This is a genomic window from bacterium 336/3, assembly GCA_001281695.1.
Lineage (GTDB): Bacteria > Bacteroidota > Bacteroidia > Cytophagales > Thermonemataceae > Raineya.
In genome coordinates this window covers 1,563,236-2,024,608 of record LJIE01000001.1, presented here as the reverse complement: position 1 = coordinate 2,024,608, position 461,373 = coordinate 1,563,236, and the positions used below count along the sequence as shown (strand labels likewise).

355 protein-coding genes, 2 tRNA genes and 32 pseudogenes (2 of these 389 only partly in view) are annotated in these 461,373 nt (G+C 32.9%); 146 read left to right on the top strand and 243 right to left on the bottom strand.

Annotation, left to right across the window (positions count from 1 at the left end; all coding sequences use genetic code 11):
• Window positions 1-66: the 5' end (the start) of an NADPH:quinone reductase gene (locus AD998_09350; protein KOY88129.1), read on the bottom strand. Its footprint begins 921 nt before the window's first position; the window shows 66 of its 987 coding nt (coding positions 1-66); it begins with the start codon at window positions 64-66; its stop codon lies off the left edge, out of view.
• 349 nt (window positions 67-415) lie between these two features.
• Between AD998_09350 and secA the strand changes: the two genes are divergently transcribed.
• A complete protein-coding gene (gene secA, locus AD998_09345; GenBank protein ID KOY86322.1) occupies window positions 416-3,781 on the top strand; it encodes a preprotein translocase subunit SecA in 3,366 nt (1,121 codons plus the stop codon).
• Between the two features lie 34 nt (window positions 3,782-3,815).
• On the opposite strand, the gene AD998_09340 is transcribed toward secA, so the two are convergent.
• The 5 genes from AD998_09340 to AD998_09320 form a co-directional block, all read right to left on the bottom strand.
• Window positions 3,816-4,712 (bottom strand): integrase, encoded by an 897-nt coding sequence (locus AD998_09340; protein KOY86321.1) that lies wholly within the window; start codon window positions 4,710-4,712, stop codon window positions 3,816-3,818.
• A gap of 52 nt (window positions 4,713-4,764) precedes the next feature.
• Window positions 4,765-5,229 (bottom strand): thiol peroxidase, encoded by a 465-nt coding sequence (locus AD998_09335; GenBank protein ID KOY86320.1) that lies wholly within the window; start codon window positions 5,227-5,229, stop codon window positions 4,765-4,767.
• Between the two features lie 116 nt (window positions 5,230-5,345).
• Window positions 5,346-5,723, bottom strand: coding sequence for a hypothetical protein (locus AD998_09330; protein KOY86319.1), 378 nt, complete (start codon window positions 5,721-5,723; stop codon window positions 5,346-5,348).
• 12 nt (window positions 5,724-5,735) lie between these two features.
• Window positions 5,736-6,071 carry a hypothetical protein gene (locus tag AD998_09325; protein KOY86318.1) on the bottom strand — a complete coding sequence of 112 codons (336 nt, stop codon included), beginning with the start codon at window positions 6,069-6,071 and terminating at the stop codon, window positions 5,736-5,738.
• Between the two features lie 4 nt (window positions 6,072-6,075).
• Complete coding sequence (locus tag AD998_09320) at window positions 6,076-7,059, bottom strand: acyl transferase (GenBank protein ID KOY86317.1); 984 nt, start codon at window positions 7,057-7,059, stop codon at window positions 6,076-6,078.
• An 8-nt stretch (window positions 7,060-7,067) separates the two neighbouring features.
• On the opposite strand from AD998_09320, the gene AD998_09315 reads away from it, so the two are divergent.
• The gene (locus tag AD998_09315; GenBank protein ID KOY86316.1) at window positions 7,068-7,673 is read left to right on the top strand and encodes a hypothetical protein; all 606 of its coding nucleotides are present in this window, start codon (window positions 7,068-7,070) and stop codon (window positions 7,671-7,673) included.
• A gap of 1 nt (window position 7,674) precedes the next feature.
• Window positions 7,675-8,805: a hypothetical protein gene (locus AD998_09310; protein KOY86315.1), complete on the top strand. Its 1,131-nt coding sequence runs from the start codon at window positions 7,675-7,677 to the stop codon at window positions 8,803-8,805.
• 26 nt (window positions 8,806-8,831) lie between these two features.
• Here AD998_09310 and AD998_09305 read toward each other — a convergent pair whose 3' ends face one another.
• The 3 genes from AD998_09305 to AD998_09295 form a co-directional block, all read right to left on the bottom strand.
• Complete coding sequence (locus tag AD998_09305; GenBank protein ID KOY86314.1) at window positions 8,832-10,622, bottom strand: hypothetical protein; 1,791 nt, start codon at window positions 10,620-10,622, stop codon at window positions 8,832-8,834.
• Window positions 10,623-10,689: 67 nt separating this feature from the next.
• Window positions 10,690-12,807: a hypothetical protein gene (locus AD998_09300; protein ID KOY86313.1), complete on the bottom strand. Its 2,118-nt coding sequence runs from the start codon at window positions 12,805-12,807 to the stop codon at window positions 10,690-10,692.
• Between the two features lie 41 nt (window positions 12,808-12,848).
• The gene (locus AD998_09295) at window positions 12,849-18,554 is read right to left on the bottom strand and encodes a hypothetical protein (protein KOY86312.1); all 5,706 of its coding nucleotides are present in this window, start codon (window positions 18,552-18,554) and stop codon (window positions 12,849-12,851) included.
• Between the two features lie 309 nt (window positions 18,555-18,863).
• Here AD998_09295 and AD998_09290 point away from each other — a divergent pair, with 309 nt between their 5' ends.
• Window positions 18,864-21,464 (top strand): hypothetical protein, encoded by a 2,601-nt coding sequence (locus AD998_09290; protein ID KOY86311.1) that lies wholly within the window; start codon window positions 18,864-18,866, stop codon window positions 21,462-21,464.
• Window positions 21,465-21,515: 51 nt separating this feature from the next.
• Here AD998_09290 and AD998_09285 read toward each other — a convergent pair whose 3' ends face one another.
• A complete protein-coding gene (locus tag AD998_09285; GenBank protein ID KOY86310.1) occupies window positions 21,516-22,976 on the bottom strand; it encodes a phytoene dehydrogenase in 1,461 nt (486 codons plus the stop codon).
• Between the two features lie 123 nt (window positions 22,977-23,099).
• Between AD998_09285 and AD998_09280 the strand changes: the two genes are divergently transcribed.
• The 3 genes from AD998_09280 to AD998_09270 all read left to right on the top strand — a co-directional run bounded on the left by AD998_09280 (window position 23,100) and on the right by AD998_09270 (window position 25,086).
• Window positions 23,100-23,840 carry a hypothetical protein gene (locus AD998_09280; GenBank protein ID KOY86309.1) on the top strand — a complete coding sequence of 247 codons (741 nt, stop codon included), beginning with the start codon at window positions 23,100-23,102 and terminating at the stop codon, window positions 23,838-23,840.
• An 89-nt stretch (window positions 23,841-23,929) separates the two neighbouring features.
• On the top strand, window positions 23,930-24,685 hold the full coding sequence (locus AD998_09275) for a hypothetical protein (GenBank protein KOY86308.1): 756 nt from the start codon (window positions 23,930-23,932) through the stop codon (window positions 24,683-24,685).
• Between the two features lie 41 nt (window positions 24,686-24,726).
• Window positions 24,727-25,086, top strand: a complete 360-nt coding sequence (locus AD998_09270) for an MmcQ-like protein (GenBank protein ID KOY86307.1) — start codon at window positions 24,727-24,729, stop codon at window positions 25,084-25,086.
• Between the two features lie 83 nt (window positions 25,087-25,169).
• On the opposite strand, the gene AD998_09265 is transcribed toward AD998_09270, so the two are convergent.
• The 3 genes from AD998_09265 to AD998_09255 all read right to left on the bottom strand — a co-directional run bounded on the left by AD998_09265 (window position 25,170) and on the right by AD998_09255 (window position 28,135).
• Window positions 25,170-26,054 (bottom strand): hypothetical protein, encoded by an 885-nt coding sequence (locus AD998_09265; GenBank protein ID KOY86306.1) that lies wholly within the window; start codon window positions 26,052-26,054, stop codon window positions 25,170-25,172.
• 87 nt (window positions 26,055-26,141) lie between these two features.
• Complete coding sequence (locus AD998_09260) at window positions 26,142-27,245, bottom strand: threonine synthase (GenBank protein KOY88128.1); 1,104 nt, start codon at window positions 27,243-27,245, stop codon at window positions 26,142-26,144.
• 89 nt (window positions 27,246-27,334) lie between these two features.
• Window positions 27,335-28,135 (bottom strand): hypothetical protein, encoded by an 801-nt coding sequence (locus tag AD998_09255; protein KOY86305.1) that lies wholly within the window; start codon window positions 28,133-28,135, stop codon window positions 27,335-27,337.
• Window positions 28,136-28,230: 95 nt separating this feature from the next.
• On the opposite strand from AD998_09255, the gene guaA reads away from it, so the two are divergent.
• Window positions 28,231-29,757, top strand: coding sequence for a GMP synthase (gene guaA / locus AD998_09250; protein ID KOY86304.1), 1,527 nt, complete (start codon window positions 28,231-28,233; stop codon window positions 29,755-29,757).
• A gap of 90 nt (window positions 29,758-29,847) precedes the next feature.
• Here the strand turns inward: guaA and AD998_09245 are convergent, their stop codons facing one another.
• Window positions 29,848-30,192: a hypothetical protein gene (locus AD998_09245; protein ID KOY86303.1), complete on the bottom strand. Its 345-nt coding sequence runs from the start codon at window positions 30,190-30,192 to the stop codon at window positions 29,848-29,850.
• Window positions 30,193-30,276: 84 nt separating this feature from the next.
• On the opposite strand from AD998_09245, the gene AD998_09240 reads away from it, so the two are divergent.
• Both AD998_09240 and AD998_09235 read left to right on the top strand, forming a co-directional pair.
• Window positions 30,277-31,155, top strand: a complete 879-nt coding sequence (locus tag AD998_09240; protein ID KOY86302.1) for a hypothetical protein — start codon at window positions 30,277-30,279, stop codon at window positions 31,153-31,155.
• A gap of 282 nt (window positions 31,156-31,437) precedes the next feature.
• The gene (locus tag AD998_09235; GenBank protein KOY86301.1) at window positions 31,438-31,986 is read left to right on the top strand and encodes a hypothetical protein; all 549 of its coding nucleotides are present in this window, start codon (window positions 31,438-31,440) and stop codon (window positions 31,984-31,986) included.
• 26 nt (window positions 31,987-32,012) lie between these two features.
• Here AD998_09235 and AD998_09230 read toward each other — a convergent pair whose 3' ends face one another.
• From AD998_09230 to AD998_09185, 10 genes and pseudogenes are all read right to left on the bottom strand, one after another.
• Window positions 32,013-34,040: a hypothetical protein gene (locus AD998_09230; protein KOY86300.1), complete on the bottom strand. Its 2,028-nt coding sequence runs from the start codon at window positions 34,038-34,040 to the stop codon at window positions 32,013-32,015.
• A 199-nt stretch (window positions 34,041-34,239) separates the two neighbouring features.
• Window positions 34,240-35,346, bottom strand: a pseudogene (locus AD998_09225) (hypothetical protein).
• A gap of 553 nt (window positions 35,347-35,899) precedes the next feature.
• Complete coding sequence (locus AD998_09220) at window positions 35,900-36,082, bottom strand: hypothetical protein (protein ID KOY86299.1); 183 nt, start codon at window positions 36,080-36,082, stop codon at window positions 35,900-35,902.
• A gap of 453 nt (window positions 36,083-36,535) precedes the next feature.
• Window positions 36,536-36,730, bottom strand: a complete 195-nt coding sequence (locus AD998_09215) for a hypothetical protein (protein ID KOY86298.1) — start codon at window positions 36,728-36,730, stop codon at window positions 36,536-36,538.
• 47 nt (window positions 36,731-36,777) lie between these two features.
• Window positions 36,778-38,871, bottom strand: a pseudogene (locus AD998_09210) (hypothetical protein).
• Window positions 38,872-39,501: 630 nt separating this feature from the next.
• Window positions 39,502-41,067: pseudogene (locus tag AD998_09205) on the bottom strand (type II restriction endonuclease).
• 163 nt (window positions 41,068-41,230) lie between these two features.
• The gene (locus tag AD998_09200) at window positions 41,231-41,584 is read right to left on the bottom strand and encodes a hypothetical protein (GenBank protein ID KOY86297.1); all 354 of its coding nucleotides are present in this window, start codon (window positions 41,582-41,584) and stop codon (window positions 41,231-41,233) included.
• Window positions 41,585-41,605: 21 nt separating this feature from the next.
• Window positions 41,606-42,238 (bottom strand): phage tail protein, encoded by a 633-nt coding sequence (locus tag AD998_09195; protein ID KOY86296.1) that lies wholly within the window; start codon window positions 42,236-42,238, stop codon window positions 41,606-41,608.
• Between the two features lie 27 nt (window positions 42,239-42,265).
• Entirely contained in the window at window positions 42,266-42,652 is a 387-nt protein-coding gene (locus AD998_09190; GenBank protein KOY86295.1) for a hypothetical protein, read from the bottom strand.
• A 125-nt stretch (window positions 42,653-42,777) separates the two neighbouring features.
• A complete protein-coding gene (locus AD998_09185; GenBank protein KOY86294.1) occupies window positions 42,778-45,231 on the bottom strand; it encodes a hypothetical protein in 2,454 nt (817 codons plus the stop codon).
• Window positions 45,232-45,298: 67 nt separating this feature from the next.
• Between AD998_09185 and AD998_09180 the strand changes: the two are divergent.
• Window positions 45,299-45,559 (top strand): annotated as a pseudogene (locus tag AD998_09180) (hypothetical protein).
• Between the two features lie 143 nt (window positions 45,560-45,702).
• Here AD998_09180 and AD998_09175 read toward each other — a convergent pair.
• The 4 genes and pseudogenes from AD998_09175 to AD998_09160 all read right to left on the bottom strand — a co-directional run bounded on the left by AD998_09175 (window position 45,703) and on the right by AD998_09160 (window position 49,800).
• Window positions 45,703-46,134, bottom strand: coding sequence for a hypothetical protein (locus AD998_09175; GenBank protein KOY86293.1), 432 nt, complete (start codon window positions 46,132-46,134; stop codon window positions 45,703-45,705).
• Between the two features lie 5 nt (window positions 46,135-46,139).
• Window positions 46,140-47,363, bottom strand: coding sequence for a hypothetical protein (locus tag AD998_09170; GenBank protein ID KOY86292.1), 1,224 nt, complete (start codon window positions 47,361-47,363; stop codon window positions 46,140-46,142).
• Window positions 47,364-47,431: 68 nt separating this feature from the next.
• Window positions 47,432-48,907 (bottom strand): proline--tRNA ligase, encoded by a 1,476-nt coding sequence (locus AD998_09165; protein ID KOY86291.1) that lies wholly within the window; start codon window positions 48,905-48,907, stop codon window positions 47,432-47,434.
• Window positions 48,908-49,065: 158 nt separating this feature from the next.
• Window positions 49,066-49,800 (bottom strand): annotated as a pseudogene (locus AD998_09160) (hypothetical protein).
• 1,741 nt (window positions 49,801-51,541) lie between these two features.
• Here AD998_09160 and AD998_09155 point away from each other — a divergent pair.
• Entirely contained in the window at window positions 51,542-53,497 is a 1,956-nt protein-coding gene (locus AD998_09155) for a potassium transporter Kup (GenBank protein ID KOY86290.1), read from the top strand.
• 61 nt (window positions 53,498-53,558) lie between these two features.
• On the opposite strand, the gene AD998_09150 is transcribed toward AD998_09155, so the two are convergent.
• Window positions 53,559-54,464, bottom strand: coding sequence for a hypothetical protein (locus AD998_09150; GenBank protein KOY86289.1), 906 nt, complete (start codon window positions 54,462-54,464; stop codon window positions 53,559-53,561).
• 118 nt (window positions 54,465-54,582) lie between these two features.
• On the opposite strand from AD998_09150, the gene AD998_09145 reads away from it, so the two are divergent.
• From AD998_09145 to AD998_09085, 13 genes and pseudogenes are all read left to right on the top strand, one after another.
• Window positions 54,583-55,029: an acetyltransferase gene (locus AD998_09145; GenBank protein ID KOY88127.1), complete on the top strand. Its 447-nt coding sequence runs from the start codon at window positions 54,583-54,585 to the stop codon at window positions 55,027-55,029.
• A gap of 47 nt (window positions 55,030-55,076) precedes the next feature.
• Window positions 55,077-56,996 (top strand): DNA primase, encoded by a 1,920-nt coding sequence (locus AD998_09140; protein ID KOY86288.1) that lies wholly within the window; start codon window positions 55,077-55,079, stop codon window positions 56,994-56,996.
• A 33-nt stretch (window positions 56,997-57,029) separates the two neighbouring features.
• Complete coding sequence (locus tag AD998_09135; protein KOY86287.1) at window positions 57,030-60,212, top strand: hypothetical protein; 3,183 nt, start codon at window positions 57,030-57,032, stop codon at window positions 60,210-60,212.
• A gap of 82 nt (window positions 60,213-60,294) precedes the next feature.
• Window positions 60,295-60,840, top strand: a pseudogene (locus AD998_09130) (hypothetical protein).
• 454 nt (window positions 60,841-61,294) lie between these two features.
• Window positions 61,295-61,555 (top strand): annotated as a pseudogene (locus AD998_09125) (hypothetical protein).
• Window positions 61,556-62,088: 533 nt separating this feature from the next.
• Complete coding sequence (locus tag AD998_09120) at window positions 62,089-62,721, top strand: hypothetical protein (GenBank protein KOY86286.1); 633 nt, start codon at window positions 62,089-62,091, stop codon at window positions 62,719-62,721.
• A 12-nt stretch (window positions 62,722-62,733) separates the two neighbouring features.
• Window positions 62,734-63,051 carry a hypothetical protein gene (locus tag AD998_09115; protein KOY86285.1) on the top strand — a complete coding sequence of 106 codons (318 nt, stop codon included), beginning with the start codon at window positions 62,734-62,736 and terminating at the stop codon, window positions 63,049-63,051.
• A gap of 180 nt (window positions 63,052-63,231) precedes the next feature.
• Entirely contained in the window at window positions 63,232-63,450 is a 219-nt protein-coding gene (locus tag AD998_09110; protein KOY86284.1) for a hypothetical protein, read from the top strand.
• A 25-nt stretch (window positions 63,451-63,475) separates the two neighbouring features.
• The gene (locus AD998_09105) at window positions 63,476-64,786 is read left to right on the top strand and encodes a hypothetical protein (GenBank protein KOY86283.1); all 1,311 of its coding nucleotides are present in this window, start codon (window positions 63,476-63,478) and stop codon (window positions 64,784-64,786) included.
• Window positions 64,783-65,202: a hypothetical protein gene (locus AD998_09100; protein KOY86282.1), complete on the top strand. Its 420-nt coding sequence runs from the start codon at window positions 64,783-64,785 to the stop codon at window positions 65,200-65,202. Before AD998_09105 ends, AD998_09100 begins: the two co-directional genes overlap by 4 nt.
• A gap of 3 nt (window positions 65,203-65,205) precedes the next feature.
• On the top strand, window positions 65,206-65,772 hold the full coding sequence (locus tag AD998_09095; GenBank protein KOY86281.1) for a hypothetical protein: 567 nt from the start codon (window positions 65,206-65,208) through the stop codon (window positions 65,770-65,772).
• A gap of 90 nt (window positions 65,773-65,862) precedes the next feature.
• Entirely contained in the window at window positions 65,863-66,540 is a 678-nt protein-coding gene (locus tag AD998_09090; protein KOY86280.1) for a hypothetical protein, read from the top strand.
• A 2-nt stretch (window positions 66,541-66,542) separates the two neighbouring features.
• Window positions 66,543-67,004 (top strand): hypothetical protein, encoded by a 462-nt coding sequence (locus AD998_09085; protein ID KOY86279.1) that lies wholly within the window; start codon window positions 66,543-66,545, stop codon window positions 67,002-67,004.
• An 8-nt stretch (window positions 67,005-67,012) separates the two neighbouring features.
• Here AD998_09085 and AD998_09080 read toward each other — a convergent pair whose 3' ends face one another.
• Together AD998_09080 and AD998_09075 are read right to left on the bottom strand one after the other, a co-directional pair.
• Window positions 67,013-67,492, bottom strand: coding sequence for a hypothetical protein (locus tag AD998_09080; GenBank protein ID KOY86278.1), 480 nt, complete (start codon window positions 67,490-67,492; stop codon window positions 67,013-67,015).
• Window positions 67,493-67,520: 28 nt separating this feature from the next.
• The gene (locus tag AD998_09075) at window positions 67,521-68,594 is read right to left on the bottom strand and encodes a hypothetical protein (GenBank protein KOY86277.1); all 1,074 of its coding nucleotides are present in this window, start codon (window positions 68,592-68,594) and stop codon (window positions 67,521-67,523) included.
• A gap of 337 nt (window positions 68,595-68,931) precedes the next feature.
• On the opposite strand from AD998_09075, the gene AD998_09070 reads away from it, so the two are divergent.
• The 4 genes from AD998_09070 to AD998_09055 are packed head-to-tail and all read left to right on the top strand — an operon-like array spanning window position 68,932 to window position 78,448.
• A complete protein-coding gene (locus AD998_09070) occupies window positions 68,932-76,011 on the top strand; it encodes a hypothetical protein (GenBank protein ID KOY88126.1) in 7,080 nt (2,359 codons plus the stop codon).
• 2 nt (window positions 76,012-76,013) lie between these two features.
• Window positions 76,014-76,613: a peroxidase gene (locus AD998_09065; GenBank protein KOY86276.1), complete on the top strand. Its 600-nt coding sequence runs from the start codon at window positions 76,014-76,016 to the stop codon at window positions 76,611-76,613.
• Between the two features lie 3 nt (window positions 76,614-76,616).
• A complete protein-coding gene (locus AD998_09060; protein ID KOY86275.1) occupies window positions 76,617-77,567 on the top strand; it encodes a hypothetical protein in 951 nt (316 codons plus the stop codon).
• A gap of 20 nt (window positions 77,568-77,587) precedes the next feature.
• Window positions 77,588-78,448 (top strand): hypothetical protein, encoded by an 861-nt coding sequence (locus AD998_09055; GenBank protein ID KOY86274.1) that lies wholly within the window; start codon window positions 77,588-77,590, stop codon window positions 78,446-78,448.
• Window positions 78,449-78,503: 55 nt separating this feature from the next.
• Here AD998_09055 and AD998_09050 read toward each other — a convergent pair whose 3' ends face one another.
• From AD998_09050 to AD998_09035, 4 genes are all read right to left on the bottom strand, one after another.
• The gene (locus AD998_09050; protein ID KOY86273.1) at window positions 78,504-79,493 is read right to left on the bottom strand and encodes a hypothetical protein; all 990 of its coding nucleotides are present in this window, start codon (window positions 79,491-79,493) and stop codon (window positions 78,504-78,506) included.
• Window positions 79,494-79,626: 133 nt separating this feature from the next.
• Window positions 79,627-80,574 (bottom strand): hypothetical protein, encoded by a 948-nt coding sequence (locus AD998_09045; GenBank protein KOY86272.1) that lies wholly within the window; start codon window positions 80,572-80,574, stop codon window positions 79,627-79,629.
• 12 nt (window positions 80,575-80,586) lie between these two features.
• Window positions 80,587-81,057 (bottom strand): hypothetical protein, encoded by a 471-nt coding sequence (locus AD998_09040; protein KOY86271.1) that lies wholly within the window; start codon window positions 81,055-81,057, stop codon window positions 80,587-80,589.
• Between the two features lie 67 nt (window positions 81,058-81,124).
• Window positions 81,125-82,582 (bottom strand): molybdenum metabolism regulator, encoded by a 1,458-nt coding sequence (locus tag AD998_09035; protein KOY88125.1) that lies wholly within the window; start codon window positions 82,580-82,582, stop codon window positions 81,125-81,127.
• 243 nt (window positions 82,583-82,825) lie between these two features.
• On the opposite strand from AD998_09035, the gene AD998_09030 reads away from it, so the two are divergent.
• Window positions 82,826-83,899: a hypothetical protein gene (locus tag AD998_09030; protein KOY86270.1), complete on the top strand. Its 1,074-nt coding sequence runs from the start codon at window positions 82,826-82,828 to the stop codon at window positions 83,897-83,899.
• Window positions 83,900-83,926: 27 nt separating this feature from the next.
• Here AD998_09030 and AD998_09025 read toward each other — a convergent pair whose 3' ends face one another.
• From AD998_09025 to AD998_09010, 4 genes are all read right to left on the bottom strand, one after another.
• The gene (locus tag AD998_09025) at window positions 83,927-84,595 is read right to left on the bottom strand and encodes a hypothetical protein (protein ID KOY86269.1); all 669 of its coding nucleotides are present in this window, start codon (window positions 84,593-84,595) and stop codon (window positions 83,927-83,929) included.
• On the bottom strand, window positions 84,592-85,530 hold the full coding sequence (locus AD998_09020; protein KOY86268.1) for a hypothetical protein: 939 nt from the start codon (window positions 85,528-85,530) through the stop codon (window positions 84,592-84,594). Before AD998_09020 ends, AD998_09025 begins: the two co-directional genes overlap by 4 nt.
• Window positions 85,531-85,600: 70 nt before the next feature.
• On the bottom strand, window positions 85,601-85,915 hold the full coding sequence (locus tag AD998_09015) for a thioredoxin (protein ID KOY86267.1): 315 nt from the start codon (window positions 85,913-85,915) through the stop codon (window positions 85,601-85,603).
• Between the two features lie 38 nt (window positions 85,916-85,953).
• A complete protein-coding gene (locus AD998_09010; GenBank protein ID KOY86266.1) occupies window positions 85,954-86,415 on the bottom strand; it encodes a hypothetical protein in 462 nt (153 codons plus the stop codon).
• A gap of 134 nt (window positions 86,416-86,549) precedes the next feature.
• Here AD998_09010 and ychF point away from each other — a divergent pair, with 134 nt between their 5' ends.
• Entirely contained in the window at window positions 86,550-87,650 is a 1,101-nt protein-coding gene (gene ychF, locus AD998_09005; GenBank protein KOY86265.1) for a GTP-binding protein, read from the top strand.
• Window positions 87,651-87,680: 30 nt separating this feature from the next.
• Here the strand turns inward: ychF and AD998_09000 are convergent, their stop codons facing one another.
• From AD998_09000 to AD998_08990, 3 genes are all read right to left on the bottom strand, one after another.
• Window positions 87,681-88,154, bottom strand: a complete 474-nt coding sequence (locus AD998_09000) for a hypothetical protein (GenBank protein KOY86264.1) — start codon at window positions 88,152-88,154, stop codon at window positions 87,681-87,683.
• Between the two features lie 38 nt (window positions 88,155-88,192).
• Complete coding sequence (locus tag AD998_08995) at window positions 88,193-88,738, bottom strand: alkylhydroperoxidase (protein ID KOY86263.1); 546 nt, start codon at window positions 88,736-88,738, stop codon at window positions 88,193-88,195.
• 128 nt (window positions 88,739-88,866) lie between these two features.
• Entirely contained in the window at window positions 88,867-89,457 is a 591-nt protein-coding gene (locus tag AD998_08990; GenBank protein KOY86262.1) for a Crp/Fnr family transcriptional regulator, read from the bottom strand.
• A 604-nt stretch (window positions 89,458-90,061) separates the two neighbouring features.
• On the opposite strand from AD998_08990, the gene AD998_08985 reads away from it, so the two are divergent.
• The gene (locus AD998_08985) at window positions 90,062-90,544 is read left to right on the top strand and encodes a hypothetical protein (protein ID KOY86261.1); all 483 of its coding nucleotides are present in this window, start codon (window positions 90,062-90,064) and stop codon (window positions 90,542-90,544) included.
• Window positions 90,545-90,585: 41 nt separating this feature from the next.
• On the opposite strand, the pseudogene AD998_08980 reads toward AD998_08985, so the two are convergent.
• Window positions 90,586-91,401 (bottom strand): annotated as a pseudogene (locus AD998_08980) (hypothetical protein).
• Window positions 91,402-91,413: 12 nt separating this feature from the next.
• A complete protein-coding gene (locus AD998_08975; protein KOY86260.1) occupies window positions 91,414-92,823 on the bottom strand; it encodes an alginate O-acetyltransferase in 1,410 nt (469 codons plus the stop codon).
• A 131-nt stretch (window positions 92,824-92,954) separates the two neighbouring features.
• Here AD998_08975 and AD998_08970 point away from each other — a divergent pair, with 131 nt between their 5' ends.
• Both AD998_08970 and AD998_08965 read left to right on the top strand, forming a co-directional pair.
• Window positions 92,955-94,007, top strand: coding sequence for a cytochrome C peroxidase (locus AD998_08970; GenBank protein ID KOY86259.1), 1,053 nt, complete (start codon window positions 92,955-92,957; stop codon window positions 94,005-94,007).
• Window positions 94,008-94,021: 14 nt separating this feature from the next.
• Window positions 94,022-95,110: a hypothetical protein gene (locus AD998_08965; GenBank protein KOY86258.1), complete on the top strand. Its 1,089-nt coding sequence runs from the start codon at window positions 94,022-94,024 to the stop codon at window positions 95,108-95,110.
• Window positions 95,111-95,159: 49 nt separating this feature from the next.
• Here the strand turns inward: AD998_08965 and AD998_08960 are convergent, their stop codons facing one another.
• From AD998_08960 to AD998_08930, 7 genes and pseudogenes are all read right to left on the bottom strand, one after another.
• A complete protein-coding gene (locus tag AD998_08960; protein KOY86257.1) occupies window positions 95,160-95,537 on the bottom strand; it encodes a hypothetical protein in 378 nt (125 codons plus the stop codon).
• A gap of 63 nt (window positions 95,538-95,600) precedes the next feature.
• Window positions 95,601-96,173, bottom strand: coding sequence for a hypothetical protein (locus AD998_08955; protein KOY86256.1), 573 nt, complete (start codon window positions 96,171-96,173; stop codon window positions 95,601-95,603).
• 346 nt (window positions 96,174-96,519) lie between these two features.
• Window positions 96,520-96,882: pseudogene (locus AD998_08950) on the bottom strand (hypothetical protein).
• The gene (locus AD998_08945) at window positions 96,879-97,661 is read right to left on the bottom strand and encodes a hypothetical protein (protein ID KOY86255.1); all 783 of its coding nucleotides are present in this window, start codon (window positions 97,659-97,661) and stop codon (window positions 96,879-96,881) included. The pseudogene AD998_08950 and the gene AD998_08945 overlap by 4 nt, the downstream one beginning before the upstream one ends.
• 13 nt (window positions 97,662-97,674) lie before the next feature.
• A complete protein-coding gene (locus AD998_08940; protein ID KOY86254.1) occupies window positions 97,675-98,298 on the bottom strand; it encodes an SAM-dependent methyltransferase in 624 nt (207 codons plus the stop codon).
• A 49-nt stretch (window positions 98,299-98,347) separates the two neighbouring features.
• Entirely contained in the window at window positions 98,348-99,883 is a 1,536-nt protein-coding gene (locus AD998_08935) for a hypothetical protein (GenBank protein KOY86253.1), read from the bottom strand.
• Between the two features lie 21 nt (window positions 99,884-99,904).
• A complete protein-coding gene (locus AD998_08930) occupies window positions 99,905-100,297 on the bottom strand; it encodes a glyoxalase (protein KOY86252.1) in 393 nt (130 codons plus the stop codon).
• Between the two features lie 216 nt (window positions 100,298-100,513).
• On the opposite strand from AD998_08930, the gene AD998_08925 reads away from it, so the two are divergent.
• Complete coding sequence (locus tag AD998_08925; GenBank protein KOY86251.1) at window positions 100,514-101,848, top strand: hypothetical protein; 1,335 nt, start codon at window positions 100,514-100,516, stop codon at window positions 101,846-101,848.
• 199 nt (window positions 101,849-102,047) lie between these two features.
• On the opposite strand, the gene AD998_08920 is transcribed toward AD998_08925, so the two are convergent.
• The 4 genes from AD998_08920 to AD998_08905 form a co-directional block, all read right to left on the bottom strand.
• The gene (locus tag AD998_08920; protein ID KOY86250.1) at window positions 102,048-103,727 is read right to left on the bottom strand and encodes a hypothetical protein; all 1,680 of its coding nucleotides are present in this window, start codon (window positions 103,725-103,727) and stop codon (window positions 102,048-102,050) included.
• 165 nt (window positions 103,728-103,892) lie between these two features.
• On the bottom strand, window positions 103,893-104,825 hold the full coding sequence (locus AD998_08915) for a hypothetical protein (GenBank protein ID KOY86249.1): 933 nt from the start codon (window positions 104,823-104,825) through the stop codon (window positions 103,893-103,895).
• 32 nt (window positions 104,826-104,857) lie between these two features.
• Entirely contained in the window at window positions 104,858-105,196 is a 339-nt protein-coding gene (locus AD998_08910) for a hypothetical protein (GenBank protein ID KOY88124.1), read from the bottom strand.
• 215 nt (window positions 105,197-105,411) lie between these two features.
• Entirely contained in the window at window positions 105,412-107,208 is a 1,797-nt protein-coding gene (locus tag AD998_08905) for a GTP-binding protein TypA (GenBank protein ID KOY86248.1), read from the bottom strand.
• Between the two features lie 124 nt (window positions 107,209-107,332).
• Between AD998_08905 and AD998_08900 the strand changes: the two genes are divergently transcribed.
• Window positions 107,333-107,911, top strand: a complete 579-nt coding sequence (locus AD998_08900; GenBank protein KOY86247.1) for a nitroreductase — start codon at window positions 107,333-107,335, stop codon at window positions 107,909-107,911.
• A gap of 29 nt (window positions 107,912-107,940) precedes the next feature.
• On the opposite strand, the gene AD998_08895 is transcribed toward AD998_08900, so the two are convergent.
• The 5 genes and pseudogenes from AD998_08895 to AD998_08875 all read right to left on the bottom strand — a co-directional run bounded on the left by AD998_08895 (window position 107,941) and on the right by AD998_08875 (window position 115,694).
• A complete protein-coding gene (locus AD998_08895; protein ID KOY86246.1) occupies window positions 107,941-108,948 on the bottom strand; it encodes a hypothetical protein in 1,008 nt (335 codons plus the stop codon).
• Between the two features lie 89 nt (window positions 108,949-109,037).
• A complete protein-coding gene (locus tag AD998_08890; protein KOY86245.1) occupies window positions 109,038-111,176 on the bottom strand; it encodes a hypothetical protein in 2,139 nt (712 codons plus the stop codon).
• 81 nt (window positions 111,177-111,257) lie between these two features.
• Window positions 111,258-112,124 carry an AraC family transcriptional regulator gene (locus AD998_08885; protein KOY86244.1) on the bottom strand — a complete coding sequence of 289 codons (867 nt, stop codon included), beginning with the start codon at window positions 112,122-112,124 and terminating at the stop codon, window positions 111,258-111,260.
• Window positions 112,125-112,183: 59 nt separating this feature from the next.
• A complete protein-coding gene (locus AD998_08880) occupies window positions 112,184-112,738 on the bottom strand; it encodes an alkylhydroperoxidase (protein KOY86243.1) in 555 nt (184 codons plus the stop codon).
• A gap of 733 nt (window positions 112,739-113,471) precedes the next feature.
• A pseudogene (locus AD998_08875) lies at window positions 113,472-115,694 on the bottom strand (hypothetical protein).
• Window positions 115,695-119,798: 4,104 nt separating this feature from the next.
• Here AD998_08875 and AD998_08870 point away from each other — a divergent pair.
• Both AD998_08870 and AD998_08865 read left to right on the top strand, forming a co-directional pair.
• Entirely contained in the window at window positions 119,799-121,376 is a 1,578-nt protein-coding gene (locus tag AD998_08870) for a malate synthase (GenBank protein KOY86242.1), read from the top strand.
• A 63-nt stretch (window positions 121,377-121,439) separates the two neighbouring features.
• Window positions 121,440-122,303, top strand: coding sequence for a hypothetical protein (locus AD998_08865; protein ID KOY86241.1), 864 nt, complete (start codon window positions 121,440-121,442; stop codon window positions 122,301-122,303).
• A gap of 47 nt (window positions 122,304-122,350) precedes the next feature.
• Here AD998_08865 and AD998_08860 read toward each other — a convergent pair whose 3' ends face one another.
• Both AD998_08860 and AD998_08855 read right to left on the bottom strand, forming a co-directional pair.
• Window positions 122,351-123,271, bottom strand: a complete 921-nt coding sequence (locus tag AD998_08860; GenBank protein KOY86240.1) for a hypothetical protein — start codon at window positions 123,269-123,271, stop codon at window positions 122,351-122,353.
• Window positions 123,272-123,387: 116 nt separating this feature from the next.
• A complete protein-coding gene (locus AD998_08855; protein ID KOY86239.1) occupies window positions 123,388-125,487 on the bottom strand; it encodes a prolyl endopeptidase in 2,100 nt (699 codons plus the stop codon).
• Window positions 125,488-125,606: 119 nt separating this feature from the next.
• Between AD998_08855 and AD998_08850 the strand changes: the two genes are divergently transcribed.
• The 3 genes from AD998_08850 to AD998_08840 all read left to right on the top strand — a co-directional run bounded on the left by AD998_08850 (window position 125,607) and on the right by AD998_08840 (window position 127,733).
• The gene (locus tag AD998_08850) at window positions 125,607-125,969 is read left to right on the top strand and encodes a CoA-binding protein (GenBank protein KOY88123.1); all 363 of its coding nucleotides are present in this window, start codon (window positions 125,607-125,609) and stop codon (window positions 125,967-125,969) included.
• A 61-nt stretch (window positions 125,970-126,030) separates the two neighbouring features.
• A complete protein-coding gene (locus tag AD998_08845) occupies window positions 126,031-126,777 on the top strand; it encodes a hypothetical protein (GenBank protein KOY86238.1) in 747 nt (248 codons plus the stop codon).
• A 2-nt stretch (window positions 126,778-126,779) separates the two neighbouring features.
• Window positions 126,780-127,733, top strand: a complete 954-nt coding sequence (locus AD998_08840) for a glycosyl transferase family 2 (protein KOY86237.1) — start codon at window positions 126,780-126,782, stop codon at window positions 127,731-127,733.
• 32 nt (window positions 127,734-127,765) lie between these two features.
• Here the strand turns inward: AD998_08840 and AD998_08835 are convergent, their stop codons facing one another.
• From AD998_08835 to AD998_08815, 5 genes are all read right to left on the bottom strand, one after another.
• Complete coding sequence (locus AD998_08835) at window positions 127,766-129,163, bottom strand: hypothetical protein (protein ID KOY86236.1); 1,398 nt, start codon at window positions 129,161-129,163, stop codon at window positions 127,766-127,768.
• 72 nt (window positions 129,164-129,235) lie between these two features.
• Window positions 129,236-130,099, bottom strand: a complete 864-nt coding sequence (locus tag AD998_08830) for an RNA polymerase subunit sigma (GenBank protein ID KOY86235.1) — start codon at window positions 130,097-130,099, stop codon at window positions 129,236-129,238.
• Between the two features lie 139 nt (window positions 130,100-130,238).
• The gene (locus AD998_08825) at window positions 130,239-130,964 is read right to left on the bottom strand and encodes a 1-(5-phosphoribosyl)-5-[(5-phosphoribosylamino)methylideneamino] imidazole-4-carboxamide isomerase (GenBank protein KOY86234.1); all 726 of its coding nucleotides are present in this window, start codon (window positions 130,962-130,964) and stop codon (window positions 130,239-130,241) included.
• 80 nt (window positions 130,965-131,044) lie between these two features.
• The gene (locus AD998_08820; GenBank protein KOY86233.1) at window positions 131,045-131,992 is read right to left on the bottom strand and encodes a hypothetical protein; all 948 of its coding nucleotides are present in this window, start codon (window positions 131,990-131,992) and stop codon (window positions 131,045-131,047) included.
• 91 nt (window positions 131,993-132,083) lie between these two features.
• The gene (locus AD998_08815; GenBank protein KOY88122.1) at window positions 132,084-133,547 is read right to left on the bottom strand and encodes a hypothetical protein; all 1,464 of its coding nucleotides are present in this window, start codon (window positions 133,545-133,547) and stop codon (window positions 132,084-132,086) included.
• 432 nt (window positions 133,548-133,979) lie between these two features.
• On the opposite strand from AD998_08815, the gene AD998_08810 reads away from it, so the two are divergent.
• The 6 genes from AD998_08810 (at window position 133,980) to AD998_08785 (ending at window position 137,685) form a co-directional block, all read left to right on the top strand.
• Window positions 133,980-134,567, top strand: coding sequence for a hypothetical protein (locus tag AD998_08810; protein KOY86232.1), 588 nt, complete (start codon window positions 133,980-133,982; stop codon window positions 134,565-134,567).
• 66 nt (window positions 134,568-134,633) lie between these two features.
• On the top strand, window positions 134,634-135,347 hold the full coding sequence (locus tag AD998_08805) for an NAD-dependent deacetylase (protein ID KOY88121.1): 714 nt from the start codon (window positions 134,634-134,636) through the stop codon (window positions 135,345-135,347).
• Window positions 135,348-135,387: 40 nt separating this feature from the next.
• Window positions 135,388-136,422: a hypothetical protein gene (locus AD998_08800; protein ID KOY88120.1), complete on the top strand. Its 1,035-nt coding sequence runs from the start codon at window positions 135,388-135,390 to the stop codon at window positions 136,420-136,422.
• Complete coding sequence (locus tag AD998_08795; GenBank protein ID KOY86231.1) at window positions 136,419-136,640, top strand: hypothetical protein; 222 nt, start codon at window positions 136,419-136,421, stop codon at window positions 136,638-136,640. Before AD998_08800 ends, AD998_08795 begins: the two co-directional genes overlap by 4 nt.
• Before the next feature lie 5 nt (window positions 136,641-136,645).
• Window positions 136,646-137,257, top strand: a complete 612-nt coding sequence (locus tag AD998_08790; protein ID KOY86230.1) for a hypothetical protein — start codon at window positions 136,646-136,648, stop codon at window positions 137,255-137,257.
• Between the two features lie 32 nt (window positions 137,258-137,289).
• On the top strand, window positions 137,290-137,685 hold the full coding sequence (locus tag AD998_08785; protein ID KOY86229.1) for a hypothetical protein: 396 nt from the start codon (window positions 137,290-137,292) through the stop codon (window positions 137,683-137,685).
• A gap of 22 nt (window positions 137,686-137,707) precedes the next feature.
• Here AD998_08785 and AD998_08780 read toward each other — a convergent pair whose 3' ends face one another.
• The 3 genes from AD998_08780 to sufC form a co-directional block, all read right to left on the bottom strand.
• Window positions 137,708-138,385 (bottom strand): hypothetical protein, encoded by a 678-nt coding sequence (locus tag AD998_08780; GenBank protein ID KOY86228.1) that lies wholly within the window; start codon window positions 138,383-138,385, stop codon window positions 137,708-137,710.
• Window positions 138,386-138,440: 55 nt separating this feature from the next.
• Window positions 138,441-139,676 carry a hypothetical protein gene (locus AD998_08775; protein ID KOY88119.1) on the bottom strand — a complete coding sequence of 412 codons (1,236 nt, stop codon included), beginning with the start codon at window positions 139,674-139,676 and terminating at the stop codon, window positions 138,441-138,443.
• A 150-nt stretch (window positions 139,677-139,826) separates the two neighbouring features.
• Window positions 139,827-140,579 (bottom strand): cysteine desulfurase, encoded by a 753-nt coding sequence (sufC, locus tag AD998_08770; protein KOY86227.1) that lies wholly within the window; start codon window positions 140,577-140,579, stop codon window positions 139,827-139,829.
• Between the two features lie 341 nt (window positions 140,580-140,920).
• Here sufC and AD998_08765 point away from each other — a divergent pair.
• The 4 genes and pseudogenes from AD998_08765 (at window position 140,921) to AD998_08750 (ending at window position 146,862) form a co-directional block, all read left to right on the top strand.
• Window positions 140,921-141,202, top strand: a pseudogene (locus tag AD998_08765) (hypothetical protein).
• A gap of 170 nt (window positions 141,203-141,372) precedes the next feature.
• A complete protein-coding gene (locus tag AD998_08760; protein KOY86226.1) occupies window positions 141,373-143,613 on the top strand; it encodes a phosphoribosylformylglycinamidine synthase in 2,241 nt (746 codons plus the stop codon).
• Between the two features lie 158 nt (window positions 143,614-143,771).
• Window positions 143,772-146,459, top strand: a complete 2,688-nt coding sequence (locus tag AD998_08755) for a hypothetical protein (protein KOY86225.1) — start codon at window positions 143,772-143,774, stop codon at window positions 146,457-146,459.
• A 40-nt stretch (window positions 146,460-146,499) separates the two neighbouring features.
• Window positions 146,500-146,862 carry a hypothetical protein gene (locus AD998_08750; GenBank protein ID KOY86224.1) on the top strand — a complete coding sequence of 121 codons (363 nt, stop codon included), beginning with the start codon at window positions 146,500-146,502 and terminating at the stop codon, window positions 146,860-146,862.
• 42 nt (window positions 146,863-146,904) lie between these two features.
• On the opposite strand, the gene AD998_08745 is transcribed toward AD998_08750, so the two are convergent.
• Complete coding sequence (locus AD998_08745; GenBank protein KOY86223.1) at window positions 146,905-150,114, bottom strand: hypothetical protein; 3,210 nt, start codon at window positions 150,112-150,114, stop codon at window positions 146,905-146,907.
• Between the two features lie 342 nt (window positions 150,115-150,456).
• Between AD998_08745 and AD998_08740 the strand changes: the two genes are divergently transcribed.
• Window positions 150,457-151,179, top strand: a complete 723-nt coding sequence (locus tag AD998_08740; GenBank protein KOY86222.1) for a hypothetical protein — start codon at window positions 150,457-150,459, stop codon at window positions 151,177-151,179.
• A gap of 33 nt (window positions 151,180-151,212) precedes the next feature.
• On the opposite strand, the gene AD998_08735 is transcribed toward AD998_08740, so the two are convergent.
• The 3 genes from AD998_08735 to AD998_08725 form a co-directional block, all read right to left on the bottom strand.
• Window positions 151,213-151,884 carry an ABC transporter permease gene (locus AD998_08735; protein KOY86221.1) on the bottom strand — a complete coding sequence of 224 codons (672 nt, stop codon included), beginning with the start codon at window positions 151,882-151,884 and terminating at the stop codon, window positions 151,213-151,215.
• A gap of 225 nt (window positions 151,885-152,109) precedes the next feature.
• Window positions 152,110-154,239, bottom strand: a complete 2,130-nt coding sequence (locus tag AD998_08730; GenBank protein KOY86220.1) for a hypothetical protein — start codon at window positions 154,237-154,239, stop codon at window positions 152,110-152,112.
• Between the two features lie 88 nt (window positions 154,240-154,327).
• Window positions 154,328-155,686 (bottom strand): hypothetical protein, encoded by a 1,359-nt coding sequence (locus AD998_08725; GenBank protein ID KOY86219.1) that lies wholly within the window; start codon window positions 155,684-155,686, stop codon window positions 154,328-154,330.
• A gap of 195 nt (window positions 155,687-155,881) precedes the next feature.
• Between AD998_08725 and AD998_08720 the strand changes: the two genes are divergently transcribed.
• Window positions 155,882-156,970: a glycine cleavage system protein T gene (locus AD998_08720; protein ID KOY86218.1), complete on the top strand. Its 1,089-nt coding sequence runs from the start codon at window positions 155,882-155,884 to the stop codon at window positions 156,968-156,970.
• 29 nt (window positions 156,971-156,999) lie between these two features.
• Here AD998_08720 and AD998_08715 read toward each other — a convergent pair.
• The 3 genes and pseudogenes from AD998_08715 to AD998_08705 all read right to left on the bottom strand — a co-directional run bounded on the left by AD998_08715 (window position 157,000) and on the right by AD998_08705 (window position 159,328).
• Window positions 157,000-157,338, bottom strand: a pseudogene (locus AD998_08715) (hypothetical protein).
• A gap of 683 nt (window positions 157,339-158,021) precedes the next feature.
• Window positions 158,022-158,756: a hypothetical protein gene (locus tag AD998_08710; GenBank protein KOY86217.1), complete on the bottom strand. Its 735-nt coding sequence runs from the start codon at window positions 158,754-158,756 to the stop codon at window positions 158,022-158,024.
• Between the two features lie 11 nt (window positions 158,757-158,767).
• Window positions 158,768-159,328 carry an RNA polymerase subunit sigma-70 gene (locus AD998_08705; protein ID KOY86216.1) on the bottom strand — a complete coding sequence of 187 codons (561 nt, stop codon included), beginning with the start codon at window positions 159,326-159,328 and terminating at the stop codon, window positions 158,768-158,770.
• Between the two features lie 107 nt (window positions 159,329-159,435).
• On the opposite strand from AD998_08705, the gene AD998_08700 reads away from it, so the two are divergent.
• Entirely contained in the window at window positions 159,436-160,989 is a 1,554-nt protein-coding gene (locus AD998_08700) for a hypothetical protein (protein KOY86215.1), read from the top strand.
• A gap of 51 nt (window positions 160,990-161,040) precedes the next feature.
• Complete coding sequence (locus AD998_08695; protein ID KOY86214.1) at window positions 161,041-161,568, top strand: NADPH-dependent FMN reductase; 528 nt, start codon at window positions 161,041-161,043, stop codon at window positions 161,566-161,568.
• A 1-nt stretch (window position 161,569) separates the two neighbouring features.
• On the opposite strand, the gene AD998_08690 is transcribed toward AD998_08695, so the two are convergent.
• The 4 genes from AD998_08690 to AD998_08675 form a co-directional block, all read right to left on the bottom strand.
• A complete protein-coding gene (locus AD998_08690; protein KOY86213.1) occupies window positions 161,570-161,938 on the bottom strand; it encodes a hypothetical protein in 369 nt (122 codons plus the stop codon).
• A gap of 24 nt (window positions 161,939-161,962) precedes the next feature.
• The gene (locus AD998_08685; GenBank protein KOY86212.1) at window positions 161,963-162,673 is read right to left on the bottom strand and encodes a phosphonate ABC transporter ATP-binding protein; all 711 of its coding nucleotides are present in this window, start codon (window positions 162,671-162,673) and stop codon (window positions 161,963-161,965) included.
• Entirely contained in the window at window positions 162,670-162,873 is a 204-nt protein-coding gene (locus tag AD998_08680; GenBank protein ID KOY86211.1) for a fructose-6-phosphate aldolase, read from the bottom strand. The genes AD998_08685 and AD998_08680 overlap by 4 nt, the downstream gene beginning before the upstream one ends.
• Before the next feature lie 71 nt (window positions 162,874-162,944).
• Window positions 162,945-163,274: a hypothetical protein gene (locus tag AD998_08675; protein KOY86210.1), complete on the bottom strand. Its 330-nt coding sequence runs from the start codon at window positions 163,272-163,274 to the stop codon at window positions 162,945-162,947.
• Window positions 163,275-163,394: 120 nt separating this feature from the next.
• Between AD998_08675 and AD998_08670 the strand changes: the two genes are divergently transcribed.
• Window positions 163,395-164,126 (top strand): hypothetical protein, encoded by a 732-nt coding sequence (locus AD998_08670; GenBank protein KOY86209.1) that lies wholly within the window; start codon window positions 163,395-163,397, stop codon window positions 164,124-164,126.
• A gap of 17 nt (window positions 164,127-164,143) precedes the next feature.
• Complete coding sequence (locus tag AD998_08665) at window positions 164,144-166,006, top strand: hypothetical protein (GenBank protein ID KOY86208.1); 1,863 nt, start codon at window positions 164,144-164,146, stop codon at window positions 166,004-166,006.
• 31 nt (window positions 166,007-166,037) lie between these two features.
• Here the strand turns inward: AD998_08665 and AD998_08660 are convergent, their stop codons facing one another.
• The 6 genes and pseudogenes from AD998_08660 to AD998_08635 form a co-directional block, all read right to left on the bottom strand.
• Window positions 166,038-168,803 carry a hypothetical protein gene (locus tag AD998_08660; GenBank protein KOY86207.1) on the bottom strand — a complete coding sequence of 922 codons (2,766 nt, stop codon included), beginning with the start codon at window positions 168,801-168,803 and terminating at the stop codon, window positions 166,038-166,040.
• A gap of 132 nt (window positions 168,804-168,935) precedes the next feature.
• Entirely contained in the window at window positions 168,936-173,270 is a 4,335-nt protein-coding gene (locus tag AD998_08655; GenBank protein ID KOY86206.1) for a hypothetical protein, read from the bottom strand.
• A 321-nt stretch (window positions 173,271-173,591) separates the two neighbouring features.
• Window positions 173,592-173,792 (bottom strand): annotated as a pseudogene (locus AD998_08650) (hypothetical protein).
• 533 nt (window positions 173,793-174,325) lie between these two features.
• Entirely contained in the window at window positions 174,326-174,730 is a 405-nt protein-coding gene (locus AD998_08645) for a hypothetical protein (GenBank protein ID KOY86205.1), read from the bottom strand.
• 448 nt (window positions 174,731-175,178) lie between these two features.
• Window positions 175,179-175,733 carry a hypothetical protein gene (locus AD998_08640; protein KOY86204.1) on the bottom strand — a complete coding sequence of 185 codons (555 nt, stop codon included), beginning with the start codon at window positions 175,731-175,733 and terminating at the stop codon, window positions 175,179-175,181.
• 16 nt (window positions 175,734-175,749) lie between these two features.
• Complete coding sequence (locus AD998_08635; GenBank protein KOY86203.1) at window positions 175,750-177,084, bottom strand: hypothetical protein; 1,335 nt, start codon at window positions 177,082-177,084, stop codon at window positions 175,750-175,752.
• Window positions 177,085-177,150: 66 nt separating this feature from the next.
• On the opposite strand from AD998_08635, the gene AD998_08630 reads away from it, so the two are divergent.
• The gene (locus AD998_08630; protein ID KOY86202.1) at window positions 177,151-178,554 is read left to right on the top strand and encodes a hypothetical protein; all 1,404 of its coding nucleotides are present in this window, start codon (window positions 177,151-177,153) and stop codon (window positions 178,552-178,554) included.
• Window positions 178,555-178,723: 169 nt separating this feature from the next.
• On the opposite strand, the pseudogene AD998_08625 reads toward AD998_08630, so the two are convergent.
• From AD998_08625 to AD998_08555, 15 genes and pseudogenes are all read right to left on the bottom strand, one after another.
• Window positions 178,724-179,218, bottom strand: a pseudogene (locus tag AD998_08625) (hypothetical protein).
• A gap of 429 nt (window positions 179,219-179,647) precedes the next feature.
• On the bottom strand, window positions 179,648-181,159 hold the full coding sequence (locus AD998_08620; protein KOY86201.1) for a hypothetical protein: 1,512 nt from the start codon (window positions 181,157-181,159) through the stop codon (window positions 179,648-179,650).
• Window positions 181,156-181,578 carry a hypothetical protein gene (locus tag AD998_08615; GenBank protein ID KOY86200.1) on the bottom strand — a complete coding sequence of 141 codons (423 nt, stop codon included), beginning with the start codon at window positions 181,576-181,578 and terminating at the stop codon, window positions 181,156-181,158. The genes AD998_08620 and AD998_08615 overlap by 4 nt, the downstream gene beginning before the upstream one ends.
• Before the next feature lie 535 nt (window positions 181,579-182,113).
• A pseudogene (locus AD998_08610) lies at window positions 182,114-184,321 on the bottom strand (hypothetical protein).
• Between the two features lie 186 nt (window positions 184,322-184,507).
• Window positions 184,508-185,371 carry a hypothetical protein gene (locus tag AD998_08605; protein KOY86199.1) on the bottom strand — a complete coding sequence of 288 codons (864 nt, stop codon included), beginning with the start codon at window positions 185,369-185,371 and terminating at the stop codon, window positions 184,508-184,510.
• A gap of 28 nt (window positions 185,372-185,399) precedes the next feature.
• On the bottom strand, window positions 185,400-186,080 hold the full coding sequence (locus tag AD998_08600; protein ID KOY86198.1) for a hypothetical protein: 681 nt from the start codon (window positions 186,078-186,080) through the stop codon (window positions 185,400-185,402).
• A gap of 13 nt (window positions 186,081-186,093) precedes the next feature.
• Complete coding sequence (locus AD998_08595) at window positions 186,094-187,233, bottom strand: hypothetical protein (GenBank protein ID KOY86197.1); 1,140 nt, start codon at window positions 187,231-187,233, stop codon at window positions 186,094-186,096.
• Window positions 187,234-187,245: 12 nt separating this feature from the next.
• Window positions 187,246-187,674 (bottom strand): hypothetical protein, encoded by a 429-nt coding sequence (locus tag AD998_08590; GenBank protein ID KOY86196.1) that lies wholly within the window; start codon window positions 187,672-187,674, stop codon window positions 187,246-187,248.
• Window positions 187,675-188,223: 549 nt separating this feature from the next.
• Window positions 188,224-190,410 (bottom strand): annotated as a pseudogene (locus AD998_08585) (hypothetical protein).
• Window positions 190,411-190,623: 213 nt separating this feature from the next.
• Window positions 190,624-191,733, bottom strand: a complete 1,110-nt coding sequence (locus tag AD998_08580; GenBank protein ID KOY88118.1) for a hypothetical protein — start codon at window positions 191,731-191,733, stop codon at window positions 190,624-190,626.
• 119 nt (window positions 191,734-191,852) lie between these two features.
• Window positions 191,853-192,911, bottom strand: a pseudogene (locus AD998_08575) (hypothetical protein).
• 43 nt (window positions 192,912-192,954) lie between these two features.
• Window positions 192,955-194,730 carry a hypothetical protein gene (locus AD998_08570; protein ID KOY86195.1) on the bottom strand — a complete coding sequence of 592 codons (1,776 nt, stop codon included), beginning with the start codon at window positions 194,728-194,730 and terminating at the stop codon, window positions 192,955-192,957.
• A 54-nt stretch (window positions 194,731-194,784) separates the two neighbouring features.
• On the bottom strand, window positions 194,785-195,237 hold the full coding sequence (locus AD998_08565; GenBank protein ID KOY86194.1) for a hypothetical protein: 453 nt from the start codon (window positions 195,235-195,237) through the stop codon (window positions 194,785-194,787).
• Between the two features lie 36 nt (window positions 195,238-195,273).
• Window positions 195,274-195,570: a hypothetical protein gene (locus AD998_08560; protein KOY86193.1), complete on the bottom strand. Its 297-nt coding sequence runs from the start codon at window positions 195,568-195,570 to the stop codon at window positions 195,274-195,276.
• Between the two features lie 638 nt (window positions 195,571-196,208).
• Window positions 196,209-199,829, bottom strand: a pseudogene (locus AD998_08555) (hypothetical protein).
• A gap of 340 nt (window positions 199,830-200,169) precedes the next feature.
• On the opposite strand from AD998_08555, the gene AD998_08550 reads away from it, so the two are divergent.
• Together AD998_08550 and AD998_08545 are read left to right on the top strand one after the other, a co-directional pair.
• A complete protein-coding gene (locus AD998_08550; GenBank protein KOY86192.1) occupies window positions 200,170-200,388 on the top strand; it encodes a hypothetical protein in 219 nt (72 codons plus the stop codon).
• Between the two features lie 153 nt (window positions 200,389-200,541).
• Window positions 200,542-201,999 (top strand): annotated as a pseudogene (locus tag AD998_08545) (hypothetical protein).
• Between the two features lie 138 nt (window positions 202,000-202,137).
• On the opposite strand, the gene AD998_08540 reads toward AD998_08545, so the two are convergent.
• From AD998_08540 to AD998_08515, 6 genes and pseudogenes are all read right to left on the bottom strand, one after another.
• Window positions 202,138-202,602, bottom strand: a complete 465-nt coding sequence (locus tag AD998_08540; protein ID KOY86191.1) for a hypothetical protein — start codon at window positions 202,600-202,602, stop codon at window positions 202,138-202,140.
• A 147-nt stretch (window positions 202,603-202,749) separates the two neighbouring features.
• Complete coding sequence (locus AD998_08535) at window positions 202,750-203,022, bottom strand: hypothetical protein (protein KOY86190.1); 273 nt, start codon at window positions 203,020-203,022, stop codon at window positions 202,750-202,752.
• 79 nt (window positions 203,023-203,101) lie between these two features.
• Entirely contained in the window at window positions 203,102-203,386 is a 285-nt protein-coding gene (locus AD998_08530) for a hypothetical protein (GenBank protein ID KOY86189.1), read from the bottom strand.
• Between the two features lie 37 nt (window positions 203,387-203,423).
• A complete protein-coding gene (locus AD998_08525; GenBank protein ID KOY86188.1) occupies window positions 203,424-203,822 on the bottom strand; it encodes a hypothetical protein in 399 nt (132 codons plus the stop codon).
• Window positions 203,819-204,310 (bottom strand): hypothetical protein, encoded by a 492-nt coding sequence (locus tag AD998_08520; protein KOY86187.1) that lies wholly within the window; start codon window positions 204,308-204,310, stop codon window positions 203,819-203,821. The genes AD998_08525 and AD998_08520 overlap by 4 nt, the downstream gene beginning before the upstream one ends.
• A 12-nt stretch (window positions 204,311-204,322) precedes the next feature.
• Window positions 204,323-204,733, bottom strand: a pseudogene (locus AD998_08515) (hypothetical protein).
• A gap of 1,114 nt (window positions 204,734-205,847) precedes the next feature.
• On the opposite strand from AD998_08515, the gene AD998_08510 reads away from it, so the two are divergent.
• The gene (locus AD998_08510) at window positions 205,848-208,664 is read left to right on the top strand and encodes a hypothetical protein (GenBank protein ID KOY86186.1); all 2,817 of its coding nucleotides are present in this window, start codon (window positions 205,848-205,850) and stop codon (window positions 208,662-208,664) included.
• A complete protein-coding gene (locus AD998_08505) occupies window positions 208,665-209,429 on the top strand; it encodes a hypothetical protein (GenBank protein KOY86185.1) in 765 nt (254 codons plus the stop codon).
• A 42-nt stretch (window positions 209,430-209,471) separates the two neighbouring features.
• Here AD998_08505 and AD998_08500 read toward each other — a convergent pair whose 3' ends face one another.
• Entirely contained in the window at window positions 209,472-212,318 is a 2,847-nt protein-coding gene (locus AD998_08500; protein KOY86184.1) for a hypothetical protein, read from the bottom strand.
• Window positions 212,319-212,369: 51 nt separating this feature from the next.
• On the opposite strand from AD998_08500, the gene AD998_08495 reads away from it, so the two are divergent.
• Complete coding sequence (locus AD998_08495; protein KOY86183.1) at window positions 212,370-213,704, top strand: hypothetical protein; 1,335 nt, start codon at window positions 212,370-212,372, stop codon at window positions 213,702-213,704.
• A 40-nt stretch (window positions 213,705-213,744) separates the two neighbouring features.
• On the opposite strand, the gene AD998_08490 is transcribed toward AD998_08495, so the two are convergent.
• The 21 genes and pseudogenes from AD998_08490 to AD998_08390 form a co-directional block, all read right to left on the bottom strand.
• Window positions 213,745-214,836 (bottom strand): hypothetical protein, encoded by a 1,092-nt coding sequence (locus tag AD998_08490; protein ID KOY86182.1) that lies wholly within the window; start codon window positions 214,834-214,836, stop codon window positions 213,745-213,747.
• Window positions 214,837-214,856: 20 nt separating this feature from the next.
• Window positions 214,857-215,402, bottom strand: coding sequence for a hypothetical protein (locus tag AD998_08485; GenBank protein KOY86181.1), 546 nt, complete (start codon window positions 215,400-215,402; stop codon window positions 214,857-214,859).
• Between the two features lie 4 nt (window positions 215,403-215,406).
• Window positions 215,407-219,177 carry a hypothetical protein gene (locus tag AD998_08480; GenBank protein ID KOY86180.1) on the bottom strand — a complete coding sequence of 1,257 codons (3,771 nt, stop codon included), beginning with the start codon at window positions 219,175-219,177 and terminating at the stop codon, window positions 215,407-215,409.
• 29 nt (window positions 219,178-219,206) lie between these two features.
• Window positions 219,207-219,629 carry a hypothetical protein gene (locus tag AD998_08475; protein KOY86179.1) on the bottom strand — a complete coding sequence of 141 codons (423 nt, stop codon included), beginning with the start codon at window positions 219,627-219,629 and terminating at the stop codon, window positions 219,207-219,209.
• Window positions 219,630-219,633: 4 nt separating this feature from the next.
• Window positions 219,634-219,900 (bottom strand): hypothetical protein, encoded by a 267-nt coding sequence (locus AD998_08470; protein ID KOY86178.1) that lies wholly within the window; start codon window positions 219,898-219,900, stop codon window positions 219,634-219,636.
• A gap of 4 nt (window positions 219,901-219,904) precedes the next feature.
• Complete coding sequence (locus AD998_08465) at window positions 219,905-221,719, bottom strand: hypothetical protein (protein ID KOY86177.1); 1,815 nt, start codon at window positions 221,717-221,719, stop codon at window positions 219,905-219,907.
• A 2-nt stretch (window positions 221,720-221,721) separates the two neighbouring features.
• Window positions 221,722-222,138: pseudogene (locus AD998_08460) on the bottom strand (hypothetical protein).
• 623 nt (window positions 222,139-222,761) lie between these two features.
• Window positions 222,762-223,172 (bottom strand): annotated as a pseudogene (locus tag AD998_08455) (hypothetical protein).
• 181 nt (window positions 223,173-223,353) lie between these two features.
• Window positions 223,354-223,812 carry a hypothetical protein gene (locus AD998_08450; GenBank protein KOY86176.1) on the bottom strand — a complete coding sequence of 153 codons (459 nt, stop codon included), beginning with the start codon at window positions 223,810-223,812 and terminating at the stop codon, window positions 223,354-223,356.
• Between the two features lie 51 nt (window positions 223,813-223,863).
• Complete coding sequence (locus AD998_08445) at window positions 223,864-225,447, bottom strand: phage tail protein (GenBank protein KOY86175.1); 1,584 nt, start codon at window positions 225,445-225,447, stop codon at window positions 223,864-223,866.
• 106 nt (window positions 225,448-225,553) lie between these two features.
• A complete protein-coding gene (locus tag AD998_08440) occupies window positions 225,554-228,397 on the bottom strand; it encodes a hypothetical protein (protein ID KOY86174.1) in 2,844 nt (947 codons plus the stop codon).
• A 5-nt stretch (window positions 228,398-228,402) separates the two neighbouring features.
• Window positions 228,403-229,131: pseudogene (locus AD998_08435) on the bottom strand (hypothetical protein).
• Window positions 229,132-229,224: 93 nt separating this feature from the next.
• Window positions 229,225-230,454 carry a hypothetical protein gene (locus AD998_08430; GenBank protein KOY86173.1) on the bottom strand — a complete coding sequence of 410 codons (1,230 nt, stop codon included), beginning with the start codon at window positions 230,452-230,454 and terminating at the stop codon, window positions 229,225-229,227.
• Entirely contained in the window at window positions 230,451-231,500 is a 1,050-nt protein-coding gene (locus AD998_08425) for a hypothetical protein (protein KOY86172.1), read from the bottom strand. Before AD998_08425 ends, AD998_08430 begins: the two co-directional genes overlap by 4 nt.
• 12 nt (window positions 231,501-231,512) lie before the next feature.
• Entirely contained in the window at window positions 231,513-234,587 is a 3,075-nt protein-coding gene (locus AD998_08420; GenBank protein ID KOY86171.1) for a hypothetical protein, read from the bottom strand.
• 5 nt (window positions 234,588-234,592) lie between these two features.
• Window positions 234,593-235,924, bottom strand: coding sequence for a hypothetical protein (locus AD998_08415; GenBank protein ID KOY86170.1), 1,332 nt, complete (start codon window positions 235,922-235,924; stop codon window positions 234,593-234,595).
• A gap of 162 nt (window positions 235,925-236,086) precedes the next feature.
• On the bottom strand, window positions 236,087-239,296 hold the full coding sequence (locus AD998_08410; protein ID KOY86169.1) for a hypothetical protein: 3,210 nt from the start codon (window positions 239,294-239,296) through the stop codon (window positions 236,087-236,089).
• A gap of 9 nt (window positions 239,297-239,305) precedes the next feature.
• Complete coding sequence (locus AD998_08405) at window positions 239,306-239,902, bottom strand: hypothetical protein (protein KOY86168.1); 597 nt, start codon at window positions 239,900-239,902, stop codon at window positions 239,306-239,308.
• A gap of 76 nt (window positions 239,903-239,978) precedes the next feature.
• Window positions 239,979-240,323, bottom strand: coding sequence for a protein-tyrosine-phosphatase (locus AD998_08400; GenBank protein KOY86167.1), 345 nt, complete (start codon window positions 240,321-240,323; stop codon window positions 239,979-239,981).
• 2 nt (window positions 240,324-240,325) lie between these two features.
• Entirely contained in the window at window positions 240,326-241,177 is an 852-nt protein-coding gene (locus tag AD998_08395) for a hypothetical protein (GenBank protein ID KOY86166.1), read from the bottom strand.
• A gap of 57 nt (window positions 241,178-241,234) precedes the next feature.
• Window positions 241,235-244,672, bottom strand: coding sequence for a pyruvate carboxylase (locus tag AD998_08390; GenBank protein KOY86165.1), 3,438 nt, complete (start codon window positions 244,670-244,672; stop codon window positions 241,235-241,237).
• Between the two features lie 162 nt (window positions 244,673-244,834).
• Between AD998_08390 and AD998_08385 the strand changes: the two genes are divergently transcribed.
• Window positions 244,835-245,956, top strand: coding sequence for a hypothetical protein (locus AD998_08385; protein KOY86164.1), 1,122 nt, complete (start codon window positions 244,835-244,837; stop codon window positions 245,954-245,956).
• A gap of 52 nt (window positions 245,957-246,008) precedes the next feature.
• On the opposite strand, the gene AD998_08380 is transcribed toward AD998_08385, so the two are convergent.
• On the bottom strand, window positions 246,009-249,776 hold the full coding sequence (locus tag AD998_08380; protein KOY86163.1) for a hypothetical protein: 3,768 nt from the start codon (window positions 249,774-249,776) through the stop codon (window positions 246,009-246,011).
• A gap of 230 nt (window positions 249,777-250,006) precedes the next feature.
• Here AD998_08380 and AD998_08375 point away from each other — a divergent pair, with 230 nt between their 5' ends.
• From AD998_08375 to AD998_08355, 5 genes are all read left to right on the top strand, one after another.
• Window positions 250,007-251,359, top strand: a complete 1,353-nt coding sequence (locus AD998_08375) for a hypothetical protein (GenBank protein KOY86162.1) — start codon at window positions 250,007-250,009, stop codon at window positions 251,357-251,359.
• Window positions 251,360-252,229: a hypothetical protein gene (locus tag AD998_08370; GenBank protein KOY86161.1), complete on the top strand. Its 870-nt coding sequence runs from the start codon at window positions 251,360-251,362 to the stop codon at window positions 252,227-252,229.
• A gap of 98 nt (window positions 252,230-252,327) precedes the next feature.
• A complete protein-coding gene (locus AD998_08365) occupies window positions 252,328-252,540 on the top strand; it encodes a hypothetical protein (protein ID KOY86160.1) in 213 nt (70 codons plus the stop codon).
• A 34-nt stretch (window positions 252,541-252,574) separates the two neighbouring features.
• Window positions 252,575-253,399, top strand: a complete 825-nt coding sequence (locus AD998_08360; protein KOY86159.1) for a hypothetical protein — start codon at window positions 252,575-252,577, stop codon at window positions 253,397-253,399.
• Between the two features lie 56 nt (window positions 253,400-253,455).
• The gene (locus AD998_08355) at window positions 253,456-253,752 is read left to right on the top strand and encodes a phosphoribosylpyrophosphate synthetase (protein ID KOY86158.1); all 297 of its coding nucleotides are present in this window, start codon (window positions 253,456-253,458) and stop codon (window positions 253,750-253,752) included.
• Between the two features lie 46 nt (window positions 253,753-253,798).
• On the opposite strand, the gene AD998_08350 is transcribed toward AD998_08355, so the two are convergent.
• From AD998_08350 to AD998_08335, 4 genes are all read right to left on the bottom strand, one after another.
• Window positions 253,799-256,801 carry an amidohydrolase gene (locus tag AD998_08350; protein KOY86157.1) on the bottom strand — a complete coding sequence of 1,001 codons (3,003 nt, stop codon included), beginning with the start codon at window positions 256,799-256,801 and terminating at the stop codon, window positions 253,799-253,801.
• A 139-nt stretch (window positions 256,802-256,940) separates the two neighbouring features.
• The gene (gene gltA / locus AD998_08345) at window positions 256,941-258,239 is read right to left on the bottom strand and encodes a type II citrate synthase (protein KOY86156.1); all 1,299 of its coding nucleotides are present in this window, start codon (window positions 258,237-258,239) and stop codon (window positions 256,941-256,943) included.
• Between the two features lie 130 nt (window positions 258,240-258,369).
• A complete protein-coding gene (locus AD998_08340) occupies window positions 258,370-259,281 on the bottom strand; it encodes an alpha-L-glutamate ligase (GenBank protein KOY86155.1) in 912 nt (303 codons plus the stop codon).
• A 6-nt stretch (window positions 259,282-259,287) separates the two neighbouring features.
• Entirely contained in the window at window positions 259,288-259,746 is a 459-nt protein-coding gene (locus tag AD998_08335; GenBank protein KOY86154.1) for a hypothetical protein, read from the bottom strand.
• A gap of 111 nt (window positions 259,747-259,857) precedes the next feature.
• On the opposite strand from AD998_08335, the gene AD998_08330 reads away from it, so the two are divergent.
• Window positions 259,858-260,661, top strand: a complete 804-nt coding sequence (locus tag AD998_08330) for a CRISPR-associated protein Cas6 (GenBank protein KOY86153.1) — start codon at window positions 259,858-259,860, stop codon at window positions 260,659-260,661.
• Between the two features lie 86 nt (window positions 260,662-260,747).
• Window positions 260,748-261,404, top strand: coding sequence for a fructose-6-phosphate aldolase (locus tag AD998_08325; protein KOY86152.1), 657 nt, complete (start codon window positions 260,748-260,750; stop codon window positions 261,402-261,404).
• 27 nt (window positions 261,405-261,431) lie between these two features.
• On the opposite strand, the gene AD998_08320 is transcribed toward AD998_08325, so the two are convergent.
• Window positions 261,432-262,829, bottom strand: coding sequence for a hypothetical protein (locus tag AD998_08320; GenBank protein ID KOY86151.1), 1,398 nt, complete (start codon window positions 262,827-262,829; stop codon window positions 261,432-261,434).
• Between the two features lie 63 nt (window positions 262,830-262,892).
• Here AD998_08320 and AD998_08315 point away from each other — a divergent pair, with 63 nt between their 5' ends.
• Window positions 262,893-264,632, top strand: coding sequence for a hypothetical protein (locus tag AD998_08315; GenBank protein ID KOY86150.1), 1,740 nt, complete (start codon window positions 262,893-262,895; stop codon window positions 264,630-264,632).
• On the opposite strand, the gene AD998_08310 is transcribed toward AD998_08315, so the two are convergent.
• Window positions 264,629-265,354: a hypothetical protein gene (locus tag AD998_08310; protein KOY88117.1), complete on the bottom strand. Its 726-nt coding sequence runs from the start codon at window positions 265,352-265,354 to the stop codon at window positions 264,629-264,631. The genes AD998_08315 and AD998_08310 overlap by 4 nt on opposite strands.
• 191 nt (window positions 265,355-265,545) lie before the next feature.
• Between AD998_08310 and AD998_08305 the strand changes: the two genes are divergently transcribed.
• Window positions 265,546-265,956 (top strand): hypothetical protein, encoded by a 411-nt coding sequence (locus AD998_08305; protein ID KOY86149.1) that lies wholly within the window; start codon window positions 265,546-265,548, stop codon window positions 265,954-265,956.
• Window positions 265,957-265,959: 3 nt separating this feature from the next.
• Here AD998_08305 and AD998_08300 read toward each other — a convergent pair whose 3' ends face one another.
• The 4 genes from AD998_08300 to AD998_08285 all read right to left on the bottom strand — a co-directional run bounded on the left by AD998_08300 (window position 265,960) and on the right by AD998_08285 (window position 271,722).
• The gene (locus AD998_08300; GenBank protein ID KOY86148.1) at window positions 265,960-267,873 is read right to left on the bottom strand and encodes a hypothetical protein; all 1,914 of its coding nucleotides are present in this window, start codon (window positions 267,871-267,873) and stop codon (window positions 265,960-265,962) included.
• 30 nt (window positions 267,874-267,903) lie between these two features.
• Window positions 267,904-268,875, bottom strand: coding sequence for a phosphate starvation-inducible protein PhoH (locus AD998_08295; protein ID KOY86147.1), 972 nt, complete (start codon window positions 268,873-268,875; stop codon window positions 267,904-267,906).
• Between the two features lie 84 nt (window positions 268,876-268,959).
• On the bottom strand, window positions 268,960-269,811 hold the full coding sequence (locus tag AD998_08290) for a hydroxymethylglutaryl-CoA lyase (protein ID KOY86146.1): 852 nt from the start codon (window positions 269,809-269,811) through the stop codon (window positions 268,960-268,962).
• A 129-nt stretch (window positions 269,812-269,940) separates the two neighbouring features.
• A complete protein-coding gene (locus AD998_08285; GenBank protein KOY86145.1) occupies window positions 269,941-271,722 on the bottom strand; it encodes a hypothetical protein in 1,782 nt (593 codons plus the stop codon).
• A 290-nt stretch (window positions 271,723-272,012) separates the two neighbouring features.
• On the opposite strand from AD998_08285, the gene AD998_08280 reads away from it, so the two are divergent.
• The gene (locus tag AD998_08280; GenBank protein KOY86144.1) at window positions 272,013-273,320 is read left to right on the top strand and encodes a hypothetical protein; all 1,308 of its coding nucleotides are present in this window, start codon (window positions 272,013-272,015) and stop codon (window positions 273,318-273,320) included.
• 140 nt (window positions 273,321-273,460) lie between these two features.
• Window positions 273,461-274,063 carry an ATP-dependent dethiobiotin synthetase BioD gene (locus AD998_08275; GenBank protein ID KOY86143.1) on the top strand — a complete coding sequence of 201 codons (603 nt, stop codon included), beginning with the start codon at window positions 273,461-273,463 and terminating at the stop codon, window positions 274,061-274,063.
• Between the two features lies 1 nt (window position 274,064).
• On the opposite strand, the gene AD998_08270 is transcribed toward AD998_08275, so the two are convergent.
• The 6 genes from AD998_08270 to AD998_08245 all read right to left on the bottom strand — a co-directional run bounded on the left by AD998_08270 (window position 274,065) and on the right by AD998_08245 (window position 281,172).
• Entirely contained in the window at window positions 274,065-274,784 is a 720-nt protein-coding gene (locus tag AD998_08270; protein KOY86142.1) for a hypothetical protein, read from the bottom strand.
• Window positions 274,781-277,585 carry a hypothetical protein gene (locus AD998_08265; protein ID KOY86141.1) on the bottom strand — a complete coding sequence of 935 codons (2,805 nt, stop codon included), beginning with the start codon at window positions 277,583-277,585 and terminating at the stop codon, window positions 274,781-274,783. The genes AD998_08270 and AD998_08265 overlap by 4 nt, the downstream gene beginning before the upstream one ends.
• 125 nt (window positions 277,586-277,710) lie before the next feature.
• The gene (locus AD998_08260) at window positions 277,711-278,157 is read right to left on the bottom strand and encodes a hypothetical protein (GenBank protein KOY86140.1); all 447 of its coding nucleotides are present in this window, start codon (window positions 278,155-278,157) and stop codon (window positions 277,711-277,713) included.
• A 205-nt stretch (window positions 278,158-278,362) separates the two neighbouring features.
• Window positions 278,363-279,628, bottom strand: a complete 1,266-nt coding sequence (locus AD998_08255; protein ID KOY86139.1) for an isocitrate dehydrogenase — start codon at window positions 279,626-279,628, stop codon at window positions 278,363-278,365.
• A gap of 114 nt (window positions 279,629-279,742) precedes the next feature.
• Window positions 279,743-280,738 (bottom strand): hypothetical protein, encoded by a 996-nt coding sequence (locus AD998_08250; protein KOY86138.1) that lies wholly within the window; start codon window positions 280,736-280,738, stop codon window positions 279,743-279,745.
• Window positions 280,738-281,172 (bottom strand): hypothetical protein, encoded by a 435-nt coding sequence (locus AD998_08245; GenBank protein KOY86137.1) that lies wholly within the window; start codon window positions 281,170-281,172, stop codon window positions 280,738-280,740. Before AD998_08245 ends, AD998_08250 begins: the two co-directional genes overlap by 1 nt.
• 151 nt (window positions 281,173-281,323) lie before the next feature.
• Between AD998_08245 and AD998_08240 the strand changes: the two are divergent.
• The 3 genes and pseudogenes from AD998_08240 to AD998_08230 all read left to right on the top strand — a co-directional run bounded on the left by AD998_08240 (window position 281,324) and on the right by AD998_08230 (window position 284,509).
• Window positions 281,324-282,406 (top strand): annotated as a pseudogene (locus tag AD998_08240) (hypothetical protein).
• A 633-nt stretch (window positions 282,407-283,039) separates the two neighbouring features.
• Window positions 283,040-283,588 carry a hypothetical protein gene (locus AD998_08235; GenBank protein KOY86136.1) on the top strand — a complete coding sequence of 183 codons (549 nt, stop codon included), beginning with the start codon at window positions 283,040-283,042 and terminating at the stop codon, window positions 283,586-283,588.
• Window positions 283,589-283,657: 69 nt separating this feature from the next.
• Window positions 283,658-284,509, top strand: coding sequence for a hypothetical protein (locus tag AD998_08230; protein KOY86135.1), 852 nt, complete (start codon window positions 283,658-283,660; stop codon window positions 284,507-284,509).
• A gap of 20 nt (window positions 284,510-284,529) precedes the next feature.
• Here the strand turns inward: AD998_08230 and AD998_08225 are convergent, their stop codons facing one another.
• From AD998_08225 to AD998_08185, 9 genes are all read right to left on the bottom strand, one after another.
• Complete coding sequence (locus AD998_08225; GenBank protein ID KOY86134.1) at window positions 284,530-285,783, bottom strand: hypothetical protein; 1,254 nt, start codon at window positions 285,781-285,783, stop codon at window positions 284,530-284,532.
• 179 nt (window positions 285,784-285,962) lie between these two features.
• Window positions 285,963-287,675 (bottom strand): hypothetical protein, encoded by a 1,713-nt coding sequence (locus AD998_08220; protein ID KOY86133.1) that lies wholly within the window; start codon window positions 287,673-287,675, stop codon window positions 285,963-285,965.
• A gap of 67 nt (window positions 287,676-287,742) precedes the next feature.
• On the bottom strand, window positions 287,743-288,996 hold the full coding sequence (locus AD998_08215) for a hypothetical protein (protein ID KOY86132.1): 1,254 nt from the start codon (window positions 288,994-288,996) through the stop codon (window positions 287,743-287,745).
• Between the two features lie 25 nt (window positions 288,997-289,021).
• A complete protein-coding gene (locus AD998_08210; GenBank protein KOY86131.1) occupies window positions 289,022-290,461 on the bottom strand; it encodes a hypothetical protein in 1,440 nt (479 codons plus the stop codon).
• 69 nt (window positions 290,462-290,530) lie between these two features.
• The gene (locus tag AD998_08205) at window positions 290,531-291,619 is read right to left on the bottom strand and encodes a peptidase M42 (GenBank protein ID KOY86130.1); all 1,089 of its coding nucleotides are present in this window, start codon (window positions 291,617-291,619) and stop codon (window positions 290,531-290,533) included.
• 29 nt (window positions 291,620-291,648) lie between these two features.
• Window positions 291,649-292,509: a hypothetical protein gene (locus tag AD998_08200; protein KOY86129.1), complete on the bottom strand. Its 861-nt coding sequence runs from the start codon at window positions 292,507-292,509 to the stop codon at window positions 291,649-291,651.
• A gap of 75 nt (window positions 292,510-292,584) precedes the next feature.
• Window positions 292,585-293,610: a rod shape-determining protein MreB gene (locus AD998_08195; protein KOY86128.1), complete on the bottom strand. Its 1,026-nt coding sequence runs from the start codon at window positions 293,608-293,610 to the stop codon at window positions 292,585-292,587.
• A 280-nt stretch (window positions 293,611-293,890) separates the two neighbouring features.
• Entirely contained in the window at window positions 293,891-294,736 is an 846-nt protein-coding gene (locus AD998_08190; GenBank protein KOY88116.1) for a hypothetical protein, read from the bottom strand.
• A gap of 67 nt (window positions 294,737-294,803) precedes the next feature.
• Window positions 294,804-295,571 carry a hypothetical protein gene (locus AD998_08185; protein KOY86127.1) on the bottom strand — a complete coding sequence of 256 codons (768 nt, stop codon included), beginning with the start codon at window positions 295,569-295,571 and terminating at the stop codon, window positions 294,804-294,806.
• Window positions 295,572-295,755: 184 nt separating this feature from the next.
• Here AD998_08185 and AD998_08180 point away from each other — a divergent pair, with 184 nt between their 5' ends.
• From AD998_08180 to AD998_08140, 9 genes are all read left to right on the top strand, one after another.
• A complete protein-coding gene (locus tag AD998_08180; GenBank protein ID KOY86126.1) occupies window positions 295,756-296,976 on the top strand; it encodes a GTPase HflX in 1,221 nt (406 codons plus the stop codon).
• 18 nt (window positions 296,977-296,994) lie between these two features.
• Window positions 296,995-297,069: transfer RNA gene (locus AD998_08175), tRNA-Arg, on the top strand.
• A gap of 175 nt (window positions 297,070-297,244) precedes the next feature.
• Window positions 297,245-298,480 (top strand): hypothetical protein, encoded by a 1,236-nt coding sequence (locus AD998_08170; GenBank protein ID KOY86125.1) that lies wholly within the window; start codon window positions 297,245-297,247, stop codon window positions 298,478-298,480.
• Between the two features lie 19 nt (window positions 298,481-298,499).
• Window positions 298,500-300,278 carry a hypothetical protein gene (locus AD998_08165; GenBank protein KOY86124.1) on the top strand — a complete coding sequence of 593 codons (1,779 nt, stop codon included), beginning with the start codon at window positions 298,500-298,502 and terminating at the stop codon, window positions 300,276-300,278.
• An 85-nt stretch (window positions 300,279-300,363) separates the two neighbouring features.
• Complete coding sequence (locus AD998_08160; GenBank protein ID KOY86123.1) at window positions 300,364-300,663, top strand: hypothetical protein; 300 nt, start codon at window positions 300,364-300,366, stop codon at window positions 300,661-300,663.
• On the top strand, window positions 300,656-300,937 hold the full coding sequence (locus AD998_08155) for a hypothetical protein (GenBank protein KOY86122.1): 282 nt from the start codon (window positions 300,656-300,658) through the stop codon (window positions 300,935-300,937). The genes AD998_08160 and AD998_08155 overlap by 8 nt, the downstream gene beginning before the upstream one ends.
• Window positions 300,938-301,091: 154 nt before the next feature.
• Window positions 301,092-302,009 carry a hypothetical protein gene (locus tag AD998_08150; GenBank protein KOY86121.1) on the top strand — a complete coding sequence of 306 codons (918 nt, stop codon included), beginning with the start codon at window positions 301,092-301,094 and terminating at the stop codon, window positions 302,007-302,009.
• Window positions 302,010-303,041: 1,032 nt separating this feature from the next.
• Entirely contained in the window at window positions 303,042-304,934 is a 1,893-nt protein-coding gene (locus AD998_08145; GenBank protein KOY86120.1) for a hypothetical protein, read from the top strand.
• Between the two features lie 60 nt (window positions 304,935-304,994).
• Window positions 304,995-305,540 carry a cysteine methyltransferase gene (locus AD998_08140; protein KOY86119.1) on the top strand — a complete coding sequence of 182 codons (546 nt, stop codon included), beginning with the start codon at window positions 304,995-304,997 and terminating at the stop codon, window positions 305,538-305,540.
• A 37-nt stretch (window positions 305,541-305,577) separates the two neighbouring features.
• On the opposite strand, the gene AD998_08135 is transcribed toward AD998_08140, so the two are convergent.
• A complete protein-coding gene (locus AD998_08135; GenBank protein KOY86118.1) occupies window positions 305,578-307,758 on the bottom strand; it encodes a hypothetical protein in 2,181 nt (726 codons plus the stop codon).
• Between the two features lie 198 nt (window positions 307,759-307,956).
• Between AD998_08135 and AD998_08130 the strand changes: the two genes are divergently transcribed.
• Window positions 307,957-309,270, top strand: a complete 1,314-nt coding sequence (locus tag AD998_08130; protein ID KOY86117.1) for an adenosylhomocysteinase — start codon at window positions 307,957-307,959, stop codon at window positions 309,268-309,270.
• Window positions 309,271-309,303: 33 nt separating this feature from the next.
• Here AD998_08130 and AD998_08125 read toward each other — a convergent pair whose 3' ends face one another.
• The gene (locus AD998_08125) at window positions 309,304-310,356 is read right to left on the bottom strand and encodes a hypothetical protein (GenBank protein KOY86116.1); all 1,053 of its coding nucleotides are present in this window, start codon (window positions 310,354-310,356) and stop codon (window positions 309,304-309,306) included.
• A gap of 101 nt (window positions 310,357-310,457) precedes the next feature.
• On the opposite strand from AD998_08125, the gene AD998_08120 reads away from it, so the two are divergent.
• Together AD998_08120 and AD998_08115 are read left to right on the top strand one after the other, a co-directional pair.
• Window positions 310,458-311,513: a hypothetical protein gene (locus AD998_08120; protein KOY86115.1), complete on the top strand. Its 1,056-nt coding sequence runs from the start codon at window positions 310,458-310,460 to the stop codon at window positions 311,511-311,513.
• A 205-nt stretch (window positions 311,514-311,718) separates the two neighbouring features.
• Window positions 311,719-314,493 (top strand): peptidase M16, encoded by a 2,775-nt coding sequence (locus AD998_08115; protein ID KOY88115.1) that lies wholly within the window; start codon window positions 311,719-311,721, stop codon window positions 314,491-314,493.
• Between the two features lie 45 nt (window positions 314,494-314,538).
• Here AD998_08115 and AD998_08110 read toward each other — a convergent pair whose 3' ends face one another.
• Together AD998_08110 and AD998_08105 are read right to left on the bottom strand one after the other, a co-directional pair.
• Entirely contained in the window at window positions 314,539-315,708 is a 1,170-nt protein-coding gene (locus tag AD998_08110) for a hypothetical protein (protein KOY86114.1), read from the bottom strand.
• Between the two features lie 34 nt (window positions 315,709-315,742).
• Window positions 315,743-316,840 (bottom strand): UDP-diphospho-muramoylpentapeptide beta-N-acetylglucosaminyltransferase, encoded by a 1,098-nt coding sequence (locus AD998_08105; GenBank protein ID KOY86113.1) that lies wholly within the window; start codon window positions 316,838-316,840, stop codon window positions 315,743-315,745.
• Between the two features lie 215 nt (window positions 316,841-317,055).
• Between AD998_08105 and AD998_08100 the strand changes: the two genes are divergently transcribed.
• From AD998_08100 to AD998_08080, 5 genes and pseudogenes are all read left to right on the top strand, one after another.
• Window positions 317,056-317,631 carry a cyclic nucleotide-binding protein gene (locus AD998_08100; GenBank protein ID KOY86112.1) on the top strand — a complete coding sequence of 192 codons (576 nt, stop codon included), beginning with the start codon at window positions 317,056-317,058 and terminating at the stop codon, window positions 317,629-317,631.
• A gap of 80 nt (window positions 317,632-317,711) precedes the next feature.
• A complete protein-coding gene (locus AD998_08095; GenBank protein ID KOY86111.1) occupies window positions 317,712-318,140 on the top strand; it encodes a hypothetical protein in 429 nt (142 codons plus the stop codon).
• Window positions 318,141-318,522: 382 nt separating this feature from the next.
• Window positions 318,523-318,759: pseudogene (locus AD998_08090) on the top strand (hypothetical protein).
• Window positions 318,760-318,866: 107 nt separating this feature from the next.
• Window positions 318,867-319,364 (top strand): hypothetical protein, encoded by a 498-nt coding sequence (locus AD998_08085; GenBank protein ID KOY86110.1) that lies wholly within the window; start codon window positions 318,867-318,869, stop codon window positions 319,362-319,364.
• Window positions 319,354-320,769 (top strand): RNA methyltransferase, encoded by a 1,416-nt coding sequence (locus AD998_08080; GenBank protein KOY88114.1) that lies wholly within the window; start codon window positions 319,354-319,356, stop codon window positions 320,767-320,769. The genes AD998_08085 and AD998_08080 overlap by 11 nt, the downstream gene beginning before the upstream one ends.
• Before the next feature lie 45 nt (window positions 320,770-320,814).
• Here the strand turns inward: AD998_08080 and AD998_08075 are convergent, their stop codons facing one another.
• The 4 genes from AD998_08075 to AD998_08060 form a co-directional block, all read right to left on the bottom strand.
• A complete protein-coding gene (locus AD998_08075) occupies window positions 320,815-321,195 on the bottom strand; it encodes a glyoxalase (protein KOY86109.1) in 381 nt (126 codons plus the stop codon).
• 77 nt (window positions 321,196-321,272) lie between these two features.
• Window positions 321,273-322,088, bottom strand: coding sequence for a transcriptional regulator (locus AD998_08070; GenBank protein KOY86108.1), 816 nt, complete (start codon window positions 322,086-322,088; stop codon window positions 321,273-321,275).
• Between the two features lie 143 nt (window positions 322,089-322,231).
• The gene (locus tag AD998_08065; protein KOY86107.1) at window positions 322,232-322,708 is read right to left on the bottom strand and encodes a hypothetical protein; all 477 of its coding nucleotides are present in this window, start codon (window positions 322,706-322,708) and stop codon (window positions 322,232-322,234) included.
• Window positions 322,709-322,736: 28 nt separating this feature from the next.
• Window positions 322,737-323,441, bottom strand: a complete 705-nt coding sequence (locus AD998_08060) for an SAM-dependent methyltransferase (protein KOY86106.1) — start codon at window positions 323,439-323,441, stop codon at window positions 322,737-322,739.
• A 46-nt stretch (window positions 323,442-323,487) separates the two neighbouring features.
• Here AD998_08060 and AD998_08055 point away from each other — a divergent pair, with 46 nt between their 5' ends.
• The 3 genes from AD998_08055 to AD998_08045 all read left to right on the top strand — a co-directional run bounded on the left by AD998_08055 (window position 323,488) and on the right by AD998_08045 (window position 331,167).
• On the top strand, window positions 323,488-329,631 hold the full coding sequence (locus AD998_08055; GenBank protein KOY86105.1) for a hypothetical protein: 6,144 nt from the start codon (window positions 323,488-323,490) through the stop codon (window positions 329,629-329,631).
• A gap of 76 nt (window positions 329,632-329,707) precedes the next feature.
• A complete protein-coding gene (locus tag AD998_08050) occupies window positions 329,708-330,553 on the top strand; it encodes a hypothetical protein (GenBank protein ID KOY86104.1) in 846 nt (281 codons plus the stop codon).
• A gap of 47 nt (window positions 330,554-330,600) precedes the next feature.
• Window positions 330,601-331,167, top strand: a complete 567-nt coding sequence (locus tag AD998_08045; GenBank protein ID KOY86103.1) for a cyclic nucleotide-binding protein — start codon at window positions 330,601-330,603, stop codon at window positions 331,165-331,167.
• A 13-nt stretch (window positions 331,168-331,180) separates the two neighbouring features.
• Here AD998_08045 and AD998_08040 read toward each other — a convergent pair whose 3' ends face one another.
• Window positions 331,181-332,041: a hypothetical protein gene (locus AD998_08040; GenBank protein ID KOY86102.1), complete on the bottom strand. Its 861-nt coding sequence runs from the start codon at window positions 332,039-332,041 to the stop codon at window positions 331,181-331,183.
• A gap of 184 nt (window positions 332,042-332,225) precedes the next feature.
• On the opposite strand from AD998_08040, the gene AD998_08035 reads away from it, so the two are divergent.
• The 11 genes from AD998_08035 to AD998_07985 all read left to right on the top strand — a co-directional run bounded on the left by AD998_08035 (window position 332,226) and on the right by AD998_07985 (window position 344,972).
• Entirely contained in the window at window positions 332,226-333,095 is an 870-nt protein-coding gene (locus tag AD998_08035) for a hypothetical protein (protein KOY88113.1), read from the top strand.
• A gap of 91 nt (window positions 333,096-333,186) precedes the next feature.
• Window positions 333,187-335,496, top strand: a complete 2,310-nt coding sequence (locus AD998_08030; protein KOY86101.1) for a collagen-binding protein — start codon at window positions 333,187-333,189, stop codon at window positions 335,494-335,496.
• An 11-nt stretch (window positions 335,497-335,507) separates the two neighbouring features.
• Window positions 335,508-336,302 carry a hypothetical protein gene (locus AD998_08025; protein KOY86100.1) on the top strand — a complete coding sequence of 265 codons (795 nt, stop codon included), beginning with the start codon at window positions 335,508-335,510 and terminating at the stop codon, window positions 336,300-336,302.
• 40 nt (window positions 336,303-336,342) lie between these two features.
• Window positions 336,343-337,314, top strand: coding sequence for a hypothetical protein (locus AD998_08020; GenBank protein KOY86099.1), 972 nt, complete (start codon window positions 336,343-336,345; stop codon window positions 337,312-337,314).
• Window positions 337,311-338,072: a LytTR family transcriptional regulator gene (locus tag AD998_08015; GenBank protein ID KOY86098.1), complete on the top strand. Its 762-nt coding sequence runs from the start codon at window positions 337,311-337,313 to the stop codon at window positions 338,070-338,072. The genes AD998_08020 and AD998_08015 overlap by 4 nt, the downstream gene beginning before the upstream one ends.
• 106 nt (window positions 338,073-338,178) lie before the next feature.
• Window positions 338,179-339,480 (top strand): hypothetical protein, encoded by a 1,302-nt coding sequence (locus AD998_08010; protein ID KOY86097.1) that lies wholly within the window; start codon window positions 338,179-338,181, stop codon window positions 339,478-339,480.
• A gap of 4 nt (window positions 339,481-339,484) precedes the next feature.
• Window positions 339,485-340,621 carry a hypothetical protein gene (locus AD998_08005; protein ID KOY86096.1) on the top strand — a complete coding sequence of 379 codons (1,137 nt, stop codon included), beginning with the start codon at window positions 339,485-339,487 and terminating at the stop codon, window positions 340,619-340,621.
• A gap of 10 nt (window positions 340,622-340,631) precedes the next feature.
• Window positions 340,632-341,861 carry a hypothetical protein gene (locus tag AD998_08000; GenBank protein KOY86095.1) on the top strand — a complete coding sequence of 410 codons (1,230 nt, stop codon included), beginning with the start codon at window positions 340,632-340,634 and terminating at the stop codon, window positions 341,859-341,861.
• 12 nt (window positions 341,862-341,873) lie between these two features.
• The gene (locus AD998_07995; protein KOY86094.1) at window positions 341,874-342,590 is read left to right on the top strand and encodes an ATP-binding protein; all 717 of its coding nucleotides are present in this window, start codon (window positions 341,874-341,876) and stop codon (window positions 342,588-342,590) included.
• Between the two features lie 76 nt (window positions 342,591-342,666).
• Window positions 342,667-344,361, top strand: coding sequence for a hypothetical protein (locus AD998_07990; GenBank protein ID KOY86093.1), 1,695 nt, complete (start codon window positions 342,667-342,669; stop codon window positions 344,359-344,361).
• Complete coding sequence (locus tag AD998_07985) at window positions 344,328-344,972, top strand: hypothetical protein (protein KOY86092.1); 645 nt, start codon at window positions 344,328-344,330, stop codon at window positions 344,970-344,972. The genes AD998_07990 and AD998_07985 overlap by 34 nt, the downstream gene beginning before the upstream one ends.
• Window positions 344,973-345,003: 31 nt before the next feature.
• Here the strand turns inward: AD998_07985 and AD998_07980 are convergent, their stop codons facing one another.
• The 6 genes from AD998_07980 to AD998_07955 form a co-directional block, all read right to left on the bottom strand.
• The gene (locus tag AD998_07980) at window positions 345,004-345,663 is read right to left on the bottom strand and encodes a succinyl-CoA--3-ketoacid-CoA transferase (protein ID KOY86091.1); all 660 of its coding nucleotides are present in this window, start codon (window positions 345,661-345,663) and stop codon (window positions 345,004-345,006) included.
• 17 nt (window positions 345,664-345,680) lie between these two features.
• On the bottom strand, window positions 345,681-346,496 hold the full coding sequence (locus AD998_07975) for a hypothetical protein (GenBank protein ID KOY86090.1): 816 nt from the start codon (window positions 346,494-346,496) through the stop codon (window positions 345,681-345,683).
• 104 nt (window positions 346,497-346,600) lie between these two features.
• On the bottom strand, window positions 346,601-347,548 hold the full coding sequence (locus AD998_07970) for a thioredoxin reductase (protein KOY86089.1): 948 nt from the start codon (window positions 347,546-347,548) through the stop codon (window positions 346,601-346,603).
• Between the two features lie 170 nt (window positions 347,549-347,718).
• Complete coding sequence (locus tag AD998_07965) at window positions 347,719-348,357, bottom strand: flavin oxidoreductase (GenBank protein KOY86088.1); 639 nt, start codon at window positions 348,355-348,357, stop codon at window positions 347,719-347,721.
• 27 nt (window positions 348,358-348,384) lie between these two features.
• Entirely contained in the window at window positions 348,385-348,780 is a 396-nt protein-coding gene (locus tag AD998_07960) for a hypothetical protein (protein ID KOY86087.1), read from the bottom strand.
• A gap of 4 nt (window positions 348,781-348,784) precedes the next feature.
• Window positions 348,785-350,659 (bottom strand): ABC transporter, encoded by a 1,875-nt coding sequence (locus AD998_07955; protein ID KOY86086.1) that lies wholly within the window; start codon window positions 350,657-350,659, stop codon window positions 348,785-348,787.
• A 437-nt stretch (window positions 350,660-351,096) separates the two neighbouring features.
• On the opposite strand from AD998_07955, the gene AD998_07950 reads away from it, so the two are divergent.
• Both AD998_07950 and AD998_07945 read left to right on the top strand, forming a co-directional pair.
• Window positions 351,097-352,179 (top strand): hypothetical protein, encoded by a 1,083-nt coding sequence (locus AD998_07950; GenBank protein ID KOY88112.1) that lies wholly within the window; start codon window positions 351,097-351,099, stop codon window positions 352,177-352,179.
• Window positions 352,180-356,175: 3,996 nt separating this feature from the next.
• A pseudogene (locus AD998_07945) lies at window positions 356,176-356,478 on the top strand (hypothetical protein).
• A 260-nt stretch (window positions 356,479-356,738) separates the two neighbouring features.
• On the opposite strand, the gene AD998_07940 reads toward AD998_07945, so the two are convergent.
• Entirely contained in the window at window positions 356,739-357,443 is a 705-nt protein-coding gene (locus AD998_07940; protein KOY86085.1) for a hypothetical protein, read from the bottom strand.
• Window positions 357,444-357,545: 102 nt separating this feature from the next.
• On the opposite strand from AD998_07940, the gene AD998_07935 reads away from it, so the two are divergent.
• Window positions 357,546-357,944: a steroid delta-isomerase gene (locus tag AD998_07935; GenBank protein ID KOY86084.1), complete on the top strand. Its 399-nt coding sequence runs from the start codon at window positions 357,546-357,548 to the stop codon at window positions 357,942-357,944.
• Between the two features lie 33 nt (window positions 357,945-357,977).
• Here the strand turns inward: AD998_07935 and AD998_07930 are convergent, their stop codons facing one another.
• The 4 genes and pseudogenes from AD998_07930 to AD998_07915 form a co-directional block, all read right to left on the bottom strand.
• Window positions 357,978-359,735, bottom strand: a complete 1,758-nt coding sequence (locus AD998_07930) for a peptidase M14 (GenBank protein KOY86083.1) — start codon at window positions 359,733-359,735, stop codon at window positions 357,978-357,980.
• Between the two features lie 143 nt (window positions 359,736-359,878).
• Window positions 359,879-361,504: a hypothetical protein gene (locus AD998_07925; protein ID KOY86082.1), complete on the bottom strand. Its 1,626-nt coding sequence runs from the start codon at window positions 361,502-361,504 to the stop codon at window positions 359,879-359,881.
• Window positions 361,505-361,782: 278 nt separating this feature from the next.
• Window positions 361,783-361,992: pseudogene (locus AD998_07920) on the bottom strand (hypothetical protein).
• Window positions 361,993-362,067: 75 nt separating this feature from the next.
• Window positions 362,068-363,063, bottom strand: a complete 996-nt coding sequence (locus tag AD998_07915) for a glycosyl transferase (GenBank protein ID KOY86081.1) — start codon at window positions 363,061-363,063, stop codon at window positions 362,068-362,070.
• Between the two features lie 154 nt (window positions 363,064-363,217).
• Here AD998_07915 and AD998_07910 point away from each other — a divergent pair, with 154 nt between their 5' ends.
• The 7 genes and pseudogenes from AD998_07910 (at window position 363,218) to AD998_07880 (ending at window position 374,671) form a co-directional block, all read left to right on the top strand.
• Window positions 363,218-363,883 carry a peptidase M23 gene (locus AD998_07910; GenBank protein ID KOY86080.1) on the top strand — a complete coding sequence of 222 codons (666 nt, stop codon included), beginning with the start codon at window positions 363,218-363,220 and terminating at the stop codon, window positions 363,881-363,883.
• Window positions 363,884-363,949: 66 nt separating this feature from the next.
• Complete coding sequence (locus AD998_07905) at window positions 363,950-365,821, top strand: amino acid permease (GenBank protein ID KOY88111.1); 1,872 nt, start codon at window positions 363,950-363,952, stop codon at window positions 365,819-365,821.
• Window positions 365,822-365,827: 6 nt separating this feature from the next.
• Entirely contained in the window at window positions 365,828-366,631 is an 804-nt protein-coding gene (locus AD998_07900; GenBank protein ID KOY86079.1) for an N-acetylmuramic acid 6-phosphate etherase, read from the top strand.
• A gap of 77 nt (window positions 366,632-366,708) precedes the next feature.
• Window positions 366,709-367,719 (top strand): hypothetical protein, encoded by a 1,011-nt coding sequence (locus AD998_07895; protein ID KOY86078.1) that lies wholly within the window; start codon window positions 366,709-366,711, stop codon window positions 367,717-367,719.
• Between the two features lie 67 nt (window positions 367,720-367,786).
• Window positions 367,787-368,362, top strand: a complete 576-nt coding sequence (locus AD998_07890; protein KOY86077.1) for a phosphoprotein phosphatase — start codon at window positions 367,787-367,789, stop codon at window positions 368,360-368,362.
• 127 nt (window positions 368,363-368,489) lie between these two features.
• Window positions 368,490-373,220: a hypothetical protein gene (locus tag AD998_07885; protein ID KOY86076.1), complete on the top strand. Its 4,731-nt coding sequence runs from the start codon at window positions 368,490-368,492 to the stop codon at window positions 373,218-373,220.
• A 1,130-nt stretch (window positions 373,221-374,350) separates the two neighbouring features.
• A pseudogene (locus AD998_07880) lies at window positions 374,351-374,671 on the top strand (hypothetical protein).
• A gap of 8 nt (window positions 374,672-374,679) precedes the next feature.
• Here the strand turns inward: AD998_07880 and AD998_07875 are convergent.
• Complete coding sequence (locus AD998_07875; protein KOY86075.1) at window positions 374,680-375,180, bottom strand: hypothetical protein; 501 nt, start codon at window positions 375,178-375,180, stop codon at window positions 374,680-374,682.
• Window positions 375,177-376,082, bottom strand: a complete 906-nt coding sequence (locus AD998_07870; protein ID KOY86074.1) for a methionyl-tRNA formyltransferase — start codon at window positions 376,080-376,082, stop codon at window positions 375,177-375,179. Before AD998_07870 ends, AD998_07875 begins: the two co-directional genes overlap by 4 nt.
• Window positions 376,083-376,224: 142 nt before the next feature.
• Between AD998_07870 and AD998_07865 the strand changes: the two genes are divergently transcribed.
• Both AD998_07865 and AD998_07860 read left to right on the top strand, forming a co-directional pair.
• The gene (locus AD998_07865) at window positions 376,225-377,322 is read left to right on the top strand and encodes a cytochrome C4 (protein ID KOY86073.1); all 1,098 of its coding nucleotides are present in this window, start codon (window positions 376,225-376,227) and stop codon (window positions 377,320-377,322) included.
• A 2-nt stretch (window positions 377,323-377,324) separates the two neighbouring features.
• Window positions 377,325-378,320 (top strand): anthranilate phosphoribosyltransferase, encoded by a 996-nt coding sequence (locus AD998_07860; GenBank protein ID KOY86072.1) that lies wholly within the window; start codon window positions 377,325-377,327, stop codon window positions 378,318-378,320.
• Window positions 378,321-378,339: 19 nt separating this feature from the next.
• Here the strand turns inward: AD998_07860 and AD998_07855 are convergent, their stop codons facing one another.
• The 4 genes from AD998_07855 to AD998_07840 all read right to left on the bottom strand — a co-directional run bounded on the left by AD998_07855 (window position 378,340) and on the right by AD998_07840 (window position 385,539).
• The gene (locus AD998_07855) at window positions 378,340-378,786 is read right to left on the bottom strand and encodes a hypothetical protein (protein KOY86071.1); all 447 of its coding nucleotides are present in this window, start codon (window positions 378,784-378,786) and stop codon (window positions 378,340-378,342) included.
• Between the two features lie 21 nt (window positions 378,787-378,807).
• Window positions 378,808-383,031, bottom strand: a complete 4,224-nt coding sequence (locus tag AD998_07850) for a hypothetical protein (GenBank protein ID KOY86070.1) — start codon at window positions 383,029-383,031, stop codon at window positions 378,808-378,810.
• Between the two features lie 98 nt (window positions 383,032-383,129).
• Window positions 383,130-383,849 (bottom strand): hypothetical protein, encoded by a 720-nt coding sequence (locus AD998_07845; protein ID KOY86069.1) that lies wholly within the window; start codon window positions 383,847-383,849, stop codon window positions 383,130-383,132.
• On the bottom strand, window positions 383,842-385,539 hold the full coding sequence (locus tag AD998_07840) for an oligoendopeptidase F (GenBank protein KOY86068.1): 1,698 nt from the start codon (window positions 385,537-385,539) through the stop codon (window positions 383,842-383,844). Before AD998_07840 ends, AD998_07845 begins: the two co-directional genes overlap by 8 nt.
• A gap of 157 nt (window positions 385,540-385,696) precedes the next feature.
• Between AD998_07840 and AD998_07835 the strand changes: the two genes are divergently transcribed.
• Window positions 385,697-386,008 (top strand): hypothetical protein, encoded by a 312-nt coding sequence (locus tag AD998_07835; protein KOY86067.1) that lies wholly within the window; start codon window positions 385,697-385,699, stop codon window positions 386,006-386,008.
• A 31-nt stretch (window positions 386,009-386,039) separates the two neighbouring features.
• Here the strand turns inward: AD998_07835 and AD998_07830 are convergent, their stop codons facing one another.
• A complete protein-coding gene (locus AD998_07830; GenBank protein ID KOY86066.1) occupies window positions 386,040-387,266 on the bottom strand; it encodes a hypothetical protein in 1,227 nt (408 codons plus the stop codon).
• Window positions 387,267-387,290: 24 nt separating this feature from the next.
• On the bottom strand, window positions 387,291-388,523 hold the full coding sequence (locus tag AD998_07825; protein ID KOY86065.1) for a cysteine sulfinate desulfinase: 1,233 nt from the start codon (window positions 388,521-388,523) through the stop codon (window positions 387,291-387,293).
• A 160-nt stretch (window positions 388,524-388,683) separates the two neighbouring features.
• Between AD998_07825 and AD998_07820 the strand changes: the two genes are divergently transcribed.
• Window positions 388,684-389,571, top strand: coding sequence for a hypothetical protein (locus tag AD998_07820; protein ID KOY86064.1), 888 nt, complete (start codon window positions 388,684-388,686; stop codon window positions 389,569-389,571).
• Window positions 389,572-389,617: 46 nt separating this feature from the next.
• Window positions 389,618-390,988 (top strand): secretion protein HlyD, encoded by a 1,371-nt coding sequence (locus tag AD998_07815; protein ID KOY86063.1) that lies wholly within the window; start codon window positions 389,618-389,620, stop codon window positions 390,986-390,988.
• Between the two features lie 58 nt (window positions 390,989-391,046).
• Here AD998_07815 and AD998_07810 read toward each other — a convergent pair whose 3' ends face one another.
• Both AD998_07810 and AD998_07805 read right to left on the bottom strand, forming a co-directional pair.
• Window positions 391,047-392,957 (bottom strand): hypothetical protein, encoded by a 1,911-nt coding sequence (locus AD998_07810; GenBank protein KOY86062.1) that lies wholly within the window; start codon window positions 392,955-392,957, stop codon window positions 391,047-391,049.
• 7 nt (window positions 392,958-392,964) lie between these two features.
• Window positions 392,965-394,905 carry a hypothetical protein gene (locus AD998_07805; protein ID KOY86061.1) on the bottom strand — a complete coding sequence of 647 codons (1,941 nt, stop codon included), beginning with the start codon at window positions 394,903-394,905 and terminating at the stop codon, window positions 392,965-392,967.
• Between the two features lie 233 nt (window positions 394,906-395,138).
• Here AD998_07805 and AD998_07800 point away from each other — a divergent pair, with 233 nt between their 5' ends.
• Window positions 395,139-395,729 carry a hypothetical protein gene (locus AD998_07800; GenBank protein ID KOY88110.1) on the top strand — a complete coding sequence of 197 codons (591 nt, stop codon included), beginning with the start codon at window positions 395,139-395,141 and terminating at the stop codon, window positions 395,727-395,729.
• Window positions 395,730-395,771: 42 nt separating this feature from the next.
• Window positions 395,772-396,716, top strand: coding sequence for an epoxyqueuosine reductase (locus AD998_07795; GenBank protein KOY88109.1), 945 nt, complete (start codon window positions 395,772-395,774; stop codon window positions 396,714-396,716).
• A gap of 15 nt (window positions 396,717-396,731) precedes the next feature.
• On the opposite strand, the gene AD998_07790 is transcribed toward AD998_07795, so the two are convergent.
• The gene (locus AD998_07790) at window positions 396,732-396,923 is read right to left on the bottom strand and encodes a hypothetical protein (GenBank protein KOY86060.1); all 192 of its coding nucleotides are present in this window, start codon (window positions 396,921-396,923) and stop codon (window positions 396,732-396,734) included.
• Between the two features lie 109 nt (window positions 396,924-397,032).
• Here AD998_07790 and AD998_07785 point away from each other — a divergent pair, with 109 nt between their 5' ends.
• Together AD998_07785 and AD998_07780 are read left to right on the top strand one after the other, a co-directional pair.
• On the top strand, window positions 397,033-398,436 hold the full coding sequence (locus tag AD998_07785) for a hypothetical protein (protein ID KOY86059.1): 1,404 nt from the start codon (window positions 397,033-397,035) through the stop codon (window positions 398,434-398,436).
• Window positions 398,437-398,439: 3 nt separating this feature from the next.
• On the top strand, window positions 398,440-399,306 hold the full coding sequence (locus tag AD998_07780) for a ubiquinone biosynthesis protein UbiA (protein KOY86058.1): 867 nt from the start codon (window positions 398,440-398,442) through the stop codon (window positions 399,304-399,306).
• Here AD998_07780 and AD998_07775 read toward each other — a convergent pair.
• The gene (locus tag AD998_07775; protein KOY86057.1) at window positions 399,303-399,749 is read right to left on the bottom strand and encodes a hypothetical protein; all 447 of its coding nucleotides are present in this window, start codon (window positions 399,747-399,749) and stop codon (window positions 399,303-399,305) included. The two genes, AD998_07780 and AD998_07775, sit on opposite strands and share 4 nt — an antisense overlap.
• A gap of 379 nt (window positions 399,750-400,128) precedes the next feature.
• Between AD998_07775 and AD998_07770 the strand changes: the two genes are divergently transcribed.
• The 8 genes from AD998_07770 (at window position 400,129) to AD998_07735 (ending at window position 407,577) form a co-directional block, all read left to right on the top strand.
• Window positions 400,129-401,970 carry a hypothetical protein gene (locus AD998_07770; protein ID KOY86056.1) on the top strand — a complete coding sequence of 614 codons (1,842 nt, stop codon included), beginning with the start codon at window positions 400,129-400,131 and terminating at the stop codon, window positions 401,968-401,970.
• 188 nt (window positions 401,971-402,158) lie between these two features.
• A complete protein-coding gene (locus AD998_07765; protein KOY88108.1) occupies window positions 402,159-402,545 on the top strand; it encodes a cytochrome C oxidase subunit II in 387 nt (128 codons plus the stop codon).
• Window positions 402,546-402,599: 54 nt separating this feature from the next.
• Window positions 402,600-403,670, top strand: coding sequence for a hypothetical protein (locus AD998_07760; GenBank protein ID KOY86055.1), 1,071 nt, complete (start codon window positions 402,600-402,602; stop codon window positions 403,668-403,670).
• 112 nt (window positions 403,671-403,782) lie between these two features.
• On the top strand, window positions 403,783-405,075 hold the full coding sequence (locus AD998_07755; GenBank protein KOY86054.1) for a glutamate-1-semialdehyde aminotransferase: 1,293 nt from the start codon (window positions 403,783-403,785) through the stop codon (window positions 405,073-405,075).
• Window positions 405,076-405,086: 11 nt separating this feature from the next.
• Window positions 405,087-405,461, top strand: a complete 375-nt coding sequence (locus AD998_07750) for a glyoxalase (GenBank protein KOY86053.1) — start codon at window positions 405,087-405,089, stop codon at window positions 405,459-405,461.
• A 55-nt stretch (window positions 405,462-405,516) separates the two neighbouring features.
• On the top strand, window positions 405,517-406,239 hold the full coding sequence (locus AD998_07745; protein ID KOY86052.1) for an octanoyltransferase: 723 nt from the start codon (window positions 405,517-405,519) through the stop codon (window positions 406,237-406,239).
• A gap of 55 nt (window positions 406,240-406,294) precedes the next feature.
• Window positions 406,295-406,371 (top strand) — tRNA-Ala (locus AD998_07740).
• 33 nt (window positions 406,372-406,404) lie between these two features.
• Complete coding sequence (locus tag AD998_07735) at window positions 406,405-407,577, top strand: hypothetical protein (GenBank protein KOY86051.1); 1,173 nt, start codon at window positions 406,405-406,407, stop codon at window positions 407,575-407,577.
• Window positions 407,578-407,661: 84 nt separating this feature from the next.
• Here AD998_07735 and AD998_07730 read toward each other — a convergent pair whose 3' ends face one another.
• The 9 genes and pseudogenes from AD998_07730 to AD998_07690 all read right to left on the bottom strand — a co-directional run bounded on the left by AD998_07730 (window position 407,662) and on the right by AD998_07690 (window position 416,649).
• Window positions 407,662-411,354 (bottom strand): hypothetical protein, encoded by a 3,693-nt coding sequence (locus AD998_07730; protein ID KOY86050.1) that lies wholly within the window; start codon window positions 411,352-411,354, stop codon window positions 407,662-407,664.
• A gap of 68 nt (window positions 411,355-411,422) precedes the next feature.
• Entirely contained in the window at window positions 411,423-411,641 is a 219-nt protein-coding gene (locus tag AD998_07725; GenBank protein ID KOY86049.1) for a hypothetical protein, read from the bottom strand.
• On the bottom strand, window positions 411,634-411,975 hold the full coding sequence (locus AD998_07720; GenBank protein KOY86048.1) for a hypothetical protein: 342 nt from the start codon (window positions 411,973-411,975) through the stop codon (window positions 411,634-411,636). The genes AD998_07725 and AD998_07720 overlap by 8 nt, the downstream gene beginning before the upstream one ends.
• Before the next feature lie 457 nt (window positions 411,976-412,432).
• Window positions 412,433-413,464, bottom strand: a complete 1,032-nt coding sequence (locus AD998_07715; protein ID KOY86047.1) for a hypothetical protein — start codon at window positions 413,462-413,464, stop codon at window positions 412,433-412,435.
• 9 nt (window positions 413,465-413,473) lie between these two features.
• Window positions 413,474-413,794, bottom strand: a complete 321-nt coding sequence (locus tag AD998_07710) for a hypothetical protein (protein ID KOY86046.1) — start codon at window positions 413,792-413,794, stop codon at window positions 413,474-413,476.
• Complete coding sequence (locus tag AD998_07705) at window positions 413,791-414,771, bottom strand: hypothetical protein (protein ID KOY86045.1); 981 nt, start codon at window positions 414,769-414,771, stop codon at window positions 413,791-413,793. The genes AD998_07710 and AD998_07705 overlap by 4 nt, the downstream gene beginning before the upstream one ends.
• The gene (locus AD998_07700) at window positions 414,752-415,222 is read right to left on the bottom strand and encodes a hypothetical protein (GenBank protein ID KOY86044.1); all 471 of its coding nucleotides are present in this window, start codon (window positions 415,220-415,222) and stop codon (window positions 414,752-414,754) included. Before AD998_07700 ends, AD998_07705 begins: the two co-directional genes overlap by 20 nt.
• An 11-nt stretch (window positions 415,223-415,233) precedes the next feature.
• Window positions 415,234-415,944, bottom strand: a complete 711-nt coding sequence (locus tag AD998_07695) for a hypothetical protein (protein KOY86043.1) — start codon at window positions 415,942-415,944, stop codon at window positions 415,234-415,236.
• Between the two features lie 36 nt (window positions 415,945-415,980).
• Window positions 415,981-416,649, bottom strand: a pseudogene (locus AD998_07690) (hypothetical protein).
• Between the two features lie 1,011 nt (window positions 416,650-417,660).
• On the opposite strand from AD998_07690, the gene AD998_07685 reads away from it, so the two are divergent.
• On the top strand, window positions 417,661-418,287 hold the full coding sequence (locus AD998_07685; protein KOY86042.1) for a hypothetical protein: 627 nt from the start codon (window positions 417,661-417,663) through the stop codon (window positions 418,285-418,287).
• A 197-nt stretch (window positions 418,288-418,484) separates the two neighbouring features.
• On the opposite strand, the gene AD998_07680 is transcribed toward AD998_07685, so the two are convergent.
• From AD998_07680 to AD998_07605, 16 genes are all read right to left on the bottom strand, one after another.
• Window positions 418,485-418,826: a hypothetical protein gene (locus AD998_07680; GenBank protein ID KOY86041.1), complete on the bottom strand. Its 342-nt coding sequence runs from the start codon at window positions 418,824-418,826 to the stop codon at window positions 418,485-418,487.
• Window positions 418,827-418,874: 48 nt separating this feature from the next.
• Window positions 418,875-419,246: a hypothetical protein gene (locus tag AD998_07675; GenBank protein KOY86040.1), complete on the bottom strand. Its 372-nt coding sequence runs from the start codon at window positions 419,244-419,246 to the stop codon at window positions 418,875-418,877.
• Window positions 419,247-419,397: 151 nt separating this feature from the next.
• Window positions 419,398-419,913 carry a hypothetical protein gene (locus AD998_07670; protein KOY86039.1) on the bottom strand — a complete coding sequence of 172 codons (516 nt, stop codon included), beginning with the start codon at window positions 419,911-419,913 and terminating at the stop codon, window positions 419,398-419,400.
• Window positions 419,910-421,262, bottom strand: a complete 1,353-nt coding sequence (locus AD998_07665) for a hypothetical protein (GenBank protein ID KOY86038.1) — start codon at window positions 421,260-421,262, stop codon at window positions 419,910-419,912. Before AD998_07665 ends, AD998_07670 begins: the two co-directional genes overlap by 4 nt.
• Complete coding sequence (locus AD998_07660) at window positions 421,259-422,368, bottom strand: hypothetical protein (protein ID KOY86037.1); 1,110 nt, start codon at window positions 422,366-422,368, stop codon at window positions 421,259-421,261. Before AD998_07660 ends, AD998_07665 begins: the two co-directional genes overlap by 4 nt.
• Window positions 422,356-422,841: a hypothetical protein gene (locus tag AD998_07655; protein KOY86036.1), complete on the bottom strand. Its 486-nt coding sequence runs from the start codon at window positions 422,839-422,841 to the stop codon at window positions 422,356-422,358. The genes AD998_07660 and AD998_07655 overlap by 13 nt, the downstream gene beginning before the upstream one ends.
• Window positions 422,825-423,604 carry a hypothetical protein gene (locus tag AD998_07650; GenBank protein ID KOY86035.1) on the bottom strand — a complete coding sequence of 260 codons (780 nt, stop codon included), beginning with the start codon at window positions 423,602-423,604 and terminating at the stop codon, window positions 422,825-422,827. The genes AD998_07655 and AD998_07650 overlap by 17 nt, the downstream gene beginning before the upstream one ends.
• On the bottom strand, window positions 423,601-423,840 hold the full coding sequence (locus AD998_07645; GenBank protein ID KOY86034.1) for a hypothetical protein: 240 nt from the start codon (window positions 423,838-423,840) through the stop codon (window positions 423,601-423,603). The genes AD998_07650 and AD998_07645 overlap by 4 nt, the downstream gene beginning before the upstream one ends.
• A 28-nt stretch (window positions 423,841-423,868) precedes the next feature.
• On the bottom strand, window positions 423,869-424,156 hold the full coding sequence (locus AD998_07640) for a hypothetical protein (protein KOY86033.1): 288 nt from the start codon (window positions 424,154-424,156) through the stop codon (window positions 423,869-423,871).
• A complete protein-coding gene (locus tag AD998_07635; GenBank protein ID KOY86032.1) occupies window positions 424,153-424,365 on the bottom strand; it encodes a hypothetical protein in 213 nt (70 codons plus the stop codon). The genes AD998_07640 and AD998_07635 overlap by 4 nt, the downstream gene beginning before the upstream one ends.
• Window positions 424,362-424,631 (bottom strand): hypothetical protein, encoded by a 270-nt coding sequence (locus AD998_07630; protein KOY86031.1) that lies wholly within the window; start codon window positions 424,629-424,631, stop codon window positions 424,362-424,364. The genes AD998_07635 and AD998_07630 overlap by 4 nt, the downstream gene beginning before the upstream one ends.
• Window position 424,632: 1 nt before the next feature.
• Window positions 424,633-425,601 (bottom strand): hypothetical protein, encoded by a 969-nt coding sequence (locus AD998_07625; GenBank protein ID KOY86030.1) that lies wholly within the window; start codon window positions 425,599-425,601, stop codon window positions 424,633-424,635.
• Window positions 425,602-425,663: 62 nt separating this feature from the next.
• Complete coding sequence (locus tag AD998_07620) at window positions 425,664-426,971, bottom strand: hypothetical protein (protein ID KOY86029.1); 1,308 nt, start codon at window positions 426,969-426,971, stop codon at window positions 425,664-425,666.
• The gene (locus AD998_07615) at window positions 426,949-427,257 is read right to left on the bottom strand and encodes a hypothetical protein (protein ID KOY86028.1); all 309 of its coding nucleotides are present in this window, start codon (window positions 427,255-427,257) and stop codon (window positions 426,949-426,951) included. The genes AD998_07620 and AD998_07615 overlap by 23 nt, the downstream gene beginning before the upstream one ends.
• Before the next feature lie 215 nt (window positions 427,258-427,472).
• Window positions 427,473-428,924, bottom strand: a complete 1,452-nt coding sequence (locus AD998_07610) for a hypothetical protein (GenBank protein KOY86027.1) — start codon at window positions 428,922-428,924, stop codon at window positions 427,473-427,475.
• On the bottom strand, window positions 428,905-429,432 hold the full coding sequence (locus tag AD998_07605; protein KOY86026.1) for a hypothetical protein: 528 nt from the start codon (window positions 429,430-429,432) through the stop codon (window positions 428,905-428,907). The genes AD998_07610 and AD998_07605 overlap by 20 nt, the downstream gene beginning before the upstream one ends.
• Window positions 429,433-429,539: 107 nt before the next feature.
• Here AD998_07605 and AD998_07600 point away from each other — a divergent pair, with 107 nt between their 5' ends.
• Window positions 429,540-431,249 (top strand): hypothetical protein, encoded by a 1,710-nt coding sequence (locus AD998_07600; protein ID KOY86025.1) that lies wholly within the window; start codon window positions 429,540-429,542, stop codon window positions 431,247-431,249.
• A 36-nt stretch (window positions 431,250-431,285) separates the two neighbouring features.
• On the opposite strand, the gene AD998_07595 is transcribed toward AD998_07600, so the two are convergent.
• The 5 genes and pseudogenes from AD998_07595 to AD998_07575 all read right to left on the bottom strand — a co-directional run bounded on the left by AD998_07595 (window position 431,286) and on the right by AD998_07575 (window position 434,182).
• Window positions 431,286-431,936 carry a hypothetical protein gene (locus AD998_07595; protein ID KOY86024.1) on the bottom strand — a complete coding sequence of 217 codons (651 nt, stop codon included), beginning with the start codon at window positions 431,934-431,936 and terminating at the stop codon, window positions 431,286-431,288.
• A 246-nt stretch (window positions 431,937-432,182) separates the two neighbouring features.
• Window positions 432,183-432,710: pseudogene (locus AD998_07590) on the bottom strand (hypothetical protein).
• A complete protein-coding gene (locus AD998_07585) occupies window positions 432,707-432,892 on the bottom strand; it encodes a hypothetical protein (protein KOY86023.1) in 186 nt (61 codons plus the stop codon). The pseudogene AD998_07590 and the gene AD998_07585 overlap by 4 nt, the downstream one beginning before the upstream one ends.
• Window positions 432,889-433,203 carry a hypothetical protein gene (locus AD998_07580; GenBank protein KOY86022.1) on the bottom strand — a complete coding sequence of 105 codons (315 nt, stop codon included), beginning with the start codon at window positions 433,201-433,203 and terminating at the stop codon, window positions 432,889-432,891. Before AD998_07580 ends, AD998_07585 begins: the two co-directional genes overlap by 4 nt.
• A 136-nt stretch (window positions 433,204-433,339) precedes the next feature.
• A complete protein-coding gene (locus AD998_07575) occupies window positions 433,340-434,182 on the bottom strand; it encodes a hypothetical protein (protein ID KOY86021.1) in 843 nt (280 codons plus the stop codon).
• Window positions 434,183-434,232: 50 nt separating this feature from the next.
• Here AD998_07575 and AD998_07570 point away from each other — a divergent pair, with 50 nt between their 5' ends.
• Both AD998_07570 and AD998_07565 read left to right on the top strand, forming a co-directional pair.
• On the top strand, window positions 434,233-435,477 hold the full coding sequence (locus tag AD998_07570; protein ID KOY86020.1) for a hypothetical protein: 1,245 nt from the start codon (window positions 434,233-434,235) through the stop codon (window positions 435,475-435,477).
• The gene (locus AD998_07565; protein ID KOY86019.1) at window positions 435,461-436,120 is read left to right on the top strand and encodes a hypothetical protein; all 660 of its coding nucleotides are present in this window, start codon (window positions 435,461-435,463) and stop codon (window positions 436,118-436,120) included. The genes AD998_07570 and AD998_07565 overlap by 17 nt, the downstream gene beginning before the upstream one ends.
• On the opposite strand, the gene AD998_07560 is transcribed toward AD998_07565, so the two are convergent.
• The 20 genes and pseudogenes from AD998_07560 to AD998_07465 form a co-directional block, all read right to left on the bottom strand.
• A complete protein-coding gene (locus AD998_07560) occupies window positions 436,117-436,860 on the bottom strand; it encodes a hypothetical protein (protein KOY86018.1) in 744 nt (247 codons plus the stop codon). The genes AD998_07565 and AD998_07560 overlap by 4 nt on opposite strands.
• The gene (locus tag AD998_07555; protein KOY86017.1) at window positions 436,839-437,462 is read right to left on the bottom strand and encodes a hypothetical protein; all 624 of its coding nucleotides are present in this window, start codon (window positions 437,460-437,462) and stop codon (window positions 436,839-436,841) included. The genes AD998_07560 and AD998_07555 overlap by 22 nt, the downstream gene beginning before the upstream one ends.
• Window positions 437,453-438,133, bottom strand: a complete 681-nt coding sequence (locus AD998_07550) for a hypothetical protein (protein ID KOY86016.1) — start codon at window positions 438,131-438,133, stop codon at window positions 437,453-437,455. Before AD998_07550 ends, AD998_07555 begins: the two co-directional genes overlap by 10 nt.
• 61 nt (window positions 438,134-438,194) lie before the next feature.
• Window positions 438,195-438,398: a hypothetical protein gene (locus AD998_07545; protein ID KOY86015.1), complete on the bottom strand. Its 204-nt coding sequence runs from the start codon at window positions 438,396-438,398 to the stop codon at window positions 438,195-438,197.
• A gap of 31 nt (window positions 438,399-438,429) precedes the next feature.
• Window positions 438,430-438,957, bottom strand: coding sequence for a hypothetical protein (locus tag AD998_07540; GenBank protein KOY86014.1), 528 nt, complete (start codon window positions 438,955-438,957; stop codon window positions 438,430-438,432).
• Between the two features lie 42 nt (window positions 438,958-438,999).
• Window positions 439,000-439,326 (bottom strand): hypothetical protein, encoded by a 327-nt coding sequence (locus AD998_07535; protein ID KOY86013.1) that lies wholly within the window; start codon window positions 439,324-439,326, stop codon window positions 439,000-439,002.
• Window positions 439,327-439,382: 56 nt separating this feature from the next.
• The gene (locus AD998_07530; GenBank protein KOY86012.1) at window positions 439,383-440,321 is read right to left on the bottom strand and encodes a hypothetical protein; all 939 of its coding nucleotides are present in this window, start codon (window positions 440,319-440,321) and stop codon (window positions 439,383-439,385) included.
• 716 nt (window positions 440,322-441,037) lie between these two features.
• Window positions 441,038-441,481: pseudogene (locus AD998_07525) on the bottom strand (hypothetical protein).
• Window positions 441,482-441,830: 349 nt separating this feature from the next.
• Complete coding sequence (locus AD998_07520; GenBank protein KOY88107.1) at window positions 441,831-442,445, bottom strand: hypothetical protein; 615 nt, start codon at window positions 442,443-442,445, stop codon at window positions 441,831-441,833.
• Window positions 442,446-442,519: 74 nt separating this feature from the next.
• On the bottom strand, window positions 442,520-442,762 hold the full coding sequence (locus tag AD998_07515; protein ID KOY86011.1) for a hypothetical protein: 243 nt from the start codon (window positions 442,760-442,762) through the stop codon (window positions 442,520-442,522).
• A 1-nt stretch (window position 442,763) separates the two neighbouring features.
• A complete protein-coding gene (locus AD998_07510; protein KOY86010.1) occupies window positions 442,764-443,441 on the bottom strand; it encodes a hypothetical protein in 678 nt (225 codons plus the stop codon).
• Window positions 443,438-444,007 carry a hypothetical protein gene (locus AD998_07505; GenBank protein KOY86009.1) on the bottom strand — a complete coding sequence of 190 codons (570 nt, stop codon included), beginning with the start codon at window positions 444,005-444,007 and terminating at the stop codon, window positions 443,438-443,440. The genes AD998_07510 and AD998_07505 overlap by 4 nt, the downstream gene beginning before the upstream one ends.
• A gap of 5 nt (window positions 444,008-444,012) precedes the next feature.
• On the bottom strand, window positions 444,013-444,543 hold the full coding sequence (locus tag AD998_07500; protein KOY86008.1) for a hypothetical protein: 531 nt from the start codon (window positions 444,541-444,543) through the stop codon (window positions 444,013-444,015).
• Window positions 444,530-444,976, bottom strand: a complete 447-nt coding sequence (locus AD998_07495; GenBank protein KOY86007.1) for a hypothetical protein — start codon at window positions 444,974-444,976, stop codon at window positions 444,530-444,532. The genes AD998_07500 and AD998_07495 overlap by 14 nt, the downstream gene beginning before the upstream one ends.
• A gap of 54 nt (window positions 444,977-445,030) precedes the next feature.
• Complete coding sequence (locus tag AD998_07490; GenBank protein ID KOY86006.1) at window positions 445,031-445,477, bottom strand: hypothetical protein; 447 nt, start codon at window positions 445,475-445,477, stop codon at window positions 445,031-445,033.
• Complete coding sequence (locus tag AD998_07485) at window positions 445,458-445,910, bottom strand: hypothetical protein (protein KOY86005.1); 453 nt, start codon at window positions 445,908-445,910, stop codon at window positions 445,458-445,460. The genes AD998_07490 and AD998_07485 overlap by 20 nt, the downstream gene beginning before the upstream one ends.
• Window positions 445,897-446,172 (bottom strand): hypothetical protein, encoded by a 276-nt coding sequence (locus AD998_07480; protein ID KOY86004.1) that lies wholly within the window; start codon window positions 446,170-446,172, stop codon window positions 445,897-445,899. The genes AD998_07485 and AD998_07480 overlap by 14 nt, the downstream gene beginning before the upstream one ends.
• Window positions 446,173-446,787: 615 nt before the next feature.
• Window positions 446,788-448,908 carry a hypothetical protein gene (locus AD998_07475; GenBank protein ID KOY86003.1) on the bottom strand — a complete coding sequence of 707 codons (2,121 nt, stop codon included), beginning with the start codon at window positions 448,906-448,908 and terminating at the stop codon, window positions 446,788-446,790.
• Window positions 448,901-449,257, bottom strand: a complete 357-nt coding sequence (locus tag AD998_07470; protein ID KOY86002.1) for a hypothetical protein — start codon at window positions 449,255-449,257, stop codon at window positions 448,901-448,903. Before AD998_07470 ends, AD998_07475 begins: the two co-directional genes overlap by 8 nt.
• Before the next feature lie 5 nt (window positions 449,258-449,262).
• Window positions 449,263-449,547, bottom strand: a complete 285-nt coding sequence (locus AD998_07465) for a hypothetical protein (GenBank protein ID KOY86001.1) — start codon at window positions 449,545-449,547, stop codon at window positions 449,263-449,265.
• A 135-nt stretch (window positions 449,548-449,682) separates the two neighbouring features.
• Between AD998_07465 and AD998_07460 the strand changes: the two genes are divergently transcribed.
• Both AD998_07460 and AD998_07455 read left to right on the top strand, forming a co-directional pair.
• Complete coding sequence (locus AD998_07460) at window positions 449,683-450,312, top strand: hypothetical protein (GenBank protein KOY86000.1); 630 nt, start codon at window positions 449,683-449,685, stop codon at window positions 450,310-450,312.
• Between the two features lie 194 nt (window positions 450,313-450,506).
• A complete protein-coding gene (locus tag AD998_07455; GenBank protein ID KOY85999.1) occupies window positions 450,507-451,151 on the top strand; it encodes a hypothetical protein in 645 nt (214 codons plus the stop codon).
• Here the strand turns inward: AD998_07455 and AD998_07450 are convergent.
• Window positions 451,141-451,647 (bottom strand): hypothetical protein, encoded by a 507-nt coding sequence (locus AD998_07450; protein KOY85998.1) that lies wholly within the window; start codon window positions 451,645-451,647, stop codon window positions 451,141-451,143. The two genes, AD998_07455 and AD998_07450, sit on opposite strands and share 11 nt — an antisense overlap.
• Before the next feature lie 34 nt (window positions 451,648-451,681).
• Window positions 451,682-452,224, bottom strand: coding sequence for a hypothetical protein (locus AD998_07445; protein ID KOY85997.1), 543 nt, complete (start codon window positions 452,222-452,224; stop codon window positions 451,682-451,684).
• A gap of 103 nt (window positions 452,225-452,327) precedes the next feature.
• Here AD998_07445 and AD998_07440 point away from each other — a divergent pair, with 103 nt between their 5' ends.
• Both AD998_07440 and AD998_07435 read left to right on the top strand, forming a co-directional pair.
• A complete protein-coding gene (locus AD998_07440) occupies window positions 452,328-453,626 on the top strand; it encodes a hypothetical protein (GenBank protein ID KOY88106.1) in 1,299 nt (432 codons plus the stop codon).
• A gap of 187 nt (window positions 453,627-453,813) precedes the next feature.
• Entirely contained in the window at window positions 453,814-454,866 is a 1,053-nt protein-coding gene (locus AD998_07435; protein ID KOY88105.1) for a hypothetical protein, read from the top strand.
• 49 nt (window positions 454,867-454,915) lie between these two features.
• Here AD998_07435 and AD998_07430 read toward each other — a convergent pair whose 3' ends face one another.
• A complete protein-coding gene (locus AD998_07430) occupies window positions 454,916-456,649 on the bottom strand; it encodes a hypothetical protein (GenBank protein ID KOY85996.1) in 1,734 nt (577 codons plus the stop codon).
• A 125-nt stretch (window positions 456,650-456,774) separates the two neighbouring features.
• Here AD998_07430 and AD998_07425 point away from each other — a divergent pair.
• Together AD998_07425 and AD998_07420 are read left to right on the top strand one after the other, a co-directional pair.
• Window positions 456,775-457,095 (top strand): annotated as a pseudogene (locus AD998_07425) (hypothetical protein).
• 396 nt (window positions 457,096-457,491) lie between these two features.
• On the top strand, window positions 457,492-459,753 hold the full coding sequence (locus tag AD998_07420; GenBank protein KOY85995.1) for a hypothetical protein: 2,262 nt from the start codon (window positions 457,492-457,494) through the stop codon (window positions 459,751-459,753).
• Here the strand turns inward: AD998_07420 and AD998_07415 are convergent.
• Both AD998_07415 and AD998_07410 read right to left on the bottom strand, forming a co-directional pair.
• On the bottom strand, window positions 459,750-460,694 hold the full coding sequence (locus AD998_07415) for a hypothetical protein (protein ID KOY85994.1): 945 nt from the start codon (window positions 460,692-460,694) through the stop codon (window positions 459,750-459,752). The genes AD998_07420 and AD998_07415 overlap by 4 nt on opposite strands.
• 115 nt (window positions 460,695-460,809) lie before the next feature.
• Window positions 460,810-461,373 carry the 3' portion of a hypothetical protein gene (locus AD998_07410; GenBank protein KOY85993.1) on the bottom strand. The gene runs 189 nt beyond the window's last position, so the window shows 564 of its 753 coding nt (coding positions 190-753); its start codon lies beyond the right edge, outside the window — the gene reads right to left on this strand; the stop codon is at window positions 460,810-460,812.

Genomic DNA, 461,373 nt, shown 5'->3' with positions numbered 1-461,373 from the left:
AATATTTGTTTCTATGAGTTTTAATTCGTCAGGTGAGCCATACTGTTTAAGTTGCACCTGTTTCATGGTTGTTGTCATATACATATATTATTTTTAGTGAATAATATAGCTTTGACAAATGAGTAGATAAAAACGGATGAAATTTTTGATTTTTTTTTAGCCCAAGATTATCAGCATTGATTGAGTTTTAAGTATAACTCTACAAAAATGTAGCTAAGGATCTCTTTGAATTTTTCATATTTTATTAAAATTTAACAATTACAAATATATTCCAGCCATTTTGTCAGTTTTTGAAAAAATTATCCACAAAAACGAAAAAAAGTATTAAATTTGCAGTCCGAAAAGGATTGCACCAAAATTTTGTGGAAAGCAAACTTTATTCTTAATTGCGTAATATATTAACTAATTCATACAAATGGCTAATTTTATTGTAAATGCCCTCGCCAAATTGGTGGGTTCTAAAGTAGAAAAAGACCGTAAAGAGTTACAACCTTATATTGGTACAGTCAATATCGAATTTGCAAAACTCAGAGAAGTCTCCAATGATGGTTTGCGTCAGAAAACTCAAGAACTGAAAAATTATATACAAGAAAAGCTAAAAGACATTGATAGTCAAATTGCTGATTTAAAAAAGCAAATTGCTGACAATCCACAAATGGGTGTTTTAGATCAAGAAAAGATTTTCAATAGAATTGATGAATTAGGAAAAGAACACGATAAACAACTTGAAGTAGTTTTAGAAGAAATTCTTCCTCAAGCATTTGCTATTGTAAAAGAAACAGCTCGTCGTTTCAAAGAAAATATAGAATTAGAAGTAACAGCTTCAGATTTTGACAAAGAAATTTCTACAAGAAAAGATAATGTAGAAATCAGAGACAGCAAAGCTGTTTGGAAAAACTCTTGGATAGCAGCAGGTAACCGTATCACTTGGGATATGATGCACTATGATGTGCAGATTATTGGTGGTGTGGTACTTCATAAAGGTAGAGTAGCCGAAATGGCGACAGGTGAAGGTAAAACTTTGGTAGCTTCTTTCCCTGCATTTTTAAATGCTTTAGCTGGAAAAGGCGTACATATTGTAACTGTAAACGACTACCTTGCTCGCAGGGATAGTGAGTGGATGGCTCCCCTATTTGAGTTTCATGGTTTGAGAGTTGATTGTATTGATAAACATCAACCCAACTCACAAGCTCGCAGAAATGCTTACTTAGCAGATATTACTTACGGAACAAACAACGAATTTGGTTTTGACTATCTGCGTGATAACATGGTTAATAGCCCTGACCAACTGGTGCAACGCAAATTGCATTATGCAATGGTCGATGAGGTGGACTCCGTATTGATTGATGATGCCCGTACTCCTCTAATTATTGCTGGACCTGTGAGTAAAACAGGACAAGAAGAGATGTTTTATGCTCTTAAACCACGTATTGAAAGACTCGTAAATGCTCAAAAACAAGCTATCAATGAGTTTTTGACAGATGCCAAAAAGAAAATACAAGCAGGTGAGTCCAAAGAAGGTGGATTGGCTTTGTTTAGAGCTTTCAGAGGTTTGCCAAAAAGTAAACCCCTCATCAAGTTTCTTGGAGAAACAGGTATGAAAACTCTTTTACAGAAAACAGAAGCTATTTATTTGGCAGATAACCAAAAACTGATGCCTGAGGCTGATAGTCCTTTGTTTTTTACAATTGAAGAAAAAAACAATCAGATTGAGCTTACTCAAAAAGGTTTGGATTTAATTACTACTACCAGCGAAGACTCCAATTTCTTCGTATTACCTGATATTGGTTCTGAAATAGCTAAAATTGAAAATAGTACAAGCCTATCTCTTGAAGATAAAGCACACCAAAAAGAATCTTTGATTTCAGATTATAGCATCAAAGCTGAGCGTATTCATATTATAAACCAACTTTTGAAGGCATATTGTATGTTCGAGAAAGATGTGGAATACATCATTGTAGAAGGTGAAGTGAAGATTGTAGATGAGCAGACTGGTCGTGTGATGGAAGGCAGACGTTATTCTGATGGTTTACATCAAGCCTTAGAAGCTAAAGAAAACGTAAAAATAGAACAAGCTACTCAAACGTATGCTACTGTTACGCTTCAAAATTATTTCCGTATGTACCACAAACTGGCAGGTATGACAGGTACAGCAGAAACAGAAGCAGGTGAATTATGGGAAATTTACAAATTGGATGTGGTAGTAATTCCTACCAACAGAGCGATTTCAAGAAAAGATAGCAATGACTTGGTATTCAAGACAATGCGTGAAAAATTCAATGCTGTAATTGAGGAAATTGTACAACTGACTGAAAAAGGCAGACCTGTACTTGTGGGTACTACCTCTGTCGAGATTTCTGAATTACTCAGCAGAATGCTTGCTATGCGTAAAATCAAACACCAAGTTTTGAACGCAAAACAAAATCAAAAAGAAGCTGAAGTAGTTGCTTTAGCAGGTTTACCTGGTACAGTTACCATTGCTACCAACATGGCTGGTCGTGGTACGGATATTAAACTGACAGCAGAATCGAAGGCTGCTGGTGGTTTGGCTATTATTGGTACAGAACGCCATGAGTCTCGTAGAGTAGATAGACAGCTTAGAGGTCGTGCTGGTCGTCAAGGAGATCCAGGAACATCACAGTTTTTTGTGAGTTTGGAAGATCAACTGATGCGTTTATTTGGTTCTGACCGTATTGCTAAAGTAATGGACAGAATGGGCTTGAAAGAAGGTGAAGTAATTCAGCACTCTTGGGTGACTAAATCTATTGAAAGAGCTCAGAAAAAAGTAGAAGAAAATAACTTTGGCATGCGTAAGCGTTTGCTCGAATACGATGATGTGATGAACGTACAACGTGAGCAAATTTATAAACGCCGTAGAAACGCTTTATTTGGTGATAGATTACAAATTGACCTTTATACTATGATGTATGAGGTTTGTAAGCAGACTGTAGAGTCTATGCAAACACCTGATAATTTTGAAAATTTTGAATTAGAATTTATCTCTACGTTTGGTTTCACTCCTGATATTCAAGCATCTGAGTTTACTTCAAAAAATACAGCAAACTTTATCAGTAAATTATATCGTCAGATTGTCGAATATTATAAATCTAAAAATCAACAACTTCTTGAAGGGCTTTATTCTGGTTTAGAAGCTCAATACGAAGCAACTCAAGGCAGATTCCAAAATATTGGTATTCCTTTTGGTGATGGTAGAAAGCAAATTTTCTTAGAAGTTGATTTCAAAAAAGCATTAGAAAGTAAAGGAACTGAGGTTATCAAGGAACTCGAAAAGGTAGCTACACTTGCTATCATCGATCAAGAGTGGAAAGAACATTTGCGTGATATGGACGATTTGAAACAGTCCGTACAAATGGCTAGTTATGAACAAAAAGATCCTCTTTTAATTTACAAATTTGAATCCTTCCAGTTATTCAAAACCTTCATTACGAGAGTAAACAAAGATATTATTTCATTCTTGATGCGTTCACATGTGGTTGTCCCTGAACAAGAACCTCAAATGGTTCAAGAAATAAAAGTTCAGGAAAACCAAAACAAGAAAATCAAAATGCAAAAAGAAGAATACATCTCTTCAGCAAGCAATGAGTATTACGACCCTACTCCTGAGCATGATGTAAAATTACAACCCATGAAATCACAAAAAATTGCGGATAGAAACCAAAAAGTAAATGTGATGTATCATGACGGTAAGGTACTTAGAGATGTGAAATACAAGAAAGTGGAAGAAGATTTGGCAAATAACAAATGTGTGCTAATAGACTAAAAAATAAGGCGTATTTTCAATACGCCTTATTTTTTTAACTTCTTGGATGAAACTGCTGAATAGTCTGACGCAAGTAGTCTTTATCCAAATGAGTATAAATTTCTGTGGTCGTAATAGACTCGTGTCCAAGCATTTCCTGAATAGCTCTCAAATCTGCCCCACCCTCCAACAAATGTGTAGCAAAACTATGTCTAAAAGTATGTGGACTGATAGTTTTGTTCAAAGAGATTTTCTGGGCTAATTCCTTGATAATCATAAATATAAAAACTCTTGAAAGGTTTTTACCTCTTCTATTTAAGAATACATAATTTTCGTAGCCTTTGGGTATATCTAGATGGTTTCTGATATGTTCCAAATACATTTTGGTGTATTTAATGGCATCTTTACCAATGGGTACAAAACGTTCTTTATTACCTTTTCCTATTACTTTCAAAAAACCTATATCAAAATAAAGTTGTGAAAGTGTCAATTCTGTCAGTTCTGACACACGAAGCCCACAACTATACAAAACCTCTAAAATGGCTCTATTTCTTGTACCTTCAGGCGTTGATAAATCTATAGCAGCAAGTAGTTTTTCTATTTCTTCATACGAAAGTGTATCAGGTAGTTTACGAGCCAATTTTGGGGCTTCAATTAAATAGGAAGGATCTTGTTGCATGACATTTTCTAAAAACAAGAATTTATAAAAAGCCTTGATTCCTGAAAGTACACGAGCCTGTGAAGCCTCTGCAATACCCAATTCATTGAGATACACCAAAAAATCTTGAATTTGATGATGTGTTATTTTCTCTGGACTTGTCCATTCCTGACTTTGAGCATACTCTCTGAATTTTACTACATCACGCAAATACGCATCTAAAGAGTTTTCTGCAAAACCTCTTTCAAGTTTCAAATAGTTTTTAAACTGCTCTGTATAAATCTGCCAATTCATGCCTTTTTGGTGAACAATGGATAATTATTAGTATCTAAAACCTTCTGTCTAACTACTTCGTACTCCCTTCTAAAATCTGAGTGGTATGGTCTGCTGTTTTTACTTTGTCTATCACTTCTTCTACAACTCCCTTACTATCAATCACAAATGTAACTCTTACAGTTCCCATATATTTTCTACCATACATGCTTTTTTCTTTCCAAACGCCATAAGCTTCCACAATAGTATGGTCAGTATCAGCGACAAGTGGGAAAGGCAATTCATATTTTTTAATAAATTTCTGATGCGATTTCTCATCATCTACACTCACCCCTATAATCTGATAACCTTTTTCCAAAAGAGCTTCATAATTATCTCTCAAATTACAAGCCTGAGCCGTACAGCCAGAAGTATCATCTTTTGGATAAAAATAAAGGACTGTTTTTTTCTTTTTACCTAAAAAATCTTTGAGTTTGATGGTATTGCCATTTTCATCTTTACCTTCAAATAAAGGAGCTTTTTCACCTTTTTGTATCATAAGTCTTTATGTTAAAATTGTTTTGTAGTGATAACAAAAAACAACTCCCACAGTTTTGAAATGTGGGAGCATATTTTAATCTAATATCTCACGTCTGAAATTTATTCTCTCAAAAACTACATTTGGAATAGTTCAAAAGGCAATGCGATAATATCTTTGAAGTCTTTTCCTGCATCTTGCATATCTTCATCTTTGGGGTCGTAATACCATTGTACAGATACCAATTTGCCTTTTTCTTTGAAGGTTTCTAATTTTTTGAATACATCTAAAATTAGCTTTGATGAAGCTGTATTAAAGTATTCTAATTTGAAAACAGCCTGAATAGAACTGATATTACTTTTTTGTTTACATTGTTCTAGCCAGTCTAAAATAGGATTATAAAAAGCTGGTGCATTTTCAGGAATTGATCTGCCAGCCATTTCAAAAACGCCTGTGAGGGTGTCAAAATTCACTTTAGGGGTTCTATTGGTTTTTTCGATTACTAAACTTTCCATAAGTTTTGTTTTTTAGTCTTGGTATTCAATATGGGGTAATTGATATATTTTGGGCACTTTCACGCTAATTGTAGCTTTTTCATTTTCTAAGGGCATTGCTTGGCAAGCAAGTCTTTCATGAGGCTTTAGGCGTTCTTGAGCCAGAAACTTATTTTCTGCTTCTGTAAGAGAGTTTAAATACTCCTCTCCTTCCAAAATTATCATTTTACAAGTAGTGCATCTCCCTTTTGCACCACAGGCTTGCATCCAATCAATATTATTTTCAGCAAGTGAATGCAAAATAGTTTTTTTTTCGGAAAGTAAAATAGTTTTTTGGTTTAAATTTTTAATATCAAGAATTATCGCCATGTTTTTATTGTATCATCAGATTGCAACCTCGTTGTTCTGTATTGTCAGAACGTCCTAAAACCATAAACTGATTATTTTCTAAAATTGTTCCTAAATCTTGAGTCGCAATAAAAGCACAGGTTTCAATATTAGCCAAATCTATCACATTGATAACACCTCGTTTTTGTGTGTAAGTCAGAGGATCATTAACTTCTCTAAGCAAGATTCGCATAGTTGCAGGCATTTCAAAAATACCTTGCCCCTTCGAATATGCCTGTGAAATTAATTCCGTCATACCATACTCCGAATGAACAGCCTTTACTTGTAGTTTATTTTGCAAAATCTCATGGATTTCTTCACGTATCATTTCTTTTCTACGCCCCTTCATGCCTCCCGTTTCCATCAAAATCACATCTGAAAGGTCAATATGGCTATTTTCTGCCAAATCTAAAAGGGCAAAAGTAACACCCACAAGCAATATTTTTCTGTTATTTTGCTTTCTAATTGTTTCAATGGTTTTAAAAAGCTTTTCATAATCGTACAAATAAAACCCTGCATATTCCGATTTACTGGCTTCTATAAAGCATTCTATCATAAAAACCAATGAAGAAGCCCCCTGCTCCAAATAAGAGGGTAACAAAGCTAAAATATGATAGTTTTCAAGACTTCCATAAGTCTGTTCAAAAAGCCTAATACTGTTTTGAGTATAAAAATTGGTATCTGTTAGATAATGTTTGCTTTTAGAGATTTGTGTGGTTCCACTACTCTCAAAAATGACTTGATGTGGCTCTTGGATAGAACGAACAGAATAAAATTTAAAGAATTCGATAGGCAAGCATGGAATTTGCTCTAACTTTTTTATATTTGAGATATTTACACCCAAATTTTTAACAAACTGGGCATAAATTGTGTTATAATGGAGTTGAAACTGAAAAATTTCAAGAGCCAAAACTTCAAAATCTTCGGGTTTGATATTCAAAATGTGTTCTTTAAAATCTTCTAATTGCATACAATAATATGAGAAAACTATTTTTATATTCTTTGATAACCATTTTTACAATATTAGGGTTTTCTTCGTGTATTATCAAACCCGAATTTCCTTCTCAACCTTCTATTAGTTTTAGTTCTATTGTCAAGAAAAGTTTTATTGACCCAAATTCTGGATTACCTGGTGATTCTGTAATAATAGGTATTAAATTTAGAGATGGAAATGGAGATATTGGGCTTACAACAAGCGATACAACTGGTAATTTTGCTCCTTTCTTGCCTGATAAAAGTAGAAATCCATTTTATTACAATTATTATTGTACCATTTATAGAAGAAATAAATTTTCAGGAGAATATGAACGTTTTACAATGTTCTTATCTCCTCCTAACAACAATATTGAAGCGAACATACATGGGCGTGTTCCTCCATTATTAGAAAATGCTCGTCCCAGTCCTATTGAAGGGGAGCTTTTCTATGAACCACCAACAATCAGTGATTTATACAATGATTCCAACATTCCTGACCCTACTAAATTAAATAAAAAAGACAGTATAAAATTTGAAGTTTTTATTTATGATAAAGCTTTAAATAAAAGCAATACTATAATGACTTCAGCAATATTTGTGAATCCTTAATATGCAACCTGTTGGTATTGTAGGTGGTGGGCTTGCAGGGCTTACTTTAGCCATCCAGCTTGCCCAAAAAGGTATAGAAACCATTTTATTTGAGAAAAAACAATATCCCTTTCATAGAGTTTGTGGAGAGTACATCGCTATTGAGTCTTGGGACTTTTTAGAACGTTTAGGGCTTTCTCTACAATCTTTAGAGTTACCTCTTATCAAAAAGCTACGAGTATCTGCCCCCAACGGTTCTTTTTTAGAGCAACCCATGAAAACAGGTGGTTTTGGGATAAGCAGATACACATTGGATAATCTCTTGGCAGAATTAGCCCTCAAATCTGGTGTAAAAATTATTTATGAAAATGTAGAAAATATTTCTTTTCAAGAAAAAGAGGATATTTTTATACTTAAAACTTCTACACAAGAACATATATTTAAACTTGTTTGTGGAGCTTTTGGCAAACGTTCCAACTTGGATATTTTCTTAAACCGAGATTTTGCAAAAGAAACCAAAAATGCTTCTAAACAGTTTATAGGCGTTAAATATCACATACGCCTCGATTTTCCTGATGACGTCATTGAACTTCATAATTTTTCAGGTGGTTATTGTGGTATTTCTAAAATTGAAGGAGATAAATATTGCTTGTGTTATCTTTCAGAAAGTCAGAATCTTACAAGAAATAACAGTTCTATTGCCGAAATGGAGAAAAACATCATTTTTCAAAATCCATTTCTTAAAAAATATTTCTCAGAAGCTCAGTTTGTGTACGAAAAGCCTCTTACTATCTCACAGATTAGTTTTGCCTCAAAACCCATCATTGAAAATCATATGCTCATGCTTGGCGATTCGGCAGGCATGATAACGCCTCTTTGTGGCAACGGCATGACCATGGCTATGCAAGCATCACATATTTTACACAAATACATTTTAAATTTTCTTAATGGCTCTTTCAATAGAAATACAATGGAACAAGCCTATCAAAAGGATTGGAACAACACTTTTGCTCTCCGAATGAAAATAGGCAGATTCTTACAAAATAATCTTTTTGGAGGTACAACCACCAGCAATATGGCTATCGGGACACTCAAACATCTGCCTTTTGTGATACAGTCATTAATTAAACTTACTCACGGAAAGTCTTATTAAAATAAAAAGAGAGCAAAGGCTCTCTTTTATTCGTGTTCTATAATGATTCTTTTGTTAATTTCATCTCCAAAATTATTTCTTACTTTTAAAACATAAAAACCGTTTGGAATTTTTTGTGTATCTAATATCAATTTTCTTTCTCCAAAGCTCATTTGATGCTTTTGTATAAACACCACTTTTCCCATCATATCTGATATTTCTATACTAATTTCTTTATTGGTGTCTTCATCTCTTACAAAAACCAAACTGATTTCTTTATTTGCAGGGTTTGGGTTGGCTTCTATCAGATCTCCTCTTAGTATCAATTTTTCAATATATATTCTTACAAAAGTAGAAACTTCTGTTCCATAAAAATTATCTTTTGCCAAATATCTGAATTTATACGTCCCTACTTTTATTTCATCATATTTAAAAGCTAGTTCATCTGTGTTTGTAGTTGCTCCTATGGGTAAGTTTTTAAAATTAAAGTTTGTAAAAATAGGGAATATAATATTATCAGAGTCAGTTTCATCTACTTGTTCTGGTTCTAAACGCCAATAAGTTGTAATTGCCCCAGACTGTGGATGAATACCAGAAACTGTACCTTTCACAACAAAAGGAGTATTGGCATCAGGACTTTGACTTCCAGCAAACAAAAACCCTTGATTAGGCACTTTAAAGAGTGTTGTTTCTTGAGTTGGATTAGTAGAAACCACCAAATTGCTTTCAGCAGGTTTTACAAAAAATGTTACATTTTGTTCTATAAAAGTTCCTGAATAATATTCGTCTTCAACTCTTAGTTTCAAAGTGTAAGTCCCCGATAATAAGTTATTTAGATTCAAAACAGGAACATTGAATGTACTGCTTGTTACAGGTATATCATTGATATTTGCTGTATAACTAGAATTAGGTAAGCTAATTTGTGAAGGTCCTGCTACTTGTGTCCATGTATATCGGATTTTATCGTTATACAAGTTTATTCCTGTAATTTGAGCATTTAAGGGTACATTATTCACAGGCGAAACAAGTAAATTAGGGTCAGGTGTATTAATCGTTATTCCTAAATTACTGGTGTTTGGTTTTACCAAAAAACATTTTGTTTGGGTGCTATCCCCTCCTCTTTCATCGATGGCTGTAACTGTATAACAATAATTCCCAGGTTTATTAATTCCTGAAAGATTTAATTGTGACAAGGTTGTATCAGAGCCTCTTGATACATTAATAGTATTTCCTCCATTAGGAAGGCTTAGAGCCACAGGATTTGAGGCAGATTGTGACCAAGAAAAGTTATGTTGGTCTGTACAATCCTCTACTTTTACATCAAATTGTTCCGTAGCATTTATAGGTAAAACTAATTCTGAGATAGTTTCAAATGTAATTTTAGGCAATGTATTAGTCAAAGGTCTTGCTATGATTTTTACCTCATTACAAGCTATTTCTGTTCCATTACAAGCTGATACACATAATCTAATTGTATAAAGCCCAGGTCCTAATATTCTGTATTGAGCTCTCTTAGCAGCATCCGTTGAGTTTGGTGCTGGATTAACAGTAAAGGCAGTAAATATAGGTGATCTAAATTGAGGAAATGTTGTTCCAATAAACGATGGAATATAATCAACTGTTTCCCAATCATAAGTTAGTTCACTACAACTAAACCCTGATACATTTGCTTTTATATTGGGAACTACTGGTATATCAGTAGTATTAATTTCATACATTAATAACCCCAATCCAACATTCTCTGTTACAAGTGTAGTAGGAGTAAAAGAAACCGATTGAGCAGATAAATGCGTATTTATCCCCAAAACACATAAAATAAGATAAAGTACTCGTTGCATAATGTTTTCAAGTTTATATTGTTAAAAAAGCCAAAGTTTCCTTTGGCTTTTCGTTGTATTTAAAATCTTACCGAACAATGACAAAACTACCTACATTGAGTTTTTTGTTTTGCTCTCGTGTATTGAAAAACTCGTAATAGTAAGCTCCTTCACTTGCAAATCTTCCATCTTTTCTTCTTCCATCCCAACCTTTATCAGGAAGCTGAGCAACCGAATCTGTTTCAAAAACTATTTCTCCTCTTTCATTTACAATTTTTACACCCACCTCAGGGAAGCCTTCTATATTACTTACTCTCCAAATATCATTTTGTCCATCTCCATTGGGCGAGAATGCTACTGAGGGTATTATTTCAACCAATCTTCCGATATTAACTTTAACAGAAACAGAATCGGCAGTACCATAAAAAGTATCACGAGCTACAAACCAGAATGTATGTACTCCTATTCCTGCATTGCTTGGTGTAAGAGTTACTGTACCATTATCTGAAGTTGTTCCTAATGGTATGTTTTTGGGATTACTGATAGTATTAGGTAATGTTGGCTGATTTGTATTGGTAGCTTCTGCTTCTGGTACATACTCAGAACGCCAATAAGTTACAACATAATCAGTTTTATCACTAATACCTGTTACAGTGCCTTTTATTTCAAAAGAGCCTATTTCTTCTTTATTCAGATTTATAAATATACTTCTAACCTCTACAGAGGTCAAGGATGTTTCCTGATTTGGATCAATACTAACAGAAAACGTACTTTTCCCTGGTTCTACCAATATTTCTACTTTAGCAGAATCGGCTGTATTATAGAAGCTATCTCTTGCCACGTACCAAAATATATATCTACCTTCTCTTATCTTTTTTACAAGTGTTCCATTCGAGTTTTCCTCAGTTGTACCCAAAGGGATAGACTTAGGGCTTGCAGCAGTTAAGTTAAAAGGTGCAGCACTTAATTGTTCAGGGTTGGTAGCATCTTGTCTCCAATAAGTACGTATCACATCACTCCCAACATTTATTCCTGTTACTTTACCACTAATTGCAAAATCGCTATAAGGGTCTATGGTTGTCACTGCAGAAGGTGTTACTGTTACATCCAAGTTACTTTCAGGAGGTTTGACAGTAAAAGTAATATCTTGTTCTACAAAAGTTCCTGGGTAATACTCATCTTCTGCCCTCAGTCTCAAAGTGTATGTCCCATAAGCCAAAGCATTCAAATTCAAGGCTGGAACTGTAAATGTAGTACTTGCTACTGGAATACTTGCTATATTGGCTGTGTATGCTGGAGTTGGTAAAGTAATAGTGGTAGGTCCTGCTATCTGTGACCATGTATAAAGTATCCTATCATTAAAGGTATTTATTCCTGTAATCTCAGCATTCAAAGGTACATTGTTTACAGGGGTAAACAACACACTGGGGTCAGGTGGACCTCCTGGCTGTGTGATATTAATAGCCAAAGTACTAGTATTTGGTTTGACCAAGAAACATTCTGTGGCTGTTCCTGTTCCACTCCTTTCATCTGCTGCATCAACAGTAAAACAGTAATTCCCAGGTTTATTGATAGCTGAAAGGTTTAATTGTGATAATGTTGGTGATGAACCTCTTGTAACATTAATAGCACTTCCTCCATTGGGCAAAGTCAAAGCCATAGGATTTGTTCCCGCCTGAGACCATGTAAAACTATGTTGGTCTGTAATATCTTCTACTGTTACATCCAATTGTTCACTTCCTCCAACTGGTAATGTCAGTTCATTAATATCTTCAAATGATACCAATGGATTTACATTGGCTAAGGGTTGAGCCACAATTTGAACTTCACCACAAGCTGTTTGGGTTCCACCACATGCTGATACACAAAGTCTGAGTGTATAAATACCTGGGCCAAATATTCTGTATTGAGCTCTGTTAGCTGCCGCAGTTGAATTTGGTGGAGGGTCTGCAACAGGGGCTGCAAATATAGGATGTCTAAATTGAGGATTTGTTGTTCCAGTAAAAACAGGAGTATAGGCCACTGTTTGCCAATCATAGGTAAGTGGGGTACAACTAAATCCTGATAAGTTAATCCTAATATTAGGCACTATGGGTACATTTGTAGTATTTATTTCATATTGCAATAGTCCCAGCCCAACGTTAGGGGTTGTAATACTGGAGGGAGTAAATGTTACAGACTGACCTGTAACATTTATTGCCAACATCATACCAAAAACTATCAGACAAAAAATCCTTTTCATAATTCTTAGCGTTTAATTACCATCTTATGAACTATTTTATCTATATCTCCAATCTTGATTTCTAATAAATAAAGTCCTTCAGGTAAATCTTGTGTATTAATTTCTAAATTTCTTTCTCCACCTGCCAAAGTATAGTTTTTATTTTTTACTTGGCTACCCATCATGTTCAAGACTCTTACCGTTACTGCTTGGTCTTGAGCAAAATCAGTTGAGAATGTAACATTTACTTTATCATTTGCAGGGTTAGGATATATACTCAAAGCATTTTTATTACCCCAATCAGCAGTAGCAACATTGGTATAATAGAAACTTCCTTTACTTTCTACAATCTTGATTCTGTAATAGTTTTTACCCACAAATGGTGCTCCATCTAAATGCTTATACTCATCTTTATTAAGAGCTGTGTAATCAGCAATGGCTACATAGTTTTTAGCATCATAAGAACGCTCTAAAACATATTTTACATCAGCATTTTCTTGAAAAGCATTCCAATTCAATTGAATTCCATCATTTGTGTTTTTAGCTCTTAATCTTCCTCCTGTTGCTGGTAAGATACTACAATTGGTTTGGAAACCAGGGATGATAAATCTACACTTACCAGAATCATCTAACAAGTTAGCCTCATTACCTGCAAACATAGACCTGAAGTTTGTACCATTAGAATAAAATACATTGTATTGTGTAATGGTTCTTGGTAAAGCCACAGGTGTAATAGGAATTAAATCTGTTTGATACTCTGTTGGTGTCGTGATTACATCCACTACTGTATAATTTTTACCATCATAAGGGTTAAAATCCATATCTATCCACTCTGTTTCATCTGCTATTGCATCACCATCTATATCATCACTAGGATGAGAGATTGCTATTCTTTCTGTTGTAGAGCCTGTATAAGCAGAAAAAGCAGAAGCATTGATTGAACCTATGGTAATTGTATTAGACGTTTTAGAAGTAACTCTTCCTGCTAACCCATTGATTTGGGTCATACCTGTAACTCCAGAGAAACTTACAAATGTATTCAAAGCTATATCATCACCTGTTGTACCACTTAATGTTACTACTACTGGGTTTGTTTGTGAAATACTTGTAATCAGTGCATCAGGTAAAGCTGTTACCTGTAATACACCTGTATTACCAGGATAAGCTACTGCATTAGTACTTCCAATAGTAATGGTATTAGCTGTTTTAGCTGTAACAATTGCTGTAGTGTTATTAATTGGAAGACCTGTCAAATCGAATAAGGCAACTTCAGCACCCACAGGTACACGATAAGTTCCAGCAAAATCGTTTGCTCCACCACCATTAGCAACTGTAATAATAGTAGGTGCCCCTGTATTTGTTACGTTTGTAATTAAAAGACCGATTGGATAAGGGAAAGGAGTCCATTTCTGGAATCTTACTTTCGAGTTGCTATAGCTATTTCCTGCTTTTCCAATAATTGTTTGGATTCTACCATCTGTTGGTCCACCAGCATTTGCACAAACTGTTGTTTCATCTATCAAGCGAGAGTAAGAACCACAAGGACGGAAACTTACATTGTCTATAGCTAAGTCATTACCCATACCACCAGGAGCTAAGTTTCTCATAGATAAGTTCAAAGCTTGAGAAAGATTTGCTTTGGTTACAAAAGTAAGACCTACTCTATGCCATGTTTTATCATTAGGGATAGAAACTGGTACTGTATAAATTGGGCTTTCATTCAAAGCAAAATCTATTTCAGGATTTAAAGAGTATGCTCTGTTATTACCTCCACCTCCAGAAGTTGTACCAGCAGCACCTGTACCACCACGAGTTACAGAACCCAAACCAATGGTACTACCTGTACTACCAGGGCGACTAAACTGTGCACAACCAGGCTCAACAGAAGGGTCACAAGTATCTGTTGCAACAAAAACTGAGCCTCCATAATTTCCAAACCCGAAAGCTAAAGGAACATAAGGACTTTCATTTGTAATTACTCTTGTATCTCTCAACACATTGATAATATCTACAGAAAATTCATATTGAGTATCTGCACAAAGTCCAGAAATTGTTTGGTCAAAGAATTTGCCACGAGCATAAGCAGCATTGATACTCATCAAATATCCATTTCTATTAGGGCTATTATCATAAAAACCTACCCAAGCAGGTCCAAAACTATGTCTTGATTGAGTACCAATGAGGTAGTTATTATCATTAGGTCCTGAACCAATATTTAATTGATAATTATAAACTCCACCACTGATATTTCTATAAGTAGGTCCTCCATTAAATAATAATGTTCCTCCACCAGCTCTTACTACATGGTTTGCAACAGCATCATTAGGATAAGAAGGATGAATACCATTGTAGGTATTAAAAAGAGTACTATTGGGAGTTGCACTGCCCCAAATATCATTAATAGCTGCATCATAAATTTCTTGTGTACCTGTAGTAGTAGAAGTAGCTTGTGTTACAGTTCCACCTGCACAAGCCACAGGATTACCGTTTGCATCTAAACACTGTGCTTCACCAAAATTACCACCTTGGTAAGATTGCAAGCCTATGGTACCTCCATTGGCACTACACAAACCACGTACTAAACTGATTACAGGAGAATTTAAAGCTGCTTGGCTAAAACTACCTCCTAAACGGAATTCATCCATAGCACTCGCATCTGCATTTGCTCCTGGAGAGTATGCCATAGAGTGAAATGAAATATCTGTTGCTGCAGGTACTGTTACATCTACTTCTACATGCTGTACAAAGTCATCTCCACCAGCTCCATCAGTATCAGTAATATCATCTCCTAAATCATCCAATATTTTACCTTGGTCTGCCGAATAACCCGCAGGGTTTGCAACCAATGGGTAAGAATCTACATTAGGGCTTGCATTATCTCTTGCTATATCTCTAATTATATACAAGCGTACTCTGTGGTTTGATGCATAAGAGTTATCAGGAGTTGTTAAGCCTGCCGCATCTACAACAGAAGCAGCTGTTCCTTCAGCAAAATCAATACGAGCTACCAATAAATCGAACACTCTCTCTTCAGGTGTAGTAGGTTGTGGTTGCCCTGTTAAACCAGCGTTAATCATTTGAGCAGTAGTAATACGGCTGTTTACACTTGTTCCTTTTGTCAATACACCTCCTACTCTTACACCCCAATGTCTAAAACCATCAGCATCTGTACCGTCAGCATTTGTTCCTCCAAAATATCCAATTTGGACTTCATTAGTACCTGTTCCTGGAGTAAATACATTACCATTTCTATGCAAAGAAATAAATATAGGATCATTATTATTGAAGTTCTTTCTAAGCATTACGCCTACCCAAACTGTAGAGCCTTCAGCACCCAATCTTGTATTATTAGTATGAGTCCATTTTAAGTTATCACCTGCCAATTGATTTGCTGCTGTCGCAATATGCGTAACAGCTCGTACATCTGTATTATGTCTAATAGGACTAATAGATGGGCAATCACCTGATAAACTTGTACAAGGTTGGAAGTTTGTAGTACTTGTAGCTGTATATTGGAAGGCATATCCACCTGTACTGGTTTGAATTCTTCTACCTGTTACTTGTCCATTCCCACCCTCTACATACATACCAGAGTTTACTAAACTTCGTTGCTCAGAAGCACTTGTAATGGGAATGGTTGGCTTTACATTCACAACACCAACTATTCCAGCATCTTGCCCTGGAGTAACTTGCACATTACTAACAAGTGTATTAGGGTTAGCTGTTGCCAACCAATCTCCTGCCCAACCTAATGTAGAAAATCCGTTTCTATTAGTATATCTATTATCAGTAGAGTTTGTTGTTACACCATGTAAGTCAATAGGTGCTACACCAAAATTACTGAATCTTGTTAATATTCCTTTAAAACCTGTTGGGTCATTTACACCATCATTATCAATATCACCAACTTGGCCTAATGTTTCATAATAGTCAAAACCATCATAAGCCCAAAGTATGCCTCGGTTTAGATTGATACTTGTAAGAGGTGCAACTGATGCAATGATGCTAATATCATCAATTGCCATTTCATCCCCTTCAGCGTTTGTACCATTATTGTCTAAATAAAATCTAAGAAACAAAGAACCTCCATTAGGTATGCTCAATGCTCCTATGGCACTGCGTGCTGTTAAGTTATATAAAGACCCTACCCATGCAGGTGCACCTGCTGCTGCTGCCACACTGTTATGAGTACTACCTGGTACCAATATATAACTACCTGCCGCACCATTGTTGGTAGTTGAAACAAGAACTCTGACTCTATTTGAAACAGCCGTATTATTGAGTTCCCATACATTATAACTAATTCTAAAATCTTGTATAGTAGTTCCTGTATTATTGGTTACTTTAAGTGTAACAGCTCCATTGGTAGCAAAACCTGTATTGGACTGCCAACCCAGTGCCCTTGAAGTTGCCCCTGAAAGAGAATTTACATCTGGAACATTAAAAGCATACCATCCATCTGTTGCAACAGTACCAGCCGAAATACCTTGTCCAGCTGTACCATCTACACCAAATGCAGAAGAAAATTGTGTTTCTGTACCTGCTCCATCATTGGTAAAACTCCATGTTGCTCTGTTAAGTTGCCCTGCGGCAGGTGTTACCACAGACAATGTTGCAGGAGCTGTAAATAATGAATTATTTACATTCGTTAATGTATTGTCAAAATCAATTACAGTTGAGACATTGGGGTTGGTGAGTACCAAGCCTTCAGCATCTGCTACAAAAGATATATCATCAATAGAAAGTTCATCTTGTCCTGTTCCATCTAAAAACCAACGAATAAACACACTACCACCATTAGGAATACCTCCACCAGGTGATACAGTTGTTCTACGAACAGTTTCTAATGTATTTACTTCTACAAATTGTCCTCCTGATGTAAAATTACCAAATGCTGCAGAGTTAATTGCAACAGTAGTTGTAGTAGCAGTTGTAGCAAGTACAACTCCTGACATTCTACGCAATTGTGTTGTTCCTCCAACTGAATTATTGAAGAATATTATATCATTCACTGCTATACCAGAATTTGCTCCAGATGCATGTGTAATGACAGTAGTTGCTCCTCTTGTAATACCTGTAATATTGATGGTAGCTGCAGGCTCTGCATTAATAGATGTATAATCTAATGATGTAACAGCTGTATAAGTTACATTATCCGTAGATGTAAATAACTTAATACCATTGGTACCATCTCTATTATTGATTTCTCTAATTCTATAAGATAAATCTAAATTGCTAACTGTAGAACCAGTATTATTTGTAACTTGTAATGTTACCATACCAGAAGTAGCAAAAGCTCCTTGAGGTTGCCAATAAAGGGCTATATTACCAGTCCCCCCCACATTTTGAGCATACCAACCTTGTCCTGCACCATCATTGGTAGCAGCACCAATTATCGTTCCTTTACCCAAAGCAGTAGGTGTTCCGCCAAAAACAACGGCAGAACCAGAAGCAGCTCCATCATCTACAAAATGCCAACCATTAGAATTAAGCTGTCCTGCACCAGGAGCAGCAACAGCTAGGTTAGCATTTCCATTGAATGTACCGTTATTTACCCCTCCTAGAGTTGTGGTAAAGTCAATAGTAAATGGAGTATCCTTGGCTGTAATACTCAGTTGCCCCCATGCTTTATCAAATGAAAAAGAAGCTAGTAATACTACCAACACTTTGAGTAAAGTCCCAAATGGAGATTTTTGGGGTGTTGTTTTACTTTGGTAATTCGTAATTCTCATAAGTTTCGCTTTTATGATTCTCTTTAAGTAATAATTATAACACATAACAAGTTTGAGGTTATTTTATTGTAGAATATAAAGATTCAAGAGATTTTTTCATGTATATTCTGAAAATTGTATTAAAGGTAACCATTTTTTTTTCGTTAAAAAAAAATGTGGTCATTTTTTAAGCTCTTTACGTCTATAATTCATGATTGGTTACATGATTTTATAGCAATACATATTTTTTTATAAAATTTATACAAAAAAAATACCATAATTGTATCTCTAAACGTTCATTAGTAAAATTAATAAAACCCATATTCTCTTATGAAAATTAAATACACATTTTCATGGCTTTTAGTGGCATGCTTTTTTATATCGCTTGGTGCCACAGCCCAAAAAAAAGACAAGAAAAAGAAGGGCAAAGATGCCCAAGTAACTACTCAGACTCAGCAATCTCCACCACCTAAAACAATAGCTTCTGTTATAGGGAAGTGTAAAGCATCTAATGGGCTTTTCAATTTATATCAAGATGAAAAAGATGGTTCTGTGTATATGCTTATCAAAAAAGAACAAATAGGTAAAGAATTTATCTATTTTAGTTTTACTACTGATGGAGTACTGGAAGGAGGAAATTATCGTGGAAATTTTAGAGATAACAAAGTATTTACCATTAAACGATATTATGATAGAATAGAATTTATCAATATAAACACAAGCTTTTATTTTGACCCCAACAATGCCCTATCAAAAGCTGCTGATGCCAATATTGGAAATGCTATCATGCTTTCAGAAAAAATAGAAGTAGAAGATAAAGAAAAAGGTGAAATTCTTATCAAGGCTGATAAGGTGTTTTTAGGTGAAGATGTTTCTCCCATTAAACCAAACTACCCTCCTACTTATCAAGGTTTTAGATTAGGAAATTTAAATAGAGATAAAACCAAATATGGAGGAATCAGAAATTATCCTAAAAATACAGATGTAGTAGTTGAATACACTTATGACAACCCTGCTCCACAAGGTGCAACCAGTGATGCAGTAGTGGATAATCGTTTCATTACTATCAAGTCTCAACATAGTTTGATAGAAATGCCTCAAAATGACTTTATTTCTACATTTGATGATCCAAGAGTTGGTTATTTTACAACACAAGTTACAGATCTTACAAGTAAATCTAGTACAAATTTCAGAGATTTTGTACACAAGTGGAATCTTAAAAAGAAAAACCCAAGTGCTGCTCTTTCAGAACCTGTAGAACCTATTGTATTTTGGATTGAAAAAACAACACCTGTCGAATTTAGAGAAACTATTAAAAAGGCAGGTTTAGCTTGGAATGAATCTTTTGAAAAAGCAGGTTTTAAGAATGCTGTAGAAATTAAAGTTCAACCTGATACAGCTACTTGGGATGCTGGAGATATTCGTTATAATGTATTGCGTTGGACATCTTCTCCCCAACCTCCTTTTGGTGGTTACGGACCTTCATTTGTAAATCCAAGAACAGGACAAATTTTGGGTGCTGATATTATGTTAGAATATACTTTCATTATCAACTCTATGAGAAGCAATAAGATTTTTGAGACAGCAGCTCTCAACAATAATCTTTTGGAACAAGAACAAGAGTTTGCTAAGTATCACAAAAATCATCAGTTCTGTTCTTTAGGGCATCACATGCAAGTACACAATGTATTCGGTCTTTCGGCTGTGCAGTTGTTAGGTGGTACAGATGACGATATTAAAAAATACACAGAAGAGCAAATTTATTATTTGGTATTGCATGAAATGGGACATACTTTGGGGCTTAACCATAACATGAAAGCAACACAATTACACAGCCCTGATAATATACATAATGAAGAAATTACTAAAAAAGTAGGCTTACAAGGTTCTGTAATGGATTATCCATTACCAAATGTAGCTTTAGATAGAGAAAAGCAAGGTCAATATTACACAACAAAACCTGGTCCTTACGATAATTGGGCTATTGAATTTGCCTATGGTACACTCTCTGATGCAAATGCTGAAAAACAACGTTTAGAAAGAGTTCTGGCTCGTTCTACTGAACCCGAACTTACATTTGGCAATGATGCTGATGATATGCGTAGCTCATTTAGTGGTATTGACCCAAGAGTTATGATTTATGACCAATCTTCTGATATGATTCGTTATGGTTCTGAAAGAATGAAAATGGTAGATAATCTATTACCTAAACTAAAAGAGAATCACCTTAAAAACTTCCAAAATCAATCTTATGATGAGCTTTTGATACGTTATTTTGCCTTAACAGCTCAGAAATTCAACTCTGCCAATGCCATTTCACGTTATATTGGTGGTGTATATGTAGATAGAGGTTTTGTAGGACAAAAAGGGGCTACACAACCTTATACGCCTGTTTCTACAGCAGATCAAAAAAGAGCTATGAAAATACTCACAGAGCAAGTATTTGCTCCTGATGCAATGAAAGCTCCAGTAGATTTGTATAACTACTTACAACAACAACGTCGTGGATTTAATTTCTTTGGTCGTGGTGAAGATCCTCGTATCAATGAAAGAGTTTTGGCAATGTATGGAAATATACTCACACATTTATTAAGCCCTGTTACTCAGCAACGTATCTTAAACTCAGAACATTATGGAAATGGCTATAAATTGGCTGATATGATGGGAGATTTGACAGATGCTCTTTTCAAAGCTGATTTAGGAGGTAATGTAAATACCTTCCGTCAAAACTTACAAATTGAGTATATAGGTAGATTACTTGCTATTGCTGGTTTGGATAGACTTTCTTTTTATGTGTATCCAGCTCAATCTGTAGCTTTGTATGAGTTAAATAAAATCAAAAGAATGTTGAAAGCTACCACTGGAGGTGATGCTGCAACAAAAGCTCATAGAGAGCATATTGTATATAAAATAGAGAAAGCCCAAAAATAGAGATTAATTAAGTTTACACATAAAGAGTTAGCAAGTATGCTAACTCTTTTTTTATTGAATCAGGTTTGCTGTAATAGCAGCTGAAGAAAGGCAAAGAGGTATTCCTCCTCCAGGGTGTACACTTCCTCCTACAAAATACAGATTATCAAACTCTTTGGAGAAATTGGCATGCCTTAAAAATGCTGCATAACGATTATTGGAACTATTTCCATACAAAGCTCCTTGCGAACTGGAAGTTCTCGATTCGATGGTTCGAGGATCAAGAATGCTTTCTACTTCTATCAAAGATTCTATATCTGTTTTTAACAGCCTAGAAAGTTTTTCAAGAATATTTTTTCGAGCTTCTGTGATGAGTGTGTCCCAATCCTGTTCTTCATTGTTGGGTGTATTTATCATAACAAACCATGTTTCTGAACCTTGTGGAGCATCTTGAGGCTCTCCTTTTGAACCAATATTTACGTAAATGGTAGGGTCTTGATAAATGGTTTTATGTTTAAAAATATGCTTAAATTCCTCCTCGTAATGATTGCTAAAAAAGATATTATGAACCTTTAATTCAGGAAATTCTCGTTTGATACCCCAATAAAAAATCAGTGCAGAGCTTGATTTGGGCTGAGAAAGTAGTTTTTGAGGATGGTGAGCATGAGGTAATAAATATTTATACGTTGCTACCATATCCATGTTGCTGATAATCAAATCAAAGTCCAAAATAGCATCGTTAATTTTCAAGCCTTTTACTTTATTTTTTTCTGTAATAATTTCCTGAACCTTAGAATTGAGATGAAACTTTACACCCAAATCTTCTGCCAAACGAGCCAAACTTTTAGTAATGGCATACATTCCTCCTTTTGGAAAGAAAGCTCCAATATTATGTTCTAAATGAGGTATAATGGTAAGCGTTGCAGGTGTTTGGTATGGGTCAGAGCCATTGTAAGTTGCAAACCGATTGAACAATTGTACCAATTTTGGATTTTTGAAAGCAGATTTATTTGCTTCATTCATCGTTTTGAAAACTTCTAAGGTATGGATATTCATATACCCTCTAAAAGCCTCCTTATTGAGCCATGTTTCTAACTTGTGTAATGACCTTTTGAGAAACAAACTCTCTGTAATTTCATATTTTTTAGCACTCTTTTGAAGGTATTTCAGGATTTTTTCTTTGGGTTCACCTAGTTTCTGCTCCACTTCTTGAGCAAATTTTCTTTTGTCTGCATGAGCTTCTAAAATTGTTCCATCTTCATAAAAATATTTACAGATGGTTTCAAGTTTTGAATACTGAAAATAATCTTGAATGTTCTTTTTAGAAATTTGAAATAAATCTTCTATAAGATGAGGCATGGTAAATAGAGAAGGTCCTGCATCAAAACGATACGCTCCCAATTGTATTTCGGAGAGTTTGCCTCCCACATAAGAGTTTGCCTCAAAAACATCTACTTTATACCCTTTATTTGCTAATCTAATGGCTGTTGCGATACCAGCAATGCCTGCTCCAATGATACCTGCTTTTTTCATGAATATATAAAAATTGGCTCCTGATTTGTATGAACCTTTTAAAAGTCATTTTGGTTACAAAATTAGAGGAGAAAATAGCTTATAAAAAGATTTTTTCGTAAATTGCCCAAAAATTATAAGATTATGAAGAAGATAAGCCTTGTTATTTTATTGTTGTTTGCTTTTACGTTCATTCATGCTCAAAGTATTATAGAATTTGAGAAAGAAACCCATGATTTTGGTACTTTTGATGAAGGAAAAGTAGCTACTTACGATTTTGTATTCAAAAACAGAGGAAAAACACCTCTTATTTTGCAATCTGTAGAGCCTTCTTGTGGTTGTACGAGTCCATCTTATACCAAAGAACCTATTGCTCCTGGTAAAAGTGGTAAAATAAGTGTTTCGTATAGTAGCCAAGGTCGTCCCAATGCTTTTCATAAAAGTATCACAGTTCGTACCAACAGCGAAGAACCAGTAAAAGTGTTGTATATCAAGGGTTTTGTAAACCCCAAAGCTGCTGTAGCTGCTTCGGCTGCTGCACTTACTCTTGACCGTACAGTTGCTAATATTGGTAGTTTGCAAATTGGACAAACCGCTTTACAAAAATTTGTTATTACCAATACAGGAACAAGCGATTTAGCTATTTCTGGCATCAGAAGTGATTGTAATTGTATTACTCATAGTGGTACAAGAACTTTAAAACCCAAGGAATCTTATATTTTAGAAATTAAATATACTCCTCGTCAGAAAGGAAATATTGTAGATGAAGTGTATATCACTTCTAATGATGGAAAAAGCCCTACACATCGTTTACAACTCAAAGCAAATGTGATGGAAGCCTCTCCCATGAAAGAAAATGCTCAAAAAAATCCTTTTGGATTCTAAAAAATATTCATAGCTTAAACAAAACTACAAATCTGTTTTTTCGTATAGGTTTGTAGTTTTTCTTTTTTAAACAAAAACATCTTTTCTTTATGAAAAAAATAGCCTTATTCCTGATTGGTTTTACATTTTTACATTCTTGTGCTACCCTCCAGCAAGTTGCTTCTAATCTGCCCACTACTGCCACGGGCCAACCTCTTACTGAGGCAGATATAGCCAGTGGACTAAAAGAAGCTCTCAATCAAGGGATTGGCAATGGCGTAAATGAGCTTATCAAAATGGATGGATACTTTGGTAATCAGGCTATTAAATTATTGCTTCCACCTGAAGCCCAAAAAGTACAAGATTTGATTGTCAAAAATATTCCTCAAGGACAGAAATTGGTAGATGAAGCAGTACTGAAGATGAATAGAGCAGCCGAAGATGCTGCCAATGAAGCCAAACCTATTTTTGTAGATGCTATTACTTCTATGAGTATTACAGATGCTAAAAATATTTTATTTGGTAATGAAAATGCAGCAACAAATTACCTTAAAGAAAAAACCTTACAAAAGCTTACCCAAGCTTATGCTCCTAAAATCAATGCTTCATTGAGTAAAGTAGGTGCAACACAAGCATGGCAAGCTATTACAACCCCTTACAATAAATTAGCTAATTCTCCTGCTGGAGCTCTTGTAAATGTAAGACAACCTATTAACAGCGATTTGGGAGCATATACTACTCAAAAAGCATTAGATGGTTTATTTTGGCGTATTGCTCAAGAAGAGCAAAAAATCAGAAATACACCCTTAGCTCGTACTACAGCTCTTTTACAGAAAGTATTTGGGGAGTTGGATAAGAAAAGATAAGAATACCAAATTATAAATGTTATTAAATACTCATTGTAAAGATGGATATTGAAGATTTCAGAAATTACTGTATTAAAAAGAAAGGTGTTACAGAAGAATTTCCTTTTGATAATGTAACACTTGTATTTAAAGTAATGGGGAAAATGTTTGCTCTAACAGGCTTAGATCGTGAAGTTTTTTCTATTAATTTAAAATGTGAGCCTGAAAAAGCTGTTGAGCTCAGAGAACAATATGATGGTGTACGCCCTGGATACCATATGAATAAAAAACATTGGAATACAATTCTTGTGGAAAGTATAAAACCTCAAAAGCTTGTTTTAGAGTGGATTGATGATTCCTATAATTTAGTAGTAGCAAGTCTAACTAAAAAACTACAAGATGAACTAAAAAGCCTTTCCTAGATACAGGAAAGGCTTTTTTTATTCTAAACATTTGAAGATAAAATATTTTAAAGGTTATTCTCTATAAAAATTTAAAATGAGTATTAAATCGTCCGCTTCGTTGGTGATTTTGCGTAAAGAGTTAAATGCTTCATCAGAACCTTTGATATAAGTAGTATTTTCGGGTTTTGCAACCAGTTTGCAAGCATAATTTTCCATAATTCAGGGGCTTCTGTGGGTATTGCCAAGTATGCTTCTTGAATTTTGTTTCTCAAAGTAGGATTTAGGTTTTTCAAAGCTGCCACAGGTCCATGAGGAATATTTGGAGATTTCCATAAAATACGAAAATCTTCTTTTTTAATTTTCCCTTCAGCGATTTGGTCTTGGAAGAAGTTATAGGCACAAGCTCCTACTGCATTGGGGTTTGTTTTTAGATAATCTGTTACACCAACATGAGTTTTCTTAAAATTAACTTCTTTAAATACAGTTTCGACATCTAAATTAATAGAGTTAAAGTATAATCTTGGTACCAAATGCCCAGAGGTAGAAGCAGCATTTACAAATGTCATTTCAAGTTTAGAGCCTAATTTTTTAATATCTTCAATCTTTTTGATAGGTGATTTGGAATTGACCAAAATACAACTATTGTAGGTTTCTACTTGTTTGTTTTTATCACCTCTAATAGCTATCACATCCACTTTTCCATTTAAAGATGCCATTACATATCCGAAAGGGTTAATATCTACTACATGAACTTTACTGCTATCTATCTTATCTAACATTTCAAAGATATTCTTTGGGTAATAGACTTTTACAGGCATTGCTAATTTTTTTGCAAGATACTCTTGTAATAATTTATCTACTTCTGCACCTTTTTTATCCATTTGTGTATGTCCAATGGCAACTACAAGTTCTTTAGGAATGTCTTGAGCTAATAAGTTTTGTGCATAGAATAATGTTAGCAATAGCAATAGTTGTATATTTCTCATAAAGGATATGGTGTTTTGTAACAAGTGTTAAATTTTATAAATTAAAATTACAAAAAATAGACACAAGATGCAATAGGCATGTAAGTTTTACAGTATTTTGAGTATTTTCTCTGTAGCTTTTAGTCCAGAACCAGTAAGTACAGAAACTATTTTTTCATGTGGTGGGGCTGTAAGAATGTATTTACGTACACCTGCTACTACAGCAGCCGAAGTAGGCTCAATAAAATAGCCCATTTTACCCATCATTATCAAAGTATCTTTGATTTCCTCTTCACTTACACACATAAAAACTCCTTCTGTAAGTTCTACATACTGAAGCATTTGTTTGCCTCGTACAGGTTGAGCAATGGCTATTCCTTCTGCTAAAGTAGGCAATGTGATAATTTCGGGGATGTAGGTCAAACCTTCATTAAAAGCTTCATATAACGGAGAGCAATGTGTCGCTTGTACGCCTATAATTTTAGGCATACTCTCAATAATGCCTGCTTTTAAAAGTTCCTTGAATCCAATATAAGCTCCAATGAGCAATGTCCCATTTCCTGCGGGTAGAATAAGGGTATCAGGGGCTTTCCAGCCCAATTGTTCGCATACTTCAAATGCAAAAGTTTTTGTACCCTGAAAAAAGAAAGGATTCCAACAATGGCTTGCATAATAGCTATTTTTAGCTGCTTGATAAGCTGTCTCAGCAGTATCTTCTCGTGTACCATCTACTACTATTACATTTGCTCCATAGCATTTCATTTGTACCAGTTTTCCATCTGAAACACCTTTAGGAACATAAATATCGCAAGTAATACCAGCTTTGGCACAATAAGCGGCTACAGAACTTCCTGCATTGCCTGATGAGTCTTGTACTGCATGTGTAATGCCCAACTCTTTCATTTTGCTAACCATTACAGCACTGCCCCTATCTTTGTAAGAGCCTGTTGGAAACATAAAATCCAACTTAAAATGCACACCAATATTGTCTATCATGATTTTTTGGAGTGGGGTTGCTCCTTCTCCAAAGCTAACGATATGAGTATCATCAAAAATAGGCAAAGCTTCCCTATAACGCCAAAGATTAGCTGCTCTTTGACGAATCAGATTTTTATCGAGTGTGGGTTTGAAACGAATATCTAACAAATGCCCACCATTACTCTGCCAGCGTACTTCATGAAGAGGATACTCTTCTTGTGTTTTGGTACAAATTAAACTATCAGACTTCAATGTTAATTAGCCATTATTAGTGAACAGTTATCAATAGATATTTAGCACTTAAAATTTATAATAATCTTGTTTTATCCACAATCCCAGTTATATAAAACATCTGAAAAGTCTAATTTTTTGAGTTTTTCTATATCAATAAAGAAATTGCCTACTCCCATATCACCCCAACAAATACTACCTTCGCTATCCATTTGAAAAAGCAAGGTATTGTATTGTTTAAATTTTTCTTCATCATATTTTCGGGGGTCTTCTTGTACAAAATCGGCATAGCCTCCTATTTTATGCCCTGCATTGCGTACCTGATTACTAAGCCAGTCGGCAATTTTATACTCATTGGCTTCAATTATTTCATTAAACTCGTCTAATTTATCCCCCAAAGCAGATTCTAAATTTGCATCGTTAAGTCCTACATATTCTTCTGCAACCTCAAATGTCAGTTGATGGGTCTCAAGATTCTTACCCAAAGGTGTAAGTTCAGCTTTGACCAAAGGTAAATCTCTCTGAAAGCTTTCTTTATCAATATCGGCAAAATACAACACTCTGAAACCATTTTGCTCTGAAGGTTTGTCAAAATCCATTCCGTACAAATCGTCATCAGCGATATAAAACTGTAAAATACCTTTTTGTGGAAAATTTTCGATAGCTGGAACTTCTTCAAAATTAATTTGAGCCAGCAAATACAAAGGCTCACCTTTGGCATTTTTGGGATACTCTACTCCAACAGGCAAAAATGGCATTCCACCAAATTTACTTTGCCAAATCTGAACATCTTTTTGGGGAGTGTTGGTGATGTTGATAAACTTCTTCTTGAGTTTTTCAAAAACAGGAAAGAAACTTTCTAGTTCTTTTGGAAATTGAATATTTTCTTGCATGGTTATAAGAGTATTTTGCCTTTATTGATAGCAAGATAAAGAATTTTAGATAAAATTCTCTAACTTGCGACAAAATTTTAGCAAACCCCAAACCCATGGAAAAAATTCTGATTCTTGATTTTGGTTCGCAATATACCCAGCTGATTGCCCGTAGAGTTAGAGAATTGAACGTTTATTGTGAAATTCATCCTTTCAACAAAATTCCAAACCTTACTGATGACATCAAAGGCATCATTCTTTCGGGTAGCCCTTGTTCTGTACGAGATGCAGGCTCTCCTGATGTAGATTTGATGGCTATTCGTAAGAAACTACCTATTTTAGGTGTTTGTTATGGAGCTCAGTTACTTGCTCAGAAGTTCGATGGAAGTGTAGAAGCCTCTCCTACACGTGAGTATGGCAGAGCTAATTTAGCTTCTTTTGAGCAAGGTAATGCCCTTTTAAATGGGCTTTCTGATCATTCGCAGGTTTGGATGAGCCATGGAGATACGATTACACAAATTCCTGAAAATTTCCAACTCATTGCAAGTACAGAAAGTGTACGAGTAGCAGCTTTCCAGATACAAGGCGAAGAAACCTTTGGTATTCAATTTCATCCTGAGGTAACACACTCTTTGGAAGGCAAAGTTCTTCTAAAGAATTTCGTAGTCAATATTTGCAAATGCTCTCAGGACTGGACATCTGCCTCATTTATAGAAAGCTCGGTAGCTGATTTAAAAGCAAAATTAGGTTCTGATAAAGTAGTTTTAGGACTTTCGGGTGGTGTGGATTCGAGTGTAGCAGCGATGCTTTTGCATAAAGCTGTTGGTAAAAATCTGTATTGTATTTTTGTAGATAATGGTCTTTTGCGTAAAAATGAATTTGAAGGCGTTTTACACTCTTATCAGGATTTGGGTTTGAATGTGGTGGGTGTAGATACGAAAGACTTATTTTACAAAGAATTGGCTGGACTTTCTGACCCAGAAGCCAAAAGAAAAGCCATTGGAAAAACTTTTATTGATGTTTTTGATATTGAAGCTCATAAAATTCAGGATGTAAAGTGGCTGGGACAGGGTACTATCTACCCTGATGTGATTGAAAGTGTAAGTGTGGCTGGTCCTTCTGTGACCATCAAATCGCATCATAATGTTGGTGGTTTGCCTGAAAGAATGAATCTTAAAATTGTTGAACCCTTGAATACCCTTTTCAAAGATGAAGTAAGATTAATTGGAAGAGAATTGGGTTTACCTGAAAATATTTTAAATCGTCACCCTTTCCCTGGTCCAGGGCTTGCCATTCGTATTTTAGGCGATATTACAGCCGAAAAAGTAGCTTTATTGCAAGAAGTAGATGCTATTTTTATTGAAGGCTTGAAAAAAGCAAACCTATACAACGAAGTTTGGCAGGCAGGAGCTATTTTATTGCCTATCCAGAGTGTGGGTGTGATGGGTGATGAACGTACCTATGAGCGTGTTGTAGCCTTGAGAGCTGTAAGCAGTTTGGATGGCATGACTGCCGACTGGTGCAGACTGCCTTACGATTTCTTGGCTGATATTTCAAACCAGATTATCAACAAGGTGAAAGGTGTAAACCGAGTAGTATACGACATTTCTTCTAAACCCCCTGCTACTATTGAGTGGGAATAGTTTTTAGATGTGAGAAATTAGATAAAAAAAGTCCTTTAGTTTAAACTGAAGGACTTTTTATTTTTTAATCTTGAAAAGAAAAGCTCTGAGCTATAAGTTTTTCATAAAGTATATCCAAATTAACCTTGAAAGTCTAAAATTAAAGAAACATAATGATAATATTACTGAACACATTATAAAGAGAATCCAATCAAATTTTGGAATATTCAAAATGTAATGACAAATTAAATAAGTAAGTATCCCTTCTAACATGCCTAATCCGTAGCTCACGTACATGGCTCCAAAAAAATAACCAGGTTCTTTATCAAATTTAAAGTTACAAAAACTACATTCTTCATTCATTTTAGAAAAACCCCATGAAAACAAAACATTTTTAACTTCAAAAACTTTGCCTTTATGGCAATTAGGACATTTATTCTGAACTAAATAATACATAATTGTTTTTTATTACAAAATAAAAACATCTTAGTTTCTTTTTATAGTATACTTTACGTATTAATTTATACAAAAAAGACATTTATGAAAAAATATCCTATTTATGAGATAAGGAACTTTAAGTGTTCGTCTTTTCAAGAAAATATCTACATAAACAAAATTAGTAATCATATTACAGAACATGGCTTTATTAATCAACCACATGGGCATGTTTTTTATTTAATAATGCTTTTTAATGCAGGAACAGGTAAACATTGGATAGATTTTCAAGAATATCCTGTTAAAAAGGGAAGTTTTTTTATTATCCAACCAGGACAAATTCATCATTGGGAATTATCAAAAGAAGTGGATGGCTATATTATCTTTATCACGAAAGAAATATATAATTTATATTTTCAATCAAAAAAAATACAAAATTATCCATTATTTGTGTCATCTAGTAATATATCTTTTTTGGATATAGAAAAGGATGATATGATAAGTTTAGAATATTTAATGGAACTTATCTTAAAAGAGTATATACTTGATTCAAATACAAAACGTGATAAAATCATCAATTTAATTGATTGTATTCTTATAGATATGTCCGTATTGGCTTCAGATGGAAATTATATTATCAATCCCTATAATCTCAAACTGAATATGTTTTATGAGCTAGTTGAAAAAAACTTCGTTATTGAAAAAAAAGCTTCTTTTTATGCCAAAGAGCTAAATATTACACCAAAACATCTCAATAGAATTTGTAAATCATTATTAAATAAAACAGCTAGTCATATTATTACAGAACGGATTATTTTAGAAGCTAAACGTTTGTTAATAGATAGGAAATTATCAATATCTAATATTACTGAACAATTAGGTTTCTTTGAAATGACTCATTTTGCAAAATTTTTCAAGAAGCATACAGTCCTGACAGCAACAGAGTTTAGACTGCAATATTATCAGAACTCCATAAATATATAAATTATATCAAACCTATAAGGTTTTTGTTTCTTCACATCTTTTATCCGCCTTCGCTGGTATTCTTCACCAGCGAAAGTAAAATATGGCTTGTTGGTCAAGAAGACCAACAAGGGCAAAAAAACACTATAAGGTTGAAGGTGCAATGTGAATAGAATTTTAGCTCTTGAATCCCTATTAAGAGGAACTTTTTTCCTATGTAGGGAGTTTTTTGAACATTATATCGAAAAAATGCCAATACACTCAAAATAGATTTATAAAAGACCAAACCAAAAATAAAGTACCATGAAACAATTATCACTATTCTTGACTATCATTCTTTCAACTATTTTGCTTTCTTGTGCTACAACAAAATCTACTTCAACTATTTATTCTGAAGACTACGATAAAATAAAAGACCAAACTACTATCACAATTTTCCCTCATGGAGTAGTTAGAGTTCCTGGGAAATGGGTAAAAAAGAAAAAGTATGAGGTAAGTGAACAATACTTTTATGTTGGAAAAGACTCTGTAAGTATAGCAATTGCCTTACAACAATGGAATAAATACGAATTCTCATATAATAATCCAGAGGTTACACCTGAAAATTTTGTGAGAAAGTTTTATGAGTGGGATGCTAACTATTTGAAGGAAAAAACCAACGGACAATTAAGACTTATTAAAGAGAATAAAGAAAAACAATATTTGGTATGGAATCTCAATAGCGAACTTGGAAACGATTATTTTTTATTTGGACTAAAAGGCAAAACAGCATACAATCTGAATATAAAAACTAAAAAATGGAATGAAGAAGAGAAAATAGCTTTTCTTGAAAAGGTATTTTTTGGCGAATAATCTATTAAAGAAAAACTACAACTATCCTATGAGTTTATCTTTAAAACTTCAATCTCACCATCTTTTGGGCTTCTGATATTTTTTAGAGTTGTGTATCTGTATACTGTAATTTTGCATTTAAAATATTTGTTCTTATCAATTACATACTTTTTACCCAAACTGATGACCAGCCGTTGGCTGGTATCATTTCTTTTTGCTAAAAAATGAGTATCTGCAAAAATCTCATTACGAGGTAAAATTTGAAAGTCTACGATTTCATAATACTCTTTTATTCCTTTACCTGAAAAATAGGGAGCAAAAAATTTAATATCAGATTTTACTTTAACATAACCAGAATCTTCAGTCTTAAATATTGAAGGTTGTATTTTACCTGTGTGATAAATCAAATTCTGCTCAGTTTCAAAATACTGAGTTTGACTTCCTTTATTAACAATTCCTATTAATACTTCAGGATTGTGTTTTTCATACTTGGTTAATTTATGTGGAGAGATGTTTATTAAGACAGATTCTGTATCCAATTCAATAATTGTTTTTAAATGTTCTTCCAAAAGGCTTCTATTTAAAGAATCGTTTGGTTTCAATGGAAAAGCTCCAATATTTACAAATTCGATGGCTTGGTAGTAATCTTGTTTTTTGATAGATTCGATTTCTCCAGAACCAGGGAAAAGAACATAAGCACCTACTATTTCCTTTTCGGGCTTGATTTCATTTTTATTGACATAATAAATAGCATCTCTATAACGATGCATCTGATTGATAGAATCTTCTGTCGGTAAGTCAGGGGAGCCTTCTTTTTCGTCGGAGGCTAACCGATATTTAGCATCATATAAGTATGTAAGAACATAGTTTTCTTTCAAATCGTTTTTTGTAATCTTCAAAACAATATCAGGTCTTTGGTTTACTGTAAAGGATTTAACACCCTGACTTTCAGATTTTCCGTAGGAATACTCATGATATAATTCTATCACTTCACCATTAGGTTTGTTGAATACAACTTTCGATTTTGCCCCTTTCTTTATTTTAAAGACAAAATCATTTACTTGTATTTCAGCCAAATCAACTTCATCAGGATTGTTTTTACCCAAAAGTTGTTGTAAAATATTTTTAAGCTCAAGAAAACACCAAATCTGATATAGTTCAGCAATATTTTTAAGTTCAATTTTCTGAATTCCTTCTAAAAATCTTAAGCCACTATTCAGCATAATCCATGATTTGTAGATAGTGCTATAACCTGTTGCTTTTTGCAAGACGAGAGACTCTTGTTTTATCCCCTTAAAATTACCGATTGTTCTAAAAAATGGATTCACAGCAATTGTCTTGAGTTGCTTTTCAATAGAAGACAATTCTTTTTTAAAATTTTCAGTAATTTTATCATTGAATTTACTTTCAATAAAAGTTTTTACTTTTTTATACCGTTTGAATGTCTGAAAGACAGCATGTTTAAAGAATCTATTTTCGGATGTGTTGTTTGTTAATGTTTTGTACTCCGAACGGTAATTTTTATGAGGGTAATCTTTATATTTTGAATATTCCTCTTCTAAAAAATTTGTCCATTTGTTAATTTTATCTGCTTTTACAAATTTTGTTTCTCTAATAATACGGCTATGGGGTTTATTTAGAATAAACTTTGCAGACTGGATAAAGTTATTGTAGAGTCCACCAAAAACCTGCCACCAAATTAAATCAGTATTTGCATGATCGCCTGTTTTAAATGAAGTATATGTTTTTTTCAGAAAGTCTAAAACAAGGTAAGGATAGTCTTTTTCAATATCTGATACAATTTTCTCATAATCGCTTTTATAATTCAGTTTTGTTGGGAATACCTCAAATTGAAATATAATTTCACAATCAACATCATTCTTTTTATATCTTAAAATAAGATCACTTTTTCCAAGATCATTCCCAAAATTGATGGTTCCTGCCAAAAAATTTATCTTTTCTCTATAATAAAATTTCTCTGCTATGTCTTTGGTTTTTGAATAAATATGTGGCTCAATACTTAATTCTTCTTTGAATGTGATACCAACAAAATAATCTTTGTTTTCGAAGATCAATGGATGTGTTTTCTCAGAAGCCAGAGGCTCTAAACTTTCACTCTTAAAATTGTATATGGATATACTGCCTTCATTAATTGAATAAGAAGTAGATGAAAAAATTTCAGGTTGTTTTTTTTGGCTTTTTCAAAAGTACCTATAAGATGATTACATTCAATAAGCATCTCAAAATCATTATGTTTTATTTTAATAATTTCCATTATGACCAGAATGATGTGTAACCATTATCCTTGAGTCGAGCTTCCATTTCTTCGAGTTTGTCATAGGATTTTTTGTACTTTTCGGTTAATCTGCCTTTTAATTCTCTTAATACCTTTTCCGTTTTTGTCTCATCTCCTTCTATTCGAGATAAAATTTTCATGTGTGTCATGGCATCAAGAGCATTGGTTAGCCAATCTTGGTTAGTTGAATTAAGACTTGCATAATAGCAATAAATGAGAAATTCGTCCCTGACCCGATAAGCAATTTGGAAAGGTGTCTTTTTTAAAACAGCATTTATTTTTTCTTCAAGAAATTTCAATACTTCCTCTCTATCTATAAAAGACTCTTTGTACACTTCTGCTCCTGAAGTATATCTTCCCAATACTTCAGTTGCTGTGATATATTCAGAAGGGTAACTCCAGTCATTTTTAGAAGCCTCCAAACCAGCTTTTAAGTCCACCTCATTCATTTCAAAAGTCATAGCTCTATCAAGAACCTTTCTGCTGAAAGAGTGGGTAGTTTCGTCCATATTGACTGTCCCCATTACAATCAGGTTGCTTGGAATGCTAATTCCTTCAGGAAATTGGCTTGCATCCAATCCTAAATCTTTCAATAATTGAAAGTACAAACCCTCACCATCATTCTCAAAACTTACTTTTGAAATTAAAAAGTCTGTAACAACCTCCTTATTTTGGACTTGTCGTGTTTCTATAATACTCAGATATTCGGCAAAGTATTGTTCTACAGGTGCAAGATTCATTTCGTCTAAGCAAAGAAAAAAAGGTATTTCCTTGTGTTTCCAAGCTTTTGCAATAAATTTTAAAAATGATGTAGTAATGTATTTTACCCCATTTATTCTGCTGACATAACCCATTAGTTCAGAAGAATCATGCCAATTGGGTCTGACAGGGATTAACTCAAAATTCCCAGGTTTTTTGGGTTCTTGTCTCAGTTCTTCTTTATTACAAGTTTGATAAGCAAGCGTTCTGACCAACCTCGATTTGCCAGTTCCCGATATACCCGCCAGAATAATAAAAGGCTTCGTTTTGATGGCTGTGAGTAACACTGAGTCGACCATTATATTCTTAGTTGGGTTTTCATTTTTAAAATAACTATTAAATTTTTCTTTTAACTCATCACCCTTGCCCTGAAAAGTATCAATATCTTTTTTACCTTGAATAGCAAGACCAAAGTTTGGTTTATAAATATTTTGTAAATCTGTTGTAACATCTATTTTTGGGGTAAGAGTTTGCCAATCAATATCAAATGCAGATTGGTATTTTTCTGCATCTGCCCAAGGCTTATTATTAGTAATGTTCTTTAAAATGCCTTTTGCACCCAATTTCCAGTTGCCTTTTTCTTTGACAATTAAATACACAAGACTTCCTATTTCATAGCCATTTGATGGAAAACCTGCTACATTATGCTCTATACACAGATTATAGTTATCAATATTTTCTCCACAATTACAGAAATATGTTGCCATTTTATAATGAAGTTAATTTTTAAAATACATATAGTTTTTAAAGACACCCCTCAATCCCCTCTCAAGAGGGGACTTTTATTCCCTCCTTGTCCTTGAGGAGGGTTGGGAGGTGTTTTTGATGCAGTTTCCAAGAAAAAACAATATCTACAAAAGACACACCCTCAATCCCCTCTCAAGAGAAAACTTTTTTATTCCCTCCTTGAGGAGGGTTAGGGAGGTGTTTTTGATGCAGTTTCCAAGAAAAAACAATATCTACAAAAGACACACCCCTCAATCCCCTCTCAGGAGATTTTTTTTTATTCCCTCCTTGAGGAGGGTTGGGAGGTGTTTTTGATACAGTTTCTATAAAAAACAATATCTACAAAAGACACCCTCAATCCCCTCTCAAGAGAAAACTTTTATTCCCTCCTTGAGGAGGGTTAGGGAGGTGTTTTTGATGCAGTCCCCAAGAAAAAACAATATCTACAAAAGACACACCCTCAATCCCCTCTCAAAAGAAAACTTTTTTATTCCCTCCTTGAGGAGGGTTAGGAGGTGTTTTTGATACAGTTTCTATAAAAAACAATATCTACAAAAGACACACCCCTCAATCCCCTCTCAAGAGGGGACTTTTATTCCCTCCTTGAGGAGGGTTGGGAGGTGTTTTTGAGGCAGTTTCCAAGAAAAAACAATATCTACAAAAGACACACCCCTCAATCCCCTCTCAAGAGGGGACTTTTATTCCCTCCTTGAGGAGGTTTAGGGAGGTGTTTTTGATACAGTTTCTATAAAAAACAATATCTACAAAAGACACACCCTCAATCCCCTCTCAAGAGAAACTTTTATTCCCTCCTTGAGGAGGTTTAGGGAGATGTTTTTGATGCAGTTTCCAAGAAAAAACAATATCTACAAAAGACACACCCTCAATCCCTTCTAAAGAGAAACTTTTATTCCCTCCTTGAGGAGGTTTAGGGAGATGTTTTTGATGCAGTTTCCAAGAAAAAACAATATCTACAAAAGACACACCCCTCAATCCCCTCTCAAGAGGGGACTTTATTGCCTCCTTGCAGTTTAACTACCCTCCACAATCTTGATTTCTTCTTCAGTAAGCCCATACAACGCATACACCATCTGGTCTATCTCGGCTTCTAAGGCTTGGGTGTCTGCTTTTGGGTCTTGAGCTTTGAGTTCTAAAATTTTACAAACAATAATTTTAATTCCATTTTGTCTATTTATACTTACTTTTGGAATAGGCAATTTTCTCAACTCACCTAAGGTAGTTTGTCTAAAATCATCTTTTGTTGCTATTGTTGAGGAATTTAAGTAAATAAATGAAATAAGTTTACTTGCTACGATTCCAGTCAAATAAAAACAATCAAAATTGTTGTCAATTGGTATAAAAGGATTTATATCTTTCTTAAAAACTAATTTTTCATCACAATATGCTACAGATAGTCTATTTTGACGATTAATTATTCGTCTTATTAAAATTTTAGGTTCAGCTTGATAGTATTCCAAAAGATTTTTTTTATCAGATAAATCTGTGTTATATATTTTTTCTTTAATTAAACTGTAATTATAAACATTACCTTTTTCAAGAAATGGATAAATATATTCTGATAACTTATTATTTGTTTCTATAAAGTTACTACTGGATAATCCCTGTGTTGATTTGGTAATAGAACCAAATGAAACAAAATCACTAGAATCAAATCTTGAAAACTGCTGTGAAGTTTTATCAATAAATATTTTAAAATCAGGTATTTTAAGGTCAGAAGTTTTAAAAGTTATATAATTTAAGTTTTCTAACGTTTTAATTTGTGCCTTTTTCTCAAAAGAATAAATAGAATATTCAGATTTTCTTTCCTTAGAGATAAAATATAATGCTGTATCAACATAGGCATCTTCAAAAATATTAAATGGCAGATTTATCAATTTGTCTATACCAAAATTTTCAAAAAAAGATTTCCTGAACTTCGAATAATTTTCCCCTGTTTGCCAAGTAATAGGTGCTATGTATGCTAAAAGACCAGATATGTTTAAAATATTTAAACCTTCTAAAATAAAGGGTACAGATGATTCATATTTTCTTTCTAGTTGTATATATTTTTTGCTAAAAAATGTCTTTTGATTAAGACTAAATGCTTCTAATGGAATATATGGCGGATTTCCAATCACTGCATCAAAACCGACAAAATTGCCTTCATTGTCTAAGACTTCAGGGAACTCAAAACGCCATTCAAAAGCATTTTCAAAGATTTTATTGTTTTTTATTTCTTCAATTTCGGCTTCAATTTTCTGTATTTCTTGGGTGAGTTTTTCAGCTTTTTTGTTTTTCTCTTTCTTTTCTTTTTCTGTTTCGCCAAAAACAGAAATCTGGTTCATTAGGGTAAATAAATCTCCTTCCAGTTTTCGTTTTTTATTGAGTTTAGGATCGTTTTTGGCTATTTCGCTTCTAAAATCCGATTTAATATCAGCAATGAGGCGTTCCATTTCCCTTTTCTGCTCTTTGTTTTGGGCGTTTCGGTAGGTATCTACGGCTATTTGGTAGCTATCAATGGTATATTTACTTTTTTTGAGGGCTTGGCTCAAATCGGCATCTAAGGCAAAACGACTCACCAGCGAGTTGCCTGTTTTAATATTGATGTCAATATTGGGCAGGGTTTGCAACTCCATGTGACTCCCCTCTGGAGAGTTGAGAGTTTTCCCTCCTTGAGGAGGGTCAGCGAGGTGTTTGTAATAGGCATTTTTGAGAAGCTCAATCCAGAGACGCAAACGGCATATTTTAACAGAATTGGGGTTTATATCCACTCCAAACAGGCAGTTCTCGATAATGGTCTGCTTTTCATAGAAAAGGGTTTCTTGTATTCGCTGGCTTTCAGGGCTTTTGGGTTTGTACTCAAAAAGCTCTCCATCTTCATCTGTTACAATGAGTTCATCATTTACCACTTCTATGGTGTAGTTTTTGAGGCGTTTGCCTTGAGCATCTTGCAGAATTTGGAGTTCACTCTTGATGGCAATGATTTCGTTGAGAGCCGAAACCAAAAAATGCCCTGAACCCACAGCAGGGTCACAGATTTTGAGGCTGTTTACAATTTCGTTGGCTTCTTTTCTGGTAAATAGCTTCCCATTACCAATTTGCTCATACACATCATCAAGCGTTTTGAATATAACACCTCCCTTACCCTCCTCAAGGAGGGATGACACACCCCCAACCCCTCTCAAGAGGGGAGTTTTTAAGCCCTTGTTTAATAGAGCTGTATCATTTTCAACTATTATGCCTGTAAAAGGATTTAAGGGAGTATCTTCATAACGAAACTCTGATAAATCGCCTTTTTCAAAACCTTCAATGTATTTACGAATGGTTTCTAGTGTAGCTTCCAGATGCTTAAAAATATCAGAATCAGGAAAACGTAGAACATTGAGTCCTAATTCATTTAACTTACTTTCTTTTTCAAAATCTTTCTGTTGTGTTTCTTCCCAATTATGTGTTTCGCCATCAATTTCAATTACTAATTTTAATTCATAACAGAAGAAGTCAGCAATGAAATTGTCTAAAGGTTTTTGTCTGTGGAAATCATATTTACCCTCAAATTTGCCTTTGAGTTCTTTCCAGAGTATAATTTCTGATTTTGTGCTATTATTTCTAAGTTCTCGGGCAAGTTCCTTTAATTTTGGGTTGTATGGGATAATTTCTCGTTTAACACCCTCAGACACACTCCCAATTTGTAAATCTCCTTTTGTAAGGGGTGTTACAGCTTCCTTATTTTTCAAGTTTTGGGGTGTGTTTTTCACAGCTTCATTAAACTTCTGTAAAACAGCCTTTCGGATGGTTTCACGACACATATACATTGTGATGAACCCAGGTGTAAAAAAAGAACCATCTTTGTAGCCGTTTATTTTCTCGAAAATCAAACCCAAAACAGAAGCATTGATGAGGGTTTTGTTGTCTTCTTGGATTTCTTCTGAGCCTTCGGAGCTAAAATCGTAGGCATCCAAGAAACGAAACAGATATTCTAAGGTATTGAGATTTCCTGTGAGGGTTTTGCCCTGTTCGTTTTTTAAAACTGTTTTAGAATGTAAAGGAATCGTTTTTTCATCTCGCAGATTGCTGATAAACAATGTTGTGTGTTCAAGTTCGGTAGGCTCAAACAAAGAACTATTGAGGTAAGGAACTTTTTCAAAAGCTTTCTTGACATCACTGTTTCGTTCATCATGTTTTCGGGCAAGCACCTGAAAAAACAAGCTGTTCAAATCGTCATAATCTTTGATTTTTTCTAGACTCAAAAAAACGTAATTTTTATCTCCTTTGTGGTAAGAGATAAGCTGAGCCTCTAAAAGTTTAAGAAACAAGATTCTGTTTATCCAAGTGATGGAAAGCTCCAAAGCTACATTGAAAAGGCGTTCCTGAAAATTTTCACCAAATTGTGATGGATTGGGTAAACGGCTGATTTTATCGAGACTATCCAACTGAATGATAGCATCTTCCAAAATTGTCCCTGAGTTTCTTTCTCCTTCTTTATTACGTTCAATGAGTTTTTTACCGCCTTCTTTGGTTTCGGTGAGACCAATTATATGCAACAATTCGCTGTAGAAGCGTTTATCAAGGCTGTTGCTGTCGTTGGCAAAAGGTAGTTTTAAAAGGTGTTCTGGCGAAAGTAGTTTGAAAAGGACAATTAGATGGTTGTCATCTGCTTTGTTTTGATGTTCAGACCCAACCCCTCTCAAAAGGGGGGTGTACTCTCGTAAATCGAAATGAGTAAATTCTATCCCTGTGTTGATTTGTGCAATAAAAGGTTTGGCAATCTGTTCATAGAAAAAGTCCGTTTTGCTTTCTACAAGCGTTCCAGCCTCAAAATCTGTGAATGACTTCACTAATTGTTTATTCTGAGCAAAAAGCCTGTCAAAAACATGAGCATCAAAAACAAACCACTCATACACATTGGTAATAATCAAGTTTTTGATTTCCAGATTTTTGTGTATAATTCGCTCTCTGAGATAATACAAAACAAGCTCCTGAAATGCCTTTACATTCAGATTCTCTTTGGTAGGCATTTCAGGTTTGTTGGTGGGCTTTTTGGTTTCAATAATCACCCCTACAGTACTTTGAGCATTGCTACCATTATGAATGACTAGGTCTTTTCTATCTTTGGTATTAATAAAATGGTTGGGGTCGTAGTAGGTTTTCTTTAGAAAGTCAATGACCAAATTTTTATGAAATTCTTCACTTTCTTTCTCATTAATCCCATTCAATAAGTTGGTGAGATTCTTTTTGAAGTTTTCTATTTCAATTCTGTTGGGTCGTACTTTTAAAAAGGCTTTGTTAAGCACTTTTCGGGGCTTCAACTCATTTAAAATCATTTACTTGTTATTTTTTCAGGTAAAAGCTAACACTACAATGATTCCAAGTTAATACAAATATCTCAAAGATACAATTCATCAGATACCATAATATATCCCATATAATTTAAGATAAAAGTGTTTCCAGTAATGTATAAAAAACATTATCTTTTATTCATTTCATTCAATCTGTATTATTTTTCAAAATTATTCCTCTTCCAAGAGCAATTGCTCCTCCTATGATCAATCCTGTAAACCATATATTATAGCTTCCTTCCTCCGAAAGTATTAAACTGAGCAATATACCCACACCCAACAAAACACCACCTACTATCATGTTTTGTTCTGCATCTTGCTTGCGTTGTTTATGCCTCTGCTTTTGAAGGAATTGATAATCTTTATAGAATGTATCCGCCAATGCTTCTAATTCTTCTTCTTTTGCATTTTCTTCTTTGAGCATTTCTATTACTTCGGTTTTTGTTTGTCCAGAGGCATACATTTGAATAGCTCTTTGCTGACAATATTTTTCTCGATACATAGTTCTTTTATTTAATATTTTTTATGGAATATCATAATGCAAGTCTTTTTCGTCATGAGTGAAGAAATATGCATAATTAGACCTCAATTCTTCCCAACCTTCTTCTGTTTTATATTTTTCATTCATTACATCTTCCCATGCAATTCTCATTTGTCTTGCACACAATAAAGGTGGCACTTGTCCTACTCCTGTTCCAAGCCCTGGGATAGCAACCGTTTCAATTTTATCTCCTATTTTAGTTCCATCCTCAAAAGTACCATGTTTTAGCAAAACTAAGATTGCTTTAGTAGCCAAATACACATTCGGGGAACGCAGGATGGTCATGGGCGTTCTCATGGTTGGTGCAGAAATCAGATGGGGATATTGAGTGTTTTCGGTTTCTACGAGTACAGCCTGCCCAACTAAAAGCTCTCCATAATATTTTTCTCTCAGGAGTTTTTGTAATTTCTTTTCAATATGCCAGCCCAGATTCTTAGAAATGGCAAAATCTATCCCACCATTCATATATCCAAAACTATTTGCTGGACTAACAATGGCATCACAAGACAAATCAAATATAGATTGGTTCTTAACTTCTACATTTTCAACGCCCTGAAATACTTTATTCCATGCATCTGTTAGTTGGGAATTAATATCTACAAAATAAAATTTCATGTGTAGGTTTAAGGTTTTTAGCATTATTCATTCTGATGAAGGCTTCTCATCCTTCTTCAAAGCATATTTTAAGAGTATTTCCATAGGAATTAGTTTTAGGGATTGTTCGTTGGTGGCTTCTAAGTCCACGAAAGGGGCTTTACCTGCCCTGTAAGCCTCCAGCCAACGAGAGGCACACAAACACCAACGGTCGCCAGCTTTGAGTCCCTCGAACTCATACAATGGCATGGGGGTAGTCAAATCGTTGCCCATTTGAGCCGAAAACTCCAGAAAATCGTCTGTTACGATGGCACAAACCGTATGAGAACCATAATCGGTGGCATCTGTATTGCAACAACCATCTCTAAAATAGCCTGTCAGGGGTGTATTGCTACAAGTTTTAAGGGCTTCACCAAAAACATTTACATTTTGCATAATATAGAGGTTTTACATTGTTTGTTTGATAAAAGAGAATAGAAAAAAGAAAATAATCTGTCGTAGTTGAGAAATATACCAATTCAATCTTTTTTCTTTTCTCTTGAGTCCTTTCTCTAAAAATTCTATACTCCTTTTTCCAGAATTTTTCCGTTTTCAAAAATAACAAATTTTTCTTCAAATTCTTTTGGGAAATTACTCACCACAGCCGAAGGTTTTTGAAGCTCCCGAAGCAGAGTTGCCCCATGCGAAAGCCTGCCTCCTGTGCGAGAAATAACAGCTTTGGCTCGTTTATAATCTTCAAAATGCCCTGGCTCTAAGGCATCTACTACCAATATATCTTTCCCTAAAATGCCTTCTGCACGCCCAGGGTAAATCATAAATGAAAATGCCTGAGAAAGTGTTTCGCCCCCATTTTGCCAAAAACAACCCGATTTTGTTCGGATGCCCTCATGAGCCTCTAACCACTCCGAATCCTCAAGGGCGTTGTGCAGACGATGAAACAGACGCATATTGTTATCTCTAAACCACTCCCGAACTTCAAAATAATAGCTTTGAAGTCCCATCATGTTCAAATAATGGGCTATTCGGATGCCTTTGCTCCATTTTGGAAATGGAAGCAGAGGTTTTTCGTCTTTATTATTTCTTGGGGTTGCAGGGTCACTTTCAAAATGAATTCTATGAGGGAAATCTTGTGGATTTAAAGCATCATAAACTGTTTTTCGCTTGCCCCAAAACGTTCCAAAAGAGGTAGAAATACAATTGTTGATAAAAATATTGTTCTGCACTATCCAAACATAATATCTTGTAAACCAATTTACCAAATCTGTTTCTTTCTGAGGGCTTTGTTGTTTTCTGATATTTTCTAATTCCTGTTCAAAAACTTTTAATTCTTGTTCTATTTTGAGGATTCTCTTTCTTGAAACTGCCTGCATTGTAAGAAAAACAGGAATATTTTGAAAGAATTTCCAAAAGTTAAAAGGCAAATGAGGCACTGCCCCACCTATTTCTTTGGCATACAGACTGCTCGGCAAGCCCCAATCTCTGAAACGAGCCAAAAATAAATCAGAATTGATGTAAGAAGCATTGTCTTCGGCTGTTACGCTAAAAGGCTCATTGTCATTGAGAACTCTTTTATCCCAAAGGCTATAAACACGCCCGATATTCAAAGAAGCTTTCTGTTGAGCATATTCCATCAGTTTACTGACTTGTTTGGGCAGAATTTCATCCATATTGGCAGAAGTCAGGCTTCTACGCCATAAATAATGTGTAACAGGGCGTATCTGAAACAGATGAAATTGATAACCATCCCAAGCCCACTCAATATCAGAAGATTGATAATGAAAAACTTTAATGGTCTTTTGTAGAAAACTCCACAATTCTTTTATTTTCAAACCTTTGGTGTTAAGCAAATTTTGAGCTTCTGAAGAAATGGGAATTTCCCAGTTTTCGCCCATTTTAGAAATTGTAAAACTGTGTGGTTCTTTTTTCCCTGAAATAAACTCTTCTAAATGTCCTTCTACCAAATCTATTTCCGCTGAAATATTTCTTACAAATGCAACCCCAGAAATAATTGGCTCTACAAACTCTTGAATCACCACTTCATCAATACCTTTTTGAAATAAATCTTGTGTTTTGGCAATAATCTCTGATGCTCCAACTCTCAAATACGAAGTATGGATTCCTGCATTGGATTTATCTATTTTATCTTCGTTGGAGGCAGAAGAACGCACAGCAAAAAGTTTAGTCGTATTGAGCAGGTTCAGAACAGCCATTAAATCTGTCTGAGGGTTCACAATTACCTTTTTGGGTACAGGCAAACCTGCTAAAGTAGCCAAAGCAAGCCTTCCTCCTTTGGTGTGTGCCTTGAATTGTGGTTTGTGCTTTTCAATAAAATTTGCAAACTCTTCAGGGTTATCGATATAGGGATAATGTTCCCAATGCTCATGAATGCTGATACTCAAATCGGCTCTCGGGAGAATAGAATCCCAAGCTGGAGCTTGATTGATACCCAAAACAGCATCTTTTGTTCCCCAAATAAGTTCTATGGGTGTTTCTATCCACTCAAAAAGTGTAAGGGCATTATGAGGCTGAACAAATTCAAAATATTTTTCAAAGGCTTTGCATTGCTTGTAACCCTCTCCCATGCGTTTGTATTGACTATTTGTCCATTTTTTAGATGAAAATTTATGAGCAAACACTTTAGGAAAGTTTTTGAGTAAAAAGTGAATTGTTTTACGAATAGGCTTCCAAGACATGATTTTCACAAAACTCCTTTCCCATAAAAAAGCCCCCACAGGAGCGAGTAATATCACTTTTGAGAAGTGTTTGGGCTTTCGAACAAGGGCATGCAATACCACCAAAGCATTGATCCCCACAGCAAAAATCTCTTGATTTTCTTCGGTTTGCTCCAATAGAGCTCGAGCTAATTGCTCTAAATTTTGATATTTTTGAGAGGTATTGCTTCCAAAACCAGGAAGTTCGAGGGGAATGGGTTGTTTTTCTTTGAACAAAGGCAGACAATCGTCCCACCAAGCTTTATAACTACCATTTCCAGAAAGAAGATAAATTTTTTGCATAGCTTTTTAATCAAAAACTTTTCGTACTCCCAAAAGTTTTACATATTGGTACAAAATACAAAACGTTATGGCTACAAACATATTTCAAAGCAAGTTTTTTTTATATTTCACAGCTATATTTTATGCTGTGATGGGTACAAACCACTTTATTAATCCAGATTTTTATGTAACCATGATGCCTTCTTGGTTTATCCAAAAGCCTTTTTTAAATTACGCCTCAGGAGCTTTAGAAATTATTTTTGGACTCATGCTGATTCCTTCTAAATACAGAAATATCGGTGTTTGGGGTATTTTCGGACTCTTGATGAGTTTTTGGAGTATTCATATCAGTCATCTTTTTGAGCCTCCTGTTATGGATGTTGGAGGCAGTCTGATTGATTTTTCTCAGAAACCCACTTATTATGGTTTGTATGGCAGACTTCTATTCCATTTTGTCTTTTTCTGGTGGATTTTGAAAGTCAAGAAAATTCGTTAAATCTTTTTATTTTTAAATTTTTTCAAGATAATATGTGAAAGAGGATTATTAGTGAAAATAATCAAACCCATTGTTACAAGTATACCCATTAAAAATGAAGCTATTACATAAAAAAACATCATTGCTCTGGATTCGGTAGTAGCATTTTCAGGAGATTCAGACAAGTATTGAATAGCTATTTTTTCACCTTCTTTGGCTCTCATTCTCCGTTCAATGGTATAAGTTTTGTTTTTTATGTCTTGAAACTGTAAAAAAGCATAATAACTGGGCTTATTGCTTCCAAACTTTTTTACTTCTATTACTTCTGCTTGTGTTTGTATGCCTCTTTTAGCATACTGATATAACGTATTTGACCAATTATAACAGCCATACATACACATCAGGGCAAAACAGATAAAAAAGGTTATTGCAAATATTTTGATGAACATAGCATTTATTTTTTTAAAATATTTTTAAGCCTTTTTCTTGTAAGGACTATCAATATAAGCATTATAAAGCCACTACACAACGTATTAAATAAAAATATTGAGCCAAATGGATTTTCTTGAACAATCTTTTGGGTACCTTGTACCCTCACCCAAGCAATAAATATATCTGCTATGGGCATTTTGCCCATTAAATACTTTTTCTCTGTTTTTGAGCTATAAGAGAATCCAAATGTTTCAATACAACTAAACATACTATTAGCTGTTTTATATTCTCCAAACTTCTCAAATACCCCAACTGACACAATAGTCGCCACAGGGCTCATCCCAAAAATTACAGGACCCGAATCTACATCGCCTACTCCAGAACTTTCATGTGGATATTCTCTGATAGATGGCAACTGCAAAATGGTTTGAGAAAATTGTTTTTTAAACAACTCAAATTGCTCTTGGGCAAATGTAGGCTCTATTTCTGAAAGAAATAAAAGCATCAAAGCCATCGAAGAGCCTCTTGCTCCTTCTATCTTATCGCCTGTACTTGAATCTACTGAGTGAGGTATAAGTCTAGTTTGCTTATCTAAAAGCATTTTTACTTTAACTATCAATTGTTTGATAAGTTCCTGATATTTTGGTTCAAAGAGTTTATCGTGCAAATGTAGAGACATCATCGCTACAAACGAATCGGCAGGCCAAGAAGCCTTCTGATAAGACTCTAAAAAAGGCGATTTTGAGTTTTGAAAAGCCTTTGCTATTTCCTCACAATTCTGTTTGAAAACTTCTAGTTCTTTAATGTTTTTATATGTTTGTATTTCAAGGAGTTTTCCCAATAAATAATTTCTCCATCCTGCATAAAATACTCCATATTGAGGTTTGGTAGATGTAGGAAAAATACTTTGAGCATATTTGGTATTTACCTGATTATAAGCATATAAAATTTCCTGAATAGCTTTTTGATGGATAAGAGAAGTTTTATCTGATTTTTGGGCTATTTCTGCCCATGTAAGTCCATACAATACATTAGAAAACACATAACCTTCTGGATACAGCATTTGCATTTCTACAGCCAAATCCTTCTTTTTTAGCTGGATTTCTATAAATTGGAGTTGTAGAAGAACATCCTTATGCGTTTTCTCTTCATTTTGAAGGCTTGTACTCATGTGAAGCCTCATATTGATATAAGCCAGTACAATTACTATGAAAAGTATGAAGGTATATCCTATTTTTTTCAACATAAAAAGGCTTTTTTTCAAAAAAGTACACATAAAAAAACAACCTACAAAATTTTGTAGGTTGCTCTTTATTAATATGCTATAGCAAAAACAACTCTTTCTTTAGAAGGTTTGCCTGAATAAATGCATTTCCCTTCTTCTTGTTTGTTTCCTAATGGAATACAACGAATTGTTGCTTTGGTTTCTTCTTTAATTTTCTGTTCTGTTTCTCCTGTTCCATCCCAATGAGCAAGGGCAAAACCACCTTTATCCAAAACAGTCTTCAGTTCATCATAAGAATTAACTTCGTAAGTCATTTGTGTTCTACGTTCTAAAGCTTTCTGATAAAGATTGTTTTGAATTTCAGTTAATAAATTGCTTACGTATTCTGCAATACCTTCAGAGGCTACGCTTTGTTTTTCTTTGGTATCACGTCTTGCCACTTCAATGGTTTTATTTTCCAAATCTCTAAGCCCTAAAGCCAAACGAACAGGCACACCTTTTACTTCCCATTCAGCAAATTTGAAACCTGGTGTTTGGGTATCTCTGTTATCAAATTTTACAATGATACCTTTGGCTTCCAATTGTTTTTTGAGTGTCAAACATGCTTCATCAAGTGTTGGAATAGAGTCTGCACCCTTGTAAATAGGAACTATTACTGCTTGAATGGGTGCTAAACGAGGTGGTATTACAAGACCTGAATCATCAGAGTGACTCATTACTAATGCTCCCATGAGGCGTGTACTCACTCCCCACGATGTTCCCCATACATAATCCAATTTATTTTCTTTGTTTGAGAACTTCACATCAAAAGCTTTGGCGAAATTTTGCCCTAAAAAATGTGATGTACCTGCTTGGAGAGCCTTTCCATCTTGCATCATGGCTTCAATACAATATGTTTCTTCTGCTCCTGCAAAGCGTTCATTGGCTGTTTTAATACCTTTAATTACAGGAATAGCAAGTATATTTTCTGCAAAATCAGCATATACCTCTAACATTTGTTCAGTTTCAGCAATGGCTTCTTCTTTGGTTGCATGAGCTGTATGCCCTTCTTGCCATAAGAATTCTGCTGTACGTAAAAATAAGCGTGTACGCATTTCCCAACGTACTACGTTTGCCCATTGGTTTATCAGCAAAGGCAAATCTCTATACGACTGAATCCAGCCTTTGTAGGTATTCCAGATAACAGCCTCACTGGTTGGGCGTACAATTAGTTCTTCCTCTAATTTAGAATCAGGATCAACAATAAGTTTTCCTTTGTTGTTAGGGTCATTTTTGAGGCGATAATGCGTTACAACAGCACATTCTTTGGCAAAGCCTTCTGCATTCTTTTCTTCTGCCTCAAACAAACTTTTGGGTATAAAAAGGGGGAAATAAGCATTTTGATGCCCTGTTTCTTTGAAACGTCTGTCTAAGTCATCTCTCATTTTTTCCCAAATGGCATAACCATAAGGTTTGATAACCATACAACCTTTTACGGCAGAATGTTCTGCTAAATCTGCTTCTTTTACAATGTCAAGATACCATTCCGAATAATTTTGGTCACGAGGTGTTATTTTCTTGCTCATAAATAGTATATTTTTAGTACTTAGTATTGAATTAATATCGTATTTGTTAATTTTTTGTAAAAAAGAGTAAAGAAAAAGGAGTGTAGATGTTTTTTTCCTTTATCTTTTTTCTTTTCTAAAGTAGTTTCCAGAAAAATCTATTCATAAAATTGTTGTAATCAAGATTCATTTACTTCATCTTTTTTATTAGGTAGTGTAAGCACTATCCTTGTACCCTGCCCCAATTCGGAGTCCAGTTTAATAAAGCCTTGTAATTTATTTACTGTTTCTTTGACAATATACAAGCCTAATCCTGAGCCTGCAAGCGAATCGTTGGCTCTGTAAAACATATTAAAAACCTTGTTGATATGTTCTTTGCCAATACCTATTCCATTATCTTGGATTTCTACTTTTACCTCTTTGTCATCAGTTTCTACAAACACCTGAATATAACATCTTAACTGTCTTTGGTTTGCGTATTTAATAGCATTAGAAAGCAAATTATTAAATATAATATTCAATCTGTTTTTATCTGAGTAGAACGTTTTCTCCTCATTGATTTTGATAATAGTTTCAATACGTTTGGCATTCTCCATGTGATTGTGTTGTTCAAAGCAATTTTCTAAGATTTCTTTGAACGAAATGGGCTCAGGAGTAAATTCTAATCGAGCATTTCGAGAATAGTCCAAAATATCTTTGATGAAATTATCAAGTCTTTGAATACTTTTTTCTTGCAAAGACATATATTGTTTTACTTCTTCCACATCATCTGTCATTCGAGAAAGCTGAATAAGCCCTAAAAGTGAGGATATAGGAGCTCTCAAATCGTGAGATACACTATATACAAACCTGTCTAGTTCAGAGTTTGCTTTGCTAAGTTCGTCATTGGTTTGTCTAAGCTTCTCTTCAGCCAATTTGCGTTCATGTATATCAAGTGTAATCCCTGATATACCTATAATTTTATTTTCTTCATTTTTAACAGATTGAGCTTTTGTAAGAAACCAACGGTATGCATCATCATTTTTTTGATATTGTCTCAATTCTATTTCATAGGTTTCTGTTTCACCACTAAGTACTCTTTTATACAACTCTAATAATTTAATTCTATCATCTTCATGGATTAACTGTCTCAATTCTTGACTATTACGAGGAGTTTTATCTATAAAAGGATTCATGCCAAAGGCTATAAAAGTCTGTTTAGACCAAGCTATAGACTCTTCTGGCTCTGTTTCTATATGCCAAGACCCCATTTTAGCAAATGTTTGAGCATCTTCTAGTATTTGATTGGCTTTTTTAAGTTCAATTTCTTTTTGTTTGATGATGTCAAGTGTGTTTTTTAGTTTTTCTTCTCTTTGAGCCAACTCTTCGTTAAGCTTTTTTTCTGTTTCAAGAGCCTGAATAATTTTTTCCTCAGCAAGTGTTTGTTGTGTTACGTTTTGCACAATCATCAAAACGGCATTGATAGAAGGCTCTCTGAGTAAGTTTTTGGCTTTTACTTCCATCCAATGGTCAGAACCATCTTTATACAAAATACGAAAGGTAGTTCTAAATAATTTTCTACGTGTATTGATAATTTCAAAAAATATTTTCTTCACTAAAGATGAATCGTAGGGATGTACCAAGTCAAACAAATATTGTTCTTGCAGTTCATTATTCTGATAACCCCAGTTTTTATGAGCAGCAGGTGAAGCATACATAATATTAGCTCCTTCATCTAAAAGCAAAATGGAATCATCTAAATTTTCAATGAGTAATTGAAACTTTTTCTGTTGAGCATCCAAGATTTCTTCAATACGGTCGTGGCTACTTACATCTTTGAATAGAATACTAATATAAGCATCTCCTTCATTTTCTTCATAAGAAATGCTACTCTCCACAGGAATAATTGAGCCATTTTTTTGGATATACCTTGAAAGTGTTTGTAAGGTCTCAGGGCTTTTTTGTTTGAGTTCAATCAAAAACTTTTTCCAACTTAATCCTGTTTGTCCATTTAATTCAACATCAATTTGTTTAAAGGATTTTTCTAAAATTTCCTCATGGGTATAACCCAAATATTTCAAGGCTGTTTCATTGGTTTCCAGCACATTGCCTGTTTCAGCATTAAGTAATAGGATACCATCTGAAGTATTTTGTAATAATTTAAAAAACTTAGGTGAGCGTCTTGTAAATTTTTCGGAAACATTTGGGTAAATGCTTACGACTATTTGAGTATCAGATTTATTTTCTTGAATGGGTAAAAAAGTACTATAATATTCTCTTGAAGTCTTTTTAATTTTAATGTCTCCTGTCCAAGTTTTCCCATTGACAATTTCTTTTAATTCATTTTCTAAAACACCTTCTATGTATGTTAGAAAATCCGCTTTTTGGAGGTTTTTTTTATCTGTTGCTAATATATTTTTAGCTAAAACATTATGTTCCTGTATTTTGGCACGACTGTCCAATACCAGCCAAGCACAGCTATCGCTGAGTGAAGATGTTATTTGCTGAATAATGCTTTGTTGCATAATTATTGGGCTTTTTTATCGGGCAATTAGCTGTTTATCAACAACTAAAGACTCTTATTTATCTTTTCTTAGAGAAAATACTACATTTATCTAAAAAAACACTTTAATTTGCCACGAAAATAACAACTTTTTTTCAAAAAACAATTTTGCTATGGGACAAGACCATAATAATCTCCATAAGCTAACAGGAGCAGGTGTTCTAGTTACTTTGGGGATAATTTTTGGGGATATTGGAACATCCCCTCTCTATGTAATGAAATCTATTATCAATGAAGGTGGCGGGATTATCACAAAAGACTTAGTATATGGGGGTATATCAGCCGTTTTTTGGACACTTACACTTCAAACAACTGTTAAATATGTAATTCTCACACTTCGAGCTGATAATAAGGGCGAAGGTGGGATTTTTTCTTTATATACACTTGTTCGTAGGCGTTCAAAGTGGCTTATTGCTGTTGCCATGATAGGAGGAGCAATGCTCCTTGCAGATGGTATTATTACCCCTCCTATTTCGGTAGTTTCGGCTGTAGAAGGATTAAGAGGTATTTATCCAACCATTACTACAAATAATATTGTTTGGATAGCAACGATTATCATTATCTTTATTTTCTTTTTCCAAAGATTTGGAACTTCCATTGTGGGTAAAGGTTTTGGACCTGTGATGTTTGTCTGGTTTAGTATGTTGGGCATTTTAGGTTTCAATAAAATCATTGAAAACCCAAGCATATTTGCTGCCATCAATCCTTATTATGCCTACAACATGATAGCCAATACGCATCATGGTTTTTGGATATTAGGAGCTGTTTTTTTATGTACGACAGGTGCAGAGGCTTTGTATTCAGATTTAGGGCATTGTGGAAGACCCAATATTCGTGTTAGTTGGATTTTTGTAAAAGCTATGCTTTTGCTTAATTATTTTGGACAAGGAGCTATGCTAATGCTCAAAGAAGGACAAAAAAATGAAGGTAATCCATTCTATGATATTATGCCTCAGTGGTTTACCCTTATAGGTATTATTATTGCAACATTAGCAGCCATTATTGCCAGCCAAGCCCTTATTTCAGGTTCTTTTACACTTGTCAGTGAGGCTATTAGACTCAATTTGTATCCTAAAGTAAAAATCAATTATCCCTCCAAATTCAAAGGGCAATTGTATATTCCTAGTGTTAATAGTTTATTAATGTTTGGTTGTATTGGGGTGGTTTGGTATTTCCAAGAATCCTCGAAAATGGAAGCAGCTTATGGGCTTGCCATTACTACTACCATGCTCATGACGACCATTTTATTGGCTTATTACCTTAAAATGTTCAAAGTTAATCCTATTATAGTAGGTTTGATACTTGTTGTATATTTGGTAATTGAAATTGCATTCTTTGTTGCCAATGCTGTAAAATTTGCAAATGGAGGTTTTATTTCAATACTCATTGCTTTTGTAATTGTATTTGTGATGTGGATACGCCACAAGGCTGTAGATATTAAACGAAGACTCACCGATTATGTAAAAATCAGTGATTATTTAGAGCAACTCATGGCTCTCAGTAAAGATACGACCATTCCCAAATATGCTACACATTTAGTATTTTTGAGTACCATGCGAAGTGAAGACAAGGTGGAACAAAAAATTATTTATTCTATTTTGCAAAAACAGCCTAAACGTGCTGATTTGTACTGGTTTGTACACATTGAAGTTACAGATGAACCCTACACGATGGAGTATAAAACCAAAGTCATTGCTGAAGATGATGTTGTAAAAGTAGAATTTAGACTTGGATTCAGAGTTGAACAACGTATCAGCCTGTTTTTGAGGCTCGTCATTCAGGAAATGGTACGCAATGGAGAGATTGACGTAAGAAGCCGTTATCATTCTCTTAAAGGTAGAAACGTGATTGGAGACTTCCGTTTCGTTATTTTGGAAGAAGTACTTTCATCTGATAATGATTTGCCATTTATGGAACAATTTATCTTAAATACAGATATTAGTGTTAAGAACTTTACAGCCTCTCCCGAAAAATGGTTTGGTTTGGATACGAGTTTGGTTACCATCGAAAAAGTACCTCTTGTTATCAACCCTGCGACAGGTGTACAACTTCAAAGAGTTTACGATTAATCATAAAGAAAAAGGCTTGATATATTCAAGCCTTTTTCTTTATCTAAAATCTAAATACTACTTAACCCAAGATACTCTGATATGAAATCAGTAAAATAGCTATAACAGCTACGCCAATCCCTATTTTATTAAGTGTATTGAGGCGTTCTTTAAAAAGTAAAATGGCAAAAGCCGTAGAACATAAAATGATAGCAATATTGAATACAGGAAAGAAAAATGCTCCATTATTAGCAAATTCTACCTGCAATGAGCGTATCATAAAAATAACTGAAAAGTAATTGACTACACCCAATACAATACCTCCCAAAATACTTTTCATCTCAACTTTTTCTTTATCTAAAATTATCTTTTTCAATAAAATGATAATACCCACTATTCCAGCCACTCCAAAAATAAGCATGGAAAACAAAGCCTGAGAAGTAGCATCCTTCGCAGATTCTTTACTCACCCAATTGATACTCGTGTCTATTGCCCCACTCATCAAAAATATGAGTGAAATAAGTACAATATTACCCCATGATTTTTGGGTTTTAGCTTGAGGCTCTTCAGATTCTACTTTGCTCGATGTCAGGAAAATAGCCACAAAAACACAACCCAAGCCCAAATAATTAAGCCAGTCAAATGACTTATCAGTATTGAAAAAGAACAAATTGAACAACACAGGGATAATCAGCGATATTTTAGCAGCTACCGAAGAAGCTGAAATACTGATGTTTTGAGCTACAAAACCCATCAGATAAAATGTACTGATAAAAATAAATCCTAAACCTAAAGGTACTTTTACCCATAAATTTTCCCAAGAAATATTTGCAACTGCTTCAAAATCCCATACATACAAAAGAGCTGTAATAACGCATGTCCAATAGTTGGTTACAATTGCCTGAAAAGTATTGATTCCTAATTTGTTAAACGCTCTAAATATCAAGAACAAACTGGCTGAGAGTGCCACTCCAATCAAAAAAAGCATAAAATGAGTGTAAAATGATGTGTGAATGATAAATTTTAGTTTTTACCTGATTTTTTGAGCAAAAATAATGATATTTGTAGAAAGTAATGCAAAACTTACGAATGTTAATTTTTATAGAATGTCTGTAGAAATAAAAAAATTGACTATTGATGAACTAGATAAATTCATAGAATTGGTACTTGTTTTTAAAGAAACTTTTGAAATACAAGATTCAAAACCAACATCTTACGATTTACTCAATAAAATGATTCAAAATGATGCTTTCCATGTATTTGTAGCAATTTTAGATAAGAAAGTAATTGGAGGACTTACAGCTTACACTCTCTATCATTATTTTGGTAATTCGCCTTTGATATATATTTATGATTTAGCAGTAAAACCAGAATACCAAAGACAAAGCATTGGTAAACAATTGATTACACACTTACAAACTTTTTGTAAAACTGAAAACATTCATGAAATTTTTGTACAGGTAGATATAGAAGATAGCCATGCTTTGGATTTTTATCGTTCTACAGGTGCAATATCTAATGAAGTAGTTCATTTTACATATCTTCTAAAATAAAATTAACATTTAGCATTTAATCGTTTACAATTTACCATTCATTTTTTATGCGTATTCCTCCAGATATTGTCGAGAAAATTTATCAAACCATTGATGTAGTTGAGGTAATTCGGGAATATGTTCATTTACAAAAATCTGGAAAAGATTTGAAGGCTTGTTGCCCTTTTCATAACGAACGAACTCCCTCCTTTTATGTATCACCAGCCAAAGGCATTTATAAATGTTTTGGTTGTGGCAAAGGTGGCGATTCTGTGAATTTCATCATGGAAATTGAGGGTGTCAGTTATGGCGAAGCCCTCAAGCAACTTGCTGAAAAATATAAAATTGCTCTCCCCGAAGAAGCTTATCAGAAGCCTACAGACACCGAAATGCAAGAGCAAAATGAAAAAGATAGTTTGCTCATTGCCTTAAATTATGCCAAAACGTTTTTTCACGAACAACTTTTATATACAGATGATGGCAAAGCCATTGGATTGAGCTATTTCAAAGAACGTGGTTTTAATGAAAAAACCATTCAAAAATTTGATTTGGGGTATAGTTCGGCAGAATGGGACGCTTTTCTTAGAAATGCCACTCGAAAAGGTTATCAGGCTGAAATTTTAGAAAAGGCTGGTTTGGTTATTCAAAAAGAAGGAAAACAAGAATACTATGACCGTTTCAGAGAGCGTGTCATTTTTCCGATTCATAATGTTTCGGGGCGTGTGATTGCCTTTGGAGGCAGGACACTCAAAAAAGATAAATCCATTGCCAAATACATCAATTCTCCTGAAACACCCATTTACAACAAAAGCAGAATTTTGTATGGGCTTTTTCAGTCTAAGAAAGCAATTCTACAAGCAGAAGAATGTTTATTGGTAGAAGGTTACGCTGATGTTGTTTCGTTACATCAAGCTGGTATTGAGAATGTTGTGGCATCATCAGGTACTTCGCTTACCCATGAGCAGGTACGCCTCATTCGCCGTTTTACAAACAAAATAACCATGCTTTATGATGGTGATAAAGCTGGTTTAAATGCAGCTTTACGTGGTTTGGATATTATTTTGGAAGAAGGGCTTTCTGTAAATATTGTTTGGTTACCTGAAAACGAAGACCCAGATAGCTATGTTCAGAAAAATGGTACAAATGCCATGCTGGAGTACATCAAAGAAAATGCACAAGATTTCATCAAATTTAAAACAAATTTTTTACTCAAAGATACTCAAAATGACCCTTTCAAACGTGGAGAAGCCATCAGAGAGGTTGTTACGAGTATTATCAAGATTCCTGATGTTATTCAGAGAAATATTTTTTATAAAGAGTGCAGTTTGCTTTTTGGCATTGAAGAAAGTCTGCTTATCAGCGAAGGTAACAAACTATTACTCAAAGACCAAAAGAAAACAAATGACAAAGCTGTTGTAGATGAGCTTTTTACAGAAAGCAAGGATGCACTACTTGACAAAAAAGCTGTAGAATACAATGCTCTTTATTACCAAGAACAAGAAAATATTCGTTTGCTTTTGAGTTATGCCAATTATCCCATTGCAGAAGACAAAGTTTTTGGACATTATTTGCTGAACGAAATTCAGGAAATTAGCTTTGAGACTCCTATTTTTCAAGAAATTTTAGGTATTTTCAAAGAAAATCTTTCACAAGGAAACTTGATAGACAGCAGTTATTTCTTAAGATTAGAAGATAATATCATTAAAAGTACGGTTATTGACTTAATTTCAGAAAAATACGAAATTAGTAGCCGTTGGGAAGAGGAAGATGTGGTTACTCGAAAAAAAGACGAACGCCTCAATCATGTGGCATATACTCACATTATGCGACTCAAGTGGCGAGTAGTACAAAAAATGATGGAGGACAACAAAAAAATTTTACAACGTTCTGATAACGAAGAGGATATTGAAAAAGCATTGCAAATTCATGTGATTCTTAAAAATACAGAAAAAGAAATTGCGGAGGTTTTAGGAAATGTAATTCGCTAATAAACAGAATATTTAGATTTTAAATCCACTAAGATGCCAACACTTGCTTGTCCTTATTGCCAGCATCACAATGATATAAATGCCTCAAAGTGTGAAAAATGCTATCAGAGTTTGGCTTTTGCAGAATCTCAGATTGGCTTAAAACAAATTAAAAATGAGTTAGATAGCCTGAAAAAACAAGTAAGTTTTCAATATGAGCAACTCTACACAAGACTGGATGAAGCAGAACGCAAATTGGCATTTCTCAAGCAAAAAAATGCTTTAGAAACCACTCCATTTGTAGAAGAGAAATTCGAAAAAAAGAAAGAGGAAAAAGTTATCCCTGTTGTAAAAAAAGAACCTATTGCTCAAGAAGTAAAAAAAGAGATACCCAAAAAGGAGGAAACGCCCAAAGAAGAACCCAAACGTAAGGTTATTTTCAATGAAGAAGAGTCTGTTAAAAAAACAGATGAGGATTTAGTTTGGAAGGAGATTGAAAAGTTTTTTATGAAAACCCTGATGCTCGGAACATTCTTCGCTCCTTTTACACCTTTGCTTACCTATTTCATTGATTTATACAAATTTTATCAGAAACAAGACCGTTTGCCTGTCTTTTTTATGACTATTGGAGGTATTATTGCCTTGCTTTTCGGTTTTGGTTATCTGATGCAATTTGTAAGTGATGATACTTTTGAACTAATTAAAATTTCAGGAACGGTTGCCTTCAATATATTGCTTATTGTTTTGGGGGCTTATTTTCATAGAAAAGAAAAGAAATATCATGATTTTGGTTCTGCTTTGCTGGGCTTAAGTATTTCTTTAAATTTTCTGCTCATTTATTTTCTTTCGTATTCGCTGTTTTTTACTGTTTTTGCCAATTACCCCCTGCTCGTTTTGGTGCTGATTTTGCTTAATAGTGTGTTGGCTTTCTATTTGGCTTTGCGTTATGATACCCGAATCGTACTGATTGTCAGCTTATTTGGTGGTGCATTTGCTCCGTTTTATTTAGGAACAAATATTATTTCAGGATATTATTTTGTGTATTTATGGCTTTTAAGTGCTATTACAGTACTGATTGCTCTCAAAATCAATTGGCAAAAAGCTGGTACAGTAACTTTTGGGGTATGTACTATTATTTTGGGAATAGTAATTTACAACAAAGCCTATTTTGAAAATATTCCTCGCCTCAGTCTCACCCTTGCTATCATGGCATTTGCTTATTTATTTTATTTCTTTACACTTTACAAACAAAAACTATCAGCAAGTGGCTTTCAGTTTCATATCAAAGAAAAACTCGAATCAAGTGATATTTTTACTTTGGTAGCCAACACTACCATGCTCATTGTCAATTTGTTTTATACTTATAATCTTGAAAATCTCCAAAGAACATTGGGTTATATTTATCTCTCCAATGCCCTGATTTTTGTAGTAAGTTATTTTGTTTTATCCCAAACATTCAACGAGAAAATTAAAGTATTGTGGTTTACCCTCATAGGCACATTTATAGCTTTTGCCATTCCTCAATTGTTTGAAGAAAATCTATCAGGTGTATTTTGGAGTTTGGAAGGACTTGCTTTGGTATTTTGTGGTTTTGTATTTACCCTCGAAAATGTCCGAAAAGAAGGTTATTTGGTATTAGTATTAGGTATTGTTAAAATATTATTCTTAGTCCCTGATATGCTACCCAACTGGCAATTAGTTCTTTGGACAGATGCTTATAAAAATCTGTTAGGTTTGGGTGTTATTCTCATTGTATGTAAAATATTATTGGATAAATTCAAAAGTATTTCATCTGATTATGAGAAGTTTATAGCTTATCTAGTGATGGAGGCTCTAACTGTTTGGGTTTTAGTGATAATCTGGACACCCTTAAACTTCTATTTGCCTATTCTTTCTTACAATCTGATGATTTTATTTGTGTATGTCTGCATGATGTGGGCATATAAATATCGTTTACCTGTAAGTGAAGGTATTACATTTTTATGTTTGGGTTTCTTGGCGTATGGTTACTATTTATCTACTCTCCAAACCAATTCATTTATATTTCGTTTTCAAACCCGATTGGCTCAAGTAGCAGCAGGCGAATTATTTTTGAGCTTGTGGTTTTTCCAGTTTATGTATCAAAAAGTTTTACCCAAAATACAACGAGTAGAAACTTATACTTTCTTTCAAAACACTGAGGAGCAAGAGTTCACAGATATGCCACTCAAAATATCTAAACTTTTTAGAGAGATATTCTTTTTGTGTTTGCCCATTCTGATTTTGCCTTCTGTATTTCGTTTCTATCCTGACTACATTCTGATAGCTTTGTCAGTATCTGTACTTATAGCCTTTGTAGTAGCCAAAATCACAAAGCGAATGGCTGTGAAAATAGAATTTCATTTGCTTACTCTCATCAATACCATTGCATTTTTTGAATATACCACACCTTTATTTTCGTGGTCTGTGGTAGTTAGTTTGCTGATATTTGGAGCTATTTTGGTATATAGCAAAGGGTTGTACGCTTACAAAGGAGATAAAAATGATCGTGTAAATCTTTTGTCAGAGTATCGTTATTTCCACGCCTATACCGTTTATCATTTTGCATTTTTATTAGGATTAGCAACATATTTCCACCTGAATTTTAATGAATTAATGGGTGTTTTTGTATTTACTATTTTCTTGAGTATTCTGGTGATTTTTAGAGAAAAAATAGCTCCCATACAATTTAGCTACAAATTTGCCTACCGAATTTCTACTCTTTTGGGTTTAGGAATTATTTTCTTCATGTATGTAGTAACAGCATTGCGTATCCGATATAATTTAGGCTATACAGAACTTGGAGTTTTAATGCTCATGACAGCTATTTTCTATATTCTTGTCTATACCAAACGCTATCCCATGAAAAAAGAAGGTATTGTTTGGAATTTTGATTTACTCTTGTTACATATTCTGACTTTAGGAATATACACTTCTGTTGTAGAGCTACTTTCAAACAATACTCATAGTGTCTGGATGACCATTTTGATTACAGTTCATGCATGTATTTTGTTGTTTCACAGCACTTCTAAAATCCATAAATTTTCTTTAAAAATATCTATTGGTTTGTTTTTGATAGCTCTAGCAAAGCTCTATTTTATAGATATGCAAAACTCTACGTTACAACAAAAGATCATTACATTTATGGCAATTGGTGTGATGATGCTTATTTTCCCTTATTTATTCATGAAATACAAAGAAAAAAGTCAAAAAGAATAATATGAAACAGAAATATTTATTATTTGGAGCTGGGTTAGTAGCACTGGCCTTAGTTATTTTCTTGGTTTTGGGTAATGAAAATGACACCCAAGCCTACAAAGAAAAAGTAGAAAACGACCGTTTGAACAGAGACCGATATTTTAAAAACAGTGCCGAATCGCCCATTACCAAAAAAGATAGCTTTGTGGGACTTCAGTATTTTGCCATCAATCCTGATTTTAAGATTAAAGCCAAATTAAGCCTTATCAAAGGGGCAGAGCCTTTCCCTATTCAAATGACCAAAGGTGATGCTGAAAAATATGCAAAATTTGGGTATGCTACTTTCAAGTATCAGGGCAAGGAATATAAAATACTCCTGCTTCATAAACCTGGTGATAAGTTTTTATTTCTACCATTTTTAGATGCCTCCAATAAGAAAACAACATATAGAGGTGGTCGCTACATCAATAATGTGGCTTTTCCAAAAACTGATGAGGTTATTTTAGATTTTAATTATGCCACCAATCCATACTGTGTGTATAATGACGACTACACCTGTCCCATTCCTCCCAAAGAGAATCGATTAGATTTCGAGATTAATGCAGGCGAAAGATTATACCAAAAATCTGATAATCAAAATAATAAATAAAAAACACAAAATATTAAAAAAAATATTTCATGGAGCTTTAAACCTTTGTATCATTTTTGCCTCTAAGTTTTAAAATGCAGAAAATGACATAATAAAAGATTTTGAAAAAAATTAAAAATACTTTTAAACCTTTTTTGCATAAAGTGTTCTAAGCTTAAAGAAGTAAAACTAAATTTTTAAAACCATGAAAAAACTTGTCTTAACTTTCGCTTCAGCCCTTTTAGTCGGTTCAATAGCTCTCACGAGTTGTGATAAACAAAAAGAAGCTATTTTCGACCAAAGTGCTGTAGATAATGCTACTGCTGACGCTCAGTTCAACGATTTAGATAACATCACTACTGAAGCTATGATTAGCCAAGAAGCAAACGCAGGCTTGCGTGATGCCTCTACAGAAAGAACTTCTACTTTCAGAGGTTGTGGAACCTATACTTTTAGCCCATCAACCAAGACTATTACTATCGATTTTGGAACTGGTACTACTTGTACAGATGGTAGAACTCGTAAAGGTAAAATCGTTATTGTAGCTACAGGTAGATATATGACAGCAGGTAGTGTAATTGTAACAACTCCACAAGATTACTATGTAAATAACGTAAAAGTAGAAGGTAGAAAAACTGTAACCAATGTTACTCAACAAGGTGGTAATCCTAAACACACAGTTGTAGTAGCTGATGGTAAATTAACTTATGCCGATGGTAGTACTTTTACTTGGACAACCAACAGAACTCGTGAGTGGTTGAGTGGTTCAGGAGATTTGAATTTTACCAATGATGTTTGGAGTATCACAGGTAATGCATCAGGTGTAAACCGTAAAGGTAAATCTTTCTCAGCAGAAATCACAAATGCTCTTATCATAAAAGCAGAGTGTTTTGCAACAAGCGGACGCATCCCAGTACAAGGGTCATACACTGTAGTAGGTGAAAATGCTTCTAAATCTGTAGATTTTGGTACAGGTGCTTGCGACAGAACAGTTACAGTAACTATCACCAATGTAGGTCAGTTTACAGTAGCCGTAGGTGACTAAACAATTGAAATTTATTTAGATACCTCAAAAGGAATACACAATAGTGTATTCCTTTTTTGTTTTTATTTTTTACATACAATAAAAATGTTTAGCTTGTTTTTCAATTATTTTACAACATTAGTATTGATAAAGATAAATTAAAGATAGCTTTTAAAAGAAATTTTAGGGGAACTAATGAAATTTTGACATCCATATTTATGAATTACAAACAAAAACTCCAAGAAATGATTGCACAACTCAAAAGCAATCCTAATGTGGAAATATTGGAAGTAAAAATCAATGAAGGTATTGATGAACAAATCTTGCAAAATCTACTAAAAGACTATCAAAAAAAGCATCAAACCAATTTTCCCCAGAGTTTTATTGATCTTTACAAACAAATGAATGGCTTTAAATTAGTATGGAAACCCAAAAAAGAGAAGCTTGTAGAAATTGATGGCGAACAAGAAAATTGGAATTTACCTGAGTGTTATACAGAGTTTTTAGCTTTGCAAAATGTGCTTATTGACACAAAAGACGAAGTTTGTTGGGAGGATGAGGAAACTGAATTAAAAATGGCTTTTCAGTTTTATATAGATTATGAAGAAGAAATGCAAGGTACTTGGTTTTTGGGTACAGACAAAAAATCAGGTTTATATTATATTGATAATCAAGGGGAAGATGTGAGAGAAATCAAGCTTGATTTTGAACATTTTTTTGAATTGTATTTGGCTTCAAAAGGCTTCTTTTGTTGGCAAGAAGCTATACTTCCTGAAATAGAAACCCTACAAGACACTGTATTTGAAGCCTTCCACGCTTGGATGCCTGCTTTATTTGAAGATTTTAAACCTGAATTATTTAAAAGACCTAAAAAATAAACTTTTACAAATATGGCAACACAATTAGGAGAAATCCAACTCACAAGCATCGAAAATAACACTATTAAAGGTGTTTTTAAGAGTATTTACGAAAAAAACGTTTATACCGCAGGCAAATGGTTTGGAGTAGAAATGATAAAAGAAGGCTGTTATCACAAAGATATTGAGCATTTGCCTATTGCCAAAATTACACAAGATGACATCATAGAAGTTATTTTTGAAACACCCAACACTGTTAAAACAAATTTTGTGGTAAAAGTTGCCCCAAACATTGATTTAAAAGATTTTGAAAGTGGTACTTCGGATTGGGATAGCTATATGCTGGGGTAATTTTTAATTATTTAGAAAAACATACTACATAAACAACAATGGCCATTTGGGCTTATTTCCAAAGTAGTTCTTGATAATAATCCTGAAACTTGGGATTTAAACACCTATTTATACAACTATGAGGAGGTAAAATCCTTTTTTGGACAACAATCTTTTGAAATAATTGGTGAAGTAAATGGAATGACCACTTTGGCTAAAAAATCAAATGCAACTGAAATTTATGCTGTAGACCACTGGGACAAGATTTATATTTTTCCTGTGGCTAAAAGTCTTGAAACTTTGATAGTATTTTTAGATGAAGTAACTATACTTTGGTGTGATATTCCAGCAGAAACCAGTATTAAAGACAAAAAATTAGCACTTGAAATTCTGGATAACTTCGATAAAAAATTTATGTAATTGCGAAATTTAATAAACAAAAAACATGTCGGCTCTCAATTCTTTTCGTGTTTTATCGAAAAAAGATAATGTAATAGTCATTGAAGTTTGTATGATTCATGCTGACGAACGTCAAATCAATGATTCTTATAATTTTGCTTTGCAAATTTTGGTAGAATTGTACGAATTTGTAAAATTAGACTATCTTCATAGCATTGCTTATAGTCCTTTAGACAAAGAAACGCATAAAAAGCTTGTTTTAGAAGCATATAAACCACTTTTAGAAAATCTTTTGACTTTGATGCGTTTTGATAATCCACATCATGAACCTGAGTACATAGCTTTTTGCAAGCAAGCAGACACACACATTAAGCTTGTAGAAGTGTTGAGTGTTGATGATTTTCCGCATTGGATAGATAGATTTGAAACATGGCTCAAGTATCAAAAACAGCCTTATCACCTCACAGAACAAGAATATGCAGAAAGTCCCGAAAGCGTAGAAACACCCAGTTATCAGTTACAAATAACTGTAAATCCTGAAAGTACTTTTTTGTTAAATCATATTGTAGAAGGTTGCAAATGGGAATCTGCTGCTTATAATTTTTTGAATTATGTAGAAAATTATCAACAACAAAAAGAAAGCATTGTTTATTGTTTGAATTATAGTACAGAAGTTTCCCCTCCTACTGATGAAGTCTTACAAAGGTGGTGGAATAGTTTAGATGATATTTGGAAACACATTTTTATTCAAAATTTAGTTGCACAAAAATACGATTTGCCTGCTGATATAGTTGAAAATTTTGCTTTGCCTATTATGCCAAAGTTGATACATGAGGTTCAAAAAGAAATTTCTTTACAAGATTTAAGGCTGATAAGTCAATTCAAATACCTCAATGCTTCTCATGAAAACATTAGAGATATTTCTTGCATTTCAATGCTGAAAGGGTTAAAAATTTTGAACTTAGAGAATACTTATTTTACAGACATTTCTTTTTTGAAAAATATAACTTCTTTAGAATATTTAAGTCTTTTCGGCAATGACAGTATCAAAGACTTTTCAGCATTGCAAAGCCTTAAAAAACTCCAATACCTTCATTTTTTACCTCAAAAACAAGACGATTTAGAAAATATACGTTCTCTTGAAAATCTGCGAGTGTTGAGTTTTGGTACTTTATTTTCTGATTTTAACTATAGCATTTTTGAGCAATTTCCTAAACTAAAAAGAATATCAGGGTTTGCACAACCACTCTCCGATTCAGAAATGAACATCTTAAAAAAATTGCATCAAAAAGGTGTAGAAATAGATTGGAATACTTATGACGAAGACAATGACGATTGGATAACATTAGAACTATGAGTAAATTTAATTGTAGTTATAAATCAGTTTTGAGGCGTACAAAATACAATGACGCCTCACATGCTTGGATTGACTTGCATCGTTGTGTAGAAGCATTTGCACATACCAAAGGCGAAACATTTAACAGCATTTTTGAGATTTTGGAGACAATGTTCTTTTTTGAAAGAAAAGACACAAATAAATTTCCTAACGCTAAAACCATAGAAAAGTGTGCAATATATCTAAAAACAGAAAGAGATATTTTTTTAGAAAAAATGAATTTTGAAATTCAAAATAGAAGACACGAAAAAAAGCAAGGAAAACGAAAATCCAACAATAAAGAGTTTTTAGCCTTATGCCATAAGAAAGGCAGTTATACACAACCAAAAGTTGGTTTTTGGGGTTGGAGAAAACTTAGAAATAAAAACCAGAAATAACGTATGTCAGATTTATCTCAAACAAAGATTTTAGAAGTAACCGACACCTACTGTGAAGTATTTATACAACACTACAATCATATAGAAGCAAATTTAAACCCAGATTTGCAAACCAATGAAACCCTTAGAAATGCTACCTTATATGCATTTTTGGTAGATTTTGCATTGTATTTTCGCCATGAAAATCAAGAAGAAAAACACTTTGAGATTGCTTATTTTGAGGGAGAAAATAGCGAAAAGCATAAATATTCAAGTAATTTTTATGATGAAGAAGAAGCGAAAAAAATCATTGAAAAAGTAGACATTTTAGAATGGCATTTTGATACTGTTTGGACAAAAGATATGTTCGAGAACACTCAAAACCCTATTATCAAAGCTATGTATGAAGAAGACCTAAAATCTAACGAAATATTTGGTCTTACATTTGATTGGGACGATTTTTTGGAGAATGTCCCTCGTAATTTTTTTACTGCCAAGGTATTTTTCAAAGATAAAAAATACCTCATAGGTTTTGAAAAAGGCATGCAGAATGCTTCTACTTTAGATACTTTTGCCAATGAATGGTTATAATATTGTAATTTTGAAATGGAGTAACTAAATTGGAATACCATCAAGGTAAAAAACAGCCTTTACTGATGATATAGATAAAATAATTAAACTATGAGTTCTCCCCTTACTTCCTTGTCTTTCTTTAAAAAAAGTGATAAAAGTTGTACTATTTTGATGCGTTTACAAAGTCAGCACCACGAAATTGGCATTGAATTGAAAGACAATCTAGATGATATTCCACCTACTGCTCTAGCTTTTTTGTTGGAATTATTGGAAGAAAACAAGCTAAATACAGATTTACAGAAAATGCTCCAAAAAGATTTAGGTCTTGATGAAAGTAAACGTACATACGCAGGAACACTTTTATCCAATTATTTTATCAATCTTGAAACGGTGATGAAATATGTAAAATCTGCTACAATTACACATATTCAAGAAGAGTGTTTGTATGCTGATACTGTTTCAAATATTGAACTTTCACCACAAGAGGAAGATATTTTTTGGGAGAATATCATTCAAAAAACCAAACACGATTTTTATCTGCCCGATGAAAATGATTTTCCTGAAGATGCAGAAATACCTCGTTATTGTGGTTGTATGAATATTTTACAAAATTTAGAAGTTTTAGAAACATTTTTATCACCTCCACAAATAGATAAAATTTTTCCTTGTATAGAATTTGAAATTGTTTTCCATGAAAATTACTTACAAGACATTAAAAATGAAAATATACATTCTATTGAATCTTGTTTGGATGCTTTTATTTATCATTGGCTTGAGAAGATTTAATTATGGAACATTATCAAATTGAACATACAACCAATATTGAGGTATTTCCTGCCTATCATTTCAAAATAGATGGAGAGGAAATAGAGATGTATGAAGAGCCTCATTATATGGGGTTTAACCTTTTGAGTTCTTGGAGTTTTTATTTGCAACATCTCAATCCTGTTTTTGAAAAGCCTGAAACTTGGGTGTATAGTGCAGGTATTTATTGCGATTATGCAGAATTTTATATTAGACAGCAAAGTTGGAATAGCATTTCTGTTTGTACACAATTTTATGATGAATCGGATAAAATAGAACGAATTTGTGATGCAAAAACTTTCTACAAAAAAATGATAGACGAAACGGAAAGATTTTTTTTAACTATAGAAATTACACACCTTGATAAAACCAGTTTAGAAAAACTATCTGAATGGAAAGCTCACTTAGAAAAAATAAAAGTTTTTTATCAAAAATATTATGTCTGACTTACACTCTATTCTCCTGTTATAATAATTGCATTTTCTTCTTTCAAAGCAACAAAGTAAAAATCTGTTAGTGGTTTTATATAATTTTCATATAATTCCGTTTTGTCTGGTGAGTCCCAGTATTCAAGTTCTTCTTTTACTTCTTGCAAAGTATTTTCATATACATTGAAAAAACCACTTTCTGTATCTATTTTGTTTTGTTGTATCCAGTCTACAATTTGTTTTACTTCCAATGTTGGCAAAAAACCATAAATTTCTCTTGTTCCAATAGTTTTCTCTATTTGGTGTCCAAAAATCATTTTGTAAGGAATGGTGTTTGTTTCCTTATAAAGGTCTGTATTGTTATTAAATATCATACATATATCTCCTGCCAATTTATGCAAATTCACCTTAGATGCATTAGCTTTATCAAGTTCATTTTGAAAGTCTGTTAATTCTTCAAAACTTTCAGCTTTTTTTACTCGATATAAATTAATTAAAATCCCCATAACTTGTTTTTTATAAACTAATATAATATTATTTCATTTTCTCAATCATATTTTTTTCTAATATTGCTTTATATTGTTTTTTGAGATATTTTAATGTTCGCCAACTTTGGATATTTTTATTATTTTTTAGTGTAACATTTATAACATTAATCATTGTTTTATTTTTATTCCATTCATAAAGAGAATATTTGACATTCAAAATAGTGTCTATTGGCTTTTTATTATCATCATAAATAGTGATATTATCAGTTTGATAATATGGATATCTTCGTGGATGAAATGGATTTGCCTTTATGGCTACACTATCATTTGGATTTTCGTAATAATCAACATTATAGCCTAAAGATTTTATCATTTGGATAGTTTCTTCTTTAGATTTTTTTACTTTATAACTTTCACCTATATAAATTGTCCCTTCTGGCATATCTGTTCTGTATACAGGCATTCTTGATGTTGCACAGATAGCAAATAAAGAAATCATGGCAATACTCAATTTACTTACTCTTAAAGCAAAATTTGGTTTTATATCTTTTTCTGTATCTAGTTGTATGATTATGTGTGAAATAGGTAATATCAATAAAGCCCAATAATCTGAGTAATCTATGATTCGTTGTATTTTAAATGGCAGAATCAAATTGAATGTATCTATCAAAGGCGTTACGATGGGCGTTTTCCAAATGATAAACAAAATACCAGTTACTATACAAATCCATTTTTTAGACGATGGAATTAAATATGCCATAAAAACTGGAAACACGATTAATCCAACAAAATCTGAAAGTTTCCCTGTCAGTTCGTTTGAATAAGTCTGTTTTAAATAAAAGTCATTTAAAAGCAATATCAATAGACCTATTAAAAAGATTGGATTGAAAATTAAAGTTCTTCTTGTCATTTGATTTTCATATTGTCCATACAATGTATTATACTTTATAAATATGTATGTAATAATAATAGATTCTTTGAAAAAAATCAAGAAAATGTTGTTTTCTGATATAAAATATTGCCTTATAAAATTGAGTGACGTTAATTTGTAACAATGTTTATCACTTTCAAAATTTTCATCAAAAAAAATTAGCATAAAATTTGCTATAAGGTTTTGCATCTTGTATAATTTTCCCTCATTTTTGTAATTCTTAATCAGAAGCTTATAGAATCAAAACTACTTTTTTAAAGTATTTAAACGGATTACAACTTTGTTCAAGCAAAACTTACATACATGGCTAGCAGGTAGTATAGCCTTTTCTTTATTTTTAGCATATACTACAACTCACCAAAGTAAACATATTACTAAAACCTTCGATTATCCAAGTGGTTACACTCCTTTGGATACACCTGTTTACAAAAAAAGTAAATTTTCTACTTTCAAATTTCCAGATAGAAGAGGTGATATGTTTAGTACACATCAAACCAGATCTGCTTTAGATTTAAAACCATCCAGTCTGAAAACTAATATTAAAGTAGATTTAAATGATACAGCTAGACGTTATGTGGTAGAAGAAAAAATGGGAGATTTTTATTTTAGACCTCCCACTCTTATTGAACCTCAAGACATGGATTTTTTCCAAAGTAAAGAGGCTGGTAAAATTTTTTGGAGAAATACTGGAGCTGGCTTGAAAGAAGAAAGTGCCACTCAAAACTCAAAATTTGTACTTAAACCACGTATTCCTGTAGGGAGTAAGTTATTTGGTAGAATTTTTGGAGGAAATGCCGTAGAATTCAAACCTAACGGTTTTGTAAATTTAGATTTAGGTTATAAACGTCAGAATGTAGGTAACCCTGCTATCCCTGCTGACAGACAAAGTAATGGTATTTTTGATTTTGACCCACACGCCAATATCAATTTAGCTGGTAAAATTGGTGATAAGCTAACCATCAACACCAATTATGATACCAAAGCCAGTTTCGATTTTGAGAATGCTTTTAAAGTACAATATAAATCCTATCCTGAAGAAGCTTTGCAAGATGTAAAGTTTGGAAATGTTCAGTTTAGCCCTGGGGTAGCCTTGATTCAAGGTAGTCAAAATTTATTTGGTATTCGTACCGATTGGCAATTTGGTAAGCTAAAAGTTCAGACAGTGATTGCCAACCAACGTTCTTCTACTGATGAAATTAAGTTGCAAGGTGGTTCACAAGTACGCCGTTTTGAACTACGAATGACTGATTATGAGGAAAATAGACACTTCTTTTTATCTCAATTTCATAGAAATACTTATGAGCCTGCTCTTGCCACGATGCCCATCATCAATTCGGGTGTAGTCGTTACACGTGTTGAGGTTTATATAACCAACCGAACTAATAATACTCAGAATTTACGAAATGTCGTTTCATTTTTGGACTTGGGTGAAGCCCAAAGTTTTAGAAACACAAATCCCTTTGTAGGAGCTAATGCAAACGCTCGATTCCCTGCTGCCAATCAGGCTAATAATTTATTTAACAATGTTAATCAAAATAACACTGTTCGGAATCCGCAGACAAGTAGTGATGTTTTAGAGGCTCAAGGCTTACGTAAAGGTACTGATTTTGAGGTTTTAAGAGCATCCAGAAGATTAGAGGCTAACGAATTTACATTTCATCAACAGCTTGGTTATATTTCATTGAATACCCCTTTGCGTAATGATGAGATTTTGGGAGTAGCTTACGAATATACTTACAACGGACAGCAATATAAAGTGGGTGAACTTTCAGAAGACTATGTGAATCGCCCACAAGAAGATGTAATTTATCTGAAAATGTTACGCCCTTCTACCATCCGTACAGATATTCCCTCTTGGAATTTGATGATGAAGAATGTGTACTCTTTGGGTTCAGGACAACTCAAGCAACAAGGTTTTCAACTTCGCATTATTTACAGAGATGATTTAACTGGTTTGGATAATCCAGCTCTTCAAGAAGGTGGTAATACAAAAGATGTTCAACTGATTAAAATTTTTGGCTTAGACCAACTCAATCCAAGAGGAGATAGAACAATTGATGCTCAGGGAAATATTGTACAAGACAGATTTGGGAGAGCTATTGGAGATGGTAATTTCGATTTTGTGGAAGGTATTACTGTTCAGACAGCACAAAGTAGAATTATTTTTCCTGTTCTTGAGCCTTTTGGAAGTAATCTTCGGAAAGAATTTAATGCCAATACTGAATTAGCTCTTATCAATAAATATGTTTTTCAAGAGCTTTATACAGGTACTCGAAATGATGCTCAAAATAATTTTGCTAGCAAAAACAAGTTTTTCATCAAAGGGCAATACGAAGGAACATCAACAGGAAATTCTATTTCACTCCCAGGTATCAATGTAGCTCAAGGCTCTGTAATTGTAAAAGCTGGTGGTGTGCCTCTTACAGAAGGAACTGACTATCAAGTAAATTACTCTACAGGACAAGTAACCATCACCAATGATGCCATTTTAAATTCGGGCAAAGAAATTACGATTAGTTTTGAGAAAGCAGATTTATTCAATCTCCAAACTCGTTCTTATTTAGGGACAAGACTTGAGTATCAAGTAGATAAAGATTTCAAATTAGGAGCTACATTAGTCAATCTTCGTGAACGTCCAGTTCTTACACGTGTTGCAATAGGACAAGAAGCTCTTAATAATGCTATGTTAGGTTTTGATGTTCAGGTAAAAAAAGATTCTCGATTCCTAACCAGAATGGTAGATGCTATACCTCTTATCCAAACCAAAGAAAAATCAAGTATTCAATTTGCAGCTGAAGTAGCTCAATTACGCCCTAATGCAGCTCGTTTGAGTGGTGCAGTTTCGTATATTGATGATTTTGAGGGTGCTAGAACACCTTTCGATTTGGGTAGAAGTGGCAATTTACGTTGGAAATTGGGTTCAACACCACAACGAATACTTACCCAGCAAGGTGTACTTTCAGAACCTAGAGCTTATGCCTTCCGAAGAGCAAGAATGGCTTGGTATAATATTGATAACTCCGTATTTTACAACCAAACACAACGACCTTCCAACATCACAGCAGCCGATTTGGAGAACCACTATGTAAGAGCTGTTATTCCTCAAGAACTTTTCCCCAATCGTCAATTTGAAAACGTAGCAGTAAACGAAAATACATTTGACATTGCTTATTTCCCTGATGAAAGAGGAACATTCAACTATACTCCTACCCTAACACCTGCGGGTAAATTACCAAATCCCCGTCAAAATTTTGCTTCTATTACAAGAGCTATCACCAATGAAGTAGATTTTGATAATGCTAATATTGAGTATGTAGAATTTTGGCTTTTAGACCCCTTTATACAAGGCGAACGAGGCAGAGTAGTAACCAATGGTGCTAATGGTACAAATAATACTACTGGAGGGGACTTATACCTCAATTTAGGCAATATTTCTGAAGATGTGATGAAAGATACTCGTCATTTCTTTGAAAATGGCTTACCAGAACAAGCAAGTGGAGACAAAGACCAAACAATATGGGGTTTTGTACCCAATAATCAGTTTGTGAATAATGCCTTTAGCAATATCAGTGGTTCAAGAGCTTTACAAGATGTGGGTTTAGATGGATTGCCAACCAATGAAGAAACAAATTTTTATCAAGATTATCTCAATACACTTCCAGCTAATGTAAGAGCAGAAATTGAACAAGACCCTTCAGGGGATAATTTTAAATTTTATTTGGGAGGAGATCTTGACAATAAAGATGCTAAAGTTATTGAACGCTACAAATTCTACAACAATACAGAAGGAAACTCTCCTGAAAATGCCAATGGAGCATTTGTACAATCGGGCACAAACTTCCCTGATAATGAGGACTTAAACACAGATAATAGTTTAAGTGATTTAGAAGAATATTATGAATATAAAATTTCTGTACGCCCTCAAGATTTGGTAGTAGGTAGAAATTACATTGTGAGTAAAGTAGAAGTAAATGACTCCCGTATCACAAAGAATGGACAAGACGTGGTTACATGGTATCAGTTTCGTATCCCCGTTCGTGAGTTTAATGATAAAATAGGTAATATCAACGGTTTTAAGTCTATCAGGTATATGCGTTTATATATGACTGACTTTGACCAGCCTATCGTAATGCGTATGGCTCAATTCCAAATGGTAGCTAATCAGTGGCGTAGATTCTTAGGCGATTTGAAAGATAAAGCATTGCAATTGCCCACTGAACCTTATGATCCTTCTTTTGTAGTTTCAGTAGTAAATTTAGAAGAAAACGGACAAATAGCTACAGGTGTTATCCCTTACACTATTCCTCCTGGTTTTCAAAGAGATACAGATATTACCACAATCAATAACAGACAATTTAATGAGCAATCTTTACAATTGTGTGTTAATAATCTTCAGGATAGAGACGCAAGAGCTGTATTCAAGAATACAAACTTAAATATGTTGTATTATAAGCGTCTTTCAATGCCCATACACGCTCAATCGTCTGATATAAATATTCAAGATGGACAACTTAGTGCTTTTATTCGTGTAGGTACAGATTTCACTGAAAACTATTATGAAATTGAAGTTCCTTTAACTTTCACACGTCTCTCAGAAGTACAATCTACTCCTGCAGGTTCTTTACCTGAAGTAATCTGGAAAGCACAAAATAACTTAGATATAGCCCTTGAAGATTTGGTACAAACAAAAACAGAACGTAACAACTTAGGTATCAGAACTATATTTTTACCTTATACCAGACAAGTTGGTCAATACAGAGTAACTGTGGTTGGTAATCCCGATTTGAGTGCAGTACTCACCATGATGCTTGGTATCAAGAATCCAAATTTACAAGGAGATGATAGACAGCCCAAAACAGCATGTGTCTGGTTTAATGAATTGAGAGCTGTAGGTTTTGACAAACAAAATGGTGTAGCTGCCAATGCTCGTTTGGGTATTACACTTGCCGATTTTGCCCAACTACAAGCCAGTGGCTCACTCAAAACTGCTGGTTTTGGTAGCTTAAACCAAAAAGTATCTGAACGTTCCTTGAGAAATGATTGGGAGTTTGATACACAAGGTACTTTTGCTTTGGATAAATTTACTCCAAACAAATGGGGATTGCGTTTACCTGTATTTTTAAGTTATCAACGTAAAAACTCCACCCCCGAATTCGACCCCTTCGATCCAGATGTCAGAGTTAAACGTTCTGTAGAAAAATTTGGAAATGAGTCTGAGAAAAATAATTTTTTAAGTCTCATTGAAGACCGAGAAACTCGAAGAAGCATCAATTTCTCGAATGTCAAGAAAAATAAAATCAGTAAAGAGAAAAAGGCACAACTTTGGGATATTTCTAATTTTGCTGCTACTTGGGCATACTCCGATCTTGAACGTTCCAGCCCTTATGTAGCCCAATATTTACAACAAAACTGGAAAACATCTTTGGGTTATAATTATACACGAGAAGTAACTTATATAGAGCCTTTTAAGAAAAGTAAAGGTAAAGTACTTCAATCTCCTTGGCTCAAGGCTATAAAGGATTTTAATTTCAATTTATTGCCCAATAATATTGCTGTCAAAGGTGATTTGGATAGAACCTTTACCAAAACGCAACTCCGTTCAGGCGATTTGAGTGCTCAAACTTTTGACCCTTTCTTTGAGAAGATTTATAATTTCAATAGAGATTATAGTGTACAATGGAATTTGACTAAAAACTTGAATCTAACAGGTAATGCCACAGCACAAGCAATTGTAGATGAACCTTTTGGAGATTTGAATGCTCCTGGTAGCAAACAAGTTGTACAAGATAATTTGCTCAAATTGGGACGTATGAAAGACTATAACCAACGTTTTAATGCTACTTATAAACTGCCTTTGGATAAATTCCCTGTTACAAACTTCATTTCAGCAGATTATAGTTACAACGCTACATATCGTTGGGGAGCAGCTTCTTTGGGCTTAGAGAAAATTTTAGGAAATAATATCCAAAATAGTAGAGAGCAAAGTCTGCGTACCAGAGCCGATTTTGTGAAATTTTATAACAAAAGTAAACTTCTCAAGAAAGTAAACGATTATCAGCCTAAGCCAAAACCTAAGAAAACAAAAACTGATGATAAAAAGGCTAAAACTGATAAGAAAACCGAAAAAGTAGAAAAACCTGTACAACTCAAAGATACCACTCAAAAAGGTAAAAAGAATAAAAAAGATAAAAAGAAAAAAGACCCTAACAAAGAGGTTAATCCTTTTGTAAGAAGTGTTTTACGTACACTCATGACTGTCAGGTCAGCTACTTTCAATTATGCTCGTCAAGAAGGAACTGTACTACCAGGTATTGTAGGAAGTCCTCGTTATTTGGGACTTGCTGATGGTTGGGGAGCTCCTGGTGTTGGTTTTGTCTTAGGTAATCAAAATCCAAACCAACGTTTTGATATTTTGAATAACAACTGGATGGTTATCCCTCCTGATACCAATTTAATTCAAAATAATCCTTATACACAAAACAAGACTGAAAATATTACGCTGGGTGTAAATCTTGAGCCTTTTAGAGATTTCAAGATTACCGTAGATGCCAAAATGGTTCGTACAGATAATTATCAAGAAATTTTCCGTTTTGATACACTTGCAAGAGCTTATCAATCTCTAAGCCCTTTCAGAAAAGGTACATATCAAACAACTGTAATTTCTATTGGTACGGCATTCAATAAAGATAATTCCATTAACTCTGAAACGTTCAATCAGTTTATCAACAATTTAGATAAATATCAGCGTCAGCTAACAGCCTTGAACCCTAATGCGATTTCTGATACAGCGTATCGTACTCGCTCACAAGATGTCCTAGTTGCTGCCTTCATGGAAACGTATGTAGGAGCTAAAAATCAGGTATCAGCATTTCCAAAACTACCACTACCCAACTGGTCATTGGATTATAGTGGTTTGGCTAAATTAGAAGGTTTCAAAGAGATTTTCCAATCATTCTCACTTACTCACCGATACTCTTCCGAATACCGAATTGGTAATTTCACTTCTGCCTTAGAGTATCAGAGTACAGCCTTATTACAATTGAACAATGGTTTAGGAAATTATATTCAACCTTTTACACTCAATGCCAATGGAGAACTTGTACCTGTATTGGTACTAGGACAAGTACAACTTTCTGAAAAATTTAGTCCTTTAATTGGTATCAATGCTAGAACAAAAAGCAATTTAAACTTTCGTTTGGATATAAACCGTAGCCGTGATATAGGCTTGAATCTTTCTAATGCTCAAATCACAGAGATTAGAAACAACGACATTGTTTTGGGATTAGGTTTTTCTAAGAAGAATATTCGTTTACCTTTCAGAAACTCTGATAGAGAGCGTGTTGTTCTGAAAAACAATGCTGATTTCCGTTTAGATTTTACGATTCGTGATAGCAAAACCTATCAAAGAAAAATTGAAGAAGAAACTGTTGTTACCTCAGGAAACTACAATTTTCAGCTTCGCCCTAACATCAATTACAAAATTAACAACTCACTTACATTTCAGTTTTATTTTGAGAGAACCATCAATCAGCCAGCCACTACGCTTGCATTCCCTCGTAAAAATACCAATGTAGGTTTTCAATTAAGATATAATTTAGCTCAATAGTCATGAAACAGCCTTTGGTAAGCCCACAATCTCCTGAAGATGATGCAGAGTTGTTGAAACTCATAGAGTTTTACAACGAAACATTGGGCTTTTGCCCAAATAGCGTAAAAACTATGCACAAAAGACCACGCATTGCTTATGCCTTTATTGAGATGAACAAAGCTGTAATGGAGTGTAAAGGCAAAGTAACCAGTGCCTTGAAACGCATGATTGGCTATATCAGTAGCCATGCAACAGGCTGTCAGTATTGCCAAGCCCACACCATCAGAGCTGCTGAGCGATACGGAGCTGAACAAGAAAAATTAGACCACATTTGGGAGTACAGAACACACACTGCTTTTTCTGATGCTGAAAGAGTTGCCTTAGATTTTGCTTTGGCTGCTTCTACCGTTCCCAATGCTGTAGATGATACCATTTCCGAAAATCTTCGTAAACATTGGGATGATGGTGAAATTGTAGAAATTTTAGGTGTTATTGCTCTTTTTGGCTTCTTAAATCGTTGGAACGATTCGATGGGAACAGAACTTGAAAAAGAAGCTGTAGAATCAGGAGAGAAACTTCTCCAACACAAAGGCTGGTCTGTGGGCAAACATCAGTATTAAAATATGACAAAAAGAAAGTGGATAAAAAGATTTTTAGGTATCTCAGGTGTTTTATTTTTATTATTAAACATCATTGCTTGCTTTCATGCCTATCATTTTACCCATTTTACAGATAAAGACGTTGTAAAAACAAAAGAATCCAAAGATTTATCCATTCTTGAAAAAACAAAAATTGTTCTGACTGGTGTAAACAATCCACGCCCAAAAAATACAAAAACCCCTTCCCTACCATTTAAAACCATTACCTTACAGCCTACTGGTGGCAAAAAAACAGAAATATGGAGTATCCAGACTCCCAAACAAGCCAAAGGAACTGTCATTTTATTTCATGGATATTGTAGCTCCAAATCTAAAATGATTGATAAAGCTGAAGTATTTTTAGAATTAGGTTATAACACCATTCTTGTAGATTTCATGGGTTCGGGTGGCTCAGAAGGCAACCGGACAACCATTGGCTTTTATGAGGCTGAGCAGGTAAAACATTGTTTTGAATATCTTAAAGAGCATGGCGAGAAAAATATTTATTTGTTTGGAACTTCTATGGGTGCTGTAGCTATCCTGAAAGCCTGCCACGATTATGGCATAAAAGCAAAAGGTTTGATGTTAGAGTGTCCGTTTGGAACAATGTATGAAACCGTTTCCATCCGTTTTAAAAATTTGGGTGTACCCAAATACCCTTTGGTGCATTTACTTGTATTTTGGGGAGGCGTACAGAATGGCTTTTGGGCTTTTTCGCATAAACCTACTGAGTATGCAAAAAAAGTGAATACCAAAACACTTCTCTTGTATGGTGAAAAAGACAATCGTGTTACAAGAGCCGAAATAGATGCGATTTATAACAATATACCTACCACACAAAAAAACATTGTCACCTATCCCCTTGCAGGACACGAAAACTACCTTCTCAAGTACAACACCAAATGGACTGAGGATATAAAGGCTTTTTTAGAGTAATAATTTAATATTTTTATTGTATGAAATCTTTTCTTATCCTAAGTACAATTTTTTTACTACACATCTCTACTTATGGGCAAAACCCCATCAAAGATGGAGAATACAAAGAATTTTATCCAAACGGAAACCTCAAAATGCAGGGTTTCTATAAAAATCGAAAAGCTGATAGCACATGGATATTTTACTTTTCTGATGGAAAAATTTTTAAAACGGGAAACTATAAAGATTGTTTATACAATCTCGGCTATATTAAAGCTCTTATTAGTGTGCCTTACGATTATAAATGGCATGAAAAAGGTAGAGAAAATGGTCTTTGGAAAATCTATTATCCAAATGGATTATTACAAACAGAGTATCAAATAATCTGTGGTACAAAAGTTGGATTAGAGAAACGATTTGATACCACTGGACGAATTATAGAAGAATCTTTTTACTCAAATGGAAACTTATTGTCCCAAAAGGAATTTCACCAGAATGGTGCATTATTCAGGCATTCGCTTTTTAGTTATTACTCTGTAAAAGAGCGAAAAAAAGGAAACTATTATTTAACTTTTTCCAAAACTGCTGTTTCAGAATTTTATGAAAATGGAAGCTTGGAGAAAATATATTATGAAGATGATAAAGGCTACTTTGGTGAATATAAAGAGTTTTGGGAGAATGGGTTTTTACAACGTGAAGCTAATTATAAACAAGGTGAGGAAAATGGTGTAGTAAAAGAATTTTATGAAAATGGTTTTTTAGAATCTGAAACAGAATATAAAATGGGTAAAAAACATGGAAAATCTTTTTTACTCAATCCAGATGGAGAAGTTCGAGAAAAACAAATATGGAAAAATGGTGTTTTAAACAAGAAAATTAAGTTACAAACCCATAAAAAATAAACCTTCTCAAAGTTCAGCACTTTTGGAAGGTTTATCAACTTAAAGCATTTTCATTCTACCAATCGATTTTAAAAACTGTCAAGTTTACTTCGTTGGTGATGGAGTTCTCAGTTGCTTTGAGGGCATACATGCCATCATTGGAAAATAGAAGTTTATCCAAAATCTCTTTTTTATACTCAATTTGCTTTACAATCTTTCCTGTTTCAACATCAATTTTTAAGAACTGATAGAATCCATTTGCATAAATATATTTACTATCAGCACTAAAAGTATGTTTTCTTGTTTCTACTCCTATTTCCGAAGAATATACTTGTTTGCCATCTACTCCATATTTATAAATCTTTTTATAGGCTTCATAAACAAAATATTTGGAGTTTGGTGTAAAATCAGCAGTTTGGATATTGGTTGTTTCACTAAAAATTATTTTACGAGTTGTCAAATCCCAAACTGTTATTTTACCTGCATCCAATATATTGGGCTTGTATGCCATCAAATACTTTCCATCAGGGCTAAACCTGACCTCCATAAATAAATCGTTGGTTTTAAGGCTAAAACTTTTTTTACCTAAATAATCATATACCTTTATTCCTGCACTGCTTCCGCTTGGATTAAATGCCAAGTATGCCAGTTTACTACCATTAATGGCTATTTCCCCAACCATGAGTTTTTCCTGAATAGTAGCTCTCAGCCCACTTGCATTGCCCCAAACTTTTATCACATTGCTCTCATCCACAGAAACAAAGCTTTTTTGGTCTGTATCCATTTCAAGATTATTGACTCTTTTACTATGTTTATCAGACTCCACATCAGCCGAAAGTGTTTTAGTTTGCTCACCATTCACCAAATAATCATGGATATTATTGCCTAAAGCTATTCGGGCATAAAAGTTCCCTTTTTGGTACTCATCTACTAGAAAATGTTTCTTTATGGAGTTTGTTATTTTCCCTTGAATTGTAACTGTTCGTTTGGCAACGATTTCTTGGGCTGTGGCAGAGCATATTACGCCTAAATATACCCATAGAAGAGAGATAAGATGTTTTTGCATAATTGTTTTGTTTAAATGCTATTTGCATCAAAACTATACAAAAACCTGTATGATTTTATGATTCACTTAACGGATGTTCTATTTATTTTTATAAAATACATGCTTGAGTTTATAAAGATTTATTGCCACAACTTTACTGATTAGATTCACTCATTTTCTCTGCTAAATCTTTCTTAAACTCTGTCTGTTCAAAAGAAACTATAAAATGTCTGTGAGTTTGGTAATTGTTTTTCACTATAGTTATACTGTCTAATGTATTCATTCCATCATAATTTACTTTTTTGAGATTTGATAATTCATACACAATTTTTTTCCAAGGAAATATATGATTACAAACTATCAGATAATCTGGCGTGAGTAAAATATAATTTTGAATTGAAAAATACCCATAGATACACACCAATGAAAGTATAGATGTTATGGAAAAGCCTATTATGCTTTGAGATTTCCAAGCAAGAACAGACAAAAATACAAGCCCTCCTAATATTCCTATCAAGAAAATAGTCAAAATTGTGAAAAATGTGAAAAAACTAAAATCACCTTTATATTTCTTTACATCTTTTAATTTTAAAGATTGAAAAGACTTTTTCTCAAATTCTATCATTTGAAAATCTTTTTTTAAAACAAATACTTGCTCTAGAAAAAGCTTCAACTTCCAAATATCAGAGTACATAGGTTCTATGATAGATATATCTTCCTTACTATTTTTGAACCTAATTTTTATGCCATCTGCATGGTTTTTTTCAGTATATCGTACATATTGATATTTTATTTTTGCAAAAAAATGCACTTTGTCTATATCTGTTAATTTGTATATTTTCTTGCCTATTTTTATTTCATCTTTATGAATAATGATTGTGGGCGATAATCTAAAATGACCTATTATTAATCCTAAAAAAAGAAATGTACACCCTCCAAAAAACAACAAAACAAATATAGTTGCAATAAGTGGTGCATCTCCTTTAAAAAATGCAGAAATGATTACAAACATTATAAACAGGAAAAAACAAGCTATTGAACTCAAAGTAATGACCAATGTAATCGTCTGCCATTTTTCTCTTTTTATAATTAATGTTTCCATTGCTTAAAATATCTATAAAGCCTTCTCCATTTTAAAATTACTAATTTCTATTCTTTGTTTTACAAAGGTTTGCTTTTGGAGAGCTATAAATCCCTTTTTCTCAAAAAAAGGTTTTGCTGTAAAACTCACATCAGAGGTAATAGATTTTGAACCTTGTCTGATGGCTTCTTGCTCCAAAGCTGTATAAATGGCATTTGCCACACCCTGTCCCTGATAATCTTTGTGTACATACATCAAATCTATATAGTTTCCTTTATCCAATGAACCAAAACCTACTATTTTGCCATCTATAAAAGCTATTTGTACATATTGCTTTACAATAATATCCGTCCAACGTTGAGTATTTTCAATGCTGGATGTCCATATTTTTATCTGGTCTGGAGTATAATCTTTAGAACAAACGTATGTTATCGTTTCTACAAACAGATTTTGCATAGCAGGTAAATCTGTAATATCTGCATGAGAGAGGGTTATTTTAAGCATTTGAGAAGTCTTATTTTTCAATCCTAAACCTATAAGGTTCTAACCTTATAGGTTTAGGATATTTGGTTTATTGAGGTTTTAACTCATAAATATCTCCTAATACTCTGTAAAATCCACCTTGCGAAGCCTCTTCTATTTTATCCACTACATAAAAAGCTCCTTCTTTACGTAAATTGTTAGGGAATTGCACAAACCAATTGGCTTTATATCCATTCGATTCTACTTTTACACGCAATTTACTACCATCTTTTACGCATTTTAAAATCACTTTTCCTGTTGTTTGCGATTGGTTAAGGCTTTCAAGAGCTGTTGTTTGAGCCACTGCTACTTGTTCTTTAGGGGCTTTGAGTTCTACTGTTTCAGGTAAATCTCCTTCTTTGGCTTTATTGATAGCCTCTTCAGAAGCATCAATACAAATTAAGTTTCCATAACCTGTTACAGCATACAATTTTCCTTTGAAATATTGCATTGAAAGAGCCGAACCACAAGCCGTAGGAAGTTTCCAAACTAGATTTCCATCTTCAGAAAAACAATAAATCATATCATTTCCACCAAAAACAAACTTTCCACCTTCAGAAGTAGCACAAGAAAGAGCCCCACTTTTCATATCGTAAGATTGCATCTTTTTACCTGTTTTCTTACTGATTTTCTCGACTCCCATGCCACTCACACCCGAAAAAACAGCGTCTTCTTCCTGCCAACCAAACAAAACCGAATTAGTTTTCTGAAACCAAACTTCTCTACCATCTTTAATGGAAAAAGCTGCTGTACCTGCTGAATCTCCATAATACACATTTTGGCTATCCAAACGAATCATCCACGCTCCTGAACCTTTTCCTTTAAATCTACCCGCTTCTTCACCTTCATAGTTTGCAACAACCACATTGCCGTCTGCATCCGAAACACCCAACAAGCCATCACATACATCCAACCAATAAATATCTACATCTTCATTGATTTCATAAGCAATACGAGGTACTTTACCCCCCAAATCATACACATTTCCATCATCACAACCTGCATAAATCCATTGTTTATCTGCCATGATACACTTTACACCTTCAGGTAGTTTGTATTGAGTCAAAACCTCTCCCTGATGGTTTAATTTAAAAATATTACCATTTTGATTTCCTACCCAACAAGCATCTTCATTGATAAAAATACCATAAGCAGCCGAACCAGTATTGAAATTCCATACAGTAGGCACTTTTATTTTTTTGCCCGAAGCTGATGTCATGACTGCACTACTTGAAGAAGAGCTTACAACAGGTCTGCGTGTTATTTTACGTTTTTTACGAACCCCCATTACAGCTTCTTCGTAGCCTTTTTTCTTTTTTTCAGCTACTTTTTTCTCAGCATATTTTTTAGCAGCAGCAAAATCGGCAAGTGTTTCCGTAGATTTTTGCCCATCTGTACCTATTCTGCCATAACGAATAGATACTTTCTCTTCTTCAATAACTACTTCGTAAAATTTGTGAGAACCCTCAGATTCAGAAAGTTCGAGATAAAATTTTTCAGTTTGCATATTTGTAAGTTTTAGTATATTATTTTTAACAAATAACGAATAATAAAGCAGAAATATATGAAAAAAATAAATTTTAAGCCACAATCCTATGCAAAACATCCATTTTTTTTCGTATTAAAGTTATATTATTGTATGATTTTGATGATTTTTTTTTAAACAAGCAGGATTTGACAAACTCAATAGTTATAAATAAGATATATTTGTGAATAAATAAAATGATATACAAAACCTAATTCAAAACTTATGAGATATATTTTTCTTTCTATTTTATTATTAACAAACCTTTATAGTTTTGCACAAAAAAACACATTGAGTCAACCTGAACAAGACTTTGAAACCTATTGGACTACCTTTAGAGATAATTATGCCTTTTTCAAGTTAAAAGGTGTTAATTGGGATAGTACCTATCAGAAATTCCGACCTCTTATCAATAAAAACACATCTACCAAAGAGCTTATTGCTGTGTTTATTCAAATGGTAGAACCTTTAAAAGATAGTCATGTTACGATATCCCAAAAGGATGAAATTTTATTCAAAGGAAAAAGAGAATCTTATTTTAAACAAGAATTTAAAGGATTAGAAAAAGATTTTTGGCAAGTTAGTTTTGCTACTCTCAAAAATAATGGTTTTAGTGAACCTAAAGGTGTAGGTCCAAAATTCAGAGATGAATATTTGTATTATTATGCTCAAAATAAAGATATTGGTTATATCAGAATTACACGCTGTTTTGCTGATATAAAAGGCATTATGGATGATAAGAACGCAGCCAAAGACATTACTACAATGCTCATTTTTTTTGATGAAATTCTCAAATCGTTATCCAACACGAAAAAAATCATCATAGATGTAAGAGCCAATGGTGGTGGACATGCTGGTGAGTTATTAGCAAGCCGTTTTGCAACAGAAAAAAGGCTTACACATTACAAAACTATCAGAAAAAAGGGGGATTATGAAAGTTTTACTGATTTACAGCCTTTTTATATTACTCCCAACGAAGGAGTGAAATATAATAAACCAATCATTATTCTTACAAATGATAAAACAGCTAGTTCAGCAGAAGATTTTACAATTGCTCTGTATGAACAAAATAATGTAACAATTGTTGGAACTAATACATCTGGTTCAATGTCAGATATGTTTGAGGCTAAACTATCCAATAAAATCAATTTTACATTATCTAACCAAAGGTATTACTCTAAAGATAATAAACTATTAGAAGATGTTGGTGTACCAGTAAAAATTGAGATTAAAAACTCTAAAAAAGATTTAGAAAGTAAAATAGATCCTGTCATTCAAAAAGCCATTCAAACACTTTGATAAAAAAGCCCTTGTATAAAGGGCTTTTTACATTCTAGCCTTACATTCTGTAGTGGTTGTACTTGACTGTTTAAGATTTTGATTGTTTTGTGTAGGTACATAACGGATGCTATAACGCTGAGTTCGCTTGTAGGTCGTTACTAGTCGTTCTTTGAGTTTTAGTATTCGTTCTGTTCTGTCATTTTCTGTACCCAAATCAGGATCATCAAAAGTTTTAAGGCGTACATCCAAGGCATGAAAGTGATTAGTTCTCCCTTTGGCTTCTTTCCCTTCTAAGAAATGTGCTTTTTTAATATGTTTGGGTAATCGTGGAAAATATACTTCACAAGTTACAGATTGTCCTACTTGTGGGCTATGATAAAATATATCTTTATCCCCTATTGTTTCCATTTTCAATTCATTCTCTACTCTAATATTTCGTATATCAGTCAAGTAGAAAGTTTCATCGGGATTTTCAACATTTTCCAGACACCAACGGTCAATATTTGTCAAACCTCTAAAATCCATTGCATCATAATCCCTTGAGCCAATGTAACGAAAATAGAAAATGGTATGTTCTTTCGTGTATTCTATTTTATCAACAATGTAGTTTCGCACCCACTCTGTGTATTGGGGCTTATAATCTACATAGACTTTTTGAGAGAATCCAGCCTGAATTCCCCAAAAAAATGTTAAAAGAAATATCAATGCTTTCATGAAATAAATACTTTTACAATCAAATATACATTAATACTAAAAAACGATATAAAAGTCACCCAAAAAGCCCACCAATCTATTTTTTTAGCCAAATTATTTTTTCCAATAGCAAATAATCTATACGCTAAAACAGTCATAATGAGACTAATAAGCACATAAACAAAAGCTAATACGTGAATTTTATCTACAAGTGTGTAATCGTTAGTTTCTGGAAGGATAGAATCTACTACATATTTATTGGCTACAGCAGCAAACAAAGCTCCAACAAGTACTCCAAATCTTTCAGCATTCTCAGGTCCCATAAAAAATGGTAACAAAGAAATAGCAAAAGCTACATACAAACCTGTAAATAGTTTAAAAAACAAACCCCAGCCATCTCGTTCAAGTGTAATAGTTGCAATAAACGAACTATATTGTGCTTTTCCTGTAATTTCAGGATCTCCATAGTTAGATGTATAGGATTTGACTTCTGCTTTAGTTTCAAATTTAGAAATTTTCCAACCTTCAATTTTAATATGCGAAGCATCATAACTACTATTTTTGGTATCTGCCAAATATACCAATTCGTTATGCTCTGCATCGCCACTTTCTATGGTAATAGCAAGCTTTTGTCTATCAAATGGGAAATTGGTAATATTCCAGTCTTTCTTAAAAGTTGCCTTTCCTTTTTGGGTAGCATAATTGTATTTACCTCGTCTTTCTGTTGTTGAAAGAGAATATTCATGATCTTTAGCCCCAGTAAGTTCCATGTTTTCAAGTATTTTGATGCTATCATTTTTATAAAGTCCCCAAAGCCAGAATTGAGCAGCAAACGATTTATCTGCCAAATTTAAGTCATAGATATCTGTAATAAATATACCTACTTTACAAGTATCTTGAGCAGAAGCCTGTAAACATAAAAACATAATAATTGCAATAGTGTACTTTCTGAGCATAAAAAAATCAGCTTATGATAACTCACAAGCTAATTTAGCAATTTTCACGAAGAATTAGTTCTTTTAATTTTTATTTTAATTTTTCTAACAATTCTACAACTCCTTCCTCCTTAGAAGTAGAAACCGTTTCAATATGCTTTCCATCTTGGAAAATCGCAAACGAAGGTAAATTATTCACACCTGCCAATTTACGAGATTCGGGGCTATCTTCTGCGTTTACATCCAAAAACACTATATCTGTGAAACGCTCATCGTTGGATAGTCTTTTGTATTTGGGTGCAAAAAGTTTGCAACTACCACACCAAGAGGCATAATATTTCACAATTACTTTACCATGCTGGCTCAATTCTTGGCTGAATGTACTGTCATTTGCTTCTATTAACATATTTTTTTTATTTTTAAATTTAGCATTTACAACTAGAATTACTCATATTCAATATATTCTTTATTATCCAAAACGTCCCAAGTGTGGTCTGCAAGTAGTTGAACCTTTGCTGAGAACTTCTCAAAAGGAAGCCTTGCCCCCCATTCTTCTGGAGAGATCATGGAAAGTATATAACTTAGATCTTTTTTCTGATATAAATAATAATCTTTTCCAATAATAGGCTCAAAACCCATTTGGGCTGTATAAATTTTTTCAGAAATGACCTTACGTTCTTGTAGCTTTTTAGCTTGTTCTACAAGTAAGTTCATTTGTTGGTAAAGTTGCCCCATCTGCCTGTCTGTTTGCTGATACATTGCAGAAATAGCTTTACCTTTAGTTTTACCCATATCTTCGGGCAAGATAACTACTCCACCTCTGGTATGAGCATAAGGCAGATTATGTGGATTTTCTGTTATTTTGTCTTTATCAATGGGGTTTATAAACTCCTTATTGTCTTCCATAACCTTTTTTTATTTCAATAACGCTTAATCCAATATATTTGTTTTGATTTAACAAACAAGATTGTATTTGAGTTTTTTTTAACTACCAAAATATATATCTTTGCGAAAAAATTTCTAAAAAACTTCAAAATCCTATGTCATTAAGATGTGGAATTGTAGGTTTGCCCAATGTAGGTAAATCTACTTTATTCTCTGCCCTTACCAGCATCCAAAATGTGGCTGCTAATTATGAATTTGCAACCATAGACCCTAATATAGGTATCGTAGATGTACCAGATCCTCGCTTGTATGCAATTTCTGATATTATAAATCCTCAACGCATTGTTCATACAACTGTTGAATTTGTAGATATTGCAGGACTTGTTAAAGGAGCAAGTAAAGGAGGAGGAAGAGGGAATGCTTTTCTTTCCAATATTCGTGATGTAGATGCTATTATCCATGTAGTACGTTGTTTTGATGACCCAAATGTGGTGCGTTCTATTGGTCCTGTTAATCCTGTTTCGGATAAAGAGGTCATTGAAATGGAATTACAGTTTAAAGATTTGGATTCAGTAGAGAAAAAAATCAGTAAAGTAGAAAGAACCGCCAAAGCTGGTGATGCCAAAGCTAAGGTAGAGTTAGACGCTTTACAACGTTATAAAGCTCATTTGGAGCAGGGTAAAAATGCTCGTACCCTTCCAGATGCAACAGAAGATGATAAAGAGGCTGTAGCTGACTTGTTTTTACTTACTATGAAGCCCATGCTTTATATTGCCAATGTAGATGAAACGAATCTCCATGAAGATAACCAACATGTAATTGCTTTAAGAGAAGCTGTAAAAGCAGAAAACGCTGGCATTATTCGTATTTGTGCAGCTTTGGAATCTCAAATTGCTGAAATTAGTGATAAAGATGAGAGAAAAATGTTTTTACAAGAGTATGGCTTACATGAATCAGGTTTAGATTTATTGATTAGAGGTGCTTATTCGTTATTAAATTTGATTACCTATTTTACAGCAGGTGAAAAAGAAGTAAGAGCTTGGACTATAGAAAGAGGTTGGAAGGCTCCACAAGCTGCTGGAGTCATTCACTCCGATTTTGAGAGAGGTTTCATCAAGGCTGAAGTAATAAAACTAACTGATTATCTCACTTACAAATCTGAAACAGCCTGTAAAGAGGTTGGTAAAATGGCTATGCAGGGCAAAGATTATGTAGTAGAAGATGGTGATATTATGCACTTTAGATTTAATGTATAAAGTAAAAAGCCCATTTTAAATGGGCTTTTTTTATGCTACTAGCTTGCTTATAAAAGGGTACTCCGATGATTTAGTTTGTATAGTTTCCCACGATTTAGCAGTTATCCATAAACCTATTCCCAAACCCATTATATCTTTTAAAATAAAAGCATCTACTACCCAAAACCCATCTATTTGTGTTATTAGGTTAGGCGTTGTAAAAATAAAAGAAAGGGTGACTAAAAATGTTATAGAAGTCAATATCCCCCCTACAAAACTAGCCTTTTTAAACCAAGTATATGATCCTAATAAAATCCCTGTTCCTATTTCTGTAATACCTATCAGTTTGCTTACGCCCATTTCCGAAAGAACATTATACATCCAACTCATCAGAGGGCTACTCATAACTAATGGTTTAATAGCTTTGGCTTCTGTAGGCGTGAATTTAAAAGCTCCAATCCATACCAAAACAATGACTACTCCATACAAGGCTGTATAAAAGCCTATTTTATCTAATTTTTTCATGATTTTACGTTTTTTATGGTGAAATATTATAATGATTGTTAAAGCTCTTCAGCTACAGGGAAATCTATTTCTAATTGAGTGATATTGTGAATATAGTTGCTAATGATTTTATCTCCTACCACAATGATTACATCTATCATATTGGCTTCTGTATAGCCTGCCTCGAAAAATGTATTTTTTGCTGTTTGGCTAACTTTACCTCTGTTTTCTACCATACTGGCTGTAAATTGAGCCAAAGCATCAAGTTTACTATCAAAGGAGGCTGTTCCTTTTCTGATTTCGAGAATTTGTTCTTCAGTAAAACCATGCATTTTACCTAAAACTGTATGAGCTGACTGGCAGTATCTGCAACCATTGATTTGACTAGTAACTAAATTGATTATCTCTCTTTCTTTAGGTCTCAAAGTACTTTTTCTATTTTGAAGTGTTAGATAATCTGCTAAAGCTGTTTCGTTTTTGGCATAATAAGCATACAGATTCGGAACGAATCCTAAACCTTTTTGAAGATTATCAAAAATTGCTTGGTTGTTTACTGAAACTTCTGCTCTGGTGGGAACTGAGAATGCTTGAGATAATGTTTCCATGACTTTTATTTTTAAGGGTTTAATTTATCTTGATTGACATTACAAAATTGCATCAAACTTGCCCCAATAAAAATGAAGTAGATTAGGAAATAAGGGTAAACTAATTCAATAAAAAAAGTTGAACTAGTTCAACTTTTTTTGGTAATTCTTTTATTTCTGAGTTTGGATAGATATTCTGTTGTCATGCCTAGAAATGAAGCCAACGCATACTGAGGCACTCTTTGAGCTACTAAAGGGTATTTTTCTTCAAATTCATTGAAACGTTCTTCAGCTGTTTTAGTCAGATTCATAATAATTCGTTTTTGCATAAATGCTGTAGAACGTTCTGCTATAATTCTAAAAAAGGTTTCAAATTTGTGATTAAGAGACTTTAACTTCTGTTCATCTTCATAAGAAATTTGTAAAATTAAGCTATCTTCCAATGCTATAACAAACATAGTTGCAGGTTGTTGATAAATGTAGCTATTATAATCTGAAATCCACCAATCTTCAATAGCAAATTGTATGGTATGGTCTTGCCCCTCATCTGCTACTACATATGCCCGAAAAGCTCCTTGAACAATATAATTTCGATATTTTGCTACAAATTCAGGTTGAATAATAAATTGTCTTTTCTTGATTTTCGACAATTTAAAGAAAGAGCAAAAGAGATTTAATTCCTCTTCTGAGAGTTCAACACGTTTGCAAATATGGCTTTTCAAGTTTGTAAAATCAATCATTTTATTACTGATTAAAAAGATAGACTTGCAAAATAAGTTTTCTTGATTCTAAAGCATAATATTTTTTTCTACCCAGTTCTATTGAATACTGAATAACAAGTTTTTACTTAAGTTTAAGAACTCTTATTTATCTCATTTTATTGTTAAAAATAAAAAAAATACATAATAATATTGGAATATTCATAATATTGTATTACTTTTGATTTAATCATAGCTGGTTGAAGGATAAAAGACCTGTCGCAATTTGTGGCAGGTCTTTTTTTTTGCCCAAAATTTCAACGTTTAATTCAAATATTTCACCGATTGTAAAATCTATTTCATCTAAAATAATATTCTAAATTTATATCAATTGCATATATTTAATTTCAAATCAAATCTATAAACCAGAATTATATTTTTTCATAATTTTCTCTAAAAAGCATGTAATATTTTCACCATTTTTTAACAAAATTTATTCTGCAAACATACTTTTTAGAAAAAAATTGAAACCTTGTTATTATTTTTATCGTATTATTGTTAGTAACTTTTTTTCAAAAAAAACATTAATTATTTTGATATTGTACTATTTTGTAGTACTTTTGTATTATAGTTTTGCTATCATAAGATGAGAACACATTTTAAAACAATTTTATTATTATCATTGCTATTTCTTGCTTTTACTGTAAAGCCACAAGGAGATATCAATTACCATCATGTTAAAGGTTATCATTTCATAGGAGAAGAATCTGAAAAAAGTGATATATTTCTTATAATACACAATGAAAAAGAATGGAGAAACTTCTTTAAACCTTATCCTGGGCATTATGTAAAAGAAGTGACTAATATAGATTGGAATAAGTATATTGCAGTAGGTATTATCAAGTATGGTAATCATGCTTGGGCAATGCAGGCGAAAAGAGTAGAGTTAGATGAGGGAGAGTTATCATTTGAGTATGTTTCTCAAAAAACAGATGAAGGGTTGGTTTGGAAAAATGCTACTCCATTAGTTGTTCTGATTCCTAAAGGCAAATATAAAGCCTTGAGATATATAGAAAACAGCATTCTAGTCAGAAAATTCGAGAATTTTACAGGAAAAAGAGATTTTTAAAGAGTAGCCTAAAAGCTACTCTTTTTTTATATATTTTTGAACCATTCTAATGTCATATTCCAAAGTGTTGGTTTAAATCTACTTCTGAAAAAATCAAAATGCCCAATTTTATCTGTTTGTACATCTTTTGGATTAATAATTTGAACTTTTGGATTCTCAAATAAATTTGCAAAACGTTCTATGCCTTGAGGCGTTCCAATTGGGTCATCTGATATCCCTATCATTTTAATAGGCACTTTGAGCAAATGATATCCCCACTTTTTACCTTTGGCTTTGTGCTGGTCAACTAGATTTGGGTATTTTCTTCTGTTGTGCCAATCTTGTATCACTCCAGCAGGTATATCTTCCAACATTCCCAATTTCTTCCCAGGGAAATATCCCCAAATTTTAGTAATCAGAGGCATCAAGATATGCCATTGAAAATATAGCTTTCTTCTGATAGATTTGTCCCAATCTTTATAATAGGCTCCTTGTGTGGCTACTGTCATGAGAGAAGCGATATTTTCGTGTTCTTCCATCATGCCTGCATAAGCTCCTCCTATACTATGCCCTATGACATGTATTTTTTGCTCGTATTTTTCTGATAACCAATTCAAAATACCTTTAAAATCTTTTTCTGCCCAATCTTCAAAATCAGCTTGAAAGCCTCTTAATTTTTTAGGACGAGAACCAGCAATACCTCTTACATCCCAAGTAAGAGCAGTAAATCCATTTTCAGCTAAATAAGTGGCATATTTATGGTAAAACTTTTGGTTTACACCTCCTGCCGAATTGATACACACAATACCTTGAACAGCTTCTTTCGTTTCAAAAAGTGTAGAAGCCAATAAATAGCCGTCTGTTGCAGGTATTGAGAGTATTTGCATAGCTTAAAATCTATAATAAATAAACGGATTGTAAGTATTACCCACAAGCATCGCAATAGAAAGTATTAAGAGTACAAACTGAAATGCCATAGAAAGTACCCAAGGATAAAGTTTTTGACTATATTTCATTTCTCTTGCTACCCATCTGCCTACCCACATATACACAGGCATACACAATATAAACGCTACAAGTATCCAAAACATATTTTCTTGCAAAACAAAAGATAATTCATAGTTCCAAAGTGGAGCGTTGCTAGCTCCAAATAATAGCTTGAAAAACTGAATTAGTTTATTTAAGTCTGTAAAATAAAACAAAGCCCAACCCAAGATGGCTGCAAAAAGCAGATAAATGTGTCCAAAAAATGCAGGTATTTTCTCTATAATTTTGAGTAAAAATATCTTTTCTATAAAAATAAGAACCCCAAAATACAAACCCCACAGAATAAAATTCCAGCTTGCCCCATGCCACATGCCTGTAAGTCCCCAAACAATAAACAAGTTTAAATAAGCATTTTTCTTATTTCCACCCAACGGAATATATACATAATCTCTAAAAAACGTACCCAACGAAATATGCCATCTACGCCAAAACTCCGTAGCTGACTTAGCAATATAAGGATAGTTGAAATTTTCGTGATAATGAAAGCCAAACATTCTACCCAAACCAATTGCCATATCCGAATAACCCGAAAAATCGAAATAGATTTGAATAGAAAACATAATAATCCCAAACCAGCCCTCACCTACCGAAATATCTGCTAAATTCCCATCCAAGTATTTTTTTACAAATTCGCCTGCAACGTTGGCAATGGCTACTTTTTTAAATAGTCCAATACAAAATCTATGAATACCAGCACTCATATCAATCCAATTGAAGCGTCTATTGTCTATCTCGTGAGCTATGTGTACATAACGAACAATGGGACCTGCTACAAGTTGATGATACAAACTCACAAACAACAAAAACTTCGTAAATGAACGTTGAGCCTTCACGCCATCTCTATACACATCAATAATGTACGAAAGTGTTTGAAATACATAAAACGAAATCCCAACAGGCAAGGCTATTTTAGGAATATCGAAGTTTGTCCCAAAAACAGCATTAATATTTTCGTAAATAAAACCACTGTATTTAAAACCTATCAGTGCTGATAAATTGACTATCACTGAGACAATGACACCTCCCTTAGCCCACCGAGTACCTCTTGCCTTTTCAATCCATAAACCATTGAGATAATCTACAAAACAAGTAAAAACAAGCAAACCCACCCAAATAGGTTCACCCCAAGCATAAAATACCAAAGAGAAGGCTGTTAAAACAATATTCCTGTATGTATTGTTATTAGAAGCGTAGTAAATTAATAAATTGAGGGGAAGAAAAAAGCACAAAAAAACCAGACTTGCAAAAACCATAAATCAACAAAAATCAGCTATTTTTAAAAATTGTGTTCTTAAATATTTTTTTGTAAAATTACAGATTAAAAAACAATTCTTTTGCTAATTGTGGCAACTTTTTTGCTGAAATACTTAAAATACTACAAACTATGAAATGCTTATCATCAATCCTTACTTTTGTCTTAATTTTCTCATCTTGTAAAAAGAAAGAAGAACAAAAACCAGATATTTATGCTTCTATCAAATTTGAGAAGCCTACAAACTTTCCTGATACCAAGTACAATATTGCTGATAACTCTCCCACTCCAGCAGGTTTTAAGCTTGGAAAAGCCTTGTTTTATGATGGAATTCTTTCAAGAGATGGCTCTATTAGCTGTGGAACATGCCACCAACAAAGTTTTGCTTTTACTCATCATGAGCATGATGTAAGCCATGGGATTGATGATAAACTTGGACAACGAAATGCTCCAGCTCTTCAGAATTTGGCTTGGTACAATACTTTTGGTTGGGATGGTGGTGTAAATCATTTAGATTTCTTTTCTGTACAACCTGTGCAAAATCCTGTGGAAATGGACGAAAAGCTTTCCAATGTTTTAGAAAAACTCCGAAATCATGCTACTTATCCCAAACTGTTCAAAGATGCTTTTGGTGATGAAGAAATAACTACAGATAGATTTCTCAAGGCTCTTTCGCAGTTTATGCTTATGATGGTTTCTAACAACAGCCGATACGATAAATATTTAGCAGGAAAAGCGACTCTTTCAGATTCTGAAATGAAAGGTTTACAACTTTTTGAAAACAAATGTTCTTCCTGTCATCAGGGTGTTTTGTTTACAGATTTGAGTTTTAGAGATAATGGACTTTCTCCTACGGCTCGTCAAGATGTAGGCAGAGAAAAAATAACCCTTTTAACAACAGACAAGTACAAATTTAAAGTTCCAAGTCTTAGAAATATTGAGTTTTCAAGACCTTATATGCATGATGGTAGATTTTCAACACTCGAACAAGTTTTGAATCATTATCAAACAGGTGTCAAGAACAATCCTAATCTTGACCCTCTACTCAAAAAACCTAATGGTACATTTGGTATAGACTTAACAGAAGAAGAAAAAATCAATATTATTGCATTCTTGAAAACTCTTACAGATGAAACGTTCTTAAAAGATGAACGTTTTTCGGAGTTTAACAATACAGTAAAGTAAAAAAATAACACACTATGCTCATAGAGAAAATTGTTTCTCGTTTTCTCATTTTTATTTGGTTGGCACTAATTACAACCATTTTATATCGTTTTATCTTTTTAGACACTCCCGAAGCATGGCAAGAGTCTGAAGATAAGCTCATCATTTCATTTTTTTACTTCAACATTTTATCTTTTGTCAAATATTTAGCAGGTTTTATTATTTTATCTATTATTGTTGGGATTGTAGGCATGAACAAATCTATATCTCTGTTCAAAAAATACATATTTTTAGCTTTAAGTGTATCAGGACTATTGTATTTTTCTGTCAATATTTTTGCCAGTCTGTACCTGAAACAAACTACCATTGTTGAAAACGATAAAATTACACTTCATTATTCACCTTCCTTTTTAGCTTCTTCCAAGAGTATTTTGCTCAATACTATTTATGACATCAATTACAAACTTGATTATCATATAAAGCAAAACAAACGCATCAAAAATTCTTATTATAGTATCCTAATAAAAAATGAAACAGGCAGTTATACTCTTTTGCCTGATATTCCAAAAGAGCAAGTTGATAAAAAATTGAATAGCATCAAGAGTAGGCTAAAGCCTAATACAAACCCTACCAACGAAATTTTCTCGGATAGAGTAGTTTTTGAAAAAAGAAATGATGGTATCTATATTACTCTCAAACCGAAAAATTTTTCTTGGGAATGGGCTGTTTTTATCATTTTATTTTTGGTTGTTTTTATTGGTATTGGAGCTTCTGGTTACAAACGTTTTAACTACAAATTTCTTTGGGGAGTATTTTTGATAGCCTTTATTTCCTTGATTTTATATTTTGTTTTGGTTCAAACAATTAATCGTCAAAAAGTCACGATTACAACTACAAAAATAGAGTCTATTAGTACACCTTTGCCTTTTTTGGGCAATACCTCAGCACCAATACCCTCTTCCGATAAAATTGTAAAAATTTTTTCTAAAGAGAGTAAATACAAAGGCAACTATGAAATAGTTGCTGAACTTTCAAGTGGCAAGAAAATTCGATTTCTGTTGGATACAGACGAAATGCTTGTAAGGAGTATTGCCAGAAAAATAGCTTATCAACTTCAACTTTAAATGACATTCTATAAGGTCAGTTCGTAAACTGACCTTATAGGTTTCTTTGTTAAATATGCTCAGTTTGTCTAAGAATATTCTGAATGGCTATTTTGTTATTCAGATACAAAAGAGAGCCTACCATAACCCATGAAATTACTGCTGGTACTGCCTTAGTAAGCTCCACTCCTGCACCAAAATGTACAGCAACTGCACCTGTTACTAAAAATAGAAGCCCCAACAAAGCTATTCCTCTTGTCCGCTTTACCCAAATACCTACAACTGCAACCACTTCCGAAAAACCTATGAATAAACCAAAGGATTTTGAAATGTTTAATTCTGCTAATTGTTGATAGAGTGGTTCAAAACCCACTAATTTCAAAATGCCTACTATTGACATTTGAATGCTCAATAATATGAGCAATGTGTAAAAAACTTTCTTTTCCATTTTCTTTTCGTTTAATGATTATGTAAATAACCGAAAAGGGTAAGAAAAAAAGTGTGATTCAAATCACATAATAACTTTACGCCTAAGTCTGCTCAATGTTTCTCTTGTCAATCCTAAGAATTGTGAAAGGTGTGTAACAGAAATATTTAAAATAAATTCTGGTTTGTTTTTGAGTATGTATTGATATTTTTCTTCTGGATTATAATTTAAAAGAAGCATCAAATGCTCTTTGTAGTTTGATAGTATTTGATGTGTTACTTGTCTACCAATTTTTTCAAATGTAGGATTCGTATTGCTTAATTCTTGTAAAGAAGCGTTTTTAAAAATTATGAGTTCACAAGGCTCGATTGCCTGAATATTGTAAGCAGAAGATTTTTGATGAATATAGCTTTCACAATCTGAAACAAATTCTCCTTTCATCGAAAATTGTGTGATTTTCTCATTTCCTTTTGTATCAATCAAAAAGTGTCGAAGAATACCTTTTTGCACATACGCTGAGTGCTGACAAACTTTATCGTTGGTTAGAAAATAATCACCTTTCTTGAGTTGCTTGATTTGTGTGATAGCCCAAAAATCATCCCATTCTTGGTCAGTTAGTTTAGCAATACTTTCTAATACATTTCTTAAATCATTCATCATTGGTGTTTTATTTCTACTTTATTTTGTTTGATCTAACTTCTTTGTAAAAATTCAAAAAAATCTAGTATTCTATTGTTAATTGAAGCCCTTCAAAATCTTTCTTTTGGTGTTGTTTATGATTATCAAAAATCAAGTTTAACCAATTTCTTGAAGATTGTTCAAATTCAATATTGTTGTCATTTCTGAAATAATCAAGAAATTTATCGTTACTACTATTTTGATATTCAAAAATGGCTTTTGTTAGACTTTTTATTCCATTCTTATGGCTTTTGGGTTCTTTTTCATGTTTATTTTGCCCTTTAAATGGGAGCCTGAAAGTCCAAGGCAAATCTGGCTGATGCTCATTTTTTAAAATATCTATGATTAATCCTTGTGGGAAGTAGTTGGGTTGATACTTGAAAGCCCTCTCGAAAAATTGTTCTGTTTCGTCTGTATTGATAATACAAAGTCCAAAAGGTGCAAAATGATTAGATTTAAAATTTGCCCTTTGCCACAGTCCTGTTGGTTTCGTTAGTTCACTTTTTATTTCTGCTTCATCATGTACCCAAAGTATTTCTAAAAAGAAATTCTCAAAATAAAATTTTCGATTGGTTGTTCCTTGTCCAACATGAATACGATTACTGCCTTCTGTTAGCCCAAACGTCACCAGTTCGTCTGCGATTTCTCCTTTATCATCCGTAAAGATAAATATGTGGTCTATATTCATTTTTTATTGTTTATTTCCTCAAAATACTCCATAACTCTTTTTTCTGTATCAGTCTGCAAGTGAATATTAGGCGTAAAAAGATGCGTTCTGAGTTGTTGATATAAAAGAACTGCATTTTTTAAACTTTCTAAAAGGGATGTTTTCGTGTACTTTGGAATCGTTGCTTTTATATCTTCAAAGTCTGTTTTTGGGATTTGAGTTTCTATTTTTCTTACACCTCTTGGCAAATTATTGTTTTTGATATGTAACAAAGGACCTAAAACTACCATTCTTAAAAATCCTAAAAAGTCAAATGCTTCTAAAAATTCACCACGTCCAATTTTCAAAAGTGCATAATGTATCCAAATCCAAAAACGGTCTTCAATCCATTGATAGTCTGGGTAAGGAAATTTATAGGCTGTCTGCTCAAGAATTTGCTGTAGCTGGTTGTCTGTGTCCAACAAAATAGTAGGTTGCTCTATTCTATGCTTAAATTCATCCAGTGTCAAAAACTTGATATCAACATGCAATAGCGGTTCGTCATATAAACAAATTAAAACTCTTGGCTCTCCTACATGCTCACCTGTGAAACCTGATAATAGTTTTCCTAAGTGATTGGCATATTGAAGCATTTTGCTTTTATCATCTGAAATCTTTTCTTTTGTTACAAGAATGAGGTCAAGGTCTGAAAACTCATCGAGTTCGCTTGTAAGCCAAGAACCCGCTACTGCCAGACCTATAACATTTTTGTTCGTTTTGAGAATTTCAACTACTTTATTTGCAAACTCTACTTGTATCATTTCTTATTAAATTTTATTGATTTTCTTGTCGTTTAAAACTACAAAATACAAAGTTTTGAATTGTATTGAAAGGTGTTGTATGATTTTCTGTTACACAATGAATTTTATCAAAACCATTTTTAAGTTCCTCTGTTAGTGTTTGTTCTGAATATTGCTTGATTTCCAATCCACTGCATTTGGTTGGTCCGTTCTCTGAAAAAGTTCCAATGATTAAATAACCTTTCACAAATTTTCTTGCTGTATCTATGTATTTTGCAATTTGTTCAGTCGTAGTCAGAAAGTGAAAAGCTGCTCTATCATGCCAAACATCAAAAGTTGTATTTGGTTCAAATGTTGTTACATCACTCACTATCCAGTTTACTTTATTTGCCTTTTCGCCTAAGCGATTTTTTACTTTTTCAAGTGCTTTTGCCGAAATGTCTAAAACAGTTATATTTTCAAATCCTTCATCAAGCAAATAATCTACAAGTTTGCTATCACCACCACCAATATCTATGATTTTAGCATCTTTTGTTAGACCAAAAGAATGGATAAACTCTAATGAAGTTTTGGGTATTTCTTGTGTCCAACTTACTTGGTTTGGGTTTTTTGTTTCATAAACTGTTTCCCAATGATTTTTTCTATTTGTGTTATCCATTTTTTATGGGTTTGTTGACTTTTTTGTTTCTATTCTTTAACCATAAAAGTCATTTTTTAACCTTTATCAGGTACAAATACAGATTGCTATTACTCTCAATAGCTCCCTCCCATTTGGCAAGATTCAATATCTCAAAAGTACTTATCAAATGAATATCTATGGATTGTAATTTATTCATGTCATTTGTTGAAATCAAATAAATTTGTTCTACTGATTTCTTTTCCATCAATTCTTTCACACCAGAAGAGTATAGATTAGTTTGGGTCAAAATATTTGCCATTTCTCTATCCCATAAAAGAAAGCTCATTTCTCTCTTAAATCCTAAGCAATAAAATGGCTTATCTACAAAAGCAGAAAGGTAATTGAGACACCAGTAATCCGTTACAATTGTTTCATTTTTAGGAATAATCTCATACAAATCTTTCACTTTTAAAGAATTAGAGAAAGGTTGTTTCCAATCCCTATATAAAGCTATCGAAGCACCAAATATTTGTAAAACTAAAAACCCTAAAATAATAGCTCTTTGACGTATGTCAAACTTATCTTTTCCTAAATAAAACCACATTGAAATGATAAATGCAATAAACACAAAGCCTACATAACGAGTACTTGTCAAAGGAAAAATAAATCCAACAAGACAGGTAAGCAAAAAATTACACCCAAAGAAAATCAAAATTCCTTTGTTTTTTTTGAGTAAATAGTAAATAGCTCCCATTATACCTATAAAAGAACATATACTTACTATTCTAATAACCCAGTTATTGGTATTCCACTCAAGCAAGAAATTAGAGTTCCAAAAATGATGATTCCACCAAGCAGGAATGGTAAAAAACGATTTTACAGGAATTTGCAAAATGATAAGTAATTGCTGTAAATTCCACCTATCAATCCAAAAAGAAAAATTCAATTCGCTATCTGATGGAGGCATGATCAAATACAAAGAAGGTAAAACAATGATTGCTCCAACAAAAAGTTTCCCAATTGCTTGATAATAACTTCTATTTTTTTCAAAACCATCGTAAGCTACATACACACAAAAAGATACGCTCAAAACTAAACCCAATAAATGAGTATTTGAAAGTAGAAAAATAAGAAGATAAAAGACCAACAACTTATATTTATATGTTTTATTTAAAATTAAACATATATAAAATGCAATCAGGATGCCTATGGCATAATTTCTAGACAAAACAGAATACTCAAAAGCAAAATAATATCCTAAAGGAATCAATACTTTGAAGAGAAATGGAAATGGGGAGGCATGTAAAATCAAGAATATAACTAAAATTGAAATTACAGCATGTACCCATTGAAACGATTCAGGGTTGTGAGATATTTTAGAAATAAAAAAAAGGAAAATATACCATAATGGAGGATGACCTTCATATCGAATATTTTGAAACAAATCTATTAGACTATTACTCGATTTTGCAATATTCCAACTATGAATTTCATCCCCCCACAACTCATGTTTAGAAACAGAAAATAAAAGTATGCCTACATACACAAAAAAAATTACTAATTGCCCCAAATAAAATATAGAGTGTTCCTCTTTATTGGATTTAATCTGAATATCATTTACCATTTCTGATTGTTTATTTTACAATTAACTCATTGGTGTACAGATCTCAATTAAAAAACCATCAAGATCTCTTAAATATGCAACTGTTTGCCCCCAAGGTTTAATTTTTGGATCTTCAACAATTATTGCACCTGCATTAGTTGCTGTTATGACCGTTTTCTCCACATTATCCGTTGTAAAACCTATTTCAATTCCAAAAGGTTTATTGATTACATTGCTCTCTATAAACCCATCTGCTAAATTTAGTTTTGCCAATTCAACTGAAGTAAATGAAAGTGTTGTTTCACCTACTAAAAGTTCTCCATAATCATTCTCTGGTGTTATAAATTTCCGTGTAAAACCAAACGCTTTTTCATAAAACTCAATAGCTTTTGTTACATCTTGAACATACAATATTGTATAAGCAAACTTTACCATCTTTTTTTATTTTAAAATATGATTATTCTTTTTCTTTATATTTGACCATAGTCATCGTCAGAAGTTTTTAAAAGTGAAAAGTACAAAAAACTTATAAGATTATTGATTATGAGTTTTTCTTCTTTTCTTCAACAACCATTTATCAAGATTTAAAAATTTAACATTATTTCCTATTTTTCTTAAAAACAATATCTTTGTATTCACTTTAATTGTATTATGGAAGAAAACATAAATCAAGAAGATTATAGAAATAAAAAATGGCTTGAAGAAGTCAGTGAACAAAGTTGGAATCCCGAACTTATTATTTCGGGTTTTGCTATTTATGCTACTTTTAGTTTGCCTAAAATTATTCAAGAGGCTTTCAATACATACACAGTTAATTATCAAATCAATGAAGGCATGGGCAATGCCATGATGCCAGCTCTTATTTCGGCTATTCTTATATCTGCAAGTCAGATTCTTTCCATTGCTTTTATTGTTCATTTTATTCTCAGAGGTTTTTGGGTAGGGTTTTTAGGGGTAATATCTGTGTATCCCAAAGGAATCGATTTCAATAGAATTACTGTTTATGGAGATTATGGAAAAGAGAAATTAAAAGCCAAAATGCAAAATTTAGATGTATTGGCAGAAAAACTTGATAAAGCAGCAAGTATTGTTTTTGCTTTGGCAATCATGATTATTTTGCAACTCATAGGTATATGCCTGATGTATTCTTTGTTTATTATACTATATAATATTTTTCAAAATCTTTTGGGCAAAGCACTTTACGAAAAGTACGAAAATCTGTTATTATTTGCGTTTCTTACTTTTGTTATGATTCCTACCACTAGTGTTATTATTTTAGGACAAAAACGATTTAAAAATCATCCTAAGTATGGTAAATGGCATTATCACTTTGCAACAAATTTTCAAAAAATATTCTTACCTTTTTTTGGTGATCACATTCAATCTTTATTGCTCACATTCAATTCTACTGTATCACAAAGAAGAATTAATATGATTAATCTTTTTGTGGGTATTTGTTTTATGTTTATGATGGCATTTAATTTGTTTTCTTTACGAGGTGTATCTCCTTTAAACTTACATCATTTTTACACTTCTTACACTCGTGAAACTTTTTTATTAAATAATTATTATGAGAATCAACGTTCTTTAGATGTACCCCGAACATTTACGATTCAATCTGACATCATTACAGAGCCTTATGTACGCCTTTTTATTGCTTATCACAAAAAAAATGACGAGTTTTTAGATAGTTTATGCACAAAAACTTCATCCAAAAAGATAAAAGATAAGTATCTCAATCGTATTGCTGAAGATGAGCAAAAGCTTCAATGTTTACAAAGTGCCTATAAAATACAACTCAATGATAGTACATTCGCCAAAAATGAGTTTATGTATTATGAATTTGATGATGCTGAAAAAGGCGTTGTAATGCATATTCCTTCTAAAATTTGTAAAAAAGGTAAAAATCAAATTAAAATTATAGCACGAAAACATTATAAACCAGACACACGCCCTTATGAAGCTCTGATTACGTTTTGGTATTAAGTTTAGAGATTGGCTGTTTTATCTGTGTTATTGGGTTTTTGCACATGGATTTACTTGCTTCATTTTCCTCATGCTATCATTCCTGATAGCTTAGGAGGTTTTTTGATGAGCATTTTTGGTATGCTGATTGGCTGTATTTGGGATAAAAAAATAGAGTTACTCTCCAGTAACCCTATTTTTTACGTGTTTTTATGTCTTTTTATTCTACCAAGAGTTTTTCAACTTTTATTCCATTTGCTGTATGTACATTTACAAAATACAAGCCTTTTCTCCAGCTACTTACATTTATGTTCATTTCATTAGATAAAATACCTTCGTACATTTGTTTTCCAAATTGGTTTGTAATTGTTACTTTATGCTCTCCAACAGAAGTGTTTTTAGCAATATTTACCACACTTGTTGCAGGATTTGGATACAATTTAATAGGGTTTTGAATATTGTTCTGTTCTTGCTGTATCATTTTTTCAAAAGCTACATATTCTTCTTCTGTCATTTTACCAGCATAAATATCTAATGCTTCTAATGTTGTATTATTTGCCATTCTCTGAGCATAACCATAAACTTTTTTATGAGTATAACCATAGGTAGAGCAATTATGCTTCGAAATATGACGAACCATGTAGTATACACCATACTGAAGATTAGAAAATGTATGTGTGTTAGTAGATGTAACAACACCTGCATAAGTCCAACCATTCAAAGATGTAATAGGTAAATCAGAGTAGCTATAAAACAACATCCAATTGCTGACGGGATTCGTAAAATCGGCTGATGTTACTTCTATAGAAGGTGCTCCTCCAGCAACTGGTGACTGAAATTCCATTGTAAAATCTGAATTTACATAATTATTAAATGTAGGTATTTGAAATACTCTTCTTTGTTCTACCCAAGAACACATATTTGTCCAAACACCATGTTTTATCATATAATATTTGCCTGCAACGTTGGGTACTCTAAACTGTACTTGGTGTCCTGACAAAACTTGAATAGGATTAGGTCCACTGATAATATCTTGGTCAGCGATACTATTTCCATTCATTTCATACAAATTCCACTGACTATTCTGATTTACAACATTGCCTATTACATCTATCACTGCTTGGTTTGCTTGTTTATCACAACCTATAGAATATGAATAAGCAGGGTTTAAAGTACATACTATGGGCGTAATAGAAACATCATCTATAAACACAGTTCTAACATTAGGTCTGCTTTCAAATTGAGAAAAAGTAAAATGTTTAATACGTATTTCTACTCTGTTATAAATATTTGCTTCTGAATCAATAATGGAAAAAGTGGTCGCATATTGTTGCCATTGATAATTGGTTAGACTTGGGCTTATATAAATAAGTTTTTGTAATGAACAATCTGTTCCTTTTCTTAGTACCACCTCAACTTGATATTTTGTAACAGGGTCTAAAGTTGAAGGTGTAAGATGGTTTTTACCCCTTGCCAAATAAAGAGACAAATCATAACTACCTGCTTGTAGGGTTGTTGTCAAAGTTCCTCTGATACGTTCATCATTAACAAAAGTTTGATCTACCTGATTCCAAATACCTGCATAACGTCTTTGTCCTGTTCTTTCATCAAGTCCTGCTGATGTTGTCCATACATTAGAAGGAACACCTACAGAAGAGCTTGTCGCATTTTTATCAAATAAATCAGAGCTTGGCCATGTACTTGGGATATTAGGATTATTAGCAATACAATCTCCTTTATAATGTGTCCAGTTTGTTGCTAGATGTAATTGACTTTGTCCTGTGGGTATTGTTCCTTGTTCGAAACTTGGATTTTGAACAAGATTTTGAGCATAACCTATGCTAGCAGAGCATAGAAGAGCTGTTAATACATTACGGATTTGTTTGAGTGTTCTTTTCATTTTGAGTTTTAGTTTGGTGATTTGATGCCTCAAAACTATATCAAGAAATCAAGGTTCAAGCCTCCCATTTTATCAAAACCATTGCTTTCTTTATCAAACAAGTCATTTGTTTTATGAACTCCTCAGTTTTATCCATAAAAAAACCACCTTAAAAGGTGGTTTTGATTATTTTTTACCATTAAGATAAGTAAAGAGTTTTGAAGTTACTTTTTTACCTGAATCGTGGATATATTCACCTTTTACAAAGCCTTTGAGGTAATGAATATTTAAGAAATGTCCCCAACCATCCTTTTTAATAAAATGCTCCCCATCTATCTGAATACCTCTTTCTTCTCTATAAGGATGTAAAACCCCCAATTTAGCCACTACATCATGCTCATTGGAGAAACTTTCTATCAAAGGTTTATTGTTTTTATCAGCAATAGGTTTATGACTCATTTCTTCAGCACAATTTGCAAAAGCGTATATTTCTAATTTTCCTATATAAGGGTTTCTTTCTTGTATGAGCATATCCAAAATTGTAGAAGTAATCAGCGTTCCTTGTGAGTGACTCATTAAAACTACTTTTTCCTTTTCGCTCAAAGCTTTTCTGATTTGTGGTAAGACAAATTTTGCGAACTCTACGTTGGTATGTCCAAATTTACCCATAGCAGATTGTATCATATCAAGTCCTATACCATTAGTAGGATTATGAAGAATCGTAATAGGTCTTTGAAATAATAAGGAAATATATTTTCCATTAGACATTGCCAAATCTTCATTGGTAACAATTCCATTGATAAAAAACCACTTTTCATCTTCTATTTGATCATTTTTACTTACCATGCTTACATCAAAAATAGAAGCACGCTCCATAAAAAGAATAGATTGTAGAAAACTTGGTATAAAAGGTTTTAAGAATTGGCTATCTCCAAAAAAAGGTGGCAAAGCCACTTCTGAGCTATATTTTACAAATTTAAGTAAATCAGCAGAAGCCAAATTAAATTCTGAAAATTTATCAGTATCAGCCCACGAATCAGGCTCACCAAAAATAGATTTTATGTAATTGGGTCGAGTATTGAATATAGCATCTAAAGTATTTCTAATAACTGCAAACATAAAAATTAAGTTGTTCTAATTGTACGAATATTTTATGGTTCTACTGTGCCTTTAAAGTATAAAAGTTCTTCTTTATTAACACCATTAGATATAACTAAAATGACTTTTTTTTGTTCTCCAGTTTGGTTGGGTTTGGGTAAATAGACTACTGTTATTTTCCCTTTTTGCTCTGGCTCTATTACTGTTTTCTCCCAAATAACTGTTGTACAATCACAACCTGTTTGTACTGCTTTTATTTTAAGTGGTTTTTTGCCTGTATTGGTAAATTCATATACTTGTGAAATAGCCTTTCCCATCTTGATGTTACCAAAATTATATTCTTTTGACTGAAAATAAATATAAGGTTCGTTGGGTGTGGGAATTACAGGAATCGTATCTTTTTTAACTTGGAGGGTATCTTGAGCAAAGCCAACTGTATAAACCCCTATAAATAAAATGATTAAAAATAATTGTTTCATAATTTTTATATTTTCATGGATTGTTTCCACATCTACTTCAAAAATCGTTCAAATATGGTTAATTTTTACTAAAAAATCAAAAGGCTTTCTTGTTTAAACAAGAAAGCCTTTAAAAAAATAGTTAATTTTTATTGTTTTTCCATTCTCTTACGCTCATTCTCATCGAGGTATATTTTACGCATACGAATAGCCGTAGGTGTAATTTCTACGTATTCATCCTTTTGTATATATTCCATAGCTTCTTCTAAAGAGAATTGAACTTTTGGAGCAATTTTTACACTATCGTCTGTACCTGAAGCTCTTACGTTGGTAAGTTTTTTACCTGTCTGTACATTCACAACTAAGTCAGAACCTCTTGTGTGTTCGCCTATAATCTGACCACCATAAATTTCCTCTCCTGGATCGATGAAGAAATATCCTCTATCTTGTAATTTATCAATAGAGTATGCTGTAGCAGGACCTGAATCTTTAGAAATAATTGAACCACTGATACGTTCAGGAATGTTTCCTTTGAAAGGCTCATAGGCTGTGAAACGGTGTGTCATAACAGCTTCACCTTGTGTAGAGGTAAGCACTAAATTTCTAAGTCCAATCAAGCCACGAGAAGGTATTTTAAACTCTAAATGTTGTAAATCGCCTTTTGGCTCCATGATTTGGAGTTCCCCTTTACGTTGTGTAGAAAGTTCTATTACTTTACCTGCAAATTCTTCAGGAACATCTACTACCAATGTTTCGATAGGCTCATGACGTTGTCCATCTATTTCTTTGAATAACACTCTGGGCTGTCCCACTTGCAACTCATAACCTTCTCTACGCATAGTTTCGATAAGGATAGACAAGTGCAAAATACCACGTCCATACACTATAAATGAATCCTCTCTATCTGTAAATTCTACTCTTAGAGCTAGATTTTTTTCAGTTTCCTTTAATAATCTTTCTCTCAAATGTCTTGAAGTAACAAATTTACCTTCTTTACCAAAAAATGGCGAGTTATTGATGGTAAAAAGCATACTCATCGTAGGCTCATCAATTGAGATACGAGGCATAGGTTCAGGATTCTCTATGTCTGCAATTGTATCACCAATTTCAAATTCTTCTAAACCTGTAATTGCACAAATATCACCTGCTTTCACTTCTTCAGCATTGGCTTTTCCCAAACCTTCAAAAGTTTGTACTTCTTTGATACGCATTTTCTTAATAGAACCATCTGCCTTACAAAGTGCAATTTGAGCATTGGGTTTCACAGTTCCTCTATATACACGACCAATGGCTATTCTACCTACAAAGCTTGAATAATCTAAAGATGTAACTTGCATTTGTAAAGCACCCTCAGCTATTTTAGGTGCAGGAATTACATTAATAATAGTATCTAAAAGAGCTGTAATATTATCTGTTGGCTGTTTCCAGTCATAACCCATCCAACCTTGTTTTGCTGAACCATAAATAGTTACAAAATCTAATTGGTCTTCTGTTGCTCCCAAGTTGAACATCAAATCAAAAACATGCTCATGTACTTCATCAGGGCGACAGTTGGGTTTATCTACTTTATTGATAATCACGACTGGTTTTAAGCCTAACTGAATAGCTTTTGTCAATACAAAACGAGTTTGAGGCATAGGACCCTCAAAAGCATCTACAAGCAAAAGAACTCCATCTGCCATTTTAAGTACACGCTCTACTTCTCCACCAAAATCGGCGTGACCAGGAGTATCAATAATATTAATTTTAGTACCTTTATAACGAATAGATACATTTTTAGAAACGATAGTAATACCTCTTTCTCTTTCTAACTCGTTGTTATCAAGGATAAGGTCATCAAATTGTTGGTTTTCTCTGAATAGTTTGGCAGAATGAATTATCTTATCTACCAAAGTGGTTTTTCCATGGTCAACGTGAGCAATAATAGCAATGTTGCGAATATTCATAAATCAAGGGCTTATTTTGAAGGTGCAAAAATAGAAAAAATATTTGAGAATAAGAAAGTTTCCTTCAAAATAAGATAGTTACCTTTGTATTAAATTTAGTTTAACAGTTTTAAAGCAATAAAATATGTCTTTACAAGAAACTATCAACGAGCTTATCAAAAGCCGTCGTTCTACTTATCCTGCTCAATTCGACAACTCTAAAATAATAGATGATACTATTATTTGGCAAATTTTAGAAAATGCTAATTATGCTCCTACTCACAAAAAAACAGAGCCTTGGCGTTTTGTAGTGTTTAAAGGAGAGGGTTTAAAAAAATTAGCTCAATTTCAAGCTGATTTATACAAAGAAAAAAATACTGGTGATAAGTTTAGTGAAAGTACATATCAAAAACTACTTACCAACCCACTCAAAGCCTCTCATATCATAGCTATTGGCATGAAACGCCACGAAGGAGTTCCTGAAGTAGAAGAAATTGAAGCTGTGGCTTGTGCTGTTCAGAATATTTATTTATCCATAACAGCCTATGAAATAGGTGGTTATTGGGGTAGTGGTGGTGTAACTTACTATCCTGAAGCCAAGTCGTTTTTCGGTTTGGGCGAAGAGGATAAACTACTTGGTTTTTTCTATCTGGGGCATATTGCCAAAGAATCACCTGAATCGCAAAGAAAACCTGTTCAAGAAAAAGTAACATGGATAGAATAAAAAAAGCCCTTTTCAGGGCTTTTTATTGTTTATGAGAGTTTGATAAAATCTTGAGGTTTATCCAATACCAAAGCTACCTGATTTATTTCTTTCTTAATACCATAAAGTCCTCTAATACTTATCTTTTTGTGTAACTTAATAAGTACATTAGGCTGTGTCATGAGTAAAGAGGCTACATTCAAGATATTTTTATCTTTTTCTACATCTTTGATTGGGATAATTTCTGAGATATTGGATTTATCTATTTCAAAATTCCAAACCTTACCTACTCTTATAAAAACTGTATTCTGTTCAATAGAAATTTTTCTACGTACAATAGATACTATATAAGCCATTAAAAATACCAAAGAATAAACACTAAGAGCTGTTAATATCCATGTAAGTATCGGTTTAGAGTCCATTAATAAAATATGAACCACAACTAATTCTATCAATGATACAAAAATTAAAACCGAAAAAGTAGGTACAAAAGCAGATTCTTTATGGATTGTGAATTCATTTTCTTGAGTATCTCTTTTTTTATAAATCCAGAAAAATAATCCATAACGAAGCATGATAAGTTCCGAAACAAAAAAGTGTATAAAAAAACTATTCCCCAAGTGCGTTTCAAAAGCCTGATGAACGTTTTTTATAAAGTCTGATGTTTCTTTTTCTAGTTTTTGATACTCTTTTATAATTTTATGGATTTTAGTAAGTACCCAAACCAGCACCCCAAGTTCTAAGATAATCAAGCCTATTTCTGCATAATAAAGATATTCTTGATACCCTTTTGGTATCACCCCATATCCCACACCCATACATGCCATGATTACCCCCAATAGAGAAAGTTTATTTACTTTTAAAGGCTTTACAATCACAAAAAAGTATAAAACAGGTAGAATAATTATCAAATCAATGCTTACAGCTAAAGGCAGAAGTCTATTCTGATAAAAATGAGATGTAGAAACTATCCATTGTTCTAAAAAAACAATTACAAGAAATAATGCTATAAAAGCTAAATAATGTTTTTGAGGTTTCTTAAGACTTAGGTTTTTCATAAGCAAATATAAATTTCATTAGAAATTAAAAACATATTTATAAAATAGAAAAGGTTGGCATGTTGCCAACCTTTCAATAATGTATATTTTTAAGCCCTCACTTTCTTAAATGCTTCCAAACCAGCTTTTAAGTATTTTTCGAAGATTTTCACATCTGGTTCGTAGCCTACAGGTGGACTTACTAATAAATTACCCTCAGAATCTAACAGAGCATAATAGGGTTGAGCAATATTACTAAATTTATCTGCTTCAAAATGCAAGTTTATTTTACCCATAGATTTCTTTACTTTACCATCTACTTTCGATGTAACCCAATCCTTTTCTGGTAATTCTGTTTTATCATCTGTATAGAGAGAAATTATCACATAGTCATTTTTTAGAATATTTAAAATTTCAGGCTTTACCCAAATGTATTCTTCCATCTTACGACAATTGGCACAACCATGTCCTGTAAAATCTAAAAATATAGGTTTTTTCACTTTCTTGGCATAGGCTACTCCTTCCTCATAATCAAAAAAGCCTTTTAAACCATGTGGCAATTTTAAGAAATCACCATACTTAACAGTACTTGGAAAATCTCCATTATCAGTATTTGTAGATTGATTATTTCCTTGTGCTACAATAAACTCCTGTGTAGTTTTTGGAGGAATTATTCCGCTTAACAGTTTTAAATCTGCTCCCCAAAGCCCTGGTATCATATAAACTGTAAAAGCTGTAATAAAAATAGCCGTTACAGCTCTTGGTACAGATATTTTATCCAATTTGGTATCGTGAGGTAATTGAATTTTTCCAAATAAATACATTGCCATTGCTCCAAAAACAGCTATCCAAAGGGATAAAAATACATCTCTGTTCAAAATTCCCCAGTGATAAGCCAAATCAGCTGTACTTAAGAACTTAAATGCCAATGCTAACTCTAAAAATCCTAAAAACACTTTGACTGTATTGAGCCACCCTCCTGATTTTGGAAGGCTTTTCATGGCTGTTGGAAACAAAGCAAAAAATGTAAAAGGAATCGCAAAAGCCGAAGCATAGGCTATCATACCTATGAGAGGTTTTATTACTTCTCCTTGTGTTGCAAGCATAATAATACTACCTGCGATGGGAGCTGTACAAGAAAATGAAACCAAAACCAATGTAAAAGCCATAAAAAATACAGCTCCATAGCCTCCACCGTCAGCTTTACGGTCTATTTTATTGACAAAACTGCTGGGTAATACAATGTCAAACATTCCCAGAAACGAAAGTCCAAACACAATAAATATACTGAAAAACAACAGATTGGAAGCCCAATGAGTGCTAAAATCATTGTTAAATTCTATTCCAAACGCTAATGAAGCCAATAAACCCAATAAACCATAAATTCCAATGATTGAGCCACCATAAATCAGAGCTTTTACAATTCCTCTGCGTCTGTTTGCTGCTTGCTGTTGTATTTGTTCCTCTGCACTAGCCTGAGGACTAATAGGTCTATCTCCTTTCATAAAAAGGGTTACAGTCATGGGTATCATAGGATATACACATGGTGTAAGCAATGCTAGCAAACCTGCTAAAAATGCTCCTAAAGCAAACAAGAAAAGATTTTCTTCTTCTTTTTCTGCACCTTCAAAATTTACAGGTTTATTTTTTACCGTTTCATTAGACTTTTTAGAGGTTGTATCTACAGGTGTAATTTGAGTGGTATTTTTTGCCTCAGAACTGTCTTTTTTATTGAGAGCTTTTGTATCTTCAGGTTCTTTCTGGTCTGTTTTACCATCTGCTTTTACAGCTATCTGGCTAAAACTAAAATCATATTCACAAGGAATACACTGATTATCTTTATCAGAACAAGTTTGATAATCTATTGTACCTTCTATTTTAAAATTATCTGATAAAATCTTTATTTTTTGTTTGAATTCTCCTCTTTTCTTGAATTTCCTGATAGTCATCTCAAAAATAGGGTCTTGAAAACTTTCTGCTCCAGGCGATTCTACTTTACCAATCAATTGATAAGACGCATTTTTCTTAAAATTAAATTCTGTAATTTTAGGTCCCCCTTCTTCAAAACCATTGGCATAAGTATACCAATTGGGTTTGGGGGTAACAAAAAAACTGATGATTACCTCATCTCCTACTTTGGCTTCAGACTTTGATGCTTTCACTTCCCAATCTGAGCATTTATCTTTTCCAGTTTGTGCTTTTAGAGTAAGTATGTTGAAAAATAAGAGTATTATAAATATTTTTTTCATGGGATTGATAAAATAGAACTTCACTTATTTATAAACGCAATTTTCTATAAAATAAGTTTAAAAAACTATTAAAATATTAATTTATGCTTCGGCTTTTGCAAAACCAACAGTTTCACGATAAATTTGAGGAGAAACATCTGCATTTGTTTTAAAAAAACGACTAAAATAGTATTCGTCCTGATAGCCTAACTCATAAGCAATTTCTTTTACAGTTTTAGAAGTCATATACAACTCTCTTTTTGCTTCAATAATTATTCGTTCTGAAATTAAGTCTGTTAGTGTTTTATTAAAATAATTTTTACAAATTTTAGCCAAAGATTTTGATGAGATATTTAGTAAATCAGCATATTCACTTGCAGAATGTTTGATTTTAAAGTTGGATTCAATAGCTTCTTTTAAGTTTTGTAAAATAAAAGGCTGTTCATTTTCTCCATAAGCATTTTGAGCTTCTGGATTTTGCTCTATCTTGATACGTGAAGCCTTGATTAAAAAGATTTTCAGATGAGAAACTAAAAGTTCATATTGAGCCAAACTAACATTTTGCATTTCCTCTTTCATTTGTTCAATCAAAGAAAGAAAATATGTTGTTTGTTGTGGGTCAATTTCTATAAAAGGTGGATTATAAATATTATTAAAAAGTACCCCATTACAAGCCACTTCTTGCTGGTGTTTATGAATACAAAAAAAGTCAGGATGAAAATGCAAACATATTCCTTGTAAAACACTGCTATCAATCATGAAAGGCTGATAAGGCGAAAAACACATCATAGTATTCTTATGAAATTGATAATCAGAAAAATCAGCCTTCAGCTTACCATTCCCCTCCAAAATTAAAATCAAGCTATAATATCCCAAACGTTGAACATGGTCAAAATGATTATTATTTTCAAAAGGCAAAATTTTGAAAGCCAAATGTCCATTTTGAGGGTTTATCAAGGTATAACTCATAAAGCATTATCATTGTAAACGGAACATGAAGATAACCATGTTCCGTTTATTTTAAAAATTTAATTTTTGTTTGCAACTGCTTCCAATTCTACTGCCACAGGAAAATCAATTGGAATTTGGGTAAGATTATGAAGATAATTCATTACTACCTTATCTGCCACAGCAATAATTACATCTACAATACTACCTTTGGTATAACCAGCATTCAAAAATGTTTGGAGTGTCAAATCATCTACTTTTCCCTTGTTTAAAGTAACAGCTTTCGTAAACTTTGCTAAAACATCTAATTTACTATCAAAAGAAGCTTTTCCTTGACGTATTTCGATGATTTGCTCTTCTGTAAAACCATTCATTTTACCCAAAAGCGTATGAGCAGATTGACAATACAAACATTCATTGACTTGGCTTACAACCAAGTTTACTACTTCCTTTTCTTTTTTGCTTAAAGATGTTTTTCCATTTTGGAAATTAAGATAATTTTCTAAACCTGTGTTGCTGTATGCCATGGTTGCATACAAATTAGGTACCATACCCAAAGCACTTTTGAGATTATCAAAAATAGCTTGATTGTTTTCAGAAACTTCTTCTCTTTGGGGAACTGTGAATTGTGCCATTGTTATAATTTTTTTAGTGTGAATTAACATTACAAATGTATAGCCTCCAGCACTTTTATAAAATGGACAATAAACGCTTTGAGATGGACAATTTTCCCTAATCAGAAAAAAGCCTCTCTAAGATATTTAGAGAGGCTTTTTTATTTAATAAAAGAATAAGATTCTACTTTTTCGCTATCTGAATAGTTTTTGTTCCATTCTTATGCGAAACCTGAACCAAATACAATCCTGAAGGCAAACTTGTTAAATCTACTTGGAATTCAGAAGTATTTAATTTTTGACTCATCACTTCTTTTCCTAATAAATCTTTAACACTTATGTTGTACTCACCTATCCAAGCATTCTCAACAGAAATGTTTACTTTATCTGCTGTTGGGTTAGGATAAGCTTTCAACACAACTTCTTTGTTGCTATTCAAGGCTGTTGGATTCACTCCATTTCCTCTTACTGTGAAGGTATTAATCCCTCCTGCTGCATTGCTGTTTACTGTTACTGTTCCACTGTAACTAGCTACCGCAATAGGAGTAAATGAAACCTCAAATTCTCTACTTTCATTAGGAGCAATAGCAACTGTTCCTATGAAACCATAATTGAATACCACATTAGGCATACTCATAGATGATAGTGAAAGTGGTGCTACTCCAATATTTCTTACAGTAATCGTTTTTCTTGAGGATTGAAGAATTAATACATCTCCAAAATCAATATCTGTTACAGAGATTTGGATGATGGGTCCACTTGCAGCAACTACTACTGTGTAAGCTCTTGTAGCACTACAAGTTCCATTGGTAGCTTGTACTGTAAAATTAAATGTTCCAAGAGTGGAAGGTGCTCCTGAAATTACTCCTGTAGAAGTATTCAACGTCAAACCTGTTGGTAATGTACCTACACTTACAGACCATGTAACTGCTCCTGTTAAACCTGTTTGGGTAAGCGTTTGACTGTAAGCTACCAACTGTGTTGCATTGGGCAATGTCGCTGGATTCACACTTACTCCTGTACAACTAATTACCACTGTATAAGCTTGTGAGGTTGAACAAGTTCCATCTGTTACCTGAACTGTAAAATTAAAAGTTCCAAGAGCAGAAGGTGTTCCTGTAATGGCTCCACTTGTACCATTCAAAGATAAACCTGTGGGTAATGTACCTACACTCACAGACCAAGCAGGTGTACCTGATAAACCTGTTTGAGTAAGTGTTTGGCTATAGGCTGTACTCAAGAAACCATTAGGTAAAGTTGTAGGGCTGATACTCACACCAGCACAATTCACAGCAAAAGTATAAGCTTGAGTTGCACTACACACTCCACTACTCTGAGAAGCTGTTACTGTGTAAGTTGTTGCTGCTACTTGTACAGAAGGTGTTCCTGTGATTTGACCTGTTGAGGTGTTTAGAGAAAGACCAGTAGGTAAAGCGGGAGCTACAGAATAAGTAATTGTGGCTGTATTACCTGTTACTGATGCATCTAAACTATAAGCTGTTCCTATTGTTGCATTATTTGCTGTGGTATTGACAAAAGTAATCGTTGGACAATTTACTGCAAAAGTATAGTTTTGAGTAACTGTACACACTCCACTACTCTGAGAAGCTGTTACTGTATAAGTAGCAGAAGCTGTTGTAGTTGTGGGAGTTCCCGTAATTTGTCCTGTTGAAGTATCTAAAGTCAATCCAGCAGGTAATGCAGGGCTTACTGAATAAGTAATCGTTGCCGTGTTACCTGTTACAGATGCATTTAAACTGTAAGCAGAACCTATTGTCGCATTGCTTGCAGATGCGTTCACAAATACTATGGTAGGACAACTCACTACAATACTATAAGCTTGGCTTGCTGTACAAGTTCCATCTGTTACCTGAACTGTAAAATTAAAAGTTCCAATTGCAGAAGGTGTTCCTGTAATGGCTCCACTTGTTCCATTGATAGAAAGCCCACCAGGTAATGTCCCTGCACTGATTGACCATGCTGGTGTACCAGATAAACCTGTTTGACTAATGGTAACACTATAAGCAGAACCGATTGTTCCTGCTGTAAGCGTTCCTGTTACTGGTGTAATGGTGATACCAGCACAATTGACAGAGAATGTATAAATTTGAGTTGCTGTACACACTCCACTACTCTGAGAAGCTGTTACTGTATAAGCAGTTGCTGCTACTTGAGCTGTAGGCGTTCCCGTAATTTGTCCTGTTGAGGTATTGAGAGTCAATCCAGCAGGTAAAGCAGGTGCTACTGAATAAGTAATCGTTGCTGTATTACCAGTTACTGAAGCGTCAAAGTTATAAGCTACTCCCACTGTTGCATTAGGGGCAACAGTATTCGTAAATGTAATAGTTGGACAATTTACTACAATACTATAAGCCTGTGTTTGAGGACAAGTTCCATCTGTTACTTGAACTGTAAAATTAAATGCTCCAGTTGCAGTTGGGGTGCCTGATATTTCTCCTGTTGTTCCATTGATAGAAAGCCCACCTGGTAATGCTCCCGCACTAATTGACCATGTTGGGGTGCCAGCTAAACCTGTTTGAGAGATAGTTACACTATAAGCTGAACCAATAGTTCCTGCTGTAAGGGCTCCTGCTACTGGGCTTAAAGTAATCGTAGGGCAAACAACTGCAAAAGTATAAGCTTGAGTTGCTGTACACACTCCACTACTTTGGCTTGCTGTTACTGTATAAGTAGCAGAAGCTGTGATAGCAGTTGGGGTTCCTGTAATAGCTCCAGTAGAAGTATTTAAAGAAAGACCAGCAGGTAAAGCAGGACTTACTGAATAAGTAATCGTTGCTGTATTACCCGTAACAGAAGCATTTAAACTGTAAGCAGAACCTATTGTTGCATTGCTCGCTGTGGTATTGACAAAAGTAATTGTAGGGCAACTCACTACAATACTATAGGCTTGAGTTGCTGGACAGGTTCCATCTGTCACCTGAACTGTGAAATTAAATGCTCCAGTTGCAGTTGGTGTTCCTGATATTTCTCCTGTTGTTCCATTGATAGAAAGCCCACCAGGTAATGCTCCAGCACTAATTGACCATGTTGGGGTACCTACTAAACTTGTTTGAGAGATAGTTACACTATAAGCTGAACCAATAGTTCCTGCTGTAAGGGCTCCTGCCACTGGAGTGATTGTAATAGTAGGGCAGCCGTTGAATTCATAAGCTCCCACATCTGGAGTAGTAACATCTCTGGTTGCACCCGTAATATCAGTTGTAATGCCTACAATAGGTGTACCCCTTGCATCCAAAAGGGGATTCGTAGGCAACAGATTTGTTGCAGATGTAAATGTAGGGTCTATGCTTACAGAGTTAGCGTTTTGCCCAAATCCTGTTTGAATTCCTGTTAAATCTACTCTGTCACTCCCTATAAATCCTAAAACTCCTTGAGTACCACTTACAAAGTAATCATTGTAATTAACGTTTGTGAAAGCTGTATTAGCTGCTGCAGAGTAGATAGCATATGTTTTAGCTGTACCTGCTGCACTATTAATAAGGTTTGTATGAAATATATTGTTACGCACATCCAAGTTAGTAACTGTTGATCCCACATAAAAAGCTCCTGATAGTGTACCACTAGTATTGCCCGTAAATGTACCACTACCTAAATTTACAGAATTATAGTATAGATTAACTCCACCAGTAGTACCCAATAGACGAATACCCACTACAACATCAGTGGTAAAATCATTCCAACCATCACCTCTTATATCACTAATGGAGTTATTAGAAATTGTGAGATTACTAGTAGCATTCGCAGTATTGATACTTATACCTTTTCCACCATAACCACCTGTTCCTGTATAATGAATATTACGTATGATATTGGCATTAAATGTTGAATTAATCACATTGGCAACAATGTTAATTCCCATAGGATTGTTTGCTGTAGTAATAATATCAAAAATTGTATTATTAGAAACTTGCAATCCATTATTATTGGAAAAGAACATTCCTATAAATCCTATTCTATCAGCTACAACAGATGAACCCACACTATTTTGAGTAACAACATTTCCTGTATTTCCTGTTGCAGCACCAGCAATAGCAATACCATATTGAGCTTTTGCTACACTGTTATTTTGAATGACAACATTGTTATTGGGCGATTCAGCAGTACCACCAGCCGTTACACCACTACCACTAAATATACCCCCAAAAGTGGTAGTTCCTGCATTTCCAAGAATATTTAGGTTTTTAAAAGTGTTGTTTGTAGCTCCATCTGAAGCACTTGCACTACCATTCCAAATCACAAAACTTGATGTTCCTACATTTGTATTAATAATTGTCAAATCTCTAGTTGTTCCACTCACTACATTGCTACCATCTATTGTAACATAGTCTGCTCCATTCAAACGAATGATAGCATTTGTACTACTACCTGTAATGGTAGGGCTGATGCCTACTGCAGGTTTGATGGTAAGTGTATTGGTCGAACTTGCTCCAGCATTAGCATTGATAACAATAGGAAATGTTTCTGAAGGGTATGTTGCATCTATCAAACTAAACACAATTGCCCCTCCAATACAAGAATTATTATAGGCATTGATAGCTGCTGTGAGAGTTGGATAAGTACCTGTTACCCCCACAGTATATGTACCTGCACTCAAAGTGGGCAAATTGGTATAAGAACTTGGAGTTGTAGGAGGTGTGCTTGCTGCTGGAGGATTTATTGTAAAACCAGATGCTCCCCCTGAAGGATTAGAACCAATATTTGGTGTTCCTGCATTATCCTGAGCAACTATATAATAAGAAATTACATCCCCAGATACAGAACCTGTTCCTAAAGTAAACTGATATTGATTACCTCCTAAAGATACACCTGTTGCTGCCTGATAAGCTCCAGCATTGATTCTCCAATATAAAACAGGTAATCCTGCACCACTGGTAGGCACTCCATTTATATCTGTAATGGTGGCTGTTAAAGTTTTTGCACCAACTGAACAATCACTCAAAATAGGTGTATATGAAATAGCGGGTGGGGTATTATCAAGAGGCACACCATCAAATTCGTCTGCTCCAATATCTGGAGCTGTTGCTCCTCCATTTACAGAACCTGCAGGTCCTGGTCTACTTTGTCCATCTATGTCAGTAGTAACATTAGTTATAGCTACACCTGCACCTGAAGATTCTAGGTTTGTAGGTGTTAATCCAGTATTGATATGTAAGTCTGTATTTGACACAAAGGGAACAACAGAAGAAAATCCAAAAGAACCATTATCATTCAATCCAGATGTACTTAGAGTGCTTGTATATGCTCTCAAGTTAGTAGCAGGAGATGTAGTTGATGCAGAGAAGTTACTTGCTAAATAAAATCCTGTACCAGCAGTTGTTCCTACTTGAGCTATGCCTTGTGTAGTTGCATCAGTTCCTGAGTAGTAAGCATTATTATTCAATGTTAAATTCATGGCAGATGTTCCACCAGAAGGCAAATAAATACTAACATTGGCTATGGAAGTTGTACCACCAGTGATTGTATTGGAAAATATGTTATTTCTTACATCACAACCTGTTAATCCTGTACCAACTATACAAAGCCCTGCTGATAAGAGCGATGAAGTTGCTGTTCCTGCTCTTAAGCCATATAAATTCACTGAGTTATGATAAATTTTGTGATTTAGACCAGATGTTACTCTAATTCCAAATATACCAAAAGTGGTAGAAAACGCTGCACCACCTGTCATATTACTTTGCAAATCTGTTACTGTATTGTTTTGAAGTGTTATTCCGTTACCTACAGCTATATTAATACCATATACACCAAAAGTACCAGTATTTTGCAAATTCATTTTATTAATAGTATTATTGGCAACAAGAGCATTTGTACCATTCGCTGAGATTGAGCCCAAGTCTAACCCTCTTATAGATGTTCCTAAAAAGGATTCCATATTTCTTATTGTATTTCCTGTAATGGTAGCTTGAGTAAAACCTTGTAGGGTCATACCCATAGAGTAAACACTCGTTGTGCCACCAGAAGTAGCTGGTCCAACAATATTATTAGTTACAGTAAGATTATCACAAATTGATATAGCAGAGCCTTGAATGGCAATACCTCTGGCACATGAATTTACTGTATTATTACTGATTATCAACCCATTAAAAGTTGCTCCAGTGCCAGCAGTTGTTGTTGCAGAAGTTATAGCTGAAGGGGCTGTTGTTTGACTTACTGTTGAAGCACCACCACCAACATAAATACCATACGTATTATTTTCTGTTGCTGTTGTGGAGGTAGCTGCAGCTATATTTCTACCTGATGCACTTCCATTGACAATTAAGTTTCTTATGATATTATTATTTGCAGTTGTTACAATTGTGGTAGCTACAGCAATTCTAATCCCCATAGTAAAAGTAACAGTATTTACTGCTGTATTAATTATAGATAGATTTCGATTTATTCCACTGGTATTTGGATTATCTCCATCAATTGTTACATTATCAGCCCCATTAAGTTCTATTAGACCTCTACCAGTAACAGAGGGTCCACTGATGCTGACACCATCAACAGTGGGTCTTATAAGTACTGATGTGTATGATGCTGAACCTGCACCTGAACTATTTAGTACACAAGATCCTGTTTCTGTCGTGTTTGCTGTAATATCAATCACAATAGTTCCTGTGTGTGTACCTGCATTGATGGCTGTAAAAGCAGCTCCAAGTGTAGTAAATGTTCCAGTGGGTGTACCACCTGTAGCTGTCAGTGATACCTGAGCTTCTGCTCGATTCCATGCCCCCAGCATGGTAATCCAAACAAGTAGCATAGCCGTTCGTAACTTAGCCCACTTGTAGTGTGTGTAGTTTTTGTTCATAAATGAATAAAATAAGTTAAAAAATTATTAAAATGATTGTAACAAGCTATTTAGCTTGAAGAAGATAGGTATAAGTCAAAAAGTGGCGGAAATAAATCTGATCAATATAGTAAACTTTTTCTTAAATAAAAAGTTTAAAAAATATTTTTATTTATTCCTTTTAATATTTTTTGCGAAATTTCGCTAAAAAATATTTTTTCGCTTTTGTTTTTTCAATAAAAATCTTAATTTAGCCTCCAAATCATCCTCAACCATAAAATATGTACGTATATGCAAGCCTATGAAATTAAAGCAAGTGGTGTGTATCAAGAAGTTTTAACCCCTGAAGCCATTGCATTTTTAGCTCATTTACATAAAAAATTTAATTCAACCCGAAAAAGCCTTTTAGAAAAAAGAACACAAAGAGCTTTGGCTATTACTCAAGGAGAATTACCAAACTTTTTAGCAGAAACACAAGACATTAGAAATGGAAATTGGCAAGTAGCTTCTATTCCACAAGATTTGCAAGACCGTAGAGTTGAAATTACTGGTCCTGTCGATAAAAAAATGGTTATCAATGCCCTAAATTCTGGAGCTAAAGTTTTTATGGCTGATTTTGAAGATGCGAACTCTCCTACTTGGGATAACTGCTTGCAAGGTCAGATTAATTTAAGAGATGCTATTTTAAGAAAAATTGACTTCGTAGCTGAAAATGGTAAAGAATATAAATTAAAAGACAAAGTAGCTGTTTTAAAAGTTCGTCCAAGAGGCTGGCATTTGGTAGAGAAGCATTTTTTAGTAGAAAATGAACCTATTTCAGCATCTTTATTCGATTTTGGACTTTTCTTTTTCCATAACGCCAAAACACTTCTTGCCAAAGGTACAGCTCCTTACTTTTATCTTCCAAAAATGGAAAGCCATTTAGAAGCTCGTCTGTGGAACGATGTATTTGTGGAAGCTCAAAACTATTTACACATTCCAGCAGGAACTATCAAGGCTACAGTTCTGATAGAAACTATTTTGGCAGCCTATGAAATGGAGGAAATTATTTATGAATTGAGAGAACATTTGGCAGGGCTTAATGCTGGTCGTTGGGATTATATCTTTAGTACAATTAAAAAGCTACATCATTTGCCTACAGCGTACTTTCCAGATAGAAGTCAGATAACTATGCAGGTAGGTTTTATGCGAGCTTATGCTCAAAAACTTGTAAAAACTTGTCATAAAAGAGGGGCTCATGCAATGGGTGGAATGTCTGCTTTTATTCCAAGCAGAAAGGATGAGGAAGTAAATAAAAATGCTTATGCCAAAGTTCGTTCTGACAAAGAATTAGAAGCTCAAAATGGCTATGATGGTACATGGGTTGCTCACCCCGATTTGGTAGCCATTGCCCAAGAAGCTTTTGATAAGGTTTTAGGACAAGCCCCTCATCAGAAGCATGTGATGAGAAAAGATGTAAATGTTTCTGCTGAAGATTTAAGAAATTTTGCCATTGAAGGTGGAAAAATCACAGAACAGGGACTCAGAGCTAATATTCATGTAGGTATTTTGTATATTGAGTCGTGGCTTTCGGGTGTTGGGGCTGCTGCTTTGTATAATTTGATGGAAGATGCTGCCACTGCCGAAATTTCGAGGGCTCAGGTGTGGCAATGGCTCAAAACTGCTGCAAAACTCGATGATGGTAGAGTTATTGATAAAACTCTTTATGAAACTCTTCTTGCAGAAGAAATAGAAAAATGCAAAGTCTATTTAGGTGCAGAAAGAGTACAAACTGGTAAACTTACTCAAGCCATTGAAATATTCAATAATTTAGCTACACAAGAGCATTTTGAGGAATTTTTGACGATTCCAGCATACGAATTGCTATAAAAAATCTATTTTTGTCATTCCAAGTAGTATTTTTTTATTTGGAATGGCAAAATTATAAAAACTATGAAAAACATTATTTTCGACATGGAAACTAACGACCCTGATGACTATATTACGTTGTTATTGTTGTTGGGGCATCCTGATGTAAATTTAAAAGCTGTTACCATTACTCCAGGTTCAGCCTATCAGGTGGGTTTGGTTGAAAGAACGCTCCAAATATTCCAAAAAGACATTCCTATTGGGGCTTTTAATATTGAACATCCTAAAACCTGTGTTTCGGACTGGCATGAAAATGCTTATGGTAAAATAATGCCTTCCAACAATGCTCAAGAAGGATTTGAAGTGTTGATGAAATACTGTGATGAAAATACCACTCTTATTACAGGGGCTCCACTAAAAAACTTAGGAAAAGCTCTTGATAACCCTGATTTTAAATTAGGCACACTTGTGGCTCAGGGAGGTTTTGCAGGTGAAGGTGTTGTTCCTGCTGAAAAACAATTAGAAAAATTTAAAGGCAGAAAAACCTGCCCTACCTTCAATTTGAATGGAGATATTCCTGCTGCATTTAAAACGCTTGAATCTGCTAAAATTGATATTCGATATTTCGTATCAAAAAATGTCTGTCATGGAGTAGTGTATGATGCTACATTCCATCAAGTCATCTCTCAATTCAAGGATTTATCCATGTCTTTGAGCCTCATTTATAAAGGAATGGAGTATTATCTCAGGAAAAATCCATTGGGTAAAATGCTTCACGACCCACTGGCAGCTTGTTGTGCCTTAGATTTGAGCATTGGAACATGGGCAGAAGTGGAGATTTTCAGAGAAAAAGGAGAATGGGGAGCCAAACTCCAAGAAAACACCAGAACATGGATCATCACAGATTATGACCATGAAAAGTTTGTAGATACTTTTACAAAAACATAAATGCCTCCAAATTGGAGGCATTTATGTTTGTTATTTATATTTTTACTTTACCATCCATAATATTTTTTTATTAATTCAACTAATACACCTCCTGCAACACCTGTACCCACACTCCAAGAACCGTCAAGTGCTTTAGCAAACATTTTTTGAACCCATGTTTTAGCTCCTGTCCCCAATGTTTGTGTCTCGTGATTTGGCTCATCATTATCTATTATTTCTACTAATTCTTGAACATCTGATTTTGGCACATTTGCTTCCTTTAGTTTTTGTATCAATTCATCTTTACTTCCTTTATTAATTTGAATAGAAGCATTGATATTTGCATCATTTCCAGTGTTTACTACCACACCATCGCCTGAATTATTAATAATTGTATGATTCATAATTGTATTTACTTTCTCTTTATTTTCTTTTAAATCTTTAATTTCTACTGTTTGACCAAACTCTTCTGTTATTTTCAACATAAAATCTAAAAGTTTGTTTCTAACTACTGAAAGTATATTATTCACAACAGTTATGGATGTAATAACCTCTAAATGAATCAAATTAAAAGCCCTATTTTCTGGTACTCTTTTTATACTTTGCTCTACTAACTTAACTAGTTGTGGGACTAATAGATTTCTAATAATAGTATCACTTTCTTTACTTAACATGGATTCTAATTCTTGAAGACTTTGGGTAAACCGTATTCTTTTTATTTCTTCCTCAATATCTTTACCCAAACCTGTGAGTATTGGTTGATTTTTAAGATGTGAATTTCCATTTATATAATCACCCTGCAAATATCCATATTTTACTCTATAATCAGGCAGATTTTCCTGTTCATAACCTTGTATCTCATCATTAACCCATTTTAATAATTCACTATTTTGTATTTGACTTGCTAAGACTTTAGCTTTTAAGAAAGGAGAAGTTATTGATTTATTTGTATCAACAAGCTCATTTATTATAGTATTGATTAACTCCATCGTATTAAAATTTACACTCTAGATAGAACACTAAATGTAAAAATAAAATTCCATATCATATTACTTTTACAAAAATATAAATGCCTCCAAATTGGAGGCATTTGCTGTATAAAATCTTATTTTTTAATTCCCATATTCCAGAGGGTAAAAGCCCAAATATCAGCCCATTCGTCTATTTGTTTGGCAATGGGTTTTCCAGCACCATGTCCTGCATCCACATCTATGCGTATGAGTGTAGGGGCTGTGCCTTTTTGGTTGGCTTGCAGATTAGAAATAAACTTATAAGAATGTGCTGGTACCACCCTGTCATCGTGGTCTGCTGTATAAACCAGCGTTGCAGGGTAATTGGCAGGTTTGATACTATGAAGTGGAGAGAATTTAAGTAAATTCTCAAAATCTTCTTTAGAACGCTCTGAAGAACCATATTCTGGCACCCAAGCCCATCCGATTGTAAATTTATGAAAACGGAGCATATCCATTACCCCTACCCCTGGTAGAGCCACTGCAAACAAGTCTGGGCGTTGTGTAAGGCAAGCCCCTACTAATAAACCACCATTGCTACGCCCTGAAATTGCTATTTTCTTAGAAGATGTGTATTTTTCTTTGATTAAATACTCAGCAGCCGAAATAAAATCGTCAAATACATTTTGTTTTTTGAGTCCCATACCATCTTTGTGCCAATCTTCGCCATATTCGCTACCTCCACGCAAATTGGCAACAGCATACACACCACCTGCTTCCAAAAATGGTACCATACGAATATCAAAACTGGGGTTTACACTGATATTAAAACCTCCATAACCATATAAATAAGTAGGATTATCGCCATTGCGTTTCAAACCTTTTTTGTGAGTAAGAAACATATGAACTTGTTTACCATCTTTGCTTTTATAAAACACTTCTTTGGTTTCGTAATCGCTGGCATTAAATTTTACAGCAGGCTGAAAGTATAGTTTAGATTGATTGGTATTCAAGTCATATTCATAAATATTTCCCCCAGAAACAAAAGAATTAAAAGCATAGTATGTCTCTGTATCCTCTTCTCTACCTCCAAAACCACCTACTGTACCCAAAGCAGGCAATTTTACTTCATTCAGTTGCTTTCCAGATTTATCCAAGACATACACTCTGTGGCTTGCATCTTTCATATAAGTAGCAATAAATTTGCCTCCTATGTAACGAATGCCATTTAATACATTTTCAGATTCGCTTATTACAGTTTTCCAGTTTTCTACCTTGGGATTATCTAATGGAATGGCAACTAATCTATACTTGGGTGCTTGGTGGTTTGTAAGCACATAAGCATGATTATCAAGAGTAGTGATTAAGCTATTTTCATTTTCTTGATTATCAATCAGAGGGCGTAAATCACCAAAACCTCCTAATTTTTTGTAATAAATTGCTGTTCCTGCTGTTCCTTTTGGTAGAAACACATACAATAAATTATTTTTTTCACTTACTGAAGCCGAAACGTTTTGAAGTGGATTTTTTCTGTCTGTGTAAATCAATTCGTCTTGGCTTTGAGGTGTGCCTATTTTATGATAATAAAGCTTATGATATTGATTTTTAGCTTCTAATTCTTTTCCTTTTTGAGGAGCGTCATATCTACTGTAGAAAAAGCCATCTTTATACCATGCTATTCCAGAAAACTTCACCCAATCAAGTTTATCTGAAATATTCTGACGAGTATTTAAGTCCATCACATAAATGGTACTCCAATCTGAGCCACCTTTGGAGAGTGAATAAGCAAAATAACGTTTGTCCTCAGAAATACTCCAATTACCTACAGAAACAATACCTTCTGTAGAAAGAGTATTGGGGTCTAAAAGTACTTCTTCTTTACCATCTTTTCCTTTTTTGATATAAAAAACATATTGATTTTGTAATCCATTGTTTTTCTGAATGATATAATAATCCCCTACTTTCGCAGGTGTACCCATTTTTGGGTAGTTCCAAACTTCCTGTAAACGTTTTCGGATTTTATCTCTGAAAGGGATTTTCTCTAAATAACCAAAAGAAACTTTATTCTGTTCTGTTACCCAGTTTTTTACTGCTGTAGAATCAGAAACCTCAAGCCAGCGATAAGGGTCTGCTACTTGCGTTCCATAATATGAATCTGTTTGATTTACTTTTGCAGTTTGAGGGTATTGTAAATTTTGAGCCATCGCACCACTTATCAAAAGTGAAAGAATTGAAGGGATTACTATTTTTTTCATATAAGCATTGTTTGACGTATTTTATGATGTTTTTGTAAAAAATGTTGACTTTTATAAAAATCAAAAATATAGATTTTTTGTTTACCTTTGAGAACTTTATTGCTTTTGGCTATCATTTTATGAAAAAAACCTTGATTTTAGGAGCAACCACTAATACCGATCGATATGCTTATTTAGCAGCTCGTCTGCTTACACAAAAAGGCTATTCTATTGTACCTGTGGGTATTAAAAACGGAGAAGTCTTTGGAGAAAGTATAGAAAAAGACAAAAATAAAATTTTTGAAGATATTGATACAATTACCATGTATGTAGGTGTAGCAAATCAAGCAGAATGGTACGATTATATTCTACAAACCAAACCTAAACGGATTATTTTTAATCCAGGCACAGAAAACCCTGAGCTATACAAGAAAGCCCAAACTGAAGGAATTGAATGCATAGAAGCTTGTACGCTTGTAATGCTTAATACAGGGCAGTATTAGAATAAATACAAGAAAAATATATTTAGTTTAGCATTAACAATTTAGCATTTATTTAATATTTATGAACAAGTTTTTTTTATCAGCGTTTTTATTATTTCCAAGTTTTTTATTTGCTCAGAAGAATGATGAATTAGTGGTGATTTCCACACAATATGGCGAAATGGTATTTGTACTCTACGACCAAACACCCAAACACAAAGCAAATTTCTTAAAACTCATCAAAGAGAAATTCTATGATGATTTGCTTTTTCACAGAGTCATCAAAGATTTTATGATACAAGGTGGCGACCCTAAATCGAAAAACGCTCCAGCAGGACAAATGCTTGGCTCTGGGGGTTTAGACTATAAAGTAGATGCTGAATTTTTGCCGAATTTATTTCATAAAAAAGGTACTTTGGCTGCTGCAAGAGATAACAATCCTCAAAAAGCCTCTAGTAGTTGTCAGTTTTATATTGTACAAGGCAGAGTCTTTTCAGATGATGAACTCAATGCTCTTTCTCAACGCACAAACTTTCCTGAGAAAAATATAACCATTATAGACTATCCTGAAGAACACAGAACCATTTATAAAACTAAAGGTGGTACTCCTCACCTTGACCAAAACTATACAGTATTTGGTGAAATGCTTTCTGGGATGGATGTTTTGGACAAAATAGCAGCAGAAGCTACTGATGGTAACAATAGACCTCTTCAGGACATGAAAATGAAGATTAAAACTGTTATTATGAAAAGAAAAGATATTATAAAAAAATATGGTTATCAATATACTGCCATAGAAAAATCAAAAAAAACTAAGAAAAAGAAATAATTATGCAAATATCTGTGGTCGTTCCAGCTTACAACGAAGCTGAATCGTTACCAGAGCTAACCAACTGGATAGCTCAAGTAATGCAACAAAATAATTTTTCGTATGAAGTAATTGTAATAGATGATGGCAGTACAGACGATACTTGGACAGTTTTAGGGCAAATTTCAGAGAAAAACCCTGCTGTAAAAGGTTTACAATTTAACAGAAATTATGGAAAATCTGCTGCTTTGCATACAGGTTTTCAACAGGCTCAAGGAGATGTAGTCATTACAATGGATGCAGATTTGCAAGATGACCCTGAGGAAATTCCGGCTCTGTATCAGATGATTACACAAGAAAATTTCGATTTGGTTTCGGGTTGGAAGCAAAAACGTCAAGACCCTATTTCTAAAACCATTCCTACAAAGCTTTATAATGCTGTTACTCGTTGGTTTTCAGGCATTCCGCTACACGATTTTAATTGTGGTTTGAAAGCTTACAAACTTCGTGTAGTTAAAAGTGTGGAGGTGTATGGTGAGATGCACCGTTATATTCCCGTTATTGCTAAATCGGTAGGTTTTAAGAAAATTGGTGAGAAAAAAGTTAAACACCACCCACGTAAATATGGTGTTACCAAATTTGGTTGGGAACGGTTCTTATTTGGTTTCTTAGATTTGCTTTCCATTACATTTGTAACCAAGTTCAGAAAACGCCCTATGCACTTTTTTGGAGGTTTAGGAGTACTTTCTTTCTTTTTGGGTATAATGATTACAATGTATGTGATTATTGAAAAGATGATTCATCTGTATCAAAATGAACGTTTTAGAAATATAACCGACCAACCTTTATTTTATTTGGCTCTTGTTGCCATTATAGTGGGCGTACAACTCTTCATGGCAGGTTTTTTGGGAGAAATGATTATCACAAACTCCTCCAAAACACACGAATATGTCGTTTCTAAGAAAATTGGAATATAAAATCAAAAGCCCCAATTAAATTGGGGCTTTTTTTATGAAATAGGTTTAATGTATGAATCCACTTCTATCATGTTGCCTACATTGTACTCAACGAGTCTGTATTGTTTTCTTTGTAGATATTGCAAATGTTTGCCTAAAAAGTCGGCAAAATCCTGACATTCATTGAATAAAAATGGTCCTTGTCCATCTTGGATTTCCATAGAAACTATTTGATACATATTTCCATTTTCGGCAGGATTAAAATCTATACATTTCATATTACCACAGCTATCTTCAGCAAAAGGAAGCCATTTTTTGCTCCACCATACCTGTTGTATATAATTTCCATTCCAATTTCCAAAATCGTGTTCAAGATGGTGTTCTACCCTCCCATCATCAAAAATGCCTTCATCCAAAAGTTTATTCATGCCTCGCCAACGTTTGATAACCTCTAAAATGCTTAACACTTTAAAATTCCCATCAAAATCAAAAGAAAGTGTATTTTGTTTTAGAAATGCTTTATAAGCTGGTTCCAATTCATATTCTAAGATTGTTTCGATTTCTATAATTTGTACATCTGTAGCTTTTTCAATTTGGTTGCCTTCAAAATATTCAGGCGTTTCGTTTTTATAGAATTTGTGTATTTCTGTTAGATTTTCAAGTGTTTGAGTTACATTTCTATCAAGATATAATTGCCAAAAACCTATTTTTTGAGCTTCAAGAATCATTTCATAAATATACGCCCAATCTTGAATAGGAATATTTTGTAAAATATTTTCTGTTACTTGTTTTTTAGAATCAGGCAAATTATCCCAAAATTCTTGAGGCAATTGAATTTCTTCGTTTGTAGTTTCTATGATTTGATTTTTATAAAAATATGCTTTTTTAAGAATTGGATAAAAATTTTGATATAAAAATGGAGGGTTATCCCAAGAATGTACTGTATCTGTACTTTTATTTGTGAAGGTAAAATCTACATATTCAGGTTTTTCAATTATTCCACTCAAGCAATAATCATTTGTTTTTGAGATTTTTATTTCCCAAGATGACCAAGCATCTTTATTTTTTACTTCAGTAATGAATTGTAATCCTTTTAAAAAACCTGCTTCTTCTGCATTGTTAAGAGCTGATAGTAGGTTGTTGATTTGATAGTGTTCTTCTGTTTCAAAATGAATAGTTTTTAGCAAATCTTGTATAATTGCTTGCTCTTGATGTAACAATCTATTAAGATGGTAATAAAATTGGGTTTTATCTTCAGTATATTTTTCTAACTTTTTCAGTCCTGAGTATAGTTTTTTTATCTTTTCTGTGTCTTGAATCTTCTCCAATACACCTGAAAAGTCATTTTTATATTCCAAAACAATCTCTGTAATATTTGGTGGATAAATTTTTATTTCAAAAAAACCATAATCATCACCAACTGAACGATGTGAAACAAATGAAGCATCCATATTTGATTTTACTTTATTTTGTTCAATATCGAAATAAAATAAAAAAGCCCCAAATAAATTGGGGCTTTTGATTTATCCTAAATAAGGTTTCAAAGCTTTGCTTCGAGAAGTATGTCTAAGTCTTCGAATGGCTTTTTCTTTAATTTGTCTTACTCTTTCACGAGTCAGGTTGAATTTCTCACCAATTTCCTCAAGTGTCAAGGCACTTTCACCATTCAAACCAAAATAAAGGGTTACCACATCTGCTTCTCTTTGTGTGAGTGTAGATAAAGCTCTTTGAATTTCTTTACGCAATGAGTCGCTGATAAGTCCTGTATCAGGGCTTTCTTCACCATCATTTTCAAGTACATCCAATAGACTATTTTCTTCACCTTGCACAAAAGGAGCATCCATAGATACATGACGACCAGAGATTTTGAGTGTATCCACTACCTCAGAAGTTGTAACTTCCAAAACTTCTGCTAATTCATCTGGAGAAGGCTCACGTTCAAATTTCTGCTCTAGTTCAGAGAAAGTTTTTGAGATTTTGTTCAAAGAACCTACTCTGTTGAGTGGTAAACGAACGATACGAGACTGTTCAGCTAATGCCTGTAAGATAGACTGACGAATCCACCAAACAGCATAGGAAATAAACTTAAATCCTCTTGTTTCATCAAAACGTTGAGCAGCTTTAATCAACCCCAAATTTCCTTCATTGATTAAGTCGCCAAGTGAAAGACCTTGATTTTGGTATTGTTTAGCAACAGAAACCACGAAACGAAGGTTTGCTTTCGTTAGTTTTTCTAAGGCATATTTGTCTCCCTCACGTATGCGTTTAGCAAGTTCCACTTCTTCATCAGGTGTGAGCAAATCTACTTTACCTATTTCTTGGAGGTATTTATCCAAAGATTGGCTCTCGCGATTAGTAATTTGCTTGCTAATTTTTAGCTGTCTCATGCTATAATTTGTTTTTTATTGTATATTAAAAAAATACAAAAGGGTATAATCACCTTCTGTACAACAAAAGCCTTATCTACAAAGTTTCAAAACTGCAAAGAAAGTAAGAAAAAAACTCATAACCAATTTTTTGTCTTTTTTATTTTGAGTACTCTTTAGTGAGTTCCTCTAAACTAATTTTTTCTTCATAAATTGCTTTCCCAATAATTGCACCTTCTAAGCCATTTTTTTGTAAATCATCAAGATCTTGCATACAAGATACTCCACCACTGGCAATTAAGTGTATATCAGGGAATTTTTTAAGTATTTTCTGATACAATTCTAAAGATGTTCCTTGTAAAAGTCCATCTTTACTAATATCTGTACAAATTACATACCTAATTCCTTTGGCTAGATATTTTTCTAAAAAATCGAAAATATGAAGCTCAGAAGTTTCTTCCCAGCCTCCAACAGCTATTTTTTCATTTTTAACATCTGCTCCTAGAATAATTTTTTCAGAACCATAACGCTCAATCCAAGATTCAAATAAATCAGGATTTTTTACTGCAATACTTCCACCAGTAATTTGCTTTGCTCCAGCATCAAATACTTTTTGGATGTCTTCATTGGACTGTACACCTCCACCAAAATCAATTTTGAGGGAAGTTTGGGAAGCAATTTGCTCTAAAACTTTATAATTTACTACTTTTTTTTGTTTTGCTCCATCTAAATCTACAAGATGAAGATATTGTAAACCTGCATTTTCAAATGATTTGGCTACTTCTACAGGATTTTCATTATAAATTTTCTTTTGGGAATAATCGCCTTGTGTAAGACGAACACATTTCCCATCAATGATGTCAATGGCTGGTATAAAACGCACTATGTTTATTATTTGGTATAAAAAAGGTTAAGAGTGATAAACTGATACTTCAATTTACCACTCTAATTATTTTGAAAGAAATACTATTTGGCTACAATTAAACCTCTGATTTCAGAAATTTTAACATGAATTTTTTCAAAGGTTTCTTTAGAGATTTCAACTTTTTTAAGAGTTTTCATCATCATTTTTTCATTAATTTCATCAGAGCTTTGTACTTCGGCAATATCCAATACATCAGCATCAGAAGTAGCTCCTGTTTCTATTTTTACCTCTTCAAAAGCTGTTTGTAAATCTTTGAGTTTCTTCATTAATTCTTGAGTTTCTTTGTTTTGGTCTAATTTACCTACTACACCTATCAAATTATTTAATGAAATTTTTTGACCACCAATTCTCCAAAGAACCAATTTATATTTTTCGTCTTTATCAAAATTTGGAATGTTTTTGAGTAGATTTGTTCCTAAATACAAGCCTTCTACCCAACTACCAATCAAAATTTGACTAGAAATATCTTTTCTTTCATTTTTACTCAAATAACTATCAATAGCAAAATAACCTTCACGAGCAATAGAAAGCAAAGAATCTCTGTTTTCAAGATTACCTTCAAATTTGCTTACCAAAGATTTGGTTTCGTTGTCAAGAATATTGAGTTGGTCTGAAAGTTTTTTAACAGTTTTTAAGTAATTTAAGCCTTCTTGAGATTTTAAATACAGTGAGTTATAACCTAAATCAACCATATAAATCCCTAAATTGAGAGCTGTTTTTTGGGAAGTACTCAAGTAGGCACTGGCGTTATCAGGACTATTTAAAAATTTCCCATTATAATCGAGCTTTGCTTGATTGATATGTGTGATAAAGTCTACAGGAGAAGGCAAATCTGCTGTAACTTTCTGAATATCAGAAACTATATCAGAGCTATCTTTTTTGGTGTTTTCTTTTTTAGCAGTAGTGTCTACTGTTTTTACTTCGCCTGAATTCGATTCGCAAGCAAATAAAGAGCCTATAAGTACAAGAGCTATGTATGTATGTTTCATTACTAATAGAGAGTAGTTTGTTAGTGTTCCAAAAATAAGAAAAAAACGAAAAAAACAAATAAGACATTAAAATATTTATCACTTTTTTATATTACCATCCTACCGGATAATAGGCTTTATCTCCGTTTTCATATACTCCTTCCAAATATAAGCCTTCATTATTTTTATCAGCTTCTTGAGTAATAGCAAGTACATGAGAAGCTGATTGAATAGTTATTCTTTTACCATTTTGAGAAATATGAGTAATAATAAAACCTTTTTGAACACCTATTTCTGCAAGCTTTCCTCTCCCAATCTTCAAAACTTTAGCCCCACCTTTCAAATTTAGATATTCTTTTTCTTCATCAGATACATTGTTGAGTTCGGCTCCCATTGCCTGTACACTTTGATTATCTGCTTTTTGGATAATCTCGAGTGTTCCTTTCGGATTTTTGAGTAAAATTTGGGTTTTCTTTTCTACATTTTCACGTTTATATAATACATCTACTTTATCCCCTGGGCGTTTAGAAGCTACAATAGCTTGTAATTCTGATTTAGAATTGACTCTTTTGCCATCAATCTCAATGATTATATCACCTTTTGTGATACCTGCTTCAGCTGCTCCACCATTAGAGGTCACTTTTGCAATATATACGCCCTCAATAACATCCAATTTTTTCTCTTTTGCTACTTCTGCATTGACATCTACAATCTCAATACCCATTAATGCTCTTTGAACCTCTCCGTATAACTTTAAATCATCTATTACTTTCTTTACTAAATTGGATGGTACAGCAAACGAATACCCTTGAAATGTACCCGTTTCGCTGGCAATAGCAGTATTAATACCTATCAATTCACCTTTTAGATTTACCAAAGCCCCTCCGCTATTCCCTGGATTTACAGACGCATCTGTTTGTAAAAATGCTTCTACCTGTAGATTATCTTTATCTTGAATGAGATTAATATTTCTTGATTTTGCACTAATAATACCTGCTGTAACTGTAGAATTGAGTTCAAATGGATTACCTACTGCCAAAACCCACTCACCTACACGGACATTGTCAGAATTGGCATATTTTAGAAATGGTAGATGATTTTCTTCTATTTTGAGTAAAGCTAAATCTGTTGAAGGGTCTGTACCTACCAATTTGGCTTCATAGCTTCTTTTATCATAAAGTGTTACTTCTATAAGTTCAGTATTTTCAATTACATGGTTATTGGTTACAATATAACCATTTTCAGAGATGATTACACCAGAGCCTGAAGAAGAGCGTGGTGTCCAACTTTTTCCATGAAACTGCCTAAACATATCTTCTACAGGGTCACCACTTCTAGAAGTAGTTCGTTTGGTATAAGAAGTTTTGATATGCACCACTGTTGGAATAGCCTGCTCTGAAGAATAAATAAAATTCATCCCTTCTGGAACAACTACGGCTGTATCTTTATAATGATATGAAACCTTTGGTGGAGCTATATTATTTTTCAGGAAAAATAAACGAAACCCCAACAAAGTGAGTATAGAACTTGATATTGCAGCCAATATAATGGCTATAAAGAATTGTTTTTTAGGAATCATGGAAGTACACTTTACTTCACCTCAATACTGTACTTTAATACAATAAAAAGTACAAGAAATAAAACTTTAGCCAAATATAATAAATTTATTGAATAAAACTTAGCTTGATAGCAATTATTTTGCATGATATGCCTTTAATAGAATTTGTTTTTAGATTTTTGATTTATCCAAATATGTTTTACCTTTACAAATGCTACTTTGTTAAACAGTTTTTTATTAAAATCAGCCTAAAATATGAGCACTAAAACCATTCGTAATATTGCAGAATTAAACCCTCAAATGCCCAAAGGTGTTGTGAGTAAATTAGAAGACTTTGCTACCAATATCAGTATCATTGCCAAAGATAATCTCATGGCTATTTATCTTTATGGTTCTGTTACTCATAAAATTTTTAATAGTCCACAAGCCTCTATTAGTATTTTATTGGTGTTGAAAAGTGCCAAAGTAGATGATATAGAAAATATTTCACCCATTTTATACAAAGCAAAAAAAGATTTTAATTTAGATAGTAATATTATTACAAAAGAAGAAACCAAAACTTCTGCTGATGTCTTTCCAATTGAGTTTACGGATATGAAAGTCAAGAAGTTTTTGATTATGGGTGAAGATGTTTTCAAGAATGTGTATATTTCAATGGAAGACTTACGCCGTTCTTGCGAATTAGAGCTCAAAAGAAGAGTTTTGAGTTTACGCCGTTTTTTTGTGCTCAATTTAAGACAACCCAAGCTTTTGATAGAGAATCTTACAGAAGATTTACCTGCATTTTTGATGCAAATAGATACCGTTTTATATTTGAAAGCAGGCCACTTTGCTACTTCTACAGAAGAGCTTTTCAAAGAGGTGTATAAAGAGTTTCGCATACAAAATGCAACACTTAAAAAAGTATATGAAATTAGTAAAAAAGGTTCCGAAGCTCCATCTGATCTATTAGAAATCATAGATTTGTACAATGATTATTTGTCTGTGGTAACCAAAGTTGCTCATCTGATTGACGGCTTAGAAGTCTATAAAAACTAATAAATTAGTAAACACATGCTTATTAACCTTTTGAAAACTTTAAAAAACCTTAATAACATTGAATTTATGAATAATTCTCGTAAAAAAGTCGTTGTTCTTTCAGGAGCTGGCATTAGTGCCGAAAGCGGGATTGCAACCTTTAGAGATTCTAATGGTTTGTGGGAAGGACATGATGTTATGGAAGTGGCAAGCCCTATGGGTTGGCAGAAAAATCCTTCTTTGGTTTTAGAATTTTACAATCAGCGTAGAAAACAAGCTCTTACAGCAGAACCTAATGAAGGTCACAAAGCCTTAGCTAATTTAGAAAAACATTTTGATGTTACCATTATTACACAAAATGTAGATAATCTGCACGAAAAAGCAGGCTCAACAAATATCATTCATTTACATGGTGAGCTTTTTAAGGCTCGGAGTACAACTGACCCGAACCTTGTTTATGATATGAAAAGTTGGGAGCTTAATCTTGGAGACAAATGTGAGAAAGGCTCACAACTTCGTCCACATATCGTTTGGTTTTACGAAGATGTACCTCTCATGGAAACGGCTGTTTATGAAGCTGTTGCTGCTGATATTTTCATTGTGGTAGGTACTTCGATGGTGGTATATCCTGCTGCTGGTTTGATAGATTACATCAATAAAGAAGTGCCTAAATATATTGTGGATGTAAAAATCCCTCAAATTCAAACACACAAATACCACAACTTAAATCTCATTGAAGACAAAGCCAGTACAGGACTTACACGTCTTTCTGAAGAACTTATTGAGAAATTTGCTCTATAAAAAACTTACTATCAATTATCTATTTTCTGATTTTTATAAAATGAAAAAACTTTTTTTTAGCAGTATTCTGATATTATTATGTACTTGTTTTGCTTGTGAAAAACCCAAAGACTCAGAAGAAAAAACTGATACTTTAAAAACAAATAGTAATAATCAAACCAACACTCCTGCCGTTAAAGCTCCAGATTTTAATGCTGACTCAGCTTTTGTGTTTGTTGAACGTCAAGTAGCTTTTGGGCCTCGTATTCCAAACTCCAAAGCTCATGAAGACTGTGCCAATTATTTGGTACAAACGCTTCAGAAATTAGGAGCTACCACAGAAGTACAAAACTTTGATGCCACTTCTTTTGATAAAAAAGTATGGAAAGGAAAAAACATTATTGGAAGTATTAATCCACAAGCAACCAAACGTATTTTGTTGGCTGCACATTGGGATAGCAGACGCTTTTCTGATAAGGATAAAGATACAACAGTTTACAAAAAACCTATAGATGGAGCTGATGATGGAGGAAGTGGAGTAGCCGTAATTTTAGAGATACTTAGAACTATCCAAGCATCTCCCACTAAACCTACAGTAGGCGTGGATGTTATTTTATTCGATCTGGAAGATGACGGGACACCAGAAGGCTATGAACCTCAAGATAATGAAAGCAGTACATGGTGTTATGGCTCTAAATATTGGTCTAAAAACAAACATAAAACAAATTACTCTGCTTATTTTGGGATACTTTTTGATATGGTAGGTGCAAAAGGAGCTACTTTTTACCACGAACCATTTTCTTTAGAATACGCTCAAAGCGTTACAGAAGAAGTTTGGAGAACAGCAGGACAATTAGGCTATGGAAATATTTTCATTAACCGAAAAGCTAATATTGGTTCTGGTGGCATCATGGATGACCATTTTTATGTAAACAGAGATGCAAAAATTCCGATGGTGGACATTATCAATTATGGTTCAGGTTTTGGAGCTCATCATCATACACAAGCCGATAATATCAAAGTTATAGATAAAACTGTTCTTAAAGCCGTAGGACAAACAGCCTTACAAGTTTTGTATCAACAAACTGCACAATGATTTTCAAGAAAAAAGATCAAGAAAATGTAAAAGGCTATGCTAAATATTCTGGCATAGCCTTTCAGATGATTGTAAGCATTGGGCTTGCTGTTTGGCTTGGTATGTATCTGGATGAACGTCAGAAGCTTTCTCAACCATGGTGGACGCTCGGACTCACCACCATGACTGTCATTGCTGTGATGATTTCAATTATTAAAGATTTTTTACCTAAAAAGTAAAAACTATGTTCAAATATCTTGTTGTCTTTTTAGTTCTCAGTGTAAAATTACAAGCACAAGATAGTCTTTTCGTAAAAGTACATTTTTTGTATGGCTCAAAACCCCAAAAAGCTTACAAAAAAACACAATCTAAATGGTTTGGAGGCAAACTTGGTGGACATGTAGGCATTGAGCTAGATAGCAATCAAATTTTGAATTTTATTCCAAAAGGTAAATTTCATATCATCGCCCACAAAAAAAATCGCCATAGTACTTATACCACCCACAATTTTGAAGATTTTTATAGTATTATGGGTGGAAATTGGCAAGAAAATAAAAAACTTATCATCAAAATTCCTATTTCTCAGAAGCAAAAAGAGCATTTTTTGTGTATTCAAAAGAATTATTTAACCCAAACTCCTTACGATTATGCTTTCTTGGGTATACGTTGTGGAGCTGCTGCCCACGATATTTTAGGACAATTGGGCATTTTGAAACATTTTTCGTACAGAGGCACTATTTTTAAGGTGTTTTATCCCAAAATTGTTCGTAGAAAACTTCTCAAAAAAGCTCAAAAACAAGGCTGGCAAATACAGAAACAAGAAGGCACAAAAGAGAGAAAATGGGAAATGGATTGAGGAAAATTGTATACAAGTAAAAGATTGGGTTTATGAAAATTTATATTTTTCTATTGATTATGAGTTATATTTCTTCTTGTGCATGGATAGAGAAAGCTCCAAATCTTAAAGTTTTATACAATCCTAAAGATACGTCTGTTTTTACTAATGATTTAAACTACTACATTGAGTATGTAAAAATTGATAGCAAAGTTTTATTATATGAATCTTTATTAGTAAAAAAAGACACATTTAAAGTTTTTTCAGATTTAAACGATTATCTAAAGCCAATCAATTTACGTCATGTAGCTAAATATAAAGATGATCATAAACAAATTTATGTTCAGGTAAGAAGCAGATATTATGATGATATTATTGTTTTTGAATCTGACCCTAGTATTAAAAGGTTAGATTCTACTATAATATTTGTACGAGAAAAAAGAGAATAATGAAAAATATAATTCAAATTTTTCATTTTAAAAAACAAGGAATCAAAATATAAGTACCTTCCTTGATAATTTCTAAATTTTCTATATTGTTAATGGTACTTATATTTACTCCTGTTTCACTTTGAAAATTCATATTATAAAGAGCCTCATAACTAATATCCAATTTTTTAGCTATTGATTTTAAATCCTCTCCTTTTTTCAATTGATAAATTTGATACCTTTCTTCATAACATCCATATTCTTTTCGATAATTAATAAAAAATTCAGAGAGCCTTTTAACAACTGGGTCTTTTAGAGATTCATTATCAACTTTTATTTGAAATATTTTACCCTCCGTTTTAATCAATAATCCTTTGCCACTATAATAAGGACAAGACGAACATTTTTCACTTTTTGTATTAGGTGGAAATGGATATTTTTGTCCTAATTTTTTAATAGTAGCATAATCTAATTTTTCTAAGAATTTAACAAAATCTTTATATTTTTCTATGGAAGCCTCATATTTAACTTTATTATCATATATTTGAACATAAGACAAATATTTCATACTTTTAAAATTATTCCAAATTATAACACATTTAATAGTTTCATAAGATAGAATACTACTATTTTCACTTATGGATATAGTGTATCCAGTAGTAATTTGCCCTTGAATCTTTAAACTAATACATAACAATACAATAACAACTATGAACTTCATGTTTATACATTTTTTAGCATTTCCTACAAACAAAAAAGCCCTTTTCAGGGCTTTTTTAACTAATTAGGGTTTCTACGTATTCTTTGAGTGGCTCAATTTGGATGCGTTCCAAAATTTCACCAGCGAAAGCTTTTAAAAGCAATTTTTTCGCTTCTTTTTCGCTAATACCTCTGGCTCTCATATAAAACAAAGCTGTTTCATCGAGTTTGCCCGTAGTAGCTCCATGAGAACATTTTACATCATCAGCCCAAATTTCTAATTGTGGCTTTGTGTAAATACTTGCATTTTCACTTAAAAGTACATTTCTGTTTTGCTGATAAGCATTTGTTTTTTGAGCGTCTTGCCTTACATAAATTTTTCCATTGAACACGCCTGTCGAATTTCCATCAAAAAGCCCTTTGTAAAGCTCATTGCTGTACGAATTGGGTTTTCTGTGGTCAGCAAGGGTATGGTGGTCAAAATGGCTTTTTTCGCCCAAGTACGAAAGTCCATTCATGTACGTTTCGCAATGTTCACCATCAATTTGTACATTTAGGTTATTACGAACCAAAGCACCTTTCAGTGAAATGGTCGTCATTGCAAAACGGCTGTAAGTGCTTTGGTGTACTTGTGTGGTATCTACTCTGTACACTTGGGCTTCTTCATTCTGAATTTTATAACAGTCTAAAAACGCATTTTGAGCTACAAAAATCTCTGATACTTCACTCACAAAAGAAGTTTTATCACCTTTTGTTTGATAAATCTGAGCAATTTTCGCCTCACTTCCACTCTCCGAAACAATGATATTTCTTACTAAAATGGCTTTATTATGTGTTTGACTATCTGTTAAATGAAACACTACAACTGGTTTGTCCAATTGTGTATTTTTAGGAATACGAATGTAAATTCCTTCTTGGGCGTATGTAGCATTCAGAGCATTGAAATAATCATTTTCGGTGCTTGCAACACTTGAAAACAAATTATCCAGTTTGCCTGCTTTTTCTGCCTCCAAAAAAGAAAGAATTTCTATATTCTGAGGTATATTCGAGTATTTAGCATAAAAAACACCATCTACACATACAATTTTATAAGCCTCCTCTAAACCATCAATAGACATACTTTTTAAAGCATTTTCATCTATTTCTAAAGAAAAACTTGTTGTAAATTCTTCTTTATGAAGGTTTTTAAGATTGGTATATTTCCACTCTTCGTGTTTAGTAGTGGGCAGGCTCAAACTTTCTAAGTGTTGAAGAGCTGTTTGCCTTGCATTTTTTGTATATTCGGTGGTATGAGGTGCTACGCTAGAAAATATATATTTGAAATCTTTGTCTGTATCCGTCATAATATCAAAATTGTAAATGGTTTAATTTTAAATGATTAGATTTCAGTAATGTTTTTTTATTACTATCTAAAACATTTAGCATTTATAAATTTAGCACTTTGCATTTTTAGATTTACAAATCTAAACTGCTGCTTCAGCTTTTACCCAATCGTAGCCTTTTTCTTCAAGTTCTAAAGCCAGTTCTTTACCTCCAGACTTGATAATTCTACCATCAAACAACACGTGTACAAAATCAGGTTGGATATAATCCAAAATACGTTGAAAGTGTGTGATTATCAAGAATGAATTTTGGCTGTTTTTCAGTTTATTTACGCCTTCTGCTACGATACGCAAAGCGTCAATATCCAAGCCTGAATCTGTTTCATCCAATACAGCCAAACGAGGCTCAAGCATTGCCATTTGGAAAATTTCATTGCGTTTTTTCTCACCACCCGAAAAGCCTTCATTCAATGAACGTTTCATAAGACTTTCATCCATTTGTAAGATTTTTGCTTTTTCTTTTAAAAGTTTCAAGAATTGAACAGCATCCAAAGGCTCTAATCCACGATATTTACGAATTTCATTCATGGCAGTTTTTAAGAAATTGGTAGTTGTTACCCCTGGTATTTCTACTGGGTGTTGAAAAGCCAAAAACATTCCTTCACCTGCCCTTTCTTCAGGAGCTAATTCGAGTAAATCTTTATCCAAAAATTGTACTTCACCACCTGTAACTTCATATTGGTCTTTTCCTGCAAGTACTGAAGCAAGTGTACTTTTCCCTGAACCATTGGGTCCCATAATGGCATGTACTTCGCCAGGGCGTATTTCAAGGCTAATGCCTTTTAGTATTTCCTTTTCCTCTATTCTTGCTTGTAGGTTCTTAATAGAAAGCATTATTGAAAATATTTATTAGTGAAAAAAATAGATAGTTTTACTTCCAAAACTAATGGAAATGTATATTTGTTCCAAAAAATTAAAATAAGTCTGCAAAGTTAAGACTTTTATTGTAATTTTGGACAAGAAAAGCTGTTATAACTCAAAATACTTGTTTGTAATATGGATTTACCAGAAAAAGAAACACTGAAAGAGTTAATCAAAGAAATTCTTTTAGAAGATAAAGAGTTTTTGAAAATTATCATCAAAGAAATGGCAGATGATGACAAGCGTTTTGAAGATTTATTAAAGCGAACTACAGAAACTTATAGCAATGTTTGGCAGGCATTGGCATAAAAAATATGCGATACTTAACTAAAAAAGAAATCGTTAGAATTAATAAAATCCAAGTTACAAGATTTGGAGGAAATTTTGTGTCTGAAGGAAATTTTTTAAATGAAGAAAACCTCGATTATTTGGTAGAAGCAATTCATGCTGAGATGTTTGGAGAGCCGTTATATCCAGCAATGCATCAAAAAGCAGGACTATACATGTACAATATTGTTTGTAATCACATTTTTCAGGATGGCAACAAACGTACTGGTTTACAGGCATCCATGATTTTTTTAATGTTAAATGACTATACCTTCAATACAAGTGTAAACGATGATTTATTGATAGATTTTACCATTGCTGTAGCATCTGGAGAAGTTTCTTTGGAAGGAGTACAAAATTGGTTTCAAGAACATATTATAAGAAAATCATAAATTTTAATAGCTAAAAGTTTTTCATTTTTAAATAAATTCATTGCAAAATGACAACTCGCCCCGATTTATTAGAAACAGCCCAAAAACTTGGACTTTTAGAAGAGGAGTATCATAAGATTGTAGAGGTTTTGGGTAGAAAACCAAATTTTACAGAGCTTTGTATCTATTCAGCTATGTGGTCTGAACACTGCTCATACAAAAACTCTATTGTTTGGCTCAAAACACTTCCAAAAGATTCTCCTAAAATGCTTGCCAAAGCAGGTGAAGAAAATGCAGGTTTGGTGGATATTGGCGATGGTTATGCAATTAGTTTTAAAATTGAGTCTCACAACCACCCTTCTGCTTTAGAGCCTTATCAGGGTGCTGCAACAGGTGTGGGTGGTATCAATAGAGATATTTTTACAATGGGTGCAAGACCTATTGCCCAGCTCAATTCGCTTCGTTTTGGAGATTTGTCTCTTGAAAAAACCCGTTATTTGCTTAAAGGCGTTGTAAAAGGTATTGGAGATTATGGAAATGCTTTTGGTATCCCGACTGTAGGTGGTGAAGTATTTTTCGATAAATCATTTACAATCAATCCTTTGGTCAATGCTTTTTCTGCTGGTGTTGTAAAGACTGATAAAGTGGCAAGAGCCATTGCTTTGGGCGTTGGAAATCCTGTATATATTGTGGGTTCGGCTACTGGCAAAGATGGTGTGGGTGGAGCAGCTTTTGCATCCAAAGACCTGACTGGTGAGTCTATCAAAGATTTACCTGCTGTACAAGTAGGTGACCCTTTCCAAGAAAAATTATTATTAGAAGCTACTTTAGAAGCGATTGATACAGGTTTTATTGTGGGTATTCAGGATATGGGAGCTGCAGGTATTATTTGTTCTACTTCCGAAATGAGTGCCAAAGGTGGTGTAGGAATGGATATTCATTTGGATAAAGTGCCTTTGCGTCAGGAGAATATGCAACCTTTTGAAATTCTGATTTCAGAATCGCAAGAAAGAATGCTTTTAGTAGTAGAAAAAGGAAAAGAAAAAGAAATTGAAGAAATTTTTAAGAAATGGGATTTGAATTGTAGCCAAATTGGAGAAGTAACCAATACGGGCATTTTAAAATTCATGATTTTAGGTGATGCCATTGCAAAAGTACCCGCAGAAAGTTTAGTGTTAGGTGGTGGTGCTCCTATCTATAAAAGAGAGTATAAAGAACCCGCTTATTTTGCAGAATACCAAAAATTTGATATCAATCAGGTAGTTGACATTAAGGATAAAGATATTTCTAAAATTGGTAAGTTCTTGCTTACACATCCTAATATCTGTTCAAAACGTTGGATATACGAACAATACGATTCGATGGTGGGTACAGCCAACCAAAGTACCAACGAACCTTCAGATGCAGCTGTTGTTTTTGTAAAAGGGACAGATAAATCTATTGTGATAACTGTAGATTGTAATTCCAGATACGTACATGCAAATCCTGAAGAAGGTTGTGCTATTGCAGTAGCTGAAGCATCTAGAAATATTGTATGTAGTGGTGGTGAACCCATTGCTATTACCAACTGTTTAAATTTTGGAAACCCTTATAATCCAGAAGTTTACTGGCAATTTGTAGGTGCTATCAAGGGGATGAGCAAAGCTTGTAAGAAATTTGAAACACCTGTTACAGGTGGAAATGTGAGTTTCTATAACCAGTCTAAAATTGATGGTGTAGAAACACCAGTTTTCCCTACTCCTACTATTGGGATGCTTGGAATTTTAGAAAACCAAGAAAACAGAATGACACTTGATTTTAAAGATGAAGGAGATTGGATTTATTTGCTTGGTGAGCCTAAAAACTGTATTTCAAGTTCTGAATATTTGTATTCTTACTTACAAATTCAAGCTTCTGGTTCTCCTCGTTTCAATTTGGAAGATGAATATGCTCTACAACAAGTAGTAAAAGGCTTGATTCAATCTAAACTTGTTCGTTCTGCACACGATTTATCAGATGGAGGCTTGTTTGTAGCCCTTTCTGAGTCAGCTATGTCTCGTAATTTTGGTTTTAGCATTGCCACAGACCCTCTTTACAGAAAAGATGCTTATTTATTTGGAGAAAGTCAAAGCCGAGTAATTGTTTCTGTGAGTAGTAAAGCTAAAGCAACCCTCAATTTTGAGAAGTTCATGAATGCCAAAGGTATTCCTTTCCGTTTCTTGGGCAAAGTAACCAAAGGCGATTACGAGATTGATGGTAAAAAAGTGTTGGACGTTCAAGAAGCTAAATACATCTATAATAACAGTTTAGGAGCTCAAATGAGTAAATAAATTTGGAATAAAAATATAAATTTTGTTCTTTGATAGAAGCTCCTTTTTGAGGCTTCTATCTTTTATTTTATCTCAAAATGTCTCAAAAAATATAGATACAAAAACCTTAGTTTCTTAGCTTTTTTTGTGTAGATTTGATATAACAAACTCGTAATCAAATGAAAGCATTTATTTCCACATTTGTATTTTTCTTTATATCTTGGGTAAGTCTTGCTCAAAATTGGGAAACCTTGAATGAAAAAGGTATTTATTATACTTTCACAAATGAATATATTAAAAGCACTGAAATATTTGAAAAAGCAAAAATACAAGCCGAAAAAGAGTTTGGAAAAAATCATGAAAATTATGCAACAGCTTGTTTGCTTTTAGGTGCTGTATATTCTGAGAGGGGTTTATATCCCCAAGCAGAATCTTTAATAATTGAAGGTGTAAGAATCATAGAAAAAGTTTTAGGTGCTAAACATTCTAAATATGCTAAATACTCAAATAATTTGATTTCTTTTTACATAGAAGATTGCTTCTCGTATGCAAAGGCAGAATTTGTATGTATAGAAGCGAAAAAAAAAATAGAAGAAGCTCTGGGCAAAGAACACCCTAGTTATGCCTCTTATTGTAATAAATTGGCTAAAATTTATCATAATCAAGGGTTGTATGCGAAAGCTGAGCCTCTATACATAGAATCCAGAAATATTTATGCTAAAGTTTTAGGCAAAGAACATCCAGACTATGCTCGATCTTGTGATAACTTAGCATTTTTATACATGAATCAGGGTTTGTATGCGAAAGCTGAGCCTCTTTACATGGAAATCAACAATATGTGTGAAAAGATTAATGGAAAAGATAATGAAACTTATTATGACCATTGTGCCACTTATCAGAATAAGTTATCTGACTTGTATAAAAGACAGGGTTTGTACACCAAAGCTGAGTCTTTATACATAGAAGCCAAAAATAGTTGTGAAAAGTTCAAGGGTAAAGAAAGCATAGATTATGCTTTTTCTTGCAATGATTTGGCAGATTTGTATAAAGAGCAAGGCTCTTATGCTCAAGCTGAAGTTTTATACATAGAATCTAAAAATATTTTTGACAAAAAAGCAGAAAAAAATCACTCTGAATATGCTCTTACTTATAATGATTTTGCTGATTTATACGAAAAGCAAGCTTTATATACAAAAGCTGAACCATTGTATAAGGAAGCTTCTTTAAAACTGATTTCAAATATGAAAAGAGATTTTATAGGGCTATCTGAAAAGGAGAAAGATGAATATTTGACTACTTTTAAAGATTATTTTGAACGTTATTATTCTTTTATTCTCAAAGCTCAAAAACCTGAGCTTTCTACTTGGCTCCTAGAAAACAACTTAATTACTAAAGGTTTGTTGTTCTTTTCTACTAATCAACTTCGTAGGAATTTAGAAAAAACTACTGACAAAAACCTACAAGATATCTACGAACAATGGCTTGCCAAACGCAAAGAAATAGCCAAAATCTACGAAATGAGTAAAGAAAACCGAAAAGCAGAAAATATCTATCCACAAGCCTTAGAAAAAGAAGCCAATGAACTTGAAAAAACTTTAAGTTCAAGCCTTGCCCAAAAAGGTATTTCAGTAGAGCTTACTCCTCGTGAGCGTTCTTGGACTGAAATTAAAGATAAATTAGTAAAAAAAGAAGCTCTTGTAGAAATTACTCGTGTTCGTTATTATGATAAACGCTGGACAGATACAGTTTTTTATGTGGCTTTTGTAGTCAAAAAAGATAGTAAACTTCCCGAAATGATTGTGTTACATAATGGTAAAGATATGGAAGCAGACCATATCAATTATTATCGTAACAGTATAAAAGCTCATAAACAAGATGTATCTTCTTACAAAATCTTTTTTGAACCTCTCCAAAAATCTATCAAGGGTATCAAAAAAGTATATTTCAGTGGAGATGGTGTGTATCACCAACTCAATTTAGCAACACTTTTCAATCCAAACTCAAAAAAATATTTAAGCGAAAAACTTAATATTCAGCTCATTAGTACAGCAAGAGATTTCTTAGATTTGAACAAAAAAGAGCTTAAAAAACAAGCAAATACTTATCGATTATACCTTTTTGGTTATCCTGATTTTGGAGATACATCTTCCAAGAAAAGAACAGAAGATAGAGGCATTGCAGATAATACTTTCATCAATCGAATAGATAAAAAACAACGTTTTTTTGATGCTCTATCAGGCAGTATAAGTTACTTGCCTGGCACCAAAAAAGAAATTGAAACCATAGAATTTTTGGCTAAAAAGGCTAAAATCTTAACACAAAGCTATTTAGCAGACCAAGCCAATGAAGAAAATTTGAAAAAAGTTTCTGAGCCTTCTATTTTACACATTGCCACACATGGTTTTTTCATAGAAGAGCAAGACAACGCTCAAGAAAACAAGCATTTTGATAATCCTCTTCTGAGGGCTGGGTTATTATTTGCTGGAGCAGAGCTAACCCTGAAAAAACAAGAAAATGGAAATAAAGAAAATGGCATACTAACTGCCCAAGAAGCCATGAATTTGGATTTGAAAAATACAGATTTGGTAGTGCTTTCTGCTTGCGAAACTGGCTTGGGAGAAATAAGAAATGGAGAAGGTGTTTATGGGTTACAACGAGCTTTCAAACAGGCTGGTTCAAAATCTATTCTGATGAGCCTTTGGAAAGTGGATGATACCACTACCCAAGAAATGATGGTTTTGTTTTACGAAAATATGCTCATCAAAAAACAAGATAAACGTTTGGCTTTCATTAATGCCCAAAATGAGCTCAAAAAGAAATACAAAGACCCTTATTATTGGGGAGCTTTTGTAATGGTAGGAGAATAATATTTGTGTAAATTTAGCATTTCTATTACTCCATTATTTTATGAAAAAATCAAACATTATTACTTTTGAAAAACTTGAAACAGAAGAAAATTTCAAGGCTTTACAAAATATCTCAAAAGCTCAAATCAGTCTTGTAGGTATTTATGGAAGGCTTATTTTTAAACCTGGTGATTGGAGTTTTATATTGGGAGATAATAATTTAGTTTATGATGCAACTACTGATGTGCTCAAAATGACTATCAATTTGTATGGAACTGATTTATCTTTGGAAATTGAAGCCCCAAGAGGTTTTACCATTTATGGAGAAACAAGCCTAGAAATCAAAAAAGCTTCAAAAATCACTTACAATGGTAATATAGAGCCTCCAGACCCTAAAGCTCAACATGTGCTTGTGATGGAATAAAAAAGGCTCTTTTCAGAGCCTTTTTTATTTTTTATATATTTTCTACTTTAAGACTTGTACCCATCCGTTACAATTTACTCCTGAAGGTGATTCCAAGAAATAATAGTATGTTCCTGATGCTACGTCTTTGCCCCAATCGTTTTTATAATCATCACTTTGGAACATAATTTTTCCCCATCTGTTCCAAATTTTTATTTTTGAACCAGCCTCTGCAATGGTAAACAAATCGTTTTTACCATCATTGTTGGGTGTAATTACGTTTGGAGGAAGTACTGGAGGAGCTGGAATAAATATTTTCTTTTCAACTTTCGAGTCGCAACCATTAGCGTTTTGAGCGAGTAATGTAATGGTAAACTCTTTATTATTCTCTAAATAAATAAATTCAGCAGGATTTGAACCTTGTAAAGTTCTTGAGTCACCCATATTCCATCTGAAATTAGAAAGCTTTGTAGTATCTACATTTACCAAAGAAAGTTTTACACGATAAGGTGTATTACAATCTTTCAAAAATTCATATTTAAAATCTATGGTAGCAGCAGGTAAAACAGTTACTTTCACAGTTTTCTTAATGGTACAACTCTCATCTTTCATTTCTACTGTGTAAGTAGTAGTTTGGTTTGGAGAAGCTACAGGGTTTCCAATATTAGGATTATTCAAACCTGTTGTAGGTGTCCATTTATATGATTTTGCTCCTGTTGCAAGGAGTTGTACTGTTCCAAATCTACAAATTTGTGTATCTCCAGAAACAATAAAGTTTGGAATAGAAATGAGTAAATCTTGAATTTTTTGAGCAGTTTTAGCACAATTTGTTACAACCAAACGAATTTTATAATTGCCTGAAGCCGTAAATGTAAATTGAAAGTCTTTATTGACTGTTTCTGTATAAAGCAAATTACCTCCCAAATCCAAAATTTGCCATTGAAAAGAGTCAAATTCTGTTACATTGGCAGGAAATTTAAAACTTACAGCTTGTGAACAAGATGTACCACCACTGCTGATAGGAGTCCCAACTGTGGGGTCTTGCATCTGAAAATCAGCATTGATACTTGTTTCAAACTTAAATACGGCACAGTCCCAGCTAGATGAAGATGTAGAAGCCCACGAACCTGATGTTGTTGAAAAACCACTGGGAGCACATACTGCATGATATACTATCCCTTCTTTAGAGAAACGACTTGTCCCTCCATCCACATGTTCACTTCCAGAACCTCCAATAAATGTTCCATACAACAAGCCTGTCATATCAGGCTTATAAACTGCTAAGTAAAAGTCTCCACCATCTGTTGTACCTTTAAAAGCATTAGGCGTAACTGGTGAGCCTGTTACAGCAGGAATAGAAGACCATCCACCATAACCAGAGATAAATATATTTCTACAATTATCAACTAGAAAAGCTGTTGGTGATAGATTATAAGAACCATTGCTATTTCCTACTCTTGTACTCCATTCGTTAGTAGCTAAATTTTGGTTTATTTTATGAATAAATTGCCCACTATTGCCATTGCTGTATGGTGGTGTAGTTGTTGGAAAGATAGGATAAGCACCGTTTCTGCTTTGTCCGTACGAATACACACCTCCTTGTGGGTCTAAATCAATGAAAAATACCATATCAGCATTGGTTGTACCCAAATAAGTACTTCTAATGAGTGTTCCTGTTGCATCAAATTTCGCAACAAAACCATCATCATTTCCAAAGGATGTTGCATTTAAACTTCCCGTAGTAGAAGGTAAATTAGTACTCCTTGTTCCGCCACCAATAAAAATCTCACCAGTAGCATTTGTTTTTACAGAAAGAGCCAAATCAAGATTGTTGCCACCAAAGTATCTACCAAATAATAAATTTAAGTTATTATCAAATTTTACAAGCAGAGCATCTTGTCCACCTTGTAGCGTTCCTGTGACACCTGAAATAGAAGCAGATGTAGTATTGGTAGCTAAAAATATATCTCCATTGTTATCTACATAAATATCTCCTCTACTACCATCTCCATAATTATCTGTTGTCCAAGCAAAACCAAGAGATGGCTTGATGGCTTCGTTACCTGCTCCACCTAATAACCTTGAACGATCAAGCGTACCATCAGCATTGAGTTTTACAACGTATAAATCTGTACCACTTGAGTACGAAACAGCTGTTACAGAAGCACTTGTACCACCTTGAAATGTTGGACCAAATGTTGTAGGAAAATTATTGGAACCCGTTGCACCGAAAGCAAGGAGTTTATCTCCATCTGTTACCAAACTGTGAGGTACTTCGCTAGCACTTCCACCTACAAAAGTGATATACATGAGTGTGGTTCCTGTAGGATTATATTTATACAAACGAATATCTGTACTACCTCCCAAAGTTCCTACATTGGTAGGTGTCGGAGAATTTGCTCTGATTCCTGTTCCAAAAGAAGTAGAACCTGAATATAAATTTCCTGTTGCGTCAAAAGTAGCTGTATTTCCATAATTAGGTGAACTCGCTCCTGAATAAGTTGAAAATATCAAATCTGGATCTATAATCAAAGGATATCTCTTATTGTAGCCTTTAGGAAATACAAAACCTAATTGTGTACCATTCAACGCAAATTCAGTAGGTACTTCTACCATTTTACCTCTAATAATCTGATAACTATAAGGGCGTTTTTCGTACATATTACCTACAGATGTTTTAATCTCTAATTTTCCATCAGGCAAAATTTGTAAACCACTGGTATAATCGTAATTCATTTTTATGAGGCTTGGGTCTGCTCCCACAGCCAAGTGAAACTCATACTTTAATGATTTACCTTTGCTGTATAAATAATAATTGGTTTTAGGATAAATTTCTTCAAAAGTAATTTTGCTATATGAATTTGCTCCTTCAGCCCAAGAACTTGCATCTCCTAAATAATAATTGTATTTGGTTGGATTTACATCAGAGGCTTTGGCTTGTATAGGGTTTGCTCCTTCAAAATTGATTTTAAAACTATGATAAGGTATGCCTTTATCTTCAAAAGGCATATGAGAGTGTTTTTCATCATGATCATGTCTGTTATGCATGGCAAGTGCATCATAGAAAAAATACTGTAATGAGCCATTTTGTACATCCAAAAAGCCTGCTGGTATTTCAGCTCTATATTGAATATCTTTATACCACTGTTTTTTGTTCTCAACAAAATGAATAGTAGGTTTAATAACATCCATGTTTTGAGCGATTTTGTTGGTCTTTTGTGCAAAAGCCCCAAACACCAATCCCAAAAAACAGAAAGATAAAAGTATTCGCATAATTTGGTATATTTTATGTTGTAAAATTCGCTAAATTTACTGTAAATATCTTTGAAAAAAAAGTTTAACATAAAATATAATTTGTATTAATACATCATATACCGTATTTTATATTAAAAAAATCTCAAACACAAATACAGAATGTGTTTCTTTACTTGTTACATGGCAAATCATAAATAGCATAATCACCAATATATTATACAGATACGAGCCTTAGGCTTTGGCATTATTGTTGTAATTAGTTAAATTTTAACCAACCTTATTTATCTTATGAAATTAATAATTCTACTTTTTACACTTTGTTTTTCCACTATTAGTTTTGCTCAGAAAAAAGTTGAGCATATGAAAAAAACTGATGAAATCCTTGTGGATGGAGTCAAATGGGCTACTGCTAAAAGTTTACGTGGTAATGGGACTTATCAAAGAATCATTGCTATCAAAGATATTACAGGCAAAGAAGTTGTTTATGGGAAAATCCTTAGTGGACAAGACAACAACTACTATGAAATACAGTTTGTTCAATCAGGGAAAATAGCATACAAAGCTCCTGGCAGATTCAACATTACAAGAGATTTGGCAATATTTTTGGTAGAGTATGAAGCACTTACAAAAGATGGCTTCAATTCAGCTGGAGAAGATAAAATTATGTCATTATTTAGTAATCCTCCTACTTTATCAACCACTTCTAATCCAAGTCAGTATGTTCCCTTAGACCCTAATAATACAACTCCCAATAATAATAATTCTAATACCAATTTTATAGAAAGAAATAGACAAGCTATGGTATTCGTATCTGGCAACAAAATTCAACAGGATTCAAAAAATATTGGTACAATTGAGGATAAAAATCAAGTGATTGGTGGCGAAATTGTGGTTACTTATATTGTTAAAAATCATTTAAATGTAACAGTTGGTGAAGCTACGACTAAGATGAACAGTCAAGAAGTACGTTTAATAACATTTAAAGATAACCAAGTTCACAATATTACAACTCAAAATGGATATATGAGAAACGATACAAAAAGAAGTATTGCTCAATATCTCAATGAAAGATATTATTGGTAAAATTATAGTTAGGCTAAATCGTGATGGTTTGGCCTAACTTCTCCAGAGAAATCCAAATAATAAATAAGAAACACTTACTACGATTAAATTGATAGCACCCAAAGTCGCTATTTCTTCTAAGCTGGAGCCTCTATCCAATCCATCCATTGCATTTTTAGAAACTTTGATGAGTAACAACAGCATTGGTAAAATAACAGGAAAGCCCAAAACAGCCATCAACACTGAATTATTATTTGCTTTGGCTGCAATTGCTGAAACCATTGTAAGTGTTGAAGCAAATCCAATAGCCCCCAATACAAGATTTAAAATAAAAAATGGCAAATCTTGAACAGGATTGCCTAAAAACAAACTATACCCTCCCAAACCTATGAGTGCAATGAGTAACATTAAAACTATATTATAGATAATTTTTGAGATAATAATCAAGTAAGGACTTACAAGGCTATAATAATAATACTGTCGTCCTGCTTTTTCTTGCATAAATCCTTTTGCAATGGCATTAAAAGCTGAGAAAAGCAATATAAGCCAAAACAAAGTATTCCAAGTAATGGGTTGTAATTTTTGCGTTTCCAGATTAAAACTCAAGTAGGCAACAAAAATAGCACTAGTTATATAGAGTATAAGCCCGTTGATAGCATACTTCTGTCTCCACTCCAATAAAAACTCTTTGGCTATCAGACTTTTGATTTGTAAAATCTCTTTCATCTACTTATTTATTGATTTAGAATGTACAAATATTAAAAAAAAACGTCACAAAAATTTGCTTCCTTATCTTTTTTTTCTACCTTTGTACCCGCCCACGACCAGCTCCTGCTGAACCCCCCCAGGGTTGAGATATACAGCAAGGGTAGGTGGTTGAGCGGTGCGTTGGGCTTTTTTATAAAAGCATTGAAAAAACCTGCTGTAAGCAGGTTTTTTATTTTATATAGGCTAAATATATTCTCTTCGTGTCATCACTTTTAGGTCTTCTCGATTTGCTATTTCTACTATTTCATGAATAATATGGTCGAGTTCTTGTGTTGATTCTTTCAAATAACTCAGATATTCTTGTCTTGTGTCAAAATCTAAATCCGCCTTCAAAAGTTCTATCAACCCTAAAATATTGGCAACTGGTTTTCGTACCCCATGTGATTGTTGCCATGCAATAGATTGTAGTCTTTCATTCTGTTGAGTAACTTTCAGCTCACTATTTCTCCTTTCTGTAATATCTATTACAAAAACTGTAACTCCTACTATTTCATTTTTTTCATTGATAATAGGTGAGTATTTATTTTCCCAATACATTCTATGCAATTCATAATCCCCAAATTCTTCTATTTCAGTAAAATAGCTTCCTTCTAATGCTTTTTGTAAGTATTCTTGTGTTTGCTTTTTACTTTTCTTATGATGAATATAACTCAACATATTAACCCCTAATTGAATATCGCTTCCCCAAATGCGTTTCATTGTTTCTTTGTGACTATTGGTAAAAAACAGGTATCGCATTTTTTTATCTAAGGCATAAATAATACTTCCTTTTGGGCTTTCAAGTATTGTTTTAAGTAATTGGTTAGAGTAATTGAGTTCTTTTTGAGTATCAGAGAGTCTTTTTTCCACTTTTTTTACTTCTGATATTTCTCTCATATTGTAAGATACCCCCACCAAATCCTGCTCATTATCATAGACTGGTACCAATGACATCAACCAATCTCGTTCATCATATCTTTTCTCTATCTCAATCACCTCTCCTTTCAAGCTTTTCATATAACTATTCAAAAATTCCTCTTGAAAATCTTGTTCTATAAAATCTAATATTGAGTTTTTTATTTGAATTTCTTTTTGAAAGCGTTTTTTTATAGTTTCTTTGGCTAGATAATTATAATAAATGATTTTCAGGTCTTTACTAATAAAGATAGAAGCTTCGTTTGAACTATGATAAATGGCTTTCAAGATATATTCAGACTGTTTTAGCTTTTCTTCTATTCTTTTGTGCTTATCAATATGTATAACGTTAAAAATCACTCCTGTTGAGTTATTTTTTGTATCTCGAAAAGGCATGTATTTTACAAGAAACCATATTTTTAGATTATCTTTAAAACTCATTTCTCTCTCTTTCTCTACAATTTCACCTCTTAAAGCTTTATCAAAATTATCATAAAAGTCTTGTTCTGTATTTGGTAACAAATATTCACTAATGTGTTGCCCTTTAGCAATTTTTTTATCATATAAAATTTCTACAAGTTTTTGAGCAGTTGTATTAAACTCAATAATTTTATAGTTTTTATCTATCAATATATTACTATCTGAAGTTGTATTCAGAACTATTTCTAATTTATCTTGTGGATTAGAAGTTTTTTCTTGAGCATTTTTTTGTTCTGTAATATCTTTAAAAAATACAATTAGTTCTTTTTGAGAAGGATGAGCTACAATTCGAAACCACACATTTAAAGGAGCATAATAGTCCTCAAATTGAACTATTACCTGTTTTTTCATGGCTTGAGGTAATTGTTTGGTATAATTGGATGATGGATTTTTTGGAAAAATATCCCAAAATTTTTTACCCAAAATTTTACCTTTAGGCATTTGAAAAGTTTGTTGAGCACTATCACTAATTTTGATAAATTCCCATTTTTTATTCAAAATACAGAATCCATCTGTAAGTGTTTCAAAAATATGCTCATCTGTTTGAATGATTTCTTGTGTTTTTTCTTGGGCATCAAGAAGAGAAGTTATATCATAACCTACACACATAATACCTAAGATTTGGTTTTCCTCATTTTTCAATAACGAGAACTCCCAGTTTGTCCATAGGTATTTACCTTTTTCTTTGTATGGTTTGCGAATTTGAACCTCAACTACTGTGTTGTGTTCTGTAACACATTTATAAGAGGCTGCCCTGCATTTTTCTACATCATCAGGGTGTACTGTTGAATCAAAATATTTACCAATAATTTCGTGGTCAAGGAAATTAAATTTCCTTTTAAAGTATTCATTAACAAAAACATACCTACCTTCTAAATCAATAACACTCAATGAATATACATTGGAATTTAGTAGCCACTTAGGAAATAAGGATAACATCAAGTCTTAAGCATTTTCAAGCCATGTACAAATAATATTTTATACGTAAATAATTTTAAGTGGATTATATATTTTATTTTTGCTTTCTTTATTCTTGGTCTGTTGCTCTAACAATAGAATGTATAATTTCATCTAATTCTTCTGTAGCATATCTTAAATACTGCAAATAGGTTTCATCATACATTTTTTCTTTATCTATCTCTATAAGTGTAATTAAACCCAAAATGTTAGCTACAGGTTTTCTAACTTCATGTGATTGTTGCCATGCAATTTTTCGGAGCTTTTCGTTTTGTGACATAATTTTCAGCTCATTATTCTTAATCTCAGTAATATCAGTTGCTACAAGCACAAAGCTATCTACTATATTTTTACTATTGTAAACAGGTTGTAAAATATTCTGATAAATTCGATTGCCATAATTCACTTCAAAAGAGAAACTATTCCCTTGACGTATATAAGCCAAAGAATCTTTTATTTTTATATATAAATTAGCTTCAAATATATCTTTAATTGATTTTCCTATAAATTCTTTCGGGTTTAAGCCATAATCTTTATACCCAGCTCCTCCTGTATATAAAAAATTCAGGTTAGTATCTATCAAACTAATAGAACCATAAGGGAAATTATTAGCCAGTAAATCGAGTTTGTGTTCACTTTCTTTTATGACTTGTTCAACTCTTTTTTGCTCTGTAATATCTGTCACAAATACTGTTAAACCTATTATTTCATTATTTTGATTAAAAATAGGTGAATAACGGTCTTCCCAATAGGTTCTTAAAAGATTTTCATCTCCATACTCTTCTTTTTCTACAAAATATTCCCCATTCAAAGCTCTATCAAAATTCTTTTTGGCTTTAATTTTATCTTTATAATCATGAATACACTCCAACATATTTGTCCCTACTTCTATATCTACACCCCAAATGCTTTTCATAGTTTCTTTATGCATCGTAGTAAAATACAAATAGTTATAATTATTATCTAAAGAGAATATTATAATTCCTTTCGGACTTTCAAGGATTGCATTCAGTAATTGATTGATATTATGGAGATTTTTATGATGTGTACTTGCATCTAATTCTTGACTAATTTCGTGGACAATGTATATGAGACCTAAAGAAGTAGCTTCATTTTTCAATGTCGCAATTTCACCTTTTATGTAATAATATGATCCATCCTGTTCATTGTATTTACATACATTCAGAGGAACTGCACCATCAAATTGATTACACTCTTTTATTGCCAGATAATATTTTTGAACATCTTGTTCATGTAAGTTTTTAATAAAAAAATCGTCCAACAAATAATCTTTAAAAAAATCATATTTTTTGGTAAATGTATCATTTATATATATACACTTTCCTTCAAAGTCTAAAACCATAAAGGCTAAAAACTTGGAATATTTCAAATATTCTGGCACCAATGCAATAACTGAGTTTCCTTGCATAATAATGTAGTGTATTAATAATTAACGGAATGTAAGATAACTAGTTCATTTTTGCAAATTTTTAGCTCATTTTTTGTATTATTTTTATAACTCATCAAAGTCATTTTTTGTTTATTTCCCAAAAAAATCATTGATATAGTGATTCTATTTTGTGAAAACTTTTTTTTATTTCTAAATTCGAGCAAAAAAAACGCAATGGAATTAAAAAGAATACCTTTAGAGCACTTACATGAAAAATTAGGTGCAAAAATGACAGGTTTTGCAGGCTTCAATATGCCTGTACGTTATAGTTCTGATAAAGCAGAGCATTTTGCAGTCCGAAATGGAGTGGGAGTTTTTGATGTATCGCATATGGGAGAATTTATGCTTTATGGAGAAAAAGCTCTTGACCTTATTCAGAAAGTAATCAGTAATGATGCTTCTAAACTAACTAACGGCAAAGCCCAATATGCCTGCTTACCCAACGATAAAGGTGGTATCGTAGATGATTTATTGGTTTATAAAATTGCAGATAACGAATATATGCTTGTAGTGAATGCCTCCAATATCGAAAAAGATTGGAATTGGATTCAAAGTCATAATTCTGAAGGTGTTGAAATGAAAAATATATCTGATGACATTTGCTTGTTTGCTGTACAAGGTCCTAAAGCTGTTGAAACACTACAAAAAATTACGACCACTGATTTAGCTTCTATTCCATATTACTCATTTACAAAAGGCTCTATTGGAGGCATTGATGATGTAATCATCTCTGCCACAGGTTATACTGGAGCAGGTGGATTTGAATTATATGTTCATAAAAGTACTGCTGAAAATCTTTGGAATAAAATATTTGAAGCAGGTAAAGAATTCGACATACAACCTATTGGCTTAGGGGCAAGAGATACATTGCGTTTGGAAATGGGTTATTGTTTGTATGGAAATGATATTGATGATACAACTTCTCCTTTGGAAGCAGGGTTGGGTTGGGTTACCAAATTCACAAAACCTTTTGTCAATTCTGAAAACTTGCAACGTCAAAAAGAACAGGGTGTTGCAAAAAAATTAGTAGCTTTTGAAATGATTGATAAAGGCATTCCTCGTAGTCATTATGAAATTTGCACTGAAACAGGTGAGAAAATTGGAGAAGTAACTTCAGGAACTATCTCTCCTATGCTCAATATTGGTATTGGGTTGGGCTATGTAAAAACTGAATACAGTAATGCAGATACCCCAGTTTTCATCAAAGTTCGTGAACAATTACAACCTGCCAAAGTGGTAAAACTACCTTTTTATAAAAAATAACAACGAAGGGGCTTTTAAGCCCCTTTTATTTATAGTCTGATACCGAAACTAATAGGATTTAATTTGGGACCTCTGCCTTCTGCAAACAATGGATTTAAGTCATATTTGGCAAATAAAATAAAGTCATTGATACCAATATTCCCTTCCAAACCATATCGCCAAGTATTTAAATAATAACTGTCTTTATCTTTAATTTTTTCCTCACCAACATTAAGTTTTGTACGTCCACCTGTACGAATTGCCACATAACCACCTATACCAGCTTTTAATTTTACTTTATCAGAAACAGGTACAGAAAACTTCAACATCAAAGGTATTTGAATATAAGGTACAACTAATTTAGATTTTGTAAGTCGTCTGCCAAAGTCTTGGTTGTAATTACTAAATGTAATATTGCTTCCAGTGCTATCCAGAGTTAAGTAATTTTGTGGCACAAACCTAAAGTTATACCAGTCTGCCATAATCCCTGTACGCACCCATACTGGACTTTTTTCATTTCCTATTCTAAAATACCACATTTTTCCAACACCTACATACGCCGAATTAGCTGTTTGTAAACGATATGGCTGATTATTAGCATCAGGGAAACTACCATTTTCTTGTAGATAATTATTTAAACCCAAATCTACAATCCAACCTGTTTGTATTGATCTTGGTTTCCTTTTTTTATTATTACTACCTTTGTTTTCTAAGCCAATATTTATAAGTCCGTCTGCGTCTGGAGAATCGAAATCTGTCCCAAAAAGAATTAGTGTACGGCGTTCTTTTTCTTCTTTGTAACTAAATGTTGTGTCTATTTTACTAATAGCTCCTTTAATTACTTTATTGAAGTTTACATCTTTCAGTTTTTTCAAGCTTTCACGGTCTTGAGCAGTTATAAGAACTTTTGCTTTGTCATTCAAATCTATTTGAATGGTGTCTTGGGCAAAGCTATCGCATACACCCACCATGGCGAGCATTAAGAAAATCTTTTTCATAAAATTTTATTTTTAAATGGTTGATTTTTGAAGGCTTTTGAACATCATTCTACCAAAAGCCCACATTGTATTTTTTAGTTGAGTGGTATTTGGACTGGAGGTATTCCTGTCTCCCCTTCTTTGATTTGTTTTAATTTTCTCAAAAATTTACCTGTTTTCGTAGAAGCAAAATCGCGAGCTTTGCCTTCTTTGGGTTCTTCAGGTTCAGAGAGTTTGATGATTACCTTTACTCCTTTTTTAGCTGGTTGAGGTTTCGCTGTATCTATTTTTTTAGTTTCTTCTTTGACTTTTTCTTCTGTTTTCTCATTACTATTTTGTTTTACTTCATTCTCTTCAGCTTTCTGATTAGTAGATGAAATTTCTTTTTCAGAGGTTGCTTCGGATTGTATATTTTTTTCATTTTTTTTCTGATTAATTGAAAATTCTTTATTTTCGGAATTCTGAAGGTCTTTTTGAATCAAATTATTTTTAGTTTCTTCTATCTTTTCCTCAGACTCCTTTTTTCCAGAATTTATGATGTTTTTTGTTTCATTATTCTCAATATCTACAAGTTTTTGTGTATTGATATAAGTTGCCATATTTTCACTTTTTTGAGTAGTATTTTTTTCATAACTCATATACCAAATTCCTATACTCATAGGTATAAAAAGCAACAGACATAACCACCAAAATCTTCTAAGAAAACTTTTTTCTTCTTTTTGCTCATAGGGAATTTGTTTTTCTATCCTATCCCACAAATTTACAGAAGGTGTAGAAGTGTAATCTGTTAATTTATCTTCAAATAATTTATCTATTGGGTTCTTTTCCATTTTTCTGCTAGTTAATTGGTCATTGATACTGAATCTGTTCCTAATAATTCATTCACATAAGCTTGTAATAAGTTTCTTGCTCTCGAAAGTTGCGATTTGGAAGTTCCTTCACTAATTCCCAACATATCTGCTATTTCTTGGTGCGAGTAGCCTTCTATGGCATATAAGTTAAAAACTGTTCTATATCCATCAGGAAGCCTTTGTACACAAGTTAACAAATCTTCTGCGTTTAGTCTTTCTTCTGCTGTTTCAATGTTATCTGTTAAATTATATTGTGTTTCTGCGTCTACAAATAATATTTGTTTTTTACGAATTTGAGTTAGACATTCATTAACTACCAATCTTTTCATCCATCCCTCAAAACTACCTTCATTTCTAAATTGTATAACTTTTTCAAATATTTTCACAAAAGACATCACCATTGCATCTTCTGCTTCGTGCAAATTGGCAAAGTATCGTTTACAAATACCCAAAAATTTCCCAGCATACTTTTCATATAAGTATTTTTGGGCTAATGGGTCTGCTTTCTGACACCTTAGTACAATTTCTTCTTCTGTAATTTTCTTACTCATAAACTATTTATCGACTTTCTGATTTAAAGATGCAAGTTTCTAAAAAAGGGTTGCGTGAAGTCTAAAAAAATTTCGTTTTTTTATAAAAATTTTTCTTGTATTTATTCATGCAAAGACATAAAACATTCATATACATAACTTTATCAGTTTTTATTATTTTATTTGCTATCTTTAGTTTTGATGGTTATTATTTTTATGATGACTATTCTTATGCTTATTATGCTTATCATTTACAAAATGGAACTTACCAAGTTGCCACACCCGATATTTTTGCTCACCGTTGGGGGATTATAGCTCCTTTGGCTTTATTGTATTATGTTTTTGGGATTTCCGATGCTGTAAATATTATCTTACCTCTTTTATCAACGCTTGTGAGTTTATTCTTGGTGTTTAGATTCATTAAAAATTTTGATAATTCCTTAAGCATTATTTTGGTTCTTTTATTTATAGGGTTAGATTTTTATACATTATTTTTTGCAAACAAGCTCTACCCTGATGTATTGCTTACTACCCTTGCATTTGCTTCTGTTACTATATTTTTAGAACGACAAAACTCCATACAAAAAGCCTTTCTTTTTATTTTTCTTAGTTTTTGGGCTTTTTTATGTAAAGAACTCATTATCTATTTTATTCCTTTTTACATTGGAGTATTCATTTGGGATTTAAAGAGCAAAAAACATCTTCTTTTTTGGGTTTACAGCATTTTCTTTGGAATTCTATTTACAATCGCTTATATCAGTATCTACAAATATTATACTGGCAATTGGTTTTATCGTTTTTCGCTCATTCAAGAGAGCCATTATATAACCAGTTTTAGCTATTTTGATAAGCCTTTCATTCATACCATTCATCGAATTACTTATGAGCCATTTTTTATGTTTATCAATACAGGTTTAATGATTACAATGGCTGGTGGATTGGCTTTGTTTTGCTTTCCAAAAGCTATTTTAATTAAAGAAATCAAGTTTCTTTTATGGCTTGTTTTGGGAGCAACACTTATGTTTTGGTTTTTTAGTACCCATTTTACGGCTTATAATCCTATTGGTTTATTTCCAAGACATATTTTATTTCTGATGCCTTTTTTTGCCATTTTATCAGGTTACGCCATTTCTCTACAAAATAAGAAAATAACACTTACCATTTCGCTTATTTGGGCTTTGTCTGGAGTGTATGCTTATACAAGTGTCGGTATCAAATATAGTTTGTTGTATATGATTTTAGCTTTAGGTTTGAGCATTACACTTTTTATTCCAAAGTTATTTAAGTTATATTATATCTTTTTAGGATTGATTTTATTAGCTCACCCTGTTTATACCATGCTCAAATCTACTGAAACTGGTTATCGTGATGAGAAAACGCTGGTACAAACGTATTTAAAGCAACTTTCGAAACCAAGTATTATATTTACAGATGATAAACTTTCATCAGGATATTTGTGGTATTATGGGTTTCAAAAACCTACAAATATTGAGTTTAAAGAATTTACTGAATACGAAAAATATAGAAATACCACCAAAGAAGTGTATGTTTTGCTCAACGAGTACAGTGTAGAATATTTTGATTTAATAGGCTACCCCCCACCCGTTTATATACAAAAAACACCTCAAGAATGGAAAAAAATTGCAGAATTAGGCAAAATTATTTTATACAAAAAACCTTGATTTGAACATTTTTCTACCAAATAAGTTATTTTCACAAAAACATATTTACAAATGTCTATTACCATTGTTGTTGGCACAAACCGAGATAACTCTCTTTCAGAAGTCATTGCAGAGCATTATCAAGCACTTTTGCAAGCAAAAGGAGCAAGCAGTCAGATTGTTAATTTACAAGATTTGCCTGCTGATTTTATTATTTCAGCTTTATATAAAAATTCAGGGAAAAATCCACAATTTAATCTGATTAGAGAAGCTGTTGTAGCCACTGAAAAGCTTATTTTTATTGTTCCTGAGTACAATGGCTCTTTCCCTGGTGTTCTAAAGGCTTTTATTGATGGTATGCCTTATCCCAAAGGTTTTGAAGATAAAAAGATTGCGTTGGTTGGGCTTTCTTCGGGTGTACAAGGTGGAGCATTGGCTTTGAGCCATTTGAATGACATTTTTTCGTTCCTCAATGCTCATGTATTGGGCAATAAAGTAAAACTTATTCAGATTGAAAAGAATATGAAAGATGGTAAAATCACCAATGACTTATACAATCAACTCATTGACGTACAAATAGAAAAGTTTTTGAAGTTTTAGATTACTTTTTCTTACTTTTTTCAGCCAACTGCTTTTTCAAGGATTCTATTTCTTGTTGCATTAATTCTATTTGTTTTTTTTGGTTTTCGATTAATTCACTATGCAATTTGTGAATTTTAGCCGATTGTTGAGATTCTTCATTAAGACTTTTAATAATATTTTCCTGCTCTGCTATTATTTCTTTCTGATTTTCAATCATTTCATTTAGCAAATCTGTTTTATATTTTATTTTTTGAAACAACTGGTTATAAGTAGCTGTGTCCAATACTACAAAAGTCTCAGGAAAAGATTGAATCGTTTTTTTAGACAAAGGTTTTGTGAGTGTCTGAACTTGTGCTTTTACTCCTTCAAAAGCACAAAACGCAAACATGAATAATATGTACTTTTTCATTGTTTAGTCGATATTTTTATAGTCAAACTCTTGAATAGTAGAGTCTAATACATGTCCATGTTCGCATTTAAGAATTCGGGCAGGGTATTTCTGTAAAAAATTATGGTTATGGGTTGCCATCAGAATGGCTGTTCCACTCCTATTGATTTGGATAAAAAGCTCCATAATTTCATCTGCTACTTGTGGGTCAAGGTTTCCTGTGGGTTCATCTGCAAACAAAATCGCAGGCTCATTAATCAGAGCTCTTGCAATTACTACTCTTTGTTGCTCACCTCCAGAAAGTTGGTGAGGCATTTTATTGCCTGCTGCTCCCAAACCCACTTTCAGAAGCACTTCCGAAAGGCGTTGTTTCATTTTGGCAGAGTCTGACCAACCAGTAGCCTTCATGGTAAAAACTAAGTTTTCAGCGATGCTTCTATCCATCAGGAGTTGGAAATCTTGAAATACAATTCCTATTTTTCTACGCAAAAAAGGTACATCTTTCTTCCGAATATTAAATAACTGAAAGCTAGCTACAGCTATATCACCACTGTATAAGGGTAAATCTGCATACAATGTTTTTAATAAAGAACTTTTTCCGCTTCCTGTTCTACCAATCAGATATACAAACTCACCTTTTGAGATTTCAAAATATACTTCTGAAAGGACAATGTTTTGTTTTTGATAGATAGTAGTATCTTTTACGGATACAACAGGCTCTGTAGAGAAACTCATATTTCCAATTTCTGTAGTTTTCCGAAAGGTAAATTTTCTATTACATTTTTCAAAGCATCTTCTTTACCTTCTAAATTATATTTTTCTAGATTTTTAAGAGGTCTATCAGCTCTGAAATAAGCAATCAAAACAAAATTCTCGTCTCTTAGTTGAATATAATCAGGGATTTTAGCTTTACCTTTTACTTTAATGATGTACATAAATGTTGTGTCTAATATAGTTTTGCAATATAAACCTCTATTTAGATTTAATTGTTCCCTTTTCTCTTTTTTTATTCCCTATTTCTTAAAAAGCACAAAAGTTCGTAACCCAAATGTACTAGACCATTGAGAGCCAATATATAAATAGGTAAAAACCCTACAAACCTGAACCAATTTTCTTGAAAATTATCTAATTTTAAAAAATATATACTATAAAATATAACTCCCCAAACAGATGACATACAATATACACACCCCAATAATGGAGCGTACAACCAACTTGGCAATGTTTTTTCTAGAAATTCATTCATAGAATATAATATAAAACTCGGCTTCGTTGACTCATGTAAACCAATGATAAACAACATATTAGTCATTAATACTTCTAAAAAAATCATCATAAATATTTAATACTATTTTAATTATCATTAAATGATATAAATATAAATTAATCTATATTTTTTATTATTTACAATATTACTATTTTTGGGAACACTTTGATAAAAATGAACTAAATACTTATGTCTTTACAAAATAGGAATACATTAAAATCATTTTTCAAAAAAGGGCAATTGGTTTCAGAAAAACATTTTCTTGATTTAATTGACTCTATGATAAATAAAGTAGATGATGGAATGTCCAAAACTTTAGATGATGGTTTGGTTCTCTCACCTATTGGTAGTTCTCAAAAATTAATCAGTTTTTATAAAAGTATTGAAGATAAGAATCCTGCTTGGCATTTTCAGATTGATGCTTCTGATGCTTCCTTCAATATCAATAATCAAGTAGGTGATAGCATTGTTACTATCAAGAATACAGGAAAAGTTGGTATTGTACAGAAAGAACCTCAACATGAATTAGATATTAATGGAAACATAGCATCTAAAGGCCGTGTAGGTACTTTTCATCAAGGGAAAGTTTTGGCTGACGGAAAATGGCATCCTGTTATTACTAATTTAAATGGCTGTTATGCCTTTGAAGTAATGGCTGGTATTGGAAAAAAGAAAACAGGTAAATATGCTCTTATTCAAGCATTGGCAATGAGTACATTTGGGAAGTCAAATAATAAAATCAAAGTAAATCAGGCGTATTATGGTACGTATTGTAATAAAATAGAACTTCGTTGGCGTGGAGAAACCTACAATTACCAATTAGAAATGCGTACCAGATGTAGTTATGGCGGTGAATATTATGTAAAATATAATATTACAAATCTTTGGCTCGATCAGTTTATGGATGATAGTTTAGATTAATAAAAACATATATACACATGAAAAGCTTAATATTTATAATAATATTGATAGGTATTTTAAATACTTTATCTACAAGCGTTTCAGCTCAAATAAAAAATAAGCTCGAAACTTTTGTAGATACTCAAAATAAGCCTGATACATCCAAGAAAAAGCCTGTTGTTGAGGAAAAAAAGGATGTAAAAAAAGTAGATACACCTATTGATAGCACAGGCAAGGCTAAACCCAAAGATGGTTCAGGTTTTGGAGAATTTTATGATTTAAGCGGTAAAATTATACAAAGTGGCTCCGAACAACAACCTTCTTATGATGGAACAAGCACTAACAGTGGCCTGAGTATTGTAAAACCACAAAACAAAGCTTCTATTGAAATGACTAAGCAGGTCATTGACACATCTAAATTTATACAAAGGGTTGTCAATTCTGATAGTCGTAGAGCTTCTTCTTATAGAAATCTCCCTCCTGTCAATAACAGTGTAGTTTATAGCAAAGAACATACTTTAAAACCTGATTTCAAAGTATTTGGTTGGCATCCTCACTGGATGGGTGATGCTTACAAGAGTTATAATTTTAGTTTGCTTTCAGCAGTAGCCTATATGGGCTATGAAATAAACCCTTCTACAGGTGCATATAGAAATATTTATGATTGGCAAAGTAGCTCTATTGTGGATGAAGCTCACAAACATAATAGTAAAGTACTTCTAAGTGCTTCATGTTATGGAAAAAAAGATAATTATTCATTTTTATCAAGCAGTTCATCCAAAACTAACTTTATCAAAAGTATTGTAGCACTTGTAACAGAGAAACAAGCAGATGGGGTCCATTTGGATTTAATGGGGGTTCCTTACGAAAGTCAGTCTTCTTTTGCAGATTTGGTGATTGAGCTTTCAGCAGAATTAAAAAGTAAAAATAAAAATGCTATTTTAAGTATTTCTTTACCCGCAGCCGACCTTGAAAATGCTTATCAAATACAACCTATCAGAAGTTATGTAGATTTATTTGTTTTGTGTGCTTTCGATTTTTATGGAGAAAATACAGCCTATGCAGGTCCTATCTCCCCTCTTAAAAGTGGTGGAAAATGGTGGGGATTGGATGTAGATAAAGCTTCTACTGAATATTTAGCTTCTGGCATTGACCCTAAGAAACTATTGATTGCATTTGGCTATTATGGTGCTGAGTGGGTAACAGAAGATTTTCAAACTCCTTCTTTAGCAAAAAGATTTGTCAGATATCTTACTTATCATGAGTTTCAAAACCAATTTAGTGGAGCAAGAGCTAATTTAGATGCTGAATCATCAAGTGCATTTTATGTATATAAAGATACTGAAGGCAATAGAAGACAAATTTGGATGGAAGATAGTGTTTCTTTAGGCTTAAAATACGATTGGATTTTACAAAAAAAATTGGGTGGTGTAGGTATTTGGGCTTTGGGCTATGATAATGGACACACTCAACTTTGGAGTTTGTTGGCAAGCAAATTTGCTCAACCAGAAAGTGCTAAAACAGCCAAAGCAGGAAGTACTACAAGCAGATGGCAACGATTTTTAAGCTCTTTATTGCGTTTGGCTACTAACCCTAAACTTATTTTCTCGAATCCTATGTATGCTCTGTCATCATTTGGGATGCTTTTTGGCGTAAGTTTAGCTGGCTTTTGGGTATTATATCGTTATGGTTGTCGTATGAAACGTATGACAAATTTACTACTCAAAGGTGGTGTAGTTACCTTTATGATTATGGGAGCAACTCTGATTCTTGTCATTATGAATAATCACAAAAGTACTCATGTCAATGCTGCTGCATTTTTGATGCTGGGTTTACTAATTGGAGCTATTATTTTTATATTCCTCAGTAGAAAGTTTTTATCAGAACAAGACTTACCTTAAAGTATAAAGCCCTGAAAATTCAGGGCTTTTTTTAGCTCCAATCTACATTGATACTTTTCTCCATCCATGGAAAGACTATTATTTTGATACTCCATGGCAATGTTTCTAAAAGAACATCCACACCTGTTGCCTCTACTTTTAACTCCCAAAAATCAAACTTATCTGTTAGTTTTGCTTCTCTTTTCATAAAAGATGCTCTAAAATTAGCAGGTTTTATATTTTTGAGTGTTGTCCAATTGCCTATAACTCCTTCCAATAAACTTTCGCAAGTTTCCTTTTCTGTTTCAGAAAGAATAATATCTGTAAGCAACGGCTCTCTGAGAGGAACGCCACAAAGTAATTTATTTAAAATTAGCTGGTGTTCTTCTTTGGGCTCAGTGTTACCATCTACAATATACTGTAACAAATAGACCGCTCTGTGTTGTATATCTTTATCTACAAATTCTTTTTTATTCAAGTATCCCAATCGTCTAAATAAGGTATTGATAAAAGGATGTACAAGTATCAAGCCTGGGTTTTCAATATAGATTTCCTTATTCTTTTTAGGCAATTCTTTAGATTCTTGATTTTCAGATGCAGTATTATTGGCAGTATTTTTCTCTTTTATTCTTTGTTCAAGAGCTTTTTGAACTAATTCTTCTGTGGTCAGTTTCTGATAAAACTTCTTGATAATTTTAGGAGCTATTTTTCTAAGCATTGTCAGTTCTTTGGAAACAAAACTACTCAAAATCATTTGTAGTTTTTCAGGATGTTTTTCAGCTAAGAGAATCAGTATATTTTCAATAAATGCTTCTACTCTTTGTATTTTAGATGCTATATTTTCAGGTATTTTTTTGTTTCTAATAAAAAATGTAAGGTAAAAAATTTGTAAATCTACACTTTGTTCAATAAAACGAACATCTTCCTGTAAAATATGCTCAATGAAGTCTATTTTATAATCCAATAATACTTTATAATGTTCGTCAGAGGTTTCCTGAATAAACAGAGTCAACTCTTTTTCATAATTCTGATAGGCAAAAAGCAGACTTTCTTCTATATTTTTTCTAACTACTTTATTTTCAAGTAAGAATTCTATCTCTTCAAATAAATATTGGGGGGTTGTATATTGTTTTTTAAGCTCTTTGAGTCTTGATTTAGAGATTTTTTGTAATGATTTCCCAATTCCTTCTAAAAGTATCTCTATCAAATCGTCACTCAAATAGATTTTTAACTGTGAGAGTGCTAAATTGGTGGGTTTGTTGGTAATGGTAAGCAGTTTTTCACGTAATAAGGTTTTCTTTTTGGCTAAAATTTCTTGAATTGCTTGTTGCAGGTTTACTTCACCTTTTTCAAGTAAAATAAGCTCATTTGGGGATATTGCACCTATACTCAATAATTGTATGAGTATATCTAATGCTATCTTTTCTGTCACTACAGACGGCGTCTCTAAACCCATTAGCTCTCTAAGTGTCTGAATAGCTTTCTGTTGATTAGGAGATAAAAGATTGTTTTTTAAACTTATATTAGCTTTTTTAGCTTCTTGTAAAATTTTTTGATAAAAATCCGTTGAAACTTGTGCAACTATCTTATTTTGAGATTTTTGCAAGTAATTCAAATTATCAAAAATATATTCGATATTTGTTTCTAAAAGGAATGTTTTTAGTACATTTTGTACAAAAGATTCTTGAATAGATTGATTAGTAGTAATTTCTTTTTCAAAAAAATCTTGTTGAAAAACACTCCTTAATATTACTTTAGAAATTATATTTAGTTGAAAAATTGGTTGTGATTGTGGTTGAGGTTGTGTTGGTATTTGTTGATTAATATCCACTATATCACGCAAGAAACGTTCAATAAAAATATACTCTTGATTTGTAAAGAAATTGGTGAACTCTTCTAAAAACTCTTGAACAGATATGTGTTTTTTTGAATAGTAATATGTCAAAATTTCTTCACCCAATATTTCTTTCAAAATATTTAAAACCTCTTTTTGAAGTGTTGGAGGACTAATAGAGATTTCTTTTTGTAAGATAACTTTTCGTATATGTATTTTCTGCTTCAAACCTAAATTTTGTATGATAGTTTTGATAAGGCTCAAAGCTATTTGCTGAGAGTTTTGGGGTGCATTTTCTTGATACAATACTCTTAAAACACTCTGCCAAATTACTAATTTAAGGGTATTTTCAATAATTTGGGTATGGCTCTTGGTTTTATAGAATGTTCTAAAAAACCTAATAATCTGTTTTACTTGAGAATCCACTAATTCTAAAAGAATACCTTCAGGCACATTTAAAATAAACCTCTGAAGAATGGTACTGTTTTCAATATTTTGTTTAAAAAACACTGAAAATTGTTCTCTATGATGTGTTATCAACTCTTCTATAATGAGTTGGATGCTAAAAGACTTTGGCTGTAAGAAAGGGGTATCTTCTTTAAAAATATATTGATAATTTCGCCAGAGTGTTTCGGCACTACTTGTAATGTTTCCTTCTTTTAAGAATTGAGTCAGTATTTCTAAAAGTATCTGATGAGGCTCTAAGACTATATCTTCTTGCCCCATAAAAAACTCTTTGAGTTTAGATTTTAGAGCATCTATAATTTTACTCTGGAAGTTTTCTAAGGAAATCACCCCCAAATCCAAGTGAATTTGGTCATATTTTTTGTATTGATATTTCTTTTTTGAACTCAGAACATCATCAATAGCTTTGGGAAATGCCGAACGTATCAAATCATGAAAAAAAGGACGTATGGCTTGCCCTTTTTCTTGACTCATTTCAAAAGAAGCGTCTACAATAATTTTCTCAACAAAGTTTATCACAAGAATATAATTTATTTCTCATACAAAAATAACAAAATCTTATAGCTTATTTAGTTTCTTCTAAACTTATAACCCTATTACAACAAAAGAGCCTCTTTAAGAGGCTCTTTTGTTGTTTATATTACTATTATTTTATTTAATCACTGAAACACTCTTACGAACTTTCCAGTCTGAGGTACTTATTTCTATAATATAAATACCTTTGTTACAATTTTGAGTTGTTACTCTAAATAGAGCATTATCTGTTGTGCCACTACCACCCTCTACTTCTCTACCCAAAGCATCAAACATTCTCCATGTAACTTTGCCGGTAGGTGTTTCGGGCAATACCACTGTTACATCTGTAGAAGTAGGGTTAGGATAAAGATTAATCTCTTCCGCATCCATAGTTACAGATTTTTCAACAGTTTTGGCATCTATACTTTGATTGATAGGGAATATATCTGCCTGATATATCTCTTTTGTTTTTTCGTCTGCAATAAATACTACAACACTGTAAGTATTAGCAGCAACTGCATTACTGGGTTTCCAAGAACCTTCTAAAGTATAGCTTGAACCTGATGCCCACATACTTTCGAGGCGTGTACCTGCTGGACTTGGCAACATTTTACGAACTACATTTTTATTGCCATTGGCATCATTTTGTACTATCATCAAGTGAGCCATGACTGCACTGGTTTTATCTGATGGTGCATTGGTACGTGAAATATTTACTTTTACTTGTAGAGGATTTCCACCTGTACCTCCTGAGAATATAGGTGTTCCGATGCTAAAAGTAGATGCCACAAGACTACGTTGCAAATAATAATTGTATGCTTCTGAATTAGTAACATTATAATTCCAACGAGGGTAAAACTGTTTCCCTGCTTCCATTCTACCATCTACCACTGTATAAGGTGGTTGTCCAACAGCATAATGTAAGCTTCTTGCATTACTTTCTGGTCTGGAGGCTTGTCCTAATGCATCACCAGTAGGGAAAGTTGTATGATATTGAACATGAACCAAGTCTGTTTTTGCCTGTCCGTTATTTACAAAACTTGTCCAGTCGGCATCTTGATGAGCAGGTGATGTAGTATTGGTAAAATGTTCTAAAAGGACTCTATGATTTTTATCCAATATTACTACCCTATCAATGGCTACCCCTGTAAACGAATTGTTTGCTGGGTTATCTGCATTACTAGCAAATACAATACGAAAGCGAACTGGTGTGTTTGCAGGTAAGGAATTTAAGGCTGTTTTCACATCTCTTAAACTTAATTTTGCTTCTATAAAATCATTGCTTTTTCCAGACCAACCTATACGATTTGAGTTATTTACTCCTGTAATAGATGAAAATCCTAAAATATCACCACTATTATACCACTCCGAACCTTGATTCAAATTACCTAATAAATTCCAGCTTGTACCATTGTTAGTTGTATACATCACAAATGCTCCATCTGCTTTGAAGTCAGTATTATAACGCATCTTTATATTCATCAATGGAGCATTAAGTACACTCAAATCGAAACAAGGGCTTTCTATCCAAGAATATTCAGAATCATTATAGGTATTATTGGTATTGCTTGTTACAAAAGCTTGTCCTGTTGTTCCATCCATTCGATTAACAGATATGATTTTCCATGAGGATTTTTTTGAATCTTGGTTTAAACTTTCCGTATTTGATGATGATGTCCAATCTAATGTATTAGGAAAAGGTGTTGGGTCTGAAAGATTTACATTTTCAAAATCTTCATTATAAACACCTCCAACTAATTGAGCTTTTTTATGAACTATTACTTGTTTTTCTATAAAATTATTACACCCTGCTTTTGTTATAATAGTACATCTTACTTTATAAATACCTGCATTTTGGTATAAATGTGTTGGATTTTCCAAATTGCTAGTATTTGTTGAACTTGTGGGGTCTCCAAAATCCCATATAAGACTATCTACAGTATTTCTATCAGGAGCAGAAGGTAATATTGCTTCATTTGTAAATTGTACTTGTGTCCCTTCACAAACTCTTGTGAAAGAGAATTTAGGCATTATTGGCTCTCCAACTGATATTCTAAAAGGAGTTTTGCTACTCTCACATTTTTGTGGTGTTGCAGACACAATACTTACTTGATAATCATAATCAGCAGATATTGCACTATTAATTAAAGAATTAAATCCTGTGTTTACACCACCTGTATCTTCATACAAAAACGATCCTGTTGCTGAATACCACCTAACAATATTTGTTTCATAACCAGCAATTTTAATTCTTGGGATAGCTGAGTTCAAACAAAACATTTGTGTTGTTTGGGTTGCTACTGGATCAATTGGATTAGGTAACTGTTCTACAGAAATATCATAAGTAACTTTCTGACCACAACCATATTTATTGGTATAAGTATAATTTATTCTATAGCTTTTACCTGGCTCTAATACATTTGGTGCATTGATTGCAGTCTCTCCAGTATTAAACTCTCTAAACTCTAAAGTAGTTGTAGCAGTAAGAAATCTGGGAGTACTTGGAGTAGGTATTAGTGTCTCTATTGAAAATAGTTTATTTGAACCACCTTCTGCATTTATTGGAGTTCCTACTAATGTTATACTTGGAGAACCCTCACAGTATACTGGCTTTATAGGGTCTGCTCCTAATATAGTAATTTGTTCGGGTGCAGGATTAGAGATTACTATACGCTCTTTACTTGTTTTTAAAATACATGGTTGAGGCTCTCCATTAGATACAGGTCCTGATGTACAATTAGTCAATGAGCCGTCTGGAACATTTGCTCCAGAGCAAACATAGTAAGAAATTTCTACATCAAAAGAAGTTCGTGATGTTGCATTAACTTTTGTAAAGTCTATTTGAAACCCACTATTTATACCTTTTCTATTTTTATAATTTGGGTCTAATCCATTTTTTATAAACCCTTCAGCAGAATTAACCTCTCGTATGCAGGACAAATATCCTACAGCTCCTTGTCCTATCCAGCCTATATCAATATCTTTATTAATATCCTTACAAACTCCTCCATTAGTTAGACCTATCAGCTGTTTGGGTGAGTTATCAAAAAGTTTAAATTTGAAGTATTTTGAGGGAGAAGAACATCTCGTATCTCTAAACTCAACTGTATAAACAAAATCTAAATTCAATCCACCTGGATTTAATAACCAAGCTGGGTTTGAAGCATCTTGAACAAACCCTGACATACCTCCAAAATTATATTGTGTTTTTGGAAGGTCAGTAGTACCATCTTTAAATCTGAACTCTGTACTTTCAAAATTACCAAATACTAAGATAGAGTCTGTAGGAATAAGAGCAGGGTCTCCATACAAAGGTACATTATATGTAACAGCAGTATTCGATAAGTCTTTTGCCTTTAAGACACCAATGGGTATATTTTGAACAGGTGGATTGGATACAGTTGGAGTAATGGTGTATGTGCAACCTGCTCCTGTAGTAGTAGTAAGTTGAGCTTTAAGCACATCTGTACTTACTAAATTATTAAGAGCAAAGCAACCATTAGAGCCATCAGGGCAACCTGTGGGATTTAAGGGTGTTCCATTATTGATAATTAGCTGACGTTGAATATTATCTCCCGTAGGAGATGTTTGTCCATTTACATCAATTTTTACATATATTTGTGTCCCTGGACATACATCTGATACTATTGGTTCTAATGAGTATGATGTAGAGGCTGGTGTTATCTCAACACATTCCTCACATTCATCACAAAATGGTCCACTGGGACTACAACTTGCTCCTACAACATATACAATAGCAGAACGTAATATTGCTTTTACTGCACATATAGGAATACCTCCAACTTCTCTTGTAATACATCCACCACCACCTGGAATACAACCAGAGATAGGCTGGCATTGAAAGACTGCTGGTGTTATATTTTCTTTAACTGTATAATATTTGAATGTAACTGGTGCTGGTGCTGGGTCTATTTTAATTGCTCCTGCTGATGTTGTACCATCAACAATACTAGGATAGGCTTCATTATCTGCTTGTGATACTATGATATTATATGTTCCATCTGCAATTGCATTACTAATATCTATCTTTGCATTAATTGTTACTATATCTATACCATCTTGCTCACCAGCCGTATTTATATCATCTTCCTCATACCATATATTTAATTTAGTATTGCCACTTACTCTTTCTATTCTAAATACTATTCCATCTGCTGTAGTTGCTGTTAAAGGAGTTTCAGCTGTAGGCTCACTAAAAGTTATTCCAGTAGGCAATGACAGCACAAGAAGTTGTTCTCCATTAGTAGTGTTATAATCCTTAAACCTATCCACTATATCTTCAGTCAATGTAAAAGTAACAGGAACATTCGTAGCCCCTTTACATACTGTAAGGGGGCTACTATTCATAACTATTGTTTGACCATGAGAAGTCATACTTATTCCCAAATACAAGCAAACTATCCATTGTATTTTTTGTATAAGACTTGAAAGCTGTTTTTTCATAGTCATCATTAATTAAGTTTATAAGATTATGTTTATTTAATTTTTGATACAACGAACACAAGTAGAATTACCTTTGTTATAATTAGGTACTTCTGTCAAAACAGTTTGGTCATTTCTAATTAAATAGTTAGTACCTCTTGAATTATCAGAAGGATTTGTGGTATTTGTCCAGAAACGTCCCCATACTCCTAAATCTGCAAAAGTAGGTGTAGAGGTTGCAGAACCAGAATACTGAAAGTTTAAACCAGATACACCACCAGTAAGTAGTTTATCTCTTTCATCAGGACCAAATTTTGTTTTCAAAGCTCCAAAATCAGCAGGTGTAGTTATTCTCCAACCAGTAGGACAAGCTGTTTGAGCTGCATCAAAAGTGTATAATTTACCATATTGTGTACAATTATTACCATTATTATCATAACATAAGTCTCCTGAGGGAGTATCATAATTTAAGTTTTTACCCATCCAAAGTGTATTATCAACATATACTTGAGGATATTCTTGGTTATCACGGGTATCAATGAAACTTGTTGTTGTAAAATCGTTTGCGAAAGTAGCTTCTGTAAATGTACCAACTTTTACACTTACTTTTCCTTTTGTTGAGCCATTAGGTACTTTTACAGTAAGGCTTGTAGCTGTTGCATTTGTAACTTCAGCTTGTACATCTCCAAATTTCACTGTGTTGCTTGCTGGAGTAGTACTAAAGTTAGCTCCCGTAATTGTGATAGAAGCATTTGCATTGCCTGTCGTCGCACTCAATCCTGTGATGGTTGGAGGTTTAGGATCTTCATCTTTCTTTTTACACCCAATAACTACAGATAGAGATAAAGCCACAATAGATAGTTTAAGTAATTTCATAAGATTTTTTTAAGGTTTAGGGTTTAACAACTACCCAAATATATGACTATATCCTCATTGTGCCAAGAAGGTAACCGTTTTTTTTATGTTATTTTTGGGTACTCTCATTGTGAACATCATGAGGCATTATTATGGGTACGAAGAACGAAGCAGGAAACAATCCTAAATAGGTTCTTAGTTTCATTGGTTATGATATAGAAATAAATTTATTTTGCCAACAAATTATTTTTGGAGGTTATGTTAGCAATACCCACAGAAAGAATAGAGAAAAAGATGCCTACCCCTAAGAAAAGTTTGATACCATCTCCAAGTAGATTTGCATTGCTCATATCTCTCCCCAACATTTCTAAGAAGAAAGGGCTCATCAGCATTCCTATAAAATAGGCTATCAGTGTACTAAAAAGCAGTTTTATCCAATGTATCTGGGGTACTTTTTTGTAAAAATAGATACTTTGGGTTATCATAATGGCAAACTGAATGGCTACAAATATGGCATATCTTACATTCATATCTATGCCATCAAAAAAAGTTTCTTGTATATACTGATAACTCACAGTACATACGCCATGTACTAAAATAAAAAACAGGGTAATTTTCAAAATTGATTTCATAAGATTTATAGTTTAAGCGTGTTTAAAACTATAAATATATTTTTTTTCTATATAAAAAATAAGATTTTAATAAAAATGATTGGTAAGATGCTAATTATGATAACTTACCTCCAAAAATAAAATGTATCTATTCGCTTTTTACCATCTTTTTCGCCTTCTGAAATCCACATATCATTAACTTTCCGCCTTCGTTGGTGTTCTTCACCAACGAAAATAAGATAACAAACTATTTTTTGTTGGTGTCGCTATGCTAAAACACCAACAAGGGCGAAAAATAAAAAACAGGGTAATTTTCAAGATTGATTTCATAAGATTTATAGTTTAAGGGTGTTTAAAACTATAAATATATTTTTTTTCTATATAAAAAATAAGATTTTAATAAAAATGATTGGTAAGATGCTAACTATGAAAAATCAAATGATAATACTATTTCTCATAAATACAGATTTTACTTCCAAAAATAAGAGGTGTCTATGGTTGTTTTACCATCTTTTTCTGCTTCTATTATCCATACATCATTAACTTTCCTATTTTTTGTTTTTCTTTTAATTTTACCATTCTCATCATAACTTATAAAATTAAATAAAGAATCTGACATAATATTACTCCTAATAGCCCAAGACCTCATTTTGCCATTTTCATGAAATGTTTCTTCTTTTAATATATAACCTATAAACATATAATAAGCTGGACTTTTTTTATCATTGTATTTTCTTGGATACAACAAAGTATCTACTTTTGGATTTACCAATGCTATTTTTTTCTTTTTACCATTTTCATGTAATCCTACAAATATTTCATATTTAGTGTTTAAAGTATCTATATCAAGTGTTAAGAATTTATCCGTACCATCAAGGTAATAATCTGCTGTCTTTATTAAATATTTTTTACCATTTAATTCGTACATATCACCTTGTTTATAAGGAACTTTTTGTTTTTTTTCCTTTTCTTGACAACTCCATAGAATTGATAACAAAACTATTAAAGCAAGGCTATTTTTCATAAATTTTTGTTGTATTTTATTGATTAATTATTTTATTATACTCTGCTAAATTCAAAGCTCCTTTTTTAGCTTTGATTGCTTTTAAAATTTTTATCATCACTGGTGTAGAAAGATGCCCTGCTGGAATCATATTACCCTTGTCTTGGATTTGCAAGTTTCTAAACTGGACATCCAAAATAAAAACATTATTCTTTTCTGCAAAAGATTTTACTTGTTCAAAGTTTTGTACTTTCTCTCCTTTATCAAACTCTTTGATGTCTTCGCTTGGGAAAGAACATTCCAAATTTTGTAAACCATAACCCAAAGGTTTGAGTTCCTCATACAATTTAAACATAGTTTTTAGATTTTTCTCTAATTCAGCATTTTGTAATGCTTCTTTTTCACTTTCTTCATTTGCTCCTCCAATATCACTTTGGTAATCTTTTCCTGTATTAATGATTGTTGCCAGTTTGTTTTCTAATATACTATATTTATCCCCTCTGGAGAGTTGTGTTTCAGGCAATTCAATACCCAAAGCCATTTGCATCAAACTTAGTGCTCCCCAATCTGCATGCCCCCAAAGGTGTTTAGCTTTGGCTAAATGGGCATCTTGCCCATCAAATTTAGCCCCATCATCATCAACAATAATACCCTCTTCTTGTGTACCACCACCTTTTCCTTTTATAGCCTTTGTACTAGCATCTATTTTTTTTCCAAGTTCAGAGTTTTTTATTGCATTATCGAGTTTATTAAACCAGCCATTTTCTTTTTCTTCTTTCCCTTCTGCTACTTTTTCACCAAATATATTTTTTATTTCATCTGCACTAGCATCCATTTTTTTTCCAAATTCCCAGTTTCTCATTGTATTATCAAATCTATTATACAAACTCTCTTCTTCTTCCTCTGGTTTCATATTCTTCACAGCATCAGTTGTTGCTTTTGAAGCTGCTTTTTTAGCTTGTGTTTCTTGAGGGTTAGCTTTCACACTCTTTACAGCCTTGTTCTTTGTTTCATCTTCTTTTCCAGCCAAGAAACCTAAAGTCTTTTTTTTTCCTTTTTCAACTGTATCAAAAACGGAAGCAGTTTTCTTAGAAATACTTTTACCCATGCTTTCTTGCCACTCCACAAAGCTTAAATTATTCAATGCATCTCCTACTTTGAGTGTCTTTTTATCACTATTGATTTCTTGGAGACGCTTCACTTTAATGGCTATTTTATCATCAGGGAGGTCAGGATACATTTTCCTTGCAATCTTCCAAAAGTCATCACCCTCTTGTACTATATATTTTGGCATCCAAGTAGGATAAGGGTCTTTTTCAGTAGTTGTATTGGTAAAGTTAGTTTGGTTATTTTGGGAAAACTGGAAACTCATAGTTGTATATTTTTAAAGATACAATATAAAGATGTCTTTATATTTATTTGTTTTCTAACAAAAACTATGTTTTTTTGCTTTATTCTATCAAAAATAAAAAAAAGGAATTACGAAACCAAAAATATGCAGTTTTCTTCAGAAAATTTTACGTCAAATACACAAGCCTTAGAAAAAGAATTAGAGTGGTTGATTACCATTATACAAGCTCGCTTCAAAGAAATTACAGAAGATAAAGTAATAAAATTTCCAAATCCGCCTCAATTAATTCAAAAATCTTATTATAATGCCTTTTTAGAGAATGTTCCTGAGAATTTAAAAACACCAGTTCGCCTGCTACTCATTTTAAGTATGGCAAAAGCATTACGACCTTCTGTGTTAGAACTTTTACATGTAAATAACCCCTATACGCAAAAAAATTATGCAAATTTTGGAATCATAGCAGAAAACTCTTTTGTAATGCCTTCTGTACAAACTTTTTTGTATTTAGCCACAGGCGAAAATATTGCTGATAGAGTTTTTTTGGGTAATTTTTTTAACCCTGATAATATTTTTCTTGCTAATAACATCATAGAGCTAAGGGGGCAAAGTAAAGACCTTTATCAGAAAACCATTCATATTTCAGATGAGTATTTTGAATATTTCACAACTGGCAATTCTTACCAATACCAATATTCTGAAGATTTCCCTGCTACTCTTTATACCACCGAAGAAAACTGGGACGATTTGATTCTCCCTGAAAGAACTACTTTCTACCTCCAAGATATCTTTGCTTGGATGAGAAACTATAATACTATTGTTCAAGACCCTACTTTCAAGAAATTTACCAAAGGAATGAAATTTCTATTGCATGGTGAGCCTGGAACTGGTAAAAGTATCTCTGTAGCTCTCTTTGGAAAAGATTTTGGAAAACCTGTTTATCGAATTGACCTCTCACAAGTGGTCAGTAAATGGGTGGGAGAAACATCCAAAAACATTGGAAAAATATTTGATATTGCTAGAAATAAAGACTGGATTCTATTCTTTGATGAAGGAGATGCTCTCTTTGGGAAAAGAACTGAAAACAACTCTGCCAATGATCGTTATGGAAATCAGGAAATTGCCTATTTACTTCAAAGAATAGAAGACCACAAAGGTATTATTTTCATGGCAACCAACAAACTTCCAAATATGGATAAGGCTTTTGTCAGAAGGTTCAATGTCAGAGTCCCTTTCCCTATTCCTGATGCTAATACTCGTTATGATATTTGGTGTGAAGCTTTCAAAGATCTTGAATTAGGAAATGTCAATTTTGAATATTTTGCAGCCAAAGTAGATAATACAGGAGCTTCCATCAGGTCTTTTGCAAGGTATTGTAAAATATGGATGCTCGAAAAAAACATGAAACACCTCAACCATGATGAAGTGGCTGGGCTTTTACAAACACATTTAGAGCATGAGGGTAAAATATGGTCGCCTAATACCAGACTTTAATAAAAAAATCATTCTAAAATACCTCTACAATTCACCTAACATGGTAGAAAACAACAAAGAATCTTGTTTTTAGGCTTAATTTCTCTTATTTAACTTGATTTAAATATACTTTTACTTCTTTTTTTGTAGGAAAACGTTTACTATTTTTTCCTAAAGCTTGGTTTATAGCTTCTCCTACAGGATTTTCTTTAATTATTAAATCTTTGATATTGAGTTTTGCTAATATGTCAATTTCTAAAATCTGATTGGTACTTAAATCTAACTTGTGTAATAAAACTAAATTTTCCAAAACAGTAATATCTGTAATACTATTTCTGGATAAATTTAATGTATGTAGCTTTTTCAAATTTTTAAGAGGGTTTATATCTGATATACCACAATAAGTAGCATCTAGCTCTTCTAACTCCGTTAAGTTTGCCAATGCATCAATATTTTTGATTTCACAAAATTTTATTTGTAAGCTTTTTAAGTTTTTAAGATTTGCCAAAGGGCTTAAATCTGTTAAAAATGATTTATTATATGATAAATCTAAATATTGTAGTTTGTCCAGCTTTCCAACATCTGATACATCTTCTATTTGGCATATATATAGTTTTAATTTTTGTAAAGATGGTACATTTAGTAGATTTTGGGTGTTTTTTATTTGTCCTCCATCTATGCTTAATACTTTCAGTTGCTTAGGCAATGGTGGTATCTGAACAAGTGGTTCAAAAAGATTATCTTTTCCTGAAAAAGTTTTATAATAACTTCCCAATTTTATTTCTTCAAGCCAGTAGAATTCTGTTAAACATTCTAATTCTGGTTCTTTGCCTGTAAGCCATAAATAGAAACTTTTAGAACCTGATGGAGCATTACTTAAATTTAGGCTAGGTGCTTTTGTTTGAATGTTTTTATCTAAAACAGTTAATAACTCTTGTTTTCTTTCATCTTGTAATGCCTGATACTCTAGCAAATCTGAAGAAGAAATCACACCATTTTCTAATATAAGTTTTTTACCTAAAAAGCATTCTAATTCATTGATTGGAGGTAATTGATTTGTATCCATATGTTTTATTATGAAAAATTCGTTGTAGATAATATCATTATACATTTATTATTTTGAGTCATCAATATTGTATTGTCTTCGTTGTTCTTTTGCATCTTCACAAATTTGTTTATTTCTATTGATAAAATTAGGAGCATAATAAATCTTTCTTAATAAAAGTTTATCAGTACTTTTTAGTTTTGGAATAGGGATGCATGTATTATATCCAAAAAATCGTAATCTTGTATGTCGAGTTCTCCCAACCTGAATAATATAACCTTTTTCTACTTCTATGCCATTTTCTGTAAACAACACTCCTAAAGTCATATAACCAGGGTAAAGAAGTATTTTTTCTTGACAATAATCATAAAAAACATCTTTTACATGTTTTAATCTTTCTACTCTTCTTCGAATGCTATCAAATGTAATATGAGATTTAAGGATTCCACCAAATTTCTTTAATCTGCTATTTTTTCTAATAATTCTGGTAATTTTTCTATCCATATGTTTAGAAGCAATCTCCTTCATTTTCTGAATCATCTTCTGCTCTTGAGAAAGAGGCGTACAATAATAACATTCAGGTTCTAAGACTCTCATTTTTTGAAATAATTTTCCATAAAAATGATATTTATCTATTGTTGTATCTGTAGCATTGATAGTATTATTAAAATAGTATTCATTCACAAGTTGATAGCCTCCATAATAACTCATCATTCCACACAAACCATTGAACGGATTCAAATCTTTTATAACAATAGGGCGGAAAAGCGTGTTATACACCAGACAAAACGACTCGGGAGTTTTGAGTTTTACAATCTGACGAACAATGTTATTGTAATACAATGAATCTCTGTTTTTATTCTGAAGGGTACTCACATCTGTAAGCTGATATACAAGTGTATCTAATTTTGTAATAGGAGGATTATTTAAAAACATAAACTGCCAAGGCGTATCAATATCATTGATATTTTGATTATCAGTTTTAAATATACTATCACAGTCAGGCTTATATTTTAACCTTTTTTTAACATCCTTAGGAATATATATTTCAACAGGTTTTTCGATGGTTTTATAATAATAAGACCAACTCATATATATATCATATTTGGCTCGAATGGCATAGTAAACCTCCGCATGAAACGTAATAGGGTCTTTCTTGTAATCTATGGAATCTTTTAAATAATATTTATTTAAAGCTCTTGAACCTCCATATCGGTTCACAATCCATGCCATGCGTGAAAGTTCAGTTCTTTTATTATAATCTATATAACGACAACAGAAATCCGCTAAAAAGTAAAATGATTCATTCATTTTTAAGGATGCTATTGAATCAACAAGTTTTACTAAAAAAGTTGAATCGTACTTTTCATAGCGATTCAACTTTTTAATCATACTTCTAAGCCAATTCCTGTTACCTGCTATTTTTCTTGTACTACCTAAATCTCGCCAATCGGTAATTGTATTGATATTTTCATCTGTAATTTTCACTTGTACCTTTTTTTGAGCATATCCCATTGATAATGCTAAAACTAACATGATCAATAGGATAGAATAGTCTTTATGCGAAGTGAATAAAATCATCTTGTTAGCTGTATAAATAAGTTATTTTCTGGTTCATTAGCTTTATTAAGGCTAATTTTAAGTTGAATTGTAGAGCCTGTCAACTCAGTGATACTAAATTTATAAGAACTGCTTGAATTACTAAAAACAGTATTTGTTTGTGGTTTAATAGAAAAAACATTAGATGTCTGATTACTCCACAAGCCTTTTTCAACATCTTCGTTCATTTTATTTTTCAATGTATAGTCCAAATCTGTAAAAACGGCAACTCCTCCTATCATATCGCTCATATTTGGTGGAGTAACACCTGCTTTGTTAGTAATACTCAATATACTCCATTTGCCTTTCGGAGATATAATTTTTGTATCTTCTTGTTTAGCTTTTTGGCATCCACTAAAAAACACAATTAAAACAAATAAAAAATAAGCCTTCATTTTCATAATTTTAAGATTTAATAATTTTCTACATTTTAGAGATTCGAATTACTTGATGAGAGAATTCTTTTGATAATTCCAAGAAATACACTCCCTGAGGCAATGAGGCAATATCCAAAGTGAGATTTGAACCATCTATTCTGCCCTCTTTTACTACCTTACCCATGCTGTTAAGTAATTTGAAACTATAATTGCTACTTTGCTTTAAATCAATATGGATTTTATCTTGGCTGGGATTGGGATATACTTTTTCTACAATCTGATTTTTTGAGTCTATACCCGCAATAGGATCAACAATAAAGTTGTATTCTTTGGTAACACTACACACTCCATTAGATACCTGAATGGTAAAATTTGAAGCTACAGGAGAAGTTGGTGTACCAGAAATAACACCTGTTGAAGTATTGAGAATCAGACCAGTAGGCAATGTACCAGCCGTTACAGCCCAAGAGAGCATACCACCCAACATATTTTGAGTGAGTGTTTGGGTATAAGGTTGTAACAAAGGAGCAACTAGTAAATCTGAAAAAACTACATTATTAGAGTTAGGACAACTTGGAAGAATTCTTACCAAATTATTTCTAGCCACTCCGTTATAAGCATAAAAATATCCTCCTGCTATAATTTTTCCATCTGGTTGTAAATCTATTGTTTCTATGCCTCCTGTAACTCCTAAAGCATTGACATTAAAATTTGTATCTCGTGTACCATCTGAATTTAAGCATGTTATTCCTTGACTAATATTTACACCATTATAAGTAGTAAAATATTCACCACCCACCAGTATTTTTCCATCTGACTGAATAGTGATAGCTCTAACACCATTATTAAACCCTGTTCCAATGTTGAAAGTGTTATCGAGTGTACCATTTGTATTTAATCTGGCTATTCGATTCACAGAGCTACCATTGTAGGTAGTAAAATACCCTCCTGCTATAATTTTTCCATCTTTTTGAAGAGCGAAAGTTGTAGGAGAATTGTTGAATCCTGTTCCAACACTAAAAGTATTGTCTATGCTGCCATCTACATTCAAACGAACTATCAATTCTCTGGCAGTACCATTATAGCTGGTAAAACTTCCTCCTACCAATATTTTTCCATCTGACTGAATTATTATTGCTTCAGCTTGATTATCAAAACCAGTCCCAATATTAAATGTATTATCTAAAGTACCATTTGTATTGAGTCTGGCAATATAATTTACACTTGTACCATTGTATTCGGTAAAATTTCCAGTTAATATTATTTTTCCATCAGGTTGTAAAGCTATATTACGAACAAATTGATTAAAACCAGTTCCTACATTAAAGGTATTATCGAGAGTGCCATCAGCATTCAGTCGTGCTATTCGATTCACAGATGTGCCATCATAATCTGTAAATCCTCCTACTCCTATAATCTTTCCGTCTGGTTGTATTATAAAACTAGAAAAAGAATTATTAAAACCAGACCCAACAGTATTAAAGGTATTATCTAGCGTACCATCAGCATTTAAACGCATTAAGAACTTTCGAGCTTCATTTCCAAAAAGACGAAACCCTCCAGCTACTATTATTTTCCCACTAGGTTGCACTTTTACTTGTCTTACACTTTGGCTTACTCCTGAAGCTGTATTGAGTAAGCTATCCCATGAACCATTTGCATTGAGGCGAACCAAAATTGATGCAGGATTATTATTAAAACGATTAAAAATCCCCCCAGCCAATATTTTTCCATCTGATTGAATTTTAATATCAAAAACACTTACATCAAAGCCTGTCCCAATATTAAAAGTATTATCTAACGTACCATCAGCATTGAGTCTGGCAATTCGATTGGTTGTAGTACCATTATAATTAGTAAAGCCTCCACCTACCAGTATTTTCCCATCAGATTGTAATGTCAAAGACTGAATAAAATTATTGAATCCTGTCCCAATATTAAAAGTATTATCCAATGTGCCATCTGTATTGAGTCTGGCTATTCGATTGACAGAGCTACCATTATAACTCGTAAAAGCCCCACCTACCAATATTTTTCCATCAGATTGTAGAGCAAGACAAGCAGAATATTGATTAAAACCAGTCCCAATATTAAAAGTATTATCTAAACTACCATCTGTATTGAGTCTAGCTATACGATTGACAGAGCTACCATTATAACTCGTAAAAGTTCCTCCTACTATAATTTTTCCATCACTCTGAATAAAAATAGATTCCAATTGAATACCATCATTCAACCCTGTACCTGTTGTAGCAAAAGTGTTATCTCGTGTACCATCAGCATTTAAACGAACTATTTGGCTAACTGCATTACCATTATAACTAGTAAAATATCCTCCTACTACCATTTTTCCATCAGATTGTATAGCAATAGAAGTAACTGGTCCATTAAATCCTGTGCCAATATTGAAGGTATTGTCTAAGCTGCCATCTGTATTGATTCTAGCTATTCGACTCACAGATGTATCATTATAACTTGAGAATTCACCACCAACAAGAATTTTCCCGTCTGAAAGCACTTTAACCACAGATAAATCACTTCCTCCTTCAAACCCTGTTCCAATATTGAAGGTATTATCAAACGAACCATTTGCATTGAGGCGAACCAAACCATCCATAATATTACCTAATACTAATATTTTTCCATCAGACTGTGTAGCCAATCCATAGATTGTCCCATTTAGAGATATACCATTATCTGCTACATTAAAAGTAGGGTCGTTATTGCCAGCTTGTCCATAGCTTTGTTGGAAATTTAATAAGCACATCAAGCTTACTAGAAATGATAAATAAAGTTTCTGTTTCATATAATTATTAATTTTTTAACAAAAATATGATATGCTCAGAATCTTAATAAACATACTGAGTTTGTTAAGGAGAATATTAGTTTATAAAAAAACAGCTATTATCAAAAGATAATAACTGTTTAGAAGTCATATAAAATTCATGTTTCATTATTTGACTATAAACTCACGATTATTGGCTGTATGTGTATATATAATAACTCTGCTCTCCTTTAATTTAATAGTATCTCCTACATTCATTAGATATTCGCTACGAGCATTGTCATGAATGAAATCTGTTTTTCCATAACTTTGTCCTTTCTCACAGACTTCAATATCAATTCTTTTTCCTGACCAGTTAATCACAGTAACATAATTAGCCTGAACTGTGTCATCTGTACTATTTTCATTTTCCGTAGATGAATGAACCATATATTCATAATGATTAGCCCCAAATGTATGCACCCAATGGTCTTTATCTTCTTTATTAAATTTCAAAGTAAATGAACCTTTAGCTATGCTTTCACTTTGAAAACTTCCGTTAGGAGAAGGCAGAAAACATTCTATTCCTACAGAATATTCATCAGGCTCTAAATTTCTTAATAATGTATTAAAGTAGTAATCTACATCTTTGTATTGATGAGGAGAATCCCAATAGTTCATTTTATCCATGTGGACAAAATCATAATAAAAAGTTGTCCATATTTCTGCACTAGGTGTTCTGGCAAAATTCACTGAAAATACAGCCTTTTCTACATCATTTATGAGTATTCTGTATCCTAACAAAACAATATCTGTTTCGTACCAAGTATTGGAAGGATATACTCCACTACTTTCTAATGTTTTATAGATATTGAGTACACTTTTATCCAAGTAGACTCGCCCCCTTATAAATTCATTCAGGCGAAAAGATGTTTTTTCAAAAGATGGATTGGGATTATCTGCTAATATTTTTTCTGTGGAAAATATAATTTTTCCTACGTTTTTTCCATGAAATTCATTCCAGATTCCTTGATCTTTATATAATTCTGACATATTTATGATATAAATTTATATGATAATATTAAGCATCTTCTAAAATCTCACCTTCTAGCTCACAAGTAAAACTGAAATTGATCATATACCCTGGTAAAAAACCATTGATATAATTTTTAGGTCCTTTATGTGGCCACAAGGCTTCTGCATCAAAATCAGGTCTTTTACCATGTTTTTCATCCCAATATTGTTCTAATCCTAAATATTCACCATTTTCATCTCTATCATAATTGCTCCACTCTTCCGATTTAGATATCTCTAATCCATCAAGATCTCGAATATCTACTTCTTTCCAAACACTTAATGGATCGTCTTCACCATAATTTTTATCATAGTTAAAACTAATTTCCATTTCGTTTTTTTGAGAAAATAAGATATTCTTCCTTTCATCTATGATAGGATTTTTTAAGTCAAGAGTGAAGTTTAGATATTTTTTATATTTTTCTATCAACTCTTTTTTTAAAGACTCTGGCATGGGTGCATAGCTTCCATCTTGCTCATAATAAAGCCATTGATTATCCTCATCAGGAACTTCAAGCGAGTTTAAGTCTACAAGTATCTGAAGTCCCGACATCAGCTCTCTTAAGGTTTTTGCATTTTCATTGGTACTCATAAGCGAATATTTCCTAAAATATCCGAAGGCCTTACCATTTGCACCATTTCCCAATTCAATGGGGTTCATTTTTACAGATTTTATTTTGATTGCCATAGGTTTTTATAGATTATTTAACATTTTCACAAAGGATGGGATAATCTGAGAACCTTACAGTTTCAGAAGCTCCATAACTTGAACCACCTAAGTATTGTTGCCCAATTTCCATAACATAAATTTGGCAAGAACCATCTGCTTTTTTTACAGCAACAGCAGCTTTTCTAGTACGATTTTCTATTATACTTGTCCACTCATTTCTATTGACAAGCCAATCATGTTTTGTCAAGTTTACTTTGATAATTTTCTCACCAGCAAACCCTAATTTCCCAAAAGCAATTTTAAACTCTTGTTCTATAGCAGGATCACTTGTTATGGCAGCAGGCATACGAGCCTCTTTTAAAAGTCTGGTTTTATTTTCTTTGGTAAAAGTTTCTAAGTTTATTTTTGAGATTTTAGAAGTCAACTCTTTCATCTTTTTATACCCATTTGCAAATGTGGTATTATTGGGATAAACCTGCCTTGCAGCATCTATATAAGTTTCATGGATAGTTATTTCTTGAATATATCCCTTTAAGCTATTGACCAGAGTATAGAACTTCAAGTTTTCTTCATATCCCTTAATTTCCTCATCCAAATTACTAAAATACCTAATTGTAATACTTTTTATTGTTGATGCTGAATCTTTCATTACTCTGGGGTCTTTTTCCATAGCTAGAAATTGTGCCAAATCATTTTTATATTCTGCTATTTCCTTATTACATTTTTCAAACTCTTCAGGCTTATTTCCTCTATATTTCAAAGCTTTGTCATTACTTCTATCAAAAAGTCTTGATAAACTACCTGAGGTTTCAACTAGCATATGACGTTGATCTACTATCACTGTTTGCTGTTTCTCATGTTGCCCCTGCCATTTCTTTAATTCAGCTTCTAAAGATGCTGTATTATAGTTTTTATCCTTCATCTTAATATTATTGATAGCTGTTTGAGCTGCTTGAACATAACTGCCCATTGTATTATATTTCTCTTTAGGCATTTCCTCCAACTTCTTTATATTTTTCCAAAAAGTTTTGATTTGCCCCTTGGCTGGGCTACTTTCATCGGCAGGGCTTAAGACAATGTCATCTCCCTTTTTGGTAGGTTGTGCTTTATTTACAATAGCACAACCCATCAAAAACATAGCTAAAATGAATATTTTAAATTCTTTTCTCATAATTGTAAGTTATTATTTATTGAGTAATAAGATTAGATTAAACTGAGGTTTTGAGGCAGCAGCAATATTAAGTTTCAATTCCAATGAGTTTGAAGTTAACAGACTACTCAATACATAAGGATTTGACTGATTGGGAAATACAGACACAGCAGAAGGACTCATCTGTAAACTATTGCTACTGGCTGTATAAACATAAGTCCCTGATTCTACCACATTTCCTCCATTATCTTTCAACTCATAATCTTTATCTGTGAAATTAGCTGTTCCTCCTACCAAACCAGACAAACTGTTAGGTAAAGCCCCTCCTATTTCAAAACTCACATTTGTGATGCTCCAAACTCCTTTGGGGCTTAGACTAGGATTACTACTTTTCTTTTTACATTGGCTGGTGAGTAATAAGATACTCATACCAAATAACCATATCAATGATCTGATTTTCATAATGTATATATTAAATGTGAATATGTTTGACTACTGTTTGATAATTTTGATAGTTTGTTTCTCTCCAGATATTTCTAAGAAATATACACCTTGAGGTAATGAGGTAATATCTAGTGTGATGTTTGTACTTTCTGTTTTACCTTCTCTCACTACCTTACCCAAGCTATTGAACATTTTAAAGCTATGAACACCACTTTGTTTAAAATCGATCTGGATTTTATCTTGACTAGGGTTGGGATATACTTTTTCTACTATTTGATTTTTTGAGTCTATGCCTGCTATAGGATCTACCACAAAATTGTATTCTTTAGAAACATTACATGCACCATTTGATGCCTGAATAGTAAAAACAGAGGTAACAGGTGTTGTGGGTGTACCTGAAATAACACCTGTGGAGGTATTCAGGCTCAAACCAGCAGGTAATGTACCATTTACAGACCATGTAATATTTCCATTTAAGCCATTTTGGGTGATTGTTTGATTGTAGGGTTGTAATAAGGGTGCTACTGGTAAATCTGATAAACTTACGCTACTTGGACAACTGGGCATGATACGTGCTATGCCATTTCGGGCTACACCATTATATCTTGAAAAACCTCCACTTATTATAATTTTTCCATTTTTCTGAACACCTAAGCTATAAGCATCATCATTAAATCCAATTCCTGCATTAAAAGTGGCATCAATAGTACCATTTGGATTTAGTTGAATTAATCCATTACTTGGAGTACCATTATAACTCGTAAAGCCTCCCATAACCAAAATTTTTCCATTCGGTTGAAAACTTATATCATATACTGAGTTATCAAACCCAGTACCAATATTAAAAGTATTGTCTATTGTACCATTAGCATTTAATCTTGCCAGTTCATTATAAACAACCCCATTATATTCATAAATACCTCCTACCAAAATTTTTCCATCTGATTGAAAAAGAAAAACACGAGGAGCACTATCAAATCCAGTACCAGTAGGACTAAATGTATTGTCTAAACTGCCATTGCTATTCAAACGAACTACATCACTGCAAGCAGTTCCATTATAATCATTAAAACTACCAGATACCAAAATTTTACCATCTGGTTGAAGGCTGATCACATCTACTGAATAATCAAACCCTGTTCCGATATTGAAGGTATTATCGAGTGTACCATTGGCATTCAAACGAGCTATATAATTTTGGGTTGCCCCATTATAAGAATCAAAAGATCCCCCTACCAAAATTTTTCCATCTGATTGAATAGCAAAAACGTTAGGACGAGAGTTAAATCCCGTACCAGTTGTACTAAAAGTATTATCTATTGTACCATCAGGATTTAAACGAGCTATTTTATTTACAGGTGTGCCATTATAACTTGTAAAACTACCCCCTACCAATATTTTTCCGTCTGATTGAAGAGTTAGTGTTGAAATAGACTGATTGAAGCCAGTCCCAATATTAAAAGTATTGTCCAAAATACCATCAGGATTCAAACGACCTATTCTATTTACAGGTATTCCATTATAACTGCTAATAGAGCCATATAAAATAATTTTATCATCAGATTGTACTTTCACAGAAGTACCTCCATCACCATGAATACCTGTATTATTTTTCAAAGTATTATCTAAAGACCCATCAGCATTTAAACGTACAAGACCAAACTTGTAATTAGCTCCATTATAACTTGCAAAACTACCTCCTACCAAAATTTTTCCATCTGATTGAAATGCAAGTGTACTAGTACTTCCACTACTACCACCACTTCCCATACTTGCAGGATTGTCAATAGCTCCTGTACTCCCATTAAGTCTCACTAAACCACCTACTGATGTGCCATTGTATGTTATTCCTCCTGCTACCCATACATAATTGGTTGCTGGTTGGAGGATAATACCTCGAACACCTGACCCAAATCCAGAACCTCCATTATTAAAAGTATTATCAAAACTACCATTGGTATTCAAACGAACAATGTAATTGGCTGTATTACCATTGTAACTGGTAAAATATCCTCCTACCAATATTTTTCCATCTGATTGAATAGTTAAACTTGAAATTTGATTATTAAACCCTGTTCCAGTAGTAAAACCAGTGTCCAAAGTACCATTAGCATTTAGGCGAGCCATTCTATTTCGGGATGTTCCATTATAGTTTGTAAAATCTCCTGCAACTACAACTTTTCCATCTGACTGTATATCTAAAGCAATTACCCCAGTATCAAACCCAGTACCAATATTAAAAGAGTTATCCAAAGTACCATCAGGATTTAAACGAGCTATATTATTTCGAGCTGTTCCATTGTAGCTTGTAAAATATCCCCCTACTAAAATTTTCCCATCTGATTGTAGGGCTACACTATACACAGACCCATTAAATCCTGTTCCAACATTAAATGTATTATCCAAAGTACCATCCGCATTCAAACGGGCTATATTATTTCGAGATATACCATTATAGCTTATAAAATACCCCCCTACTAAAATTTTCCCATCAGATTGTAATATTAATTTAATACCATATCCAGAAAGTCCAGTCCCAACATTAAAAGTGTTATCTATTGTACCATCAGCATTGAGACGAGCTATTCCATCTCTAAAATACCCTCCTACTAAAATTTTTCCATTTGATAGAGGGATAATGCTAGAAACATTACCAAATATTCTTCCATTATCAGCTACATTGAAGGTTGCGTCATTACTACCAGCTTGTGCCCAAGCCTGTTGATTAAAAAAGCCCATACAAATGAGACTCATTAATACAATAAGATAATTTTTTCGTTTCATATACATACTAGATTATAAAGTTTTCACCAAACTTATAAATATGTAGGCTGTATATGACAACATCTTGAGTGTGTGTATGAGAAGTTTAGTTTATAACATTATCATCTTAATATTTGCAAGAAATGAGTAAGCATCTTAAAAAGATGCTCTTGAATTTATTTTTTTCTAATTTTTTCAATATTCTTAACGTATAATTTTACCACTCTTTTTTAACTCTTTGGACCAGATTTTCACTGTTGCTCGTTTTCCTATGTATACAGAATACAAGTTCAGAAGAGCCTCTTCTGGCAAGCTTTCCAGCTTATTACGATTTAAGTCCAAGGTCAAATTCTTCAGATTTCCTATTTCCACTGGCAAGGTTTTCAATTGATTGAAAGATATATCTAGACGGATAAGTTTTTTGAGTCCTCCAATTGTAGCAGGTATATATTTTAACTTATTATAAGATAAATATAAATAATTCAACTTTTGAACATTCCCAATTTCAACAGGTAGCTCTTCTAATTGATTATAACACATTTTTAAGTGCTTTAACTGATTTAATGCCCCTATTTCAGAAGGTAAACTTTTCAATTGATTATAAGGTATATCTAAAGTTGTTAGTTTTTTAAGATTCCCTATTTCAGCAGGCAATGTTTTGATTTGATTATGAGATAAGTACAAGCTATCCAGTTTACCAAAGTTGCCTATTGTGGGTGGTAATGTTTCCCGTTGATTGTGAGATAGCCAAATCACCTTGAGTTTTTTCAGATTTCCTATTTCAGAAGGGAGTTTTTTTAATTCGTTATGCATTAAATCTAAATAACTCAATTTTTTAAGATTCCCGATTGTAGCAGGCAATTCATCTATTTGGTTATATCTTAATGTTAAGCTAACTAATTTTTTGAGTTGCATTATTCCATCTGGAATTTTTCTTAGGCCATTCTTATCTAATCTCAAGAAAGTTAGTTCTTTTAAATTCCCTATTTCAGAGGGTAATTCCTTCAACTGATTACGGTCTACATTCAAATAACTCAATTTTTTAAGATTCCCAATTGTATCAGGCAGAATTCTTAATTCATTATTTTCTAGAACTAATGTTTTTAATTGTTCAAGTTTTTCAATTTCAGTAGGCAAGCTGCTTATCCTGCAACCTGAAAAGTTTATGATATTTAGATTTTTGAGTAAACCTATCTGCTTAGGTATTTCAGTTAGTCTTTTACAAGACACAACAATTTTTTCTATTATTAAGGGGTTTTCCACTTCTGGCATCCATTTCCATACCCAGTTGATCATAAAATGATAGTCTTCTATGTTATAACCTGAATATTCCTCTAATTCTGATGAGTAAGCTTGGGCCAATTCTAAAGCCAAGTTTAAATTTTCTTTGTTATTACTATATAATAATTCTAACAAATTCTTAAAATCTGATTTCATAGTTTTATATCCTTACATATTATAAATTTAAACTTGAAAGTATTTATTTTGGTAAGTTTTCGGGCTTGTTTACGATTTAAGAATAAAAACACATTCTTCAGTTCTTGTATTTCAACAGGTAATTCTTTGAGTTGATTGTAAGATATATCCAAGATTTTTAGTTTTTTGAGTTGCCCAATTGTAGCAGAAATATATCTCAAACGATTGTGTGATAAATAAAAACTATCTAATTCCTCTAAATTCCCTATTTCATTTGGTAAGTCTTCTATTTGATTATATTGTAAATCTAAATGATGAAGTTTTTTAAGATTCCCTATTTCAATGGGTATATTCTTTAAACAATTGTGCTTCAAATCCAAAGATTTTAATACTTCTAAGTTCCCTATTTCATTTGGCAGACTTTCTATTTGATTATCTTGCAAATTTAATTCACTTAAATTTACAAGATTACCTATTGCCCAATGCACACTTTTTAACTGATTGTGTTCTAAATTTAAATAATGCAGAAAAGTTAAACCTCCTATTTCATAAGGCAAATTTTCTATTTGATTATATCCTAAATTTAAATTAGAAACCTTACTTTCGTTAAAGGGTACATCTAAAGCATACAGATTCTCAATAGTATATACACTAATTATTTCTTCAATTGATATTTCTTCCAATTGATTATGAGACAAATCTAAATTACTTAATGACTCCAAATTACATATTTTATAAGGCATGGCTTGAAGTTTGTTATAAGACAAGTCAAGAGTGATAAGGCTTTTAAGTAGTATTATTTCTTGAGGTAAGCCTCTTAATTGATTGTTAGATAAGTTTAGATTTTCAAGATTTTTGAGTAAACCTATTTTAGAAGATAACTTTTTCAATTGATTATGAGAGAGGTCTAATCTTGTTAATTGCTCAAGACTATAAATTTCTTGAGGTATTTCCTGAAATCTATTTCCAGATAAATTTAATTCTTCAAGGTTTTTGAATAATTCTATCTGTTTAGGTATTTTATCTAATTTTCTGTTAGACAAATCAAGCCTTTTTATTTCTAAAGGATTGTCTAGCAAATTCTTAAAATCTGATTTCATGTAATAATCATCTCATTTTTTAAATTTTCATTCTCTTTTTCAATCTATTTCCATCATTTAAGGCTTTTCCCGCTTTTTCAGATTCTCCCAACCAATTATACAACTCTGAGATTTTGAAATAATAATCATAAATAAAATTAACCTTCTTAGAATGATTATGATATATAGAATCCTTGTACAGAGGGTCGTAGGTGGTATAATAAAGTATGGTTGTTGGTTTTGAATAATTGCTGATGATTATGGATTGCTCCATTGCCTTTATTTTATTGTTTAAGGCATCAATCGCCAATTTTAAGTGATCTTGTTTTTCATATATCTCTGCCAATACTTCATAAGGAGCCTGATAATTATTGCTTCTCATTTTGATAGCTTTTTTTACATAAGTTTTTGCTTTTTCAAAATCTTCCTTGAGTAGATAAATTTTAGCTATTTGAGTGAGAGCTTCTTGTGTTGAAATAGGATAAATAAGCTTATCAATAAAATAAGGTGAAAAATCAATAAGATTATTTGGTAAAAATTGGGGTTCCAGCTTGACAAATATCTCATAATATTTCAATGCTTGGTCATAGTCTTGTTTCTGATAGTATAAAAACTCTGCATAATAGAAATTGATGGCTCCTTTAGGTGTTTTTCCATTAAAACTCATATAATGAATATCTTCATGGGATAACGTAATTGCTTTCTCAAATAAATACTCAAGAGTCTCGAGAATCTTTTGATAACGAGTATAGTTGGTAGTCCATCGATAATATTGCCATAACACTTGTGTAACTGTAATCCATTCATATTGTAACACATCCAACTCTGACTCTAAAAGAGCATCCACAAAATATTCCCGATATGGATAAAAATTATGGGTAAGTTTTTCTATATTTTCATCATAAAAAGTTCCATCAGCATTTCCAATACCATATTGCTCTGGGTAGGCAATATCAAACAATTGTGCTGCCTTTAGAATAGCTGATGTTTTTTCTTTAGATAACTGCTTTTCAAGTATTTGAAAAATCCTGTGATAAATTTCATAACGAACATTTTCAGGATTTTCACCATAATTATAACTTTTCTCTCTCCAATCTGCGATGAAAGCTTGGCATTTAGAATAAAAATGAGTTAGAAATTCTTTATAATTTAAAAAATCATCAAAATCATGGATATTATATCTCCACGGCAGATATGCCATTCTCCATTTAGTAGCTACCCAAGCATACAAACCAATTGTTTTATCAGTAACATACAAATTATCATGTTTTTTTAAATAATTTAGAGTGTCTTCTGCCGAGTTGGAGCAAAGTAAAACTGTGTCTATAGGAATAATGAGTAATTGAATGAGTTCTATAAAATCTTTCCAACAGACATTTTTTTGGGTAAATAGCTTCTTTGTTTTAGGTTTAGCTAAAAAATCGTATATGGTACCATAAAAAATATATGATATGTTCCAAGAAAAATGATGCCAATCCTCTGATAGCGTTTCACTAAAACAAGAAATCCGACGATTATGCCAAAAAGTCTCTTCTGAGGATATGAAGTGTAAGAGCATATAAAAGTCCTCATCTGGCTTTTTAAAAGCTTCTTCATTCTCTTGGATAACTTTTGCAAATGCTTCCTCTGTAAACCTTTCCGTAGAAACGTATGCATCCATCAGACACTCCATAAAAACGGTATAAGTGGGTTTTTCTTGGTGTTTCTGTAAACATGTTACATAAAGCAATTGTAAAAACTCAAACAGGTCTGCTTCTAGGGATACTTGACTTGTAAATTTTTCATTCAATATACCCATGTACTCTTCCTGATTCATGATTTAGGACTGTTTCGATGAATGTAAAGTAAAAATTAGTATATGGGTGAATACTCATTCATATTCTCTACCCATTTCTATAATTAATAAAAGTGTAGCCCAAGTAGGATACCCCGTTAGTTCAAAAACATCATCATCTCCCTCCATCATCATCCAAGTAACGCCTCTTTCTAGTATGATACTGATATGCCAATTGAAGTATGAGTCTTGAGGTATTCCATTTTTTTGTATATAAGATATTTCTTCTTTTAAGAATCTTTTTAATTTATTTACATCATCCATTTCCTCATCAGATATAAATGTGTTTTTATTTAATGATAATATATTAATAGGTTTATGAGTCACTATCTGACCAGCCATTGACAATATCTCAACAAGAGCCTCCCAAGTAAGAAAAGAAAACTGATATGCTTCAATCAGTTCATGCAATGCCTCATAATACACATCTAATCTGCTATTACCTGTATTGATGCTATTTATCTTATCATAAAAATCTTTATTTGTCATATATCTTTCTTATTTTAATCTGTATTTTTTAACAAATTACTTAATATGTTTATTTTGTCTTTTATCCCAAATAATAGCTTTACGTACTAAACCACAAAAAACCTTACTCGCCTGATCAGTGATGAATCTATTATCTTTTTCATGGTTAGTAGTCATAATTATAAATGATCCATCTGGAGAAACACAAAGTATTATATAATCAATTTTATTGATAAGTTCTATTTCTATATTTTTATTAATTCTTATCTCGTAGCCATCTATAAACTCTCTCTTTATTTTCATGATTTGAAAGTTGAATTCTAAGTATCTCAATACTAGTTCATAGTTTTCCATACTAAAACAATTTTCAATCGTTTTGGTATGGAATGTCTCAAGTATTTTAGATATAAAGCTCATTACATCAAGCCATTTTAGAATAAATTTTATATTGTTTATTTTGTTGTTAAAACTATTTTTTCTGTTTCTATTATCTGTCTTTGAGAATCATATATTTTTATAATATAAACTCCATTTGATATATCTTTAAGATGAATTTGTATTTTATCTCCTTGAACCTGATATGTTTTTACCAAGACTCCTGACATAGATATGAGGTGTATTTCAGATATTAATTCTTTTGGGCTATCAATACTTAATAACTGATGAGTAATTGGATTAGGATAGATAAGTATTTCTGTTTTGATACATGAAGTTTGTAAACTCCTTATCATAGAAAATGTTTTTTTACCATCTTTATCTACTATTTTTAAACGATAATAATTTATTTTTTCTTTTTGAGGCATTTGATAGCTATAAGAATTTCTATCTGTTTGGTTTTTTGCATCCAATGTTGTAACTTCTTGAAATATCATTCCATCCTGACTTTTTTCTATAACGTATTTATGAACATTGATTTCTTGTGTAGTAATCCAATTTAAAGAAACCTCACAATTATTTTCTTGAACAGTAAATATAATCAAATGAACAGGTAAGGGTGTGTTGTCATGAGCAATATGACCTCTCAAATAATCCGATGTATATCGCCAAGGTCCATGTACTTGTCCAGTAATAGCTGTAGTTTTATCATATTCAATTCTAGATCTTACTTTATTCTGCTTACCAATTTTTGAAACTATGTTTTTCATTTCTAAGCCTGCTATGCCCAAATCAGCAAACGTAGTTTGTTTATCAGAAAATAAAGTACTATTGGTGATTGGATTCATAGAAAATGCCTGACCCTGCTGTTTCACCTCCCAAACTAATTTTCCTTTTCCTCTTCCTAAAAATGATTTCCCAAATAAACCAATACCAAAAGTAGTAGAGTTTACATTACTTTGATTCATGAGATTAGTCAAGTCATCATTATATAATTGCAGATTACTACGCCTATTTATTTGATTATTCCCATAATGCATATATACCTGTCCTTCATTAGTTTGACCATTATCAAACTCATAAGCTCCTATAATGATATCAGAATACCCATCTCCATTGACATCCCCTGCACTCGAAACACTATAGCCAAATAATGAATTAGCTTGATTGGATTCAGCTGTCCAATTAGGTGTTGTAGAAAGCCCTGCTGAACTACCATGATATAAAAAAGCTCTCCCTTCTTCTGTTTGTCCATTAGAATAACCAGAAGCTCCCATAATTAAGTCAGAATACCCATCTCCATTGACATCCCCTGCACTTGCTACACTCTGACCAAAATTTGCATTAGCCTGATTGGACTCTGTAACCCAATTAGGTGTTGTAGAAAGCCCTGTCGAACTACCATGATAAACATATACTCTGCCCTCATTGGTTTGCCCATTTGTTAAATCCCAAGCTCCTACTGCTACATCAGAGAATCCATCTCCATTGACATCCCCTGCTGTAGAAATACTATTGCTAAAAAATGCATTGGCTACATTACTTTCAGCAGTCCAGTTAGGTGTTGTAGAAAGCCCAGTTGTAGAACCATAATAAACAAAACCTCTTCCTTCATTTGTTTCACCATTGTCAAAACTATAAGCCCCTACTGCTACATCAGAGAATCCATCCCCATTCACATCGCCTGCTGTAGCTACACAAAATCCAAAAAATGCACTAACTTGATTGGATTCTACTATCCAATCTGCAAAGGTAGAAAGGCCTGTTGCAGAACCATAATATAGAGCAACAATCCCTTCATCAGTCTCTCCATTATCATAACGATAAGCCCCTATAACTACATCAGAATATCCATCTCCATTGACATCGCCTGCATTAGCTACACAATATCCAAATTGGGCTGATGTCTGATTGCTGTCTCTTGTCCAATTAGGTGTTGTAGAAAGCCCAGTTAAACTACCATGATACACAAAAGCTTGTCCTTCATCAGTTTGACCATTATCAAAAAAATGAGATCCTACAATCACATCCGAGTACCCGTCTCCATTGACATCGCCTGCATTAGCTACACTTATTCCAAAAAAAGCATTGGCTTGATTGGATTCAACTGTCCAATTAGGTGTTGTAGAAAGCCCTGTTAAACTACCATGATACACAAATACTCGTCCTTCATTGGTTTGCCCATTGTCAAAGTTATAAGCTCCTACAATTACATCAGAGAATCCATCTCCGTTCACATCGCCTGCACTTGAAACACTTATACCAAAATTTGCATTGGCTTGATTAGATTCTGTAACCCAATTAGCACTAGATGAAAGTGTATTAGGAGACCCAAAATATAAAAAAACTCTTCCTTCACTAGCTTCTCCATCATCAAAATTCCAAGCTCCTACAATTACATCAGAGTAACCATCTCCATTGACATCGCCTGCACTTGAGACACTCACTCCAAAATTTGCATTGGCTTGATTGGATTCAGCAGTCCAATTAGGCGTTGTAGAAAGGCCTGTTGCGGAACCATAATAAGCAAATGCTCTCCCCTCATCAACTTCTCCATTATCAAAAAACCAAGCCCCTACTGCTACATCAGAGAATCCATCTCCATTGACATCCCCCACATTTGATACATAAATTCCCATTTCTGCATTGGCTTGATTAGATTCAGCCGTCCAGTTAGGTGTTGTAGAAAGGCCTGTTGCAGAACCATGATAAACAAATGCTCTTCCTTCATTGGCTTGCCCATTGTCAAAACCATTTGCCCCTACTAATACATCAGAGAATCCGTCTCCATTTACATCACCTGCACTAGTTACATTTATACCAAATTGTGCCCATACTTGATTAGATTCAGCAGTCCAATCAGGTGTTGTGGAAAGGCCTGTTGCAGAACCATAATAAACATGTGATTGTCCTTCATAAGTTTCTCCGTTTGTAAAAAGAGGGATACCTACAATTATATCAGAGAATCCATCTCCATTGACATCGCCTGCACTAGCTACACTCCATCCAAAGTTCCCAACAAGCTGATTAGATTCAGCCATCCAGTTAGGTGTTGTAGAGAGGCCTGTTGCAGAGCCATGATAAACAAATGCTCGACCTTCATCAACTTCTCCATTATCAAAAATTGGAGCTCCCACAATTACATCAGAGAACCCATCTCCATTGACATCGCCAGCTGTGGCTACACTCCATCCAAATAAAACATCTATTTGATTAGATTCAGCCGTCCAGTTAGGCGTTGCAGAGAGTCCCGTTGCAGAGCCATAATAAACAAATACTCTTCCTTCATCAACTTCTCCATTATCAAATCTATTTGCTCCTACAATTACATCAGAGAATCCATCTCCATTGACATCGCCAGCTGTAGCTACACTGAAACCAAACTCTGCTCCTGCTTGGTTAGATTCAGCAGTCCAGTTAGGCGTTGTGGAGAGTCCAGTTGCAGAACCATGATAAACAAACACTCTCCCTTCATCAACTTCTCCATTATCAAAAAAAGTAGCTCCCACAATTACATCAGAGAATCCATCTCCATTGACATCCCCTGCACTTGTTACACTTGTACCAAATTGAGCATTTATTTGATTTCCATTAGCAACCCAATCTGGAGAAGTAGATAAAGGGTCTATTGTAATAGGATATGTAGCATCCGAAGCATCCACTATAATACTGATATCTTGACTATTAACATCCAAATAAGCATCCAAGGGTTTGCGATTTGCATCCCAAACACATAAATCTTTATAAACGATTGTATGATTTTTTGTATTTAAATGAATTTCTTTATCAGATTTTTTATAAACTTTTGTATGAGGGTCTATGGATAATTTTACTTTTATTTCTCCTGCTCCCAAATTATCTTCAATAATAAAATTTTGTCTTAACCCTTTCTTATCATTAATATACTCTATCGTCCAGCCTTCATATCCTATTTGTAAACTATCTCCATAAACATGTTGATAACAAGGTATCGATGGTGTTGATTTAATTTCATCATTAAAAAATACCCCTTGAATATGATAAGACATACTCCATGATTTATTAAATTGATCTTCTATTAAAAAACCTGAAGGATTATATTTAGCTCTGAAACCATGTTGTGTATTAACTGAATAATATGTATTGTTAATAGAATCTTGATGAATATGATATTGAGAGTCTTGAATATTATTAATTACTTTTTTATACCAATCTCCATTTTTTGTGGTATCTGTATTAGTTATATCACGTTTGCTTATATTAATGGTATTAAGAAGAGGTATTTGTATATTGCTTTTATTTTCAGTATTCAACTTTTTGAGAAAAGGCTGACTATGAAACAAAGGCTTGGGTGAAAAGAATATACAAAAAAATGTTGCTATAAAAACTTTATAAATCATAAATATCCATATTAAATTTATTTTATAAAGAAAATGGATATTCAGCTATTTTATGTAACATTATGAGTATGCGTATATAAAACTGAGTTTAGAAGCCCCAATTATACTTTACTCATTTTCTCTTACAAAAACTAACATTTTAGGATTAGAAAAACTCTATAACCTTAAATTTAGACATTAATATAAAAAAGGGAAAATCATGCAGAATAAAGAGTTTGAAAATATTGTAGATTTAATCTGTAGTAGAGATAAATCTAATGTAGCACTAGGTTTATCTTTGGCACAAAATTATCCTATTTATTTCAAAGAACATTTTGGATACAATTATGAAGATGCAAAAGAATGGATAGAGTGGTTATCAGATAGCAAGCTTTTTTTTTATAAAGGTGCTTTAGACTATTTATTGAAAAATAAATAGTTGTATCTGTGTTCTAATCGTTATGACCATAATCGAATTACATATTTGCCTGAAAGTACTCGTTTGATAGAGGATTTTGAAGAAATAGAAATACATGAAACAGAGATACAGATGCTTCCTGATAGTTGGTATTATCTTAAAAAACTAGTTTTAAAAAAAAATAAAAGCCTAACATCTTTACCAAGTGAAATAGAAAATTTAGATAACCTAACATATTTGGATGTATCAGATTCTTCTTTATCTACACTTCCTGAAACCATTGGAAATCTCAAAAAAATAAAAAATTTACGCATTCATCATAATCTTCTTTCATCATTTCCAGAGAGCATAACAAATTTACAAGACTTAAAATATTTGGAGATAGGACTAAATAAAATTACAGAAATCCCTCAAAGTATTGAAAATCTACAAAGATTAACACATTTTGATTTATGGGATAATCAACTGACATGTTTACCTGAAACTATTGGAAATCTTGTTAATATAATAGATATTAACTTATCATGGAATAAAATAAAATTCCTACCCGAAACTATTGAGAATCTTATTAATTTAAAATCGTTGGATTTAAGAGGTAATGAAATAAACGTTTTGCCTGAAACCATTGGTAGTCTTATTAACTTACAATTCCTTTTTTTGTATAAAAACAAAATAAGCCATCTGTCTGAGGTTATTTGTAACCTTATTAATTTAGAATACCTTGAATTATCTTCCAATAAAATATCTATTTTGCCTGAAAAAATTGGCAATCTAAAGAAATTAAAATCATTATCTGTATTTGACAATCCTATTTGTGAATTGCCTCCATCTTTTTCAGAGCTTGAAAACCTAGAAAATTTCGAGCTATCTAATTATAAACTCAGAAATATTCCTAAAAACATCAAAAACTTAAAAAAACTAAGTCGTCTCAATATAAGTTGCAATAAACTTTCAGAATTACCTTTAGATATTTTTGAATTGGATAAACTGTATTCTTTAAAAGTCCATACAAATAATATAAAATCTTTACCAGAAATCAATGAAATCAATAAAGAATTAGTATCCTTGAGTGTAAAAAATAATTTTATAGACAACATTCCCGAGAGTATTGATAAATTAAAAAGGTTAGTCAAACTAAATATGAAAAGAAATAAGCTGACATATTTACCTCAGAATTTTACCAGACTAAAACATTTATATTTTCTCAATTTAGGGAAAAATCACCTTCAAACTTTGCCCAAAAACTTTGGTAATTTGACTTCTCTCCACGAATTACATCTTATGTATAATCATTTGGAGTATCTTCCTGAAAGCTTTGGAGATTTACATGCATTGCATATTCTATTTTTAGAAAAAAACAGGATAAAAACCCTTCCAGATAGCTTTTCTAAACTAAAAAAATTAAAAGTTCTAAATTTAAAAGGCAATTGCTTACAAGAATTACCAACAGGTTTAAAAACATTAGAGGAACTTGTTCATCTTGACCTGCATGACAATAAATTAACAAAATTACCTGAATGGATTGCTCAACTTAAGAACTTAAACCGTTTGTATATTGGGAAAAACTACTTGACTACACTACCCAAGTCCCTTGTGGAACTAAAGCATTTAAGATATTTACACATTGATTATAAACCCTTTGATATAGAGGTGTTACAAAAAATTTTACCACAATGTAAGATTGTTTTAAACTATGACATTAAACATGAAAATTAGAAATTGTATGACATTAATTTTTACAAAAATCATAAAATTTTACTAAGAAGCTCATTACCAATTATTATGTATGTAATATTTGAAAGCGTAATTCTCTGCATTATCAAAATAAATCCGAACTTCGTATCCGAAGCCTACTCCTGTACCTTCAAGTTGCATTATTTTTTTTAATGTAAAAATACGATTTCCTTTATAAAATAAAGCAGCGTTTCCTCTTTCCACTAATTGTCTGATATAACTTTCAACAATAAATGAATCTCCTTTATTTTGTTGTTCATTATCTAATCCAAAATAGATAACTAAATTCCTTAAATCAAATCCATTTTTTGCCACTTTCAATTGTTCAGCAACAAACAAATATCTTTCAGCAGTAGCTTTATAAAGGTTTACTGTAACAGTATCCATGTTTTTTCGATTTGTACTTACATTTATATAGCTTTTATATACATCTCGAAAATCTGCTTCCAATACGCTTAATTCAACATAAATTTTGTAGTCTCCATTTGTCCATAATCCCATATGGGATTCATTTAGAGTTTTGGATAAATTCATCTCAAACACGCTTTGAGAATATCCAAATTTTGACATTATCGCTAAAATAACAAAAAAAAATAATCTCATATAAAGATTTTAACTATATAGATTCATGTTGTACTCTATAGACTATCACTTGTATATAGCCTCATAAATTAGATATAATACTCCTCCTACTGCAAAACCAATAACGCCCCTGAATATTTTACCTTGTAAGTCTTTCATAAACACCTTATTTTGAGCAATGTTTACATCTGTATCCTTATTTTCGAACTGAGTTCCTTTACTCATTTGAGCTCCAGCTTGTCCAGAGATAGCCAAAAGCCAGAAAAATCCATAATAAACTATACCCAAGCCACTAATTACCATGAGAGCCATTCCTCCTATACTTAAAAAATTTTCCATAATATGTATAAAATTAAGTGTTTACAGAATAAAAGTATCCTAAATAAGCATTTAGAATACTTCTCCGTTCATTTACAATTTAATTTATTTTGATACATCCGTTTTTAATTTCCACTTTATCTCCATCATTTACTTCTATTTTGCCACAAGGTGTTTCTATAATACATTTTTTTCCACTACCCTGAATAGTTACAGAGGCTGTTGTAGAACCACTAAACTTGACTTCTTTGGTTTGTCCATTCATATAAACTTTCATGGTATGAACTTTAGAGTCTTTGTTATAATAACGAATTGTTACTGCTGCTAAAACATCTGCTACATTTAGAAACATAGCTATAGCGACTAAAAAAAGAGATTTTTTCATGTTTTTCGGGTTTAAAATTGTTAAATTATTTTAATTATTATTCATCTACGTCTTCTTTTAATTTTATTTGTGTACAATCATTTTTTAAGTAATAGATTTTAATTTTATCTCCTACATTGTACTTATCAAAATCTTCTTTATCTACATATAAATGCCTTCCTTGAAATTCACCAAACTCCATATTTTTGATACTCATACTCTCTAAAATTTCATCTACATTTTTTGTTTTTTTTATTGTATCCTTGGGCTTAGGGTTTGCTTTGCTGGGATCTGTAAAATACATTACATAGAAAGCATACTGAGTGTATTTTTTCTTACGTAGTTTTTCTTTTCTAGAAATATTGGCATCTACCAATATTCCATTTTTTTTATATTCAGCCTTGTTATCACAAGATATTAAAATTGACAGAATCAATATATATAATATTTTTTTCATAAGAATTTATTTGCTTTTTTTACATAATTGCCTGTAGGACGAATTTCAATGTATTGTTTCATATGCTTTTTATCTTCTGTTGCTTTATAAGCAGCAAAACAAGCCTCCCAAATATTATCATCCATCATACTTTGGTCAGCTCCATTTTTTTCAGCAGAAATATAATATTCTATTGCTTTATCATACTTTTTCAGAAAATGATAAGCAGCACCTATCTGACTCTCACAATCTCCCTTTCGGTTAGGGTATTTTTGTGCTAACTCTTGATAAGCTTCAATAGTCTCATTAAATGCTCCTTTCAACATAAGACCAGAAGCAGCATTAAACGCCTTATCTTCATCATCTTGTGTCATGACAGCAAGAAAAGCTTCTCTCATCTTTTGAGCTTTTTCAACATTTAAACCCTGTTGAAAACTATTTTCATCAAGATGTGTGTAAACACTTTCTTTATTATTTTTTTTCCCAAATAAAAAATCAAATAGTCCCATTGTTATAATTGTTTATAGTTTAATAAATTCAACTCTACGATTATTTGCTTTTCCTTCTGTAGTGTTATTAGATTCTAAGGGCTTAGAATCCCCTAATCCATCTGTCTCAATACGCACATTATTTATCTTGAATTCATCTACTAATACCTTTTTTATCATGAGAGCACGTTTTATAGATAGTTCTAAATTTGTCTTGGTATTAGTTCCATTTTCTGAGTCAGTATGGGCAATAACTTTCACTTTTAGATCAGGATTGTCTATCATAATTTGTGCAAGTTCTTTCAAAACACCATAACTCTCTGGCTTTATTTTATCTGAATTAGTTTCAAAAAGAATACCTCTAGTGGTATATTTACCTTCATGAATTAGTTTATTATAAACATTTGGTCTGTCTTTGGAGAAAATAATATTACTAATTGCAACTCCACAATTATCACAGGCAAAATTTTGTTGAATTATCATTTTATAGGTAATTCCTTCTTGAAAAGCATCCAAAACATCCCATATTTTTTCATTATCAATATAAATCCTTAGTCTGCTTCTTTGCCTCCAAATATATATTTTATTTATTTTACTTGAGTTTTCGATAAATTTTAGTTGTTCTTTAGAGCTTTTATTTAATTCTTTTTTGTTTTCATCAATAGAAAGAAAAGCTGTTTGTTTTTTCCCAGGGTGTAGAGTAACATAAGTTGTCAAATCATTTTTAGTTTTATTGAAAGTCAGTGGGAGATTCTTAATAAAATTAAAAGATAATCCAGTTTCACCTGTACCTACATTATCTAAACAAATAGCATCCATTTCAATAGAAAACTCTTTTGGTAAATCTTGTAAATATTTACTTTCATAATCTCCACTTGATTGCATCTTAAACCATTTATAAGGCAAATCTTTCATAGAAATAACAGATCCTTTTGCTTTTGTACTCCAACTGGCAGGTAATAGCCCTATTGGGTTATTTTCAAAGTCTTCAAAGACTATTACTTGTTCATTAGGTATAAAATCAAAATCAGAGTAAAATTGAAAGTCTGTAATTTTTACAGAAGAAAGAGTTGTATCTTGTTTATGTTTAATCTCTACTTTTTTATCTTCTGTTTCTTCTTTTTTATGTTTCTTCTTAAAAAGGCCTTCTATTTCATCTAAACCTTTGTCTATTCCTTGGTTTACATTTTGATTAATTCTTTTAGTAGTTTTTTGTTTTACTACTCTTTTAGGGTCTTTGATTTGCCCCACACCATCAAAAGTTATAGATGTCAGTACATATATTAAAATACAAATTTTCTTAACCATATTAATAAAATTTAATTATTGGCTAAATCTAAAGATAAACACTCAATACAAAGAGTAAAAATGAGTCTATGAAGCAGAAGGTTAGTTTATGAATTTATGAGTGAGCTTCTTATTAAAATTTGGTTTTAAATCAATTCTCATTATCTTTGAATATAGTACATTCCTAATTGGACAATAAATTTAGGTAAAGCAATTTCTATTACTTTAAATTTTATAAATTTTGAGGTCTCTTATACTTTATGGTTGCTTTTTGCTATGCTACCAATTCGCATTTGCTCAAAATATCTCCATAGAAAAATTTATTACTCCACACCACTTTCCAAGTGCTGAACTTTACGATATTATTGAAGATAATCTTGGCAATAAATGGGTTGCCTCTGATATAGGTATATTCAAAATCAGGGGTAATCATGTTGATTATTATACTACTAATAACGGTTTAGAAGAAAATGTAATTTTAAAGTTTTTCAAAGGACTCGAAAATCGAATATGGTTTACTGGACTTTCTGGTACATTAGGGCTTATAGAGCATGGAAAAATACAAAAAAGTGATTTGTCAGCTATAGTTTTTAATCACTTTTCTGAAAAAGTGTTTATATCTTCTCTTGTAGAAAAAGAAAATCATAAGTTAGAATTTAGAAGAACGAATCATTCAGGCATGTACCTTGTTGATAATCAATCTTTAAAATCTAAAGAACCAAACATTTACAATGATGATAGAACTATTCATACTTTCATTTATCCTAATCAACAACACCTAATTGTATATTCTAAAGCACCAAGCATACCAACTAATAAAAATAATTGGGTTTTTAAGACTAAAAATAAAGAATATAAATATTTTAACTTATTCCAAGGATCTCCCAATCAGAATAATAAACTCCTTATTGTCAATGATTCGCTGATGTATTTAAGTAACACCAATGAAGTTATTAAATTTATCAACTTTAAACCTATTCAAAAATATACTTTTCCTCATGAAGTTTTCTGTATTACTCAGATTGGACAAAAAATATATTGTGGAGTTCGTAGCAACGGAGTATATATTTTAGAAGAAAATACTATTCAGAAACTTCCCATTCCTATTATTGAAAAACTAAGTATCAGCAAAATTCTCTTAGATAAAGAAGATAATATTTGGTTTACCACTCTAGACAAAGGTTTATATATTTGTAAAAACCCAGAGTTGAAATCTATTTATAAGGGGGATAATAATGTTATGAAACTCCTCGAATCTGATAATAAAATGAATGTTTTATTATCCAATAATATTCTGTTATCCAATAATAATGTATTTCAAAAGCTTTTGTTAGATGGTAAAGATAACATCATCAACGATATTATTTTTCATAATCGTGAAAAGATTTACATAACTTCACATGGACTCTTACTAGAAGAGAACAAATCAACTCTTCTAAGTTTCTTTTTGAGAGGCTACAAACAAATAGATAAAAATAAATATGTATTATTCGGTAGTGGCAAAGTATTTTTATTTGATAAAGACAATAATAGTATTCATGAGCAATTATTAAATGAGAAAACTTTATGTTTAGAGTCTATTCATCAGAATAAACTTTGGGTTGGAACACAAAATAAAGGTATATATTCATTAACAGTATCAGGCAATGATATCATTCCAAAGCAATTAGGATATAATTTCAGAGTTAATACACTTTGTAAAATTGATAGTAATCTCATAGCTGTAGGAACAAATGATAGAGGGTGTATATTAATGAATAATAAGGGCGAAATTATCCATAAAATAACTGATTTACCTCAAAGAATTGATTGTTTAGCTTATGCAGAAGGGCTTTTATATATAGGAACTCGTCTTGGTTTGTATGTGTATAATCTTGAAAGCAAAAAAATACAAATATTGAATAGTTCTAATTTCTTACCTTTTGATGAAATTGTAGATATTCGAGTTTTTGACAAAAAAAAATTATATATAGCAGGCAAATATGAGGTATCAAGCCTTGAAATCAAATATATCCAAAATTTGAACCTTAATATACAATTAGATATACTTTCTGTTTCTCATATTCTTGATAAGAATAAAGCTATCGTAATTCCACAGAAAGAGCATTTTATGATTAGTTGTATTCAAGATAATTATAAAGCCTCTCAAAATGTTAGTTATCATTTCATTATCACTACAAATAATGGTGATATTATCAAGTATCAAAAATCTAAGCAGAATTTACTGGATATCAAGCTACCTGCAGGGAACTATAAATTAGAGATGTATGCTCTTGATTATGCTTCTTTGTCTAAATCTAATGTAATAGTATTATCTTTGAAAATACCTACATTGTTTTATCAGACTTGGTGGTTCATTGTTTTATCAGCTTTATTATTTTTCATTATTCTATTTTTAATCATTCAAAAAATCATCCAAAATATCAAGATTAAAGAACTTGCAAAACGCTCTATACAACAAAGAATATCAGATTTGGAGAGTAGAGCTCTTCAATCACAAATGAATCCTCATTTCATTTTTAATGCGATTAACTCTATTCAAGCTTTTATTCTACAAAACAAAAATGAAGAAGCCCACTTTTATTTAGCAGAATTTGCCAAGCTTATTCGAATGATTTTAAATAATAGCCGTAAAAAGAGTGTCACCATTCAAGAAGAATTAGAATTATTGAAAATATATATATTATTAGAGTCTCAGAGGTTAAATAGCCCTATTCAGTTTACAACTCAAGTTGACTCCAATATTGATATTCGAGAGATTATCATTCCTACCATGATTTTACAGCCTATCTTGGAAAATGCTATTTGGCATGGTTTGAGTGGCGAAAATAAAGAGAAAATTATAGAAGTAAGATTTTCAACTTTAAATAATTTTCTAATTATTGATATTTTCAACAATGGAAAGCCTTTTATAACAAAGGAAAAAAATAAAAACCAACACACATCGCAAGGTTTGCAAATTATAAAAGAAAGAGTATTATTATTGCACCAAGATAAAACTCATGATATGAATTATTTTGAAATTAAAAATGTAAATAATGGTGTAGAAGTTAGAATTATATTTCCTTTACTAACAGAATTTGATTAAATGATTATGAAAGTAGTTATTATAGATGATGAGGAAAGTAGCATTCAGGTTTTAAGTATTCTTTTACAAAAGTATTTCCCTTATTTAGAAATTGTAGGTACAGCTTATAATATTCAAGATGGAGAAGATCTAGTTCATGAATGTGAACCAGACATATTGTTTTTGGATATTCAAATGCCTGATGGCTCTGGATTTGATTTACTTAAAAATTTAGGTAGTAATAATTGTTCTGTTATATTCATAACAGCTTATGATCAATATGCTATCAAAGCCTTTAAAATAAGTGCTGTCGATTATTTATTAAAACCTATATCTCTTACAGATTTACAAAGTGCCATTGATAAATGTTTAGTTATGAGGGATTTTTACAAAAAAAATCCTATTTCCTATGAAGACCTTCTCAAAAATGCAACTGCAAAACAACATGAAAAAGTACTTGTACTCAACAAATACTCAGATGAGAAAATTATTTATCAAAGAATTATTAGTATTGAAGCAGATTCTAATTATGTAATTATTCATACCAATCAAAACCAAAAAATAATTTTATCAAAAACATTGAAAGAAATTGAAGAAGTTGTTTGTGATGAAACTTATTATTTTCTTAGAATACATAAATCCTATATCATCAATACACAACATATCAAATCTATCCAAAAAAAAGATACAGCCTCTGTTACACTACAAAATGGCCAAATCATAGAAATACCTCAGAGAAGAAAATCTGAAATATTAGAAATTTTAAACCACATCCTGATTCCGTAAAACAGAATATTGATTTCATTAGAAAATAATAAACTACAACATTTACTTTACAAAATCTTTTTGATGAAGAATAGTGTAGCTGATGTTTCCATGTTTGTATTTACCATGGGCTTCAAAAAGAGGAATAAGTTTTCTAAATTGGGGTTCAGAAGTGCCATTACATCCCATACTCCAAGGGCTTTTACCTGTCCCCAAATCGTTTCTTTCTACACCTACCTTACTCATTTTATGTAAATGAGTACCATAATTACCTGTATAAATTTTACCTCTATCCAATTCTAAATCTTTATCATTATCTCTATAATATTGCATATCTTTAGATTGTCTTAAGTGTTGTCCAAATCTTTTATTGGAAGAAAAAGTATATACATCTTTATATTGACCTTCTACAATAGTTGCGACTCCTGCCACCCCTGTTCCATTTTCTTTACCATCAAGAGGGTCTTTCACACCTCCACTCCCATGTACAGAGGCAAATGTAGTCCAAGGTACTTCTAAAAACACTGAACCACTTTTTGTTTTTTGAATAGCAAATAATTTATCAGAAAATTGATTGTCAAATTTATCATCCATCCGAACAGCTATCAAGTTCAGCTTTCCTTCTTCCTCATAGAATTCATAATTTTTCTCTCTCATAATAGCTTTCAATCCTGCCAATGAAAAATCAGGTGTACCACTTTTAGGTTTTATGGCGTTGGATGTCTCTGCTTTAGGTTTGGGTTTAGTTTCAGGCTTCGTTTGCGATTTGGGCTTCGCTTGTGGTTTTGAACTAAAGTAACTTGTTAGTAAACCTTTGAGTGTTTCATATTGTCTTGCAGGACTTAAATTTTCGAACAAATAATCATACGTTTCCAATCCATGTTTTTGAAGTTGCGACCAAACACTAGGGCTAACTGGTGTTTTTTTGGCTTCTACTTTAGGCTTAGGTTTTTCTTGCTCTTGTTGTTTTTTTTGTTGAGCTTGTTGCTCTCTTCTTTTTGCTTCTTCTGCTTTTCTTTGTTGACTTAGAGCATACTCTCTTCTTGCAATACTTACACTTTCAGAGGTTGAAGCCATCAGTTTTTTCAAGGTACTTCCTTGTGGGTCTATTCGTCCATCTACACCTTTTCTATTTACTTCTGCCTGAAATATATTAATAGCTTTGATAGTATTGGGAATATCCTTTGAAGAAACCTTATCATTGGGATTACTAGGTACTTTACCATAAACAAGCAACATTTTTCGCTCAAATTCTGTAGTTTGGTGTGTATATGGTTGAGTAATATTTTCTAAAGCCTCTTGAGGTGTAGATGTAGGTGATAAGTTTGTTTGTTCTTCTTGATTATCTTGCGTTTCTTCATGAGATTCTTGGGCTTGAGGAAGAATAACTTCTATCTCTGGTTGTGTTTTTTTGACAGGTTTTTCTTTTTGATAATCAGCTTCTGAAAGTAAACCAACACTATATAATTTCTCTTGAATAAGAGCAACATCATCTACGAAATTAATCATTTCTTCTTGATATGTTGAGCTTGACGCTCCTACTGAAAAACCTGAAGTTGATTTTACAATAGGGCTTGTTAATATTTCTGGCATGGAGAGTTCTGCACCAGCATTAAAATATTCAACTCCTCCTTTTTCTTTTAATGATTCCTGATTGGCTGTCTTTAAATCAGCAGCACTTATACCATATTTATTAGATAGAGTTTCCAAGTTTTCACCAGGTTGTACAATTCCTCTCTTATTTTGTATTGTAGATGTTGCTTGAGCTGTAGTTTTGGGTTTTATAGCTGATGATGTGGTTGCTGGAGTAGCTGTGGTTGTTGTAGTTGTTTGGCTTTGTGGAGTATTAGTAAGATGTTTACTCATGATATCTGGTATTTGCCCCCCCAATTCAGCCATAAAGAAAAGAACATTAATTGTTGTACCACTTTTACCAACTAATCCATCTGTCATTCGTTTTCTTTGAATTTCAATATCTGCTAATGATTGTTTGGTAGCAGCAGGAGCTTTTTTACCTGCTTTTTCAATAATGGCGATTCTATTTTTATACCATTGCTCAGTAACTGGAGCAAGCTCTGTCGTTTGAAATTTCAAAACAGCTTGTGTTACTTTCTCTACATTTTCAATTTCATTATTTTTTAGATATCCCAGCTTTGCAAGCATAGAGCCTACTTTTTTTACATCTTCAGGAAAATTTTTCCCTCCATTTCCAACACTTCCTTTTAGAGTTATATTTCTGTGTATTTCTCCAACTTGAGACCGTATCATTGCCTCATAATGAGGATTAGAAGCAAAAACACCTTTGGTGTCATGTCTAATCATACCATTCTTCTTGATAATATCACTTCCAGACTGCTTACCTCCAAGCCATAAATTAGCCATACCCAAATAATATACATCAAAACCATCTTCTACAGTTTTGATACCTTTTGCAGTTTTGTTATCCCCTGAATCTGTAGCTCCCATGTGGAAAATATTCCCTGAACCTCCACGTTCATGTCTATATACGCCTCCTTCCAAATAAGCTTGTGCAAGAGCTACCTCAGCAGGAACAACATAATTTAGGTCGCCAAATTTTTCGTAGATTTTCTTTGCAGCATTTGCAAAATATGAACCTTTCAATTTTAAATCTTCAGCAACAGTTTTTTTAGCATACCATTTGTCCAACTGATTCTGTGCTATTTGTTCATATTTTTCAAAATATTCTTTTTCTTTACCTTGTTCAATAGTTTTTTTGGGTAAACGCCCATTTGTTGTAGTACTAGTAGGCGTTACTTGTTTGTTTTGTTGTTGTAAAGCATTTTCAACTTGCAAATCTGCATTGTTGGTAATCATCACAGGCTTTTTTTCTTGAGCTGTTGCACCTACACTAGCAGTATTTTGTTTATGTTTAGCATCTAAAGAGTACATAATCTTAAATTATTTGTATAAGTTTGCTCAAATATATTTCCATATCCAATTATGAATGACAATTTAGAAAAATTTTATGAATTTTTCCAACAAGAAAGCTTTTGGTTTTATAGTGTTATTAAAAGTCAGCTTTATTTATTAAAGTCTGAAGAGGATGAAGTATCTACTCTAAATAGCCCTGAATTATCAAATTTTGATACTCCATATAGCAATTTTTTACTTGAAAACAATATAACAGAACAAGAAAGGCTTGTTTTAATGCTTGCTGTTATTCCTCATATACAACCTGATTTGATTGATTTCTTATTAATGGAGAATATTACAACATTAGGTCGATTTCAAGAAACCTCTGTAGCAAATTTTATTCCTTCAGGCTATACAATTTTATTTTTATTGGCAGAAAACCCTCAAGATACAGGAAAATCGTATTTTCAAAATTATTCAACCATAAAAAAACTTGTAGATAAAGGGTATATTAGTTTTGAAAAAAATGCTTCTAACATATCTTCTAGTTCATTATTAAATGGCAAATTGATAATTTCAGATGAGATTTTGCATTTAATTACCTCAAACGAACCTTTTTTACCTAAATACTCTGAAGATTTCCCTGCTACTCTTTATACCACCGAAGAAAACTGGGATGATTTGATTCTCCCTGAAAGAACTACTTTCTACCTCCAAGATATCTCTGCTTGGATGAGAAACTATAATACCATTGTTCAAGACCCTACTTTCAAGAAATTTACCAAAGGAATGAAATTTCTATTGCATGGTGAGCCTGGAACTGGTAAAAGTATCTCTGTAGCTCTCTTTGGAAAAGATTTTGGAAAACCTGTTTATCGAATTGACCTCTCACAAGTGGTCAGTAAATGGGTGGGAGAAACATCCAAAAACATTGGAAAAATATTTGATATTGCTAGAAATAAAGACTGGATTCTATTCTTTGATGAAGGAGATGCTCTCTTTGGGAAAAGAACTGAAAACAACTCTGCCAATGATCGTTATGGAAATCAGGAAATTGCCTATTTACTTCAAAGAATAGAAGACCACAAAGGTATTATTTTCATGGCAACCAACAAACTTCCAAATATGGATAAGGCTTTTGTCAGAAGGTTCAATGTCAGAGTCCCTTTCCCTATTCCTGATGCTAATACTCGTTATGATATTTGGTGTGAAGCTTTCAAAGATCTTGAATTAGGAAATGTCAATTTTGAATATTTTGCAGCCAAAGTAGATAATACAGGAGCTTCCATCAGGTCTTTTGCAAGGTATTGTAAAATATGGATGCTAGAAAAAAATATGCAAAATCTAGACCATGATGAAGTGGCTGGGCTTTTGCAAACCCATTTAGAGCATGAGGGTAAAATATGGTCGCCTAATAGATGAAGCCCTTTCGGGCTTCATCAAAAGAGTAAATTATAGCTTATTAAAGATAAGCTATAATAGGTACATATTCTTTTCCATTTTTCACTTCTATCAAATCCATGCTAGGTGTGGGTAAAACTCTTCGTAAACTCACCCCAGATTTATCTCTTGCTCCACTTACTTTATAATTCAAGCTAAACACTTCTTCATAAGCCTCTTTAATAGGCATTTGTTCTAGTGATATAAAAACTTGAGCTTTTACACCTTTGTATATTTCCTCTTCTGAGGGCTTGAATATCTTATGTTTATCTTTATCTTCTGTATCTTTTGATTTCCCTATTTTTTCATTTTTTTCATCTCCCAATGCTCTATTGATATGTTTTGTGATATAGACATCAGAAGTATTTTTGGCTTGTTTGGAGATAAAATAATATTTCCAATATGCTTTTCTTGTAGTAAAATGTATCTGATAATTTTCAGCTTTCAAAGATATTTCAGCTTTTAGGCTTGTAATCATAGATTTTATAAAATCTTCAGAAAGATTTATTTCTACAAAAGCCAAAGGCAAGCGAGCTTGTGGCTGATTCAACAACAATGCTTTTTGATTAATCCCCTTTTCAACAGTAATATGATAGACTCCTGTTGTTATTCTTTCAAAGTCTATATTTTTTGCAATATCTTCTAATATTATTTCCCCTGTTTCTTTTTTAAGTGTCACTTTTTTATCTGCAGAGATACTTCTGGAAAGGCTTCGTACCTCAAAAAAGTCTATCAAATCTTTTTCAGAAACGAGTTTTTCTTTGGTTAAATGTGGTTGCTTCGTTGAATTACTTAAATATATTTTTTGAGTATGTGTATAAGGCAAATTGCTGATAATATTAAAGTAAGGATTGCTATGATTGATAGCAAAATACAGTTTTATACTTTTATAGTTATTTTCTAAAGTATAAATAATTTTTTGAGCATCTAATTGGTCATAGAGCACATAAAATTTATTGTCTTGCACTCTAAACAAAAAACCTAACTTTTGTAAAAGTGTCTCTGTTATTGGTAAAGGCGTAAAAGTAGTATTTGGTAAAATACCTGAACTATAATAGTCATGCGAAAGCTCTACACTAAATATAGGATAATACTGAAAATTAATATCTATCATCATAACCCAAAGGCAAATATTTATGGATTGGAACTTAAGCCTGTAAACAAAGATGGAGAGAATCCCATTTCATCATCTACGACAATCATACGTATCTTATACATTACTGATGGAGCATGTTTAGCTCCCAACATAGACCAAACAAAATGTGCATTTTGCATTTCTTGGTTTACAAACTCAGGAATCAGTTTTTCAACTCTTACAGGTAAAGTTGGTACATTTTGTTTAGTCAGTACAGGATTTGACTGAAAAAAGCCTATCACACCTGTCAGGTGGTCAAGAGCTTGTCTGTAAGAGCCTGTTTCTGTATAATGAGCTGAAAACAACACATACAAATTCACATATACAGGAGCTGTTCCTGTTTCAAACTTATTAGCTCTTTGCAAAGCTCTTTCTTCTTGTATATGAATGAGCGTCAAGGCTACTGTATCCATATTTTCGATAGCAGGCGTACCATCAGGTCTAGTAATATTGGAAAGTATAGCCAATTCACCTGACTGCGAAAATCGGGCCTGCAAATAATCATTCAAAGCCAACGCTATTTGTTCTAAAGTTTCTCCTATCATATTATTAGTTGATAATCAGATCTGAACCTAATTCAAGGTCATCAATACCTGCTTGTTTAGCTCTAATTTCTTCTTTGTCATCAATGAGTTTAATTTGATGTTCTGCCATTGGCACAAGCACAGACCAAGGTTTGGTTGCTTGCAAATAAGGCTTCTCATCTCCTTCTCTTGATGTATCTATGAGTACAAATCTACCTCTAAAATCTTGTGCTACCTGAATCATAGAGAACTCTGTAATAAAATCAACATAATTGAGTGTTCTAATAAAACTGGTAATATCTGAAATATTCATTCTTCCACCTAATTGTCCAGATTTTCTAGATTCTACAAGACTACCAGCCAAGTAATTATTGATTTCGTCATTGAGTTTTTGTGAATAAAATCCATAACTAAAGCCATCTTTAAATTTCACCTTACACAATATACGAATACGCTCGTATGCAGGGTTACGGACTTCTATTTTTACAAAAGACGAAGTAAATGTACCAATATATTTTTTGATTTCGTAAAGAAGTTCGCTATTAGCTCGTGGTTCGAGTTGATTTTCACTTTTCTTATCAGGATAAGGAATCACAACTATGAGTACATTACCCGCAGTACTCAATGACCTGCTCGTCATGTTAGGTAAACAGGTTACACTTTGTAAATCAGGAAATTTCTCTAAAATAATTCTTTCATAATCCCAAGGAGTAATAGCTTTTCCTTTGTGTTTTAAGGATTCGGCAATGCGAGTATAAAACTTTTCTTTGGTTTCAGTTGGAATGCCACCAAAAGACTCTAAAGGCTGTATAATGCTTCTAATACCCTCTAATTCGCTATATGAACGTTTGATACTAAATGCAGATAAAGGTTGGTTTAAGTGGTCTTTCTTAACAGAATCATCTACCAATGTAGCTTTTAGCACTTGTGTAGTGATGGTTGTTATTTTACCAGCTCTTTCTGCGTTTTGCAATGCAGAAATACGTAACCAATAATAATTTTTATTAAGAATGGTATTATCTTTTTTCATGCCCCTTGGCAATTCTAACACTATAACACCAGTTTTTAAGAATCTATTTGTACCATCTTGTAATACTTTAGAGGCAGGAAGTAATTGCCATTGGTCATCGGCAAGGTAACTCCATTCCAATGCTGGGGGTTCTTCTTCAGATGAAACGGTGTAGCTTTCAGATATTTCTACAAGAATAGATACATATTGAGGCAAATCCAGTTTATCAAAACCTATCAACAATGCCCCTTCGTAATCTATTACAGGCAATAAATTGGTTGTCAAGTAATATGCATTTGGATAAATTTTATGTTCTCCAAATGGATGTATATGAAAGAAACAGCCAGTATTCTCTGTATTAGTATTCTTTTTAGCTCGACTATCTAAAAGAATTGTTTCTGATGATTTATAATCTAATGAAATAGTTTCTATCTGTGGCGTATAAGGCTGATTAGGCTGATTGCGTTTGGGTTGATTGGCTACCAATTTATTTCTAAGCCCACTCATAATACCACTTTTAGCATTATCCATCAATACTTCTGAGAGTATGGCAGGGAAAATAGAATGTCCAAATGCCACAGGAGGATTGATAAGTTCTAATTTCACAAATCCTCTTGAAACTAAATTGCTATAGTTCGTTTCACTATTTATATCAGTGTAGTTGGCTTGTTGTTTAATTCTAGATGTCTCTATTTTAAAATTAACATCTGATTGTAAGCTGGCATTAGCCACTGTTTCTGTATCAGATTTTACCCCAATTTCTGAAGGTTTGGTCTTAAATAGTTGATACACCATAGCATCTTTGCTATCTTCATTAGGAAGCCACCTTCCACCTATTAAAGAAGAGAACCTAGCTTGAAACGAAGCATTATCAATATCAGAGTTATATTCTTGATAATAACCCATAAAACCATTGGGGTTTTTGGGTAAATTAAACCATTTGATATTAACTTGTAGGTGTTCTAATGACTTATAAAAAATCTCATTTTTACCAATAATAAAATATGAACCCAAAGCAGGGTTTGTACCGAACGGGTAAAAAGGAGCTTCTGCACTCAAAGTACCTGTTTCGTTGTATAATTTTAGATTTTTTACATTTTTTACATCTACCTCAATCTGAATCCTTTCTAGAACTAATTTATTCATCAGAGAGAATGGATAAATGTATGAATTATTATTCAATACAATTTTTAAAACAGGTTGATCTATAGCATAATTACCTTGATGTAATAGAGGATTGAAGGCTATTACAGAAGGCTCATGTTCCAATAAGTCAAATTTAACGGTCAACTGAAACTTCTCTGCTTTTCTTGTTACCACATATCTATCTACCTTTAACCATCCTTTCGTTGTAGTAATATAAATCACAAATGCTTCTACAAATGCTTTTACAAATACTTCTTCTTCTGCATCTTCTGTTCCATATTGCACAAAAGAAAGATATTCTACTAGAGATCCAAAAGATTCTTGTGTAAAAAAGAAGTCCACAGCTATTCCTCGAAGTCCTTCGCTTAATAACAAATTGTAAGAAGACAATGCAAAACCCACTTCTGCATTTTCCATTGTACGCTCATCCAAACTTCTATCAGATTGATTTTCTCCAAATGCAGAATAACCTTTTTTATCTTTTAGCGTTTCAGAAGGTGTAATATCTTTGAGTGGAATATTTTTGTATAAAACATTAGAAATCAACTTTTTAGGATAACCTCTTACACTTATAAAACTAATATCAGCAAATACTGTATTGAGTTGCATGATTTCAGCTTTGTTTACCTGAAGTTGCTCATCTGCTTTGTAAAGAATATTTTCGCCTTGGTCACCTTTGCCACCCACAAAAAGAGCATTTTCATTGATATTTGTGAAAGTAACATTGGCATTTGTCTTAAAACTCAAATACACTTGGTCAAATGTACTGGGCTTATAAGTTTCTTTTAATATCTCTTTGTAGTAAAACTCAATATATTTTTCTGCAATTTTGTTCAAATTATCTTTGGGTACTTCCATTAGGCGTAAGAACGCCACCAAAAGAGAGATATGCGGAAAATGGGTATCTGTTGAAAGAGATTTATCAAAATATATATCTGAGAGGTTTTTCAGATATATGATATTCTCATAAAATATTTGAAATACATTTTTGAGTGTATAAGAAAAATATTCAAATTTTTCCTTGAAAGACTCAAAATTGAGGGGTTCAAAAGAAGGTTCTTTTTTTAATTCCCATAAAGAATTAAAATTCGAGAAATCGTAAGCAGGCAAAGAAAGTGCTTCTTTGTAAAGTCCTGAATATAATTTAAGTGTTCCCAAAGCATCTTTGAGCTTTGATGAAATCATATTGAAGAGTTCATCTCGAATAGGAAGCCTTGTTCCTGTAAAATTCTCTACAATTTTCAGCTCATTAAACCAAGAATCAATCAGAATAGAAAGCTCATAGATGATATTGGTGGCTCTAGTAATATATTTTATTTTCTTTTCCTCTTTTACAAAAAATTGAGATTTCTGAAAATTACTCGAAAAATCACTTTCAAAAGCTTCAGGCTTGTATTCAGATATTTTAGATAGAACTAATAATTCATCAATTAAGAAATCTGACCAATCTCCTTCTGGTTGATTGTTCAGATTATAATACCTAATAAATTTAGAAAACTTTAATAAAAAGTTTAATTGATCTTTGAGTGTTCTTTCATCTATCTTGACATAGTCCTTTTGTACGGCTTTGTAAAATCGTTCTTCTTGTATGGAGCTTTTCCTTTGTATGAGTTCGAGGCTATTATTTTCAAGAATAGACATATCTTATTTATTTTAAACTCAGAATATAGTTATTTATCTAAAATTTCAGTTCCTTCTAATAAATAGTAAGGGAATACCATATTGGTACGGGTATTGGTCAATTGTACTGTATAATTTATATCAATATAAATGAGTGTTGGCTCTTCATCATCAGGCTCAATATTGACATCATTGAGTTCAATACGTGGCTCGTAGTTATTAATAGCCTGCTCAATCGTAGATTTCATCAGTGTGATGGTGGTAGTATCAATAGGTTCAAATAAGAATCTACGCATATCACAACCATATGCCAAATTTAACACTCTTTCACCTGGTTTCGTAGAAAGAAGTATTCTCAAACTTTCTTCTATATCTTTTTCCTCAGAAACCATTCTAACAGATCTGTCTTGTTTATCGAATGATGGTGGAAATTTCCATCCAACTCCCAAAAATGTTTTTTTATGATTTTCCATATATTTAACCTCCTATTAAAACGGTTGGACATCCCATTGCAATTGTTGCTCCTCCTGCTGTGGGATCTCCTACTCTTACTGCTGGCATATTTTCAATAAGCACTGTTGTAGACCCCATCACAATAGGGTCTGGTGCTCCATTCATCATATTATTGATAGTCATTTTGGTGGCAATTGCCGCAGGTTTGCCTCCAATCATTACAGTGGTAGCCCCCATCAGTATTGGACCACCTGTATTGTTTATATCTCCTACTCTTGCTGCCATTTTCATAAGCCTAACCGATATGTGTTTGTGAACCTTTTAATTTCAAAATTGCTGCAGCTGTAAACTCTGATGTAGCGTCTACAACCATTTTACTGCCTTTTGCTTTTTGTTCAATTTTATCTGTAACCACAATTGCATCATTTCCTTTTGCATTGATTGTTACTTTTTCAGCTGCTTTGAACAAGATATTTTTTGCTTCCAACTCAAAATCTTCTACTGCCTTTACGCTAATTTTCGATTTCCCTGTTTTAATGAAATTGCCATGTTTATCTTTAATCAAAATCGTATCCTCGTCATCTTCATCTTTGATAGTTATTTCATTCCCATTTTTAGTATGAATTTGGAATATCTTTTCTTTATCATTAAACTCTATTTTCATCTCACTTTTGGTAAGAATTGCCTTCTTAGAGTTATCCTCATCAGGTACATACCCACCTGCATGAGACGATTCGTTGTACAAACAGCCTAAAATAACTGCTTGTTCTGGGTCTTCGTTGATAAAACCTACAATTACTTCGCTTCCTACTTCTGGCATAAAGAATGAGCCTACATTTTCAAAGGCATAAAACTGAGCAGGTCTTGCCCATATCGTCTGGTTCGCTTCTTGCAAATGCAAAATATGTACTTCTACTCTGTAAAAACCATTTTTATCATTATGGATACTTACTACTTTGGCATTATGCAAACCTTTGATGGGTATATGTAAACCTCCTGTACTATTATTTTTGTTAGACATGGCTGGCTTATCATCCAAATACCATTTTTCAGAAAGTCCAATTTGCAACTCCGTTTTCCAATCCTTTTCTTCCATGGTATGTGTAATACCACTGATGAAGTGTGTACCAGAGAAAGTTTTATTCAATCCTTTTACCTCAATGGTATCGCCTACTTTCAATTGGTTATTACCTCTTATTTTTATAGAACCCTGAAATTGAGCCAATTGAGCCTTTACATACAAAGCCTTTGCTATATCCGTGGATTCTTTAGGTGTTTTTTGAGGTGTATAAACTTTACGAGTTGTACTACCAAAAACCTTCTCAAAAGATTCTTGAGGCTTAAAGTTCTCTCCACCAAACTTAAATTTTTTGGGTGTAGCTGAAGAATCTTCGTGTTTTTGCTCTTTGGAGTCTGAGGCTCTTGTTTCTACTTCAGCAGCATATCTTTTGATATCAGCATCCAAAGTCATGTCTATAATATCCTTTTCAAAAGAAATATTATATTTAGGGGCTTTCATTTCGAAATCTTTGATAGTAATTTTGCCATCATCAATGATAGCCAATTTCCCATTAGAGTCTGCAAGCATCATCACTGTATCCCAATCACTTGCCTCACTGAAAGAAAAACTCAATCTTTCTGCTCCAAAACTTGCTATATCTTTTTGTATATCTGAATAACGTTTACTTAAAATATCACCTATAATATCACTGTCTTTTTTCTCTTTGATGACATCATAAGTCTTACCATAAGTCATTTTAAAGGTTTTGTCTTTACACTCCAATTGCAAATAAGATGCTCCTTTTCTTACTTTAAAAGCTTGTTTGGTAATTACCCCTTTAAATAATTGCACTTGTTTATCAGCATCACCTAGTTTTATTACTATTTCACTACCAATAGCAAAACTTTCTGTATCTCCTGCATTATATGTATCAGCTTCAGCCCTACCACCATCTTTAAATTCCAAAAATGCATAAGGAACTTTAAACATTTCTTTATGTATTTCCATTTTTAAAACAGGGTATTTAGCCTCGCTAATTTCTGTTCCATTAGCAGTTATAACACATCTAGCAACAAGACCATAATGAGATAAATTATTTGTTTCTGCCATATTTACTTCTTAATCGGAGGAAAATAAATTTGTGTACCTGCTTTCACTTTACGAAAATTAATGATTCCATTTTGTTTTGCTACCTGCATTTGCATGTTACTATCTCCATAAAATTCTGCACACATTAATGATAGTTTATCTTCATCATTCAAGACTCTGATACGAGACATATCAGGAGATTTTAATTTTTTTAGTATATCTTTTAATGTTTTATCTAAACCTATTATAAACTCAACATCTAAATCTGCTCTTAAAACTTGTCCCTCTGGATTAAATAAAGTATAATCTATGGACAGTTTTGATAAATGGCACTCTTCTAATTCTAAGTCTCCCCATAATAAATTTAATGAATTGGGTTTATGCTTATCTTTATTTACATAATAAGTTAATTCCTTAAAAAGAGATACTTGTTCAATAACACTCATCTGACCTAAATTTTGTTCATCTGATCCCTCTGTTTTACTTTTAGTTAAAGATGCTTTTCTTTTTATAATAGATGTATTTGTTAATATCAATTTGAGACTCAATGTGCCTACATTATGGTTTTTATAACTGATGTTATTTGAATCTTCTGTTTTTTCACTTGTTGGAGGACTTGTATTAACTACCTTTTCATACTCTACAGATATAGTATGTTTTATAGAAGATGGATTTATAGCAAATCGCATTGTATATTCTCCGTCATTATTTTTTGCAATAATTGTTAAGAATTTTTCAGCCATAATTAATCTTCAAATTTACGTTCTAAAATTTCTAAAACTCTTTCTACACATTCCTGCATAATTTCTTTTTTAAGGCTGGGGCTTATTTCCTCAGCTATTTTTTCATGGGTTATAGGGCTATGTTTGGGTGCATCTTGTATGGTTACTTTAATATGCAACTCCTTAATTTCTATGGGCATACATTATATTTTGAGTTTTGCCTTCACACTCAATCCTGCACTAATACCAGTTTTTATACTTTTAACAGTCTTTATCGCTTTTACAACTTTTTTACCTGCATCAGTTTCTGAGTCTGCATCCATTGCAAATTGGAAATTACGATATACTAGCTTTATTTTTTCTACCATAATTTGTCCTTCTTTTGCATTAAAACCAGATATTTCATATTCTACTGGATATGCCTCAAAAAATACCCAAGCATTCACTGGTCTATGATTACTGGGATTTAAAAGTGTTACCACTACATTTTTGGTTGTTATATTAGAAAAATCTCCCGATAATAAGCATTCTTTACACCAATCTTGAAGTAGTGATGATGATGTCATTAGTCCTCTTTGAAGTAGTAAGGGTTCAAAAGTTACATTCCCCTTAGGTACCTGATAGGCAAATGTATCTCCACCAGAAATAATAGGTTCAGGGCTAATACTTGCCTTCAAGCCCGATATCTCTTGAAAGGCTGAATCCATTACTGCTGTTTTAGCTACTTTAAATGCTGCTTTTGCTTTGTCCATGAAAGAGCCTCCTTTAGTTCCTTTTGTATTTTCTACAATCGTAACATTGAAGTAATATCCAACAGGAGGAGTATGTATTTTACCTTGTATGGGATGCATAAATATTATGAAAAGGTAAGTTGTTCGGCACAAGTACCGAACAACTTAATTTGTAAAACACTAACTATAAGGTTTTTATATATTAAGCCAAGTCTTGCTCAATACCTTGATGAGTAAGTTCGATGCTTTCAAATGCAATTTGGCTATCTGTAGATTTCAAATCTGGGCCAGAATAACTAACTGGGAAAGCTTTCAAAACTGTCCAAGACATGATAGGATCGCCTTGCTCATCCTTAAGTGTAATAACGATGTCTTTTCTTTCTTGGTCGTTACCACCACTCTGGATACTCTTATACCAAGTATATAGAGCGATATCTTGCTTAAATACAGCCTTTTTTATTGTTAAATTCTCAAACTCTTTCAAGCCTGGTATTTTTAACATAATGAATGTAGGGTCGTTACCTGGTCTGTAATCCATGTTTTTGGATTTTAGTTTTAGACCTGTAACTTCTGTACATTCTAAATCATCATTAATATCAGGAATGTTTACGGTGAAATAAAAACCACCAACGGGCCAAAGAGCACTATTGTCTGATGCCATAGTTTTTTATCTTTAAAAATGTCAATAACTAATACAAAGAAAAAATTAAAATTATGCTTCTTGAACTTTTTGTTCAAAAGTGATTACGATGAATTCAGCAGGGCGAGAAACAGCTAATCTTACTGTAATTCTCATCACTCCATCTAAAACATCGTCAGCAGTCATGGTTGTACCCAAACCTACTTCTACTTGGAAAGCTTGTTCAGGTGTAGTACCTACCAAAGCACCTTGTCTCCACAAATCGCTCAAGAAAGAGTTTATCATGCTTCTAATTAATAACCATGTATTAGGCGTATTAGGCTCAAATACGTAAGTTCTTGCTGCAGCCTTGATAGATTGTTCAACAAAAATCAAGGTTCTACGAACGTTGACATAACGCCAGTCTTTGCTGTTACCATCCAATGTTCTAGCACCCCAAACCAAAATACCATCTCCTACAAAAGTACGAATAGCATTGATAGATTTTCCACTAATCGTTACGTTTAAATCTTCTTGATCTTCGTGTGTAATTTTTACAGCAGGTGTCACAACACTTGCATAACCCACGTTTGCAGGAGCTTTCCAAACACCTCTTGTATTATCTACAGCTGTATAAATACCAGCTACACCAGCACTTGGAGGCAAAATGTTAAGTTGCGTTCTCATGCTATCCAAAATAGCTTTGTAAACACCACTACTCATCAACAATGTTTGGCTAAGGCTTTCTATATTTACATTATCGTCTTTAATCTTTCTGATTTCAACTTTCAATTCTTCAGCTCTCTTACCATCACCAATAGTTTCTTTAGTTTCTCTTTCAAGAATTTCTACTAAAAATTCTTTGTTGGCAATATTTGAGAAATTTACTTCTTCAGATTGTACAATAGATGTACGTAACCAAGGATAGTAAGCTGCACCATAATTTAGATAGTTATTTCCTAAATTTTCTCTGAATGAAGTGATAACGTCTTTATTATCGTAAGTTCTTGCAGAATGTCCATCATAAACATCTAAGATAGCAAATCTACTTTTGGTATCTAAACCACAATGTTTCAACATTGCTTGCTGTAAAGCGAAGCAATCTTCTTTAGAAAGCATTACAGCTTCAGGAATTACAAGCATGGTAGGCTCTTGCTCACTGCGAAGAACTTCGATACCAGCTTCTAAAGCCGATTTTGTAATAGCATTGGCCTGAGTTACTTGTACTTTTGTTTTTTCTGCTGGCTTTTTATCATCTTTAGGGTCTACAACCGCTACAGACTTTTCTACTTTTTTGTAGTAGCTACCTGCTGAAATAACATAACAAGCATTTCCTCCATTAGCAAAGAATAGTCTAATGCTATCATATAAAAGGAAACGAGATTTTGCTTCAAGAGCAACATCATAAGATTTGCCACCTACTTCAAAATCAAATCCTTCTCCAGATAGATTTTCGCGTACTTGGAATGAAGGGATGAAGCCTCTTCCAAAAGTATCATGAAATTCTTTCAATGAAGAAATTCTAACAGGAGCATTTACAAGGCTCTGTCCATTTCTAGTAGTTTTTTCTGTGTAACCAATAAAAGCTGGTACAGCAGTTGGTACAGCCACTACAGATGAAGGAAACGCGTTTTTTTCGTCAATGTAAACGCCGGGGGTTGCTAACTTTACGGACATAGTTAAATCGGTATTAAATTTAGTTGCAAAATAGTCTGAACTTGGAAATCAAGCCCAATATAATATAAGTTTTTTTTTTTAACCAAGTTTTCGTATGTATTTTTTTTTATTTTAATATTACGTTATATAAAAAGTCACTAATGATATTTTCACTTACTTGTGTATCGTCTTTTGTTGATTTCTGTTTAGCATTAAGCCACATATTAAACAGCTTTTCTACCATTTTCATTTCATCAACTCCAAACCAAAAACATTTGAACGAAATATGAGATGGTAAGATTTGTAAAAGTGTTTCTTCAAATACTTTTCTAAATTCTTTATCAGAGAATCGAGACGTCCAGTCAGGCATAAAGCAACTCACCTGAAAATTATAGAAACTTTCAGGAATTTCTTTTTCATTATCTTTATCTTTGATATAAAGTTCTATTTTTTCGTTATAAGGAACTAAGTCATATTTATTTGCTAAGAAATCATATACTTGCTCCATTTTATTATGAATTTCTTGTACAGATTCGTAGTTTTTAATACTTTTCAATGTTAAATCCATGTCCTTAATTTGAAGATGCACTTCAAAATTACCATCTTCTCTACGTTCTACATCATAATTTTCATAATCAGTAAGATGAAATTCTAAATCTTCAATTAGCTTTTTACGTTTAGAGAAATCAAATTCTTCTGCTGTTTGTAAGAAAGGAATTCCTTTTTCATCCAAAATATAAAAACCAAACTTTTTATCTTCTGTTTCAGGTCTTAATAAAATGTTTTCCAACAAGAAAAACCCTTCAGATTTAATGTTGAGGTCTATGAGTAGATTTCTAAGTCCACCTGCTGCAATATTAGCCTCTTCTATACTTGCATAATTACCTAACCACAAATAATTGTCTTCTTGCTTTAATACGACACTAAAGTCTTTTTGTTTGGGAGATTTCCCTATTAAATAATTTTGAGTATAAATACCATATTTCAACAAACTAATATCCAGTATTTTATGTTTTAATGGATTCAATTGTTGTACAATTTCTGTTGCTTTTTCAGAATCTAATTCTATCATGATGTCTTCTTCATCAAGATAGTCAAAATGCTCAAAAATTTGCTTTTTATTCACACCCAATTCTTTAAAATCGGTGATTTTCTTCCACTGATTGAGATCTTTTTCAGAAGAATTTGAATCTATTATCTTCAAGCCCCATTTATTAGCTTCTTTAAATGGCGAATATCTTTTAATAGGTTCATTTTCAACATCATTTTTGGTAAATCCAAGTCCAAAGAGTACATTCATTTTGGATTCAACCCCTGAAATATTATTTACTGTTCGGTAACCTTTTAAATAATTAAAAGCCTTATTTTTATTTTGATTAAGATAATTGAGATAATATAAAAATCGTCCTTTTACTTTTAAGCTATACTCTTCAAAAGTTTTACCTGTATAATAATAATTTTTCTGGATAGATGGATATTCATAAATAGATTCCCCATAAATAGCCAAAATAAAATCTAAAAATCTATTTCTTCTATCCAAAAATGCATTTTTATCTGACATCAGCACAGGTAAGCCCGATTTGTAGTCTAAAAGTACATTTTTGTCTATGATTGTAGCCTCCTGACTTTTTTGTAAAAGATTTTGAGCATCAGGAACAGCATTCAGATATTGGTAAAAATATGTTTGTTCTATTTGGCTACTTGAAAACAATTGTTTTGCATGAGCTAATTGAGAGAGATAATTGGCCAAAATTTGTTCAAATAACAGCAAATATCCTTTTAGTTGCTTGGCTTCCGCTTTTCTTCTAACATTAGGCGAACCAGGGATACCCTCCTCACCTATTCCATACACATCTGGAAAGTCATTTTGAATAGAATAATATTCCTCTATTTCTTTGGTAATATTTTGTTGGTCTTTATTGAGAATCAATTCTCTATCTATTTTTTCAATTCTATAAATTCTTTTATTTTTAGAGTAAAACTCATTAAGCAATCTATAAACTTCTTGGTAATAAATATTTTGATTTTCGATCAAACCTTTGAAAAAACGTATTCCTTGTTTGTTGTCTTTATTGAAAATAAAACGAGGAATAATATATTTATCAATAACTATTTGATTATCAAAAATTTCTCCTTTTTCTGTAATCAGAGCAAGGTTTTTAATACTGATTACGCCTTTGATTTGCATAATCATTTTGATAATATCAGAAATAAGAATTTTATCTGTTTTTTCTTTTAAATCTTCATCTTTGATAAAACCATGCTTTAAGGTAGGTCCAGCAAATATATCTTTTTGTTTCCAACCTTCTTGTGATAAATCATCAAAAGAATAAAATGGAATATTAGGAGATACCATTTGATTGGCTTTAGAGTAGATACTTGCTAATATATGCTCCAAATTCCCTATTTCTTCTACTTCAATATCTGCCTTAATAGATAAATTGAGTGTTTCAGCAATTTTCACTTCTTCAATATCTTCACAAAGGCTTCTGTTTTGGGCAAAAATCTCTTTTACTTTATGAATAATTGTTTCTTTTTGTTCATCTAAACTCTGTGTAGATTCATCCAATTCTATAATAATCTGATACAAACCTTTTAGTGTATTTCGACTTTCTGGATAAGGAAAAAACCAAACATTTTTAATTTCAGGAATGGTATCAATCATTATTTTTCTATAATCCTTATGGCTTGTAGGATGTGAAGTGTAAACTTCTTGAGGTTTATAGAAAAAGTTTGTAGAATCTTTTGATGAGAATAGTATATCCTTTACGTCCAAATCAGCTTTATAGCTCAATTCAGTTAGAGCATAACACAATACCTCTAAAATGGTAATGCCTGGATCATGATCATTATAATCTGTCCAAAGATTGGTTAGCTCTTGTAAATACTGAATCCCCTGTTTACGTAACCATTGGGCGTCAAGTCCTTTGTTTTCAGGTTTTTGGTCTAATATATAGGTTGGCTCTTGCATATAAGCTAAAATTTGATAACTAAAATTTGCCCTTCTTTCAATTCTTTTGTTTTAAGTTGATTTACTTGTGCTATCTCAGACGAAGGGATTTCATATTTACGACTAATATCTTTCAAAGTTTCACCTTTGGCTACTTTATATTTGATAATAAGTTTATTGTTGTTCCCTAAATGAGCAAAATGTTGTGGTAAAATAATTGCTTTCCTATTTTTAATATTACCTGCATCTTTGAAATCAAAAATAAGGTTTGGATTTATAAAATATCCCAAATATAAAACTCCAAAATGCAAGTGAGGTCCTGTGCTAAGTCCAGTACTACCTACTAAACCTATTACTTCACCTGCTTTTACAACTTGTCCTATTTTTACTCTCAAATAGCTCAGATGTCCGTATAATGTTTCTAAACCATTTAGGTGTCTAATAACAACAAAATTACCAAACCCTCCATCATCATAAGAGGCAATCCGAACAATGCCATCAAAAGTACTTAGAATTTTAGCTCCTGTCCGTACAGCTAAATCTATACCCTGATGAAAATGATCGCCACGCATTCCAAAATAAGATGATATCTCGTATCTTAATAATGGAGGTGACCACAATTCTCCTTTGGTTATATCAAACAGTTGTAAGGCTGTTGGCTCTTTCAATGAGGCTATATCCAATCCATAAGGATTGATGATATAATTATTCCAAACTTGAAAATATGGATATTTATTTAACCAAACACTATCAATAGTTGCATTATTAGGCTTGTTTTGAGCCCATAATACACTTATTGGTAAAAAGAATAAGGTTATAATCCATTTTTTTTTCTGTAACATTTAATCTTATTTAAAGATAACACCTTGTTTATCTGTTTTATATAAACCAGCTACTTTATTATTTTTAAACCAAATATTGGCTAAGATTAAAAACCCTCCATCAGGAGTTTCTCGTACAGCTACACCCTCATCTAAACCTGAGCCTCCAAATGTTTTAGACCATTGTTCATTACCATCAGCATCTATTTTAAGTAAATAAACATCTGTATCCTCACTTTTTACAAATTTAGTCCCAACAATGATAAAACCTCCATCAGAGGTAGGATAAATTCCCTTTCCTTCTTCTTCTCCAGCTTTATCTATTCTTTTAAATTTGATTGAAGTATCATCCACAAACAATCCATTGATAGAAAACTTTAATAAACAAACATCTTCATTATTACTAGACAAGTCTGATGATGTACCCACTACTACATAGGTTTGTGAATCAGCAAGATAAATAGCTTGTCCCGTTCTATCATTGTCTTGAACTTTATCTTGTTCTCTAAAAATATAGTCATCAGAAACAGTTCCAAACAAATTAGAGATTGCTACTCTTATTCTATTAGGTATATTTGGAGTTTGTAATTGCCTCCTGATATCTCCTATCCAAAGTAAATTTTCTGAATCTTTTGCCATTCCTACTAAAGCATCATCTGTTTGTAATAAACCTAAAGAATACCCTGCTAATGAATCTCTATTAGCATTTACTTTGTATGCTTTCATGTCTATACTCTGATTGGTTTGCTCAGGCTGAAATACATCTCCAACTAACAAAAACTCTAAATCAGATACTTTCGTGATAAACTTGCCTTTACTACTAATGTTAGGAGTTTTAAAATAATTAGTATCTTTAACTGTGCCATCACTTGCCACCGTGAGTAAAGTAAAATCTGTAATATTTGTAGTATCTTGAGTTGTGTATCCTAAAACCCAGAAATCTCCATTAGGCATTTCCATAACAGCATTGGCTTCATCAGCTAAATTAAAACCCCAATTTGTTTGCCACTGCTTATCACCATTCTGATCTACTTTGGCAATGTAAAAGTTTAAATCCTGCTCTTTTCCTCTAAATGAGGTTGTAGAACCTACTAAAATCAATCCACCATCTGAAGTAGGTTGAGTAGCTTTAATATTTTCATCTCTGGAGCTTCCAACAAATTTAATATAAGCTTTTGAATCATTGGGCGTTACATCAACAGCACAAGCTCCTAAACAAAATATAAGAAAATTAAAATATAATAATGAACGAATCATAACTTATTGGCTTTTTTTAATAATTTAGGTTTGTAGTAAGGCATCATATAGTTAATTGTAAAAGACGCATAATGAAGGTTGTAGTCACTATCAATATAACCATAATCATATACAAGTTCTTGATTAGAAGCTCTTGCTGAGGTTTTTGTTACATTGGCTAAACCATACTGATATCTAAACTCAAGCATTAAATCACTTCTTCCTATAATATTATCAAATTTAATTCCTGCTCCACCAATAGCACTATAGGTTAATAGACTTCGTTGTGCTGTCATATCAATAGATGGTCCAGAAACTTGTCTTTGATTGTCAGCATCTACCACATCTTGTCTTACAGCAATTCCTGTAGCTCCTACCATTAAATTTGCACTACCACCTGCAAGTAAATAAGGTTTTCTTTTTGTATTAAAAAAATAATATCTTGCCAAAAGTGGTATTTCTACTCTATTCTGAGTTTCTATCAAATTTAATGTAGAGTATTCTAGAATATTATGATTATAGCTATGCTTAGAGCGAACAAATAAAACTGATGGACTGATATGAAGCTTTTTAGTAATTGCAAACTCTAAACCAACACCCACCTGAAAGGCTATGTCACCTGTATATAAGCTCTTTTTATCTCTTATCAAGTCCAAACTATATCTTTTTGTTTCAGTAATGAAACTTCTATTTGCACCAGCCTGTATAGCTATTTGAAAAACAGGATTTGTACGAAAACTTTCGTACAAGCTGATAAACTCAGGAGGATCAACAATTTTATTAATTTGATAGTCAGGGTAAAGCTTTAAAAAATTCCTCATAGACTTTTGAGCACTTTCCTGTTCATTTGAATACAAATAAGTGAGTGTCAATAATTTATAAGCTTCTATTCTTTCTGTTTTGTCAAACCCAAACTTCAAACACTCATTGAGTAAAGCAGGAACTTCACTAATCCTACCCAATTCGTATGTTTGTTGTGCTTGTTTGAGCTTTGTAGTACAGTCGTTTTGAGCTTTTACCCCTATACCTATACAATAAAGTAGTCCGATTAAATATCTTTTTTTCATTGTTATTAACTGTTATTTATCACAAGTATTTTCATAAGGTATATCTTTACCCACAAAGGTATTCCACTCTGTTTCATTCATATTTCTTTTTATTTCTTTGCACAGCATTTCTGCAAGTTTACTAGCTCGCGTGGGCCAAGCTCTTACCATCAAATCTTTACAACCTGCAAATATTTTTTCTCCATCAGGACTAAATGCAATTGACCAAACCCAATCGTAATGATCTCTTAATACTATTGGGGATTCTTTTAATAAAGATAGATTCCAAATTTTTACAGTTCCATCCCAGCTCCCTGTTGCCAACATATTACTGTTTTTAGGATTAAATGCTATATTGTTTACTTGTGCTTTATGTTTAGTTAGATGTTCAATATTTTTAGTTTGTTGGTTTATGAGAGCCAAAGATCCATCCTCACTACCTACCACAAGCCACTTTCCATCAAGACTAAATTCAATAGAGGAAGTAGCTATTTTAGTAGGATGTTGATATACAATTTGCTGTGCTTTAGTTGCTCTATCAATTTCTACTACTGTACCATCTGATTTACCTATAGCAATCAATCCATTGATTGAGTTTACTGTTACATCATTGATTTTGAAATCACTAGTGATAATTTCTCTTGAAGTAGTTCCATCCCATTCCAATACTTTATTATCTCTACCAACAGAAATGAGTTTATTATCATTAGTAAAGGCTAAATACCAAATCTGAGTCGTATTTGTTTTTAATATTTTTGGTTTTCCATTAAGATCTTTTAACTCATATAAATTGATGAAAGAATATTCTCCTGCATAAGCCAAATATTTATTATCAGGGCTGATAGCTACTGCTCTATGTACTTTACCAGGGTTATTAATCACTACTTCAGGAATAACATTGTCAAGGCGAGGGTCCCAACGTACAATTTTACCATCACTACCTGCAGAGTACATATAGTTATTGTTAGGGTTTGATACAAACGAGCGAACATTGGCACTATGTACATTATATCTATTAAACTCTCCTTTTATACTTTTAAGAGCATAATACAATCCATCATAAATATCATGGTCTTTTTCATATCCTCCATTACGGCTATGGAAATTATATGCTTGTTGAGCCATGAGAGCTTTTCTTACAGAATCAGATTCCTGTAATGATTTTACAGCCATTGAACGTGCTATAGATAAACGTTGTTGTCTTTTAGCTTCTGCTTCTGCTACTTTAGCCAATTTACCTTGTTCTTCTGCTATTTTACTTTGTATCGCTGCTAAACGAGCATTAGACCTTGCTATATCAGCTTGTTTTTTAGCTTCTTCTTCTTTAGTTAATGCTATTCTACGCTGTGCTTCTGCTAGTGCAGCTTGTTCTTTTGCTCTTTCACTTTCTAATTGTGCAAGCCTACTTTGTTCTGCAGCATTTTTACGTTGTTTATCTGCTTCAAGAGCTTGTTCTTTTGCCTTTTGACTTTCCTTTTCTGCATTTTTGCGTTGCTCTTCTGCTTCAATCGTTTTTTTATCTGCTAGCTGTCTCTGTTCTTCTGCTAATAACAATAACAACACTGCTACAATACCACCCAAACCAAAAATACCAGCAATGAGCCTTGTTAAGAAAATACGTCGTTTTTGTTGTTTCTCTTTGTTTCTCTGCTCTCTTTCAAACTCTTTTTGGCTAAAATCCAAATAAAGCATAGTTCTTTCGTAGGCAGGATGATATCTTAATCCCCAAAGCAAGGTAGGTTTTTCTTCTTCTCGCCAGTTGAGAGCTATTTGCAAATCAGGAGAACGCAATAAACTATTTTTTCCTTGTTGGTGCTTTTCAGCATTTTCAGCAAGTCTTAAATATGATTTGGACGATTCAGCTTCTTCTTCTACCCATTTGTTCAAGGTTACCCAAATACGCATTAAACTTTCATGCGATATATCAATGACCATTTCACCATCTAAATTCACATTCGAAGGAGGCATCAAAAGTGTCCTTTCTGGGCTTCGAAAATGGTTGATTACTTCTATAACTTCTTCTATAGATGCATCTGCTACAGATGCTATTTCTTTGAGTTTGGTTGGTCTTCTAATACCTCTACCCTCACTACTCTTTTCTGTAATAGTTCTAAAGAGTTTTTCACATATTCTCTTTTCTTTTTCATTCAACTCATTGTATGCTTCATTAGCATGAATAGAAAGTGCTTGGCTCATTCCACCAATAGCTTCATAATCAGTAATAGTGATAGCATCTTTTCCACTTGTTGTTCTTTGCCAATAGTCCCATGTACGCATCAGAGCATGTTGCATGATAGGGAGTTGGTCAGAATTATCTCCAATATCATTTAAGATTTTTTGAGTAAGAGCTTCATCTATTGTTCCATTCATGACCTTTACAGGTCCCATGATGGCCTCTCTTTTCTCATTACGAGTCATTTGAGGAATCAAAAACTGACTATCATTGATAAGTTTTGTAAGATATGGGTATTGTGAACAATCTCCCACAAAATCTGAACGCATGGTAAGAGCCACATAAATAGGCACTTCCGACTGATACACTGCATTGGCTATGAGTTTAATAAAAGCAAGTGTTTCTTCGTGAGAATGTGTATCAATATCTTTAAATCTGAATATTTCTTCAAATTGATCAATGAAAATCAAGTAATTTCTTGGAAATTGCTGATACTTACTTTTAATGGATTCTATCAAACCATTAGAGTCTTTTGTAAGAAGGGCATATTCAATATTTTCTGAAAGATCATTTTTTTCAGAATCTTCAAAATCAATTAATTCATTGTTTACAAGCGATTTGGCTAGGTTTTTGATAGGCGAAACACCTGGACGCATTGTAAAAATTTCCCATTTTGAGGAAGTTTCAGTAGGATAATCTCCATACAACACAGGAAATATCCCACAATAAATAAATGAAGACTTTCCAATACCTGATGTACCAATAATAGAAGCAAATCTATTCTGAACAAGCTTGCCAAGTACTTCGTCTATTTGGTTTTCTCTACCAAAATAAAGATGACTTTCTTCATATTTAAAAGGTCTCAAACCTGGAAAAGGATTTTTAATCACTTCTTTCTCAGATTTTTTATCAAAATCAAGGTTGAGTGTTTTCATATCTATTAGTTGTTAAATCTAACCAAAAAGTTTTGTAATATATTTTCATCATTCATATTTATAAGCGTAACACTTTCATATAAGCTATTTTGTGGTAAATCTTGAATGGTTCTACTCAACAATACTCTTGTTGAGAAATCTTTTTTCCTTCCTATATTTTTTATTTTGAACGTATCTGTCAGTTTACTATGAAACCATTTGAGACTTTTTGAGTTATTGACAAAAAATACAGCCTTACAATTCATCAAATTACTTAAATGCTCTTGCATCCAAGCATCTTTTGCGTCATATTTAGAAGTATTAATTTGTGCTACTGATTCTCCTTTTTCAGTAATTGTATTGTAAATACTTAGAGCATCTTGCTCAGCTGTTTCATCATAAATCAAATAAATATGATTTTGTTGTTCGTTATCAAAATTTTGAGTTTGTTTTTGTATTTTCTCTTCTACAAGCCCTTTTAGCTCTTCCAATGTACAACTAATGATATCTGCTCCTCTGTTTAATTGTTTATCTCTGAAAATAGTATTCATGTACAAAGCCTGATTTTCTTCTTCTGTTTTTTCAGAAGCTATCCAAATAACCCTTTTAAAATCATGATGACTGTTACAGTAATGAGCTGCTATCTCGTTTTCAAGTTTACCCAAAGGTTTATTCTGATACGAAAATTGCTCTTGATATGTTGTGCCTATTAAATGAACAGAGATAAAACATTTCTTCAAATTTTCTTTTATTTCTTGTTCAGTATCTTCTTTTTGTAAAATATTTTCTTTGGGGTAAATATCAAAGCCCATTGCATATAGTTCTCTTCGCATACTCTCCCTAATTGGTGCTACATCTTGGCTTGTATGAGCAAGATAAACACCTTTTTTAATTTCTTCTTCAGTTTCTATAGTATTTGTAAATAGATCTTTTACTAAATGATGTGCTGATTCTGCAAGACTAAATAAAAAATGATTGATAATTTCAGTTTTTTCTGTTCCTTCTACATTTAGTTCAGTAGGTAAATAAAGAGGTTTTATGGTATTGCTATAAAGCCTCAGTTGGGCATTTTGTGGATAAACATGATAAACATAATTTTTAAGCACAGAAAATTCAAACTGTTTATTCCACTCTTCTATATGGTTTTGATAGGTAGAACTTGTATCTTCTCCAAGCAACTGAAGCATTATCGAAGTACCCTCAGAATCTGTCCCTTCATCCATAGACTTAAGAAATACTACTTCTGTCTGATGATAGTGCTTAAAGAGGTGTATAAAATACTTACTAAAAAGATCTAACCAATCATCAGTGTATCTTTCAGAGTATTTTTTTACAAAAACTTTTAATAATCTGCTCATTACTTTTTCATGTTTATTTACCTAATTGCTCATTTGCTTGTTGATTAAGTTTCCCTATAAGCTCATAAACTTGCTCAAAAGGGAGTTTTCCCAATGCTTTAAAAATTAAATTTGCTTCCTCTAAAGTTAGTTGAAATACTACTTCTTGTACTTGTTCTTCCATCAAGCATACATATTTATAGTTCTTTCTATTTTATCATGATTTTTGAGAATTGTAATAGGTATTTGCTCATGAAAAGATAATAACTCATTAAACAATTCTCGTTTTATTTTAAATATTAAGGTTGTTTCTTTGCTAACTAACCTTATTTTTGTCTCATTACTATAATCTTTAAATAAACTACTCACAAAATCAAATGGTTTCATGATTTCCATTTGTGTTTCTTTTTCCCATTTCTCCATACTACCCTGATACAAAATGAAATAATCCATTTGATCTATTAAATCGTATTCTGCAATAATATCATTTTCTTGGAATAGTTGGATCTCAATGGTTTGAGCTATTTCACACAATGTAAGTCCACTCATTCCTTTAAAAATACTATTATTTTCAAGGAACTTAACTATTTCAAATTGAATAATAGGTATTACAAAATCTTTAAATTTTCTTTCAACAACCTCTATTTTTTCAAGACCATTTTTTACATAAAGATATTTAGCTGTTTTATCAAAACGAGAGAGCTCTTTTTTCAAGAAGTCTGAATAATAATCTCTTAATCCTATCAAAGCTACTTCACTAATAACACGATTGGGATTTAATGCTTGTGCCATGAGTAAATCTTGATAATCTTCTGTATCTTTTTTAGAACCCAATAGTTCGTTCAAAGCACAAGCCTTTGTCCATTTATTTACATATTTTGCATCTCTTTGTACCAAATTCAACAATACCTCCTCTTTTTCCATAGGTTGTGTAGGAAAAATGTATTTCATGGTATCGACCTTATCCTCAAAGCCTGAAGGGTTTAGAATAGGTAGTAACATGGGTTTAAGTGTATCGCTGAGTACTACATCTAAAAGTTCAGAAGCAAATTCTGCATCTTCATCCTTCTCACTATAAATATTATTCTGCACTAAATCTATAGTGTTTTTATCATACATCAAGGATAAGAAACTGAATATCTTTTTAATATTATCATTTATCTCAGCTTTTAGAGCATTTTGAAGTGTTGCAGAAGTTTTCGAGTTTTGTAAATCTATATGAGCGGACATATTCCAAACTACAACTTCACAAACATCTTCTAACTCTTTGTTAATAAAAATCATTCTATCTTCAGGCAGTTTGTAGCCACATCTGCTAATACTATCCAAAGCTTTAGAGCTAATATTTTGGTTGGGATAGGTAAGTTTTTTCAAAAGTAATTCAAACGCTTTTTCTGAGCCTATTCGCTCATATACTTCCATGATTCTCAATTGGATACTTTCTTTTTGCTCTGTTGCATAAAAAGCAGATTCAAGTGAGTTAAATATTTTTTCACCAGTTGCAATAATGGCAGATAAGGCTGCATTACTATAAAATGGATCTGCAAGTTTATCAATAAGGTTATGATGTAAATCCAAACTTGATGAATTGGCAGAAGCCAAAATAGCATTGTATCGAACCTTATAAATAGGATCTCTGAAAAGACGATTAAGTAATCTTGAACGAATTTGGTCACCTGCGTATGCAGATAGTAATGCTCCAAAAGCTCGTTCAAAACTAAGTTTTGAATAGGTAAGTTGTTCTATATATTTAATTTTCTCAAGCCTGAAGTCAGCACCTTTCAAATAAGAATTGGTAGAGGCTATTAAGCTAGAATTTTCTAAAACTGGAAAATATTTAGAGTCCATTACCTCATTAAGTATAGGTATTGACTCTAAAACGCATAGATTTTTTGCATCAAACAAGCTAATTTTCTGAATAGATGCATTTTCAGTTGTCAATAACTCTATTATTTTTTTTCGATACAAAATAGGATTAATAATAGAGAGTACATTAAGATAGTAAATTACTTCGTGTAATGGGTGTTGTGTAATATTTTGGGATATTTTTTCAGCATAACTAATATTGGATGCATTTTTAGAGACTCTCAACATTTCTTCATTATTGTTAAGAGTGTCTTTCAAAACTTCTTTATATCGGTTATACATTACTGATGCTACTTTTACAAGAATCAGTAGTGTTACCATAATTAATATAATTTCATATATTCTACTTGAAAAAGGTACTTTTTCAAGTAGCCAAATCCCTCCTCCTGCTACTATAATAGCTATTCCTTTCATGATACCTTCTAACTTAATTTGGGTATCAAAGCGTAGTTTGATATTAATTGGCAACAAGTAAGCCTTATAGATAGGTGTTTCAATAGCATCTTTTAATACGTCATTAAGGATTTTTGTAATAGCAGCTATCACAAAGAACAAAAAGAAACGTTCTGATTTAATTGAATAACCTGTAAAAATTGCCACTAAGAATAATACCAGCACAAAACTACCTACTAAAATAGGCATGATAAAAAGAATAAATCGAGGACCTAATCTGTATAAAATGATTTGGTATAAAAAAACTTTCACTAAAAAGCTCAATGAAAATATAGCTATGAATGCAATAGAAACAAATTGTACAATTTCTGGAATATCTTTAAGATATCTGTCTTTGGCTATTCCTATAAATAAATAATCAATTGAAATTGTAATTAGAGTACTTACAACTATGAATAAGGCAATAGAAGTAAAATATGGGTTATTAATGAGTTTCTTAAAATTATTTTCTGCATGAATAATTTGGGCGTTGAGTGTCAAAGATTGACTAAATTTAAGCCCTCTGATAGCTCTAATTGGAAAAAGACTTAGCAAAAATAGAATAGAAGAACCTAAAATAAGGTACTCTGGTTTAAAAAAGCTTGTCTTTAAGAATAAAATTGTTATAAATGAAAATATAATTCCAGAGAAATATAAACTTGCCCCTAAACGATTGGTAAATCTTCTAGAATCATTGAGATTAAATAATCGGTTGAAAACACCCCAAAAGAGAGTTTGGGCAACTGTTGAAAAAATAGGAAAAAATGCGAATCCTACAAAAACAGCATAATAATGTAATGTTGTTCCTAAATTGTAATATACCCACGATGTTCCAATTATAAAAAATAATAAAATAATAAAGGCTAAACTTAAAAAAGATAAATATCGCTGTAAGTAATTGAATATAAACGAAAAAATAAGCATTATCACTCCCAATAACATAAAAGCAGCTGGGAACTCCTTTGCAGGAACATGATAAACTAACAAGCTAATAGATCCTATTGTATAACAAATGGTTGCACTTCCTAGAAGGAAGCCCCAAGTAAATAAAATGAAAGTAGCAAAAGATATTTTTTTCTTTAGAAAATCAATCATGGTTTTATCTTAGCTTTTATTAATTTTATCAATATTTTTTTCCATTTTATCCACCTCTTTTTTATTTTTCTCTATTTGTTGTTGTTGTTGTTTCATCTTGTTCAGTTCTTTTTGCATTTCTTTCATCTTTCTATTTTTCTTTCCAAATATTTTAAATGGAGCAGCCAATACCAACAATACGCTTTTACCAATTCCATTGATTTTTTCAAATTCATTCCCAATATTTAAGGCATTATACATTTTCCTACCATCTTTTGTAAATTTATAATAACCAAAAAGTGTCAAATCTAATAACAAAGTAGGTTCTTTATGACGTTTTATCCATCCTTTTGAGACAATCATGCATAAATTATCTCGATTGATGTTTTCTTTTTTAATTAAACTATCTTTTACTTTATGAAAGACACTGATGGTAGAGCTATCTGTTAAGATAATGACCCATCGTTTTTTATTTTTAATAGCTCTGATACTATACGGATTCCCTTTAGAAGTAACACCCTGATAATTAGGCTCTAAGGATTCAATTGCTTTACGACAAGCTATAGAATCTTGACTATAACTATCATGTAAAATGAAAAGAGATATAATAAATAAAATATATTTCATTGAAATTACCTATGAATTATATGAAAGAAAATTTCTAATGTTCAAATTTATTTAAAATCTATCAAAATAGGCAAACTTATGCTAAATATTTTTCTATAATAGGTTCAATTTTTTCATTTAATATTTCGATAAGCTCCTCATCCATAAACTCAAACTCATCAGGGATGTTTAAAACTTCGATAGAGGGTATTTGCAGATAATGATAAATATCTTTGATATGTTTACTTTGTTCTCTTTCCATTACCAAAATTAAATCAGCCCATTCAACATCTTTTTCTGTAATTTTTCGGATGCTTTTAGGGCTTAGACCAACAGAACGAATATGGAATCTGTCATCATTTTTATATATAAATTCTGCTGTTCTGCTTCTTTTTTTATTTTTTCCACAAACAACAAGTAAATTAGGTCTATTGAATTCCATATTTATTCTAAATCTTTTTGGATAAGTTCATAATCGATGGTCAAGCCATGTTTTTTAAAGAAGCTTGCCATACGTTGCAGTCGTTCTCTATCATTAAATTTCAGATTCCATGATAGTTTTTTCAAACACTCTGAACACAATCTATTGGGCTGTTTGTCTGTTTCTTCCATCGTATTACTTCCATTCATTAAACACATAGCATGGGTGCAATGGCTCACTGAAAACATGTGTCCCATCTCATGAGCAATTACCTTGATAAGTCTTTCTAAACATAGGGTATAATCTTCATTTTCTAATAATCGGTAAATAGACATTACTCCTAAATTATTAGTTGCCAAACCAAATACAAAATTCCAAGAAGGCTCTGGATATAAATCTTTTTCTGTGATGGCTATGAAAGCAATAGCATCTTCTGGTAAGCGTTTTTTCAAGAAAGGGTTTAGAATATAAGAAGCCCATAGTTGTTCTATATCAAAAGCAGATATTCTGCGGGCATTTGCAGGGATAATACTATCTGAAATAGGTTTATAACGTTTAACTTTCAGGTTGAAAAATATCTCTAAATATTCAGAAGTGTGTTGAATCAGTTCGTTTTGTTTTGCATCAAAATTGCCAATAGGCAACACATAAATTACATTTCTTGTTGAAGTAGGTGTTACATATTTGATTTTTTTGTACTCTTCAAAAGTTTGCCCCTTTTCTTTATGATAAAAAAGCCAATCTCCTGTCTGAGGTTCAGGCATTTTTTTATCGTTTTTTTGGACATTACTCCAAATTATCTCATTATCAGCTTGTTCTTTACTTTTGCATGCAAGCAAAAGCAATAGTATCATATAATTTATTAAGATTTTCATAGTTTCTATTTTTTTAAAACAAGGAGAAACTTTGATTTCTCCTTGTTTTTGTATGCTTTATTCTAATTCAATAACCATGTCACCTTGCTCCACAATAGAGCCTGAAGGCAAATGAATTTGTTTAACAGTTGCCTCTTTGGTAGCTGTAATAATACTTTCCATTTTCATGGCTTCTATGATAAACAAAGGTGTATTAACTTGCACTTTATCTCCCTCTTTTACTTTCACCTGAGAAATTTTCCCTTGCAATGGTGAGCCTATTTGATTCTCCCCTACAGCTTTTGCATTGGTTTTGAGTAAACTTTTTAAGGAATTATCTATCACACGAATACGTCTGGTTTGTCCGTTGTGTTCAAAATAAACAGCTCTGATACCATTTTCATCAGCATTCGTGATACTTACCATTCTAATAAGCAAGGTTTTTCCTTCATCTATCTGTACCAAAATTTCTTCCCCAGCTTTCAATCCAAAGAAAAACGAAGATGTAGGTAAATAATACACCTCTCCCATATCTTGAACATGAGCAAAATACTCATCAAACACTTTAGGATAAAGTTGATATGATAAGAAATCTAAGAAATTTTCATCATATTTTTCTTTAAATGCTTCAAATTCTGTTTCAAAATCAATAGGTTTTAAATGAGCATTGGGTCTATCAGTAAAAGGTTTTTCATCTTTCAAAACCATTTTTTGCAATTCTTCAGGAAAACCGCCATAAGGTTGCCCTAATTCTCCTCTAAAAAACTCTTTTACAGATTCAGGGAACGAAATATTATGCCCTTTTTGCATAATATCCTCAGCATTATAGCCATTGGCTGTCATAAACAAAGCAAAATCGCCCACTACTTTAGAGCTTGGAGTAACTTTGATAACGTTTCCAAAAAGTTTATTGGCGTCTTGGTAATTTTTAACAACTTGTTCAAATTTATCCCCTACTCCCACAGATTCTGCTTGAGCTTTTAGATTTGTATATTGTCCTCCAGGCATTTCGTGTTCATACACTTCTGCCGAACCTGCTTGCATACCTGATTCAAAAGGATAATATACCTGTCTAACCCCTTCAATATATTTAGAAAGTTCATTAAGCTTGGCTAAATCATAGTGATTTTCTCTTGGATGCCCTTGCATCATGGCCAACACTGAATTAAAATTGGGTTGTGATGTTGTACCTGACATCGCAGCAATCGAAACATCTACTATATTTACTCCTGCTTCAATAGCTTTCAGATAAGTTGCTGCCTGAATAGATGCTGTATCATGGGTATGTAAATGAATTGGTAATGAAACCGTTTCTTTGAGTTTTGAAACTAAAAGTTCGGCAGCATGAGGTTTTAGAAGCCCCGCCATATCTTTGATGGCAAGAATATGAGCTCCTGCGTCTTCTAGGCGTTTTGCAAAATCCAGATAATATTGCAGAGTATATTTCTTCTCATCTTTATTGAGTAAATCACCTGTATAACAGATAGAAGCCTCAGCAAGGCTGTTGGTATATTTTCCAACTGCTTCGATACTTGTTTTAAGATTTTCAATCCAATTTAAAGAATCAAATATCCTAAAAACATCTATTCCATTTTCTGCTGACTTTTCAATAAATTTTTCAATTAAATTATCAGGATATGCCTTATAACCCACACCGTTTGCACCACGCAAAAGCATTTGCATTAGGATATTAGGGGCTGCTTTTCGGATAAATTGCAGGCGTTTCCAAGGGCATTCCTTTAAAAATCTGAGAGCCACATCAAAAGTAGCACCACCCCACATTTCCAAAGAAAATGTTTGTGGAAAATGATACGCCATTGCCTCAGCATAAGGAATCATATCTTTGGTACGCATGCGTGTAGCCAAAAGCGATTGGTGCCCATCTCTGAGAGTTGTATCTGTATAATAAATTTTCTGCTCATTTTTAAGCCATTTGCTAAAACCCTCTCTACCCAAATCTTCTAAAATTTGCTTTGTACCTTTTTTAGGCACTTCAAGGCGTTCATAATCAATAATATGTGGCTTTACAAAAGTTTTTGAATCATCTTTGAATTTAACATCAGGGTTACCATTAACAATTACATTTGCCAAGAAACGCAAAGCTCTGGTTCCTCTATCGAATTTTTTAGGGATTTTGAAAAGTTCTTTATGATCTTGAATAAAGCTAACCGTTGCTTTTGCACTTTGGAATGTTGGGTGATTGATCACATTTTCCACAAAACCAATATTGGTTTTTACACCTCTGATTCTAAATTCTCGTAAAGCTCTACTCAAACGTTGTGCTGTACCTTTGAGCGTTCTACCTGAAGCTGAAACTTTTACAAGCATGGAGTCGAAGAATGGAGAGATTTTTACACCAGGGTATGTACTTCCTTCATCCAAACGAATTCCAAAACCTGCTGCATTTCTATATTCTACGATTGTTCCAAAGTCAGGTTTGAAATCGTTGAGAGGATCTTCGGTGGTAATTCGGCATTGAATAGCCACACCACGAGCCACAATGTCTTCTTGCTTATGAATCCAAATTTCAGGGTCCGAGAGGCGATGCCCTTTGGCTATCAGGATTTGTGAACGAACAATATCAACTCTTGTAATTTCTTCTGTAATGGTGTGTTCTACCTGAATACGAGGATTTACCTCAATAAAGTAAACATTTTCATCAGCATCTACCAAAAATTCTACTGTTCCTACATTGTTATAATTTACTTTTTTACAGATGCGTAAAGCGTAATCGTAGAGTTTGTTTTTGGTTTTTTGTTCTAAAAACGAAGGTGCTACTTCCACAACTTTCTGAAAACGGCGTTGAACAGAACAATCTCTTTCATAGAGGTGGACAATATTTCCATAATTATCCCCCATAATTTGTACCTCTATGTGCTTAGGATTTTCTATGAACTTTTCAATGAAAACGGTATCATCTCCAAAAGAGCGACCAGCTTCACCTTTAGCCTCATTATAAGCTTTTTCTAAATCTGATTCGTTGCGTACTACACGCATACCACGTCCTCCTCCACCTGCAGAAGCTTTAAGCATTATAGGAAAGCCTATGCGTTTGGCTTCTTTGAGAGCCACATCAAAAGTAACTATAGGCTCTTTATTATCCTGAATAATAGGCACATCTGCTGAAATAGCTATTTTTTTAGAAGCTATTTTATCCCCCAAAGCTTCCATTACTTCAGGCTGAGGACCTACAAAGATGATACCTTCCTCTCTACAACGACGGGCGAGAATTACATTTTCAGAAAGGAAACCATAACCAGGGTGAATTGCATCAGCTTTTACTTTTTTTGCCAATGTAATAATTTCTTCAACATCAAGATATGGACGAAGAGGCTCATCGTCTTTGCCTATTTGATAGGCTTCATCAGCTTTAAAACGATGCAGAGAATAACGGTCTTCGTATGTATAAACAGCTACTGTACGTATTCTGAGTTCAGACGCAGCTCTAAAGATACGAATGGCTATTTCTCCACGATTAGCCACTAAAATTTTTTGAAGATTCTTTAAGGATTCCATATCTTAAATGTTAGGCGTATGGTATTTTTGATATTGAGTGATACTTGAGTTTTTTAGCACTAGACCCCGATATTAACATATACACATGATTTTTGCAAAAAAAATCATGTGAAGTTTCTGCTTCATTAATAAAAAACCTAATTTGCGTGAAATAAAGAAACAATGCAGAAGATTTTGATATTTTTGATAATAGCTATCAGTTTGTTTTCGTGTAATGAAAATACAAAAAATTTAAAAATTCGAGAAAATACAGATATTGAGGCATTTTCTTCAATTAGTTCTTTGCAAGCTTTACAAAATGCTTTGGACGATGACCCTGATAATGTAGAGATTCTATATAAATTAGCTTTATGGCATTATCATAAAAAAGAATATTCAAAAACAGAAAATTATTTACAAAAAGCTATTATTATTGAGCCTAACTGGAAGTTATATCTTTTAGAAGCTCAGAGTAAATACAAAAGTAAACAATTTGCTCAATCTCAAAAATCGTGGAAAGAAGCTTATAGATTAGAACCACAAGCTTTGCCTATTCTTTTATTTGGTTTACAGTCATCTATTGATCTGAAAGATAGCATTTTAGCCTCTAAACTTATTTCGAAGACCATCAATATCTACCCCAATAATCCCCAAGTATATTATTGGCAAGGAAGATGGGCTACTACACAAAATGACACTACAGAAGCTTTTTCACATTTTACAAAAGCATTATCATTTAATCCAGACTTGGTCGAAGTTTATTTACACATTTCAGGATTGTATAATTATCATGAAAAATCTGAAAAGGCTATTTTATGGGCAAAAAAAGGCTTGTATTTGAAACCTAAATATGATAGTTTACTTTTAGAAATAGCTATTGCTTATCAGAATTTAAAAGAAATAGATAGTGCTCAAAAATATTATTTCAAAGCATATCAGCTCAACAATACATTTTATAAAGCTTCCTATCAACTTGGTATTCAGGCTTGGAAGGCAGGTAAATATCAAGAAGCTCTTACTCTTTTTGAAAATACCTACCGTTACAAAACGGATTTACCAAAAATCAATTATTATATTGGCAATTGTCATGAGTTTTTAGATAAAAAGAATTTAGCTATAGATTTTTATAAAAAAGCTATTCAGCAAGAACCTGATAATATTATCAGCAGACAATCGTTAGCCAGTTTACAACAAAAAATAGAGTTGATTCGACTACAAAGAGTTCAAGATTCTTTATTTAGAGTACAGCAAGAAACTGAAAGAAAAATATTGGAGGAACAACAAAAACAAAATATTCCTAATTAGTCTATTAAATCAAAAGAGCCTTCATATTTAGAAGGCTCTTTTGATTTTGTAATTACTTATAAGTAATATATTTATTTTCTATATTATTAATTTCTGTTAAAATGTCCTTAAACTTCATATAATCCTTAGCTGGTATAATTACATATTTATTACTTGTCACTTTTCTGTAAACTTTTAATGTTTGAGGATTTACTTTTGTAAACTTTAGCTCAAATTTCATAAAATCAGCATTGATGGTCACATCTTTAGGAATATCTACAAGAGTTGTTCCTTGAGGTGTTTGAACAGTTATATCCTCGATATATACATCTACATCTTCAAAATAACTATAATCGATTGGAGAATTTCTTGTTTCTTCTGTAAATACATCTATACGCCCATGTCTGACAGAATATGGCACTTTTAAAACTTTTAAGGCTCCTATTTCTGCTATTTCATTTTTTACAACATATTTATAGTTGTATTTCAATGTATCTGTTACTTTTTCAATATTCTCAAACTCCAGAGATGTTAGGGAAACAGGATTCTTATAGTCTGTTGAAATACTATTAGAAATTTCTTCCTTTCTTTTTTCTTCATTTTCATTGATAAAGTCACTTCTCATTCTTGCTCCTACAGCACCCGTTTTGATATTCTTTACATCACAAATGAGGTTATTATTCTCTATTTTAATGTTTTTAAGTCGATAAACAGTATTTTTATTGAGTGCAGTTGTCAATATTTCAATTTTATTTTCCGCTTGATTTTCACTGGTTGCAAAAGGAATGTTTAAGATAGAAGATCTATCTACACTCCAAGGCAAAGCTCCAAAAGGCAAATAAGGATCTGTAAGTTCCAAATAATATGTTTTACCATCAATATTAGCTTTTACAATACAATGGTTAAATAATAGAGCAGGTAATGGCAATGCACTTTCATTATTATCTTTGGTACTTACCAACTGTAAATTTACAGGTATATCAGCTTTTCGAGCTAAGGCAGCAAACAGCGTAGAAACATCTTTACAATCACCCAATTTTGTTGAAAGCGTTTTTGATGCTTTTTGGGGAACATAAGCACTTTGTCTGAATGAAATAGAACTGTACTGAATGTTTTTGAGGATATACTCATAAATCATTTTGGCTCTATCCAATTTTGAGATTTTCTCTATTCCATTTGGAAAAATAACCTCAAATGCTTGTTCTACTTCAAAATCTGATTTTGCCTGAAATGCAGAGATATCCGCATACCATGATGCCAAATCCTGCCAGCTATTAAGTGTTGAGATTTGTAATAACTTTTCAGAATTTTGCATAAGTTGTCCATATTTCTCAGATTTAACAGCCTTTACATTTTTATCTTCCCAAACATACAAATTGAATTCATCTACCTCTTTAATTTCTGGTTTTAAATCACTATTGAATACTTTATATTCAAACTTTCTTTCTTTAGGCATCAACAGCGAATATCTTGTTAATTCTGAAGGTACAAAAGATGAAAAATTATATGTATCCCAAAAATCTTTAGCAAAGCGTCCTCTGAAATAAGTTTCAGTTTTATATCTTATTAAAATTACATCTCCTATTTCCAAATTAGGAAAAACAACCTGATTACCACTGGTTTCTGCATTGATTTTAGCATTATTTTTCTTTATCAATTCAGCCTTCTCAATTAAAATTCTTTCGGAATATTCATTATAACCAATATTCATCTGATGCCAATAATCCACTCCTTTCTGATTCAAGACTCTTACAATAATGGTGGTATAAGTTTGCGAACCTCCTTCAGGGTAAATGATTTTATTTTTTTCATCAAATAAATAATACCAGTCATAGTCTTTGTATTCAGGTTTTAATGCACCATTTTTAATAATAGTATAGTAATCTTCATTAGGAAACACACTTTCTAAATTTGTTTTGTTTTCTAAAGTTCTGATTTTTTCTCTTGTTTTATAGTCGTTAGGATTGAAATACAAAGCCTTTTTATAAGCCTCTAATGCTTCTTCTTTTTGATTTTGCATTTGTTTGATAAGAGCATAATCTAGCCAATTTCTTGAACGATAGGGCGACTGAGCCAAGTTTTTATTGGCATACTCCAATGCTTTTGGGTAGTCTTTGATAGCGTAGTAGTAATCTCCAAGCTTTTCGACATGCTCTGGTTGTTGAGGCATGTGTTTTTCCATTTTTTCAAGCAATTTTACTCCTTTTTGAGGCATACTTTGTTGAAAATACAAACTCACTAAATTTACCATCATCTCATAATGATAGTTATTCTTCAAAAAATTCTCATATATTTTGATATTTTCTCTTTTATCCTTATTGACTTGTTGTTGGATAAGAAAATGATAATATGTAAATAAAGAATTATCTGGGTATTTTTTATAGCAGGTATAAGCCAAGCTCAAAAACTCCCTGTCTTTTTTAAGAAGTCCTAATAATCTCAATTTTTTCTCCGCCAATTCTTCTCTTTCGCCATGTTTATCAATAAGTTTTTCTAATTTCTCTTCAGCTTCTGTGTATTTTTCTTCATCTACGAGTTGCTCATAATTCAAATACATGGTAAAATAAGAGTCAGGATATTTTTCTTTGAAATCATTTAATTCTTTCAAAAACTCCGTTCTGTTTTTGGTGTCTATCAGAATCATGAGATATTCTGTTCTGATAAGTAAGTTATTAGGATCTTTTTGGAATATCTTTTGAATGATAGAACGAGCTTCTGTTATTTTTTTCGTACGGCGATAAGCCTGTGAAAGCAATAAGTAATTGATTGGATTTTCAGGTTGCTCTTCTATTTTCTTTTTAAAGAATTCTTCTGAAAAATGGGGTATCTGAGAAACTTTTTCTTCATTTTTATTGCTGGTATAAGATTGCAATTGATTGCTATATGTAATTCCCTGAATAGGTTGTAGTTGCTTATCTGTAAGCCTCACAATAAAATTAGCATAATCTTGTCCTACGTATCCCAACTGCACTAAAACTCTATTATAGCCTTTTTTTAACTTACAAGGAGCTTTGTAAATATCTAACTCTGTTCTTCTCTCTTCTTCTTCTGAAATAAACAACGCATCATTAATCCACACCTTTAATGAACCTACTGCTCCAGTTGCCACAATAGCGTCTGTATCTTCTGGAACATATACAAATGACTGAGCATATACAACGGCTGTTGATTGTGGAATGTAATGACTTGTTGTAATCCAGCCATCATTGTCTATATATTTAGGTGTAAACCACGATATTTTAGCTCCATTGGATGAAATAAATTCTTTATTTGGTTCAGGAGAAGTAATAGGCAAATATGGTTTATCAAAACCACTTCCAGATACATTATCAAAAGGCCCCACAAATTGCCATTGATTGATTGCATAAATCTTTTTCCACTCTTCCAAAGATTTATCTAATTTGTTACTATACATCCAATGTAAACCCAACATATAATACAAGCTGGTAGTGATAGATGGATGAATTTTAGGGTCTTTGAGTAAACTGTTGAGAAGTTTTAAATTGTTTGCATCTTTTTTGCCATACTCTCCTAAAACACTTTTATCAAACCATTTGGCATAAATGTAAGGGTTTAAGTCAATGCCTGACTGGTATAGCTCATAAAAATATTTGAAAGAATTGCCCATATCTCTCTCATTGTTTTCAATTAAGATAAGGGTCATACAAGCATCCACACGAGTTTGTGGATTTTGCATAGCTTTTATTAATAATTCTTTGGCTATTGGCAAATTATTTTCTCTAATAGCTTGCCATGCATCTTGGTAGGGGTCTGCAAGAACAACCAAACAACAAATGTACAATACCCATGTTGTTAGTGTTTTTTTAAGTGAAAAACTCATAAAAGGTACAATTATAGTGTCAAATAAAACTTGGTAAAATTATATGAAAATATTTATGCTTACAATACCCATGTAATATCTACAGATGTTTTGTATTTTTGAGAAAATATATATATTGAAATATTATTATATCTTAACAAGAGCAACCATATTCCAATAAAACAGTTTTACTCTTATTATATATTTTTTTATTCTATACGATGTAACATATTTGCTTTAATTTACCTTCTATGCTGTACTTTCTTCTTCGTCCTATTGTACAACTTGCTTTAAAAATATTTTTTAAACGTTTGCAAGTACATAACAAATACTTATTAAATATTGAAGAACCCATTATTTATGTAGCGAATCACCCTAATACTTTCATGGATCCCAGTATTATTGCTGTATTAAGCAAAAAAAGAGTCCATTTCCTTTCTAATGGCTCAGTATTCAATAAATTTACTCGTCCTATTTTTAAATTTTTCAATATGATTCCGATTTATCGAAAAACCGATAAATCAGACAAACCTATTTCACAAGCAGAACTTAATAAAATGAGTTTTCAAAAATGTTATGATTTTTTAGCTCAAAAAGGAACATTGCTCATTTTCCCTGAAGGGACAAGTATTATAGAGAGACGTTTGAGAGAAATTAAAACAGGAACAGCTCGTATTGCTTTGGGAGCAGAATATGAGAATAATTTCTCTTTAGGACTTAAAATTGTACCCATTGGTATCAATTATTCTGATGCTGATAAATTTAGAAGTGAAGTTTTTGTCAATGTTGGTGAGCCTATTTTACTCACTAAATATAAAAATATTTATAATCCTGAAAATTTTGAAACAATTGAAACTCTTACCAAAGAAATCGAAGAGGAGATTTCTAAACTGATTGTTGTTACAGAAGACGAAGAGCAAGATATTTTGATTTCTAACATTGAAAAAATTTACAAAAATACTCTTTTTAATGAGTTTAATTTGTCTGAAAGAAAATATGAAGAATTTATTGTAGTGAAAGAAATTGTAGAAGGAGTAAAATATTTCGAGCAAAAAGATCATCAGTACTTTAAAAATTTACGTATTCAAACTGATAATTATTTGGAAAATCTTTCGGTATTGGGCTTGAGTGATGAGGTTTTTCAGAGTTCTCATAAAAAATCTATCCTTGGCTATTTTATTGGAAGTATTTTTCTTCTTATTCTGGGATTACCTTTGTATGTGGCTGGTCTTGTAGGCAATTATCTTCCTTACATATTACCTTCCAAAATAGCTCGCCTGATTAGTACAGATATTACCTTTAAAGCTCCCCTGATGATGATGATTGGTATATTTACATTTCCAATTGCTTATGGAGTTAGTGCTTATTTAATTTGGCATTTTACACAAAATATGTGGTGGGTATTGGCTATTGTTGTGTTGCTTTCTTTGTTGGGTTATTTTGTATTGTGGTATGTGGCTCTTTGGGAGAAATTTAAAATCAATTGGCAATCTGTAAGGCTTTTTTATAAAAAACCCAGTCTGCTCAATAACCTTATTGAACAACGAAAAACTATTTTTAAAGAATTAAAGAATTTAAAAAATGAGTATTTAAAACAATTATAAATGAACCAAATTCCTACATACCATATTGAAGAAGTAAATCAGGGTGTGGTAAGTACAGAAGTCTTTTTTACAGACAAAAAATTAAGCTTCTTAAAAAGTCGCCTCAATACGCCTTATCGAAGTAATTATTTTGGTTTGGCTATTTGTACATCAGGGCAGGCAAGTCTTTATGCTAACCTTGAAAGTTACGAAGTGCAAAAAAACAGTATTATTGCAATGTCACCACTTGTGATAAAACAATGGCTAAATGTGTCTGATGATTTTGAGACCATGACTGTTTTTTTTACCAAAGACTTTTTAATCAAACATTTCTCAAATCAATATCATCTTGAACAATTTGATTTTTTTGAACTCAATACCAAGCATGTGAATTATTTTAGTGAAAATGAAATCTGTTCAATATTTCCAATTTTACAAAATATCAAAATAAATAGCAATTTGCTTCATCCTTATAAAAATGAAATCATCGCAAGTTATATCAATATTCTTCTTTTTGAGTATCAGAAAATATTTGTTGGTATACATTTTACAAAAAACTTTCAACAAACAAGAGGACAACAACTCACCAATGAGTTTAAGAAATTAGTAAATGAAAATTTTAGAAAAGAACGAAAAGTAAAATATTATGCTGATAGTTTATTTGTAACTCCCAAACACTTAACCGAAACCATCAAGCAAGAAACAGGCAAAACAGCTGGCGATTGGATTGATGAACTGTTATTATTAGAATCAAAAGTTTTATTAACTCATCCCAATTTACAAATTACCCAAATAGCAGATTTGCTCAACTTTCCAGATGCATCTACATTTGGAAAATTCTTTAAAAACTTGTCTGGTATTTCGCCTATTACTTACCGTCATAATCTCTAAAAATCTTTTTCCGACTTTTTGACTATACAAGCCGATATTCTGCCCTTTCATAATTTTTTTGATACTCATACCTTTGTATTATCAAAATTTAAAAGAATATGAAACAACCAAAAAAATGGAAAATGGCAGTTTTAGTATGGCTCGTAATTTATCCAACCATCTCAGTGATTTCAATTTTATTGGGTAATTGGCTTGGTCAACTTCACGTCTTATTAAGAACATTTGTAATGTCTATCATTTTAGTCCCATTCATGATTTTCATTGCAATGCCTCAAATCACAAAATTATTTAACAAATGGCTTACCAAGTAAATAACAAGGATTTTTATTCTAAAAGGATATGATTATGCAAAAGCAAATTAAAAAAATAAAGAATCAGTATTTTAAACAAAATGCTGTCGGACTCAAATCTGTAGATATGTTTCATGCCGAATTTGATTTTGAACCATTTTTGGTGTTTACAGAATTCCACATGGATAGACCAATTTTTGGACCACATCCACATGCAGGAGTCTCAGTAATGACTTACATGATGCCTGATAGTAAAGGCTCATTTTTGAACAGAGATAGCCTTGGAGATAAAAGCATCATTGAACCTGGTGGTATTCATGTTACACAAGCAGGCAGTGGTGTGAAACACGACGAAGTACCCAGCATAAATGGCGTGGATTGTCATGGTTTTCAGATTTGGATAAATCATGCAGATAAAGATCGTTTAGTAGAACCAAAGGCATTTCATGCTTTTTCTAAAGATGTTCCAGAATTTAAAAATGAACAAGTTTTTGTAAGAATAGTACAAGGTGAATTTGAAAGCTTGAAATCACCTATTGAGTTGGTTACCAAAACAGCTATATTAGACGTAACTTTACAGCCTAATAGTTCAATAGAATTTGATGCTCAAGAAATGGCATTTGTCTATCTAATTTCAGGTGAAATTACGATTGCTGATAGAGAAATTCCAGCAATTTCTATGATAACTTTTGAAAAAGAAGGAAACAAAATATATATAAGTACAAAAAATACAATTGCAAATTTTATATTTGTATCTGGTACACCTCATTATGAGCCTATTGTATATGGAGGTCCTTTCGTAATGACAACACAAGAACAAATGTTAGAAACACAAAAAAGATTACAACGTGGAGAAATGGGTATTTTAAATCCTTTGTAATACTAAAAACTTAAATCTCAAGCAATTTAAAATAACTCAAGCTTAAAAATTAGATTATGGAAAATTACAGTAATTTAATAGAAGCCATTAATGGTCTTCGTAATGAAGGTTATAACGAAGATTTTAATCTCAAACAAAATTGCATCGAATGTAGAAGTGGTCAATATAAAATTTTTCATGATGAATTCCATATTGATAAATTCTTTCGTTTTGATGGAAATACGGACCCCTCTGAAGAGAGCATTATTTATGCTATTTCTTCTGAAAAGTACAAGTTAAAAGGTATTTTAATCAATGGTTATGGTGTAACATCTGAGTCACTAACCAACGAAATGTTAGAAAAACTAAAATAACTGAATTACTATAATATAACAAAAGCCGTCTAAATGACGGCTTTTGTTATTCTTCTTCTTGTTCGTGCATATCTTCACAATGCCAAATATGTTGTTTACGAGGCTGAGGACGTTGTGAGGTAGCCCCTCCAGCTTTTGCACCTATCATTTTTTGTGTTAGTCTTGCTCTTTCCTTCTTAATATATTCTCTTGCTTGAGCATCTTTTTCAATATCAAAGTAAATAGTTCCTTCCACAATTGTTTTTTCAGCTTTTGCATATACAGAAAGAGGATTATCAGACCATAAAACCACATCTGCATCTTTTCCTACCTTGATACTTCCCATTTTACTATCCAAATGAAGCATTTTAGCAGGATTCAGTGTAATCATTTTTAAAGCTTCTTCTTCTGAAATTCCTCCATATTTTACTGCCTTGGCAGCTTCGTGGTTTAGTCTTCTACTCATTTCAGCATCATCAGAGTTGATAGCTACTACCACACCCACTCTACTCATTAAGGCTGCATTGAAAGGAATAGATTCCTTTACCTCATTTTTATAACCCCACCAGTCTGCAAATGTAGAGCCTGCTGCACCATGTTGAGCCATTTTATCAGCTACTTTATAGCCTTCCAAAATATGTGTGAAAGTATTCACTTTAAAGTTAAACTTCTCTGCAACTTTCATCAACATATTGATTTCAGATTGCACATAAGAGTGACAAGTAATAAAACGTTTTTTATTCAAAATCTCAACTAAAGCATCCAATTCTAAATCTCTTCTAAAAATTTTAGGGTTTTTCTTATCTTTTCCTGCATCTTGCATTGCTTTTTCGTATTCTTTGGCTCTTGTAAAGGCATCTACCATTACTTGTTCCACACCCATACGTGACTGAGGGAAGCGGATTGTGTAATAGTCGCCCCAGTTTGCTTGTTTTACGTTTTCACCCAATGCAAATTTGATAAATCCATCAGCCCAAGTAATACGCATTGCTTCAGGCGATTCGCCCCATTTAAGTTTTACAAGAGCTGATTGCCCTCCAATAGAATTTGCAGAACCATGCAACAATTGAGCAGCTACCACACCACCAGAAAGGTTTCTGTAAATATTAATATCTTCTGAATTGACAGCATCATACATGCGTACTTCAGCAGTTACAGACTGTGAGCCTTCATTAACAGCACTGAGTGCAATGTGTGAGTGTTCATCAATAATACCTGCTGTTAGGTGTTTGCCCGTCCCATCAATTACTTTTGCATCTTTTTCTGAAAGGTTTTTACCTATTTTAGCAATTTTTCCATCTTTCAAAAGTACATCTGTGTTTTGTAAAACGCCATCTTGCTCATTTGTCCAAACAGTTGTATTTTTAATTAAGATTAACTCCTGACGAGCTTTTTGCTCAGAGCCATGAGCTACAAAAGGATAAATCACTTTTCCTATTTCTTCCTTTTTATCATCTTTTTTGGATTCTGGAGTTTTCTTTTCAGGAGCATTTGCAGAAAAATTAGCTTGCCATTTTACTGGTGTCCCATCAGGCAGCTGTCCATCGCCTTGCAAAGTTTTGTCTTTTATCCAACCACTCAAACGGATTTGGTTGGCTGGCTTATTTTTTTCAGGATTGAAAGAAAGACTAATTAAATCTTTATTTCTCTGTGCCTTTGCTGCTATTTTGTTGGTATCAGTAGCTATTTTGATATTGTAGCTGGGATTCACCATATCACCCTCAATGAATAACTCGAAATTTTGAGTCCCAACTTGTAATTTATAAATACCTCTTATATCAGAGAGTCCCCAATCTGATAAAATATGTCTATTACCCTGTACCCAGTTTTCGTACATGATAGCATCTTTTTCAAAAAGGTCTTTGGATGTAATGATAAAATTAGCAATCATACCTTTTTTAAGACTTCCTAATTGATTTTCTACACCTAAAAGTTGAGCTGGTGTAAAAGTAAGAGCTTTTAAAGCAATTTTTCTATCCAAACCTACTTCTGTTGCTTTGCGTAGTGCTGCAAGGAAAGACGAACGATTTTTTAGATCTGATGAAGTAAATGCAAAGTTTACTCCTGCATCTGCAAGCATTTTAGCATTGTAAGAAGCTAATTCCCAATGTTTCATTTCGGAAAGGCTCACCATCACAGCATCCAAAGGGTCTTCTACATCATAAGCATCAGGGAAATTGAGAGGAATAATAAGAGAACCTTTTGTTGCCTTGATTTCATCTAAACGTTGGTACTCATCACCACTACCTTTGAAAATATACTGCTTTCCGAATTCATCTCCAATTTTATCTGCTCTTAAGATGTTAAGTTTACCATTTGCTTCAAAAATTTGAGGTAAACCTTTCATTTGGTTAAATGCCTCCAAAGATAAGTTCATTTCTTTATCTGTACCTTTATATTGAGCATACCAGTCAGCATCCAAGTACACCTGACGAATAAGGGCTATTCTACCCATCAAAGAGCTTGGAAACTCTTGACGAGAGCTACCATTGCGTAATGCCAAATGCCCTGATGCCTGATTTTTTAGAATCAAGCTGTTTTCTTTATCATTGTGTAAGCTTACAAGCGTTCCAGAACCTCTTACAATGCCATCTTGTTGGTGTGTAAGTACAGTTCCAAAACCTAATTTGCGTAGTTCTTCTGCTTTTTTATCATCAGCTTTGAAAATTTCTGCTGCTTTTACTTCTGCTTGTACAGTCTGATTCCAATAGAAAGCTCCTTTCTTGTTGGTTTCGTATTGTGGGGATGGAGAGAATCCTGCTGGCTTTACTTCAGGCATTCCATAATCAGAATACATATCAATGAATGAAGGATAAATATGTTTTCCTTGTAAATCTATCACTGTAGCCTCTTTAGGTGCAGGAATATTTACTCCTTCTATCATACCATTGCGAACAAGTAATGTTGCATTTTCTTGTTTGGTTTGGTAATCCACCCAAATAGTAGCATTTTTGAAGTAGTAAACAGTATTTTTTTCATGTTTCGTTTCACCATTGGATGGTGTGAGTTGCTGAGCAAAACTGACAGTAGCCATTCCCAATGCTACTATCACAGATAAGATTTTATTCATTTAGATTAATAAACGTTTTATTACTAAAGTTTGCCAAATTTATAATGTTCTGCCTAAAAAACAAATAAATACTTTGTTTTAAAGCTATTTGTAAACTATAAAACAAAAAACAGCCTTTTCAGGCTGTTTTTTTGAGGATTTATCTTTTTTCTACAGGAATGTAATCTCTTACTTTTTCGCCTACATACACTTGACGAGGTCTGCCAATAGGCTCTCCATTTTGCCTCATTTCAAGCCACTGAGCAATCCAACCTGGTAAGCGTCCCAATGCAAACATTACTGTAAACATATTTACAGGAATACCCAAAGCTTTGTAAATAATACCAGAATAGAAATCCACATTTGGATATAGTTTTCTGTCTACAAAATATTGGTCATTAAGAGCTGCGTGTTCAAGTTCCATTGCAATATCTAACAGAGGATCTTTTACATTCAAAGATTTTAGTACATCATCTGCTGCTTTCTTGATGATTTTGGCACGAGGATCAAAGTTCTTGTAAACTCTATGTCCAAAGCCCATCAAACGGAAGCCACTATTTTTATCTTTCGCTTTTTCAACAAACGATTTCACATTGCCTCCCTCAGCATGTATTTCTTGAAGCATTTCAATTACCTCTTGATTTGCACCACCATGCAAAGGTCCCCAAAGGGCATCAATACCAGCTGCAATAGAAGAGTATAAACCTGCATGCGAAGAACCTACTAAGCGTACTGTTGAAGCTGAGCAGTTTTGTTCATGGTCAGCATGAAGAATTAATAATTTATCAAGAGCTTTTGCTACAACTGGGTTCACCTCATAATTTTCTACAGGCAAACTAAACATCATGTGTAAAAAGTTAGAGCAATAGTCAAGGCTATTTTTTGGGTAATTAAGTGGATGTCCTTGAGAGTTTTTATAAGACCATGTAGCAATGGTTGGTAATTTAGCAATAATACGAATAATGGTAAGGTCAAGATATTGTTTATCTTTGATATCCATCCCTACCGCTTTTGGGTAAAATGCTGATAATGAAGTTACCAAGGCAGAGAGTACACCCATAGGATGAGCATTTACGGGGAAACCATCAAAAATTTTACGCATATCTTCATTAACCATTGTATGCGTTCTGATTTCGTCAGTAAATTTAGTTAATTCTTCTTTTTTAGGTAAATATCCATAAATCAATAAATAGGCAACTTCCAAAAACGTAGAGTGTTCTGCAAGTTGCTCAATTGGATAGCCTCTATATCTCAATATACCTTCTTCTCCATCTAAGAAAGTGATAGCACTTTTTGTAGCACCTGTATTTTTGTAACCACTGTCTAGTGTAATAAAACCAGATTCATCGCGAAGTTTACCAATATCAATGGCTTTTTCATCTTCAGAACCTCTAATAATTGGTAATTTGTAAACTTTACCTTCGGCGTGTAATTCTGCAAATTCTTTGTTTTCTGACATAAAACTATTGGTTAAAGGGAATATATACAATGATAACAGTAAAGTTGTGTTAATAGAGCAATCTTATTAAATAAAATCCATTTTGACAAAAAATGTTTTAAATTTTCATAAAAAAGTGATAAAAATATAATTATAGTCCTATTTTATCTTTTTTATCTTCATGGCTTTTTTGATAGTTCCTTTCTACATATTCTATAATTTTTCCTGCAATATCTACTTTTGTAGCTCCTTCAATACCTTCAAGTCCTGGCGAAGAGTTTACTTCTATGATAAGAGGTCCTCTTTGAGATTGTAGCATATCTACACCACAAATAGGCAGACTCATAGCCTTAGCCGCTTTTTCTGCCATTTCAATTTCTTGATCAGTCAGTTCGATGGCTTTGCCTTCTCCCCCTCTATGCAGATTTGACCTAAAATCGCCTTTTTTACTTTGTCTTTTCATAGAAGCCACTACTTTCCCATCTACAACAAAAGCTCTCACATCAGCTCCACCTGCTTCTTTGATAAACTCTTGCACCAAAATATTTGCTTGCAGTCCATAAAATGCCTCTAAAACGGATTTGGCAGCATTTTGTGTTTCAGCAAGTACAACACCCAAACCCTGTGTACCTTCCAAGAGTTTGATAATGACTGGTGGTCCACCCACTTGCTGAATCAAATAATCTATTTCACTGGAATGGTCGGCAAAGGCTGTTTTAGGAATATCTACGCCTGCTTTTGTCATAATTTGCAAGCTTCTAAGTTTATCACGTGAGCGTATAAGAGCCAAAGAACTCACAGTTGTAAATACCTTTTGCATTTCAAATTGTCTGATAACAGCACTTCCATAAAAAGTAACAGATGCCCCAATACGAGGAATAATAGCATCTACATCTTGAATAAGCCTTGTACCTGTATATACAGCAGGATTTTCCCTCTCCATAACCATATAGCATTTAGAGTGATTGATGACTTCTATTTGATGCCCTCGTTCTTTGGCAGATTCTACGAGCCTTCGTGTTGAATATAAACTGGATTTGCGAGATAGTATTGCAATTTTCATTTCTGTTTAAGTTTTAGCGATTTTTGATTTTTTTTTGAGTTGATATGAAATATTCTTTTGTGATACATCTACTAAAAATTGATTTTCTAAAAACTTTTTTCCTAAAAGTATAGGAAAACGCATTTCCATACGATTTGCAAGAGTGAAGTCTGTTTTATAGATTTTTCCAAATAATTTAATGCGAATTTTTACAACATAACGTTCCTCTTCATCTCCAAACGAATTTCTGATGATTGTTTTGGTAAAATTTCTAAATATAAATTTCTTTTTTGCATATAAAGGATGCTCCGAATCTAAAACCTTAAAGGTTAATAATTTTCTATTTTCTCTTTCTATTTCCTCTATTTTATATGCATGAATGGCAGAATTATCCGCCCCTGTATCAATTTTACACTTAATTCTTTTAAGCTTTAACGATGGCAAATCTATAATATCTGTAGCCCCTATAATGATTTTACCTTCCATATATCATTAACAAATAAAACAAATATAGAATTTTTATCAATTTTTATGAAATACTCGAAACAATTTAATTTTACATAAGGTTGCAGATATAGAATAATAAAAACAGCACCAATGAGAGTAAGAATTGTATTTACCCTGAAGAATAAAGGAGCTATGGTGCCTTTCCATCATCAGCAACTTATATATGACTTGGTTAACCATCTTATGCCTAATTTTAGCATAGAACATAATCATGTATATAGTTTTTCAGGATTAAAAGGACAAACACAAGTAAGCCAAAAAGGGCTACATTTTTTTTCTAGTAAAGTGACATGGGTAGTTTCTACACTTAGCCCTATTTTTTTACAAAAATTAATTGAATCTATTTTTAAGAATCAAGAATTGAAAATTGGTGAGCTTCTTTTAATTCCAGACTATGTAGAAAGAGAAGTTTTTCCTGAGCCTACTACTACAACACAGTTTTTGTGTATATCTCCAATTGTACTTGTAAGCCCTATGAAAAATAGCTTTTATGCAAAGCACTTTGTATCTCCTTCTATTGACTTATTTTCAGACTTACTTTACCAATCAACCCTTTCACGTATAGAAGAAAGTGGGTTGTACAGCAATAGTGAAATAGATGAGTTTTATAAGTTTCAGTTTGTTCCAGACCAAGCATATTTAGAAAAAATAAAGAACAACGATAAAAAATTTGCAAGAATTTATACACTACAAGACGAAAATCAAAAACTTGAAATCAGAGGTTATACTTTACCCTTTACATTGTATGCTCATCCGAAAGTTCAGAATTTCGTAATAAATTGTGGATTAGGCTCTTACAATCATAAAGGTTATGGCATGCTCGATTTGGCAGATCATAGCAAAACAGAAAGGGAAATTTTGCCTCATTGGGAAATGGTAGCAGTAAGTAACTAAATTTCAAACAGGGATTCATTTTTGTATTTGTGCTTTTTTTTTGTTTGCTTTGCCAAAAATTCACAATTTACCAACTCATCTTTTTTATGAAATTCTTTATTGATACTGCAAACATTGCCGAAATTCAGGAAGCAAATGATTTAGGCGTTTTGGATGGTGTTACAACCAATCCTTCTCTGATGGCTAAAGAGGGTGTTACGGGCAAACAAAATATTTTAGATCACTATGTAAAAATCTGTAATATTGTAGATGGTGATGTAAGTGCAGAAGTTGTTTCTACTGATTTTGCAGGAATGGTAAAAGAAGGTGAAGAATTAGCTACACTTCATAAAAATATAGTAGTAAAAGTTCCCATGATTAAGGATGGTGTAAAAGCTATCAAATATTTTTCTCAAAAAGGGATTAAAACCAATTGTACACTTGTTTTTTCGGCTGGTCAGGCTATTTTAGCTGCTAAAGCTGGTGCAACATACGTTTCTCCATTTATAGGTCGTTTGGATGACGTTTCGACTGATGGCTTGGCTCTTATTGAACAAATGGTTCAGATTTATCAGAATTATGATTTTGAGACACAGATTTTAGCTGCTTCTGTTCGCCATGTCATGCATTTGGTACAGTGTGCAGAAATTGGTGCAGGCGTAGTGACTTGCCCTCTTAACGTTATTACAGGGCTTCTAAAGCATCCTTTAACAGATAGTGGATTAGAAAAATTCCTTGCTGATTATAAAAAAGGTAATTCATAGAAAAAGGAGGCTTTGCCTCCTTTTTTGTTAAAAGCTCCCTCTATAAATATTTCCAAAACGTTTTGATGGGTTTTTAGTGGCTTGCTCATCTGTACAAGTTTCAAAATTTACCCTTCTGCGTTTGTAATCTATTTTCATAAAACGCTCCAATAATTCAAAATTGATAGTGTTAGTATTTTGATATACAGCCTCTACTATCGTATCAGAAATAATGTTATAAATACTTGCCCCATTTACCTGATAATCTTTTGCCAAATATTCTACTAAATCCTTGTCAAAAGTAAAGGATGATGGTAGTGCCTTTTCCCAAAGTAATTTTCTTTCCTCTTCCAATGGAAAATCGAAATGAATATGCCTACGAATACGACGTTGAAAAGCTTTGTCTAAAGTATTTTCTACATCTTGAATATTGGTTGCTAAAATAGCTACCCCTGAAAACTCTTCTATTTTTTGAAGTAAATAAGCTGTTTCTTGATTTGCATAACGGTCTCTGGCATCTTTTACTTCTGTACGTTTGCCAAAAAGAGCATCAGCTTCATCAAAAAACAACAGACAGGGTTTACCTGTGAATCTGTCAAATATTTTTTCAAGATTTTTTTCAGTTTCACCAATATATTTAGAAACCACTCTAGATAAATCTACGATATAAACAGGCAAATTCATTTTTTTACCTAATGTTTTGGCTGTGATACTTTTACCTGTTCCAGGCATACCCGAAAACACTACAATATAGTTTTCTCTAACTTTTCCTTTTACATTTTCAAAGCCAAGCATTTTATCTCGAACTTCCATGTATTTCATCAAATCTTCCAGTTCATCTCTGATGGTTTGGGAAAGTGTAATATCATCAAAATTCAGGCTTGTAGAAGCCAAATACGCTGGAAAACCTGCATCTTCATCCAAACGAGGCTCTTCACCTGTTAAGAAATACCTTAAATAGGTATTGGGTATTCTGAAATGATAATTTATCCAATCATCTTCTTTTTCCTCTGTTTCACGTTGTGTTCCTAAGCAATTAACGATAAGTATTTGGTCTAAAATGAGTCTATTACGAGGGTTTAAAATCGCTAAATGCTCTTGCATCAAAGTGTAGTCCTCTCCTGCTGAAAGAAAAAGCACTGTTTTGATAGTGGGGACAAATACATTGAGGTGAGGTTTTATAAAACCTCCTATTTTGTATTTTAATTCATCATCGTCTGTTATAAAATGAGCCAATATTTCAGGTTTTATGGATTTTGCAAGTGCTAAACCTAACCAAATTCTTTCTATCAAATTCATTTTTTGATTCTGAAGCAAAATACTGTAACTTTCGTTAGATAATGGTGGTTCTGTGATAAGAGTATTATCCTTCTCAACAATGCTCGTTTTAGATATAATTAACCTTTCTATCCATTCTAACTCTTTTTCTATAAATGTTTTTTCCATTGATATTTATATTTCATATTTTGCATCTAAAAATAGAGATTTCATTTTATTGCCTATATACTTATGAAAGATTTTTTTTACGGAGGCGTTCATAAAAAAACTAATAATTCAACTTGGTTAGAAGAGGAAGAGGATATTAGACAAACCGAAGAATTTCGTAAAAACTTTGATAATGCTTCTTACAAAGAGAAACGTAGGACTTTACTTGCAAAAGAGGAAGCCAAAGAAAAAGGTATAGAGTTTGTTACACCTAAACATTCTCCTTATGATAAAAAACATAAAGTCAAGCGTAAAGAGAATTTATCTTTTATTACAAGAAAATATTTTCCTTATATGCAAAATGACTCAGAAGAGTTTATTGCCAAGCGTAATGAAATAGCTTCTGCAAATCATATTCTATACCCTACAAAAATTTATATTGGACAAGAACTTTTAATTCCTATTTCGGAAGAGGAGCATCAAAAAACTGAAAAATATTATCAAGATAGACTCATACAAGCTGACAAGGATAAAAGCCATCTTAAAATGGAGATTCCAGCAAATACATTAAAAGGAGCAGATAAAGAAGCCCAAGAGGGTAAATTACTTGCTGAAAAACACCATCTTTCGCTCAATGTTATCAATGCTGGAGCATATAAAGAAAAAGATGTAAAAGAAATGCTTTTGAGAAATATCAGTAAAATGCTTTTTATTTCTACACATGGTAACTCCATCATAAACAAAGAAACTGGTGATGAAGTTCAAGGAATTAGTACCAAAGAACTAACTGAAAAGCAAGAAAACAGAAAAGAAAATGATGGTTATTTGAGTACAGATGAGCTTAATAATTTGGGTGTATTGAATGATATTTATTTGCTTTTTCTTAATGCTTGTGCAACAGCCTCTAAAGATATAAACAACCAATCAACGATTACTAAACTTTTTGAAAATAACCAAGTAGAAAATGTTATAGGCTCCTATTGGAATATTGATGATGATTTTACTTATCAGTTTGCTATGGCTTTTATTGAAAATTTAGCCAAAGATAAAAGTATGGATGTTTCCAAAGCTCTCAGAACTACTCAATTACAAGCTATAAGAGAATCCAAAGAGGCTGAAAGGCTTTTTAATAGTCATCCTAAAGTTATCAAAGCTCAAAAAGATAAAAGTAATGCTCAAAAGGCTTTTGATGAAACTCCATTTATATCTGATGAACAATGGAATACAATCTCCAATAATAAAAGGCAAACCAAAAAAAATCTTGAAATTATAAAAAAGAAAGTTAGTGATGAAATAGCAAAGAAAGGTAGATTCTATCGGGCTGGTTATCAAAGACCTTATTTCTGGGCTGCTTACCAACATTTGAGCAAAAAATACAATAAAAAAGATTATACCCTAAAGCAAACTATCCAAGATATTGATTTGAATGGTGTAAATGCTGAACAATTACAGATTTTACAAAGCAAATTAGAAAGTAATGAGGCTATTGTGGATATCAGAATACCCTCAGAACCAGATGATAAAACTCAGATATATCAAGCTATTATTGTTACCAAAAAAACTTATCAAAAAATGGATATTGGAGATAAAGATGAAGGTGTAGTTTTAGGTAATTATATAAAATCTAACAAATATAATACTTTTTATAATGAATCTTATGAAAAAACTTGGAGTAAAATAGATGTTATATTACAAAAAAATAAAATATCCAAGATTTACATAATTGCCCAAGAAGACTATAAAAATATAAGTTTTAACGCTTTATTTGATTATCAAAATCAAGTGTTTCTCATTGAGAAGTATGAAATACAATCTCTATTTTAATATGATAACTTAGGGATTTTCTTCTTCAATTCTTTCAATTTTTCTTGAGGAATTTTATTAGATGTTATCCTAAAATATACTAAACTTTCAATATTATTTATTTCCACAGGAACATCCATGAGAAGATTCCCTGACATATGTACATATTTCAATTTTTTGCAATTCCCAATAGACTTAGGAATACTCTTAATTTGATTGGTTTCTAACCAAAGCTCTTCTAAATTTCCTAATTGCCCTATTTCTTCTGGTAAGCTTTCTAATTGGTTATTACTGATGAATAAATAACGCAAGTTTTTCATGTTTCCTATTTCTTTGGGTAATGTTTTGAGTTCATTGTCATCTAAAAATAAATAACGTAAGTTGGTTAATCTTCCTATTTCTTTGGGTAAGCTCTTTAGTTTACAATCAGATAAATTTAATTCTCTTAACAAGGTAAGTTCTCCTATTAATGGGGATAATTTGATTAAACCCTCATTGATACGTAAGGCTATTAAGTTCTTAAAGTTTTTAATGTGGAAAGTCATTTCATCCATTGATTTAATATAGATTACTTGCAAAGATTTGAAAGAACTCATTTCCGAAAAATCATATTCATAACCTAGATAAAAAACTTTTACATTTAAAGAATCTTTTAGTGCTTCTTTAATGTCCTCATATTTTTTTTCCTCATTTATTACCCAGTTTACACAATTATCTTTAAATTCAAATGTCCCTCTACTCATACAATCTTTAGAATCAGTATAAGCATCAGTTTTTTGGGCGTGTAAACCCATTATTATTCCTAAAAAATAAAACGTAAAAATACATTTTTTCATAACATCTCATTTAATCATTATCAAAACAAAAATAATGCAAAATTTCATTTTATTATACTTTTTAGTTATATTGTTTTGATTTTAAAACAGTTACTCTTATGGCAGAGCTTAAAACAAAACCTACTCAAGCAAGTGTCAGCGATTTTTTGGAAACCATCTCAGATGCTCAGAAAAAGCAAGATTGTGAAAAAGTAATAGAAATCATGCAGAAAGTAACGCAAAATGAGCCTACCATGTGGGGCGAAAATATGGTTGGTTTTGGTACTTGTGAGTATCAATATGCTTCAGGTCGTACAAATACATGGTTTCCTGTGGGCTTTGCACCTCGAAAAAATGATATTACTTTATATTTTTTGGCTGGTGTTGAAAAATACAATGATTTACTGCAACAGTTAGGAGGTAAACATAAAATGGGAAAATCATGCCTTCATATACAAAAATTTTCGGAAGTAAAAATGGATGTACTTGAAAACATCATAGAAAAGGCCTTCTTAGCTATGCAAAAATAAGCTTTATCTATTTTTCTGTTGATCCAAGAAGAAATCAAGGGATATTTGGATAAGTTTCAATGCTTCTTGGCTTTGCTCTTTCAGTTTATTCCAATCAACAAACTCTCCAAGACACGAAAATTCCATAGTATGAAGCAAACGAGCAAGTACATTATTTCCCATGAGTGTCGCAATAGGCTTTAGCTTGTGTACTGCTTTATGTAAACCTTCGCCATCTTTCAAAGCTATGGTTTCTGTTATTCTCTGTATATCTTCAGGGGCGGCTTTTACAAAAGAGTCCACCATATCTTGCATAAACTCCTGATTATTATCTGTAATTCTAAAAAGATATTCTAGGCCATATACCTGCTTTTTTTCTTCAGGAATAACACTTTCTATTATTTTATAGAGTTGCTCTTGTCCAAAAGGTTTTAGAATGGTTGGATAGTTAATTTTTCGTATACCAATACTTCCAGTAGCAAAAACAATAGCTGTTTTTTGGTTGTATTTGTTTTGAAGTAAAAATTTTTCTACTACCATATCCCCATCCATATCAGGCATCTTAAGATCTGTGATGAACAAGTCATAGTATTCTTGTAAAACAGTTTCTAGTGCTTGGCTACCACTTTCAGCAGTTTGAACTATGAAGCCTTGTTCCTCTAAGATTTTTTTTGTGTACAATCTACTAATAGCCGAATCATCTGCAATCAAAGCTTTTAAGCCATAAAATTTCTTAATTTGCTCATTTTTACTTTTTGTGTTGGTTTCTATATTTTTTTGATATTCTAAAGGCAAATAAAATACAAATGTTGTTCCCTCTCCTACAACACTTTTTACATCAATTGTACCTTTTTGTAATTCTATAAGCTGTTTTACCACTGAAAGGCCCAAGCCTGTTCCACCCAAACTCTGATAAGAATATTCCCCTACTTGCTCGTAAGGGTCAAAAATTTTATCTATTTGGCTTGCTTGCATTCCTACACCTGTATCCTTTATTTGAAAACGAAGAATGCATTGATTATTTTCTTTTTGAGATTCTAAATCTACTTTTACAAAAACACCACCTTCTTCTGTAAATTTAATCGCATTACTGAGCAAATTATAGAAAATTTGTGTCAGACGAACCTCATCTCCAATAAGATAAGTTGGAACATTTTCACCTATTTGAAAATGTAAGGTAAGTTTTTTTTGTTCCAAAATATGCAAAAAATTCAGTTGTAAATGCTGAAACATTGCATTGAGGTGAAAATTAACTTTGTTTAAAATAATATTCCCTACTTCAAGCTTAGAAATATCTAAAATATCATCTAAAATAACCCTCAAGTGTTTCGCTGCCGTATAGATACTTTCTATATATACTTTTGTTTCTCCTTGTGAATTTTCTTGTTCTAATATTACCTGAGAAAGTCCCAAGATACCATTAACAGGTGAACGTAGCTCATGACTTATTTTAGAAAAAAATAAAGTTTTTAAATCTTTATTTTTTTGTAGTTCTGTATTACGAATCTGTAAGAGCGTATTCTCAAGCTGAAAGTTCTTATTTTGTAAATCCAAGTATTCATTTTCAATCATTGCAAGTCTTGCTTCTTGCTGATGTTTAAGAATATATTTACTTGTATGTTCTGTATCTTTAATGATACAAAGGATATAAGCCTTTTCTGCATCCTTTTCTTTTACAAAGAAGAAATCATAAATAGCTGGTTTTTCTTTATAAAGAGCTAAATCTACACTTGGTAAAAATACTTCTGGTTCTGAAAGAATAGCTTCTTTTAAGCTCTCAATAAAAGGAAAAATATCAATAATATTTTTCCTTATTTTATTGGAATAACTCCAAAGTGTATTACAACTATCTAGAATATATAATTCTTCATCAAGTAGAATAAATTGATAATGAGATTGTTCTGAAAGATATTTTTGCTTATAATTTAAAACATTCATTTGCTAGATAGTTGTTATTGTTTATTTTACTTAAGGAGTAGTGTTCGTCTTTTCAGACTTATCATAAGCTCGAATAATGGCTTTTACTAAACGATGTCTTACTACGTCTTTAGCATCTAATTCTACCAAAGCTATCCCATCTACATCTTTGAGTATTCTTAAAGCATCCGCAAGCCCCGAACGTTGCTTAGTGGGCAAATCTACTTGCGACTGGTCACCAGTAACAATAACTTTCGAATTTGCTCCCATCCTTGTCAGAAACATCTTCATTTGCATAGGAGTAGTATTTTGAGCCTCGTCCAGAAGAATAAAAGCATCATTGAGTGTACGTCCACGCATATAAGCCAAAGGGGCTATTTCTATAATTCTGTTTTCTTGGTAAAATTTAAGTTTTTCAGAAGGAATCATATCATCTAGAGCATCATAAATAGGGCGAAGATATGGATCTACTTTCTCCTTTAAATCACCAGGTAAAAAACCTAAATTTTCTCCCGCTTCTACGGCTGGTCTTGTAATGATAATTTTCTTAATTTGTTTGTTCTTCAATGCTCTTACAGCCAACGCAACAGCAATATAGGTTTTTCCAGTACCCGCAGGTCCCAAAGCAAAAACCAAATCATTTTCCATACACTCTTTTACAATTAGAGCTTGATTTTGTGTACGAGGTTTTATTCCAAAACCCTTTGTTCCATACAAAATCACTTCTTCTCTGATTTGTTCTAATGTATCTTCACCAGTCTGTTCTCTTCCACTTCTATATAAATATTCATCTATATTTTCAAATGTGATTTTTCCAAATTTATTGTAATGTTCTATCAGGGAATTAATAATTTCATTGATTTTCAGAATATCAGGTGTTTGTCCTTGAATACGAATCTCATTACCTCTTGAAAGAATTTTACTTGTCGGAAATGCTGATGATAATTGTTTGATATGGCTATTTTCTGCTCCTAAAAAATCTACCAACGAAATGTTTTCTAAAGTTATAATTTTCTCTATCAAAATATCTTAATTTTTGGTGTGAAACAATACTACGCAAATTTATATAAAAAAGCCTTGATTCTCAAGGCTTCTTATCCCTATTTTTTAACCAAATATTTGAGGTGAAAAATTGAATGCCTCTTGAAATGCTTGTTTATCGTAACTAAAACCACTATTTTTATTTTCTAAAACAGCCAAAATAGTTTCTGTGGCGATATTACCTGTGAGTTCATCTTTTGCCATTGGGCAACCTCCAAAGCCTCTCAAAGCCCCATCAAAACGCCTGCAACCTGCTTCGTAAGCTGCTTCAATTTTTTGATAAGCTGTTGTAGGGTTACTATGCAAATGCAAACCCCATTCTATTTGTGGCATTTTGGTATTTAAGTGGCTAAATAAACTTTTGATACTTTCAGGTGTGGCAACTCCAATTGTATCAGAAAGTGCTAAAATTTTCACTCCCAAAGGCACTAATTTTTCAGCCCAAGATTCTACGATTTCAGGGCTATAAGACTCATCATAAGGATTTCCAAATGCCATTGACAAATATACTACCTGAGTTTTGTTGTGTTTTAAACAAAGTTCTTGTATTTCAGCAACATTCTGAATACTTTCCTCTATACTTTTATTAGTATTTCTTTTTTGAAACTCTTGAGAAACAGAAAGAGGAAATCCTAAATACTGAATTGGCTCAAACTGACTTGCTTGCTCTGCCCCTTTCAAATTGGCAATAATAGCAAGCAACTTGGTTTTTGTATTGCTCAAATCAAGTTTTTCAAATACCTGAGCTGTATCTTGCATCTGTGGGATAGCTTTGGGCGATACAAAACTTCCAAAGTCTAATGTATCAAAACCTACTTTTAGAAGTAGATTTAAATATTGTGCTTTTAGTTCTGTGGGTATAAAATCATGGATGCCTTGCATAGCATCTCTGGGACATTCTACAATTTTAATAGACATATTCTAAGCTATAAGTGATGAATTCTAAGTTTAATACAAAAACAATCAAATCTCAAAAAAAATTGCAATAAAACAAACAAGAGCCTGATAAACTACCAGACTCTTGTTGTAAATAATTCAAATAATTTATTACCTTTTCCTTGCCCTAAATTTACCGTTATAGATACTTGCAAGGACATTTGTTTGTTTATTTTTTACAATTCCTGAGAATGTACCTTTTATTTCTGTGGCTGTGTTGCTTGTGACAACTGTTGTACCAGAAACAGGCTCATAAGATTTTTGGCTTCCAGAGGTTTCAATATAAATATTCATACCAAGTTTTGATTGGTATATTGTGGCTGATCCCCATGTTGTACTTGTAGCTGAGAAAACATGATAATTATACAAAGGTGCTGTATAAGTTGATAGAAAATATACAGTAGAATCAGAAACTGTTGGTAAATTGGCATCTGTATAAACCACTTTCAAATTGTTATATCCATCACCATTGATAAAATACTCATTATCATTATCTGCATTAGAGCAGTTGAGCGTAATTGTACCTAAATTTCCTGATACTAAATTAGTGATGATTTGTTGCTCTCCTGAAATATTGCTTATTACTATTTTTGCAGGCATTCCACAACTTACAAAAGAAAACTTACTATTAGCATTTGTAAAAATCCCTAAAACATAATTATTATTGGCGTCATATACTTTTACATGAACAAATTCGCCTGCTGGAGTATTGTTACAGAGATTTACTGTACCTGAAACAGCAACAGGATTCTGGAATAAAGCAGATACATCAATATCTCCCATATCATAGACTTGTCCCACAGATAAAGCTGGTATGTTTACTGTAACTACAGCCGTTTGACAAGCATCTTGTCTTCTAAAAGAAATGGTAAGAGGAGTTCCTGATGTTACAGAGGCAACATTATTATGTCCAAAAGTACCATCAGTATCTGTCATACCACTTCCACCCAGAGAACTATATACAGATACTCCACTTACAGGTGTCAGTACTCCATTGATAGTTGTTACAGTTCTCCCTTTGATGGATGCCCTTTGAGATACAGGTTGGGCTATATCACAATTCCACCACGTAAAATGGCTTACTTCACCCACATACGTATTTCCTTGTTTTGTAGCTGAGCCTTCTTGTTTCCAAGTGGCTGTATTTTCATCTAAACTCCAAAGTGGGATGCTATTGGGAGCAGTTGCAGACTGAGAATTGGCAACAGGCATTTTAATTGTTGCTTTATTTTTGGAGAGTTGCAAAGAGTTTCCACTTGCATCTTCCATCAATACTTCCATCATCCCAAAGGTTTCTAAACGATTTACAGTTCCATTGGCATCTGTGGCTCTCATGGTAGCAGGGACTGTTTCTAAAAAATTTGGACTATCAATATTTGCAAAACGAGCATAAACCTTAATATTTCCTGTATAAGGTTGATTTGTTTTTGCATCCACATAACTATCAGCAGGAAAAACTACAGATGCACCAGAGCTACCAATATTGGCTGTTGTGCCACTCGAAGCATTAAACGACGCTACAACTACTTTTTTCTGAAGTTTTATTTGAACATTTTGTGTTTTCTTACCATCAAGTTCTAAAAGATGGATACTTTGGAAATAACCGTTATAGTTTGCTTTTAAAACTGTTCTTTGAGTAATGTTTACTCCTTTACTTGTAAACCCACCATTATTATCCGTTAGAACATCTTGATTATTAATATTGACTGTTACTCCTGATAATGGTTTGTTATTTTCATCTGTAACTACGCCAAAAATAAGAGTATTGACTGCATTATTGGGTTCTTCGAGTTTTGGGTCTGGGTCAGTTGTATTATTTTTTTTACAGCTAAAAAATACAGTGGTGGCTATAAAGCTAAAAAGCAGGCTTTTTAATAAAAATTGTTTTAACATAAAGGATTTAAAGTTTTAATACATGAATAGTTTAACATAGCACCTGTTTAGTATTTATAGAACTATTATTTGCTGCAGTCAAAGCGTAGTTTTATAAATTTCACTTTTAATACTACTATATTCAAACTGAATAAATATAGTAACCTTTATTTTTTACAATTTTTTTTACATTTGATTTAATTTTCATCCTAAAATATTCGCAGTAAAATAGTTATGAATATTATTTTTTGGCTTTAAAACTTGCATTTATATTGCAAAAGCAGTTTCTTTAGAAGTAAAATTTCAGCACTATGATTGTCATTATTGGAGCAGGTATTTCGGGGCTTACTTTAGCCTATCATTTAGAAAAACAAAAGAAAGATTATGTTCTACTCGAATTAAAAAGTAATGAAAATCAGGCTGGTGGGTATATTCGTTCAGTTAGAGAGCAAGAGTATTTGTATGAGCTGGGTCCTAATTCTTTACTTTGTGACCATGAGATTCTAAGTTTTTTAGAAGAACTTGGTATTTCTAATGAAATCGTAGATGCCAATATCGTAAGCAAAAACAGGTATGTATATAAAAATGGTGCATACAGAAAACTTCCATCTTCCCCTATTTCTTTACTTTTCAATAGTTTCTTTAATTGGAAAACCAAATTGAAGATATTTGGAGAAAGTAAAGTAAAGTCAAAAACACATGCTCAAGAAACACTAACAGAGTTTTTTGAAAGGCGTTTTGGTAGAGAAGTGGTAGATTATGCCCTTGATCCTTTTGTTTCAGGTATTTATGCGGGAAACCCTGATGAATTGCTTGTTCAATATACTTTCCCTTCGCTTGTAGAAATGGAAACTCAATATGGCTCTATTTTGAAAGGCTTAAAGAAAAACAAATCTACGGAACGCAAAAGAGTCGTTTCATTTAAAAATGGTATGCAAACGCTCCCCAAAGCCATTGCTTCCAAAATCAAGATTACATATTCGGAGAAAGGTGTTCAGGAAATAAATAAACTGGATAATAAAAAATGGGAAATTGTAACTGATGAAGCTACTTATCAGGCTTCTAAAGTCGTACTAACTACCACAGCCCATCAATCTGCACCATTTTTTATCAAATCGAATCCTAAATTTGGAGAAAGTTTACAAAAAATAGCGTACGCTCCTATGGTGGCTGTTCATACTATTTATTACAAAAATGATTTAAAAATGCCTCTCAATGGGTTTGGGGCTTTGCATCCTTCCAAAGAAGGTTTGTTTAGTTTGGGACATGTGTGGAGTAGTTCTGTTTTTTCGGGCAGATGTAAAGATAATGAAGTACTTTTTACAACTTTTGTAGGTGGTAGTAGAGGTTATGAAAAAACACGCATGGAAGACCATCAGATTATGGGAAAAGTTCAGAAAGAATTGCGTGAATTATATGGAATACAAACATTACCTGTTACTCAAAGAATTTTTCGTTGGGAAAAAGCTATTCCACAATATGACAAATACATTGCTGAAAGTTATGAAATAGCTGAAAGCCTCGAAAAACAAAACCTTTATATTTGTGCAAGTTGGAAAGGTGGTGTTTCGATTCCCGATTGCATGAAAAAAGCCAAAACATTAGCAGAAAAATTGTAGTTTGTTATTGTGAAGAGAAAGAAAATAGATAAAAGAAAAAGTAATACCATTAACCAATCATTCTATTATCCTTTTTCTTATCTCCTTTCTCAAAAAACATTATTCATTTAAAACCTATCATTTATACCTCCTCATTTAAAATGCGTTATTTCATTAGTGCCATTCATACCGATTCTGGCAAAACCCTTGTCAGTGCCATTGTAGCCCAAGCCCTCAAAGCTGATTATTGGAAGCCTATTCAATCAGGTATGCCCAAAGATGCTGATACAGTTAAAAATTTAGTAAGTTTTGATATAAAAATACACCCTTCTGCTTATGAGTTTCAGAAGCCTGCCTCGCCTCATGATGCAGCCAAAGCAGAAAGTAGAACCATAGATATTGAAAAAATCTTTTTGCCTGAAACCGAAAACACCTTACTCATTGAAGGAGCTGGTGGTTTGCTTGTGCCCTTGAATGACACTCATTTTGTGGCAGATATAGCTCAAAGGTTTGATGTAGAAGTTATTTTTGTGATTAATATTTATTTGGGTTGTATCAATCATAGTTTGCTTTCTATTCAAGAAATGAAACGCCGAAATCTGAAAGTAAAAGGCATTATTTTTAATGGTGAAGATAACCAAGAAACCAAACGCATTATTCTGCACCATGCTGGCTACCCAGAATTATTGCATATCCACCCTGAAAAAGAAATAACTCCTGAAATTGCAGCCAAATATGCTGAACAGTTGAAGGGTAAATTTTAAATTAATAATTCATCAGCATGAGTAAACTTTCTTTTTTGTTTCTAGAAACAGGCAGGACATCATTATTACTCATTTCTACGTAACCCCCTGCCCCTTTGAGGTACTTTTTCATGTAGCTAATCTGAATGAGATATGAGCGATGTATGCGTATGAAGTATTGTGATGGCAACATACGTTCATACTCTTTAAGAGTTTTGCTCACAATGTGTTTTTCACCATTTTGCATATAAAAAACTGTATAATTGTCATCTCCCTTACAATAAATAATATCTGTAATATTTACAAATACAAAGCCTTCTTGAAATGGTAAAGCAATTGATTTATTCCCCAAAGGAGCTACGATTTCCTGCTTTTTCAGTTTTGTTTTTACCTTCTGAATAGCTGATCCCAGCTCGTCAATATCAATGGGTTTTAACAAATAATCTATTGCTGATACTTTGATGGCGGGCAAAGCGTATTGATTGTAAGCTGTTGTGAAGATTACCTCAAAGTAGGGTGTTGGAAAATAGTTAAATAAATCAAAACCTGAACCATTGGGCATAGAAATATCTAAAAATACAATATCTGGTTCAAACTGATTAATTTGTGCAATAGCTTCTACACATGAAGTCGCTTTTGCTACAATATTCACCTCTGAGGAATAATAATTTTCTATCAACAGTTCCAAGGTCTTGGTTGCTTGAATTTCGTCATCTATGATAATGGCGGAGAGTGATGTCATATATATATTTCTACTTTTGTACCCAAAGCATTTCCGTCTTTGTCTGTCAAATCGTGAAATACCATTTTGGATTGATTATGATAATGTAAATTTAAAAAACTTAGTCGTTCTTCTATGAGTTTCAGACCTCTTGAAATATGATTAGAAGGGTTAGATTTATGTTTTCGTCCCACTCCGTTGTCTTCAATTATAATTTTAATTTGTTGATTTTCTTGAGAAAAACAAATCAATAATTTTTTGTTTTCTTTTTTAGGAGATAACCCATGAATAATGGCATTCTCTACAACTGGCTGAATGAGCATAGAAGGAACTTGGACATTTTGTGTTTGTAAAGAAGCCTCTACGATCATTTCAGTTTCAAACTCAAACCGACTTTTTTCTAACTCTATATAATTCCTCAACTGCTCTATTTCTTGTTGTAAAGGTGTAAAATTTTGAGAGGTATTGTCCAAAACATATCGAACCAGACGACTAAATTGACTCAACAGTTTATTGGCTGCTTTGATATTTTGTTGTAAAAAAAATGTCTGGATGGTGTTTAAAATATTAAAAATAAAATGAGGATTCATCTGAGCTCTTAATGTACGCAATTCTAAATCTGCTATTTTACCTTTCAACATCATTTTTTGATAAGCAACTCTGTACTTGATATGCCAAATAAGCCCTATACCTGCTGTCATTAACAAGCCTACAAGTAAAAAAAACCATGTTTCTTGCCAAAAATGAGGTTTAATGACAAACTGAAATTGTGTAATGGGGGTATCTTCTATATTTTTAGAAGAAGCTACTTGTATGCTAATTTGGTATTCATCAGGTGGTAATGATGACAACTCTATCATGTTGGAATTGGTATAACTCCACTCTTTCTGATTGCTTTTGAGCTTATAACGATAATAGAAATCCGTATCTACAAAAGAAACATGCGTAAAACCAATTCTGAGATTGTTCTGATTTGCTGATAATTGAATAGGACGATTTTGGAAATCTATTTTTTGATTATTGACCCATACATCTGTCAAATAGACAACCTTTTTATAATTACTTTTTTCTCTTTTAGGCATTTTGATAAGCCCCTCAGAACTTGCAAGCCAAATTGTATCATTGGTCACATGCACATCATTCAAATATCCTATGGGCAAAGCATATACTTCCTCTAGCTTTTTATTCTCAATTTTATACACAGATTTGTTGGTAATCGCCCATAAAGTATTATTTTTCTGCTCTAAAAATATTCTTTTGACAATATTGCTGTTCAAGCCATGTTTTTCTTGCCATACGTTTACAACAGAATCTTTGTTATTGAGTAATACCAACCCTTTTCCCAATGTTGCTACCCAGACTTGCTGGTTACGATCTACCAAAATATCACTGATTCTCACGTTTAGGTTCGGATTTTGACTAAAATCCTTTTCTTTTTTATTTTGTAGCTTATGCAAGCCTTTATGGGTGCTAAACCAAATTGTACCATTTGATGAGCCTGACACACTGAATACACGATAAGAAGAATACAATGTGAAATCTTTTTTAGTTTTATTTTGAAACAAAACACCCCTATGCCCACCAACCCAAAGCGTATCTTTTGTGATTGCAAAACCTCTTGCATTAATCTGATAATCTGAATATTGAACTAAAACACCTTTTGTTTCTTTAAAATTAATAATGGTCTGATCTGTAAGCACCCAAATACTATCACCCATATTCAGCATTTTATTGATTCTGTGAATAGTATTGTAATTATATTGAGGTGTATGTAAATCGTAATGGCTTATTTTTTCATTATTAAATCTTGATATTTTAAATTGATGATAACCTATCCAAATATTCTGATTTTTATCGCTGGTAATACACGAAATATGATTTTGTAACAGACCATCTTGAGTTGTGTATTTGTTTGCTTCAATAGAAGGTGTATAAAATACACCATTGTTGAGTGTCGTAAACCAAAAACCATTGTCTCTGTCTTTTCGGATACAAGTAACTGCTTCTTTCGCCAAAATAGCTTTCTGAAAGCTAAATGGTTTATTTTTTTGCATTACATACGCCCCTGTACTAGTTCCTATCCATATTTGAGAATCATCTGTTTGGCAATATCTGAGGAGAGAACGTTCTTTTTTCTGAAAATACTCCTGAACTTCACCTGTTTTGATATTAATTTTATATCCTCCATAAAAGAATGTATCATCTAGATTAGGACTGATGGCAGAAGTATGGAATTTAATGATGTCCTGATATGAAAAAGATAATTGTAGAATAATAGAGTAATCTTTCAAATTATCATTCAAGATATGTACTCCTTCTCTTGTAAAAAAATAAACATGCCCTTTTTCTTCCCAAAATTTTAAAACTGAGCTTTTTTGAGGAAAATACGATACTGACATATCAGGTTTGATGCATAAGAAACCTATTACACTACTTAACCAAATATTTTTTTTTGAATCTTCAAAAAATGCAACCAGTGTAGAATTAAATTTGACATTTTGTTCTCTTAATTTTTGATCTAGATTATGAATTATTCCGTTTTGGAAATAGCATATTCCTCCATTAAACGAAAGAAACCATATCCTACCTTGTGAATCTTCTCGAATCTGAAAGTTTTCGTTGTCTTTTAAACCATCCGAAATAGTAAAATTTACAAATGTTTGTCCGTTGTATTTGCTGATGCCTGCATCAGTAGCAAACCACATAAAGCCTTTTGAGTCTTGAAAGCAATCGTACACCATATTGCTTGGCAAACCCAATTCAATCGTAAGGTGTTTAAATATAGGTTGTTGAGCTTGTAATATTTTTGTTTGAAAAAACATCACAAGACTCATCAGTAGCACTTGAATCCAAAATATTAAATTACTCTTCATAATTCATAACAGAATCGCACAGTAAATATACTGTGCGATTTCTTCATTACTTGCTTAACAAAACAAATTTTTTATTACCAATTTTCTACTTTAATTTTTGCTGATATATTAAATGATGCCCAAGTTGGTTTAATAAATTGTACAGTAAATCTATCACCTGGTACTCTTACAAATTTTACAGTAGGCTGACATTCAGTATTCAACACTTCTACTCCATTTCCATCCTTAATAATTAATTTAGGGCATCCGTTAGGGTCATTTGGTGCATAACAAGCACAACCTGCTTCAAATTCTGATACATTTAACCATACACGGCTTGCCGTTGTATTAACATTATAAGTCTCGTTATCTGTAGCAGTAATTGTTTGTCCTAGAGCTAGGGTAACACTTTCTGTTCTTGCAGTTCTTTGATTTGAATTTACCTGTCTTGCATCATCTGGAGGAACAGGCTTATAGCCACAAGAAACCAAAGAAAAACAAATTGTAGCAACAGACATTGCATTTAAAACGATACGTTTCATAAATAAATAGTTTTGTAATTTTTAAGTAAACAACTGATGCAAATATATATGCATACTAAAGCAGATAGCAAGTTATAATGAGTATTTGGTTATTATTGATGAGCATTCAGACACTATTGATGAGGGAGGTATTTTAAAATACAAAAAGCCAAGACTGAAATTAGTCTTGGCTTTTGTGTCTAAAATCTAATGTCTGCAAGGCAGATTACATATTTTTGATAACTTCTTGTCCGAATTCAGAGCATTTAAGAAGTGTAGCTCCTTCCATTTGTCTGTGGAAATCATAAGTTACTCTTTTTGCACCAATAGCACCATCCAAACCTTTGTAGATAAGGTCAGCAGCTTCTTTCCAGCCCAAATACTCAAACATCATAGCACCTGATAAAAGAACAGAACCAGGGTTTACTTTGTCTTGTCCTGCATATTTAGGAGCAGTTCCATGTGTTGCTTCAAAAATAGCGTGTCCTGTCTCGTAGTTGATGTTTGCACCAGGGGCAATACCAATACCACCCACAATAGCAGCCAAAGCATCAGAGATATAGTCTCCATTTAAGTTTGGAGTCGCTATCACAGAATATTCGGCAGGGCGTAACAAGATTTGTTGTAAAAACGCATCAGCAATGCTGTCTTTTACAATTAGTTTGCCAGCTTTAATGGCTTCGTCTTGAGCTTTGTTGGCTTCTGCTTCACCTTTTTCAGCTTTAATTTTTTCCCAAGTATTCCAAGTAAATACTTTATCGCCAAATTCTCTTTCAGCAAGAGCATAACCCCACTTCTTGAAACCACCAGAAGTATATTTCATGATGTTTCCTTTGTGTACAATGGTTAAAGAAGGCTTTTTATTATCTAAAGCATATTTAATCGCTGAACGAACCAAACGCTCCGTACCCTCAACAGAAATAGGCTTGATACCAATGGCTACTGTTTTGGGGAAACGAATTTTGGTTACTTTCATTTCATTCAAAAGAAAATCTACTACTTTTTGGTTATTGGGGCTACCTTGTTCCCACTCAATACCAGCATAAACGTCTTCAGTGTTCTCTCTAAAAAGTACGTTATTGGTCAGGTGTGGATTTTTTACAGGTGAAGGAACACCATCAAACCAACGTACAGGGCGTACGCAAGCGTACAAATCTAATTGCTGACGCAAAGCAACGTTCAAAGAACGAATACCCTCGCCCACTGGTGTAGTCAAAGGACCTTTGATACCAACTAGGTATTCTTTAAAAACATCTAAAGTTTCATCAGGAAGCCAATTTCCTGTTTGATTGAAAGCTTTTTCACCAGCTAAAACTTCTTTCCAAACGATTTTTTTCTTGCCTCCATAAGCTTTTTCTACGGCAGCATCCAAAACTGGTTGAGAAGCTTTCCAAATATCTACTCCTGTACCGTCTCCTTCAATGAAAGGAATTGTAGGCATATCAGGTACTTGTAATACGCCATTAAGAATGGTTATTTTTTGTTCAGACATTGTTATTTTTACGATTAAGTTGTTTGATATAATTTTGGGTTTTTATTTCTATAATATTGAATTCAATTATTTTTTTCTGATTTCTAATAATTTTATGTACTCATTACTCTGTACTTATTTGGGCAAATACCTATCTCCAAAACCCTTACTTATTTTTTCTAAATTTCGGATAGCAGATGAACTAATATGTTCAAATTCTCTATCACAATGAAAAAATACGACTTTCAAATCAGTTTTGAGGTCTTTCATGAAACCAAGCTGATTTATTTCGTAAGCCAAATCATCACCATTTCTGAGTCCCCTAATAAGCGTCATATCGGCATCTTTTTCTTTGGAAGCCATATAATCTGTCAGAAAACCTCCAAAACCTTCTGTTTGCCTGTAATACAAAACAGGGTTAATATCATCATTGATGGCTATTTCTGTTTTTTCAGGATTCATACCTCTGGCAATGATAACTTTATCAAAAACTTGTTCAGCTTTTTCTAAAATATCATAATGTCCATTATGAAATGGATTGAAAGACCCAGGGTACACACCAATATTGGGTCTGTAAACAGACAAATATTCTATCAAATATTGTAGATTTTGAGCATTATGAGGATTTTGTTTTTTAAGCTTTTCCAAAACATTGAGTCTTCCTATTTTATAAAGACTATAGTCAAATACCTGAAACTCTTTAAAAATCTTTTTTTCCCAAGCAAGTAGTTCTGTGAAATTGCTGTCTGTTACGATAGCAAGGTCTATTTTACAGAAATATTCTGAAAGTTCGGAACTGGGCGTATGTGATTTGGTATCTAAAATCATTTCAGATACTTGCCTTTTGATAGCTTCGTTTGCTCCACAAAGCTCTTCAAACAATTCAGCCGATTTCTCTTCATTATCTTGTCCTTTGGGTTTGTAGACAATATCATGGAAGAATGCTACCAAATACAAAATTTCTTTTTCTGCCTCACTCCAAGGGCTTAATTGTATTTTATTGAGCAAAAAAGCTAGATGTTCTTCGTTATGATAAAAACGATGTTTTTCTTGCCAAGCCTTCTCAATAGTTTGCCAATGATTGATTTTATATTTTTCAAAAAGATTCTGATAAGCTTCGTATGGTATCATCAGATTCTGATTTTAGTAAATAGACCGTTTACAAGCAAAATCATACCTGCTACTACCATTGTTCCAAACAACAATAACCAAAAAGGATGTTGAAATTCAAAAAAAGAAGTTGTAACATAAAAATTTTCATCTCCTGACTTTACGCTCATTTGTTTGAGAATATTGCCAATATTACGAAGCCCCAGCCACAATCCCATGAAAAAAAGAAACAAACCAATTGCTATCACTCCTCTTTTTTTATCTCTTGCCTCTCTAGTATGCTTGAGTACATTCATATATATCTTCTCTATTTGCTCATCAGGCATAGCTGTGGGCATCAGTCCTTTTACTTCTGTTAGATTCTTCCCTTCTTTGATATATACATGGATTTGGTCATACTCATTGATAATGGCAGGAGGCGTATAATCTTCGGCTTTTCTTTTAGGAATAATCATAGATAAAATTCATCAAACGGCCCCAAAAATACAAAACTTACTGAATTTAACAAAATTAAAATAGGACTCTTTATTATTCTAAAATACGTCATTCAACGTATTTGTTTAATTTTTATTTTGATTTATTATCGCATCATAACATTTTAATTTTATGAAAAGATTTTTTTTATTTTTGTTTGTTTGGAGTTATGGAACTCTTTATGCTCAAACAGAGGCATCAAATTGGTATTTTGGCAATAAAGCAGGTATTCGTTTTGTAAATGGTAAACCTGAAGCCTTGACAGATGGTATTTTAAACACAACAGAGGGCTGTGCAACAATTAGCGATAAAAATGGTAATTTATTGTTTTATACTGATGGTAAAACGATTTGGAATAAAAATCACCAAATTATGGATTCTGGTTTAGAAGGACATGAGTCAGCTACACAGTCTGCTATTATTGTGCCCAAGCCTGGTGATAGTCGTATTTTTTATGTTTTCACAGTACATATCGTTGACGAATCAAAAGGCTTACAATACACAACTGTAGATATAAATAAGAACAATGGTCTTGGAGGTATACGAGAGAAAAATGTTTCTGTTTTGAATTTTACTGATGAAAAAGTAACAGCTGTTCGTCATAAAAATAACAAAGATGTCTGGGTTATCACTCATAAATGGAATTCTGATGAATATTACAGCTATTTATTAACCAAAGATGGTTTAAGCAAAACTCCTGTTATTAGCAAAATAGGCTTGATGCATGCATCAAACGCTGATCATTCAATTGGTTATCTCAAAGCATCTCCAAAAGGTAATAAACTAGCTGCTGCTGTGAAATCTTTAGCTAAATATGAATTATTTGATTTTAACAATACCACAGGCAAACTTTCCAACTTTATAGAATTGGATGCTTCTAAATCAACAGCCCTTACTTATGGAATAGAGTTCTCTTCGGATGGTTCTAAACTCTACTGTTCTGCAGGTAGTGTCAATGAAATTTATCAATTTGATTTGAAAGAACAAACACCTGAAAAAATTAAGGCATCTCGTTTTTTAGTAGGTAAAACAGAAGGTTGGACAGGGGCTTTACAATTAGGGAGCGATGGAATCATTTATGTTTCACCCTATTCTGTGGAATATCTAGGAGTGATTAAAAATCCTAATAAAAAAGGCTCAGAATGTAATTTTGAAGAAAAGGCTATTCATCTTAAAGGGACAAAAACGCAATTGGGATTGCCTACATTTATGCAAACCTATTTTGAAGAAACAGAAAATTTACTCAAAATTACCACTAAAGACAATAAACCTGTGATTTTGGGTGAAGCTTTCACAAAAGATATTTTATTTGACTTTGATCAATTCATTATCAAACCTGCATATTTCAAGGAATTAGACGATTTAGCAGAGTATATGAAAGCCGTAGATAATGTAAACATTGATATTGTAGGACATACAGATAATGAAGGTACAGATCAAAAAAATCTGCTTCTTTCACAAAACAGAGCCAAAGCTCTAAGAGATTATCTTGTAAGAAAAGGAATTACTCCACAAAGAATTAATCATAAAGGACTTGGAGAAACTACCCCCGTAGCTCCCAATACCACTCCAGAAGGCAGAACCTTGAACAGACGTATTGAGTTTACTTTGAAGAAGATATAATATTTAATTTAGTGTTTCAGTAATAGGTCTTAGTAATATACTAAGACCTATTTTTTTGTCTAACTATAAATTCATAGCCAAGTTATTTTGACTATGAATTCATAGTCAAATGTTCAAATATCTGCATTATAACATTTTGATTACAAACTTAATTTTTACTATCTATCTTAAAATCTATTTTTTTATTTTCATATCTTTGTATTCTATAACTTATTACTAAATACTATGAAATACAACACGGAATGGCTCGAAGAGCAAGAAAAACAAGGAAAAACATTAAACTATTTATTTTTTTGGGGACATACAGTCCCTACTGATGGTGGAATCGGGAAAACATGTATGAGCCAATGGTATCCTATAGGTTTTTCTGAAAATGGTGTACAATATGCTACTGCTGAGCATTATATGATGGCTCAAAAAGCTATTTTATTTAAAGATGAAGCCATTTTACCTGAAATTCTTTCAGCCAAAACACCCAATGATGCCAAAAAACTTGGTAGAAAGGTTAAAAACTTTGATGAAGCCACTTGGTTAAAACACAGATACGAGTTTGTAAAACAAGGAAACATACTTAAATTCTCTCAAACGGAAGTACTCAAAGGGTTTCTATTGGGGACAGGCTATAAAATTATTGTAGAGGCAAGCCCTTACGATAAAATTTGGGGTATTGGGCTTTCTCAAGATGCCCCTGATGCCCAGCACTTCTCTACTTGGAAAGGTTTGAATTTATTAGGTTTTGCATTGATGGAAGTAAGAGATGAATTATTAAAATGACTTTAGAGAATTAAGAGAAAAGACTTTTAATGTATTTAGTGAAAACATTTGAATTTATAAAATAACACTATGAAAAAAACAAGTTTAATTGCATTTGCAGAAGAATCTATAAAAATCAGTGAGAAAGGAAGTTATGTAAGTGCTTCAGGTAAGCAAGTGAGTATTGCTAAAGAACAACGCCAGAGTGTAGAAAACAGTATTTTATATACTCCAGAAGATTTTAAGGGATTGTTTGAAAAAAGAGATACTCTTATCCAGAATAAAACGCCCCACGATACTGTATTCGAAGTAAAAAATGAAACAGTGTTGGAGTCTATTGCAAGAATTAGTACAGAAGTTCCTAACGAAAAAATATTTGTTTTGAATTTTGCTTCTGCCAAAAACCCTGGTGGAGGCTTTCTGAATGGAGCAAAAGCCCAAGAAGAGAGTATTGCAAGGTCTTCGGGGTTACACCCAAGTCTGATGAAACATTTTAAAATGTATGAAATCAATAGAAAATTGACTTCTTGCCTGTACACTGATTACATGATTTACTCGCCTCTTGTGCCAGTATTTCGTAATGATGAGGGAAAGTTATTAGATACGCCTTTGCAGGCTTCTATCCTAACCTCTCCTGCTGTAAATGCTGGCGTTGTACGCAGACAAGGTACACAAGAAGAAATTGATGCTATCAATGATACCATGCTTGCCAGAACAGAAAAAGTTCTTTCTGTGGCTTTGATGCATGGCTATGAATATCTAATTTTAGGAGCTTGGGGTTGTGGAGTTTTTCAGAATATCCCAATGGATGTAGCTAATTTCTTTAAATTACACCTTACAGAGAATTCTACTTTCAAAGGAATGTTCAAAAAAGTAGCTTTTGCTGTGTACGATATGCCTTATGGCAATAGTATACATGCTTTTCAAAAAGTATTTGGATAACTAAAAAAATGATTTTAGCCCTATTTGGAAAGTTTTTTCAGAGGGCTACTTTTTGCTTTTTCGGGAATAGAAAGGTAAACTGCATCATTCTTTTGCAGTCCGTCTAAAATTATAATTTCATTTTCGTTACTTTTACCTACTTTTACCTCCTGACGAACAATACTATTTGCTTTTTTGACATATACATAATTAATGTTGTCTTGTTCGTTGTGTAAACAGTCAAGAGGTATGAAAATGGCACTATTCATTGCCTCACAAGTGATAATATTGGAGGTTGTCATAGTGGGTTTGAGAGCAGGATGAGTATTCTTAAGTTTCACTTTTACTTCAAATACTTTTACCTGACTTTCAGGACGTTGCTCACCAATATTAGAAATACTTGTCACTTCACCCTCAAAGAAATTTTGGGGCAAAGCATCTACTTTCACTTTTACAATTTGTCCTACTTTTATCTTACTGATGTCAATTTCGTTTACATACGTTCTTGAGACCATTGCCTGCATATCAGGTAATGTAGCAACTACTGCATCCCAAGCACTTACAAAACTACCTACACTTTTTTTCTGTCCATTCCAATCTCTTTGATAAATCACCAATCCATCAGCAGGAGCATTTACTACAAAACTTTCAGATAATCTTTTGATTTCTTGATACTTATATTCTTCCTGTCCTAATGTTTGACTGGTTTCAGAAATTTTGGCAATAGCTTGTTGTTGTTTAATTCGATAAGTTTCTTGAGCTTGTTGATAGCTTCTTTTCGCTTTTTCAAGTTCTACCTGAATTTGTCTTACTTGGGCAGGAGCTTCAAACTGACTTGCTTTGAGGGCAGCTTCTTTTTCTTTTACGAGATAACTCCAGTTCATCAGTTCATTACGTTCTGTTCTGAGCATCAAAGATGTATCTAATCTGCTTTGAGTGAATTGGCTTCTAAGTTTGGAGACTTCAGCTTCTGCAAGTCGCAGTTTTTCAGACATTTCCATTTTATCCAAAGTAGCTACATAATCTCCTTTTTTTACTAATGTTCCTTCTGGAACTAAATCAGCAATCTTAACTTGAAAAACTTTCGCAGAACGAAAAGCATCTTCTGGGGCAGTGATTTTAAGGGAATTTTGAGCTTCAAGCTCTCCATTAGCTACTACAAGTACTTCAAATTTGCCACTTCGCACAGGTACAAGGATATCTTGTTCGCCTTCCTTATCGCTAACTAGCCACGTAGCTATCAAAAACAAGGCGATTACCGAACTTGTAGCAATATATACATTCTTATGATTCATATATTATCAACTATGAAGGCTTTAAACCTTCTCCAATAATAGTATTTATTTGATGTAGCTGTGTATGATAGGCTTTTAGGGTTTGGTTGAAAACAAACATACCATTTTTTTTCTAAAAATAATAGTTTTATATTAAGTTTTTTACAGAAATCCCAATATTATTCTTGATTTTCTTATTTTTATTTACCAAGCCAACTTTGTTTGAAAAGCTGAAAAAAATCGTAGTTATCATGATTTTTCGTTTCAATTTCCAAAATTTTAGGCTTTTTACTGGGTGCAAAAAAATCTTGTAATGATTGTTCAAGACTTTGAGCATCTGTAGCCAACAAATAGTCCATTTTATATTCTTTGGCTAAGGATTTTGCTGAATTGTGTTGTTCTGTTTCAAAGTATTTTTCTAATTCAGGTAATTTTCCAGAATCAGGTAAAAGTCTAAATATTCCTCCTCCAAAATTATTAACGACCACTATTCTTAGATTTGCAGGCAAATGGTTATGCCAAAAAGCATTTCTATCATAGAAAAACGCCATATCACCTGTAATGAGTGTTACAAGTTGTTTAGAAACTAAGGCAGAACCCAAAGCTGTACTATTACAACCATCTATGCCACTTGTCCCTCTGTTACAAAAAACTTCTATGTTTTTTTCAGGTTTTAAACTCAGATAATTGGCATAACGTACAGGCATACTGTTTGCCAAATGCAAAATACTTTTTTCAGGGAGTTTCTCCATGACCTCTGAAACAGCCCAAAATTCATTGAAGGGATGTTCTTTATCAAAAAACTTCTTCAAAAACTTCTCTGCTTTCTTTTCTTCTTCAAGCCATAAACCAAAATAATCATCTTTCTGTATTTTCTTGCGTGTATAACTCAAGTAATACTCTAAACCTTTTTCAGAAGAAATAGGTAATATATGTGTTAAGTGTTTATAAGTATCTGGCACTTGCCCGTATTCTTGAATATGCCAGTGATAACGAGGCGGATAGCTACGCAAAAACTGTTTTAAAGCTTTTGAAAGTACTGATTTGCCAATTGTAATTAGTAAGTCTGGTTGTAGAGCTTTTTTGAGTTTTTCATCACTTTTCATCAAAATCAAATCGTGATGGCTAATGGTTTTTCCAAAAGGATATGCATTGCCTATCAAATCTGCAACAATAGGTATTCTAAAAATTCCTTTTCTTTCAATTTGGGGCAAAGTATGCAATAAAACAGGATTCATGGGGGTTTGTCCCACTACAATGAGTTGTTTTTCACATTTTTCTTCAATTTCCATCAGGTGTTGCCAATCTATTTGGGCAGGTGTTTTGATGGTTCGAATTTGTTCAATAATTCTAACATCTTTATCAAAAACAATTTCTTCATCTTGTTCAGGATAAAAAGGTTCTCTGATAGGTATATTGACATGAACAGGTTGATGTTGTTCATGTTGGGTCAGATTAATGGCTTCATTGATAATTCTGTTTGTATGCCATAGAGCATCAGGATGGCTGTAATCAACTGGTAACTCAAATGATGCTTTTACATGCTTTCCATATACATTTTGTTGTCTGATGGTTTGTCCATCTTGTTGGTCTATCCATTCAGGTGGTCTGTCTGCTGTTAATATTAATAAAGGTATCTCTTGAAAATAAGCCTCTGCAACAGCAGGAGCATAATTGAGTGATGCAGAGCCTGAGGTACAAACAAGAACAACTGTTTGGCGTAAGCTTTGAGCCATACCCATTGCTATAAAAGCTGCACTTCTTTCGTCAGGTACTATTTTGGTTTCGATGTCTGGATGTCTTGCAAAAGCAATTGTAAGAGGAGCTGAACGAGAGCCAGATGAGATAACCACATGACGAACTCCTTTTTTAGCACAAATTTCAGCGATATTATACAAAGCAGGCAATAACATGAAATATACAATTATGAGTGATGAATGATAAGTTATAATTGTTCATTGAATGATGTCCAATGAATCATTAGAAAGCTATTCCACGTCTGATTGCCTCTACCATGCTTGTCCAAACAGGCTCATATTCGATATACCGAACGAGTACATAATAATCTTCGAAAAATTGGTTAGGTCTTCTTAAAAACGTGAAATTAATTTTTGTAAAATTTTTTCCTTTATCAGTCATCGAATTTTGAGCATCATTACCTCTATAAACCCACCTTTGACTATCTTTTTCAAACATAATTTCATCAGGTTCTCCAAAAATAGCATATATCATACCCATATCTGTTTTCCAACCTTCTTTAAAAGAAGCGTAACGCATATTGGCAATTCTGATTCTCTGATAATAATTTTTAATAATTTCTTTGGCTTTTTCAGTATCTCCTTTGAACAAAGCAAGCCAAAAACGGTCGATTCCTTGTTTCAAATCAGAAGCTGTTTCTATTTTCTGAATTTCTGATTTTTGAGAAATATAAGTAATGGGACTTACAAGCTCTTCTTTTTGACTGTATTTAGGGTAATTTTTGCTTTCTACTCTTAATCCTACTCCATAAAAGGCGTTTGTATCTTGTCTAATAATATATAAACCTTTTGTACTGAGTTTTATAGGTTCATTTGTTCGAGTTTTAAAAATACTATCTACCTTCAACGTTTTATTTTGAGCAGGCTGGCTAAGATTCATAGGAGCTTGTGCTGCTCCATAGTCTTGTTTGATTCTCGTTACATAAATATCTATTGCCTTTTTAGATAAGCTTTGAACAACAAAGTTCTCTCCTTCTGTAACTATTCCATTTAAGACAGGAAATGTTTTATTTTCTTTGAATATAGCAAATTCCTCTCGAATTCTTGTTTTGGTGAATGCTATTTTGGTAACAATTTGGTGTTTTTGTAATTTCTCGTTATCTATCAAATCTAATACTAATATTCCTGTAGGCGAAGTTTGGCTTGTAGCTACTTCAAAATACCAATAAATATTATTTTCATCAGAAGTAATGGGATAGTTTTTCCAAATAACTTCTGCTCCGTTTGCAATCCAGTTGGGGTTTTCACTTAAATCTTCTTTTATCTTATAGTAAGCCTTAAACCGATTTTGAAAACCCTCAGTTGTGATTCCTTTCAATAAATTATTTTTATACAACTGAACATATACTCTAAGTGTCTGATTGTTGTCTAAAATCAGAAATCTTGCATCCAAGCCTCCAGTCCCAACTATTTTATCCTGAGAAAAACTCTTGAAAGTGGCAAAAAAAATGATTATCAAAAATATGAAGCGTTTCATAAGCTATTTGTTTTACAATCTTACTTTATTCTAAACCATTTTTAAAATATTGTGTCCAGTCTTTGTTGGTTTTCTCATTGACAATTTGCAAAAAATTTTCTGTAAGTACAGTTTTTTTCTTATATCTTTCATAAAAAGTACGCAAAATATCAAAGAAAACAGTGTCATTATTAATTTCTTTACGAAGAGCATGTAAAAAGTGTGCTCCCGCCCAATAAATTTGCCCTTGCATACCAAATACTTGATTTGAATATACATTGCGTGGAGCCAAGATTTTATCTGTTTGAGCTTTATATACATTTCCTCCTAAACCAGATAAAGCATTTTCATACATTTTTGAAATTTCAGCTTCATATGTTTTTTTTCCATACATTTGTTCAATAAACAAATATTCTGTATAAGTTGCAAAGCCTTCATGTAACCACATATCACCCATATCAGAAGATGAAACTGCGTTACCCCACCATTCGTGAGCAAGCTCATGAATAAGCGTTCCATGTAAATTGACATCTTCGGCATAAGCATATCCCATTGGGTTTTCTCTCAATGAACCTACAGCTACACAACTCTGATGTTCCATACCATCATATACTGTTTCCACCACGGCAAGTTTATCATTCCAAAATGCATATTCTCCAAACATTTTTTCACAGAAGGCGACAAAAGTTAAACCCATTTGTACATAAAATTTTTCTTTTTCCGCTTCTTTAGTAGATTTATCGTTTTTCTTCAAAAAATAATATTCCATAGAATGTCTTCCAGATGCGTTGATATAAACACCAGAAACTTTCTGATAATCACCTAAATAAATTGTAACATTATAAGAGTTAATAGGGTTACGAACAACCCAATGGCTTGTTTTATAACCAGCAATAGGAGAACTTTCTACTTTTTCTAATTTTCCGTTGCTAATACATTGTAACTGAACAGGAACTGTCCAATGCAAACGAACAGAATCGGGTTCATCACCAAGATATTCTTTACAGGGATACCAAACAGAAGCTCCTACAATTTGGCAGGCTACTCCAACAAGAGGTAATTTATTGTGTGTTTTCCAGTGAAATCCATCTGTTGAACGTACACCAATATTCGTTCTGGGCTTACCACCATAGTAAACAGCTACACTATAATTTTTATTCAATTCTAATTCAAAAGGGAAATCAATAAAAAATGCATCAAATTTTCTTTCATAAGAGAGTTTTTTATTTTCAAAAACAACACTATCTATATCCAAGTTTTTAAATAAATCTATTTGAATTTTTTTAGTAGCTTTTACAACTTTAAATGTAATAACATTATGCCCTTTTATTGTTTTTTCATCAGGATTTATAGTAAGATGTAAATCATAGTACCCTACATCAAAACAAGCTCTTTCTGGAAGCAAGCCACCTTTTACCTCTTTATAACTTTGTGCAACAACAATTTTTGTTAAGAAAAATACTGCTATTAATAATTTAATTTTCATGTTTTTATTATATTTATAGTTTACCATAAAAAAGCCTTCTATTTCTATACAGAAGGCTTAATTTTTTTATTATTTAAAGTATCTAAAATCATGTCCGCTTTTGAGCTGTACCAAAAACTCGTACATCAAATTAATGATGTTTTCAACATCTTCTTTGTGTACCATCTCAACGGTTGTGTGCATATATTTGAGAGGTAGAGAAATAAGAGCAGAAGCAACACCATTATTAGAATATGCAAATGAATCCGTATCAGTACCTGTAGAACGTGAAACGGCAGCTCTTTGGTAAGGTATTTTTTTCTTGGTTGCTACATCAAAAAGCATTTTGAGTACATTGGTTTGTACTGCTGGTCCAAAAGTAAGTACAGGGCCTTTACCCGCTGTAAAATCGCCATCTATAATTTTGTTGTATAACGGAGCTTGTGTATCGTGACAAACATCTGTAATAATGGCTACATCTGGTTTGATGGCATTGGCTACCATTTCAGCACCACGAAGTCCAATCTCTTCTTGAACACAATTGGCAATATAGAGTCCAAAAGGCAGTTTTTTGTTTGCTTCTTTGAGTTTTCGAGCCACCTGAGCTATCATATAGCCTCCAATTCGGTTGTCCAAAGCTCTCCCTACATAATAACGATCGTTAAGCTCAAACATCTCATCTGCAAATGTAATGACAGAGCCTATATCTACGCCTTTGTCTAAAACTTCTTGTCTTGAAGAACATCCAATATCAATGTAGATATTTTTCATTTCGGGCATGGGATCTCTATCCTTTTCGTGGCGAACGTGAATAGCAGGCCAACCAAAAATGCCTTTAACAATCCCTTTAGAACCAAAAATATTGACACGCATAGATGGGGCAATCACTGGGTCAGAGCCTCCATTTCTACGAACATAAATATATCCACTTTCTGTGATGTAGTTTACAAACCAAGAAATCTCATCAGAATGAGCCTCTATGACTACTTTGTACGTTGCTTTGGGATTTACAATACCAACTACACTTCCATAAGCATCTACATAATGGTCATCAATATATGGTTTTAGATAATCCAACCAGATTTGTTGTCCTGCTGACTCGAACCCTGTTGGAGAAGCATTGTTAAGATAACGCTTCAAAAAATCTTGTGAATCTTGTGATTTCTGTACTTTACTCATAGTATTTTTGTATAATTAAAATCTGTTCACTACTTTCTTGTTGTAATTTTTACTTTGGTAGTATCTTTTTCTATTTCTAACTGTTCTTGTTGTAATTTGTTTTTGACAACATAAACATAACCCAAGGTATTAAAATTTGTGGAAAGACGTACATCTATATCATGAAAAGTTGAAGTTTTTTGAGGATTGATGCGAGCCACTACCCCAACCATAATGTCCGCAGGAAAAAAAGCGTTATAACCTGTCGTTCTGATGGTATCACCCACAGAAACAGGAATAGACAATGGAATATCTTTTAATTTGGTATAATTAGGGTCTTTTCCATCCCACTGAATATGACTCAAATAATTATCTCCTAAATTTTTGAGTTTTACATGTACAGGTGTGCTACTTTGGTTATGTAAAATAGTAGATACCACTGCATAATGTGGTGATACTTCTATCACTCTACCCACAATACCCGAAGCAGAAATAACACCCATGTCTTTTTCTATACCATTTTCTGTACCTTTTTCGATGGTAATAAAATTACGAAGTTTCCTTGTTGTTTTATTTACTACTTTGGCTGTTTCAAAACGATATTTAGAAGCAATGGAAGTATTATTGATAGGTTCTACATATTTGTATTTTTGCTGACGTTCTTTGGATAGTTGCTCATTAAGACGTGCATTTTCTTCTGCCAACTTCTGATTTACTTCTCTCAAATGCATATAATCAGAGGCTTCATTTGACCACTGATTCAGCTTTCCTACATAAAAACTAGATGTATTAAATATAAATGCTCTTTGGTAGTTATTGAAACGAGCTATCAACAACAGGCATACAATTTGTAAAATACAAAACAGAAAAGTTGCCCTAAACCGATATAGAAAATTAAAGATAGCTTGCATAGAAAAATACGTAAGGTTTAAAGGTAATACCCTTAAACCTTTACTTTTTGATTATAAAATTTTATCAAATGATTTTTATGTCATCAATACTTTTCTGTAAGATTGAAGATTTTTCAGAGCTACTCCTGTTCCTCTTACAACAGCTCTTAAAGGATCTTCAGCAACATGTACTGCCAATTTGGTTTTCTGAGATAAACGTTTATCTAAACCTTTGAGCAAAGCTCCACCACCTGTCAGATGAATACCATTGCTATAGATATCAGAAGAAAGCTCAGGTGGAGACATTTCTAACGCATTGAGCACAGCATCTTCAATTTTTGAAATAGATTTATCCAAACAGAACGCTATTTCTTGGTAACCTACTTTAATTACTTTTGGAATACCAGTCATCAAATCTCTTCCACGTACTTCGTAGTCTGGTGGAGGGTTTTCGAGTTCTGCAAGAGCAGAGCCTACTTCCATTTTGATTTTTTCTGCTGTTCTCTCACCAATCAATAAATTGTGCTGACGACGCATATAATCTGAAATATCTCTCGTAAACACATCTCCTGCTGTACGAATAGATTGTTCACAAACAATACCAGAAAGAGCTATGACAGCAATTTCTGTTGTACCACCTCCAATATCTACAATCATAGAGCCTACAGGTTGCTCAATATCAATACCAATACCAATTGCTGCTGCAATAGGTTCATAAATCATATATACTTCTTTTGCACCAGCATGTTCTGCAGAGTCTTTTACAGCTCTTTTTTCTACTTCGGTAATACCTGAAGGGATACAAATTACCATTCTATATGACGGCTGAAATAATTTACGGCGAGAATCCACCATTTTAATCATTCCACGAATCATTTGTTCTGCTGCTGTAAAATCTGCAATTACCCCATCTTTAAGTGGTCTGATGGTTTTTATCTCGCTATGCGTTTTTTCGTGCATTTGCATTGCCATTCTACCAATAGCTAAAACCTTACTACTTTTACGGTCTATGGCAATAATGGATGGTTCATCTACTACAATTTTATCTTTGTAAATAATAAGGGTGTTGGCTGTGCCTAAGTCAATGGCTATATCCCCTGAGAAAAAGTCGAAAAATCCCATTTGTATAAAAAGCTATAATATTTTTTAGTGTTTTACGGATATTTTAAAATTCGGGTTACAGATGCTAATAGAATTCCGTATTTTAGATGAAAAGGATGGGTCTAACAATCTGTAACTAGTGTTTTTGAAAAACTGCATGCAAATTTAATGAGTTTTTCATGTAAAACAAGAAAAAAACTTTTTTACGTGAAAAAATTATATAAATAATAATTTGAAATTTGAAAGATTATAAATGTGTTAAGAAACAATAATCGTACAAAGTTTTGTACGATTATTGTTTTTATTGTTTGGGTTCAATGGTTTCTGGATTCTCATTTGTAGGTATTGGAGCAGGTGTTTTCTCTTTTAATTCTGTTACAAACTTACTTAATGCTTCTGCTGGTTTTGGTTCTTTCATAAAAGTTTCGCCTATTAGGAAACCTTCAAAGCCATATTTTCTGAGTTCAATAATATCGTCTGGAGTATTGATTCCACTTTCCGATATTTTAAGAAAATTAGCTGGTATTTTTTCTGCAAGAGTTTTAGAATTGTCTAAACTTACTTCAAAATCTTTTAGATTTCTGTTATTTACTCCAATAATATCCACTGTATCTACCATAGCTTTTTGTAATTCTGCCTCATTATGAATTTCGCAGATTACCTCCATTCCGAGTTCCTTGGCAAATTTAGAAAGTTCTATAATCAGAGAATCTGATAAAATGGCTGCTATGAGTAAAATAACGTCTGCTCCAATGGCTTTGGCTTCTGTAATCTGATAAGTTGTTAGTGTAAAATCTTTTCGGAGGATAGGGATCTGCAAACCTTCTCTAGCAATTTCGATATCTTGATTCTCTCCTCCAAAAAATTTTTTATCAGTGAGAATAGATAATCCACTTGCTCCTGCTTGTGTGTATCCTTTGGTGGTTTCTACTAGACCTGCTTTATCATTGATGATACCTTTAGAAGGCGATTTTCTTTTAAATTCAGCAATGATTTGAGATGCTTGACTAGCTCTTAAATATTCTTTTAAAGAAAAGCATTTATTCACGTAGAAAGGTGAATTTTCTAAGGTACTTTCAGGTTTGTGCGTCATACGTAGCGAAACTTCGGCACGTTTGTAAGCTACAATTTGTTCTAAAATATTCATATAATTAAGAGTATTGTTCAAAAAAAGGGTTGTTTGAATAAACAACCCTTGCAATATTATAATTTTTTTATTTCTTTAAAAACTGTTCCGTTCGATTATCAAAAGAAACATAATAGACACCTCTTTGTAAGGTACTCACATCTACTTCTTTACCTTTACCTTTTTTTAGAATTTGTTTTTTAGAATCACTGATTTCATAACTTACATTTCCTGTGAAATAGATTTTGGTACTTACATTTCGAGGATAGAATTTTATCATTCCTTGTGTTGAGTTATAAGCAACTGTTTGAGAATAAGCAATTTGTCCGTTTTTTTCTTGATGTTTAATTCTATAGCTATTAGCACCAATGTTATGATTAACAGGTACGGTATAAGAGATTTGTCCAGATTGAGCTGTTAGTACTTTTATATTTGTCCAGTTATTGTTAACATAATGTTCTACATAATAAACGCTATTAGCCGACTCACTCTCTACTGTCCAATGTAAGTTTTTGTCATCAATTGTAAAACTTATAAACTTAAAACCACTTGTAGACTTAATTACATAAGGGTTAATTACCTTAGGTTTACAACCTGATTTATAAATAATTTTAACATCAACAGGAGCATTAATAGCTAATTTTGAGAGATTTATCTCATAAGAACTGGTTTTAGGGCTTTGTAGAATCAATTTACCATTTAGGTAAACAGCTTCTGTACAATAGCTTGTTTGGTTAGAAGAAAAAGGGTTTTGCACATACAAGTTTTTACCTTGATAAGTACCTTTCAAAGTGATTTCTTCGGCTAAAGAGATAAAGCTAGAAAGTAATAAGCATATTGTAAGTAAAAATCTCATAATTATGTTTGAGTGCAGTTCAATTGACGATATATAATTCAGCAAATACTCTGCCTAATTACAAAAGTCTAAAATTAAAAAAAAAACTGCAAAAAAGATATGTAATTTTTTTATGAAATTATAATTTTTTTTTGTGAATATTTGTTTATGATAAGAGTTCAAGGTTTTACTTACACAATAAAAGATGATTGAAAAGAAAAAATTTCCAGAAACGCAAGCAGAAAAAGAAAAAACTATTTTAGTAGCCGTCCATACCCCTGAACAAACTACCGAACAAACCAAAGAATATTTAGATGAATTAGCTTTTCTTGCAGAAACAGCTAATATAGAAGTGGTTAAACGTTTTATCCAAAACTTGCAGAAACCCCACCCTAAGACTTACTTGGGTACAGGAAAAATACAAGAAATTGCTGAATACATTCAAACAAACAAAGTAGAAACTGTTATTTTTGATGATGACCTCAGTCCTTCACAGGTAAAACATTTAGAAGAAATTTTGAAATGTAAGATTTTGGACAGAAGCCTCCTAATTTTAAATATTTTTGCTTTGAGAGCTAAGACTGCTCAAGCCAAGACTCAAGTAGAATTGGCTCAGTATCAGTACATCTTACCTCGTCTTACTCGTATGTGGTCTCACCTTTCCAAACAAAAGGGTGGTGTGGGTATGCGTGGACCTGGTGAAAAAGAACTTGAAACAGATAGAAGAATTGTCAATGATAAAATTTCTTTACTCAAAGAAAAACTCAAAGAAATTGAAAAACAAAGTAATACACGAAGAAAGTCTAGAAAAAACATGGTTCGTGTAGCATTGGTGGGTTATACCAATGTAGGGAAATCAACACTTATGAATTTGCTTTCGAAGAGTGATGTTTTTGCGGAAAATAAACTTTTTGCAACCGTAGATTCAACAGTAAGAAAAGTTGTAATAGATCAAATACCATTCTTACTTACTGATACTGTGGGCTTTATCAGAAAACTTCCCACAACACTTATTGAATGTTTCAAATCAACATTGAATGAAATTGTAGAAGCTGATATTCTTTTGCATGTAGTAGATATTTCACATACCTCGTTTGAGGAACAAATTTCTATTGTAAACCAGACACTTACGGATATAAAAGCAACAGATAAGAAAGTAGTTTTGGTCTTTAATAAAATTGACGCCCTCAAAGCTCGTTGGGAACAAGAAGAAGAAGAGCCTAAGTTTACACTTGAAGAACTCAAAAACAGCTACTTAAAGAAAAATTTAGCTCAAGAAGTTATTTTTATTTCAGCTTTGAAGAAAGAGAATATTCAGGAACTAAGAAAATTAGTGATAGATGTAGTTTCGGAACGTTATTTCCAAATATATCCAAATTTTCTCCGAGAGGATTTTGGCTGGCATCTCTTGCAAGAATTTGAATAGTTTGCTAATTTTGGGCATGGTCTCGTAGTTCAACGGATAGAATAGAAGTTTCCTAAACTTTTGATACAGGTTCGATTCCTGTCGAGACTACTATTTACAATTTACACAAACTTCAACTTACTAAAAAAAGTCTTTAAATTAAGTTTTATAGGCTTTTTTCATTTCTCAAAGAGAACAAAAATTCAATACAATTCAATAATGTTTGTACTCATGTTTGTACCTTTACTATAATTTACTATCTTTGTATAACATAGTAAATACCAACAAAATGACTAAAATAAACGCCTCTCTTAAAACACCCAAACAGGATAAATCAGTTATTTGGTTTGTACTTTCAGACGGTAGGGGTACAAACCTCAAAATTTATTCAGGTATTACCATACAAACAAAGCATTGGAGTAAAAAGAATAGTTGTGTTTTGTCATCTAATCAAGATGCTATCAGTATCAATGCTTTTATAAGAGAACGAAAAGCCGAAATTTTAGCTATTTATTTGGATTTTAAGGCACGTAACATCAAAGCAACAGCCAAAGACTTAGTACAAGCCCTAAAAGATAAAGAGAAGTCTAAAGAAGTGATTTTAGAGAAGCCTACACTTTGGGAGTTATGGAGTATTTTTTTACAACTCAAGAAAAGAACTTGCAACCCTACTACTTACAAAAAGTTTATTTCTTTGGGAAATCATTTAAAAGAGTTTGAAAACCTTGAAAACTTGCTTTTAGATGTAGATACCATTAATAAAGCCACGTTTGAGGCGTTGGAGGGTTTCCTATACTTTCATAAAAATCTGAATACCCAAAGTAGTAGTAAGTATTTACAAGTGTTTAAAACCTTTTTGCGTTGGTGTGTGGATAATAAACACACTATCAATACAAATTACCTTTCTTATAAACTAACCTCACAACCTGACACCCTCAAAGTTATACTGACAGATAAGGAACTCCAACTAATTAGAGAAGTGAATTTAGAGGGTAAAAACTATCTACACAATGCAAGACAATTATTCATTTTGTCGTGCCTTACAGGTTTGAGGTATTCCGATTATAGCAGAATAAAAAGAGAACATCTAAAACAAGATGATAATGGAGAACCTATACTTATCATGAGGCAAACTAAAACCAATGATTTTGTAGAAATACCTCTAAATACTGAAAGTGAAATGATAGTAAAAGAGCTTATAGAGGAAAAAATAAGACCTATTACAAACCAAAAAATAAATGAATACCTCAAAGAGCTTTGTAAAATAGCAGGTATCAATGAAACATTTGAGATACACACCTACAAAGGCAAACAAAAGACTATTACAACAAAACCCAAATACGAACTTGTAACCACTCATACAGGTAGGAGAACCTTTGCCACTACCCTACTACTAAAAGACATACCAGCCGAAACCGTAATGATTTTTACAGGACACCGAGACTATAAAAGTTTCTCTAAATACGTAAACATACCCAAAAAAGAGCAAATAAAATCTGTTAGAAACGCCTTAAAAAGTTTATAATTTCAAAATAATAAAATCTATGGAAACAGAACAAAAACAATTAACCTATCAAGACTACAAAGATGTTGTAGAACAACTCTTTTCTGATAATAAGAATAAATTAGAAAAAGAATTTACCCTCAAAACTTTTATAATTTCAAATTATCAGAGTAATACTGATTTATTCAAAGAACTTGATAAATTTTATAAACAGGCTATAAATGATTTTGATACAATAAGGCTAATAAAGCATGATAGTAAAAATGACAAAATTGTTTTTCCTACTAAAGAAGAAAAAAATAGTAGAATAGCTCTTAATAAACTTGCTTATGAAATTCATGATAGTGTGTTATTGGATTGTACAAAACAAATAGCATGGAGGGCTTCATTTGATAATGGAGAATACTGGAAAAATCTTAAAGATTATCAAACATACTTTTTTGGTAGTGATAATTTAGATTTAGGTAAAGAATTATTGAGATACAAAAAAGCTGATTTTTATTACATTCAGTATGATAATGGTAACCTACACGAACAAAACTCTCAAATCATAGACTTTATTCAAAAACAGATAGATTTGAAAATAGGTGAAAAAAAGCCTTTAACTATCAAAGATGTAATAGAAAAACTATTTGATAGAGAAATTGATAATTTGGAAAAAAAGATTTTGCTAAGAGATTACATTAAGAATAACATAGAAAATAATCCACATTTAATTCAAGATTTAGAAAACTATAAAGAAACATTCATAAGGAAATACACAGCCATTTCTATTGGAAAAAAAGAAAAAGGTGAAAAAGATGTTTTAAGTAAAACGTATGATGTTCAAAATGTCCATAAAGTGTTTAATGAGGCTTTAAAAGAAATAAGGTATGAGAGTAGCCTAAAACTCCGTTTTGATGACAAAGACTATTTTTATAGTTTAGAACCTTATTTGATTTATTTTAACTCTTTAAAAATTAACATAAATAATGAGTTATTAAGGTATAGAAAAGCCCAAACGCATTTTAGAAGCTTTGGAGGTGAATTTGAGTATAATGGTATAAGTGAAATTATAGATTTCCTAAATAAACAACTGGAAAAGCGTAAAGAATTAAAAGCCTTTCAAGATACTTTACCTTCAAAAGAAAACTTTATTGATTATTTTGAACAAATAGACATAAATGATAATTTCATAGTCAGTTCGCACATAACCACTCATGAAAATCAAAAGCAAAATTATGCACAAAAAAGTATAGCTGGCTTATTTTGGCAAAAATTACATGATTTGAAAGTTCGCACTAATTATACACAAACAATTGATGCTAAAATTAATACTTTGGAAAATCTTTTAGAAGATGTAAATGATTGGTTAAAAAAGAATCCTATACCTAAAAAAGAACTTCTTAGCCAAATTTCGCATGAGGCAACTTTTCTTTATAGCCAATTCTTAGAAGTTTACTTGAACCACCTCAAAGGCTCAACACCAAAAAAAACTAAAAAGAAAAATACTACTACTACTACACCTTTTGATAGTTTGGTAAACTTAATAGATAAATACCCCAAACTATTAGATTTAATTAAAAATGAGAAAGGATTAAACATTGCTATTTTTATGTTTACCCTCCATGAGTTAAAACAAATAGAATTTTCTCCAACAACATTTCAAACTGAAACTGTTAATTTTTTATTTGAAAAGACTGGTATAGATAAAGGCAAACCTCAAGGGCTACAAAAGTATGCTGATAAAACCTTTAGTGATAAAAAAACTACTGATAAAAAACACTATGATACTTACCTGACTTTTAGAGATGCTATAAAGGAAATAGTTGGTTGTTAGTTGTTATTTTTTGAGAAACAACCATTACAACCATTACAACTTGTATTCATACGAACTTTGGCAAAGAAACAAAAATCAAATTCGTATGGAAAATCCTTTTCTTAATCTTGAGAACTCTATAAGAAGAGTACAAGAAAACCAAGAAAAAATCTTGGCAGAATTACAGGTTCTAAAAACTAAAAAAGAACCTGAAAAAACACTTCTAACAAGAAAAGACATTGTAAAACGTCTTAATGTTAGTTTAGTTACTCTCCATAGCCTCATGAAAATAGGTTTACCTTTCTCTAAAGTAGGTAGGAGAACATTGTTTGAACTCGAATTAGTAGAAAATTGGCTCAAACAATTCAGAAAAGAAGCTAAAAGAAAGGAGGTGCAAAATGGATAACCACCCCACACCCCTTAAGCAAAACAAAGGTAGTCTAAAAGATTTACTTTTCAAAGAGTTATTGGAACAACCTCAAACTATCTTAGAGGTTGCAACCAAGTTACAGACACACCCAAACTATTTAACATACCCTAAAAGAGACCTTGAGAAAAAAGGCTTATTACAGGTGTATAAAATTGGCAGGTGTTCTATTAGTGGTTTTCCACGTTCACAACTTTGTACTACCAACAAAGCCCTATTCAAAAACTACCAACTCAAATTATTTGATGATTAGTGAAGCCTCCATTTATGAGGAGGCTTTTACTTTAAAAATCAAAGTGAAAATAGAGTTTATCCTACAATTTCACTTTGAAAACCAAATTGTATTTAAAAATCAAAGTTTCTAATTAGTAAGTAAGAAAAAGTACACAAAATTGTGTCCTATCATTATGTTTGATACCCTGAAAATCATACTACCAAACTTAAATTATTCTGAAAGTCTTATACAAGTGCTTACCAGTGTATCACAACATCAAAAAGACAATAAACATTGGATAATAGGTTTTTTAGAACCTTTTCGTATTAGCATTACAGAAAATCAGGTTTCTATTTTTGGCAGTTTAGCCAAGTATTATTTTGGTAACAATTTTCATACACTATCAAGGCATCAAACAAAAGAAGCGTTGGAGAACCTCCAAGATGATTTACAATTACTTCTTTTATCTGAAAAGGTAAGTAGATTAGATGTTAGTAGCAATGTAAAAACTATACACCCACCAAAAACCTATTTTAGTGAATTGCAGGGTTCAAAAGGCTATCAAAGGTTTGAAAACCCTCATTCAGTTTATTGGCAAAATAGTTTAAGAACAAAACTTGTTTACGACAAACAAAAGGAGTATAAACAGAAAAAAGAATTGATACCAAGTGAGTTTACAGCAAAAAATACATTTCGGTTTGAGGTAAGATACCAACATAAAACAAGTCAAATTCTAAAAGCCCCTAATTTAGATGTAAAAACACTCTATAATCAAAACTTTTACAATTATGTAGTAAGTGAGTGGTTAAAAGAGTTTAATTCAATAGAGGCAAGAAAAACGCCTAATTTCAAACCTCCAAAAAATGTAAAAGACTTTGAAAAGATGCTTATAGCTCAAACCATACACCAAAGGGGATTAGATGCTATTATCAACGAAATAAAACATTTTCAAAAGAACAAAACACTTGGAGGCAATAAAACTACCTATCAAAGAGAAATAGCCAAAATAAAGGCTATAAATTCAGACTTTAGCCTTACTAATGATACACTACTAATCCAAGAACTTAAAGATAAAATAAAGGTGGAGGCTCAAAGGCTTATTGAGTGTTAGTGTATTCTTGTCTAAAGTTGTCATTTTCCATAAACTCAATAATGTTGATACCCCTTGTAGCCTGATTAAAACAACTATTTTCACATCAAATTTATAATTAAAAGTGACATTTTGGACACTATAAAAAAAAGAGGGGTAACCGTGAAATCGACAAATTAGACACTATAAAAAAAGGAGTTTTCGGTAACCATAAAAAAGACATTTAGACACTATAAAAAAACTTCTACTTGTTAAACAGGTAAAAATTGATTTTTAAATAATTTAGACAAGGCTAAAAAATAAATTAGTTTATTGCAAAATTGTTTAACTCAAAAAAGACATTTTCTGACACTATAAAAAAGAGTTTTCCGAAACGATAAAAAGAGTAATTTTCTGCGACTATAAAAAAGGCAAAAACCAACATTTTCCGACACTATAAAAAAGGAAAAAATTGGACAAATTGGACACCCTAAAAAAAGACTATTAATCCACAAAATCCACACTATAAAAAAAAGCTAACGAATGTAACACCCTAAAAGCTATTCACAACAAAAATGTTAGTACCTATGTTTGTACCCTAATTTACAAAAAGTGATTTATTTTTAATAAAAAGAATAAAATTATAGTCCTGTCGAGACTACAATAATGTGTAAAAATCTATAAAATAAAAAACTCCAAGCAATGCTCAGAGTTTTTTATGCTTTCTATTGTGTTCAAAAATTATTTAACCATTTTAACTATTTTATTTATTAGCAGTTTTCATACTTCATAGTAGTTTGTGGGATTACCAAAACTTTTATTCAAAACAGTATAAAAAAGATATTAAAGGCAAAAAACAAGGGTAAACAAAAGGTAAACAACATGAAAAATAGTTTATAAAAATTTGAATCATAGGATTTTATATTTATTAGAAAATAAGCATTCTCAAAAAAATAAAAGCTTTTCTTGGGCATGTCTTTGTTATGATTATATTTGGGTAAACAATGTTTAGTTATAAAGCTTGGAGGTCTAATGGTCAAAATAGTGTTTTTTTGGATATGGTTTTGTATGCCAATGACACTTGTTCTTGGACAAAATAATTTATCTAAAGATATACAGTATGTATCTGAAATACTGACGAATCCCACATATCTTAGCAATTCAGACACTCTTCAAAAATATATTGAAAGTACTCACAGCCAATTTCTAAAAAAATACTCAGCAGAATACACAATAGAAGTATTTGAAAAGGCTACTCATCAACTATCTACACAGAAATATGGAGAGTCTATTAGTTTAGCATATTTCTGGATTTCAGAGTCTTATCACAAACAGTTAGAAAAAGGCAAAGATGATATTCAAAATATTGAAAATAAGTATCTTACTTATATCAAAAAAGTAGAAAACCCTTGTCTACAAGCATACTTATATAGCTTTTTAGGTTATTTATACGCCAATGAAAATATAAAAAAATACAAACAGGCAAAAGATTACTTTGAAAGAACAATTCAGGAAAGTGCTAAAAATCAATGTAATAATCAGTTTACACGGCTTCATTTTATTCAAATGGGGGCTTATTTGTATGAGCGAATGGGTGACTATCCAACTTCTCTTTTTTATAAAATTAAATCCGTAGAGATGGCAGATTCTCTGCAAGCTCCTATTCTTAAACAAGCTTATTATATGGATTTATTGGCTCGTTTACATTATAGAAGTGAAAATTATCAGAAAGCTTTGGGCATTTGGACTAAAGTGCTTGAAATTTATAAGAACAATACTCCTTCATCAAAGAGAGATATTATCCAAGCCTATAACAATTTAGGACTTGTAAAGCGAGCTACTAAAGATTTTAAAGAAGCAGAAATGTATTTTCAAAAATCTATGCAAGAAGCTATTTATCGTAAAGATAGTGTTTGGATAGCTATTATTAAAGGCAATATGGGTATCTCATATATTAAACAAGAAAACTATGAGAAAGCTATTCCCTATTTGGAGGAAGATATTATACATTGCATCAAATCGTTGGAACTAGGAAATGCCTCTATATCTTTAGGCTATTTAGGAGATACTTATTTTTCTTTAAATCAGATAGATAAAGCAAAAATATATTATGATAGTTCTTTAAGTTTGATTCGAGATAGACGATATTGGACTATTAGAAGTCAGCCACAGATGGAAATGGAGATTAAAGAACGAGCTTACAAAGGTTTAGCAGAAATTTATGAAAAACAACAAAAAAGCTCCGAAGCTTATCAATATTTAAAACTATATCTGCAAGTTAGGGATAGCCTTTTGCTCATTCGAACAAAAAATAATGTGGCTTTTTTACAAGCACAACATGAGTTTGATAAAATTCAAAAACAAAAAGAATCACAAATTAAAGAACAACGGCTTTGGATAGCCCTTGAAGCACTTTCTATCATAGGTTTTCTGATATTTGCTCTTATAGTCTATAGGCTTTACAGACTCCAAAATATTAAGAAAAAACTCCAATTAGAAAATATCCAATTATCTCAAAAAGCTGAAAAAGAACGCAATGCTCGTTTGCAAGAAGAATTGGCATTGGCTGATAGAAACTTAACAATCAAGGCATTACAACTTCACGAAAAGAATGAAGCTTTGATGGATATTCGACATGAGCTTGAAAAAGAAGATAAATTAGGAAAGAAGGTTGATAAAATTATTGATAATACTATCAAATTGGAAGAAGATTGGGAAGATTTTAAAAAACACTTTGAAGAAGTTCATCCTCAGTTTTTTAAGCATTTACAAAATCATTACAACAAACTTAGCCAAAATGACCTCAAACATTGTGCATACATCCGTTTAGGGCTGGATAACAAACAAATAGCTCATTTGATGAATGTAAGTACTGATAGCCTCAAGGTATCCAGAACAAGGCTTCGTAAGAAATTAGAATTGCCTATGGAAACAGATTTATTTAAGTTTTTATCAGATATAGGATAATATTTCCTTATTCATACCAAATTTAATATATTTGAGAAATCTATTTTTCGCTAAATCTTTATGAATTCCATACAAATTCAATATTATTCCACAGATTTTGGGGAACTCATTCTTGGTTCTTTTCAAGAACAGTTGTGTTTATGTGATTGGCGTTATCGAAAACAAAGAGAGTCTGTAGATAGTCGTATTCAAAAGGGATTAAATGCCAAATATATTGAGCAGAGCAATGATGTAATATCACTTACTATCAAACAGTTAGAAGAGTATTTCATCAACAAAAGAGAAAACTTTGAAATCCCTTTGTTGTTTGTGGGAACAGATTTTCAAAAAAGTGTGTGGAATGCACTTTTAGCCATAGAATATGGTTCTACTTCTACATATCTGAAACTTTCAGAAACATTGGGCAATAAAGAAGCCATCAGGGCTGTTGCTAATGCCAATGGAGCCAATGCTCTTTCCATTATTATTCCTTGTCATCGAATTATTGGTAGTGATGGTGATTTGATAGGCTATGCTGGAGGTTTAAAAGCAAAAGAAAAGCTTTTAAAATTAGAAAATCCTGCTTTTTGGAAAAAACAAAATTTACAATTGAGCTTAGGATTTTAATCTAACAATCATTTATAATCTCTTGATTATTTTTATTTTAGACTCTTACTCCTATCAGAAGCATATCATCTCTTTGTTCAGTATTTTCCATATATTTACCAATTAGTTCTGAAACAATTTCATGTTGCTTTTGAGTGCTCATAAGAGCTATTTTTTCAAAAAGCTTTTTTAAACGATCTTCAGAAAACTTTTTACGCTCCATATCATTTTGGTCTGCATAACCATCCGAACTCAAATAAACCATGGTACCTTGTGGCAATTCAAACACATGGTTATCAAAATGAATGTTTTCATCTTGAACACCACCAATAGCCCTTCTTTTTCCTCTAATTTCATCAATTTCATTATTTTTTATATTTTGAATAAACATAGGTCTTTTTGCTCCAGCAAAAGTAACAATGCTTTGATTGTTTCCATTTTTTTCTATAGTTATGATTGCAACATCCATACCATCTCTGTTGCCAGTCTCATCCTGTAAAAGAGCATGTTTGACCTCTTCATGCATTTTTTCTAAAATAGTAGCTGGGTCTGTAATTTTATATACATGCACAATACGATCTAAAATGCTATAAGCAATCATGGTCATCATGGCTCCAGAAACCCCATGCCCTGTACAATCTATGGCAGCTACGATATTTTTTCCTGATTCTTGGTCTATCCAGTACAAATCGCCAGACACAACATCTTTGGCTTGATAGAAAATGAAATAATCCCCAAGTATTTGTTTAATACGTTCAGAATAAGGTAAAATTGTATTTTGGATAAGTTGAGCAGCTCTGATACTAGATTGGATTTGATCATTTTTGAAGTTTAAGACTTTATTTTGTTCATCGATGGCATCTCTTTGAGCTAAAATTTCCTCTTTTTGTTGTTCCAACATCACATTTTTCTGTAAAATATCAGTATTGGCATCTGCCAAATCTTTGGCTTGTTTTTGTAATAGCTGATTTATCTTCTGTTTTTCTTTGTTGTTTCTAAACAATACAAAAGCTAAGGCTCCAACCAAACCTAAAACTGCTAAAGAAGCGAAAATATACACATTTTTTCTCTGACCTTCAATGTCTTTGAGAGCATTGTCTTTTCTGAGTAATTCATTTTCCTTTTCTTTTTTTTCTGAACTGTAAGCCTCTCGCATTTTGGCAATTTGTTTGGTTTGCCCATCCGTGAACAAGCTATCTTTCAACTCTTTAGATTGTTTATAAAACCTCAAAGATTCTTTATAATCGCCTTGTTTTTCATAATAAGAAGATAATGCCCCATATACTTTGGCTACATCATTGCGAGCACCTGCTTCTTGAAGCATAACCAGTCCTCTTCTAAGATTATCATAAGCATCAGGATAGTTTTGTAACTCTGATTGTGCTGTTCCCTTGCTGGAATAGAGTAAACCAGCCATTACTTTATCACTCAACTTAGTAGCTATCGGAATAGCTTTATTATACACATCCAATGCTTTTTGATAATCACCCGCATCTAAATAGGCATCTCCTAAGTTTAAATCTGTAACTACTATGCCCCTTAAATCTCCAATTTGCTCAAATACTTTAGTCGCTTCATAATAAGCTTCTGTAGCTTTCTGATACTTTTTTTGTCTTTTATAAATATTTCCAATGTTGTTATAGTTATTTCCTACATCTATCATGAGATTGATACTTTTGGCTATTTCTAAACTTTTTTCATAGTATTGAAGGGCTTCGTTTAGGTTTTCCTGATTTAACAGAACATTACCTATATTTAAATAGCTTTTACTTACTCCTTTTTTATCGCCTATGGCTTCTCTAAATTTGAGAGATTTCAGGTGAAACTGCATAGCTTTCTCATAATCACCTATTTCTGTAAATATTAAACCTAAATTATTATGTAAACTGGCTATGGCATCTTTATCTTGTATTTTCTCTGCTATATGCAAGCCTTTCTGATAGTACTTGCCCGCTTCTTGTAAAGAACCTTGCATATACTGAGTGTTTCCCAATGTTTTATAACTCAGGGCTATTCCTTTTTCATAGTTAATTTTTTCAGCTAACTTTAAGGCATCATCAGCCAACAAATAGCCTTTTTGGGGACTTCTGCCCACATTCATCATGGCAAGTTCATTGAGTTTGATAACCTTTAATGTGTCTTCTGGCATGACCTTGATGACTTTTTGTAAGCTATCTAAGTTTTGAGCACACAACATAAAATTGCTAAAGAATAGCAACCAGATAAAAAAATGACGCATAAACTTTTATATTTTAAATAAAATATTTTGCTAGAGTTGTTTCAATATAAAAAAAAACACTATGTATTTATATATTAAAATTAAATTTAGAACCAATCTAAACATGATTTAGATAGTTTTTAGATATTCTATGCCAAGATCTTTGAATAGTTATATATTTTTTTTATCTTTGCACCGAATTTAAAAAATCGCATCAAAATGACAAATACCACAGAAAAATTACCTTACAAAGTAAAAGACATGAGCCTTGCAGAGTGGGGCAGAAAAGAAATCAGATTGGCAGAAGCAGAAATGCCTGGTTTAATGGCTTTACGTGAGGAATTTGGAACTAGTAAACCTCTAAAAGGTGCAAGGGTTGCTGGTTGTCTTCACATGACTATTCAAACTGCCGTTCTTATTGAAACATTAGTAGAATTAGGTGCTCAAGTTTCTTGGTCTTCTTGTAATATTTTCTCTACACAAGACCATGCTGCTGCTGCTATTGCTGCTGTTGGTGTTCCTGTGTTTGCATGGAAAGGTATGAATGAAGAAGAATTTGACTGGTGTATTGAGCAAACTTTATTTGCTTTTGCTGGTGGCGAGCCTTTGAATATGATTTTGGATGATGGTGGTGATTTAACGAATATGGTTTTAGATCGTTATCCTCAATTGGTAGCTGGTATCAAAGGACTTTCTGAAGAAACTACTACAGGTGTACATCGTTTGTATGAGCGTGTAAAGAAAGGTACTCTTCCAATGCCTGCTATCAACATCAACGATTCTGTAACAAAATCTAAATTTGATAACAAATATGGTTGTCGTGAGTCTTTGGTAGATGCTATTCGTAGAGCTACAGACTTAATGCTTGCTGGTAAAGTAGCTGTTGTTGCTGGTTATGGTGATGTTGGAAAAGGTTCTGCTCAGTCTTTAAGTTCTCAAGGAGTGAGAGTTATCGTAACTGAAATCGACCCTATCTGTGCTTTACAAGCATGTATGGATGGCTATCAGGTACTTAAAATGGATAAAGCTATTCCTATGGCAGATATTATCGTTACAACTACAGGTAACAAAGATATCGTTGTAGATAGACACTTCAAAATGATGAAGGATAAGGCTGTGGTTTGTAATATCGGACACTTCGATACTGAAATTGACATGGCTTGGTTGAACAAAAATTATGGCAATACAAAAGATGTTATCAAACCTCAAGTAGATCAATATACAATTGATGGTAAAGACGTTATCGTTCTTGCTGAAGGTCGTTTGGTAAACTTAGGCTGTGCAACTGGACACCCTTCTTTTGTAATGTCTAATTCTTTCTGTAACCAAACTTTAGCTCAGATTGAATTGTGGTTAAATGCTGATAAATACGGTAATGACGTGTATTTGTTACCTAAACACTTAGATGAAAAAGTTGCTCGTTTACACTTGGCTAAATTAGGTGCTGAGTTAGATGAACTTACAGACTCACAATCTACTTATATTGGTGTGGACAAAAAAGGTCCTTTCAAACCTGAACACTACCGTTATTAATAAACTCAAAAAAGCCACTTTCGAGTGGCTTTTTTATTTGCTATACTTTTCAAGAGTTGCCTTTAAAAGATTCTTCATTTCATCTACAAGTCTTTTTGGAGACACTACCTTCAAACTATCCCCAAAACTCAAAAGTTCCATCACCAAATCTCTATTGATAATCAGTTCCAAACGTATTCTAAACTCTTGTTCTGTATCTATCAATATTTCTTGTGTTGAATGTAATGGTTTTGTTTTAAGATAGTTTCCTGTAAAAGGATCAAATGATAAAGTAATTTCTTCCGTTTTTTCTTCAGAAAGCCTCGTAATACCAAAACAGTTATCGTAGTATCTATCTGGCTCAAAGCCTAATTTTTCAGGATACATTACAGTCAATGAGCTAATTTGCAAAGAAACTATACGGTCTAAGGCAAATGTTGCAATGCTTTGTCTATCAGGATTATATCCTACAACATACCATCTCCCTTTAAATTCTTTGAGCAAATATGGATGCAATGTTCTTTGTGATACATCTTCTTGTGTAAATTTTTTATATTCAAAATATATCTGTTTTTGTTCCTTGATAGCCATCAGCACATCCGAAAGCCAACCTCTACCAAGTGTATAACCTGCATTTTCGGTCTGAATAAAGTTTTTATAACCTTTTTCTGTGTCTTTGAGCTGTTTGCTGATTTCAACGGCATCCAATACCTTATTGATGGCATCTGTAAATTCTCCAAAAATATTAGTGTCTTTAAAGCCTTGTAAAATGGATTCAGCAAAATTAAGGGCAGTTAAATCTTTTTGAGAAAGACTAATAGACATAAAACGATATTCTCTATCTTCTTCATAAGTCATCTCTCCCCTTCTATTTTTTTGTTTATAGCCATAAAAATACCCTCTATGAAAATTATGAAATTCAATAGGAGCATTGAAATTAGCCCTCATAGCTTTCATATCTTTTTCTAAAGATGAATCCGAATAATCTTTATCTGTACGCTCCCTGATAACCTCCAAAATATCTTCTTTGCTGGGGTATTTCTTTTGTTTATTCCGAAGCAACTCATCTACAATCAGGTATCGTAAAAGCTGATTTTTATTTGCCATAATTACAGTGAAGTATCAAAATCAAGTTACAAGTAAAAGAAAAAAGATGAAACAGAAAAGGTAAAAGATTTTTTTGGTTTTATTTGCAGAAAAAATCAATCATGAAAACCCCTAAATACATATTTAAAACTGTTGTGGGAAGTCAGGCGTATGGAACAAATACTGCTACCTCAGATGTAGATTATAAAGGTGTATTTGTCCAAAACCCCATTGAAATACTGACATTTCATTACAAAGAACAAATTGAGGTCAGTAAAGATGAAATGTATTTTGAAATTAGACGTTTCCTACAGTTACTTCAATCTGCCAACCCTACCATGTTGGAACTCCTTTTTATGCCTAAAGAATGTGTGATTATCCAAGAAAAAGAGTTTGATTTGATTATAGCACAAAGAGATAAGTTTCTAACAAAAAAATGTTTCCAGAGTTTTGCAGGCTATGCTAGTGCTCAAATAAAAAAAGCAAAAGGCTTGGATAAAAAAATGAACTGGGAAAAACAAAAAGTAGAACGCAAAACGCCTTTACATTTCTGTTATATGATAGATGGTGTAAAGTCGAAGCCTTTACTTTCAGAATTCTCAATGGAAGAACTTAAACAAGCAGGTTTAAGTCACATCCAGAATGGTACAGGTTTATACGGAATGTTTTTGGATAAAAACAATGTATTTCAGTTTAAAGGCTTAATCAATGATGATGAAACATCCACCTCATTGCGTGTAGATAGCATTCCTATAGAGTGGTACAATACATATCAAGATCAGCCTATTATGGTTTGGTATAATAAAAATGGCTACGAAACACATTGTAAAGATTACAAAGAATATCAGATTTGGCTCGAAACACGCAATACACAACGTTATGTAGATATTGAAGGGCATCAGCAACAAATAGATGGTAAAAACTTATTGCATTGTCGTAGGCTACTGGATATGGCAAAAGAAATTGTAACAGATCACACCGTTCATGTCCGAAGACCTAATATCCAAGAGCTTTTAGATATCCGAAAAGGTAAAGTTAATTTGGAAAGTATTATTTCCAAAGCAGAAGAAGATTTGATAGAGATTGAAACTCTTTACAAGAAAAGCTCTCTTCCTGAAGAAGTAGATTGGGAATTTATTAATAGCCTTTTAGAAGAAATCCGATTAATGAATTATTAAATTAAGAAAGAGGCTTAAAGCCTCTTTCTTAATTCCCTATCTAACAGTTTATTAAATGAAAATATACACATTTAATAAGGATTTAAACCCTAAAAAGGCTTTAAATTTAAAAACTGGAATCATTTTTGTTGATATCAAAACTTTTTTAACCAAAATCATCATAACAATGAACAGCTTCAAAAAAGCTTTTTTATTCGGTTGCACAATGCTTCCATTTTTTGCTTCCTCTCAAAATCTAGATGAGAAAATTCCTTTTGATGAAAATGTCAAAACAGGAAAACTGAGCAATGGTCTCACTTATTTCATTCAAAAAAATGCCAAACCTGAAAAAAAGGTTGATTTACGCCTTATTATAAAGGCTGGTTCCATTTTAGAAACAGATGAACAACAAGGTTTAGCTCATTTTATGGAACATATGTGTTTCAATGGAACAAAACGTTTTCCTAAAAATCAGCTAGTAGATTATTTACAAAGTATTGGTGTAAAATTTGGGCAACACCTTAATGCTTACACAAGTTTTGATGAAACAGTTTATTTTTTACCCATTCCATCTGATAAACCTGAAAAAGTAGAAAAAGGGTTTCAAATTTTAGAAGATTGGGCTTTTAATGCAACTCTTACCCCTGAAGAAGTAGATAAAGAAAGAGGTGTGGTACTTGAAGAATATCGATTAGGTTTGGGTGCAGAAAAGAGAATGATGAATAAATATCTCCCAAAAATGATGCATAAGTCACATTATGCTAATCGTTTACCTATTGGGAAAGAGGAAGTACTCAAGAATTTCACTTATGATAAACTAAAAAGCTTCTACAAAGACTGGTATAGACCAAACCTTATGGCTGTTGTGGTTGTAGGTGATATTGATGTTGCAGAAATGGAGAAGAAAATTAAGGATCATTTTTCATCTTACAAAAATCCTAAAAAGGAAAAAGAAAGAAAAACTTTTGAAGTTCCCAATCACAAAGAAACTTTTATTTCTATAGAGTCTGACAAAGAGGCGACTAATACCCAAGTAAGGTTGTTATATAAAGATGAAGGCACACCAAAGTCTCAAGTAACAATTGGAGATTTAAAGAATGCTCTTGTGGAAAATTTATTTTCCAGCATGCTTAATAATAGATTACAAGAGAAAACAAATGAAGCAAATCCTCCTTATGTTTTTGGTTTTTCATATCATGGTAATACTTATGCTAATACAAAAGAAGCGTATCAGTCTTTTGCAATGACTAAAGATAATGGTCAGATAGCTGCTTTAAAGGTTTTAGTAGAAGAAAATGAAAGAGTAAAAAAATTTGGATTTAACCAAAGTGAGTTTGAAAGAGCTAAAAAAGAGTTTCTTGCATATATGGAATCTCAATTAAAAGATAAAGATAAACAAGAATCGGACTTGATTGTTGATCAAATTCAACAATATTATTTAGAGTCAGAGCCTATGCCAAGCATTGAATGGTCTTTTAAAACAACAAAAGATTTAATGGCGAGTATTTCTTTAGAACAAGTTAATAGCTATATAAAACCTTTTATCAAAAATGAAAATAGGGTTGTTATTTTAACAGGACCTGAAAAAGCTGAAACTATTAAACCTACAGAGAAAGAAGTTTTAGAAGCCTTACAAGTAGATTTTGCTAATCTTAAAAATTATGAAGATAAAGTTATTGCCACTTCTTTAATTAGAAAAGATATAAAAGCTGGTTCTATAAAGTCTAAATCAAAAAATGATAAGACAAATGTTATTACTTGGGTATTATCAAATGGAGCCATTGTTAAATACAAAAAAACAGATTTTAAAAATGAGCAAATCCTTTTCCAAGCTATCTCTTTTGGAGGAACGAATTTATATTCTAATGAAGAACACAAAAAAACTAATTTTGCAACTGGAGGTTTAAATGAAGCAGGTGTTGCAGGTATGACTCAAAATGATTTAAGTAAATTTATGGCAGGCAAAATTGCTTATGCAAGAAGTTTTATGACGTCTACGACTGAAGAAATAGCAGGTGAATCAACTCCTAAAGATTTGGAAACCCTAATGCAACTTATTTATTGCCAGTTTACTGATTTAAATTATGACGAGAAAGCTTTTGAATCTTTCAAGCAAAAGCAAAATTCAATGGTTAATAATATAGCTTCAAACCCTTCTAATTATTTTAATATTGAGTTTTCAAAATTCCAGAATGAAGGCAATTCTAGGTTTTATGGTACATTCTTTGCAACTGATAAAGAATGGGCTTTCACTGATTACAAAGTTGCTTATCAAAAAAGGAATGAACGTTTTGCCAATGCAGCAGATTTTGAGTTTTACTTTGTGGGAAACATTGATGAAACAAACTTTGAAGCTTTAGTATCCAAATACATTGCAAGTCTACCAACAAACAATGCTCCTAAAGAAACAGCCAAAGACGTAGGTTTCCGCCCTACAAAAGGTTCTCATAAGAAGATTTTCTATAAAGGATCTGATCCAAAAAGTTCTGTTCAAATTAGTATGTATGGAGATATTGCATATAATGAAAAAGATATCTTACCTTTAAAAGCCACTAGTGAAATTTTGCAAATCAAATTGACAGAGAGATTAAGAGAAACAGAAAGTGGTGTTTATACAGTTAGAGCAACTTCAACACTTAATAAAGTTCCTTATGGAAATTATTCTATAAATGTTTCTTTCCCTTGTGGTCCAGATAATGCAGAAAAACTTTTAGAATCAGCATTGGCAGAAATAAAGAAAATAGCTGACAATGGTCCTGAAGCTAAAGATGTAGCAAAATTCAAAGAAATGATGCTTCTAGATTACAAAAAGAATATGAAGGAAAATAAGTATTGGCTTGACAATTTAACCAAATCCTATAAGAATGGCTCTAATCATGAAGGCCTTCTCAATGAAGAAGCTGCTATCAATGCTTTAACAGCAAAAGATATTCAGGATGTAGCAAAAAAATATTTTACTAAAGATAAAGTAATAGGTATTTTAATGCCTGAAAAGAAATAAAAAACTATATAATAAAAAAAGGGTCTCAACATTGAGACCCTTTTTTTATTTATCTTTTTTCAGAGCAGGAATAATAATTTTTGTTCCTTTTTTGAGTTTTCCTGATAAATTGGCAGGTTTATTAGCTTTCACTATACTTTCTACAGTCACACCTAATTTATCCCAACGCTTAAATCTATCATCATAAATCTGTTGTAAGGTTTGGTCTTTATCTACTACATAAATCATTTTTACGTTTACCTTCAAAATTTGTCCTCTTGCCACATTTGCTTTATCATCCAAAATATTTAACTCCATTAAATTTTCGTTGGTAGAATTATATTTTCGGGCTACAATCCCTACTGTTTCACCTTTTTCGAGTTTATGAGCAATGACTGTATCTTTTTTAGCATCCAATTTAGCCAAGCTATCTTTTCTACGTTCTACCAATTGTCTTTCTCTAAGTGCTTTTGCCTGCTCGTCTTCTTCCTCTTGTTTTTCATCTTTACGAGTATAATGAGCCGTAATAAAGAAAATTGCTAAAATCGCAATGATAGTCCCCGGAATAGCAAAAGGTCTGATGGTCTTCCATGCCTTGCCTACGTTTTCAGAAATATTGATGTTAGGATATTCTATCAAAGCAATAGAGGCATTGTATTGCCCACCTGCCTGCAATGTTTTCTCGATAAGCTCTTGGTTTTTGGTTTCGAGTGTTTTGCTTGAAAAAAGTGTTTGAGCAATTTGCTCATAATTGAGCTGTAAAAATGCTCCTTTGGTCATCAAAATTGCCTGAGAACCATGTTCCAAAGAAATAGAAACAATTTGAGGCTGTAAAACAGCTTGTTGCCCCAAAACGCCATTACTACTGTTTATATCTTCTAATTGCTTGTTATGCCCTTTCAATGCTTTACTTTTCCCAAAAACAGCTAAATGGATTTGTTTATCTTCTTGGATAGCTACTACTCCCTCCACTGGCAACATTTGTTTGTGTAGAATCTCGTTGGTATAAATAAGTGCTTTTCTAAGAAGCTCAATAGCATTATTAGCCAAATGGTCTTCAACGTATTGTCTTAAACTATCTGTCATCACTCTTGAAGCCTTTATTCCCCTATCTCCTTCTCCATCAGCCACAATCCATAAATGCCCCTGAGATGTTTGGATTTCAGTAATATAATCCTGATTGGTAGGAGCTTGTAAGCCTTTACTGCTAATAATATTCGTTTCTAATTTCAACATCAATGCTAAATATTTTATAAAATTATATTGTCTGTTACCAAATTTTCATTATTTCTTGCACAATTTCATCTGCTGCATTGGGCTTTGCAAATTTTTTAATATTATTTTTAAGCGTATTCTGCAAAGCTTCATCATTAAGTAAATCAATAGCATCACCTACCAAAAAAGCATCAGCATCTCTATCAGCGACCATTAAAGCTGCATTGTTTTGTGCCAAAACCTGAGCATTTTTGGTTTGATGGTCTTCAGCAACATTGGGTGAAGGCACTAAAATACAAGGTTTCTGTACCAAACAAAGCTCTGAAATTGATAGAGCTCCAGCCCTAGAAATCACTACATCGCTGGCTGCATACGCCAAATCCATTGTGTTGATAAAATCAAATACTTTAATTTGTTCTGAACGTTTGTCTATCACTAATTTCTGAGCTGTTTCGTAGAAGGTTTTCCCTGTTTGCCAAATGAGCTGAATGTCATTGTCTAATATTCTGTCCATCCATTTCTTGATACTTTCATTGATGGTTCTTGCTCCCAAACTTCCTCCTATCACCAGCAATGTTTTTTTATTTTCTTTCAAACCAAAGTGATGCAATGCAGAAAGTCTTTTCTGAGAAATATCTAAAATATCACTCCTTACTGGATTTCCTGTAAATACAATTTTATCTTGTGAAAAAAACTTATCCATTTGAGGATATGCTACACATATTTTTTTTGATTTACGGGCTAATAATTTATTGGTAATACCTGCATAACTATTTTGCTCTTGAATAAGTGTAGGAATACCCATACGCCCTGCTACAAACAAAGTAGGTCCGCTTGCATATCCCCCGACTCCTATACAGACATTGGGTGCAAAATCTTTCACCACATTTCTCGCTTCCTGTAAACTTTTGAAAAGCCTAAATGGAAAACGTAAATTTTGCATAGATAGACTTCTCTGAATGCCTGCTATATCTAAACCTACTATTTTATAACCTGCAAGAGGCACTTTTTGCATTTCCATTCTATTTTTTGCTCCTACAAAAAGGATTTCCACATCTGGATGAGCCTTTTTTAATGCGTTGGCTATGGCTATGGCAGGGTAAATATGCCCTCCAGTGCCTCCTCCGCTAATAATTACTTTTTTACCTGACACTGATTTTAAATAATTTATAAAATGATGTAAATCTTTAATTGTATCATATTATTTAGATGCAATATTACAAAGAAAACCCTAAAAACTAATATTTTTTATCTAAATAAAAGTATATCAAAAGTTTGTAATTTATCACCTCTACATGATTTTGATAATCAGTTTGGCTTTCTTAATTTCCATCTTGAAATCAAGTTATTTGTTGTAATAATAAAGAAATGAAAGAACTTCTCAAAAAGACTATTCAAAACGTTTATGCCATATCTGAGGATGAATGGAACTATTTTTCAGAGTATTGGCAACCATTTTCTGCCAAAAGAAAAGAAATTATTACTTATCCAAATACTCAAGAAAAATACTTGTACTTTGTAGTAGATGGCATTCAAAGAGTTTATTATTTAGATGAACAAGATAGAGAAGCTACCTTGGTATTTACTTATTCTCCTTCTTTTGGAGGGGTTTTGGACTCTCTGATGCTTGAACAACCCTCCAAATATTACTATGAAACACTTACCTCTTCACAATTTTTAAGAATATCACATACTCATTTGCTTGATTGTACAAAAAAACATCCTAACATTGAATTCTTTATCAATAAAGGCATTACACAAGCTCTTAGTGGGCTTTTGGAACGTTTAGTTGAATTGCAAAGTTTTTCATCAGAAGAAAAATTTAAAAAATTATTACAACGAAGTCCACATATTATTCAATTGGTTGCCCATAAGTATCTTGCTAATTATCTGGGAATAGATGTAAGCAGTTTTAGTAGATTATTTAACAGTATCAAAATTTAGCAATAAAATCATGGAAAATTCAAAGATTTTTCAGTCTAACAGTTTGTAAAATTGTATCATAATTTAAACCTCATTATTGTATGAAACGTTTTACAAAAATCTCTTCGCAAATCTTTGTAGTTATTTCAGGTTTAGCTTTCTTATCTGTAGGCTTGATGGCTTTTTGGAGTCCACAAGCAGTCATGGACTTGGTAGCTGTACAACTCACCAACAACGATGCTCTCAGTTCCATCAGAGGTGCTTATGGAGGTGTTGGCATCACACTTTTTATCAGCTTGTTATTTCTTTTGAAAAAACATTTGAGTCAAGCTCTCCTATTTTTATGTATTCTATGGAGTTTGTATGCTTTATCTCGTTTAATCACGATTTATGTAAATGGTTCTTTAGGCGATTTTGGCATACAATGGTTGGTGATAGAAAGTCTTTTTTCTGTAATTGCTTTGACGTTATGGGTTCTGAATCAAAGTTTGAATACATTATCTCAATCAAAAATATCAATCTCTCAATGAAGAAAAACAAAAGGGTTTGAAGATGAATTTCATTAAAAAATATTGTTTTTTTAACTGTAATAAAGTATTTTTACATCAAAAAACTGTTTGTTTCACTATGAAATTGCTCAAAATACTTTTTTTAAGCTTCTTATTTGTTCCTTCAATTGTATCTGCTCAAAAGGAGAAAGAATCATTCAATGATGATGTTGCAAGCTATCGAACATTATACAAATACGAAAAACCTGTTTTTTATGGTATTCCTAAAACATTGGAAATTAAGACTAATAGTGAAAATTTAGATTTACCTGATTCTTTATTGGCTTTCAATATGGATATTACCAAAAAACTCAATAGAATGCTTGATTATGTACCCGAAAAAGTAACTGTAAAAATTAGTAAACCAGGCTATCGTGTACAAGTGTATGTTGGTAAAGACAGAAGCGAAGCTTCAAGTGCTAAAGGTAGAGCTTTGAATATGCAGAGTGATGAAGAAGCCTATTTAGATTATGACAGACCTAATTATCGAGTAAAAGTAGGGAATTTTCTCACCAGAGAAGATGCTAGAGAACTTTATAAACATCTCAAACGTCGTTTCCCTGATGCCATGATTGTTCCAGATCAAGTAACAGTTATCAAGCAAGCAACCCCTGACGAACTATTACTTTTACAAAAGAAAGAATGGGAAAAGAAAAAAGGTGGTAACTAACAATGTACCACCTTTTGTGCTTATAACCTTATTTTACTATGAAAAAACTATTTTTATTCCTTTTTCTTTTTTGTGTTGGAACATTTTCGTTTGCACAAAAAAAATTTACAGATAATCTTGCCCCTTCTCGCCCTCAATACGATTACCAAAAGCCTACTGTAAAATCTATTGTGTATTTGCCTGCTGAAAAAGAAATCAACATAAAACCCAAAAGACATATTACTAAAAGATTGAATGATTTTTTGGATGGAAAACCTGAAGGTGGTATACAAAATGTTAATGGTTACAGAATCATGCTTATTTCGGATAGGGACAGGAAGAAAGTAGAAGAAGCCAAAGCTAGAGCATCACAGATATTTAAAAATGAAGAAATTAGATTGGTTTATGAACAACCTTTCTACAGAGTAAAAATGGGTAAATTTGTTAGCAAACAAGATGCTGATGACGCAAAACGCCAAGCCCGAAAACATTTTGAAGAAGCCATTGTAGTTCCTGATAAGATAAAAATATTTCAAAGTTCTGATGATGAAGAATAAATCGACAAAAAATATAGTTTTAGAAAAAATTCTAATTGAAAAGCCTGTTGCTGAAGGTAAATGTATTGCTCATTACGAAGAGAGAGTTATTTTTGTAGAAGGCAATATTGCTCCACAAGATATTGCTGATGTAGAGGTTTATAAGAAAAAATCGAATTATTGGTTTGCCAAACCACTCAAAATTCATGAAAAATCACCATTCCGTACAGATCCTTTTTGCTCGCATTATGGTATTTGTGGAGGTTGTAAATGGCAACATTTTGCTTATGAAAAACAATTAGAACAAAAACAACAAGAAGTACAAGATGCTCTGGAGCGTATTGCGAAGGTATCTTTTCCAGAAATACGCCCTATTTTAGCCTCTCAGAAAACCACAGAGTATAGAAATAAATTAGAATATACCTTTTCTAATAATCGTTGGCTGACTGTTGAAGAAATTCAGGCAGGTGAAAATCTTGAAAAAAATGCATTGGGTTTTCATATCCCAGGACGTTTTGATAAAATTATAGATGTAGAAACTTGTTATTTGCAAGATGATTTGTCTAACAAAATACGTTTAAAAGTCAGAGATTTTGCTCTTCAAAAGGGAATTACATTCTACGACCTCAAAAACCAACATGGTACATTACGCAATTTGGTTATCAGAAATACCAATATTGACGAATGGATGGTGATTGTCATTTTTGCAGAAAACAAACCTGATGTGATTGAGGAAATGATGCAAATGCTTCAGGGAAGTTTTTCTGAGATTACTTCTTTACTTTATATCATCAATACCAAGAAAAATGATAGTTACAGCGACCAAGAGATAATAACCTTTGCAGGAAAGCCTTACATAACAGCTACAATGGAAGATTTGCAGTTTAGAATTGGTGCAAAATCGTTTTATCAAACCAACTCCGACCAAGCTTATGAACTTTATAAAGTAGCCAGAGAATTTGCTGAATTACAAGGCAATGAAGTAGTTTACGACCTTTACACAGGTACAGGTACAATTGCTAATTTTGTGGCTCATCAGGCTAAAAAAGTGGTGGGTATTGAGTATGTTCCTGAAGCCATTGAAGATGCGAAAATTAACTCAGAAATTAATAATATCAAACATACATTGTTTTTTGCAGGTGATATGAAGGATATTCTTGTACCTTCATTTGTTGAAGAACATGGAAAGCCTGACGTAATTATCACTGACCCTCCAAGAGCTGGTATGCACGAAGACGTTGTGAATGTTATTTTAGAAGCTGAACCTAAGATTTTGGTGTATGTAAGCTGTAATCCAGCCACACAAGCAAGAGATGTAGCTCTTTTAAGCTCAAAATATGAAATTACAGCCGTTCAGCCCGTGGATATGTTTCCACATACCTACCACGTAGAAAATGTTTTACAAATGAAATTGAAAGGCAAATAAATGAATGTAGATATGCACTGTGGTGCATATCTACATTCATAAAAATCAATTTTGAGGTGGCGAATACTTTACAATGTCTATTCCTATCCCATTGGGGTCTGCAATTGCAAAGTGCCTATCTCCCCAAGGCTCATCTCTTATTTCAATTTTTATTTCCACCCCCTTGTTTTTTAAAAGAGTGTAAATAGCATCTACATCATCCACTTCTATGGTCAAGTACACTCCTTCACCTTGAAATGGTTTATGAAAAAATGTATGTTGTGTGGGATGATAAGGGAGCAAAAAGCTTATTTCTGCTTGATGATTGGGTGTGTGCATCAGGAGGTAAAATTCATTTTCAAAAGTTACTCCGAAACCTAAGTGATTGGTGTAAAAAGCTTTGCTTTCCGCCAATTTTTCTGTGAGAATTCCAGCATTGAGTTTCATATTTTATCCATTTTTAGTGAATTGATGTTACGAATTTGCCACCTTCCCGAATGAAAAACTTGTAAAAAACGGACATTTTATCTCCCAAAAGCCTTAGAAGGCGTTACTCCATAAAAATTTTTAAACTCTTTGATAAAATGAGCTTGATCATAATATCCTAAATCAAAAAATACTTTGTTTTCTCTAAGGCTTTGTGTAGAAGGTTTTGCATTTAAAATACTTTGAAAGCGTACTACCTGACTAAAAGTTTTAGCAGTATCACCTACATAAAATTCAAAATATCTACGTAATTGTCTTGGACTTAAACCAATATCCAAGTCTATTTGAATATTTACAATTCCAAAATTTTTCAAGATAGTATGAAAAGCTTTTTGGAATCTTGTATCAATGGATAAAGTAGTTTTATGAAGAAAAATCATAAAATACTTATTGAGTTTCGTTTTAACTTCTTCAAAGCTATTTTCTCCTGAAAAATTATTTTTGATAAAATCTGAAATCTCTTTCACTACTCCTTCTAATCTTTCAAAACGATTGCTCAGTTCTTTGGCATCAATATCAAATAAAGCAGGAAACATAGTTGGAAAAAAGCGAACACCTATATAATGAAAAGTATTATCAAGCAGAAACTCTGTATATTTCTTACAAAATCCCATTACAAAATTTTCTGTGGGTTCATGGAGTTGAAAAAATATATCTATACAACCATCAGCTACTACTCTATAAGAAAATGATGTTTGAAGGCTTTCAGTTGTTTTTAGCTCCCAATAACAATAAATAATATGCTGAAGATCGTTTTGAGGCAATTCTTCTCTATAAACAACACTCTTCTCTACCTGTTTTATAGTTGGTTGAACAGGTTTATAAAGATTTCTGATGTTAAAATCATGACTCATTGATAATAGAGATTTTGGCTATTGCATCATGTTTTAAACCTATAAGGTTTTTTGCTATAATTTCTTATATACTTCCTACAAGAAGCACTTTATTTTAAAAGCTTATTTTGAGATAAGAAAAACAAGTTTTACAGTCATCATTTCTATTCAATTAATGATTTTATATAAAGATTTTTTGCTGTAGGCAACTCTTTAGCATCTATTATTAACTCATTTCTTTGTTTTTCATATTTGTTTTTATCAAAAAGATAAAGAAAAAAGTAAGGAACTATACTATCACCATATTTTTCTATAAGCAGTTTACAATCTTTCTCTGAAAATTCTTCACCATAAATAATATGTTGAAAATATTTTTTCCAAAAATGTAATTCTGTGTTATTTGGGTAATAACTTAATCCTAACTCTAAAATTTTTTGATATCTATTACCTCCTATGACACTATAGTCTTCAGGAATATCCTCAGGAATACTAAACTCAAAAGCAAAACACCAATATATAAATGCTAAATTGATAAAACTATTTGGTAACACATCAGATGAATAATTTTCTATTTCATTTTCATAACATTTAGTTGCTTCTAAATATTCCTTTTTTATCTCTTTTATTAATGCTATTTCCATTTTTTTGCCTTCTGAAGTGTTATTATATCTACTGATACATCAAGAATACACAAGGTATTTTGTGCAAACCGGGTTTGTTCTTTTTCCAGTACGAAACAGGTTTGGTTATAATTTTCTCTTCGGGGCTTGTGATATTGATAGCTATACAAATTTTGGTGGTACTTTGGCAGTTCTGAAGAATGGCATCCAAAACAGAATCGTTTCGGAAAGGTGCTTCTATAAAAATTTGCGTTTGCTTTTCTGCATACACTAATTTTTCAAGATATTTAATTCTTTCAATTCGTTCTTGTTTGTTGATAGGTAGATACCCTTGAAAACAAAAGCTTTGCCCATTGAAACCAGAACCCATCAGAGCTAGTAAAATAGAAGACGCTCCAACCATAGGTACAACTCTGATGTCTTTTTCTTGAGCCCAAGCCACTATTTTTGCACCAGGGTCGGCAACAGCAGGGCAACCCGCTTCTGAAAGCAAGCCAACATTTTCACCTTTTTGAAGTAGTTTCAAAACAGATTCCAAATGCTCAAATTGGCTGTGTTTACCCATTTCATAAAAAAATAACTCTTCAATTTTGAGTCCCAAACGAAGGCTGCTGATAAATCTACGGGCATTCCGAACATCCTCTACAATAAAATGTTGAATGGTTTTAACAGTTTCAGAAACGTACACTGGCAACACTTGGCTGTGAGTATCAGGTGCAAGCAAATTAGGAATTAAAAAAAGCATGAATTGTATTTGTTAAATATTTTTGATAACTTTAGTTTATACTTAAACCCTTAATATGATATTGCCTATGAAAAAAACTTTACTCTCTTTTTTCTTACTGGTGAGCATTTTTTGTAACGCTCAAAAACTATCTCAAAGCCCACACGAAGGTTATTATACCTATGTGTATCAACTTTCTCACACTCAAACCAAAAACATTTATACAAAAGGTTGGGGGGGTGTAGATAGTACGTATTTTACAAAAGTCGTGGATTCTTTCCTGACTGCCAAGCCCAATGCAAAAAAAATGCCTTTGGGAGATTATTTATTTGTACAGCCTAAGGAGTCTTACATTCATTATACCCTTGAAGAATCCTCAAATATCAAGGTAAATGTAGTTAATAATGACCGAGACCTGCAAATTGTAGTACAAGATACCACAGGAAAAATTATTTCTGATGCTGAGGTACTTGTAGAAGGTAAAAAAATTGCCTTTGATAAAAAACTCAATTTGTATCGCCATCCAAAAAGCTACAAAGAGGGTATTTTAAGTGTTTCTTATCAGGGACACACTACACTTACAAATCTAAATGCTCGCTTCAAAAAGCAATTTTGGCGAAAAATCTATTATAAAAGTCGTTTGGCTTGGGTTTGGTATTATCTCAAAAAACCTTTTAGAGATATTTATAGAGTTACTAAGAATAGTTATGATAAAGCCAAATGGATTCGCCGTATTGTAGCCATTTTTGATAAAGATGAAAGAGATGACTTAAGAAGTGAGTCAAAGAGAAGAAGATATTATTCCGCTCCTGATAGAAGCTGGAAGGGGTATCATGTTTTTAATAAACCCAAATATCGCCCACGTGATACTGTAAAGTTTAAAATGTACTTACAAGATTATAAAAAGATTCCTGTAAATGAGCCTGTAAATGTATATTTAATAGGTGATATTAAAGGTAAACACCAAACTATCAAGCTTAAACAAATAAAGCCTTATCAGGCAGGTGGTTATGTATTGGATTTTGTATTGGCAGACACTCTGCAACTCAAGTCTGGACAACAATACACCTTAGATTTCCAGTCTGAAAGTTATGAAAAATGGGCTTATGGAAAATTAGTAGAAAGATATTCTCAAGATAAACAGGCAGGATATAGAAGAGTCTATTTTACCTACGAAGACTATGAGCTTTTGAGTATCACTTATAATATGCGACTGGCAAAAGAAAGACACAATGAAGATGAATTAAATCATATTTATGTGTCTGCCAAAGATGAAAACGATTTATCTCAGCCAGACGCAAAAGTAGAAGTCATCATTTCTACTGAAAAAGTTCTTGATTTTAGAGGTAATGAAGTTTTGATTAAGGATACTTTATGGAAGCATCAGCAGAATCTGGATGCTGTAGGTGAAACAAAAATCACTATTCCCGATTCCATTTTTAGAAATGCTCAAATCAAATATAAAGTAGAAACTACTTTTTTAAATTCTAACAATGAAAGAACTGTAAAAACAGCCTCAGCAGAAAGATTTTTGGAAGATGCTCCCATTGATTTCCTTGCCATCAAAGACAGTGTGGTGGTTCGGTATTTTAATGCTAAAAAATACACTCAGCCTGCGACACTCATTGTAAAAGATATTTTTGGGCAACCAAAGTCCAAGAAGACAATTACATTACCTTATGGCTTCAAAGCACTTGGGAAGGAGATTTATGAAGTACAGAATTACAAACAACGCTCCTACATCTATGATGCTTTAAGTAACAAAGCAGGGGTGTCATGTTATGCAGAACAAACCCAAGATTCTTTGTTTGTCGTGATTCAAAATCCCAGAAATACGCCTGTTTGGTATTATATTTTTGAAGGTGATAAGCCTTATTTTGCCGATTTTACAACTGAAACTGTTGTTTTCAAGCGAAAAGGAAATGCCAACAAGAATTATTTTGTGTCTTTGAGTTATTGGTGGAACAATAGTATCCAAAAAGAAGATTATGTTACTTCTCTTTATATACCTAAAAATGACATCAATATAGACCTCAATGCTCCCAAAAGAATTACACCAGGTGCTAAAACAACCATTGAAGCCTCTGTAACAGATGCATATAATAAACCCATTGCTGATGCAGATGTAACAGTTTATGGGATTACTGGTAAATTTAAGGAGTTCAGCCATTCTGCTTTTGATAAGGTACAAGCCAAAAGTAAAAAATCCAAAACCAAAGGCAGAACACAACGAAATTTCTTTGAATTGAAAGATTTCAATCCAAATCCAAGTAATGACTATTATGATAATTATAACTTTAGCAGAAACAGAGTACAAACTGCTCAAAATAATCAGAAGATATCTTGGGCAAAATGGAAAAATCGCTTGGATACCATAGAGTATTATAAGTTCTTATATCCTAAAGATAATTTTTACTTGTATACTCAACCTTCTGCAAAAGGCATTACACAACTTGCTCCTTATGTAACCAAAAATGGCAGTTTGGATTCTATTTATTATGTTTTATTGGACGAAGTGCCTGTGTATGCAAGTTTTACTGTAAACCAACCCTATTCTTTTAGAGTAGATAACTACACACATACTGTAAAAATCAGAACAAAAAACAGTTTGGTAGCTATACATAATATTCGTTTTAAGCCTAATCAGAAAACAATTTTAAGTGTAGAAAACCTTGTAGACAGTACATGGAAACAAAAAGATATTACTGTCCAAATCACAAAAGAAAAAAGTACACTATCAAATACCGAAATCTATTTTCTGCAAAAATTTATTGTAAATCTTGATAACAGGTACAGTTATACACCAAACACTTATTTACAACAAGGCGAAACTTTTGTTCCTCTTTATAACCAAAACAAGAACAATTATTATGGTGTCTGGGCTGGATTTTTCAATCCTTCTGAAAAAATAAGATTTGCTCAATACGGTAATTATCAGGTTGATTTTCGATTTAAAGGTGGATATTATCACTCTTTTGAGGACAATGTAGTTATGGTAGAAAAAAAGGATATACCCTCTTATGCTCTTGTAGCTTTCCCTCCTCCTATTAGTTTTGATGAGGAAATTTATACATGGCAGGATTTTACAAAGAAAATGCATTTAGAAAACTCTTCAAAAGCTTCTCGAAATTATGTGTATCATCGTTCAAATTGGAATGATACAAAATCAGGCTTGGTGCTTTTATCATCTCCTCCACAAGATAGTCTTGAGCATATCGTTATGATGAGTTATAAGGGCAAAATGATTAACAACTTTCGTTTATATTATCCTTCATCAACAGTATTTGAAGCTTTGAAACCCAAAGAAACTTATCATTTCATTTATCTGTATGGTAAAGGTCATCACCGAAAATTTACAGCTACCCTTTCAGAAAAAGGTGTTTTGTATAAAAAAGTTGATAATTTACCCTTGATTAAAAATGATAGTACCATTACTGCCATTAAAAATTTTCTTGAAAAAGATTATAAATACTCAATCTATGACATTGATAGCATTCGCTTGAGTATGAATATGAAAACAGCCGAACAAATAAAATCTTTAGGCAAAAACACTATTATAGGCTACATATTAGATGACAAGGGACAACCTGTTATTGGAGCAACTGTATTTGTGAAAGAAAATACTCAATTGGGGGCTGTAACAGATGTAGATGGGTATTATATGATTAACCATGTTCCTAATAATTTTACACTTGTAGTAAAAGCTGTTGATTTTAAAGATAAGAAAATCAACATACAAGGACAAAGTGTTGCTAATGCCTTTTTAGAGCCTGATGAGATACAAGCCATAGAAGTAATTTCTACTGCCTATGGACAAGTAGATAAAACTTTACGAACAGGGGCTTTAACTACAAAAGTTTCAGGTAAAGAATTTGAAAACATTCCCATACAAAGTTTTGACCAAGTGTTACAAGGGCGTATGTCTGGTGTAGTTGTACAAGGCAGTTCAGGACAGCCTGGTTCTCGTGAAACAGTTTTAATCAGAGGTATAGGTTCTGTCAATTCAAGTAATGAGCCATTGTATATTGTAGATGGTATTGCTATCTCTGCCAGCGATTTTGCAAAGCTCAAGCCTTCTGACATGACTTCTATGGAGGTTTTAAAAAATGATGCTGCCACAGCTATCTATGGCTCTCGTGGGGCAAATGGTGTAGTAGTTGTAGAAACCAATGCCAAAGGTGGTGCCAAACCAGCCAACAAACTTCCATCATCACAAACACTTCTGGAAGAAGCCACAGCCAATAATTTAGAAGGTAGTGGTTTGCGTAGCAATTTCAGAGATGATGCCGTTTGGCAACCACGTTTGCGTACAGATAAAAACGGTAAAGTATCGTTTACTACAACCTTCCCCGATGACCTTACTCGCTGGGATGTTTACGCTTTTGCAGGCAAAACAGGAGGTTTGTTTGCTTCTGCAAAAACCTCTATCAAAGCTACCAAGCAGCTTACAGCCATGCTTTCCATGCCTCGTTTTGCCATATCAGGTGATAGCATTGAGGTAGTTGGGAAATCTACCAATTTTACAAGTGATACCTTTGCCATCAAAACTCGTTTTGAAATTAACAAACAAATTGTTTCCTCTAAAAACCAAAAAATTGTAAATGGTCTTGTTGAGAAGCAATGGATTGTTGCAGAGAAGAAAGATTCTTTAGGGGTTTTGTATGCTCTTGAAAAAGATGATTATACAGATGGCGAACTACGAAAGCTACCTGTTTATTCAAAAGGTACAAAAGAAACCAAAGGCAATTTTATCAATTTGTACAAAGATAGTTCTGTTACTTGGAAATTTGATAAAGACAAAGGAGCTGTCAATTTGCATATTTCTGCTGATATGCTTAGAATTGTAGAAATGGAGCTTTTACACCTCAAAGAATATGGTTATTTGTGTAATGAGCAGGCTGCTTCAAAGCTTTTGGCTTATTTGATGCAAGAACGTATTTGTAAAATAACCAAAAAGCCTTTTCTGTTTACAGATGATGTAAAAGCATTGGTAGAACGTTTACAGAAAAATGTAAACCCTGATGGTTTATGGGGCTGGTGGGGTGTTTCTAACACAACAGGCTGGGTAAGTAAGCATGTTTTAAAAGCTCTTTTAGAAGCTAAAAACCAAGGATATGATGTAAAAATCAATACCAGTGCCATCGTACAAATGTATGTAGTAGGTTTAGAAACAGATACCACTCTTTCTCGAAGATTAGAAAACTTGGAGGCTTTAGACCAACTCAAAGCAGAAGTAAATTATCCTAAATATTTGGATTCTTTAGAAAAGAAGTGTTTGAAAAACAAAAAGAATAAGAAAAATCGTAATCTTTTGGGCTTTCAGGAGTATTTGAGTTTACAAGTTTTAAGGCAAAAACACAAGTTATCGTATAATTTAGATACCTTGAAAAAGACTCGTAAAACGACCATGTATGGTAATCATTACTGGAGTGATGCTTCTGCTTATTATGAGAATGAAATTACCTATAATTCTACCCAAACCACTCTGAAAGCTCTTAAATTGCTTCAAAATGCTTCTAAAAATAATTTTGATGAACAGGTTTTAGCTGTCAATTATATTTTAGAACAAAGAAATAACAATGGTTATTGGTTGCATACCTATGAGAGTATTTCTGCTTTGGAAGCTATTTATCCTTATATTTCCAATCCACAAGGTAAAATAGAAAATCCTGTGGTGGAACTTTCGGGTGGAGTAAATCAGACTATAAGAGAGTATCCTTTTGAAGCAACTTTTAGTCCTGAAAAAGAATTGAAAATCAGGAGAAATCAGAAAATATTCTCACCTGTGTATATTACAGCTTACCAGCAGTTTTGGAACGAAAAACCTGAAAAAATATCGAATGGTTTTGAGGTAAAGTCTTATTTTGACAATCCTAAAGCTCAACAAAACTATTTGGAAGCTGGAAAACCCGTTACGTTGGTAGTAGAAGTCAATGCCAAACAAACCCAAGATTATGTTCTGATTGAGATTCCTATTCCAGCAGGTTGTAGCTACGATGATAAAGGCTATAATTATTATAATTGGGATAAGCAGAAACATAAAATTTGTATCTTCTTGGATAGAATGCGTGGAGGTTTTGAGCGTTATACAATTCAATTAATTCCTAGATATACAGGAGTTTACACCTTAAACCCTGCAAAAGTTGAAATGATGTACAAACCTACTTTTGTAGGCAGAGAAAATTTAAAGAAAATTGTAATCAAAGAAAAAAAGTTGTAGTTTTGTTTAGAGCCATATAGAAAAACTATGTGGCTCAATTTTTGTGGAAAACACTTTAACTAAAAATTAAACTCTTATGACTAAAAAAATACTTGCAGTAATAGCATTGGTCTTTTGTAGTGCTATTTCTTATGGACAAATAAAACTCCATATTGGGGCAAATACAGCAGGACATGCTTCATTTGTATTGGATAAAGGTTTGAACGAAGACCCTCGTTACAATTCTCAAATGACTTATACTTTCTCGCCAATTGGTCTTACTTTCGGTGCTGATTTTAAAAGTGGGTTTTCGTTACAATTAGAGTCTATTTTATCGAAATATGGACAAGTTTATGAGGTTATTAACGTAGCAAAACAAGTAGTTGGTGAACGTAAAATAGATTTGACATACATCAATTTACCCTTATTGTTGCGTTTTGTGGGCAACCCTGATGCCAAAGCAAGATTTAACTTTATGGTTGGTCCACAACTTTCGTTGCTTACAGCAGGTCAGGAAACCTTAAATTATACTGCTGGTACGTTTCAAATTCCTTCAGGCGTGACTCAAATACCTACTACACAGTTTCCTGCTGGGCAAGATTTAAGCACTATTCAGGGAGCTGTACAAAACCCTGATGGAACATGGCAATTGCCTGCACAACCAACCATTGTAATTGCTCAAAAAGGAGATATTGACCCTTTGAAACGCTTCAGAAATGCAGATTTGCAAATTGCTGCTGGTATGGGTTTGGATATTCGTATCAATCAGAAATTTTATATTTCTTCTCTCATTCGTGCCAATTATGGCATTGTAGATGCAAGAGGGCAAGATTTAATTGATAAAATTCAGTCTGGAAGAGCCAAAGATCTTTTTGGACAACGTTCTAATTTGCAAGTTGGTATCCAGATTGGTGGACATTATTTTTTGAATGTAGGTAAATAAATTATTGAATATAACAAAGCCCTCAAGTATTTGAGGGCTTCCTTTTTATGGAAATTTTTGATTTTTTAAAATCTTTTCACCCCATTAGTTCAAATGACTTTTCTTTATTGAACAACCATTTCAAAACCAAATCGTTCAAAAAGGGAGATATATTGGTAATGCCTGAACAGATTCAGAAAGAACTTCATTTTGTAAAAAAAGGTGTTCAAATGTCTTATTTTGATACTGAGCATAAAAGCCATGTAATTGCTTTTACCTACTCTCCCAGTTTGTGTGCTATTCCTGATTCATTTTTATTTCAAAAACCTTCAAAACACGCTTTGATATGTTTATCTGATAGTGAATTTGAAAGTATCAGCTTTACCAAAGTTCAAGAAGCCTTAGATGCTTCTCATTCTATTGAAAGACTTTTCAGGAAACTGACAGAACAGTTATTAGTAGGTGTTATCAATCGACATGTTGAATTACTTTCATTATCTATAGAGGAAAGATTTAAGACATTTTGTACAAGGAGTCCTCATTTATTACAAATTGTTCCTCACAAATATATTGCTTCATATCTCAATATTGATGCTACCAATTTTAGTAAACTTTTCAATTCTGTTAAGTTTTAAATAATATAACCTGTTACTCTCCAAAAATATGTATTGCCAAACGGGCATTTACATACCAACGATTTAACTGAAAACTAGATGCTTGTGTAGGTGTATTTGTATTTAAATCTCTCAAACCTATTTGTTCGGCTGTTAATTTATATTTAGGAAACGCTTCTGAATCCTCGTCACTTCCTCCTTTATTTTTCAGGAGTATATTGGACGTAGATTTATAGAATGGTATGATGTAACCTGCATTCAGGCTTAATAAAAAACTCTTTGAAAATTTTAGTCCTAAAGAAATTTGAGGACGATATGACAGTTGGGTTTGTCTGATGAGCAAACGTAGTTGATTATTGCCATTATATACCTCATCTCGTAACCATAAGTTACCAGAACTTCCACCATTTACATCTATGTTATCCATCAAGATGTTTCCCAACCATTCCATACTTGCATAATTCACTTGTCTGAGCCAGACATTTGTTCCCAAATTAAACTGAAACCCCATTCCAGTCGAAATTCTATCAAATCGATAAGTTTTATCTTCATTTCTGGCAAAACTATACTGAAACACATCTACAACAAAATTACTTTTGGTATGAATATCCGCAATACCTACTTCATATTCCATAAGAATATCTTTGTTGGGTGGTAACAGCACCCCTTCAATGCGTCTTGGATTAGTGGGATTTTCATCGTTAAAACCAAAACTCAAACCCTGATGATTTGGACGTGTAATGGCTACTCTTCCCACAGAAAAATATATAGGAGAGCCTCCTGCCTTACTATTCTCAACGCCTCCAAATAAAGGTCGTACTACTACGGCTTGTGAGTAGGCCTGATGATAATATATCAGAATAAGAAAAAACGAAAAAATAATTTTGGAATACATAAGTTTCACTTGTTATATTAATACTACAATTAAAAAATGTTTTACTATTAAAACACACATCAAAGTAAAATTGTTGCATTATTTTTATTTTTTATTAAATCTGCTCTCTTCTATCAATAAAATTGGTCTATACCAAGATTTATATGTTTTAGAAATAAAATCTTTGTGGAAAATATCTACTACAATGAATCACTCTTGGTTAGACACAACAGAATATCCCTTTAAACATCATTATTTTGATGTAAATATTTCAAAGATGCATTATATTGATGAAGGACAAGGGGAAACTATTTTATTTGTACATGGTACTCCTTCTTGGAGTTTCGATTACAGACATATTATCAAGGCTTTAAGTACACAATACAGGTGTATTGCCATTGACCATATAGGTTTTGGGCTTTCGGATAAACCAAAAACTTATGATTATTCAACCCAAAACCATAGTAAAACATTAGAGCAATTTGTAGATTTCTTAGGGCTTACAGATTTTACTTTAGTGGTTCATGATTTTGGAGGTGTAATAGGTTTGGATATGGCTATCAGAAACCCTGATAAAATTAAAAAACTCGTTATTTTCAATTCTTGGCTTTGGAGTAGTAAAACAGACAAAGATTTTATTAAATTTAGCAGAATACTCAAGAGTCCACTTTTACCAATTTTATATCGTTATTTTAATTTTTCCACTCGATTTGTTCTACCAAAATCGTTTGGAAAGATAAAAATAAACAAACATATTCATCAACAATATGTTTTGCCTTTCTCTAAATCATCTCAAAGGGAGGGAACTATTGCATTTGCTAAATCATTATTAAACGATCAAGATTGGTTTGAGGAGCTTTGGAAAAAAAGGTTTTCTATTTACCAAAAACCTACACTTTTTATTTGGGGTATGAAAGATCCTGTGATTAAACCTCATTATCTTGAAAAATTTTTAACTGGCTTTCCAAATTCTCAAGTAAAAAGATTTGAGAATTGTGGACATTTCCCACAGGAAGAAAATCCTAATGAAACTATTGAGTGTATATTTAATTTTTTAAAAATGTCCATTTCATAAATATTTTTGTCCATTTCAAGTAATATTTTGTATTGAAAAAAGGCTCTTATATTGATTTTTAGATCAGAATTGAATCTAAACCTCATATATTATGAAACTACTCAGAAGCAAATACATTATTATTTGTATTTTACTCAATCCACTATTCTTATTTGCCCAGCAAAAATTTACCATTAGTGGCAATATCCGTGATAAATCTTCTGGTGAAGATTTAATAGGAGCAACCATTACTGTCAAAGAGCTTTCAGGAGTAGGAGCCATTACAAACGAATATGGCTTTTATTCTCTTTCTTTACCACAAGGAAAATACACACTCAAGATTTTTTATGTGGGTTATTTGGAGAAACTTGATGATATCAATCTCGAAAAAAACATAAAAATGGATATTTCATTAGAAAGTGAAACAGCTATCCAAAGTATCGAAATCAAAGAAACCAAAGAAAATGAGAATATCACCAAAACCAATATGGGTACAGAAAGGCTTGATATTAAAGAGATTGCTAAAATACCTGTTTTATTTGGAGAAAAAGACATTCTCAAAACTATTCAACTTTTACCTGGGGTAAAATCGGCAGGTGAAGGAAATAGTGGATTTCATGTAAGAGGTGGTGGAGCAGACCAAAATCTAATTTTATTAGATGAGGCTCCTGTTTACAATGCCTCGCATTTGTTAGGTTTTTTTAGCACATTCAATAGTGATGCCATTAAAGATGCTACTATTATCAAGGGAAATGCTCCTGCTCATTATGGTGGAAGGCTTTCTTCTGTTTTGGATGTACGTATGCGAGAGGGTAATAATCAAAAATTTCAGACATCAGGAGGAATTGGCTTGATTAGTAGCCGACTGAGTGTAGAAGGTCCTATTCAAAAAGATAAATCTTCTTTCATGATTTCAGGACGTAGAACATACGCAGACTTGTTTTTAAAGGCAAGTCCTGATTATTCGGATTATAGCCTTTATTTCTACGATTTGAACATGAAAGCCAATTATCGTATCAATGAAAACAACAGAATATATGTTTCAGGGTATTTTGGAAGAGACAAACTGGGTTTGAGTGAAGATTTTGGAATAGATTGGGGAAATAAAACAGCTACCATTCGTTGGAATAGCATTGTAAACTCAAAATGGTTCTCTAATACATCTTTTATTTACAGCGACTATAACTATGAGTTTAAAATTTCGGGCAATGGCAATAGTTTTTCTAACCGTTCTGAGATTAAAGACTGGAATCTCAAACAAGAGTTTCAATTTTTCCCAAATAACAAAAACTCATGGAGGTTTGGATTTAATAGTATTCATCATACAATTACGCCAAGCCGTATAGAGAACAATGAAACTGATAATCAGGCAAAACAAAGCCGTTTTGGATGGGAAAATGCCATATATGCCAATAACACATTTTTAGCCAGTTCAAAATTCAGTATGGATTATGGGCTTCGTTTATCTTCTTATAGCATTTTAGGGGAAGGTGTTTATAATTTGTACAATGGTGATATTAAGACTGATAGTGTGACTTTATCGAAAGGTGAATTTGGCAAAACATACTTCAATGTAGAACCTCGATTGTCTTTCAATTACATCATCAATGAGCAAACCAGTTTAAAAATGGGATATGCTCGAAACACCCAGAATTTACATTTATTGAGCAATTCAACCAGCTCTAATCCCACAGACCAGTGGATTGGGAACAGTTATAACATCAAACCAGAAATAGCTGACCAAGTAAGTTTTGGGTATTTTAAAAATTTAAAAGATAACACCTATGAACTCAGTTCGGAAGTATATTATAAATCTATGCAAAACCAAGTTGATTATAAAAATGGAGCTGATATCAATACCTCTCCTGATGTAGAAAGTGAATTGTTGTATGGTATTGGGAGAGCTTATGGCTTAGAATTGCTTTTCAAGAAGAAAAAAGGAAGATTTACAGGCTGGCTGAGTTATACTTTATCAAGAACCGAAAGAAAAATTGATGGAATCAATGAGGGAGATTGGTATGTAGCCAAACAAGACAGAACTCATGATATTTCTTTGGTAGGGATTTATCAATTATCTCCCAAATGGTCACTCTCAGGTAATTTTGTCTATTATACAGGCAATGCTGTTACTTTTCCGAGTGGAAAGTACAATGTAGCAGGCAATACAGTGTATTATTATACTGAAAGAAATGGTTATAGAATGCCCGCTTATCATAGATTTGATTTGAGTGCTACGTATGAGAATCAGCGAAAAGGCAGATTTCAAAGCTCATGGAATTTTTCAATTTATAATGCTTATGGAAGGCAAAATGCTTACACCATTACATTTGAAGATGACCCGAACAATCCTGCTCGAACAAGAGCTGTTCAAACATCTTTATTTCGTTGGGTGCCTAGTGTAACATATAATTTCAAATTTTAACATAAAAAGCTATGAAAAACAAAATAATAATCTGGATGTTGGGAATGATATTTTTCTCATGCCAAAAAGAGATAGACTTGAATCTCAATTCTGCCAATTCAAAAATTGTAATTGAGGGTGAAATACTCCAAAATGAGACAGCACAAGTGAAAATCTCTAAAACAGTAGATGTAGATGATGCAAATAGTTATCCTGCTGTTTCAGGAGCAATTGTGATTATAAAAGATGATTTAGGCAATACTGAGCAACTTTTAGAAACAGCTTCTGGTGTTTATGAAACTTCTCTTTTAAAAGGTACAGAAGGCAGAACTTACACTTTAGAGGTCACTGTTGAAAACAACGTTTATTCAGCTCAAAGTACAATGCCTCAAAAGGTTAATTTAGATGATGTTAAAATCAGTATCAGCACTTTTAGCCCCCCAGGGCAAACTGAAGATAACTATATTGTCTATCCTCAATTTATAGACCCTCTTGAATTGGGAAACAACTATCGTTTTATTCAATCTAAAAATGGAGAAGCTGACCCAACTATTATTGTTGCCAATGACAATATAGACAATGGTGTAGCGAATAGTCGCCCTATTTTTAGCCAAGATTTTGAATTGAAAAAAGGAGATACATTAACGCTTGAGATGATGTGTATTGATAAGGCTACTTATGATTATTTCTTTTCACTCAATCAGTCACAAGGAAACGGACCAGGTGGCGGAACAACACCAGCAAATCCTGTTTCAAATATTCAGGGAGGAGCTTTGGGTTATTTTTCTGCTTATACTTCTCAAAAAAAGATTGTTTTAGTGAATTAATTTTGAGTATTATTGAGTAATGAAGAAACGACTCTATATCATGGCAGCCATTACCTCACCCATCATTTCATTGTATGGGTCGAGTCCGTTTTATATTTTTGAGAAAGTTAATTTTTTAGAGTTTTTAACTTTTAATTTTGGGTTAACCCTTAGTATTTTTATTATATGGCTCACACAAATATATACTTTAGAGAAATACCCTCATTGGAGTCATTTTTGGAGATTTGTTGTTACCTATATTATAAATTTACTTTTCAGATTAACTCTATTTCTGATTACAAGCCCCTTTGAGTTTCTTCCCAAACCTCCTCCAACTATTGAAGAAAACTACTTCATTTATCCTATTTTTACTTCATTTGCTGTCAATGCTGTCATTATGGTGATTGCAGATTCGATTGTAAAGAGTTTTAAAAAAAATGAAGCAGAACAGTTGGTTAAAGAACTAAAATTCCAGAATAGTGAAGCCCAAAAGCAAATTTTGATGCAACAATTACAACCTCATTTTTTATTTAACTCATTGAGTGTTCTCAAGTCGCTTATCAAAGAGAATCCTGATGATGCAGAAGACTATACCATCAAACTCTCTGAGTTTCTGCGTTACTCTGTAGAGGCTCATAAACAAGAAATTATATCATTAGAAAAGGAGTTAGCATTTGTAAAAGATTATATTGAGTTGCAAAAGGTTCGATTTGATAATGCTTTTAGTTACGAATTGAATATTCCTAAAGAGATTTTTGAATACAAAGTACCCGTTTTCGCTTTGCAAACATTAGTTGAGAATATTTTTAAACACAATTATTTTACAGAAAAAAATCCGATTCATTTTTCTATTACTGCCCAAGATGATATTCTAACTGTTTTTAATAAAAAAGTATCTGTAAAACTCACAGAAAAAACATCTACAGGACTTGAAAACCTAAAAAAACGCTATGAACTTATTTTGGGAAAAAGTATAGAAATTGTGGATAATGAAGATAGTTTTAGTGTCAGCATTTATCTGATAAAACCATGAAAATTGTAATCATAGAAGATGAAAAACTAACTGCCAAGGATTTACATAGAACCATTACAAATGTAGAGCCTGATGCTGAAATTTTGGCTATTTTGTATTCTGTAGAAGAGGCTATTGAATACTTAGGTAAAAATAAAGAAATAGACCTGATTTTTTCTGATATTCAGTTGGGAGATGGTTTGAGTTTTGAAATTTTTGAAAAAACGCAAAATCAAATTCCTGTAATTTTCTGCACAGCCTATAACGATTATGCTTTGGAGGCTTTTAAAACTGTGGGAATAGATTATTTATTAAAACCTTTTACGCCACAAGCTGTTGGAAAGGCTTTTGAAAAGTATTTTCATCTCAAAGAGAAATTAACTCCTCAAAGCGATTTCTCGGGATTGATGAATGCTCTCAAACAACAGCTTGCCCCTATCAAATTACCTTCTGTAATTCTCCAACAAGGCGATAAAATTGTTCCTTTGGAAGGCGATAAAATAGCCTTCTTTTTTATTGAGGACGATTATGTATTTGCTTACACTTTCGATCAAAAAAAGCACATTCTCTCACAAAAATTAGATGCTTTAGAGAAAACCTTCGCTCCTCAATTTTTCAGGGCAAACAGGCAATTTCTTATCAATAGGAAAGCTGTAAAAGATGCTTCTCATTTTTTTCATAGAAAGGTAGTTGTAAACCTCAATATACCTTTTGATGAGCAAATTATTGTTGGAAAGCTCAAAGTAACAGCCTTTGTAGATTGGCTTGCTAATCAATAGTTTTAGTATTTGTCCATTTTAGTTTTCAATTTGTCCATTTGGGTAAATTACTGATTGTTTAGGTATTCAAATTCATACAATTTTGTCTCATAGAAATAAAAAAAATATGAGACTTCTTTTTTTCATCACCTTGCTTTTTTTAGAAACTTTTTCGGCATTTGCTCAAAAGAGTTTCAACAGTTTGGATGCTTTACTCACCTACGCTCAAGAGAAAAGTATCACTTTACAGTCTAACCAAATTCGTTTGGAGCAGGCTCAAAAAGCCAAGTTAGCTGCCCTGTTGGGTACAATAGACCCTTTGGTGAATATCAATGGCTCTTTTACTGATAATACTCGTCTGCCTGTCAATATATTTCCTGCTGAAGCCTTTGGAGGGCAAGCAGGGACATTCAGAGAGGTACAAACAGGTGTACAATACAATACTGCTACCACACAAAGCCTAGATTTGAAACTTATCAATCCTTCGGGTTGGGAAAATTTGAAATTGGCTAAAATAAATATTCAGCTTACAGAATCCAACAACCAAATAACACTTAAAACATTACAAGAAAACATTGCAACCAGCTATTTTAACATCATTACACTCCAAGAACAACTCAAAAGTACCCAAAAAAACTTGGCTGTAGCAGACACGCTTCGCCAAATAGCCCAAAATAAATACGATTTGGGGCTTGCCAAACAACAAGATGTAAACGATACCAAAGTCAATTATTTAACCACTCAAGAAAATATTAAACAGATAGTTTTTTTAATCAATCAACATTATATCACTTTAAAAACGCTTTGTGATATACCTGATGATGAAACCATTGAAATAACACAAGATATTGATAGTCAAACCCCTGTACGTCCAGCTATCGAAACAGCCTCTTTGCAATTCAACAACAGTATTCTCAAAGAACAATATGCTTGGAGTAGTTTCAACCAAACAAGAAAAATGTCGTTGCCTACACTTTCTTTTGTAGCAAGTAATTCTTATCAGTTGTTCAATACAGAGTTTAAAATGTTTAACGGTAATTGGATAAACAGCAATTATATAGGCTTGAAGTTAAATTTTGCTTTACCCAATGCTACCCTCATTGCCAACAGAACACAAGCAAGCTACAATTATAAACTTGCTAAAAAAGCCACAGAACAAGCTAAAATTAAAACGGATTTGGAAACGAAGCAATTAGCCAACGATTTTGATAAAGCCACCTCTCAAAATATTACCAACAAAGATATTTATGGTTTGAGAGTAGATACTTACGAAAAAAACAAAAATTTATACACTCAAGGTTTAATCAGTTTAGACCAAACGCTCAATAGTTTTAATACAATGGTAAACGCAGAGTATAGTCTTATTTCTTCTAAAATAAGCATTTTACTTGCTCAAGCCAAAATAGATATTCACAATAAAATCAGATAGTTATATGAAAAAGCTTATGATATTTTCTCTTGTTTTAGGAATAGTTTCTTGTGGCAAAAAAACGGAAGAAACCAAACCTATTCGCAAAGATGTAACGGAAACCGTTTTTGCTTCTGGCATTTTAGAAGCCAAAGGTACATACAATCTTACAGCACAAATGGAAGGCTATTTAGTACAAATTAGTTTTGAAGAAGGCGATTTGGTAAAAGAAGGTAAAATATTGGCAGTAGTAGAAAATAAGGAAAGTAGTTTTAATACAGAAAGTGCTTCTGCATTGTATCAGTTGGCACAAAGCAACACACAATCCAACGCTCCTGCTTTGGCTCAAGCCAAAACTTCGATTGATATAGCCAAACAAAAAATGGAACAAGATGCTCTTCAAGAACAACGTTACAAAAAACTTTTAGAGAGTAATAGCATTGCAAGAGTGGAGTACGAAAACATTTCATTGGGTTATCAAACATCCAAAAGCAATTATGAGGCAGCTATCGAAAATTACAAAAGAGTCCAAAGAGATGCCGAGCAGCAACTTATCAATAATAAAGTAAGTAGAGATGTGAATACTGTAGTTTTAGGAAAAAATCAGATAAGAGCTGTTGTAGCAGGAAAAATTTACAAAAAAAATAAACAAGTAGGCGACTATGTACGCAGAGGCGATATAATAGCCACCATTGGCGATGCTCAACATATGTATGCCAAAGTGAATATTGATGAAAGCAATATTGCTAAAATAAAAGTTGGACAAGAAGCTGTTATTCAACTCAATACTCAGAAAAGTAAAAACTATATGGGCATTGTAACAGAGATTTACCCTTCTTTTGATGAGGCATCTCAATCTTTTATTGCCAAAATAGCTTTTAAAGATTCTTTAGATTTCAGAATCATCAATACACAACTCCAAACAAACATCATGACAGGTTTTCAGAAAAATGCCTTACTCATTCCTCGTAATTATATGGATTTTGGTGGCTTTGTGCAGATTAAAGGCAAAAAAGAAAGAACAAAAATCAAAACACAATTCATCAGTAGCGATTGGGTACAAGTGTTAGAAGGGATAGATGAAAATGCTGTTCTTATCACAGAAAATATTGCATCCAATCAGATAAAAACATCTGAAGCAGGTAGTTCACTCATGAAATAACTTAACTCTTATGAAACTAAGTATCAATTACGATATAGCCCTTACCCATATTGTTACTCGTAAAAAACAAACGTTTGTAGCAGCTTTGGGTGTAACCATTGGCGTAGCCATTTATCTTTTTATGAATTCTTTAAGCTCTGGATTTAGTAATTTCTCAAGGGATAATATTTTTCAGGCGAACGCTCATATCAAGATTTACAAGAATGATGAGCTAAGTAAACCTTTGCAAGAAAACTCAAAAGCCATTACAGTTATTCATAATCCACAAATTACAACAACGTCTAAAACCATTATTAATCCACAAGCCCTTTTGTATCGTGTAAAGCAAGAGCCTTATATTACAAATGCCCTTGTTCAGGTAGATTTTGCAGCTTTTTATAATCGTGGCAAAACGCAAATCAAGGGTTCAGGCAATGGTGTCAATATGCTTGAATACTCAAATATGTTTAACACCAATAAATACATGGTAGCAGGCTCTATCAACGATTTACAAGGAAACCTGAATGGTATTATCATTGGCAAAGGCATTGCAGAAAAACTAAGTTTGGGCTTGGGCGATAATATTACGGTTTCCTCTTCTTATGGTGTGAGCAAGGTATTGAGAATTGTAGGTATTTTTAATATGGGCAATAGTGTAATGGATGACAGCAGGTCTTTTGTGAATATCAGTACAGCCCAACAATTTTTAAAAGAAAACGCTTCGTTTGTTACAACTATTTATGCCAACACCATCAATGCTGATAAAAGTCTTGATTTTGTTGAAAAACTACAATCTCTGACAGAATACAGAGTAGAAGATTGGCAAACTACCAATGCTGATGTTATCAGTGGTGATAAAACTCGTAGAACCATGATGAATGCAATTTCTTTTTCTATTCTATTGGTAGCTTCTTTTGGAATATACAATATTTTAAGTGCTACTATTACACAAAAAATCAATGATATAGCCATACTCAAGGCTATGGGTTTTAGTGGTCGAGATGTAATTAAAATATTTGTTTCTGAGGCTTTTATTATGGGTCTTATAGGTACATTCATAGGTTTATGTTGTGGAGCAATTCTGATAACGATTATGTCTAATGTATATATGGGAGGACCTGTGGGTTATTTTCCTATCAAAATTGAGCCAGAACTATTTGCACAAAGCTTTTTATTGGGCGTATTCATTACGTTTTGTGCAGGTTACTTCCCTGCCCGAAAAGCTGCCAACGTTGATCCTGTTGAAATTTTTAGAAAATAAACCTTTACCACTATGAAAAATTTAGAGATAGTTTTGAGTACAAAAGGAATATACAAGTATTTTTATGAGCCTGTCAAGTTTAAGGCTTTGGATGATGTGAGCTTTCAGGCATACAGAGGGGAGTTTCTTACTTTGGTTGGCAAAAGTGGTTCAGGGAAATCTACTTTGCTGTATTGTTTGAGTACGATGGATACTCGTTATGAAGGGGAATTATATATTTTGGGTGAAAATGTTACAGGCAAAAAAACAGATTATTTGGCTGAAATCAGAAACCATCATATAGGCTTTGTTTTTCAATTTCATTATTTATTGCCAGAGTTTACTTGTCTTAAAAATGTGATGATTCCAGCGTTGAAATTGGGCAATAGAAGTTATGAAGAAGTGGAAGAAAAAGCATATCAAAAACTTGAAATATTGGGACTCAAAGACCAAGCTTTGAAACCAGCCTCTAAACTCAGTGGAGGGCAACAACAAAGAGTTTCTATTGCAAGGGCTTTAATTAATGATCCTCAACTGATTATGTGTGATGAACCTACAGGCAATTTGGATAGTAAAAATACGCAAATTGTGTTTGATATATTCAAGCAACTCTCACAAGAATTCAATCAGACGATTATTGCCGTTACCCATGACAATGATTTTGCAAAAGCCAGTGATAGAACGATAGAACTGGCAGACGGAAAGATTATTTCTCATCACAAAGATTTTGAGGTTCCTCAAATTGAATAAGGTTTTTTGCCTGAGAATGAATACTTTTTTTGATTTTTTAAGTAAAAATAAGTAGTATAGCTTTTCTTATTTTTTTATGAATGCTCAAACTACTTCCATTTATTCAAAGCTGAAAACTCTCATCAACAAAGACCAAGGATTCAATACCTTTGGAGCTGAAGATGGGCATCTTTTCAAACTCAATGAGCTTCTTTCGTTGGAGGCTCTGCAAGCATGGGAAACTCAGTACAAATTAAGTTTACCTACTGATTACAAAGATTTTCTGACACAAATCGCTAATGGTGGAGCAGGACCTTATTACGGGCTTTATTCGTTGGAAGCTGGCATGCAAGAGGCTGAAAATTTTTCGTATATCAATGAAACAGAAAGTATAAAAGAGCCGTTTACACTCGATTTTCCTATTTCTAAAACAGAAACAGACGATTTTATCAAATATTATTATCAGTGTTTAGATGATGGAGATGATGATGAAATCAAGTATTTTGATAGTATCACACCTCTTACTGGAGCTATTTTTTTAGCTGAATATGGGTGTGGATGGTCGTATTTTTTGGTTGTAAAAGGTGATTTGGCGGGTACGGTTTGGTTTCAGGGAGATTATTTGAGTCCTTGTATCCATGAAAACAGAATTTTAAATTTTGCCGAATGGTATGAAGAATGGCTTGATAAAAGTCTTGCTGATTTAGCTCCAGAATCTAAAAGTAGTGGTATATCTCCCAATAGCACCATTTTAAATTATGATGGCTGGCAACTCAAAGAAATTCCAAAAGAGATTTTGACATGTAAGAATTTAAAGAAACTTGTTTTTTCAAGAAATGCCTTAGAGCAGTTTCCTATGGAAATCTTAGATTTTGAACAACTCAGAATTTTAGATTTATCCATGACTCCTATCGTAGAAATCCCTGATGAGATTAAGAAACTAAAAAACCTGAAACAGCTCAAACTTAACTATAATTATACCCTAGATTTACCTGAAGGGCTTGCAGAACTCAAAAATCTTGAAAAGATTTTGATGTTTTACAGTTATAAACTTTCAAAAATTCCTGCTGTTATCACAAAAATGAAGAGTCTTAAAAGTCTTCATTTCAGTCATAGTCAAGAACTTAAATCTATACCTAAAAACATTGATGAGTTAGAAAATTTAGAACATTTATATCTAAATGATTGCCTTAAATTAAAGGTTTTACCTGAAAGTTTTGGGAAACTCAAAAATCTAAAATCTTTGTTTATAGGCTATACAGATATTCAGAAATTACCTGAAAGTTTCAAAGAACTGAAAAATTTGGAATATTTGGCTGTTGATGCAGAAAAATTGGATGTCGTGGATTTAGTAGAAAAAATAAAGGATTTGCCCAAATTGCATTATCTGAAAATTTCGGCACAGTTGGAGTATCCAGAAACATTGAAGCACCTTATATCTGTCAAAACACTTTTGGTAAGTCAAAACTATGATTTATGGAGAAAAGGGCATAAGGTTTTTCCTCTTCACGAAAACCTTACACTCATGCCCAATATCGAGGTTTTGGATGTAGTCAATAACAATCAAGCCAATGCCCTACCTCAAGGTATTGGCAATTGGAAAAATCTTAAATCGTTGCACATAGGAGCTACTGCTATTAGGGAGTTTCCTGATAGCCTTCAACAACTTGAAAATCTTTCAGAAATTGAAGGAAGTTTAGCAGAAAAAGAAGATAGTCATTTTGGTATTAAAATTGAGGAGAAAGATAAAGTAAAACAATGGTTTCCAAAGGCAAATATTTCTATTTGGTAGCCCTAACACCCAAAACTATGTTCAAATATGTCATCACTTTTTTCTTGTTTCTAACAATGGAAAATACAGTTTTAGCTCAGAATCAGTATTTTTACGAAGGTTTTTATATAAACTTTAGTAGTGAATGTTGTGGCATCAATCAAGATGGTTTGAAGCAATTAGAAACTTTAGAAAAAAATTATGCTCAATACTTTCAGAAAGCAACCATCAGATGGGGACGAGAAGGCGAAAGGCTTTTTATGTACACCAGTAAAGAGCTAAAATCAGCTAAATTTCAAGAGTTTGTTAAACAAATACATCAAACTATTCGACTCAAATACAAACTTGTAGATGTTAAAACGCTTTTTGAGTATGAAGTCAAAAAAGCTACTTTTTGGGTACACATTCCTCCTTTCAATCTCAATCAAGCCAATGAAGCAAAATGGATAGAATATGTCAAGGCTTTTGAGAAAGACAATAAAATTGAACTCTTGAAAGGCTCCATGATCAATGAAACTCATGATGAACAAGACCAAGACAAACGTTACGAACTGGACTTGAGTAAATTATCAGAAGAAAAAAGGAAATATTTGATACTACAATCACAAAAGATATTAACTAAAGAGCAATAAAAAAAGACCTGATAATCAGGTCTTTTTTTATTTATACTGCAATGTCTGGAATATCGCCCTCAATAATCAATTTACCTTCAGTAGCTGCCTTGATTTGGTCAAGACTTACATCAGCAGCTTTTTCAAGTAGTTTAAACCCTCCTTCTGGAAGTACCTCATATACACCCAATTCAGTAACAATTTTCTTTACACAACGAGTACCCGTCAGAGGTAATGTACATTTTGATAAGAGTTTGGACTCTCCTGCTTTATTTACTTGTTGCATGGCAACAATAATATTTTTGGCAGATGAAACCAAATCCATCGCTCCTCCCATACCTTTTACCATTTTCCCTGGGATTTTCCAGTTGGCAATATCACCATTTTCATCTACTTCCATAGCTCCCAAAATGGTCAAATCTACATGTCCTCCACGAATCATGGCAAAACTATCAGAAGAACTGAACAATGATGAACCGTCTACCATCGTAATAGTCTGTTTACCAGCATTAATCAAATCTGGATTCACTTCGGCTTCTGTGGGAAAAGGTCCTATTCCTAATAAACCATTTTCGGATTGTAAAACCACATTCATTCCTTCTGGAATGTAGTTTGCAACAAGTGTCGGTATTCCAATACCCAAATTTACGTAATAACCATCTTTCAATTCTTTGGCTATTCTTTTAGCAATTCCGTTTTTATCTAAAGGCATATTGTTAGTATTTAAAACTATTTAATATACAAATTTATTTCTTTTAGAGCTTCTAATGCACCTTTGGCAATACCTATATGAGGTTCTTTGATAGCATAATCTTTAGGGTTAATTCTAACGATTTTTGCCCCATATTCTGTTTTGAGCATTCTTGTTTTAATTCTAACTGTTTGTACATGAGGTCCTGAGCCTATTTCAAAAACAAGAAGTTTCTTCCCTTTATTTTTTTGTAAAAATGCTTGAAAACGTTCTTCTTGCTTTTTAGAGATTGTATTGATATATGTAAAATCTCTAAACATATACACATTAGGTCTTGCCTGTAAACTTGTTTTAGGTGAAACAGGAAAAACACCTTTGGCTATATTTTCTAAAATTTCGTCTCCAGACTGTTCATTTTTCCAGACCTCACCTTCTTTCTCAATATCCACAGCCTGAAAGTATTCAAGCGTACCATGTAACTCTCTGATTCTGTTTTCATCAAAATCTGCCTTCTGGAACATTCTGTCAATATTTGATGTCAGAATAAAATAATCTAAATGATATTTTTCTATCCATTCCTTTAAAATATCAAAGCCTTCATGAGGCTGAGTATTTTCATATTCTTTAATTCTTTGAGCAAAAAATCCCCAGCTAAAAGTCGGGTTTTCAATAAATGCTTGCGGATTTACTGTCTCAAAAATACTCTGTCCTGTCTCTGTTTCAACTTGTCCCCATTGTCCTCCATTTCCTCGATAATCAGCAAGCCCTGCATCAATACCCATTCCTGCCCCTGTACTGATTACCAAAGCTTCTGATTCTTCCAACCAATTTTTAACAGTTTCTAAATATTGCATTTTGAGTATTATCTTGTTTTCAAATATGCAACAATTCTATAAAAAAACAAACGCCAGCCAAGTAAAATTACTTAGCTGGCTGGTATATTTTATATTTTTGTTGATTAAGCTAATTCAGCCTCTTTGGTAGCCAAGTATCTTTCAGCGTCCAAAGCTGCCATACAACCTGTTCCTGCTGCTGTTACAGCCTGACGATACACATTGTCTTGAGCATCTCCACAAGCAAAAACACCTTCGATATTGGTACGAGTAGAACCTTTTTCTGTAATTAGATAACCACTTTCATCCATATCCAGAATACCTTTGAAAATATTTGTATTGGGCTGATGTCCAATGGCTACAAAGAAACCTGTAACAGGATAATCTTTTAATTCGTTTGTAACAGTATTTTTAATACGCATCCCTTCTACTTTATCTTCACCTAAAATTTCTTCTGTAACCGAATTCCAAAGAATTTCGATATTAGGTGTGTTTAAAACTCTTTTTTGCATAATTTGTGAAGCTCTCATCTGGTCTTTACGAACAATGAGATATACTTTTTTACAAAGTTTAGAAAGGTAGCTTGCCTCTTCGCAGGCTGTATCGCCACCACCTACTACTGCCACTTCTTGCCCTCTGAAAAAGAATCCATCACAAACAGCACAAGCAGAAACACCTTTGCTATTCAAACGTTGTTCAGATTCCAAACCTAACCATTTTGCTGATGCTCCTGTTGAAACAATTACTGTTTCAGCTTCAATAATAAAGCTGTCATCTATGGTAAGTTTATGTATTTCTCCTGAAAAATCTACTTTTGTAACTACTCCATTGCGTACTTGTGTACCAAAACGCTCAGCTTGGCGTTGGAAATCCATCATCATTTGAGGTCCTACTACTCCATCAGGATAACCAGGGTAATTTTCTACATCATTGGTAATAGTAAGCTGTCCACCAGGCTGACCACCTGTATAAAGCACTGGGTTCAATCCTGCTCTTGAAGCATAAATAGCTGCTGTATAACCTGCTGGTCCAGAGCCTATAATAAAACATTTTACTCGTTCTTTAACTTCCATTTGAATTTTAAGATTTTGACAATTTCTACACAATTTCTAAAGGCAAAACAAATAAATTTTCCTAAAAAGTTCAATGATATTCAAACAAAAGGATGAAAAACCTATAAGGTTTGGGGTAATGTATCTATAATTTTTCTTTGAAATATTTTGAAAACCTTATAGGTTTAACTCTAAAAAATACTCTGAATTTCCTGATTAGGTCTTGCATAACTGTATCGGGCTATTTCAGTAGCTTTGTAATAAGCATCCAATCCGCTAATTACAGCCGTTTGGGCTTTGGCAAGGTCTATAAAACCATCAGGACGGATGCAATCTTCCTGAATATAAAACTCCTGTACTTCGCCTATCATCAGATATACATCATTGGTTTTAATGTAAATCTCTTCCACAAATTTCAACCCAATTTGAATGTTTGCCCCTGTTAAGTAAGGTGCAAAAAAGTCATTTTTATATTCCTCTTCCAATCCACAAGCCTCAAACTCAGATACTTCTTTGGGGTATTTGGCTGAAGTCTGATGAGCCTGTTTTACAATACTCGTTTGAATATGATTGATGGTATAAAAACCTGTTTCACGAATGTTATCGTAGGTATGTCTTTCTACGGTGGTTGGTCGCATCACAAAGGCAATATGGGGCGGATTTGCTCCTAAGTGTACAAAAGAATTAAATACAGCTAGATTTGTTTGTCCCTGCGAATTTTTAGTACCTATCAGATTGGCATTTTTAAAACCAATCAGTGTATTCATTAAATTTCTGCGATAGAGTGTTTCTAATTCAGCTATTCCTTCTTTGGTAAAACGTTTTTGCATAAAAAGATGGTTTTGAGTATCTAACTCTCAAAACAATGGAATGTTTGTATCAAGAAAAAATAATTTCAAACCACTTCCCTCACTTAAAATCATAAGTGAGGGTCTTAAATTATGGAAAGACATTAAAAATATATCAAAATAACCTTTTGTATTAATACAATTCCATGTATAGTTTAAATGTGTTCCAATAAATTTAGATAATATATGAAGCTCATTGTCCTGTAATACTTCTTTTTTAGCATTATAAATACTAATTTTAATTTCATCATTATTTATAATAGGTTCAATAGACAAAGCTTTATTGTCCAAATAGAAAACTATTTTTTCTAAAACATTATGTTGATTGGGGTAATCCTTGTCTAAAAAAATTTCAATATTTTCTACTTTCTTACCTAATAAACTTTCCAAACTAAAAATCTCCATTATTTTACTCACTCAATTCTAACCAACGTATTTCTTTTTCATCCAAGAGGCTTGAAATCTGTTCAATTTCTTTAGCCCAATTTATCAAATCTTCATGTGAGCCTTCACCAACATTAAGTTTTTCCACTAATTGAGCTTTTTTCTGTTCAAGTTGCTTGATTTCTTTTTCTAAACTTTCAAATTCTTGCTTTTCTTTGAAACTTAGTTTACGTTTGGAAACACTGGCAGTGATTGTTGGTTCTATTTTAGTCTCTATTTTCTCTGATTTATTTTTTTCTTGCATTTTTTCTTGTTCTGTCTGTTCATCAAGCCAGTTTCTATAATCAGAATAATTACCATTAAAATCTTTGATTTTACCTTCTCCTTCTAAAATAAAAAGATGTTCAACCAATTTATCCATAAAATAACGGTCGTGACTAACCAATAACAAACACCCTTGAAAGTTTTCAAGAAATTCTTCTAAAATATTGAGTGTCTGGATGTCTAAATCATTGGTAGGCTCATCCAATATCAGAAAATTAGGATTTTGAATCAGTACTTGCATCAGTTGTAAACGTCTCTTCTCTCCTCCACTCAATTTTTCAATGGGTTTATATTGTACTTCAGGCGAAAACAAAAAACGATTTAGAAATTGTGATGCCGTAATGGTTTCACCATTACCTAAAGTTACTACTTCGGCTATTTCCTTGATAAAATCTAAAACTCTTTGTCCTTCTTGGTACTTGAGTTCGTCTTGTGAGTAATATCCCAACTTCACAGTTTCACCCAATTCGATAGTTCCTTGGTCTGGTGCAATCTGTCCAGTTATCATTTTGAGAAGTGTTGACTTACCTACTCCATTAACCCCTACAATACCTATTTTTTCACCTTTTTGGAATGTATAAGTTAGGTTTTCTGCTATTTTCTGAACACCGTATTTTTTATAAACATCTTTTAATTCTAAAATTTTATTCCCCAAACGACTTGTTTTTGTATCAATCTGAAGGTTTTGTTCTTGTTTACCTGATTGAGCCTTTTCCTGAATTTTATAGAAATTATCAATTCTATATTTAGCTTTTGTACCTCTTGCTTTGGGTTGTTTACGAATCCATTCGAGTTCTTTTCTGAAAAGATTTTTAGCTTTCTGGATTTCAGATTGTTCAATAGCCTCTCTCTCTGCTTTTTTCTCTAAGAAGTAACCATAATTTCCTTCGTAATGATAGATTTGTCCAAAATCGAGTTCTACAATTTTATTACAAACTTTATCTAAAAAGTATCTATCGTGACTAACCAGCAATAGAGACTTTTCAGACATACTCAATTGGTACTCAAGCCATTCAATCGTTTCTACATCCAAATGGTTGGTAGGCTCATCCAATATCAGCAAGTCAGGGTCGTCAATTAGGAAGTATGCCAAAGCTACTCGCTTTTTCTGTCCACCTGAAAGCTCTGAAATCTTTTTATCTAAATCATGGATATCCAGTTTTCCTAAAATCTGTTTAATTTTAATTTCATAATCCCAAGCCTGCAAATCATCCATCATTTCTAAAGATTTTTGTAAGGCCTCAGGCTTTTCTGGATGTAAAAGAGCTTGTTCGTAAGCTTTGATAGCCTTTTGTTGAGGGTTTTCAGATGTAAAAATAGTATCTGCAATACTTAGTTTTTCATCAAATTGTGGATTCTGGCTTAAAAATCCAATTTTCACATCTTTTCGAGTGGCTACTTTGCCCTCATCGGGCAATATTGAGCCAGTCAGTATATTCAAAAGAGTTGTTTTACCTGAACCATTGCTTCCTACTAAAGCTATTTTTTGCCCTTTTAAGACTCCCAATGTAACATTTTTGAGTAAATAACGGTCACCAAATTGTTTAGAAATATTATCAGCTGAAAGTATATTCATTGTTTCTTTTTTTGGGTGCAAGTTACGACTTTATCTTTTTTAACGCTTATAATTTTGTATGTATTTATGCAATTTCACCTTATTTCAAACGTTTTAATAAAAAGAGCCTTCTTACAAACTTTATCAATATGAAACGTTTATTTTCATTTTTGCTTTTCTTTTCCCTCAATACTGTTTTTGGACAAATGACTACAGACCAAACAGCTCAGTTTATCAAAGACAAAATGAATACAGGAGAGTTTTCTGCAATTTATGCCACACTCACCGAAAAATTCCAAAAACAAGTTCCTGCAACAGATTTTGAAGGGTTTAGTGCTGGTTTGATGCAAGCTATGGGTAAAATACAATCTATTACTCTTCAAAAACCTAATGAATATCTCGTAAAAGGAGAAAAGAAGACTTTTAAAATGCTTTTATACACAGATAAATCAGGTAAAATTGCAGGTTTGCAGTTTAAACCCCATACAGAACAAACCAAAGAAAAAGCTATCACCTCCAACCCTCTCCAAACCAATTTAGACAAGCAAATTGACGCATTTGTAAGCCCATTTATGCAACAGACTGGTACAATGGGTATGAGTATTGGCATTATCAGAGATGGAAAGATCTATTTCTATAATTATGGTGAAACCCAAAAAGGTAATAAAACTCTCCCAACCGAAAACACCATTTTTGAGATAGGCTCTATTTCAAAAACTTTTACAGGTAGTTTGCTTGCTATGGCTGTTGTAGAGAAAAAAATCAGTCTTAATGACGAAATTAACAAGTATCTACCCAAAGATATTCCAAAATTAGCCTTTAATGGGAAGCCTATTCTTATAAAGCATTTGGCAAACCATACATCAGGCTTACCTCGTATGCCCGAAGATTTCTTCCAACTTGCAGGCTTCGATGAAAAAAATCCTTATAAAAACTATACCAATAAAGAGCTTTTCGAATATCTCAAGAAACTAAAACTTACCAGAGAGCCTGAAAAACAACTTGAATACTCCAATTTAGGCGTGGGTTTATTGGGTGTTATTTTAGAGAGAGTGTATAAAAAAAGCTATGAAGAATTAATAAAAGAAAAAATTGCTTTGCCTTTAGAAATGAAAGACACTCATCTCAAAACATCTGAAAATCAGTTTACAAGATTTGCCAAAGGCTATAATGAAGCTACAGAGGAAAACAGTAATTGGGATTTTCAGGCTTTGGCTGCTGCTGGGGCTATTCGTTCAACGGTTTCAGATATGCTTTTATATACCAATGCTCAAATAAATACTTACAACAAACTTTTGTGGAGTAGTGCTTTTAATTTGGCTCAAACTACTACCTACTCTGCTAAAGAAGAAATAGGTTTGGGTTGGTTCAAAATGAAAAAAGATGTAAACACAATTCTTTGGCACAATGGAGGAACAGGTGGTTATCGTAGTTTTATGGCTTTCGATAAAAATAAAAAAGTAGGTATTGTCATACTCACAAACGCCTCCGAAGGTCCCGATAGTGTTGGTATTCAAATTATTGAATGGCTTTTAAAGTAGAATTTGCAAATTATTTTGGATGATTAAAAAAACACCCAAAATTTTTATTAATACATATATCAAAAAGAGAAAAAAATTGTATCTTCACTATTGTTTTTTATACAATATTTCACGCCAAACAAAAATTAGCACCTTTAATAAAGAAAAAATATTTTTTCAAAGCTAAAAACTTTTCAAAAACAGAAATCAGAACATTTTTTAGATAACAATTGTCTAAGTAGAGCTTCATAAGAAATTTATAAATAGTTACTTAATAGTTTTTTAAGGGATAAACACAAACACTTTCACTAAAACTTTATTTCCATGAATAAATTTACTTTTTTCTTGGTAGTTACTTCATTTTTTGGAGTTTCTATCCATGCTCAAACTCGTTTTGTATCTACTACAGGCAATGATACTGCCAACGATTGTAGTCTTGCGGGTTCTCCTTGTCAGACCATCAATCATGCAATTTCACAGGCTTTATCCAATGAAACCATACAAATTGCTGCTGGCTCTTACAATGAAAATGTTATTCTCAATAAATCTGTAAATATCTCTGGAGCTGGATTAGGTACTACTATTATACAAGGTAGCGGAACGGGCAATGGTATAAACTTTACAACTAATGTTAATGATATAACAATACAAGATATTACCATAACAGGTTTTGTAAATGGCTTAAATGCTACAACAGCTATTACAATCACAAACCTGAATATGCTAAATATAGCTTCTAATCAAAATACTACATATGGTTTTTTGGTAAGTGGAGCAAATATTACGGGTACAACAGGATTGGTCATTAGTAATTCTTTTTTTAACAATAATAATACTGTAGCTTCTGGCAGAGGTATATGGCTCCTTACTTCTAATGCCACTTATGGAGATATTACACTGAACAATACACAATTTAACAACAATGGTTTAGTTGGATTTGATTTAGGTCCCCACACTTCCATAAATAACTTGACTATTTCAGGTTGTGAAGCTCGCAACAATGGAGATGCTGGCATGAGCCTGTATAAAGGTAACGCCTCACCTGCTTCGTGCCAAATACTTATCACCAATAATATCATTGAAATGTCTGCTAACCAGCGTTTTGGAATGGAAATAAAAAACATGGTTGGTACTGGTAATCTTACAGGAAATGGGCGTGTGGTAGTTTCTGATAATCATGTATTCAAAAATGGTGTAGGCAATAACTCCAGAGATTATGCTGGGATTGCTGTTATTTGTCGTAGAGCTGGTACGGCAGCACTTTTGGAGCCCAGTGGTGTAGTCATCACAGGGAATACCATAGAAAATATACAGCCTGGAGATGGTACTTGTGGTACTTGTGCTGGTGTTATTGGCAATGGTTTTGGAATCGTAGCTGGAGGCGAAAATCACAAAATTATCAACAACCAAGTTACAGGTTGTCAGATTGGTGTACAACTTCAAGGAGGAAATACCAATGCAGGCACTGCTTCAGATAGCCCCTCTACAACTGGTAATGCTAATACCTTATATTTTGATAGAGACAATTCCATAAGTTGCAATGGTTCTATTGTCAGATACAATAACATTACAGCCTATACATCAAAATCCATTAGAAATATTCAAAATTCAAATTTCCTACCCAATAATGTTGTAGATTATACTGGCAATTTTCTTGGTGGAGTTACTTTTACTATTTCTGATATTGAAAGTCATGTCGTTTCTAACCCTGCTTTTGCTTCTTTTGCCTCAAGTCCCAACAACAATGCAGCTTTCAATCCTTGGGCAGCTACAGATTTAGATGATGTTGCTGGCACCAACTCACTCCAAAGAGGTGTTCAAATGAATAGTTCAAAAACTTACAGAGCTGAAGCAGATGTAACTACACGCATTACTACAGCTTTATTACCTATTCAACAAGGTATTAATATTGCAAACCCTGTTATTAAAGATATTTTAGACATCAGGGCTGGTAATTATCCTATTGCCACCATGATTACTATTGACAGAGCTATCACACTACTTGGTGATGGTGGTGGTACACGCCCCACACTCACCAACACCACAGACATATTGGCTGTACTTCAAGTAGCTGCCCAAAATATTACAATTGATAATTTACATTTAAGAATAATTGGGCAAACCACTGTAACTTTTCCAAGAAAATATGGCATTGGTGTAGCCAATCAGGGTGTATCGCTTTCTTATAATAATCTTGATATTAGAAATAATTTGATAGAAAACATTTCCTCTGGAGCTCTTAATTTCAATGCATTTGGTATTGGACTTTCAGAGGCTGGTAGTGGCTTTGCTATTGGCAACAATAATGTTAGCATCTCTAATAACACCATATTTTCAGGGGCTGGAAATGCTCTTTTTGGTCGTGGAGTACGAAGCGTTGGTAATTTTGGAACTATTAGTAATAATACATTTACAACGTTTTATGGTTTACAACTTCCCAATCTTTTTGGTGGTAACATGACTATAAGTGGTAATACTTTTAATGTGATTGGAGATGCAGGCATTGAAATCAATGTACCCGGACAACCCAATGGCACACATACCATCTCTAACAATACTTTTGCTACTGTTACTGCAACAAATCCATTTTCAATGATAGAAATTAAAGACAATGGTAATGCAAATGGAAGTACAACATCAGCCATCAATATCAACAACAATACTTTTACTGATGTAGTTAATTTTGGGGTATTTGTTGGACATTCAAGTAATATTAGTATCACAAATAATACTTTTACACCCATTACAGGCAATACTACGTATAATTTTGTGCATGTCAATACAAAATTCAGAACAACAGGAGCATCTGTAGCTGTTTCCTGTAACAATATTACTATCAGAGGCAATAATTTTAATGCAAATGCTAGTTTAGGAGGGACAAGCATTCTTTTTGCCAATCATCATTCAGGTGCTAATCCAGCTTTTACCAACGTCAATATAGGGGGAACTGGAGCAGGTGAAGCCAATAATTTTGCAAACAATATTGCTACATTTATCAGTTTAGACCCGCAAGCTGGGCTTTCTTCGGCAGTAGTTCCTGCCATCTGGACTGCCCCAGTAACTTCTACCATTGCCGTTGCCGAAAATTTTGATGCTCAATTTAATAACTTTGATGTTGGTTCAGGGCTACAATTACCTTCTGTGATGTCAAATCCAGATTTAATTTTATTAGAAAATAAAGTTAGTCATCGCATCGAATATCAACCTTTAGGTTTTGTTACAGTAAAAGTAAATCATGTTTTTGTTACTCAAAACAGTTTTTTAACACCTTTTACTACTTCACCACGCATACAACGAGGCACTGGCGTACCAACTACAGATGGCTTCACTATCAATGTAGAGGGTTTTACATATACTGATGATGTCACTACTATTCCTATTACAGCCTTTGATATGGATTTTGTACCCGTTGGAGCTACACCAGTCGTTACACCCAACTGGACAATGAATGGCGTAGCCAAAACACTTAATTTATTAGGAAATTTGAGTATTAGCAATCAAATTACTTTTACAGATGGCAATATTCAAACAAATGCTAATACCCTTATTTTTACTGCAACAGCCATAGACCCTGCTGTTAATCCTGCTACTGTAGGAGAGAAAAGTAATAGTCGAATTCTTGGGCAAGCCCAAACTGTTCGTAGTGTGGGCGTTGGAGCTTTTACATTTTTGGGTGTTGATATTCCTGCTGGAGCAGACTTGGGTGATGTAGATTTATTGCGTACTTCTGATGTTGCAGGCATTGTTACAACTCCATCTGGCATTTCTATTGCCTGTAATTGGTTCATTCAACCTCAATTTAATGTTGCCAGAAATGGTGTAAGCTTCAATTGGTTGCCTGATTTGGATAACGGTAAAAACCTAACAAATCTTTCTATCTGGCGTTTGAACCCTGCCCCAGGAGGTAATTGGGAGAAGAGAAGTAGTGATTTCGCTGATTCCTCAACGCCCTTACGCAATAGTATCGCTGTCAATGTAGCTGAGTTTTCTCAATGGACTATTAGCGACCTTGCCAATCCACTTCCTGTACAATGGCTTTATGTTCGGGCTACACTGAAAGAACGCACACAAACTCCCTTAGTTTTGTGGGCAACTGTTTCAGAAACAAATACTGCCTATTTTGATATAGAAAGAAGCCTTGATGGGATTACCTTTGAGAAAATTGGAAGAACAGAAGCAAAAGGCACTTCAAAAACTATCAAAGAGTATCTTTTTGAAGATAAAAAAGCTGAAGAAATAGGTAAAAACACCATCTATTATCGTTTACGTCAAGTAGATAAAAATAACCAGTTTAGTTATTCTCAAGTTGTCAGTGTTAATCTTTTTGCCAATTCAGACTTTATAGAAAATATCTACCCCAACCCAACTGATGGTATATTGAACATCAAAATACACCCAGATAATATTGGTAAAAATCTAATAATGCAGATATTTGATGTAAAAGGTACTAACTTAGGTTTTTACAATATTAAAGGTAACTTCAATCAAATTGATTTTCAAAAATTACCAGCAGGAATGTATTATTTGGTATTTTCTGATGAACAAAACACTAAAAGATACAAAGTGATTAAAAATTAATCTTATAAATCCTTTGCTCCAAAAACCTTGATAGCTGAACCCTCTGCCAACAGTGCATACTTGGGTTCAGTTTCGTTTAAGAAGCTCCACTGTGAGCCGTATATTTTACCAAAATCAACATTTAAGTTGTAGCTTTCGAGAGGGTAAATTCTCCAAATAGGGTGTTCTACCTCATAACGCAAGGTTTTTCCTGCCCTAGTTTGTCCAAAACCCCAAGTATGTTCTTTAAAATAATGTTCAACAGAATTTTTTTCAGGAAAAAAAGGCTCATTTTTGGCAATTGTTTCTACCGAAAATTTTTGGTTATCAAAGCCAAAATTGTGCTTTACTGCAATGTTCTCGGGACTGGTTTTCACTTCTGATTGCATTGAAATAGCCTTATAAGGCTCATTATAAATAACATTTGCCACAAGAGCTATCCAGAATTTTGGTACAAATTCTCGTACAAATACCACTCCTACTTCACCTTTGTATCTTACATAAAAACGCAGATTAATTTCAGGAAAATTGACATGAAAAGGAATTTTGATACCTTTTACTTTGGTGTCTAGAAAATCGAAAGCCACAAAACTTGCATGAGCCTTCCCATTGAGTGCTGTATCTATTTCAACACCTTTGGGGGTATAAGGCTCTAACACTTTTACAGGAACTTCATAAGTAAGATTTATCAAATTTTGCCACTGAGCAGTAAGAAAAACAGAAGACATAGTTTTATATTTTGAAATCCAAGTTAGCATTTTTCCTTGTTTTTATGTAAAATTAGGCAATTTTATTGAATAGTATTTGATCATTTATCTCTATTTCCTTTTATGAAAAAACTCTTTTTACTCTGCTCCATGTTAGGCTCATTCAGCCTTTTGGCTCAAAAAAACTCCCCTACAGACCTTGCCCAGCAACAACTCAAAGCCTATAATCAACGCAATATCGAAGCTTTTTTAGAGCCTTATAGTGATAGCGTGAAAGTTTATGAGTTTCCTAACAAACTGATGTACAAAGGAAAAGAAACCATGCGAAAGTCGTATGCAGAGATGTTTAAGAGCTTTCCTGAACTGAATTGTACCCTCAAAAGCAGAGTGGTAGTCGGAAATACTGTGATTGATGAAGAAAAGGTTTTTATTAAAAAAGGAACGCCTCTTATACATGCTGTGGCTATTTATAAAATAGCTTTAGGCAAAATTCAAGAAGTATATTTTATTTCAGAAAAGTAAAAAAGGAGGTTTTTCAAACCTCCTTTTCGTTTATTATTCAGGTTGTATAGTACCTGTGTGGGTATTGAATCCACCTTTGGCACTTTTTAATTCAATGTTATAATTTTTAGGTGAGCCTTTTACAATCCAACGAACTTTCACATTACCCATTCCTGCAATATTGGTAACTTCTACAGTTGCTGGCGGATTTCCTTTTTGTTCTTTACCAATATTAAAATCTGCATTTTCCATCAATAAACCTGCCACTACATTTTCTCCTTTGAGTGTAATATAATTAGGCGGATTGATTTTATTTTTGATGTCGTGGCTCAAATGTGTGGGTATAAGGCGTGTATTGGCAACTGTTGCCGTAATTTGAGTAAATCCATTACCCAAAGACTTACTTTTTACTTCTACTACCTCCAATTTGGGTGTACTGTATGCATGAAACAGCGTAAAAGCCATATTTCTGTGAGCATCTTGCTCCAATAAAAACCCTGGGTGATTGCGTACATAGTTTTTCTTAAAGCCTCCAATTTCTATATCACCATAATTAGGGTGTTTGAAAGGTTTCCATTCAATAAAAGCATCCCCAAAAAGTAGTAATTTATCAAATTCATAAAACTCATTGTTTTCAAATCTGCCTATTCCTGCATCTGGATTTTTATCAAAAAGCAGATAAGATGTCATCAATTCGTTTACAAAAGCTGTTACGCCTCTTCCTGCATGCATCCATTCAGAAGCTCCACCATAAGTAGTATACAAATCTTTATAAGAAACTAAATATTTATACCCTGGTATCATTTTTTCGCCTGTTTTGCCTAGTACATCATAAACGGCAATATCAGAAGGAGCGTAAGTAAATTGGTCTTCCTCTGCACCTGGTCCTCTCAAAAACATTCCGCTATAATTATGATAATGTTGTGAACCTGCAATATTGGGGTGTTTCATCACAAATTCCATTACACTTCTTGATTCGGGCAGAGAAAATGGATATTTATTTGCCCCTGACTGAATGTAGTCTGGTTGCCAGTTCCAGCCCCAATCACGATTAGGGTCGTAATAACCTTTTCTATCTTCGTTTACAAAGCCATCATTATCATTATCAAGTCCTTCATAACCAAGCAATTCGTACATTCCTTCTTCACCCGGCTTTGCCAAAATCAGTTGTCTGGGATCTTCGGGATGTGGAATGTATCTTCCTGTTTTGGTTTTTCTACGCATCAGGGTTACTTCGCCATCTCCATTCAAATCATCAAAATCGTCTTCATCCAAGATTCCATCTCCATCATCATCCACAGGAACAACACCCGAACGAGGTGTATTGGCATTGTTAAGGTTTTTCAAAAACTCATCTCTTGCATCAGGGTTGATGGATGGAATGATATAAAATGTTTTTTCTTGTAGAAGTTCTTGGATAAATTTTACACTCTGATGATTTTCAGTCAGGTACCAAGCTGTATAAAGTGCTATTTCTGTACCTTGTATTTCATTGGAATGGATATTTCCATCAATGTAAAAAGCGGGTTTGTTTTCAGCTTTTCCTCCTTTTGAGTCTGTAATAGTCATTATCCACATATCCTTTCCTTTGAAAGACTTTCCGATACTTTCTAAGGTAACCAGATTTGGATAAGCTTTTTGTATTTTTTTACAGATTTCTGCTACTTCATCATAGGCATAATATCTGTTCCAAGCCACTTGCACTTTGGGGTTGTGTGGCGTTCCGATGGCTCTTAAACCCAATTCGTCTTTCTTCTGGGCAAAAGTTGCCAAAGAAATCAGAAAAAATAAAATCAATATATATTTGTTCATAAAATTCTTTGATTGATGTAAATACTAAATAAACCCTTAACAGAAACCTTATAGGTTTGAATTTTAAATAATTGAAAACTGTTATTAGAATTATTTTATACTTTATAAACCTATAAGGTTTTGATGTAAATAAGAAACATTCATTACTTTAAACTAACATTCACAGACTCTTTACCAATTGTACCTGCACTTACTTGTACCTGTACACTTCCTGAGCCTGCCACCAGCCAAGAAACTTCCATTTTTTCGCCACCAGCCATTGCCCTTCTGACTACTTCCATTCTCTTTCCTGCAACAATGGTTTGGCTTTTGCTATGAACAAGTTCAATTTTGAGTTTATCTACATGGCGTGTACGTTCGCCCATTTCGCTGTGTGTAGGCAGTGAACCTTTGTTATGAATATCTACTGTGATGCGTGTCAGTCCACCCGAAACAGCTTCTGTACGTACGTTGGCAATCTGAACAGAAGGCATCAGGAATGCAAAATCCAAGAAAAACTGACTATGTTTCTGAATAGTACTTTGTAGAAATTGTGTAGGAGGATTTAGTTTCACAAAAGGTGTCATTCCACCTACTTCTACTTTTTTATCAGAGAAATCGGGGTGTTGGATGGTCTTCCAGTCCACAAACACATTCGGAATTTTATTGGCTTCTGCCCAACGTAAAAAACGAACATCTTCATTATCTGTTTGAGCTTTTTTGGCTGTATCTTTGGGAATAGACCAAACAGGTGTAGCAAAACTCAGTCTTCCATAATGATAATATGCCCAATTCGAGAAATTTCCACCACCTGTAGGCAAACTAGGCAAATCTTTGATGCCAGCTTTTCCATAAAGTTTAGAAACTTGGTCGTTGATGGTAGCGTCCTTTTCTTGCCAGCCTGATACTATTTTTTGAGTAGCTTTTACCCTATCAAATTTATTGGGTTCCGTTAGGTTATTGGCTGCTCCAAACTGGAAAACAGCATAAATATTTTTTGCATCATACATAAAATCTAACAATGCCCTGTTTTCTGGCTCAGAAACTGCAAATTCGCCTGCTCCATCTGTAAAAAATGGATAACCATGTGTAAAATTTTTATTCATGACAATTCCACCTTCTCCATCTTCATTAAATTTCCCATCTTTATCATTATCAGTTCCTTCCGAAATAACGATATACTTTCCTGTTTCTCCTTTGGTGGCATCGGCTTTTACAAGAACACGAGCATCATCTTTGTGTGTTTTAAACGTTCCTGTAGGGTCTTCTATACGAAGCATGGTAATAAGTCCATCACTGTTCAGATCTTCAACACCATCTTCATTGAATCTTCCATCTCTGTCATTATCTGCATTAGAGCCATTTACATTTCTTTCATACTTAATTTTGGAAAATGCCTGCTCATAAGCATCAGGATTTACACAAGGTATAACGTAAATAGTCTTAGTCTCCAAAACTTTGTTAATGCTATCTTTTGAAGCATTTTGAAGAAACTTTTCAGCAATCTGAACGCTACTTTCAACGCCTGCCAAGTGGTAGGCATCAAGCCCAGAGGCAATCAGTATGGCAGGTTTTTCAGAGGCTTTACCGCCTTTTGAGAGTGTCAAGAGCCAAATTTCTTTACCCTGTACACTTTTACCAATACTTTTAAGTTCGGCAAGATTGCCATATTTGCTATTCAGTTGTTTGAGAGAGGCTGTTAGCTGGGAAAAGCTTTTGTATTCTGATTGCCCAAACAACCCATAAAAGCTCAACATCAGAGCTATGAGGAGTACATTTTTTTGTAGCATACTATTTTAATTGGTTTATGTTGTTTGCTGTTGCAACGCAGATTAATGTAAAATAGTATGGAGATATTATTTTTTTATAGCATTTACTCATCTAAATAATCCTTAACATATTTTAAAGCTGTTTCTATTGCAACATTTTTATCCAAACACAAAAATCTATGTCCTCTTGAAGAAAATTTTAATAAATTTCCTATTGCTTCCTGATTATTTTGAGAGCATACTATAATCATCAATTGTTCTTTTTCAAATTCATCTCGACCTATTTCCTCAAAAAAGTTTAATGATTTAAGAATGGTGTTTCCCCAAGAATATTCCAAATCTGTTAAATCAAGTATAATAGTTATCGTTTCATAAGCAAAATAATATGAGGCTAAGGTTGAAAATATATATGTTCCATCTGCATTACCAAGACTACCAATCCCATAATTACCTGAAAACTTTGCATACATGATAGTATCATCCTCACTATATAAAATATCATGAGAAATCTTACTATATTTGGTTATATCTACATTGATAAATTTCATTTGAGATAATGGTTTTGATTATAAACTGATAACTATTCAACTCTCATTATTTTTTTCAATTTTCTCATTACTCAAAGTCATCATACAATTAAAATGACCTTTGGGACAAGTTTTTTTGCCTAATCTGGAGCAGGGTCGGCAATCTAAATCTTTGTTTTCAATAATTTTGTGGGGAGTTTGGTATGGATACAAACCCAGTTCAGGTGTTGTGCCTCCAAAAATGGCATATATTTTCTTCTGAAAACAGGCTGCAATGTGCATCAAGCCTGTATCGTGTCCGTATAGATATTCTGCTTGGCTCACCACAGAAGCAGATTGCCCAATATTGAGCTTTCCACACAAGTTTAAAATAAAATCAGGGCGTTTTTCTGCAAAATAAATTTCTATTTCATTTGCTATTTCTTTGTCCTCTTTACCACCCACCAACACCACAGGCTTTTGTATATTTTCACAAAATTCTATCAATTTCTCAAGTGGTAATCTTTTAGTATAATAGCTTGCCCCTATCACAAAAGCCACAAATCCATTTTGATGCGATACAGGAAAATAATCTTTTTGAACAATATTTCTTTCAGGAATAATAAGTTCCAAACCTTTGTTATCAGGTTTTACCCCCAAAGGTTCAACAGTTTGTAAGTATCTATCAGCTACATGATTTTGAGGCAAAGCATCTTTTTTTCTAAGGCTTACATACTGCCATTTTTGGAAGGTGAGTTTGGGATATGAATAACTTTTCACTCCCCATAAACGCATCTTGAGCCACAAAGTCCTTAAGTTTTTGTGTAAATCAATGATGTAATCGTAATTTTCTGTTTTAAGTCTTGAAATCAGATTGTTCAAGCCTTTTTCATCTAAAAGTTGTAATTTATCAACGTGTGGATTGCATTCAAAAAGCTCTTCATAAGCCTTTTTGGTGGCAAAATGCAATTCACAATTTAACTGTTCTTTCAGGCAACGAAGTACAGGCGTTACCCAAATACAGTCACCAATAGACGAAAAACGTATAACGAGTATTTTGGATTTCTTATTCAAAATTCAGATTTTTGGAAAGCAAATTAAACAAAATATCACTTTATACTCAAATAAAAGTGTTTTTTAAACCTATAAGGTTTAAAATTGTATATCAAAAACTAAAAGTAGACTCATTACAAAACCTTATAGGTTTCCACATTAAAAAAATAGTCCGATGTTCAATAATACCCATTTTGCTCCTGTTACCCCTTTTAAATTAGATGAAACTGATACTCTTGTTTTAGATCTTTCTGCCAATAACACAGAACTTTCTCAAGCATCTCATTGGGATACAGCCACTTTCGACAAATGGCTTAAAAACATACTTGCTTCTAATCAGAAAAAGGCTGCTATTGGTGGATATTTAGAAAAAAGAAGTATTTATCGAAGAAGTGAACATTTTGGTTCTGATACAGGAGCTCGTAATATTCATTTGGGCATTGATATTTGGGCAGAGGCAGGAACACCAGTTTTTGCTCCTTGTGATGGGGTAATTCATAGCTTTCAGAATAACAATAATTTTGGAGATTATGGTCCAACCATTATTTTAGAACATTATATTGAGGAGCTTACGTTTTATACACTTTATGGACATTTAAGTCTGGAATCTTTGGAGGGTAAGATGGAAAGACAAAGTATTAAGAAAGGTGAAAAATTTGCAGATTTTGGAGATTTTCCTATCAATGGCGACTGGTCACCTCATCTACATTTTCAGATTATTTTAGATTTACAGGGTAAAAAAGGGGATTTCTTTGGAGTTTGTGAAAGCTCACAAATTGAATTTTATCAAAAAATTTGCCCTAATTCAAACTTTATACTTCAAAGTAGTTTAATAAAATAGGCAAACAAAATTTTTATTTTTGCAAAAAAATCTACTGTTTTGTTTGTTAAAAAATCTATTACACAAGTGAAACAACTCTTCCGTAAAAAAAGTATTGACCAAATTTTATCAGACGTAAACTCAGGATACACCGAATCAGAACATGGTAGTTCAGGGCTCAGTAAGAGTTTGGGTTTGTTAGATTTAACCTCTTTAGGTATTGCTGCCATCATTGGAGCTGGTATTTTTGCCACCATAGGCAAAGCTTCTTATGATGGGGGTCCTGCTGTTTCGTTGTTATTTATATTTGTAGCAATTGCCTGTATTTTTTCAGCTTTGTGCTATGCTCAATTTGCTTCTATTATTCCTGTTAGTGGTAGTGCTTATACCTATTCTTATGCAACTTTTGGTGAGTTAGTCGCTTGGATTATTGGCTGGGCTTTAATTTTAGAGTATTCTGTGGGTAATATTGTAGTGGCTATTTCGTGGTCAGGATATTTTACGGGCTTTTTGCAAGGGTTTGGGGTTGAGTTTCCACAATTTCTTTCTACTAACTATACAGAAGCAAAATTAGGATTTGAAGAAGGTTCTAAATTGCTTTCTGAAGGTGTTTTATTAAAAGATTTACCCCCAAATATTAAAGAAGGTTATTTGGCATGGATGAAAGCTCCTCAAATTGGAAGTTTAAGAATTATTGGAGATTTACCTGCTTTTATGAGTGTAGCTCTTGTTTCTATTTTAGCGTACATTGGCATCAAAGAATCTAAAAATGCCAGTAATGTTATGGTTGCTGTAAAAGTTATTGTAGTATTTGTTGTCATTATAGTAGGTGTTGGATACGTGAATACTTCCAATTGGGATCCTTTTGCACCCAATGGAACAGAAGGTGTTTTAAAAGGCATTGCTGCAATTTTCTTTTCTTATATTGGTTTTGATGCTGTTTCTACTACAGCAGAAGAGTGTAAAAATCCACAACGAGATTTACCCAAAGCCATGATTTTATCAGTAGTTATTTCTACTATTTTGTACGTACTTGTAACTCTTACGCTTACAGGTGTAATGCACTATACGAAATTGAATACTGATGACCCTTTGGCTGCTATGTTTAGCTTCCTTAAAATGGATTTCTTGTCTGGAATTGTAGCTGTGAGTGCTATTTTTGCTATGACGAGTGTCCTTTTAGTGTTCCAATTAGGACAACCCCGTATCTGGATGACAATGAGTCGTGATGGACTTTTACCCAAACGCTTTGCATCAATTCATCCACGCTTCAAAACACCTGCATATTCAACAATTGTAGCAGGTTTGCTTGTAGCGATTCCTACTCCTTTCATTACTATTGGCTTTGTAGTAGATTTAACAAGTATTGGAACACTTTTCGCTTTTATTTTGGTTTGTGGAGGTATTTTAATTTTACAAAATACAGAAAAAGGCAAAGAACAAATTGCCAATTCTCGTTTCAAAGTACCTTATTACAATGCTAAATGGGTTATGCCTATTATTCTTGTAATTGGTGTTGTAGCATCTGTAAAATACAATGGTAAAGCTCTTGAAGATTTCTTTACGTTTAGCAATACAAATACAGTTATTTCACTTTCTAAAAAATTAGAAGAACAAAAAGCAAAATCAGTTACAGCAGAAAAGAAAGATGAACAACAAGTGGTTATAAGTAATGCAGAATCACATTTGAAAGAAGAAAAAGAAAAAAGCGGAGTTCAGTTATTCTTTCAACGTTTACCACTTTGGGTATTTTTCTTTGTATGTTTAATAATGACATGGCTTTCGTTTAAGAGAAATCTTTCTCTTATTCCTGTATTAGGCTTACTAGTTAATTTTTATTTGATGTCTGAGATAGGCATTCATAATTGGATTGGTTTCTTGATTTGGCTTGCTGTAGGTCTTGTGATTTACTTCAATTATGGTTATAAAAAGAGTAAATTGGCAGCATCAAACTCATAGCTTTTTATGAATTATACAGAATCCTCTTCTAAATATGAGAATCTAGAACAAAAATCAATTCAAGAACTTTTAGAGGGCATCAATAATGAAGATAAAACTGTTCCTTTGGCTGTAGAAAAAGCCATTCCTGCTATTGAAAAATTGGTTTCTGAAATCGTTCCTCGCATGCGTATGGGAGGACGATTGTTTTATATTGGAGCTGGTACAAGTGGCAGATTGGGCATTTTAGATGCCTCTGAATGCCCTCCTACTTTTGGTGTCCCTCACGATTGGGTCATTGGGCTGATAGCTGGAGGGGATTCGGCTATCCGAAAAGCCGTAGAATTTGCTGAAGATGACAGAGAGCAAGCTTGGAAAGATTTAGAAGCCTATAATATCAATGAATTGGATGTTTTGGTGGGTATAGCAGCCTCTGGTAGAACACCTTATGTAATAGGAGGTTTACAAAAAGCTCAGGAAAAAGGTGTTTTTACAGGGAGCATTACTTGCAATCCCGATTCGGAAGTGGCTAAACATGCCAATGTTCCCATAGAAGTAATTGTAGGAGCAGAGTTTGTAACAGGCAGTACACGCATGAAAGCTGGGACGGCTCAAAAACTCGTACTCAACATGATTTCTACGGTTACCATGATACAACTCGGCAGGATTAAAGGTAATAAAATGGTAGATATGCAACTGGCTAATCATAAGCTCATTGAACGTGGTATAAGAATGATTATCCAAGAGCTTCATATTTCAGAATCACAAGCCAAAGAACTTCTAAACCAATATGGAAATGTGAGAAAAGCTATTGAAAATTACAAAGGTTAAATTTTAAAAGATTGTTTTTCTCATTACATTTTATTAAATTGAATCACTGAACTGATACTTCTCAAACGCTTACACCTATGAAAAAACTATATCTTTTGTGCTTCATCTTTTTTGTTTCTTATGCTCATGCACAAGAAAGGTTACAAAACACTTTATTATTGGGAAAATCTGATGCAACAAAACTTTTCAAAGCTTATGCAGAACCCGCTGCTATTATTGGAGGACTTACCCAAGCTGAAGGTTGGCATCACTCTGCAAGACCTTTAAAACCAGGTAATGTAGGCATCCAATTTATTGGAAATGCAACTCTCATTCCTCAAGATCAGGAAAGTTTCGATATTCGTAGTCTCAATTTACAAAATGGTATCATTCCTGCAGGAGAAACAGGCAATTCGGCTACTGTTTTAGGAGCTAGTAATGGTGGTACAAAACTAATTAATAGATTAACAGGAGGTGCTGGTAATACACCTGATACTGTTCGTTTGTTAAATGGCAGTGGTTTACCTGTTTTTCCTTTTCCAACGGTACAATTTAATGTTGGTTTTATCCGAAATACTGAGCTAAATGCTCGAGTGTTTTATTTTCCTATCCAATTTGATGACAGAGCTGTTACCTTCACTTCTTTTGGATTTGGTTTTAAACATGATTTAAAACAATGGATACCATCCATTGCTTTATCAAATTTTAGTTTATCGTTAGTAGCTAACTACAACAAAGCTATTGCTGAATACGATATTGAAATTACAAATTTAGCAACTAACCCTAGAGATCAACAATGGGTATTTAATAATACTACTACTTCATTTGGAATTCTAGCATCAAAAAGACTACCTATACTTACTCTGATGGGTGGCATACGTTATGACAATTCCAAAACTCGTATGGATTTGAAAGGGACATATTTAGTAGGTGACTCTCCAAACTCTGTTGTTATGAAAGATCCTATTAGTCAAGATTTTACAGGTAGCAGAGTAGGTTTAGCTTTAGGCTTTAAATTAAAACTTGGATGGTTCTCTTTCCATATTGTAGGCACAGCAAGCAAATATCCTTCAGCAAGTGTAGGTTTGGGATTTGGTAAAAATGAGTAAAAACATAATTCTTTCATACCAAAAAGCTACTATACACCAATAGTAGCTTTTTTTATTATTTACCTTTATGAATAAAATACTTCTTATTTTAGATTTAGATGAAACGCTTATACATGCTTCCAAAGTATTGATACATGACAATTATGATTTTAAAGTTTTTCACTATTATGTTTATAAACGTCCTTTCTTAGATGAATTTATAAAAACCTGTTCAGAGAATTTTCAGTTAGCTATTTGGTCTTCAGCTTCAGACGATTATGTTATCGAAATAGTAAAAAACATCATCCCTCATCATATTCCTTTAGCTTTTGTCTGGGGTAGAAGCCGTTGTACGCCTATCATTTCGCCTCAAATTGATGAGTATGGTTATTATAATTTGGATGTAACAAGCCATTATGAATATGCTAAAAAACTCTTTAAAGTAAAAAGAAAAGGTTATGATTTGAAAAGAGTGCTGATTGTAGATGATACTCCTGCTAAGGTTGCAAATAATTATGGAAATGCTATTTATTCCAAAGAGTTTAAAGGTGAAAAAGATGATAAAGAATTGACAATTCTTTCAAAATACTTACTTTATTTAAAAGATGAGCAAAGTGTAAGAACTATTGAAAAAAGGAATTGGAGGCGACAAATAGAAAATTAACCTTTTTTTTCTTGCTAATCTTTTCAAAATCTTACATTTAGTTTAGTTTTTTTTCATAAAGAGAAATTGTAAACCTACTTACTTTTTTATATCTTAGACGCATATACTTAAAAATCTGTTTAAGGTTATGAGATTATTGTTACACTACTTTTCTATCTTAATTTTATTTATTTCTTGGAGTGCAAAAGGGCAGATTCTTGATTATGGAGCAACCGAGTTCTGTAAGTTCTCACCCTCCAACCCTCTACCTATTACAGCGACTCCAGTAGGCGGAACTTTTTCAAGCAATTCAGCCAACTTAGTAGTTAATCCTGTCACAGGGGAAATAGATTTAACTACATCTGTGATTGGAGGCCCTTATATTGTTACATACACTGTTGGATTAAGTTCTGCAAATGCTTCTATGTTTATTGTGGATGTGCCTATTGCCACAATAAACTATCCAAATACGCAACTTTGTATGACCCCTTTGCCTCCACCTTCTCAAAGGCAACCCAGCAGTTTTGGACCTCCAGGTGGGACTTTTTCGATTAGTCCTGCTGCTACTGGACTTTCTATCAATACAACTACAGGTTTACTTAGTTTTAATTCTTTTACACCACAAGGTACATATACAATTACTTATACTGTAAATCAAGCAGGTTGTATTGATAGTGAGACATTTGATATTAATTTATTTCAGCCTGTGGCTAATCCTACGCTTAGTTATCCTCAAGCAAGTTATTGTCAATTAGAAACAGACCCAACACCAACTTTTACTCCTGCTGGAGGGACTTTTTCTGCCTCACCTGCTGGACTTTCTATCAATGCAACTACTGGGGTAATTGATTTATCTGCCAGTTCAGGTGGTTCTTATACAATTACTTATACTATTGGTAATTTGTGTGGTAATAAAACAGCTAATTTCAACTTAACTGTAATTGCAGAACCTGCTAACCCCACACTTAGCTATCCACAAGCAAGTTATTGTAAATCAGATACAAACCCAAGTCCTACATTCACTCCTGCTGGAGGGACTTTCTCTGCCTTACCTGCTGGGCTTTCTATCAATACTTCAACTGGAGTAGTTGATATTGTAGCTAGTACAGTAGGTACATACACCATCACTTATTCTGTTGGTTCAGGGCTTTGTACTAAAACTATCAATACTAGTTTTACCTTAAACCCCAACCCAACTATTACAACATTTACTTACCCAAGCAATACTTTTTGTCAAAACGACCCTAATCCAAGCCCTACCGTAAACCCAGCTGGTGGCTCTTTTGCCTCTACTGCTGGACTTTCTATCAATGCTGTGAGTGGTGTTATTGACTTAACTACAAGTATAACAGGAACTTATAATGTCAATTATACTGTTACAAACTTGGGATGTAGTACTACTCAAAATTTTTCTGTTACAATCAATCCTGCTCCTGCTGTTCCTACACTATCTTATTCTCAAACAGCTTATTGTGTGAATGATAGCCCAACTACACCTACTTTCACTCCTGCTGGAGGGACTTTTTCTGCCTTACCTGCTGGATTAAGCTTAAATACATCAACTGGAGTTATCACACCCAGCACCTCTGCAACTGGTACATATACAGTTACTTACACTGTAACTTTGGGAAGTTGTTCAAGACAAGTGACAACTAATGTTACCATCAATCCCAACCCAACCATTACAACATTTACTTATCCAAGTAATACTTTTTGTCAAAATGACCCTAACCCAAGCCCTACTGTAAACCCAACTGGTGGCTCTTTTGCCTCTACGGCTGGACTCTCAATCAATGCTGTGAGTGGACTAATTAACTTAGCAAGCAGTACGGCAGGAACTTATAGTGTTAGTTATACTATTACTTCAGGAGGGTGTAATACCACTCAAAACTTCTCTGTTACAATCAATCCTGCTCCTGCTGTTCCTACACTATCTTATTCTCAAACAGCTTATTGTGTGAATGATAGCCCAACTACACCTACTTTCACTCCTGCTGGAGGGACTTTTTCTGCCTTACCTGCTGGATTAAGCTTAAATACATCAACTGGAGTTATCACACCCAGCACCTCTGCAACTGGTACATATACAGTTACTTACACTGTAACTTTGGGAAGTTGTTCAAGACAAGTGACAACTAATGTTACCATCAATCCCAACCCAACCATTACAACATTTACTTATCCAAGTAATACTTTTTGTCAAAATGACCCTAACCCAAGCCCTACTGTAAACCCAACTGGTGGCTCTTTTGCCTCTACGGCTGGACTCTCAATCAATGCTGTGAGTGGACTAATTAACTTAGCAAGCAGTACGGCAGGAACTTATAGTGTTAGTTATACTATTACTTCAGGAGGGTGTAATACCACTCAAAACTTCTCTGTTACAATCAATCCTGCTCCTGCTGTTCCTACACTATCTTATTCTCAAACAGCTTATTGTGTGAATGATAGCCCAACTACACCTACTTTTACTCCTGCTGGAGGGACTTTTTCTGCCTTGCCTGCTGGATTAAGCTTAAATACATCAACTGGGGTTATCACACCTAGCACATCTGCAACTGGTACATATACAGTTACTTACACTGTAACTTTAGGGGGTTGTTCAAGACAAGTTACAACCAATGTTACCATCAACCCCAACCCAGTTATCACAACATTTACTTATCCAAGTAATACTTTTTGCCAAAATGACCCTAACCCAAGCCCTACCGTAAACCCAACTGGTGGCTCTTTTGCCTCTACTGCTGGACTTTCTATCAATGCTGTGAGTGGGTTGATTAATTTAGCAAGCAGTACGGCAGGAACTTACAGTGTTAGTTATACAATTACTTCAGGAGGGTGTAGTACCACTCAGAATTTCTCTGTTACAATCAATCCTGCTCCTGCTGTTCCTACACTATCTTATTCTCAAACAGCTTATTGTGTGAATGATAGCCCAACTACACCAACTTTTACTCCTGCTGGAGGGACTTTTTCTGCCTTACCTGCTGGATTAAGCTTAAATAAATCAACTGGAGTTATAAAACCCAGCACCTCTGCAACTGGTACATATACAGTTACTTACACTGTAACTTTGGGAAGTTGTTCAAGACAAGTTACAAGCAGTGTAACTATCAACCCCAACCCAACCATTACAACATTTACTTATCCAAGCAATACTTTTTGTCAAAATGACCCTAACCCAAGCCCTACTGTAAACCCAACTGGTGGCTCTTTTGCTTCTACGGCTGGACTCTCAATCAATGCTGTGAGTGGGTTGATTAATTTAGCAAGCAGTACGGCAGGAACTTACAGTGTTAGTTATACAATTACTTCAGGAGGGTGTAGTACCACTCAGAATTTCTCTGTTACAATCAATCCGTTACCTACAACACCAACTGTGAGCTATCCGCAAACAAGTTATTGTACTACTGGTACTAACCCAAGCCCTACAGTTTCACAGGCTGGGGGAACTTTTTCTGCCTCACCTGCTGGGTTAAGTATCAATGCTTCTTCTGGAGTTATTAATTTAGCAAGTAGCACCGCTAATTCTTACACCGTTACTTATACACTTACGAATGGTTGTGGTTCTAATAGTGGAACTTTTAATGTTAGTATTGTCACAACTCCTGCAACACCAACAATCAGCTACTCACAACCAAGTTATTGTACCACAGACACTAATCCGAGTCCCACTGTTTCACAGGCTGGAGGGACTTTTTCTGCTTTACCTGTTGGACTTTCCATCAATGCCTCAACTGGAGTTATTAATTTGGCAGGTAGCACATCAGGAGCTTATACAATTACTTATACACTCGCAAATGGCAGTTGTACAAGTAGTAACACATTTACTCTCACAGTTGTACAAACACCTACTGCCCCAACTACTACCAATGGAACCCGTTGTGGTGCAGGTAGTGTGGTACTAACTGCATCTGGAGGAACAAATGGTAATTATCGTTGGTATGAGCCTGATGGAACAACTCTTATTGCTGGAGAAACAAACAACACTTATACCACACCTAGTCTAGTAGTAGCATCTACTACTTATTTTGTATCAGCTGTAAATGGTTCCTGTGAAAGTGCTCGTGTACCAGTACAAGCTTTGGTACAACTTACCCCCACTACAATTACAGTTACTGGAGTTATAACAGATGTAACTACTTGTAATCCTGCTAATAGTGGAGCAGTCAATATCAGTATTACAGGTGGGCAAGCTCCTTATATTTTTACATGGTCAAATGGTGCAACCGTTGAAGATATAGCAAATCTTACAGCAGGGTCTTATAGTGTTACTGTTCGTGATTTTTTCAACTGTCAGTCAGTTGTTACAAGTTTTACTGTAGGAACCAATATCCCAAATCTAACACTTAACGTTAATGCAAATATTATAGGCATCAATGAGGGAGAAAGTACCAATTTGAGTGTTACAGGTTCTCAAACACTTGTAAGTGCTGTTTGGTCACCTGCTGAAGGGCTTTCTGATGCAAACAGTTTGAATCCAACTGCTAATCCTAATCAAACGACAACCTATACTGTAACAGCCACAGATAACAGGGGCTGTACAAATACTTCTCAAATTACAATAGAAGTATTTGGTAGTGAATTATTTGTGCCTAATGCCTTCACACCTCAAAACTCAGATCCTAAAAATCAAAGTTTTAAAGTTTTTGGTAATGGAATTGGAGAAATTACTTTAAGAATCTTCGATAAATTGGGGCAAGTAGTTTATGAAACCAGCAATGTAGCTGAGGCTACCACAACAGGTTGGAATGGTACTTTTAATGGTAAAGATTTACCAACAGGCATATTCACTTGGGAACTGAAAGGAAAATACCTTACTGGTAATGAACTTAGTTACAAAGGAAAAAAATCAGGAACTGTATTACTTGTTAGATAAACACAAAAGCTATGTACATTAAAACTATTATATCATTTTGCTTTATTTTAGGATGTTTATTGGAAATAAAGGCTCAAAATTTATATTTTTCTCAATTTCATCAAACACCTCTACTTACCAATCCTGCAATGGTAGGCACAGAAACTTCTATTAAAGGTGGGTTTTTCTATAAGAATCAGGCTGTTGGGGGTGGGCAAGCCTTCACTACACCTTTACTATATGGATTTTATCCCCTTATCCGAAAAAAAGATAACAAACATTGGGCTGGTATTGGTTTGCAAATTTTAAGTGATAATGCAGGTATTGGTGGTCTGATGCGTACAACTGGAGGCTCTGTGGCTTTTGCTTATAATTTTGATTTACCCAAGTATCAAAAAATCACGTTAGGAGCTCAAGGAGGATTTTATAGTAGAAATATATTCTTAGACAAGCTCAATACAGGTAGTCAGTGGAACGATATTCGTAGAACCTTTGATGCTACTCTGCCTAATAATCTCAACACTTTGAATACAAATGTCAATCTTCCAATGGTAGATATTGGTATAATGTGGCAAATGCTTGACACCAACGGAATACAAAAAGCTTATTTAGGTATTTCAGGTAAACAACTCAATCAGCCTAATGATGCTTTTACAGATATTAGCAATAAAATACCCATTGCATTGGTTTTTATTGCAGGAGCTCAAGTATTTAACAATCAACAGATTTCTATTTTCCCAAATATAAGACATGTTCAACAAGGTAGTATACGTCAAACCAATGTTGGTTCAGCTTTTCGCTATTATCTAAATCCTGAAAATCAAAGAAGTTTTATTGCTTTCAATGGTTGGTATAGTTTACAAAATGCTTTTTTAGCAGGTGTTGAGCTCTATCATAAAGATTATTTTTTCAATTTTAGTTATGATTTTAGTTCCACACGCCCTCAAAATTTAGGAACAGCCAATGGTTCTGCTGAAATAGGTATTGGTTATAGAAAATATATTGGCAAAAAACGTAAAAAAGAAACTATTCCAGTTAAAAAAGATAGCATCATTACACCTTCTGATATTTTAGACGTTTCAGTTTGTATTCCAGAAGACTCTACATTGAATTATACTCTAACTGGAGAAGAATTCGACTTGTTCAAACGTTCTGTTTTATTCAGTTATAGTAGTTATTTGCTTGATGAAGGAACAAAGGCATTCTTGGATAAAATAGCCTCTACTCTCATTGCTAAACCTGAAACAATGATTGAAATTTCAGGACATACCTGCAATTTGGGTAAAGAAAACTTATTCACTTCCAAAGCAAGAGCCGTAATTGTTTACAATTATCTTATACGTAAAGGAATAGACAAAAAACGTCTTGTAGTAAGAGGTTGGTATGATAAAAAACCTATTGCAAACAACGAGACAGAGGCTGGTAGAGTTCGCAATAGGCGTGTAGAATTTAGGATTATAGCTCCTAAATAAAAGAATTCTTATTTTTTAATAAGCTCAACAATATCAAAGTCGAACTCGTTTTTTTCTCCTTTAAAAAATGATGTTCGGCTTTTTTCTTGCCAATTATCCCAGTTTGTATTCATAAAAAATGTGTCTCCTTCTGGCTTAGCTTTTACTCTGGTCATATATATTTTATCTACAATTTTCTTTTCCAAGGCTTGCTGATATATCTCTCCTCCTCCTATTACAAAAGCCTGTTTTCCAAAAAAGGTTTTAGAGAAATCTAATGCTTCATCCAAACAACTAACAACAAAACAATCATCATCATCCAAATTATACTTTCTATTACGTGTGACAATAATGTGTACTCTGTTAGGCAATTTTTTTGGCAGAGATTCGAAAGTTTTTCTACCCATAATCAGTACATGATTTTCTGTAAGGTGCTTAAAAAACTTTAAATCATCTGATAAACGCCAAGGCAACTTACCTTGTATTCCAATAATATTATTTTCAGCAACGGCTACTACTAATGATGTCATAGGCGAAAACCTTTTAAGAACTCAGAAACTAACATACGCTTTTTTCCTTCCAATTGCAAGTCATTTATCTCAATCCAACCACTTTTTGAAAAAAAAGCTAATTTTTTACCATCAGCATATACATCTCCAATTTGGCCTTGTGAGGAAATATCACTTTTTTCAGTACTAATTTCGTAAATTTTACAATTTTTTCCTTGCAGATTTGTCCAAGCTGCAGGGTATGGTGCAAGCCCTCTTATAAAATCATAAATTTCAGAGTGTTCTTTGTTCCAATCTATTTGGCAAGTTTCTCTAAAAATTTTAGGAGCATGTGTAATTTCTCCAATTTGTGGACTTGTCTGTACTTCTCCTTTTTCGATAGCTTGTACTGTTTTCAGTACTAATTTTGCTCCTTTATACATCAAGCGTTCGTATAATGTTCCTACTGTGTCAGTTTGATTGATAGGTTCTTTATCTTGAAAGATAATATTTCCTGTATCTATTTCGTGTTGTAGAAAGAATGTTGTAGCCCCAGTTTCTTTTTCTCCATTGATAATCGCCCAGTTGATAGGGGCTGCACCTCTGTATTTAGGTAGCAATGAAGCATGTAAATTAAACGTTCCCAAAGATGGCATACTCCAAACTACTTCAGGTAACATTCTAAATGCCACTACTATCTGTAAATCAGCTTTTAAAGCTTTTAGTGTTTCTAAAAATTCAGAATCTTTTAGTTTTTCGGGTTGTAATATGTTTAAATTTTGACTTAATGCATATTTTTTTACATCTGACATTTGTATTTGATTTCCTCTACCTGCAGGTTTATCAGGGGCAGTAACCACAGCCACCACCTCATAACCATTTTCTACAAGTATTTGTAGAGAAGGTACAGCAAACTCAGGCGTTCCAAGATAAATAATTCGCATTAAAAAAACTTTAAAATTAAAACAAGAGGTTCAAATAAAATGTTTTTCTTATCAAGAAACAAATTTTTTTAGAATCAGAAGTGTTTTAGTATTTCTAATTAGAATTTTTCTAAATTTGTATTTCCCTTCAACAGAATAGATTATGGAATTTGAATTAAATTGTACGCCTCTTTCTACATGGTTGCCCTATAAAGATGTGGCTATTATCGCAGGACCATGTAGTGCCGAAACAGAGGAGCAACTTGTTGCTACTTGTTTACAACTTAAAAACCTTAATATTAGTGCTTTAAGAGCTGGTATTTGGAAACCTCGTACCCGTCCTGGTAACTTTGAAGGACATGGAGAAATAGCATTGCCTTGGATACAAACTGTAAAAAAAGAAGTCAATTTGCCTTTTGCCATTGAAGTGGCAACACCTCAGCATATTGAACTTGCTTTGAAATATGGCGTGGATATACTTTGGATTGGAGCAAGAACAACTGTAAATCCATTTAATGTACAAGATTTGGCTGATGCTTTAAGGGGTGTGGATATCCCTGTCATGGTTAAAAACCCTGTAAACCCTGATTTAGCACTGTGGCTGGGTGCTATTGAGCGTCTTCATAAAGTGGGTATCAATAAAATTGCAGCTATTCATAGAGGTTTTTCTTCTCTACAAGAAAGTAAATATAGAAATCCTCCGACATGGCAAATACCTTTGGAGTTGAAACGTATTTTTCCTCAATTGCCTATTATTTGCGACCCAAGCCACATTACAGGAGTAAGAAGTCTGGTAGCTCAAGTATCTCAAAAAGCTTTAGATTTGAATTATGAAGGCTTGATGATTGAAACGCACATCACACCTGACAAGGCTTGGAGTGATGCAAAACAGCAAGTAAACCCTGAAGAATTGGGTGAAATGATAGCTAATTTCCAAATTAGAAAGCAAAAAACGGATGATGTAGAGTTTAACAATCATTTGGAACAATTACGTAAACAAATAGACGAAATAGATAGAGAACTGATTGAAGTTTTTGCTACTCGTATGAAACTTGTTGAACAAATAGGTGATTATAAAAAAGATAATAATATCAGTATTTTTCAATTAGACCGTTGGAATGAGATTTTCCGTACTCGCCCTATTTGGGCAGAAAAAATGGGGTTAAGCAAAGATTTGATTCAAGAAATTTATAAACTCATCCATGTGGAGTCTATTCGTAAACAAACTGAAGTGATGACAAAAATTACTGAAAAAGCATAAGTATGAAAGAAATTCTCAATCATCTTTTTGAACATAAAACACTTAGTAAATCGGAAGCTACTGAAATACTCAAAAATATAGCTCTTAACAAATATAATAATTCTCAAATTGCTGCCTTCATGACAGTTTATCTGATGCGAAGTATTACAGTAGAAGAATTAGAAGGTTTCAGAGATGCTATGCTCGATTTGTGTATTGGCTTGGATTTGAATGCCTACAACCCTATTGATTTGTGTGGAACAGGTGGAGATGGCAAAAACACATTCAATATTTCTACACTTGCCTCGTTTGTGGTAGCTGGAGCAGGGCAGGCTGTTGCCAAACATGGTAATTATGGTGTTTCATCGGCTTGTGGTAGTTCCAATGTTTTAGAATATTTTGGTATTAAATTTACTAGTGACAAAAATTCTATCCAAAAACAACTTGACCAAGCCAATATTTGTATTTTGCATGCTCCTTTGTTTCATCCTGCTCTCAAAAATGTAGCTCCTATTCGTAGAGAATTGGGTGTAAAAACCTTTTTTAATATGTTGGGACCTATGGTAAACCCTGCCTTTCCCAAAAACCAAATGGTTGGCGTTTTCAGCTTGGAATTGGCTCGTTTGTATGCCTATTTGTATCAACAGACAGATAAAAATTTCAGTATTGTACACAGTTTGGATGGCTATGATGAAATTTCACTTACAAGCGATTTCAAGGTGTTTTCAAGAAATGAAGATATCTTGACTCAAGTAGAAAGTTTAAACACTGAAAAGCTAAGTTTGGAGCAAATTAGTGGTGGTGATACGATTGAAGAATCTGCTCAAATTTTTATGAATGTTCTTAAAAATGAAGGAACTCAGCCTCAAAAATCTGTTGTTGTTGCCAATGCCTCCATGGCTCTCAAAACTGCCCAACCACATAAAACACTTACAGAATGTATAGGAATGGCTACTGAAAGTCTTGAAAGTGGCAAAGCTCTACAAGCATTTGAAACATTAAAAAAAGTAGCTTCTTAATATTAAGAAGCTACTTTTTTTACCAAGAAATTTCAACATTTTTGAATGTTTCCATCCATCCTTTTTGCTGTTTCAGTTGTACTTTGTTTCCTACCCTTTTAAGTATAATTGGTGTGTGTTTTTCCTTGAGAAGTACATCACTGGGCTGAATAGCATTTGCTTTCGAGGCATCTTTGGGTATTTTTATATAATCTATAATTTTAATAGGCTCATTTCCCATACCCATTGGAGATTTAATTTCATGCTTTTTGGGATTAATCAGCAGTTTTTCTTTAGAAGCATCATTATTGGTACTAAAAAGCCAGAAAATTTCATCTGCTGAAAACTTCTCTTTTGTCCTTTCCAAAAAGAATGTTTCTTTTCTATTATCTTTTTCAACAGTAAATGTAATTTTATCTTTATTGCTTGGAACTATCAATGTTGCCAAATACAAGAGAACAAATAATCCATATTCTACCATAATCATAATTTTTATATTGTGAACAATTTATTTTAAACCTATCATAACAAATGCTCCCCAAAGCAAGGGTTTAGGGTATTTTGCCTTGATAGTCATTTTTGCTTTTCTAAATGCCTCACGAGGCTCTTGTGGATTTTGCAAGTAATGTTCATAAAACTCAGACATCAATTCAGCTGTTACAGCGTCATCCACTTTAAATAAACTCATTATAATTGATTTTGCTCCACCTACAAGTAAAGAACGTTGTAAACCAAATACTCCTTCACCAACTTGTACATCTCCAAGTCCTGTTTCGCAAGCTGAAAGAATGGCTATATCCACGTTGTCATAAGGCATATTTGCCATTTCGTAAGCTGTTAAGATACCATTACGAGTATTGACACTTGAATTGTCTTCTAAGGCATCTCCTGCTCCTGCAAGTAATATTCCTGAACGAAGCATTGGACTTTGTAAAGCTTGTATTTCTGCCAGTTCTTCAGAAGCATCTGCTACAGTTATTACATCTTCTACAAAATATCCATGTGTTGCAAAATGAATCACATTAGGTTGAGAATTGTTTTGTTTGATACGCTCTTCTTCTGCTTCTGCTTTTCTATATTCTACTACTTTCCAGTTTTTAGCAAGAATTTTACTCTTAATATTATTGGCTTCGGTAGCTGTACCTGGCAAACTTACAATTTTAGAACCATTTGTTTTCAAATAAAAACTGGGGTCAGCCACAATCATCACTGTTTTGGAGGTATTTACTACAGTATTTGTATTGAGGAGTAAATCTTTGGTATTACTGATAGATATAAAATTATACTCATCTATTAAGAATCCTTTAGGGCTTTGGAGTGTCTCCAAATTAATTTGTGTATAAACCCCATCGGGAGAGATATATACTTTACTGGCTCCTTGAGCCAATCCTTCTATGGGTTTCCAGTAGGTTTTATATGTATTGGTATTCGATTTATTGAAACGAATTGTATTTCGGTAATAATTAAGCATATCTTTATCCATTTCGTTTCCGTTATCCAACAAAACAGCTTCAGGATTCATGCTATTTTTCCCTATTTTCAATACCATATACATTGTAGAATCTGTAAAGCTCTTGTCAAAGTATCTAAATCTTACAATTTCAAGAGCTACTTCATTGTCTTTGAGTTTGGTTTGTACATCTTTCCAAGTAGGGTTTTTATGTTCCAAAACACCCGCAAGTACCTCAGAGGCACTACTCATTTGTTTTTCCAATACTTCAATTTCTTGTTCTAATTTTACAAAGTCTATTTTAGCCAATTTTCTTTCTTCTGCTGTAAGTGCCAATACTTGAGCTAAATATTCCTTTTTCTTAATCCAGTTGTTATAAGTATTGATTAAATTTTGGTCTTTACTATTTAAAATCCTTTGACGAACCTTCATGGAAGAACTTAATAACAGACCTTTTGTAACCAAAATATGGTTATAGGCTTGTCCTAAAAGATCAGGTTTAGTTTTGATTTGTTGGGAAGCCAACGTTTTAAAAAACTCAAAATCAGATTGAATAGAAACCCAATATTTAGCTTTTTCTCTTTCACTCATGGCAGGGAAGTTCTTTTGTATAAAACTCAAATAGGCTTCTGTACTTTGCGAAAGTGCTAAATTTGCTTTATCATAGTTTTTTTGGATGTAATAAACTCTTCCTAACTTACTGATAGTCTTGATATAACCTTCATAACGTTCTCCAAAAATTTGAGCATACAAAGTTTTTGCTTTTTCATAATCTTTTTCAGCCTCTTGCAAATTGGAGCTCTTGAGGTGTGCATCTCCTTTTAGACTACTAATTTTAGCAATATGAATATTTTGCCCACCCAGTTTTGCTTGCCAAATACCTTCTGCTTGATTTAAAAAACTCAAAGCTTCTTGTAATTTTTTGGTTTCAATATATACCAAAGCTAAATTTTGTAACGCTTCTGCATATTGAGGATGCTTGTTGCCAAATGTTTTTTCTATAATTTGTTTTGCTTGATTCAAGTCTTTTTCTACTTTTCCTGCATTTTTTTGTGAATTTTCAGCCAATTCAATAATAGCTAAGTCTGTAATAAATGGAGCATTTCGGATATGTTCTTGATTCAAGTTTTTGCTCACAATCTTAATACATTCTGAAATTTCTCTTTTAGCCTTATCAAAATCACCAAGATTGGTATGCAGACGAGCCATTATTTCCTGACTTTCAGCAAAAATAAGGCTTTCTCTGCCATATACTTTTTCGCTGAGGTTGGTGGCTCTTACAATATTTCCTTCTGTTTGAACATATTCACCTTTTATCAAATACAAGTTAGATAGCTCAATAAGAGGCTTTATAAGTCTTCGGCTATCTACTCCATATTTTTTTTCTCTTTCAACAATTGTTTCTTTCAAAAGTATTTCTGTAGTTGTATAATCACCTATACGTACATACTGACGAGCAAGCTCCTCAATAGACTCCATTTTCATGGCTTCTACATCAAAAAGTACTTCATCTTCATCATCATCTCTTTTTTTCTTTTTCTTTTTAGTAGTGGCTTGTTCAATTTCATAGTTCTTATAAATGGACTCTGATTTTCGTAGTAAACTATCTGCTAAAGAATAGTTAGCAATAACACCATGAATGCCTGCCATTTTACCAAGGGCTTCCGCAAATAGTGGAGAACGTTCTGCTTCTTCACCATACTTACTTTTTAAAATTCCAATAGCCTTACTGATACTTCCTTCTGCTGAACGATAGTCACCATTTTTTACTTCTATATCAGCCAATCTACGCAATTGATCTGCAAGCCTAATATTATCAAAGCCATATTTTTTTTCTACTAAATCAGCCGACTTCTTAGTAATCATCAATGCTTTATTATAATTATCATTAGTTTCATAGTAGCGAGCATAATAGTTACTAAAACGAACATAATCGGGATGAGCAGGATTTATATTCTTCTCTATAACCTCAAAAGGGCTTTTTTCAAAAGCAACTTTAGCTTTTTTATAATCTTCTGTTTCCTCATTATAATAGTTTGCCATTTCTATTTCAGAAGTTTGATAATAGAAACTATTTTCTTTGTATCGAGATTTTTGAATTGTAAACCAATCCTGATATACCTTTTCCATTTCAGATGAACTAACATCTATTTTTGTATAAATTTGCCCTAAATATTTCATAGCTTTTGCTCTGACTTCGTGGTCTTTAGGAACAATGGCTTCTTTACTCAATATATCTAAAAGTTCTTTACGGGCTTCAGGATAACGTCTGCGACTCATCATTTGCTCTATTTTTACCAATCGAGCCTTGATAGGATAGATAGAGTTTTTATCAAAATATCTTTTAGCATCTCTGTTAAGCTCAAACACTCTTAAGACTTGTAAAATACCATTGTTTTCAACTACATTTCTTGCAATTCCTTCTTGCAAGCGAAAATATGTTTTAGAAGACTGACGAAAAGTATTGGTATAATATTCTGTTGCTCTTTTACTCATTGCATAATAACGATTGGCTTTGGTGTATTCGCCTTGTTCTTCTGCATTTTCGGCAAGTGCAATGAGGTGCTCAATATAAGTAGGTTTGGTTACGCCTGTTAATTTTCTGACTTGTATTTGATATAATTTGAGCAATGAATCTGCTTTGACATAATCACCTCTTTGAGTTTCTAGCATTCCTCTCAGAGTGAGAGATTTAGCATACTGCTTTTTAACATGTTTTTTATCTGTACCACTTAATTTATCTTTCTCTATCTGATTTTTTCTAGCATCTAAAAGCGAAATGAGTTTGTTTTCTGCATCACCAAAATTTCCTGCTAATAAGTTAGCTTTTACAAGTTGCTGACTCCAGTCGTTTTGAATTGCTTTATTAGTTTGCTCAATAAGCTTTACATACTCCTCATTTTCAAGAATTTGCAGAGCTTTCAAAGAATTACCATAACCATTGTGGATTTCAGCTATTTTAATCAGTCCTATGAGATATTCTTCGATATTATTTTGGCGTAACTCATTCATTTTTAACTCTGCTTGTTGCAAAGCTTTATTCATTTCTTCATAAAGTCCCATAGCTTCATAAATTCGAGCCAGATGAATAGCCCCCCAAGCTTGAGTAACTACATTAGTCTTACCCTCTGAAATGCTTTTAGATTGCTTCAACGCTTTTTTATATTTGCCCAACTCATAGTTTTTTTCTGGCTTGGAAAACATACTTTCAAAAGAAACTTTTTGAGCATATATCCATCCTATAGCAAAACAGAAAAAAATTGTGGTATATAGCTTTTTCATACCAAATAAAGTTTTTAGATGTAGTTGTAAGGTTTATTATTTAAAGTTAATGATTTGTAACTGATTTTTCAAGCTTTATGTCTTTATTTGTAATTTTTCTAAAAAGCAAGATAAAAATCTTTCAGTAAGTTTTTAAAGTTTTCTGTATAATTTTCTAACTTATCTTTGATATACAGAACATTTTGTGAAGGTTTTATCTCATAGAAAATAAATGAGCAAATTTTCCTAAAAAGAGGATGTCTAGGGCTATGGAAAATTTCTAGTGTGTTTTTTAAATATAATTGTGATTCTTGTGCTAAACTTACAAATTGCTCCATTTGATAAGGTGGCAATATCAACCAGAATATCCCTTTCGATTCAAGATGTTTTTTAACAGTATCTATAATTTCTTTAAAATTTAGAGTTTCTTGGTGTAGAGCTTTATCCTGCTCTTTGTTACCAGAGAGCAGATGATTTTCGTAAAAAGGTGGATTAGAAACTATCATATCATACTTATAATCTACTTGAGAAGAAAATTCTTGAATAGACTGATGAATACACCTGATTTGTTCTGAAAATGCACTATTAATAATATTTTCTTGAGCTTGCAAAAAAGCTGATGATTCTATTTCTACAGTAGTTATTTGGCTCTCCGAGTAACGTTGAGCAAGCATCAAAGCCAATAAACCTGTTCCAGAACCAATATCTAAAATAGTTTTGGGAGCATCTAAATGACTATATGCTCCCAAAATACAAGCTTCTGTACTTACTTTCATAGCAGTTTTGTCTTGTTCTATTCTAAACTGCTTAAACTGAAAATAAGTATTCTTTTTACGCATCAATCTGACTTTTTACAAATTGCATCAATTCCTCAATATAAGCAGGTGAAAAGTCGAACTGAATACCTGCTGCCTGATAAACTTCAGGAATAGTTTTGGTATAGCCCAAAGACAAAGCATCTAAATAGCCTTTCAACCCCAATTTTAAATCTTTTTGGCAGTTTTTCCATACAGCAATGGCTCCCAATTGTGCAAAGCCATATTCTATGTAATAGAAAGGCACTTCGTACAAATGTAATTGTTTTTGCCAATGATAAGCTTTGAAATGTTCTACCCCACTCCAATCAACAGATTTAGGCGAAAAATCGGAGTAAATACGTACCCAAGCCTCTTGACGCTCTGAAACACTATGTTCAGGATTTTCATACATCCAATGTTGAAATTTATCGATACAGGCAATCCAAGGCAATACAGCCAATAAATCTTCCAAATGCTCTTTTTTAGCTCTTTGTAAATCTTCTGATTTCTCAAAAAAATGTTTCCAAAATGGCAATGTAATCAACTCCATACTCATAGAAGCCAATTCAGCTACTTCTGCTGGTGGCTCTTTAAAGGTATTGATTTCCATATCTTTACAAAGTACAGAGTGAACAGCATGTCCTCCCTCATGTAAGAGAGTTGTTAAATCTCTTAGATTAGACGTTGCATTCATAAAAATAAAAGGATAGCCCGTTTCAGCTAATGGGTAATTGTAACCACCAGGAGCTTTATTTTTACGAGAATCAAGGTCAAGATGCTTCATTTTTTTCATAGTTCTCAGGCAATCACCCAGAAAACCATCCAAATCATCAAAACAAGCAATGGTTTCTTGGATAAGTTCTTCTGAATTGTCAAAAACTTTGAGAGCAGGTAAACCCGTAGGGTCGGCTTGCATATCCCAAGGCTTCAGGCTATCGAGTTTCATGAGTTGTTTTCTTTCTTCAGCAAGTTTTTCAACGAGTGGCATTACTTTCTGGCTTACTGCCTCATGAAATTTGAAGCAATCTTCAGGGCTGTAATCAAATCTGCCCAAAGCAGCAAAAGCATAGTCTCTGTAGTTTTTAAAACCTGCATTCAGGGCTACCTGATGGCGTAGTTTGATAAGTTCTGAAAGTAAATTATCTAATTTATCTTTGTCCTGATAACGTCTGTTTTGGATAGCAAAATAGGCTTCTTCTCTATTTTTTCTGTCTTTATCTTCTAAAATATTGCCTGCTTGTTGCAAAGTGAGTTCTTCACCTTTCCAGTCTATCATCATTGCCCCTGCAATGGCTCCATATTCACGTTCTTTGATTTGGAGTTCAGTTTGTAATGGAATATTTTCTTCTCTGAAAATTTCTGCTTGCTTTCTTAAACCTCGAATTGTAATTCTAAAATCACTTTCTTTTTCCAATTCCTGTAAAAAAGGATTTGCCAAGCATTTTTCGTTGAGTTGGTGATTATAATGAATGGCTGAAGGCTGAATATTACTTACAAAATCATTAAAACTTTTTTGTAAATTCTCATCCGCTGTGTTGCAAGTCATCTTGATATAACGCCAAGCCATATCTTCTGAGAGCATACTTTCCAGTTCGCTTCTATCTCTAAACCAAGCTCTTAAATCATGAACTGTGTTGATATTTCTTTCTAATAAATTCTTGTAAAAAGGTTCGATGGTAGCCCATTCTTGTACCACAAAGTTTTCAGGCAGGAAATTGCGTTTTTTGAGCATATTCTACATATTAAAGTTTACTCTATGCACAAATCTAAAAAGAAGATTTTAAATAAAAACCTAAACAATAAGATAATTCACTATCTGCTTGATTTTCAAATTTATTTCAATAAATTTGAAAAGTTTATTTAACCATCTTTCAAACTTTACTAGAATTATGAACGAAACTATTTACAAGGTATTCAAAGGGTTTCCTGTAGTAGGTCCTGTGGTACAAGCAGCTTATATTGGCTCAAAGGTAAAAGCTCTTTTGCAAAAAGTGGAAGGTATGCAAGCTGACCCACGTACAAAAGACAAAACAGGAAAAGAATTGGATGATGCGTTGGCTGAGGTAGCTAATGACCTTTATGCTGAAAGTATAACCCCTCTCGTAACCCAAGAAGGTATTCCTGAGATGATAGAAAAACCTATCAGAGAAAAAGCTGTTGAGGAAATTGTTGAGATTTTAAGAAAGAAAGTGATAAAATAGTAAAAAGCAGCTTTAAAGCTGCTTTTTTGTTTTAAAGCTCCTGAAAATCAAAGATTTTATCCTTTTTGAGGGCTATATACGTTTTTTTATCTAAGAAAATAAAAGTTCCATATTGCATGTTATCTAAACTTGGTTTCTCACCATTTTCTTCATAACTGCAATTTATTAGATAAAATTGCCCGTCTGTTTTATTTTCCCTTAGTATTTCATTGATTCTTCTTACAAAAACAACAGGACAACATGGCTCACAATGCCAATAACCTGTTTCTATAATAGATTTGTAATACTTATTTTTGTATTGAAATTGGTATAAAATTTTTAAGCCACTTGATTCATTTCCTTCTTTATATTTTCTTTGATAATTTATTTTGAGGTTCTGTATTTGAAACTGTTCATGTGAAATTTTTGACAGATTCAAAAAACAACTCTGATAAAATTCTTTTATACTTTTTACTGAGTGCTTTTCATTACAAATACCAATAAAAAACCTTGTTTTAGGAAATACAGATAAAATATCATCATCCTCATTTACCAAAAACAAATGTGCTTCTTCTTTTGCTTTTTCAAACTCTTTTTTAGATAAGTGTTTAAATAAACCATATTTTTCAAATACGTCTATTTTCTTTTCCACATATTCATAATTCCAGATATTTTTCCAGTTGGGATTTATATAGCCTATATCAACTCCCTTATTTTTCAGAAAATGTCCTTGTAACGAATCAAGCAAGAAAAGCTCTACTTGATTATCTGTTATTTTCTCAATAAGTCTCAAAGGACTATTTTGGTCTGATAAGTATCTATTAACAAGGTTATAGTAGTTTTTAATAAGAAAAGGATTGTTTATTTTGCTTTCAAATACACATTTATCACTTTCTACATAACCATATTTTTTATTATTGATAGTAGCATAATTGTAGAAATCACAATAAAGTGTTTTTTCCTCTCCTACTCGAGTCCATGCATTTTTTTGTTTAATTTTATGCTGATATGCTTCAAATCGCATTTGAGGCAGAAGTTTTCGAAGGGCTTCTACATATTTTTTATCATAGTCAGTAGCATTTGCTTTGAATAATGTATAAAACGGACTATATGCCCATATTTCTGAACTATGTGCATAATCATCCTCTTTATAAATCGTTTTGATTTTCTTCAAAGAATCTAATGAAATGATTCTATTTACATACATTTCTTCTGCTAAAATCCATATCTTTTCACTTTTTTGAGCAAAAGACTCAAATGTTATCAAAAACATGAACATTGTTATGAATTTCATCATATTACACTAACTCATCATTTTCACTACTTTCTGCAAGCCAACTATCAAAGCATCTACTTCTTCAAAAGTGTTATAAACAGCAAAAGAGGCTCTTGTTGTTCCTGAAAGTCCAAGACGTTTCATAAGTGGTTGGGTACAATGATGCCCTGTACGAACAGCTATCCCCTGATTATCCAAAAGTGTCCCCACATCCGAATGGTGAATATCATCAAACACAAAAGAAATGACACTTGCTTTGTGTTTGGCTGTTCCAATAATTCTTAAGCCTTCTATTTCTTGAATTTTTTGAGTACCATACTCCAAAAGTTGCTGTTCGTGAGTAGCAATATTGTTTTTACCTAAATCTGCCACAAAGTCTAAGGCTGTGCCAAACGCAATGACATCAGCGATATTGGGAGTACCTGCTTCAAATTTAAAAGGTAAATCGTTGTAAGTTGTTTTCTCAAAAGTAACTTCCTTAATCATCTCTCCTCCACCATGATAGGGCGGAATAACCTCTAAAATCTCTCTTTTTCCATACAAAGCTCCAATACCTGTTGGAGCATACACTTTGTGTCCTGAAAATGCGTAAAAATCGCAATCCAAGTCTTGGACATCAATATCCAAATGTACAGCCCCCTGAGCTCCATCTACAAAAACCTTTGCTCCTACTTTATGAGCCATTTGTATCATTTCTTTCACAGGATTAATCGTCCCTAAAGCATTAGAAATGTGGACAATAGAAACCAATTTGGTCTTTTCTGAAAGTAGTTTTTCGTATTCTTCTAAAATTAGTTCACCACTATCAGTAATGGGTATTACTTTTAAAACTGCCCCTTTTTCTTCACAAAGCATCTGCCAAGGAACAATATTGGAGTGATGTTCCATGGTAGAAATGATAATTTCATCTCCTTTTTGTATCATTTTTCGTCCAAAAGTGCTGGCTACCAAATTAATGCCTTCAGTTGTACCTCTTACAAAAATAATCTCGTCAGGGCTTGGTGCATTTAAAAATTGAGCAATTTTATGGCGAGTTTGCTCATAAATATCTGTAGCTTTAGCAGCTAGATAATGTGCTCCTCTGTGGATATTAGCATTATAGCCCTCATAATAAGCTGTAAGAGCATTGATAACACTTTGAGGTTTTTGAGAAGTAGCTGCATTGTCTAGATAAACCAAAGGTTTTCCGTTTACTTGTTGGTGCAATATCGGAAATTGTTTGCGAATAGATTGTATATCTAAAATGGCTGTTGAGTTCATAAAAAATGTTATTAGATGGATTGTACCTATTAATACCAAACATTTCTAACAAGAAAAGTGTTGCGAAACTAAAAAATCTTTTTCTTTGAAAGGAATTTTTACTAAAATTCGTACACATTTCAAGATTTTTATCGTTCTATATTATATAAACTTTATTCTTATGGCAACCCAATCTGGTGGTATTTCTGGTCTTTTCAAATTGATAGGAGCAGGTATTGTATTTGTAATTTTAGTCGTTTCACTTTCGAGTGCTTGCAAACGCATTGATGCAGGGCATGTAGGACTTGTAGTAAAACTTTATGGTTCAGAAAAAGGTGTTCAGGATGTAACAGAAGCAACAGGACTTGTTTGGTATAATCCTTTTACTACCGAAATTTATGAGTTTCCAACCTTTGTACAAAATATTGTTTTTACAAAAGATAAACATGAAGGAAGTCCAGAAAATGAGGAATTTAGAGTTACAACACAAGATGGTTTAGTTGTCTCTTTTGATGTATCTATGAACTATCGTATTGCTCCAAACCAAGCTGCCAATATTTTTAAGAAGTACAGAAAACCTTTAGAATTTTTAAACAGAACTATTATGCGTAATTATATGCGTGATGCCTACAACAAGGTTTCTGGTAAATATACTGCTGAGCAACTCTACGAAAAGAAAATTACTTTTCAGAATGAGTCTGAGCAAGAGATTAAAAATTTTATGACACGAGAAGGCTTTGTGGTTGAGCAAGTTGTATTACTGAATGAATTGCGTTTACCCAAAGGCGTTGTTGATAATATTGATGCTAAGATAAATGCTCGCCAAATTGCTCTCAAAAAAGAACAAGAGGTAGCTCAAGAGAGAGCAGAAGCTCAAAAAGAAATTGAAAAAGCAAAAGGTTTTGCTGAATCTATGCGTATCAAGGCTGAAGCTGAGGCTGAATACAATAAAAAACTTGCTGAGTCGTTATCTCAAAACTTAATTGAATATGAAAAAGTAAAAAAGTGGAATGGACAATCTCCTACTTATGTAGGTACTGGTGGAAGTTTTCTTATTCAACCTAAATAATCATTTTAATAACAATTAAATTTATAAGCTTATCAATTCATTAGTTATGAGTAAAAAGAAGAAATCAAATCGTATTATTTGGTATTTGGTGGGAGGAGTTGTGTTGTTAGTAATTGTTTCCGTTGTATTGAGTAAGGGCAAGAAAAACTTAGAAACTGTGGAAGTTACAGATGTCAAAAATGTAGTTATCACAGAAAAAGTAGGGGCTTCGGGTAAAGTACAACCTGAAACTGAAATTAAATTGAGTCCAGATGTTTCTGGTGAAATCACAGAATTGTATGTAAAAGAAGGAGATTCGGTAGTAAAAGGGCAACTTTTATTACGTATTCGCCCAGACAATTATGAATTGGCTGTTCAGCGTTCACAAGCATCTTTGAACACCAGTAAAGCAAGTTTAGCTCAGTCTCAATCTAGACAATTACAAGCTGAGGCTCAGTTTATGCGTGCTCAAGCTAATTATACTCGTCAGAAAGGCTTATTTGAGCAAAAAATTATTTCAGCATTGGAATTTGAACAATCCACAGCAGAGTATAAAGTGGCTCAACAAGATTTGGAATCAGCTAAGCAAGCTGTTGTTGCCTCACAATACAATATACAAAGTGCAAGTTCTACTGTTAATGAAACCATCCAGAATTTAACAAGAACTTCTGTTTATGCTCCTATCAGTGGTGTTGTTTCTAAACTTGCCGTAGAAAAAGGTGAAAGAGTAGTGGGTACTGCTCAAATGGCTGGTACAGAGCTTTTAAGAATTGCAAACCTCAATGATATGGAGGTTCGTGTGGATGTAAACGAAAATGATATTGTTCGTGTAGCTCTTGGCGATACGGCAGATGTAGAAGTAGAGGCTTATAGAAATCGAAAATTCAAAGGAATTGTAACTTCTATTGCCAATACAGCTAATCAGGCTCTCACAACTGAATCTGTTACTGAGTTTCAGGTAAAAGTACGTATTTTAGGAGAATCTTATAAAGATTTGAAAGCTAAAAGTGGTCGTTTATCACCTTTCCGCCCTGGTACAAGTGCCAGTGTAGAAGTTATCACTGAAACAAAAGCCAATGTATTGGCTGTGCCTCTTGCAGCAGTTGTTGCCAAAAGCTCTGATGAAATTAAAAAACAAGGTAAAAAAGGAGAAGAAAACTCTAAAAATGCTGACAATTCCAAAGACAATAAGAAAAGTAAAGAAGAAACAGAAAAGAAAGAATTTGTTTTTGTATTTGATAGTACTACCAAAAAAGTTTCTTTGAAAGAAGTAAAAACAGGTATCAGCGATTTTGAAAATATTGAAGTTATTACAGGCTTAAAAGCTGGCGAGAAGATTGTTATTGGACCATTCCAAGCGATAGACAAAAAGCTTAAAGAAGGTGATGAAGTTCAACTAGCAGACGCTACCAAAAAAGATAAAGAAAAGAAGAAATAATCGAACCATCAGAATAAACAAAAAGAGATTTTCAGTTATTGAAAATCTCTTTTTGTTTTTATTGACTTACCAAAACAGCCTTCATTTTATCGTATTTATCCACTTTTCTAAAGAAATCTAAAAACTCTTGGTATTTTTCTTTAGGATAACGTCCTGACTTCACTTGAAGTTTTCTTTTATACACCAATACATTATTTTCTTTAGTAAGTGAAATAGAGTATGCTCCAAAACTTGATGTAAGATTTACACTCTCAAAATTACCTTCTAACTGAAAATTAGCAGGAATTGTAAATCGAAGCTCATCGTTGTGTTCAAAATCTCTGAAAGGTAGCTCTATATCTGTTTTTCTTTCTTTATAATCTATAAGAGGAATTGAAAATTTGTTAAATAGATTTGGCGTAAAAAATATTCTTTTTCCATTTTTAGCTCCAATTTGGTCTATTTTAATTTCAAGATTCTCTTCTAAAGATGGTTTTCGAGATTTATCTTCTTTTAAATTAAGTGAAATAATATCAAACTTTGCAATGTTCATTGCCTCATAAAGATATTTTTTTTGTTCTTCCTGTGAACCAGTTATATATCCTCTATTCATCAGTTCACCATATTCTAAGTTAGAATACTTTGTTTTGATAATTGCCTTACTTTCTCCTGTTTCCTTGATAAGAACCTCTGCTTTTCTGACTTGTTGATTATCTTGCATGGTATATTTAGGAGTTCTTACTAATTTTCCACCATTATCTGTAATGAGTAGAGCATAACGATCATCTGTAAAATCTCCTAAAAAACCCGTTGATTGTTGTTGGCTTGTACATTCAAGCCAGATGGTATCTTTTTGGATAGGTACACAAAGTATAGCGTGATTAAATCTTGGTGATGGAAAGTTTGCAGAAACAGGAAAACCACCCTCTGGTCCTGCATTAATCAAAGCATAATGCGACTTTATACCCACAACATCCAATAAGGATTTTGTGTAATTTGACAAGGCTTTACAATCACCATAACCCTTAGTATCTACTAAATTAGCAGGCATTGTTTGCCAACCTCCCACACCAAGCTGTATGCTGATGTATCTAGTTTTAGATTGCATATAATTATAGATGATTCTTGTTTTCTCATAATCATCTTTTGCATTTGCTGTAATTTGCTGTAATTTAGCTTTAGTAGATTCAGGAACATCTTGTCTATTTTTATTTAACTCCTTAAAAAACATACCAAGCGACTCCCAAGAATCCATTTTACCTTTGTGTTTATTATCTACTTCAAATTCTTTGGGAGAAATCATGACCCAAGGAACTTGCTCCATCCAATCTATGGAATACTTTTCTCGTTTGAAAGCGGGATAATTATCTACACCCCAAGTATAAAATTTCTTATCTTTCTCTTCTTTGATTTCTCCTTTGTTGAGTAAGTTGCGTTCCTGATAATAAACCTGATGATTTTTTGGGGTTATCATTTGCAAACTTGCTTTTTCGATAGAAATATGTGTACTTTGACAAGGGAAAAAAGATGGATAGAAAAGTAAACTTTCATAATTCATTTCATACTCAAATTCTACTGTATAAGGGTATGTATTATAGTTAAATTTAGCTACTTTTATTCGAGCATCACCTATTTCAGCATAATTTGATGTATTCACATCTGTAATTTCAGTTTTCTTTAGTTTATCTACTACCTTTCCCATTCTATCATATAATTTGCCCGATATGTTGGAAATGGTCATTAAGCTATAATAAGGTATTCTCAATTCTGCATTATCATCTCCTTCTTGATTAAGAACCGTACACACATATTTCTTTTTGAGAGTGGCTTTTCCAATATTTTGAATTGTAAAAACCCCCTCATCAAGCCTTACAATAGCATTTGCATTTTCAGTCAGTTTTGCAGGTATCAGCAAAAAGCTATAATCAATATTTTTTTGCCCCAACAATAATGTAGGTACAAACAATAGTAACCATAATATTTTTTTCATAGTGTTTTTATTTTTTCTTTAGTACAATTTGTTCTTCTTGTTTAGCAAGAATTTTAGCAAACATATCTTTAATAAATTGGTATTCTTCTGGTTCAAATATCACTCTATTAATAAAAAATTTACAGTTTATTTGAATAGTAGTCTCTGATTTTTTAACTAAATAATCAAATTTTATAGATTTACCATCCGCCCATTGTAATTTAACTGATTGAGGAACTTCTTCCACTGTATAATTGTCAGGAACAACAAATGTGTAGATATATGTTTCTTCTGTAGGGTATGTAAAATCAATAGGAAAATCTCTTTTTTCTTGTTTGAAAGGATTTTCTTTGAGTTTGTCATTCATCAGTGGTGTAATATAAATAAAATCTCCATTTTGTTGAACACCTTTTTGAGAAACCACATCTAATGTAAATTCTATTGGTTTATTGAGGTCTTGAACATTTTTGAACTGAATTTTAGATATTTCAGACTCTTGAAGATTTATAGTTTCAGCAATCAGTGTGTCTTTTACTCCCATAATTCTATTTCTAAGCTTTAAAGCCTTATAACCCTGATATTGTGTTGTAATTTTGCCTTTTGTTGTACCATCTGTATTGATTTCAATAAATCCAGTTTTAAGAGTAGAGGTTTTAGGCGGGTTATTGAGAGGTATCCATTCATGCTTGTTTTGAGGCAAAATAAGTAATCCTTCTCTTGTTAATGCTCGTTCAGCTATCATACCCAATGTATGCTGAGAATTAGTTGCATCTAATAAATACTCTTTCCCTTGACTATCTTTTGCATACACCACACAATAATTGAATTGGTCAGCTATTGGATATTCTGTAACTACTCTTCCATTATAACGAGTACTTAATATCACAGGATGAGCCTCTATATTTACAAAACGCAAGAAATTCACCAATAAAAGGTTTATTTCTGCACTATTTCCTGTTTTCTTTTCTAATACATCCTTTACACTTTGATTTGTGTACGCAGTTATTCCTCCATTATGTTTGAAATTACTTTTTACATAATCAAAAATAACAGGTAATTTTTCTATATCTTTTTTATCTTTAACCAATTCTATTATTACATCTTTCCCTGCATTTTTTTTCAAATATCCTCCAAAAACTTCTACTTCCATTAATCTTTCTATAAATTTCCCCCAATCAGGTAATACAGTTTTGATTGCACCATCTGGAGCAATGGTAGCACTTAACTGAAAACGTATTTTATTCATGTAGTCTGTTGAATTAGCTACAAACCTTTCGTCTCTGTTGATAGCAGGCAAATCTGTCATAACCCATTTATGTCCATTGATTCTGTAATCGCTGGTTGACTCTGTAAAAGTTTTATCAATATAAAAAGGTTTGTTTTTTGTCGATGTACTCACATAATTAAAATATTGAGGTATAAGGGTTTCCAACTCACTCCATTCAACAGGAATATCAGATTGAAAATACCACGGTTCTAAAATGAAAATATCATCAGATTCAAAACGATAAGAAATATCAATTACAGAGCCTTCTTTTACATCCGGCATAGAGGCTTTCACTTCTCCATAATTTTTAGTAGTTTTTATGTCAAATATTTGGCTTTTTTCTAATTTAGTTTTTTTAACCTGACCATTTTCTATATTATAAGTATAACCCTTTAATTGAGCAATAACTTCTTTGTTTGAGTTAAAATATCTTCTTTGAAAATTAGCCTCACTTAACCCTTCTTTCTTGAGGATTTTAATTCTTTGATGATAGTAACATACTTGCTTCCAACCTGCAGAAAAAGGTATAATTTGAACTTTACCATAATCATAAAGCATCACAGCAACAGCATTTTTATCTTTATCATAAACTTTGCTTTCTACTGTGGCTTTGTCAATTTCTCCAAATTTCACTTCTTTTTGAGCAAAAGAAACAAGGGTAAAGAAAATCAGATTTATACTGAGTATAGTTGCTTTAAACATAGTATTCATAGGGTTTGTTGTTGAAATAAAAAATCATGTAAAAATAAATAAAAAAATAATTGTAAAATACTATTTGATAATAGAAATTGTTGAAATTTTTAGTTTAAATAGCATTATTATTAAAAGCATTAACACTAAACATTATGATAATATCAAGAAATATAATTATGATCTTGAGTTTTATAGTTTTTTTTTCATACAAAAAATCCACGAATTATAAGCTCAACAACTCTATAAGAATTTCATCTTTAAAAGAGGGAAAAAAAAATGATTCAATTACAACAATAAAATTTAAAGAGCTTTCTGTTTCAATCAATCATTTCATTATCAATGATGAAGATAAGAAAATTGATAAAATCCAAAAAGAAACTGTTGAAATCTATGCTCAACCAGGCGAGACAATTGAGAGACAACTTATATCACTTTCTAGCAATCAGCTTACTGATTTAACAATAGAACAACGTTATCAAACAAGTATAACTATTTCTTATGAAGGCAAACATTGTGATTTGACAGACTGGAAACATTTTAATTCAGATTGGAAACTATTGCTATCAAATAAAGCAGGGCAATTTATTGGTAATCAATATACTGAAACCGATTATAAGAAATTTCCAAAAATTTCAATTCAAGATTTAAAGAATAAAGTAAAAGAAAAATGTGGCAAACATTGGTTAGGCATTTTAGACAAAGTAAAAAATACAACCGAATATCCAATTGAAATAGGCATTAGTCGCTATTATCTAAGAATAATTGGAAAACGCAAGGACAATGGACAAAAGGTAACAAAATTAATCATTATTAATATACCAATGGGATGCTAAATATTGAATGGTATTTGATATTAAATGCCTACTTTGCAATTTATGAATCATGAAAAATTAAGATATACCCTACTTATCAAACAAAAAGCCAAGGAATTGGGCTTTGATTTTTGTGGAATTTCTAAAGCTGATTTTTTAGAAGACCAAGCCCCAAGATTAGAGCAATGGCTCAAACAGAATATGCATGGAGAGATGGCATACATGAATAACCATTTTGACAAACGCCTTGATCCTCGATTACTGGTAGATGATGCCAAATCTGTCATTTCAGTATTACTCAATTATTTTCCTAAACAAGATTTAGCTCAAGAAAACGATTTTAAAATCTCTAAATATGCTTATGGTACAGATTACCATTTTGTATTAAAAGATAAACTTAAAAGTTTGCTTGAGTTTATGCATACAGAAATTGGAGAAATTGGTGGCAGAGCCTTTGTCGATTCTGCCCCTGTGATGGACAAAGTATGGGCAGAAAAAAGTGGATTGGGTTGGGTTGGAAAGCATAGTAATTTACTCAACCGAAATATGGGTAGCTTTTTTTTCATTGGCGAACTGATTGTAGATTTAGATCTTGAATATGATGCTCCTACCAAAGATTATTGTGGTACATGCACTCGTTGTATAGATGCCTGTCCCACAGATGCTATCGTGAATCCGTATGTGGTAGATGGAAGTAAATGTATTTCCTATTTTACCATTGAACTCAAAGACCAAATCCCCCAAGAGATGAAGGGAAAGTTTGAAAATTGGATTTTTGGTTGTGATATTTGCCAAGATGTATGCCCTTGGAATCGTTTTGCAAGCCCACACCAAACGCAAGCATTTGAGCCTCATGAAGATTTAGAAAAGATGTCAAAAAAAGAATGGATAGATATTACTGAAGAAACTTTTAACAAAGTTTTCAAAAATTCGGCAGTAAAAAGAACTAAACTAAAAGGCTTGCAACGAAATATTAATTTCCTGCAAGCCAGTGATGATAATGAATGATGAAATGTCTGTGTTTTAAGAAAGTATTATTTTGAATTCGTTGTTAAGGACACTTTTGTATTGTGGTTCAAATTTATGATAACACCACTTGCGAAGGTCTTCTTTTTCTGAAGGTTTTAAGGATGCAAGTGCTTTACGAAGCTCCTTTTGAAACAAAAATTTATCAAAACTTACTTTTTCTAAAATTAATTTAAAATAGTCTAACATAATTTGAAATAGTTTTAACCCAACAAACTTGGAGTTAATATTTTTTCATAGGCGTCTTGATTTAATCCTAAAGTGTTGCTAATATACAACGTTTTTTAAAAACAACCTAATGAATTCTTCAAAAAGTATAAAAAAAAATTGGCAAAAGTCTATTATTTTAATAGCAATGCTATTTTCTTTGATAGTAAATGCTCAAGATATTCGAATAGAAGTTGCCCGTAAGAAAATTTCAATCAACGATTTCTTGCAAATCAGAGTTTTATGTAGTAATGAGGATTTGCGTACTATAGATGAGTTTCCAGAAGTTGTTAGTTTTGAAAAGGCTTTCCAAGTATCTTTAGAATACACCAACGCCCAAGGGCAAATCACAAAAGGTGTAGAGCAAAATTATAAAGCTACCAAAGGAGGTACATTCAATATACCTACTTTTGAAATAAGGGTCAATGGTAAAAAATATTCATTTAAGGGAGAAGAAATTATAGTTTTGGGAGATAAAGATAATTCAGAAGAAAAAAAAGAAGAAGAAAATATTCTTACAATATTAGAAGAAAACCAAAAAGACCCCAACATTGGTATTGGAAAACTTCAAGAAGCTTTTACAGCCCTAACTGTCAATAGAGATGAACTTTTTGTAGGTGAAGAAATCAATGTATCTTTTGCCTTTTATTTAGCAGAAGATGCCCCACGTTCTTTAGATTTATACCAACTCAACAAACAATTATCTAAGATTATTAAACAAATTCGTATTCCTAAATCGTGGGAAGAAGACTATAAATTAGACAGTGTCTCAAAAGAGAAAATCGTAATTGGAAAACGCAAATATCAACGTTTTAAATTTTATCAAGCATCTTTTTTTCCCTCAGAAGCAGGTAAATATACTATTCCTGTACTTGAACTCCAGATGGAAGATAAGGAAAAAGAAAAAATTGTCGTTTTTAAGTCCAATTCTGTAAATATTCTGGTGAAGCCATTGCCAAATACAGATGTAAAAGTACCCGTAGGGCGTTTTCAATGGCAAGAAGCTATTACTTATCTGAAAATCCAAACAGGTAAAACAGTTGATTATCAGGTAAATATTTTAGGAAGTGGCAATTTTGCAAGTCTCAATGCTTTAGAACCTCCAATCAGTACAGGTTTAGAGTTTTATACTCCCACTATTGAGCAGATTTTACGCAAAACACCTAATCAGTTATTGGGTACAAAATCTTTTAGATATACAATTTTAGCCAAAAAACCAGGGAAATATCCTTTGAAAGATTATTTTCAATTTATCTATTTTGATTTAGAAAAGAAAAAATATGACACATTACAATCTAGATTGGTATTAGAGGTCAGTGGACAACCTATTGAAGATATTTCTATTGAAAGTAGCGATTTTTTAAAAGAGTTGAAAGAAACTGATAATACTATTCAATCTGTAGGTTCAAATAATCGTATTAAAATTATTGCCAATATCGTTTTAGGAATTTTAATTTTATTAGTTTTATACAGACTTATCATCAGAGATAAATAAAATATCATGCAGAAATCTACTTTATTACACTTACGCATACCTTTTTCAATCTTTTTAATGCCTGTATTTTTATTTGCTTTTAGCCAAGCCCTTACTATAGATTGGATAAAAACAAGTATTGCCTTTGTAGCTATTCATTTATTTTTATATCCAGCAAGTAATGGGTTCAATAGTTATTTTGATAAAGACAAAGAAAGTATTGGAGGCTTAGAAAACCCTCCTCCTGTCAGTAAAGAACTTTATTGGGCTTCTTTGGTATTCGATACAATTGCTATTGGGCTTGCTTTTTTTGTGTCTTGGTTATTTGCGGTAGCCTTATTGATATACGGACTTGTTTCAAAAGCTTATTCCCACCCAAGTATTAGGCTTAAAAAATACCCTTTTGCAAGTTGGTTAACCATTGGCTTTTTTCAAGGTTTTTTTACTTATTTAATGAGTATTTTGGCTATCAATGACCTAAATTTTTCAGAACTTTGGGGCATGCATATAATAGTACCCGCTATTTTGTCTATGTTACTTCTTTTGGGTTCATATCCTATGACGCAAGTATATCAGCATTATGAAGATGCTCAAAGAGGTGATAAAACGCTTAGCTTACTTTTAGGTGTACGAGGTACCTTTATACTTACAGCTTTTGCATTTTTTATAGCTAATTTAGGCTTCATTGGCTATTTTTATGCCTTACATTCAAATACAAGCATCATTATTTTCGAGGTTGCCCTATCTCCTATTTTAGTATATTTTGGAAATTGGTTTTTAAAAGTATTGAAAGACAAAAGTCAGGCAAACTTCAAGAATACTATGCTTTTGAATCAAATATCTTCTATTTGCACAAGCACTGCTTTTATTCTGATTCGTATTTTTGCCTAAACTCCAAATTGCCTCAAATGGTGGTCAAGATGCAAAGCAAATAATGTTCCCCACTCATCTGAGGTCATTTTACCAAAAAAAGGATGTACTCGTGCCTCTAATTCATTTTTATCCATACTTCTAAATTTTTCTATATAATTTAGAAGTTTCTTTTGTGTACTTTCCAAAGCCGGATTATCTAGAACAATAAAGCTTTTGGCTGTGGGTAAATTTTTGGACATGGGTTTACCTTTTAGGAAACCTCTTTTCGCCATACCACCAAATAATATTCCTATCAAAGTTTTTTTGAGTTGTAATTCTCCTAAAGCTACTTGAAATGGGCGTGTACAGTGTTCTATCATCTGGCTGACAGTCATTTTTCCCCACAATCTTTGAGAATTTACAGAAACTTGGCTGATGCGATTTACAATAGCCTCATAATCGTTTGAATCAAGAATATTCATATGTAGGAGCAATTTAAGATTTGATGCAATTTATCAAAATTTGTATTTTTCTTTTTACTTCGTATTTATTTTCTTATCTTTGCAACGCTTTGGTAGTTTAATGCAAAAAAATTTGTATCAAACTTTAAAAGGGAATACGGTGTAAATCCGTAACTGTCCCCGCAACTGTAAGCCGAAAAAAAGCTTTTGCTATGTTCACAAGCCACTGCTCTTAGGAGTGGGAAGGCAGCAAAAGTTCGGTGAGTCAGGAGACCTGCCAAGCAGTATCAATGTTTCATGGCTTTCGGGTGAAAAGCAGTGAAGTGCAAAAAAGAAAGTGTATTCTTTTTATTTTACATTTCATTCTTTCTCCTGCAAAGGCTTTTTTAAAGTCTTTCAGATGAGGTATTTTTTATTATTTTGGTTTGTAACCAACACATTATTCGCTCAGGATTCTATTTCTGCAATAGAGGTAAATGCATATCCATACAAAAAGTATGCGATTGGTGCCAAAATATGGCAAGCAGATTCTACTTTGATAGCTCAGAATAATAGCTCTCAACTATCCGAATGGCTTTTACGCTATACTGGAGCATATATGAAAGAGTACGGCAATGGGCTTTTGGGTTCTATTTCTTTGAGAGGTACAGGGGCAGGGCATACGGCTGTACTTTGGAATGGCTTGAATATCAATTCTGCAACTTTAGGAGAAAGTGATTTTGTAAATATTCCATTATTTGCCAATGACCAAGTTGGTTTGCAAATGGGTTCATCAGCTTCATTATTTGGTTCTGAAGCTGTTGGAGGGGCTATCTTGTTATCAGGAATGTCTAAAAAATCAGAAGATGGGCGATCTTTACATTTCAGACAAGATATCGGTAGCTTTGGAAGAAATTTTACAGCTTTCAAATTTCATCAAAATCAAGGGAAAATAAGCACCCGAACAAGTTTCTATCGTTTTTCTCTCAAAAACAATTTTGATACTCCTTCCCTTTCAGGTACTATTCAGAATGCTACTCCTATCAATTATTTGGGAGCTACACAAGACATTCATTATCAGATTTCTAAGAAACAACAAATCAGTTTTCATAGTTGGTATAACTCCAATTACAGAGTGCTTGTTGGCAACAGTAATCTCTTAGACAATAATTTACGGTTGATGACCTCTTGGAAAAATGAACTGAATACCAATACTTCTTTGGAAACGAAGATTGCTTATACAAACGATTTTTTATTATACAACCAAAAAGAAAAAACACAAACGAAACGTTTAGCAGGCATTTTTCAGGTAGAGCATTTTTTTTCAGAGAAATTTTCTACTCAAATAGGTGTAAATACTCAATATTTCATGATGAGTGTAGATGCCTACAAAGAGCCCAAAACAGAATTGCGAACAGATGCATTTTTGATGAGCAGATGGCAAGTTCTTGCCAATTGGGTTATCAGCTTGAACATGAGACAAAGTCTTGTAGAAGGTTACCAAGCTCCCTTCACCCCTTCATTGGGAACAGAATGGGTTGTTTTCAATCATTCCAATAAACGTATCACGTGGAAGGCTCAAATAGGTAGAGGTTATCGCCTCCCCACACTTAATAGCCGATACTGGAACCCAGGGGATAATCCTGATATCCAACCTGAACATAGTTTAAGTTCAGAAACTGGTGTTATATATGAGCAAAGAAATAAAAATCAATCTTTAAAAATAGAAGCTACTGCATTTATGATGCAAGTAAAAGATTGGATTATCTGGCAACCTACACTACAGGGTTTTTGGTCTCCAGAAAATCTGCAAAATGTGCAATCTAAGGGATTAGAAACATATTTAAATTATACAAAATCTTGGAAGAAAGGAAGTGTAAATATATTTGCAAATTATGCTTTTACACTTTCCCAAATTAACAAAATTAAGAATGATGTATCTGATAGATTCACACGACATTATTTACCATATACTCCTATTCATCGCATTTCTATGGGTACAATTGGAACAATACAAAACACACAAATAAGCCTTAACAGTCATTTTACAGATAAACGCTTCACAGATTTGGACAATATAAACATTGTGAAAGCTTTTTGGCTTACAGATTTACAAATTCATCAGAAAATCAAACATAAAACACATACTTTTCAAGTGGGAGGACAAATCAACAATGTATTTGACAAGCAATATCAAAATATTTTGAATCAGTATATGCCTCAACGCAATTATCAAATCAGTTTACAATATTTCTGGCAATAATGCCTCGACATGAAACAAAATATTGCCCTGTATGCCAAACTGAATTTGAGTGTAAATTAGGAAGTATTACTATTTGCCAGTGTTTTCATGTACCACTTAATAGAGATGAAGCACTTTATATTGGTGAAAAACATGAAGATTGTTTATGTCATCAATGCCTTTTATCAGCTAAAAAAGAATATCAAACCATGCAAAACTATCAAGATTTAATAAATTCCTCTGAAACAAGGGTTTTTAAGGTTGTGTTTCCGAATACTACCAATCATTATGATACTCTTTTTGGAGGTACAGCCTTACAACTCATGGATGAAGTGGCTTTTATTACCGCTACTCGTTTTAGTCGTAAAAAAATGGTAACAGTATCTTCCAGCAAAGTAGATTTCAAAAAAAGTATCCCTGCTGATACCATTATTGAAATTATAGGAAGGGTTATCAAAGTTGGCAATACAAGCCTTGAAGTAGAAGTACAAATTTTCAAAGAAGAAATGTATGAGAATTACAGAGAGCAAGCCATACAAGGTGTTTTTACTTTTGTTGCTCTTGATGATGAAAAAAAACCTATCAGTGTATTCTAATGAATAATTTATAAACCATTAATCTTTTATTAATTTATTTTTATTATGAAAAAAATGTTTCGATTATCTTATGTAGTCTTATTATTAACAAGTTTACTGACAGCTTGTACCATCAAAGACCCACAGCCTATTTCAAGTAAATATGGAAAAGGTGTTTTGGTTGTAAACGAAGGGAATTTTTCGGATGCAAATGGCTCTTTGAGTTTTATCAAGGAAAATAACGAGGTTGTCAATGATATTTTTCAAGCTGAGAATAGTGTAGCTCTTGGAGGAATTGTTCAATTTGTAAAAGGTTATAATTTGAGTAACTCTAACACTATTGCTGATAAATTAGCTATCATTACCAATAGTATAGACCAAGTAGTTTTTACTGAAGCCACGGATTTCAAAGTGGTGGGCGTTTTGGATGCCAATGGAAATGCAAAACAAGTTGAAAATCCACAAGCTTTTGCAACTTTGGGCAATAAAGGCTACGTTACCAATTGGGGAGATATTAATAAAGCGTTTGGAGCTACCCCTGAAGGATTTATTACAGAAATTGACTTACAAACAAGAGCTTTTCTTCGTAAAATACCCACTAATTCACGCCCACAAGGTATCATTACAGTCAATAACAAGTTATATGTTGCCAATAGCAACACCAATACCATTTCAGTTTATAATAGTAATGGAAACCTTACTCAAACGATTATTGTAGCAAATAAGCCTGATAAGTTCTTAATAGATGTGAATAATAAAATTTGGGTAATTTGTTTGGCAAGTTCCAACAATACAAAGGGTTCATTGGTGCAAATCAACCCATTTACAGATAAAACGGAGTTAAGTATTTTGGATGTTCCTACAAGTACTTTCAATGCAAAAATTGCAATTTACAATAATAGCATATACAGCGTTTCAGGTAGCAAAATTTTCAGTATTGATATAACTACACAAACAATTCTTGAGTTTATCAGCAACGATTTTTCGATTTATGGTTTTAGTATCAATCCACAAAATGGAGAGTTATATTTGGGTGAAGGCTCTTTCTCTAACGCAAGCCGTATCAGACGTATCAGTTTAGAAGGAAAACTTATCAAAGAATATTTGGGAGGTATTGGTACAAATGGCTTTTTATTTTATCGCTAAACTATTTTTATACACTATTCAAAAATCGTGGTTTTTACTGTAAAGACCACGATTTTTATTTATATTTGCCTATCCAAAATATTTTTTGAATCAACGCTTTGAATATATCTTTATGAATTTTAGCAATAGCCAACAACTTTTCGAAAGAGCAAAAAAAACTATCCCTGGTGGTGTCAATTCGCCTGTAAGAGCCTTTAAATCAGTAGGAGGTTCTCCTGTTTTTATCAAAAATGCAAAAGGAGCTTATTTGTATGATGAAGATGGAAATGAATATATTGAACTAATTAATTCTTGGGGTCCAATGATTTTGGGACATGCTAATCCAAAAATTCAGGCTGCTTTATCCAAAGCCATTGAAAACTCATTTTCGTATGGAGCTCCAACTCAGAGAGAAATCGAAATGGCTGAACTTATCTGCCACATGGTACCTTCAGTAGAGAAAGTAAGGATGGTAAACTCTGGTACAGAGGCATGTATGAGTGCTATTCGTGCAGCAAGAGGTTTCACAGGCAGAAATAAAATCATTAAATTTGAAGGATGTTATCATGGACATGGAGATAGTTTTTTGATTGCTGCTGGTAGTGGTGCCTACACAATGGGTTCGCCTGATAGTTTGGGTGTAACACAAGGAGTAGCCAATGATACCCTTACAGCACCTTATAACGATTTGGAGGCTGTTAAAAAGCTTGTGGATGCCAATACAAACGAAATTGCTTGTATCATTTTAGAGCCTGTAGTAGGTAATATGGGTTGTGTATTGCCTCAAGATGGCTTTTTACAAGGTTTGAGAGATATTTGTACAAAAGAGAACATTATTCTCATTTTTGATGAAGTAATGACAGGTTTTAGGCTTGCAAGAGGTGGAGCTCAAGAGTTATTTGGCATCAAACCAGATTTAAGCACATTCGGAAAAATTATTGGAGGTGGATTGCCTGTAGGTGCTTACGGTGGCAGAAAAGAAATTATGGATTGTATTTCTCCTGTTGGAAAAGTTTATCAGGCAGGTACATTATCTGGCAACCCAATGGCTATGGCTGCTGGGCTTACCATGCTTACAGAGCTCAACGAAAATCCTGCAATTTACAAGACTTTAGATCAGATTACAACCCAAATCACACAAGGCATCCAGTTGGCTTTAGATAAACTAAAACTACCCTATACCATCAATAAAATTGGTTCAATGTATAGTTTATTTTTCACGGATATTCATGTTACAGATTTTCAGACAGCTAAAACCTGTAATGTGGAGTTATTTGGCAAGTACTTCCATAAAATGCTTTCCAAAGGAGTTTATTTAGCTCCTTCGCAGTTTGAAAGTTTATTTGTTTCGCTTGCTATTTCTGATGATAATTTGGCTCATATTGCAAAAGCCAATGAAGAAGCTCTTACCGAAATTCACGCTTAAAACAACTTTATATGAAAAGAGTAACAGGTCTTGGAGGTATTTTCTTTAAAACGAAAAATCCTCAACAAACAAAAGATTGGTATCAAAAACATTTAGGTTTGCCAACAGATGATTATGGAGCTACTTTTGAATGGAGAGATGCTGAAAATCCAGAAGAAAAAGGCTCTACTGTATGGAGTCCATTTAAAGAAGATACTCAATACTTTGCCCCTTCTCAGAAAGATTTTATGATAAATTACAGAGTTGAGAATCTTGTAGAATTGGTTGAGGTGTTAAAATCTGAAGGAGTAATCATTCTGGACGAAATTGAAACCTATGATTATGGAAAATTTGTTCATATTTTAGATTTAGATGGAAACAAGATAGAACTTTGGCAACCTTTATAATGCTAAACTTGTTTTAAAAAAAATAATACAAGGATAAAGAGTCAAACAAATATTTATGAATAAATCCGTTAGAGTAGAAAACTTAGGCAGAATAGATTATCAAAAAGCTTGGGATTACCAAACTGAGCTTTTTGATAAAACAGTGCAACTCAAAATCCAAAATAGAAACAACCCTGAAACTGAAGAACCTACACCCAATTATTTCTTATTTTGTGAGCATCCTCATGTTTATACCCTAGGAAAAAGTGGCTCCATAGATAACTTGTTATTGGATGAACAAGGTTTACAGGAAAGACATATTGGATTTTATAAAATCAACAGAGGTGGTGATATTACATACCATGGTGATGGGCAAATTGTAGGTTATCCAATTTTAGATTTGGACAATTTTTTGCCTGATATTCATAAATACATGCGTTCTTTGGAAGACGTAATTATTTTGACTCTTGCAGATTATGGCATAGAAGCGGGCAGGATAAATGGTTTTACAGGTGTTTGGTTGGATTATAATGGAGGAAAAAATCCTCGTAAAATTTGTGCAATGGGTGTCAAAACCAGTCGTTGGGTTACTATGCATGGTTTTGCGTTTAATATCAATACAGATTTACAGTTTTTTGATTATATTGTTCCTTGTGGTATTTCCGATAAAGCTGTAACCTCTTTACACAAAGAACTAGGCAGAAATATTCCATTAGCAGAAGTACAAGAAAAGATTTTAAAGCACTTTGCTGATATATTCGAAGCAGAAGTACAAATTTCTGAAACTCAAAAGGTATAAATTAAAAGGCTTTCTTTGTATTTTATCTTTTTTACAATACATTTGCATACGAAATGGGGAATTAGCTCAGCTGGCTAGAGTACTACAATGGCATTGTAGGGGTCATCGGTTCGACTCCGATATTCTCCACAAAACCTTTTAATTTAACGATTAAAAGGTTTTTCTATGAAATGGGACAAATCAGGGACAGCAAATCACCTTATCAAACTTCCTGAAAATATGGCATTCTCCAATGAAGGAAATGAAAATAATCAATTAAACCTTCCTTATGAACTGGCTAAAGTTTACGAAAGCAAAGGCGAAAAATACATTGCCTTTTATGTTTTTGATGAAAATTTAGGGCATACAGTTAGACGTAAAAGAGCTTATGAAAATGCTCAAGAAGCTAAAAAGAAAATAAAAAACATTAATGAGCATCTTATAGCTGGATTTAGGATAAAAAAGAAAGAAGTACAAAAAGCTGATAAAGCCTTAGATGTATTTAGAGAAGTAATGGAAATACGAAGTAAACAATTATCAAAAGCTACATCTAAAAAAGACAACACAGGTTTAAAACAGTTTACTGAATTTCTTGAAAAAAACGACCTACAAGAAATAAAAATAAAAGATGTTGCAAGACATCATATTGTAAAATTTCTTGATTTTAAAAAACAAAGTGGTGTAGAAAATACAACCAGAAACAATGACCTAAACTGGATAAAATCTGTTTTTAGTTATATTGTTGAGCGTGGATACATGGAAATAAACCCAGCAAAAGGGATTTCAAAACTCAGACAACAGCAAAGTAAAAGCGTGGTTTTTAGTGATGAGGACTATGAAAAAATAAAGGAAATTTTAAAAAATGAGTATCCCCTACTCTATAAATTCTCAATGATTATCTATCAATGCTTCATACGCCCCAAAGAACTAAGGCTTATGAAAGTAGAACACATCAATTTAAAAAGAAATACGATACTCGTTATTTCAGATAACTCAAAAAATAGTAAAAACAGATACCCCATTATTCCAAGTAAACTAAAACCACTTCTTGAGGAACTTATTAAAGGAAAAAAACCTACAGATTATGTATTTGAAAAATCAGAAGGCAAGCCTTATTCTTCTAACTTTTTTACACATTGGTTTAAAGAAAGTGTGATAAGAAAATATGGTTTTGACGAAAACTATTATTTATACTGTTGGAAGCATACTGGTGTTACTCATTATGTTCTAAGAAACTATAACATAAGATTTATTCAAACACAATGTGGTCATTCAAGCTTAGAGCAAACAGCACGCTACTTAAAAGGTTTAGGAGTTGAACAACAAGACATCAATTTAGATAATAGCCCAGACATATAAGAAACGAGTTTACAAATGTAAACTCGTTGTATTTTTTACCTGTTTACATTTGTAAACAGCACTGATTTTTAGCTTTATACAAGATCATGAAATTGTATTATTATTTCTGATAGTATTTATTTCCTCTTGAGCCTCTTCAATATCATCATATAAAATATAAGCTTTTAATCTCATTTTCATAGTCTGAAAATCGCCTCTGAGCAACCTGATTTCATTGACTACCTCCGTAAAATCAACCATTGCACCAGCACCAGGTGTGAGAGGTATATCATTACCCTGAGCATCAATTATACCACCTTCAGCAAACCTCTTATAGACTGGAGCTCCAGCTCTATGAAGGGAACTATCTAGTAAGGCATCAACAATGCTTTTATTATTGGCATAGGTAGCTTTTGAAAGTATCATGATAGGCTCACCACCTTCCATCTCCCCAAGGTGCATGCCTGTACTGTTATCTATTAAACTAATACCTCCCTGAGCATGAGAGCTTCCTTGAGGCACCATTGCACCTTTTGCATACTCATAGTGTGTTCCACTCCAAGACATAGGTAATAAACCCATCTGCCTTGCAGTTTTCAAAAACCCTCCTTTGGCATATTGAGTAGATGCTACTTTTGCAATAGCTATTCCTGACCTAATAAGAGCAAAGGCTGATTGGGTTTTACTTATAGGTATACCTGCAAGTCCTAAATAAGCATTTCCTGCATATATACCCTGTATTTCTCTTTGCGTATCAATGATAATTTCAGCAATCCTTAATGCTTTAATAGCTAAAGCATATTTTTTTCTGGTTTTTTCATCAAAAGAAAGAATATCTATTAATAAACTTACACCTTCTTTGCGTAATTCATGCTTAGATTTTTGTACATCTTTTTCTAGTTTCTTTTCCTTTTCAGCTTTATCAACTTCTATTTGTATAAGTTGATTTTTGACCTTTTCAGCCTCTGCTGTTTTGCCCTTTCCATTCGCAATGAGTAAGTCTAACCTATCTTTTAGATGTTTTTGAGTTAATTTTGTTAATCTTTCCTCATGCTCATTTTCAAACTGCATGATTTTAAGATAGTTTTCCTCTTTGATAGCTTGTTGAAATTCCTCATCGAATAAATTTTTCTCAAGCCACATTCGTTGTTCTTCTTCTGTTTTGATGGCATAATCTTCTTCTAAAGCCTCCATGTCTTTACCAAACTTCTCTTTCTTCTTCTTAGCTTCATCTTCATCTTGTTTTTTCTTGTCTTCATCATCCTTTTTACGTTGTTTTTCATTTAATTCAGCATGTTTTTTTAGCCAAGCCTCATTAAGTAATGTTTCCTGTTCATCTCTTTGCTGGGCATTTCCAACGATTTTTTCTTTTTCCTTCTCAAACCAAGCATCCAATTTTGCAAGTTCTTTCCAATATCCCTCATCCATAGCCTCCAAACGCATATTTTCTATATTCTCTTGAGCCTTTTTAACGTCTTCAGCCTGTTTTTTCATAGCTTTTTCACGTTCCTTACTGGTTTTATCATCCTCTGTAGATGAATAATTCCCTTTGTACTCTGGCTCTTGGATACTACCTTTTAACCTTTCTTGCATCATTTTCTCCAATGCTTCTTTTTCTCTTTGTTGTTTCTCTCTTGCCTCTTTAAACCCCTCCCCTGCATCACCAATACTGATTTTATCAGCCAGATTTTTAAAACCTGCATTTGTGTTGTATAGTATTTCATTTTGGGCAAGTTTATCCATCTCCATAGACACACCAGCAATTTCCTCAGCATACCTCTTGATAACAGCTTGGTCTGTCATGATTTTAATTTTCCTCTCTAATGCCTGATTAGCTAAATTAGCTTTTTGAGAAATAGTTTCTAAAGAATCACTTTCTTGAATTAATGAAGGTAAATACTCTTTATATTGAGAATTGATTTGATTAATAAGGGTTTTACGAGTTGCATCACCTTCATTCAATGTTTTGAGGTAGGCTATTTTTGCCTCAAAATCTGCCTTCTGCTCTCTCACTGATTTAGCTGCATTTTTCTCAGCTTCATTTATATCATTCTGTAATTTTTGAGATTTAGAAAGTTCCTCATTTTTCTTTGCAGTAGCATCTGTAGCCTCCTCTGTTGCTTCTTTGGAATCACTTGTAAGCCCTAACCATGTTGCTAAAGCTGTTGCCCCAACCGTCAATAAACTTATTATAATACCCAATGGGCTTGCCTTTAAAGCAAGATTAAAAGCTATCATAGCAATTCTTGCTGATATGGTAGCACCTGTGAAGAAACCTTTTACGACTGTAACACCAGCTACAGCAAGAGCATAAGCCTTCTTTGCAAATGTTACTACTGCTGTAGTTGCTGATGTAGCAATCATCGCTATTCTTGCCATGTTTACAATGGATAAATATGTCAAGTAAGCAGAACCAAGTGTAAGGATTGTAGATTTATTACTAGATAGAAAACTACCAACAGTTTTTAAGGTATCTATAAAGCCTAAAAAACCTTTTACCAAATACCCTCCAACGGTTGCAGCAGTAGCCTCAAATTCGTTTTTAAGAGTCTTTAATTTTGCCTTTGTAGTATCTGAGTTAATTGCCTGTTGCTCATAGGCTGTATTTGTACCTGTAACAGCTTTGGTATAGTTCTCAAATTTTTCTACGTTATTTAAGATAATTTCACCAGCTATTTTATTTTCAGCTCCAAAAACCTTTGCAATAGCTACAGCATCTTTGCCAATCTTAGAAAACTCCCTCAAACGCTCATTAAACGGAACTTGTTTATCCATCACAAGTTTGGTATTTACTCCGAACTTCTCAAGCTGTTCAATAGCCTCTTTGGGCAATGCCTGAGCTGTACTCATTTTATTCAAGACATTTCTAAGGGCTGTACCTGCTTCGCTTCCTTTGATTGAAAATTCTCCCATTGTCTCAATTAATGCTACTGACTCCTCAAAGCTTACATTAAATGAGGAGGCAGCAACACCAAAAGCCTTGAGAGATTCTGTAACCTGTGGTACTTCCACAGCTCCAGCCTTTGAACCTGCTGCAAGACTATTGATAATACGAGCTGATTCAGAAGCAGGCAACTGAAACATATTCAAAGCTGCTGCCATTGCTGAGGCTGATTCAGGTAGTTTAATTCCTGATGCTTCAGCGAGTACAATAGCCTCTTTGGTTACAGATGCCAAAGCCTCTTTGTTTTCAAGTAGGGAAGGTACAGCAGAACCCATGAGCTTAAAAGCTTCTACAACCTCTATAGATGAGCTTTGTGTAGTCGAACCCATAATTTCAGCCTGTTCAGCAAAAAACTGTAAATCATCACCCGTTTTACCTGTAATACTTGAAAGCTCTGCCAAACTTGCCTCAAACTCAATAAAGTTTTCAACAGCTTTCTTCCCAAAATCTACAAGAGCATTGGCAGCAGCTTCAATACTGAGGTTCAAACCTGCAAAGGCAGCCGCTCTACCTAAAAAACTCCTGAAGGAGTTATCAACCTGCCCAACTGCCCCAGTGATTTCCCTAAGATTTTGTTTAGCTCCCTCCAGCTCCTCCATCTTCTTTTTAAACTCCTCCGTACCAGGTACGAGGTTCTGAAGCTCTCTATAAAGTTGTTTGGTGTTTGCCTGTAGCTGTTTTAGTGTTTCTCCAGCTTTCTCACCATTGATAACTACATCTACTGATGCTGTGTCTCTACGTACTGCCATAAAAGTAAAATTTCCCTCAAATTCGCATTGGAGAGAAATTTTAAATAGGACAAAAACGGCATGAAAAAAGCCTCCAAATTTGGAGGCTTTTAGATTATTGAGCATTCTTCTTGACAATCATACTAAGAGCAAAACCTACTTTCTTCAGTTGCTCTTTTTTTGATGGTTTTCTTTTACTCCTCATGGTCTTCCTTATTTACAGCCATACCATCAAACAAGTCTATCAAGTCCGTAAGCGTATCTTCATGTATCGTATCTACATGATAATTTCTCTTACGCAGGTTCTCTCTGATTGCCTTGAGGCTTTCAGCCACATCTGAAGGGCTTTTACTTGTCATCAAGTAACCTTCTAACTTATCAAAGTTCCAGATACCTTTCATAGCCCTATACATTTGGAGACATTTCTTCCCAAACCTCTTGTAAACCTGCTCCCAAAGCACATAGACTTTGGAGAAATGTGATTTGCTTCTCGTCTAAGAACTCATAAATTTTAGGATCAAGAAAAGCACTTACAATCTCAAGTATTTGACTGCTTATTGCATGCCTGCCTCCATTGATACCAATAAAATCACTAAAGACAGGGAGGTCAGCCAAACAAACTTCATGGGCTTTCATCCCAAACATGACATCATAGAATTGTCCTGCGTGATACAATTCTCTCATACGCTCAACCATTTCGGGAGCTTTTGGCATTGTTTTTGCCAATTTTTCTTCGTTACTTTGCATAGTTCTGCAAGTTAAGATGTGGAACAATACGAAGGTGTCTAGTTTTCGAGGCTGGGACACCTTCTTTTTTTATTATATACTTATTACTTAATAAGTCATTAGGTAAAAAAAATAGCTTTATAAGCTATCAAAATAATTTTTAAGTAATTTTTGATAAGCAGGGCTAATTTTATGCTTTTCATTCTCCCATTCAGAAATTTTAGTATTGGCTACACCAATTGCTTTTGCTATTTCTTCTTGAGTTTTTAGTTTAGCAGTTCTTAATATTTTTAGCTCTTTACCTGTCATAATTCAAAGTTATTAAGTAATAACTTATTATCCAAGAAAAAAGAGGAAAATATTTTTCCTCTTACTTATACTTTTGCTTATTAAAATGGCTTCTACCATTAAACATGATATTTAAAAACTCTAAAAGAAACTTACCAAGTCCTTTTAAGATAATGAGTCCTATTTTTTTTCATTTAGTAGCAGATTTTATTCGTATATCCAGCCATTCAGGTTTTTCTACTATCATATCCTTAAAACCTTTGTCTGTCGCAATTTGTATAGAGATTATTTTTAGCTTTTTTAGTTTATCAAAGTCTGTAATTAAAGTAGATAAATAACCATTACAATTGCTTTCTGCTTTATTGGTAGCTATCAAACTTTGACCTCCTTCAAAGTTAATTCTCATCTTAGAATTTTTTTGAGTACAAACCTTTTGAGCATCAAAAGACATTTCAAATAAAATACCACCATCTTTTTTATAAGGATTTACAGCAATCTTTTGAGGGTCTTTAGGAGCATTTGGTATTTCTACTACATCAGGTTTTTCAACTTTAATCATTGTTTCAAGAGGAATATCCTCATCTTCTTTGGGCTGAGGAATTGACTTTTCCTCTTTTTTTACTTCTGCTTGATTTTTAGGCTTTTCAAATCCTTTTGTACTTTCTGGTTCGTAGAAATCATCTCTTGTGTACATGGCTGTTTTAAATCTATCAATAAGGTCATTAATAGATTTTGCTACACCATTTCTTTGCCTGATAGTTTGCTCATGGTAAGTTCCATCTTTCTTTTTAGCAAAAACAGCATCTTCCATTGGAAAATCTCCCGAAATACTGCTGTATTGATTAGGAACAGCAGCACCCCTGATGTTTGTAAGTTCATATTTATATGCACCATCTTTAAAGTTCAATACAAGAAAGAATCCCATTGGATAGTCAAGCATGCCATTCATAGGAACTTTCATAGAATAGTTGGTAACTCCAGCAATAACCATCCGTTCTTTGGTATTTATCTGAATTACTTCTTTGGGGTTTTTAAAATTCTTTATAACGAAATTATTAGCCCTTCTTTGGAGTATTTCTTGAGTCACTACTGGAGGCATCTCTATTATTTCTGAATAGTAAAGATTACCATTTGCATCAGTTTTAAAAAGTGGGTCATTCTGTTGCCCATAAGCAACACTAAAAAATAGAATGAGTGTTGTAATTAGTGATAAACGTTTCATAAAGATAAGCTATATTTTTTCTTCATGTTCTTCCAATGCATTCTCTATGCCTATTTGAATAATAGTTTTTATATCATCTGTTGCATTCTTTATAGAAATTTTTGTATAAAATTTCTCTGCTCCAAGTTCTATATACAACCTACCAAAAATTTGTTTCGCACAGAAGGTTGCCATTGACTTAATACCATCCATATCAATAATAACCTCATTATCAGTACTAATAGACTCATTATCAGTACTAATAGACTCATTTATCAAATTGTAAATATCTCTTCCTATGGTTTCAGTACTAATAATTACACCAAAGGTTTTAAGTTCTAAGTGCTTCATTGCCATTTAATTTTAATAGATTTATTATTAGAAAGTTGAGTAATATCTGATAATTTTATTGGGATTCCTATAGGAATATAAACATAAATAATAGTGCCTTTCCAAAAACCGCATTTTCCTTTATCTACTGATCCTTTAAAGTGTCTTTGATAATAAAATCCTTCAGAATATAAATGAAGTTTACCATTTAATCTTTTTACAATTTCATCTAATATCCATAAACCGTGCCCCATATGATTTGAACCTTTTTTTGATGTGATGCCTTTTTTTAAAGAGGATGTAAATATTTTTAAGAGATCCGCTTCAATTGTGCTATTTCGCAATGTTGAGACAATACCAGCACCATTATCTACACAAGCTATTTCCACGTAACTCTTATTGCCATAAGCCATAATGATAGAATTACTTTCATCGATAGCATGTTGCCAAAAATTAGAAAATATCTCACTAAAACAACAAAGGATAATTGATAAAAAATCTTTATCAAAAGAATAATAATTTTCTATTTTGGGAATAATCTCCTTATTAAGTTTATCAGAAGTATATTTATCATTATCTAACAATGGTTGGGGAGCTATAATGAATTCATTAGTAATTGATGGTTTTAATTTAGAAAAAATTTCTGTAGCTTGTTGTTTTGCGGAAAGTGTTGCTGGAATTAAATCATCAAAGGCATATTTTTTTAAAGAGTTTAATAATGAAGGACTAAGCCACATATTAGGTCTGAAAAAACATTTGTTTTTAACAGCAAAGTCAATAATTTTATAAGTTATAAGTACTCCAAACATTGAACATTGGTTAACAGCAGAGAAATCAAACAAAAAATTCTGTTCTCTCTTCTCTTTTAAATTAAAAATAATAGAGCAATCATCAATAAAATCTTTAATACTGTTGATTGTAAAATTCTTATCAACAACAATGATTCTATCAAAACCTTGATATTTTTGATTGGTAATATTACCTGTTAAATGTGTCATAGTATTTATCTCTAAAATCACGTTCTTTATTTACATCCTTATTCCTTGCATAATCTGCAGCTACATTTATAAAATAATCCAAGCAATCATTAGTGATTTTGAATAGAGCTTTTGATAAATAAAGTCTGTTAGCTAGAGCATACTTTCGAATTTTTTTAACAGCATCATCAATTGCTTTAGGGTCATCAATAGATGAAAGTGCATCAAGGTTTCTATAAATGTCTTCGCCCACATTTATTCTTTTTTCATCTAAAATTAATTGCCTTTTATTAGACTTATCTTTTATAGATAGTTGGTACATCCCAAAAAGTCTAAAGCCTTCTAAAAAGATGTTCAAACCTATAACAATCATCAATGCAATATACAAGCTTTGATGATTTTTTGAAAGAGTTTCAATTAACTCTTTAAGAACAGAGATATCTGTTATATTTTGGAGAATTATTTGATTCATACTCTAAAGAATTATTTTATTTGTTGATAAAGGTTTGAAATTTTGATTTGTACTTCATCTACATTGCTTATACCAACATTAATAAAGCCTTTGTCTGTGCCAGTCTGTATAGTTTGTATTTTGTAAGAAGCCATTTTTTCTAAAAGTGTTTTGTCTTCTATAGTACAAGATAACTTTCCATTACAGTTTGTTTCTGCTGTATTTGAAACTGTAAAATTATCTCCCTGCTCTAACCATATTTTGAATTTCTGATTCTTCTGTACACACTTTTTATCCCCATCAAAAACAATCTCAATAACAATGCTTTTCTTATTTAATGAGACATTTACATTTGATTTAGCATCGATTCTATGAACAATAGCTGGAGTAATATTCTTTTTTTCAGTAGGCTTCGTATCTAATTTAGTTGTAGTTTGAGGCTTGTCTATTGTTATCCCACTACTTTTAGTTGTATTGGCAGGTGTGTATGTTGAATCTATCTTATCAGGCTTCTCATCTGTAGCTTTCTGATTAGAATAAGAACTGCCTGTGCTATAACTCTTACTACTGTGGCTTTTTGAAGTTGAGGAACTGGAACTTGAGCCAGAATAAGATCTTGTGTGTGGTCTCACATAAGTACCATTCTTTCTATAATAACCTTTTACACTCACACTTTTTTTCTGTGCAAGGCTGACCATGGGTGTTATTAATAATACTAAAATAATTAAAATGAAATTTTTCATAAATAATACAGTTTATAGGGTGAAACAATCTTTGTTTTATTCCTTATCCTTATCAGTCTTCTTCTCTGTTTTCTCCTCTTTTGATTCAGAGCTTTTTTTGGAGTCCCCCTTGATTTTATTCCATAGTTCAATAATATGCTCAGGAGACTTCATTAAAAAGTCCTTGAGTTCTTTTGAGCTTATAAATTCATGTAAAGGACTATTATGAGATTGTGATTCTGTAAATCTAAGAGGGGCTTCATCAAACCTTTTGAGCGTTGATTCAAAAAGTTGCTGCTTTAATTCGGAATAATATTCAGAATCTATTCTCTCTGCTTCTTTTCGATATCCTTCATAAGCTTTAGCTACAGAGGCTTTGAATGCATAATCTTCTGACAACTTAAAAGTTTGATTAATTTGTCTAGTAGCTACCCAAGCCAGCCAGATAGGAGCACCAAAACTCAGGATAGACAAGAAAGCCTGTAGCCAAATATATCCAATATCTTTACTATTTTCTATAGCAGTATTTAGGTTGTTGAATCGAATATAACCAAGTATCCCACCAACAATCAATCCTACACCTAAGATAACAACCCACCACCACATAGATTCATTTAATTTTCTTGCACGTAAGTCAAAAGCTCCTGCAAGACCTGTTGTAGTTGCTATTTTGTAAGCTTCATGGCTTTTGTTTATAAGATTATCTAATTCTTTATTCTTTTTTTCAAAATTATTATAAGCAGGTAGGAATGATTGATAGGCATCTGTGATTTCTTTTGTTACTTCTGGCAAATCTTTAAGGAATTTATCAGTTTCATCTTTTTGTTTTTTTATATAATCTATATCTTTTTTCAGGTTTTCGATAGAACCTGTATATTGTGTTAATGTTTCTGACTTATGTTGTATTTCTTCAAATATAATATTGAGAGATTCTAAGTAATCTGAAGGAGCAAGTTTCTCAATATCTTCTATATTTTTTTCTAATTTTTGTTTTCTCTCAATAAGCCCTTCTATCTCTATATTTGGGTTATTGAATAATGGAGCTATTGTATTTTCAATCCAATCTATCAAAGCAAAATAAGCAGGGAAAGCATGATGTGTGTATTTTGAATCTTGCAAATACTTCAAATTATTTTCAAGATAATTTTCTACTCTGACATAAATCAATGTTAGTTTTTGATTCATATCATCGTCAAAAACTATATCAGAATTGACACTACGTAACTTATTAGCAATATTCTTTGCCATTAGCCCCATATCTTGATATGTAAGAGGAGGATTTTTAAATCGACCATCGTCATCTAAGCTGTTAAGAAAACCATAATTATTAATTGAGCTTATTCTTTTACCTAACGTCTCAAGTGAATCAACAACATTTTGTAATGTTACAAACATAGATTTATTCAGTTTTTCCTCCCCAATCTAAAAAATAAAAAACTCCCACGCATCAGGGAATCCCTGATTTTTGGGGTGTGTAAGAAAAAGATAAAGATAGTTTTGAAAAAGTTGATTAGTGAAAAAATGAAGGCTTTTTACAAGCAAAAAACACCTAAAAATTGTGTAATATTTTAGGTGTTTTTTAATATTTTGAGAAAAATAATAGTAAAGCTATTATTTTAAATTTAAAAGTAGAATTGTAAAAACAGCAAAAAAAGTTGAGTGTAATAATAAATTACATTTTGTCTTTGGAAGAATTTTAAATTATATTTATTTTGATAACATTAATCTTTGAATATTATGGATATAATGCAAGTATTATCGTATGGAGTAATAGGACTAGGTTTTTTCTTAGCCTTTTTTTCATATAAATTATTGTTAGAGGAGCAAAAAAGAAATGAGCCAAGAAGGTCTATTATAAGATCTATTTATCTTTTTATGGTATTTTCTATTGTTTTACTGGTGTTAGGAGTAACAAATGAACTATGGAAAAATAAATTCTTTACACCCTCCACAACATCCTCACAAGAATCTAAATACTATTTAGGAACTTGGAATGGAAAAGGATTAGATATTATCAATGGTGATAAAAAAGACACAAATCAAGAAAAGTATAGTTATATAATAACTCTAGAAATAAAAGAAAGAAATGATAGTATTATTGTTAATGGAACATATAATGCAAAACCTGAAAATAAATATACTTCTGATATTCCTACAAGAGTTATAACAGGATATGCCATAAAGAAAGATGATTTTTTAAGAATTATTTATACAACAAAAGCTGATCCACAACCAACAGGTAGAGGTATGGGAGTTTTTTGTTTGGTATTTTCAACAACAGGTAAGAGTGCTGAAGGATATTATATTTCTCGTAGCTTAAAAGATGGAAAATTTGTTGTAGGTTCTTTAGAGTTCAACCATTAACAGACTCTAGACCTTCAACAATCGCCAAGTTCGCATACTCCGCATGCCCCTGAGCAATCTGCTGAAACAGGTAGTTAATCTGTCTGTAAAAGTTCTTAGAAAACTACCTTTTACACTTGTGTTTCCTAAAAATAACAAAAGTTGGATATAAAAAATCATATCCAACTTTGGCACAAAATATTCGATAAAATCATTTTTTAATCATGGAATACAAATGTTAAATATTGTTTACCTATTCCAGCAAGGGTTTTTCTGTCAAGTTGTGATAAAAAATCTGCATTTCTAACTGTGACATGTACTTCTTTTTCAACAGCCATTGTTACAAGTGCTTTTAAGTCTGTGGTTCCTATTCTTGCACCATTGAGATTAACATTAGCTTTTAAATCAATTAATGTTTTAATTTCAGAAGCTGATGGTGTAGCCATAATATTAAGGTTTGTTTTATTGAATAAAATAGGTTTAAAAATTATTTTATAAAGTCCTTTTATTAATCTGGCTGCAAAAATAAAAAAAAGTTGGAAATTCAAAATAATATCCAACTTTAAGGTTATTTATGACTTCAATCTTTAGGGAATAATAGCAGAAAACTAATCTGTTATGTCAATACCTAGATAACCAGTTGAGTTTGTAGTTATGCTTTTTATATTAGAATACGAATAAAAGTTAGAATAACGAGTACCATCATTAGCAGTAATTAAAATTTTCACACCAGAATCTGTCAGGACTACTTCAAAAGCTTTTTTTCCTTCTCTTTCAAACTTATCAAAAGATCGTCTCCATGATCTGTCATTAAGTGTCTCTAATGTGCCATCTATAAAGACTTCTTTTATATCTTTTAAGGTTATACCTACATCTACAAGGGTTTGCATAACATCAGCTTTTTTAACTTGAGCATTGGCAGAAAGAGAACAAACTCCTAAGAATAAAACAATCAATAAAAGGTTTAATTTTGACTTCATCATAATAATGATTTTTATGAAAGATTTGCCACAAGGCTTGGCAATTGCCCCGTTTTTTGTGTGGTCTCTGGTCTCCACAAACTATATTCAAAAATATCAAAATCTTATCAAATATAAAAAATTAAAGTCTATGAATACCTGATACAATTATTTATTTAAGATTTTCGGTAATGGCAAGGTTCGCATACTCCGCATGTCCCTGGGCAATCTGCTGGAGCAGGTAGTTAATCTGTCCGTAAAAGTTCTTAGAAAACCATCTCTTACGTTTGTGTTTCCTATTGCTCTTCATTTTCGTTCTTGCAATCGCCCACGCAAACTGAGTCTTAGCCCTCTCAGCACTCCACTTAGAATTCTTAGGTGTAAAACCTATGTTTTCTCTAATAATCCAATCTTTTAACTCTGTCGCAAGTAGCCACAAACCTTTCTGCACAGGGTTCAAACCCTTCATGTCAATCATCTTCCCATAAGCAGGTAATTGGAAAGTAATACCTATCTGGCTTTCTGTAGCATTCGCAAGAAAGTAAGTGAAGTTCTGAAGCAGTTCCCCTTCAGCTCTCACGCCTACCTTCTTAGCTTTCTGAGAAAGCAAATCAATCGTTTGTTTTGCCCAGTCCTGAGCAACCTGCTTGAGCCATTCTCGAATATTTTCAGGTATAATGGGTTTCATCGTATCTTCTGTAGTTTAACTTTTGCAAGCTTGGAAAATGGATTGTCAGTATTGCTTACCTGTAGCTGTATTTTCTCCTGAAAGTAGGCAATGCCATCAGCAAAAATGGGCTGAGTAATCCAAAAATCATTGTTCAAATCAATAATATCATAGAGTATTTCAGCATCACAAGCTCTTTTGTTGCTGTTGAAATAGTCCCAAGTATTCCAGAAACGCTCATACAAACCTATTCCATAATACGCACCAGGTATGCTTCTGTTAGACGAAAAATCAAAACAGAATCCATCAAAAGGATCTTTATTCAAATACGTTAATTCATTTGGCAAAGACTCATTGATATAACGGTGTGTTCTTACACTCAAATAGCTGTATTTCTTATAATCCTCTACAAAAGTAGAAGGCGTAAGCAAGCCCAAAGCTGGAACAGTATCATAATTTGTACCATCATAGTCATAACGGATAGAAACAGGTAACATGTTAGATTCTAAAATATCACTACCCTCTAAGATACCATAATTTTGAAAATTAAAGTATCCATCCGGATACACAATAGCTGGGGAAACATTGTCTACCTGAGCCTTTACTACATTCTGGGCAAACTTGAAATAATAATGGATAGGCTTTTCATTGTCAATCGTGGTTATTCTTTTGATTTTCCTACTAAAATCCTTCTTGGGCTTTGTCAAGGCATCTTTTCTAAACTCAATACTTACTGAGTCATTCTTGAAAATATAAGCCACATTAAAGAAAAACATGAGGTTTTCAAGGAAATTAAAAATAGTCCCCTCCAAACCCTCATCAAAAAACCACACGATAAAATCTCTTGAAATGGTTTCCCCATCCTGAGGACTTGAGACGCTGTAGGAGTCAAAATCTATAATCCAATCCATGAAAGTACCCTCGACTCTACTAATACCTAATTCCTCAAATAGAAATAAAATTAAAGTTCTTAAAGAGTGTATTTTAAAACCAAACTGCAAAGAAGGCGAAAGGAATTGATTGAGCTTGACATTCTTAATATCAAACTTGAGTGTAGAAAGCACGGAGTTAAAGTTTACCTTAAATCCACTCTTATCAGAACTGATCAGATTCAAAGAACCTCTTACAACCATAGAATTGCCTACAATCAGATAGAAATAAGACTCAGCTACATAGTTTTCTTTACTTTGAATAGTATTAAAGAACTTAAAAAACCTGATATTTTTATCTGTAGCTGGCAGAGTAAAGGGAAAAGTATAATTGCCCACAAATGCAAAAGACAAAAGTGGATTTTCTATGTTGAATGTAATAGAAGTGTTGGGGGCTATGTCTATGTTTTGCCCTGTGCTTTCATGCAAAAGACCTATCATATCATGTTGGGGTGGTAAAATTCATTACTATCAGCAGCAAGTGAATAAGAGAAAGAAGCTGCTTTCAAATTCTTCTCGTCATTGGCATACTTGATTTTCTTAGAAGTCAAGACAACAGGATAAAGCTTATTTGAAATAACCAGGTATTTATTTTTTGACAACATAAATTCCCTCAAATAAGCCACATAGGAAGCAGGATAATAACCTGTATTGACTTCATGCTCATTGGATATTGAACTATCATAGACAAACATATCCGTTTTTAAGATGTTGTTTGCAAGATAATTTCCTGAATAATCCGAAGCCATCTCTTGCATTACATTTGCCTCGCTTTCTTGCTCTCCAAAACAGCGAAGCGTATCCCAACCACCTAAAGAGTTTTCAAAAATGAAAAACCTTTCTTGCCTTCTGAAGGAATGATCTACCTCAAAAATTTGCAAGCGTGTGGTTCTGGTACCATCTGTAAAAAATACATGATACTCCAAAACCTCTTTTTGCTCATCATAGGGTACATCTGTGAGCTTACAACGAATACAGGTAATGACATCACCGGATTTTGCAAAGGCATCTGTAAAAATATCACTTGTCCCATCAGTATAATACACCGTTGTATTTCTTGTAATAGTGCCTCCCCAAGTAGCTGTATAAAATGCTAAAAATTCAGGGTTTTCAGGGCTTACAGAAGACTTTCGGAGTGGCTGATGCGTAAGTAGTTTCTGATTGCCATTAAAGCCCATATACGCAAAGAAATTACTATCCTGAGCAAACACCTCTTTTGGCAGACCTCCCCTAAGAGCTGTAAAGGAATGAGTGTAATTGTTTGTAAAAGCTGGACCGACAATCGAAATATCTACAGTAAAGGTAATTGCACTCTCAGCTTGAGCATTGAATTCTAAGGCTACATTAGGAGCTGTAGAGCTTACAAAAGCCTTCACATACTTTGAAATATCAAATTCATAGCCACCATACCAGTTGGCTGTTACCTGAGCTAATACATTCACGCCTATTTTTAGGGATAAGGTTGCTTCACCTGTCGCATCATCAAGTTTATACACAATAGGATTACCTGTGTGAACGTATGTATTTGGTTGTGCTATAAGTCCCATTTATCTTGCTTGTAACAAATTAAATCATTAATTCTAATCGTAAACTGAACACGATACCCGTGTTCATTATCTACTCCAATCATGATACCTGACTCTAAGTCTGCATCTGAAGTATTGAATTCTAAGAAGGGTTCATCTTCTTCATTCAAATCGTGGCTATCTTTTCTCATCTTAGAAACCACCTGTAAACCTATTTCAGAACATAGTTTTAAGGCTGCATTCTCAGCTTCATAATCTCCCTTCTCAGCACTTGTGGAAATAGTAAAGGCAGAAGTACAACGGGTAAAAACGCCATCGCCTTCAGGTTGAAAATCTGGTATCTCAAGCCAGAGACAAGGATACACAATATCACTTTTTGTAAAGGCTTGTTTTTTCTCAAGTGTCCCAAAACAAAAGGAATTAATATCTTTATGCTTTGTTGCTATTTCTTCAAAATAAGCAACAAAGCTATTCCAATCAACTATTTGTTCCATACTTTGCCTCCAGTTCTTTGTTCTCAATATACTTCTTCTTAAAATACATAAAAGCTGTGTGTATGTAGGTGGTGGCTGATTTTTCTAAATCACCAAACAAACCAGCCTCACCCAAATCAATAATCGTATCAGCCCATCCGTTCCCTGATGATGAGCTACTGCCAGAGCTTTGAAACAGTTCAGAATAATCCTCTACAAGCTTTCTCTTACAACCCACAAAAAACAAGAAAACCACCTGCTTAAATATTGGAGATAGTTTTTTGATATGCTTGTCTGCTATCTCTTCCACTAGATTTGCATTAAACTTCTGCCTGTAGTCTCCATCCCAATCCAAAGGTTTAGCCTCTTTGGGTTTGAGCTTGGGTTTTCTATAAAAACAAGCAACCATCAAATCCAAAAATTTGATATCCTGAGTATCTATAAAAGCATGAAAATAACTGTCAGCTGTCGCATACTCTAAAACCGTTACATTTAAAAGCTCATCTGAAGGACCGTAAAGACCATGAAAAGCAGGAAACAAGTTCTTTGTAAGTTTGATTTCAGGCAAGAAATCTAACAGCTGTAAAATCTCATACCTAATCACAGCACTTAATTGTGAAAATATATTTGCTGGTATAATTGTCATGATGAGTCTGATTTGAGCCTCATCAATTTTCGTTGCTCCAAAGAAATCCCCAGCAATCAAATACACTTGTGAGGCTGTCAGCTCATCCCATGAAGCAGGTACACGATACTCTTTCTTTCCTATTTTTACTGAATTCATTTGATTAGTAGGATTAAAAATAAAGAGAATGAAACCCCTACAGCTACATTCTTTCTTTTTCGGATAAGTTTTACTTGCTTACTCAAAGCCTCATGACTTTCTTTCAGCTTATAGTTTGCTTGCTGTAGCCTTTGAGTCTCTTGAAAAAGTATTTCAATAGTCTGTTTTCTGATGGATAACAAAGAGTCCTTTAAGGCAATATCTTTCACCAGTACACGACCATACACCTTAGCCATTTTCAGGCTATCACAACAGTTCTGGGCTTTACTTGAAAAACTGCTTAGCAGCATCCACAGAATCAGAATTCCTATCAATTTCATTAGTTAGTAGGGTGTCTTTGGTTGTTAAATCCTTTACCTTTTCCTGAGTCTTTATAACACTTTTCAGGCTATCAGCTTCATGTTTATACTTCTCAGCCTCTTTCTTGGCTCTTTTGTACTCAGCTTTCTCATAAAAATAGAATGCTACAGATACAATCACCACCACCACTAATAGCCAAAAACGCTTCATAGCTAACAGCGTAGCTCCAAAAAATAAAAACAGGTATCTCATGGCTTGGGTATTTGGTCTTCCTTCTTTCCATAAAGAAAAAGTATTACAGGAACTGCAAATGCAGTAAAATAGGGATAAATACCCTCAACGGTAGCTTTGCCAACATGCACAAAATACAGCATGATAGCACATATCAAAAGGCTTAGTAAAATGCCTACAGATGTAGAGGCAAAATGCCCAAAGAAGTTTTTTAATTTGAATCTGCTCATTTCTTTAAATTCATGATATAGTTAATAAATGTGAATAGACTACCTATTGCAAGGCTTACACCTGAAGCTGTCCAAATAACTTTATCCCTAAATTTCTTGAGAGCATCTATATCAGATTCAGCAACACTAAGCCTTTTCATCACACCATTTTCATTATACTCATCGCCTAACATAGCTTTCTTGATTGAATGTATTTCAACTTGTATATTGTACAATATTGAACTGATGGATACTTTTTTTACAGGTTTAGGACTTTCGTTTTCCATTTTAGATTGAAATAATAGTGTTTGAATTATCGGCTGTGCCGTATGAAGTTGTACGATTTTCAGGTTCTTGGTATCTGATAGAAGCTTTATAAGTAGGAAAGTCATCTGAGTTCTCATCTAAATAGCTTTTCAGCTCTACCAAGAAACCTTGAGCATCCTGAAACGTTTTTTCCTTCAGGTCTTTTAAAATTTTATAATCATTTGATTTGACAGCTATTCCATCTGAATAAGTAGTAATGAGTAAACTACCACCTACAATTTTGAATTGAAGAGCTGGTATAGCTTCGTAAAAAGCAAAATGAGCTAAGGCATCTTTTGCCTTTTGAATAGCCTTCTTTTCTTTGGCTGTAGGAGTTGTTGCATCCTTGAACTCCTGCAATAGTTCTTCTGAGATACTGGGAGTAAGATGTTTTCTTTCAGCAATACCAAAAAAGGCATACATCTTCCAAAAGGCATAATGACTATTTGGAAAATAAATGTGGTCAGAAAGTTCATTGGCAGACTTGATTAAGAGGTTTGAGCGTTTTTGAACAAAGGCAGTGTTTTCCCAATCAGTATAATCAGTAGCATTGTCGTCTAAGAATTGGATAAGGCTATTGATACAATCATCTGCTGATTGAGTAAAAGATTCTTTCAAGCCTGATACTACCCACTGATTGGCAGGAGTGGAATTTTCAGGGTTTTGTTGCTGTACACCTGTATCAGAAATGGTAGCATACAACTCAGGCAAGCCACGTAAAACAGTAGCATAAGCCAAAGCTCTCTGAACGTATTCAAGGAGGGTTTTTAGTTCTGAAGAAAGACTTGTAAAATCTACAACATCTAAAGCATTATAGAGAGCCTGCCCAATGATGGGCTTGATGGAAAAGTTTTCAGCTAATGAAACGTAAGTTTTAAGAGTATCCCAAGAAGTGCTTTTTTGGATACTGCCTACATATTTCTTTACATCTTGAGTTGAACAGAGAAGCATTTTTGTACAGCTTTTTATGTAAAAATGCTTCTCACAAGTCGCTGTAATTAGGACAAAAACGGCTAAATTATTTTTGCACCCTCTTTGTTTGTATCCAATGTTTCAAGTTCAAAGTCCGTAAAACCAATTTTCACATCCTTATCAAAACCATTGATTCTCATAATTTTGTAGATAGGTTCAAGAATTTTTTCTCTTGCAGAAAACAAGCGTGTTTTTGTATAGATGTTAAAACCATTTCGCTTATCACTTCCTGAACTGAGCTTACCTTGTGTCTGTATGTTGGCAATGCTTGGATCAATACCAATGGCAGAAGTGAAAGCCTGATTGCTTTGCTCAAAATCTGGCAGGTAAGCATCATCATTCAATTTGTATTCTACTGGGTCAATGATGAGACCAGGTACAACCTTATCCATTTCTTTGACAAACTTTGAAAGAATCATCTTCCCAGCATTCTTTTCACCAGCCAAGAATTTTTCTAAGTTCCTCTTAAACTCTACTTCCTTTTCTTTTCTCTGCTCATCTGAGAACTGACCAGGAGGGAACAATTTTAGAAAATAATCATGAGGCACTTGGATATGAAAACGAATATTTGAACCATTCTCCATGTTTGCAATCTTGAACACAGGTATTTTGTTGGTCAGAATTAACCAGTTCCTTGCACCAATCCATTCAGGTACTCCGTAATGCTTTGAACCAGGAAAATAACTTTTTGCATGGTAAATGAATTTTGAAGGCTGTACTTCTTTTGCCTTATCATACAAAGGCACTTCCTCTACATCATTCTCTTTCACATTTGCCCAATCAGAATAAAGATAGGCTTTATTCTTTTTAGATTTGATAGTAGAAACCCTACAGTCTGAAAAATCCTTATGCTCAAATAAATACTTGCTTCCATCCTTACTCTTAACAAACTCAGTAAAGGTGTTTCCTGAAAAACTATAATCCATTGCACAACGAATAAGATATTCTCTCAAATTATTCTCTTCAAAATAATCTTGGATTTTTGAATCCTCTACAAGCTCCTCAATGACTTTCACCTTGTTTCCCTCTTGAATGGTTTTCTGTTTATACAAAAAATTAGAAGGCGAAGTAATCATGTCTTTCTTAAAACCAATCAAGCCCAGTGCAATGGTATTGTTACCTACAAGACCAATCAGCTCATCAGGCAGGTTGTTATCTGCTCCCCATGATGCCCACTTGTCATCTGAATTGCTATCCTCATTTACTTTAAAATCATCTGCAATATCCTTAGAACCTTTCGAGGAACTGTCAGAAGGGGTATTATTACCTCTTACCTCAAATTGTCCAAAACTGATAAGGTTGTATAGCTCTTCAGCATGAAGGTTTTTAGTGTTTGACTCTGTAGCCATTGTATTTGACAATTAATTGAATGTGAATAGAAATATGTCTTTCTTGGAAATGGTCGTAAATCAGAAGTAAACCCTTTTCTTTAATGCTGTAAAGGTCTTGAAGCTTGTTAGCATGTGTGCCTTTCGGAGCTTGCACCTTTGTTTTCTTCCAATTCTTAGAACATTTTGGAAGCTCTCTATACTCACCGTTGGAAGTATAGAAAGCAAGTGAAAAGAAAACAGGGCTTCCATCCACATCAACTGTCTGGTCTATCTCTGAAAGCATTACGTTCTTCCCAATTTCCATGATTTTTTATTTCAAAGCTCTATTTTTTTGTCAAAATGGCTTAGGACAAAACCAAGCATGTTTTTTTGCATAAAAAATTTATACAACTTGAAAAAAATGAGCTTTTTAAATCATAAAAAGGCTTTTAAATTGCTTTTTTCAGTTTTGAGAGTGCGTCGCCCATTCGATTTTTGGAAATTATAAAGCCTGAAAATTTTGGATATATGATAGAGCATTTAGAAAATGGAAATTTCTTGAACCTGATACACTTCACCACCAAACTTTCTAAAGACTAGATTATCAAAACAATCAGACAAGTGTGTTGCATACCTCTGGTCTATGTTCTGTTTCTCACTAGACTTGTCCTTCTTGAACTCTCCAGTAATAGGTGAGTTCTCAATAGAGATAATCAAATACTTACAAGTGTTGGCATTGATGATAATCTTAGGTAGGTGTGTTGCCTTGCCTGCAAGAAGGTTATTGATAAAGAAGTGTTTTGTTTTATGGTCTGGGTCTAAGCCTGTAACATGGTTGGTACAAGCCCAACCGTATTTAGCAAAGCCTTGTATAATCTGTTCATAGAATGTAAGCTCACTGTTTGCCTGTCTGTTGTTACCATTCCTATCCCCATAGATATTGATGAGCTTGTACTTGCTATGATGGTTAGGGTATTTCAAACAGAAATCCTCTACCAGTTTATCTATGGTCTGATAGTCTGATAAGTATAGCTCATCTATAATCCTGTACTCACTGCCATTCTCTTGAGCAATAATCATAGAGTTAAAGTTGGCGTTGAAGTCAAACGAAACATCAATAGGCTTATTAGGGCTATAATCCCTATGCCCTTGTACTAATATACCAGCATCTGTATAATTGTATCCGTAGGTATTAAAATCTGTGTGGATATTTTCATTGAATGAGGGATAAAAGGTATTAGGCAGTTTCTTGAGCCTTTTATTATCTATCTCTACAGCATACTCTAAAGGGCTTAGGATTTTCTTCTGTTGCTCAAACCATTTAGCACCCAATACCTCTATGTTGTCTATACTTTTTGCCTCCAAATAAAAATACTCATCAGGATTCTCTTTTGCCAGCTCCTCAGTCTCAAACACCCAAAAGCCAGACTGTAACCAGGGCATAGAAGTAAAATCACAGATAGAGTGATGAACAGGATATTTGGCAAAGTTTCTATACAAATTGCCTCTAATCATGGGTACAAGGATTTTATTAAAATCATCCTGCTTGACAAGAGCTGATTCATCTACCTGCAAATCATCATAAGAGCCACCCCTAAGCGTATCCGCAATATCCAAGCTACCTAATACAGTAGCATATCCATTGATAAAAGAAATAACATTGGTGTATTTTCTGGGCTGTCTGTAGGGCAATTCAAAATGTCGTGGAGGCTTTCTACCAATTACATAATGCCCTATTCCTGTTTCAGGATCATATTCTTTCAAACCACAACTATTCCAAGCATCAATACATTCAGGAATAACATTATTAAGAATTTGTCCATAGGTAAGCCCTGCTATCAGTCCTACACCTTTAGGCATGTAGTTAAAACATTGAAATTTGGTAAATCCTAAAGCTTTTGTTTTTCCTGTAGCTCTGCCAGCTACAAATGTTTTTCTTCTTTGACGAGCCTCTAAAAACCTTCTTTGTTTTCTATTTAAGTACACTTTCATGCTCCAAAATGTTAGTAGGTACTATTTCATGCTCTATATCTTCTGTTTTGCCCTTGAGAATGCTAATATCATCACTAAATATAATTTCTCTTGGTGTCATCCACATTTTAGAATCAATGTTGATTTCTGTAGAATCGTATAAGCCATAGAGTTTAGCATACTTATCAAAGCAGCTCTGGGCAGTAATGAAATCTCCTTCTTGTTCTGCTTTCTTACCCAATCTAAGCAAGTTCTCAGCAACAATGTACCTTCTGCCTTCTTTAGAGGCTTGACTCACATCCCCAAAGAGTTGTATAGTATCAGAAAGTAATTGATAAGCCTGCCTTTGGCTCAAATCAAATTTCTTTTGAATTACTGGAATGATTTTAGAGCTTGCATAGCCCTCACAAAGAAGAGAATTGGTAAAATTCATCCTTTCAAGCATTTGAAGGGATTTTTCACTTAAACCTTTGCCTTTGATTAGATAAGCCCTGTATTTATCTAATCTATCACCTTTTTTCTCAAACATCGAGTTTTTTTAGGCAAAATGAGAAAATTTAACACTCATTTTTAGGACAGAAATGGCTGTTTGGTTATATTGGAATACTAAACACTAAACTATTAATTAATATAAATATGGAAATAGTAGAATTAAAAAAACTAATAGAAAGTCCTATAAACAATTTATTAAAAAACATAGGGACTGAATTTAAACAGTTAGCAAAAAATAGACTATTGGAGTACCAAACCAATGAGTATAAAAGAAATCTCTTTGCTAAAACTTTCATACATAGATCAGAACCAATAAAATTAGATGAATTTTATGTTCCTCTACATATTGAAAAACATGGTTTTATAGGTAGTGAAAGAAAAAGAATTTCCACTGAAAATATATCAGAGTTATTGAAAAACCTAAATTACATTACTATTATAGGTTCAGCAGGAAGTGGTAAAAGTACTTTAATGAAATATTTTTTTATAGATAGTATCAAGAGAAAATTTAAAATTCCTATAAAAGTTGAACTTAGATATTTAAATGAAAAAGCCTCTTTTGTTAAATATATTTTTGAAGATATATTTTTATTTCATCAACTTGGATTTACTAATGAGATTATAGATAGGATTCTAAGTTCAGGAGACTTTATTTTTCTCTTTGATGGCTATGATGAAATTAACTATAGTAAAAAGGAATCTATAACTAATGAAATTGATCAATTTGTAAATAAATATGCATCTAATAAATATGTAATAACATCAAGACCATACACAAATCTTGATACTCTACCTCTATTCCATAATTACTCAATCTGTGATCTTGAAAATGATGAAATATCTATATTTATACAAAAGCAAATTCCATCACAAGAAAAAGAGTTGATTGAAAAAATCGAGAAAGAAGCGTTAAACTTAAAAGATTCTTCATATAGAAATTTTCTTAAAAATCCATTACTATTATCAATGTTCATATTAACATATCAGTCATATTCAGCAATACCTCAAAAAAGCTGTGACTTTTATAAACAACTTTTTGATACATTGTATTCTACTCATGATAGCTTATCAAAACTATCTTTTCAAAGAGAAAAACAATCAAAACTATCAAAAGAACAATTTGAAGATATTTTAAGGTTATTTTCATTTATATCTTATTTTGAAGAGAAATTCTACTTTCAAACTGATTATATAGAAAGTAAATTAAATGTTATCAAAGAAAACAGAAAAATTGTATTTGACAATCAAAAACTAATTGAAGATCTAAAAATAGCCATAGGAATATTAAATAAGGAAGGTACAGACTATACTTTTCCACATAGATCTTTGCAGGAATATTTTGCAGCTAATTATATAAAGAACTTGTCAGAAGTAAACAAAAAAGATGTTTTAACGAAAATAAAATTAAATATAGAAAAGAGCATTACATATATGATTGATAATGCAAATTTCATAGTTCTTCTAAAAGAACTAGATTATATATCTATAAGCAAATATATTCTTATACCAAGACTAATAAAATGTATAGAAAATTTAAAGAAAATAGATAGAGAAGATTTTCAAAAACAATATGAAGTTCTGTGTCAAATAGATTTAAGCTCATTATTAGTGCCTAATGAATTTATGAATATTTCTTTATTTTCTTTTGAAGAGATGCAATATATAAGAACAGCAATGAGGAGAACTTATTTAGGATTATTAGAATTTGATAATTATGAGTATAGAATGTCTATCCAAGATATTCAGCAAATCTCTTCCATCATAATAAACAATGGAGAAAAATGGATAGATGAAGTCAATCAACTTGTTTTAGATAAAGAAAAAGGTGATTTTGATATTATAAACTTAGTATAACTTTACCCTAAGAGTTTAAACTCTTAGGGTAAAGTTTTAAAACGGACACTCTAACTCAGCCTCATACTTCTCTGAGATAAGTTTGAGTAAATCACCTGCGAAATAAAAGTTAAGTGGAAAGCCTACCATTTCTTTGAATTTATTTGATAACTCATTGCATCTGATATATCTTTCGTAGCTCTCGGCTCCATGTGGGTGTAGTAAAATAAAATCTACAATGTCCTCTTCAGTAATTAAAATCTCAAAATTCTCTGTAAAGGCATGAGCTTGAGAATCTATTGGAAACCCCTCTTTAGAAATGTAATTGCGTTTAATTTCTTTAGATAATTGGTTTTTATCACACCATCTCTCAAAGCTTTCCTGAGTAGTTTTTGAGATATTTTGAGCAATGATACCAAAAGTACTATAATCATTGTATAAAGCATTTTTAGCATTGATAAAGGCATTGGCTATGGTAAGAGGGCAAGAGCATTGATTTAGATAGAATAGGTGTAATTTACCCTCATCTAAAATATCCTCTATTCTTTCAGGTTCTTGAAAACCTGAGAATTTATTACGAAAACCATAGTAATTGTGTACTGCATTAATTTTTCTTTGGAGAGCCACCTTCTTAGCCGTCTCAGAAGCTGAAAGCATGTAAGCCTCTTGATTCTCGAATCTGTCTGATTTTTTTCTTTTGTTTTCCATGATTTTAAGGGGTTAAAAGTGTAATTGATAATGCAAGCGTCTGCACCATTGGCTAAAAGCCAAAACATTTGCACATTTTTTTTTGAGTTTTTTTTGATTATTTTTGTGTAACCGCATATAAGGCGGTTAAAAGTGTAAAAAAGCCCCTATACATTAGCGTAGGGGCTTTTTGTTTTAATCAAACAAAGTCTTTTGTTCATCATCTTGGGTGGTGGGTGTGGGAGGAGGGTTCCTATACAACACATCCTTACACAACTCAAGATATTCTTGTTCACCTGCTACATCACCTACATTCTCCAGCTTTGCACCATGTTCAAAGAAATGTTCAAAGCCTCTTCCATGCCTTTTACCTGTAGTGGTATGTTTGTCAAAGGCATAATCTGGAATCGGTTTGCGTTCTACATGGTGTGTTCTGAAATGATAGATTTGGAAATGATCTATCAAACGGCTTTTCTTAGCCCTACAGAGTATCACAATAGCATGAGCTAAGAATAATCGGTGTGAAGTTTTACCACCTGTTTTATCGTTCTTTTTTTGCTGTTGGTACATCTCGTAAAGAGCATAGATATTAGAAGGTAGGTTAGGCTCTGCCAATCCTATATCTTCACTGGAGATGATTTTAAGCCTTTTCCAAACATACTCATCATAGTTTGAGATATACAACTCAACAGCCCAGTACATTGCATCATCTTCTTTTCCCCTCCTGATGCTCTTTTGGAGGGCAGAGCTGACCTCAAAAAAGTCATAGCCCTGCTCTGTAATTAATTGCCTCATTTTGTAAATAAATCGGTTTGTTGATTTTGATTGAATAAAGGTGTATCCGTAAAGCCTTTTTGGTTTGAACGCTTTACTTTTAAGTTGATACCTTCCTCAAGGCTGTTATGAACCTCAAGGATAAGTTTTTGCTCTTCTAAAGTTTTAAGAGCTTTAAGAGCTTTTTTTCTTTCTTTGCTCATACGAATAGTTTGGTTTGGTTTAAGGTTTGTAATTCTTTGCGAGCTGATAGCCATGCGAGCTGGAGGCATTGTTTAAAATAGTCCTGAAGCTCAAAAGAACTCTCATAGTAATTCTTATCCGTAAAGTTCTTTTTGATGTACTCAGCTACTCCATTCTTGTAAGTTTTCCAAGCTCTTTTCATCACCCTTTTGGCTACATGGGTGAAATTGATTTGTTTGAGGCTTAAAGCCTTCTTGGTTTCCTGAATTCGGCAAGCAAAAAGCTTATAGAGCTTTTTATTCTTGTGAATTTGTGAATTTAATGCTACCATAATTTTAAGGGGTTAAAAGTGTAATTGATAATGCAATCGTCTGCTTGTTTATCAAGAAGCCAAAACATTTGCACAATTATTTTTGAGGTTTTTTTTGCAAAAAAATAGCCCTTCAGTGAGGGCTATTTTGAGGCTTTTAGAACAACTTTAATTGTTCTGAGGTATTTGGTTTAGTTTCGGAGTGTTGAACTTTTATAGGTACTTTTTTGGCTTGAGTAGAAGGCTTTTCTTGGTATTGAGAGGCTTGTACGGAAAACCCTATACTTTGTTCTGGAGGAACAGGCAATATCCCTACACCAAGCATATTGATACGCCAAACCTTCTTATACTCCACCTTCAGCGAATCTCCCCAGCAAACCTCTCCCTGAAGTCCATTGATAAAAAAGTTGAGGGTGCATAACTTGGCAAGCGTTAAACTTATATCATTTGCGAAAAAATAGTTTTTTGGTGCTAACTCAGCATAGGCTAAAAGCAAACGACCCGAGCCACAGCACGGGTCATTAATTGTTTTTTCTTCTGGAGGGCTTTCAAGGTCTACAATCATCATACCTGCCATAGCCCTGCAAACCTCCATAGGCGTAAAAAACTGCCCTAGTCGTTCATTGGAGAAATGTTCTTCATAATATTCTCCAAGCGGGTCCGAGTAGGGGTGTTTATCTATCTGAAGGGATAAATGCCCCAAAGCTTCACCAAACAATCTTAGCTCTTCTTTCTTATAGCCTTTGATGGTTTGCTGGTATAAAGCCTCATTTTCTTCATCTTTGAAATGAAGGTTTGTAACAAGGTTGGTTCGATGATAACAGCAAATGGCACAGGTTATAAAATCTTCAAATACTCTGTGTCTGTCTTGGGTTCTTGAGAGCTTATCGAATATGTCGAATAACTCTTTTTTGTGCTTGTATGCAATGGATTGCTTCATTGATGTAAGGGTTAAAAGTGTAATGCAATCGTCTGCACCAAAAACTAGAACCCAAAACATTTGTACAATTATTTTTTTATATATTGCATATAATAAAATCTATATATAAAATGAGTTTTGTAGAAAAGATAGTAATAAATGATTGGAAGCAATTTAGTGATATTGAAATAGAATTTCATCCACAATTGACCATATTAACAGGAGCGAATGGTTCTGGTAAAACAACAATATTAAATTTATTAGGAAAGTTAGTATATGGTAACATTCAAGATGAAATAGCTGTACCATCAATTGATAAAGAAACTGGAGGCTTTAAATATATTCCTCGTAGTTTAAAATTAATAGATAATGTTCGAAGCAATATTATAGGATATTTAAAATATCAAGATGGAGAATTTTCAAAAATAAAAATTCCAGATTATGAAGTAGGTGCTGTGTATCATATAGAGTTAGATAACATAAAAAGAATAACAGGAGCATACATTCCATCTCACAGAGTAGTATTTTATTATCAACATATCCCAAATATTTCAACAAGAAAGATTAAAAAATCAGAAGCTCGTTTAACATCATCATCAAGTATAATTAGTAAACTATATCATGATCATTCGAGTAAATCAACAAATTACTTTATAAAAGAAACATTATTGAATTGGGCAATTTCAGGTGCGGGTAATGATTTTATAATATCAGATAAAGAATTAAAAGAATACTTTCTAGAGTTTCAAGATATTTTGAGAATAACATTGCCAAAATCGCTAGGTTTCTCAAAAATAGTTATCAAAAATTATGAAATTATTTTTGAAACAAGCACAGGAGATTTTATGCTTGATGCTGTTTCTGGAGGTATAAGTGCTATTATTGATTTAGTATGGCTCATTTTCACATCTATTGAAAATAAGTCTGAAAATGTATTGGTTATAATAGATGAAGTAGAGAATCATTTACATGCAACTATGCAAAGAGAAATTCTGCCTTCTTTGATAGAAGCGTTTCCAAACGTTCAATTTATAGTATCAACTCATAGCCCGCTTATCATAGGTTCTGTAAAGGATTCAAATGTTTATGCACTTAGATACAATTCTGATAAAAGAATATTTAACGAAAAATTAGATATAGTTAATAAAGCAAGAAGTGCGAATCAAATATTAGATGAGGTTCTTGGTGTATCATTTACTATGCCCGTCTGGGTCGAGAAGTCTTTGGAAGAAATTACTAATAAATATGCAAATAGTGAAATAACCTCTACTATATTTCATCAAATGAGAAATGATTTGAAAGAGCTTGGTTTAGAAAGTCTAGTTCCTTTAACAATGGAAAAAATTATTACAAAAATCAATGATCAGAATAAATAAAAGCTTAGAACCTAATATACTTCAAACTAATAAAGTAGCGTGGACAACGGAATTATTAGATTATATTAGTAATGGAAAAAAAATTCCCAAGGGTGTTTACAATCGGTATAATCATTCTGAAGTAAAGGTACAACTGAAAATGGAGTGTTTTAATAAATGTATGTATTGTGAAAGTGTAGTGGCACATGTTTCACATGAGCATATAGAGCATATTCGACCAAAAGCAAAAGATAAATTTCCAAGCCTAACATATGAATGGAATAATTTAGGATTAAGTTGTCCAGTTTGTAACATGAATAAAGGAGATGAGTATGACATCAATCTTCCTTTTATAAATCCATACATCGAAAGCCCAGAAGATTTTATAATAGCTTTGGGGGCTTATATTTTTCATAAACCATCTAATCCGAAGGGAGATTTGACTATCAGGATTTTAAAATTGAATAGACCAGATCTTTTGGAAAGACGCTTAGAAAGAATAAAAGTAATACACAACCTTATAGATAGATATGTATCACAAACAAATCCTATACTAAAACAAGCAATAAAAGATGAATTAGATATAGAGGTCTCACAGTATAAAGAATACTATTTGTGTGTAAAATCTTTGTATAATTCTATGGTTGATGATAATCAAGCTTAAAAAGGCAAATTCAAAGTAGTCATATAAGGATGTTTTCTTTTGGCGAGGTTTGTGTCGTTTTTCAAACGAATAGCCTCGCCAAAGTATTCTTTGAGTATTTCATACTTCTCTTTTTCAGCTTCAATATTTCGAAACTCACTAAGCCCACCAGGGTTTACAAAAGTGTCCTTAAAAGTAAAACAATAACGCATATCCTTCCAAATCTTTCTATGATAGTAGGCATTCAATAGGCTAATCCAGAAATCCCCTCCAAGCTTCATATCTGTATTCCAAAAGAGTTTTGAACCACTGAGCAAGCCAGTAGCTCCGCCCATCACAAAGCCACTTAGCACAAAAGGCCTATGTCCTGAGTAAGCTTCAGGCATAGGGCTATGATTAAAACCATACAAATAAGCTCCCACCTTGCGAGCTGTCCAAGCAGTTACTTCTATAATTTCACGAACAATGGTAGGGCTATCAATAGGTGCTTTTTCTCCTTTCTCTACATAAAGCTTTCTAAAGTCTTTTACATCATCATCAATAAAGAACGGATTGGTAAAGTTGCGTCTAATCCATTCTAATTTTGGAGGCAAGCCTTTGATGTCTTCTGGGTGGGCGACTACTTCAATACCAGGATTAAATTTTTTGTACTGGTCTGCCTGACTCTCAGGAACACACAAAATACAACCTTCTACTATCTTGGTAGTAGAAACCTTATCAGCTCGTTTGTGTGAAGGAATTATGATTTCAATTTGTTCCATTCTAATATAAATTTTTTAGCAGTGAGTACATAAGGAATAGCTACATTATTATTCTTAAAGCTCTTTTCAGCTTCCAAGCCCAATACATGCTTAATGAAGTTTTCATCTAACTCATTATCACAAATAATAGTAAAAGATGTATGCTTCTCTGTGAACTTGGGTAATATCTCATATACAGGCTTCGGCTTTTCCTCTTCACCTGATTTTAATAAATCATTATATTCAGATAAGTCTAAATCCAAGCCCAAAGAGGCTAAATCAATATCTGAAAAGCTTTCTCTCAAAATCTCTTCTACCCAGTCCCCATCAATTGAATTAGAGGCAATGTTATACTCCTTCAGCTCCGTTTCTGTGAGCTGACGATTAGGTACCCTCACATCTATTAGCTCTTCACCTCTACCCAAAAACTTCATAGCCTTGCATCTCTGATGCCCAGCTATGAGGGTGCCGTCTAAATTGATAGCAGGTATTTCCACCAACCCAAATTTATGTAAGCTATCCTGAAGCATTTTCATTTTTTCAGGAGACATCTTACGAGGGTTTTTCTCATAAGGCAATAAATCATTGACCTTACGCTTTTCTGTACTCCAAACTAACTGCATAATAAATTATCTACGATTAAAAGTTCTTTTTCTAAGGATTGTAGTTTACTGGTGTATTTAGACATTTTTTCCTCATTGTTCCGATTAGCTGTAACATTACTTTTTGCTTTAGAAACCTGTGAACGAAGTAGTTTTTGTTTTTTAAGAAGCTCGTCCTTGGATAAACTTTTATAAACAACTTCCTGAGTAGGTTTCTCAACTTTTATAGGCATTTTACCAGTTTTCTGAAATTGTTTTTTTACTTCTGCAAGCTCATTATATTGATTCTTGCAATCTAAAATCTCTGAAACAAGAGTTTTAGCCTCTTGGCTGTGTGGGTCCGTTTGAGCAAGCAGAGAAAGAGCATTGGAAAGCTTGGCTCCCTGATTATAAAAGTGTTGTTGCTGTCTTGAGATTTCTTCCAGTCCTTCAGCTTTCTTCTGCAATGTGATAGGTTCATAATCAACTTTAGCAGGATTATGAACAACCACTTTTACTTCTTCAGTAATAGTTTTCTCACCCGCCTTCTCCAGTAATACTTTTAACTCAAAAACAATGGTAGGCAAAAGGCTCTCATTCTTCCTTTTATCAATGAGCCTTTTGATATTCAAATTCTTTCCATACTTCTTGTACAGCTCACAAGCTGTTTGGTAGTCTTTGGGACTCTGCAGGAATTTTTTTATTTCGTCCATAAAGTATTCAGCTAAAAAATAGCCTGAGAATACAGGCTATTTTTACTACACACCACTAAAACTACTTTTTAGTTTTATCTTCTTTCGGCTCTTCTTTCTGAGCCTCTATTTTTTTCGTTTCTTTTGTATCCTCTACCTTTTCTACATAGATAGAACCATCATCATAGAGTTTTTCCAAAATATCTTGTTTTGGATTCTCTACATCTACTTTACCATATTTGGTAAGCAATACCTTTGCTTCTGTATCTTTTATTTTGAAAGCCATGATTTTTATAATTAATAATGATTAAACAGTACTAGGCTGCCAAAGGAATAACACCTTCGTAAATCTTATAGCCTTTGCCTGATAGAGCTTTTAACTTACAAGCAATGTTATCAGGGTCAGCACCTTTCAAACCACCATCAGCCTTAATTTCACTAAAGTAAGCAGGTAAGTCAAGGCTACCAACTATGACAGTTTGCCCATTACGCTTCTTTACAATAGCTATCAGTTCAGTATTAGCATTGAAAAAGGTTTGCTCCAATGCATCTTTGGTAGCAGTTGGAAATATGAAATCTATCATATCCTCAAAACTAAGTGAACCTTCAGCACCTACAGAAGAACTATACACCTTACCTGTATCTTTCTGAAAATTCCACTCAGTAAAAGTCTTTCCAGCTTTCATCACAATGTCATCAGTGATTACTTTCTGGTTGGCAGGAGCAGGAGCGGGAATGCTCTCCACATCCTCCGCTTTTGCTACCCAAAACTTGGCAACCAAGCCACCTATTTTGTCAGCACAATTATTAGCTTCAGCAGCTAATTTTTTTAATAATACACACATAAAACTTATAGGAAATAAAGTTTAAAACTAAACTATCAAATGTTACTGTTTGCCAGCTTTAAGAGCCTCAAGCTCTGCTTCAAGCTTTGCATACTTCTCTTTCAAAGCTTCATTTTCTTCAGAAAGGATTTGGCTTTCTGTAAGCTCATTAATCAAGGTTTCTTCTGTAATCTCCTCAACCAAACCACTTTTGTTTTCTACCAAATACTTGAGAACATCAGACCTCTTCAAAGCCTCTTTTACCTCAATGGGTGCAGGTGTTTCCGCCTCACCACCATACAAAAAAGAAGTTAAACCAGGTGTAAAGGCATACCATTTTTTATCAATCTGAAAGCAGGAGCGTGAAGAATTCTTCACAAGCTCCTTCATATCTTTTTTACTACTCACTTTATTAAAAGTTAAAAGTTGAAAACTAAAAGGAAATATTAGACTTGGTCATTAATCCAGATAGCATCTGTATCAGCTATCTGAAAACAAATCTTAAACTCAATCATCACATCGAGCAATCTGTGTGCTGGTAAAACAGTGATTTTGTTGATGTCAGCAAGCAAATCCGTACCAGCAAATAAGTTACCTTCAGGAGTAAGAATGGTTCTGTTAGATGAACCTATCCAGCTTGCTCTTTCAAGGGTACATTTGCCATTAGAAGCCTCTAAAATGCTTTGCTCAAATTGCTTCACATAACTTGTGCCGCCTCTTTCAGTAGCATAGCTCTCATCGTAGTTTTCGATGTTGGTATAAGAAGCCAAGAGCTTCATAGGAACACCCTTCCAAGCTGTAGGCAAAGCCTTCCACATCTGTTTGAACTTCGTTAAAGCATTAGAGGACGTAATAGCCCCAGTAGCCACTACATTTGTTAAATCCCCTGCTGTAATGGCATCAGCAATAATCTTCCCAAAACCATTGCATACATCGACAGGACCAGTCCCAGCAGCATTATACACACCACTATAAGTTGTGATGTCGTTTAATTCCTGCTTGATTTTTCTAACAAGTTCTGCCATAAAGAATTTTTCTAAAGGCAAATCTCTAGGATCGAAACCAGGTTTAGAGATTAATATCAACCACCTGTCTTGCACCTCTCCTGGATCAATCTGAATATCCACTTTAGCAGGCTTAGGACTCAAAATCCTCTCACTAGGTTGGAAAAGATTATTCTTAGGTTCAAAAGCAACTCTATAGGGCTGCACTACTGTGCCGTTTAATTTTAATTTATGTAAAGGCTTATCCTCTTTCAAGTTCTGATATAAGCTAATTTGCCCCTTTTCAATACCATCTAAGCTATTGAGGGTCATAGCTATAATTTTACTTGAATTACTCTCTACATATTTGGTGACTTTGGATAAATCAAATGCTTGTGCCATTTCTAAAATAAATTATAAGTTGGAAATAAAGTTTATACGAAGCTCTACAGAATGCCCAATGCCTTCAGTTTTGCAAGTTCTTCATTGGCTGCCTTTGCCGTTTTTACATATTCAGAATTGCCATAAGTGAACTCTTCAGTCTTAGCCTCCTCATTGAGTTTATCTTTCTCAGCATCTACCTGCGTAAAAGCTTCAGAAGCCTGACCACCCAGTTTTACATACTTCGCTTCTAAATCAGCATACTTGGCATCTGAATCAGCTTTGAATTTGTCATATTCTGCTTTAGAATCTGCTAATTGCTTTTCTAATGAAGCTTTTTCAGTAGTTAATGACGCGTTTGCATCATTGAGCCTTTGAAGTTCAGCTTCTACCTTAGCTGCTTGAGCTTTTGCCTCATCTTCCTCATTCTCCTCTTCCTCTTTCTTTTTACCTACAATACCTGTCAGAAAAGGAAATAAAGCCATTTGCATTCCATTATTAGAAGAGCTTTGAGACTTTGCCTCAATTTGGGTTTCTTCAGCTAAAGAAACTGCTTTGTTTACAGCATCCTGAAGTGTGCCTATCGCATCAATCAAACCATACTCCAAAGCCATTGTACCATTGAAAGCCTTACCAGTAAAAATCTTATCATCCGATTTGAGCCTATCACCTCTCCCATTCTTCACCTGACTAATAAAATGATCATTGATGTGGTTTAACTCCTGCTTATACATTTTCTGAGCCTCTTCAGATAATGGCTCATAAGGATTGCCAAGCGTTTTTTCAGTAGATTTATCAGCAGCTATCAAAGTCACCTTCAGACCTTTTTCATCTAAGGCTTTTGAAGTATCCACATGCGTAATAAATGTACCTATACTACCAATCCAAGCAGAAACACCACTATTAGAAATAATATAGGATGCCTGAGAAGATGCCCAATAAGCTGCTGAAGCTGATAATCCATCTACAAAAGTTACTACAGGCTTTTTAGAGTTCTTGACAGCATTGGCAAAGTCTTCCGTTCCGTCCACTGTCCCACCAGGAGAATCAACATCCAAGACAATCGCATCCACATTCGGGTCATTGTTTGCACTATTGAGCCAAGAAACATAATCTTTTGTCCCATAAGAACACCAATCACCACGTTTTGAGATAGGACCGTGGATAGGCAAAACAGCTACAAATCTTTGATTTGTGTTTTTCTGAGAGCCTTTATAAGATGAGCTCACAAAATAAGTCATGATTGGGCGACCTTGCTCATCAGCATTCAAAATGCCTTTATGATGCTTTCTTTCAGAAAAATTGGCTACTGGCAGGTTTTCAAGAGGAGCATTCGTTTTGATTTTTTCTAAGACTACAGGAGCCACACGCTGAAAGTAGTGAAAATCCATAGCCCAAAAAACCGCTCCAAGTACGCTAAACATAAGAATTAATTTTTTCATTGTGATACATGATTTTGTAAAATAAAGAAGTAGCCCAAAACTATATTTTTAGGCTACTTTTCTTTAGGACAAAAACGGCTAACTTTTTTTATAAGATTACTTCCTTCATTACTCTCTGAACAGTCTTAAAGGCTGCTTGAGCTGATTTATCTTGATAAGTTTGTGAAAACAATAATTTAGCATCATCCTTATTAGTAAAGAATAAATTTTCTACCAAAACAGCTGGGCAACTGGTACCATAGATAATGGTAAAGTTTTCTTCATTATCTACATCACCATCACTCATTTCAGCTCTGTAAGAAATCATATTTCCACATATCTTTTTTTGTTCTTCAAACCAAATAGAAGCTATTTTATCACTTGTAGTAACACCTCTTGTTGTCCAAACTGAAAAACCTCTTGGATTTTCTCCAAGTCCTTGAGGGCTATTTCCAAAAGCATTAGAATGGAATGAAAGTAAAATACATTTAAAGCCTTCTTTAGCTTTTTTCTGATGTATTCTATTTGCTCTATTACAAAGCTCTAAAAGAGGTGTATCATTATATTCATGATATATCCTTTCATAGTCTATACCTGCCTCATCCAAAAGTTTACACAACTTGTTAGCAATGGCACGATTTACATCACCTTCTCTAATCTCAAAATCCAGCTTTCCATCAGGATTGATAAATTGAAAGTATTTTCCCCAGTCTTTGCGGGTCATGTACTCTCCTGTGATAGGGTGGGTTGCTCCATGCCCAGCATCAACGATTACGCAAATTTTCATAAGTTTTATATTTAAGTTGAAAAATCAAGGTTTTTAGGAGGCATTAAACTTGAAATATCAGCCCAAGTTTGCCAGAAATCTACATTGAGCATATTAGGCTCAGAGGGCTTTTTTATATACCATAAATCTTGTTCATGTGCTTTTATAATAGTATCCCAAGAAATTGTACCTGAATCATCAGGAAAGCCATAATTTGTATTGATTGTATCAAGAGCTGTTTGAACAGACTCTAAAGTTTGAAATACAAGCCACATATTACAATGAATGATAAGAAGTGAGATAATTCATCAGAGCTATTCGCTCAGAATTTGTAAGTGTTTGGCTAAAGAAAAGAATATCTTTCACCACTCCATTTAGAGAAGCCACCCCACCAACGCCACCAGTACCACCAACATAAAGAACATGGTCGCTGTAAGAACCTGTATGCTCCCCAGACATAGCTTTGAAAGTTGGTAAAGATGCAAAGTTTGTGCTGGGGACATTATTCATTCGCATATTACTAGGTACGTTAAATATATTTGAGGAACCTAAATTTCCAAAAAACACACTGTCATAAGCTCCTACAGAAGGACGAAGCATGTAGAAACTTCTGTAATCTGTAAAATTAGGAGTATCAAAACAGTTTGCCACAATCCAACCTTCAGCAGGAACAAAACCCAAGTCATCACAATGTAAAAAATCATCTATTGCATCAAAAAGCCAACCATCATTTGTTTTTTGTGGTTGCTTTGTCCCCAAACTTTGAGCTAATATTTTTTCAGAAATAGGGCATTTGTAAGAAGTAACATAAGTATTACCACCATCAACCCTTATGCTAGTGCCTGCAATGTTTTTATGCAAAGCTCTAAAATTATTATATCCTCTAAGTTCTTCAGGCAAATCAAAGTAGATATCCTTTTTTTTACCCATCATACTAGAAAAAAAACCCCTCATGATACTACAGGCTTTTTATAAACTGCTGCATTGACATACCAACCTTCCTGATAAATCATGGATATAATTACTTTATCAGTAGTATTATTAGGCAATTGCATGGTAAATTCGTTACTCCCTACAGCTGTAATACGCAATTCAAAGCCATCGGATACCTCAAAACCAATAGAAGTATGCAAACTTTGTAGTTTTAAAGTATGACCATTGCATGCAAACACACATATCTGTATGTAAGCACCATGAGGAGGCAGAGCATTAGGTAAAACTATGTTCGTATTTCCTTCTACATTTTCAAACCAAGCATAGTAGGTTTTCAAATATGGATTAGGAAAATTTTGAGTACCAGATACATCAGCGTAAGCATTGGCTACACTAATAGGCTCTTTATTTACAGTAAGGTTAGTAATAGAGGTTTGTAAGCCATCCGTAACATCTTTATGAGCCTTAGAGTCCCATAAATCCTGAAGCTGTTGCCCAATTCTTATGGCTGTATTTGCCTCATCGTTGGTTTCATTTTTTACAGCTGCTGCCTGAGCCACTCCAGAGGCATCACTAATTCTTCCCATATTTTTTAATTGAAAGTACTGTTGAAAGTTTTATCAAAAATGCGTGTAATAGATGCCAAGAAATTAGCATCAACATGAGGACAAGGCACAAGCGTTTCACAAGTAAACTCAAAATCAGTTTCGGAAGGATCTGTAAGCTTCTTTTTACTATCATAGTCTGTGCTAAAAGAAAGTGGGTTTTCAAGATTTCCAATCAGCTTTGAAGCTCCATTAGTATCTTTATAGACTGCTAAAAACCAATGCTCTGAATACTTTTCAATCCAGTTTCTCAGCTCAAGACTATGACCTCTCATAGTAAAAGTCAATCGCTGTCTGTAGATAGTGCCGTTAGGTCCTCGTTTGTCATTTTGCCTGTGTTGTGCTGTTCTTGTAAAAAAGGCTACATTAAACTTGTTTTTCTTATTATCTAACTCAATATCACTAATCACACCAGCCAAAGGCTTACCCAATGAAATGACATTCTGTAAAGAGATAAGTTGAATTTTAATGATGCCTCCCAAATTAGCACACTTGTTCTTTTCATCAATCCCTGCCATTTCCTAAATATCCACTAATGAAAATTTGCTTGCCTGCTGAGGTAAAAGCATTAAACTCAAAATACCCATCATCAGAGATGTAACCAATATCCTGAGAGTCGAACTTCTGGCTTGTATCAGGACGCTCCAACCAAATCTTAGTACTGTAGAAATTGCCTTTTTCATCCTCAAAAGAAGCTACATGATAGTATCCAAAGATTTTTGTTTTTGGATCAAACTCAAGACGAATTTTTCTACTGCCCTGGGAAGCTTCAACTCTTACAAGTTTCTCAGTCTTGATAATTTGAGCATCAGTTTTCATAACGCTCTGATGCCTGAAGGACTGTGCCTCTATTTGCATGGTGCTTGCTTGTGGAGCAGGTTCTACAGAGTAATTGTTTTTACTACACTGAGTAAAAAGCAATAGGATGGGTAAAAACAATAAAAAAGGCATAAAAAAAACGGATATTTGTGAAGCTTCAAATATCCGTTTTACCTCTAAGATGCTTTAGGACAAATCCAAGCATGATTTTTTTAAACTTTTTTCTCTCCTCCAGATTCGTGCCGCACTATCCAAGCTCCAATAGTCTTCAGGAATGTCATAAACCTTAAAAAAATTGCGGATAGCCTCTGAATCACTAACCCCTAAGCTTATTTGAGCCTTTACAAAAGTATAGAATAGCTCATAGATATGCTTCTGATAAATAGTATTGAAATGCCTTACTTTATAACTCTTATAGACTCTCTCAATAGCTCTAGGAACAGATATACTAATCTCCGTATCATACTTTGTTTTCGGTAGAACATTGTATTTATAATTTTGAATAGAGACACAAGACAATACAATCCTCCCAAGATGCTCATGTAAATGAATCTTTACAGGTTCGTTATACTCAAGTAAAATGAAATGTTTTACAAGATTTGTGACTGGTATTTTAATCAGCTTTTTCTTCATTTACTATAGTAGTTTCTAAGTTGAAATTAATCTTTGAAACAGCTTCAAAAAACTTATCAAGTAGGTTGTCTGGTAAGTCGTCCAGATGATCAGCGTAAGCCATTAAATTATATTTCAATTTTCCAAAGTTTGAAAGGTAACCTACAATATGTTCTTTGAACATTTTTTCTACAAGTTTCTTTTGCCCAGCGTTTAGTAAAAAATAGCCTTTTACATTTTTCTCCAAGAAACTGTTATCAATAAAAGTTTTCTTTTTCATCACAGGCTCAATCTCAAGTATCTTTTGAATACAAGCTTCAATGAGTACACTGAGTTGCTGATAATTTTTTCTTGTATCCTCATTCAAATCATCAGATAGATAAGATAAAGCTAAATTCTTTGCTTTTTGGCTAAGGTTTTCGTTCTGGGTGGTATATCGCTTATGATTTTTCATTTTGCATAAAGGTTTTATGGAGACTATCATTTTGACTAAAATAAGCTTTCAAAAGCTTCATAAATTCATCTTGTGTTGCAGTTAAAGAGAAATAAGAAAAGTTGAATTGGATATCCTCTGGTTCAATGTTTCTCTTCGCTAAAGCGTACTCATAAACGCCTTCTCTTTTGTAAATAACCCTCACAAATACTTGTGTAGTGGGTGAAATCATCTTACAGATTTCACTGCCATCATGATTTTTTAGGTAAATCGGATAATTCATAGTTTTAATTTTTTTTTCGCAAGACAGTAATTTTTTGATCCTACATTTCCTACAATCCTACAAAACCCCAAAAATCCTGTTTATTTTCATTTAGAGGCTGTTTTGTTTGTAGGATTCCGTCCTACATTGTAGGATACTTTGTAGGATTTGTAGGAGTTTGTTTTTCCTACATCACCAACTTTCCTACATTGTCCTACAACGTCCTACATATTTTTACACATTTCCTACATACTTTTTTTATATAACTAATTGTTTTTTAATATTTTATATATGCTCTGTAGGATTGTAGGACGTGTAGGACAAAAAATTTAGGTTTTGTGGAATTTTTTTTTGTGTTTTTTCATAAGAATGGAATATAAAAACGGTCTATTTTGTAAACTCTTTTGATTTTTGATTTTCTATACTTTTTAGTTTAAAAAACTAGTTTATTAAAATAGTATAGAATTAAATTAAAAAGACATGAGATTATTAAACTATTTGCGTTTAAAAAAATCATTTTTCCTTTTCTCCCTGTTTCTCAAAAACTCCTGATAGTAGTAAGTTCTCTTCCAAAAGGCATAGGCAGTAATTCCTACCAAAAGCCCTATTATTAAGTAATCAACCATAGGTTTAAATTTAAAAAGGTGCGTTTTTAGGAGAATCCTCATCAAATACATTTTTTTGAATAGGCAGAATAGTTGTAGGTGGTTCATACTTTTCTACTTCTTCAGTATCTTCATGTTTTTCTGGAGGAATGTATGTAAGCCTGATGGGGAGCTTGTCTAAATTAAACTTGTAAGCAGATGAGTTGGCTTTTCCAAACCAAGTTGAAGTGATAAAGCTATCAAAGCCTTTACTTCTTTCTAAGTATCTTGTTAATGATGATTTATCTAATCCTCTTTCTCCAAATTGCCTTACATGACTATCCATGTATAAAGGGAATATTTTAGACATTCTGATGTATAAAATATTATCAACTACCTTGAAATCTTGGTCAAGAACAATTTGATTAGTTTCATAAAGGAATTGAACAATATCCCAGAATTTGCTAATTTTTGAACTACTGCTAATCAATTCAGATTGATAAAGTATTCTATCTACAAAATACTTTTTCGCTTGCTCAAGTGTAAAATGCAACTTGATTTGTGGGTATATTATGTCAAGAGTTGCAAGAAGTACGGCATAATTTTTTATAATCCTATCATCTAAATTCTCACCTTCTTTCTTAGTTTCTTTGAATAGATAATCAATAGAGTTGTTGAATTTTTCAGCAAATTGTTCAACAAACAAAGCTCTATGCTTTAAAATTTCAGTTGTTAGGCTACTAATTCCTTGTATTTGATTTGTAACTAACTTTCCATAAGCTTCTTTCTGTACCTCATTGAAAGTAGCCGTTTCAAATTCTATAAAAATGACTCTTTTAAATAAAGCTTCATTGCCTGTTGGTAGTTCTTCCCCAGAGAGAAGGCAAGCTGAGTAAATAGGAGTTGTTTTGGTTTTATTGTCTTGTGTCATTAGAGCCTTTTCATAACCAACCCCATCATAGATGTTTTTGAGAGATTCTAATTTTTTCAAATCAATACTATTCTTAAACTCATCTAACCAGATCAATGAGTTATAGAATTGCCCAAACTTTCGCATAAATCCTTTTGGTGTACCAGCTCCACCAAGCATAAAAGGCTCTTGAGCATCTCCAAAAAGAAACATTAAAGAAGCTGCCATAGTAGTTTTACCTGTACCAGGAGCACCAAATAAATTGAGTATTGGAAAAAACCTTGTTTGGCTAAAAATTACATCTCTAAAAATTGATGCAACATAGAAACTGATAGCTATAATAGACTTTTCCTGATAAGTTTGGTAAAACAGTTTCGCCCATTCCTGAAAGTCAATGCTTGACTTTTTATAGACAAATTTTCGTTCGTTTTCATACGAAAAATCATCATACTGATTAATCTTTGATAATGCAGGTATGTATATGTTCCTTTCTTTATGCTCTACAATACCATACTCATCTATTTCATGAAATCGCTCACCATCAAATATCCCATTGGCGAAGGCATAAACAGAAGCTTCCTTTTGAAATCCAAGAAAACGGATTTCTTCTGATGTTTTTTCTTCCATAAAAAGTTTACGTTTGATTTTTTTAAGATGTGATTCCTTTCCTTCAAAAAGGAAATTGCCTTCAGACTCCACAGCTTGGCAGAATTTTGATAAAGAAACCATTGTTTCAATACTCATATCTACCATAGCCTTGTGTCCATACATATTTTTAATTTCTACAAGTCTTTTAGGCTCAGTTTTTGACTTGATTAGAAATTTCACTTTCATAGTAAAATTGCTAATAACAACATCTACGCCTTCCTTTTCAGACATGAAATAGCAGTTTTTAAACTCATAAAAACCATAATTCATGTAGTCTTTTACATCTACACCTTCAGGCAATTTTCTTCTAAGCTCTGCCTCAAAACTTGGGTCTGTCCCCTCCTTAAAATCCTCCCTAAAAATGATTTTTTGAGATTTTGATTTCTCTTTAGAAACTCTCCTTTGATTTGGCATTAATGATTTCGCTTCTATCAATTCTTTTTCCTTATCCTTGAAAGAAGGTGTACCAGGTATCAGGCTACCAAGTTCTTTTTCAAGTTTCTTAATCAAAGCTTTACGTTCATCTAGACTCAAATCATCAGTGCTTAAAACCTTATCAGGTTGTTTTTGAGGACTATTTTTATATTTATCAGTTAATTTTTTAAACTCATCCATGATTTGGTTCATTTTTTCGATATTCTTGGAAAATATTAGTCATATCTATTGTACTCTGTATTTCACTTACCCAATTCTTATGAAACTCTTTAGCCCATTCTTTATAAAAAAATATTTCACTCTGCATTTTTGTAATCTCTTCAGTAGTAGATTCGATAAAGAGGACTGTATCAGCAATCAAGTTTTCTATATGTTGTAGCTCTTTTTCTCTCTTATCAACCTCAAAGTTTTTTACATTAGGAGACTTGATATACAGTGATAATCTATCCCTCATACTTTTCATAGTCTTATCTGCTTGAATAAGCATTTTCTTGAGAGCTTCTTGACGTACTAAAAATTCATCCGACATATCTTTTAGAAATTTGCTTTATTCTTATTATTAGGATATATTTTTTTAAATAGCTCATCTATAGAGCCTCCTGATATATGATTTGCTAAAACTTTGAGACGGATTAAATCAGGATTATTGTGAAATTTCTTCAGAGCCTTATACATCCCATCTTTTGTTATTTTACAACTATTACAAAAGTCTTTATACAAAGCTTCCTTCTTTTTAGGAGATAAGGTTTCATTAATTATATCCAAAACAGAAGCCTCATTTACCCTTTTATTAAAAATTTTTTTGTCTTTCATATACATTTTGTATTTATTTTTATAATATTTGTATAAAATTATATCATATTTGTATAAAAAAATATACAAAGTGTATAAATATTATACAAATATTATTACCCTAAATGTATAATATATTTTTAAACTTTAAACATTAAACTTATGATAGGGCAGAAAATCAAAGATTTAGTAGAAAAAAGCAACAAACTAAAAGAGCAAGTTGCTTTAGATTTAGACATGAATCCTTCCAATTTGTATAAATTATACAAAAAGGATAGTCTCAACACAAGTGTATTATCCAAAATCGCAAATTATTTTAATGTGCCTATTTCATATTTTTTTGAAGACTTCTATAATGTAAGTCAAGTAGATGCTTCAGGCGATTTTGTGCTTAATATAATACCTACAACAACAAGTGCTGGTTATGGTGATGGAAATGATATAGGCTATACATTAAATGAAATGGAAAAAATGAGTATAAGAAAAATTTTAAATCTTGGGAAAGATGACTATGTGCTAAAAGTAGAAGGCACGTCAATGGAAGGCGTTATTGAAGATGGCGAACTCCTTATTTGTGGTAAAACAACTCTAAATGATGCTAAAGATGGACGGGTTTATGTATTTATCATCCAACACGTTGGAAAAACTGTAAAAAGGCTCCAGAAACTATCAAAAGATGAGATAGTATTAGTACCTGATAATCCACAATTTCAATCTCAAAAAATCTTAGTACAAGATGTTATTGAAATTTATGAAATCAAATCAAGGGTTAATCCAAACTCAATTTCTTAGAATAATTTTGGGACAATTTTGAGACAATTGAGACAAAAAAATACCTGATTTTTATAGGGACAATTAAAAAAAATATGACTAAATAGCAATTAAAAGGTTTTTTGGGGAGCTATTCACATTCCGATATTCTCCACGAAAAACTTGAACAATTTGTTCAAGTTTTTGTTTTTATATGAGGTTTCAAAATATGATTTATGAAAAAAATAGTATTCTATATTTTATCATTTTTTTTCTCAATTCTTGTTATTTCATGCAATACTAAAGCAAGAGATAAAAAAGCTATTCAATTATGTCTTAATAAATATTTAGAAACTACTCAGGCAAGCAATGGTTTGGAAGCCATTAAGTACATTGATAAACAATCTATTGCCTATTATGACAATATTGTGAAATTAACAAAAACAGCTGACTCAACTACTATATCAAATTTAAAGTTTTTAGATAAGTTTTTTGTACTTGGTGCAAGACATTTATTTAAAAAAGAAGATATATTAACCATGAATGGTGAAAACCTTTTTATTCTCTTGGTTGCCAATGATATGGTAGGTGATGAGGAAAAGACAAGTAATGTTCTTGTTCAAAATATTAAAATTGAAAAAAACCATGCCACAGGTGAAGTTTTAATGGATAAGAAAGGTAAAGTTACCATCAGTTTTAACAAAATAAACAATGAGTGGAAATTCAATTTGCTTTCTACATTTTCCATTGCCGAAGAAGAATTCAAGAATATAATTTCTCAATTAGATGATTCTATGAGTGAAGATGATTTTTTAGTCCTACTTTTAAAAGAATCTAATCAAAAAGAGCCTTCAAAAGACATCTGGAAGCCTATTCTTTAGTTTCAATTTTTTCTTTCTGAAAAAACTGAACGAACCAGCGACTGTTAGTCATAAACAGATAATAAATAATTATCTGCGTTGCATCTATAACTACATGAGTCTTGTGAGTAGAATCTTTAAATGGTGTATTATCTTGTAACAATAGATATACACTTCTTACAAACCCAGCTAAACTAATTACTAAATTAAACCCTCCTAAAACAATAATTGCCATTTGCAAAATAACAACATGATTCATAGATGTAAATTCTATTCTTTCCTCTTTAAAGTTTTTTTCTAATTTTAAAGCTTCCACAACTTGTGTTGTTCTGAAAAATAAAAATTGTATAGCTCCTAGATAAAAGCCTACATTGAATAAAAAATAACCTATTTCTTGTAAACCTACACTTGAATTGATAAGTGTGAGTATCAAATTAGGTATTATGGATATTGCATCCAATAACACCCAAAGTCCTATAATTCTAATACAAATTATCCAAAAAGTTCTAATACTCATAATTCTATCATTTATTTATAATATAGTATTTTGATTAAGATTCATCCACCTTCTTTGGATAAATAAACGCATTTATACAAAATATCACCATTATTAAGCATGGTACCCAAACAATTAAAAACATCAAACCTCCTGCTGTTACACCAAACCAGCTACTCAAACGAACCTCTTCATAACTAATTATCAGCAAGTCTGGATAATGTGGGTGTACAAGTACTTCTACTTCTTTACCATCATAATATGTTTTATTGAGAGCAATTTGTAGAGCTTCTAAATTTTTAATTTTATCTTCACCCATATGAAAACTGGTTTCTATAACATTTCCTATGCTTGTTTTATAGAAACACTCACACTCGGCACTGTAGGTAGTTGTACTACTATTTTTAGATTTGAAAGATTTTGCTTCACAATGACGAATAGTTACTTTTATAGGTAAATATGCTTGCTGAATAGTCGCATAATACCAAACAGATATGTAATTTTTATAGTACCAAGTAGACAAGAAAAATAAAATTACTCCAGCTCCCAAACCAACACTTAAGCTAATGAAACGTTTTGAACGATTTGAAGGCTCCATATATCATTATCAATTATGCTTTTATCAAATTTCTATATTAAAAATAAATTTTCTGAAAACCTAAACTTTATACATAGAGTTGAATAAACAAAAAGCTTCACCTATGAAAAATATATTAGTTTGGTTTAGAAACGATTTGCGTTTACATGACAATTTACCATTTTATGAAGCCTCTTTGAAGGCGGAAAAAATATATTTTGCCTATTGTATTGATACAAGGTGGTTTGAAGAGACACACTTGGGTTTTCCAAAAATAGATGCATTTAGAACAAAATTTTTATTGGAATCACTTTTTTCTCTAAGAATGGCTTTACGTAAAAAAGGAAGTGATTTAATTATCAGAATAGGCATACCTGAAGTAGAAATTGCTAAAATAGCTGAGACTCTCGAAATACAAGCTATTTTTGGCTCAAAAGAAGTTACAAATGAAGAAATACTAACAGAGTTAGCTCTAGAAACATTATTACAAAAGAAAAAAATAGCTTTAGAATTATTCTGGAATTATACCTTATATCATTTAGATGATTTACCTTTTCCAATTCAGAAACTTCCTAATATTTTTACAGAATTCAGAAAATGGGTTGAGAAAGATGCTACTATCAGAAATACAGTACCTACTCCACAAAAGCTAAATCCCTTACCAGAAAACTATTTAGTAGGTGAAGTTCCAAGTCTTGCAGATTTAGGTTTTACAAATGTTACTGTTTCAAGCAAGAAAGCATTGGATTTCAAAGGAGGAGAAAAAGAAGGTATTCAGCGATTAAAAGAATATTTTTGGGAAACAGATAGTCTGAAAAATTACAAAGAAACACGAGATTCATTATTGGGGGCTAATTATTCATCTAAATTTTCTGCATGGCTTTCTTTAGGGTGCTTATCTCCTCGATATATTTATGAAGAAGTAAAAAAATATGAAAAAGAACGAGTAGCCAATGAATCTACTTATTGGCTCATTTTTGAACTTATCTGGAGAGATTATTTTAGATATGTAGCAAAAAAATATGGAAATCAGATTTTTCAAGAGTGTGGTATCAAACAGAGTTCTGTTCAATTTAAAAATGATATTTATGTATTTAAAAAATGGACAAAAGGAGAAACAGGCGTAGATTTTATAGATGCTAACATGCGAGAACTCAATCAAACAGGTTTTATGAGTAATAGAGGCAGGCAAAATGTAGCCAGTTTTTTGGTTAAAAATCTTCAAATTAGTTGGATATGGGGGGCTATGTATTTTGAAAGTAAATTAATAGATTATGATCCTTGTAGTAATTGGTGTAATTGGATGTATATCGCTGGAGTAGGCAACGACCCACGTGAAAACAGATGTTTTAATATTGAAAGCCAAGCTAAAAAATATGATGCACAAGGATTATACACAAAACTCTGGTTATCAAACAATTAAATCATTATATAATAGCTATTTGAAATAGACTTTATATTTGTGTGAATATTTTTTTTACAATTTGATTGACTTTTTATTCACAAAAGTTTTACTTTTATAAAAACACAAAAATTTTAACTTAATTGTAATCACAATTTTTATGCTTATGAAAAAGCTACTTCTATCTTTTACCACATTTTTATTATCTGTGGGCGTGTTATTTGCCCAAGATTCTACTGATACAGCCCCTCCACTTGATAGTCTTGGAGACTATGGTGATGCACAAAAAACCAAACGTTTTTGTACACAAAAAGTAAGAAACCTTACTCCAACCAAATTGTATTCTATTGGTTATGAGGTTCAAGGTCCTTTCAATATGTCTTCTGTGGTTGGTGAGCCTTACAAAAATGGCAGTTTTCCAAATCTTGCTGATAGCCCTTCAGATGTGAAAGTAAAGGCTGTTCATGGTTTACAATTAGGAATAAACTATCCCATCATCTCTAAATCCAGTATTATTGTTAGTTTAATGGCTCAATATGCTGAAAGTCGTTTCATTGTAGACGATCCTAAAAATTATAGTTTATACAAAAATCTCAATGACAAAGGTTTACGTACAGGTGGTTTAGGATTTACAGTTTTTAAGCCTCTTAACGAAAAACGTTTCTTGATTATTCAAGCACAAGCTGATGTCAATGGAAACTATTCTTCTAGTCAATTGGGAGATGCTTTTGGAACAGGTATGACTGTAAGTGGTGCTGTAATTTATGGTTGGAAAAAAAGTGACGATTTGATGTGGGGATTGGGTGTAACCAGAACTTACAGAGGTGGTGAATCACTTGTAATTCCTGTTTGGTATTACAATAGAACCTTCAACGATCGTTGGGGTACAGAAATTTTATTCCCTGCAAGAGTTCATTTCCGTAGAAACTTCTCTGCAAAATCTTTGTTACAATTTGGCTATGAAGTCGTAGGAAACTCTTACTTCATCCAAAATCAAGAAAACACAAATTCTGATTTAGCTCCTTATGATGCTCTACAACTTCGCCGTTCTGAAGTAAAAATTAGAGCTGTTTATGAGCGTTCATTGAAAAACTTTATGTGGATTTCAGTACAAGCAGGTTTGAGAGCTAATTACAAATTCAATCTTTCAGAGAAAAATGGGGTTGAAAGTGGTGGTCTTATCAATGATAAATTCTTGTTAGAAACAAAAATCGGTTTACCTGTTTATCTAAACGTAAGTTTAAACATTGTAAGTCCTTAATAGTTTTTTATTCAAGACAACAAAAAAGAGGAAGCAAGCTTCCTCTTTTTTATTCTACTCTAAATATTGGATATCTCAAGTGGTTAGGCTCATAATAAGGGGAATTATAGTAAATAAAATCTAGCTGAGCTTTGGCATTTTTAGCAAATTCTGGGTCTTGTCGTTTCTTTTCTTCAAATCTCTTTTTAAGGTCTGCATTCTCACTCAATAGTTTTTCTGCAATATCTTCAAAAACATAATCAGAATAATACTCCTTTTGTTGAAGAATAATATCAAAATGATTCCAACAGAAATAGCTGTCAGGAGCTTGTGGCTCCAACACATTCATGATAAAATTGATATGGGGCTGATTGGTCATCACAACCCAATCACCTTCTTGGAGTGTATATTCTGCTTTTCGTTTTTCTACAGTTACATCAGTATGCAAATAGTGTCCTTCAAATGGTTTTGAGCCTGTTTTATAATCTTTGATGAAGTAATATGCTCCATTAAAAGTTTCTTTTTTATCCAAACTTGTTACCACTACACCATTCATTTCAAGCATTTTTACAATATTACCATACATTTTGGGTATGATATACATTTTAGGTTTTTCTAAAGTATTTTTAGGTTCATGTACATTATAGTAAGGTATTTTCTTTGTATAAGGTTTTGTTTTATTATAAAATAATCTTGTTTGTCCTGTCACTTTGCTAGGAATCCGCTCCGCCATATATCCCTTAAAATCAATCATTTCAAATTTCTTATCATCAATTTTCCAATCTACTACATAACTCTTCTGTTTTTGGAAGTATTCAAATGATTTTTTTCTGTTTTTTTGAATTTTTACTCCATCTTTTTCTAATATTTCTAAGAGACTCAGCATCAATTGATAGGTTGCTTCCGTACGTTGTTTGAAAGGCTTGAGCATGTGTGTTTCTGCAACCATTGCAATAGTATTGAATTGTGTTGCATAAGTATGTGAAAAACGTGGAGAACGCACATTCTGCACCAATCCACTATCAGGTGTTGTACCTTTCATTTCTACATACGGACTCATTTCGAAGTTTTTTTTCTTCATTTTATTGAGTAAATCAGGTCTGAACTCTTTTTTGAAGTAATCAGCCATTTCAGGAGCATACAAAGCAGGATTTGCCAAAATATTAGTCATGACATATTGATAGTCAGCACCATTAGTTACATGATTATCTACTTGAATATCAGGCTTCCATGTATGAAATATTTCTATAAAAGTTTTTGCATTTTCAGAATCCATCTTGATAAAGTCTCTATTCAAATCATAATTTTTACCATTTCCTCTAAATCCATACGATTTGGGCCCATTCTGATTAGCTCTACTGTATGAATTTCTGTTTAAAACACCCCCTACACTATAAAATGGTATGATAACAAAAACTGTATTTTTGCATATTTTCTTTAATTTTTCTTGTTGAACAATATCTCTAAGAAGCATCATAGAAGCATCCACTCCATCTGGTTCACCTGCATGAATAGCATTAATCACTAAAAAAATACTTTTCCCTTTTAGTTTTAAAGATTCAGGGCTAAAATCCTTTTCAGCTGAAAATACAGCCAAATGCAAAGGTTTGCCAACATCAGTATTCCCATATTTAAAAAGTTTTATTTCCTCATATTGAGCATCAAGTTTTTCATAAAAAGCTATTCCTTGCTCATAAGTGGCTGTTTCTAAACCATTAGAAAGCTCAAAAGGCGTTTTCAAATCTTGAGCAAAAGCTGTTTGGAAGCTGTAGATTACAATCAGAACTAAGTATAGAGTTCGCATAAGGTGTGGTAAGACAAAGATTAAACTACGTAAAAATACAAATATCCACATAATTGCCAATAATTTATTATACTTTTCAACAATGGTCTTATTTTTGTATTATCTTTGAAAAAAACAATAACATTATGAAAAAAGTATTTATCCCAATCGTTGTATTGGCAATTTGTTTAGGAATTTATACACCTATGCAGGCTCAATCTTTAGAAGAATATAAGAAAAAATTAGCTTCTAAAATGGTTCAAACAAAAGCAGCAAAAGCTCCTGAATTTAGTTTAAAAAATTTGGAAGGTAAAACTGTAAAACTTTCTGATTTAAAAGGCAAAGTGGTAGTTGTAGATTTTTGGGCTACTTGGTGTGGACCTTGTGTACAGTCATTCCCTGGTGTGAAGAAAACGGTAGATAAATATGCCAATGATAAAAATGTAGTATTTTTATTTATTGCAACTGCTGAAGATCCCAATGATAGAGAAGAAAGATTGAGAAAATTTAATGAAAAGAAAAAATATGGCTTCAATATATTAGTTGATGATAATGATGTTGCTGCTGAAGCTTTTGCTGTAGATGGTATTCCAGCAAAATTCATTATTGATGCCAATGGAAATATTCGTTTTTATTCTTCTGGTTTTAATGGTTCTACAGATGAAACAGCTCTTGAATTAGAAGCAATGGTAGAATTAACGAAATCAGCTAACAAATAAGCATAACTCACACACACATCCTAAAATCAACAACTCTTTGTGCTTCAAGCATCTAAAAGGTTGTTGATTTTAATTTTATACAATATTTTTTTTTAGGCTTAAAAAATTGTAGTTTAGGCAGTCTAAATGCGTTAATAGAACATTATGCGATTCTATTTTTTTATTTGTTTATACCTTTTTTTTCTGCCAAGTTATGCCCAAACATGGAGTAAATCTTCTGCGGATTCGCTATTAAACGTTATTCGTACTACTCCTCAAAAACAAGATTTAGAATATCATCTTGACCGTTATGCCTCTAACAACAGTAAAAACAAAGAATTATTAGAATATCTTTTAGAAAAAACAAAAAACGATAAGCCATTAGCTTACGTTCATGGTTACTTATATGCAAAAATTGGTCAATATTATTATCTACGAGATTATAAAGACATCAAAAGAGCTTTAATTTATTATGAAAAAGCTGAAAAATATTTAAGAAAATATAACCTTTCTTGTGAGTCGTTAGATATTTGGTTAGGTTTTGCTGACCAACTTACTCAAAACAATCAAGATACAGTTCTTGCTCAAAAAAAACTCATTGATGTCTATGAAAAAGCTGAACAAGAATATTGTTACGATTTAATGGCTCGTATTGAATACCAAAGAGGGCTTTATTTTGGAGAAAGACAAAACAATTATAGAAAAACACTCGAATATTTACTTAAAGCTATCAATATCCTTGAAAAACACCCTTGTAATAATTCTATCAAAATAGAGGTTTACACTTTCATGGGTTCTCTTTTTTATAAGGCTGGCAATTATGAGAAAGCTCTTTTTTATTGGTTAAAAGTCAATGAATTACTTAAAACAGTCAATTATCAAGACAAAACACCCGTTTCTCGTTTACTTAACAATATTGGATTAATTTATAAAAACAAAGGAAAATATGATGAGGCTTTAAAATATTATCAAGATGCTATTATTCAAGCTCAAAAAAGGAACGATTTATTTTGGATGAATTTGCCCAAAGGCAATATTGGAGATATTTTATTAAAAAGAAATCAGTTAGATTCTGCTTATGTTCTTTATAAGGATTATTTAAAATATGCTTACATTTATCGTGATTGGGGAATTGTAGTAGCTGGTCATATCAAAATGGCTAATTATTTTATAGAAACAGATCAATTGGTAGAAGCTCAAGCTCATTTAGATACTGCTCAACAAACTTTATATATAAAAAAGAGTCAAATTAATTTATATAATTCTCTTTTATCATTAAACTCTCAAAAAAATCTTTATCAATCTTTAAGTAATTTAAAACAAAAAGAAAAAAAGTTTGAAGAGGCTATCTCATATCAAAATTCTTTTATCACTCTCAATGATTCCATATCCAGAATAGTAAATGCTCAACAACTCGAAATTCTTTCTGCTGATTTGAATGTCAAGCAGGAATTGTATGAGAAAAAAGGATTTGAAAACAATATTAAGCAGAAAGAAACTATTATTTTTGCATCTCTTATTACAACTGCATTAAGTTTAATTTTGGTAGCTTTGATATTGGGTAATCGCCATAAAATACAGCGTCAAGGTCTCTTGCTCAAAAAGAAAAGTGAAGAAGTAGCCTTGATGAATGAGATGTTAGAAAATCAACATCAAGATATTATGGATAGCATCTTGTATGCAGAACGTATACAAAAAGCTTTTTTACCCTACCCTAAAAGACTCAATAAGTTTTTACAAGATTATTTTATTCTCTACAAGCCAAGAAATGTAGTAAGTGGTGATTTTTATTATATCATCGAGAAAAAAGATCTTATTTTTATGATAACAGCAGATTGTACAGGACATGGCGTTCCTGGAGCGTTGATGAGTATGTTGGGAGTTATTCTATTGGATAATATTATTCAAGAAAGAGGTATTCAATCTCCTTCCAAAATTATAGAAATGCTTGATAAAGGTATTATTCAAGCTCTCCATCAAAAAGAGGGTGAAACCCAAGATGGTATGGATATATCTATTTGTGTATGGGATAGAAGCCAAAATACGCTAAAAATTGCAGGAGCAAAAAGTTTTATCATTTTGATAGAAAACGAAGATTTCCAAGAAATTGTTACAGATAAATTTAGTGTAGGTGGTGATAATTCACGATACAATCATGATATAAAAACTTTCACAGAAATAGAAAAACAAGTTACACCCAATACCATGTTATATATGTTTTCTGATGGTTATGCTGATCAGTTTAGTTATATTAGTAGAAAAAAATTAGGTAGAAAACGAATGTACGAAGCTTTTAAACAAATACATAAACTGCCTACTCAAACCCAAAAAGAATACCTTGATAATATGCTTAAAGATTGGCAACGCACAGAAGAACAAATAGATGATATTATGGTATTAGGTATTCACTTGCAAAGTAATGTCTAATATACCAAATAAGGACGTAACTTCTCTATTTTTTCAGTATCTAATATTTTTATCTTTTTTAAGTCCTCTTCAGACTGAAACCTTCCATGTTGTTGCCTATAATTTACAATAATGGGTGCTAATTTATAACCAATGTAAATATGAGCTTTAAGCTCTTCTACGTTTGCAGTATTGATATTTATTTTCTTCCAAGAACCCAATTGAATAAATGTATATGTTTTAAGGCTATTCTTAGCTATACTATCCAAACCAAAAATCTCATCTATCTGATTCAAACTTGTAAAACCTCCTAAACGTTCTCTGTATTTGATAATAGTCATTGCTCGTTTTTCTCCAATGCCTTTTAGTTTTTTAAACTCTGAAGTATCTGCTTGGTTCAAGTCGAATGTAATAACTTTTGTGTATTCTTTTTTCTTTGATATGTATTTTTTTGTAGAGTCAAATTTATATTGACTCGAAGCATATTCCTTTCTTTTGGGATGATATTTTCGATACGATTTTTGTGGAGAATTTTCTATCACAATGTACTCTTCCAGAGCTTCATATAAATCTTCAGGAAAATCATATATTCGTTTTAAATCTTCTTTTTTACGAAACTTTCCTCCTTTCCTAAGATAATTTTCAATTCTGCCTGCAATTTTAGTATTCAAACCAAATGCTAACCATTCTTCTTTAGAAAGTTTATTAGGGTCAAATGCCTGAAACTCTATATCTGGAAATGTTGTTTTTTCAGGTGTTTTAACATTCTCTAAAATTGCTACCAAACTATCTTGTTTGGCTATATCCCGAACATGAGAAACAGTTTTTATGGGCATGACGCTTTGCACCAATGGTACAACAATACATAAGCCCATTACACCAAAAAGTACAACAACACCATTTGTTTCTTTCTGAGAAAAACCAAAATAATTCCTAATAATTTTCTGAAAATTTGAAATCATAAACCCTGATAGATTTTATAAAAATCGTAAAGGTTTTTTCATAAGCAGAGAAATAGATTTTTTGATATTTTAGATATGAGGTTTTTCTAAACAAATTCTATGCCAAAACAAAACTTTATATTTCAAAGTTATTTAATAATTTCTTACTATAATGATAGCCTTCTTCATATAGTTGTGTCGCTTTTTTAAAATCCGAAAAACGATAATTAGATAATTTTGAAGGCTCTATGAGTAAATTGCATATTTCTTTAGAGTTCTGTGTATTATTAGCTATTGTTATCAGAAATGCTTTTTCTATGCTTTGTCTCAGAGTTCTGATCATTTTTTTATTGGCAGGATTGCTGTGGACACCTATGAGGTAATCACATTTATTTTTCAAAATACCTGATGGTAGGTTTTCAAGCATCCCCCCATCTGTGAGTTGGTGGTTTTTAAAACTGAAAGGCATCATAAGCCCTGGAACACTGATGCTTCCAACCAAAGGCTCAATGAGTTTTCCATCAGAAAAACATATTGTTTTGACCTCTTTTATATCTGTACAACTCACATACAAAGGTATTTGAAGTTTTTTAAAAGAATTTTCAGGGAAATACTGACTCAAAAAACGATAAACTTTTTGATTACTCAAGAGTCCTTTACTCCAATTCCATTGCAGAAAACTCCTGATTTTTACTTTTTT

What these genes read in the sequence shown, in the direction of transcription:
- secA (KOY86322.1), top strand. Translation starts at nt 416, where the DNA reads ATGGCTAATTTTATTGTAAATGCCCTCGCCAAATTGGTGGGTTCTAAA.
- AD998_09340 (KOY86321.1), bottom strand. Translation starts at nt 4,712, where the DNA reads ATGAATTGGCAGATTTATACAGAGCAGTTTAAAAACTATTTGAAACTT.
- AD998_09335 (KOY86320.1), bottom strand. Translation starts at nt 5,229, where the DNA reads ATGATACAAAAAGGTGAAAAAGCTCCTTTATTTGAAGGTAAAGATGAA.
- AD998_09330 (KOY86319.1), bottom strand. Translation starts at nt 5,723, where the DNA reads ATGGAAAGTTTAGTAATCGAAAAAACCAATAGAACCCCTAAAGTGAAT.
- AD998_09325 (KOY86318.1), bottom strand. Translation starts at nt 6,071, where the DNA reads ATGGCGATAATTCTTGATATTAAAAATTTAAACCAAAAAACTATTTTA.
- AD998_09320 (KOY86317.1), bottom strand. Translation starts at nt 7,059, where the DNA reads ATGCAATTAGAAGATTTTAAAGAACACATTTTGAATATCAAACCCGAA.
- AD998_09315 (KOY86316.1), top strand. Translation starts at nt 7,068, where the DNA reads ATGAGAAAACTATTTTTATATTCTTTGATAACCATTTTTACAATATTA.
- AD998_09310 (KOY86315.1), top strand. Translation starts at nt 7,675, where the DNA reads ATGCAACCTGTTGGTATTGTAGGTGGTGGGCTTGCAGGGCTTACTTTA.
- AD998_09305 (KOY86314.1), bottom strand. Translation starts at nt 10,622, where the DNA reads ATGCAACGAGTACTTTATCTTATTTTATGTGTTTTGGGGATAAATACG.
- AD998_09300 (KOY86313.1), bottom strand. Translation starts at nt 12,807, where the DNA reads ATGTTGGCAATAAATGTTACAGGTCAGTCTGTAACATTTACTCCCTCC.
- AD998_09295 (KOY86312.1), bottom strand. Translation starts at nt 18,554, where the DNA reads ATGAGAATTACGAATTACCAAAGTAAAACAACACCCCAAAAATCTCCA.
- AD998_09290 (KOY86311.1), top strand. Translation starts at nt 18,864, where the DNA reads ATGAAAATTAAATACACATTTTCATGGCTTTTAGTGGCATGCTTTTTT.
- AD998_09285 (KOY86310.1), bottom strand. Translation starts at nt 22,976, where the DNA reads ATGAAAAAAGCAGGTATCATTGGAGCAGGCATTGCTGGTATCGCAACA.
- AD998_09280 (KOY86309.1), top strand. Translation starts at nt 23,100, where the DNA reads ATGAAGAAGATAAGCCTTGTTATTTTATTGTTGTTTGCTTTTACGTTC.
- AD998_09275 (KOY86308.1), top strand. Translation starts at nt 23,930, where the DNA reads ATGAAAAAAATAGCCTTATTCCTGATTGGTTTTACATTTTTACATTCT.
- AD998_09270 (KOY86307.1), top strand. Translation starts at nt 24,727, where the DNA reads ATGGATATTGAAGATTTCAGAAATTACTGTATTAAAAAGAAAGGTGTT.
- AD998_09265 (KOY86306.1), bottom strand. Translation starts at nt 26,054, where the DNA reads ATGAGAAATATACAACTATTGCTATTGCTAACATTATTCTATGCACAA.
- AD998_09255 (KOY86305.1), bottom strand. Translation starts at nt 28,135, where the DNA reads ATGCAAGAAAATATTCAATTTCCAAAAGAACTAGAAAGTTTCTTTCCT.
- guaA (KOY86304.1), top strand. Translation starts at nt 28,231, where the DNA reads ATGGAAAAAATTCTGATTCTTGATTTTGGTTCGCAATATACCCAGCTG.
- AD998_09245 (KOY86303.1), bottom strand. Translation starts at nt 30,192, where the DNA reads ATGTATTATTTAGTTCAGAATAAATGTCCTAATTGCCATAAAGGCAAA.
- AD998_09240 (KOY86302.1), top strand. Translation starts at nt 30,277, where the DNA reads ATGAAAAAATATCCTATTTATGAGATAAGGAACTTTAAGTGTTCGTCT.
- AD998_09235 (KOY86301.1), top strand. Translation starts at nt 31,438, where the DNA reads ATGAAACAATTATCACTATTCTTGACTATCATTCTTTCAACTATTTTG.
- AD998_09200 (KOY86297.1), bottom strand. Translation starts at nt 41,584, where the DNA reads ATGTATCGAGAAAAATATTGTCAGCAAAGAGCTATTCAAATGTATGCC.
- AD998_09195 (KOY86296.1), bottom strand. Translation starts at nt 42,238, where the DNA reads ATGAAATTTTATTTTGTAGATATTAATTCCCAACTAACAGATGCATGG.
- AD998_09190 (KOY86295.1), bottom strand. Translation starts at nt 42,652, where the DNA reads ATGCAAAATGTAAATGTTTTTGGTGAAGCCCTTAAAACTTGTAGCAAT.
- AD998_09185 (KOY86294.1), bottom strand. Translation starts at nt 45,231, where the DNA reads ATGCAAAAAATTTATCTTCTTTCTGGAAATGGTAGTTATAAAGCTTGG.
- AD998_09175 (KOY86293.1), bottom strand. Translation starts at nt 46,134, where the DNA reads ATGTTCATCAAAATATTTGCAATAACCTTTTTTATCTGTTTTGCCCTG.
- AD998_09170 (KOY86292.1), bottom strand. Translation starts at nt 47,363, where the DNA reads ATGTTGAAAAAAATAGGATATACCTTCATACTTTTCATAGTAATTGTA.
- AD998_09165 (KOY86291.1), bottom strand. Translation starts at nt 48,907, where the DNA reads ATGAGCAAGAAAATAACACCTCGTGACCAAAATTATTCGGAATGGTAT.
- AD998_09155 (KOY86290.1), top strand. Translation starts at nt 51,542, where the DNA reads ATGGGACAAGACCATAATAATCTCCATAAGCTAACAGGAGCAGGTGTT.
- AD998_09150 (KOY86289.1), bottom strand. Translation starts at nt 54,464, where the DNA reads ATGCTTTTTTTGATTGGAGTGGCACTCTCAGCCAGTTTGTTCTTGATA.
- AD998_09145 (KOY88127.1), top strand. Translation starts at nt 54,583, where the DNA reads ATGTCTGTAGAAATAAAAAAATTGACTATTGATGAACTAGATAAATTC.
- AD998_09140 (KOY86288.1), top strand. Translation starts at nt 55,077, where the DNA reads ATGCGTATTCCTCCAGATATTGTCGAGAAAATTTATCAAACCATTGAT.
- AD998_09135 (KOY86287.1), top strand. Translation starts at nt 57,030, where the DNA reads ATGCCAACACTTGCTTGTCCTTATTGCCAGCATCACAATGATATAAAT.
- AD998_09120 (KOY86286.1), top strand. Translation starts at nt 62,089, where the DNA reads ATGATTGCACAACTCAAAAGCAATCCTAATGTGGAAATATTGGAAGTA.
- AD998_09115 (KOY86285.1), top strand. Translation starts at nt 62,734, where the DNA reads ATGGCAACACAATTAGGAGAAATCCAACTCACAAGCATCGAAAATAAC.
- AD998_09110 (KOY86284.1), top strand. Translation starts at nt 63,232, where the DNA reads ATGACCACTTTGGCTAAAAAATCAAATGCAACTGAAATTTATGCTGTA.
- AD998_09105 (KOY86283.1), top strand. Translation starts at nt 63,476, where the DNA reads ATGTCGGCTCTCAATTCTTTTCGTGTTTTATCGAAAAAAGATAATGTA.
- AD998_09100 (KOY86282.1), top strand. Translation starts at nt 64,783, where the DNA reads ATGAGTAAATTTAATTGTAGTTATAAATCAGTTTTGAGGCGTACAAAA.
- AD998_09095 (KOY86281.1), top strand. Translation starts at nt 65,206, where the DNA reads ATGTCAGATTTATCTCAAACAAAGATTTTAGAAGTAACCGACACCTAC.
- AD998_09090 (KOY86280.1), top strand. Translation starts at nt 65,863, where the DNA reads ATGAGTTCTCCCCTTACTTCCTTGTCTTTCTTTAAAAAAAGTGATAAA.
- AD998_09085 (KOY86279.1), top strand. Translation starts at nt 66,543, where the DNA reads ATGGAACATTATCAAATTGAACATACAACCAATATTGAGGTATTTCCT.
- AD998_09080 (KOY86278.1), bottom strand. Translation starts at nt 67,492, where the DNA reads ATGGGGATTTTAATTAATTTATATCGAGTAAAAAAAGCTGAAAGTTTT.
- AD998_09075 (KOY86277.1), bottom strand. Translation starts at nt 68,594, where the DNA reads ATGCAAAACCTTATAGCAAATTTTATGCTAATTTTTTTTGATGAAAAT.
- AD998_09065 (KOY86276.1), top strand. Translation starts at nt 76,014, where the DNA reads ATGAAACAGCCTTTGGTAAGCCCACAATCTCCTGAAGATGATGCAGAG.
- AD998_09060 (KOY86275.1), top strand. Translation starts at nt 76,617, where the DNA reads ATGACAAAAAGAAAGTGGATAAAAAGATTTTTAGGTATCTCAGGTGTT.
- AD998_09055 (KOY86274.1), top strand. Translation starts at nt 77,588, where the DNA reads ATGAAATCTTTTCTTATCCTAAGTACAATTTTTTTACTACACATCTCT.
- AD998_09050 (KOY86273.1), bottom strand. Translation starts at nt 79,493, where the DNA reads ATGCAAAAACATCTTATCTCTCTTCTATGGGTATATTTAGGCGTAATA.
- AD998_09045 (KOY86272.1), bottom strand. Translation starts at nt 80,574, where the DNA reads ATGGAAACATTAATTATAAAAAGAGAAAAATGGCAGACGATTACATTG.
- AD998_09040 (KOY86271.1), bottom strand. Translation starts at nt 81,057, where the DNA reads ATGCTTAAAATAACCCTCTCTCATGCAGATATTACAGATTTACCTGCT.
- AD998_09035 (KOY88125.1), bottom strand. Translation starts at nt 82,582, where the DNA reads ATGCAAACTGAAAAATTTTATCTCGAACTTTCTGAATCTGAGGGTTCT.
- AD998_09030 (KOY86270.1), top strand. Translation starts at nt 82,826, where the DNA reads ATGAGATATATTTTTCTTTCTATTTTATTATTAACAAACCTTTATAGT.
- AD998_09025 (KOY86269.1), bottom strand. Translation starts at nt 84,595, where the DNA reads ATGAAAGCATTGATATTTCTTTTAACATTTTTTTGGGGAATTCAGGCT.
- AD998_09020 (KOY86268.1), bottom strand. Translation starts at nt 85,530, where the DNA reads ATGCTCAGAAAGTACACTATTGCAATTATTATGTTTTTATGTTTACAG.
- AD998_09015 (KOY86267.1), bottom strand. Translation starts at nt 85,915, where the DNA reads ATGTTAATAGAAGCAAATGACAGTACATTCAGCCAAGAATTGAGCCAG.
- AD998_09010 (KOY86266.1), bottom strand. Translation starts at nt 86,415, where the DNA reads ATGGAAGACAATAAGGAGTTTATAAACCCCATTGATAAAGACAAAATA.
- ychF (KOY86265.1), top strand. Translation starts at nt 86,550, where the DNA reads ATGTCATTAAGATGTGGAATTGTAGGTTTGCCCAATGTAGGTAAATCT.
- AD998_09000 (KOY86264.1), bottom strand. Translation starts at nt 88,154, where the DNA reads ATGAAAAAATTAGATAAAATAGGCTTTTATACAGCCTTGTATGGAGTA.
- AD998_08995 (KOY86263.1), bottom strand. Translation starts at nt 88,738, where the DNA reads ATGGAAACATTATCTCAAGCATTCTCAGTTCCCACCAGAGCAGAAGTT.
- AD998_08990 (KOY86262.1), bottom strand. Translation starts at nt 89,457, where the DNA reads ATGATTGATTTTACAAACTTGAAAAGCCATATTTGCAAACGTGTTGAA.
- AD998_08985 (KOY86261.1), top strand. Translation starts at nt 90,062, where the DNA reads ATGAGAACACATTTTAAAACAATTTTATTATTATCATTGCTATTTCTT.
- AD998_08975 (KOY86260.1), bottom strand. Translation starts at nt 92,823, where the DNA reads ATGGTTTTTGCAAGTCTGGTTTTTTTGTGCTTTTTTCTTCCCCTCAAT.
- AD998_08970 (KOY86259.1), top strand. Translation starts at nt 92,955, where the DNA reads ATGAAATGCTTATCATCAATCCTTACTTTTGTCTTAATTTTCTCATCT.
- AD998_08965 (KOY86258.1), top strand. Translation starts at nt 94,022, where the DNA reads ATGCTCATAGAGAAAATTGTTTCTCGTTTTCTCATTTTTATTTGGTTG.
- AD998_08960 (KOY86257.1), bottom strand. Translation starts at nt 95,537, where the DNA reads ATGGAAAAGAAAGTTTTTTACACATTGCTCATATTATTGAGCATTCAA.
- AD998_08955 (KOY86256.1), bottom strand. Translation starts at nt 96,173, where the DNA reads ATGAATGATTTAAGAAATGTATTAGAAAGTATTGCTAAACTAACTGAC.
- AD998_08945 (KOY86255.1), bottom strand. Translation starts at nt 97,661, where the DNA reads ATGATACAAGTAGAGTTTGCAAATAAAGTAGTTGAAATTCTCAAAACG.
- AD998_08940 (KOY86254.1), bottom strand. Translation starts at nt 98,298, where the DNA reads ATGGATAACACAAATAGAAAAAATCATTGGGAAACAGTTTATGAAACA.
- AD998_08935 (KOY86253.1), bottom strand. Translation starts at nt 99,883, where the DNA reads ATGGTAAATGATATTCAGATTAAATCCAATAAAGAGGAACACTCTATA.
- AD998_08930 (KOY86252.1), bottom strand. Translation starts at nt 100,297, where the DNA reads ATGGTAAAGTTTGCTTATACAATATTGTATGTTCAAGATGTAACAAAA.
- AD998_08925 (KOY86251.1), top strand. Translation starts at nt 100,514, where the DNA reads ATGGAAGAAAACATAAATCAAGAAGATTATAGAAATAAAAAATGGCTT.
- AD998_08920 (KOY86250.1), bottom strand. Translation starts at nt 103,727, where the DNA reads ATGAAAAGAACACTCAAACAAATCCGTAATGTATTAACAGCTCTTCTA.
- AD998_08915 (KOY86249.1), bottom strand. Translation starts at nt 104,825, where the DNA reads ATGTTTGCAGTTATTAGAAATACTTTAGATGCTATATTCAATACTCGA.
- AD998_08905 (KOY86248.1), bottom strand. Translation starts at nt 107,208, where the DNA reads ATGAATATTCGCAACATTGCTATTATTGCTCACGTTGACCATGGAAAA.
- AD998_08900 (KOY86247.1), top strand. Translation starts at nt 107,333, where the DNA reads ATGTCTTTACAAGAAACTATCAACGAGCTTATCAAAAGCCGTCGTTCT.
- AD998_08895 (KOY86246.1), bottom strand. Translation starts at nt 108,948, where the DNA reads ATGAAAAACCTAAGTCTTAAGAAACCTCAAAAACATTATTTAGCTTTT.
- AD998_08890 (KOY86245.1), bottom strand. Translation starts at nt 111,176, where the DNA reads ATGAAAAAAATATTTATAATACTCTTATTTTTCAACATACTTACTCTA.
- AD998_08885 (KOY86244.1), bottom strand. Translation starts at nt 112,124, where the DNA reads ATGAGTTATACCTTGATAAACCCTCAAAATGGACATTTGGCTTTCAAA.
- AD998_08880 (KOY86243.1), bottom strand. Translation starts at nt 112,738, where the DNA reads ATGGCACAATTCACAGTTCCCCAAAGAGAAGAAGTTTCTGAAAACAAT.
- AD998_08870 (KOY86242.1), top strand. Translation starts at nt 119,799, where the DNA reads ATGCAAGCCTATGAAATTAAAGCAAGTGGTGTGTATCAAGAAGTTTTA.
- AD998_08865 (KOY86241.1), top strand. Translation starts at nt 121,440, where the DNA reads ATGAAAAACATTATTTTCGACATGGAAACTAACGACCCTGATGACTAT.
- AD998_08860 (KOY86240.1), bottom strand. Translation starts at nt 123,271, where the DNA reads ATGGAGTTAATCAATACTATAATAAATGAGCTTGTTGATACAAATAAA.
- AD998_08855 (KOY86239.1), bottom strand. Translation starts at nt 125,487, where the DNA reads ATGAAAAAAATAGTAATCCCTTCAATTCTTTCACTTTTGATAAGTGGT.
- AD998_08850 (KOY88123.1), top strand. Translation starts at nt 125,607, where the DNA reads ATGAAAAAAACCTTGATTTTAGGAGCAACCACTAATACCGATCGATAT.
- AD998_08845 (KOY86238.1), top strand. Translation starts at nt 126,031, where the DNA reads ATGAACAAGTTTTTTTTATCAGCGTTTTTATTATTTCCAAGTTTTTTA.
- AD998_08840 (KOY86237.1), top strand. Translation starts at nt 126,780, where the DNA reads ATGCAAATATCTGTGGTCGTTCCAGCTTACAACGAAGCTGAATCGTTA.
- AD998_08835 (KOY86236.1), bottom strand. Translation starts at nt 129,163, where the DNA reads ATGGATGCTTCATTTGTTTCACATCGTTCAGTTGGTGATGATTATGGT.
- AD998_08830 (KOY86235.1), bottom strand. Translation starts at nt 130,099, where the DNA reads ATGAGACAGCTAAAAATTAGCAAGCAAATTACTAATCGCGAGAGCCAA.
- AD998_08820 (KOY86233.1), bottom strand. Translation starts at nt 131,992, where the DNA reads ATGAAACATACATACATAGCTCTTGTACTTATAGGCTCTTTATTTGCT.
- AD998_08805 (KOY88121.1), top strand. Translation starts at nt 134,634, where the DNA reads ATGAATAATTCTCGTAAAAAAGTCGTTGTTCTTTCAGGAGCTGGCATT.
- AD998_08800 (KOY88120.1), top strand. Translation starts at nt 135,388, where the DNA reads ATGAAAAAACTTTTTTTTAGCAGTATTCTGATATTATTATGTACTTGT.
- AD998_08795 (KOY86231.1), top strand. Translation starts at nt 136,419, where the DNA reads ATGATTTTCAAGAAAAAAGATCAAGAAAATGTAAAAGGCTATGCTAAA.
- AD998_08790 (KOY86230.1), top strand. Translation starts at nt 136,646, where the DNA reads ATGTTCAAATATCTTGTTGTCTTTTTAGTTCTCAGTGTAAAATTACAA.
- AD998_08785 (KOY86229.1), top strand. Translation starts at nt 137,290, where the DNA reads ATGAAAATTTATATTTTTCTATTGATTATGAGTTATATTTCTTCTTGT.
- AD998_08780 (KOY86228.1), bottom strand. Translation starts at nt 138,385, where the DNA reads ATGAAGTTCATAGTTGTTATTGTATTGTTATGTATTAGTTTAAAGATT.
- sufC (KOY86227.1), bottom strand. Translation starts at nt 140,579, where the DNA reads ATGCTTTCTATTAAGAACCTACAAGCAAGAATAGAGGAAAAGGAAATA.
- AD998_08760 (KOY86226.1), top strand. Translation starts at nt 141,373, where the DNA reads ATGACAACTCGCCCCGATTTATTAGAAACAGCCCAAAAACTTGGACTT.
- AD998_08755 (KOY86225.1), top strand. Translation starts at nt 143,772, where the DNA reads ATGAAAGCATTTATTTCCACATTTGTATTTTTCTTTATATCTTGGGTA.
- AD998_08750 (KOY86224.1), top strand. Translation starts at nt 146,500, where the DNA reads ATGAAAAAATCAAACATTATTACTTTTGAAAAACTTGAAACAGAAGAA.
- AD998_08745 (KOY86223.1), bottom strand. Translation starts at nt 150,114, where the DNA reads ATGCGAATACTTTTATCTTTCTGTTTTTTGGGATTGGTGTTTGGGGCT.
- AD998_08740 (KOY86222.1), top strand. Translation starts at nt 150,457, where the DNA reads ATGAAAAAAACTGATGAAATCCTTGTGGATGGAGTCAAATGGGCTACT.
- AD998_08735 (KOY86221.1), bottom strand. Translation starts at nt 151,884, where the DNA reads ATGAAAGAGATTTTACAAATCAAAAGTCTGATAGCCAAAGAGTTTTTA.
- AD998_08730 (KOY86220.1), bottom strand. Translation starts at nt 154,239, where the DNA reads ATGTTATCCTTATTTCCTAAGTGGCTACTAAATTCCAATGTATATTCA.
- AD998_08725 (KOY86219.1), bottom strand. Translation starts at nt 155,686, where the DNA reads ATGCAAGGAAACTCAGTTATTGCATTGGTGCCAGAATATTTGAAATAT.
- AD998_08720 (KOY86218.1), top strand. Translation starts at nt 155,882, where the DNA reads ATGGAATTAAAAAGAATACCTTTAGAGCACTTACATGAAAAATTAGGT.
- AD998_08710 (KOY86217.1), bottom strand. Translation starts at nt 158,756, where the DNA reads ATGGAAAAGAACCCAATAGATAAATTATTTGAAGATAAATTAACAGAT.
- AD998_08705 (KOY86216.1), bottom strand. Translation starts at nt 159,328, where the DNA reads ATGAGTAAGAAAATTACAGAAGAAGAAATTGTACTAAGGTGTCAGAAA.
- AD998_08700 (KOY86215.1), top strand. Translation starts at nt 159,436, where the DNA reads ATGCAAAGACATAAAACATTCATATACATAACTTTATCAGTTTTTATT.
- AD998_08695 (KOY86214.1), top strand. Translation starts at nt 161,041, where the DNA reads ATGTCTATTACCATTGTTGTTGGCACAAACCGAGATAACTCTCTTTCA.
- AD998_08690 (KOY86213.1), bottom strand. Translation starts at nt 161,938, where the DNA reads ATGTTTGCGTTTTGTGCTTTTGAAGGAGTAAAAGCACAAGTTCAGACA.
- AD998_08685 (KOY86212.1), bottom strand. Translation starts at nt 162,673, where the DNA reads ATGAGTTTCTCTACAGAGCCTGTTGTATCCGTAAAAGATACTACTATC.
- AD998_08680 (KOY86211.1), bottom strand. Translation starts at nt 162,873, where the DNA reads ATGTACATCATTAAAGTAAAAGGTAAAGCTAAAATCCCTGATTATATT.
- AD998_08675 (KOY86210.1), bottom strand. Translation starts at nt 163,274, where the DNA reads ATGATGATTTTTTTAGAAGTATTAATGACTAATATGTTGTTTATCATT.
- AD998_08670 (KOY86209.1), top strand. Translation starts at nt 163,395, where the DNA reads ATGTCTTTACAAAATAGGAATACATTAAAATCATTTTTCAAAAAAGGG.
- AD998_08665 (KOY86208.1), top strand. Translation starts at nt 164,144, where the DNA reads ATGAAAAGCTTAATATTTATAATAATATTGATAGGTATTTTAAATACT.
- AD998_08655 (KOY86206.1), bottom strand. Translation starts at nt 173,270, where the DNA reads ATGACTATGAAAAAACAGCTTTCAAGTCTTATACAAAAAATACAATGG.
- AD998_08645 (KOY86205.1), bottom strand. Translation starts at nt 174,730, where the DNA reads ATGAAATCAATTTTGAAAATTACCCTGTTTTTTATTTTAGTACATGGC.
- AD998_08640 (KOY86204.1), bottom strand. Translation starts at nt 175,733, where the DNA reads ATGAAAAATAGCCTTGCTTTAATAGTTTTGTTATCAATTCTATGGAGT.
- AD998_08635 (KOY86203.1), bottom strand. Translation starts at nt 177,084, where the DNA reads ATGAGTTTCCAGTTTTCCCAAAATAACCAAACTAACTTTACCAATACA.
- AD998_08630 (KOY86202.1), top strand. Translation starts at nt 177,151, where the DNA reads ATGTTTTTTTGCTTTATTCTATCAAAAATAAAAAAAAGGAATTACGAA.
- AD998_08620 (KOY86201.1), bottom strand. Translation starts at nt 181,159, where the DNA reads ATGATTTTATTCACTTCGCATAAAGACTATTCTATCCTATTGATCATG.
- AD998_08615 (KOY86200.1), bottom strand. Translation starts at nt 181,578, where the DNA reads ATGAAAATGAAGGCTTATTTTTTATTTGTTTTAATTGTGTTTTTTAGT.
- AD998_08605 (KOY86199.1), bottom strand. Translation starts at nt 185,371, where the DNA reads ATGTCAGAATTATATAAAGATCAAGGAATCTGGAATGAATTTCATGGA.
- AD998_08600 (KOY86198.1), bottom strand. Translation starts at nt 186,080, where the DNA reads ATGGCAATCAAAATAAAATCTGTAAAAATGAACCCCATTGAATTGGGA.
- AD998_08595 (KOY86197.1), bottom strand. Translation starts at nt 187,233, where the DNA reads ATGAGAAAAGAATTTAAAATATTCATTTTAGCTATGTTTTTGATGGGT.
- AD998_08590 (KOY86196.1), bottom strand. Translation starts at nt 187,674, where the DNA reads ATGAAAATCAGATCATTGATATGGTTATTTGGTATGAGTATCTTATTA.
- AD998_08570 (KOY86195.1), bottom strand. Translation starts at nt 194,730, where the DNA reads ATGAATCAGGAAGAGTACATGGGTATATTGAATGAAAAATTTACAAGT.
- AD998_08565 (KOY86194.1), bottom strand. Translation starts at nt 195,237, where the DNA reads ATGACAAATAAAGATTTTTATGATAAGATAAATAGCATCAATACAGGT.
- AD998_08560 (KOY86193.1), bottom strand. Translation starts at nt 195,570, where the DNA reads ATGGAAAACTATGAACTAGTATTGAGATACTTAGAATTCAACTTTCAA.
- AD998_08550 (KOY86192.1), top strand. Translation starts at nt 200,170, where the DNA reads ATGCAGAATAAAGAGTTTGAAAATATTGTAGATTTAATCTGTAGTAGA.
- AD998_08540 (KOY86191.1), bottom strand. Translation starts at nt 202,602, where the DNA reads ATGGGATTATGGACAAATGGAGACTACAAAATTTATGTTGAATTAAGC.
- AD998_08535 (KOY86190.1), bottom strand. Translation starts at nt 203,022, where the DNA reads ATGGAAAATTTTTTAAGTATAGGAGGAATGGCTCTCATGGTAATTAGT.
- AD998_08530 (KOY86189.1), bottom strand. Translation starts at nt 203,386, where the DNA reads ATGAAAAAATCTCTTTTTTTAGTCGCTATAGCTATGTTTCTAAATGTA.
- AD998_08525 (KOY86188.1), bottom strand. Translation starts at nt 203,822, where the DNA reads ATGAAAAAAATATTATATATATTGATTCTGTCAATTTTAATATCTTGT.
- AD998_08520 (KOY86187.1), bottom strand. Translation starts at nt 204,310, where the DNA reads ATGGGACTATTTGATTTTTTATTTGGGAAAAAAAATAATAAAGAAAGT.
- AD998_08505 (KOY86185.1), top strand. Translation starts at nt 208,665, where the DNA reads ATGATTATGAAAGTAGTTATTATAGATGATGAGGAAAGTAGCATTCAG.
- AD998_08500 (KOY86184.1), bottom strand. Translation starts at nt 212,318, where the DNA reads ATGTACTCTTTAGATGCTAAACATAAACAAAATACTGCTAGTGTAGGT.
- AD998_08495 (KOY86183.1), top strand. Translation starts at nt 212,370, where the DNA reads ATGAATGACAATTTAGAAAAATTTTATGAATTTTTCCAACAAGAAAGC.
- AD998_08490 (KOY86182.1), bottom strand. Translation starts at nt 214,836, where the DNA reads ATGATAGATATTAATTTTCAGTATTATCCTATATTTAGTGTAGAGCTT.
- AD998_08485 (KOY86181.1), bottom strand. Translation starts at nt 215,402, where the DNA reads ATGATAGGAGAAACTTTAGAACAAATAGCGTTGGCTTTGAATGATTAT.
- AD998_08480 (KOY86180.1), bottom strand. Translation starts at nt 219,177, where the DNA reads ATGTCTATTCTTGAAAATAATAGCCTCGAACTCATACAAAGGAAAAGC.
- AD998_08475 (KOY86179.1), bottom strand. Translation starts at nt 219,629, where the DNA reads ATGGAAAATCATAAAAAAACATTTTTGGGAGTTGGATGGAAATTTCCA.
- AD998_08470 (KOY86178.1), bottom strand. Translation starts at nt 219,900, where the DNA reads ATGAAAATGGCAGCAAGAGTAGGAGATATAAACAATACAGGTGGTCCA.
- AD998_08465 (KOY86177.1), bottom strand. Translation starts at nt 221,719, where the DNA reads ATGGCAGAAACAAATAATTTATCTCATTATGGTCTTGTTGCTAGATGT.
- AD998_08450 (KOY86176.1), bottom strand. Translation starts at nt 223,812, where the DNA reads ATGGCATCAGACAATAGTGCTCTTTGGCCCGTTGGTGGTTTTTATTTC.
- AD998_08445 (KOY86175.1), bottom strand. Translation starts at nt 225,447, where the DNA reads ATGTCCGTAAAGTTAGCAACCCCCGGCGTTTACATTGACGAAAAAAAC.
- AD998_08440 (KOY86174.1), bottom strand. Translation starts at nt 228,397, where the DNA reads ATGCAAGAGCCAACCTATATATTAGACCAAAAACCTGAAAACAAAGGA.
- AD998_08430 (KOY86173.1), bottom strand. Translation starts at nt 230,454, where the DNA reads ATGATTCGTTCATTATTATATTTTAATTTTCTTATATTTTGTTTAGGA.
- AD998_08425 (KOY86172.1), bottom strand. Translation starts at nt 231,500, where the DNA reads ATGAAAAAAAGATATTTAATCGGACTACTTTATTGTATAGGTATAGGG.
- AD998_08420 (KOY86171.1), bottom strand. Translation starts at nt 234,587, where the DNA reads ATGAAAACACTCAACCTTGATTTTGATAAAAAATCTGAGAAAGAAGTG.
- AD998_08415 (KOY86170.1), bottom strand. Translation starts at nt 235,924, where the DNA reads ATGAGCAGATTATTAAAAGTTTTTGTAAAAAAATACTCTGAAAGATAC.
- AD998_08410 (KOY86169.1), bottom strand. Translation starts at nt 239,296, where the DNA reads ATGATTGATTTTCTAAAGAAAAAAATATCTTTTGCTACTTTCATTTTA.
- AD998_08405 (KOY86168.1), bottom strand. Translation starts at nt 239,902, where the DNA reads ATGAAATATATTTTATTTATTATATCTCTTTTCATTTTACATGATAGT.
- AD998_08400 (KOY86167.1), bottom strand. Translation starts at nt 240,323, where the DNA reads ATGGAATTCAATAGACCTAATTTACTTGTTGTTTGTGGAAAAAATAAA.
- AD998_08395 (KOY86166.1), bottom strand. Translation starts at nt 241,177, where the DNA reads ATGAAAATCTTAATAAATTATATGATACTATTGCTTTTGCTTGCATGC.
- AD998_08390 (KOY86165.1), bottom strand. Translation starts at nt 244,672, where the DNA reads ATGGAATCCTTAAAGAATCTTCAAAAAATTTTAGTGGCTAATCGTGGA.
- AD998_08385 (KOY86164.1), top strand. Translation starts at nt 244,835, where the DNA reads ATGCAGAAGATTTTGATATTTTTGATAATAGCTATCAGTTTGTTTTCG.
- AD998_08380 (KOY86163.1), bottom strand. Translation starts at nt 249,776, where the DNA reads ATGAGTTTTTCACTTAAAAAAACACTAACAACATGGGTATTGTACATT.
- AD998_08375 (KOY86162.1), top strand. Translation starts at nt 250,007, where the DNA reads ATGCTGTACTTTCTTCTTCGTCCTATTGTACAACTTGCTTTAAAAATA.
- AD998_08370 (KOY86161.1), top strand. Translation starts at nt 251,360, where the DNA reads ATGAACCAAATTCCTACATACCATATTGAAGAAGTAAATCAGGGTGTG.
- AD998_08365 (KOY86160.1), top strand. Translation starts at nt 252,328, where the DNA reads ATGAAACAACCAAAAAAATGGAAAATGGCAGTTTTAGTATGGCTCGTA.
- AD998_08360 (KOY86159.1), top strand. Translation starts at nt 252,575, where the DNA reads ATGCAAAAGCAAATTAAAAAAATAAAGAATCAGTATTTTAAACAAAAT.
- AD998_08355 (KOY86158.1), top strand. Translation starts at nt 253,456, where the DNA reads ATGGAAAATTACAGTAATTTAATAGAAGCCATTAATGGTCTTCGTAAT.
- AD998_08350 (KOY86157.1), bottom strand. Translation starts at nt 256,801, where the DNA reads ATGAATAAAATCTTATCTGTGATAGTAGCATTGGGAATGGCTACTGTC.
- gltA (KOY86156.1), bottom strand. Translation starts at nt 258,239, where the DNA reads ATGTCAGAAAACAAAGAATTTGCAGAATTACACGCCGAAGGTAAAGTT.
- AD998_08340 (KOY86155.1), bottom strand. Translation starts at nt 259,281, where the DNA reads ATGAAAATTGCAATACTATCTCGCAAATCCAGTTTATATTCAACACGA.
- AD998_08335 (KOY86154.1), bottom strand. Translation starts at nt 259,746, where the DNA reads ATGGAAGGTAAAATCATTATAGGGGCTACAGATATTATAGATTTGCCA.
- AD998_08330 (KOY86153.1), top strand. Translation starts at nt 259,858, where the DNA reads ATGAGAGTAAGAATTGTATTTACCCTGAAGAATAAAGGAGCTATGGTG.
- AD998_08325 (KOY86152.1), top strand. Translation starts at nt 260,748, where the DNA reads ATGAAATTCTTTATTGATACTGCAAACATTGCCGAAATTCAGGAAGCA.
- AD998_08320 (KOY86151.1), bottom strand. Translation starts at nt 262,829, where the DNA reads ATGGAAAAAACATTTATAGAAAAAGAGTTAGAATGGATAGAAAGGTTA.
- AD998_08315 (KOY86150.1), top strand. Translation starts at nt 262,893, where the DNA reads ATGAAAGATTTTTTTTACGGAGGCGTTCATAAAAAAACTAATAATTCA.
- AD998_08310 (KOY88117.1), bottom strand. Translation starts at nt 265,354, where the DNA reads ATGAGTAGAGGGACATTTGAATTTAAAGATAATTGTGTAAACTGGGTA.
- AD998_08305 (KOY86149.1), top strand. Translation starts at nt 265,546, where the DNA reads ATGGCAGAGCTTAAAACAAAACCTACTCAAGCAAGTGTCAGCGATTTT.
- AD998_08300 (KOY86148.1), bottom strand. Translation starts at nt 267,873, where the DNA reads ATGAATGTTTTAAATTATAAGCAAAAATATCTTTCAGAACAATCTCAT.
- AD998_08290 (KOY86146.1), bottom strand. Translation starts at nt 269,811, where the DNA reads ATGTCTATTAAAATTGTAGAATGTCCCAGAGATGCTATGCAAGGCATC.
- AD998_08285 (KOY86145.1), bottom strand. Translation starts at nt 271,722, where the DNA reads ATGTTAAAACAATTTTTATTAAAAAGCCTGCTTTTTAGCTTTATAGCC.
- AD998_08280 (KOY86144.1), top strand. Translation starts at nt 272,013, where the DNA reads ATGATTGTCATTATTGGAGCAGGTATTTCGGGGCTTACTTTAGCCTAT.
- AD998_08275 (KOY86143.1), top strand. Translation starts at nt 273,461, where the DNA reads ATGCGTTATTTCATTAGTGCCATTCATACCGATTCTGGCAAAACCCTT.
- AD998_08270 (KOY86142.1), bottom strand. Translation starts at nt 274,784, where the DNA reads ATGACATCACTCTCCGCCATTATCATAGATGACGAAATTCAAGCAACC.
- AD998_08265 (KOY86141.1), bottom strand. Translation starts at nt 277,585, where the DNA reads ATGTTTTTTCAAACAAAAATATTACAAGCTCAACAACCTATATTTAAA.
- AD998_08260 (KOY86140.1), bottom strand. Translation starts at nt 278,157, where the DNA reads ATGAAACGTATCGTTTTAAATGCAATGTCTGTTGCTACAATTTGTTTT.
- AD998_08255 (KOY86139.1), bottom strand. Translation starts at nt 279,628, where the DNA reads ATGTCTGAACAAAAAATAACCATTCTTAATGGCGTATTACAAGTACCT.
- AD998_08250 (KOY86138.1), bottom strand. Translation starts at nt 280,738, where the DNA reads ATGATACCATACGAAGCTTATCAGAATCTTTTTGAAAAATATAAAATC.
- AD998_08245 (KOY86137.1), bottom strand. Translation starts at nt 281,172, where the DNA reads ATGATTATTCCTAAAAGAAAAGCCGAAGATTATACGCCTCCTGCCATT.
- AD998_08235 (KOY86136.1), top strand. Translation starts at nt 283,040, where the DNA reads ATGAAATACAACACGGAATGGCTCGAAGAGCAAGAAAAACAAGGAAAA.
- AD998_08230 (KOY86135.1), top strand. Translation starts at nt 283,658, where the DNA reads ATGAAAAAAACAAGTTTAATTGCATTTGCAGAAGAATCTATAAAAATC.
- AD998_08225 (KOY86134.1), bottom strand. Translation starts at nt 285,783, where the DNA reads ATGAATCATAAGAATGTATATATTGCTACAAGTTCGGTAATCGCCTTG.
- AD998_08220 (KOY86133.1), bottom strand. Translation starts at nt 287,675, where the DNA reads ATGTTATTGCCTGCTTTGTATAATATCGCTGAAATTTGTGCTAAAAAA.
- AD998_08215 (KOY86132.1), bottom strand. Translation starts at nt 288,996, where the DNA reads ATGAAACGCTTCATATTTTTGATAATCATTTTTTTTGCCACTTTCAAG.
- AD998_08210 (KOY86131.1), bottom strand. Translation starts at nt 290,461, where the DNA reads ATGAAAATTAAATTATTAATAGCAGTATTTTTCTTAACAAAAATTGTT.
- AD998_08205 (KOY86130.1), bottom strand. Translation starts at nt 291,619, where the DNA reads ATGAGTAAAGTACAGAAATCACAAGATTCACAAGATTTTTTGAAGCGT.
- AD998_08200 (KOY86129.1), bottom strand. Translation starts at nt 292,509, where the DNA reads ATGCAAGCTATCTTTAATTTTCTATATCGGTTTAGGGCAACTTTTCTG.
- AD998_08195 (KOY86128.1), bottom strand. Translation starts at nt 293,610, where the DNA reads ATGGGATTTTTCGACTTTTTCTCAGGGGATATAGCCATTGACTTAGGC.
- AD998_08190 (KOY88116.1), bottom strand. Translation starts at nt 294,736, where the DNA reads ATGAATATTTTAGAACAAATTGTAGCTTACAAACGTGCCGAAGTTTCG.
- AD998_08185 (KOY86127.1), bottom strand. Translation starts at nt 295,571, where the DNA reads ATGAGATTTTTACTTACAATATGCTTATTACTTTCTAGCTTTATCTCT.
- AD998_08180 (KOY86126.1), top strand. Translation starts at nt 295,756, where the DNA reads ATGATTGAAAAGAAAAAATTTCCAGAAACGCAAGCAGAAAAAGAAAAA.
- AD998_08170 (KOY86125.1), top strand. Translation starts at nt 297,245, where the DNA reads ATGACTAAAATAAACGCCTCTCTTAAAACACCCAAACAGGATAAATCA.
- AD998_08165 (KOY86124.1), top strand. Translation starts at nt 298,500, where the DNA reads ATGGAAACAGAACAAAAACAATTAACCTATCAAGACTACAAAGATGTT.
- AD998_08160 (KOY86123.1), top strand. Translation starts at nt 300,364, where the DNA reads ATGGAAAATCCTTTTCTTAATCTTGAGAACTCTATAAGAAGAGTACAA.
- AD998_08155 (KOY86122.1), top strand. Translation starts at nt 300,656, where the DNA reads ATGGATAACCACCCCACACCCCTTAAGCAAAACAAAGGTAGTCTAAAA.
- AD998_08150 (KOY86121.1), top strand. Translation starts at nt 301,092, where the DNA reads ATGTTTGATACCCTGAAAATCATACTACCAAACTTAAATTATTCTGAA.
- AD998_08145 (KOY86120.1), top strand. Translation starts at nt 303,042, where the DNA reads ATGACACTTGTTCTTGGACAAAATAATTTATCTAAAGATATACAGTAT.
- AD998_08140 (KOY86119.1), top strand. Translation starts at nt 304,995, where the DNA reads ATGAATTCCATACAAATTCAATATTATTCCACAGATTTTGGGGAACTC.
- AD998_08135 (KOY86118.1), bottom strand. Translation starts at nt 307,758, where the DNA reads ATGCGTCATTTTTTTATCTGGTTGCTATTCTTTAGCAATTTTATGTTG.
- AD998_08130 (KOY86117.1), top strand. Translation starts at nt 307,957, where the DNA reads ATGACAAATACCACAGAAAAATTACCTTACAAAGTAAAAGACATGAGC.
- AD998_08125 (KOY86116.1), bottom strand. Translation starts at nt 310,356, where the DNA reads ATGGCAAATAAAAATCAGCTTTTACGATACCTGATTGTAGATGAGTTG.
- AD998_08120 (KOY86115.1), top strand. Translation starts at nt 310,458, where the DNA reads ATGAAAACCCCTAAATACATATTTAAAACTGTTGTGGGAAGTCAGGCG.
- AD998_08115 (KOY88115.1), top strand. Translation starts at nt 311,719, where the DNA reads ATGCTTCCATTTTTTGCTTCCTCTCAAAATCTAGATGAGAAAATTCCT.
- AD998_08110 (KOY86114.1), bottom strand. Translation starts at nt 315,708, where the DNA reads ATGTTGAAATTAGAAACGAATATTATTAGCAGTAAAGGCTTACAAGCT.
- AD998_08100 (KOY86112.1), top strand. Translation starts at nt 317,056, where the DNA reads ATGAAAGAACTTCTCAAAAAGACTATTCAAAACGTTTATGCCATATCT.
- AD998_08095 (KOY86111.1), top strand. Translation starts at nt 317,712, where the DNA reads ATGAAACGTTTTACAAAAATCTCTTCGCAAATCTTTGTAGTTATTTCA.
- AD998_08085 (KOY86110.1), top strand. Translation starts at nt 318,867, where the DNA reads ATGAAAAAACTATTTTTATTCCTTTTTCTTTTTTGTGTTGGAACATTT.
- AD998_08080 (KOY88114.1), top strand. Translation starts at nt 319,354, where the DNA reads ATGAAGAATAAATCGACAAAAAATATAGTTTTAGAAAAAATTCTAATT.
- AD998_08075 (KOY86109.1), bottom strand. Translation starts at nt 321,195, where the DNA reads ATGAAACTCAATGCTGGAATTCTCACAGAAAAATTGGCGGAAAGCAAA.
- AD998_08070 (KOY86108.1), bottom strand. Translation starts at nt 322,088, where the DNA reads ATGAGTCATGATTTTAACATCAGAAATCTTTATAAACCTGTTCAACCA.
- AD998_08065 (KOY86107.1), bottom strand. Translation starts at nt 322,708, where the DNA reads ATGGAAATAGCATTAATAAAAGAGATAAAAAAGGAATATTTAGAAGCA.
- AD998_08055 (KOY86105.1), top strand. Translation starts at nt 323,488, where the DNA reads ATGATATTGCCTATGAAAAAAACTTTACTCTCTTTTTTCTTACTGGTG.
- AD998_08050 (KOY86104.1), top strand. Translation starts at nt 329,708, where the DNA reads ATGACTAAAAAAATACTTGCAGTAATAGCATTGGTCTTTTGTAGTGCT.
- AD998_08045 (KOY86103.1), top strand. Translation starts at nt 330,601, where the DNA reads ATGGAAATTTTTGATTTTTTAAAATCTTTTCACCCCATTAGTTCAAAT.
- AD998_08040 (KOY86102.1), bottom strand. Translation starts at nt 332,041, where the DNA reads ATGTATTCCAAAATTATTTTTTCGTTTTTTCTTATTCTGATATATTAT.
- AD998_08035 (KOY88113.1), top strand. Translation starts at nt 332,226, where the DNA reads ATGAATCACTCTTGGTTAGACACAACAGAATATCCCTTTAAACATCAT.
- AD998_08030 (KOY86101.1), top strand. Translation starts at nt 333,187, where the DNA reads ATGAAACTACTCAGAAGCAAATACATTATTATTTGTATTTTACTCAAT.
- AD998_08025 (KOY86100.1), top strand. Translation starts at nt 335,508, where the DNA reads ATGAAAAACAAAATAATAATCTGGATGTTGGGAATGATATTTTTCTCA.
- AD998_08020 (KOY86099.1), top strand. Translation starts at nt 336,343, where the DNA reads ATGGCAGCCATTACCTCACCCATCATTTCATTGTATGGGTCGAGTCCG.
- AD998_08015 (KOY86098.1), top strand. Translation starts at nt 337,311, where the DNA reads ATGAAAATTGTAATCATAGAAGATGAAAAACTAACTGCCAAGGATTTA.
- AD998_08010 (KOY86097.1), top strand. Translation starts at nt 338,179, where the DNA reads ATGAGACTTCTTTTTTTCATCACCTTGCTTTTTTTAGAAACTTTTTCG.
- AD998_08005 (KOY86096.1), top strand. Translation starts at nt 339,485, where the DNA reads ATGAAAAAGCTTATGATATTTTCTCTTGTTTTAGGAATAGTTTCTTGT.
- AD998_08000 (KOY86095.1), top strand. Translation starts at nt 340,632, where the DNA reads ATGAAACTAAGTATCAATTACGATATAGCCCTTACCCATATTGTTACT.
- AD998_07995 (KOY86094.1), top strand. Translation starts at nt 341,874, where the DNA reads ATGAAAAATTTAGAGATAGTTTTGAGTACAAAAGGAATATACAAGTAT.
- AD998_07990 (KOY86093.1), top strand. Translation starts at nt 342,667, where the DNA reads ATGAATGCTCAAACTACTTCCATTTATTCAAAGCTGAAAACTCTCATC.
- AD998_07985 (KOY86092.1), top strand. Translation starts at nt 344,328, where the DNA reads ATGGTTTCCAAAGGCAAATATTTCTATTTGGTAGCCCTAACACCCAAA.
- AD998_07980 (KOY86091.1), bottom strand. Translation starts at nt 345,663, where the DNA reads ATGCCTTTAGATAAAAACGGAATTGCTAAAAGAATAGCCAAAGAATTG.
- AD998_07975 (KOY86090.1), bottom strand. Translation starts at nt 346,496, where the DNA reads ATGCAATATTTAGAAACTGTTAAAAATTGGTTGGAAGAATCAGAAGCT.
- AD998_07970 (KOY86089.1), bottom strand. Translation starts at nt 347,548, where the DNA reads ATGGAAGTTAAAGAACGAGTAAAATGTTTTATTATAGGCTCTGGACCA.
- AD998_07965 (KOY86088.1), bottom strand. Translation starts at nt 348,357, where the DNA reads ATGCAAAAACGTTTTACCAAAGAAGGAATAGCTGAATTAGAAACACTC.
- AD998_07960 (KOY86087.1), bottom strand. Translation starts at nt 348,780, where the DNA reads ATGGAGATTTTTAGTTTGGAAAGTTTATTAGGTAAGAAAGTAGAAAAT.
- AD998_07955 (KOY86086.1), bottom strand. Translation starts at nt 350,659, where the DNA reads ATGAATATACTTTCAGCTGATAATATTTCTAAACAATTTGGTGACCGT.
- AD998_07940 (KOY86085.1), bottom strand. Translation starts at nt 357,443, where the DNA reads ATGTCTTCTGTTTTTCTTACTGCTCAGTGGCAAAATTTGATAAATCTT.
- AD998_07935 (KOY86084.1), top strand. Translation starts at nt 357,546, where the DNA reads ATGAAAAAACTCTTTTTACTCTGCTCCATGTTAGGCTCATTCAGCCTT.
- AD998_07930 (KOY86083.1), bottom strand. Translation starts at nt 359,735, where the DNA reads ATGAACAAATATATATTGATTTTATTTTTTCTGATTTCTTTGGCAACT.
- AD998_07925 (KOY86082.1), bottom strand. Translation starts at nt 361,504, where the DNA reads ATGCTACAAAAAAATGTACTCCTCATAGCTCTGATGTTGAGCTTTTAT.
- AD998_07910 (KOY86080.1), top strand. Translation starts at nt 363,218, where the DNA reads ATGTTCAATAATACCCATTTTGCTCCTGTTACCCCTTTTAAATTAGAT.
- AD998_07900 (KOY86079.1), top strand. Translation starts at nt 365,828, where the DNA reads ATGAATTATACAGAATCCTCTTCTAAATATGAGAATCTAGAACAAAAA.
- AD998_07895 (KOY86078.1), top strand. Translation starts at nt 366,709, where the DNA reads ATGAAAAAACTATATCTTTTGTGCTTCATCTTTTTTGTTTCTTATGCT.
- AD998_07890 (KOY86077.1), top strand. Translation starts at nt 367,787, where the DNA reads ATGAATAAAATACTTCTTATTTTAGATTTAGATGAAACGCTTATACAT.
- AD998_07885 (KOY86076.1), top strand. Translation starts at nt 368,490, where the DNA reads ATGAGATTATTGTTACACTACTTTTCTATCTTAATTTTATTTATTTCT.
- AD998_07875 (KOY86075.1), bottom strand. Translation starts at nt 375,180, where the DNA reads ATGACATCATTAGTAGTAGCCGTTGCTGAAAATAATATTATTGGAATA.
- AD998_07870 (KOY86074.1), bottom strand. Translation starts at nt 376,082, where the DNA reads ATGCGAATTATTTATCTTGGAACGCCTGAGTTTGCTGTACCTTCTCTA.
- AD998_07865 (KOY86073.1), top strand. Translation starts at nt 376,225, where the DNA reads ATGGAATTTGAATTAAATTGTACGCCTCTTTCTACATGGTTGCCCTAT.
- AD998_07860 (KOY86072.1), top strand. Translation starts at nt 377,325, where the DNA reads ATGAAAGAAATTCTCAATCATCTTTTTGAACATAAAACACTTAGTAAA.
- AD998_07855 (KOY86071.1), bottom strand. Translation starts at nt 378,786, where the DNA reads ATGATTATGGTAGAATATGGATTATTTGTTCTCTTGTATTTGGCAACA.
- AD998_07850 (KOY86070.1), bottom strand. Translation starts at nt 383,031, where the DNA reads ATGAAAAAGCTATATACCACAATTTTTTTCTGTTTTGCTATAGGATGG.
- AD998_07845 (KOY86069.1), bottom strand. Translation starts at nt 383,849, where the DNA reads ATGCGTAAAAAGAATACTTATTTTCAGTTTAAGCAGTTTAGAATAGAA.
- AD998_07840 (KOY86068.1), bottom strand. Translation starts at nt 385,539, where the DNA reads ATGCTCAAAAAACGCAATTTCCTGCCTGAAAACTTTGTGGTACAAGAA.
- AD998_07835 (KOY86067.1), top strand. Translation starts at nt 385,697, where the DNA reads ATGAACGAAACTATTTACAAGGTATTCAAAGGGTTTCCTGTAGTAGGT.
- AD998_07830 (KOY86066.1), bottom strand. Translation starts at nt 387,266, where the DNA reads ATGTTCATGTTTTTGATAACATTTGAGTCTTTTGCTCAAAAAAGTGAA.
- AD998_07825 (KOY86065.1), bottom strand. Translation starts at nt 388,523, where the DNA reads ATGAACTCAACAGCCATTTTAGATATACAATCTATTCGCAAACAATTT.
- AD998_07820 (KOY86064.1), top strand. Translation starts at nt 388,684, where the DNA reads ATGGCAACCCAATCTGGTGGTATTTCTGGTCTTTTCAAATTGATAGGA.
- AD998_07815 (KOY86063.1), top strand. Translation starts at nt 389,618, where the DNA reads ATGAGTAAAAAGAAGAAATCAAATCGTATTATTTGGTATTTGGTGGGA.
- AD998_07810 (KOY86062.1), bottom strand. Translation starts at nt 392,957, where the DNA reads ATGAAAAAAATATTATGGTTACTATTGTTTGTACCTACATTATTGTTG.
- AD998_07805 (KOY86061.1), bottom strand. Translation starts at nt 394,905, where the DNA reads ATGTTTAAAGCAACTATACTCAGTATAAATCTGATTTTCTTTACCCTT.
- AD998_07795 (KOY88109.1), top strand. Translation starts at nt 395,772, where the DNA reads ATGAATCATGAAAAATTAAGATATACCCTACTTATCAAACAAAAAGCC.
- AD998_07790 (KOY86060.1), bottom strand. Translation starts at nt 396,923, where the DNA reads ATGTTAGACTATTTTAAATTAATTTTAGAAAAAGTAAGTTTTGATAAA.
- AD998_07785 (KOY86059.1), top strand. Translation starts at nt 397,033, where the DNA reads ATGAATTCTTCAAAAAGTATAAAAAAAAATTGGCAAAAGTCTATTATT.
- AD998_07775 (KOY86057.1), bottom strand. Translation starts at nt 399,749, where the DNA reads ATGAATATTCTTGATTCAAACGATTATGAGGCTATTGTAAATCGCATC.
- AD998_07770 (KOY86056.1), top strand. Translation starts at nt 400,129, where the DNA reads ATGAGGTATTTTTTATTATTTTGGTTTGTAACCAACACATTATTCGCT.
- AD998_07765 (KOY88108.1), top strand. Translation starts at nt 402,159, where the DNA reads ATGCAAAACTATCAAGATTTAATAAATTCCTCTGAAACAAGGGTTTTT.
- AD998_07760 (KOY86055.1), top strand. Translation starts at nt 402,600, where the DNA reads ATGTTTCGATTATCTTATGTAGTCTTATTATTAACAAGTTTACTGACA.
- AD998_07755 (KOY86054.1), top strand. Translation starts at nt 403,783, where the DNA reads ATGAATTTTAGCAATAGCCAACAACTTTTCGAAAGAGCAAAAAAAACT.
- AD998_07750 (KOY86053.1), top strand. Translation starts at nt 405,087, where the DNA reads ATGAAAAGAGTAACAGGTCTTGGAGGTATTTTCTTTAAAACGAAAAAT.
- AD998_07745 (KOY86052.1), top strand. Translation starts at nt 405,517, where the DNA reads ATGAATAAATCCGTTAGAGTAGAAAACTTAGGCAGAATAGATTATCAA.
- AD998_07735 (KOY86051.1), top strand. Translation starts at nt 406,405, where the DNA reads ATGAAATGGGACAAATCAGGGACAGCAAATCACCTTATCAAACTTCCT.
- AD998_07730 (KOY86050.1), bottom strand. Translation starts at nt 411,354, where the DNA reads ATGCTCAATAATCTAAAAGCCTCCAAATTTGGAGGCTTTTTTCATGCC.
- AD998_07725 (KOY86049.1), bottom strand. Translation starts at nt 411,641, where the DNA reads ATGTATAGGGCTATGAAAGGTATCTGGAACTTTGATAAGTTAGAAGGT.
- AD998_07720 (KOY86048.1), bottom strand. Translation starts at nt 411,975, where the DNA reads ATGCAAAGTAACGAAGAAAAATTGGCAAAAACAATGCCAAAAGCTCCC.
- AD998_07715 (KOY86047.1), bottom strand. Translation starts at nt 413,464, where the DNA reads ATGAAACGTTTATCACTAATTACAACACTCATTCTATTTTTTAGTGTT.
- AD998_07710 (KOY86046.1), bottom strand. Translation starts at nt 413,794, where the DNA reads ATGAAGCACTTAGAACTTAAAACCTTTGGTGTAATTATTAGTACTGAA.
- AD998_07705 (KOY86045.1), bottom strand. Translation starts at nt 414,771, where the DNA reads ATGACACATTTAACAGGTAATATTACCAATCAAAAATATCAAGGTTTT.
- AD998_07700 (KOY86044.1), bottom strand. Translation starts at nt 415,222, where the DNA reads ATGAATCAAATAATTCTCCAAAATATAACAGATATCTCTGTTCTTAAA.
- AD998_07695 (KOY86043.1), bottom strand. Translation starts at nt 415,944, where the DNA reads ATGAAAAATTTCATTTTAATTATTTTAGTATTATTAATAACACCCATG.
- AD998_07685 (KOY86042.1), top strand. Translation starts at nt 417,661, where the DNA reads ATGGATATAATGCAAGTATTATCGTATGGAGTAATAGGACTAGGTTTT.
- AD998_07675 (KOY86040.1), bottom strand. Translation starts at nt 419,246, where the DNA reads ATGAAGTCAAAATTAAACCTTTTATTGATTGTTTTATTCTTAGGAGTT.
- AD998_07670 (KOY86039.1), bottom strand. Translation starts at nt 419,913, where the DNA reads ATGAAACCCATTATACCTGAAAATATTCGAGAATGGCTCAAGCAGGTT.
- AD998_07665 (KOY86038.1), bottom strand. Translation starts at nt 421,262, where the DNA reads ATGATAGGTCTTTTGCATGAAAGCACAGGGCAAAACATAGACATAGCC.
- AD998_07660 (KOY86037.1), bottom strand. Translation starts at nt 422,368, where the DNA reads ATGGGACTTATAGCACAACCAAATACATACGTTCACACAGGTAATCCT.
- AD998_07655 (KOY86036.1), bottom strand. Translation starts at nt 422,841, where the DNA reads ATGGAACAAATAGTTGATTGGAATAGCTTTGTTGCTTATTTTGAAGAA.
- AD998_07650 (KOY86035.1), bottom strand. Translation starts at nt 423,604, where the DNA reads ATGAATTCAGTAAAAATAGGAAAGAAAGAGTATCGTGTACCTGCTTCA.
- AD998_07645 (KOY86034.1), bottom strand. Translation starts at nt 423,840, where the DNA reads ATGGCTAAGGTGTATGGTCGTGTACTGGTGAAAGATATTGCCTTAAAG.
- AD998_07640 (KOY86033.1), bottom strand. Translation starts at nt 424,156, where the DNA reads ATGAGATACCTGTTTTTATTTTTTGGAGCTACGCTGTTAGCTATGAAG.
- AD998_07635 (KOY86032.1), bottom strand. Translation starts at nt 424,365, where the DNA reads ATGAGCAGATTCAAATTAAAAAACTTCTTTGGGCATTTTGCCTCTACA.
- AD998_07630 (KOY86031.1), bottom strand. Translation starts at nt 424,631, where the DNA reads ATGGAAAACGAAAGTCCTAAACCTGTAAAAAAAGTATCCATCAGTTCA.
- AD998_07625 (KOY86030.1), bottom strand. Translation starts at nt 425,601, where the DNA reads ATGCTTCTCTGTTCAACTCAAGATGTAAAGAAATATGTAGGCAGTATC.
- AD998_07620 (KOY86029.1), bottom strand. Translation starts at nt 426,971, where the DNA reads ATGGCTACAGAGTCAAACACTAAAAACCTTCATGCTGAAGAGCTATAC.
- AD998_07615 (KOY86028.1), bottom strand. Translation starts at nt 427,257, where the DNA reads ATGGAAATTGGGAAGAACGTAATGCTTTCAGAGATAGACCAGACAGTT.
- AD998_07610 (KOY86027.1), bottom strand. Translation starts at nt 428,924, where the DNA reads ATGAAAGTGTACTTAAATAGAAAACAAAGAAGGTTTTTAGAGGCTCGT.
- AD998_07605 (KOY86026.1), bottom strand. Translation starts at nt 429,432, where the DNA reads ATGTTTGAGAAAAAAGGTGATAGATTAGATAAATACAGGGCTTATCTA.
- AD998_07600 (KOY86025.1), top strand. Translation starts at nt 429,540, where the DNA reads ATGGAAATAGTAGAATTAAAAAAACTAATAGAAAGTCCTATAAACAAT.
- AD998_07595 (KOY86024.1), bottom strand. Translation starts at nt 431,936, where the DNA reads ATGGAAAACAAAAGAAAAAAATCAGACAGATTCGAGAATCAAGAGGCT.
- AD998_07585 (KOY86023.1), bottom strand. Translation starts at nt 432,892, where the DNA reads ATGAGCAAAGAAAGAAAAAAAGCTCTTAAAGCTCTTAAAACTTTAGAA.
- AD998_07580 (KOY86022.1), bottom strand. Translation starts at nt 433,203, where the DNA reads ATGGTAGCATTAAATTCACAAATTCACAAGAATAAAAAGCTCTATAAG.
- AD998_07575 (KOY86021.1), bottom strand. Translation starts at nt 434,182, where the DNA reads ATGTTTTGGGTTCTAGTTTTTGGTGCAGACGATTGCATTACACTTTTA.
- AD998_07570 (KOY86020.1), top strand. Translation starts at nt 434,233, where the DNA reads ATGAGTTTTGTAGAAAAGATAGTAATAAATGATTGGAAGCAATTTAGT.
- AD998_07565 (KOY86019.1), top strand. Translation starts at nt 435,461, where the DNA reads ATGATCAGAATAAATAAAAGCTTAGAACCTAATATACTTCAAACTAAT.
- AD998_07560 (KOY86018.1), bottom strand. Translation starts at nt 436,860, where the DNA reads ATGGAACAAATTGAAATCATAATTCCTTCACACAAACGAGCTGATAAG.
- AD998_07555 (KOY86017.1), bottom strand. Translation starts at nt 437,462, where the DNA reads ATGCAGTTAGTTTGGAGTACAGAAAAGCGTAAGGTCAATGATTTATTG.
- AD998_07550 (KOY86016.1), bottom strand. Translation starts at nt 438,133, where the DNA reads ATGGACGAAATAAAAAAATTCCTGCAGAGTCCCAAAGACTACCAAACA.
- AD998_07545 (KOY86015.1), bottom strand. Translation starts at nt 438,398, where the DNA reads ATGGCTTTCAAAATAAAAGATACAGAAGCAAAGGTATTGCTTACCAAA.
- AD998_07540 (KOY86014.1), bottom strand. Translation starts at nt 438,957, where the DNA reads ATGTGTGTATTATTAAAAAAATTAGCTGCTGAAGCTAATAATTGTGCT.
- AD998_07535 (KOY86013.1), bottom strand. Translation starts at nt 439,326, where the DNA reads ATGAAGGAGCTTGTGAAGAATTCTTCACGCTCCTGCTTTCAGATTGAT.
- AD998_07530 (KOY86012.1), bottom strand. Translation starts at nt 440,321, where the DNA reads ATGGCACAAGCATTTGATTTATCCAAAGTCACCAAATATGTAGAGAGT.
- AD998_07520 (KOY88107.1), bottom strand. Translation starts at nt 442,445, where the DNA reads ATGACCCGCAAAGACTGGGGAAAATACTTTCAATTTATCAATCCTGAT.
- AD998_07515 (KOY86011.1), bottom strand. Translation starts at nt 442,762, where the DNA reads ATGTGGCTTGTATTTCAAACTTTAGAGTCTGTTCAAACAGCTCTTGAT.
- AD998_07510 (KOY86010.1), bottom strand. Translation starts at nt 443,441, where the DNA reads ATGAGGGGTTTTTTTTCTAGTATGATGGGTAAAAAAAAGGATATCTAC.
- AD998_07505 (KOY86009.1), bottom strand. Translation starts at nt 444,007, where the DNA reads ATGGGAAGAATTAGTGATGCCTCTGGAGTGGCTCAGGCAGCAGCTGTA.
- AD998_07500 (KOY86008.1), bottom strand. Translation starts at nt 444,543, where the DNA reads ATGGCAGGGATTGATGAAAAGAACAAGTGTGCTAATTTGGGAGGCATC.
- AD998_07495 (KOY86007.1), bottom strand. Translation starts at nt 444,976, where the DNA reads ATGCCTTTTTTATTGTTTTTACCCATCCTATTGCTTTTTACTCAGTGT.
- AD998_07490 (KOY86006.1), bottom strand. Translation starts at nt 445,477, where the DNA reads ATGAAGAAAAAGCTGATTAAAATACCAGTCACAAATCTTGTAAAACAT.
- AD998_07485 (KOY86005.1), bottom strand. Translation starts at nt 445,910, where the DNA reads ATGAAAAATCATAAGCGATATACCACCCAGAACGAAAACCTTAGCCAA.
- AD998_07480 (KOY86004.1), bottom strand. Translation starts at nt 446,172, where the DNA reads ATGAATTATCCGATTTACCTAAAAAATCATGATGGCAGTGAAATCTGT.
- AD998_07475 (KOY86003.1), bottom strand. Translation starts at nt 448,908, where the DNA reads ATGGATGAGTTTAAAAAATTAACTGATAAATATAAAAATAGTCCTCAA.
- AD998_07470 (KOY86002.1), bottom strand. Translation starts at nt 449,257, where the DNA reads ATGTCGGATGAATTTTTAGTACGTCAAGAAGCTCTCAAGAAAATGCTT.
- AD998_07465 (KOY86001.1), bottom strand. Translation starts at nt 449,547, where the DNA reads ATGTATATGAAAGACAAAAAAATTTTTAATAAAAGGGTAAATGAGGCT.
- AD998_07460 (KOY86000.1), top strand. Translation starts at nt 449,683, where the DNA reads ATGATAGGGCAGAAAATCAAAGATTTAGTAGAAAAAAGCAACAAACTA.
- AD998_07455 (KOY85999.1), top strand. Translation starts at nt 450,507, where the DNA reads ATGAAAAAAATAGTATTCTATATTTTATCATTTTTTTTCTCAATTCTT.
- AD998_07450 (KOY85998.1), bottom strand. Translation starts at nt 451,647, where the DNA reads ATGAGTATTAGAACTTTTTGGATAATTTGTATTAGAATTATAGGACTT.
- AD998_07445 (KOY85997.1), bottom strand. Translation starts at nt 452,224, where the DNA reads ATGGAGCCTTCAAATCGTTCAAAACGTTTCATTAGCTTAAGTGTTGGT.
- AD998_07440 (KOY88106.1), top strand. Translation starts at nt 452,328, where the DNA reads ATGAAAAATATATTAGTTTGGTTTAGAAACGATTTGCGTTTACATGAC.
- AD998_07430 (KOY85996.1), bottom strand. Translation starts at nt 456,649, where the DNA reads ATGCGAACTCTATACTTAGTTCTGATTGTAATCTACAGCTTCCAAACA.
- AD998_07420 (KOY85995.1), top strand. Translation starts at nt 457,492, where the DNA reads ATGCGATTCTATTTTTTTATTTGTTTATACCTTTTTTTTCTGCCAAGT.
- AD998_07415 (KOY85994.1), bottom strand. Translation starts at nt 460,694, where the DNA reads ATGATTTCAAATTTTCAGAAAATTATTAGGAATTATTTTGGTTTTTCT.